This window comes from Eubacterium sp. AF36-5BH (assembly GCF_003460505.1).
In the GTDB taxonomy this organism is placed as follows: domain Bacteria; phylum Bacillota; class Clostridia; order Lachnospirales; family Lachnospiraceae; genus Eubacterium_G.
The window spans coordinates 1-339,022 of the sequence record NZ_QTVG01000001.1; the positions used below are offsets into that span (position 1 = coordinate 1).

Below are 339,022 nucleotides of genomic sequence, written 5' to 3' on the forward strand. Positions count from 1 at the left end.
TATAGCAATAGGTAAGGATTTGATATTATCTCCACCTTTTCCCCTGCTCTACACCGTACGTGAGACTTTCGCCTCATACGGCGTGCCATCATACATTTGCAAATTATTTATTGTCTAAACCTTTTGGTAATCATAATTTTGCCTTATATAATTAACTTTTTTCCATTGTTCTTCATTCAACTTAAATTTTCTTAATAAACCTTGGGCTTCAACCATCTTTCTCGTAAATATTGCCTTGTACACATCTGAATTTATAAAGATTATATTTCCGTGATTATTAGTTCCCCTCTTTTTTAAAGGTTTCTTTCTAATGCACTTCATATGGCTAACATCTAACTTCTTACCCGTTATGTAACAATTTCCTTGCTGAATGACATATGCTGATAAACTATTGTCATTAAATTCTATTGTTTCTGTTGGGTCTCTCATTTTAGCTATGGCTTCAAATTCTCTTTGTGTAATAAGCATTAAATTCTTGTGTATTTTCTCTCGACCTTTTGAAGTATAATTACTTATTTCCTGAGAGAAATTCATAGGACTCCTATGGTGAACTCCCGTTAATGGGAGTAAACACATATCTCCTATGGTTACAATTTTTGTTTCTTTCTGAATACCCATTGTTTGTTTTTGAAAATTAATGTCTGTTTCCTTAAATGGAATTGTTTTGCTAATGTCTCTAAGACGTATTCTTATGGTTGGTAAGAGAGCGTAATTCACATCCGTTAAATTGTTGTAAATATTTGTTGCTATGCAATAATAATTTTGTATTCCTCTAATGGCTGAATTATAGTTTTTAATTGCCACTGTTGGGTTGTCTTTTCGAATGTTAATTATTTTGGCTTTTAGATTGCTTTTTGCATTCTTAATTGCCTTGTCACTCATATCAGTCTTTGCTATATAACCATATCTGGTCTTCCCCTTTGGAACGACTTTTATTTTAAAACCTAAATATGTTGATGAGTTTTTCTTAAGATTTATGACTTTTGATTTTTCTTCACTTATGTCCAATTTCAATCTTGTTTTTAAGAAATCCACTGTTGCGTGATACCATCTCTGTGCTTCGTTATAACTTCCACACATTATTTTGAAATCATCTGCATATCTTATTAGAAATCCATCTTTCAGATTGGTGTATTTCTTCGCATATGTTCGAAATGCTGCAACATTAGACATTCTGTTTGGTTTGAATGTTTCCCATTGATTACTTATCCACCAATCTAATTCATTTAAGACTATTAGGGATAGTAGTGGACTTATTATTCCACCTTGTGGTGTACCTTTTGTCGGTATTCCTTCTCCCTTTATTTCTGACTTAAGTATCTTACTCATGATACTTATTAAACGCTTGTCTCTTATTCCAAGTGTCCATATCTGTTTCAAAAGTTTTCCGTGGTCGACATTGTCGAAAAACCCTTTTATGTCAACATCAACACAGTAGTAATGCTTGTACATATTTATCATACTAACTGTTCTACTAATTGCGTGATGTGTGTCTCTGTTTGGTCTAAAACCATATGAATGGTTGTGAAACTTAGGTTCACAGATTGGTTCAAGGACCTGCAATATGCACTGCTGAACCAATCTGTCCCATATACACGGAATACCCAATGGTCTTTTCTTGTCACTTCCTGGTTTTGGAATGTACACTCTTCTGACAGACTTAGGTTTGTAGTCAGCTAACATCTCTCTCACTGTATTAATCACAGTTTCATCTGTTAGTTCTTTAATATCGTCTATTGTCTTTCCATCAGTTCCCTTGGTATTACTACCTTTATTACTCTTTAGGTTTCTATATGCTAACCTGATATTTTCTTCTGAACCAATAATCTCCAGTAACTTATAAAAGTTGTTACCGTTTTTACTTGCTGAATACAATAAATCATATACTCTTTGCATATCATAATATTCGTTGTATCTCAATTTGGTTTTCTTTAGCATGGTCTGTAACCTCCTATCTAGGAGTGATTACATCTCTTAGTCTTACTCGAACCCATACCATTCGACTTTAATTTGCTTAACTGTATGACTAGAGGTCTTCCCTCCACCGCTTATTATCACGGTTTCTTCGGTACTATACCTCCGCTTTCACTGACATAATCTCACTTATATCACTATTGTGATTTTCCCGTTTGATACATTTCGTAGAAAGTAGATTCTCCACGCTGTCAGCTTCCAACGTTCCAAACACACTATCTTTACATCTATCCTTAGGTTCCTTCTATGAGCCTGTTACCTTGACACTGCCTGTAACAATGTATGGACTTTCATAAAGGCGGAATCTTACTCGCCCACAGTGACGACACTATTTGTGTCACTATGCATTTCTACATAGTCCCGATATAGACCCGTACATTCGAAGTTTCGTCAGAAGAGCTTAACTCTCTTCATTCTCACCATAGATAGTTTATAGACCCCCGGCATATAGGATACACATCTCACCTCTGAAATGCTTTCGACATCTAATCTGTTTCGGTATCTCTCTGCCGACTTCACCGAGCTTCTTACACTTTAGTTTCTACTAACTTAGGTGCAAGTCGGAGGATTAGGGTTGCCTTTCAGGACGTTACTCCATCATTCGACATATCGTGTGTTTAGTTCTCCGATTTACTACTATTTTTTTTATTCAATTATTAGTTGCAATCGTGCCATAGCTTTTCACTATGGAACGTTTCGCACCGCCTTTCGGATCAGTAACAATGAATGAACACTTATCAGGCATCTGCATAAGGTTTGGTTTTACTTCATAAAAAGTTTTTCCTGCACCGGAGCCACCGATAATAAGAACATTGTTATTAAGTTTTGTTTTTCTCGTATCAAGACTCATTCTTACATTCTGACTTAATATTCTGTTATAATGTTCATCCTTATCATTAATTGTTTTGTTTACCTGATTTATATCGGCAAACTTTGCAGTTCCGTATTCCTTGCCGGGCATCAGATTTCTTCTGCTTGTATAGTACATAAGTACTGCCATGCCATATGTAAGTACTGCGACGGTAACTGCCTTAACTGTTGCTTTCCCTTCATAATAGTTTTGAAAAGGCTCTGCAAACACATGATTTAATGATTCCATAAATTCATTAAAGTCCATACCCTGACTCCAGGCACCGTTTATCAGATATCCTAAATATGCTGCCAAAACTGCACCAATAAAAAGAAGAACAAAGGAAGGCTTTTTATTCTTTTCTGTCATTATCTTCTGCTCCTTCCATGCTCTTCTGTTTTTAATGTAACTTCTTTATCAGGTTTCTTCTTTTCATATTTCTTTCTTACAGCAGCTTCCACACTGTCATAATGTTTAGAATATAATTCACTTCCCCTTATTGTCTGTACTACTCTGTTACTTTCGTCATAAAGTTTATATTCCTTTTCCATATCTAAAAATGTAAGCATTGTTTTTCCGTTATGTATTTCCATTATGTTTTCTTTTCTTATCCACACATAACGAACATTCTCCCCCCATGTTCCGGGAACTCTTGTTTTAACAGCTGCCTGACTTTCCTCATCTATCAGTGTTTTTGATATTGTAATGTCTGAAAGATTATCGTTTTTTGACATGGACACTGCCTGTATTCTCTCTGCAATACTACGATAACTGTTAATTCTTTTTGTAAAGGCATCTTTATCCATTGCTGCCTTATAACTATTATCCGTATCTGACTTTTCCAGTGCCCCCATAGTAACAAGTTTTCCAATTATCTCTTTTGCATCATCACTTCCTATATCAAACTTATCTTTTATGGTATCAACCGATACATCATTTTTTTCAACGGCATAAAGACCTATTTTTTCAATCAGCCCCTGTATTGCCTCTCCTGCTTTTTCTTCCTCCTGTGTATGAAACTTACCATTTCCTTCTTTCTGCTTTTGAAAGTAGTCAATAAGTTTATTCTTTCCCTCACTGTCACTCTTTTTTACATAATCATCAAATGTGCTGATATGCCCTGATTTCATTTTCTGCAGCATAACATTAATTCTTGGTGTTGCTTCCGAATGAAAAATTACTTCAGTCTGTCCCTTATTAATATTGGGCATTGTGGAATACAGTATTCCATACTTCTTTGCAAGTTTTTTAACTTTTTTCATTTCACTGTTGTCAAACTGTAAAACCTGCAGGTCCCCTCCTCTCATCAAAAGCTTTCTCATTGAAGTTCTTCCAAGATTTTTTTCATAATCAAGCATTCCTTTTATTACATTTAGAACTTTTTTCATTGCTTCTATGCCGTCACTTCCAACTTTCATTGCTATCTCAATACCGTCATAAGCTACTCTTATAATCTGTACTGCTTCTGCAATTTCATCTGCCATATTTCTCACCTGCCTTCGTATTCTTTTACTTTATCCAAATTTTCGTTTTCAATTTCATATCTGTTAATGTCTACTCCGCATGCATTTAAAACGCTGCAAAGACTGTGAAGCATTTCTTCTTTTTCAATTCTCAACATTTCAAGAGATGCTATAAGACTTTCTGCCGTCTCTACCCATAAAGGCTTTTTTTCTGCAATGGCAAGGTATCTTTTCTTTATGGTTTCAAAATCCCTATCCTTGCTTTTTATCTCCTCAATCATGTTGCCGGTAAGTTCTCTGTCTCCTGTGCTCATTCCATATTCCAGCACAAACACCATTTCTTCTTCCGACATTTCTTCCAGTCTTTTCTTAATCCATTCCGCCATTTCTCTCATTGATAACATATCTGCCTCCTATCCCTGCAGACTGTTTTCCAGCTCTGCAATCTCAATTATTTCTTTCATTCTTTCAGCAGGCACTCTGCTGTTTATGATGTCCTCCAATTGATTTTCAGTAAGACCTTTTTCAATGGCAATTTTTATCTGGACAAGCTGGTTTCTGTCTAATTCTCCATCAATTACAAGTTTTACAAGATTTCTCCTGCTTTTTGTTTTGATACCAAGTCTTGAAAAAATACCTACCAGACCATGATTGTTTACTGATGTTTTTCTTTCAATGTCATTACTGTTAATTCTTACAACTGTACTTTTATTGCCTGCATATGGCATATTTGCTGACTGAAAAGAGAAATAATTATCGGCATCATTTCTTACATTATTAAAGGTTTCTTTATCCTGCTCATGTTTCTTCTGCAGTTCCTTGACCTTTTCTTTTAAAGCTTCATTCTCTGTTTTTAATTCCCCTGCTTCTTTTCTTTTTTCTGCAGCCTGTGAATACGCTCTGTTTATCTCATCCTGTTTCTGTGACAGCAGTTCATCTTTTTCCTGATTTTCTTTAAGTATTCTTTCAAGCTCTTTCTGTTCTTTTTTATCCTGTGTAAGATTATTTAATACATCAGTAATTTCATCAAACTTTTTATCCGTGTTCCCAATGGATAACACCACCTCTTCAATATAATCCGTAAGTTTCTTTACATACTCAGGCTCCATTTCTGCCTCGTCTGCCAGGCTGTCAGTTTTCTGTAAAATATCATCATACTGTTTCTTCATTGCTATTGCCTTTTCGCCACTTGACAGTATTCTTTCCACATCTTCAATGGGAACTCCCTGTCTGTAAAAATCAAGTCCCATTTTTAGTTTAGTAACATCAACTCCTTCTGCCGTAAGTACTTTAATTGCTCTGTCATCATAATCAAAACGTAAACACTCCGAATAGATTCGCATTCTGTCTATGTCCATCTTCTTATCTGCATATTTTGCTATCTGTTCTCTTGTAAGACCATAATCTGCATCATAATTTATCAGTTCCATTACTTCTTTGCTTAATCCTTTTTTCTTAAATCCCTGCACAATCATATTTTTGTCTCTTGTAATATCACTGCTCATTTATTACCTCCTGTTAAACTAATAAAACAGCCTACTTTTGTGGCTGCTTGTCTTTTTCTTTTATTTGCTTTTCTTCTCTTACTTCTTCAATACTTCTTTCAGATTTTTCATTTTCTTCTCTGATAATTTCATCCGCAATTTTTAATTTCTTTTTTACATCTTTAAGTATGCTTCGTAATTCTGCATACTTGTCTTTATAATGTTCTTTTAAACTTCTTATCTCGTCTACGGTATATCCCTGATTTTTTATTTCATCAGAAAGCAAAATGTACTGTTCATGTTCTTCTTTAAAGAAGTCATCTCCTCTTATGTAACAGTTTTCACTCTCAGTTAATTCATCAATCTTTTCTAAGGCTTTAAAAAGTTTTTCAGATGCTTTTTCACCACGACGTACTCTGCTTATTTCTCTGTTAATACTTTTCCTTTTATCATCAAGTATCTGCCATCTGTCGTTTAATTCTTCAATATCTTTAATTCCATACTTTGATAAAAATGTATATTGTGCATGTAACTTATGCATCTTTTTTATGTCATCACGATATTTCCATGCCTGTGAATAAGATCTCTTTTTCAGTTTTCCTGTCCGGTACAACTTTGCAAAGTATTTTTTCTGAAGTCCTGTAAGCTTAGCTCTCTTATATCTTGTAAATTTACAATACACTATCTTTGGCTGGCTTCTTTCTTTCTGTGGCTTATAATCTGCAATACTTTCTTCTTTTATTCTCTCAGTAATTCTTTCTTTTGTGTATTCACTGCCCCAGGTATCAATTCTCATATATCGTTTCATTCCCGGCATCATCACTGCCATATGTTTTCCCTGTTTTATGATATATCCTTTTTCTTCCAGCAATCCTAAAAAACTGTCATAAGTTGAAGCCTGAACAATACATGAATCCACGTCTCTCATAACCATGTCTTTCCATATAAACTTACCGTCCCGATACGGATTCCAGTCTTTATATCTTTCATTTATCCCTTTTCCGTCAGCACTTATGTCTATGGTTGAAAGACCATATTCCTCACACAGCCTGTTAGTAAGTGGCTGTATATACTTTGCCCAGTCACCTTTTTCGTATCTGTACTTTTTACCGTTTACCATGTTCACGCTGTTAAATATAATATGCCCGTGCTTATGGTCTGTGTTATTATGTACGGAAAATACAACTTCATATTCATTTCCTATATATTCCTTTGCGAACCTTTGTGTTATTTCAAAGGCAGTATCATCATCCACTTCTCCTTCCTCAAAAGATATAATGAAATGATATGCCTGTCTTTTATCTGTTTTTCCAAATTTCACTTTTGTGCTTTTCATCCTGTCATATGCAAAGTCAGGCTGACAGTTAATACCACCCACCAATCTCCCGTTATCTGTTTTTTCAGATGCCTTAATATAATCAATTGCAGCTTTTAAATGCTTTCCGTGATAACCTGTTCCACAGTCACCTATATTAAGAATCTTTGTTACTGCCAATCTTTTTTTCCACTTCTCTAACCGAAAGAATCAGCTTTCTCATATATGACCTTAAACTTTCCATGTCATCACGTTTATAAAATCCTGCATTATTTTTTCTTGCTATCTGGTTTATGTTATTTCCTATGTGATTTACTTCATTAATCAGTTCTGAAAGCATCTGCCTTATCTCAGGATAATCTTCCGGTTTCTGGCTTAAAAGGAAACGCATATAATCTGAATCAGTCATACCATACATTTTTGCAAATTTTCTCAATGTCTTTGCTTCGGTTTCAGTAAATCGAAAATGCTTTACTACCTTATGTCTGTTATCCGCCATTTACATCACCTTCTTTCCTAGCGTGCAATAGCCAATCAATTAATTCTTCTGGTTTAGAAAATAATACACATCCGTCTGTCACCTGTAGTCTCACCTCCTCTTATCCGTATTTTGTTAAACATCAATTAACCCTCGTCCCCATAAACGACCTGTCAGTCGCAAGATACGCATTTGGTGATACAAATGCAATTCTTGTTAGGGGAACAGCCCCTAAAACCCCTGACATATCTAATATTCTTCTTTCCCCCTGAAAAAGTGAGGGGGATTTTTAAAAGTTACTAAACTTTTTGACAGGGGTCCCCCGAATTTTTACCACGGAAATTTTTTATCTTATTTTTCCACTTTTTATTTTTGTCATGGAAATCCCCCCGAAATTTTGAAAGTCACTAAACTTTTCCGAGGTACTACCTGCACTTTTTCGGGGGGATTATATTTTTTCTTTTTACTGCTTTTATCCAATCGTTGTAATCTTTAAAATCCTTTGGTGGTGGAAGTTCTCTGACTTCATATCCCTGCTTCTCATACTTATCTTTCAAAGCTTTAGACGCTTTTCTGCCCGGCTCATCATTATCAAGACATAATCTGATAAACTTTATTCCCGGATGTTCTTTAAGAAATGTCTCAAGCGGAGCATCCGCAACCATTCCCAGTGCAATTTTATTTGTTTCATAATCATCGTAAATATCACAATAACTTAACAAGTCTATTGCTCCCTCAAACACTTCCAGTTCATCTGAATTATCATTTGCTACATTAAAACCATATGTCTTGTCATTACCCTTTACGTCGCACTTAAATGCATGACCATTTTTATCAAAAACACCTCTCATACTTGCGAATCTTGTGGCTCCATTTTTATCATTTCCTTTAAAAACTATATTGTGGTAATCTCTTGATTCATAAATCAGTTTATGACTTACAAAGTAGTCAATGCATTTTCTGCTAATCATTCTTTCATTTTGCAGATACGAATAAAGATAATTAAAACTGTCTGATTCTTTAGGAAGAACAAATTCTTTTTCTTCTGTGTCTATACTTGATTTATCTACACAATGTTTCAGACTGTTATTTCTTTCACTGTCATCTGTTTTCTTATATCCTGCAAAATCAAGTAACCAAAAGACCGCTTCTTTAACATCCATTCCTGCAAACACTCGTAAGAAGTCTATCTGGGAGCCACCATTACTTCCCTTTTCACTTTGTCTCGACCAACGATACCAGTTAGTCCGATTATAAATCCTTATGGAATCCATTTCCTTTAAGGTATAGTACTTTCCAATCTTTTTTACCGTGTAACCAAGAAATGAAGCCACGGAACATAAATCAACAGATTTTGCTATGTCTAATTCTTCCTCTGTAAATCTGTTATTCATTTGCATCACCTGCTCTTTTCTTTTTCAGCTACCATTGCACTGTCATTAAATTTAAGATTATTGTAATCCTGCTCAAAGACTGTTCTTTTATGTAGCATAATCCCCTTTTCTCTCATGCTGAAATATTGTGCTTCATCACCACCAACAATTATATGGTCAAGTAATGGTATTTCCATTAAATCAGTAAGTTTTATAAGTCTGTCCGTAATTTCAATATCTTCCTTAGACGGATTTAACGATCCCGAAGGATGATTATGAATCAACAACATATGCGCTGCATTTGAAAGAATGCTTGCTTTAAATATTTCTCTTGGACTTACAATAGACTGATTGAGGGACCCCATACTTGCCATAGTACAGTTAATGGGCGTATTATCACTTTTCAAGTTAACTACACACAAAACTTCTCTGTCCATTTTGCAAAGATATTTTCCAATCACCTGAACTGCTACTTCCGGATTTGAAATCTTTATGTCAGATAGAATTGGAGCTTCTTTTACAAGCCTTACAGACACCACATTTAATTTAAAATCATCGCTAATCTTCATGCTCTTTATCCTCCCACTCCATCTGAATGACAAACTCTCCATCAATTGAATTTACAATTTCAGTCAATTCATCGAGCTTTTCAATCTTAATTTCAATCTCCATAAGCTCACCTACAATGATTTATCCTGAATACCATAGCTAATTGATTCAGCTACTGATTTTCCGTCTAATCTCTTATTTGGTGCGTTTGTTGCAATGGTTAGCTCTCTTTTATTTCTGTCATAGTGATATACTTCATTGGATAATCTGTCTTCCAAATCCACCTGATTCATATTGATGTCATTTACCATCTCCTGTAATTCATCAGCACTATGTCCGTTTGATGATATTGCAATTACTTCATGAATGGACGAAGGAATGATATAAATATCTGAATGTAAAATGGATGCTAATTTATCAAGATTTTCCGGAAACAGAATTTCTGCTGCTCCATTAATTTTTCTCCTGTTTGTCATAACATACATTTTCGTTTGACAGTTATCATCAACAACTTCACTAATTGTGTCGTCAATTTCTTTTCTTTCCTCTTCATATTCATCCCCTGCAATTTCTTCAAGCAACATTTCACCTATTGCATCCTGCATATCCTGGATACTTACCGGAAGAAGTTCAGGTGTATTCTTCATTGCCACTTCATAAAGTTGTTCTTCATTCATTCCCATCTGACTGGCTACGTCATTTGTTATTACCACTGAACTCATGCCACTTTTATCATTGCTTATAACTGCTTTATAAATAATTGACAAATCTAAATAATCTCTGTGCGGAATGTTCTTAAGATATTCCTCATTCTGAGCTGTATTAACCAAAGTTACAACAACGCGATCTTTAAATGTTTCAACAGCAATATCTTTGTTTTTAATAGCCTCCGGAAGATTCTTATAACCATCTAACATAAGTTCTGCAGCACAATTCATTACATAATCCAAGTTTTCTCTATTCTTGTACATCTCATAAAATTCACCCACATAAATAGTTGGTGAACCTTTATATTTACTCTTGCCATCCCCTGATAGTAAATTAATTGCATCCTTCTCGCAATTAACTTTAAATACCTTGTGTTCCACGACTCTATGCTCCTTAAATTCATCCGGCATATAATCTAAAAGTTTCTCTTTAAATACTTCTTTAAAAATTTCGTAATTCATCATTTACTATTTCCTCCTTAAACTAAAAAAGAAGATGCAGTCATACAGCTTACATCTTCCTTGTTTCTTTTTCTTTATCTAATTTTTATTTTTTCTTCATAATCCCCGTTAATATCTGGATTCATAACTACAACACCATTAGGCTCTTTAGTTTTTTCTATATTTCTTTCTGAAAGTGCCCTTACAGTTTCTTTGTCTATCCAGCTATTCTCATCTGACTTTATTTTATCCATAATTATTAACATTTCATCAGTGAGGATTTCACTAATATTCATATCAAATATCTTTTTCAGTACTTCTTTCGCTTCCCGTTTCATAAATAAAACGTTTGACATTAAACTCTTTTGCAATATAATCACATATTTTATCACTGTTAATACAGCTTTCTTTTTTATTTACTTCATCTTCAGAAAATGTTTTGTGCAAAAGCTCTTTTGGGGGATTTTTGATATATTCATCTTTTCTCCGGTATAATGTAACCATATTTAAAATTATTTTTAAATATAGAATAAATGTTATCACCCGGCAATATAAAAGCACCTGCTGTAATAGCAGATGCTAAACTTTAAATGTTATTAAATTGACAAACTGGGATTTATCATTTTAACAGTAGTCTTTCAGTTACAGTCTACAATACTCTTCCAACTATAATAGTTAAAAAGCTATATTCTTACTCTATTAAATTAGGATATCCTACATCTAAATCATATCCTGTACCATCTTCATTTCGTTTTAATTCGTAATATTGAACATACTCGTTTGTCATGCTGTCAGCAAACCAAATAAAAAATTTGACTCCTCTTCCCATTTTATATGTTTGAACATTTAGTAAAACTTCTTTTTTCTGATTTACTATAAAGACTTCTTTAAAACTTACACCTGTTAAGCTTTCTCCCGTTCCAAACGTTAATGTATTGGCAAATCCATTTCCTATATTTGTAATAGACAAATATATAGGATAAAACTCTTGTGTAGCTTTTCCGTTTACATATTTTGGTTCATCTGCAATTTGAAATTTTTTTACAGTTCTAGATGCGGTTCCTACTATTTCTACATTAAGAAATGGCTGAATACTTTGTCTTTCCTTTTTTCTATCAGCTTCACGGGTGAACTGTATTGTGTAAAATACTCCAAAAATCGCAATCGTTCCAGAGAATACACCACCAATGATACCACCCCAGTAAGATGCCAGCGATCCAATCCATGTTGCGTTAGCATCGTTATCAATAGATAGTTCGCCTATCCTACATCGTATCATTTCTTCACATTTCAAAGACAATAACACAAATAAAATAGCAATAATGGTACCTATTAAAACTGGCTTTATCCATTTTTTCTTTTTACATATTAATTGATTCCTTCCAAATCGTGATATCCTGATTTCATTTTTCATTTACTCCACCACCTTTTCCAATTCCATTTTATGCTCCTTCATAGAAATCTTCCTAACTTTATATCCATATTGAAACAACTCCTTTTTATATTTAAAAAAAGAATGGTCTATTGGCAGACCTACTATTTTCTCTATTTTGGCATAAGTCAGTTTAAAACTGTCAGTGTCATTTTCTTTTATCCAATTCCATAATGGATTATACTTGCTCATATTATACCGCCCCTACAAATTCTTATTTTCCAATTTAATAAGTTGGTATATCTCTAGTCTACTATTTAAATCGTTATATTCTTAGTATCAATCCAAATTAGAACATTTTCATCAGTTCTACCAGTAATAACACCTCCATTTGCCAACGCTACCGCTTGAGACGCTATATTATCTAAATCAACTGTTACCAATACTTTTTCTAATCCTATTTCATCTGCCTTCTTAAGCAATAATCTTAATATTTCATTACCGTATCCATTTCCACGAAACTGTGGTGCAATTCCGTAACCTATATGTCCACCCGTCTGACTCAATGCCTCCGTCAGAAAATGTCTAATGCTACCAAACCCAACAGGAATACCATCTACATACAACCAAAAAGTGGTAGAAGGTACTTTCCAACCATCCACAATTCCTTTTTGTTCAGCATCTCTCTGTTTTGCAATTAACCATTCTTTGTATTCATCAAATGTTAATCCATTAGCTTTATTAAGTAATCCATTCTCTTCACTTGGAATTTCTTGTAACATCTTGTAAACATCGAAACCATCATCGACAGATAATTTTTTTAGCTCCAACATTATTTTAAGTCCTCCTTAGTCAAATACACGCTAATTTTTCAGTTTATCAAACTAGAAGTTCCCTCTTACTCTCAGCCTCTTAACGAGATTGAAAGCAAGAGGAAATACTACTTATAAACTTAGTTATGTATTTCTGGCATACCAGCCAATCCAAAATGTTGTTCTACTTTTATTACAGTTTCCTCGACTGTACTTTCAGATGTTCTTTCAAGCCAAAAATAGCCACTTCTCTTGATGTCACTATAGTGTTTCTCATTGAGACTTCTCAAGGTTGCATTACAGGTTTCTTTTGCTTTCCCAGTATTGGACGCACTGTTAATAAAATCAGAAAAGCCTTGATGGTCAGAGCGATTACAGTAATCCTCTATTATATGTGTAGGCTCTTTAATTAGAAAGACAATTCGAGATGGTTCTGTAAGTTTTTTAGCCTGTTCCATAGTCAAATGACAATCGCACAATACAATCTGATTTTGCGAAAGACGTACCAAATCCAATAACACAAAATCTAACTGTTCTCTTGTATTATCAATCAGCCATTTTTTATATTCTTCTACGGTACGTCCAAAAAACTCATCAGCATCTTTAAAGGACTTATTCATTGCTGGCTGAAAATTAGCATTTGAAGCTTTTTGATGCTTTTCAAATTGTTCATCAACATCATAAACAAATAAATCATGTCTTTTTGCCAACTCCCGTGAAATCGTTGTCTTTCCTCCACAAGGTGTTCCCGTCACAAAATAAACACTTTTCAAATATTCTTTAATTACATTATCTTGAAATATCATTACAAGCTCTCCTTTATTAAATAGTTTTTAGTGTTCAATTTGTACATAAAACTATTTAACACAGTCTTATGCACTTAGATATTTCTTAATCTTAAAAATCTTAAACACCCAGTCATTACGGTTACCTCCAAATTCTTATTTGTTTATCTAATTATACCAAACCTATCCTGCCAATTCTACTGCAAACACTACAAATCTATAATCGTCGCCCCTGCTGTTATCACATGTTGAGAGTGTCAGTATTTTTTCTCCATACTTAGGCATAATATCAATGTTATAAATACTGTACTTCTTTGCTTTATTAATGAATTTATCATAATCTGGCTCATCCTGTGCCATTACAAACTTCCAATATGGAAAATCATTCTTATTTACACTGATAACAGAAAAAATCTTATATTTCTTTTTGTCTTTTGTTGTAAATAAGATATCTTTATGCTTCTTATAAAAAGTCTCATCTCTGTACTGTGTCAAAGCACCAAACATCTTTCCGCCATTTATGTTGTGACCATAGATAATCAGATTATCTGACTTTTCTAAATCACAATATGCTGACAAATAAGGAGTACCATAAAAGCTGTAGTTTTTATCTATATCATGATTAAGATAAAAATCCGGATTATCTTTTTTCTGCATTACAGGATAACTTATCGTTGTATCAGGAATCTCCAAATATCCAATAACGTCTTTGTTTCTTTTTCTCAGCTTATCAACTATATTATTATCATTCATTGTCTGAGCTTCATTTTGAATATCCACAAACTGCTTTTCTTCTGCATAATCTTCCTTTAACTGATTTACAGCCATTCCGGCAGATATAACCAGAATGGCTGCAACAAATAAGAACAGAACTACATAAACACATGATCTCTTACTGTTCATTATCCTTCTTCTTTCCATGATTGATTCTCACACATGAGTAGGTTGTTAGAGTACCAATTCCAAACAGTAATGCTAAAGCATACAAAAGAATATTTCTTCTGTTTCCTGTCTGTGGTGTATCCGGCACTTCCGGAATACGTTCATCCACTACCTTTAATTTTTGTACCTTTCCGGTATCCTTAACTGTAATCTTTACATCTTCTGCCTTCTTATAATGCTCTGGTGCTTTCTGTTCCACAAACGTATATGTTTCACCGGCTTTTAAGATTCCATCAAGCAGTACAACTTTTTTTGTTGTGGTAAATTCATATACTTTCTTACCATTACTGTCTAATACTTTATACTTAGCACCCGGAAGTAGCTTTTTAGTATCGGATGCAATCTTTGAAAACTCTATCTTCGTTGTATCATCCTTCATTGATACTTTCTGGATTTCCCCTGTATCAGAAACAGTAAACTCCACACTGCCAGCAGTTACAAATCCGTCTGCCGGTCTTTTTTCAGTAAATACATATGTCTTTCCTACAGCATACTTACCTTCAACTACGTGTTTATACTTTGTTGAAATCCAATGATCCGTCACTTCACCAGTTTCTTTATCTGTTACTTCAAGCTCACAACCCGGAACTTCTTTCTCCCCAGTGATGTTTGTTTTTGAAAATTCTACCTTTGTGGTGTCATCATACATTACAACTTTGTTTGGATTAGCTTCTATAAACTCATCCCCATTTTTTATAAACACCTGCGTACTATACTTAGCTTCGTCCATTTTGAGCTTAAGCATAAATGAAATATCTGTTGCAGTCGTATATCCGTCAGCAGGCTTTGTTTCTGATAAAACATATTCCTTGTCATGGAGCAGTCCCTTAACTTTTATGCTCATATCTTCGTCCATATTAGCATCAAAGTTAACATATCCCATTTCAGATAATTTCTCATTGATTCTGATTGAATCCTTATCTCCTGTAATCCAGCTTACAATTTCATTTCCATCTGTATCTGAAATTTTCAAATGACAGTCCGGAATTTCTACACTGCTTGCAATCATTAACTTATCCACTTCAACTTCTGTCTGCTCGTCACTTACTATTGCCTTTGCATAAACTGTTGCCGTTTCCTGATTTTCATATTCAAGATGTACAAATGTTGGTTCTTCTGATATGTAGTAACTGTCTGAAACACTTTCTTCCAAGAAGTAATAGTCTCCTGAATTGAGCGGTGCCTCCACTTCTCCGTAACCTTCACTCATTACCGGCACTGAAAATGGAATTTTCGCTGTTCCATCAGCTCCCGTTGTAACTGTTGTAATCTTTGAATCAGCTTCAAGTATTACATTTCCATCTATATCATATATATTATCCTTTGTGTAAAAACCAAACCTTGTATTTGGGACAGGCTTACATGTCTTTGAATCCTGCTTTAATACGGTAATATCTGTTGATACTAAATCGTTCTTAACTTCTAATACTCCATCAGTTGTATTTTCCGTAATATCTAATACATAATCATCATCCTGACTTTTCCATACAAAGTTCAAATCCCATGTGTTCATTTTTGGCAAAACATATCCATAAACAGTCTGTTTCTCTTTGATTTCATATGCTCCCAGCGGTACATTAAGTGTTACATCTCCGTTTTCATCTACGTCTGCTTTGCATATTCCATTACAGTCTGATGTAAACTCTGCACCCTGTCCGGTAGCAATTGTTGCTACCAAATCACCTGCAGCAAACCATGTTGTTCCCTGTCCGTCCTGTGTCACAATGTCCTCTTTGGCATAAAGCTCAAATACTACATTTCCAAGTCTTACATCTTCATACTGAAACGGATTTTCAATTACAGAAAGTGGCATAATGTCAGGTAATTTGCTTGCCAATTCAGGTACTTGTGCCACTGTTTCACTTTTAAGTCCTGATACACTCGGACCTGTCTTTTTAATCGTAAACTTTCCATAGGTTTCATCATTGTAATATTCATACTCTGCGTACAAATATTTATTTCCGTCTGCATCAACCATTGTTTTATATAATTTACTGTTAATCTCAACATTGATAAAGTTCTTGTCATTCTTAAAGCCTTCCGGTCCGTTTACTTCATAAACCCTGTATGTACCTGACTTCAATTTTTCATAAGTAATGATTTCTCCTGATTCGTCTGAAACAAATTTATCCATCGTTACAATTTTATTCCCATTATTGTATGACTGCTTTACAAGAGTTTCCGTGCCATCTGCATTTACCTTATAAATCTGATAAGTTGTATTTGCTTTAAGCACAGTCTGCTTTGTCTGAGAGTCCTTCTTTACAATCTTTAGATACGCTGTAAACTCAGGGTTATTTAAAAGATACTTATATGTCTCTCCGTCTTTTTTCACATCTACTAAAAAGTCTGGAGCAAACTCTGTATCTTTGTCACCACTAATCTGATGAACAATATATGTTCCGTATGGTAATTCTTTTGTAATTGCAAAACCGTCTTTATCTGTTTTAATCAAATCTCTTTCTGTTGCTTTTGCCTTATCATATGAACCACTTGAAGCAAGGAATACCTGAAACTGTGCATTTACCTCTTTTTCAACAATACCTGCAGTTCCATCACCTTTACCTTTAATGATTGATATTTTTCCCTTTATAACATCTTCACCTAATTCAAGTTTAGACTTTGCACTGTTATACTCTGCCGTATATACCTGTCCGTTTTCATTTACTGTATACACTTTTTCATTTTTAAGATAACCTGTTGGAGGTGTTATTTCTTTAATGAAATAATCTTTTCCACATCTTACATAATCTGTTTCAAACTGATTACCTGCATCTGTTGTATACTTTTTCATTAACTTTGTACACGCCTTATCTTCATACATACCATAAACTGCACCTGCTAAAGTAGCATCTCCCTGAGCTGCTTTTCCCGTTTCATTATCAATCTTTACAGCAGTTAATTTCACTTTCTTATAGTTGTTTACGACGTCATACTTATACGCTTTTTCATATTCACCATATTTCCCTGATGAAGTATCCGGCCAGAAACCATTTTCCTTTGTCCAGCTCTTGTCAGACTTTATAGTAATTGTAACTCCTTCGGTAATGCTTCCCTGCGCAATAATGTTTGCATTGCCTGTATCCAATTCTATAATAACATACTTATTACTGATTGCCTTCATCTGCTTTTCTAAATCTGCTTTGATTAATTTCTCTGCTCCATCTTTTGACAAATCACTGGCATATTTATATCCTTCATCATCCAGTTTATCTTTAATTTCCTTTTTTGCATTATCTGACATATCTTTCAAATCATCAGCTTTACAATAATAGTAGTTCTCTGACTGAATCTGATAATCAAACTTGTATGTAATTTTACCGTTTGAATCAGTTAATGCTTCAATTTCAAATCTGCTCTGGTCTTCATCCACTTCGTCGCCTTCAGGCTCTCCCCATCCGTTAAATCTGAACGAATACAGTTCCTTAATGTTCTTGGCAGTTAATAAGAATTTTACTTTTGGAAGTGCATTATTATCTTCATCCTTTTTTGTAAGTGTAATACGTTGTCTGTATCTCATTTTGTCATTCAAGGGATAAAACTTATAGTCTTCTTCTACCTCTGTGCTATTAATCTCCATCAGCACCTGTCGGGAAGATGCAGATGGTGTCCATTTTAAAATGGAGCACGTTACAACATGGTCTACATTAAAAATCTGATTATAGATTTCATTTACTGTTTTGTCATTATAATATCCAGTGTTTTCCCTAACCTGCTTAATAACATCTTTATACTGGCTTTCACTTGTTCTTCCTTCTTCTGCACTCCAGATTAAACACTGAGCATAAACCCACGCCTTGTTAGTTTTATTTTTTGTAAAAGCATACCAGTGTCCAATTTTTGCCTTAGCGGCGGTTTTTGCGTTAGTACTGTCACTTGATATTTCACTTGTTGATGAAACATATACATCACCGGTATGACATGCTTTTCCTAAATCCAGACAAAACACCGGTTTATTATTTACCAATGTTTTGAGCCACGTTCCACTTTCACTTTTGTCACCAATATTGACAGTTCCCAGCTGTCCTATATTTACTAATGAAGCAGTACCGGTTGATGCCTTTATCTGTGTATGTGGCAGTACCGTAACGGACATGATAACTGCAAGCATCATTGCCACGAGTCTCTTTATTTTATTCATTATTCAAATCTCCTTTCAAAAGAAAAAGACCGCCTAAAAAGACGATCTTTTATCAATTTATATTCTGTTTTTATTCTCTATCTAGAATTTGCAGTGCAGGCTCCAGACTTTCCGTGTTATTGTTTAACACTATTTCATCTACATCCACCATACTGAATACTGCCGCCCAACAACCTTTATATGAAGCTATTGCACCATAACGATAATCAGGATGTACCATGTTGTGATAATGTCCCTGACTGTTCTTCCATGATTTCATTGCATGTTTTGGTGAACTACTTCCACTAAATATATTTTCACCACTGATGATACAAACTCCATATCCTTTAGTTCCAACATTTCCCCACAGCATCCATTCTTCATAACCATACTTATTCTTTAAAACATTTTTGGCAGTTGAATCAAGTTTTGTGTGTGAAAATTCATCCACTATATCTTTTGCCCTAACTTTACATATCTCATATAGTACATCAGACCATTCCAGCTTTACAACACTTGCTTTCTTTCTGTAGTCATTTTGTAGCATAAAGGCTTGTTGGTCACAATACTTATGATATCCGTTTACTCCTGAGGCATAGCAGCCCTTCTTAATTAACTTATTGTTTTTTGTGTAATAAAGATTACTTTTTTCTGTATATGTAAGTGATTTTGAAAATTTACCATATATTTTCTTTCCTTTTTTCTTCTTGTATGCTCTTACCTTAAGCTTTACTTTTTCTCCTTCACACATATCCGTAATATTAAAAGAAGTATTCTTTGTAGTTAATATCTTATTCCATTTCTTTGAATAATAGTCATATCTGTAGATTTGATACCCCTTTACACCTTTAATCTTTTTCCAACTGATTTTTCTGTAGCATCCGTCATAGTACTTTTTCTTGGAATAAAAATAAGAGCCATCTTTTACTTTACTCTTTTTTACACCTGAAACTTTCTTGACAGTTGCTGCCTGCACTGTAAATGTATTTACATTCATCTGTGGAATTGTAATTGATAACAATCCTATTATTATGATTAATTTTATCTTCTTCATTCTGCCTTCCCTTCCGTAAGAGGGACAGGCTATCCGTGTTATACCATATCCGCTCCTACTGATGCGAATTTATTAAGTTACAACACGGGATGAAGAACTGGTTCATCCCGTATTCTGTTCATTTCTACCTCCTTGATTATACAATAATATGCTTGTTATTTCATTTATTTTTTCCTGCCAATAAAGAACACGGCAAGAAACATTTTCAGAACTGTACCGCAAATGATAAACAGTATTTTAATAATTTCAAGTAATAACTGACATATAGTTATTAAAACTTTTGCAAGTATCTTTATTGTTCCTATACTATATTCTTTTATTCCGTATAAAATATTTCCTGCCATATTGCCTCCTATTCTCCCCACATTTCTGCAAGTCCTAACAATGTGTCATCTGCACTAAATTCATCTTTCTGTTCAGTTTCATTCTGATTTGAACTTCTTACAAGATTTCCGGTAAAACTACCTAGTACTGATAGCATTTGCTTATTTACCTCACTCAAAATTTCATTTTTGATGTCTTCCTTCATTTTCTGAATATCTGACTTGGTAACAAAATTTTCTTCTCTTTTCTCCCTATCATCATTTGTTATAAAATCATTCTCTAATGCATTAATGTAATATTCTACTGCATCAGCTATAAACTGGTTTTGTGATTTGTAAACTGATTTGTCTAAATCTGCCAGTATCTGATGTATCTTAATGTGAGTGGGATTTCTCCTGCTAAGTCTTAAAGTATGATAAAAACCATCATCATTTTTTGCCATCTAGTTTTCTCCTCTCTGCTTTGCCTTAGAAAGCATAAATGCCTTTGCCAGATATTCAAATCCTTTTGCGTTAGCCTTAATATCTTCTATGTAACTAATATTTTTCCCAGTATTTTCTCCATATGTTTTCATTACTGTTGCTCCACCACCAACAAATGTTATTGGAGTGATATTAATGTTGATATTAAATTCTCTTAATGTGTTAAATACCTTATTTGCAAATCTTCTCATTTCATCTTCAACAACTTTTGCATATTTTTCTTCCATGTTACATACACCGGTTTTCATTATGTACTCGAGTTCAGATTCATCAATCTCACAATTAAATTTTGCAACACACTCTTTATTTATTGCGTGCATACAGGTTATTAATCCCATAGGTCTTGTGTCACACTCTGAAAGTTCAGGTTTCATGTCTTTAATAGTCATTAAATCCATTGTCCATGAACCAATATCTACTACAATATGCTTCCTGCCATACTCAGACATTCTGTCTGCTACTGCCGCATAACATTGTGGAAAAACTGATACTTTTACAATATTCACTCTGTAGGTCTGTTTTTCAAATTTAAACGTTACTTCTCTTTTTCTTGACAGATACTTAATAAAATCTTCCTTTTCAGCACCAAATCTTGTTAGTGGAAGTCCCACCGATAAAAAGATATCTGCATGATTCTTTCCCTTGATTTTCAACTCTTTAGCTATAGCAGCTAAGGTTAAAAGATAAAAACTATCATCTGTGACCTTAGTATCTTTTACTTCAAGTCTTTTCCCGCCTACTGAATAATAATTTCCTTCATATTGAAGAACATTGTCAAAGATTCCCGGTTCATTGGCTATTCTGTTTACTGCCGTAGTAAAAACTGTATTTACTGTCTTTATATTTGACCAACCGTGGTCAATTGCAATTATTTCAATTTTATTCTCCATCTTTCTGTGCCTCCTTGATTTTTTAGTCATCTATGTATCCTTCTTTCTTTATTCTCCTAACAAATCTTTCATACAAGGAAAACAATATAAATTGTCTTTTCCATAAGGACATCCTATACACTTGCTATCCTTCGGCTTATATGCGTTACAATTTGTACTATTTTTTGAACCACATTTCTTATTATTGATACATCTGTTATCATTTCCCCAGAAATATTTACATTTCATACAGCTATGAAGTTCTTTTACTAACTGTTTCTTATTATCGGCTTCGCTTTTTATTTCATCTTTCTTAAAAGCTTTTGTGTTAATTCCCAACTGTTTAGGCTCCTTTCTCTTCAGATTCATAGTATTCTTATGGGTATTAACTATGTATGTGTACTTCGCTTATCTCTAAGCCCTCATCGCCCGTACACCTGGGAATTACAAACAAGCCGCTTTTGCGTTCACGACGCTTCTAAATAGAAACTATCTCCTCTGCTGCCATTTCGAGGATAAGGAGCTTCTCTCACTCCTTTGTGGTTTATTATCCTTCCGCTACATTTAATCTGTCCTGCCTGCTCCGCCTTCTTTTCTCAATCCTTCGGTTCTCGTCGCAATGCTGTGAATGATTATCCGGACAGGTGCACCGGAATTTTACTCCTTACATCAATTCTTTCATGTAAGATATGAAACTTGTTGTTTCATAAATTTGTAATTGTTATTCAGTTTTCAATTTACAACTGCGATGTTTTATCGCATGGCATAATGATAAGTTATTTTCTAAATTGTTTAAATTGACTGACATGGTAAATAATTTGCAATACTTACCATGTCATGGTGATTTATCGCTTGGACAATTTGATATCAATCTCATTCTGTTCTATATACCATTCTTCAACTAATTTTTTTATTAACCCTATCTTTTGCTTTTCTGTAAAATTTTCAGGGAAAAATTCTTCCAACAAATCTGCTGGTATTTTTATTTTTTCTTTTTGATTTGGCTTTTCTTCCTCCAATATGCAATAAATATTATCCATATCCAAATTTCCGCTTTGACTTGACATTTTCATTCTATGAGCCTGTGTTAATGACGGAGTGCATTGCTCTAAATCCATTACCGCATATAATTCATATTGTTCAGTTTCTTTTAAATAAGATAACTCTACTGCAACTGTAAAGGCTATTCTTTCAGCATCTACCATTTCTAATATTTGTGGTATTAAATTTGTTAACCTAATATATCGTTGTATTTGTCTTTCACTTTCACCTATTTGCATCGCTAATTCTTTTCTTGATGAATATGAATTTGTTGTTTTTTCACTGTTTCGAAATACTAATTCTTCATTATCTTTTTTTTCAATTTCTATTCCATAAGTTTTTACATCCCTATTTTTCAACTTCTGGTCAACTTGACCAGAAGTTAAATCACTTCTTTGTCCCTGTCGGCTCATTGCTTCTAATTTCATTTTTAATGCAAAAGCTTTTTCACTTAACTTAATCTTTTCTCTCTGCATCAGGTTTATATCTACCATTGCAATTATTGCCTGTTCATCATTCATTTCTCTGATGACAACCGGAATTTCCTCTATTCCTAACTCTTCACATACCATTTTTCTTCTATGCCCTGATATAAGTTCATACCCCTCTCCATTAGGATTAGGTCTTGCAAGTAATGGCACTATTACACCTTCCTTATCAATACTTTTCATCAATTCAATAAAATCTTTATCAAAATTTACTGAAAAGGGATGATTTTTAAAAGGTTTCAATTGTGTCAGATTAACATTCTTAATTTCTTCCATTTTCAAATTCTCCTTTCAAAAAAATAAGGATTACTCATTTTCATTGCTGAAAACGAGTAATCCTTTGTCTTAATTACTACGAAGTAAATATTTGTTTTTTCTTTAATTGTGAACGTTATTACCGTGTGTTCCCAGTCACCACATCTAATACTACAGAAACGTCAACTCCATTGGAAAGTGTCTTTTTTCTCCTATTTGAGCCATCTTTATCAAACCTAAAAAAGCTCTCAAAGTGCCTAAAATCAAGGATTTTTAGATATCTTTCCTGTGTAGTTTTACCACCGTCTCAACGGTACTTTCGTTGTCCCAACAAAGTTCCTGTGTTTCCCTGTCTCCAAAATACACCGGAAAACGGAACTTTATGTGCTTCAGGAATCTGCCATCCGGCTGCTCCTGCTCATAAATATCCACCTGTTCTACAAAGCTGTTAAGAAATTCTTTCTTCTCCAGGTCGGTGAACTTATCATATAGTTTATCAAAATATAAAAGGAATTGATAGACGTTTTCTTCTGATATTTTCTGTTGCCGGATATTCAGCAGGCGGTTCTTGACTTCTTCTATACTGTTCTCCACGCCTTCAATCTCATCATACAAACGGTATAACCTTGTCTCCATATCCTGATATTTCTTCTCATAAAATTTATCCATGATATCCAGATTGTCCATCTGCTGTCCAAGTCTTGCTTTTGCTCCGGTCAGCTGCCTGTGCTGCTTTTCCAATCCTTCAATCTCTTTTTCTATTTCTTCTGTATCAATTCTTGAACCGATTTTATTCAGAATTGCTTCTTCAAATTTAGGATTCTTCACCAGCTTCCGAATAACTTCTTCCACTGCATTGTTAATCTTCTCCTCACTCCATTGTTTACGATATCCACATTTATGACCATCTACCAGGCGACGATGTTTGCAGGCATAATAGAAATAATCCTTATATAAAGTTCCGTCTTTCTTTTTCTTTCGGTTCACGTTTCCATACATACCACTTCCACATAACGGGCATCTCAATATTCCAGATAAAATATGCTCATGATCGAGACTATGTGTCTTTTCATATTTCACACCTGTTTTTTCCCGTTTTTGATGTGCCAGCTCCCAGTCTGTTTCTGAAACAATCCCTTCATGGATACCATCGTGCAGCATATAATTTTCCTGCTTTACAATGCGGTATTCATTTCTTGTACCAGAAACTTTCTCGTTTTTCCTTCGTCCATAAGCCAGCTTTCCACAGTATACCGGATTATCCAGAACGCCTTTTATAAATGATGCGGCAAATGCGTCCAGTGTATTATTCTGTCGTTTTTTCTTTTTATATCCATGCTGGTTCAGCCATGCGGCAATCGCAGAGATTCCCATATTGGTATGAATAAATTTGTCATAGATCAGACGAATAATCTCTGCTTCGTCCTCTGCAATCTGCAATTCTCCATTTACTAATTCATAACCATACGGAGCAAATCCACCATTCCATTTTCCTTCCCTGGCTTTCTGCTTACGTCCTTCCATTGTCTGAACAAGGATATTCTCCCGTTCGATCTCTGCCACCGCAGACAGAACAGAAATCATCAGCTTTCCACTATCTTTTGAGCTGTCAATTCCATCTTCTACACAGATCAGATTCACTCCAAAATCCTGCATCCTCTGCAGAGAGTTTAATACATCTGCTGCATTACGACCGAATCTGGAAAGCTTGAACACCAGTACAAACTGTACCTCATCTGTTCCATTCTCAATATTATCCAACATTCTCTGAAATTCCGGTCTGCCCTCTACGCTCTTTCCAGACTTACCTTCATCTGAATACTCATTTACGATTTCCATATTCTGAAATTCCGCATATCTCTTGAGTTTTTCTTTCTGAGCATCCAGACTGTAGCCATCTACCTGCATGGTTGTGGATACTCTGGTATATATATCGCATTTAATCTTTTTATTCTTCATAATCTTCCTCGCAGTATAACTCTGTTTTATTGTCCCAACCTTATTTTAGTACTTGTTCCAACTATTTTCAATACTTATTTTCCGTATTGACGCATTTCTTCGCCAATCGTATAATTAAGTTAGATACAGAGCATTTCTGTTATCAAAATATTGCCCGCCCACCATTGGCGACTTATAAATGATTGGCTCGAAAATATTGTTCGCTTACCGGAAGCGTCTAATAAATGTCCGGCTTGAAAATTATTTAGAAATAATTTCTGTTTTTGATATTGTGTTTTTATCACACATTGCATATACTATAAATACACAAAAAAGCCAAAAAAGAGGAGGTGTTAGTATGGCTACTTCAAGTATTACTCATAATTTTGTCGTATCCAATCCAAATAGCGTAAAGCGTTTTGTCGCAGCAATTGACGAAGCCGACCGTGACCGCACACCAAAGCAGACACTTCCCGGACGTCAGTTAACGAACCCACAGGAAATCTTAGCTTTAATGTCAAAAAGGAAGAAAAAACATGTCTGATAAATATTTTACCGTTAATATTCGGGCATATTTGGATAAAGACGAACCGACATATATCGGAGAGGAAAGTCTTTACGACTTACTCTCCGATTTTTCTTGTCCCAAAAATCCCGATGTGGAATACTTTTTATTACATAATGCGATTGAGTTTACCAAAAAAGATCAATCTATCACTTATCTGGTATTTGATGCTGAAGATGCTTCACTGGTTGGTTATTTTTCACTTACAATAAAACCAATCTCTGTCCGTGCTTCAAATATCAGCAAGACAATGGCAAAAAAACTGTCCCGTGTCAGTATTTTGGATGAAGAAACACAATCCTATACTACCGCAGCTTACTTGATCGCCCAGTTGGGAAAGAACTATTCTCTTCCAAAGGAAAAACGAATTCCTGGAAATATTCTACTGGGATTTGCACTGGAAACCATATCCAGTCTCAAATATTCCGTAGGTGGCGTTATGGAGTTTCTTGAATGCGAAGATAATGAATTTCTTCTGAGCTTTTATACGCAGAATCATTTCAAGCCATTTGATACGCGTATTACCGCTTCTCAGAATAATGAGCCACACACTCTGCATCAGCTTTTAAAATTTATTTGATTTAAAAATGCATGAAAAAAGCGACAGTCTGATTTACATTTTGTATTTCAGGAAACTGCCGCTTCTTTTTCTTCCTTATTCTGTTTTTCTTCCTCCAACTCCCGGAGGACTTCAGCGCCGTACTTATCAATCATCCGTACCAGAAAATCAATGCACCGCTCAAATTCAATATTCTGTTGCATAAGCTCCTCCCGTTATTGTTTTGATCTGAGCTTATTTTACAGAACCTGCCGGAAAACCACATTGAATAGAAATTGATTGTAAATTGACACAATCAATTTAAAAATATCCGCATTTTCTTGAATCGAATATATGTTCGTGTTATGATAGATATACTTAATCTTAACTACGAAAGGGGAATTTCTATTGAATCGATGCGATTTTTCTTCTATTAGCACTTGCTTAAAAAATCATATCAGCGAAAGTAATCAAATGAGTCAGCCTGATTTTTTATACGAATTATTTGAAGATTTTATGGATGATCCGGCAAATCAGGATTTTTCTATGGATAATGGTCTGGTTTGTCGTTGGCTGACCGGTCAAGCAAAGATCAGTCCCAAAATATCTGCCTACTATTCCAAACCCAGTAATCAGAAAAAACTGGCAGAAACCATTCACCAGAATCTGCTTCCATTGATGTCTGACTGCAATATGGCTATGCAGGATATATACACATTATTTATACAAGATGACACCATCTCCGATGCCAAAAAGAAAAATCTGGCTTCTCTGTACAAACCAGCCAGCTCACGTCTGCTTTTTCTTGCAAAGCTGATTTCTTTTGGCATGGAGCGACAATTTATCAAACGTGATACTAAAAATCAAAAATTAATTGCCGGAGGTGCCCTGTCACCCATTGTGCTGGATTATATTATGGACAGTGAGGTTCCGAAACCATGCCGTCATTTTATCGGAAGAGATAAAGAACTAGAAGAATTATATACCATGCTTGAGGAAAACCGTCATGTTTTTCTTTGCGGAATTGCCGGTATTGGTAAAAGCGAACTTGCCAAAGCCTACGCAAAACATTACAAAAAGCATTACACTAACATTCTATATGTAGAATATACAGGTGATCTTCATCAGGACATTACTGACATGGATTTTATTGATGATCCACCAGAAATCAGCGAACAGGAACGGTTTCAAAGACATAACCGTTTTCTGCGTTCCCTGAAATCCGATACTCTGCTTATCATAGATAATTTTAATGTCACAGCTACACAGGACAGTTTTCTGTCAGTAGTATTAAAATACCGCTGTCAGATTTTATTTACGACCAGAAGTAATCTGAATGAATACTGTACTTTTCAATTAAAAGAAATAAAGGATATAAACATTCTTTTCCAACTGACATCTGCATTTTATTCAGAAGCAGACAAGTATCGTTCGACCGTCGAAAAAATCATAGAGACCGTACACTATCATACTTTTGCTGTAGAACTGGCTGCAAAACTTTTGGAAAATGGAATTTCAACTCCAGGTCAGTTATTAGCAAAACTTCAGGAAGAAAGAGCATCTCTCGATAACGAAGATAAAATTAAGATAATCAAGGATGGTCAAAGCAGTAAAGCCACTTATTATAGTCATATCCATACTCTATTTTCACTATATGCTTTATCCCGAAAACAGCAGGATATCATGTGCAATTTGTGTTTTCTTCCTTACACTGGTATTTCTGCCCGCATATTCGCCAAATGGCTGGAACTGCCTACCTTAAATGAAATTAACGACTTGATTGAAACTGGTTTTGTGCAGACAACTACACGTCACACAATCTCCCTGCATCCTATGATTAAGGAAATTGCCCTTTCAGAGACAAAACCATCTGTAAGTAGCTGTCACATATTACTGGATTCTTTACAGAAAATATGTTTAATGCATGGAATTGAAGTCGATTATTACAAGAAGCTGTTTCAGACAGCAGGAAACATCATAGAATTGATTGAAAAAGATGATATACCAAAATATCTACTTTTTCTGGAAAATGTTTTTCCATATATGGATAATTATAATTACCAGAAAGGTATGAAAGAAATCATTCAGGAATTAAAAAATTTTTTGAAGCCTAAAGACATTGGCACCGATTCTGACCGGGCATTGTTACTGGATTTTCAGGCTACTCTTGAAATCAAGCCAGAAAAAGCAATAAAACTGGAAAAGGATGCACTTGCCCAGATAGAAAATATCACTGCTGACAATGCTCGCCTTGTTTCCAACCTTCATGCCAATCTCGGTGGACTTTACCGCATGAACGGTCATCCCGATCTTGCAAGAGAACACATGGAAAAAAGTATCTCACTGCTTGACCAATTTAACCTGCTTCATATAAATGACAGCATACCTCAGATTGCCAATTATGCAATGTTCCTGACAGAACAGCAGGAACCCGAAAGAGGCATCTCTGAATTGCAAAAATTATCCGGCATCATCAAGGAATACCATTCCGATGACTGTCTGGATTATGCCAAAGTACAGGAAACCCTTGGAACCATTTATCTGATGACTGCCAATCTTCCGCAAGCCAAAACACATTTTAAAAGAGCTTTCAAAATATATGAAAAGATCTGGGCTGATGAACCAGAAATGATTGAAGCAAAATATCAGGAAATTCAGGAGTTATATCCACAGATTGGATTTTGCATTGGAAAAAATCTATCCGGTCTTTTAACAAAATAAGCATAATTTACGGCGGGCAACTTGCCCGCCGTTATATTCAACTATTCGTCAAATAAATATATGCATCTTCCAAAGTGATATCATTATCCAGGACACAATTCTCATTTGGCTTTCCTTTGCTTAATACTTTCATATGAATTCCATTTTCTACATACTGCTTAGATGATATAGAATAATTGGCTTCTAACAAACGGGCTTCTTCTGCATTTTGTACCGTACAATTCCAAACACAGCCCTTTGCATTTTCCAGCAACCCACTCACGCTTCCAGAATATAAAAAACTTCCCTTTTTCATAATGGCAAGCTGTGTACAGGTTGCTGCTAAATCTTCTACTACATGAGTGGAAAACAGCACAGTTCTATCCTTTGAAAAATCAACCAAAAGATTGCGGATCCTGATTCTTTCTTCCGGATCTAACCCGGTGGTAGGTTCATCAATAATCAAAAAATCCGGATTATTAAGAAGTGCCTGTATGAGTCCGACACGTCTCTTCATACCACCAGATAATTGCCGCATTTTTTTATTCTGATGCTCTGTAAGAGAAGTCTTTTCCAGATAATAGGTAATTCTTTGTTCGAGGTCATTTCTGGCTACTCCTGACAGTCCCCCCATATATACAAGACATTCTTTCACCGTAAGATTCGGATATAAGTCGATTTCCTGTGGAAGATAACCAATCTTTTTCTGTATTTTCTCATAATTTCCCTCGTTATACAGAATTCCATCAAGGGAAACCATTCCTTCCGTTTGTTTTAAAACAGTTGTAAGAACCCTCATCAAAGTGGTTTTTCCGGCACCATTCTCACCCAAAAGTCCGTAAATTCCCTTAGGTATTTCAAGAGATGCCTTATTTACTGCAACTACACCATTTTTAAATCTAACTGTTAAATCATTTATTCTAATACTCATAATCTATCCTCTTTTCTTTAAAGTCATTGGTAATACTGCAAATAAAAACAGCCCCGCTATAAAAGACACAAGCGTTCCATAAATCCAACTCTCGGACATTAATTGAGTAGGTTCACAAAAGCTGAAAGAAAACAATCCCAGATTTCCGAAAAATGAACTTCCCGCTTTTGATATAAGTCCAATGACAATTCCAAATAAACATCCAATACCTGCCCACATATTTCGAAGCAATGTACACAAAATCACAGAGCATATACTCCAAAGCCAGATAGTTCCAAACATTGCAATGAAATATAAAAGAAATATCTGAATACCCGAAATGCCTTCGTTTACACTGCCCGGTTTTTGCCAGAAAAACAAAACATATCCAACACAGGAAAGTATTAATAAATATAATATTTGAACGCCCACTCTCTGCGATATTACTTTTAACTGCTTTTTTTGATCATACAAATGAAATACATCGGCACGCTTACTTTTTACTTCCATCAAATATGTGTCACTACAAAAAATAATTGTTAAAAATGCTATTGGCGACTGAATCGCTGAACCGATTTCTTCATAGTATATAATCGGATGAATAGCACACAATATCAGTATAAATGCACATGAATAAAAAATCTTATATAACGACAGGCAGTTTTTTAGTTCCGTTTTCAATGAACCCTCCTCCTTTTCCAGATTGTAACAGAAATACATACTAATATAACTGATGAAATTACAAGAATAATCTGATTTATGTTTGACATTTTGGCTACATGTGTTTCAAAAAATCTGCCAGGGAATCGCACCATAATAGAGAACGGTCTCATATAATAAATATCATTCTTCATGGTCAGCATATTTGAATATATAATGTGTAAAAACAAGATTGGTGCTGCCGGAAGCGGATTTTTAAATATTACTGCTGTAATTGTATAGACACAACATATCATCAAAAGATTCGGAATAATATAGATCAGAGAATTCACGCAAAAATCAATTGGTGTTACTGGAAAGCCCGATTCTAAAGACGTTTTCAAACACAGCATAAAGAATATAACATTCAAAATCACTAATACTCCCAGCATACTAATGAATCCGCTTATTACTTTCCCACATATATATTGGACTGCCGTAACAGGCTTTGTATGTAATAATTCATAGGTACTTTTTCGTGTATCCTGAATAAATAAAAATGATAGCAAGACTGTTGCAAAAAAAGCCATATGCAATCCTGCAAAATCCGTAAATTTTTTGGCAAAGTACCAGGAAAAAGAATGTTCGGATAATTTCCGCTCGATATAATGATTGATTTCTTCTGCTGTCCCCTTATGAATTTCAAGGTCATCATAAGCATCTATTGCATTATAATAGCCATATTGGGATTCCAAAAACTCAGAAGCAGTCTTTACATCCATATTCTGAATTTCTTTCATTACATGATCTGCTTCCTGCCTGCTAAATCCAAAACCATTTTTGGAGGTGTCCATTAACGTCTCTTTGATCGTATCTTCCCACTCCCTTCTTCTTTCTTTATCATCAGATGTGGGAATGTACCCATCCATGACATCAGCATCTTCCAATGCTACGTCATTTTGTGTGATCTTTTCATTCGGTTTGATATAATGAATTTGCAAATACGATGACAGACATTGATACATACTGGCAACTATAATAATCAAGCCAATCCACAAAACAGGGTTCTTTAAATAATCAAGTATACTTCTTTTTATGATTGTTTTCATTGTATCTCTTCCTTTCTTTATTTCTTTAACAACATCATACAAATCAATTCTCAATAAATTCACAACAAAAAAGACTAAAACCACTTTATTTGTGATTTCAGCCTTATAAAGTATTTTTATTCAGCTTTGAAAAGAGCTTCTACATGAGCACCGCCTTGTCTGGCATTATATATTTTCAAATTTCCTCCATGCTTTTCACAGAAAATACGAGAAATATACATACCAAGGCCAAAATGCTTTAAATCATCTTGTGGATTCTTATGATAAAATGGTTCTGTTACTTTTTCCTCAGTATCCACAAACCCTATTCCATCATCTTCAACAGAAATTATAAGAAAACCATCCTTTTTCTTTATCTGCAAAGCAATACTTTTTTGTGCATATCGAACCGCATTTTCCAGTAAGTTGTCTGTCACTTCCATGACAAGTTCCTCATCCACTTTCACAATGTTTTGTTCCTGCACTCTTTCTACCTTACATAATTTACTTTCCTTCTTGGACAGCATGGCAGCTTCTGCCTCAATCTTTTTTGCCAGTTCCGATAATTCTATCTCTGAGCATTGCAGTTCCCTCTGTTCTAAATGGGACATTTTTCTCATGTTTTCCGTGAAATGCTCTATACGGTCAATCTGATACATGCCTGTTTGTAAGATATCAATAACATCCTCTGTTTTTATACTCTCAGAAGAAACAAACTCTAAGAGCATTTCCTGATACCCTCGCAATATGGAAAGTGGAGAACGTATATCATGTGCAATTGCATTCCGCAAAGCCTTCTCGTCATCAATCATTCGCCACATCTTTCTGTTGTTATCTGCTAAAGCACTTCGCATCATTTCAAATTCTTTACACAAAGTTCCCATCTCATCTTTATTTTCATAGGACACATGAAAATCCAGTTCATTATCTGCAATCATTTGTGAGGCATCTTTTAGTTCCTGTAGAGGTGTCTTTAACTTATTTTTATAAAAAAAGAATACCGCAACAACACTCCCAACAATCGAAAAAATCAGTACCGAATATGTTTCCATAAAGTCACACATTTCCGAAAGATGATAGTCCAAACGATTCATCTGCGATTGATTAGGTCTTGATATCTCAATCTCGTATTTCTTTCCATATTGCTGAAACATGTCCGTATAATCTGCATAATCAATATATTTTTCCCATATTTTATTCTGCATATTTCCTGCAAAATGAACTGTAAATCCAGATAACAGAAATGCTGCCGTTAAGCTGATCACAAAATAAAGCAGAATTGTTTTTTTCAGTGACAAGTTTCTTATTTTTTCCATCGGTATCCAATCCCCCATACAGTTTCTATGTATTCTTTTTCTGAATAATCCGCTATTTTTTTCCTTATACGCCGTACTAATTCCGTTATCGTTCTACTGTCCCCTTCCGCATCATATCCACAGACTTGTGCATATATACGTTCTTTATCAAACACCTGCCCTGGATGCATGGATAAGAATTCAATAATCTGATATTCAATTTTTGTGAACTCCATCCTGTGTCCAGCTATAGCTACTATTTTTTCAGAATAATCAATCAGCATTTCATCCATGAAACGGTATTCCGTTTTTTGTTGATGCCTTTCTTCTCTCTTTATGTTTGTGACAATCCTTGCTTCCAACTCCCGAAGACTAAATGGTTTCGTAATATAATCATCCCCACCTGAAAGCAACCCATTAATTTTATCATCTTCGTCAACTCTTGCTGTCAGAAATAAAATTGGACATAACACTTTACTGCGTATCAGACGACATACTTCAATCCCATCCATGCGTGGCATATTGATATCCAACAAAATAATATCCGGTTTCATTTTTATTTTATTTAATGCTTCCATTCCATCTGTAGCCGTAATGGTTTCATATTGTTTCATATTAAAATAACTACAAAGCATTTTCACCAATTCTTTATCATCATCGACAACTAAAATCTTGTATTTCATCCAAACCACCTCCAGTATCCATATTATACGATAAAAAACAATGAAATCACAACAAGAGTACATGAAGAACGTAAGCACAATATATCTTTTTTCTCAATTCCTGCTCAATTTCCCCTCAATGCCTTTTTCCTCCGATTTTCGTATGCTTATCCCACAGCAGAGCAGTACCACACCGGTACGACCTGCTGAATCAATCAATACGAAAACGGAGGTATTTTTTATGCGAGAACTCAGAAACACCAAAATCATTGCTGTAGATCATGGCTACGGCAATATGAAAACAGCAAACACCGTCACCCCAACCGGCATCAAAGCCTATGAAACTGAACCAATCTTCACCGGGAATATTCTGGAATACAACGGCATTTACTACCGGATCGGCGAAGGACACAAAGAATTTATCCCGGATAAAGCTATGGACGAAGAATATTATCTTCTGACGCTAATGGCTATTGCAAGGGAACTGAATGTCTTTTCCATCCGTGAAGCAGATGTTCATCTGGCTGCCGGACTTCCTCTGACATGGATCAGAAATCAAAGAGAAGCTTTTCGTTCCTATCTGCTCCAGAATCCAGAAGTCCATTACCGTTTCAACGGCAAAGAATATCATCTCCGCTTTGTGGGATGTAGCCTTTACCCACAGGGATATCCGGCTATTGTAAACCACCTTGGAAATTTCAAGGGAACTAATCTCCTTGCAGATATCGGAAACGGAACCATGAACATTCTGTATATCAACAATAAGAAAGCACAAGAAAGCCGATGCTGGACAGAAAAACTTGGTGTAAACCAATGCATGATTGCTGCAAAGAACGCTGTTCTGGACAAATTTGGAGTGAAGATTGAAGAATCTACAGTAGAACAGATTCTGCGGTTTGGAACAGCTGACATTTCAGCACCATATATGGATTGTATCAGTTCTATTGCCAGACAGTATGTGGCAGAACTTTTTTCCACACTCCGCAAATATGAATACAATCCTGACCTAATGCGCCTGTATGTAGTTGGCGGCGGTGGATGTCTGATCCGTAACTTCGGAACGTATGACAAATTACGAGTCACCATCATTGATGACATCTGCGCCACCGCCAAAGGTTACGAATCTCTGGCTTATATGAGCCTGAAAAGGAGGGGATAAACCATGCAGAACAATATCCGCAACACAAACCTGCGCTTTAATCTGGACAAAGAACAGCAACGGAGAGCCTGGGAATATTTACAGACGATGGACAGGCAGGATTTTAAATCTTACAGTCAGGTAATCTCTCTTGCACTGGTAGATTATTTTGACCGCTACTACCGCACACAGGCTGATCCTTATCTGGAAACAAGAGAACGGGAAGAACTTTTTGTGAAACAGATTGTAGATGCAGTGGAAAACAGTCTGAAACAGGCATTGCCACTTTTTCTTTCCGGACTGACTGCAGGCATGGCGCAAAGGGAGCCCCAAATCAGGGCATCCTTTCCAGCACCTGAAAATTCACAGCCAGATAGTGATGTAGACTGGGATTTTCTTGGGGAATAAACCCTTTTGATTGGAGGTGAACACATGACTGACTTTCTGACAGCAGACACCAACCTGCCATCTTATATGATGTTTCCCCGTTTCCTTCTGGACATGGAAATAAACGAAACTGCCAAAATGCTTTATATTATCCTGCTCGACCGGGCAAGGCTTTCCCAGAAAAATGAGGGGTGGTCAGATACAGACGGTCATGTGTTCATTTACTTTACGATTGAAGCACTGGCAGAAGTTCTCCACAAAAGCCAGATGACGGTTAAAACTGCTCTGGCAGTACTGGAAAAACAGGAGCTTATCTTCCGAAAACGGCAGGGTCCCGGACAGCCCAATCGGATTTATGTAAAACTCCCAAAAGAAACCATCCACTATACAGACAGATTTCTTTCCCTAAGACAGACAGAAAACTGTCCTATTGACAGACAGGATTCTTTCCCTGATACAGACAGAAAACTGTCTGGTAATAAGAAAGAGATAAAAAAGAACAATTTAGCAATAAGAGGGAGTAAGGAGCCACTCTCACCCTATGGAAAATTTCAAAATGTTTTTCTGTCAGAAAAAGAGCTTGAAGATATCCGGCAGACAATCCCTGACTGGAAGGATTATATTGAACGCTTATCCGGTTATATGGCTTCTACCGGAAAGCAATATCAGAACCACGCAGCTACCATCATCAGTTGGGCAAGACAGGATCATCCTGCTTCCCGACAACGAAATTACGAAAGTGAGGAATACGAAACATTATGACAAAATTTATAGAAAAACCAACAGCTATAACCCCAAACAGAGAGCTTCAGTCTGATGAATATTTTAACGAAACAGACCACCTGATCTACTGTTCCAAATGCAATACGCCAAGGCAATGCAGGCATGAATTACAGGGAAAGGTTCTTATTCCTTCCATCCGCTGTAAATGCCAGCAGGAAATCTTTGAGCAGGAAGAAGCCCAGAGAAAACTTCATGAAAAACAAATGGAAATAGAGCATCTTAAAACCAGCGGCTTACAGGACAAAGCACTCTATGACTACACTTTTGCCAGGGATAACGGCATCAATCCGGAAATAAAACTGGCACACAATTATGTAAGCAACTGGGAAGAGATGAGAGCAAATGCTTCCGGACTTCTCATCTGGGGTGATGTCGGTACTGGAAAATCTTTTTTTGCAGGCTGCATTGCCAATGCCCTTCTGGAAAAAGGCGTTCCTGTACTGATGACCAACTTTTCCCGAATTCTAAATACCCTTACCGGAATGCATTTTGAAGACAGAAACCAGTTCATCAACAGCTTAAACCGCTACAGTCTTCTGATTATTGATGATCTCGGAATTGAGCGGAACTCTGACTTTGCACTGGAACAGGTATTCAATGTGATCGACAGTCGTTACCGCAGTAAAAAGCCCCTGATCATAACGACCAATCTCACTTTATCAGAGCTGAATAACGCCGCTGATATCGCACACAAACGAATTTATGACCGTATTCTGGAGAGATGTATTCCTGTCCGTATCAATAACCGGAATATTCGTCAGGACAATGCAACAGCTAATTTAAAACAGGCAAAAAGAATTCTGTTAAACAATCATGCTCCGAACCAGAACTGAAGCAAAGAAGCATAACACGATAATTATTCTTCACTGACAGTGGTACTACTTTCTTTCCTTATTTATCACCAGAAACATGCCACTGTCAGTTATCCGAAACTATAGTACCAAACCATAAGATTTTAAAACCAATACTGCCCGGATACGGGCATAAAAAGGAGGTGCCAGATATGGCAGATAAAAAAATCATGACACCGGAAGAAAAAGCACTTTTACAGGCAAGACACCGCCAAGAAGAAGCCGAAGCAAGAAATCGCAAAAAAGAACGTGATGCCAGAACACACCGATTAGTCCAGGAAGGAGCCATTTTGGAAAGTATTGTTCCCCATATTAAAGAAATGGATTTGGATTCCCTGAAACGGGAGCTGATAATCCGGCTACGAGGAATGTAAACGCACAAGTTCTACTCCCGAAGGGCGCACTTACTCACCACCCGATAAATCGGGCGGTGGTATCCCCTACGGGGCTCGTGCGCTCTGCCGAGGGCTTTTCCGCTGTTGCAGGCAACATCGAAAGGAGGTGCCAGATATGGCAATTTATCATATGCAAGCCAAAGTTGTCAGCCGTGGTTCCGGACGTTCCGCTGTCGCAGCTTCTGCTTATATGAGCTGCAGCCGGATGTACAATGATTACGATGGCATCCAGCATGATTACACCAGAAAGCATGGACTCATTTATCAGGAAGTATTGCTTCCACCGATGGCTTCACCAGAATGGAAAGACCGTGAACAACTCTGGAATGCTGTGGAAGCTGCAGAAAAAACAAAAGACAGCCGACTGGCAAGGGAATTTGTTGTCGCACTTCCCGTTGAATTAGATAAGGACAGTAATATTTCTCTTCTAAAAGATTTTATTCAAAAGAACTTTGTAGATATGGGCATGTGCGCTGACTTTGCTATTCACGATACGGATGGACACAATCCTCATGCACACATTCTGCTTACCGTCCGTCCACTGAACGAAAACGGAACATGGCAGTATAAAACAGAAAAAGAATATCTCTGCATAAAAAATGGAGAAGAAAAAGGATTTACAGCTACTGAATTCAAAGCTGCTCAAAAAGATGGCTGGGAAAAGCAATACAGATATAAAGTTGGGAAAAAGAAAGTTTATATGACCGCATCTGTCGCACAGGAAAAAGGCTATGACCGCATCGACAAGCATCCAAAAAGCAGCCGCTATGGCAGACAGAATCCCATTTCTGAACAATGGAACAGTGATGAGCAACTCTGTATCTGGAGAGCAAACTGGGCAGATACTGTAAATGAAATGCTTGCCCACAATCAGATAAATGCATCCATTGATCACCGCAGCTTTGCAGATCAGGGAATCACCGAACAGCCGACCATCCACGAAGGCTATATTGCTCAAAACATGGAAAAGAAAGGAATGATAGCTGACCGCTGTGAAATCAACCGCCAGATTCGTGCAGATAACCAAATGCTCCGGGAATTAAAAGCTCAGGTAGAGAAACTGGCTCAAGCTGTCAAAAATTCTATTCCTGTAATTGCAGAAACAATGGAAACTATCCGAAATCATATGATCTTTACACAATATCATTTACTTCATAATGAGATGCAAAAAGAAGTAATTCATGATTGGATGAATCATTTTAATCCAATACTGAATAAATACAACACCGTTAAAAAGAAACTCAAAGCTAAAGTTACAGAACGGAAAGAGCTGAATGTAGAAAAAGAGAAAACCAGTATTTTGAATCCCATCCAGCATATAAAATTGAATCAGCAGCTTACAACTGTTACCGAAGAAATTGAAGAACTGAAATCAAGGAAAGAGCAGCTAATCTTCCAGGCACAATGCTCTACTGATAAAGATATGATGAATCTATCCAAGAAATATGACCAGATGAATAACAATCTTGATATTCTTGATTCTCAGGACATCTCCCTTAAAAAACAGCTTGAAAAAGACGCCGTTGCTTTCCGGGAAGAAAAATTTCGTCCTGATCCAGAACAATACACAGAATTGCTGGACACCAGAATCCAGATACGTCCTGATTTTCGGGATAAGCTGATCGAACAGCTTAAAGGTACTTTCGGTAAATATTATGACTATCACCGTCGTGATATTGCAGCCAATGAGGTGGATTATCTCAATGTGGAAGATCCTGATGTCTTCTCCCATCGTGCATGGGAACTGAAATATCAGAGGAAACGGGAAATACGGCGAAATCAGCCTGCTCAATCTAAGAAAAAATCACATGATATGGAATTGTAACCGTCTTTGAATAGATAATATGTTCTTACAAATCTCTTGTTCAAAAATGAGTTTTTTTCAAAAAAGCGTATGGATTTAAAACTTCCATACGCCTTTTTATATTCCGTTCTTCAAATTGTCTAAAAGTTGACTAAAAATATATCACCGTTCATATGATGCAATAATTTCTTTGCTATCTGCTGTTTTATAATCAATTGTTCCCAAATTACCAATCAAGTCAAATGTCATATCTGCATTAACCTGCAATTGATCTTCAAGTTTGACTGCCGACGGCTCATCTTTTAGAAAAACTGTTAATCCATAAGGCTCTGTTTCAGACTGTATCTCTATACTGTCATATGAGTATCCCTCTGGATACTCTTGACCGCTTACAATATTTATAACATTTGAAGAATCTCCTACATAATCTGTCTTATACTGCGATAAATCAGGAATTTCGTACAATTTTTCTTTTTTTCCGCACGCTGAAATCAACATGATTGACATGGCGACTAACATAATTGCAAGTACTTTTTTCTTCATAGAAACACCTCCCGAAAGCTTTATTCAACACTTTTCGATTTGAGTAAAAGGCCAAGGGACTTTAATGTCCCTTATGCTTTTCTCTTTTCTTTCGCTGTTTCAGTTCAAACATTCGCTGCTCTTCTGCCTCTTTTTTCTTGCGTCTTTTCTCTTTGCGTTCCTGCTTGTTCTGTTCCTGCTGTAATTTCAACGCCTGTTGCGATTTTGTACCAATGCCTATTTCCAGCATCTGCTTCTTTACTTCCCGCTGCATCCGTTTCGGATTTCTTTTGATATCCTTTACAACAGTTTCAACAACCGAACTGAATTTCAAACTGAAATAGCACTTTTGAATATATTCCTGTACTTCATAATCTTTTGGCTCTGCACCAAATGTTACCTTTGCCACAGATAGTTTACCATCTTCGATGCGTTCAAAGATTCCCACCCAAAACGGCTCTTCAAAAAATACTGTCAGCTTTCCATTTACTTTGTCCATAAGAATCCCTCCTAAAATTGATTGAACAAAGAATGGACAACCCGGAGGGGCAGGTTACTTACCCTATTTATATAGGACGGCCGGGCTACCTACCGGCTCTGGCACATCAAAGATGTACGTTGCGTTTTTATCTTTGCGTTTATAATCAAGCCATATGGCACGATTAACTTAATTCTATAACTTCTAAGTTACATTCCTCAAAAATCTTCTTGCTTCCTAAGATTCTATCTTCTGTTCAAATCATACCATATGATTAATGCATTTTCTATATACTTTCTTGATACCCAGCAAAAACCAGAAAAAAGCTCCCGAAGGAGCTTTCCACGTTCTAAATGTATGCTAATTCGCTTAACACAATCTCTTCTGCATCATTTCTTATTTCCCATGAAGAATGTTGTAAATTAGTAATATCCACAACGATAACAGGTAATTTAATTATTCGTATTTTTTCCCGATAATGTAAATCGAAACTACCATACCACCTAATATCATAATTAAGAAAATTTTACTTAAAATATCCCATAAAGCTATATTGAGACAATTGATTATTATAATACCTGCAAGAGGATATAGAACAACCGTTGCAAGTGTCCAAATTTTTAAAGTTGTACAGATGTACATCCAATTTCCGTTGTTAAAGGATAAACCAACTAGATGTATTCTAAAAATTCCTTGTGAAACATAATTTATCTTGTTTGCATCATAATATGTTGGTAATATGTCTTTGGCAAAGAAACAAAACCATGCACCAAATAAAAGCATTAACCCTGTAACCAGCAATATATCATCTTTCATCTCAGCTATTGAATTCCCAGATACGACTAACATAATAATTTCTGTAATAGATATTAAAAAGCATAGCAAATATGCTAATATCCAGTTTTTTCTATGCTGATGAATAGAATTCCTAACAGCCATATCGAGAGAGCCTACTACCAATTCCTCGACTTCTTTTGTATCAATATTTTTCTGTGTATCTATTTTTTCTCCACGTAACAATTCTGTAACGGTAACATCTAATATATCAGCTATTGGTATGAGTAATACGACATTAGGCATACTAAGACCACGTTCCCATTTGCTGACCGTTTTATCTGATACATATAATTTTTCAGCCAAATCCTTTTGAGTTAAATTCTTTTTCTTTCTTAATTCGGTTACAAATAAACCGAATTTTTCATTACTAATTTGATACATACATCCACCTCCTGCACACATATTATAATGGGAGTACGCATAAATCAATCGACTAGCAGTAGAATTGCAGAATATTAGCACAAATATATCAAATAATCTCCCCATTATAATTATTTCTGTGAAGTTATATTCGGATATTTTTTAAGCCATACTATGAAGTAATTAAATCTGTGTAACTTATAACCATGGCAGAAAAAAACAACCTTCCGGAACTTAGAAATGGTCACCTGATATGGAATTGTAATTTGATTCTTCTTTGAACCCTTACAAATGCAGAAGCTGAACAAATAGGAGTTTTCTTCCTACCTGTTCAGCTCTTTATTTACCTGTAAATCAATTCTTTTAACACAATCTCTTCTGCCATATTACGAATACCATTTACCGCCCTAACCCATTCCATCTGGTCACGAGCTTTCATTTCTTCCGTAATGCCCTGCCTCTCCATCATCTGATGCACCAGAACTTCCATTCTCTCCTGCGCTTCATCTTCCACAAGATTCAGATGTTCCACCAGTCTGTCTTCCAACATATACAGTGAATACATTGCCGGACAATGCTCTTTCAGATACGTTTTCCGCATTATTCCATATTTTCCATAATGCGGTTCTTCATCTGTACTGACAAGATTCGGATAGTAAATTCCGTCTGCTCCCAGTGTGTAGGTTCCACCCATTTTTTCAAATGTGCTTTTCATGTGTTATTCCTCCTTGAAATCAGCGATATCCTTAAATCATCGCAAAATATTTCAGGGCAGCCTTGATAGCATCTTCTTTCTCTTTCGGACACTGTGGCACTTTTGGATTTTCTGTCTTTGGCAGATTATAGTTCTCTCCTACTTCAATTCCACATTTCCTTTTGATTTGAGAAATATATAAATTTGAAACCTTCAAGCCAAATTCTTTCAGCACATAATCTTTGATTTCCTGATAGGTCGCTTTCGTCTCTGCACTGGTTGCATCCAGCTCATCTAAGTCTAAGTCGATCTCTATCGTGTCATCTGGTTTTTGTTGGGACAAAAGAACAACCGTCTCCACATGCACTGTATTAGGAAACATATCCACTGCACATGCCTTTTCTACTCTATATCCCTGCTCCTGTAACATTTCTAAATCTCTTGCAAGGCTTGTAGGTTTACAACTTATGTAAACCAAATTATTTACACCAAAATCAATTATTTTCTGCAATGCTTTTGGATTAATTCCATCTCGTGGTGGATCAAGAATAATCATATCCGGCTTGTCCTCAATTTCATCTATAACTTTCAAAACATCACCGGCGATAAATTCACAGTTATCAAGACCGTTTAAGCCTGCATTAACTTTTGCCGCCTCAACAGCTTCTTCAACGATTTCAACACCAACTACTTTTTTAGCAACAGGTGCGATAATCTGGGCGATTGTTCCTGTCCCACTATAAAGGTCAAACACTGTCATATCTTTAGTGTCACCAATGTACTCTCTTGCTTTAGAATAAAGAACTTCTGCTCCTAAAGAATTTGTCTGGAAAAATGAGAAAACTGAAATCTTAAATCTTAATCCAAGCAACTCCTCATAAATATATTCATCACCAAATAAAATTCTTGTTTCGTCACTTTGAACCACATCAGCTAAACCGTCATTAATAATATGTATTACTCCGCAAAGTTTTGCTGACAAATCAAGGTTCTTTAAAATTTCAACTAACTCAGTCCAGTTTGCCTTCTCTTCCATTTCCTTGTCCGATGTTGTGACCACCGCAACAAGTAACTGTTTTGTAACTGTTGTTCTTCTTACCAAAAGGTGTCTTAAATATCCTTCATGACGTAATTTTTTGTAAAAAGGTAATTCTTTACCGGCACAAAATTCCAACACAGCATCAAGAATTTTTCTGTAATCACTATCTACAATTTGACACTCATCTACTGTCACAATATCATGGAAACTATTGCGCTTATGCATTCCAAGAGCAAGTGGACCATCTTTTACTTCATCTCCAAAAGAGAATTCCATCTTGTTTCTATACTCCCACTGCAATGGACTTTGCAAAATTCCCTGAAATTCGTATGACTCATTAATTGCGTTATCAAGAATTCCCTTAACTGTATCTTTCTTTAATTTTAACTGGTTGTCATAGCTCATTGTCTGATAAGAACAGCCACCGCAAAATTCAAAATGCGGACACTTTGGAGAAACATCTTCAAGTTCAGATTTTTCAACAACTTCCTTTAATCTTCCAATGGCATTTCCTGATCTCTTTTTTGAAACTACGAATTTGACAGTTTGTCCCGGTACTGTTCCTTTAACTACTGCCATTCCTTCTTCTCCACAATCAACTTTTCCCTTATTAGGAAATGTAAGTCCCACAACTTTTCCTGTGTATTCAACACCTTTTTTCATCTATATAATCTTGCATAATCCACCATTCTTTACAGACAATGGATTACTCTCCTTTCTCTAAAATACTAAAGTATCAACTAATCTATTAATATTATTTTTACAACCAATATCACTTAACAATTTGTTTGCTATTTTTTAACTGGTTCCCTTTATCTGATTTTTTTACTAATCTTCTAACTTACTTCTTTTCTTTTATCAATCAAATTTTTAACTGATTTTTATTAATTTACCAAAATAGAATTTTAACTTAATCCTTTATTTTTACAAAGAAAGAGTTTCAAAATGATACTTTCAAATAAAAAATCTATAATAAAAATTTTTCCATAAGAAACATACCAATATTGAAACTCTTTCATAAAGATTAACTATTCAAAGAAAAACGATTAATCTTCAAAATCATCTTCATCTTCTTCATCTTCATCAAATAAATCATCAAAGTCATCTTCGAAATCATCATAATAATCTTTGTTAATTAATCTATAAATTCCATAAGCTGCACCTGCTACTGCTGCAATTGCTGCGATAACACCAAGAACAACTGCTACGATTTTGCAAGTTTCCTTCTTCTCATCTTTTCCAATGAGTTTTCCGATTTTTACACCCTTCATTAATTCGTCCATATTATTCACCTCTTTTTGTTTAATTTCGTTTTTAATAGTAATATTATATCATCAATCATGGTCTTTTACTACACTTTTTTAAGTTTAGCAAATGATGCCATCATAACCTTTTGACCTACTAAATCAAAATTAACTGTTACCTGATAATCTCTTGGTCCATCCTCAATTCCAAGCACTGTTCCTTCACCAAACTTCATGTGCTTCACTCTATCTCCCACATGATAATCTATGTCAGCTTTGGTTACTACAAACTCTTTTCCAAAGCTAGGTTTGCTACTTGGTTTACCATAAGCAGGCTTCTTGGACATAGCTCGATATGAGTTATCTTTCCAATCACTTCCATATCTCTTAGAACTTCCCATATAACCACCGCCATGACTTAGTGAACCTTCATAACCGCCAAAGCCACTAAATGAAGGTTGCTTCTTCTCAACACCTGCTGCTCTTGTATCTGTCACATTCTTGCTATTAACAATCATTGGCGGAATTTCCTTAACGAATCTTGATACAATATTATATTGCATTTCTCCACGAACCATACGCTTCTTTGCGTAACTAATTGTCAAATGTTTCATGGCTCTTGTTATTGCCACATAGCAAAGTCGTCTCTCTTCTTCTAATTCCTGTGCATCATCAGCCATAATGCTCATATAGCCTGGGAACAGACCATCTTCCATGCCACATAAAAATACATACGGAAATTCCAATCCCTTTGCACTGTGAACTGTCATTAACACAACATAGCTACTGTCTTCATCAAGGTTATCGATTTCCGCCACTAAAGCAACTTCTTCCAAAAATTCTGATAAAACAGGCTCATCAGTATTTTCTTCATATTCAATAATTTTATTAATTAATTCTTCAATATTTTCAATTCTGCCATTTGCCTCGTCAGTATTTTCAGCAACCAAATCACCCATATAGCCTGTGTCTGTCAAGATTGCATTTACTAATTTTAGAATATCATTCTCGTATTCTTCTGTCTTATAACCTTCAATTAAATTAGTAAATCCTTTAATTTTCGAAACTGCTCTTGAAAGTCCCGGAATATTCTCAACTTCTAAAAAAGCATCATACAAATCCATTCCGTATGCTCTTGCGTAATCCTTCACACGCTCAACAGTTGTTGCACCTATTCCTCTTTTTGGAACATTTATTATTCGCTCTACTGCAATATCATCTGTTGGATTACTTATAATCCTTAAATATGCAATAATATCCTTAATTTCTTTTCGCTGATAGAAATTCTGACCACCAATAATCTTATAAGGAATGTTCTTCATCATTAATTTTTCTTCCAAAGCTCTTGACTGTGCATTAGTTCTGTACAAAATTGCATAATCATTATAATCTGCTTTTCCGTAATCTACTTTTTCCTTTATCTCACTTGCAACCATTTCTGCTTCAGCATAACCGTCTTCTGCCTGATATAAATCAATCTTATCTCCCTGCTCATTGTCACTCCAAAGAGTCTTGTCTTTTCTTCCGGCATTGTTGTGTATAACCGAATTGGCAGCTTCTAATATGTTCTTTGTAGAACGGTAATTCTGTTCCAGTTTGACCACCCTTGCATTTGGAAAATACTTTTCAAACTGCAAAATATTTGTAATATCAGCCCCTCTGAATTTGTAAATAGACTGGTCATCATCACCAACTACACATAAATTCTGATTCTTAGAAGCCAACTGTTTAATAAACGCAAACTGTGCTGCATTAGTATCCTGATACTCGTCCACCATAATATACTGAAGTCGGTTCTGATACCCTTCCAAAACTTCCGGACACTTGTTAAACAACTGCACTGTTTTCATTATTAAATCATCAAAATCCAACGCATTATTTTTCTTCAAGGCTTCCTGATATTCATCATAAATCTTAGAAATATTCACCATCTTGAAATCATTTCTTGCCATTGCCGCCACATCACCTGTGGTAATAAGCTTGTTTTTAAAATCAGATATCTTTCCAAGCATAGCATTTTCTTTGTAAATCTTTGTGTTAAGGTTAAGTTCCTTAATAATATTCTTAATTAATCGTTTCTGATCATCTGTATCATAAATTGTAAAATCTGTGCTATAACCAATTCTATCTATATATCTTCTAAGAATTCTCACACAGGCTGAATGGAAAGTGCTAACCCAAACCTGCTCAGCACCAAAACCAACAATCTTATTTACCCTACTTCTCATTTCCGCTGCCGCCTTGTTGGTAAATGTAATTGCCATAATGTTGTATGGATTCACACTTTTTTCTTCTATTAAATATGCAATTCTATGAGTAAGAACTCTTGTTTTTCCTGAGCCTGCACCAGCCAGAATCAACAACGGTCCATCTGTGTGAAAAGTTGCCATCTGCTGCATGTCATTTAAAGTATCATATATTTTGTTCATTTATAAACCTCGTCATATAAAAATCAAACAAATGTTTGTCTCTCTATTCTAACATAATCCTAATAATAAATAAATTCATTTTTTACAATTTAAATTCTTTCTTTTTGTTTTTTTCTCTAATCATATCCCCTAATTATTTCCCATTTTTCTCTAATTATTTTATTTAATCAAATTATATAATTTCACATAACCCTTTTTTGTACCATCTCTCCATATTTTGAAAAGCATATTAATACATATTTTTTTACTTTATGCATTATTTTTATACTTTTTTCACATCTTGTATTTATTTTTTGCATGATGAGTTTTATTTTTTGTATCTTGTAGTTTTCATTACTAGGTATTATACTATAGAGAGGAGGAGATGTTATGCATTCAGAAGATTTTATTAAAAAGATACTAGATGATATAGACACCTTTAATATTGATGATATTCCAAACATTGATTTATATATGGATCAGGTAACTACCTATCTTAATGATAAATTTGCCAATACTAAAAGGCACGAAGATGACAAGCTTATGACTAAAACAATGATTAATAACTATGTCAAGAGTCGTCTGCTTCCATCACCTGAAAAGAAAAAATACACTAAGGACCATATGATGGTTCTCGTTATGATTTATTTTTTCAAGAATATTATCTCCATCAATGATGTAAATAAACTTATTACCCCATTGCTGGATTCATATTTTCACAATGAGGAAATTCCTCTTGAAAATATAATAAATACTTTTTTAACTTTTGCGAAACAGTGTAATTTAACTGACACTATTTTAACTGAATATAATGAATGTCGTGAAATTTTCAAAGACGCAGATGTTAAGGACAAAGAATATCTTGAGACAATGGGCTTGATTACAATGTTAAGTTACGATACTTTTGTTAGAAAAATTGTTATTGAAAAACTAATCGACTCATTACCTGATACAGAAAATACTGAAAAATAATACAAACGCAACAATCCCGTAAACATACATTTCACCTGTACGTTTACGGGATTATTTTTTAATAAAGAACGTTGCTTTCCATATTATATAATATACAAAATGCATTGCCACGCATACTCTTTATTCTACACAGCAAACATGCCATCACGCATATGCTTTATTTTACATTTCAACATTTGCCTAATTGTTTTTATTTTCAGCTTCTTTTTCATGTACACGTTCAAGAACCAAATCATATCCATCGTTTCCATAATTAAGTGAGCGATTAACTCGGCTAATAGTTGCTGTTGATGCTCCTGTAGCATTTGAAATATCAAGATATGTTTGTCCTTCTCTTAATAATTTTGCTACTTCATATCGCTGTGATATTGATAGTAATTCATTAATTGTACACACGTCTTCAAAAAAAGTATAACACTCTTCCTTATCTTTTAAGGTAAGTATAGCTTCAAATAAATGATCTACTTCCGTTCTTCTAATATTCTTACTCATAATATACCTCTCAATTGTCAGGTTTCTTTACTTTTAGATTTTAGCACTCTAAAGTTTGAAAGTCCAGTATATATTGTTATTTTGTTGCAAGTATTTTGCTGCAAGTCCAAACTTAAAATTTGAAATTAACTCTTCAAATTTCACGGTAGAATTTTATTTTACTATCTACTGCCTATCACCCAAACTATTGAATCACATAAATTACCTAAACTGTATTTAGTCACCTAAATTATCTGAACTGTTTTCTCAAAGTCTGTAATTCTTCAACACTAAACTTGTATGTTGTGTTGCAGAAGTCGCATTTGACTTCAATTTCCTTACCGTCATTAATAATTTCATCCATATCTTTTTTGCTAATGCCTGCTAAAGCTTTTGCAATTTTTTCCTTACCGCAGTTACAAACAAAACCTGTCTCAATTTTATCTGTAAATTCAACATCCATGTCACCCATTACTTCTTTTAAAATATCCTCAGGTGTCATTCCTTTTTCAAGCATTTCTGTTACTGAACTAATGTTGTTTACTCTTTCTTCTAATTTATTTATTACTTCTTCATCAGCAAATGGCATAAGCTGGACAATAAACCCACCTGCCTGTTTTACTGTATTATCCTTTGACATTAAAACACCTAATCCTACAGCAGAAGGAACCTGTTCTGATGATGCAAAATAATATGTTAAATCTTCAGCTACCTCGCTTGTTCCCAAAGGCACCTGACTAACATATGGTTCTTTTAAACCCATGTCCTTAATTACTGTAAGTGTTCCGTATCCAATTGCTGCACCTACATCAAGTTTTCCTGCGTAATTTGCAGGAATAAGTACATTAGGATTTCCTACATAGCCTTTTACATTTCCTTTTGAATCAGCAGTAACTGTCACACCGTTAATTGGACCGTCACCTTTCATCATTAAAGTAAGCATGTCCTTTTCCCCCTTCATCATTACGCCCATCATTGCACCGCCTGTTAATAATCTGCCAAGTGCTGCTGTTGCAACTGGACTTGTATTGTGATGCTGTCTTGCTGTTTCAACCATTTCTCTTGATGTAATGGCAAATGCTCTAATCTGTTTATCTGCTGCTACTGCTCTAACTATATAATCCATTTTGTTGTTCCTTTCCTTATTCAACATTAATTTTTTCTAACTACCACGTACACTCTGTCATTTTCTTCAGTTCCTTCATTATCAGTAAAAGCTTCATATATTTTTTCTAATTTAAGTCCTAATTTTTCAACTGCTTTTTTCACTTCATTTAAAGTATACCCTCTTTGAAAATGCTCCTCTTCATATTTGTCATATCTGCCATCTTCAGCCCTAACAAATACTGACAAATAATATTCATTAATATTTGTCTCTTCATCAAAATAATTTTCCCAAATAAAACTGCTGTCTTCCCTGTCCTCAGCTATGGTTTTCTCACCAATATCAGAAAAATACTTCTTTGTTTTTAAATCAAAAACAAATACTCCGTTATCTTCTAAATACTCATTAACTCTCTCAAGAACTTTAGTAAAATCACCATAATCTGTAATATAGTTCATTGAATCACCAATGCTCACCATTGCAGGCACTGCATATGGAAGTTGAAGATTAGTTGCATCCTGTAAAACATACACGATTTCTTCCTCTTCCTTTTTACTTTCAGCAATTTCAAGCATTTCCTGGGAAAGATCTATTCCTATCATATTATAACCTTTTTCGTGAAACAGCATTGTACCCGTTCCTGTTCCACAACCTATTTCAACCAAAGTGCCGTCTTTTGCACCATATTTTGCTAATAACTTTGCTGCATAATCACACCATTGATGATAATCTACATTGTCCATAAATTCATCATAAACCTGTGCGAATCCACCGTATGCTTCCATTTTATTCTCTCCGATTTCCTTATATTTAATTTTTACAACATAGTGATTTTACCAACAATCACTGCTAAACGCAACCTTGATTAATGCCACCTGCTCATTTATACTATTTAAAGAATTAGGAATAATATTTATGTTACTATTTTCTTTAATTAATAATAGGAGAACTTCAATGACAGTTAGTATATATAATAAAATTAAAATATCCTCAAAAAAACAATTTGAAAAATACATTTTACTTTTAATTGCTTGCATTATTATTTTTTTAAATTGTCCATTTATATCTGTTTTTCACCCAACAGAAATAAACGACATAAGCACAGTAACTTCAAAAGACAAATATGTTAAAATTACCACATCAAATTTGCATTACACCGGTTATACCTTCGAGAAAATCGGTCACAAAAAATATGGCTATTACTACACCATAAAAAATAGCAAAAGTCTTTTTGTGCTTCTTCCGGTTGACTCAACTCCCAAAGAAACTTTAAGTAATTATTCTTTTAAGGGAAAAGTCACTAAACCGAACAGAACTTACAAAAAGATGCTCTCTATGTTAATTAAAGATTTAAACTGGAACGAAGCTTCAATGAATGATGTAAATAAAGATTTTTTCATTAGCAATGCAGACTATAATATTATTCCCTACATTATTTTATTTTGGCTTTTAATTTTTATTTTGCTTACTACTATATATAAGCTTATAAATTATGCCTTATATTTTGCAAAGCCTTATACTTACAACGTCTGTCCTTTTAAAAGTAAAGATGAACAGCGCTATTTAATTAAAAATGCCAATATTGAACTTAACAGCGACAATTACATTCAAATTAACAGTATGTATATAACAGAAAATTATCTTGTGGATTTAACCATTCCAAGAATTTATGTTATTCCACTTAACGATATAATTTGGTGTTATCGTGTGGGGAAATTTGCTTTTAATTCTAAAAAGACTGCCACTGAATTTTCACTTGTACTTACTTCTTTTGATGGAATTACAACAACACTCAGGCACAAAACCAGTGACGAAGCTTTGGAGCTTTTAAATACAATTCGTGCAACAGAAGCCAACATTATCATTGGTTTTTCTGACTCAAAAAAGCACGAAGTAAAACAAATTATTGCATCTAATAAATAAAAAAAGATAATCTAGTTTCGATATTTCAGTATTCTCTATAAATCAGACTTTTAGGTCCGGACTTTTGAAATCCTGTTCGAAATTAAATTATCTTTTTTATTAATTGTCTAATATAAATTTTGTACTCTTTTATCTAATAATCTTAAATTATCTTCCACAACAATGTTTATATTTCTTTCCTGAACCACATGGACAAGGATCATTTCTACCAATCTTCTTTTCCTTAACGATTGTTCCTGAACGTTTTTCTTCCTTGTATAATTCCTTCTGTCTTTCAGGTGTAATGATATCGTTCCATTCTTCTAATTCGTATAACCACTGTGCCTTAGCAGCTACCATGTTCTTATATAATAATTCAGGTTCATAATCTAATGAAACTTCTGTTGTTTCAGTAAGCTGGTCCATTGGATTTTCTTTTTTAAGGCTTTCGCTAATACCATCTAAAAATCCTACCATTGTAAGAACTTCCATGTCGTACTTCTTTGCAAGTTCTTCAACTGTGCCTGAAACTACTGTGCCATAATTTTTAAGAATATCCTTATATACTTCCTTTTCCTGTAAAAAATATGCATTCCAGAAATCGTTGTACTGCTGCTGAGTCTGTTCCTGATTGTATGCTATTTCTCTCCATGTTTCTAATAAATACTTATCTGCCATTTTTTCCTCCAAAAGTAATTATTTTAGTTTATCCTCTGATAGACATTCAACTTATTAGATTATACTTATTTAAAACAATAATTGCAATATATTATTGGTCTGTTATAATCTTTTATGTTGAATAATTTTAATATAAGCTTCTATTTTTTAGGCTTATATTGTAGTAGAAAGGATTCGTTAGGTACATAATATGGAAAAATTAAAAAGAATCATGGCACTGCTTGGTGTTATTGTCGTCGTTGTATGTGCATTACTTACTTTAGTGTTTGCATTGTTGGGATATAGTACACTTTGGAAAGCTTCAGCCTATTGTATGGTTGTAATTCCAGTGATTATTTATGTTATGATGTGGCTTGCAAAGCTTTTAGAAAATCGTGGAAACAAAAGATAGGCATTGAGCCTCTGTACTCATAGACCTTCGGTCTATGACCTCACTGGCTTTCGCCACATCAAATAAAAAACACAGCCGAAAAATTGTGCAAGCACATTTTTCGGCTGTGTTTTTTATTTGGCGAGGCTCAATGCCTATCTGTATATGATTTCATGTCTGCCTGGTCCGTTACTTACCATTGTGATTGGAACTCCGAGTTCTTTTTCGATGAACTCGATATATTTACGGCAATTCTCAGGTAATTTGTCATATTCTGTTATTCCACGTATATCTTCTTTCCATCCTGGAAGTGTTTCGTATACTGGTTTTGCTTTCTTTAACTGTGACGTTACTGGGAAGTCTTTTGTTACTTCTCCGTCGATTTCGTATCCTACACATACTGGGATTTCATCTAAGTAACCTAATACGTCAAGAACTGTAAGTGCTACTTCTGTTGCGCCCTGCATTCTTACACCGTATCTTGAAGCTACTGCGTCAAACCATCCCATTCTACGTGGACGACCTGTTGTGGCACCGAATTCGCCACCGTCACCACCACGACGTCTTAATTCGTCTGCTTCTTTACCAAAAATCTCACTTACGAATTCTCCACCACCTACTGCTGAAGAGTAAGCTTTTACTACTGTAATAATATCTTTGATTTCATAACATGGGATACCTGCACCAATTGCACCATAAGATGCAAGTGTTGATGATGATGTTACCATTGGGTAAATACCAAAATCAGGATCCTTTAATGTTCCAAGCTGTCCTTCTAAAAGAATTGTCTTTCCTTCTTTGATAGCGTTGTTTAAGAATAATGAAACATCTGCTACATAAGGTTTTACAATATCTCTGTATTCATGTAATGTTTCTAATAATTCATCAGGATCGATAAGTGGCTTGTGATACATGTGTTCAAGAAGAATATTCTTCTGTTCTGCAATTCTTACTACTTTTTCTTTTAATGTATCTTCGTCAAATAATTCTGATACCTGGAATCCAATCTTTGCATATTTATCTGAATAAAAAGGAGCGATACCTGACTTAGTTGAGCCGAAAGCTTTTCCTCCAAGTCTTTCTTCTTCGTATGCATCAAAATCAATGTGATATGGCATAAGAATCTGTGCTCTATCTGAAACTAAAATATGTGGCTTTGGCACTCCCTGTGAAACGATATCATCAATTTCCCTCTGAAGATATGGAATATTAAGTGCTACACCGTTTCCAATAACACATGTTGTATGCTGATAAAATACTCCTGATGGAAGTAAATGTAATGCAAACTTTCCATATTCATTTATTATAGTGTGTCCTGCGTTACTACCACCCTGGAATCTAACGATGATATCTGACTTTTCGCCAAGCATATCTGTAATCTTACCTTTTCCTTCGTCACCCCAGTTGGCACCAACAATCGCTCTAACCATTTGGTTTCCTCCTACTTTGTGTTGTTCGTTAATAATTATCTTTCGCTGCTTACTAGCAGACCACTAAACATTATACTATCTAGCCGAAAAAAATGCTAGTGCATTTTAAATATAATCCCTATTTTCAAAATTAAAATTTTAAATTTCACTCTCCACCTCACAGTATAATTTACTTTTACATAAATCCTATTTAATTCACACTCTATTTAAACCTTTATTTAATAGGAAGCTGAATTTCCGTTAAACATTCATCATCTATTGATGTTTCATAATCATCAATATGACAAAATTCTATAGGATCACCTACTATTTTCATATGATGCTCTTTTGCAAAAGTTATTAATTTGTCTACAGCAATTTTTGTTCTGGTGGAAGGTCCCTTATAAAATATTGACAAATATTTTCCTGCCGGCAGAGAATAATTACTATTGTAAAGCAATGTATCTGAATAAAAAAATACGCCTTTGGTTTCAAAGGAATTACCATCATCACTTACTTTTGACGTATCTAACACGTAGCAATCACATGCACCAATTGTGTCAACTTTGTTTTTGTGAGACTGCATGTATTTTACAAGATAGTAATCCACATCATCATCGTCAAGATTTGACTCGCTTATCATTACGCAATGGCGTTCATCAAATTCTTTTACCCTTATATTGCCTAAGTCTGTATGGTTTATATTTTCTTCTAACGATTTTATTCTCGCCTCAATACTTACCTTCTTTTCAAATAACTCAACAATACTTTTATTTACTATATTAAGTTCCTCTGATAAAAGCATTTTGGTTGTTTCCACATTTTGGTTCTTATCAAATTCCTTAATTCTGTCTGTGGAAAAACTAAGTCCCAACAGTTCTCTTATCATTGTAAGTTGCCGGATATCCGATAAAGTATATACTCTGTAGTTGTTTTCCTGATTTCTGGTTGGTTCCAAAATTCCAATTTTTTCATAATATCTGATTGAATCAGCGCTTACGTTAAAAAGTCTTGATACTTCCCCAATGTTAAAAGTCTTCTTTCTCTTCATATTTATCCTTTTCCAAATTTGCTTCTATATCTGTTGTTTTAATAAAAATTCTTCTTATAACATTTTCCAGCACTCTTTTTTATGACTGCTCTCTAACATTAGTATAATACCAATGTTTTTATGAAATTATAATCATATTTTCTTTTATTTAGCACTTTAATATAACAATTATATGTGTTGACATTTGTATTATACCAGACTTTATTATATTTATGAATTAAATTTGCATAAACATAATTATTTGTGTAATCGTAATTATTTATATAAAGTAGTTATTTATTGAGAAAGGATTTTAACTTATCATGCATGATAAAAAATATAAAATGGAAAACAAAATTTTGAAACTATCACTTACAGGAACAATTATTTTTACTGTAGTAGAAGTAATCGCTGCAGTTTTACTGGGTTCAAAAACCGTTATAGCTGATGGCATTTTCGACTTGTTTGATTTAATGCTTCTGCTACCAATGTTCATTCTTGTTCCATTTTTGTACAAGCCTGTTTCCGAAAACAAGCCTTACGGATTTTCTCAGATAGAATCTCTACTTGTTCTTTTAAAATACACTGTACTATTAGTTGTGGTTATTAACATGATTGTTTCAAACATAAAGATTTTATTAAACGGCGGGCATACTGTAGACGCTTTCAGTGTTTTAATGTATGAATCAACTCTTTGCTTTTTCTGTATTTTAATGCTTCTATTATTAAAGCACCTAAGCCGAAGCTATTCCTCACTTATGATTCAGTCGGAATTATATTTATGGAAGGTAGATGTTGTAAGTACACTTGGTATATCTGTTGCTTTTTTATTCCAGCTATTGCTTGCAAATACAGAACTGAAATTCATAATTCCATACATTGATTCTTCTGTAGCCATTGTGGTTTCACTGTTTTTATTAAAAGAACCTGTTGTTCAGATTTTTAAAACTTTAAGAGAACTTGTTCTGTTCTCACCTGAGAAAGAAATTATGGATGAAATTCGTATCGTTGTTAAAGAAGACATTAAAACTTATAATTATAGCTTAGACTTTCTTGACGTTACTCAGACCGGTCGAAAAACCTGGATTGAAGTATATGTGAAAAGTAAATCTGATATTATAAAAGTTAAAGATTTTAAAAATATTCAGGAACACATTACAAAAGATTTAGAAAATAAGTTTGACCAGATTTCCGTTGAAATAATTCCCGCAATATAATATTGCGTTCATTTAGAACTACTTTATTTAGAAGTGCCTAAAAAAATTAGTTTATTAAAAAAAGTATGGATTATTTTTAATTATAGTGTTATATTTGTTGTAATTTATTTAAACTTATCGGGAGGCGAGGTAATATGAAACAATACAATAGAAAAAATCTCATATGTTATCTTATTTGTATTAGTCTCGTTTTCTCATGGGTTACTTTCGGTATTTCAAATACCAGCGAATTATTTTCATCATCTTCCAAAGATGATTCTTATACTTTTCAGGTAATTAAAGATGCATTACCTGCAACAGTATCTACAAGAAGCGAGTCAGGAAGTTCAGCCTCACTTACACGTTTACGCAATGCAAACAATACCTTTTCAGGATTTGGCGGTATTTTTGCAGTTCTTTTAACTTCACCCTGCTACAATTTTTTTGTGGTATTACTTTCTCTAATACTGGTTAATACTGCAATTATATATAGTAGGACTACAATTCTAAATTATATTCACCAAAAGGATGGTAAGAAGTAATATGTACAGCCTTTTTGTAAGGTTTTATTTTGGTACAAAAAAATAAGGAGGTACATATTATGGAAACAGGTATTATCGTTGCAGTTATGGCTGTTATCGTTGTTGCTGCAGGAATTTATGCATGGTATATCTCAAGAGACTAATTTTTATACCTGGCATAATTTTATAGGTTGGATATTATGCCGGAATGTAAAGCTTTTTTCATATTATATATATGATTGTTAATGTAGTAAGCACAACAATCCAATTAAGATTAAAATGTCGGGGGGCCATCTTAATCTTTTAATGAAATACTCACTGGAATATTTGAGGTTTTTAAGTGTGGGGGGAGACTAAAAGACTTTCATATTCCTTTGGGTATTTTTTATTTCTGCTATTTTTTCTGCTATTTTTTGTTTATACTGATATTTTTTATAATTGCTATAATCACAGCGCTATGATATACTGTAGAGTGACTTTTTATGAGTTTGAGATTAAGTTTTTAAGAACATTAAATCGGGAGGAATACAAATGTACAAGATTGTCAAAAGACAGCAATTAAATGATACTGTTGTACGCTTAGATGTTCAGGCTCCTTTTATAGCTAAAAAGGCTAAAGCCGGACAGTTCATTATTTTCAGAATTGATGAACATGGTGAGCGTATTCCACTTACTATTGCTGATACAGATGCAGAAAAAGGAACTGTATCTATTATTTTTCAGATTGTTGGTCAATCAACAATGCTTTTATCACAGTTACAGGAAGGCGATGCTATTTTAGATTTTGTTGGTCCACTTGGTGCAGCAACAGAGTTTGGTGATGCAAAGAAAGTTTGCGTTATCGGTGGTGGTGTTGGTAATGCCATTGCTTATCCTTCTGCAAAAGCTTTATTTAACATGGGAGCTGACGTAGATGTTATCGCCGGATTTAGAAGCAAAGATATTGTTATTTTAGAAGATGAATTCAAGGCTGTATGTAACAGACTTTTCATTACTACAGATGATGGAACTTATGGAGAAAAAGGATTTGTAACCAACAAATTACAGGAATTAATCGATGCCGGTAATAACTACGATTTAGTTATTGCAATCGGACCAATTCCTATGATGAAGTTTGTTTCAAAGGTTACAGAACCATATAACATTAAGACATTAGTTTCACTTAACCCTATTATGATTGACGGAACAGGAATGTGCGGTGGTTGTCGTGTTACTGTTGGAGGCGAAATCAAGTTTGCCTGCGTTGACGGTCCTGATTTTGATGGTCACAAAGTTGATTACGATGAATTAATGCAGCGTAATTCTACTTATAGAGAATTTGAAGCTCACGATAAAGAACACTGCCGTATGTACAAGGCAGCTGATATGGGAGGTGCGAAATAATGCCTAATATGACTTTAACAAAGGTACCTATGCCTACACAGGAACCTAATGTAAGAAATAAAAACTTTGACGAGGTTGCTTTAGGATACACTGCTGAAATGGCTATGGAAGAAGCAACAAGATGTATTAACTGCAAGAATAAACCTTGTATGAGTGGTTGTCCTGTATGCGTTAGAATTCCTGAATTTATCGCACAGGTTGCTGCAGGTAATTTTGACGAAGCTTACAATATTATAACAAGTACAAATGGTCTTCCAGCTGTATGTGGTCGTGTTTGTCCACAGGAAAATCAGTGTGAAGGAAAGTGTATCCGTGGTATTAAAGGTGAACCTGTTGCCATTGGTCGTTTAGAAAGATTCGTTGCTGACTACCATATGGCTCACAGCAATGATGACGCCGTAAAACCTGAATCAAACGGTATTAAAGTAGCTGTTATCGGTGCAGGTCCTGCCGGACTTACATGTGCAGGCGACCTTGCAAAACTTGGTTATGAAGTTACTATTTTTGAAGCTTTCCACAAAGCCGGTGGTGTTTTAGTTTATGGTATACCGGAATTCAGACTTCCTAAAGATATTGTACAGAAGGAAGTTGATAACCTTACAAAACTTGGTGTTAAGGTTGAAACTAACATGGTAATCGGTCGTGTACTTTCAGTTGATGAAATTATGGAAATGGGATTTAAGGCAGTATTTATTGGCTCAGGTGCCGGTCTTCCATCATTCATGGGTATTGAAGGTGAAGCTTTAGTTGGTGTATATTCTGCAAATGAATATTTAACAAGAGCTAACCTTATGAAAGCTTACTTAGATGATTATGATACACCTGTAATTAAGAGTAAAAATGTTGCTGTAGTTGGTGGTGGTAATGTTGCCATGGACGCTGCAAGAACAGCTCTTAGACTTGGTGCTGAAAATGTATACATTGTATATCGTCGTGGTATGGAAGAACTTCCTGCACGTAACGAAGAAATCGAACATGCTGAAGAAGAAGGAATTATCTTTAAAACATTACATAACCCTGTAAAACTTAAAGGTGATGAAAACGGTCGTGTATGTAAGATGGAATGTGTTAAGATGGAACTTGGCGAAGCTGATGCTTCAGGTCGTCGTCGTCCTCTCGCCATTGAAGGAAGTAACTTCGATATTGATGTTGACACAGTTATCATGTCAATCGGTACAAGTCCAAACCCACTTCTTAGAACTACTACAGAAGGTTTGGAAGCAAACAAATGGGGTTGCTTAGTTGTTAATGAAGATACTTTAGAAACAACAAGAGACAACGTATTTGCCGGTGGTGATGCCGTAACAGGTGCTGCTACAGTAATCCTTGCAATGGGAGCCGGAAAACAGGCTGCTGCAAGCATCCACGAAAGATTAAGTAAATAATTTATTTTAAAACAACATTATTAAAAAAGGTTTCGGACTTTAACATATGTTAAAATTCGAAACCTTTTAAATTGAGTAATTCCCCTACACAATATTTTGCATAGGTGAATTTTTTTGCCGTATCTGCATTTACCCCCAAATTAATCTGTGGCACAAAAGTTACTACCATTGCTATAGTAAATACTACTGCAATCATTTTCTTCAATCCTTTCATAATAAAAGCCCCCTTTTATTAGATAACAATATTCAATTAAAACCGTTCAATCCTTATTAATTAAGTTATATATATAAAACGTTTTTAAAACAATAAACATATTCAATAAAAAAATATAAATAATTGTTGACAAATAGTTTTTTTCTGATAAAATGATAATAGTTACTATTATTGATAAGGAGAAAGACATGGTTAAGAAAAGTTTTCAACGAGAAGCCATCAGGCAAAATCTTTTATCCAGATACGACCATCCTACTGCTGATATGGTTTACAACAGCGTCAGGGAAGAACTTCCCAACATTAGTTTAGGAACAGTTTATCGTAATCTGAGATTTTTGGTTGACCAGGGAGATGCCCTTTCCCTGAAACTGGGTGATGGACGTGAACATTTTGACGGTCATGTTGAACCCCACTACCATTTTATTTGTAGTGAATGTGGTGCTGTGGAAGATATATTCATGGATGAATTAAACATCTGTGAACAGGCTTCCAAACATTGTTCCGGTGAAATTCACGGACACCGCACCTACTTTTATGGTTTATGCAATAATTGTAAGTCCAAACATTAATGGTATACCCATTTATATTAATATTATTAAAGTTTTATTTTTAGGAGGAAGAGAAAATGGCAAAATTTGTATGTTCAGTATGTGGTTATGTACACGAAGGAGATGAAGCACCAGAAAAGTGCCCAGTATGTGGTGTTCCTGCAGATAAGTTTAACAAGGTAGACGAAGGTGAAAAGACATGGGCTGCAGAACATGTAGTTGGTGTTGCACAGGGAGTAAGCGAAGATATTTTAGCTGACTTAAGAGCAAACTTTGAAGGAGAATGTTCAGAAGTTGGTATGTACCTTGCAATGGCTAGAGTGGCTCATAGAGAAGGATATCCTGAAATCGGATTATATTGGGAAAAAGCTGCTTACGAAGAAGCAGAACATGCTGCAAAATTTGCAGAATTACTTGGTGAAGTTGTAACAGACTCAACAAAGAAAAACCTTGAAATGCGTGTAGACGCAGAACACGGTGCAACAGCAGGAAAATTTGATCTTGCAAAACGTGCAAAAGCTGCAAACCTTGATGCAATCCATGACACAGTACATGAAATGGCAAGAGACGAAGCAAGACACGGCAAAGCATTTGAAGGATTACTAAAGAGATACTTTGGTTAATTACGAGCCGAGCAAATATTAAATAAAAGTAGTTGGAAGAGAATGCTTGCATACTCAGACAACTACTTTTTATTTTATATTTATTGGGCGACAGCCCACAGCGAGATGTAACGAAGTGGAATCGAGCTGGCTCGGCGTACACTGCTTGCAGGAATTATTGTCTTTTTCTATTTTTTAATGTTGTGACAATCTCCAGCGAAAAGCAGCGAAGCGGATTTGAGCTGGAGATTGCTCGTAATTTTAAGCTACAAACTGAGCAAATATAAAATAAGAGAGTCCTTATAAGAACCCTCTTATCAAAAAAACGACTATATGATAATAACTCTACTTGTAATATTTCTTCACTGCCTGAACAGCTTCATCTTTTGACAAATTAAATTTTTCTTCCACTTTCTTTTCAATTATATCTGTTGTTGCACCCAACTCTTTTGCAACTTCTATGAGTGCCTTTATACCTTCTTGTATACCTGCCTGCATTCCTTCCTCTATGCCCTGCTGCTTGCCCTCAAGAACCATGTCCTCTAATGCCTTACACATATTAACTTCCTCCTTATTTTTCTCATACTGCTTCATATCTATCTCTAGCTTTCCAAATGTTTTTATCATTCTAGCAGATTCAATGTCCATATGTAAATAATATTCATGATTGTTTTCCAAAATTTCTTTAACTTTTGCCACGCTGTCTGATGCATTGATAAACTCTAACACTTTTCCCAGTTCGGTTTTAAATTTTGAGAAGTCCTTTATGTCTTTTGGCTCTATTATATTGATGTGATAATCATTTACATATCTTAAAATATCCAGGTCTGTTTCTTTAAACATTTCATATAAACTTTTCGGTCCATCCCAGGCTTCATTGCCCCAATATAGCACCAATGTTATAACAGGTGTGATTTTATCACTCTTTGTTATTCCTGACAGATATTCTGCCGTGCTTAATTTATCTTTTTTCTTTTTGTGATCTTTTTCTATCCTGTTGACCTGCCCTGAATAATTCAATGCATCATAAAGCATGTTTCTTACAGGCATTGCATAATGAACCTCTGACTGATTCTCTATGCCTAAAAGAAAATATGTATAATGGTTGTCACTTTTTATTACACACTTTTTAATAATGTCTCTATACTTTTCAACAAAAGTGTTTTTATACTTCTCACTGTAGGGAAGGGCTATTTCGCTTATGCTTTCTTCTTTTAAGTTTTCTGACTTTATAACTTGCTTTCCATTGTATAAATAATAATTAAACACATCTGCAAACTTTTCATTATCTGACATGTACTTTTTTGCTAACACATCCTGTTTTCCCATACCATAACCTTTCTTTACTCATCTAATTATTTTCGCATTATTTTGTCACAAATTGTATAAGTATATATATGATATAGTATTCCTTTTATTTTGTCAACATATTATTCTATATTAGCATCATATTATATAAGTCGTTTATGTTTTTTGCAAAAAAAAATACCTGCCACATCTCTAATATGGCAGATATTTTAGATTATCTTTCTATTTAAAATATAAATTGTTATTCTGTTGTTTCATTTTTCTCATCACTATGTACATCTTGCTTTTTACCCATTTTAATGCACAATATCAAAGATGTTACAAATACCAATAACAATAATAACATTTGTATACTATGCATAACATTCATATTCCTAAATCCTGATAGCACTCCTATCAAACTCATAAATATAATATATACATCAATTACCATCTGTATATTTTTTAGTATATATCCTTTACTAGATTGATACATTTTGGTTAAAAAAGAAATTGGTATTATACAAAACAGAACTGATGAAAGAATTAATTGTACAGCAACGCTATAAATCAGTGTTCCCAAAATTTTGCTACCAGCTAATGTATCATATACTATAGAAAAAGCTTGTATCTCATTGACTAATCTAAAAAGTATTAATATTATTACCATAACTAAAGGTAAATATTTTTCTTTTCCAAGCTTACTTAATTGTCGTTTCCTGTTTATTTCCTTTTTAGAAGTATTTTGTGTTTCTACCGCTTTTGTAACACTTTCTTTGTCTATTGTCTTTCCGCAATGAGGACAAGTTGTTGCAAATTCAGAAACTGCCATATTACAATTCGGGCATTTGATCATCCTCTTCGTCCTCCATATTCTTTTCCTTTTTCTATTGTATTTTATTGATAAAACTATTTTAACATATGACATATACCGTTTTTTTCAACAACTGACCCCTTAGTACTTTTACACATTTTAGCAAGTGCATTTTTCTAAGATATATTGATATTTTTTTATAGGAATTTCTTATTCGCTATTTTTCATATTAGCTAACCTCCTTTTTTATTCTTATACTATACCTTTAAATACTTTGTTGTATTAACTTCCTACAATTCCACTATATTTCCTGAAAGCATATTTTTATATTTATTATCACAAGTTACAAAAATAACCTGGTTACCGGCATCAGCAAATTTCTGAACCAACTTACACGCTTGCTCTGTTCTGTTTTCATCCATCTCTGTAAATGGGTCGTCAAAAACTACAAGACCACCACCATCAGGGAATAAATGTTCAAGTATTGCCAGTCTAAAAGCAAGGGCAATCGTGTCTTTTGTACCCTCTGAGAGAATTTCATAAGTCATGTGATTATTACCACTTTGAATATTTACATCCATATTTTCATCCATAGACTTAAGATTAATTCTGCCATCAGTAATTACAGAAAGATACTCAGCGAACCTATCCTGAACATCAGACATTGTACTTTCGCCAGCCATATTCTCACGAGTCGCTTTAAGAACTGCTAAAATATGATTCCATCTTTCGCAGTCATCCTTAAGTTTCTGAAATTCTATTGTTGCATCATCAATCTGAGTTCTCAAATCCTCAGGTGCCACATCACCAAGCTCTTTTTCATGCCCACTGAGAGCTTCCTTTGCCTCTTCAATCTGGTTGGTAGCATCTTCAATATTGGAATTAAGTGTTTCTTTGTAAACTTTGGCATCTTCAATATCACGATACTTCTTTGGAATGTTTTCAACGTCACCCTGTTGCGAATCAATCTCTGCAAGTTTGGCTTCTGCTTCTTCAAGTTTTTTCTTCATGCAATCAACAGGTGCCTCGGCATCGTATTCTCCTTCTATGGAATTGCACTTCTGTTTTAACATTGCTTCATAAGAATCTATTGATTCAGAACCGCAAAGTTCCTTAATCTTCTTATCAAGTCCCTCCAGTTCTGAAGACTTTTCCTTATGATGTTCATAATCTTCATCAAGCTTATCAAGATCTATGCCTTCTATAAGATTATCATAATCTTTCTGAGCAACACTTAAATTATGATATGCTGCTGTATACTCCTCTCTCTTAGTTCTAAGTTCATCAAGGTCCTTTACTTTGCATTTTGAAAGAAGTGCTTCTCTTTCCTTATTATTCTCATCAAGCTGTCGCTTAACATCTTCCACATCTACGCCCTTTGCTGCAATTGTCATACTCATAACACCTGGAACTGTAATCTCTACAGTTTCATTAATATCAAATTCACCGGCAGAAATATCTACGTCCTTGCCTGTAGCAACTGATTTGACCTGAATGTCGGTGTTTCCAAGCTTCTTAATATTAGCTACAAGATTAAGATTAGAAAGCTGTGCTTGCAAACTGTTAATATCTGACTCAAGATCAACAAGCTTTTTATCATCTTCGGCAGTTATTTCTGTCTTCCCTTCGATTGCTTTTTTTGCCTCAACAAGACTATCTTTTGCTGCCTGGATTTCTTTATACTGCGAAATTATAGCCTGCGCCTTAGAGAGCGTCTTTAAATGTAAAGCTTCTTCATATTCTTTGAGAAGCTGTGGATATTCCTTTAAATCTGCAGAAATTTTGTTTCTCGCCTTTAAATACTCATCCTTAAGTTTCATATTACTATTATAAGTAGCAAGCGCTACTGCATAACGTTCATACTCGTCTTTTTCAGCCTGATAATTTTCCAGTTTTTCTTTAGCTTCATTGATTTTGTTATTGTCATTATCAATAGCTTTTTCTGCAAGTTCACTCTTCTGCAAAGCATACTCAAGTTCTGCTTTAGTATAATAAGCCTCCAGAATAGCTCCTACACCTTGAACCCATTTATTTTCAATTCCTCGTTTTTTATCAGGACCATCATTTACAAAATCCCAATGTCCACTAAGTGCATCAATCTTTTCCTGAATAATCTTTTCAATTTCTTCCGGAGCAATTCCTTCTGTTGATGACATTCCTCCGGACGCAATAATAGAAACCAAATCCTGTTTTACAAGTGCTTTTTTGTCTAGCTTGTTTAAAATGTGCTCAACCACATTTGCCTGACTTTTTTGAGATGCAAAAACCACATCATCATAAAGCCCCCTCTTGTAAACCAATTCACCATCAATTATCTCTCTAATCTTTTTCTCATTTGCAATAATTCCGTCGTTTGAAGACTCTAGTTCACACATCTCTGAAGCCCCCCACTTCTTCTGAAGGGTATACAGACCATCATCTGTAGCGAACACTAACGTTCCATCTACAACATCTCCCTTGGAATCAGAAGGCATAAATCTTGCAATGAAATCTTTGTCTTCTTTCTTACTCCTACTAAGCTTAGAGTCTCTATATAAAGTCTGATAAATAAGCTCAACCATGGTACTTTTACCGGTCTCATTATTACCAACCAATACATTTAGTCCGTCTTCAAATTCTACCTCTTTATTCTTAATACCTGCAAACTGTCTAGTTTTAACTGATTTAATATTCATATGTACAACCTCCTCTATTTCAATGATTTCACAATATCATACGCCATCTGAAGCTCCACTGGATCATCCAATAGACCTTCCAAAAATTTGGCTGCAAAACCAATTTCTGAAAACTCATTTTCAATCTTTTCACTGGTAATCTTCTCACTTAAATCATTGTCAAGAATCTTGTAGTTCAAGAATCTACTAAGTTGAGCCTCGTAAATTGCTTCTTTTTTCTGATATTCAGATGCATCTATACTTCCGGAGATTGTCAGTCTTACAATTGAGTTGCTAGAGTAATCTTTTACTAATTCTTCGATAGTCTTTTCTAAAGACTTATTGTCTGTAGCATTAAAGGTCAACTTCTCATCGTAGTATCTTATTCTTCCGGTTACTACACGTTTAGCCAAAATTTTCTTAATTCCATCGTTGTTCTGTAATGTAATCACAAAGGCATTACCTTCTGTATTATTGTGCAAATCAAGTTGTTCATGTGTTCCGGCATTAAAAATAGTATAGCCTGTCTTTTCCTCATTAGCTGGAATTGCAGGTTCTGTCACATGAGCATGTCCCAATAACCACACATCCATTGGAATACTGTCAAGCTCAGTTCTAGTCATTGGAAAATACTCCCCTTCTGTATCAATTGCAAGTCCTTCCAAAGCGCCATGAGCAATACCAATATTATACTTGCTCACACCATCAATATTCTCTTCCTTTATCCAATCCAAGCGATTAGTGTCACTATGCTTACTATCGCAATAAGCAGGATAAAAAACAGCAGGTCCATCACTACTATCAAATTCATACGGCTGGTATTCATTAAGTACAATAATATTGCTATGCGCATCTGCCATAGTCATAAAATCATTCCATAGCTGTTCATTGCCTGAATAAAAATCATGATTTCCGGGAAGCACCAAAACATTCTGATTAAAACCTGCAAGAATCTCAACTACACGTTTAACATCCTTTTTTGTTATTGCATAAGTATTATCAAAAAGGTCACCTGTAATAATGAAGAACTCACATTGCTCTTTTTCTGCAGTTTCTACCATATCCTTAAGGCAAAGGAATCTACTTTCTATCAACTGATTTTTAATACTATATTTATCAAATTTTCTTCCTATGTGATTATCACCTGTAACAAATAACTTCATTCCGCTATCCTCCTACTATCTTCTATTTTTCGTCATTTTATTAACTAGCTCTTCCAGACTACTGCACTCGCGTGCTTCCAGTATGTATTAAAGGCTGTCTGAATAATTAATTTCAATTTTTATTAAAAATCAATTCTACTGGGTCATCCCATCCCGGACTCTTATCTGTCATTCCATCATATCCTATATAAATCGTATCTCCTTTTCTTTTCATAAACTCTTCCAGTGGCATAATATAAGGATCAGGACCAGATATTTGTCTTACTCTACTGCATACAAATTCGTATTCATCTTTTGCCTTATCTTCGTTACTAAAATAAATATCATAAGACGAAACTTCTTCTTCCTCTTGCATTGTGACCTTGCCATTATTTCTCTCTATAATAACATCATGTGAAAGACCACAATAACAATCAAGTATTGTCGCATATACTTCATAATGAAAATTTCTAAATATTTCCTTGTCAGCTTCCGATTCCTGCAGCTCTGCAAGTTCATCTATATAGCTATTTATTTCTGCCACAAGGCTTAGAACAGTATTCTCAAGACCTCCTGATGCTTCATCAAATATTATGCTTCTATTCTCTGAGTCATATTCGTCAACACTATAAAAAACATATTTCTGATTTAGTATTTTGTGTTCCAAAATTTCCTTTATTATTTCAAATTCTTTGTCAGTATTTACGTCTAACCTAAAGTCACAATAAACTTCTGCCATATTTTTATCTCTCCTTATCTCGCATTTTTCCGTTCTTAACACTTTATTTTTCATATTTTCCTAAATTGATTCTTTCCCTTGCAGCAATTTCAATCAGTCTGTCATCTGATGCACTTTCTACATCCGACAAGCCACCCATTGCCATACCAGCACCTCCAAACATAGCCGTACCATAATAATCTTCCAAATCATTTCTTAAAGCATCGTAATCCATATCTTTGTTCATAACTTTCTCCCTTCTTCCATATTTTCCCTCTGTCTCATAGTAATATTTTACCATGTTTTTTGTTAGTTTTTTTCAAAATTTGACCTTTTTGCACAATTTTTTTCATATAAATTTTCACTAATTGCTAAATACCTTTTATGTAATAATTATTTCAACAAATTACTTATTACATAAAAAACAGTCCTACAAAATTTTTCAACTCTGTATTTCTTCTTTTCATAAATGATAATAAATAAAGAAATGCCTGTTTAAATTCTGTAAAACTGTTTCTTACGTTGTATAGTTATATTCTATTTTTTAACTTTTCTTGTTTTAGACCAACGGCTATGAATTTTTCTTCCATTAACTATAGCGTAGGTTCTTATTTTAAAGAAATAAGTTCCTTTGGATTTCAGCCTGCTTACATCAGCCGTCATTCCTGTAGCACCTTTTTTCTTTTTGCTCTTTTTTATGTTTTTAATTGTTTTCACTTTTTTAAATTTTCCTTGGGTGCCTTTTCTCATATACACCTCAACGCCTTTGCTGTTGTCTTTTATTACTCCCCATGACAAAATCCATATGGTTTTGCTTTTTCTTAAAGTTAATTTAGGCTTTTTAGGCACGCCTCTAACATACGTTGACCAAATGACTGACCAGGTTACTTTATTATTTTTTCCATGACAATTTTACAGAATGGTAATTCAGTTCTTTTACACTTTTTATTTTGAATTTGCCTGATGGTGTAATATCAAAATATCCTTTCGTAGTTTTAGTATTATTCCTGCCTTACGTTGTCTGATTTCCTGCATCTTCTGTTGGGTTTATATCAGATGTACTATTTGGGGTTGTTTCTGTTGGTCCAACCGGTGTATTTTCCTTAGTTTCAGATATTTCAGACTCACCAGATTCTGTTGATGTATTGTTAGTCACTTCCGTTGTTACATTACCGCTTGCCTCTGTTGTTGTATTATCTGATGTCTCTCCATTATTGTTTTCAAATTCATAGGCATACCTTTTTTTGCCAGTTCAATATTGGGATTTTTTATTGTCATAGTAGTTAATTCAGGGCAATTAGCAAAAATTTGATCCTTTATCTCTGGTACCTTACTTGGAATTGTGATTTTTTTAAGTTTTGCATCATATTGAAATGCATAATTTTCAATGTATTCAATACTTTCAGGTAGGTAAACATATTCAAGTTTTCTTTTATAACTCATCCCTGATGCCACAATTCCTTCAACTCCATTACCTATTATTACAGTTTTACAGCCTAACTCCGGCAACATAGTTTTTTTAATAATAACACCTTTATTACCAACAAAATAGAATCCAGCCGTATAACCTACCACATTTTCCCCACCATCAGGCCATGATTTTGGAAAATTTACTGCATATCCTGTTGTTACGTCTTTCATATTATTACATCCGTAAAAAGCATTATCTTCAATTGTTCCACATGGAATTTTATCGTAACCTCCATTTGGATTTGCGTTAGATGACAAAAAATGTATACAGATTCAAGTCCCGTACAATTAAAGAATGCATAGTCAGACACTCTGCTTATATGCTTAAGTAATACTATTTCTCCCCTCCTGCCACGCATAACCTCTTATTAAGTTCTATAAATATAAGATCTTTCGTGTTATTTTACGCTTGTATTTTATATATAAATTATATCACACCATACCACTATAGTCATTTTTACTGCAACTATTTATATATAAAAATACCTGCCACAATTCGAATGTGACAGGTATTTCAAACTGATTTTTCATTTTATATATGTTTTTTTCTTTTTTATTTTACCCTTGCTAATAAAAGAATACTTATGTTGTTCTCCCTTGATGGTTTTAACTTTATGTCTTTCCTCTCAACCTAAGTATCTACCTATATAGTATCTATAAATACTAAATTATAATATCCTGGTTTCAAGTCCGTACTAATATAACCATATGCATCAGTAAAACTCTCTCCCACTGCTATATCAGGTGAATATACTGTTCCTGTTTCAACTACACTACCATTTGAATCATATAATTTCCATCCAACAGGTACATATGAACTATAATTTGATCCATTAGCATCGTAAGTTTTCTTTCCTGAAACAAATAATTTAGCACTAAACTCATTATCAGAACTATAATAATCTTTTTCATATAATATATGGCGTTTTTTTCAACAACTGCCCCCTCACACATCATTTTTTCCACTCATTCAACTTTAATAAAAAATAGCTGATTGAGAACACAATATTGTTATATGAACTCAATCAACTACTTTTTTCTTTACTGTACTATAAACGTATATCCATTTTCTTTTGCCCAGGTTTCTGCAAACGAACCTTTCACTCCCTTTATTTCCGTTAGGGCATTACAATTTAAAAATGTACCTTCACCTATAGCAGTAACGCTACTTGGAATTGTTATACTTGTTAAATTAATGCATCCTAAGAATGCCATAGTCCCGATACTCGTTACACTCTTTGGAATTACTATACTAACAAGACTGATACAACCAAAAAATGCACCATTAGCAATACTTGTTGCCCTATCTGGAACTATGGCGTTTCTTAATTTTTTACAATTTTTAAATGCATTATCTCCTATACCCACCACATTATTTGATGTTTTTATACCTATTTGTACATCAGATGTAATAATTTCAGTAAGATCTGTACATTCATCAAATGCGCTATTTCCTATATAGGAAACCTGTTTGTTAATAGTGATACTTTCCAAACTACTACATTCAGAAAATGCCAAATTCCCTATATCTGTTACGCCTTTTGCTGTGACATTAACTAAACTTTTACAACCTTTAAACGCAACTTCTCCTATGCTTGATACAGTATTTGGAATTGATATATTCCTCAAATTACTACAGCAATAAAAAGCGCCAGTTTCAATTCCTGTTGCATTATCTGGTGTTGCTATTTCTGTGATACTATCTGAAACTATAACTCTATTCAAACTAGTACATTGATTAAATGCATAATGTTGTATAGTTGCTACACTATTTGGAATCGTAACGCTAATCAATCCACTACATCCCGAGAAAGTGCCATCGGATATACTCGTTAAGCCTTCCGGAATTATTATACTTTCCAAATTAATGCAATTTCTAAATGCATCATTTCCAATGTAAGTCATTGTTTTGGGCATATCTATATTTTTTAAATTAGTACATTCTTTAAATGCCAAGCCACCTATACTTATAACACTATCTGGTAAGGTTATATTTCTTAAATTAGTACATTTATAAAATGTTGTTCCACATATACTTGTCAGGCTCTCTGAAATTGTTATATCATCTAAATTGCTACATTGAGAAAATGCTCCTGCACCTATATCGGTTACACTGTTTGGTATTGTGATACTTTTCAAACTGCTACATTCAGAAAATGCTCCTTCACCTATATCGGTTACACTGTTTGGTATTGTGATACTTTTCAAACTGCTACAAGTTCTAAATGCTCCTTCACCTATTTGAGTTACCCCATTTGGAATTATCACTTTTTGCAAATTATAACAATTCTCAAACGCTCTCAGACCTATACTTGCACCACCATCTAAATCTGTTTCTTTTGCAAATTTATTTGAATTTGTTATACTCTTCAAACTACTACAACCCCTAAACGCACTATATCCTATATTTATTTTTCCATCCGTTAATGTAATATTTTCTAATTTACTACATTCACAAAAAGCTACATCTCCTATACTTGTCACACTCTCTGGTATTTCTATATCAATTAAATTTCTGCATTGAGAAAATGCTCCATCCCCAATACTTATCAAATTATCGGGAAGTATAATCCTTGACAACTCACTGCAATAATCAAATGCACCACTTTCTATCTTCTTTAAACTATCAGGAAGCGTCATGTTTTTTAAGCTGCTACATCCACTAAATGTGTTTTTTTCTATACTTGTCACACCTTCAGGAAAATCAATTTTTATTAGTTTATAACATCCTTCAAATGCACTTTCTCCTACCCTTGTCAGACCATTGGGGATTGTTATATCAGTTAAATTTGAACAGTACTTAAATGTACCATTTTTTATATTTGTCACTCCTTTTGGTATGATAATTGAATATAATAATTTGCATCCACTAAATGCACTTTCTCCTATATTGGTTACACTTTCAGGTATAGTAATTTCACTTAATGTACAACATTCATTAAATACATTATCTCCGATGCTTTTTAAACTATTTGGAAGAATAATTTTTTTCAGACCATTACATTTATAAAATGCTTCATTCCCTATACTTACAACCCCATCTGGTATTGTGATACTTTCTAATTCGCTATATCCAACAAATGCACGTTCTCCAACAGCAACAACTTTTTTCCCATTGATTGTATTTGGTATGACTACATTACTGTCATATCCTTTGTACCCAGAAACTTCTACACCACCATACACTTCTTTTGTTTTAAATGGTGTCGCCTGAGTTGTAGGTTGTTCTGTCGTAGGTTGTTCTGTTATGGGTTCCGTTGGTTTGACTGTCGTAGGTTGTTCTGTTATGGGTTCCGTTGGTTTGACTGTTGTAGATTCTGTTGGTTTGACTGTTGTTGGATGTTCTACATTATTATTTGAATCCTTAATGTACGGTAATTTGACCGCAACATCTCTGTTATAATCAGTCATTCCCAAATTTGCCAACGATATTTTAACTTTGCCACCTATTACTCTATCCATCAAAACAAAATTTAATCTCAAATAAGTATTTGCATAATCTTTAATTTCATCTTCAGAAGATGCACCTCTATTACTATTTATTACATAACCTACAGTAGTATTTTTGTTTTTAGTATATTTTGCTCCCTCAAAATTAGACTGTGCTGTATAGTTAAAAAAAACACTTGATATTTCATATTTAATAATTGGAGATTTACTCATATTAAACCATATTGTGCCCTTTTCACTCATATTTGCCACAACTTCAAATCTATACATATCTGTATTTTTATTATATATTAAGCTACATTCATAAATAAGATCATTATGATATATTTGCATATATTTATTTTCAAAATTATTACTTGCTAGCCCATTTGAAATAATAAAATTTTTCAACTTATTGTAATAATCAGTAATTGACAATTCTTGTTTCGAAGGTTTAGTTATTGGTTGTTCCGTCTGCTTTGTAGTTGGCTGTGGTCTTATATGTTTTGTAAATTTTTTCCTTATCGTAACCCTGCATCGATACTTTTTCTTTCCTACTTTTGCAGTAATTGTTGTTTTGCCGGCTTTCTTCCCCTTAACCTTACCTTTTTTTGTAACTGTAGCAATATTTCTGTTAGATGAACTCCATCTTACTTTATTTTTGTTATTTTTTAACTTCAAAGTAACTGTCTTTCCTACATAAATAGTTACAGTTGTCCTACTTAATTTTACTTTTTTTGCTGCACTTACATCCATTGTTGGTATCATCGATATTGACAAAATTAATGTTAGTACAATAGCTATTTTTTTCTTTATCTGTTTCATAGTTTGACATTTCCTTTCTCTATTTTTCCTAATACTTCATAATTTCGTTTACTTGTAATCCCTTTTCACAAAGTACACGAACAGCTTCAATAAATGATGGCAATTTTTGTTCTTTTTGAAAATCTTCTATCCTTTTTACTAATTCTAAATCTTTTTCTCCAAATTTAACTTGCTTAGCCATATTACTACCTCTTTCTACAATTTCAATGATAAAACTATTATACCATACACTCTTTCCCACTTTTTTCAACAACTGACCCCTTTCTAACCAATTTTCCCACAAAAAAATATGCTATCTACCACTTTGATAGATAACATATCTTTTTACTTTTATCCTTTCATTTTCTTTACCTTAGACCATCGGCTGTAAACCTTTTTGCCATTTACAACTGCGTAGGTTCTTACTTTAAAGAAATATGTAACTTTTTTATCCAAAGAACTGCGGCTACCGGACATACCGGTTATACCTTTTTTGTTCTTTTTCTTTTTAAGTTTATTAACTTCATTTACCTTTACAAATTTACCTTTTTTGCTGGTTTTCATGTACACCTGCAATCCTTTGCTGTTATCACCAATTATCCCCCATGTCAGTGTCCATTTACTTTTGGTCTTTTTTATGGACAGTTTAGGTCTGTTAGGTGTGCCCTTTACATAAATTTCTTTAGTACCCGACCATATGACTTTACCATCATTTGAAGTAGTTTTTATTTTGTAAAAGTATTTCTTTCCAGCCTTAACTTTTGAATCGGAATAAACACCACTTTTCAGTTTCTTAACAGATATGTATTTTCCCGACTTCTTCTCAGCTCTGTATATCTCATAATCCTTTGATGTGTTTATCTTTTTCCATGTCAATTTGACTGTATGATAATTTTTCTCTTTAACACTGCTTAATGAAAATTTTTCTTTTCTGTCAGTTTCACCGGATGTCACAACTTCAAAAGATTGTTTTTCAGTTATAATTGTAGTAGAAAATATTTTATCGGTAGTTGAATCTGATGTTGATTCTTCCGAAAAACTCTCATTTGTTTTGCTTTCTTCTGTTGTTGTACTGACATCTGCAGATGTAACATTGACAGTTGTTGAATTCATAGTAGTTTCTTCTGTTTCAGTTGTATTTTCAGTCGTTTCTACTTTTTGGTCTGTTACAGTTTCTGATATTTTAGGAACAGTAGTTGACCCTGCTGTAGTCTCTGATGTAATTGGATCAGTGATAAGTTCTGGCGTTGTAATCTGACTTGTAGTTGTAATCGTTGTAGCCTGAGTAGTTGATTCCGTAGTAGTTGTTTCCTCTTCCTTATCAATATCAATACTGATAAACTCGATCCCATTTTCTTCAGCATACTGCTGTGCTGTAGAATTTCTAAAGCCATATATTGTTTTCAAATTCATAGGCATACCTTTTTTTGCCAGTTAGATATTAGGATTTTTGATTGTCATAGTAGTCAATTCAGGGCAATTATCGAAGGTATGATTTTCTATCTTGGGTACCTTACTTGGAATTGTGATTTCTTTAAGTTTTGCATCATATTGAAACGCATAATTTTCAATGTATTTAATACTTTCAGGCAGGTAAACATATTCAAGTTCTCTTTTATAACTCATCCCTGATGTCTCAATTCCTTCAACTCCATTGCCCATTATTACAGTTTTACAGCCTAACTCCGGCAATATATCTTTTTTAATAATAACACCTTTATTACCAACAAAATAGAATCCATCCGTATAACCTACCACATTTTCCCCAACATCAGGCCAGGTCTGATATTCAGAACTTTCAAATTTTATTAAGGTAATTCCATGTTCTTTTGCATATGATGCTAAACCTGATCTAAAATTTGCATGTATTTCTTCTACACTATCGGGCCATGATTTTGGAAAATTTGTTGTATATGCTGATGTTATTTTTTTTATATTATTACATCCATAAAAAGCATTCTCTTCAATTGTTCCACATGGAATTGTATCATAATGTCCATTTGGATTTGCGTTAGATGTTAAAAAAATGTATACAGATTCAAGCCCCGTACAATTAAAGAATGCATAGTCAGACACTTTGCTTATATGCCTGAGTAATACTATCTCTTTCAAACTTTTACAGTTTGCAAAAGCATTCTTGCCTATGATTTCAAGACCATTTGGAAGCTCAACTTCTTTAATATTTTTATAGTTTTTAAACATTCCATCAGGTATATTTGTAATTTCATTGTCCATGACAACTTTTAAAACCTTATCAGAGATTTCTGCCTTTTGAAGGTCATCAAACTGTTCTATATCTATCTCTCCCGTACCTGTAATACGCAGTGTTCCATCCTTTTCCAATTGAAAATAAGTCTGTGGACCACATTGACCTTTGATGTTTTTGTAAATTAAAGAATCTTCTGTAGTATTTTCCGATGTATTCTCTTCTTCTGCCTTTACAAAAGATGTAGGAACTACTCCTGCTACAACCATACTTAATATTACTAAATATGTAATTGTCTTTTTACAGCTCTTAAATATGTTCATAATCTTTCTACCCTCCTGCCACGAATAACCTCTTATTATGTTCTATAAATTTGAGATTTTTTGTGTTATTTTACGCTTATTTTTTATATATAAATTATATCACACAATACCACTATAGTCACTTTTACTCCAACCTAATATGTTATTTATATATATAAAACAGTCACAATTCGAATGTGTTAGATGTTTCAAAACTTTCATGCTTAGACAACAACTTTTTATTTTAATTTTGCGACAATCTCAATCGAAAATTAGGAAAGCTGATTTAAGCTGGTGGTTGCTCATAAGTTGTATAATCAAAATACTCTTGAAATATCAATAACCATCTGCTACTATAATATTACAAAAGGTACTACCGATAGACGGTTAGTCCTGATTGTTTTGGTTAAAAAAGTAACCGCCACTATTTTCAGGCTAGATGGCGGTTACTTTTTATATTATCTGACAGCAGTGCTCTACGAAATAGCCAGTGGGGATATGAATGAGCTTGACTGTCACGTGGAGTGTATATTTTTGAATCAATTCTCATGTCTTCATAAATATCTCTTAATTTTTAATATGATTATAAAATTTTAATAAAATCCTAAATCTGCTGATGTTACACCCACGTTATATGATAACATGATTTGTTCAAACACAGTCAACGCTAATCTTGCTGATGTAGTAGTTAATTTTTCTGCAGTATCTTCCAATGTGTATGACATGTTTGTATCATAAAAGATTACAGCTGACTCTTCATCCATTAACAGTTTGTACATTATACCATTACCATAATACTGTGAATCTCCATCATAAAAAGTAACACTGCATGTACTGTCGCTTACACTTTCAATATCGAAATATACCATAATGTTCATATTAGATCTATCATATCCACTTAAATTATTTATCCTAATAATATCTGTGCTTGGATAATATTTAACCTGTGTATATACACACATATTAGTGCTTTCATTAATTGCATCTAAATAATAATATGAGCCGTTTGAATCACTACTATACTTGCCGTATTTTTTGCAGGCATTTGCTATTTTCTGTTTTACCGAAGTCTTTGTATATGTAACAACAGGTTTCTTATTATTCGCTTTTTTGACACTTTTTTGTTTAACAGTAATTTTGCATTTTAGTTTCTTATTTCCAACTTTCGCAGTAATAGTTGCCTTGCCGGCTTTCTTACCTTTGACTTTTCCTTTGCTACTTACTGTTGCAACTTTCTTGTTAGAAGATGACCATTTAACTTTTTTTCTATTACCTTTTACCTTAAGTTTAACAGTTTTTCCAACATAAATTGTTGCTGATTTTTTGTTTAGTTTTGGTTTTTGTGCTGCATTTGTATTTGTTGTTGGGATTAATATAAGTGACATCACTATTGCAACTACAAATACTGATAATTTCTTCATGTACTTCTCCATAAGCTTTTTCTCCTTTTCACTTATTCTAAAGTAGTATATCTGGCTCGTCTAACATACTACTTCTTGCACTTACTTGTGCCCATTTCATTACCATATATATTACTTTAGAATCTTTTTATAATACGTTTCCGATAACGTAATTATATCACAGCACTATATACCATTTTTTCTCAAACTGACCTCTTGTTCTCTCTTATATTCTATTTTTTAACTTTTCTTGTTTTAGACCAACGGCTATGAATTTTTCTTCCATTAACTATAGCGTAGGTTCTTATTTTAAATAAATAAGTTCCTTTGGATTTCAGCCTGCTTACATCAGCCGTCATTCCTGTAGCACCTTTTTTCTTTTTGCTCTTTTTTATGTTTTTAATTGTTTTCACTTTTTTAAATTTTCCTTGGGTGCCTTTTCTCATATACACCTCAACGCCTTTGCTGTTGTCTTTTATTACTCCCCATGACAAAATCCATATGGTTTTGCTTTTTCTTAAAGTTAATTTAGGCTTTTTAGGCACGCCTCTAACATATGTTGACCAAATGACTGACCAGGTTACTTTATTATTTTTTCCAGTTGCCTGTATTGTGTAAAAATATGTTTTACCAGGTTTTACCTTTGAATCAATAAATATGTTGCTTTTTGTTTTTCCGATTAATTTGAACTGACCATCTTTTTGTGCTTTGTATATTTTGTAACTATTGCCATTCTTTATTTTTTTCCATGACAATTTCACAGAATGGTAATTCAGTTCTTTTACACTTTTTATTTTGAATTTGCCCGATGGTGTAATATCAAATGGTCCTTTAGTAGTTTCAGTATTATTTCTGCCTGATGTTGTCTGACTTCCCAGTTTCTTACTTGTGGTAGCACTAACAGGTGTCGTTTGACCTCCTGTACCTTCTGTATTCTTACTTGTAGTCGTACTGTCAGGTGTTTCCTGACTGCCTATGTTTTCTGTATTCTTATCTGTAGTCGTGCTCTCAGGTGTTTCCTGACTGCCTATGTTTTCTGTATTCTTATCTGTAGTCGTACTCTCAGGTGTCGGCTGGTTGCCTGTATCTTCAGTGTTTTTATCTGTTGCTGTAATATCAGTTGTTGTCTGATTTTCTGCATCTTCTGTTGGGTTTATATCAGATGTACTATTTGGGGTTGTTTCTGTTGGTCCAACCGGTGTATTCTCTTCAGTTGTAGATGTTTCAGACTCACCAGATTCCGTTGATGTATTGTTAGTCGCTTCCGTTGTTACATTACCGCTTGTTTCCGTACTTGTACTATCTGATGTTTCTCCATCATTGTTTTCATAATCCAAATCTATACTTATAAAATCTATTCCGTTTTCTTTTGCGTAAGTCTCTGCTGTAGACCCTTTAAAGCCATATATTGTTTTCAAATTCATAGGCATACCTTTTTTTGCCAGTTCGACATTAGGATTTTTGATTGTCATAGTAGTCAATTCAGAGCAATTATCGAAGGTATGATTTTCTATCTTGGGTACCTTACTTGGAATTGTAATTTCTTTTAATTTTGAATCACCTCTAAAAGCACCGTATTCTATTCTTTCAATACTTTCAGGTAAATAAATTTCCTCTAAATTAGTATAGTTTTTGAATCCTCCTTCCTCTATTGCAGTTATATCACCACATACAATAACTTTTTTTGAATTACAGGATATTTCCGTATCTATTACCCCCTCATTATTTATAATAGAAAGTTCATCACCGAAAATAACATAATTTATACTATCCGAAGGAGTAGATGCAGCGCTAAGTTTAATTTTTTCTACATTCTCACCTGTATATTGCCATATTTTACATCTTTTGTTGCCATAAGCTTTTTCTATTGTTTCAGGCCACTGCTGTGGCATTTTAGACGGTTGACTAACACCTGTTAATACTACTTTAATATTGTTACATCCATAAAAAGCATAATCACTTATGGTTCCTGCTTCGTAATTTATATAACTTTTCGTGTAAGTACATAACAACATATACACACTCTCAAGACTTGTGCAATTAAAAAAAGCATAATCATCTACTGTCTTTAGCCAGCGCGGTAGAATTATTTCTTTCAATGCAGTACAGTTTGCAAAGGAGTTCTTCCCGATTGTTTCCAAATGATTTGGCAATTCAACCTCTACAACTTTTGTATAATTTTTGAATATTTCGTCAGGAACATTTTTAATATCTTTCTCAAGAACAATTCTTATTGTTTTATCCTCCAAATGTGCATCCTGCAAATCCTGAAACTGGTTAATATCTATGTAACCACTACCTGTAATTCGTAATGTTCCGTCTTTTTCTAACTGAAAATATGCTGTAGGTCCACACTGACCTGATATTTTATTTTCTTTTGCCTTTACCAAGCTATTAGGTAGTGCATATGTAATAACCATACATACAATAAGCAGATAAGATATCATTTTCCTATTTTTCAATATTTTCATCTGTTCTTTACACGATGTATTCTTAAAATACAACCGCCTTCTCCCTTCTTTTAATAATAAAGAATGTCGCTTGCGACATTCTACGCAACCAATGCATGCCCGTCCGCAACTATTTTCTTTTCACGCCAGAGTATATCCCTAGTGGAACGTTTATTTATGGAATAAGAAATTCCGGAGAAATTTCTTATTCCATAAATAAAAAGCAATTCTGTATCATTATCCCTTTAAGTTAGGTCTACGAATTGCTTTCTAAGTAAATTTATTTAATTAAAACTTTTTACATTAAATCTTTGTTATACACTGCTCTTTCTCCGCCAATGAATTTTGGTCTAACTCTTGCAGCAAGAACGTTTGCTTCACCGATTTTGTTATGTTCTAACTTAACAGGAACGGCAACCTTCTTAATGTGCATGCCGATAAGTGTTCCACCTATGTCAATTCCTGCATCAGCTCTGATTTCTTCAACTGCAACAGGATTTGCAAATGTTTTGTATGCAGTTGTTCCAAAAGAACCACCTGCCTTTGGTTGAGGCACAACATTAACTATGTCTGAAAAAGGTACTGCATCTCTCTCAACGATAATTGCTCTGTTAAGATGCTCGCAACATTGGGCTGCTAAATATATGCCCTTTTCCTGTAAAACCTGATAAATTCCCTTAAATACAGCCTGTGCCACTTCAAGGTTTGAATTAGTTCCAATTTTGTCTCCGCAAATCTCACTTGATGAACAGCCTACTACGAAAATCTGTCCCTTTGTAAGTCCTGCTTTTTCGACAATCTCTCTTGTAACTTCTTCTGCCTGTTTTGTAAGTTCAGTATACATTCTACGCCTCCTAAAGTTATAAAAAATAACTTTTTAATCTTAATATCTTTTTATATTTTATACCAATATTATATTATTTACAAATATATTTTCCTTTAATAAGAAAGTAACTCCATAATATTTTCAACATTTTCCATGTTTAATCTGCTATTTATAATTACTAAAACTTTTTATATGCTTAACAAACTGTTTCTAATTACACATTTTTATATCTGGTACTCCACAATATTTCTCCCTAACGTAAAAGCAAAGGTTGAAATAAATTCAACCTTTACCTTAAAGTTTTATAAAAATGGTTCTCACCATTGGGGGACTTTATCTACACGTATTTTTTAAGTAAATTTGGAACTTTTGCGCCTTCTAAAATTCCGATTGCAATGCAACCAATTACTAAGCATGTTCCAGCCTGAATGGCGTTACTTGGAATTGAAGCTGCTGCTGCAAGTCCATATCCTAATATTGTGCTTTCATATAAGAAATAACCAAATACCATAATTAATTCTGCAACTACACCACTTACAATGTAAGCTACAACTTTGTTAATATTTGTTTTCTTAAGTGCTGTAAAAATTAAATATGCAACAAGTGCCATTAAAAACTTAATGATAAATGTTCCCGGTACATAAGTTACATACTGTGCTAAAAGATCAGCTAATGCTGAACCGATTCCAGCTGCAAGTGCTCCATAAACACCACCAATAAGCCATGCACTTAATAATACAATGCTATCTCCAATATTTATATAACCTTGAGTTCCAAATGTAGGATATCTGATAATTGAAGTTGCAACATAAACTAATGCCGCAAAAAGTGCTGTTAATACAATCTTTGATACTACTTTACTATTCATAATTTTCCTCCTAATGTAAGTAATTCATATATGGTTAATATGAATTTTATATCTGTTCTGATTATATCAGCATATGGTATCATTAATATAGTCATTTTATTAAAAACTTATAAGACCAGATTGTTATTGTCAAAACAACAATCCGGTCTTACTTTTATCTTATTCTTCACTATAAATAATTGCACACTTTACAGCTTTGTTCCAGCCCTTTAGTTTTTCCTGAACGTCTTCTTTACTCATCTGTGGAACAAACTCCTTATCTATTGACATGTTTCTTTTTATCTCTTCTTTGTTTTTCCAATAACCTGTGGCTAAACCTGCCAAATATGCTGCTCCCAGCCCTGTAGTTTCTATCACTGAAGGTCGCTTAACTTTCTTCTGGGAAATATCTGCCTGAAACTTCATTAACAGATTGTTAGCACAGGCACCGCCGTCTACTTTTATTGTATTAATTGGCTGTCCCATATACTGTTCCATTGCCTGTAATACATCGTTAGTCTGATATGCCAAAGACTCCAAAGTTGCCCTTACAAAATGTTCTCTGCTTGTACCTCTTGTTACTCCAACTACCATGCCTCTTGCATCCTGTTTCCAATATGGAGCACCCATCCCCGTAAATGCGGGAACTACATAGACTCCGTTTGTATCCTGAACTTTTGAGGCAACATCCTCGCTTTCTGCTGCACTGTCAACCAAATGCATCTGGTCTCTAAGCCACTGAATCGCTGCCCCAGCCACAAATACACTGCCCTCTAAAGCATACTCAACTTTATCTGTTGATGCGGCTATTGTTGTGATTAATCCATTTTTTGATTTAACAATTTTGTCACCTGTGTTTGCAAGCAAAAAGCACCCTGTGCCGTATGTATTTTTTACGTCACCTTTTTCAAAACAACACTGACCAAACAAAGCTGCCTGCTGATCCCCTGCCACACCACTTATTGGGATTTTTGCATCTAATAGTTCCGCTGTTGTGTACCCGAAAATTCCACTTGACGGCATAACCTTTGGTAGCATTGATTTAGGTATATTTAACAGTTCAAGCAAATCTTCGTCCCACTTTAAATCATTGATATTATAAATCATAGTTCGACTTGCATTTGTATAGTCTGTTGCGTGAATTACACCGCCACTTAATTTCCACATAAGCCATGAGTCAATTGTTCCAAAAAGAAGCTCGCCTTTTTCAGCCTTCTCTCTCGCTCCTGCTACGTTATCAAGAATCCACTTAATTTTCGTTCCCGAAAAATAGGCATCAGGTACAAGTCCTGTTTTAATTTTTATTGTATCTGTCAGTCCATCTGCCACTAATTTATCCACAATGTCAGAAGTTCTTCTACACTGCCAGACAATTGCATTGTAAATTGGTTTCCCAGTGTTTTTGTCCCACACAACGGTTGTTTCTCTTTGATTTGTAATGCCTATTGCTTCAATGTCAGTTCCGTCAATTCCTGCCTCTCGCATTACCTCTCCCATTGTTAAAACCTGTGTCATCCAAATTTCTTCCGGATTATGCTCAACCCAGCCTGCCTTTGGAAATATCTGTTCAAATTCCTTATTTGCCTGACAAATTATATTGCCTCCTTTGTCAAATAAAATTGTTCTTGAGCTTGTTGTTCCCTGATCAAGCGCCATTATGTACTTTCCCATTTTGTCCTCCATGTATGTAATTTTATTCATTTGTTTTCTATATTTTCATTATTTTCCGTACAATAATATCTCTTTTATTTTATCTTTTTTATGGCACTATTACAAGAAGTTTACAATATATCTGTGGTCAATCGAGTAGGCTGACTCCTACTCGATTGCAGATAGCAGGCATCTCAAAGCATAGCTTTTCGATGTTCTTACGCCTGACAAATGATATTTCGTGCAAGCACGATATCGCTTGTCAGGCTTTTGCTACAAAAAAAGACGCAACTTAATGCGCCTTTTTACTATTTCAATGTTGGATCAACTACTTTTCCAATAAAAAGTATTTCTCCTGTTTTGTTATTTTTTATTATGTAAGCAAACGGTCTGTCCAGCAGTATTTTATTTGAACACGTTCTAATTGATGTTGCTTTAGCAACAGCTGCAGTTACGGCGGCCGCTTTCGTTCCGTCAGTATTCATTTCAATGGCTGTGCTATGAATTATCTCATCCACATATTTGTTACTCGAATCTGCGTCATCAAACATTGGATTTAATGCAGGTATGTATTTGTTAAAAATTTCTTTTACTCCGGCACTTACTAATGAAGACTTTATATTATTCTTCCAGGCATATTCGAATTTCGGAATTCCTATTTGAACCTGATCTTTTTTCTTTTTCTTCAAAAGTTCCTCAATATTAATGTTTTCCAGTTTGAAACTTCCTTTTGCTTTTGGCAATATACCAATAAATGAGTATTTCTTATCTTTTTCATAAGTTTTTTCAAAAGCTAATGCATAGTCATTTTCGTAATAACTATTGCTTTCCTCTTCCATCATTTCAACGTTTACTTTTTTTCCGTCAAATTTTTTAAATTTTTTGCTCTTAACATCTGATGTGTCAAATTTCCATGTCCACTTTCCGTTAAAAAGCGTTGCATTTAATATGTATGCATAGGCACTCTTGTCAATATTATCTATGATTTTATCAATCATGCCATCTGTATTGTCATTCACCCATTTGTTAATTTGATCCGCCCCTGTATTGTCAAATGGAATTTCATTAGTTGTGGCATAGTAGTATTTTTTCACTGCATTTTCAAAAGTATCACTTAGTTTAATTCCACTTTTGTACCATATTGAATTTGCTATTTTTAACGTGGAGTTATCTTTTGCGTCCATTATTTTTTTAGCATAATCGTTGTATTTATCTACTTTATTTCCGAGATATTTTTCGACTTCACTTTTTGGAGTTACATAAACCTGCTGATTTCTTTCTACATTGCTAGGACAAAAAACATTTCCTTTTGCTCCATTAAGAACCATTCCAAGAGCTATGTTTATTGAAGTAGGACTTATTAATGTATTTTTATCAGAAGCATAGTAGTCATTAATAAATATGCCCTGCTTCAACTGAGAGCCACCCACGCTCTCCCCCTTGATTTTCAATGGTTTCTTAACTTTTATTTTAATCTGGTATTTTGTCTTTTTGACTTTGGCTGTTACTGTTGTCTTACCTGTTTTTAACCCTGTCAAAATTCCCTGCTTAGAAACTTTTGCGACTTTTTTCCTTGAGCTTTTCCACTTGATTTTTTTTGCTTTCCCCATACCTTTAAAATAAAGCTGCTTTGTTTGATATACTCGTATGGTTTTAGTTTTTTTGCTACTTTTAGTTCCTGACTTGTAGAGATATATCTTATTTGTTTTGCTTCCTTTGTTTGCAGGGCATTTTGTTGTTGTAGTTTTCGTTTTGTTTCCCTTGTTTGCTGGGCATTTTGTTGTTGTAGTTTTGGCATTTACATTTTGATAGCCTACGTATGGCATTACAGTTAAAAGCATGCCTGCCACTATTATCATTGCCGTTATTTTTTTCATTGTTCTTTTCATACGATACCTCCTATTAGAATTTTACAGTATTTGATGCATACATGCTGCTCTCTTTCACTGTTCCTTTAACCGTTTTCTTGTATCTGGTTATTTTCACAACCATTTTGTATTTTCCTTTTTTCTTCAATTTAAAAGTTTTATTTAGAAAAGCTATATTACTTTTTTTCGTTTCAACATATTTTTTACATACTTTAAATCCTTTTTTGTTTTTCCGTTTTATTATTACTTTTATTTTTGTTTTGTATGTATCTTTGTAGCTGTTCTCCGAAAAAATAACAATATTGCTTTTTCCTTTTTTGTCAATTCGAAAATCCCTGTTTAAAAGGATCTGACCTAAATGTTGTTTGGATTTAGTATTTGTTATGTCCTTGTTGGTAATATTAGCTGGGATGTATTTATTATTGTTACCGTCATTATTCTTGTCATTATTACCGTTGTTGTCAATGCCACCATTATTATTCTGGTCGCCATTTCCGTCATTATTAATATCACCACTATTATTGTCGTTACCACCAATGCCACTATTATTCTTGTCACTACCATTATTGTTATTAATGTTGCTGGCAGTTTTTTTGTCATTTTCCGACGGCACGACTTTTTCAACATTTAAAGGTATTGTTTTAACAACTTTTTTCTTATTGAAAATAAAACTTAATTTATACTGACCAGCTTCTTTTTTTAAAGGAATACTTGTATACTCTGTCTTCCCTTTTTGAATTTTGATTTTATTAGAAGGTAGTTTGTACCTTTTGTTCTCACTGTCAGTTAGCATTATACCTTTTAACTGTATTGTTTTTGAATTCTTGTTTTTTATTCTTATAACAATTTCAGAAGTATTTGTGTCAACATAACTGTTTATTAGTTTTATTTTTATGGCATTGCTCTGTACTTTGCTAGTGCCTGCTTCTTTTGCTTTTACACTGTCAAATGAAAAAGTAAAAACAGTAGTAAATGCCAGCAAAAATATTATTAGTCCTGTAATTTTTTTCATTTTCGTGCCTCCAGTTCAGAAATAATGTTTATGACAAATTCTTCGTCTGCATCTGTTCCCTGTACCTCAACTGTGTGACAATATTTGTCATCAGTGTACATGGCAGTTATATTTTCAGCTCCAAAAGATATCAAAACTTCTTTGGCACCTACTGTTACAGTTTTCGTTTTTTCAGCTTTTGCTTTAATCTTAGCTGTGTCACTTACCAAACTTTCCGTATAACTAATCGTTCCACTGTCACTTACAAAATGTTGAACCGACAATTCTTCTGAAAAATACTCGCTTTCTTTTTTGTAACCGTCAGGGGTGCTACTTATCATCATTCTGCTTCCTTTTGCAACCTTACTATTATCATTTTCAGTTTGTGTAAAGTCCACATTGATAAAATTTTCAGTTTGTGTAACTACCATCTGCCACAAATTTATGTCAAAAGCTTTTACAAAAGTAACATTGACAACAACTAAACATAAAACGAAAGTTGCAATTTTTGAACAATATCTTGTACACCTTTCCATTATCATGTTTCCGCCAAACTTCTTCTGCGCCCTACTTATTCTTCTTATTTTCTTTTCAAATCTATAAGAAAAATTGTGCGTATTGATAATGTCAGAAATTTGCTCCATTGTCTCCTGATTATGTAAAACAAGTGCCTGTTTCAATACGTCATCATTTAGTTTCACTTTCATTCCTCCTCCAACATAGACTCCAACAATTTTCTTCCTTTAAAAAGTTGTTGCCTTACATTTGTTTCACTTAAACCTGTGATTTCAGCTATTTCTTTTCCCGAATATCCCATCACATACTTAAGTGTTAATAAAGACGAGTATTTGTACGGCATTTTTTCAATGGCAAATTTAACAGCATTAACCATTTTCGCCTCTGAAACTCTCACTTTTTCCAGTTCAATGTCTGTGTCCTCATCTCTCTTTTTTCGTTTGTTGTATATTTTCATAGCTTCTCTTTTTGTAATTAACACCACAAAATTTTTCGTTTCATTGCTATATGTATCAGAAATTTTCGCTATGTTTTTTGCCACACGAAGAAACGCTTCCTGAACTGCATCTTCCGCATCTCTTTCATTTTGCAAAATTTCATAAGCTACGTAATATAGCAAATTTCTGTACTTATAATATACCTGTTCAAACTTGTCTTTTTGTTCTTCATCTACTAATGCTAAATATAGCGCTATCATTTATTCCTCCGTTTTTTGAAGCTTCTATACATAATAATCCTGCGTTTTTCGAAAATGTTATTTTTTCAAAAAATTTTTCCATTTGTTTTTTTCCATTTGTTTTTTCGTTTTTTCACTGTTTCAAAAAAATTATTAGGGTGATTGAATGAAAAACTAACTTCTGGTTTGCTTTTTCCTTTTTCGTTTTCCAGAACTACTTTCTGGTTTTGCTTTTTCTGTTTTCTTTTTATAGAACTAACTTTTGGTTTTGTTTTTTCATTTTTGTTATGCAAAACTTACTTCACTTAAATGTATTATAACAGAAAATGCCGACCACTAATGAAAGATTTGTAATCTTACATTTATGGTCGACATATAGAATTTTTTACAAATATTTTTTTACAAATAATTTTTTATGGCACTTAATCTTCGTAATTAATGTAATTTAAAGGATCTATTGGATTTCCATCTTTTGCGATTGCAAAATAAATGTTGTCCCCTTCCTTTGAATAGTATCTTGTTGGTTCATTAACATACGCAATTGTCTGACCTGCTTCAACATAATCTCCTGCTGCGACTTCCGGATTAATAACCTGACCGTAAGTTGCAATGTAGCCGTTTCCGATCGCCTGATTTATGCAAATTCCCAATTCTTCATCTTCATCAAGAGTTGTCACAACCCCATCCGCTGCTGCTTTAATTGGCTCGCCTTTTTTGCTACCAATTACAATTCCCGGATTAGTTCTATATTCACCTAAAGTTGAAAAATACACTGTACTTTCCATATCATAAGGCATTACAATATTTCCCTGTACCGGCCACAACAACTGACTGTTTTTATTAAATTTCAGTTTTTTAATTTGAGCCGCAGCTTCAGATGACAAACCATACATGTATTCATCTTCTTTTACATTTGACTCTGTGTTGGCTTCAACTACCTGATTGTTTGCTACAATCTCGGTTTCACCTTCTGTACTTCCCCTATAAGTGCTATCATCAGCAACTCTGTCACCTTCAGTAGTTTCCTGAATTTTGTCCTGAGCTACCTTAACATTTTCCTCTGCCGTTGTCGCGTCATTGTTTGCTTCTCTTAAATTTACAACATTGTCCCTGCCTTTTTGACCAATGAAATATGTTCCACTTGCCACAGCCGTTAATGCTACAACACAAACAATAACTGCAGTTATAAATTTCTTATCCATACTTATCACCTCACTGATAGTATGACCTGTAAAATGAAAGTTATTCAAAAAATGAAGATTTTTTCAATTATCTACTATAGAACAGTCATAAAACTTTCGTAAAATTTCTTTCCAGTTTGCCCCTTCCTTCGCTAAATGATTCCCGAAGGATAAACTCATTCCAAAGCCATGACCTATGCCTTTTGTAGTAACTCTAATTCCCTTTTCGCACTCATCAATTTGCAAACTGGTTGATTGAAGCCCCAATGCCTTAGCAAATAAATCCCCACTTATTTTCGTATCACCAATTTTTGCCCATAATAAATAACCCTGTTCATCAACATTTTTACAGTTAATAATATTAAGAAGATCCTTTGAATCCATTTTGGAATAGTCAAACTTCTCTTTTTTATCCTTATATACCACTATCCCATTTTTGTTAAGAGTATCTATAAACTCTTTTACTGTAAAATATTTTATGCCTATATAATCGTTTTTCTGCAAATCACTTTTACACGCTACCTCCTTTAGATAACCATAGTCCTGCCCCAATATTTTTTCGCCACTTCTGGTATTGCCATTACTAGTCAAATGAAACAAAGGCAGAACAATTTTTCCGTTACTTTTTAAAACTTTCCCTCTCGTACTCTTCATTATGCTATCCCAGTAATGGAGATTTTCTTCCAGGCACCTGCTTTTACCAAGCCCTGTTAAATTATAAAAAAATCCTCTAGGAGTATTTGCTTTTTCGCCACAAAACTTTCTGTACCAAATTTCTTCCAACTTACAGTATGGAATATACGACAAACCCAGTTGCGTAGCCTCAATGCTTTGAGAATTTTTTATACAATAATATACGTTCTAATCACAACACTCTGTGCTTTTATTAACTCACTGGAAAACTCGCTTTTCTCCATCTGTGCCATTAAAACACATGGTATAAAGTCCTCTACATCCATTTTTATTGTATATCCGTCATTTTCAATTATAACAGTTCGTCCACTTTTGAATCTCTCGGTTGTTTCTTTATTCGCCATTTTCACTATTACTGTTATTATAACTGGAAATACAATCAAAAAAATCAAAATCCATTTATATTTTTTGACCATAATTTTTTAAAGTATTTTTTTATATTATATGATTTTTTAAAATATAAATTACAAAAAATTGCTACCCCATCACAACAATGAAATAGCAATTTTATCTTTAACTGCAAATTTGAATATTACCGACGCCCTTGCCTTTAACATCCCACATTACAGTGTAGCTTCGATATTTAATTTTGTCCGACCTTTATGTTGATTTAAGTATAACACAAAGACAGGTTTATTTTGTTTTGAAGGTTGTTAAGAAAATTAGTAATTAGCTTTCTTTTTTATTAATAATTCCCTATCTATTTCTTTCGATATATTTTATAGCCTTTATCAAATAACTCATCTATATTTTCCTGTCTCACAGATACTTTTCCTGTACCTCTGGTTGCATCAATAATAATAACCTTCTTTTTATCTTCACCTGCAAACTCTTTGAAAAACATAACATGATTTTTATTCAGTTCTCTTATATAATTATCCTGATTGCTTTTCATCTTTATACTACCTTCTATAAAATTTTATGTTAATTATATCTTTTTATCAATTTTATGTAAACAATTATAAAATTCTTCCATGTCCTACTCTACTTACCCTGTAATTACTGCATTATATTCCATCTAATGGTTCTCCCTAAATTTTGCAAATACCTCTGCAGCACTTCTTACATTACCTGCTTCTGCATCTGTGTAGCCTCTTTGTAACTTTTCGTGAATTTCTTCATCTGTCATTATTGCAGTATTTACTGATATCGGAATTTTAGGTAATATTACTATTTTCTCCATCTTCAAACACCTCCTGTATATACATAAAGTAACGCTTTTGGTGTTATTTTACAATATTTAACAATTATATTCCTATATAAATCATTAGGAGGAAAAAACAGTGAAAACTAATAAATCACATGATATTAACGAATGTTTCTATTTATATTATAAACATAATCAAGGCAGAACTATTAAAGTTTTAGCAGAAGAGGTATCCTTAAGCGAATCAACCGTTTACAGAAGAATAAAACATACGAAACAAATTATTGTAAATAATTATTCTGGAATGACTTTAAAAATTCCTTTAAGTCATTTAAACATTGCAAAACCTAATAATTTTATGCTTGCTACTAATTCTTTATATCTAACATCGCATAAAATATGTAATTTAACAATATATGATCCTTCCTATGGAGAAATAAAAATGTATGAAAAAATCTATTACGATAACTCAGTAATGAAATATAAGTTTTCTCAATACTCTTTATTTTATAAAATATTGGCAGATCTATTTGCAAGAATAGATTCTAACGATAATTCAAACTTTTAAGAAATTGATTCGTCGATTGAATTGATAAGTTGAGAGGTAACTGCCAAAGAGCCTAAAATAATGGCACTAAAGAAAAAAAGTCAAACAAAGTGGTACCATTTTAGTACCACTAAAAGAAAAGGAACTTAGGGAAATCCCCTAAGTTCCTTTATTTATAGGCTATTCGCCATTATATCGTATTATTCGATAATTGTAGCTACCTTACCTGAACCTACTGTTCTACCACCTTCACGAATAGCGAATCCAAGACCCTGTTCCATAGCGATTGGGTGAATAAGTTCAACTGTGATTTCTACGTTGTCACCAGGCATGCACATTTCTGTACCTTCTGGTAAGTTACAAACACCAGTTACGTCAGTTGTTCTGAAGTAGAACTGTGGTCTGTAGTTGTTGAAGAAAGGAGTATGACGTCCACCTTCATCCTTTGTTAAAACGTAAACCTGAGCAGTAAACTTCTTATGGCATGTTACTGTACCTGGCTTAGCAAGAACCTGACCTCTTTCGATCTGGTCTCTGTTGATACCTCTTAAAAGAGCACCAATGTTATCACCAGCCTGAGCTTCATCAAGAAGCTTTCTGAACATTTCGATACCTGTGATAACTGTCTTCTGTGTTTCTTCCTTAACACCGATGATTTCAACTTCATCGTTTAAGTGAAGTGTTCCTCTTTCTACTCTACCTGTAGCAACTGTACCACGACCTGTGATTGTGAATACGTCTTCTACTGGCATTAAGAAAGGCTTATCTGTATCTCTTTCTGGATCTGGGAAGTATTCATCTACTGCATCCATTAATTCCATAATCTTGTCTCCCCATTCTGATGATGGATCTTCAAGAGCCTTAAGAGCTGAACCCTTAATGATTGGTGAATCTTCGAAACCATATTCGTCAAGAATTTCTGTAACGTCCATTTCTACTAATTCTAATAATTCTTCATCGTCTACCATATCACATTTGTTCATGAATACAACGATTTTTGGAACACCTACCTGACGTGAAAGTAAGATATGTTCCTTTGTCTGAGCCATAACACCGTCAGTAGCAGCTACAACAAGGATAGCACCGTCCATCTGAGCAGCACCTGTGATCATGTTCTTTACATAGTCAGCATGGCCTGGGCAGTCAACGTGAGCGTAATGTCTCTTATTTGTTTCATATTCTACGTGAGCTGTTGAGATAGTGATACCTCTTTCTCTTTCTTCTGGAGCCTTATCGATGTTAGCGAAATCTACAGCATCATTTCCTTCTACTCTTTCTGATAATACCTTAGTAATAGCAGCTGTTAATGTAGTTTTACCATGATCGACATGTCCGATTGTACCAATATTACAATGTGGTTTTGTTCTTTCAAACTTAGCTTTTGCCATTTTTGTAATCCTCCTAATTTGATTAAATATTATAATTTTACTATACGACCGCAATGGTCTTATTCAAAAGGCTATCCCCATTATATTTTATAATGGGAATATTTTCAAGCCTTATTTTGTTTTTACTAGTTAGCCTTTGAAGCGACAATCTTGTCCTGAACTGACTTTGGAGCCTGTTCATATTTTTCAAAGAACATTGAGTAGTTACCACGACCCTGAGTCTTTGAACGAAGGTCTGTTGAGTAACCAAACATTTCTGAAAGTGGAACGAATGCTCTTACGATCTTTCCTCCACCAAGGTCATCCATGCTTTCGATTCTACCACGACGTGAGTTAATGTCACCAATAACGTCACCCATGTATTCTTCAGGCATTGTTACTTCAACCTTCATGATAGGTTCAAGTAATACTGCATCACCCTTGTTCATAGCATCCTTGAATGCCATTGATCCGGCAATATGGAATGCCATTTCTGATGAATCGACTTCATGATATGATCCATCGTATACAGTAGCATGTACACCAAGAACTGGGAATCCAGCGATAATACCTGTCTGTGCAGCTTCTTCGATACCTGCTCCTACAGCTGGGATGTATTCCTTAGGAATGTTACCACCAACTACAGTAGATTCAAACTTGAATGTTTCTTCACTGTTTGGATCCATTGGTTCGAATTTAACTTTACAGTGACCGTACTGTCCACGACCACCAGACTGCTTAGCATATTTGCTATCTACGTCTACAGCCTTAGTAAATGTTTCTTTGTATGCAACCTGAGGTGCACCAACATTTGCTTCAACCTTGTATTCACGAAGAAGTCTGTCAACGATAACTTCCAAATGAAGTTCACCCATACCAGCGATAATTGTCTGACCAGTTTCCTGATCTGTATGAGCTCTAAATGTAGGATCTTCTTCAGCAAGTTTTGCTAAAGCTTCACCCATCTTACCCTGATCATTCTTTGTCTTAGGTTCGATAGCAAGCTCGATAACTGGTTCTGGGAATTCCATTGATTCTAAGATAACCGGATGCTGTTCATCACAGATTGTATCACCAGTAGTTGTAATCTTGAAACCTACAGCTGCTGCGATATCACCTGAGTAAACTTTATCAAGTTCTGATCTTGTGTTAGCGTGCATCTGTAAGATACGACCAACACGTTCCTTTTTATTCTTTGTAGCATTTAATACATATGAACCTGAGTTTAATGTACCAGAGTAAACTCTGAAGAATGCTAATTTTCCTACGAATGGGTCTGACATAATCTTGAATGCTAATGCAGCAAATGGTTCGTCATCTGATGACTTACGTGTTACCTCATTACCATCTTCGTCAGTACCTGTGATGTCAGGGATGTCTGTTGGAGCTGGCATAAATTCGATTACACCATCTAACATCTTCTGAACACCTTTGTTCTTGTAAGCTGAACCACAGTATACAGGAACTGCTTCACAAGCGATTGTAGCTCTTCTTAAAACTTTCTTAAGATCGTCTACTGAAGGTTCTTCACCTTCTAAATACTGCATCATAAGGTCATCATCTAATTCACAAATCTTTTCGATTAAGTTATCATGCCATTCATTAGCAAGATCCTTTAAATCATCAGGGATTGTTGTGATTTCGATATCTTCACCCTTATCATCTTTATAGTAATATGCATCCATTTCAAATAAGTCGATTAATCCAATGAAATCGTCTTCTTTTCCAATAGGAATCTGAACTGGGATAGCATTTTTGCCCAAACGATCAATGATTGTCTGAACTGAATAAAAGAAATCTGCACCCATCTTGTCCATCTTATTGATGAAAGCCATACGAGGTACATTGTATGTGTCAGCCTGACGCCATACGTTTTCTGACTGAGGTTCTACACCAGCCTTAGCATCGAATACACCTACAGCACCGTCTAATACACGAAGTGAACGTTCTACTTCAACAGTGAAGTCAACGTGTCCCGGTGTATCAATGATGTTGATACGATGTTCTTTTGCTCCAGCCTTTGGTTTATGATGATCTTCTAATGTCCAATGGCATGTTGTAGCAGCAGAAGTAATTGTGATACCTCTTTCTTTTTCCTGTTCCATCCAGTCCATTGTAGCATTACCATCATGAGTATCACCAATTTTATAGTTAACACCAGTATAGTATAAAATACGCTCTGTTAATGTTGTTTTACCAGCATCGATATGAGCCATAATACCAATGTTTCTTGTTCTCTCTAATGGATATTCTCTTCCAGCCAAGATTTTTTCCTCCTCTTTTTAGTCTAAAGCTTACGCTTTTAGTATGTCATACATTTCTGTATATTAATCAAATTTGTTATTGTCGCCCGTATTGCTAGCTCGATTTTGCTTTGTTTCGTCTCTCGCCGCTCTTCTAAAAAAGAATAGCTAGCTCGATTCTGCTTCGCTACATCGCTAGCTTCTTCCTAAAAAGGAATCGCTAGCTCGACTTCACTGCGTTTCGTCTCGCTAGAGTCTGGCGACTCATAACCTCTGCAAAACAATTATGTATTTGTGCAAGCACAATACATACTGTTTTTTGAGGTTGCGATTCTTGTAGATAACTAGAATCTATAATGTGCGAAAGCCTTGTTAGCTTCTGCCATCTTATGCATGTCTTCACGCTTCTTAACTGATGAACCAGTGTTGTTAGCGGCGTCCATGATTTCATTTGCTAATCTTTCTACCATTGTCTTCTCGCTTCTCTGGCGTGAGTACAATGTAATCCAACGAAGTCCTAAAGCCTGTCTTCTTTCAGGTCTAACCTCAATAGGTACCTGATAAGTAGCACCACCAATACGTCTAGCCTTAACTTCTAAAGCTGGCATAACATTATTCATAGCTTCTTCGAATACTTCGATAGCATCTTTTCCTGTTTCTTCAGCAATCTTATCGAATGCTCCGTAAACGATCTTCTGAGCTACACCTTTCTTACCATCTAACATGATGTTATTGACAAGCTTTGTAACTACGATGCTACCATACATAGGATCTGCTAAAATTTCTCTCTTCTGAGTATGTCCTTTACGTGGCATGTTACTTCCCTCCTTAATCAATTTTAAATTAAATCTTCGGTACTCACAAAAGTTGTGTCTTGCTCACGGCTTTAGACTGTATATCTACATAATTCTAATAACCGTTACAAATCATTCAACCTGTGACTGACTATTAAAAGTCATCCTACTTATTGAGCCTATTTTTTAGGTCTCTTAGCGCCGTACTTAGAACGTGCCTGGCGTCTGTTAGCAACACCTGCAGTATCTAATGTACCTCTAATGATATGATATCTTGTACCTGGTAAATCCTTTACTCTACCACCACGGATAAGAACAACACTATGTTCCTGAAGGTTGTGACCTTCACCTGGGATATAACTTGTTACTTCGATACCATTAGATAAACGAACTCTGGCGATTTTTCTAAGAGCTGAGTTAGGCTTCTTAGGTGTAGCAGTCTTAACAGCTGTACATACACCACGCTTCTGTGGAGAAGCTGTGTCGTTCATCTTCTTATTTAAAGAATTGTATGTCTTTAATAAAGCTGGTGCTGTTGACTTCTTAACCGCTGACTTACGTCCTTTTCTTACTAACTGGTTAAATGTTGGCATTCCTTTTTCACCTCCTGTTATTAGAATTACGTGTTTCTTCTTTACACTAACATGTCGCAAAGGGGCATAATTACACCTCCACGCATGCTTTTCCATTATAGAAAAAGGGGCTGAACTTGTCAACCCCTTAATTTTTATTAAATTTTGCATTTAATTGTATGCCCATATTTTTATTTAATTCAACATTTAATTGTATGCCCGGATTTCTATTTAATTGCTATTACAACTTTAAATAAATCTCCATCAAGAATTATTTCCATTGTTCCATCGTGTCTTTCTATAATAGTCTTTGCAATTGATAGTCCAAGACCACTTCCCTCTGTACTTCTTGACTGATCGCCTCTTACGAATCTATCCATTAATTCGTCCGGGCTTATGTTTAATGCTTTCTCGGAAATATTCTTTATTCCAATAACAATTTCTCCATTATGTTCTTCAACGTCCACGTAAACTCTTGTGCCTTCCATTGCGTATTTAAAAATATTTCCATAAAGATTTTCAAACACTCGCCACATTCTTCTGCCGTCGGCATTTATATAAATAGCTTTATCCGGGATAGTTTTTACTACTGTTAAATTTCTTTGGTTAAACTTCTCGTTATACTCTCCCAGACTTTGGTTAATTAATTCCACAATATTTATTTTTTCTTTGTGGAGTTCAATTGCACCTGATGTTAGCTTTGAAGCTTCCACCAAATCTTCTGTCAGATTCTTCAGTCTTTGAGATTTTTTGTCTAAAATATCAAGATACTTATTAGCATTTTTGCTGTCAACGCCTTCTGTTTTTAACAAATCTACATAATTTATTATAGATGTTAATGGTGTTTTCAAATCATGAGAAACATTCGTTATTAAATCTGTTTTCATTCGCTCACTTTTCATATTTTCTGCAACGGCATTCTCAATTCCATCACCGATATTGTTAATTGTATCTTTTAATTTTCTATTTGAAGGATATTTAAAAGTCCCAGTTATTTTGTGGTCAACTTCTCCTTCTGTAATTTTTTCTGCCTCGTTTATTATTTGTTTTTTTTCTTCGAAATATTTAATTAAATATTTGCAAACCAATAGAATTGGTATTATCCAGAAAAATAACATTCCCCAATATTCATAGGATTGAACAAACAGGAAAGCAATTATGTTCCAAACCAAACATACAATTCCCGCTGCTGTTACCTTCGCCCACATTTTTCCATTATTTATAAAGCCTAAAATTATTATTTTGATTTTGCTGTAAATCCAGTATAGTAAAGTGCTTTTAATTAACATTCTGGATTTTATTCTTCTGGCAAAGCTTTCAGCACACTGTATAAATACCTCAATATAAATCAGACAGAAGAAGCCGCATAGCACTACATAGCCGATAACGCCTGTTAAACCTGATATTGGATTTTGGAATGCACCTTCACAAATAGACATTGCCATGCTTATACCAACCATTATCATTATAACTGTCAAAACATCTGCCCAGATTTTATCAAATTTGTTTGTATAAGGTATGTCTCCTTTTCTCTTATGACCTGCAATAATTAATAGCATAATAAACGGAATTAATGATAAAAGCATACATGCCACACATATAACAAGCCCTGTTATGCACAATCTTTTTTGCGCTGAAATTTCTTTAGCACTCAATGCTTTCTCAGCCTTTATAAGTTCATGCTCCAACGAAAAACCATCTTTGTCATTTCTCTTAAAGCCTATTTTCACTGTGAACTTGCTGTCATTTAAGCTGTTTGTATGTAAGTCATCATCATACGTAGGAAAATATTCTTTAAAAAGAGATTTATAGCTTTCTTCCTGCAAATAATTATTTGCAACAATTGTTGCTCCTTTTGAATTTGCAGTTACAATATCCATATACTTATTTTCTTCTGATATTGTCTGGTCTTTTTCCTGATTTGTAAACTTATAAGTTTTTCCATTTAACACATATGTAGCCTGAAATTCAACATTCTCACTTAATATGTATTCATCATCAATTCGTGTTAAAGCTTTATCCTGTTCTTTTTTTGACTTATTACCTAATTCATTTAAAGCATCACATTCATCTACAATACTAAAATATAGATTTGCGGTATCTGCAATTTTCTTATAATATTCATACTCTTCTTTCTTTCTGGCGCTGGAATTATATTTCAATTCTTCCTTTGTATTTTCTGCCATTATAGCATAGAAAGAAAGTTTTTCCTCTGACTTTGCAATTTTTACAATATCTGAAACTTTAATTGTTTTAAGCTTGTAAGCTTTGGCAACCACTTTGTTAGGATCCATGAAATTTTCTCTATAAATCCTATTGTCCACAATTTCTTCAATTACCCCTGAGGTAACGCTTGCGTAGTTTTCTGTATACCTATGTAAACAATTCTCTTTGCTGTCATAGTACCTTAAATGATAAATTCCATAGCTGCCACTTGCTATACTGACAATCGCTAATGCAAGTATAGCTAAGTGTAATAAAATTCTTTTTGTTTTCATAATTTCCACCTATCCTTTACATTTTCTCGATTTTATATCCAACGCCCCAAACTACTTTCAGATATCTTGGTTCCTTTGGATTAATTTCGATTTTTTCGCGGATATGCCTGATATGTACTGCTACTGTATTATCTGCTGCAATGGCTTCTTCTTCCCAAACATTTTCATAAATTTGTTCGATTGTAAAAACACGTCCCTGATTTTTCACAAGAAGCAATAAAATCTTATACTCATAAGGTGTTAGTTTCACACTTTCCCCGTCAACGGTAACTTCCTTGCTGTCATCGTTTACCTCAAGTCCACCTACTGTATACACATTACTTTTTTGCCCTGCCATTGTGCCAAGTTTTGTGTAACGTCTAAGTTGTGATTTTACTCTTGCTATTAACTCTAAAGGGTTAAAAGGTTTTGTAATGTAATCATCAGCTCCAACATCAAGTCCTATAACTTTATCTGAGTCTTCTGACTTTGCAGATAAAATAATGATTGGTATACCACTTTTCTCTCTTATTTTTAATGTTGCCCTTAAGCCGTCAAGCCTTGGCATCATTATGTCAATTAACAATAATTGAATATCTTCTTTTTTGAGAATTTCAATTGCTTCCAAACCATCATAGGCTTTGATTACATTGTAGCCTTCTTTGGAAAGATAAATTTCAACAGCCTCAACTATTTCTCTGTCATCATCGCAAACTAGTATGTTGTACATTTTCAAGCCCTCCGCCTTTACACTATTTCTTTGTGTGTATAAAGGATATAATTTATTTTTTAATATATTTTGTGGAAATTTCTTAAGATTCTCTTAAGATTATAATTCACAGTTATTAACTGTACGTGGAAATGGAATTACGTCCCTGATATTTGACATGCCTGTTAAGTACATAATCATTCTCTCAAATCCAAGTCCAAATCCTGCATGTCTTGCTGTGCCGTATTTTCTTAAATCTAAATAGAATCCATAGTCTTCTTCATTAAGACCTAATTCCTTCATTCTGTTTTTAAGAACAGCCAAGTCTTCTTCTCTTTGGCTACCACCAATAATCTCGCCAATGCCTGGAACTAAACAATCCATTGCTGCCACTGTTTTTCCATCTTCATTTAACTTCATATAGAAAGCCTTAATTTCCTTTGGATAATCAGTTACAAAAACAGGTCGTTTAAATACTTCCTCTGTTAAATATCTTTCATGTTCTGTCTGTAAATCTGTTCCCCAGCTTACTTTATATTCAAACTTATCATTATGTTCTTCTAAAATTTTAATTGCTTCTGTGTAAGTTACGCGACCAAAATCAGAATTCATTACATGATTTAATCTGTCAAGCAGTCCCTTATCCACAAATGAATTAAAGAAATTCATTTCCTCAGGTGCATTTTCAAGTACATATTTAATAATGTATTTTATCATTGCCTCTGCAAGCTCCATATCGTCTGCTAAATCTGCAAAAGCTATCTCCGGCTCTATCATCCAGAATTCTGCTGCATGTCTTGTTGTATTTGAATTTTCTGCTCTAAAGGTTGGTCCAAATGTGTATATCTTCTTAAATGCCATAGCATATGTTTCGCCATTTAACTGACCTGAAACTGTAAGGTTTGTTGGCTTGCCAAAAAAGTCTTCTGAGAAGTCCACATCACCCTGATCTGTTTTTGGAACATTATTTAAGTCCATTGTTGTAACCTGAAACATTTCTCCTGCCCCTTCACAGTCACTACCTGTAATTAACGGTGTGTGCACGTAAACAAAGCCCTGCTCCTGAAAAAACTTGTGAATTGCATAAGCGCATAAAGAGCGCACTCTAAAAACTGCCTGAAAAGTATTTGTTCTAGGTCTTAAATGTGAAATTGTTCTAAGGTACTCGAAAGTATGTCTCTTTTTTTGTAATGGATAATCAGATGTACTTTCTCCTTCAATAAAAACTTCATCTGCCTGAATTTCAAAAGGCTGCTTTGCATTTGGTGTTTCAACTAATATACCTTTAACAATTAAAGCTGCACCAATATTTACTTTTGAAACTTCCTGAAAGTTATCCATTTTGTCATTGTAAACCACCTGTACAGGCTGAAAAAATGTACCATCGTTTAAAACTATAAAGCCAAAAGTTTTTGAATCTCTGATACTTCTAACCCAGCCACCAACTGTAACTTCCTTATTAATATACTCTTCTGTGTTCTTAAATAACTCTTTTACTTCTACCATTTTATTTGCCCTTTCTCTTATATATAAATTGTATATTACTCTTTTTTGCTAATGTATTCTCTGTTTACATTAAACATATCGTTATATATATTATTTTGCAAATAACCTATGACTTTTTCCACGCATTTTATAGGTTTTTATTTGCAATAAGTTTTTCACACATATACCAGCACACATTTTACATTATTTTCAATGTATAGTAAACATATATTATTTATTGTTGTGTCATTTGTTCTTTTATTGTATAATTCTAACATTGTTTTTAAGTTTTTGTAAATTAAAGTGGAGGATTTATATTATGGAAAAAAGAGGAAACTTTTCAAACAAAATAGGATTCGTACTGGCTGCTGCCGGTTCCGCTGTAGGTCTTGGAAATATTTGGAGATTTCCATACCTTGCAGCTAAATACGGTGGTGGAACATTTTTGCTAGTATATCTTATTTTAGCAGTAACTTTTGGTTTTTCTTTGATGATTGCTGAAATTGCAATCGGTCGAAAAACCGGTTTAAGTGCAATTGGTGCTTTTAAGGCATTGGACAAGCGTTTTGGGGCAGTGGGATATCTGGCAGCTATTATCCCAATTATTATTTTCCCATACTACTCAGTAATCGGTGGTTGGGTAATTAAGTATCTTGTAACATTTTGTAGCGGTGGTGGAATGGCTGCTGCAAATGATAATTACTTTGGTACATTTGCTGCAGGAACCGCCGAACCACTTATATACTTTTTCATATTCATTGCTTTTACAGCTTTAGTTGTTTGGTTCGGTGTTGAAAAAGGTATTGAAAAAGTAAGCAAAGTTATGATGCCAATTTTGGTTGTTCTCACAATATTTATTGCAATTTATGGTCTAACAATCGACGGAGCAAAAGATGGTCTTATTTATTACATAAAACCACGTTTAAGTGATTTTACTTTTAAAACTGTTATTGCCGCCATGGGGCAGTTGTTCTACTCCATGTCACTTGCAATGGGTATTATGATTACTTATGGTTCTTATATGAAAAAAGAAAACAATCTTGAAAGTTCAGTAAGACAAATTGAGATTTTTGATACAGCAATTGCATTTCTTGCCGGATTAACGATTATCCCTGCTGTATTTGCTTTTTCAAGTGGCGACAAGGCTGCTCTTGGAAAAGGTCCATCACTTATGTTTGTCACATTACCTAAAGTTTTTGACAGCATGCCTTTTGGTAGCGTTATTGGAACAGTATTTTTCGTATTAGTTTTATTTGCAGCATTAACATCTGCTATTTCACTTATGGAAACTATCGTTTCTATTTTCAGTGATAAACTTGGCTGGTCAAGACATAAAGCCACATTGATTGTTTTCATTTGTGCAGTTGCAATTGGCGTTTTACCTTGTCTTGGTTTTGGAGTTTTAGATTTCATTCACATTGGTGCAATGACAATACTTGATATTATGGACTTTGTAAGTAATAGTATTTTAATGCCTATCTGTGCATTGTTTACATGTATACTTATTGGCTTCGTTGTTAAACCTAAAGCAGTTATTGACGAGGCTACAAGAAACGGCGAGAAATTCAAATCAAGAAACCTTTTTGTAGTTGTGATTAAATGGGTATCACCTATATGCCTTGTTTTAATTTTAATCAGCTCAATTCTTGATGCACTTGGAATTTTTACAATCTAATGATTGCCAGAATTTAATATATGAAACATTTTAGGTAATCATTTTGTCAAAAAGTTATACCCCGGTTGTGCCTGCACAATAGCGGGTTAATAGCTTTGGAACATAAAAAGCAGTTAAATCAAATAAGTTATGTTTAACAAACATTTCTTAAATTGATTCAACTGCTTTTTATTTTTTACTTTATTTTTTGTAGCCTGTTTTTTCTTTTTTACTTTATTTTTTGTTGCCTGCTTTTTTGCTAACTGCTTTTTTCTTGCTTTTTATTTTCATTCCTTGATTTAGGATTTTATTTTTTCTTTTTTGCCGCCTTCTTTTCTTTATCCAAAATAGGCTGGAATCGTTCAACTTCTTTTGCAATAACCTTGCTCATTACAAGAAGACAAATCAGGTTAGGTATTGCCATTAAGGCATTTGCTATATCCGAGAAATTCCATACAACCTGTAATGTTGTAGTTGCCCCCACAAATACAACTAACGAGAAAATAATTCTGTACGCCATATTATATTTATGTGTTCCAAATATGTACTCAAAAGCCTTTTCTCCATGATACTCCCAACCTAAAATTGTTGAAAATGCAAAAAGGGCGATTCCTATTGTTACAAGTATGGCTCCAACTTCACCTAAAGCCGATTTGAAAGCCAAAATTGTAAGAGCTGCACCCTGTACTAATTCCCCGTCATCTCCAACAGTTCCAAGAACTCCTGATGACGCAATACAAAGACCTGTAATTGTACAAACTACAATTGTGTCCCAAAATGTACCTGTCATGTTAATGTAACCCTGACGAACAGGATCATCTGTTGTTGCTGCGGAAGCTGTTATGGCTGCTGAACCCATTCCTGCTTCATTTGAAAATACACCTCTTGCAACACCATATCTCATTGCATTCATTACGCCCGCAGTAATCACGCCGGCTCCACCACCTGCTACAGCCTGTGAGCTAAATGCCATTTTAAATATCATTACAATACCTGATGGCAGGTTCTGTATATTCATAACAACAACAATTAAACCTGCAATTATGTAAAAAATAGCCATCAGGGGAACTACAATTGAAGATACCTTTGAGATAGTCTTAATACCACCTACAATAATTACCAATGCTAAAACTGTTAAAACCACACCTACTATTTTCTCATCAAAATTAAATGTACTCTTTAATGATTCTGAAATTGAATTTGCCTGTGTCATGTTTCCAATACCGAAAGATGCTATAACCGCAAACACTGCAAATAACATTCCTAGAAAAGCCCCTATTTTTTTGTTTTTGAAGCCTTTCTTCATGGTGTACATTGGACCACCTGACATTTCTCCCTTTTCATTAACCTCTCGATACTTTATGGCTAACATACATTCACTGAATTTTGATGTTAAGCCAAAGCATGCTGAAATCCACATCCACACTAAAGCTCCCGGACCACCTGATACCATGGCTGTGGCAACACCTACAATGTTACCTGTTCCTATTGTTGCCGCAAGAGCCGTTGTTAGCGCTGAAAAAGGGGATACATCGCCTTCACCTCTCTTGGTTGTTCTTGCCTCTTTACTTAATGTGCTTTTGATGGCAAAGCCAAGATTTCTCCATGGTCTGAATTTTAATCTTATTGTAAGAAAAATTCCTGTTCCAACAAGTAGCACCAACATCACCGGCCCCCAAACAAAATCATCCACTTTCACAAGTGTGTCTGAAATCCAGTTACCAACACTTTTCCAATCCATAATTTTTTCCTCCTACTTTTTATTTTTCCAAATTCCAACACCATATTTTATTAATACAAATTTGAAATTTACAGTTACCATTTTAATCACTAAAAAAAAGAGCTACTTAAAAAAGTAACTCTAAAGATTCGTAATCATAATCAATTTGAAACTCTCCCCATATCTAATGTATGCCTTGCCTGCATTAGATATAACCTTGGGTTCTCTAGAGATTCCTCCACCTTTAGTTTCGCCATTGATTAAAAGATTTCATAGGATATTTATTTTTTATTTAAGTTATTTAAAAACTCTGTAATATGTTCCCTGTCGGGTTTTGATTTTACCAATACTACAGCTATTAAAATAATAAGTAATACTGTAACGATACCGCATAGAAGCATATTATCTTTTTGCATATTATATAACGAAAATCCAAATCTTACAACTATAAGTATTGCCGCCACTATTACTAAAGTATACAAATAAAAGCCATAAGTAAACTTTCCTGTTAGTGTGCTACCTTTATCGTTGTCGGAAATTTTTCCCTTGAAGATAACAGGAACAAGCCCTTCGCCCTGCTTTTTCCCGTCATCTCCTAAAGATATTTCTAACTTTATAGCCGGATGTTTTTTATCCTGCTGCACTACTTTTATATTGTTCTTTTTTCCTTTGGACTTCATTACTTTAACAGTGCCTTCACTGTTTCGGTTATAGTTAAAATCCACAATCTGTCTCCTATTATTGCCTGTTAGTTTTAAATTTTAAAGAATATTATTAAAAATATTTCCATTTAAAGCTTTAAAAATACATCTCTAAGTAAATTCATTATCTGCTACATTTAAATAATAAGTCTTCCCATCTTCTATCAACTTCCTTCTGGAATTTCTCAATAAGATGTTCATTTTCAGGCTTAAATAAATGTTTGAATCTGCCCTGTGGTCTCAAAAAGTCTTCAATTGGAAGTCTGTTCTTTGGTTCATAGTTAAGAATCCACTTGCCGTCTACAACTTCATATAAAGGCCAATAATTTGTTTCTACAGCTAATCTGCAGATTTCCATAATATCATCTTTCTGATATTTCCAACCTGTTGGACATGGTGCACATACATTTAAGAATGCAGGACCCTCTGTATAAATAGCTCTTTCAGCTTTTGTATGAAGATCCTTAAAGCCTTTGAAATATGTAGTCTGTGCAGCATATGGAACATCATGTGCTGCGATAATTGCCGCTAAATCTTTTCTGTACTGTTCCTTACCATTACACTGACTACCAACAGGTGTAGTTGTTGTATCAGCGTACATTGGTGTAGCTGATGAACGCTGTGTACCTGTATTCATATAAGCACCGTTGTCATAACAAACGTATGTATAATTTGTACCACGTTCCATTGCTCCTGATAATGACTGAATACCTATATCATAAGTACCACCATCACCACCAAAGCAGATAAACTTATAATCATCTTTTAACTTGCCTTTTCTTTTCATCGCCTTGTATGCACCTTCAACACCACTCATTGTTGAACTTGCATTTTCAAAAGCACTATGAATGTAACTGTCTTCCCATGCTACATATGGATACTGGAATGATGATACATTTAAGCATCCTGTTGCACATCCTATAACTGCCTTGTCGCCTTCATGAAGCCCACGAAGTACATTTCTTGCACAAATTGTTGCTCCACAACCGGCACACATTCTGTGACCTGGAGCAAAACGTTCAGGCTTATTCATTGTTTCTTTAAAATTGTAACCCATTATTTTGCCTCCTTATCTCTAAGTCCCATATATCTGTATGTAGGACCGGTCTCACCTGTTTTTGCAATTTCTTCAAGAGTATCATAAACACCTCTCATATCGCCTACAGTAACATCTCTACCACCAATACCATACATAATATTGATAGCTTTTGCAGTACAGCCATTTGTGTACATAGCCTGCATTGTTTCAGCACCTACAGGACCACCGTTTGTTGAAAATGATTCACATCTGTCCATAACTGCAACAGCTTTACACTTCTTAAGTGATGTTGCAATTTCTTCTCCTGGGAATGGTCTAAATGATCTTATTTTTATAATTCCAACCTTTTTGCCAGCCTCTCTCATTTCATCTACAGCTTCCTTTGCTGTACCTGCTGCTGAACCAATAATAACCATTGCATATTCAGCATCATCCATTTTATATTCTTCAATCAAGCCATACTTACGACCTGAAATTTTTTCAAAATCTTTTGCTACATCTAAAATAACCTGTTTTGCATTTTCCATTGCATGAGCCTGTGCTTTTCTTGATTCCATATAGTAATCAGATACAGCATAAGGTCCAACTGCAAATTTTTCTTCAGGATTTAAAAGATAATCAACAGGTTCTCTTTCGCCAACAAATTCTTTTACAGTCATGTCGTCTAAAATTTCCATGTTCATAACTGCGTGGCTTGTAATAAATCCGTCCTGACAAATCATAATTGGAAGCATAACATCTTTATTTTCAGCGATGTTAAATGCCATAACCATGTTGTCGTAAGCTTCCTGATTATCTTCTGCATATAACTGAATCCAGCCTGAATCTCTTGCACCCATTGTATCCGAATGGTCGCAGTTAATGTTCAACGGTCCTGTTAAGGCTCTACAAACTGCTGCTAAAGCAACAGGTAATCTACTTGATGCTGCAACTCCTAAAACTTCCCACATAAATGCAAGACCAGCTGATGATGTAGCAGTTAAAGCTCTTGCTCCTGCTGCTGAGGCTCCCATTGCTGCACTCATTGAACTATGTTCAGATTCTACAGTAATAAACTCTGTGTCAACTAAACCATTTGATACATAGTTTGAAAAATACTGAGGAATTTCAGTTGATGGTGTAATAGGGAATGCCGGAAAAACATCAGGATTAATCTGTCTAAGTGCTGTTGCTACAGCTTCATTTCCTGATAAAAATACTTTCTTATGCATACTATTTCACCTCCATCTTAATTGCATTAAATGGACATGCCTTCACGCATATTCCACAACCCTTGCAATGATCTAAATCTATTGCCTGTCTCTTATAATCCTTTACAGGAATACAGCTGTCCGGACAAACCGGTACACATAAAAGACATTGTTTACATTTTTCTTCGTCAATTACAGGTGCTACACTTGTCCAATCTCCTGTAATAAACTCTCTTGTTGTGCCTGAACCGACAATTGTGTTACCTCTTGTAACATCCTGCCAGGCAACGTCCTGACCTAATTTTGTTATATCTGTCTTTGCCATTATTTAACCTCCCTTAAAGCTGTTCTAAGTGCTTCCATGTTTCCTTTGATTACTTCAGGCTTCTTGGCAAATTTGTGCTTAAATGAGCCTTCCATTTCGTTAAGGAATGTTTCATCTTCAATAACTCCTGTAACTTTTACAATTGCAGCAAGCATTGGTGTGTTAGGGAAGTTCTTTCCTAAAGTATCCATAGCGATTTTCTTTGCATCTACTGTGTATACTTTTCCTTTGTAACCTTTTAAGTGTGGAATAATCTCGTCTTTACTTCTTGATGTATTAATAAGTATTGCTCCATCTTCTCTTAATCCGGCAGTAACATCAACAATTTCTAATAAAGTTTCATCAACAACTACTACATACTGTGGATCATAAATATTTGAATGTACGCGAATTGGGTGGTCACTGATTCTGTCGTAAGCAGTGATTGGAGCTCCCATTCTTTCAGGTCCATATTCTGGAAATCCCTGTGCATTTTTTCCTGTTTTGAAAGCCACTTCTGCTAAAAGAAGGGCTGCTGTTTTGGCACCCTGACCGCCTCGGCCATGCCATCTGATTTCAAGAGTATCTTTCATATTTGTTATTCCTTCTTTACTATTTTTTCGTGTTAATGCATTAAAGTGCATTAATATTAATTATAAGTCAAAGGTTTTGTAGTTTCAACTAGAGATTTGGGAAAATTTAGAATATTTTGTTTATTTTCTCTGATGATTGTTGGTTAAATTAGATATGGAAAGAAAAATACCTTTAAAACAGTTTTTTCTGCTTTAAAGGTATTTTGGGGTTATGTAATTGTGTAACTAAATTTCCTGCATATCGTCATTAAACAATGCCATAATGTTAGACATTCTTGCATCTGTAAATTCTTCATCATCTAAATTACTTGGTCTTACTACTAGTTTTTCATAAAGATATTCTATGCCACCTCTTGCATACGAATTAAACAAATCCATATTTTTTGTATACTGATATTCAGTTTTCGGACTTGTGTCAAAAGCTTCTCTTACTTTTTCTTCTGCCAATGATTCTGCCTTAGTTATTGCATAGTCAGCCTTTAACCACTCGTTATGTATGTTAGTCAGGCTTACATTATCTTTTAACAAATTTTCAAAATAGTCATATACCATATCAACTATAATTAAATCTTCACTTCCTTCTTAAATGGCAGTGATAACTGTTCCTTTTTCCTCGTTTGCAATAAACGTAAAAATACTTCTCTCGTTCTGTGCAACTTTTTCGCTTATGTTAAGGAGACTGTAGGCTGTTAAAGGAAGCATCGGAAAACGACCCTCTGCTACAATTTCCTTATAGTCTTTTTCGGTAAACATACTTTCAAAATATGGTATTTTGTATGACTTTTCTATAATTTCATTATTTACATCATTGTTGTAAATAAAATCTTTAAAACTGTCATCAATCTTGTTAATTGCGTGCTTTATTATTTCAAAATTATTCTGTGCCGATACAAGGAATCTGATTTCCTTTAAACGCCCCTCAACACCTGTAAAGGCGTTAATCATTTCACTTGGCAAGGCACTTCCGTATTCTTTTATGCTTTTGTTAGCAGAAACAAATTTGTCCATGCATTGGTTAAAGCTGTCATAAGAAATTGCATCAGCAAACTTTTCATATTGTTCTCTGACCTTATCTGCATCTTTTTCTTTTAAATCTTTTACGGAAAATTTAATTCGTTCCCCATCTATTAAATATTTATTACCTGCACAATTCCACACTGATGAATTGTCGTATGTTCCTATTTCTTTATCCAATAATATTTCCAATAAAAGTCTTTCTTCAGGAAATACTGGTCTTATATCAGTTGTAATTCTTCTGCCCTTGCTACCACAACACTCACATGTTTTGTCATACAATGGAACTTTGCAGTTTTCACACCAGTATATATCTGATTTTTCAAGTTCTGTTCTATCCCCACAAACCGGACAAACACTACTCTTTGTTCTAATGTTGTCTTTCGTGCATATATATTTAAGCAATATTTCTTCCCCTGTTTTTATAATGTTATTTAAACGATTCCGGTGACACATTCAAATAAGAACATAATTCCAAAAATTCCGATGCTGTAAAAACCACATCGGTCTTAGATAATTTAAAGCCACTAACTCCCGTGTCTTTTGAAATCTGCTCTATTGAAATATTATTCTGTTTTATGTATTCAACTAATTTTTCTGAAACATTATCTTTCTTTTTCATTTATGCCACCATCTGTGTTCTATTAAAAAATAAATGCTCCTATCGTCGCGCTTATTTTTCTGCTCTTTTATAGATTTTATTTTTCTTTTTGCTTTGCAAAAAAAAGCACTTCATGCTTCCAAAAATAAAATTAAGGTATGAGGTAAAAATAAATGCTCCTATCGTCGCGCTTATTTTTCTGCTCATACCTTATTATATTCTCTGTAGTCGAGAATTTCAATCTTTTGTTTCTTGTTTTGAAAGAATAGTTTGACGTAGTTATACGCATCATTTATTATAAGGAAAGAGGTGTTTTTTATAATGAAAAATGAAAATATTGCAAAGGTGCTTAAAGCGTACCGAAGAAGAAACAACTTAACAGTTCACCAGGTTTCTATTTTGCTTGAAAACCAAAATATTAAGGCTGCCGACAAAACTATATATGGCTGGGAAAGTGGTCAGACGCAGCCTAATGCTGATACTTTGCTTACGTTGTGCGACATATATAATATTCACAACATTTTAGGAACTTTTGGTTATAATCGTGATTTAAATTTTAATATAACAAAGCATGAGGAAGAACTGGTTAAGCAATACAGACGCAATCCTAAATTGCAAAAAGCTGTAGACAAATTGTTAGATATTGAGTAATTGTTTTTCTTTTAATACGAGAATTTCAATGGGAAGATTTTAATCTGAATATACATCTTAATGCAAGATTTTCAATATTAAGATTTTAATGTGAATATAAAAATCTCAATATAGGTATTTTAGCAACAGAATATAAACATTTAAAAGAATTAAAACAACGTTTTAGTTCTTTTTTTTCGGCATATTGTGTAAATAGTGTTATAATATTTCTACAACGATTTTTCATATACACTATTCTTATAGTATTTATTTTCAAATTTTTTTATTATACTTGGGAAGGAAATTTTTATCATGAAACGAATAGATTTTGAGAATGGTTCTGTTACAGGAAATATTTTAGGTGCTGCATTACCTATGCTTGTGGCTCAGGTTTTAAGCCTCCTTTACAACATTGTTGACAGAATATATATTGCAAGAATTCCACATGTGGGAACAACAGCTCTTGGTGCTGTTGGACTTTGTTTTCCAATTGTTGTAATTATAACTGCATTTAGCAATCTTTTTGGAAGTGGCGGTGCACCTCTTTTTTCTATTAAACGTGGCATGGGTGACTCAGAGAGAGCTAGAACTATTATGAATACCTCTTTTTCAATGCTATGTGTTAGTGCCTTTCTTATTATGACTCTTGGCATGGTTTTCGCAAAACCTCTATTAGTTATTTTTGGTGCTTCAGAAATCGCCCTAAAATATGCTTATCCATATATGATGATTTATCTTATTGGTACTTTACCATCAATGATTTCAACAGGTATGAATCCTTTTATTAATGCCCAAGGTTATGCCACTACCGGTATGTTGTCAGTTGCCGTTGGTGCTGTATCCAACTTAATATTAGATCCTATTTTTATATTCGTTTTTGACATGGGTATTAAAGGTGCTGCCATTGCAACTGTGATTTCACAGATTTTCTCTGCTTTATTTGTATTTTATTTTCTTGAGAAAAAAGCTGAACTTAAAGTTAGATTTTTAAAAAGAAATGAATTTAGAAACTCCATTGACTACGCAAAAAACATCGTCAGTCTTGGTACAGCAGGCTTTATTATGCAATTAACCAACAGTCTTGTTTCTATTTGTTGCAATCATGTGTTGTCAATTGTTGGTGGAGACGTTTACATTTCCGTTATGACAATTGTGGCAAGTCTCCGTCAGATGATTGAAACACCTATTTATGCAATTAATGAGGGAACTTCTCCTATTATTAGTTATAATTATGGTGCAAAAAGACCAAAGCGTGTCAAAAAAGGCGGTGCTGTTTTAATGACTCTTGTAATTGCATACACAATTGTTTTATGGAGTGTTATTATCATTGCACCCAAATATCTGATACTTTTATTTACATCAGACACTAATTTAATGGCAGATGCAATACCTGCTTTAAAAATGTATTTTGCTGCATTTATTTTTATGGATTTACAATATATAGGTCAGACAATATTTAAGTCTCTTAACAAAAAGAAACAGGCGATCTTCTTTTCTTTATTAAGGAAAGTCATTATCGCAATTCCTTTAACTTACATACTTCCTTTTATGATGAAGCTTGGTCCACAGGGTGTTTTCATTGCGGAGCCAATCTCCAACGTAATCGGCGGTAGCATCTGTTTCACAACAATGCTACTTACAGTATTGCCTGAACTGAAAAAAATGGAAGCCAATTAATTTTGACTTCCATTTTTATATTTATATTTAATACAATATTATTTATATAGATATCTATTTCTATATGTATCTATTTCTGTGTGTATTTTTTTCTGTATGTATATATTTCTGTGTGCATATTTTTCTATATACATATTTATTTTATTTGTTATTATAAATTTCTATGCTATTTTAACACTCTACTCTTGTTTAGCCTCTACCTTTTTCATTTCTGACTTATGCATTCTTCTTGCCAAATAAACAAAAGGTGTATCAAGTAAACTTGTCACAATAAAAATAACATAACTTGATATTACAATATTAAGAATAGTTTTAACGCTATGTACTCCCCAGAAGGCAGCAAAAGTAAATAATAAGTTATTTAAAAACTGAGAAATTAATGTTGAACCATTGTTTCTTAACCAAAGAAATTTTTCCCTTGAGCCAAATTTCTTTTCAGTCCAATCCCACCATTTGTGATATGCCCACACATCAAATTCCTGTACAATTGCGTATACAAGCATGCTGGCAATCATTAATCTTGGTGTATTTGAGAATATTGTTTTCATTGCAGGCATTGCAAAATCTGATTTTGCAGGTGTGTAAAGTAACCACCACTGTGACAAAACTATAAAAAGTATTGATGTAGCTATACCAATATGAACTGCTGTTTTTGCCTCTTTCTTTCCATATATTTCGCTGATAATATCAGTCACAAGGAAAGTTGATGCAAATAGTACATTTCCTAAAGTCATTTCCATTCCAAATGCAATAACTACGATTAAAACTTCAATGTTTGCTGCAATTGTTGCTATTGATGTAAAACAATATAACCCCTGCTTCCCAAACACTTTTAAAAAAATTAGTGTGCTTCCATAAATAATTAAAACTGAAAGTAACAATAAAACTTCATTAGACATAATACTTATCCTCCTCTTTTTTGTAATTTACAGCCATCGCATTAATTTCTCTGCGAGCCGGTATAATGTCTTTATTTTTTCTGTGATTTTATCATCTGCATATTTGCATTTTTTTCACAGCAAAAAAACAATTTATTATTTTCTATTTTTCACCTGTATCTACTCTTTGTTTTCTCCCACTCCGAAATCAGTGTTATTTAACAAAATATCCACTCTTTTATTGTTCTTATACTTAGGATAAACTTCATTCAGAAATTCTTTAATGACTTTTTCATCAGGCTTAACAGGCATACCGTTTTCAATCATAATATTTACACATATACGTTTAAAATATTTAAGCCCTATCTCGATATCATTAATCATGGATTCTGCCGTCTGCCCTGTTATTCCCTGTAGCAAATTTATTTCGTCAAAATATTTAGCAATTTCCTTAGGATTTTTCTCTTCAATTCCTTTTATCAAAATATTTTCCCTTAAATTGTAGTCAAAAGTTTCAAGACCTAATTTAATAATGCATTCTACACCAATGTTTTCAAATTTTTTCTTAAATTCCTTTACATCATCTTTATGCATATAATGACATTCAAAATGAATTGTTTTAATATTTTTCTCTAAACAAATCTTCTTAATTAAAGAAATTGTCTTTTCATCTAAATCAACAAAGCTACCAGAATTAATAACTTCTAATTCATTATAAAGTCCTGTAACCTGCTCTAAAGCTTCTTTGTTAATCTTGTAGTTCGCCTCAATATCCAAACTGCTGTCTAAATGATAATCGCAAAATCTGCACTTACGCCACTTGCATCCATCCCCTACCAGCATAACAATTTCTCTTGGATTTTTATCTTCTATTACTGAGTATCTTACAGGATTAAATCCTTCTACCATAACCTTAAACCTTTCTATCATGCAAGAAAGAATGTCGCTTGCGACATTCTACGCACCGAGTGCCTGTTGCCGCGCAACTATTTTCTTTTCGCACCAGTGTGCATCCCTAGTGGAACGTTTTTCATATAATAAGAAATCACAAAGGAATTTCTTATTATATAAAAAGAGTGCCTCTAGGGCACTCTTTTAAAACCACATGTGTGATTGTCTCCCTAGTTTTATTTATAGACAGGATGGTTTCGAACTGTCTTATTTAATTAGTGTCAGATTAATAATCCTCTACTATTCTTCTGTAACTTCAATTGTTTCAGAAACTTCTAATGTTTCATTTCCTTCTGTATCTTCAGAAACAGCTAAAACTTCTTCGTCTTCTGAAACTGATAAAACTTCTTCGTCTTCTGAAACCTGATTCTTATCAGTGCTTAATTTTACTGAACGATATCTTTCAATACCTGTTCCGGCTGGAATTAACTTACCAATAAGTACGTTTTCCTTAATACCAACAAGTGGATCAACCTTACCGCTAATAGCAGCTTCTGTAAGAACTCTTGTTGTTTCCTGGAATGAAGCCGCTGACAAGAATGAATTTGTAGCAAGTGAAGCCTTTGTGATACCAAGCATAATCTGTGTACCTGTTGCTGGTTCCTTACCTTGTGCTTCAAGTTCTTCGTTTACTTCATTGAAATTAAGAACTTCAACAGTTGTTCCAGGTAAGAATTCTGAATCTCCTGCTGTGTCTACCTTAATCTTCTTAAGCATCTGACGTACAATAACTTCAACGTGCTTATCATTAATTTCTACACCCTGTAAACGGTAAACTCTCTGTACTTCACGAATCATATAATCCTGTACAGCACGAAGTCCCTTAATCTTTAAGAGATCGTGTGGGTTGATACTACCTTCTGTAAGTTCGTCACCTGCTTCAAGCATTGTACCATCAAGGATTTTAATTCTTGAACCATAAGGAATAAGATATGCCTTTGATTCTCCTGTTTCTTCGTTTGTTACAACAACTTCACGTTTCTTTCTTGTTTCTTTAATTTCAGCTCTACCACCGAACTCAGCAATAATTGCAAGTCCCTTTGGTTTTCTAGCTTCAAATAATTCTTCTACTCTAGGAAGACCCTGTGTAATATCATCACCGGCAACACCACCAGAGTGGAATGTTCTCATAGTAAGCTGTGTACCAGGTTCACCGATTGACTGAGCAGCAATAATACCAACTGCTTCACCAACCTGTACTCTCTGGCCTGTAGCCATGTTTGCACCATAACATTTAGCACAAACACCTACATGTGACTTACATGTAAGAATTGTTCTAATCTTAACTTTATCAACACCTGTAGCAATAATAGCTGCTGCTCTCTTAGGTGTAATCATATGATTTGCTTTAACAATTACATTTCCATCTGCATCATACATTGTTTCTGCTGCAGTTCTGCCTGTAATTCTTTCTTCAAGGCTTTCGATAACTTCGCTACCATCCATTAATGATTCAATTTCCATATATGGAATTGCCTTGCCTTCACAACAATCAACATCACGAATAATTAAATCCTGTGATACGTCTACAAGTCTTCTTGTAAGGTATCCTGAATCGGCTGTTCTTAAGGCTGTATCTGACATACCCTTTCTAGCACCATGGGCTGAAATAAAGTATTCCAATACGTCAAGTCCTTCACGGAAGTTTGACTTAATAGGAAGTTCGATAGTCTTACCTGTTGTATCAGCCATCAAACCACGCATACCGGCAAGCTGTTTAATCTGCTTGTCAGAACCACGGGCTCCTGAGTCAGCCATCATAAAGATGTTGTTGTATTTATCAAGCCCACCAAGAAGGGCTGTTGTAATCTGGTTATCGGCTTCCTGCCATGTTTCGATTACTTCTTTGTATCTTTCCTCGTCTGTTAAGAAACCTCTGCGGAAATGCTTTGTAATCTGATCTACTGTCTTTTCAGCTTCTGCTAAGATAGTCTTCTTAGCTTCAGGTACTGTCATATCTGAAATAGATACTGTCATGGCTGCTCTTGTTGAGAACTTGTAACCCATAGCCTTGATGTTATCAAGAACTTCTGCAGTCTTTGTAGCACCATGATTGTTGATTACTTTTTCAAGAATCTGCTTTAAGCCTTTCTTTCCTACGTGGAAATCAACTTCGAACTTAAGGTAATCTTCATCAGTTTCTCTCTTAACAAAGCCTAAATCCTGTGGAAGAATTTCATTGAATAAGCAACGTCCAAGTGTTGTTGAAATAACGCCTTCAACTTCTTCTCCCTTACCGTTAAATACTTTTCTCTTAACTCTAATCTTCTGATGAAGAGAAATATCACCATTTTCATAAGCTAAAATAGCCTGGTTTTCATCACTAAAGTAATGTCCTAAAACGTCAATAGGTTCACATACTACAATTCTGTCTCCAGCGTCATATCTGATATAATCATGTGTACCTAACTTACCTGCATCTAATGCTTCCTTAATTTCTTCTTCTGAACTGTAAAGCTTATCACCTGCCTGTGAGACAATTTCTTCATCCTTAGAATGATCAACCATTTTATCCATTGTTAAATAGTAAATTCCAAGTACCATATCCTGTGAAGGAACCGCTACAGGAGCACCATCTGATGGCTTCAACAAGTTGTTAGGTGAAAGAAGTAAGAATCTACATTCTGCCTGTGCTTCTACTGAAAGTGGAAGATGGACAGCCATCTGGTCACCATCGAAGTCGGCATTGAAGGCTGTACATACTAATGGATGTAACTTAATAGCTCTACCTTCTACTAATACAGGTTCAAACGCCTGAATACCTAATCTATGAAGTGTAGGGGCACGGTTTAACATAACAGGATGTTCCTTAATTACTTCTTCAAGTACATCCCAAACTTCTGTCTGAAGTCTTTCTACCATCTTCTTAGCAGCCTTAATGTTATGTGCTGTACCCTGTTCTACTAATTCTTTCATAACGAATGGCTTGAATAATTCGATAGCCATTTCTTTTGGAAGACCACACTGATAAATCTTAAGTTCAGGTCCTACTACGATAACTGAACGTCCTGAGTAGTCAACACGCTTACCAAGTAAGTTCTGACGGAAACGCCCCTGCTTACCTTTAAGCATATCTGAAAGTGACTTAAGAGGTCTGTTACCAGGTCCTGTAACCGCTCTACCACGTCTACCATTATCAATTAAAGCATCAACAGCTTCCTGAAGCATTCTCTTTTCATTTCTGATAATGATTTCAGGTGCGCCTAATTCAAGAAGTCTCTTTAGACGATTGTTTCTGTTGATAATTCTTCTATATAAGTCATTTAAGTCAGATGTAGCAAATCTACCACCCTCTAACTGAACCATAGGTCTGATATCTGGAGGGATTACAGGAATTACATCCATAATCATCCATTCAGGCTTGTTTCCTGAGCTTCTAAATGCTTCAAACACTTCAAGTCTCTTAACAATCTTAGCCTTCTTCTGACCTGTAGCTTCGAATAATTCAGCTTTTAATTCTTCAGCTTCTTTTTCAACATCGATGCTCTGAAGCAATTCTTTAACTGCTTCAGCACCCATGCCTACTCTAAACTTTCCACCAAATTCTTCATAAGCTTCTCTATATTCTTTTTCTGATAAAACCTGCTTATATTCTAATGTTGTATCCATTGGATCAAGCACTATATACGAAGCAAAGTATAATACCTTCTCTAAAATTCTTGGTGAAATATCAAGGATAAGTCCCATTCTTGAAGGGATTCCTTTAAAGTACCAAATATGTGATACAGGAGTTGCTAAAACAACACAACCCATACGTTCACGACGTACACTTGATTTTGTTACTTCAACACCACATCTATCGCAGACTACACCTTTATATCTGATTTTCTTATATTTACCACAATGACATTCCCAGTCCTTATTAGGTCCGAAAATCTTTTCACAGAATAAACCGTCCTTTTCAGGCTTTAATGTTCTGTAGTTAATTGTTTCCGGTTTTGTTACTTCGCCTAAAACTTCTTTGTCGCCTACTTTTCTAGTAGCCCACTTTCTGATTGTTTCCGGTGAAGCAAGACCGATTTTAATTTTATCGAATGCAAGCTGTTCATTTACGTTTACATCTGCCATGATCAAATCTCCCTTCTATTAATTTTCCTGACCGTCTTCAAATACTGTTCCATCAGCATTAACTGTCTGAAGTTCTTCTCCAACAAATTCCTGTGTATGATATCCAGCCTTAGCAAAATCCTGGCTGTCTTCTTTATTCTGACTATAATTCTTGCTGTCGTTATTTAAGATAGCATTAAAGCTTGTTTCACCATAATCAATGCTTTCCTTTAATTCAACAACATTGTTATCTTTGTCTAATACGTTAATATCAAGTGCTAATGCCTGAAGTTCTTTTACAAGTACCTTGAATGATTCAGGAACACCTGGCTGAGGGATGTTTTCACCCTTAATAATTGCTTCGTAAGTCTTAACACGTCCTACAACGTCATCTGACTTAAATGTTAAGATTTCCTGTAATGTGTATGATGCACCGTAAGCTTCAAGTGCCCAAACTTCCATTTCACCGAATCTCTGTCCACCGAACTGTGCTTTACCACCAAGTGGCTGCTGAGTTACTAATGAGTAAGGACCAGTTGAACGAGCATGAATCTTATCATCTACTAAGTGGTGAAGTTTCAAGTAATGCATGAAACCGATTGTTACAGGGTTATCGAAATATTCACCTGTTCTACCGTCTCTAAGTCTAACCTTACCATCTCTAGCAATTGGAACGCCCTTCCATTCTTCTCTATGATCAAGGTGTTCTTCTAAATACTGCATAACTTCCGGTTTTAATACGTCTTTGTACTTAGCAACAAAGTCTTCCCATTCTGTATTTGCATAATCGTTTGCAAGTTCAAGAGTATCCATAATATCATACTCGTCTGCACCGTCAAATACAGGAGTTGCAATGTTAAATCCTAATACCTTAGCTGCAAGGCTTAAATGGATTTCCAATACCTGTCCAATATTCATACGTGAAGGTACACCTAATGGGTTAAGTACAATATCAAGTGGTCTACCATTTGGTAAGAATGGCATATCTTCAACTGGTAATACTCTTGAAACTACACCCTTGTTACCATGACGACCAGCCATCTTATCACCTACAGAGATTTTTCTCTTCTGTGCAATATAAATACGAACTGATTCGTTTACGCCTGGAGCTAATTCGTCTCCGTTTTCTCTCTTGAATACCTTAGCATCAACAACGATACCTGTTTCACCATGTGGAACCTTAAGTGATGTATCTCTTACTTCTCTTGCTTTTTCTCCGAAAATAGCTCTAAGTAATCTTTCTTCTGGTGTAAGTTCTGTTTCACCCTTTGGTGTAACCTTACCAACAAGAATATCACCTGCTCTTACTTCAGCACCAATTCTAATGATACCTCTTTCATCAAGGTCTTTTCTTGCTTCATCACCAACACCCGGTACATCATTTGTAATTTCTTCAGGTCCAAGTTTTGTATCTCTTGCTTCTGTTTCGTATTCTTCTATATGAATTGATGTATAAACATCATCCTGAACTAATCTTTCACTAAGAAGTACAGCATCTTCGTAGTTATAACCTTCCCATGTCATGAAACCAATAAGTGGGTTCTTACCAAGAGCGATTTCACCGTTTGATGTTGAAGCACCGTCAGCGATAACTTCGCCTGCTTCTACATGGTCACCCTTGAAAACAATGTTTCTGTGGTTATAGCAGTTACTCTGGTTACTTCTTGCAAACTTTGTTAAATGATATGATTCTTTTTCTCCATTATCATCATACTTAATAACAATTTCTCTTGCTGTTGACTTTTCAATTACACCTGCACGTTTTGCAACAATACAAACACCTGAGTCAACGGCTGCCTTTCCTTCCATACCTGTACCAACTACAGGAGCTTCTGTAGTGATAAGTGGAACTGCCTGACGCTGCATGTTTGATCCCATAAGGGCACGGTTAGCATCATCGTTCTGTAGGAAAGGAATCATTGATGTAGCTACAGAGAATACCATTCTAGGAGAAACGTCCATAAGATCAATTCTCTTTCTGTCAAACTGTGAAGTTTCTTCTCTGAAACGACCTGATACGTTCTTATTAATGAAGTAGCCGTTTTCATCTAATGGTTCGTTAGCCTGTGCTACTGTATATGCATCCTCTTCATCTGCTGTAATATATACAACTTCATCTGTAACTCTTGGGTTTTCAGGATCTGACTTATCAACAACTCTGTAAGGAGCTTCAATAAATCCATACTCATTTAATCTTGCGAAAGATGCAAATGAGTTAATAAGACCGATGTTAGGTCCTTCAGGTGTCTCAATAGGACACATTCTTCCGTAGTGAGTATAGTGAACGTCTCGAACCTCAAATCCGGCACGATCTCTTGAAAGACCACCAGGTCCTAATGCTGATAAACGTCTCTTATGTGTCAACTCACCAAGTGGGTTATTCTGATCCATGAACTGTGACAACTGTGAGCTTCCGAAGAATTCCTTAACAGCTGCAGTTACAGGTTTAATGTTAATTAATGTCTGTGGAGAAACTCCTTCAAGATCCTGTGTTGTCATTCTTTCACGAACAACTCTTTCCATTCTTGAAAGACCAATTCTGTACTGGTTCTGAAGTAATTCACCTACAGCACGAATACGTCTGTTTCCTAAGTGGTCGATGTCATCAACACTTCCGATACCGTATTCAATGTTTAATAAGTAGTTAATTGATGCAAGGATATCTTCCTTTGTTATATGCTTTGGAACTAATTCGTGTGCATTTCTCTTAATAGCATCCTTTAACTCTTCTTCTGTTTCATTTTCTGCTAAAATTTCAGCAAGTACAGGATAGTAAACATTTTCTAAAATTCCTAATTCCTTGCAATCAAAATCAACATAAGCGTTAATGTCAACAGCCATGTTTGATAATACTTTTTCATTCTTAACGTCTGTCTGAATCATTACTGATGGAACAGCTGCATTCTGAATGTCTGTAGCAAGTTCTTTTGTTACTTTAGTTCCAGCTTCTGCTAAAACTTCACCTGTTGTTGTATTAATAACATCTTCTGCTAAAAACTGACCAACAATTCTGCTCTGGAAAGCAAGTTTCTTGTTGTATTTATATCTACCTACTCTGGCAAGATCATATCTTCTTGCATCAAAGAACATGCCTGAAATAATAGCTTCAGCACTATCAACACTAAGTGGTTCACCTGGACGAATCTTCTTATATAATTCTAAAAGACCGCTTTCGTAATCATCACTTGAATCCTTTTCAAAAGTAGCAAGAAGTTTTTCCTCTTCACCAAATAAATCAATAATTTCTGCATTTGTTCCAATACCTAATGCTCTAATAAGAACTGTTACAGGAACTTTTCTTGTTCTATCTACACGTACATAGAAAACATCATTAGAATCTGTTTCGTATTCTAACCATGCACCACGGTTAGGAATTACCTGTGATGTGTATAATTCCTTACCTACCTTATCGTGTCCAATAACATAGTATATACCTGGTGAACGAACTAACTGGCTGACAATTACACGTTCTGCACCGTTGATTACAAATGTACCTGTTGCAGTCATAAGTGGTAAATCACCCATGAAAATATCATGTTCTGTAAATTCACCTGTTTCCTTGTTGTGGAGTCTTACTTTTACCTTTAAAGGTGCAGCATAAGTTGCGTCTCTTTCTTTACACTCTTCAATAGTGTACTTTTTATCTTCTTCACATAATTTGAAGTCAATAAATTCAAGACTTAAGTTTTGGGCATAATCCTCAATAGGGGATATATCATCCAATACTTCTTTTAGACCTGTAGTAAGAAACCATTCATATGAATCTCTTTGAACTTCAATAAGATTTGGCATTTCAAGAACTTCTTTTGATCTTGAATAGCTCATACGAATACCTTTTCCTGCCTTAACAGGAGTGATTCTGTTCTTCTCCATCGACGTTACTCTCCTTGTCTTAATATAATTAAAAATTTTGTTGCTATCACTTAATTTTATTAGTTCTTTGGTTTTTATGTAAACCAAAATGCTCTCATTTGGGCGCAATACGCCCTTTAATGCATAGCATATTTGAATTTACCATTTTTTTCTTAAAAAGTCAAGACTTTATTTTTTTTGACTTCCCTAAAAATCGCAAATTAAAATTTGCAAAAATTATCATTCTACTCAATTGTATCTATTTTATGTGAGGGATTACTCCCAAGCTTGGCAAAGAGTCTCTTTTATACGTAAAAAGGGAACCGGATATTCTCCGATTCCCTTAAATTCTCTTTTTTATCAGATTAGTTTATAACTACTTAAGAGTTACAACTGCTCCAACTTCTTCTAACTGGCTCTTAAGTGCTTCAGCTTCTTCCTTAGAAACACCTTCCTTAACTACCTTAGGAGCTCCGTCAACTACTTCCTTAGCTTCCTTAAGTCCTAAACCAGTTGCATCCTTAACTGCCTTGATAACCTTAACCTTCTGATCACCAACTTCTGTTAATTCAACGTCGAATTCTGTCTTTTCTTCAGCTGCTCCGCCTTCTGCACCTGCTGCTGCAACTACAACACCTGCTGCTGCTGATACACCAAATTCTTCTTCACATGCCTTTACAAGGTCATTTAATTCTAATACTGTTAAACCTTTAATTACTTCAATGATTTCTTCTGTTGTCATTGTAAATTCCTCCTAATTATTCTAATTTTATTGAATGTTCATAAACTTATGTCCATTGTTTAATTGTTTCTTAATTTCTATGCTGCTTCTTCGTCTTTTTCAGCAATCTGCTTAATAACACGAGCGAAGTTTGTAATTGGTGACTGCATAGAACCAAGTAATTTTGAGAGAAGTACTTCTCTTGATGGGATAGATGCAATCTGAGCAATTCCTGCCTGATCATAGTAAACACCATCTACTACACCACCCTTGATTTCTAAAGCTTCAGCTGTCTTAGCGAATTTTGCTAATACTCTAGCTGCTGCTGTAGCGTCATCTTTGCACACTGCAATAGCAGTAGGTCCTTCAAGATGCTGAGCTAAATCTGCAAATTCAGTATCCTTAATTGCAAAATTAATCATTGTGTTCTTGTATACTTTGTATACAACACCAGCTTCTCTTAACTGCTTACGAAGTTCTGTATCTTCAGCAACAGTTAATCCACGATAATCAACTACAACTGCTGTAGCTGCGCCATTAAGTAATTCTGAGATTTCTTCAACGATAGGTTGCTTTAACTCTACTTTTGCCATGAATGTTTTCCTCCTTATTTATTTTAGGTCGTCAACTTCATTGCACGAATTTATATTTCTTATAATATAAGAAACCTCTCTGCCTAAAGACAGAGAGGTATAAAGTCTTGTTTGTTAACTTAATCCCTCGGTAGGCGACAATCATTCTCGCACTTACATTCGTAGCTGATAAATCAGCGACAAATACCTACTGTCTTCGGCAATTGGTTTTCAACCACTTGTGCATATTAGCACAATATTATTTTATTGTCAACTAAGTTTACAATATTTTGTCAGTGTGCATTAGAAACACTTTCTAATGCAATTAGGCAAAATCTAATTAAGCATTAGCACTTGTAAGCTTTGTTGGGTTAACCTTTACTCCAGGTCCCATTGTTGATGTAAGTGTAACAGTCTTAAGGTAAGCACCCTTAACTGCTGCAGGCTTAACTTTAATGATAGCATCCATTAATGCGTTGAAGTTTTCTGTAAGCTGTTCTTCTGTAAATGAAGCCTTACCAACTGGAACGTGAATAATGTTAGCCTTATCAAGTCTGTATTCAATCTTACCAGCTTTGATTTCTTCAATAGCCTTTGTTACATCCATTGTTACTGTACCTGCTTTTGGGTTAGGCATTAAGCCCTTAGGTCCAAGTACACGACCAAGTCTACCAACAACACCCATCATGTCAGGTGTAGCTACAACTACGTCAAAGTCGAACCAACCTTCATTCTGGATCTTTGGAATTAATTCTTCGCCACCTACGAAATCAGCTCCTGCTGCTTCTGCTTCATCAGCCTTAGCACCTTTAGCGAAAACTAAAACCTTAACAGTTTTACCTGTTCCGTTAGGTAATACTACAGCACCACGAATCTGCTGATCTGCATGACGTCCGTCACAACCTGTTCTGATGTGACATTCTATTGTTTCATCAAATTTTGCAACTGCACTTTTCTTTACTAAAGAAATTGCTTCTTCTGTATCATACTGAGCAGCTCTATCAATAGTCTTTGCTGCATCAATATACTTCTTACCTCTCTTCATTTAAACCTCCTCGTGGTAATAACGGATATACCTCCCACGTTTTTTCAATTCTTTTTTCGATTAAATTATTGCCTTTAGTCGATTAGTCTTCAACCTTAATTCCCATGCTTCTAGCAGTTCCTGCGATCATGCTCATAGCTGATTCAATGTTTGCAGCGTTAAGATCCTGCATCTTTGTTTCAGCAATCTGCTGTAAGTCTGCTTTAGAAATTGTAGCAACCTGTTCTTTTAATGAATTGCCTGCACCCTTTTGGATTTTACAAGCCTTCTTTAATAAAACTGCTGCAGGTGGAGTCTTTGTTACAAAACTAAAACTCTTGTCCTGATATACAGTGATAACTACAGGAATAATCATTCCAGGCTGATCAGCTGTTCTTGCGTTGAAGTCCTTTGTGAACTGAACGATGTTTAATCCCCACTGTCCAAGTGCTGGACCAACTGGTGGAGCTGGTGTTGCTTTGCCAGCTTCGATTTGCAATTTAATGTATCCTTCTACTTTCTTTGCCATCTTTCGGCACCTCCTAAAAATTGTGGTATTATCGGGAACCCCTCCCACTGCTTCACGATGCACCGTGAAACATTCTTCTATAAGTGTAATTATACACTTTCATAAAACCTAAATGGCTTTATTTCAACTTTTTAACTTCGTTAAAGTTTAACTCTACCGGAGTTTCTCTACCAAACATGTCCACATTAATTGTGACTGTCTGTCTTGTTTCATCAATACGTTTGATTTCTCCGGCTGTTCCGGCCCAAACGCCTGCGATAACATTAACCATTTCTCCCTCTTCAAAATCAACGTTGATTCTTTCGTTAGTTTTGACACCAAGAGTCATCATTTCATCTTCTGTAAGAGGAACTGGCTTTGACCCCGGACCTACGAATCCTGTAACACCTCTGGTATTTCTTACAACATACCATGTGTCATCATTCATAACCATGTTTATAAGCACGTATCCAGGGAAAAGTTTCTTTTCCGAAACTTTCTTTACTCCATTTTTCAATTCTACCACTTCCTGTGTTGGAACTGATACTTCTAATATCTGATCCTGCAATTTTCTATTTTCAATAGATTGCTCGATATTAGTCTTTACTTTATTTTCATAACCTGAATAAGTATGAACTACATACCAATTTGCCTCTGCCATTTACTCACCTCTTATATATTCTTATTAACCAATAATTCCATTAAGACCGAACTGTATTAACTGATCGATCAAACCAATAAGAACTCCCATAATAAGAGTGACTATTACAACAACAACAGTCTGTCTTACGATTGATGCTTTTGTTGGCCAGATAATTTTTGAAAATTCAGCTTTTAAACCAGTAAACCAATTTTTTAAGCCTGATTTTTTCTTTGCTTCTGCCATAATCCCACCTCCAATAGACTATTTTGTTTCTTTGTGTAATGTGTGCTTCTGACAGAATTTACAATACTTCTTTGTTTCAACTCTATCTGGATGTGTTTTCTTATCCTTAGTTGTATTATAATTTCTCTGTTTGCATTCTGTACATTCTAATGTAATCTTTGTTCTCATGAGTTTCACCTCCGCTTTATTCTATCCTAAGGGTACTTCTTTGTAATATTTAGCAATAAATTATTGCAAAAAAAAAAGACCCCCTCTTCTCTTGCTACATAAATATATCATATCATTTTATTTACGTCAATAAGTTTTTACTTACATTTAGAGAAATTAGTTTTCAGCAAATAATTTTATACTTGTATTCTGCTTACTTACATTCAGAGCATCTTTTTTCAGTTTATATTTTTCCTTTGTTTTTTATCTTCTATTAATTATTTGTCAATGCCTGTTGCTATGCACATAAAATAAACATCTTTTACACCGGCACTTTTTAGAAGTCTGCTGCATGCGTCCATTGTGCTGCCTGTTGTGTATATGTCATCTACAAGCAAAACTGATTTCACCCCTTTTAATGTTTCAGGTTTAATTGCAAATGCATTCTTAAGGTTACTGCTTCTTTGACTTCTACTTAATCCTTTCTGAGGTTTCGTATCACTTACTCGTATTAGTGATGTCTTGTCTAAAGTTATATTAGAGTAGTGACTTAAGTATTTTGCAAACTCCTCTGCCTGATTGTATCCTCTCTGTTGCACTTTACCCTTGTACATTGGAATTGGCATAATTCTGTCTATTTTCCATTGTTTTAGTTTGCTCCTATACTTTCTGTTTCCTACATAAGCAAAGAAATCCCCATAACACCTTTTGTTATCATATTTAAATCTGTATAAAGTTAATTTCATTTCTTCTACATATTGAAACACGCAGACGCCTTTGTTAAATTCATGCTTGGTTTTTGCACAGTCCTGACAATACAATGCATTATTACTTGTTAGCTGCTTACCGCACATTTGACAGGCTGGCGTTTTTACTATTTTAATTTTATCCCTACATTCTTTGCATATTCTTTGATTCATTCCTATAACCTGATTGCATATAGGACAAACATTTGGATAAAAAATTTTCTGTATTATTTTTCTATATTTCATGTTCCCCTTATTTATTGTTCTTCATTATAATAATTAACAAGCTGCCATTTCAGTCCCGAGTATCTTCTATGCTGATCCTCATTTGCAATCATTGCCGAAAATGTTTCTTTTCGACCAACAATACAAACACACTTTTTTGCTCTTGTAACACCTGTATATAGAAGATTTCTTGTCATAAGCATTGAGACACCTGAAACCAAAGGCATAATAACTGCAGGATACTCGCTACCCTGTGACTTATGAATAGTTATTGCGTACGCAAGTTCTAATTCCTCAGCCTGTTTAGAATCATATATAACGTATCTGTCATCATCAAAAACAACTTCCATAGTGTTAGTTGTATTATTAATAGTAGTAATTATTCCCATGTCGCCATTGAAAATTCCAGTTCCACTATCATATATTCTTCCACCCTCACTTCGCTGCTCCCATTCAAGCTGATAATTATTTTTTATCTGCATTACCTTGTCGCCTTCTCTAAAAATAATGCCTGCGATTTCTCTTTCACGTTTATTTTCATCCTGAGGATTAATGTATTTCTGCAGTTGTTCATTTAAAGAATTTACACCTAAAATTCCACCACGCATAGGTGTCAAAACCTGTATGTCCATTGGTTTTGCTTCTACATATTGAGGTAATTTAGACATCATAAGACCAATTGTAGCATTTAATGCCATCTGTGCATTTTCTCTTTCTATATATAAGAAGTCGCCCATGCTATTATCCAACGCTACCTGTTCACCTTTATTAATCTTATGGGCATTGGTTACAATTCCACTTTCCCCTGCCTGTCTGAAAACTTTTGTAAGTCTTACAACGCTAAATTGTTCCGACTCTATTATATCCCTTAAAACGTTACCCGGACCAACACTTGCAAGCTGATTAATATCACCAACAAAAACAACTCTTGTTCCTATTGTTATGGCCTTCAGCAACGCATGCACAAGAAAAGTGTCTACCATAGACATTTCATCAACTATGATTACGTCTGTTTCCAAAGGATTTTGTTCATTTCTGCCAAATTTTGCATCAATTTCATCTCTGCCTGTTTCCTCTGATGCTCCACCTGAAATTTCCAATAATCTGTGTATTGTCTTAGCTTCATGACCTGTTGCCTCATTCATTCGTTTTGCTGCTCTTCCTGTTGGTGCCGCAAGACTAACTTCCAACCCATCAGCTTCAAACATTTGTATAATGGCATTTATTGTAGTGGTTTTACCTGTACCCGGTCCACCTGTAATAATTGTAATACCATTGTTTTGTGTTTCTATTACAGCTTTTCTTTGCAAATCATCTAATTCTACTCCTGAAAGTTTTTCAATTGTATCTAACTTAACACCCATTATATAATCATCTTCCGGTGTAGAAATATTTAATTCCAACAACATTCTGGCAATATTTAATTCTGTGTAATAGTATGTAGATAGAAATACTGCATCTTTTTCTTCAATATTTTTTAGTATTAATTTTTTCTCTAAAACCAACTCCGTAAAACAATTATCCAGTAAATCCATATTATAAGTTCCGTCTGCATTAAGATACTGATCCCTTAAGCCTAACAGATTAATTGTTTTCTCAACTAATTTTTCTTTTGGTAAATACGTATGTCCTGATAACGATGCATCCGACAGGGCATAGCACATGCCACTTTTAATACGAATAGAAGCATTTACTTCCACACCTGCACGACGTGCAATTTCATCTGCCGTTTTAAAACCAATGCCTGATAGGTCATCTGCCAACTTATAAGGATTAGTTTTTATAATGTCATAAACTTTCTGACCATACATTGTGTAAATCTTATTACTTAATGTAGGACTGATTCCATATCCCTGAAGGAAAATCATAACATCACGCATGTCTTTTTTCTCTTCAACCTGCTCACAAATGTCCATTGCTTTTCTTATGGTAATGCCTCTTATCTCTGCAAGTCTTTCAGGTTCTTCTTCTACTATTCTAAGAGTATCCTCGCCAAATTTATCAACTATACGATTAGCAAGCACTGCACCCAAACCTTTAATTGCACCTGAACCAAGATATTTTTTCAACGACAATTCATCTGTTGCAGGAATTACTTTATAAGAAGTTACTTTAATCTGTTCTCCATAAATATCGTGAAAAACTTCTTCTCCCTCTATTTCTAAATATTCACCTTCTAAAATATATCCAAAATTACCAGTGCATTTTATTTCTTTTTTTCCATAAGATAAAGTTAAAACCGTATAACCATTCTCTTCATTTCTAAAAGTTATGCTTTCTACATATCCACTTAATGATTTCATATTGTTCCTTTTATCAAAACAAGGCTGCCCCTATGTTTCTTTGGACAGCCTTTATGTTTAATTTTATTTTACTTTATTTTTTCTGCATCTTCTTCGTCAATATATTCTAAATACTGACCTGTACCTATGGCTACAGCAGTCATTGGATCTTCCGCTGTCATAGTATTAATACCTGTCTTTGCTTCAATCAACTGATCCAAGCCATGTAATAAACAGCCACCACCTGTTAAAACAATCCCTCTTACAGCAATATCTGCTGCAAGTTCCGGAGGTGTCTGTTCAAGCACACGATGCACAGCATCTACAATACTTGTTGTTACATCGCTAAGAGCTTCTTCTGTTTCCTCTGATGTAACTTCTATTGTTTTTGGAAGTCCTGTAACAAGATTTCGTCCACGCACTTCCATCTTCTTATTTTCTGATTTGTTATAGCATGTACCAATTCCAATTTTTATTTCTTCAGCAGTTCTGTCACCGATTAAAAGATTATGTTTCTTTCTCATGTATCTTACAATTGCCTCGTCAAAGTCGTCACCGGCAACTTTAACTGATGTACTTACAACTGTACCGCCTAAAGAAATAACAGCAATATCTGTTGTACCTCCACCAATGTCCACAATCATGTTTCCACATGGCTTCTTTATTTCAATACCAGCTCCAATTGCTGCTGCTAAAGGTTCTTCTACAACGAAAACTTCTCTTGCTCCAGCCTGAAAAGCCGCATCCTGAACTGCCTTTGTTTCAACTTCTGTTGCACCACTTGGAATACAAACACAAATACGTGGTTTTCTGTATGAACGCTTTCCAACTGATTTCTGTATGAAATATCTAATCATTTGTTCAGTAACTGAATAGTCAGAAATTACACCCTGCTTAAGAGGTCTTACTGCAACAATATTGTCAGGTGTACGTCCAATCATTAATCTTGCTTCTTCACCAACAGCCTTAATCTTTTCTGTATCGCGATCTATAGCCACAACTGATGGTTCTTTTAAAACCACGCCTTTTCCTTTAATGTAAACAAGTATACTTGCTGTTCCTAAATCTATTCCTATATCTGTATTAAACATTTAGTTCTCCTTTGGTCATTCATTTTTCCATATATAAAATATACTTCTATATTTTAGAATATCCACACTAAAGTAAAGTATAACAACTTTTTTTTATAATGTATATGTTTTATTTCCAATTTTAATGGAAAAATCTACACAGTTTTTCATCAGCATTTTCCGATTTTTTATTATTTTTTATTATTTTCGCCGATTTTCGAGTTTTTTTACATTTTGTTCATATTTTATTCATATTCGTCCCTTACTATAACAGAGTACTACCTAGAGTGGTGCACATAGTTTGTATACGTCATACCCTATAATGACGTATTTTAAGTTTTTCATACTCAACCTAGCGGGTGAGATTCCCGCTAGGTCCCCCGTAAACAACAGCCATATGCCTAGCATATGGCTTTAATATATTCAACACGTTAACCAAGCACATAAAAAGAAAAACACAGCAAAAAAGATGCTCCCATACTTTTTGCTGTGTTTTTCTTTTTATGTATCCTGGGAACCCAAATTAGCGAGAAGCAGCAGATTTATCTTTTAAACTTCTCTCACGCTTATATTTCTCTCTTGTTGCAATCCCACCACGTATATGTCTTTCGCATTTATTTTTCTCTAAAATTTTTCTTACTTTAGCTGCTAAAGCAGGATCTATTTCTACTAACCGTTCTGATACATCTTTATGCACTGTAGACTTGCTAACTCCAAACTTCTTTGCTGTTTGCCTTACTGTGGCTTTTGCCAAAACCAGATATTCTCCTGCAGCCACAGCTCTCTTTGCAATATAATCATTCATGGGGCTTCTCCCATATATTCGTTTGTTCTATATTATGATTATTAATTGCAAAATATAACTAAACCGTTTATTTATTCCTACGCAAGCTTGTAGACCACATCTGACTGCTCAGATACTTCTTTGGAATGTGTAACTAGAATTATGCATTTATTCTCTTTATGTGCCAATTCCTTAAAGATTTCTATAATCTCTGCCTGAGTTTCCTTGTCTAAATTTCCGGTTGGTTCATCAGCTAAAATAATTTCCGGTCCATAAGACAATGTTCTCGCAATAGCAACCCTTTGCTGCTGTCCTCCCGACAATTTTAAAATTCTTCGTTTAATGTTTCTCGTTCAATGTTTCAAGCCATTTATTTTCTTCCGCTGTCAGGTAAGGTTGCAAAGCATCTGTTATTCTTCTGTTATACTCAAAAATAAGTTCCTTTTCTTTTTCTGTGAGCATTGTTTCATCTATTAGTTCTATATCATAAGGAACTAAAGTTAATGTTTCAAAGCATAAAAATTCTCCAAACTCATTGTTTTCTTTTTCTTTACAAAGAATCAGATTTTCTATTCTTATGCCAAATTCATTTTCAAGATAAATTCCAGGTTCGTTACTTGTAATCATTCCAGCTTTCATTTCAGGATTTAGTTGCGGATTATTAAGTATTCTATATCTTATTCCGTTTGGTGGTTCGTGTACACTTAACAAATAGCCTACACCATGACCTGTTCCATGGTTATAGTCAAGCCCTAAGTCCCAAAGTGGTTTTCTTGCAAGAATATCAAGAGTTACTCCTGAACTGCCTTTTTTAAATACAGCATCTCCCAGTGCCAAATGGCCTTTCAAAACCGCTGTGTACATTCTTTTCATTTTGTCACTAACTTCACCAAGACTAATTGTTCTTGTTATATCAGTTGTGCCTTCTAAATAATGTCCACCAGAATCAATTAAAACAAGTCCTTTGTCTGTAATGGTATAATTTGTTTCTTCTGTTGCACTGTAATGAACAATAGCTCCATGGTCGTTGTAACCTACGATGGGTTCAAAACTTGGTTCCACATAACTTTCTGTTTTTGTTCTAAAATATTCCAGCTTTTCGCCCAACATTACCTCATCCATAGGCTCTTTTCCTACATTGTGTTTTAACCAGTATATAAATTTTGTCATTGCAATTCCATCAAGCAAATGTGCTTTTCGAGTATTTTTGATTTCAGTAGAATTTTTTATTGCCTTCATTGTTAGTGCCGGTGACATTCTGTTGTATATCCTATTATTATTTTTCAGAGTCTCAATTATTCTGTAATTAGCTGATGACTTATCAAGCCAGACTTTTTTATCTTTTAACTGTTTTAAATCATTATAAATTTCAAAATAATCTTTTATATTAACTTTATTCTCTTTAAGGTATGACTCTGTTCCTGCTGTCAAACTTTGTTTCTGTATATATAAAGTTACATTATCACCTGTTATAGTTAGAAAGCTTAAAAATACAGGCGTGCATTTTACATCATTTCCTCTCAAATTAAGTGTCCAAGCAATATTTTCCAAACATGTATCAACTAAAATATCGCAATCATTGGCTACTATTTCTTTTTGTATCTTTTTTATTTTTTCCTTTAGCGATTCTCCTGCATATTGTTCCTGTAAAATCCAAACAGACTCATGAGATATTTCAGGTCTGTCTTTCCATATATCTCCAATTAAATCCAAATCACAAACTACATTAATATTCGGTAGTTTTTCAATGTGTTCTGCAAGGTCAGATGGTATTGTTCTGCCGTCAAATCCAACTGTCGTCCCCCAGTTTTCTTTATTTTTTTCTCTGGATAATTTATGGCAACTTTCTTTATTTTTTTCTATTGTTTCTCTATTATATTCTTCAATAAACTGTACAGCTGTAGGTACTCCATTTTCTCCCTGCTTCATAAGTTTATAGCTGTCATTTAGCTGACTTTCAGCCTGAACAAAATATCTTCCGTCTGTCCATAAATACGCCTTGTTCTTAGTTATTACTGCCGTACCTGCTGACCCTGTAAAGCCGCTTATAAATTCTCTTGTTTTAAAATAGTCTCCTATATACTCCGAACCATGAAAATCACAAGTAGGCACAACATAGATGTCTATGTCATGCCTACTCATTTCACTTCTCAGGTCGGAAAGTCTTTTATTTATTGTCATGACTTTCTCCTTCAAATTCTTCGTTATATAAGTCGATACATTTGCAAATAATCTTTGCCGCATCAATTGGGCCACCAAATTCATCAACTTTTGTTTTCTTACCTTCTAATGACTTGTAGATGTTAAAGAAGTTTCTAATTTCATCAAAAATATGTGATGGTAACTGTTCAATGTCAGTATAACAATTGTAAGTTGGATCTCCATATGGGATAGCAATAATCTTGTCGTCCATGTCATCACCATCAATCATATACATTACTCCGATTGGATAACATCTTACAAGTGACATCGGTTCAATAGGTTCCGAACAAAGCACCAATACGTCAAGTGGATCACCATCTTCATCTAATGTTCTTGGAATAAAACCATAATTGGCAGGGTAATGAACTGATGAATAAAGTATTCTGTCAAGAATCAGAAGTCCTGTTTCCTTATCTAATTCATATTTTTTCTTGCTTCCTTTTGTAATCTCAATAGTAGCAATAAAATCCGAAGGTGAAATACGTTCCGGATCAATGTCGTGCATAATGTTCATATCTTCCTCCTTCTGCAATAGCTAAGCATGTATTCTTGCTGTTTGCAACTCTTTATAACATTATTAATAATGATTATATTTTATCACAGTAAATTCCATATAAAAAGAGATTTATCCATATATTTCCTTACTTATTTTCACGATTTACCACGTAAATTCCTGCACACACGAGAATAAGTGCAATTACTGTCTGGATTCCTAACTGGCTCTTCTCCTGCAAAATTATAAATGACAGTACAACGCCAAATAAAGGATTCATAAATTTATAAGCTGAAATCTTTGATACGTTATTGTATTTAAGTAAGATACTCCAAATTGTATACGCTGCCGCTGAAATGAATCCCATATAGCAAAGAAGTACCCAGCTATATGGTGCCACACTGTTTAATCTACCTCCTGCTATGAGACCAATTGTTGCCATGACAACGCCACCAAAGAAAAACTGATAGCCACTAAGCATTACAACATCGGTAGTCTTTGAAAATCTTTTAATAAAAGCAGACGAAAACGCAGATGATATTGTAGAAATCAAAATAAAGCCTTCACCTAAAAGAGTAAAACTCAAATCAAAACCATTTCCAACAACATTTACGATTACAATTCCTAAAAATCCTAAAACACTACCTATAATCTTTTTCCCTGTTAATTTTTCCTGTTTAAAAATAAGACATGATATAAGTATTGTTATAAAAACCGCCGAACCGTTAATAATGGAAGACTTCACTCCTGTAGTATGAGCAAGTCCTATATAAAACGGCACATACTGCAATATTGTCTGAAACACGCTTAACGTTGCTATTTTTCCAGGACTTGATGGCTTGATAAATTTTCTGTTTATTATACTGAAAGTTATTATTACCATTGCCCCTGCAATTGCAAATCTTGTTCCGGCAAATAAAATCTGAGAAGTTGTCTCTCCACTTTCTATTCTAAAAAATTTGTAACCTAGCTTTATACACGGAAAGGCCGAGCCCCAAAGCAAACAACATACCCCTGCTAAAAGAATTACTATTGGCGTCCATGATAATTTGATTTGTTTGTTATTCTCCATTGTATTACCGCTTTGCATAATTTTATTATTTTATCCTTCCGTTCTTATTCATTTCTTTCTACTACTGTTACTTTATCACCATATTTTTTTAGAATCTCCAAGCTGACTTTTCTATAGCTTTCCAATATGTCTCTTCTAAAATTTTTTTTCATTATACCGCTTTTCATATATCTTTTATTAAATAAATTTCCGTTTTTGAAATCCCTGATCATAAGTTCAGGTCTTCTGTCTATAAAATATATTTCATCTGCCATATCAAGAAATTTAGACGGTACCATGTTTTTTACACCAATACCGCTTATCTTCTTAAACTCAGGATTAATACTGTCAAATCTTTTGATGTTAATAGATGTAAACACATCAATGTCATTATCTAATAACAGTTCAATTATTTCATAAATATAACCATGATTTTTCGACCTCATGCCCATTTCATCCAGCACAACTATGTCCGGTTTTTCTTCTAATATCTGTTTATACGAAAAACCTTTTCCGTTATAAATTGCGCTATCTATATGATTTTTTTCTTTTATTAATTCGATATTTCTATGACCACCATTTAGAAAGCCAATTAAAACTTTTTTACCTTTTGCCTGCTCCGCCATTGCTTTTTCAAGCATGGCATAACTTTTTCCGGCTCCCGGTGTATAACTTGTAAATATTTTTAGCATTTAACTCTCCAATTGTTTAATTATTAATTACTTATATTGTTCCTTAAGTCTCTCGGTTATTTGTTTAACTTCATCAACTACACTTTCAGGTTCAAGTATTTTGGCACCATCTCCAAGTCCTATTATCCAACCTAAAAACATGTTGCTTACTTTTACGTTTACATTCACAACAAATTGGTCCACGCCTTTTGGAATAATCATAATATCCTGACCAAATCTGTCAATTACAACTCCAATAAGTTTGTTGGCAAACTGTATTTTCACACGTTGTTCATCACCTGTAAACATACCAAAAACTTTCTTTGCATATTTTGCTGCATCAAATTCCTCGAACTCTTCTCGTCCGTCTCTTGCTTCATCTAGTATTTCTATTTTTCGCATTTTATCAACACGGTAATGTTTTATGATTCCACTATTTCCATCAAATGCAACCAGATAATAATTTTCATCATCCCAAGCCAACGACCATGGACTAATATCATTCTTGTGACCGTTCTTTCGCAAAACCATCTCCTTTGAAAGATTCCACTCATAATAGTCAAATTTTATTTTTCTGTTTTCGTTAATTGCAAGATTTAATTCATCCACATTGTAGTAAACATTTTCGTAATTTGTTTTTATACGATTACTTACAAAAACCTGTCGTTGTAACTGCTTTGCCTGATAAACACTGGCTAAGTTTTCTATTTTCTTTATTAACTCACTGGACTTTTTTGCAGATATAAATTTTGACGCCTGAACAGCATCAACTAACAGTTTCAATTCCGGCAACTGAAAATCACGATCCAAAAGAGTATAATAATAATTTCCATCTTTCTTCTCTTTTGAAATTTCATAACCATATTCTTTTAGGGTATTCAAATCAGCATAAACAGTTTTTCTTTCTGCCTTTATGCCATGCTCTGCCAAATAGTCTATAATATCAGATGTTGTTACACCATGTTCCTCATCTGTTTTGCTTTTAAACAAGTCAAGCAACACTAAAATTTTCTGTTTTTGATTTTCAGATTTTGCCATATTCCTTCTCCTTAGTAAGTTCTTATAGTATCTGTTTCTTCTTCTCCGGTATTTACGATTTCTTTTATGACTACATAATAACTATAGCTGTCATTTACTTTTATTTCAACTCTATCTCCCACTTTGTGTCCCATAATTGCTGCTCCAATAGGTGATTCATTACTTATTCTCCCCTTAACAGAGTCCCCGCGCATTGTACTTACAATCTTAAAAGTTTCTTCTTCATCATCTTCCTCAAAATAAATCTTTACAGTATTATTTAAGCCTACTTCATCATCTTCTGACTGGTCCGAAATAATTGTTGCTGTTTTCAAAATTCTTTCAAGGTATCTAATTCGTCCTTCGTTTTTATTTTTGTCTTTTTTTGCTGCATAATATTCAAAATTTTCACTTAAATCTCCCTGGGCTCTTGCTTCTTTTACAGCCTCAATTGCTTCTTTTCTAACAACCAATTTTCTATGTTCTATTTCTTCTTTAATCTTATCTACATCGCTTTGTGTTAATTTCATTTTAATTTCCTCCACTTTCTTAATCTCTATCATTAAACACTATTAAACACTTAATCTATATTGTACTATTCATTGCCGGCTCTGTTTTCGGCTTTACACTTTCACAAGCCTATTATAAAAGCCACACTATATAAAATAGCATGGCTTTAAACTTTGTCAATTTATCTTTCGCTAATACTCTTATATTCATTGAAATCACAGTTGCTTACATAAGCAGGTCTCATAATCTTATCAGCATTAACTAACTCTTCTATACGATGAGCACTCCAACCTACGATTCTTGCAATGGCAAAAATAGGTGTAAACAATTCTTCCGGTATATCAAGCATACTGTACACCAAACCACTGTAAAAGTCTACGTTTGCACTAACACCTTTGTACATTTTTCTTTCTTCAGCAATTACTTCAGGTGCTAAATGTTCAATCATGCTATATAAAGCAAAATCTTTCTGTCTACCTTTTTCATTAGCAAGTTTCTCAACGAATGACTTAAATATTTCAGCTCTTGGATCAGAAATTGAGTATACTGCATGGCCCATTCCATATATAAGACCTTTTTTGTTAAATGCTTCTTTATTAAGTATTTTTCTTAAATATTCTTTAACTTCTGTTTCGTCCTTTGTGTTAGATACATTTTTCTTAATGTCCTTAAACATTTCAACAACCATTATATTAGCCCCACCATGACGTGGTCCTTTTAAAGAAGATAGGGCTGCTGCAATAGTTGAATATGTATCTGAACCTGATGATGTAACTACCCTTGTTGTAAAAGTTGAGTTGTTTCCGCCGCCATGTTCCATATGAAGAACTAACGCCAGATCTAAAACTTTTGCCTCTAAGACTGTATATTTTTTGTCAGGTCTCAAAATTCTAAGCAAATTCTCACTTGTAGAAAGCTCCGGCTTTGGTCTGTGAATATACAAACTCTTGTTTCTCTTATAATGATTATATGCCTGATATCCATATACAGATAGCATTGGGAATAATGCAATTAACTGAATACACTGTAAAATAACATTTTCTAATGAAGTATCTGAGACATTTTTATCGTATGATGCCAATGTAAGAATACTCTTGGTTAATGAGTTCATAATATCTGAACTTGGTGCTTTCATAATAACATCTCTTACGAAGTTAGTTGGAAGTCTTCTACAGCCTGCTAACATTTTCTTAAATTCCTTCAACTCGTCTTCACTTGGTAAATTACCAAACAGTAACAAATAAGCTGTTTCTTCAAAACCATATCTTCCTTCTTCCATAAATCCCTTAACTAAATCTTTAATGTTGTATCCTCTATAATACAAACTTCCGGGACACGGAACACTTTTACCATCTACAATTTTCGATGACTCAATTCTTGAAATATTTGTAATACCTGTTAAAACACCTTTTCCGTTTAAGTCTCTTAAACCTCTTTTTACACCATACTTTGTAAATAATTCTTTGTCTACACTATCGTTTTCTAAGCACACTTTGCTGTATTTTTCTGTAAATTCATAAATATCTTCTTTTTTTAATGTCATAAATACCCCTCTTACTTCTTTTAGTATATAAAATTAACTGCATCGTGAATTACTTTAAAGTCTATTATTGCATGGCCATTTTCTTTTTCACCGTCTAAGGACCAGTCAATATCTGTAGAGTCTGTAATTCTTGCTTTTTTTATTTGTTCTAAAGTTATTTTACCTGTAAATTTCTGTGTCAGTATTTTTACTACTAAATGACAAAATTCGGCAATATTCTTTGGAAACTCAACTAGCATAAGTTCGAATACCCCATCGTTAAATTCTACTAAATTTTCATCAAGTTTCATGATGCCGCCAACTTTGGTCGCATTATTTATTGCCACAAATATATATTTTCCTTCATAGGTTTTGTCTTCTAACTCGATTTTTAGCTTGAGACTTCTTATATGAAACAACTCTCTTGCTCCATGCAGAATATAAGCAAAATGCCCTAATCTGTTTTTCATCTGCTGGGGAGTTGAATAAGATGTCTTTGTAAAAATACCGGCTGATGCTGTGTAAACAAAATAACGGCCGTTAAACATACCCATATCTAATGGTTTTGCTGTTCTATTCACAATATATTCTGCTGCTTCCTTTGGGCTCGTCTTTAAGCCTAAGCTTGTAGCAAAATCATTTGTAGAGCCTGCCGGTATATAGCCTAAAGGTGTACCGCTTTCTGATTCAATAATACCCTGTATTACTTCGTTCAAAGTTCCGTCACCGCCCATACAGACAACCAAATCCGCTTTTTTGCTATATTCTTTTGCTATGTTTGTTCCATCTAATCTTTTTTTAGTAAATTTAATACCAACCTTATAGCCTGCATTTTCAAAAATTTCCACAGACTCATCTATAAAGTGTTTGTTCTTTTTTAATCCTGCTTTTGGATTAATTATAAATAACAATTTTTTCATATTAAACTCCTTAGTAACTTCTCTACTATAATATATATTTGTATGTACCCTTATTAATTAAAATTTAAAATTTTGTGAACTTGATGTTTTTTATCATAAGTAAAATTTATTCAAGCTCCAACTGTTTACTCTCTTTAGCTACAAAAAATGTTCCTACCTGATGGCCTTCTAACACTCTGTAAATATTCTCTGCATCACCACCATTTAAAACCATTGTGTCAATGCCTGCTTCCGTTGCAATTTCAGCCGCATGTAACTTAGTAACCATGCCTCCCGTTCCAAATTTTGAACCTTTTCCACCTGCAATCTTATATAATTCATCTGTAATTTCAGTAACTACAGGTATAATCCTTGCATATTCATCTTCGTTAGGATTTCCTGTATATAATCCGTCAATGTCAGTTAAAATTAAAAGTGCATCTGCTCCAATTAATTTTGCCACTATGGCTGACAAGCTATCATTGTCACCATATACAATTTCTTCTATGGCAACTGCGTCATTTTCGTTGATTACAGGAATTGCACCTAAGTTAAATGTTTCTTCAAAAGCATTTATAAGATTTTCTCTACATTCTAAGTTGTCAACATCTCTTTTGGTAATTAAAAACTGTCCTATTGTGTGACCATATTCTCCAAACATCTTGTCATACATAAACATTAATTCGCACTGGCCTATTGTAGCAGCTGCCTGCTTTCCTGCTGTTGTGTTAGGTCTCTCTTTTAAGCCAAGCTTACCGGCACCAACTCCAATTGCTCCTGATGTAACTAATGCTACCTGCTTGCCTGAATTAACAATATCAGAAATAACTGTCACCAGTTTCTTCATCTGTCTTATATTAGCTTTTCCTGTGTCATGTGCTAATGTGGATGTTCCCACTTTTATAACTATTCTCTCCACATCTTTCAAAGTTGCCATTTTTATCCTCCCCTTAGTCTAATAACCTTTCCGTTTATTTTAAAACAATATCGTCTTTTTGTAAATTAATAAAAATTTACTTTTGTCGCATATTTATGCATTCTATACTTCGTTAGTAAATTGTGATTTGAACCCTTCTCCAAATACCTCATTAGCTGTTGTTACTATCATAAATGCATCAGGATCAACTTCTTTTAAAATATTTCTTACTTTTACTAACATTTGTTTTCTCATTACGCACATAATTATTTCTGTTGATTTGTTAGTATAAGCACCCCTGCCCTGAAGCATTGTTACTCCTATGTCTAATTCCTGAAGCATTCTTACTGATATAATTTTTCTTTGTTTACTAATTATATAAACAAGTGTTGCTTCGTCACCAACGTAAATTGCCTTATCCATTGCCAGTGAAGAAACATAAATTGCAATTGCTGCAAAAAGAGCAACTTCCACGTTATTAAAAGCAATGGCTGACGCAATTAAAATTGCCACATCAATAATCATGTATATCTGACCTGTTTTCATATGTGGATGCTTCTGCTTGATAATTTTCACAATAATATCAAGCCCACCTGTTGTTGTATCCATTCTGAACAACACCCCCATTGCAAAACCAAACAACGCACCACCAATAACTGAAGCAAGCATTAAATCGTTAGTTACTGCGTCAATTTTAAATATTGCAGGGAGCGCGTCAATTGCAACTGATGAAACAATCAGTGAATATAAGGTTGATAAAAGAAATTTCTTTCCAAATTTCCATGCCCCTAAAATCATTATTGGCACGTTAATTATAATAATTAACACACCAACTCCCGGCAGCATTGGAAATACTTCTTTTAATATAATGGCTATACCGGAAATTCCTCCAGGTGCCAACTGATTGGGATTTAGAAAAAGTCCTATTCCCAAACCATACATAATTGCTGATAATGTAATAACAACATATCTTATAATAAATTTTACTACTTTATTCTTCATCTTAAATCTCCATCTAAATATAATTCTATTTTTCTTAATCCCTTCCGGTTAATTCTTCTAATATTAAACTAAAAGGCTTATTATTAGAACATCCACATTCTATGAACAAATCCTAATAATAAGCCTTAAAAATAACTAATTACATTTTATCGTCATCAGGTAATTCTATTGTTGGCATGCAACAAGGCATTGGATTTATTGAATTTTCAGCACTTCCTCTTGTAACTGACTTTTCTTCTCTTATTTCCTTCGGATCTTCTTCCACTTCGTTTACCTGCACATTAATATGGCCATCGCCTTTTTTCACGCTTCCATCAAGCATTGCCACTATGTCTTCTATCATTTTATCTTTGTCCATAAGAATACCTCCTATTTATGTACTAATTCTCGATAACAAAAGTATCTGACCAGTTCGTTTTTCTTAACTTGCCTTTGATTTTTTTTGTTCCACGGTAACGTACATAATATACCTTATCGTTTTCTAAATTATTTAACTGAACAGTATTTCCTGTTGTAGTAACAGTTTGTCCACTTTTGAACTTTTTATTTACTGAGTATTCAACTGTGTATTTCGACTTTTTTGCAAGTTTTTCAAATTTCAATGTATTATCTGTAAAACTTAAAACCTTACCTTGTTTCATTGCATACTCACAAATCTGACTTTTTTTACACATCTTCGCCTTGCCACTTCCATAAGCATTGGCTGCCATTAAATACTTGCCATAAAAAGTATCCGTTTTGTACTGTTTAAATCTTTTATGATTCTTAAATTTATCACCTTTTAAAAAGTAATGATATTTATAGTTATTCTGCAAATAAGTTGCATCCCATGTAGAATCAATGTTGTAATAATATTTGCCAACTTTTACAATATTCCATCCATGAAGCTGATTACTTGAATACCCTGGAATTAATCTTGTTTCAAGTCCTAGTTCTTTAAAGAACTTGTATGCCAAAAGGGCATATCCCTGACACACAGCTTCCTTGTTAAACAATGCGGCATAGGCTGTGTAATTAATTCCTTTGCTTGTATTTTTGGCATAGGTTACACTTTTGCAAATATAATCATATACTTTTTTTACCTTTTTGTAGTCACTGGTTTTCTTCTTCAGTTTTAATTTCTTTATAATAGATTTTACTCTTTTATCAACTTGGTTTTGTTGTTTAAGAGTAATTCTATATTTAATATTTAATCTAAAATCGTAATAATAGTATTTCTTTCCATCATTCACTACTGTATTGTAATAATACTTTGCAGAACTGCTTTTAAAATTCCAATACATGTAGTCTCCGCTGTTGCTGTCGCTTGTTTCCCTTATCATTCTTTTACGGATTTTTTCAAAAACAACATTGGCTGAGCTTTCAGTTGTTTTTATGTACAACTGAATATTAGAATTGTGAAGCAAGGCTTTTTTTCTTGCCACATCACCTGCCTGATTAATTGTTAAATACTGCTTTTTGTTATTAACAAGAAGCTTAACATTCTCCTGCGCCGGTATCACAGCAAATTGTTCTTTTTTTTCAGCCGCTCCTGCACTGACAATCCCACTTAAAGACAGCGAAATTGCCAACACAGCTATTATTACTTTTTTATAAATTCTATTAACCATTAGCAGCTCCTTTTAGATGCTGGGAACTTTTTATTTTGCCAGTTTTTTAAACTTTGTCTCGTATGTTACACCACCATATCTAAGCTGTCTTAACATTTTCTTGCCACCCTTTAAAACATAATTATTTTTCTGGTTATGGTATTTCTTAAGTTTGAAATGTAACTGGTATGTTCCTATTGTTATCTGTGTAACCTTATTTTTGCTACTAATTACAGTATCATATCCTAATGTCTTATTATTCTGATCCTTAATTCTTAAGCAAGGTTCTCCTTTAAACAATACAGTTGAAATATAAATTTTGAAAATCTTCTTCTCACCATTTACCGTACCTGTATGTTTCCATGTTCCTGTCCAAAATCTTACTTTGTGTTTAAACTTCTTCATTTGGTTATAAAGAGTTGCGGCCTTCTTGTTATTGCCTTTAATTGAATTAAGCATTGTCATAGCTTCGTCATACTTACCACTCTCTCCAAGTTTCACAGCCTGAGCATAAGTTGAGTCACTTAAGTTAGCTCCATTTGTGAATTTTGAAATACTGTTGTAAAGTTTTAAACCTTCCTCTGACTTACCATTATTAATTAAGGTTTTGGCATACGCATAACCATAAGTTCCATATTCACTAGCGTATGACTTGTCCTTTGCATAAACATTCTTAATAGTATTCCATGCGGTAGTATAATCCTGCTTTAAGTAATATACTTTTGCCATGCCGGCACTTGCCTTATTTACTAATGTAAAATCTGATGCCACATTGGCACTATTCTGGAATAACTTCATTGCCTTGTCGTAATCTTTGCTTTCAAGTGCCTTATTTCCATCATAGTAATCTACAAAAGCTCCTGCCATTTTACCGTATTCTGAACTCTTGTCTGTCTTATAACTTTTTGTAAAATATTCTTCTGCCTTGGTTTCATCTTTTGAATCTAAAGCCTTAAGACCTAAGTTATAATAAGCCTCTGCCAAATATCCTTCACTCTTTAAGAATCCATCCAAATCAGAAAATGACTTAGCTGCCTGTTCGTACTTCTTGTTATCAAGTAATTTCTTTGCTGCCTTGTATTTGTTATTAGGTACTGAAAATACTGCAAAGCCACCGCCTACTGCCGCTAAAATTGCTACAACCACTACACCTGTAATGACATATTTTTTCTTTACAGATTTTCTTCTGTGGGCTTTCTTCTTTTCCACACTCTGACGTCTTTCTTCTGCATTCTTTAACAAAAGATATTTCTGTTCAGATGTTTTTAAAATCTTAGCTGAATCCTTATACCATGAAATACGTTTTAGAATTTCAATGCCGTTTCCCATGTTAATGTAGTCTTCTTTTGCCAAATCTTCTTTTGCTATAACATAATTGTCTTCATAATCTTTAAGTTTTGCTTTTGCAAAAATATCTAAATTATCAATCTCGCCTGTGCTTTCCCATACAGATTCTTCCTTTGACCAAACGCCACCGTTTTCAAAAATAATTCTGTCAATCTGTATTTTAATATCCTTTGTATTTTTGTTAAGCTTAATTAATATATCATTTCCTTTTGACTGTAAATAACCTAAAGCTAAATCAGTATAACTTTGATTTATTGTTTCCTCTTCGCCTTTTTCATTTGTAACAATCAGTCTTAAATTAATTTCTTTGATCGTTTCCTGAAATATATTTGCAAATGTCAAAGTCAAAGAAACTGATTCTTCATCTACCTCCGGAGTTATTTTTCCTTCCTGAAAAATAATAGGGCTACCATATGTCCATAGGTTCTTCTCCAAGTCTTTTGGAATATTTGTCTGTTCAATGTTCTTATTCTCTTCCATTTTTATGCCTCCTATATCAATTTCTCATTTTACCATATTTGAATGTAAAAAAAAAGAACTACCACCAAACATTTTTCAAATGTCTTAGTAGCAGTTCTCTATGATTTACTCAAATTTACTTTTTATACAATTATTAACTTTTAAGCTGAAAAAGGTTTATTTTTTAATCTTTACCTTCTTTGCTTTTGACCATGCGCCGTAAATTTTCTTGCCCTTGTAAACCTTGTACGCTCTAACCTTTACATAGCATGTTTCTTTTTTTCTAAAACCTTTAAGTGTAACTTTTGTCTTTGTTGTCTTTTTATCTACATAACCCTGGAATTTCTTATTGTCACATGTACGAACAATATAACCCTTTGCAGTTTTAACTTTCTTGATTGTTACCTTAACTTTTTTGCCTTTAACATTTTTTATTGAAATTGAAGCCTTTGCAGGTTTTGCCTTTGCAGCTTTCTCTGCTGCAGCCTGCTCTTTTGCCTTTTTGTCTGCTTCTTCCTGTTTTTTCTTTTCTGCGGCAATTTCTGCAGGACTTTTTTCTTTGTAGTATCTTACATAATCGACTTCCATTGTTCTGTTCCAGCTTGTATCATAAGGCGGATTTCCCTGTGCAAGATTACCTCCACAAGCTACGTTAAACAATAAATAGTAATCGTCATTTAAAACACTTCTCCGTCCTGCATAAGTGCCAGTATTTAAATCTGCTGTTGAGAATGTTTCGTTGAAATCTGTTATTCTTACATACCTGTCTGTCCATGTGCCATATACACTTAACAACTGACCATCAATGTAGAAAGCACAAATCTTTCCATCTCTGTAACATCCATATGTATGCCATTCTGTTTTGTTATCAACATTTTTGTTTGTGTAAATGTACTGATCAGCTCCATTCCATTTTGGATAATGAATTGTACTTTGAATATCTGATCTTGTATTGAAAGCTTCCATTATGTCAATTTCACCACATGCAGGCCATTTCTTGCCATTAGTTCCAAGCATCCAAAATGCCGGCCAAATTCCCTTTGATGATGGAATCTTTATTTTTGCTTCAACATACCCTAATCCAATATTAACTTTTCCTGTTCCCGTAATTCTAGCCGATGTCCAATTGTATGTGGTTCCATTAGCTTTTGTTTTTTCAGTTTGCGCTTTGATTTTCATAGTTCCATTAGAGACAGAAACATTTTCTGCCTTGTAGTATTCTTTTTCATTGTTTCCCCAGCCACGGTTTCCATATTCTATACCGTTACCAATTTGTGGTGTCCAATAAGCATCATTTAATGAAGTTCCATCAAATTCATCTGACCATGATAGCTTAAAATTATTTAAGTTAACATCTGATGGTACAGAGTCTGCTGCTGAAACACCAACACACATTGCAAGTGTTGCAACCATTGAAGCTGCTAACAAAACTATTTTTCTCATTATATGCCTCCTAAAATCTAAAACCCTTTCGTAAAAAGAGAGTAACATATAAAAATGTTTTTTTCATTATTGTCTAAAAAACGATACCCTTTTCTAAAAAAAATGTACCTTATCTAAATATAAAAAACCGGCGATTTCAGATGCTCTGTTTTTAATAAACAGTGCTAATCCTCGTCTCCGGTTCTTCATAAGTGTATGTTATTTTACAATGTTACTTTCAATTAAATTGCCTTCCATAAAAGATTTTGCATTCTCCATTGTTGTGTAACTAATTGCCTCTAATGCTTCATCTGTTAGGAATGCCTGATGAGAAGTTACAATTACATTTGGGAAAGACAATAATCTTGAAGTAATTGATGACTCTAAAATATCATCTTCTCTGTTTTCAAATACATTGTCCGTTTCCTCCTCATAAACATCCAAACCTATGCTGTGGAATTTATGCTCTCTTATTCCCTTTATTAAGTCTTCTGTATCAATTAAGGCTCCTCTTGATGTGTTTACTAAAACAACATTATTTTTCATTTTCTTAATTGTCTTTTTGTTTATCATATGGTAAGAATCATCTGTTAAAGGACAGTGAAGGGATATCAAATCACTTCTCTCTAACAGTTCGTCCAATGTTACATACTCAACAAAATCAAGGTCAGGGTTTTCATATATGTCATAAGCAATAACTTTCATGCCAAAACCTTTGCATATACGACACATTGCTGCGCCTATTTTTCCTGTACCGATTATACCTGCTGTCTTGTTATGGAAATTAACACCTGTTAATCCTACCAGACTAAAATTATTCTCTCTTACCTTAATGTATGCCTTATGAATATGTCTGTTACATGCAAGAGCTAAAGCCATTGCGTGTTCAGCAATTGCCTCCGGCGAATATCCCGGCACTCTAAAAACTGTTATACCCACCTGATTACATGCCTTAATATCCACATTATTAAAGCCTGCACATCTTAGGAGAATCAACTTAACCCCATTTTCAGCCAAAGCTTTTATAACATTTTCACTTAAATTAGAATTTACAAATGCACAAACTCCTTCAAACCCTTTTGCATATTTTGCAGTTGCCTCCGAAATATCTGAATCTGTGTATTCTATTTCTATGTTCTTATATTCTCCGGCTACCTTGTCAAAAGACTCTTTGTCATACTTCTTTGCATCATAAAATAAAATCTTCATAATATGCCTCCTACTGCCTCTTTCATAGATTTGTACTTTGTCTGATGATTAAACCCTGGTATTACTACCTTAACCTTACAAAGAAAAGTATAACATTTTTCTATTTTTTGTATGTTGCAAATGCAACATTATCCATGATTTTCTTTTCTTGAATATTTTCTTCAATCATCATATCTTTAACTTTCATTAGACGAATTTGTGTGCTTCGTTCATTTTCATCTAATTTCATTGTTATATATTTTATATTGTCCAAAGCTTCAGGAATTATTACATGCTCAAGCGCATTTACCCTTCTTCTCGTTTTTTCTATTTCTGATGCCATTAGCTGACAGGATTTTTCTACCTGAGCAAGTTTTAACATATCTTCAAACACAGAAGATAATGAATATACTGCATCGTCTAAGTCTCCTGCTGTAAAAGCATATCCGTAAGAGTAAATGTCATTTCCCTTAATATCATTTTTTGTCTGAAATTCAGGAATTTCGACACTCATAACGTTTTTAAACTGCTGCTTTATTTCTAAAGTTTTCCCAGTAGCCATTAATGCGGTGTTTAACACCTGTTCACTCATGCCCGCTCTTGCTACCGCAAATTCCATATTAGCAGCTTTTAATCCTTTTTCAACCTTTAATCTTAAGTCCATGTTTTCTTTTATTAAATCCATAAACTGACGGACAAGTTCGTCTCGTTTATCTTTTAAAAGTTTATGGCCTCTTGTGGCTGACAAAAGTTTCTTTTTTTGTTTTGTTAGTTCCATACGGGTTGGATTCACTCTTGTTCCTGCCATACTCTACCTCGCTTTAAAATCCACTACTTCATTCAACATTCCTTTTCAAGCGATATTCAATTTAACGAAAGCACGCTCCCGCTGCTTCCACCTCGTAGCGGTTCTATCAAGCCGACTTCGCTGCCTTGATGAACCGACGGGTTCCAAGCACTTTCTTTTAAATTTGAATATTGCTTGAAAATATATTGTTGAACGTAACTATTTAATTTGGTTTTAAAATAATCATGCTTATACTTTTTAATATCATTGCTATATGATTTGATTGGATTTTATTCTACATTCTCTATTTGTTGCCTTTGTAGTATTTTTCTAAATATTTGTCGTCTATTCGTTTTAGTTCTGATTTTGGTAGCATTGATAATAGTTCCCAACCTATGTCCATTGTTTCTATTATGGTTCTGTTGGTATCGTAGCCTTGTGATACATATTTTTTCTCGAACTCATCTGCAAACTTGGCATATATTAAGTCTATGTCGGATAAAGCTGCCTCGCCTAAGATTGTCATTAGTTCTTTGGCATCTTTTCCTCTTGCATAAGCTGAGAATAACTGGTTCATTACGTTGCTGTGATCTTCTCTTGTTTTTCCTTCGCCGATACCTTTGTCTTTTAATCTTGATAGAGATGGTAAAACATCAATTGGTGGTGTAATGCCTTTTCTATATAATTCTCTGCTTAAAATAATCTGACCTTCTGTGATATATCCTGTTAAGTCAGGGATTGGATGAGTCTTGTCATCTTCTGGCATTGTTAAAATGGGTATCATTGTTATACTACCGTTTGAGCCTTTTCTTCTTCCTGCGCGTTCATATAAAGTTGCCAGGTCAGTGTACATGTATCCCGGATAACCTCTACGTCCCGGAACTTCTTTTCTTGCTGCTGAAACTTCTCTTAAGGCATCAGCGTAGTTTGTAATATCTGTTATTATTACAAGAACATGCATGTCTTTTTCAAAGGCTAAGTATTCGGCTGCTGTTAGTGCCATTCTTGGTGTGGCAATACGCTCAACTGCCGGATCATTTGCCAGGTTCATAAACATTACTGTTCTGTCAATTGCCCCTGTTTCCTTAAAGCTGTTTACAAAATAATTTGACTCTTCAAATGTAATACCAACTGCTGCGAATACTACTGCGAAAGGTTCATCTGTTCCTATAACTTTTGCCTGTTTTGCAATCTGCGCTGCCAGGTTAGCATGTGGCAAACCTGAGGCTGAAAAAATTGGTAGTTTCTGTCCTCTAACCAATGTGTTCAAACCATCAATTGCAGAAATACCTGTCTGAATAAATTCTGACGGATAATTTCTTGCTGCCGGATTCATTGCAATACCATTAATGTCTTTTCTTTCATCAGGTAGAATGTCCGGTCCTTTATCTATTGGATTTCCAAGTCCGTCAAATACTCGACCAAGCATATCCATTGAAACTCCAAGTTCCATGCTTCGTCCAAGAAATCTTACTTTACTGTTAGAAAGATTAATACCTGTAGAAGCTTCAAACAACTGAACTAATGCGTTAGTTCCATTTACTTCCAATACTTTACAACGACGGGTTTCACCGTTTGCAAGTTCAATTTCACCTAATTCGTCATAGGTTACCCCTTCAACATCTCTAACTAACATTAAAGGGCCGGCAACTTCCTGAATAGTTCTATATTCCTTTGGCATATTAGTCTTCCTCCTTACTTAAAGCATTTGCGATTTCAAGAGATAACTGATTATTAATTCTGTCAAATTCACTCTCAATATTATCTTCGTGTGTATATTTAAAACGACCAATGGCTTCTCTTACAGGCATTTTTATAAGGTCATTTATATTTGCACCTTTGTTTAGTGCATCCATTGCCTCCTCATAAAATCCCATAACCAATTTCATCATCATGTTCTGTTTTTCCAAAGATGTATAAGTGTCAACTTCATGGAACGAGTTCTGATGTAAATAATCCTCTCTTATGGAACGGGCAGCTTCCATTTTCAAACGGTCAGGTGCAGACAAGGCATCCATACCTACCATTTTTACTATTTCTTCCAACTCTGCTTCTTCCTGAAGTAAAGTCATTAACTTTTGTCTTAAAATAAGCCAGTCCTTATCAACATTTTCCGTAAACCATGAACCAATACTGTCAATATAAAGTGAATAACTTGTAAGCCAGTTAATTGCCGGGAAATGTCTCTTGTAAGCCAAGGCTGAATCAAGTCCCCAGAATACTTTTACAATACGAAGTGTAGCCTGTGATACCGGTTCTGAAATATCACCACCTGGAGGTGATACGGCTCCAATAACTGACAAGGCTCCGTCTCTGCCTTCTTTTCCAAGTGTTACAACGTCACCTGCTCTTTCATAAAACTGTGCAAGTCTACTTCCTAAGTATGCAGGATAGCCTTCCTCACCGGGCATTTCTTCAAGTCGGCCTGACATTTCACGAAGAGCCTCTGCCCATCTTGAAGTTGAATCAGCCATAAGGGCTACTGAATATCCCATATCTCTAAAATATTCTGCAATTGTTATACCTGTATAAATTGAAGCCTCTCTTGCCGCTACAGGCATATCAGATGTGTTTGCAATTAAAACTGTGCGCTCCATTAACGATTCGCCTGTTTTTGGATCTTTTAACTCAGGAAATTCATTAAGTACGTCAGTCATTTCATTTCCACGCTCACCGCAACCAATGTAAACTACAATGTCTGCCTCTGCCCATTTTGCCAGCTGATGCTGGATTACTGTTTTACCACTACCAAAAGGTCCGGGAACTGCTGCCACACCACCTCTTGCTATAGGAAATAATGTATCAACAACTCTCTGTCCTGTAATTAATGGCTTGTTAGGATTTTTCTTTTCCTTGTAAGGACGTCCCTTTCGTACAGGCCATTTTTGCATTAATGTGATTTCCTGCTCACCTTTTTCAGTTTTAATTGTGGCAACTACATCTGTAACAAAATAATTTCCTGACTTTATGCTTGTTACTTCACCTTTCACTCCGTATGGAACCATTATTTTCTGTGTAACCACAGGAGTTTCTTTTACTGTACCTAAAATATCCCCTTCTTCAACTACATCTCCAACCTTTGCAGTTGCTTCAAAATCCCATTTCAATTCACGTTTAAGAGATGGTACCTGAACTCCTCTTTCTAATAGGCTACCCGACACTTTCATAATGTCATCTAACGGTCTTTGTATACCATCATATATACTTCCAATTAGTCCGGGTCCCAATTCTACAGACATAGGCGCTCCTGTTGAAACTACAGGTTCACCGGGACCAAGCCCTGCTGTTTCTTCATAAACCTGTATTGACGCCTGATCACCATGCATTTCTATAATTTCACCAATTAGTTCTTTGTCACTAACACGAACCACATCAAACATATTGGCATCACGCATTCCATCAGCAATAACCAATGGACCTGCCACTTTTCTGATTACTCCCTTGCTATATTCCATATTCTGTCCTTTCCGGTTCAAATATTATTTTCCAAAAACAATATCTGAGCCAATTGCCTTTTCTACCGAATCCTTAACTCCTTTAACTCCTGCGCCTGTGTTGCCTTTAACTCCCGGAATTAAAATAATTGCCGGAGTAACTAATTCACTAAATTTTTCAATTTCACTTTTTATTTCTTCCGCCAGCGATTCAGTAATATATATTATCGGATAGTTTCCATTTGCCAGCTTTTTAAGTATTGCTTCCGCCTTTGCCTTTTCATCCACCGGGTAAATATCAAGCCCCAATGCCTGAAAACCATATATACTATCGTAATCGCCCATTACTGCTACTTTAAGCATACATTTCCCTTACCCTTTCTTTTATAAAGTCATTGTCAAAACCGTTTAACTTTCCTGACATGATAATTTTCACTGTTTTAATTTCATTTTCTCTTGCAATAACATACGCAACTATTGGACCAACGGAAAAAGAATTATATTTTTCACTTTTTATATCTTCAATAATTTTGTTATCGCACCAACATTCGAAAACTGATTTTGATTTTTTTAGTGCTATAGCAAGATCTCCAAAGCCTGAATTTTCCAAGTATTCAAGAACACCTTCAAGGCCACCGTCAACTGCTTTTATTAAATCAGTTATGCTTACTCCGTTACATGGAACAAGGCATTTTTTTACAAACTCGCTGTCCTTTCCTGTTGCTGCACATCTTACGGCAATTTTGATATTAGCAATTGTTACCTGAGAATCTGCGTATTTTCTAATTAACTGATTATCAGACTCATTGCCAGCCTTTTTTATAGCCTCTAAAGTTGCCTTATCAATTAACACATCACACAACTGACCGTTGCCTGATTTTAAAAGAATCTCCGTTGCTTCTTTTGCAACTCCTGCCATGTTATCAGGTAGTTTGCCGTATTCTCCCTGACGGATTACATCCTTTAAGAATTCAGGTTCAATCTTACAGCCTGCCATAAAAATATTTTCCGTTTCATCTTCTGTGCAAACCTGTTTTATTGCTGCCTTTAAATTGTGGAACTCATCCTTGATTGTCAGTATGGAAACTACTTTTTCATCTTTTACCAAATCATCCAAAACTCTTTTTGTCTTCTCTGATTCTTCATTAAGCATATGTTCCAAAGTTTCATCTAAATGACCTTCTCCCCAACCTTTGTCTCTCAAAAATGTCATGCACTGGTCATAGGTTTCCAAATTCAACAAAGCCTGTATGGTGTCATTGCCAAACAAACTACTTTCAAGGGCTCGTATTCTTGCAACACCGTAGGTATAATCCATTTCCATAGTGTTTCCTCCTAATATATTTTCTCCTATCCAAATAGTTCTCTGTTAGCTATGTCTTTTAACCTGTCTAGCTGACCATTAAACAAAGCTTTAATCTGACAGTTTTCTTCAATGTCTCCGTAAACAAGAACAAAGCCGTTTTCTACATTGTCCCTGCTATCTTCAATGGTAATACTGCCATTTTTTTCTTTTGCTATCTTCTCTATTTTCTTAACAAAATCTTCAGGCATTCTGTCTTTGTCGCTTGTGCTAATGTACATTACACCCGTGCCACTTTGCACATTTTTATTAAATAACTTTTCAAGAAAATCAAAATATTCTGTTGCGTCTAAATTTTCTATTTTGCAAATTGCACTTTCGATTACATCGTTTATACATTTTTGTTTATTATTTAGAATTGCATTTCTTTCTCTAAAACCGGCAGAAGATTTTGTTTTTTCTTTGTATAGCTTTCTTGAGGCAAGAGATTTTTTTTCAAATCCCTTAATTTCTTTTTCAATCTCAATTTTTGCCTCTTCCATCTGTGCATTACAGAAATCATCTGCTTCTTTTAAAATAGCATCTGCTTCTTCTTTAGCACTTGCCTGGATTTCTTTTATAATATTATTCAATCCACTCATACACTTCTCCCATTTACTCTAATATGTTAATGTGTAATTTTTATAATGCGATACCGTTAATTGCAAGGAATGAAATAAGTAATGCAAGAATTGCATAAGTTTCAACCATTGCAGGGAAAAGCATTGCCTTTGCAAACTGTTCCGGTCTTTTTGCTATAATACCAATACTAGCGGCTGCTGTTTTGCCCTGATGTTTTCCAGAAACAAGACCAACAATTGCAATTGGTAAACATGCTGCCAAAATTTCAAGTCCCTGTAACGCTGAAATACTTACTGCATTTCCACCGATAATTCCGATTTTTGATAAAGTTACGAAGCCGATTAACAAACCATAAAGTCCCTGAGTACCAGGTAGTAACTGCATTACTAATACTTTAGCAAACTTTGATGGATCTTCTGTCATAACGCCTGAGGCAGCCTGACCTGCCGTACCTACTCCAATTGCTGAGCCCATACCTGCCATTAGCACTGCAAGAGCCGCTCCTAATAAAGCATAAAATAAACCTAAATTATTAAAAAATTCTCCCATAACTAATTCTCCTTTACTTTCACGTATTTTGTATTTTCCTTAAATGGCTTAAACTCTCTACTTCCACCTTCAAAGAATTTTCCGAAAAATTCCACATACTGAAGTCTGTTTGTATGAACATAAGCACCTAATAAATTAATTGCCATATTAAATGTATGACCAATAATGAAAATAACAATAAACATTATCACACCAACTACCGACTTGCCGCCCATGGCTGCCATTGTATTAATAACCTGTGCAATTACACCTGTCGCAAGTCCCAAAGCCAAAAGTCTTGAGTACGATAACAAATCACTAAGCCAGCTTGTTGTATCATAAAGACTATATGCTCCAAGTAGTAATCTCTTAACAGGGTTCTTTGCCCTTCTTCCTGCCATTAAAAGTATTCCAACCATGCCACCAATAGCCATAACCTTTGCCAGCATATTAGCCCAAGCCGGAAATACTATTGTTGTTCCTGCAAGAGATGCAAAAATTGATGTTGGCACTAACAATAAAATTAAGCCTATTAAAAATACATACCAAAGCACTACGTCACATACAAATGACATAACATCTTTTTGTTTTAGCATCATGTAGCCTTTAATTCCAAGGCCAACAAACAAATGTATAATTCCGAAAATCATGCAATAAATCAACATTCTCATTGGTTGCTCTATAGGAGTAAACCACAATGCGGGTATTGTTATTTTTACACCAAAGAAGGTGCTACCAATAACAGTTATTGCATCACCAAAATATCCACCAAAAAGTATGCCCCATATTAAAGTTGAAATTCCACAGTTCTTAAACATTCGTAATGTTTTCCCCATGGATTCTTCCATGTTAGGAAACTTTTTAAGCGCCCATAAACAACCAAGAAACATAAGCAAGCCGTAAGCTGCATCACTTAACATTATTCCAAAAAAGAAATAATAGAAAAATGCCGTAATTAATGTTGGATCAATTTCTGTTTTTGTTGGATAACCAAAAGAAGTTACAACTCCTTCAACTGCTCCTGCTGTTTTACTGTTAGATAAAAGAACAGGTACATCTTCGTTATCCTTTGGTGCTTCCACATCTATTGCCACAGTGTAGTCATTTTCCAAGTTCATTCTTAAACTTTCAATCTCTTTCTTTGGAATAAAACCTGTAACAAAAAATGTATGTTTTGTTTGAAGAATTTCTCCCAAAGCTCTATATTTTTCGGCTCTGATTGTGTAATAATCTGAAATTTCCTTTAGTTCAATTCTTCTTTCACTATATTCTTTTATTTTATTTTTGATTTCCTGTATTTCATTATCAAGAATAGTAATAACTTTTTCTCTCTTTTTTACCGATTCTTTTGGAAGATGGCTGGTCATAATAGGTGGTCTGTTAAAGCCCACCCCCCTAAGTGCCTTCTCCGTTTTTTCTTCGTCCTGTTTCAGAAATACTACTGCTATATAAGTTTGAAACTTATCTGAACTAAAAATCTGAGCGTACGTGGACTTTGGCAGTTCCTCCAAGCTCTCTAATCTGTTAATCAGTTGATTCTCCGTATAAGTTCCTAAAATAGTTCCAAGTAAAAATCCTGTTTTCTTTGTTCCTTTATAATTCATTGGAACATCAAGTTCTGCCCATGGCTTAAGGGCTTCTATTTCGTCATAACGTCTTGCTTTTTCAGCAATCTTTTCATCTACCGCTTTATTTAACTGAATAATATCTTTTGCCACACTCATTATTTCCTGTTGATTCTCAGTAGACTTCTTAAATTCACTTATTCCAATTTCTTTCTTTCCTTCTAAACTTGAAAACATTGATGTTTTTTCCGGATAGAATTTTTCAAGAATGTTAAGTGCATTTTCCGCTAATGCCGCATTCCTTTGAAAAATTGAAATCTGTGTTGCTGTATTTACTTTTTGAAAAACAGAGTCTTTATTTTCAGTTTCATGTATTTCCAGACAGCCTTTTCTCTGTAAAAATTCAAGAATTTTCTTTCTATCCTTTTTTAAAGCACAAATGTTTATTTTGCGCATTTCTAAAACTGCCATAATACCTCCTAACTTTTAAGCCAATGCCTGTATTACTGCTTTAATTGCGTTGTCCTTCCTTTCTTTTGCCAAATCTCTAAGTTCCATTACCTTCATTTGGATTTCCTTGTCCATTTCCAAATCATAGTTTTTGCATTCTGAAACTACTTCATCCATTGCCTTCTTAGCTTCTTCCTGTGCTTTCGTCAACTTTTCTTTTCTAAGTTGTGCCTTCATTGAATCTAATTCTGCTTTCCTTCCTGCTGCGTTATCCTTTGCCACCTGAATCTGCTTCTCCGCTTCCATCTCAGCTACTCGTACAGCATCAATAGTTTCCTTTATCATACTTATCCCTTCCTTTCTAAAAATCCTTCGCTTATACTCCTCCTAAAGTTACCTTATAAATTTTATAATAGTCTGTCTCTTTTTTATATACAAGTTCCAATTTACGTCAATTGTATATAAACCTTACATATTGTATATTTTGTCTTTTATCCGTACCAAATTCTTGTTTTATTATATCATAATTTAGTTTTTTTATGTGGTTATTTTTAATATTATGGGAGAATTTATGTGAGTTTAAAAGCCTACCTATATAATTTTTAAGCCTATATTTTCTTTATTTTCCGCCAAATTGTAACATTTTCTTTCTTGTTTGTAATATTTTTGTAATATTTGTCTTGATTTTGTAACAAGTATGTGTTAGTATATGGCTAATTCATTTAAGAAAGAAGGTTAGGAATTAATATGAGCAGAAAAATGCATATCATACCATCACTAACAATGTCGTTAGTTCTTATGACATGTGTAATTACAAAAGCAAATGACAATTCTAATAATACAAATATTTTAATTAACGAAAATGTAACGGCTACAAGCCATACTGATGGAGTAACAACTCTCACAAACATTGAAGCAACCACTAATGAAAATACTACAACTAATACGTATGACACCTTTGCCCCTAAAACTTATGTTAAAGGCATTTCCGATACAAAAACCGGAATCAAAATCACTTGGAAAAAGGTCAATGTTTCAAAGTACAAAATTTACCGAAGCAAAAAAAAATCAAAAGGCTACAAGCCTGTAAAAACTATTAAAAGTAAGAAAACTACAAGTTACACAGACAAAAGTATAAAGAGTAACACAACTTATTATTACAAAATAAAAACATATAGTCCAAACACTAATACTTCAGTTTCTAAGCCTGTAAAATACAAGACATCTTACAAGAAACTGAAAATCAACTTTAATAAACAGTTAAAGAAATTAATTACCAATAATGTAAACAAACATTATCCATGTAATGTTTTAGTGAAAAAATATGTTGAGTCATCTGGCACAAAAGTTAAAACTTCAAAGGAAGTTACTAATTTCAAATTACAGGGCAGTCCTACTGCTAACAGTTGGAAAAACGGCTACGCAAAAGTTTCTTATAATTATTCATTAAAACAAAGCACTTATAAGAAATCAGGAAAAGTCAAATCCACTACATATCCTGTTAAATCATCAGGTTTAACCCACACTGCTGTTACTTCTACTAATGATATTGATTCATTAGATGCGGGAGATATCATTGCCTATAGTAAAGGCGGCCGGGCAACACACGTTGCTGTCTATATTGGTCGCTTTGATTCTAAATCAGACCTTGTTGAATATTTAAACACTGAAGTTGGTATTAAATGTTCAAAGAATACAAGTTGGATTAAGTCATGGAATGGCAACTGCAAGCACTGGGTTATCCAGGGTGGTATGGGAAATGGTAATCAGGTTTATATTTGCAACAACGCTAACACTACTACAACCGGTAGCGGAGCAAGCACAATTTCTCATTCAATTTCATTGTTGAAATAACACCAGTGTATTACTCAATAATAATAATAATAAATGTTAAGTAACTACACAATTTTGTAACTATATTCATAGTTTCATAAAAGTAAAAAAGAACCACAGCAATAACTATATCCGGAATTTTTTCTAGTTATGGTTATTCCCTTGGTTCTTTTTTATATGCTGTTTTTTATGCATTATTTCTTTATATATATATATATATTTTTTTTTTTTTTTGGCAGATTAGTTCTTTATACATTATTTTTTGCAGATAACTTCCTATTTCATAAAGAGAAAACAAATGCTACAATAATATATGAAAATGTTAGAAAAGAGGTATTTGTGATGAATAATGAATATGAACAAGCTGAACCTAAAAAGAACATTGACGAAAAAATAGAACGTGATTACGACAGGTCTATTAACATGTGGAATGATGTTTATTCCAAATGCCAAATCATAGATTTAAAAGGTAAGTCTCTTTCTGTTGAGCCAATGTTCGATATATGTCTGGATATTTTTGCAAGCAAATGCAAAAACATATTAGATTTTGGTTGTGGTACAGGGGATGTTCTTTTCCAATGTTATGAATTTGGAAACATGGATTCAGGTCTTGGTATTGATTTATCTGAAACAGGCATCAATTTTGCCAAAGAATTTGCAACCGTAAACAAATACACTAACCTTAATTTTGAGATGGGAGATATTTCATATTTTGATAATTATAACGGCAAACCTTTTGACGGAATCATACTGTCAAACGTTCTAGATGTTATGCCAAAAGATATTGCCTTAAAGACTTTTAAAGGTCTTACAAAACTTCTCGCCCCAAAGGGACTTATGTTTGTAAAATTAAATCCATTTTACGAAAAGACAGATATGAAGCAGTGGGGGTTTACTCAAATTAAAGATAATCTTTTTGAAGAAAACGGTATTCTTCGCTATAGAGAATTAGACACTGCCTCCTGGAAACAAAGTTTTGAGAAGCACTATGAAATCATAAGATATCTGGAATTTCCATATCCTTGGCAGGAAGGCATGAATCGCCTGTTTTTATTACAGAAGAAATAATTTACATAAAAGTACCGATCCTTAGTTATATGAACATGTATTGAAATCAGCATATCCATACCTAATAAGGGTCGGTACTTTTTATTATAATATTCTATTATTCCAATCTTCTAAAATTCTTATATTGCACTATCTCAATTCTATAAAACTCTTATATTTCATAGGCTAAAATTATGCCACCCATTTCAGCATAAAAACTACATAACCCACTTGTTGGCATGGTTTCTACCTTGCCAACTTCTGTGTGTTCACGTAAATTGTCTAACAAGAACTGAACTTTTTCTTTGTTAAAGCACTGACTTATAACAAGATTGCCACCCTTATATCCATTGGCAAGCATATCCTGAACAGTCTTTTTGTAAATAGCATCTTTTCCTCTAATTTTTCTTAACAACTCGATTTTTCCTTCACTTGAACCCTGACCTAAAATCTTAATGCCAAGCATTCCTGCAAGTTTGCCACTTAAGGCACTTACACGACCATTTTTTACAAGATTGTCGATTGATTCCAAAATAAAGAATGTTTTAATTTTTGTTTTATACTCTTCAACTGCTTCAACTATTTCTTCAAAAGATTTTTCTTTTGCGATCAGTTCCTGAATCTTTCTTACAATAAGTGTTAAGCCGGCTCCTGCTGACTTCGAATCGAATATGTGGATTTTCTTTTCAGGCTCATCTTCTAATGCCATGTGTTTTCCAACTGACGCACTACTATAACTGCCTGACAACTCACCTGAAATAGTAACCGCAAACACTTCATCTGCCTGCCTAAAAGCATTATACCATTCCTCAGGACTTGGTGCTGCACTCCCACTTGTTCCATGATATGATTTCATGTCTTCCATAAAAGATTTAATGTCCAAATTAAAATCGTCTACATATTCCCTCTCCCCTACTCTTAATCTAAGTGGAACTCTATCCATGTATATATTATTTTCAGTTTTATTTTCTATTACCAAATCGCAACTTGAATCCACGATTACTGCATATTTCATATTAGTCTCCTCTCGACAGCAATATTATCTTTTTTACAAAAAATATGTGATGTAGTATTCATTACTACATACTATTGTACTATTATCTTTGTTATGCTACAATTTACATAAATGTCAAAAATGTAAACTTTTGAAAGGAATTATCATGAATAAATTATCTATTAGTAATTACACAAAACGAAATAAATTCACACGAATGTGTATAGGCGAGGCAATGGTTGCCCTTATGAAAGAAAAATCATATAGTAAAATAAAGATTTTAGATTTAGCTGTAAAAGCAGGCGTTTCAAGAATGACATTTTATAAATATTATCACACAAAAGACGAAGTTCTTAATGATTACCTTAACGAAATTATTTCCGGGTATATAGATATTTATGATACAAGTACTTCAAGTACATTTCCAAACTACGAAAATATATTAAATGCTCTAATATATTTCGACAAATATTCTAATTTTTTTGTTGCACTATGTAACGCCGGATTATATTCTCTATTAATCAACGCCACTAATGAATATATGGAAAATATAGTAGTTCCTAAATACGGAATTTCATTATACAAAGCCTACTATTTTGCCGGAGCCATTTTAAATACATTTATTAAATGGGAAGAAAATGGCAAAATAGAAAGCCCTGAAAAAATTGCTCATCAATTGTGTTAATTCACAACTAATAAGCAATTTATAAATTGCAATTTATTTATTATTCCGTTAAAATCCTCTCAACTTCTTAATTTCTCTTTAAAGCAATATTGTAATCGAGTAGGCTGGCTCCTACTCGATTGCAGCCAGCAGATATCTCAAAGCATAGCTTTTCGATGCTCTTACGCCTGACAAATGATATTTCGTGCAAGCACGATATCGCTTGTCAGGCTTTTGCTACAAAAAAAAGATATTATTTAAAGGAAACTCTAAATAATATCTTTATAAATAACAGGGGCACTAGGAATCGAACCCAGCTCTGGAGTTTTGGAGACTCTTATTCTACCGATGAACTATGCCCCTATTGCGTTTAAGCACAAGTATATTTATACCATAACGCACCTAATATGTCAAATATTTTCTCCAGCTTCTTTTATGTTTTTTACGCCTACTAATTCAATTCCTTCAACGTCTTTTAAAGATTTCACTGATACTGCCGGAAGTATACAGTGTTTGAAGCCCAATTTTTTAGCTTCCATAACTCTCTGTTGTACATTTGATACTGCACGAACTTCTCCCGAAAGACCTACTTCTCCAAACACTAATGTTGCCGGATCTATTGCCCTGTTTTTGTAACTACTAATTAGTGCCATTACCAATGCTAAATCCATTGCCGGCTCATTTACTTTCATACCCCCAGCCACATTAACATAGGCATCGTAGTCGCCCATTTGTATACCCATTCTCTTTTCAATAACTGCCATAAGCAAATTAACTCTGTTATAATCCGTTCCAACTGCTGTTCTTCTTGGCATACCGAAAGCTGTATGATTAATCAATGCCTGCACTTCAACCAAAATAGGTCTTGTTCCTTCCATTAAACACGCAACCACTGAGCCTGACGCGTCAGTAGGACGTCCCTCAAGCATAAATTCTGATGGATTTAAAACCTGTCTTAGTCCTTCCTCACTCATTTCAAAAACACCAATTTCATTGGTTGAGCCGAATCTGTTTTTTACACCTCGTAAAATACGGTACGTAGCATGTCTGTCTCCTTCAAAATACAAAACCGTATCCACCATGTGCTCTAAAACTCTAGGTCCAGCCACTACACCTTCTTTTGTAACATGACCAACAATAAAAATTGGAATGGTCAGCCCTTTTGCTATTTGCATTAATGTGTTGGTTGATTCTCTTACCTGACTAACACTTCCCGGTGCTGAACTAATATCTTCCCTATAAATTGTCTGAATAGAGTCAATTACTACTGCATCAGGCTTTGTTTCCGTAACAACTGCTTCAATATTATCAAGACTTGTTTCTGATAACAAACTTAAATTATTGCTGAACTCTCCCATTCTGTTTGCTCGAAGCTTAATTTGCTTTAAAGATTCTTCTCCAGAAATATATAATATTTTCTTTCCTGAAGCTGACATATTTCTACAAACCTGAAGAAGCAATGTTGATTTTCCAATACCAGGATCACCACCAACTAAAATTAAACCTCCCGGCACAACACCACCTCCGAGAACCCTGTCTAATTCACTAAAACCTGTGCTTATTCTTTCTTCATCATCTGCCTTCACTTCATTGATTGTTACAGGCATTGAACTTGTTACATTTCTTCTTATTGTTTTATTTTTAGGACCTTTGGGCTCTTCCACAAAAGTCCCCACCTCTTTACATCCAGGACACTGACCTAGCCATTTTGCTGATTCATATCCACATTCTTTACAAAAAAATACTGTCTTATCTGCTTTTGCCATTTACTTCCCCTTATTCTATTTTTGAATATTAAGAAAGGCCCTTACGGACCTTTACTTAATCATATATTTAATTACGCTGCAACGACCTTAACTGTTGTCATTACACCTTTCTGTAAGTCTACATCAAATGTAAGCTTTCCACCAATATCTGTCTTTGAAACTCCAAGATCTTTATCATTAACAAATACTTTGTATTCCTTGTTTGCTTCTAATTCTAAAGTAATCTGAGTCTGTCCCATTCCATCTACGAAGAAACTTACTTCATCAGCAGTCTCCTTAAATACGTTTACTGCTGTTCCCGGAAGTGATTCATATACGAATGTTCCGTTTCTTTCTAATTTGGTAATTTCATTCCATGTTTTTACCTTATACATATCTCCTGAAACTTCAAAATCTGACACCTTCTTCTTTGCATCTAATTCGTAATTTCCAAAGCTAATTGTTCCATTGCTTTCTTTCTTTATTAATTCCTTAATGATTGCCATTTCTTCCTCCTGTAATTATTCGCCGATGCGATTTATCTTAAAATCATTCTATCACACTTACCATATTTTTTCATTAGCTTTCTAGTGTAATAGTCTTGATTTTTTTTATTCAATTAGGGAATTTTAGTCCCTCCATTTTTTCTCTGATTTTTTCTCTGACTCTTTCTTAGATTCTTCCTTAGGCTCCTCTTTTACTTTGAATGCAACCTTATTGCTCTTATAGCCAACAGTTACTTTATCTCCTGCCTTCACTTTTTCGGCAAGTACCTCCTCAGCAAGCATATCCTCAACCTTATTCTGAATCATTCTTCTAAGTGGTCTTGCGCCAAACTTCTTGTCGTAACTTTCTTTTGCAAGATAAGTTTTAAGAGATGACGTGAAAGATAAAGCTATATCCATCTGTTCTTTAACCTGCTTTGCAAGATTTTTAAGCATTAATGATACAATACTCTTTACTTCGCTTTCACTTAATGTATGGAATACAATAATGTCATCAATTCTGTTTAAGAATTCAGGTCTGAACATTAGCTTAACTTCTTCCATAACATTTGCCTTCATCTTTTCGTAGTCGGCTTTTTCTGTATCACCCTGACTGAAGCCTAAATGCTTAGGATCTACTATTCTATTGGCACCGGCATTACTTGTCATTATGATAATTGTATTCTTAAAACTTACTTTTCTTCCTTTAGAATCCGTAATATGACCATCATCTAATACCTGTAAAAGTACATTAAATACATCCGGATGTGCCTTTTCTATTTCATCAAAAAGCACTACAGAATATGGGTTCTGTCTAACCTTATCGCTTAACTGACCGCCATCTTCAAATCCAACATATCCCGGTGGTGAGCCAATTAATTTTGACACACTATGTTTCTCCATGTATTCAGACATATCAACCCTGATAATTGAGTCTTCTGTTCCAAAAACTGCCTCTGCCAAAGTTTTAGACAATTCAGTTTTTCCAACACCTGTAGGCCCTAGGAAAAGGAATGAACCAATAGGTCTGTTAGGATTTTTAAGTCCTACTCTACCTCTTCTTACAGCCTTAGCAACTGCACTTACGGCTTCTTCCTGCCCTATCATTCTCTTGTGTAAAACTTTTTCCAAATCAAGAAGTCTCTTCTGCTCATTTTTCTCAAGTCTTGTTACCGGTATACCTGTCCACATTGCAACAACTTCCTCAATTGAGTTTTCTGTTATAATAGGGCGAAACTCTTCTTCTGTGCCTTCCCATTTTGCAATTGCCTTGTTTAACTTGTTCTGAGCCTTGTCCAGCTGCTTCTTTATTTCTGTTGCACTCTTAAAATCAGCATGTCTTACACACATTTCAAGTTCTAAGTTAAGTTCTGCAACATCAATTTCCTTATCTTTTACAGACTTTGGTTTTGGAACTTCCCTAATTCGCATTTTTGAACATGCTTCATCAATTAAATCTATTGCCTTATCAGGTAAATTTCTGTCGTTAATATATCTTGATGATAATTTTACCGCTGCCCTAATTGCCTCATCTGAGATTGTAACGTTATGAAAATCTTCATAAGCAGATTTTAGACCTTTTAGTATTTCCACGGCCTGTTCTTCAGTTGGTTCCTCAACTGTTACCGGCTGAAACCTTCTCTCTAAAGCTGCATCTTTTTCGAAATATTTTCTAAATTCAGAAATTGTAGTTGCCCCAATCACCTGCAAATTGCCCTTAGTTAATGAAGGTTTCAAAATATTTGACGCATCCATTGAGCCTTCTGCTCCACCGGCACCTACTATTGTATGAATTTCATCTATAAATAAAATTATGTTTCCTGAATTTTGTACTTCATCAATTATGTTTTTTAATCTTTCTTCAAACTCACCTCTGTATTTGGAACCAGCTACTGCTCCTGATAAATCAAGGCTGAAAATTCTTTTGCCAGCCATTGTTTTGGGAACTGTTCCTTCACAAATACGCCATGCAATGGCCTCAACAATTGCAGTCTTACCAACGCCAGGTTCACCAATTAAGCATGGGTTGTTCTTTGTTCTTCGGCTTAATATCTGGATAATTCTTCCTATTTCATTTTCACGTCCAACTACAGGATCAAGTTTGTTCGCCTTTGCCTCGGCTGTTAAATCCCTACCGTACTTTTCCAAAGTAGGTATGGGACTTGCCTGAGCTGCACTTCTGCCCCTCTTTGCAGGCTTAATGTAGTTTTTAACTTCGTTTGCATCTCTATTTGTCAAATTAAGAATATCCACACAAACTTTTTTTAAGTTAATGCCGAAGCTTGCTAATATGCAATGTGCTTCACAATCAGGATCAGCTAATATTGCCAAAAGAATATGTTCTGTTCCTATTTGTGGAATCCCCTGACTTGCAGCTTCCTCAGCAGCTCTGCCAAGTAATACGTGTGCTCTGTTTGAAGGCATTATATTTTTTGCTCTGGTTTTTGAACGTACCCTTGATTTTATTTCCATATCGTCTTCGATTGCGTTAATAATATCCTTGTACATTAAGTTGTAATTATATAAAATATTGGCAGCCACTCCATCTGTAACTTTTGCAATACCTGCCAAAATATGCTCTGTTCCAATGTAATCCATTCCCAAGTCAATTGCCACATCTTTTGCATATCCGATTGCTTCAATTGTCTGTCTGGTAAATCTACTACTTTCCATATGCATCCCTCCATATTAGTCTAGGATTTTAATATACTCTAAAAATGTGTACATTATTTTACAATTTTTTAAATAAAGGGCAATTCTCATGAAAGAATTGCCCTTTAATCTTACGTTAATCTAAATCGATAAATTCGAAATCATCATCATCGTCATCGTCATCAAAATCAATTTCTGAATCATCGTATGCATCGATTTCTTCTGATTCATTTACCTCTTCAGCACTGTTTTCTGCGCTATCATTAATCTGTTCTGCATCAGTAGTAATTGTATTATCATTTGGAAGTTCCTCTACAGGTTCATCAATTTTCTTCGCTACTTCGTTTGCTATCTCTGCTTCTAAAGCTTTTTCGATATCAACAAGTTCATCTGAATCAATGTCAACTTCCTTTAATTCTTCAACTTCTTCAGGAGCTTCTTTTACTTCTTCTTTTGAAGGTTCAGCAACTTTCTTTGCTTCTGCTTCCTCTTCTTCAATTGATACTCCTGAATCAATATCATCTTCGTCTTCTTCGTATTTTTTCTTTTTGTTTTCTTTTTTAGCTTTCTTTTCAGCCTTCTTCTGGGCTTTCTTTTCTTTCTTTGGATCTTTTAATTCATCCTCTGAATATGTCTTTTTAATCTTCTTTTCTTTTTTACTTATACCTAAATTAATAGATACAAAAATTAAAATAATGATTACTACTGCTAATCCGCATAAAATTTTAATTAAAACATTGTACTTATCAACTAACTGGTTGTACTGTTTCTGTAAATTGTTATATGCCTTAGCCGCTGCTTCTGACTGCTGGTTTGCGTCTGATGATGTTAAATATCTCTGGAAACATTTTTCGTTATCATCGTAGCTGTATAAATTAGTATCACCATTCCAGTTCATTGCATACACAAGATACATACCTTCATCTTCATCAAGTACCCATGCTTTAACTTCCTGATCAATAATTGTAACTTTCTTTTTATCGTAAGCTTTTACAATTCCGTCTACCTTCTTAGGCTGTACAATTGTGTACATTCTGCTCTTTATTTTAATATTGCTCATTGGGTAGAACTTTTTCTGGCTCTTATCATAAATATAAAAACCTGATGTTTCATCACCCTTTAAATAAAAAGCTGTTAATTCCTTAACGTCTCCCTTAATGCAAGTATAACTGTTTCCATTATACTTTGCTGTACTCTTTGAAAATCCTTCAGGAATTTCTGACTTTTTAAATGATTCTGAAATAGTAAATGTATTCTTTCCAACCTTTACTGTAGAATCAGTTGCAGTCTTCTTTGAAGTTTTCTTTTTTTTACTACTTGGTTCTTTATATGTTGCATCTTCTGCTTCTGTTAACTTCTTTGTGTTCAAAGTATATTTCTGAACAGCTCCTGTTGATGATGTAACATCAACTATTGTTAAGTTATCACCGGTATCCATTATAGTATTGATACCATCTTTTTCTACTGACCACTGTGATGTGCTGTCCTTTGCAGTTGCCTCGATCTTAATTGACTTTACTGTTGACTTAACTGTTAAGTTATATTCGTATGTAGTTGAATTAAAATCTAAAGGCACCTCTGTCTGATTTCCTGAATTGTCAATCGCATAAACCTTTAAATCTGACAAGTCAGTTGTTTCATCAGCGCTAACTGTAAAAATCATTGTAATCATCATAGCAGACATTGCCGCTATCATAATTAACAGGCTTTTTAACTTCTTCATTTTTATTTCCTTTCTTCTCCTGTATTTTATACAAGCTTTTTAATTATTATGCTTCATCAATTGCTTTACCAATATCATTACGCATATATTTATTTTCAAAATCAATAAGTTTTGTTGCTTCGTAAGCGTTTGCTCTTGCCTCTTTTAAGTCTTTACCTTTTGCTGTAACACCAAGAACTCGACCACCATTAGTTACTATTTTTCCATTATCTAATTTTGTTCCTGCATGGAAAACATAATAACCTTCCTTGTTTTCAAACTTCTCAAGACCTTTGATTTCAAATCCTTTTTCGTAAGAAACAGGGTAACCATCACTTGCAAGTACAACACAAACTGCTGCGTTATCTTCAAACTGTAAATCAATCTGATCTAATGTTCCATCAATACAAGCTTCAAATACATCAATAATGTCATTCTTCATTCTTGGAAGAACTACCTGTGCTTCAGGATCACCAAATCTTGCATTGTATTCTAATACTTTTGGTCCATCTTCCGTGAGCATTAAGCCAAAGAAAATAATTCCCTTGAATTCTCTTCCTTCTGACGCCATGGCATCAACTGTAGCCTGGTAAACATATTTCTTACAAAACTCGTCAACTTCTTCTGTATAGAATGGACTTGGTGAAAATGTTCCCATACCCCCTGTGTTAAGTCCCTGGTCGCCATCTTTTGCTCTCTTATGGTCCTGAGCTGATGTCATAATCTTAATTGTTTTTCCATCAACAAAAGAAAGAACTGAAACTTCACGACCTGTCATAAATTCTTCAATAACAATTGTGTTACCTGCATTACCGAATTTTTTGTCTAACATTAATTCCTTAACGCCATCCATTGCTTCTTCTTTTGTATTACAAATTAAAACACCTTTTCCAAGAGCTAATCCGTCAGCCTTTAAAACAATAGGATATTTTGAAGTTTCAAGATACTTCATTGCTTCTTCTGGTGTATCATAATTTTCATAAGCTGCTGTAGGAATATTATATTTCTTCATTAAGTCCTTTGAAAATGCTTTTGAACCTTCTAATATAGCTGCATTTTCTCTTGGACCAAACACTCTAAGTCCTGCTTCTTCAAACTTATCAACAATTCCTCCAACTAAAGGATCGTCCATACCAACAACTGTTAAATCTATTTCATTATTTTTTGCAAATTCTACTAATTTGTCAAATTCCATTGCACCAATGTTTACACATTCTGCGATTTGTCCTATGCCGGCATTTCCCGGTGCACAATATATTTTGTCCACCTTTGAACTTTTGGCTACTGCTGTTGCAATGGCATGTTCTCTTCCGCCGCTTCCTACAATAAGAACTTTCATTTAAAACTCCTCTCTTTTTGTTTCCCATACGTTTTACAAAAAGCGTATCACGAAAGCACGCTCCCGCTGCTTTCGAAATATATTTTTTGATAAATGTGAACCTAAAAGTGTACTATATTTGTGTTTGCAATAAATTGTTTGCAATTGCGTTGATGGCTTGTGGAAGTATTTTCCACTCTGCCTGTTCCATTACACGTTTCTGCAAAGTTTCAGGTGTATCGTCAGGTAAAACTTCTACTGCCTTCTGATAAATTATTGGGCCAGTGTCTGTTCCTTCATCTACGAAATGAACTGTAGCTCCTGTAACTTTTACTCCGCGTTCTAATGCTTTTTCATGTACATGTAATCCATAGAAACCATTTCCACAGAAAGATGGTATAAGTGATGGATGTACATTTATAATTTTATTTCTATATTTTGCTATTAATTCCGGTGGTAATACTACTAAGAATCCGGCTAACACAATTAAGTCTAAATTGTATGAATCAATTTTTTCAATTAATGCTTTGTTGAATTCTTCTCTTGTTTCATAATCTTTTACACAAACACATTCTGCTGCAATGTTGTTTTCTTTTGCTCTTGTTAATGCGTATGCGTCTTTTTTGTTACTTATAACAACTTCTAATGATGCATTAGTTATTGTCTTGTTTTTTACGGCATCAATAATTGCCTGTAAATTAGTTCCACCACCTGAAACTAAAACTCCTACTCTAATCATAATAACCTCTTTTGATTAAATGCTGTTTGTTTCAATTATGTGTCAATTACAACTGTCTCAAGCTAATTCAAAACTAATCTGAAATTAACTTAAAGCTCAACTAAAGTTAATTTTAACTTATTTTAAACTAATTCTACGCCCTTTTCGCCTTCAACAACTTCACCTACTACGAAGCACTTTTCTCCTGCTTTTGTGATGGCTTCCATTGTCTTATCTACGTCAGCTTCATCAACAGCTAATAACATACCAATCCCCATGTTATATGTGTTGTACATCATTTCTTCTGCAATATCACCAGTCTTCTGAAGTAATTTAAAGATTGGTGGAATTTCATAAGAATCTTTCTTAACTACTGCCTTAACATTTTCAGGAAGCATTCTTGGAATGTTTTCATAGAAGCCACCACCTGTAATATGGCTGCAACCATGAATCTTAACACCTGCGTCCTTAATTGAGTTAAGGGCTTTTACATATATAATTGTTGGAGCAAGTAAAGCTTCTCCTAAAGTTGTTCCTAATTCATCATAGTATTTGTTAAGTGACTCTTCTGTCATGTCAAATACTTTTCTTACTAATGAGAATCCGTTACTATGTACACCTGATGAAGCAATTCCAATAAGTTTGTCTCCAGGCTTAATGTCTTCTCCTGTAACTAAATCCTTCTTATCTACAACACCTACTGCAAATCCTGCTAAATCATAATCATCTTCAGGCATAAGTCCCGGATGTTCTGCTGTTTCTCCACCGATTAAAGCACATCCTGACTGTTTACAACCTTCAGCAACACCTTTTACAATCTCAGCAATCTTTTCAGGATAGTTTTTACCACATGCAATGTAGTCTAAGAAGAATAATGGTTCTCCACCACCACAAACTATATCGTTTACGCACATAGCTACACAATCAATACCGATTGTATCATGTTTATCTAAAACAAAAGCAAGCTTAATCTTTGTTCCTACGCCGTCTGTTCCTGATACTAAAATTGGTTCTTCCATATTCTTAAAAGCGCTCATGTCAAATGCACCGGCAAAACCACCAATACCACCTAAAACTTCAGGTCTTACTGTTTCTTTAATAGAACCTTTAATTAATTCTACTGACTTGTAACCTGCTTCAATATCTACGCCTGCCTTCTTGTAATCCATTTTCTTACTTCCTCCTAAATGTTGATTTAAAATAATAATGTTGTTTAAATAATATTCTTGTTTCAATAATATTCTCTAAGCAATTATGACTTAATGGCTCCAACGCCTTAATCTCTTAATTTATCTCAGAAAATATTACAAGGTTATATAATGCCTTAGTATGCTTTATATCCTACTTCTTTTAATTTAGCGTCTTTTGCTACTACTTCAGATTTCATTTCATCTGCGTAATTTTTTATTTTTTCTAAAAGAGCATCATCTGATGTTGCTAAAATCTGTGCTGCTAAAATACCTGCGTTCTGACCACCGTTAATTGCAACTGTTGCAACAGGTACACCTGATGGCATCTGAACTATTGAATATAAAGAATCAACTCCACCTAAATCTGATGTTTTCATTGGAATTCCAATTACAGGCATTTTAAATAATGCTGCACACATACCAGGTAAATGAGCTGCTTTTCCAGCTCCTGCGATAATAACTTTGATTCCTCTTTCTTCAGCACCCTTTGCCCATTCAAAGAAAATATCAGGTTCTCTATGAGCTGAAATAATTGTCATCTCATATTCAATACCAAATTTTTCCAACATGTCTGCTGCCTTGCTCATGATAGGCATGTCTGAATCACTACCCATTACAATACCAACTTTTGCCATTTTGCTCTCCTTTTTCTCATAAACTTTGTATAGTTAAATTTATAGTTAAATGCTTGTTATCTAATAAACAACAAGCAAAAATCAACTTTTATTTTATCATAAAACCACTATTTCGAAAAGATAATATAATGTTTATTACAAGATATTTTCTTTATTTTTGTATACATTTTCGTTTAAATGTATTGTTTTCTTTATTTAATTTGTTTTCCCTATTAATTTGTTTTCTTTATTTTTAAATTTTATTTAAGTGGTTCATTTAACAATTCGCAACCTGCTAAAACAAATCTGCCATCTCTTATTATGTCAATTTCTTCTCCGTCTTTAGTTACAGCAACAATTTCTCCTAACTCATCATAAGGAATTGTTATATCTGTATGGCAACTGAAATATGCCTTGTCAATATCTGTTTTTCTAAGGGCTGAAACTTCGTTTTCTTTTGCAATAATTTCTTTTCCATTAGGATTGTGAAGTTCCACATCTTCCTCGAAAGAATAGCATGTATCACCTACTGCAAAATGAGGACCCATTTTTTCAACAATTAATATTGGAAGTTTGTACACTACATCAAACTTATTTGCAATTGCATAAGCTGTAGTATTCGTTCCAATGGCAAACTCTCCAATAGGAAGTGTTTCGTGGTTGTACATTACATTCTCTTTAATGTACTTTTTGTTTTCCTCTTCTGTCTGGAAATTTTTGCAGGCATAGTCTGCAATCATTCCATCTTCAAATTTTATTTCTAAATCTTTATATTTCAATTCACCTAAATAAACTTCACTTACATGTAATATACCATTTGTTCCCTTTAGAACAGGTGATGTAAATACTTCACCTAAAGGAATGTTTACGTCGGCAAGACAATTTTCAAAATTAGTTTCTTTTTCAGGATTGTTAAGTTCATGTAGTTTTACATTAATATAGGTTCTGTTATCTCCTTTGCCCACAACCCTTACATAATCTGCTTTGTCTAATTCATCAATTATTTTATTCTGAATTATTTCGTATTTCTCTGAATCAAGTGTATTAATCTTCACTGTTGCATCAAACATTTCCTTAAAGTTGTCGCCAAACTCAGGGATTGGAAAAGCAATAATTGTAAAACTTCTCTGATCTCCCGGAATATGTTCCTGCACGATTCTCTGGTATTCATTAATATAGCCTGCACTTAATTTCTGCTGTTCCTTTGTTAACTTGTAAGCTTCTTTTTTGCTTTCAGGCTCAAATGGATTTTCACCAAATATTTCTATAACAGCCGGGCCTGCCATCTTTAGTGCCAAATCTTTTCTGTTTTCAAAAGCCTGTTTTGCCACTTCTAACTTGCGCTTAACAAAAGCCTTATCAAGATATAATGCCTCATCAAACTTATGGTCAAACCAATACTGTTTATTGCACATTGTGCTTCCATATCCTAATGGATAAATTATTGGTTTAAGCCCCATTTTTTCAAAATCTAATATTGCTGATTTAATAATCCTCTCAAAACCAATATTATATCTAATATCTACAGTATCCTTAATTGACAAATCTTTCCCTGCAATAACGAAGCCTTTTCTATAGCCTTCTGTGTAAACATGCGCCAAACTATCAATCTCACTTTGGCTCAAGCTGTTAAGATACTGTGCCATTCCAATTTCATTTGCACCAATATGCTCTCCATACATGTACAAATATCTAATGTCATTTAAATCACTGTTCATTACAATATCAACTGCAAAAGTTCTTTTCGGATTAACTCTCCAGTCAACCATGTCATCAACAAAAATTTCTGTATTATCTTTTTCAAATGAATACACAGCCTCTTCTATGCTTCGATATTCTAACTCTTCAGAATTTTCAAAATAATAGAATAGCTCTATAAATAACTCAATTCTTAAAGTTACAATTTCAATTTCCTGTCTATACACATTGCCAATTAAATCTCTGATTTTTTTGTAAACATAGCATAGAATTCTGCCGTATTCTTCTCCCAGTTCTTCACAGGCAAACTTTGGATTAGCCAAAGATGTTTCATAATTTTCTTTATAAATGTCTTCATAAAGTTCGTAATTTAATTGTTCTAATTGCTCTGTGGTATATTCCTTTAATCTGCCACTTTCAATTTCATCTTTTACAGAATTTAATTTCAAAATAAATTTAGCAACCTTACTAAAATATTCCTGATATTTTTCATTGCTAATATTTTCTGTTGAAATTTCTTTTATTCTTTCAATTGCAATCTCATAACGCTCTCTAACTATATCCATTTCATTCCTCTTTGCTTAGTTTTATTTTTTAATAAGTTGAATTATACATAGATTAAATAAAGTCCTAAAATAAAAATCCATATTACGGCATTTCCTATTGTACCTATGTATGTATATCTTAAAAATCGGTTTCCTTCACTAAAACTCTTTAAACCTACTGCGAACCCCCAGGCTGAAACAATGAGAGAAACAAAAACCATAAGTCCTACGTAAACACCTGCCTTGCCTTTTAACGCTATTGATATTGCCACTGCAAGCACAATTATTAAAAGACTAATAAGGCCCATAACTGTAGACTTCTTGCCACCTTTTGTATATTTTCTAAGTGGTATATGTTTCTCTGGCTTGTCCCCTTTTTCATCTAATTTTATTTTTTTCTTTTTATCCCAAAATTTTATACTCATATCTTTACTTTTTATAAGCCGGCTTTTATCTAATTAAAAACAAGCTTATATATGTTTCCTTAATTTAGTTAATTTCAAGAAGATATATCCTAATAAACCTCCTATAGTATTAAGAAATATATCATCAACATCAAATGCTCCTACTTTTGTAACTAACTGTGCTGTTTCTATTCCTATACTAAAAAGCATTGCTAAAAATGTAACACTTAAGAAATTTTTAAATACACTTCTTTTTGATACCATTGGAAGTAAAAATCCAAATGGCATAAAACATACAACATTTCCTAAAAGATTAATTATTGTTATATTCCATCCATAAGTATGACGCATATTCCAAAAACGTGTAATCTCTTTAAATAATGTGAGATTATATCGGTACTGATCACTAACCATGGTTCTGTCTAGCGTTTCAGAAAAAAACATAAAATAAAGCGCCAATATCATGTATGCCACAAAAAATATTCTTCCAAAAATGCGAACTTTTCTAGTTGCCTTTGTCACTTTTCTATTCTCCTAATGGATTATTTTGCACCATACTGTGCATAGTATTTGTCAATTGCTTCTTTTATTTCATCATCAATTACAACTTTTCCATTACATTCCTTATTGTAAAGATGCTCTACAACATCAGACATTGTAACAATTGCATTTGTTTCAAATCCATAAAGGTCTTTTACTTCGTCAAGAGCGCACTTCTCTCCACCCTTACCAACTTCCATTCTGTCAAGAGAAACCATAAGACCAACAATTGTCACATCTGCTGCACCTTTTACCTTTGGAACTGTTTCTTCCATTGACTTACCTGAAGTTGTAACATCTTCAATCATTACTACTCTGTCACCATCTTTTAAATTGCTACCAAGGAAGTTTCCTTTGTCTGCACCATGGTCCTTTTCTTCTTTTCTGTCTGAACAATAACGGATTTCTTTTCCATATAATTCATTAAAAGCAATTGCTGTTACAACTGCAAGTGGAATTCCCTTGTATGCAGGTCCGAAAAGCACATCAAAGTCATCACCATATCTGTCATGAATTGCCTTTGCATAATACTGACCTAATCTGTGAAGCTGTGAACCTGTTACATAGGCTCCTGCATTCATGAAAAATGGAGACTTTCTACCACTCTTAAGTGTAAACTCTCCAAATTTTAAAACATCACTTTCTACCATAAATTCTATAAATTCCTTCTTATATGCTTCCATTATATTAATTTCTCCTTTATCTTTAGGCTCTTTGACCTTTTTATTTCAACTTATCTGATATCTTCTGCTAATTTTGATATAATTTTCTCAATTTAGCATTAGCCAATATATTTTTTTTATCTTACCACGAAAAGCTAAGTTTCACAATGCGTTAAAAATTGTATTTTTTCTAACAAACAAAAAAGAACCATAAAACTTATTTGTCTTACAGTTCTTTTTTTACTTTATTATATGTAATTATTTAATTTTCTTTATATCCTCTCCATTTGTTTCACCAATTATAAAATGTGGTCTTTTCTTAACTTCCATGTATGTTTTTGACAAATACTGTCCCATAATGCCCATACAGAAAAGTTGGATTCCACCGATAAAAGTAATTATGCAGGCAAGTGATGGCCAACCTTCTACGGGATCACCCCATATTGCTTTTCTAACTATAATTAAAACAATTGCAATAAAAGAAACAAATGTAAACAGTAATCCTATAACTGATGCAATTTGTAGTGGTGCATTGGAGAAGTTGAAAATTCCGTCAAGTGAATATTTAAATAATTTCCAAAAATTCCACTTTGTTTCTCCTGCTGCTCTCTCAACATTTTCAAATGGTAACCACTTTGTCTTAAAGCCAATCCAACCAAAAATTCCTTTTGAGAATCTGTTCTGTTCTCCCATTGCCACAATGGCATCCACCATTTCTCTTTTCATTAATCTAAAATCTCTTGCTCCGTCCACTACGTCAGCATCAGAAATTTTGTTGATTAATTTGTAAAATTTGCGGGCGAAAAAAGAACGGATTTTTGGTTCTCCCTGTCTTGTAACTCTTCTTGTTGCAACACTGTCATATTCACCGCTTTCAAGGTAAGTTACCATTTCAGGTAAAAGTGCCGGTGGGTCCTGCATGTCCGCATCCATAACCGCAACATAATCACCTGCTGCATTGCAAAAACCTGCATACATTGCAGCTTCTTTTCCAAAGTTTTTGGAAAATGATAAATACACAACTCTGTCATCTTCCTTAGCCATCATCTTTAATATTTCAAGAGTTTTGTCCTTTGAGCCATCATTTACAAACAAAAATTCAAAATTATATTGTGGCATTTTGCCCGTAACTTTTTTCAATTCTTCATGTAATATTCCAAGTACTTCTTCTTCGTTATAGCATGGAATTATTAAAGATATTATTTTCTTTTTAATTTCATTTTTCTTTTCGATTTTATTTTTTTCTTTTAGTTCTTCCATTTTAAGCCCTTCCATTTTCTTTTTGATTAATTGTATAATTTAATTCTTAATTTTTTCTTATTTTTTTATTATTTCTTTATTATTTTTCCTTATTATTTTCTTGTTTTTGTTTTCTTTTTTCTTTTGCAATTATTTTACTAAGCCAATAAGACTGTTAATGTCTTCAACATTATGGCGTTTCATGTAGTCTTCAATTCCCTCAATTACATCAATTGTTGTATGCGGATTATTAAAATTAGCTGTTCCAACAGATACTGCTGTAGCTCCTGCTAAAATAAATTCCATTGCGTCTTTTGCATTTGTAATTCCACCCATACCGATAATTGGAACCTTAACTGCATTTGCCACCTGATATACCATTCTTACGGCAACCGGCTTAATGGCCGGGCCTGATAAACCACCTGTCTTGTTAGCCAAAACAAATTTCTGTCTTTCAACATCGATTTGCATACCTGTTAATGTATTAATCAAAGATAGTGCATCTGCTCCACCGGCTTCTGCCGCTTTTGCCATTTCTGTAATATCAGTTACATTTGGGCTAAGTTTCATAATAACAGGCTGTTTAGCAACTTTCTTTACTTCCTTTGTAATAGCTTCAACAGCTTTTGGATCCTGGCCAAAAGCAATTCCACCATGTTTTACGTTTGGACAGGAAATGTTGATTTCTAACATATCCACCTCTTCATGACCAAGCTTTTCTACAACGTCTATATAATCTTCTGTTGTTCTTCCACATACATTTACGATAATGTTTGTGTCATATTTCTTTAAATAAGGAATATCTCTTTTTGCAAACAAATCATAGCCTGGATTCTGAAGTCCTACTGCATTAAGCATTCCACCATAAGTTTCTGCAATTCTAGGTGTTGGATTTCCTTCCCATGGCACATTTGCCACACCTTTTGTTACTACGGCACCAAGTCTGTTTAAGTCAACAAACTCGTCATATTCTGCACCTGAACCAAAAGTTCCTGAGGCAACCATAACAGGATTCTTAAATTCTACACCTGCAATATTTACTTTTGTATTCATTATAAGTCTACCTCCTCTGCTAAAAATACCGGCCCATCTTTACAAATACGTTTGTTATTAACATTTGTGTGATGGTCTTTGTTTGTTGATTTACAAACACATGCCAAACATGCACCTATACCACATGCCATTCTTTCTTCTAATGAAAGCTGACATTCGATTTTCTTTTCAAGAGCATACTCTTTAATTGCCTTTAACATAGGTGTTGGTCCACATGCGTAAATAACCGCCCCTTCAACGTTCTGTTCTTTTATTGCATCAATAACAGTTCCTTTTGTTCCTGTGCTTCCATCTTCTGTAGCTATAAAAAGTGTACCATTGCTTTCTAATTCTTCAGTTAAAAATAATTCATTTCTATAACCGGCAACTATTTGAACTTCAGCAATATCTTTTAATTCCTTTGCTAATTCAACCATTGGTGGAATTCCGATTCCACCACCTATTAAAATAGCTTTCTTACCTGCTCTTTTTACAAATCCATTTCCTAATGGTCCAATAATGTCTATCTTATCTCCTGCTGTATAAGTTGAGAACTCTTCTGTCCCACCACCTACAACACGATAAACCACACGAAGTGTACTCTCTTGCTTGTTTACCTCACATATACTAATTGGTCTTGGAAGTAATTTTGTCTTGTCGTTACAATACATGGAAATAAACTGTCCGGCTCTTGCCTCTTTTGCAGCTTTTGTTTTAATTACCATGCTATAAATATCTGTACCAATAGATTCCTGGCTTACTACACTTGCAGTTTCCTTTTCTCTCATTCCTATCTCCATTCTTTCCAATTCCCCATAACAAAAACAGTTTAGTTTAAGCTGTTAATTGTTATACGGTTATTTTTAATTTTTTATTGCATTAAAAAATTGAGTTAATGTCTTCAATCATGTCAATTACTGCCTGTCTTGATGCGTCTGCGTAATTTTCAGCGCCAAACTTAGCATACTTGTCCTGCTTATAAGCGCAGATGATTCCTCTTGATGAGTTTACAATTGCTCCTAAACCATCTTCGTTAAAATATGGCTTAAGACCTTCTGCAGTACCACCCTGTGCACCGTAACCAGGCACTAAGATGTAGCTCTTTGGCATAACCTTACGAAGAACCTTACCCATTTCAGGATATGTAGCTCCAACTACTGCTCCAATGTAGCTATAGTCGTTACCCATGTGGTCTTCACCCCATTTTGCAACCTGTTCACCAACCCATTCGTAAAGTGGTCTTCCGTCAATTAATCTGTCCTGGAATTCTCCACTTGAAGGATTTGATGTTTTTACTAAGATAAATAATCCCTTGTTTTCTTCTTTACATACATCAACGAAAGGCTTGATGCCGTCAGTTCCAAGATATGGATTAACTGTTGCAAAATCTTCATCAAATAATGAATACTTCTTGCTTCCCACCTGAACTTTTCCTAAATGTCCAACTGCATAAGCGGCTGAAGTTGAACCAATATCTCCACGCTTAACATCACCAATTACTACTAAATCTTTTTCCTTAGCATAATCAACTGTTTTCTTAAATGCCTGAAGTCCCGGCACACCAAACTGTTCATACATTGCAATCTGTGGTTTTACAGCTGGGATTAAATCATAAGTTGTATCGATAATTCCCTTGTTGTACTGCCAAATTGCTTCTGCTGCACCCTCTAATGTTTCACCAAATTCATCAAAAGCTTTCTTTTGAATGTGTTCAGGTACATAGCTTAACATTGGATCAAGTCCAACTACTACTGGTGCATTTGTTTTTTTGATTTTGTCAACTAACTTATTAATCATCTTATATCTCCTTTATGATGTATATAATTATTGTAAAATTTTATTTATTTTCGTAAACGATTTTTCCGCCAAGTATTGTAAATTCTACCTGACCGTTTACCTTGTAGCCGTTAAATGGTGTATTCTTTCCCTTTGAAGCAAATGTGTTTGCATCTATTTCGTATTCTGTGTCAGGATTAATTACTACTACATCTGCAACTGCATTTTCATTTAAAGTTCCCTTATTAGAGCCTAAAACTTTTGCAGGATTATAGCTCATCTTTGCAGCCATTTGTAATGGTGTAATATGTCCCTTTTTAACTAAGTTTGTAATTGTTAAGGCAACTGATGTTTCAAGTCCAACAATTCCAAAAGGTGCATGTTCTAAATCTTTTGCTTTTTCTTCCGCACTATGTGGAGCATGGTCTGTTGAGATTACATCCATTATGTCATCTGACAAACCTTTAATTAATGCTTCCATGTCTTCTCTTGCTCTAAGAGGTGGATTCATTTTAAAATTGCTGTCATTACCTGTAATATCATCTGAACACATTGAAAAATGATGTGGACAAACTTCTGCTGTAACCTTTATGCCTTCTTCTTTTGCTCTTCTTACCATCTCAACGCTGTCTTTTGTTGAGCAGTGGCATAAGTGAAGGGTTGCATTAGTTTCTTTTGCAAGCATAATGTCTCTCATCGCGATAACATCTTCTACTGCATTACTTATTCCCTTAACACCTAATTCCTGTGATTTGTCACCAAGATTAATAACTCCGCCTTCAACTAAGTTAATATCTTCGCAGTGAGCCATAACCGGTATGTTAAGCCTTGCGGCTTCTTTCATTGCCTTTCTATAAACGCCTGAATTCATTACTGATTTTCCATCTTCACTAATTGCACAAATTCCGGCATCTTTTAACTTGCTAATGTTTGTAACTTCCACACCTGCCATATTCTTTGTGACAGCACCCACAGGAAGAACATTAGTAAGTCCTACCTTCTTACTTTTGTTAATTACATATTCAACAGTTTCCACGTTGTCAATTACAGGCTTTGTATTTGGCATACAGCATACTGTTGTAAAGCCACCTTTAGCAGCAGCCCTGCTTCCTGTTTCAATGTCTTCTTTGTATGTAAGTCCCGGGTCTCTAAAATGTACATGTAAATCGATTAATCCCGGCATCACGTAACATCCCTGTGCATCAATTACTTTGTCTGCATCACACTGAATGTTTTCTGCTTTCTTCTTAATTAAACCATCTTCAATTAAAACATCTATTACTTTGTCCATGTTTTCTGAAGGATTTAAAACTCTTCCGTTTTTAATTAAAATTGTCAAGTATACACCTCTGCTTTCAAATAAAAATCATAACTTGTAAGTTACTTTATTTTTGCCTAGTTACACAAACTAAAGTATACCAAAAAAATAAGAATACGTGAAGTGCCTAGCGTACTTATTTCAAATCATTGTAAATCATTAGATTTTGATTCTAATTTTTGAAATAGTATTCGTATGCCCACTTCCACATATTCTTATCTTTGTATTCTTATTTTTCTATTCTTGTCTTTGCTTTTTTGTCTTTATATTTTTATATCCATCTACTATTGCTTTTTGTGATATACACTTATCAGGTTATCTTCATGATATATAAGCTCATATTTTCCTGTTGCCAGAATTTCGTCAAACTTTTCCTTTTCTTCCTGTCCTCTTTCGTCAACAACAAGATATTCCATTTCTTTAACTTCCTCTAAATGAGTCTGATCATACACATCAAGATTTCTTGATAAATGTGGCATAAAGAATCCTGAAACTGCAACAGATGCCGTTCTCGGAACCATCTCAATACCTTTATTAATTTTTTCTATTTTAGCTTTATCTGTACTATATTTTTCACCGTAATAATTAATCCTTGGATATGTTGTTCCAAAAAACATAATGCTTGTACAAATCACAGAAATGCCAGCTACAGTTCTTGCTTTTTTATAATCCATTTCTGAAATGTTCATAATTGCCAAATACATAAATAACGCAATCACACCAAAGTTATACTGAAAACCAACATCATGTAAATATAAATATGTTGTAAAAACATTAAACACCAAAAATGGTGCCATTAAAATATATCTTGAGTATTTCTTTCCTGTTGCAAACAACATTGTCGCCATCGGAACAATCATCAAAAGTAAATACTGTATTTTGTCCATACCTGTTGCGTCAGTATTTGAAATCATCTGGGCAATTACGTATGCCGGATTTGTAATTATTGTTTTGAAAACCTGTCCTAAGCCGCCATTTGGATCTGCATATAAATTTGCAAATCTGTCGTCTAGAACTCCCAGTCCATAACTGTTTACTACTGATAATGCTACCACAAAATAAATAGCTGACAAAATTATCATTATAATTCCACGTTTCTTATCCCTTCTTGAAAATAAGAAATATGCACCCACAATCATTATATATGCTGCTGCATCTTCTTTTACCAAAAATACTAATAGCATGCAGATAATTGCCGGTATGTCTTTCTTTTTCTCAACAAAATAAATTGTCAGCAATAAGAAAAATGTTAAAAAGCAATTTTCATGTATGTCGTAAAATGTTCCACCTGCCGTAGCCGGATACAAAGCATAAATTAATGTAACTGCAACCGTAATCCAATTAGACAACTTATAGTGTCTGCATAATAACACTATTGGAATAATCGGTAATGCCACCATAATCGCCTGTATAACCTGAACAGTTATTGCACTTGGAAAAATCATGTATATTGGTAGACCTATATAAAATATAGGTGAGAAATGTACTCCAAAATGTGACAATAATGTATTTCTTTCAACTGTTGTTGTCATTTTTCCTGTTTGCTTCATGTACTCATACATCTGAGCAAAAATCCCAAAATCATAAGTTGAATTACTATATGATTTATATCTTAAAATTGTAATCATCGATATAAATATAAATAAAGAAATTCCTATTATTGCAAATAATATGTTAGATATTTTTCTATTTAACTTCATATATCCAAACATCTGTATCACTTCATCTTTTATATATAAGAAAGCTAATACTGTAATAAAACATAACATACACAAAAAGCACACATTACCGATTTCATTTTTATTTGCAGTCTCCCATGTTACCTTATAACCGGAAATTGCACACAATATTGCATATATGTAAACACTAAAAAACATTAATATTTTTGCAATAAATTTTTCTTTGTAATATACAATTCCTACAACAATTGTTAATAAGCCAATCACTACTATTAGCATTGGGAAATTTACTTTTGAAACTCCATCCAAACTACTTATGCTTCCATATGTTCCTCGAAATATAGATGTTAATCCCCATGCAGTCAAAATGCTAATAAAAAATCCTTCTATTATCTCTTTTTCATTTTTTAGTAAAGTTTTTAATTTATCCATATAAACCCCTCCGATTATTATTGCCTATAATTGTATCATAAAATCATTTATAAAAAAATAATGTAACTAATTTTATTTTTTGCCATCTTTTAAATAAAATTTGTTAAATAACTGTTAAACTTTCTTTATTTGATTTAAATGTATTGAATTATCTTTTCTAAGTGGTATATTATATAGTATTGAATACTACATGAAGGAGTTATTGGAATCTATGTTTAAAATAGTTAGCGATAGTGCCTGTGATTTATCTCAGGCTTATATAAACGAAAACGATATTGATATTGTACCTTTGTCAGTTTCATTTGATGGAGAACAGTATTTTTTAGATGGAGTTGATATTACTCGAAATGAATGCTATCAAAAAATGGTAGACAACCCAAAGACTTATCCTAAGACATCTCTACCAAGCGTGGACCTTTATTACAAAACTTTTGAAAAATATGTAAAAGAAGATATTCCTATTGTATGCTTTACTATTTCATTAATATTTAGTGGTTCGTACAATTCAGCAAGAAACGCAAAGGAACTTATTCTTGAGGAATATCCAAATGCTAAAATTCATATTATTGACTCGAAGCAAAATACTGTTACTCAAGGCCTTATTGTTGATCAAATGGTAAAAATGAAAAAGAACAACTTGCCTTTGGAGACAGCATTAGAAAAAATTGAAAAGGTTATTGCCTCAGCCCGCATTTTCTTTACAGTCGGTTCACTTGATTATCTACAAATGGGCGGACGAATCGGCAAAGTTGCAGCAGCAGCCAGCAAGATTGATGTGAAACCAGTTATAATTATGAAAGACGGGGATATTTGTCTTGGTGGCATAGGTCGTAACAGAAACAAATTAAAGAAAAAAGTATTGGAAGTTGCCGATAAATATTTAACAGAAAACGGAAAAGATAACTTTGTTATCTCAGTTGGATATGGCTATGATGCTTCTGAAGGTGTAAGTTTTATGAACCAGTTAGAAGAAACACTTAATGTAAAACTTCAAAGCGAAACTAACGTGGCAATCGGCATTGTTTCAGGTGTACATACAGGTCCTCACCCAATCGGTCTTGGAGTTGTAAAAAAATATGAGACAGTTTAAAAAATGTATTTTTATATCATCATCTTTTTTAACACTGTACATATTAATATAATATTAAATTTGATTTTTACAAAAAGGACAGAGTCTTATTTTAACGACTCTGTCCTTTTTCATTGTATGTCTTAATCTAATATTAATCGTATTCTATTGTACTATTTCATCATCGTCATCATTATCCTCTACAATTTCCTCCTCAACAATTTCATCGTCTACGATGTTTGCAATCTGGCTGATTGTCCATCTTTTAATTTTTCCTGAAACTGTTAAGGTTGTAATTAAATCAATCAATCCTGTTACTGCCAAAATGATTCCTGAAACCTGAATAAAGAAATCTCCCGCTGTTGTTGTGCCATTATCATTATGATCCATAGGCATCATCAAAACTGATATTCCTAAAATAATACATATTATTGCAAAAATCATCAACGGAATCCAATGGCATCTCATCCTTTTCAAGTCTAAAGAGTTCTCCACCTTCATTAATCCACTAATAATTATTATAATTGCGATAACATATGTGATAATTGATAAAATCCAATCCATACAACATAAAACCACTATTCCACCAATTATTAAAGCTATTGATGCAACAAGTTCATATTGATAATATTTTCTGATAGAGTTTGTTCTTTTGTATTCTATAAAATATCTTATACCCATAATAAACAAAATCACTGCAAGAATTATACATGCTGTTTTAACAATTTGTTTTGGATACAACCACATTAAAACTCCAAGAACAATACTAATTAGTGAAAATAAAATCATTTCCCATTTTAAATTTTTAAAATAATTCATAGCATTTCTCCTATTCTTTTCTGTTGTTATAACTATTTGTTTTATAACCATATTTTCTACGCTTTTATAAAACATATTCTAACATATATTTATATCTTATTAAAATGAAACTTCTGTGACATTTACCAGAAAGCAAGCTTTCGGCAAAGCCATGCATTCTTTTGCAAAGCCATGCAGCTCGATTTCACTTCGTTCCATCTCGCTGTCGGGCTGCGCCTTTTAGCTGCCCTTACAAATGCAAAGCCATGCAGCTCGATTTCACTTCGTTCCATCTCGCTGTCGGGCTGCGCCCTATATAAACAAACAACGGAACTCTCTTTCGAAGGCAAGCTTTCGACGAGCGTCCCGTTGTTTGTTTATACATGGCTTTGCTTACGCAAAGTAGTGTACGCCTGATTCAAAGACTTTGAGGTCTTGTTCTCCGTAGATGTTTGTTGCTACGGATGTTCCTTTACGTTCAATATGAGCCATCTTACCGAAGCATCTTCCGTCTGGGCTTGTGATACCTTCGATTGCCATATATGAACCGTTTACGTTCCATTCTTCGTCCATTGTTGGCTGTCCCTGCTGATTTACATATTGTGTTGCTACCTGACCATTTGCAAATAACTGTTCAATACATTCTTTTGGTGCTACGAAACGTCCTTCACCATGTGATGCTGGATTTACATATACACCACCGAGTTCAGCTTCCTGTAACCAAGGTGACTTGTTTGAAACAACCTTTGTGTATACCATCTTTGATACATGACGGTTAATTGTGTTGTATGTTAATGTTGGAGCATTAATATCCTGTCCTGTAATCTTTCCGTTTGGTACTAATCCTAACTTAATCAATGCCTGGAAACCATTACAAATACCAAGTGCTAAACCGTCTCTTTCATTTAATAATTTATGTACAGCTTCTTCAATCTTTGCATTTCTAAATGCTGTTGCAAAGAACTTAGCTGAGCCGTCAGGTTCATCACCTGCACTAAATCCACCTGGGAACATAATAATCTGTGCCTGATTAATTGAATCTTCAAATATTTTAACAGAATCTCTAATGTCTTCCGGTGTAAGGTTCTTGAATACCTTTGTAATAACATTTGCGCCAGCATTTTCAAATGCTTTTGCTGTATCATATTCACAGTTTGTTCCTGGGAATACAGGAATAAATACTGTTGGTTTTGCAACTCTGTTCTTGCATACATAGATACTTCCCTTATCGTAAATTGGCGTATCTAATACTGTCTTATCATTATGGCTTCTTGTTGGGAATACTTTTTCTAATGGTTTCTCCCAAACCTTAAGTGCTTCATCCATTAGAATTACTTCTTCGCCATACTTAAACTCAGCTTTATCTGTTGTTTCACCTAATAATACATAACTTGCTGTTACATCACCAATTTTATCTGCAGGTACTTCAGCAACAATATCACCGAATGCAGGTGCAAATAAATCTGCACCTGGAATATTTCCACTGATGCTTACACCAATTCCGTTACCAAATGCCATCTTACTTACAGCCGGAATTACACCCTTAGCGTCTAGGGCATAAGCTGAAACAATCACACCATTCTGAATCATCTCATGAATCTGGTCATACAACTTCATGATTTCTTCATATACAGGCTTGTCATACTGATCTTTGCTGATTTCAAATTTAACAATCTTATTGCCTGCCTTCTTAAATTCAGGAGTGATAATATCTTTTTCTTTAGCTACATCAACTGCAAATGAAACTAATGTTGGTGGTACATCTATATCATTAAATGTTCCTGACATACTATCTTTACCACCAATTGATGGAAGACCAAATCCCATCTGTGCATCAAATGAACCAAGAAGTGATGCAAATGGCTGACTCCAACGACGTGGATCTTCTGTCATTCTTCTAAAGTATTCCTGATATGTCATACGAATCTTCTTGTAGTCACCACCATTTGCAACAATCTTTGCAATTGAATCTACTACTGCATACATTGCTCCATGATATGGACTCCAACTTGATAAATATGGATCAAATCCATAACTCATCATTGTTACTGTATCGCATTTTCCTTTAAGCACTGGAAGTTTTGCAACCATTGCCTGTGTTTCTGTCTTCTGGTATTTTCCACCATGTGGCATAAATACTGAACCTGCACCGATTGAACCGTCGAATTTTTCAACTAATCCCTTCTGTGAACATTCATTTAAGTCAGCAAGTGTTTCTAACCATTTTTCTTTTACGTCTGCTACTTCAGGTTTCTTGAAGAAGTTTGCATCCTTTTCAGGCATATCTACTTCAACTGTTGTTTCCTGATGTGCACCGTTTGTATCTAAGAATGCACGTGAAAGATTTACAATTTCCTTTCCTCTCCATTCTAATACTAATCTAGGATCCTCTGTAACTTCTGCTACTACTGTAGCCTCTAAATTTTCTTCATTAGCATATTCTAAGAATTTTTCTACATCAGAAGGATCAACTACTACTGCCATTCTTTCCTGTGATTCAGAAATGGCAATTTCTGTTCCATCTAAACCTGCATATTTCTTTGGAACTTTATCTAAGTTAATATGAAGTCCGTCAGCCAACTCACCAATAGCTACTGAAACACCACCGGCACCGAAATCATTACACTTCTTGATAATGTGACTAACTTCTTCTCTTCTAAATAATCTCTGTAATTTACGTTCTGTAGGTGCGTTACCTTTCTGTACTTCAGCACCACATGTTTCAATAGATTCTTCTGTATGAATCTTTGAAGAACCTGTTGCTCCACCACATCCATCACGTCCTGTTCTACCACCTAAAAGTACGATAATATCTCCTGGATCTGATGTAAGTCTCTGTACTGCACGTCTAGGAGCTGCTCCCATAACTGCACCAATTTCCATTCTCTTTGCAACATAATCAGGATGATAAATTTCTTTTACTAAACCTGTTGCAAGACCAATCTGGTTACCATATGAACTATATCCATTTGCAGCTCCCTGAACAAGTTTCTTCTGTGGAAGCTTACCACTTAATGTTTCGCTCATTGGCTTAGTAGGATCTGCTGCACCTGTTACACGCATAGCCTGATATACATATGTACGTCCTGATAATGGATCTCTAATAGCACCACCTAAACATGTTGCAGCACCACCAAATGGTTCAATTTCTGTAGGATGGTTATGTGTTTCGTTTTTGAAGTTTACTAACCATTCTTCTGTATTTCCGTCAACTTCAACAGGAACTACAATACTACATGCATTGATTTCATCTGATTTTTCCTGATCATCTAACTTGCCTTCCTTCTTTAACTTTCTCATTGCAATAAGAGCTAAGTCCATAAGGCATACAAATTTGTCTTTTCTTTCTCCAAAAACATCCTTTCTTGTTTCAAGATATTCTTCATATGTTTTGACAATTGGTTCATTATAAAAACCATCATCGAACTTAACATCTGTAAGTTCTGTATTAAAAGTAGTATGACGACAATGATCTGACCAGTAAGTATCTAATACTCTGATTTCTGTCATTGATGGATCTCTGTCTTCTTCAGATTTGAAATAATTCTGAATATGTTTGAAATCCTTAAATGTCATTGCTAATCCAAGTGAATCGTAAAGTTCTTTAAGTGGAGCATCATCCATGTCCTTGAAACCATCAAAAATAATAACATCTGCCGGTTCCTCAAATTCTGTTACCAAAGTTTCAGGTTTTTCTAATCCTGTTTCTCTTGAATCTACAGGGTTGATACAATATGACTTAATCTGTTCAAACTGTTCCTCTGTAATATCTCCAACTAAAACGTATGTTGTTGCAGTCTTTATTTCAGGATTCTCATCCTCGTTTAAAAACTTAACACACTGTACAGCAGAATCAGCTCTCTGATCAAACTGTCCCGGTAAAAATTCTACGCTGAAAATCTTTGATTCAGCTTCATCATAAGGAAATGTTTCTTCATAAACATCATCAACCGGTGGTTCTGAAAATACACATGTAAGAGCTTTCTTATAAGTATCTTCTGTAAGATTTTCTACATCATATCTTACTAATTCTCTTACTTCTTTTAATCCGTCAATCCCAAGATATCCCTTGATATCTTCTGTTAATTCCTTTGCTTTTACAGCATAAGGTTTCTTTTTTTCCACATAAACACGCTTAACTTTACTCATAGATTCCTCCTGATTAGTTCTATTCTGTTTTCCTTTTGTAATGTGTTAAACCACACCCGCTAGTATATCATTAATAAGAAAAAAAGTGAAGAGTGACGAATAAAGTAAAGATTTTGTGGTTATTCGGTATACTTTTGCTTATTTTTCCTTTACAAATTCGGTCATATTTTCTCTAAACCATATTGGAAGTTGTGTTCGCTGACATTTAGGATTCTTCCTTGCATCGATTCCAATAGTATCAAAAAATATCTTCCACAATTCTCTATACTCATCGTTATACTGTAAGTCTTTGGTCAATGCCTCCACATCCTGTCCTTCAACAATAATCGTATCTGTTTCATGCTTGTGTACTGCTGCTTTCTTTCTTTTTGAATCATATATTATCCAATCTTCTTCCGGAAATCTGTCCTGAAAATGATTAATTATTAACGGAACCACATCGCATTTTGGTTGTATTCTACTGTAAAGGACCCCACCCTTTAATTCATCAAACCTTACAAATCCCTTAAACAAATGTGCTTCATTAACTGCCTTTCTACTTAATTCAGTAACCCGTAACACATGAGGATTCGTTAGCATTTTCGTCACTCTGGCTCCGACTGCATATCCTAATTTCAAAAACTCAAATATTTCATTACCTTTGTCATTATCAAAATGCATACAGGCTCTGTAAACCATCATGTATGCTTCAATGGAAATCTTTATTCTTATGGATTTTGCCACTCTAACAGACTTGTCTAAATCAGTATCAATTGTTATAAATTCTGAAAAAAATGTTGCCGAATAATCCTTTCCCGGATGTATGTTAACTATGCAGCCTTTGTTCATTAATACCCAGCCGTCATAAATTGCCGTCATTATCCCATCAAAAGTATCATCGCATACCAATGTTACATTTTTATTCTTCATTAAGCTTTCGCCTCCAAATCCAACAACGTCATCTGCCTGTACGTTGTATCTTCTTCAATTGAAAATAATTGCTTTCTGTCATCTGCTGCTATAGACCTTGCAATAAAATCTTTATCCAGTCTCAGTGGAAACATTGTTTTACCATTGCATGTAATAAAATATGCAGCTCTTTTCAGTACAACTCCCATACGTTTCAAACCATCAAAATCAATAACACCATATCTTCTTGCTGACATAATGCGCCTTGCAGACTTCACTCCAAGTCCCGGTACTCTTAATAATGTATAATAATCTGCTCGCATTATTTCAACAGGAAACAACTCCAAATGATTAACTGCCCAATCACATTTCGGATCTAGTACCACATTAAAATTAGGATGATTTTCATTCAGTAATTCCTTCACATTAAATCCGTAGAATCTAAGCAGCCAGTCTGCCTGATATAATCTATGCTCCCTTAATAACGGATTAGGTCCAACCAGTGCCGGTGCATCAATATTGTGGTTCACATCTACAAAAGCTGAATAAAAAACTCTCTTCATCTTAAACTGTTTATACATATATTCAGTTACTGACATTAACTGATAGTCTGTTTCCGGTGTTGCCCCTATAATCATCTGCGTGCTTTGTCCTGCTGGGACGAACTTTGACTGCTTCTTTCTTCCTGTTTTTGTAATCAAACTATACCCATCACCTGAAGACGGTATAAGGTTTCCTGAGCCAATCTGTATCTGTTTCATAGACATAAGCATATTCTTATGACTCTTATTCGGTGCTAATTCCTTAAGACTCTCCTTTGTAGGCAACTCCAAATTAGTACTCATTCTATCTGCAAGAAATCCTATTTTCTCAATAATTTCAGGAGAGGCTCCCGGTATTGCCTTTACATGAATATATCCAAAGAAATGATGTTCGTTGCGTAATTTCCACAAAGTTTCATATACAAGCCCCATTGTAAAATCCGGGCTTTTCAAAATTCCTGAACTTAAAAATAATCCTTCAATATAATTGCGTCTATAAAATTCCATGGTAAGCTTACAAACTTCATTGGGTGTAAAACTGGCTCTTGGAACATCATTTGACTTTCTGTTAATACAATACTTGCAGTCATAAATACATTCATTTGTATAAAGTATCTTAAGTAGCGATACACAACGGCCATCTGACGCAAAAGTATGACATATTCCACACGCATGAGCATCTCCCATTCCTTTTCCCTTATTGGAACGGTCAACACCACTACTGGTACATGCAACATCATACTTGGCCCCATCTGTTAAAATCTTCAATTTTTCAGATAAATCCATATTCTGCTGTATATTAATGTTCCTCACCTCGTTTCAATCGTCTTAAAAATTAATAGTTGCGATCAGATAAAATTAACGTTTCCTATTATCTTAAAATTAGCAGTTGACTTTTTCGAACATTTGTTCTATCGTTATGATAACACTTTTAAAAATTAATTGCAACAGTCAAAATATGGTTATTCGAAATAATATTTAGTTATTTGTATTTTTACATTTCAAATGTGTTAAACTGTAGTTATAAATATTTTTACATAGGAGGTGTTCATTATGCCAGCACTTTACGCACATAACAAATTTGGCAAACTTGTTATTCCAAAGTTGCCTTCAACAATAAAAGAAACTGTGAGAAAGTATCCTAATGAATTTAGAATGGGATTACAGGGACCTGATTTTTTATTTTTCTATTTAACCAGAAAAGATATTACTAAGATTGGCGTTACAATGCATCACAGCGATGTGTATCCTTTTATGGAACATGCCGCAGAGATTATAAAAGAACTTGGAATTACCAGCCCTGAATATAGTTATATGTTAGGATTTATATGCCATTTTACTTTGGATAACGCCTGCCACCCATATATAAACAAGTTTATGAAGGAAACAGGTTGTGGACATGTGGAAATAGAAGGGGACTTGGAGCATTTGTTAATTACCAAAGATAGCTTCAATCCTGAAAGTTATCCTATTTACAAATTAGTCCCTGCAACGTATAAGGTAGCTATTGCCATGGATTCTTTATATCATTATGTTTCTCTTGAAGATATTTATCATAGTCTTCATATGATGAAAAAGGTCAAAAAAATATTTGTTGCTCCTAATTGTTTGAAAAGAAGCCTTTTAGACCTATCCATGCACGCAACTTTTCATTATAAGCAGTTAAAAGGACATGTGATTTTTCCTAACGTCAATATGCAATGCCGAAAAGAAAGTGAGATTTTGTGTAATATTCTATACAATTCAGTAGATGATGCTGTTAATTTAATTAACGACTTTACCATTTCCACTTTAAGTGGTAGTATTTTACCTACTGAGTTTCTCAGAGATTTTAATGGAAACCACTTTTCATTTTAGGAGGACACCAATGATTAAAGATTTACCGGAAAAGTTACGACTACTTAGATCAGAAAATAAATATACTCAAAAACAATTGGCTGAACTTTTAGATGTTTCGCCTTCAATTGTTTCTGGATATGAAACAGGAGAGCGAACTCCCAGTTTGGAGAATTTAATAGCCCTTGCACAACTATATGATTGTAGTACAGACTATCTTCTTGGATTACACCATGAAGAACCATCAATTACAATCGATGCACAAGGGCTTACCATACACCAGATTACAGTGTTGCAGGATTTAATTTCTGTTATGAAAGAGTAGATTTTCTTATCTACTCTTTCATTTACTGTTTTTTTATTTTATGTAGGCGCTTTTAACCTTGCACCATTTTTTTGAGTAAACTTTTTTAGTTCCATTAAGTTTATAGGCTCTGGCTCTAAAATAATATTTTTTCTTGGATTTTAAACTTTTTATTGTAGTTCTTGTCCATTTAATATATTTTGACTTTTTACCATGGAAGTTTTTCTTTGTTGAATATTGTATCTGATAACCTTTTGCCCCGGAAACCTTCTGGAGTTTTAATTTAGCTTTTTTCTTACCGGCAGTAACTGATACTATAGGCGCTTTAGCCGGTCTGGTTACCTTTGTAACTTTTATGACAGGTGCTGCATTTAATTTTACGTTTCTTGCATTGTAAGTTGTTGTTCTAACTTTATCAAACCAGAAATTCAAATCAACTTTTCCTCTTATACCACTTACAGTTCCTTTATCATTACACTGCCACATCTGATAAACACCTGTGTATGTTGTACCTATGTTGTTGTACTGTGCCACCCATTTAAACCAAGTTTGGTTGCTTGCTACAGATTTATCAATATAGTTAGTCCACCAGTTAAGATTAGCATAAATTCCAACCTCGTATCCCTGATTATGTATTTCCCTAACAAATGTATTAATAATATCAGTTAATTTACTTTTTGATAATTTTGCCTGGTCATCTTCTTCCACATCAAGATAAATAGGAAAATTCAGTTTATGATTTTCAACCAATCTAAGAACATGCTTTGCTTCACTTTTTGCCTGAGAAACACTTTGAGCATAAGAATAAATATATACACCATAAGGAATATTGTTATCTTCGCATCCTTTTACATTTGTTTCCCAATATTTGTCATCCTGACTTGTGTAGTTGTCTCCAAAACCACATCTGATAATTGCATAATCAACATCTGATGCAGCAACTTTTTTCCAATTAATATTTCCATTCCATTTGCTAACATCAATGCCCTTCATTGTGGCACCTTCCATTACTTTGCCGTTACCATCTACAAACTTACCGTCAGAGTTTTTGGACCATGCCTTCGTAGCAGCGCTAACATCATTAATTACAAACGTAAAAGTGGCCATAAAGCATGCCACTACAGTGAGTATTCTTACTAATCTTTTCATTGTAATCTCCTTTTGTATCTTATAATTCATATGGTACAACCTAACTATGATACAAGTATGTGAGTCCATAGTCTCATGCTTTACAGCCACCTGGCTTTATATTCTGTTATTTATTTCAGTTAAAATTTCGTTTGCCACCTGTTCTTTTGACATAATTGGCAACTGTCTGCTTTCATTCTCTGTTATTAAAGTAACAACATTTGTGTCTGTCCCAAATCCTGCCCCTTCAACTCTAAGATTGTTAGCACAAATCATATCAAGATTTTTCTTTTTAAGCTTGTTCTTAGAATTTTCAAGCATATGCTCTGTTTCCATTGAAAAACCACAAAGGAACTGGTTCTTCTTTCTTCTTGACATTGTTCCAAGAATGTCGTCGGTTCTCTCAAGTTCAATGGCTGTTTCCCCATCATTTTTCTTGATTTTTTCATCAGCTACTGTCTTTGGTCTGTAATCAGCAACTGCTGCACTCATTATAACAATATCCTGACTGTCAAATTCTTTATCAACTGCATCAAACATTTCTTTTGCACTCTTTACATCAATAATTTTTACAAAGTCAGGCTTTTCAATATATGTTTTTCCAGTAACAAGTGTTACTTCTGCACCACGTTCCATCGCAATCTTTGCAAGGGCATAACCCATCTTACCTGTTGAGTGATTGCTGATAAATCTAACCGGATCAATGGCTTCCATTGTTGGTCCTGCAGTAATTAAAACTTTTTTTCCTGCCATATCTTTTTCCATGGCAATATTCTTCATTATATAACTTTCAAGAACTGAAGGTTCAGGCATTTTTCCTGCCCCTGTGTCTCCACAGGCTAAATATCCACTTGCCGGATCAATAACCTCGTAACCGTAATTTCTTAATTTTTCCAGATTATCCTGAACAATAGGATTTTCAAACATATTTGTATTCATCGCCGGGGAAATAACTTTGTGACACTTACATGCCATAATTGTTGTGGTAAGCATATCATCTGCTATACCATTTGCAATCTTTCCAATAACATTGGCACTTGCAGGGGCTACCATAAATATGTCTGCCTGCTTAGCCAAAGATACATGTTCAACGCTAAATTCAAAATTTCTGTCAAATGTATCTACTAAACATTTATTTCCTGTTAATGTCTCAAATGTAATTGGATTAATAAAGTTTGTAGCATTTTTTGTCATTATAACATGTACATTAGCGCCTTTTTTTACAAGACTGCTTGCAAGGTTAGCAATTTTGTACGCCGCAATACTTCCTGTAACTCCTAATACAACTGTTTTATTCTTTAAAATCTTTTCCATAATAAATTCACTTTCATAAAGGAAAAATTATTTTTCTAAGTCAAATAATTTTCCATGTTTTTCGTAATTTGTTACTCTTGTAATCTTATTGTCGTCATCTACAAATACAACTTTTGGTTTGTTGTCTTTTATTTCTTCAGGTGTCATCTGTGCGTAACTCATGATAATTATTTTATCACCTAAACTTACCATGTGTGCTGCAGCACCGTTTAAACAAATCATACCTGAACCTTTTTTTCCTGCAATAACGTATGTTTCAAATCTGTTTCCATTATTTACATCTGCAATTTGAACTTTTTCGTATTCATAAATTCCTGCTGCTTCCATTAATTCTTCATCAACAGTGATACTTCCTACATAGTCAAGTTCTGATTGAACAACTGTAGCTCTGTGTATTTTACTTTTTAACATATTAACTTGCATTTTTTACCTCTTTACTTATTTATTTGTATATTTTAACTTTGTGCTCCTTAGCCACACAGCTATAAGCCACGCCATCAGCTCGTAACACTTCGTGTTCCTTCGCGCGTGGCTTCCTTCGACATTTCCTTAGCCACGCAGCTATAAGCCACGCTATCAGCTCGTAACACTTCGTGTTCCTTCGCTGAGGGGCTGCGCCCCATACTCCTAAAATAATTTTTTCATGTTTGCAAGCGAGCTTGCACATGTAAAATTATTTTAGGAGTGCGTGGCTTAATCCAAAATCATGTTGTCGATTAATCTTGTTTTTCCGATGTATACAGCCATTGCAATAAGCATTGGTGCTTTTATTTCTTTCTGCTGCTGCATTGTAAGTCCGTTTACGGCTTTTACGTAATCAATTTTTGCCATTGGTTCTGTTTCGATGTTTTCTTTCATTTTTGCAACTACAACATCAGCGTCTTTTTCTCCTGCATCAATTAATTCTTTTGCTAATTTTACTGTTTTGCTAAGAATTAAAGCTGCTTTTCTTTCTTCTGGTGAAAGATATGTGTTTCTTGAACTTTTTGCAAGGCCGTCTTCTTCACGAACAATTGGACAACCTACTACGTTAATGTCCATGTTTAAATCCTGAACCATGTGTTTAATAATTGCAAGCTGCTGTGCATCTTTCTGTCCAAAGTATGCGTTGTCTGGCTGAACAATGTTAAATAATTTTGTTACAACTGTACATACACCTCTAAAATGAACAGGACGGCTAAGACCACATAATTCTTCTGTTAAAACTGACATATCAACATATGAACTAAAGTCTTCATGATACATTTCTTCCGGTTCTGGATGGAATATTAAATCAGCTCCAAGGCTTTCGCAGAATTTACTGTCTTTTTCTAAATCTCTTGGATAGCTGTCTAAATCTTCTGTTGGTCCAAACTGCATTGGATTAACAAAAATACTTACTACTACTTTGTCATTGTTTTCTCTTGCCTTTGTAATAAGGCTTCCATGACCTTCATGTAAATATCCCATTGTAGGAACGAAACCTACTGTTTCTCCATTTTTCTTCCATTCTTTTACTAATTCTCGAACTTCTTTTATTGTACCAACAACCTTCATTTTATTAAACCTCTCTTTATATCTTCATTTACACTTTGTGTGTATTATTTTCAAACTAACCGTTTCTTAATATAATACTTTAAAAGTAATTAGTAAAGTAAGTTATGCATTACTTTTAAAATAATTTTTCTCCTTTGTGTAGGCATAGGTAAAATAGAACCTGTATGCACTTAAATAATTAATTATTTGTTATCCTATACTTAATTTTCTATAGTAAATTAGTATAATTTATTAATTATTTCATCATCAATTTTGTATGTGTTCTCTTCAGCAGGGAAGCTCTTATCTTTTACAGCCTTGATATAATCCCTGAATGCACCTTTCATTACTTCACCTACATTTGCAAACTGACGTACAAATTTTGGAACATAATCAGTAAACATTCCAAGCATATCCTGGTAAACTAAAACCTGTCCGTCACAGCCTGCTCCTGCCCCAATTCCAATAGTTGGTATGTCAAGAATTTCTGTAACTTTTGCTGCAAGTTTTGCAGGTACTGCTTCTAAAACAACCATTGATGCACCTGCTGCCTGAACTGCTTTTGCATCTTCAATTAACTTCTTTGCTGCTGCTTCAGTTTTTCCCTGAACCTTGAAACCACCAAATGCATTAATTGACTGTGGTGTAAGACCGATATGTGCACAAACTGGAATTGATGCTTTTACAATTGCTTCGATTTGTGGTGCGACTTCCACGCCACCTTCAAGTTTTACCATATTAGCGTGACCTTCCTTCATAAGTCTGCCTGCGTTTACAACTGCATCATAAACTGATGTCTGATATGACATAAATGGCATATCGCAAACTAAAAGAATATCTTTGATTCCTCTTGAAACTGCTGCACAATGGTGAATCATGTCTTCCATTGTTACCTGAATTGTATCTTCATATCCAAGCATTGTATTTCCAAGTGAGTCACCAACTAAAATTGTGTTTACACCAACTTCTTCCATTAACTTTGCTGTTGAGTAATCATAGCAAGTCAACATTGTAATTTTATCTCCGTCCTGTTTCTGTTTTAATAATGTATTTACTGTGTTCTTCATTTTAGAATATCCTCCATTTCACTGTAATCTCTATCTTTATTTTTATTTTTAGCAACGTCTAAAACCTGTCTTGACACTGCTTTATAAATTTCTTTGCTGTTTCCACTTAATGTTTTCAAATGTTTCAAAACTGTTGTTGTGTCATTTCGCTCAATTGGGCCGGTTAATGCAGCACTGCAACCATCATTCAAACAATGTTCAACATTTCCTCTAATAATCGGGGCTAATGCAGTATCGGCTGAATCTTTGTCAAAGCCACATTCAAGTAACAACTGCTCACTTAAACTAATAAGCCCAACAACAAGATTACTTGCAATTGCCGCTGACGCATGATATTTAACTTTGTTTTCCTTGGAAATAACACAAACATTGTTTCCAAAACTTTCAAGCCATTGTTTTACAAAGTTAATTTTTTCTTCTGATCCTTCTACTGTGAAATAACTTTTTGACAACTCTTTGTAAGAACTATATTTGTCGCTCACTGCAAAGAGTGGGTGAATAGAAAATCCAAAACCACCACGTTTTGAAATATCCGAAAAGACTTCTGACGATAATGCGCCACTTGTGTGACAAATAATTTTTCCACTTAGACTAAAATGTTTTATACTACTCCAGACCTTTTCAATTACACCGTCCGGGACCGTAATAAAAACAATCTCACTATCCTTTACTAACAATTCAACATCCGTATAATATGCCGAATTAGTAAACTTCGATGCTTCTTTTGCATCTTCTTTAAATTCACTGTAATAACCAATAACTTTCTGATTATTATCTGCTAAATATTTTCCCAGAGAAAATCCAACTTTCCCTGCTCCTATAAATCCAACTTTCATGGGCATCCCTCCTTTTAATATTTTTTGACTTATGTCAACTAAATATTATAGTTTTGGGACAATGAGTCTCATTCCTTCAAGATATAAGCTACGCTCCAATCTTTATAGTGAAAAATATTTTATTCATCAGTATAGTTTCATTTCGAATACCATCCGCGAAATAATTTAACACAATTAGGGAATTAATGCAAATCTTTTTGGCTATTATCTAATCACATTTTTTCATTATAACAAATACACTGTTATATATAATGTAATAAAAATTCCATTAAACTTTCCTATAACGTACTAAAGATTGTCGTTTGCAACATTTCACATAACCAGTGCGTATTGTTTCAACAACTTTTTTTGTATCAAGATATATCCACAGCCGAAGTTTTTTTATCAAATAATAATTTCGATTCTTTTTAATAACTAAAAAGACATCTGTAACAATATCTTTATACTGCTACAAATGTCTTTCTATTTTTAGTGTCTTAATTATTTTTGTACTATTTAAAACTTTGATTATTTTGTGTTTGTACCATCTTAAAACTTTAACTTTGATTTTTTATAAATATCATTTTGTGCGTAAACGTAAACTAAACATTTTTCTTTGTCCTTAGCCTGTATTACACCATTCTTTGAAACCACAGGTACTTTTGCCAACTCCTTATCATCTAAATATACTGTTAATATTCAATTGCTATTTCCTGCAACAGCATCTACATCTAATCTGTATTTCCCTGATTTTGCAATATTGGTTTTATACTCAATAGTGGAATTAGCAGTTAGGTTACCAATATATCTTTTTCCTGCTGTGCCACCATACGGTCTTACATTAGTTTCAACATGATTTCCATTTAACTCCTCATTGTCAATTAAATTAGACATGTTTAAAAACATATCTCTAATGAAGCTGGTATCAACTTAGCGTTAGCCTCTTTATTCACATAACACTCTTCAACTTTTTATCGTAGAGGTCTTTGTTATTTTTTACTAAAAATGTTCCATTATCTCTTCCAAACTTTTATCTAACCCTAACTTTTCTATTTCATTAAAAATAGAATTAATCACTTCTATATCTTCTTCCCAATCGTCTGCTATTTCTTCTACACTTTTTCCTCTTTTTATTTTCTTATATACCATTTCAACAAGTTTTCTGCGTTCTCCGAATTCAATTCCCTGCGATTTACCAATCTCTTTGCCAGCTTCAACGCCATCGTTATACGTGTTTTCCAATGTCTGCTTTTCGTTATACTCTGTCAAGAACATTTTAACCACCTCCGCCTTATTTTCCAGCAGAAATTCTCGCAACACATCTTCATTTATACATTCGTCCACAGCCATTTTCACTGCTTCCTCGTCACTGAAATTCTTACCGGAATACTTACTGATATACTCTCTCATCCTAGTTGTTAGTATAACATATTCCTTTAAAATCACATCTACGCTAAATATGTCCTTTTTTAATATTCAAAAACATATCTAACGTAGATGTGATTTATTAATTTACTTTATTATTTTCAATTTATTTATCAGTAAACTCTTTGACCATATCAATAATCTCTTTACCTTTATTTTCTTTAATAGAATATTTCTTATTCGATATACTACATTCTTCATTGGAAATTAATGTAATGCTAATTGAAGAATTTTTTCTAAAGATATCTATATTATATAACCAACCACTAGCATCTTCCGAAACTTTCTTTTTTATCTTGGTATTAGTTAATTTATTATATAACTTATCTGTTTGTTCTTTCGTCAACTCCGTTACATTTCCGTTATTACCATCTGTAACTAAAATTTTTGTAATTTCTTCTTTGGGAATAGATAACATTTTCTGCGTCGATGATGACTTTACGATAATAATTGATACAACAACCATTACTAATACCAAAGGAATAATCACAATGCATACTTTTTTTTTCATAATTTCTCCTTTACTTACTTTATATTTACAGTAACATAATTCCAACTGCCTTTACATTTTCCCCAAACAAAACGTGTAGGTGAGTTTGTCCAACCATCTGCTATACGAATGTACGTTTCATACCTATCTCCATACCAATGTTCATAAATGTACTGCTTATATCCTAGTGCTACAACCGAATGATCATTATACTTGTAATGATCGTGAACTATCAAGTGACACGGTCTACCATTGTTAATCTCACTCACAATTTTTCTTCCGCTATTTGTACCACTATGAAATTTAACTGTATAATTATTTACTCCCACTAAATCAAAAAATTTGCTATGTCCCGTTGCAACATTTTTATCTAATGTCCCTCCTTCTGATTTACATTTCATATAATCACGCAACTTTTTAAATGTTGTTTTCCAATTAGACTTATAATAAAGTTTTTTATATTTTTTGCTATCTCTTTTATACCAGTATAGCATAATATTAGTAGCTGCTGTTGGTGCACATACTCCACCACTTTGCAATTCAGACATAATCTTATACGTTATATTATACCCCTTAACATTTTTAGAACTTGAAGAATCATAACCACTTTCATACTTTCCTGGATTTGTAATAAACCCATCGCCTGAATTATCAGGTGGTGACGATAATGACACTTTATCTACTTCACTCTCCATTCTGCACATTTCTTTTTCTGATATTTTCTCTATGTTATTGTTAGAAACATCTACTAATACCTTTTCATCTTTATTATCATTGCCTCCTATTGCATAACTCATACCGCCTAGATAATAAACTTTCTGTTTTTTCTTTTTTACATCAAAATTTTCTTCAACTTTCTCTGATGCATTATCCAAAAACAATTCATCTCCAAATTCAATAATATTATTATTTTCTTCAGAACTAGCTATTATATATCCTTCTATTTGTTTATTCTTTTTAACATTATATAAATATGCACTCACCTTCTGATTTGAGTCGAATAATACTTTTTTAAAACAAGTTCAGAAGTGATGTGACCCCAAAAAGTCTAACTTTTTGGGGTCACATCATAACTCTTTCATATATTTACTTCTTGTTTATTTTGTTGTTGTTTCAGCTGCCTTTGTTGTTTCTGTTGAAGCTGCTGTTGTAGAAGCTGCTGTTGTTGTTTCAACTGTTGTAGTTGGAGCTGAGCCCTTCTTTGTCTTAACATTTTCACAGATGATATCTCTAACCTTCATTAATAAAATATTAAGTTTAAGAGTATCTTTTACTGTTGATTCTCCGTAGTTCTTTGCTAATGTCTTAACATCTGCTCCGTAGTATTTCTTAGCATATGCATCGCCTTCGCTCTTGTAAATCTTGTCTCCATCAAGACCTTCTTCCTTAGCAATAGCGTAAATTACCATTCTACTCTTGATAGCTTCTTTTGACTGCTTATGCCAATCACTTTCTGACATGCTGCATGCTTCTAAGTATGTCTTAATGTCTTTAATACCGTATGATGAATACTGAGCTACAATCTGTGATTCAGCCTGTGATTCGTACTGTGTTAACTGTTCCTTATTGTATTCTGAAACCTTACAGTCAGCAACATAATCCTGCCATAAGCCGTTCATAATCTTGTTGTACTTTAATTCTTTTTTCTGATATTCTTTGTAAGCCTTAACTGTTGTCAACTTGTCTGATGAATAGTTTTTCTTAACAAATTCGTCATTTAATTCAGGTGTGTTTGTTTTCTGTAAAGCTGTAATCTTGTATGTAAACCATACTGACTTACCAGCTAACTTAACTTTCTTACTATTAACTGTTGTTGTTCCTGTGTAGTTTGAAGGGAAATTTAACTTCTTAGTAAATGTATCTCCAACCTTGTGTCCTTTAAGTGCATCAACAAAACCATCAATCATCTTGCTTCCACCAACTGTCTTAGCTGACATATCTGCTACCTGATCTGTTGCTGAGCCACCGTCAAATGCTACCTTCTTACCTTTTGATTCAATCTTTCCTGTATAATTAAATACTACAGATGAATCCTTCTTAACAGAACCTTTTTTAATCTTTTCTGTTGTCTTATGTGATGATAAATCCTGATCAATTGTCTGCTGTAATTCACTGTCTGTAACCTTAATATCATCTTCGTAAGCTGTTAATCCTTTGTATTCAGCTAACTTAATTGAGCCTAAATCTGTCTTTACTGTTCCTGATGTTGTGCTACCACAACCTACAAGACCTAATGCCATAGTTGCTGATAATGCAACTGCTAAAATCTTCTTATACATCTTATATTTTTTCTCCTCTTCTATTTTTTGTGTTAAAAGCAAAATCAGTCGTACGCCCTAACACGCATACAACTGATTCTATCACAATAACCTTATTATTTAAAGTCTATTTTCAAAAAACGTTTTAATTCACAAAATTATCACACTTTTTTACTTTTGAAATTAGGAAGTTCTATTTAACTTATATCCCCATTTACCTGATAATCTGTATAAAACTATTTTCAAAATAATTTCCAAACAAAATTTTAAACTAATTTCTTGCCTGTAATCTTTTCATAACCTTCTAAATAAATAGCAATTGTTTTATCTTCTACTTCTTTTGGAAGTGTCCAGTTATGATTGTCGTTTGCTTTTAACCAGTCACGTGCAAACTGTTTGTCAAATGATGGCTGACCATGTCCAGGTTCATAAACATCTGCAGGCCAGAATCTTGAGCTGTCAGGTGTAAGCATTTCATCACCGATTACGATGTTTCCATTTTCATCAAGACCAAATTCAAACTTTGTATCTGCAATAATAATTCCACGTTCTAATGCATAGTCTGCACACTTCTTATAAAGAGCAATTGTATATTCTTTTAATTTTGCAGCATATTCTTCACCCTTACCTGGGAACTGTTTTTCTAAAACTTTAATGCTTTCTTCATAAGAAATATTTTCGTCATGATCACCAATTTCTGCCTTTGTTGAAGGTGTGTAAATTGGTTCAGGAAGCTTATCTGATTCTTTTAAGCCCTCAGGAAGTTTGATTCCGCAAACTGTTCCATTTTCCTGATAGCTTGCCCAACCGCTACCTGTAATATATCCACGAACGATACATTCGATTGGAAGCATTTCAAGTTTCTTACACATCATGCTGTTTCCATCAAATTTTGGCTGTCTGAAAAATTCAGGCATATCGTTTACGTCTACTGAAATCATGTGGTTAGGAACGATATCTTCTGTCATGTCAAACCAGAACTTTGACATCTGTGTAAGAACTGTACCCTTCTTTTCAATTACATTTTTTAAAATTACATCAAAGCAACTAATTCTGTCAGTTGCTACCATAATTAAGCTGTCTCCGTTGTCATAGATTTCTCTTACTTTTCCTTCTTTAATTGGCTTCATCTTTTTCCTCTCCTTTACACTCTCATTCGCCGAAGGTAACTATTGTCGAAAGCACGCTCCCGCTGCCAAACGCTAGTAGCAGTTCTATCAAGCCAGCTACGCTGCCTTAATGAACCGACCACGTTAGAGCACTTTCTCCAATAGCTTACCTTCGGCGAATGTTTTTATAAATCAATAGTCTTTTTGTAAATCCACGAAGTGCTCCGTTACTTGGTAACTTTCGCCCTTCTGCACACATGCGGATTCTCGAAATTTTCTTTCGAAAATTTCTCCATCCTTATGTGTTTTCAGGTTGTTAATAAAACAACTTTTCTCAGCAAACTGGAAAAGTTATTTTATTTCAACCTTTGGATTTACACGTTTATTTCTGCACTTAATCCTAAGATGTCTTTATTTGCATCTAAGATTGGCTTTATTTCTTCTGCTAAGAATTCATCTACCTGTTCAGGTGAACGTCCTACATACTTGCTTGGATCCATTGTTTTCTGAAGATCTTCAAGTGACATATTAAATGCGTCATCATTTGCAATAAGTTCAAGTAAGTTGTTATCAAGACCTTTCTGCTTAACATTTGCTCCGGCTTCCATTGAAAGTTCACGAATCTTTTCGTGTAATTCCTGTCTGTCCCCGCCAGCTTTTACAGCATCCATCATAATATTTTCTGTTGCCATAAATGGAAGTTCGCTCATAAGTCTCTTTTCAATAACCTTATCGTATACAACCAAACCGTCTACTACGTTAAGATATAAATCTAAAATTCCATCAATTGCAAGGAATGATTCAGGCACACTAAGTCTCTTGTTTGCTGAGTCATCTAATGTTCTTTCAAACCACTGTGTAGCTGATGTAATGGCTGGATTTAATGCTGTAACCATTACATAATTTGCAAGTGATGCAATTCTTTCGCTTCTCATAGGATTTCTCTTGTAAGCCATTGCTGATGAACCAATCTGATTCTTTTCAAATGGTTCTTCAATTTCCTTTAAGTGCTGTAATAATCTAATGTCATTAGAGAATTTATGAGCACTTGCTGCAATACCTGCTAAGATGTTAAGCACTCTTGTATCCATCTTTCTTGAATATGTCTGACCTGATACAGGGAAGCACTTATCAAATCCCATTTTGTTTGCAATTTTCTTTTCAAGTTCTTTGATTTTTTCATGATCACCTTCGAAAAGTTCTAAGAAACTAGCCTGTGTTCCTGTAGTTCCCTTACTTCCAAGAAGCATCATGTTATCTAAAACATAATCTAAATCATCTAAATCTAATTTTAATTCCATAAGCCATAATGTAGCTCTTTTACCTACTGTTGTTGGCTGAGCAGGCTGGAAATGTGTAAATGCTAAAGTTGGCTGTGATTTGTACTTGTCAGCAAACTTTGCAAGTTCATTTATAACATTAATTAATTTCTTACGAACTAACTTAAGACCTTCTGTCATAATGATAATATCAGTGTTATCCCCAACGTAACATGATGTTGCACCAAGATGAATAATACCTTTTGCCTTTGGGCACTGCTGGCCGTAAGCATAAACGTGTGACATTACATCGTGACGAACTAATTTTTCTCTTTCTTTTGCAACATCATAATTAATGTCTTCAGCGTGAGCTTTTAATTCATCAATCTGTTCCTGTGTAATGTTAAGTCCAAGTTCCATCTCTGATTCAGCAAGTGCAATCCATAACTTTCTCCATGTTTTAAACTTCATGTCAGGTGAAAAAATGTACTGCATTTCCTTACTTGCGTATCTTTCTGACAACGGGCTGTTATATCTGTCGTTCATAAAAACCTCCTTGATTTTTAAATAGTTTGTATATATTAAATTTCTTTAATACCGAATAAATATTTGTCTGTGCCGGCTGATTTACAAATCAGCTTAAGCCTTATATTTTAGTAAATATATTTTATTTCTTATATTCACCACGAATATCTTCCTTAGGTGGTTCAAGGGGATATTTTCCTGTAAAACATCCCATACATATTTCCTGTCCTCTTGAAAGTTCCTTCAAGCGTTCCACTTTAAGGTAACCTAAAGAATCTGCTCCAATAACATCATTGATTTCTTCAACTGTTCTGTTATGAGCTATTAACTGTTCCTTAGAAGGAATATCTGTTCCAAAATAACATTCGCTAATAAATGGTGGAGAGCTTATTCTCATATGTACTTCTGTAGCACCTGCTTCTCTTACCATCTGCACAATTCTATCACTTGTAGTTCCTCGTACAATTGAGTCATCAATCATAATAACTCTCTTGCCCTTAACTACTTCTTTTAACACGTTAAGTTTTACACGAACACTTGACTCACGACTCTTTTGCTGTGGCTTAATAAATGTTCTTCCAACATAACTATTCTTTACAAAAGCTGTTCCGTAAGGAATTCCTGCCTGCATTGCATATCCCATTGCAGCAACATTGCCTGATTCAGGTACACCTACAACAATATCAGCATCTACAGGACTGTCCATTGCTAAAAATTTACCTGCCATAATTCTTGAATCGTAAACACTTACTCCATCAAAGTAACTGTCAGGTCTTGCAAAATAAATATATTCAAATATGCATCTTGCCTGATCTTCCGGCTTAACACAAAGTGATTTGTCTGACTTAATACCGTTTTCGTCGATAGTTACAACTTCTCCCGGTTCTACGTCTCTAACAAATTCTGCATCAATTGTGTCAAGTGCACAGGACTCAGATGCCAAGATGTAGGCATTGTCTCTTTTTCCAATACATAATGGCTTAAATCCGTATGGATCTCTGGCACCAATTAATTTTCTTGGACTTGAAACTACCAATGCATATGCACCTTTTAATTTTTTCATTGCATTTACAACTGCTTCTTCTGCTGTTTTACTTTTGATTCTTTCTCTTGCTACTAAATAAGCAATAACTTCAGAATCAATAGTAGTCTGGAAAATAGCACCTGTATACGCTAACTCATCTCTAAGTTCATTAGCGTTAATTAAGTTACCATTATGTGCCATCATTAATGTACCTTTTACATAATTAATAACTAATGGCTGTGCGTTGCTAATTACACTGTCTCCGGCTGTAGAATATCTAACATGTCCTACACCGATATTACCCTTTAGACTTTGAATCTTTTCCTGATCAAACACTTCATTTACAAGGCCCATTCCCTTATATAAGTCTACTTTTCTTGGGCCACTGGTATCTGATACAGCAATACCACAACTTTCCTGTCCTCTGTGCTGTAGTGCAAAAAGACCATAGTATATGGAAGAAGCCACGTCATTTCCGTCAAAGTCATACATTCCAAACACACCACATTCTTCGTGTAATGCATCAGGTTCCCAACTCATACTTACATCTCTCTGATTCATTATAATCTCCCTTGAAAATAAAAAAATGAAGGTAAAAATGAAAACATATATTATATGTATTTTTTCATTTTCCTCCTTCATATTAAAATTCGCTATTGTGACATTTAGAAAAAAAAACGCCACGGGTTCATTATAAAACGAAGAAAAGAGAAAATCAACACAGATTTTCTCTTTCCCACACTTTATTACTTTATTTAACTAAATAAGTTCTTTTAATAATTTGTTTACAACACCCGGATTTGCTTTGCCCTGTGTTGCCTTCATTGTCTGACCAACTAAAGCTCCAATAGCTTTTCCTTTTCCTGAACGGACATCCTCTACTGCCTTAGGATTTTCTTCGATTACTTTTTTAACGATTTCTCTTAAAGCATCCTCGTCATTATCCTGTTTCATACCATGTTCTTCAACATATTTTTCAGGATCAACATCTGACTTGAACATTTCTTCAAAGACTTCCTTAGCAGCACCACGGTTAACTACGCTATCTTCAATTAACTTAATTAATTTTGAAAGGTTGGCTGCTGAGAACTTAATCTGGTCAGGATCAATTGACTCTTCCTTGCAAAGTCTCATTGTTTCACCCATGATCCAGTTACTAACTTCTTTTGGTTTATTTCCAAGAGCAACTGTCTCTTCAAATAAATCTGCAAGTGGCTTGTACTGTGTTATAATATCTGCGTCATATTCAGGAAGTTCAAATTTTTCAATGTATCTTGCCATCTTTTCGTCTCTAAATTCAGGCTCACGTGATTTTACTTCCTGTAACCATTCTTCACTGATTATAACAGGTACTAAATCAGGATCAGGGAAGTATCTGTAATCCTGTGCATCTTCTTTTGAACGCATAGCGTAAGAATACTCTTTTGTATCATCCCAACGTCTTGTTTCCTGAATTACTTCCTTACCAGCTTCTATTAAGTCAATCTGTCTTTCTCTTTCGTTTTCTATAGCTCTTGCAATTGCCTTAAATGAGTTAAGGTTCTTCATTTCAGTTCTTGTACCAAATTCACTGGCACCAACTTCTCTTACTGAAAGGTTTACGTCAGCTCTCATTGAGCCTTCGTTAAGCTTACAGTCAGAAGCTCCAAGGTACTGAATAATCATACGCAATTTTTCAAGATATGCTACTACTTCGTCAGCACTTCTCATGTCAGGTTCTGACACGATTTCAATAAGTGGCACACCTGAACGGTTTAAGTCCACTAATGAACAATCGTAAAAGTCATCATGGACTAACTTACCTGCATCTTCTTCCATATGAATTTCATGAATTCTAACCTGCTTTTTCTCACCATCATCACCTTTGATTTCAACATATCCATTAGTACAAATTGGTTTGTATAACTGTGAAATCTGATAGTTCTGTGGATTGTCAGGATAAAAATAATTCTTTCTATCAAACTTCCCGTTTCTTGTAATGTCGCAGTTTGTAGCAAGTCCAACTGCCATTGCATATTCTACTACCTGTTTATTTAATACAGGAAGTGAACCCGGCATACCTGTACAAACAGGGCATGTATGTGTATTTGGTGCTCCACCAAACTCTGTTGAACAGGAGCAGAAAATTTTTGTTTTTGTTGCTAATTCCACATGAACTTCAAGTCCTATGACTGTCTCGTACGCTTTTTCCATTGCTGCTCCTCCTAATCTCTGTTCTTTGCTACTTTGCATCTTTCATAGTCTCTTGACTGTTCATATGCATAAGCTGCTCTGATAATATTATTTTCTTTGAAACAATCTCCAATAATCTGCATGCCAATTGGAAGTCCCTTACTGTCTGTTCCACAAGGAACACTGATTCCCGGAAGTCCTGCTAAGTTTACTGAAATTGTATAAATGTCACCTAAATACATCTGAATTGGATCTGATAAGCTCTCACCAAGTTTTGGTGCTGTTGTTGGAGCTGCAGGTCCGATAATAACGTCATATTTTGCAAAGGCTTCATCAAATGCCTTCTTAATTAAAGCCTTTGTTCTTAATGCTTTTAGATAATATGCATCATAATATCCTGAACTTAATACGAAAGAACCAAGCATAATACGTCTCTTAACTTCCGCACCAAAACCTTCGGAACGTGTTTTCTTGTACATGTTGTGTAGTCCTTCGTACTCAGGTGTACGATAACCGTATTTTACACCATCAAATCTTGCAAGGTTTGAGCTTGCTTCTGCTGCTGCAATAACGTAATATGCAGGAATTGCATAATCTATTAAATCTAAGTCAAATTCTTCAACAATGGCTCCCTTTTCTTCAAGAACTTTTACACCGTTAAGAATTGCTTCTTTAACTTCGCTGTCAAGACCTTCACCAAAATAGCCCTTTGGAATACCAATCTTCAAACCTTTTACATCATCTACCAAGGCACTTGTAAAATCATATGATTCTCTTTTTACTGATGTGGAATCTTTTGGATCATAGCTTGCTATTGTCTCTAAAATTGTTGCACAGTCTGTAACATCCTTTGCAACTGGTCCAATCTGATCAAGTGATGAACCGTAAGCAATAAGGCCGTATCTTGATACTGTACCATATGTTGGCTTAATACCTGTTACACCACAAAATGAACTTGGCTGTCTAATTGATCCACCTGTGTCTGAACCAAGGGCATATGAACATTCTTCTGCTGCAACGGCTGCACAGCTACCACCTGATGAACCACCTGGTACATGTTCATTGTTCCAAGGATTTTTTGTTACCCCGTAATGAGAAGTTTCTGTTGTACTACCCATTGCGAACTCATCCATATTAGTCTTTCCTATTATAATGGCTCCTGCTTTTTCCAAATTCAAAACAGCCTCAGCTGTGTATGTTGGATTAAAGTTTTCTAATATTTTTGAACTACATGTTGTTAAGACTCCTTCTGTACACATGTTGTCCTTTATTGCCACAGGCACACCTGCTATAGGTCCTGTAAGCTCTCCTGCATCTATTTTTGCCTGAACTTCCTTTGCTTTAGCTAATACTTTTTCTTTTTCTAATACAGTCACATAACTGTTTATATCGCTTTCCACTGCTTCAATCTGTGCAAAAGCATCAAGAACGGCATCTTCAACTTTCACTTCACCGCTTTTGATTTTTTTACCTAATTGAACAGCTGTAAGATTCATTAAACTCATATTTGTTCCTTTCGATAAATTACATTAATTCTTTCTGAAACTTTAATTTATAATTTTCCTTATTATTAATCAAATGTTTTTGGTACAACAAATGCGCCATCTTTTTCTTCCGGTGCATTCTTTAATATATTCTCTCTATCGTCACCATTAGTAACAACATCTTCTCTGAAAACATTGTTTACAGGGAATACGTGACTCATAGGTTCAACGTTGCTTGTATCAAGTTCATTAAGTTTGTCAATGTAATCAAGCATTTTTCCCATATCTTCTTTTGCTTTTTCTTTTTCCTCGTCGGACAATTCAAGCTTCGCTAAAATACCAACATATTCAATTGTTTCGTCTGAAATAACGTTAGCCATTGAAACCTCCTTCTATCTTAATACCTCTGTTTTGGGTAAAATTTACATATAGTCTATATTTTACATAAAAACAATGCAAAAATCAATTAGCTACAAAATATAACTAATATTCTTCACAATATACTTAAAAAATATTGCCATTAAGTGTTATTATCACTATTATTGACTTTTTATTACAACTATCTTATACTTTGTTTGTTATTTATTTATACCTATTTAATATTGATTATTTCCTATTATAATACGTTTAAAAAAATAACATTTGACTTAAGCAAAATTACTTAATATTTTTTCATCAGGTATTTGCAAATATTTATATATCTGCAAACCCTTTTAATGCTGTCAAAAAACAATTTAATATTTTTATAACACGAAAGGATTTATAGCATATGAAAAGTTTTCTTAAAAACATGTCTGATAGAGATGTAAAGATACTGATTTACGCTGTTTTTGCAATAACAACTGTTTTCTTTGCCTCAACACTATCACTTCCGTATGTACTTGATGAAACAGGTACAGTTGCCAATACAGCTTTTATGGCAGGAGATGATTGGAGCTTTTGTGTACAAACAATGGGAGGTTTTTATTACAAATATGCATTCTCTGCTTTATATTATCCTATTTATATGGCATTCAGAAGCAATCCTGTTTATATGTACAAGGCAATGATATCATTTAACATGCTTATTATGAGCTTTATACCTGTTATTTCATATCATATTTGCAGAAAGCATTTAAAAATCGAATCAAAAATACAGGCATTATTAATATCCGTACCTGCAGTTGGTATTTCTTCAATTTGGCTCTATGCAATGTATGCCCGTTGTGATGCTATGCTTATATTTTTACCATGGCCAATTTTACTTGTAATATTAGAATTATCTTCAACAACAAGTAATGCCATTAGAAATACTCTTTCAGCAGTGTTGGCATTTGTGACAGTATATGCTTATATGACACATACAAGAGGTGTCGTTTTAATTATTGCGGCATTTATGACTGTAGTTTTAATTTCTGCAGTTTACAAACACAAAACAGTTAATTATTTTATATACGTTCCTGTCTCAGGAGTTTTAATGGTTATCGACAAATTCCTGGCCGCTTTCTTTAAAAATGGCGTTTATGGAATTTATGGTACAAGACATGGTAGCATTGATGTAATCGACATGGAAACTCTTGGTAAATTATTTACACTTAAGGGCATGTTAATCGAACTTAAATTAGTTGCCGGCTGGTTATTTAACCTTTTTGCCTCAACTATGGGACTTGTTATCATTGGCTTCTTTGCAGCATTAATAATATTATTTATTAATTTGAAAAAAGCTAACAGAGGCAAAAATATAGGTGAAACTATTTTATCTTTATTTTCCGCTTTATGCTTAATGGGAACTTTTGCGCTGGGAGCATTATTCTTCTTTCCAAGTGCATATGAACTATTTACAGGAGTTGAACTTAAACGAGCTGATCGTATTGTTTTCGGTCGTTACACAGTTGGTGCTGTGGGACTTATAGTTTTAATTGCCCTTTATTCTTTAGTTATAAAGAAGGGAATTATTATTAAGTGGAAGGCTAAAGTTTTAGCTGTAGTGTCTTACGTTTTAGTATTTGTTTATTTTATAAAGAAAGTTAGTCCTGTTTTGGCTACTGTTCCAAAAACAAATACAAGATACTTCATTTCATTAACAAAGTTCTTCAACGTGGAAGACGGAATCACAACCGGTACTTACCCACAGATGACGGAAGCTTTCACAAAAGCAGGCTTCCTATCATTAGGTTTGTTACTTGTAATATTAATACTTACAAGTATTAACAAAATACAGGTTATTTACAGCGCTACTGTTTTAATATTTGTTCTCTCCGCTCTTAACTACAGATATGTAGCTTCAGAAGTTAGAGGTGGACGTGATGAATTAGTATATGAAAGAACTCACAACATCATTGACTATATTGCAGAAATTGATGAAAAAACAAACGTGTCAGAAAAATATCCTGATATTTTCTACCATAAGAGTGGATATTTAGTTAAAACATATCAATTTGGTCTGCCACAGTTTAATATAGGAACATTAAAATATTTACGTGACGACAAGAAGCAGAAGGAATTTATTGTTATATGTGATAAAGACAGTGTTAATATTGCTATTGAGAACGCTAATGATGTTTACGGCGATAATGATAAATTCTACACATTCAATACATTTAAGAATAAAGTAGGGGTTCCTGATACAATTCTTGTAAAAGGGAAAAATTTAGCTAAATTTTTAAAGAGCAAAGGTTACGCTCTTTCAGAATATAAGGTACAATAGATTTAAAGTACAGTAGAATATAAAAATACAGTAAGGAGATTTGAAATGAAATTAATTATTCAGGTACCATGTTATAACGAAGCAGAGACTCTGGAAATTGCGCTTAATGATTTACCAAAGCACATTGACGGAATTGATGAGATTGAATACCTCATTATTAATGACGGTAGTGCCGATAACACTGTGGAAGTTGCAAAAAAATGGGGTGTTCACTATGTAGTAAACTTTAAACAGAACAAGGGCTTAGCCAAAGGATTTATGGCAGGTCTTGATGCATGTTTGCGGAACGGTGCAGATATTATTGTTAATACTGATGCCGACAACCAGTATAACGGTGATGACATTGAAAAATTAGTAAGACCTATTTTAGATGAAAAGGCAGATATTGTTATTGGTGAAAGACCTATTGATAACACAGCTCACTTTTCTCCTCTTAAGAAGAAATTACAGCACTTTGGAAGCTGGACTGTTCGTGTAGCTTCTAAATCAGACATACCTGATGCTCCAAGTGGTTTTAGAGCATACAGCAGAGAAGCTGCTTTAAGATTAAATGTTGTAAATGAATACACATACACACTTGAAACTATTGTCCAGGCAGGAAGAACTAAGATGGCAATGACATCTGTTCCTATTAGAACAAACCCTGAACTTAGAAAATCACGTTTGTTCAGCAGTATGTTTGGATATGTAAAAAGATCTATGGTAACTATTGTCCGTTCATTTATGATGTACAAGCCATTAAAATTCTTTGGAATCATTGGAGGCATCCTTTTCGCATTAGGACTTGCACTTGGAATCAGATTCCTTGTATATTATGGCATGGGTGCAGGTAGCGGACATGTTCAGTCACTTATTTTAGCAAGCACATTTTTACTTATGGGTGTACAAACATTTATTATTGCACTCCAGGCAGACATTATTGCTGCTAACCGCAAGATTTTGGAAGATGTTCAGTACCATGTAAGAAAAATCGACTATGATAATGATGCTAAAAACAAAGAAGACAAAGAAAGCAAATAGGAGTAATAATGAGAGATATAACAATTGCTATTACAGCAGCAAGCTACAGCGGCAACAAAGGTGCCGCTGCTATGCTACAAAGTTCAATTAAACAGTTACACGATGTTTACGGAGACAGACTGAATATTAACTTAATGTCTGTTTATCCAGGCGAGGACAAGAAACAATTACCTTTTGACTTTATTAATATTACAAGCACAAAACCGGAACAGCTTTTATTTGTAGCTTTTCCGCTTGCTATACTCTATAAGCTTTTTAAATGGTGTCCACCTATTAAAAAGCTTCTTTTAAAAAACAAAATATTAAAAACTTACACAAACACAGACCTAGTTGTTGACGAAGCAGGTATTTCTTTTGTTGACAGTCGTGGTTTTGTAATGAATACTTACGCTTTTGTTTGTGCAGCAGTTCCACTTTTAGTTGGCACTCCTGTTGTTAAGTATTCACAGGCTTTAGGTACATTTAAGAATCATTATAACAAATTCCTAGCAAAATGGATTCTTCCAAAGCTTAAGCTTGTTTGCGCCAGAGGTCAGAAAACATACGATAACCTTATGGGTATTGGCGTAAAAGACAATGTTAAGTTATGTGCTGACGGTGCTTTCTCAATGGAAGACAGCGAATACTGGAACAACGAAATCAATAGAATCTGTAGCGAAGACAGTTTTTACAATGACAATGTTGTTGGCCTTTCAATTAGTTCTGTAGTTGAGAAGAAATGCGAAAAAATGGGGATTCCTTACAAGGATACAATGGTTTCCTTTGTAAACTACTTAAACGAAAGCGGTTATAACGTAATTCTTATTGCAAACGCGGCAAGAATTAACAGTGAAAAGTCAAGAAACAACGACCTTATGGTTGGAGATGCAATTTATAACGACGTTTCTAACAAAGACAAAGTTCGTTGGTACCATGAAGAAATGGATGCAGAACAGATTAGAGCTTTCATTGGAAAATGTAGATTTTTAGTTGCTTCAAGATTCCATGCAATGATCGGTTCCCTTGAACAGAAAGTTCCTGTTCTTCTTATTGGTTGGAGCCACAAATATCAGGAAGTTCTTGATATGTTTGAACTTGGTCAGTACGCAATAGACTTTTCAAAATTAGAATTATCAGAATTAAAGAAAAGTTTTGAGGACTTTGTTTCTCACGAAGATGATATTAGAGCTAAACTTGACAAAAACCTTGATTCTGTTTTAGCAAGTTCAAGAAACAATATTAAATATATTAGCGAAATTATAGATGATGTAACAAAAAATTCAAAAAAAAAATGTAAATTATTAGATTTTAACAATCCTGATAAATACATTGGTGCTCACATTGGCTGTAAAAAAGGTTATTCAACAAACGAAGACATTCGTGGCAACGCAGCTTCAGGCGGTATGGTTACTGCTCTTCTTTGCAATATGTTAAAGAACAAAGAAATTGACGGTGCCTGGGTAACTAAGACAGCTTTTGAAAACGGCGAATTAACTTACAAAACATACATTGCAACTACAGAAGAAGAAATCAGAGATGCTTCATCAAGTGTTTATATGAACATTCCTCTTCTTAAGCACATTGATGTAGTTAGAAATTTTGACGGAAAAGTTGCTGTTGTAATGACACCATGTATGTTAAGAGGTTTAGATACAATAATGAAAAAAGATCAATCACTCAAAGATAAGATTGTTCTTAAACTTGGTTTGTACTGTAGTGGCAACCATTCTCCTAAGGCAACTACCCTCTCAATGGAAAAGTCAGGTGTTACAAGTGAAAATGCCAAACGTCTTTACTACAGAAGAGGACATTGGCGCGGAATTTCCAGTGTGATATACAATGATGGCAGCACAAAGGAATTCTCTTACTCAAAAACAATTTGTTCCTACAAAAATGCTTATTTCTTTGAAAAAGATAGTTGTATGACATGCCAGGATCACTTTGGTGAATGTAGCGACATAAGCTTCGGTGACATTTGGCTTAAAGAAATGAAGGGTAACCCTATAAAGCACACAAGCTGTGTTATTCGTTCACAGAAAGCGTATGATGCTCTTAATCAGGCTATTGCTGATGGAGATATTTACGCAACACATATTAGTGACAAAGACATGGTTAGAAGCCAGAAACGTGCTCTTGTATTCAAATTTAACCTTGCAAAAGCAAAGAAAACAACTGCAAAATTAGATACAAGTGATAAATGCAAATGGAACCACAAACTTGCATTAAAGTTAGCTGAACATAACAAAAAATATTCAGAAGAACATTATGATAAGTTAGCCAAAGTTCCTACTAAAGTAATTTATTACTACATGTGCTTTATTCGTGTGCTATTAAGTTTTTAGGAGTTTTAACAAATGAAATCAAATAAATTCAACAAAAAGAATATAATGAAAATCTGCAAGATACTTTTTTTAGTTCTTGTAGCAATATTCCTTGCAAAATATTTTTATACAAGTTGGGATGATATCAAAAAAATCGACTGGGGCAAATTCAACTGGGGCATATTTATTTTATCAATATTCCTATACTTTGCTTACAAAGTTACATTAGCTTCATTGTGGCACTACATTACAAAATTAAATAAATGTAGCATTAAATACACTAAAGCCGTAACAAGCTATCTTTACTCAATTTTAGGTAAGTATATACCGGGAAAAGTATTTATGCTTGCGGCAAGAATTCCGGGATATCAGGAAGAAGGCGTTCCAATGCGAAAGGTTACAATATGTTTCTTCCTTGAAAACATTTGTACTCTACTTGGAGCAGCATTTTTATTCTTAATTTCACTGTTCTTCTTTCCAAATGAATTATTAGCTAACTACAAATGGGCAACTATTGGTTTAGTTATTCTGTTTTTTATTTGCATTAATCCTAAAATCATTAATTTCTTCCTTTCAAAGCTTGGAAAATTAATGAAGAAAGATGATATGGAAATTACAATAACTTACCCACAAATGATTAAAGTTGTTCTACTATTCATTTGTAACTGGTTGATCGTTGGTACAGGTTTCTACATTTTGGTAGTTTCACTTTACCCTAGCGTTGGATTTTCACAGTGGCTATATGTTGGTGGAATTTACGGTTTATCAGCAATTATCGGTATTCTTGCAATTTTTACTGTTTCAGGACTTGGTGTAAGAGAAGGCATCTTAATCGCCGGATTAATTCTTATTATGCCAAAAGAGTATGCAGTAATTATTTCAATAGTTTCAAGACTTTGGGCAACAGTTGCTGAACTTATATTAATTTTAGTAGCTTTTATAGCTAATAAAATTATTGATATTAAGTCAAAAAAAACTAATCCTACACTTGAAAATCAGTCAACAAAATAATAAGATAGTATTATATTGTTGAACGGATTTTAAAAAAGATAGGAGGCGGTTATATGATACAAAGCAGAATAGTTAAATACTACGCAAAAAAAGATCCTAACATCGCAATTAAGGTAATTCCGGGACATTTTGTTTCAACACATTCACACCTTAACAATTACCTTGATATGACAACCATGAAGACACGTCAGAACGAGGCTGAACGAATAGCCATCGCAATGAAAGATTACTACAATGTGATGGGCAAGCCTATTGACACAATAGTCTGTATTGAAGGCTGTGAAGTCATTGGTGCATTTCTTGCAAGTGAATTAAGCAGAGCAGGAATTTTATCAATGAATGCTCACAAAACAATTTATGTTGTAACACCTGAATTTAACAATAATGGTCAGATGATTTTCAGAGACAATCTGAAACCTGAAATTGCAGGCAAAAACGTACTTTTGCTTCTTGCTTCAGCTACAACAGGCAAGACAGTTCGTAACAGCATAGAATGTATTCAATACTACGGTGGAATTCTTCAGGGAATTTCTTCTATCTTTAGTGCTGTTGATTCTATTGACGGACATAGAATTGATGCATTGTTTAGAGCCGATGACATTCCAAATTATGAAGCGTATACTCATAATGATTGTCCTCTTTGTAAAGCCGGCAAGGCTGTGGAGGCAATTGTCAACGGTTATGGATACAGTGAATTATAATTTTATACAAAAAGATTTTTTATAACAGAAAAGCTTAGGTTGTTAACACCTAAGCTTTTTGTCATTATATAAAAATATTGTTTTTCATATAAAATGTTCTCATATAAATTGCTTCCAAATAAAATACTATGCTTTTTCTTTCCACAAACCGTCAGCTTTTAATTTGTTCCAATCTGCTTCTAGAATTTTTGGCTTTTTACCATGGTATTTCTTTTCAGTCATATTCAAATACTTATTATTCATTAAATCGTCTAATGCAGCCTGAATTCGCTCTCTAGACACACCACTGTGTGCTGAAACGTTCTCAACAGTTTTTGAATAAGTTGCCATTTTGCGTCTTTTCTTTAAAATATATAAAGACTGTAAAATTGCGTCATAATAATATTTTCTTTCCTGATTTGATCTTGGCATCTCCACATATGAATTTGCTGAAGCTTTAAGCTTGTTGCTAAGTGAATGTTTTACACCATATACAATAACTTTTTTCTTAAGCTCTCTTAAATATTTTATTGCTAAATTAAAATGTGCATCCCCCGTAAATATTATAAATACTTCTGGTGAATTCTTCTTAGCAGCTTCACGATATATCGCATCCAAAATAATAAAATCTGTAAAGTCCTTGTCCACACCATCTTTTGTGCTGGCCGTATGGACAACATTTTTTGATAACTTTTCTAATCTTTCTAAATCTCTTTCAATGGAACTTCCATGAAAATCTCCGAAAAATGTAATTGACTTAACATTATATTCTTCTTTAAGTTCCTTGTACCATTCCTCAACGTTTGGACGCATTGCAAAAATATTTTTGTATCCATAATACCAGTGTTCGTAATCTACAAATACTGCTGCGGTACTTTTATTGCTAAATAATCCGCCTAACATGTTCTCCTCCTTTCTGTTTTTCTAGGCAAAATCTCATTTACCTATTATATTGATGTGCCAAACACCTATTATATTATAACAGAAAAAAGAAGCTAGGCAACATATAAGTCCTTTTGAGGCTAATGATGCTGAAAGCTCCTTTGCCATTTTCACCGAAAAGAAACAGCTATGGGCCCATATCAATGCTCATAGCTGTTTTGCTTTTAGGAGAGTTTTTTACCTCCCCTTAATATTTAGTCTATTTAATTATTCAAAATTATAAACTCTTAATTCTTTCAATTGCTTTAAGTGTATTTTCGTAAGTACCAAATGCTGTCAGTCTAAAGTATCCTTCTCCACTTGGTCCAAATCCTGAACCTGGTGTACCAACTATATTTGCATTTGTAAGAAGATGATCAAAGAACTCCCATGATGACATTCCATCAGGTGTTTCAAGCCATACATATGGTGCATTTACACCACCACTTACTGAGAAACCTGCGTTCTTTAATCCATCCATAATAACTTTTGCATTGTTCATATAGTAAGCAACCTGTTCTTTTGTCTGAGCCTTTCCTGCTTCTGAGTAAACAGCTTCTCCTGCTCTTTGAATAATATATGGGGCTCCGTTGAATTTTGTTCCATGTCTTCTTGCCCATAATGAATTTAACATAACGCCATTTGATTTTAATTCTTTTGGAATAACAGTAAAGCCAAGTCTTGTTCCTGTAAATCCGGCATTTTTAGAAAAACTTCTAAGTTCAATTGCACATGTTTTTGCTCCATCACATTCATAAATTGTGTGAGGCACATCGTCTTCTGAAATGTATGCTTCATAAGCTGCATCGTAAATAATAACTGCACCAACTTTATTAGCATAATCAACCCATTCCTGAAGCTGTGATTTTGTAATTGTAGAACCTGTAGGGTTATTTGGAAAGCAAAGATAAATAATATCCGGTGTTTCCTTTGGGAGTTCAGGTGCAAAATTTGTTGCCTTTGTACATGGCATGTAAATTACGTTGCTCCATCTTTCCTGTTCTGCTATGTACTCACCTGTTCTGCCTGCCATTGCATTTGTATCTACGTATACAGGATAAACCGGATCACATACAGCAATTTTATTATCAACTGAGAAAATATCACCAATATTTCCTGAATCTGACTTTGCTCCATCACTTACAAAAATTTCATCAAGAGCAATGTCAACACCTCTTGCCTTGTAGTCATTATCTCTAATTGCACTTCTTAAAAATTCATAGCCTAAATCAGGGGCATAACCATGAAATGTTTCTGCATTTGCCATTTCATCAACAGCCTTATGCATAGCGTCAATTACAGCAGGGCAAAGTGGCTGTGTTACGTCACCTATTCCTAAACTGATTACATCCTTATCAGGATTTGCTTCCTTGTAAGCAGCTACTTTTTTTCCAATATTAGAAAATAAATAACTTCCAGGTAATTTTAAATAGTTCTCATTAATTTTGTACATTTTTTTCAGTCCTCCTAAATATAAAATTAATTTAATCTTTATACATAATTTTCAGAATTGACTCTGCAGTTTCTACCATAGTTCTGCCACTATCCATGGCAGACTTCTGAACGTATCTGTGAGCTTCATTTTCTGACATATTATTTTTCTCCATTAATACTGCCTTTGCCTCATCCACAATGCTTTGCTCTTCTTTTGTTCTTTTTGGGGGCGATTTCTTTTTTCGTGAAAACTTTGCATAAATATTATTTTGCATCATTTCAACTGAATTAAGAAAATCTCGAACTTTTATAGGCATCTCAACCATTGCCACTCCTCTTTCATCTTCAAGAAGTTTCTGTCTTGATGCAACCAAAAGCATTTCGAATCGTCCTTCAACATAATCCAAAATATCCGTGTACGGCATATCTGGCATTCTAAATCCACTGATAATTACTCCCTCGCCCAATGAATCTGCCAAAGTTATTGCTTTTGCCCCTGTGCTACAATGAAACACATTATCATAACCATTGTGTACAAGTAAATTACGAATAGCCTTGCTGTCTTCATTTTTTGGGAACACTACTATAATTCCTGCCAACTTTGCCTCCTACACTAAATGCGGTCCAAATATCTGTTAATTTCCCAATCTGTTACCTGTGAAGTATATTCCATCCATTCCTGTTCCTTTGCATTAATGTATTTTTTGTATACTTCTTCTCCAAGTACCTCTTTCATAAATGGCGATTTTCTCATTTCTCTTACAGCTTCATAAAGGTTCTTTGGTAAATTTTTAATACCAGCCTCTTCTCTTTCTGCATCTGTCATTGAGAAAATATCTTTTTGAACACTTTCCTTTGGTGTAAGTTTTCTCTTAATTCCATCTAAACCTGCTGCTAAACATACCGCAAATGCAAGATATGGGTTACAAGCACAGTCAGGGCATCTAAGTTCAATTCTTGTACCTGTTCCTCTTGCAGCCGGTACTCTAATAAGTGGGCTTCTGTTTGTTGCAGACCATGCAATATATGTAGGTGCTTCAAATCCCGGCACAAGTCTCTTGTATGAGTTTACAATTGGATTTGTAATAGCTGACATTGCACTCATATGTTCCATAATACCTGCTATGAAACTGTATGCTTCTTTGCTTAATCCATTTTCATCACTTGCATCTGCAAAAATATTATTTCCATGGCTATCCCATAAAGACATATTAATATGCATTCCTGAACCACACATGCCATACTTTGGCTTTGGCATAAATGAAGCATAAAGTCCATGTCTTTTAGCAATAGTTTTTACAGTAAGTTTATATGTCATAATTCTGTCTGCTGTTTTTAATGCTTCACCATATTTAAAATCAATTTCATGCTGAGCAGGGGCTACCTCGTGATGAGATGCTTCAACTTCAAATCCCATTTCTTCTAAATTAAGAACCATGTCTCTACGTGCATTTTCACCTAAATCTGTTGGTCCTAAATCGAAGTAACTTCCATGTTCATGACTAATTGTTGTTGGGTTTCCATTATCATCTGTATGGAATAAGAAGAATTCACATTCAGGACCTACATTAAATGTATAGCCCATACTTGCTGCTTCTTTAATTACTTTCTTTAAAATATATCTTGGATCATTTTCAAGCTGTTTTCCATCCGGCTTGTAAACGTCACAAATAAGTCTTGCAACTTTTCCCTGATGTGGTCTAAATGGTAAAATTTCGAATGTATCATAATCAGGATATAGATACATGTCAGATTCCTCGATTCTTGCGAATCCTTCAATGGATGATCCATCAAACATTATCTTGTTATCTAATGCTTTTGCTAACTGACTTTTAGTAATAGCCACATTTTTCAATGTTCCAAAAAGATCAGTAAACTGGAGTCTGATAAATTCTACATCCTCAGTTTCTGCTATGTTTAAAATTTTCTGTTTAGTGTATCCCATTTTTTACTCCTTCCAAAATGAAAATTTTTAATAAGATTAAGGGACAAGGCAACTAATATACCTTTTGCGCTTACCCGCGATTTTAATTATAAACTATATTTTCCCTGTTTTCAAACTATATTCACTTTCCATATATATTCTATTGCAATTAGTTTAATTAAATTATAAAATATATCCTGACAAAAGAAAAAATGGAGAAAATATTAATGATAAATAGAAATAGAAAACAACTAGGGCTTGCAGCCTTTATTACCATAATTGTAGTAGCTCTTTTTTTGGCATTTACGCATGCCCCTAAAAGCAATAACAATGTTGCCGATAATGATTCTAACAATAAAAGAATTACAGCAAATGATAAATTTACAGGCAATTTTAATCTAAAGGAAACTACTACAGAAGTTGAGTCTACTACGGCAAAAATGAAAGTTCACAAACTTTCAAAAAACAAAAAAGCAGCCAAAAGACTACTTAAGAAAACTGCCAAATACCGAAAGAAGTATAAAGACCGTTTACCATACATGATTACTGTTAATAGGGACGAAAACTTTGTTACTGTTTACACATTAGATAAAAACGGTGAATGTACCATACCATACAAAACATTTTGGTGTTCAACAGGTCTAAATCCTGAAGATACACCTCTTGGCACATACTCAATATACCAAAGATATGATTGGCGTTTAATGGTTGATGGAACTTACGCCCAGTATGCTGTTAGAATTTACGGACAGATTATGCTCCACTCTGTTCCTTACACTTCCGACTCTTATGACTCATTAGAGTATTGGGAATATAACAAAATCGGAAAACCGGCGTCCCTTGGTTGTGTCAGATTACAAGCTGGAAACATCAAATGGATATACGATAATTGTCCTGATGGAACAATTGTTACAATTTATAGTCAAAAGGGTGAAAAACCACTTATAAAAATAAAAAAAATTAAGAAGATTAAAAAGAAAAACAAAAACAGAAATTGGGATCCAACTGATCCACAAGAGAACAATCCTTGGTTAAAAAAAGAACCTGAGGAAACTACAACTGTTGCAGAAACAACAACTGCTGAATCGAAATTTAAAATAAATAACTCATTTTAAAATCATAGCGGTGTCTTTTACATTTGGCACCGCTTTAATATTATATTAGAAAGGGGATTTTGCATGGCAACTAAATATTACGCAGTAAAAGTTGGAAGAACTACCGGAATTTTTGAAACATGGGATCAATGTAAGGCCAGTGTAAATGGCTATCCGGGTGCTTTATACAAGAGCTTTAAAACTAAAACTGAAGCTTACAACTATATGGGTTGGAACGGAGAACAAATGGATATTTTCAATATGAATACTTTTGACCAAAATGACACTACTCCTATTGAAAATGAAAAACCTGTAGATAATGATATTCCTTTATCAAGTAGCACAAAAGCTGTGGCCTATGTTGACGGAAGCTTTAACTCAGTTACAAAGATTTTTGGATATGGTGTCGTTTTATTTCATAACGGCAAAGAAATTAAATTATATGACAGAGGCAATGATCCAAGCCTTGCCACAATGCGAAATGTTGCCGGTGAAATATATGGTGCCATAGCAGCAATGGAATACGCAATAAACCATAATATAAAATATCTATCCATTTATTACGACTACATGGGAATCGCCAAATGGTGTACCGGTGAATGGAATGCCACTAAAGAAGGCACAATCGCCTACAAGAAATTTTATAATAAAGCAAAAAAACACGTAAATATCACTTTTTGTAAAGTCAAAGGACATTCCGGCGACAAATACAATGATATGGCTGATGCTCTGGCAAAAAAGGCCTGCGGTGTGTAATAATCTTTTTGGAATCCACTCCAATTATTTGTTAGAAAGTCAAAAAAGTCTGTTAAATATTTAGTAAGACTCTAAATATTCAACAGACTTTTTATTATTCATTCAATTATACAAGCCGTTATTTTACCTTTGCCTGTATAATTGTAAGTAATCAACTTTAAGACACATCCCAATATGTACATAAAAGTTGATTTACGACTTCTCTTTTATTCCTGTACAAACTTCAACAATTCTTCCGGCTTGTCAATAATAGCCATTGGCTTCAAACTTTCAAGTAGTGAACGTTCTCTAAATCCCCAACTACATGAAATACAATCCAAACCTGCATTCTCAGCTGTGGCTCTGTCCACCTCTGAATCCCCTACATAAATCGCTTCTGACTTCTCTGCCCCTAATAATTTAAGTGCCTGATTTACACTGTCAGGTGCCGGTTTTTTCTTAATGCCTGCTTCCTCATTTTCCCCAATAGCCACCTCAATATAATGTTTAAAATAAATATCATTTAATTCGCGAACTGCTTCATGGGCCTTATTTGATACTATTGCCATCTTAATTCCCATATTATGTAATTCTTTTAATAATTCCATAATTCCAGGATATGCACATGTTTTTATCTGACAGTGTTCCTGATAATAATCCTTCTGACACTTAAACATTTCTTCAAACTGTGGATTATCCTGACCATCCGGAACCGAACGCTCAACTAAAAGTCTTAATCCATTTCCTACATGCTGTCTGACAGTATCTACACTGTCTTCTTTCAATCCATATTTTCTCTGCATGTAATTAACAGAATCCGTAAGATCCTCTATTGTATTAAGTAACGTTCCATCTAAATCAAAAATAATTGTATTGTACATTGTTTTCTCCTAAAGTTATTATTATTTTTCTTTATATTCAATATTTAAAAATTAATTTCTAATCAGCAATACCTTTATTTACTCCCCTGTTTGCTTTTTATTTCTTTTTTGAGTATAGCAGAAAAAGTTTCTTCGGTAAACTCGTTTTCTATTCGCTTTTTCCATTAAATTCTATCTTTTCAATCTTGAATATATCCAAAAGATTTTTGAACTTTAAAATGTACTGATAGCTTTTAGACTTACCCTTATATACCTCTGAGCTTTCGTGTGCATTTGTGCCAATGTCTTTCTTTGTGTTGATAAGTTCTTTCTTTCCTTTATCGGTGTAAACAACAAGACTCATTCCTGCACTCTTTTCTTTTGCTGAAATTGAAACGCCTAAAGGTGAAATTTCTACTGTTGTATCCCCATCCTTATAAGTTTTTACATAATTTGTGTCTTTAATATTAAAATTATATTCTTTTCGTGTTTGGTAATCCCCTAATTTCACATAGAAATCCTTATCCTTATCTTTAATAAAATCCATATATGCGTATAAAGTATTGCCTTTGATTTCATAAGTTGTATTATTTGATGCACCCACTTCAAAATATAGTCTTTGATTTTCACCAAATCCTATACCTGAGCATTGCCCTGAATCGTTTAAGTTAATTTCCGGTACACCGTTCTCTTTTTTTATTTTAAATAGTAAATAGCCTACCCCTGTTTTGCTATCATACAATTGCTGGTCTAATTCTATAGAATATTTCCCTATTTTTTTAATTTCATGAGGTGATTCTAACAATTTACCAGCTACATTGGAATCTTGTCCTTTAAAGAAAACCGAAAATATACTTTTGTTTCCAACGTTATATGTAATAATTTTTGTAATAACCAGAATTGCAATTAAAATAATTGCTACACTTCCAATAATTTTTATAGTTTTTTGTTTATTCTTCATTAAATTTTCTCACTCAATTTCGTGGGAATTTCCTATTACAAAAAACAAGTTGCCTGAATCTGCTAATGCTGCTTTAATTCAACATTTCTATGCATATCAAACAACTTGTTTTTTAATATTTATAGTTTATACTTCACTTTTAATTAAAGCTTATATATCTATTTAATTTACTGTCTAACTTTAATATGTGTTTCTCTTAACTGCTGTTCTGTAACTTCGCTTGGAGCACCACACATTAAGTCCTGAGCATTACCATTCATTGGGAATGGAATAACTTCACGAATGTTTTCTTCATTTCTAAGAAGCATAATCATTCTGTCCACGCCTGGTGCCATACCTGCATGTGGTGGAGCACCAAACTGGAATGCATTGTATAAAGCTCCAAATTTTTCCTTTAAGTCATCTTCTGTGTAGCCTGCAATTTCAAAAGCTTTAACCATGATTTCCATATCGTGATTTCTAACTGCACCTGATGATAATTCAACACCGTTACATACAATGTCATACTGGTATGCAAGAATATCTTCAGGATCCTTTGTCTCCAGTGCCTCAAGACCACCCTGTGGCATTGAGAATGGATTATGTGTGAAAATCATCTTCTTTTCTTCAGGATCATATTCATACATTGGGAAGTCATTAATGTAACAGAACTTATATGATTTCTGATCAATTAAGTCAAGTCTCTCACCAAGTGCTGTACGAATCTGTCCTGCATAAATTGATGCAGTCTTTTCTGTATCTGCAATAAAGAAAATTGTATCTAATGCTTTAAGACCAGCCATTTCTCTAATTTCATCTTTCATTTCAGCAGGAATAAATTTGTCAATTGGTCCCTTATATGAGCCATCTTCTAATACTTCTAAGTAACCAAGTCCACCCATACCAATGCTCTGTGCAAACTTAAGCAACTTCTCGTGGAAGCCTTTTGATAACTTCTGTTCAACCTTAATTGCACGAACTGTCTTTCCGTGGAAAGGCTTAAATGTACATCTTTGGAAGAAATCAGTTACATCGATTATTTCTAATGGGTTACGAAGATCAGGCTTATCTGTTCCGTACTTAAGCATAGCTTCTTTGTAGCTGATAATTTGGAATGGAGTCTGTGTTACTTCATAACCTTCAGGTGCAAACTTGTTAAATGTGTCTGCTAATACTTCTTCACCAACTCTAAATACATCTTCCTGTGTTGCAAAACTCATTTCAAAGTCTAACTGATAGAATTCTCCAGGAGATCTGTCAGCTCTTGCGTCTTCATCTCTAAAGCAAGGTGCAATCTGGAAATATTTATCAAATCCTGACACCATAAGTAACTGCTTATACTGCTGTGGTGCCTGTGGTAATGCATAGAATTTTCCTTTAAATTTTCTACTTGGAACAATGTAATCTCTTGCTCCTTCAGGTGATGATGCACAAAGAATAGGAGTCTGAATTTCTAAGAATCCCATTTCTGTCATCTTCTGTCTTAAATAAGAAATAACATTTGATCTGAAAATCATGTTATCTTTTACTTTTGTATTTCTAAGGTCAAGATAACGATATTTAAGTCTTACGTCTTCTCTTGTTTCCTTTGATGTCATTACTTCAAATGGAAGCTGTCTGTAAGTCTTACCAAGTACCTTAACTTCCTTTGCTTCTAATTCAATTGTTCCTGTTGGAATCTTTGGATTGTATGTTTCTTCATCTCTATGTTCAATAGGTCCTTCTACTGAAATACAATCTTCCTTACTAAGTCCTTCAAGAAGTGATGTGTCACGCATAACTACCTGCATTACACCATACATATCTCTAAGGTCAATAAATGATACTCCACCATGGTCACGAATGTTTTCAATCCATCCGGCAATTTTCTTTGTTTCACCAACGTTTGCTTCGCTAAGCTGGTCAATTGTCACATCACGATAGATGTTGTTTGTGTTTACGTCCATTAGTTTTCTCCCTTCAAATTGTTAATGAGTGTTTTTGTTGTTTAATTGCCTGTATGTAACAGAAAGATGAAACTCAACTTTGCTTATATATTTATTTGAAGTTTTAAGTTTAATATTATTAAATTTAATATTATTTAAAGCAAGAAAGATTCATCCCTTTTCAGAATGAATCTTTCTTAATTATATCTATATCATTCATCCTGAAAACAATTATTCAGGACGAACATGTTGTCCGCGGTACCACCTGATTTACTGCCATGCAGCCACTCTCTGGTTTAAAAACCTTCCGATTATCGCTCGGTGACGGCTCTCCTACTAAAACACATCTGCTTCTACAACTATTTCCAATTCTGTTTCAAAAAACTGTATTCAAGTTATCTGTTATAAATATTATCCGGATACTCTTAAATATCCAATTAAATATGTTCTTTCAGATTGCAGCTCCGGAGTGTTATTCACATTAATTCATTCTACAGAAATTCCACCATCTTCTGCTCTCTATAAGCGATAATTAAAGCTACTTCTCTCTTTCAACGCCATTAAAACTGATTATATTATAATAAAAAAACATTGTCAAGGTATGCAATCCCTGTGTAGCGGTCCTTAAATGTCCCACCACACAAAGGAAAACCACATTCTTCCCTGACAATGTTTTTGTCTGTAAAATTCATTTAGCTTTTCAATTGATTTTTACATTTTAACTTTAAAATTATTTTTAATTTTTACTTAAAAGTTACCTTTTTAGCCTTACCCCATTTTCCGTAAACTTTCTTGCCTTTTATAATTCTATAGAATCTGGCTTTTACATAATATTTCTTATTTGGTTTAAGTTTCTTATAAACAAAGCTTATTTTCTTTGTTCTAATTTTGATAACTTTTTTACCTGTAAATTTCTTGTTTGTAGCTATTCTTACTTCATAGCCTTTTGCACTCTTAATTTTCTGTAACTTTATGGAAATCTTCTTTGATGATTTCTTCTTTACAGCCTTTTTAACTTTAACAATCTTATTTATAACTTTCTTTGTTACCTTAGGTGCTTTTGTAGTAGGTGTCTTTTTGCCTGTTGTTACAACCTTAGATGTTGTTTCAGCTGTTGTGCTAACTACCGATTCTGTAGTTGTGTTGTCTTCTGCGCTTGTTTCTACCTTTGTTATATCATCGCCTGTTGTTTCCACTGGTGTTACATTATCTTCCGTACTTGCCGGTTCAGTAGTATTTGATGTCACATTTTCTGCAGTTGTATCTGCTGATGTTGCCTTTTCAGTTGTTGTTTCTTTCTCAACTTCAATTTCCACTGTCTTACCTTCTGTTTCGAAGCCATTTAACTCAGCTGTAATCTTAATAGTATGTTTACCCGGTTTGTCAAAAGTATATGTAATTGTAGAAGCTGCAGGATATTTGTTATATAGTCCACCGTCTACATAAACATTGTAAATCTGTCCTAATCTAATCTGTTCTAAATCCTGTTTCCACATAACTGAAACAACATTTTTATTCTGCTTAGCAACAGCAACACCTTTTACTTCTAAAGGTTTAGCCCACTCTACATTAATTACTGCCTGTGACATAAGAATTGGTGTTTTACCTTCACCATCAACATAAGCTGTAACAAAATATTTTCCTGCCTTGTCAATATTTACGCTGGCATTACCGTTTTTATCTGTTACAACATTCTCAAGTGTTTCCATTTCTCCTGTTGTAACATCAATAATTGCTACTTTAGCCCCTTCAATAGCATGTGTATTTGCATCAATTTTAGACTGTTCACAAGCTCCGTACCATGCATAATTATATCCCTTTAATGATAAATTAAATGACTTATCAGTTGTAATTTCATTAGTGCTTAATGTAATTGTTGAAAGGTCATCACTGTAAGATGCATCTTGTAAAAAATAGAAATCTGCTGTATCTCCATCGCTTACTTTTGCCTGGTCTACAGTGTAGCCTGTATAGCATCCATCAACCAATGTATCATTATGTGGATATTTTTCATTAACTGCATACATAAATGTTGACGCATCTTTTCCGAATGCTTTTGAAACCATAGTTCCATACTGGTTTGCACTAACTACAAGGTACTCATCTGCTGTACTTTCAGTAAATTTGTCACCGTATAACTTTTCATGTTCAGCAACAAGTACGTCTAATGCTGATACACTATCCTCTACTGAATCTGTAAATCCATAAGATTCAGCTAAATAGCCGTTTACCACAATAGTGTCTGAAACTGCAATATATTTATTTTCTGACTGAACTCTTACTGTTACTCTTGCATTTTCATTTTCTAATATACATTTATCAAAGTTTTCATTAGAAATTTCTGCCAAACCATTTAATAAATCTTCTGTGCTATTATCACTTAAAATTAATTCTTCATATTTTGAAGTAATTTCCTTTATGTCCTGTTTAGCATTTTCACCACAGTCATCTAAATCTTTTCCTGTAGCATATTTGTATAACAAGGCATCATTATTGTCAAAAGTATAGCAGTCTTCTTCTTTAGTATTACTTGCCACTGTACCGCATGTAACACCATCTTCTGAGATACCATAGCAATTCTTAGCTGTACCATATTTTAATGAACCTACAACTGAACCAACTGTAGTGCTGTTTACTTCTGTTGTTACTTTTCCAAGAGAAATACAGTTTTCAATAACAGATGTTGTAGAACCATTTCCATAACCTACAATACCACCAATTGTGCCACCTGTTTTGCTTTCAACAGCTCCTGTATTAATACAGTTTTTAACAGAACCTGATGACATTTCTGCTACTATACCACCTGCAAATCCTACAGTTGAATATACTTTACCTTTGTTTACACAGTTTTCAATATTACTGTTTGTTCTGCCAACAATACCTGCTGAATTTCTATTTCCTGTAATATTTCCTAAGTTCTGTGAGTTTTTAATAACTGTTGTTCTTGCATAACCTGCAATACCACCAATATAATTCCATGTTCCTTTTTCGTAATCTTTAATAGATACATTTACATTTGATGTTATGTTTGTGAGTTCTGAGCTGTCAGCATAAGCTACAACACCACCTGTGTATGCAGATGAAACTGATACTGTAGAAAGAGCTGACACTAAAACTTCACCATCTACTGAAAGGTTAGTTATTTTTGCTCCCTTTATGTAACCGAATAAACCGCCATAAGCTCCTGTTGCTACCTTGGCTTTTTTCTCAAATCTAAAATTATAAATCTTATGATTATTTCCTTCAAAGTTTCCTCCGTAGTAAACATATTCTGTTCCACCGTTGAAATAACCAATCTGTGGGAAATTATGGCTTGCAAGGTCAATATCCTTTGTTAATTTTCCATTAATTGTTGATGTTGACTTAGCTGCCACTGAATTTACTTCCTGTGCGAACCATGCAAGTTCTGCACCGGTGCTAATTAAATATGTACCATCTTCATCTTTTTGTGGTTCAGTAAATGTCTGACCGTCCCACGCATTTTCAGTTGCCTTCTTTAATACAACATTAACTGTATATGTACCATCTACAGTTTCAGTCTTTGAACCTAATGAGAATGTGCTGTTTGAAACTACATAGCCCTTTGCATCAATTGTATAATAGTATTTTCCATAACCAAGTGCTGTAAAGTTAGTAACGTCTTCATCAGCATTCTTGTCATGAACATTTATGTCATAATCTTTAATTTCATTTCCCTGTTCATCTGTAACTTTAAAATTAACCCCGTATGTTACTTTTCTTTTTACAGGAACGCCAAAATCTGCAATTGTAGAATGCTGACCTGTTACATTAACTGCATTAAAACATGTGCCTGCACCTGCATCTGTTAATGTATACATAAATGCCCATGCATTTGCATAACTATACATGGACTGTAAATTAACAAATCCATTATTTATTTTGTACTCTGTCTCTTCTTTACCTTCTTCAAATGTAACATCTTTTGGTACTGTAATTTCCAGTGAACCATTATCTGCAACCTGATACTGTGAAATTAAACCAGTGTACTGATTGTTGTCTTCATCATAACCTACAACCTGTAATATTACCGGATTAAAAATTCCTGAGATTTTAGGAATTGATCTGTATAATCCGTTAAAAGTAATTTTTACTTTGTCACCTGGCATAATGTCTTCACCTGGATTTGACATATTTTCATAATTGATTTTGATTTTTGCAGCTCTTACTACCTGATAGTCAACAAAGCCATTATTAGAAGTAACCTTAATAATATTGTTTCCATCTTCAAGTTTAACATTATACGTGCCATCTTCATTAGCTGTTATTTCTTCACTATCACCTAAACTACTGTTCAAATCATCTGTTGTTTTAACAGGTGTAACTTCAACTTTGGCAATTCCACTTTTCGCTGTTGGAGCAATGTTCATAGTTCCTTCTTCTTTGTCAAAGAAAAATGTGTCATAATTCCAACACCAATTTTTACCGTTATTATTTTTTACACCAACGTCTAAAATATCAGAATCCTTATCTCCAACATTAATTACAACAATACCTGTTCTCTTTGGAGAAATTGCAGGGTAAAATCCGCAACTTGCTGAACCTTCCACATCAATTGCATTGTATGTAACAGCAATTACTGCTATGCCGTCTTTTACACCTGTAATATCTAACCAGTTGCCTTTTCCATTAGTTCTGTTATCTTCTACTTCCTTAATGTTAATGCAGTCTTCGCCTGATAATACCTGATAATTAAAGTCAGGCTCTATCATAATATTTCCTGCATCGCTGTTTATAATTTCCCAAACTCTGTAAGCTCTAAGTCTGAATGTATCATTTACATTTAGATTTTTTACATTCTTATCACTTACATTCATAATTAAGTTTGCTTCATCCCTTTTAATAACTGTGCTACCTAGCTTGCTAAAATCATGACTGGTAACATCTTTTCTGTCTAAATCAACTGAAATCTTAGCTGACTCTTCACTACCAAGGCTCATATAGCCTGCCTTAGTTACATAACCGTCTTTTGATACACGATAAGAATAATTTCCATTTGATTTTGGCACATAGAATGACCAGGTTACTGTTCCATCTGAATTTGTTTTCTGCTTATAGCTTTCAATTTCCCTGTCATTAAAGTTATTCATCTGGAAGAAAACCTGCGCCTTTGCTTCATCAGGTACTGTAATCTCTGATGTAATTCTTTTAGCCACTGCTGCATTCCATGTATCTACAGAATAACCTTTATTTACTGTCTTGTTTATTCCATATCCATACATAAGATCATAATTGTCTGCAACATCATCATTTGGATTTGAAAAATAATTATAAAGACAGGCATTGCCCTGCGCAATAAGCATATAAGGATAATATGTAATATTATTTTTTACAATAGGTGTGCCCGGTGTTGCAATACAATTATAATATGGACATACTACCTGCGTTGTGTACTGGTCTTCTGTTAAATAATTAGTTCCATCGTATTTACTGTTTGAACCAACATTTGCACATTTAATATACACTGACTTTGAGTCATAACCTGACTGGGTAACGTTTGATGCCATTGGAATATTAACATTCATACCACCCATTGGCACAGTATAGTCATCTGTGCTTTCATCATAGCCATAAGCTCTGTATGAATATGTGGCTCCAAGTAAAGAAGTAGTGTATACTCTATACTGGCCGCTGGCATCTATACCATTGTCAGTAATTTCTATTTCATCATCTTCATTAAATGTATCATATCCATCTCCATCATGACCTGTTGTTTTGTATAATTTAATTTTGGGATTTTTATTTTTTCCATTATTATCCTGTCCAACATAAAATGTCATGTTATATACTGTTGTTTTAGGATCTTCCACTGTTAAATCCACAGTGTAAGTTTCCTTAGAAAATTCTCCTGTTGACTTACAATACGCCTTCCAAGTGTACTTATATCTGCCTGGAGTGTTTTCTGTTACGGCATATTCTGACAAACTACTTGCAAAACCTATTACGATTTCTGAGAAGTCTGATGCTTCTGACCATTTTCCACTTTCTTCATCGTAAACACTTCTGCTTTCATAATAAACCAGACTATGTTTTTCACTATCTGTAAATTTTGCTCCTAAATTTGGCTTGTAACCATTGTAAATATAAGTTGTATCCTCAACTTCACTTTTCACATTTTTACTTAATGTAATACAAGCCGCCGTTGTTTCTTCTGCACTTGCAATTGTCACGTTGTTAAATGACATCCCTGATAGCATTGATAATACTAACAGTAAAGCAAGTAGCTTTTTTCCTACATGTTTCATCTCTTTCTCCTTTTTTATTTTTTTATTTTTAAGCTTTTAATAGCTGAAAAATCACCATAAATTTTCTTTCCACTAACAATTCTGTATCCTCTAATTTTGTAAGAATACTTTTTGTTAAGTTTCACTTTTTTGTCTAAATATGTAATCTTTTTGTTAGTGGTTACTGTTTTAACAACTTTAAATTTCTTACCTGTTTTTTTGTAAATTACATATCCGCTACAGTTTTTGTTTCCCTTCCATTTAATTTTTATGTATTTCTTCTTTGCTTTAGAAAGCTTCACTCTCTCTGTTTTTCCTAGCTTTGACTTTGCCTGTATAGCAGAAGCTTTACCTAAAATTATTCCCATCTTGCTATTTGAAATTTTTATGTATGGAATAACTTTATATTTGTAAGTTTGTCCAACTATAGCTGTTGTGTCTTTGAAATTTAACTTTGTTATGTTTGCAACTTCCACATACTTTCCTGCTGAATTCAATTTGTAAACTAAATATCCATCAGCCTGTTTTAAACTATTCCAACTTATGTTTATTGTTTGGAATAACTTATTATCCCATTTTGTTTTCAACGGATTTTGGCTGAAATATTTAGCTGCTACCTGTTTGAAAGTTGCCTCAGCTTTTGTTAGTTTTCCGTAGTTGCTAACAAGAAATTCTAATGAACTATCTAAACTGTTATAAGCATTTCTTGCATTAAAAATTGCCTGTTTGGAATTTATTGTAATATTGTCGCCAATTAAGTTGATTTTGTTTACAACATTTGATGCCTGCTTTTCCCCTGCCTCGTCAATGACAGTTATGTCTACTGTGTCAATTAAAGGCTCAAATTTTTCATAATTCTTTAATTCATCGTTATACAAAACATGTTCAAATGACACTTCTATGTCTGTCATGTTGGCTGTTAATTTTTTGTTTTCCACAGTAACGTATTTTGTAATATCTCTTGTTTTTCCATTTGAATAAAAAGCCGTAACTTCCATACCTGTAGAGTCAAATGTTTCACCAGCCTTATAAACTAATTTGTCAGGCTTCTTTGTAACCATTATTTTGGTTATTTTACTGCCAAGAGCCATCATATATGCCGAGTCATTTTTGAAATACATTGTTCCGTATTCATCAGTTATCAAACTACATATTGCATAGTTTGCCTGTTCACCCTTTGGTGAAAACAAAACATTGTAGTCATTTTCGTCTTCGTACTCGCTGTCCCTTGTTATAATTGCTGAGCTTTGACCCGGTTTATCTTTCAGAACTCTTACCTTACCTGGCTCATAGTTATCTATAAAATAAACATAGGTATAGCCGTCCTGTTGTTCATAGCCTGTTGTGGCAAGTCCACTTGTCTGTGGATAACCTCTTGTTAAAAGGCTGTAAGCTATGCTCATATTCTCTAAATCTATAACTGCAATGTGGTGCCCTGAGTTTACTCCAAACTGCTCGTTACCCTTTACACCAACATATGCCCGCCTGTTTGCAATTACAGGTGTGGATGTACTTGCGCTACCAAGGTCTGTTTTCTTAATCTCTTCTATATTTCCTTTGGAGTCAATTTTTGCACAACAGAAATCTCCTCCTTTTGATGTAAAATAAAATCTGTCAGTATCTTTATCATAGGTAATGGTGCTTCTCACATCACCTCTAATGTCACTGTATTTTGAAATTACTTTTCCTGTTAATGGATTTAATACAAGCAGTGAGCCATTTCCTGTCTCGTCTGCACTGGCTCCATCATCTGTTCCAACTACCAGATAATTATCATTAACATAACTGCCTGCCCAGTAAAACCCACCTTTTGAAGTATATGTCCAGGTTGCTTCTTTGCTTTCAGTCTGATTACCTGTATTTTCATCTGTAGCAGAAAGACAAACATAATTAGCAACGCCTGTTTCACCATTCCAAAATCCCGTGTACACATAACCATCGTGATATGTAATTGGCGAATTAGGTTGACCATGTAACGGATCTTCATAAACCCACAAAGATTCCAATGTATCCGCATTAAACACCTGTACGGCACCACTTGCCAGTGCCACAAAAATCATTCCATCTCCATAAGTTGGTGGTGTAATATTAAAAGCTGAAGTTCTAATCATGTGGCCACTTTTAATTACCTCTCCTGTAATTGTATTAATTTTTACAACTGATGTTGCTGTAGTATAAACCAAATCTTCCCCCACAAGAATTGGTGAACTTGGTGCTCCACTGCCATAGCCCTTGCCTACTTTTTTTGCCCAATACAACATTGAGTTTTTGTAATCTGTAGCAGTTAATGAATCTGTTACTGCATTATTGTCACTATTACCTCTGAAATTACTCCACTGAGATTTAATATTTTTGTTTATTGTTTCATTATTCTGAGCTTCCCTTAAAATTCCATTAATACTTGAAACTTCCCCTGCTTTAAAAGTTCCATTTTTAGATACATAGCCATTTTTTGTGATTACATAGGAGTACTCTTCGCCCTGAAGTAAATTCTCAAGAGTATATTTATCTTCAGTAACTTTTTCACTAACAATTGTTTCTTTATTTGAATTTTTTACCTGTAAAACACTTTCTTTCGTCAATTCAAAATCTACACTTACAAGTTTTGTTTTATTAATTTTTAAGATGTATAAATTACTTTCACAGCCATCCTTTTCAAGCTTTATTTCTACATTGTTTTCTGTGCTAACTGTGTAATCATTGCCACTCTCTGTTTCTTTTCCATTTATGTAAACCTTGTATTGATTTTTCATATAAGGAACTGCCGTTAAAGTAATTTCCTTTAAACTTTCAGGTATGTTTATTTCATATTCATTTGTGTTTTGGTCAAACTGTGGTTGTAAATCAATGTCGTTATCCCTACTTTTTACAGACAGATTTTTCAATGACAGCTTCCTTATAATATTAAAAGTGTAATTTTCTTTTTTATTTTTATAAGTTGCTGTTATTGTAAATTGATTTCCACCTGCTCCTGTTTCAATTATCCTGTTAAGTTTCTTTCCAAGTTCATCGTCTCCAACAATTGAAACTACCCTGTTTTCTCCATTTATGTCTGTATAATTTACTACTATCTCTGCGTCATTAATTCCACTGTTGTCTAACGCTGCTCTCACACAAACTGAGTTCTCATAATCGGGTATTGTAATGTTATATTCATTTCTATTGTTTTGAAACTGAGAATCCAGGCTATACTTTAATGCGTTATCTGAAACACCATTACTTATTTCTATGTTTTTTATAATGTTGCCGGTGTAGTCTTCCACATTTTCTGTAGTTACATCAGGATTTTTTGTTCCTGTTTCAGTATTAGTCTCCTGACTGCCCGTACTTTCCTGTGGTGTTGTACCTGTTTCACCTGTATCTTTTTCAGTAGATGTTTCCGTTACTTCCCCTCTGTCATCACTTACATTTATCACTGCAATAGGCGGTGCCACACAGGCATTTCCTGATGACAAATTATAATTTTCATAAAGGGATGTAGATGACACATAGTAGGTTCCCGGCTTATCAAACGATAAATTAATCTGACCCTTATCATCTGTTGTGCCAAACCTTTTCCAATTATCATTGTTATAATCGGCTACTGCCTGAGACTGTTTGCAATACACAACATCTTCCCCCGGCATCTTTTCTCCCACAAAAGTTGAGCTCCCATCATTTGCCGCATTAGTTGCAGTGCCTCTCATTGTAAGGTTGATGTTTTCATTGGTTTTAATATTGTATATTCCTGAGTCGACACTATTTGTACTTTCACTTGTAAAATAAGCAAATGCCCCTGTGTGGTAAAAGTCCCAATCAGAAAACATTGCCACATCAATTTCCATACCATCTTCTAACAAAATATAGTCTGATGTAGAACCCCATCCTGCTGCCTGTAATGGATAAGAATGATTTACATAATACATAAGGTTTTCATCATGGCCCCAGAATCTTGTCATGTACAGACTTGTGGCAGAACCTGATATGCTCATTGCATCCTGAGTGCTGTCATTAGGAATGAATTTTTCTCCATTAGGCAAATAATATTTTTCCAACATTTTTATAAACAAGTGTAGTAATGTTGGCTGTTCAACAATCTTATCGCTGTTATATCTTCCGCCATCTTCAAATGAATCTGCTTCATATCTGTAATAGTCTTCCAAACCATACTCTGCCAAATCAAAATAGCTTATGGTTACCGGAACATGACAAAGAACTGTTTCATTATCATCATTTCCCGTTACAAATTTTCCATCTTCACTTAAAGTAAAATAAACGGTAACTGTTTTCTTACTGCCTTCCGTTTCAGCCGCTGACACATTACTGTAACCAGAAAAGCATGTTGTAACTACTAATATTAAAATTAACAGCAAAGAATATATTCTTTTTTTCATTACTACCTCCTATTTGTAAAGCTTCCATATTTTGAAACAAACTTCCATCTGAACTTTTGAACCGGCTTTAAACCTGCATACATATTAAACCTTACATTATTAACATAAGCTTTAACTTTGTTCACTTCATTCACATCTGTTTCTTTGTTACTGTATCTTGCCTTTTCATATAAATTGACAATTTCTAAATATGTGTTATTGTCTCCTGACTGATACTTAGCTAATGTTTTTTTATACTCACTTATGTTGTTGTATTGAACTTTTGCAAATATACGCAATGTGCTAACCATAAATGAAACATAATTAATAACTGTTCTGTTATTGTCCCCATTTTCAAAGCTCTGTCTGATTTTTCTTTTTAGTATATAGAGCCTGATTTCATAAGCTACCACAAAAAGTATTAACAAATTCAATAAGGCAACAATAGAATAAATTAATTTCTCCTCTTTATTATCTTTAACCTTTTTTTCTTCTACTTCATCATCTAAATGCTTATCCTTATTTACGTTTTGAATTGTCTGCTTATCACCACTATTAGAATCATTATTGTTGCCTGAAATACTATCATTTGTTCCCATTAAATCTCTATATTTACTGTTAGTTTCAAATGGAATCCAGCCGATTCCATCCTGATAATACTCTGCCCAGCAATGATAATTAGATTGTTTAATGTTAATTGTTTGATTTGCCTTAACATTTTCTATATCTTTTTTGGTAATTAAATAACCTTTTACATATCTTGATGGAATTCCAAAATACCTAAACATTAAAACTGTAGCTGTTGCAAAATCTTTATTATTACCGGTTTTGTTTTTCTCTAAAAACTCTGTAAGAAAACTTCTGTAATCTTTTATTCCTTCTGACTTTTCATCATAAGCTATATTTTTATTAAGAAAATTTACAATTGCAGATTTTGCATCACCATAAGATTTTCTTTCAGTATTGTTTTTCAAGTATGTACTTAATAATTGCTTTTCAGTATTAGTTAATTTTAAATAATTCTCATATACAAATTGATTGTAATAATTTTCCTTTACCATATAATCTGTTTTGGTTTGTAATCTATTTAATTTATCAACCATTTCAGAAAAATTATTAACTATGTTTTCACTTACAATAAATGTATAGTTTTTCTTTCCATAAACACCTTTTGACTCAAGACTTTCATCGCCAATTCTGTTTTTATTTTTTAGTTTTTCATTATCAGTAATATATTCATAAGGCGTGTATATGTATTTAGATGATGCCCCTACAACACTAACTGTCATTTTGTTTTCTGACTTTTCTCCAAGTAACTCCTGTTTTCCATTTGCTAACTGGCTTTGTCCATAGAAGCTGTCTTTATGTAACCAATAAAATAAATTTGAATATTTGTATAAAGTCTTTTTGTCTGTGCTTTCCCAGCCTTTGTCTGTAAAATCACCTGCCACAAATCCTTTTAAATAATAAACCTCAGGTTTAGACATTTTCACTTTTAAGGCTATGTTGTTCTTTCTGTTGTATCTAAAGTTATCTATTTGTTCTGTTAAAATAGAATTTACTTTCTTTATACTGTTTGCCTTACCACCATTATCATTCCATAAAATATTGGATATGGGATTTATTAACACACCTATTATTAGCACTGTGCCAACTACTATTATTTGTGCTTTCCACCTAATGGTTGCCTTACCAATTGTTTTATTTAAATAAATTGCCATGTTTGCAAATAGAACAATAGTCATCCAAATTGTACTTTTGTTATTTCCAAACACCCCCTGTAAAACCAAAATACTAATTCCAACAATAAATAAAGGTAATAGTCTTTCGCTGCTTATCAACACATGCAGTGTTAAAATTAACAGCAAAATAAGTACAAGAAATATTACATCCATACTTCCATTAGAAGTCAGCTTGTATCGTGAAGTTATCACTCCGAATTTTTCTCCAACCATATTTCCAATTTTATTTAGAAATACTTTTCCATTCAGACCAAAGGATGTGATTTTAAAATCTAATAAAGTTATCAGAAATCCACCTGTTCCTATTAAAAGAATAAGTTCCAAAACGCTTCTCAAAATAGCTGTTGATTTACTAGCTTCCGTATTTAATTTTTTTAAATCAACTGTACTTTGATTTTTCATTTTTTCACCTTTCTGTGTTAGTTAGAAACAACAATCACATTTTCATAATATAGTTTTTGTTCCTGTAGCTTCTTTTCAAAATCCACAAAATAATCCTTATTGCTGTCAACATCTAAAACTTTCAAAAGATTTCCTGTTAAGTCTTTTTGCTCTGTTATTTTATAAGTTATCCATTTTCCTTTGCTACACCAGGAAACACTATGAGATATATTTTTTTCAATTAAACTTTTGCTAAGGGAAAACAAACGTTGTCCTAACTTATCCCAAGCTTCATAGCTTTCCTGTTCATCTACATTATTAAAAAGTATCATTACCAGGTCTTCTGTCTCTTTTGACATTTTCTTAACCATAGGGGTTTCATATTTACCTGTTAATTTCCAATGAATATTTTTTATGTTATCTCCCTTAACATACTCTCTAATATCGTACATTTCACCTGAAGAAGCACTGTTACTTTCCACAAATTTCCATGAATCTATGGCAGTTGTTCCACTACTTTCTTCTATTTTTATATTTGTTGTCTCTGGCAAAATAAACATTTTACATATATTGCCTAATATTCTTCTGTTTGAAAAAATCCCCCACAAATCAACTATCTCTATATTCTCAACAGCTATGTTTATGCAACCACAATATTCCCTGCTAAGTCCTAATGGGATTTTCTCTGTTTTCTTCATGCCCATAAAAGTGCTAATTGTTACGGCTTTTTCCTCTCCGGTAAACTTATTTTTTATTTTGCAGTTAGCCTTAATTTCACTTAAAGGCAATAAATACTTTAATTTAATTATTAATTTTCCTTTTGTTTCTTTTTCCTTACCGGCAATTCCCGGAAACTTTAAATCTACACTAAGTCTCTTAAGGGCAAATCTGCCATACAATAAGGAAAACACTTCTAATATTATTAGTACCAATGCAATTGTGAGAAATAATGATTTTTCACACAAAATTCCCAACAGCAAAAGAAAAATTAAAAATAATATCCATAAGATTTTTTTTATTTTCATAAGGTTCCTATCTTTTTTTAATGTTGTTTTAAATATTAATTGTCACACTGTTTAGAATTTCTTTTATGACTTCCTTAGAATTTTCATCATCTAACGGACTATTATTAAACACCATTCTGTGGCAACACACATCTTCAAATACATAGTCAACATCTTCCGGCACAACGAAATCTCTGCCTTTCATTAAAGCTCTCGCCTTTGCCATTTTGCAAATTGCCAAAGCTCCTCTTGGGCTTACACCTAGACTTACCAGTTCATATTCTCTTGTTTTTTCCACAAGACTGCTTATATATTCATAAATTTCCTGAGATACGAAAATATTTTCTGCAAGGTTTTGTATGTCAATTAATTGTTCTCTTGTGACTACTGTTTTAACTTTTTCTAACGGATTTTCATGGTGTCTGTCTTTCATAATTTCTATCAGACTCTCTCTACTTGGATAGCCCATGTTAAGTCTTACCATAAATCTGTCCAACTGAGATTTTGGAAGACTTTGTGTACCAATCCAGCCTGTTGGATTCTGAGTTGCAATTACAACAAATGGATTACCTGTTTCTCTTGTGACTCCGTCCACTGTGATTTTTCTTTCTTCCATTACTTCCAACAATGCCGATTGAGTTTTACTTGAGGTTCTGTTAATTTCATCTGCCAACAAAAGATTTGTCATTGCACACCCTTCCATATACTCAAAACTTCCGCTTTCTTTGTTATAAACTGTAAAACCTGTTATATCTGAAGGCACGCTATCCGGTGTAAACTGCATTCTTTTATAATCAAGTCCTAAAACCTTACTAAAAGTTAAAGCTAAAGTTGTCTTTCCCACTCCCGGCACATCTTCCAATAAAACGTGCCCTTTGGAAATTATTGCCATTAAAACTTTTTCCACAATTTGATTCTTTCCTTTAATTACTTTTTCAGCTTCAGTAATTATGTCTTTTAACTTTTTATTTATTTCCTGATTTGTTTTTTCAATCATACTTATGTCCTTTCATTAATTACACCCAATCTTATTCTTTTATTTGAGATATTTTCACCTGTTGTGCTTCATTGCTTTTCAAATAGGTTTTATATATTTTTTCATCTTATTACTTCAAGACACTTTTCCTTTAATTCTGAATAAAGCTCTACTTTAATATGTAATATCGTACTTGTCTTTTATTCCATAGGATGTGCCTGACTGATTATATCCACCAATATCTTTGCCATAAGCCAACGTATATCTAATGAGAATATTGTCCCCATCCTTTGGCTTATATTCTGACATGCCATACTCCTTAAATTCACCATTTACGCAATATGTCCAACCTGAACCCTGACAAAAATCAAACTCTGACAGACTATCCATATCGTATACATAGTTTCCGGTTGCAGGATCTATATTAAACTGTAAACCGTCTTCTTGAATTTCTTTCTTTAGTTTATCGTCAATTTTCCAACCTTTTAATATCCCTGGTCTGCCAATTGACTCCAAATAAAATCCTGTGCCTGTTGTCCCTGTGTTAGTAAATGTAAAGCCACTTCCATCCATTGCTCTTTCAAACACATCTGCTGCACTGTCACCATAATAAATGTCAACTTTCTTAGGTTTAAGTAAAACGCCTAAATGTATAACCTTTGCATCTATGCTGACCCTTGCAGTTCCTATTACTGTTCCCTGATCTATGTATGTACATTTAACTTTATAAGTAAATACTTTATATCTTCCCTGATTGTCGGTTAGCTTAATTTCCAAATTATTAATTCCATTTTGTAAATTAAGTAAATAACCAACATATTTTGCAGACCAGCGATATTGAATCTTTTTGCCATTTAACTTAACTTCTATTCCATCATAGTAAATCCTGTTATCTTTATAGTCCTTGGCGCCAATGTACAATGTAAAAGTTTCTCCATTAATATCCATTCCATCTTTTATATTTATGTACTCAAGAATTGGTTCTGTATCTTTTGTAGCCAATGGCACATATTTAACCGTGTATGTTTTATTTATTGAAACACCACCTGTGTCCACTGCTTTCAGTCGTATGGTGTTGTTTCCAATTTCTAACTTCGTACTGTAAGCATTTTGGCTACCTTCAATAATATCTCCATTGACAATTACTGAAAGTTTCACCTTACTGCTTCCATTTCTAACAAGTGCAAAAAAGCTTATTTTATCTGCATTAACTGTCTGATTTTCCAAATCTGTTTCGATTCCGAAACCTTCCTGATACTTTAAAACAATTTTAAAAGTTTTTGTTATTTCATATTTGCCATACTTTCCTTTGGCAATAATTTCATTTTCCCCTTCTTTTAATACAACAGAATATTTACCATTTTCTCCAGTTATGTTTTTGCCATTTAAACTAAGAAACATTTCTCCATTATTGTTTCCCATTTTTGCCAGTGCAAAAAATTTAAAAATCGGTGATGATACTGTTTGATTTTTCAAATCCGTAGATATAAAAAGATTTTCTGTGTCTACGTTTACTGTATATTTTTTCTGTGCATTTATTTCCTGACCATCTTCAGTTCTGTATGTAATGCTAATTCTTATTTCATTTGCGCCCTCTTTTAGCACAACTCTGCCATCAAAATTAGTTACAACCATTTCATTTACATAAACCAGTTGTTGCTCAACTGTAAGACTATCTATTAAATGCTTTATCTTAAATGAATATTCATAAGTTGATATTGTTTCTCCATCCTTAATGGTTGTGGAAAAATATTCTTTCTTAACTTTTTTATTTTTTACGTGGGATACATATTTTCCGCCGTCTTTTCCCGGCCCGGTATTAGAAGGGTTGCTTCCTCTTGATTTTTTGGAAGTGTTATTTAGATTTGTGTTCTTATTACCTATATTTTTTGTATTCTGATTGCCTTTATTATTATTGTCGTTTCTATTATTCTCTACATCGTTACTTCTGTTATCAGTCTTGTTACTGCTATCGTTATCTAACTTATCACTTTTATTGGCAGTATTGTAATCGCTGTTGATATCTGACTTATTACTTTTATTATTTGTGTCTTCCTGATTTTGTGAATTATCTATATCATCTAGATTCAGATTACTGTTTTCATAAACTTTGGACGTATCTTCCAGTTTATCTTTCATTGGATTGTCCGGCACATCCCCCCGATTATTAATTACATTAAATGTAGTAACAATAACAGCAATAACCGTAATTATAACGACTATATTATTTATTAAATTTTTGTATTTTTTCTTATCCATAGTCGCTCCTGATTACTTTTATCATAACAATTAGCTAAGTTGTAAATTCTCTTACATAGATTAAATCTCTGCTTATCAAAAACTATATTTTTGAAATAATTTACTATAAAAAGGCAACAAAAAAAACACATCCTCCTCACCCGGAAAATATATTTAAACCACATATATGGCAGGTCTCCTGACTCAGCTTCATCCTTAAAAGCGCCTTCCCAGTTTCCCAGTGACATAATTGCTTTCTCGTCTGCATTACAGTAGTGGTGACTGCTTCGGGTTCTAACCGAATTCCCTTTTAATCGACACAAACGTTTTATTTACCTTAGAATTTGTTAGATTCTAAGGTAAATAAAACCTTTTGCCCAACCATATACTGATATTCAATTAAATTGTTTTTATAATAGCATTATTTATCCTATATTTCAATGGACATAACTTACACAAAAATGTATATTTATACAATCATAAGCACCATCTTAAACAAAAATGCTACTATCCAGGCAATTACACATTGTAAAACCACAAATCCTATTGCCCATTTTCCGCCTAATTCTCTTTTTACAGAAGTAACAGCGGCTACACATGGTGTATAAAGTAAAGTAAATACTAAAAATACTATTGCACTTTTCACATTAAACATCGATGTTATGGCTCCACCACCTAACAATACTTTTAGTGTACTTACAACACTTTCCTTTGCTGTAAATCCTGTGATTAATGCTGTTGATGCTCTCCAATCTCCAAATCCTAATGGTGCAAATATTGGAGCTATCACTCCACCTATCATTGCAAGCATGCTATCTCCTGCATCTTTTACTAAGTTAAAATGTATGTCGAATGTCTGTAGGAACCATATTATCATTGAAGCTAAAAATATAATTGTAAATGCTCTTGTTATAAAGTCCTTCGCCTTATCCCACATTAATCTTAAAACACTTTTGGCACCAGGTAATCTATAGTTTGGAAGTTCCATTACAAATGGTACCGGTTCTCCCTTGAATTTAGTTTTATCTAAAATAACAGCATATAAAATTGCCACAATTATTCCTGTAAAATATAAGCCTACCATTACCAAAGCTGCATTGTGACTGAAAAACGCAGCTGCGAAAAATGCATAAATAGGAATCTTTGCTGAACAACTCATAAATGGTGTAAGTAAAATAGTCATTTTTCTGTCTCGCTCTGATGGCAATGTTCTTGTTGCCATAATTGCAGGAACTGAACAACCAAATCCAATTATCATTGGTACAAAGCTGCGTCCTGACAAACCTAATTTTCTAAAAGGTTTATCCATTACGAAAGCTATTCTTGCCATATAACCACTATCCTCAAGTAATGATAAAAAGAAAAACAACACAACTATTATTGGAAGGAAACTAAGTACACTTCCCACACCAACAAAAATTCCGTCAATTACTAATGATTGCAATACTTCGTTAACATGTGCCCCATTCATTGCATTTTCACATAAGTTGCTTAAATAGGTTATTCCCATATCCATAAGGTTTTGAAGCCATGCTCCTACCACACTAAATGTTAACCAGAAGATCATTGCCATAATAACAATGAATGATGGAATTGCTGTGTATTTTCCTGTTAAAACCTTATCAATTTTTTTGCTTCGTATTCTTTCCTTACTTTCCCTTGGTCTGACAACTGTCTGTTTACATATTTTGTCAATAAATGAAAAACGCATCTTTGCCAAAGCGGCATGTCTGTCCATGCCACTTTCTTTTTCCATTTGGATAATAATATGCTCTATCATTTCTTTTTCGTTTTGATCTAAATGAAGTCGGTCAATAACTTCCTGATCACCTTCTATAATCTTACTTGCTGCGAAACGTATTGGGACTTCATTTTTATGGGCGTGGTCATCAATCAAATGCATAATTGAATGAATGCCTCTATGTACTGCACCACCATCTTCTCCCTCAGCATCACAAAAATCCATTCTTCCCGGACGTTCTCTGTAAATTGCCACATGCATTGCATGCTCAATTAACTCATCCACGCCTTCATTTTTTGCCGCTGAAATTGGCACAACAGGTATTCCTAAAGAAGCCTCTAACTTATTTACATCTATTGCTCCTCCATTGGCAGTAACCTCATCCATCATGTTAAGTGCAAGAACCATAGGAATATTTAGTTCTATTAATTGCATTGTCAAATAGAGATTTCGTTCAATATTGGTAGCATCCACAATGTTAATAATTCCTCGTGGTCTGTCATCTAGAAAATATTGGCGGGACACTACCTCTTCACTTGTATAAGGTGACATTGAATATATGCCCGGCAAGTCCACAACCATTGTATTTTCCTGGCCTCTAATTGGGCCATCTTTTCTGTCTACAGTAACTCCGGGAAAGTTTCCAACATGCTGATTTGCTCCTGTTAGTTGGTTAAACAATGTTGTTTTACCACAATTCTGATTTCCTGCAAGGCCAAATGTAATTAACTTACCTTTAGCTATTTTTTCTCCTCTTTGTTTAACATGATAAATTCCCGGCTCCCCAATATGAGGATGCGTTGTTTTGTTATATGTTGCATTACTCTCTTTTTGATATTGTTGCTCCATGGCCTTTTCATCTACAAGTTCTATATCAATACATGCAGCATCATCCTTCCTAAGAGTCAATTCATATCCCCATATTCTATACTCTATAGGATCTCCCATTGGAGCTGTTTTCATATATTCAATCCCTGTTCCTTCAATAAGTCCCATGTCCAAAAAATGCCTTCGAAGTTGTCCTTCTCCACCAACATGTATAATTTGACCATGTTCCCCTTTTTTTAACTCAGATAATTTCATAATTTTCTCTTTTCTTTCCGCAAAATAAAATTACAGTGCCTATTTTATTTCCTCTGCTATTATGCTGATAAAACTTAAACACACACTATAATAAGTATAAAACATATTTTTTGTTTTACAAATACATATACAATAATTCATTATATTTTTCCAAAATAATATATAATTAACTTATCAATATGGACTTTGCTTTTCCAAAATTACTTAATCGCTGTAAATTTTTTGTTAATTATATTTTAAGTTATATAGTATTATTGTGCAAATACCTATAATTAATAACTTTCCATGGGTAGAAAGCATAAAAAACTACACCACAAAAATAACACCTTTCATAAAATTTCAGGAAACAATAGGCAAATAAGAAAGTCTACGGCTTTAGTGTTTCTAAAACCATAGACTCTTTGTTAATAAACTAAATTTCCATATTAAGTAGTTTATTCATTATTTTTTGTCTTCTTTTTATCAGTTTTCTTTTTTGTAGTCTTCTTTCTGCTATGAGATGTCTTTTTTACTGTTTTCTTAGGTTTTACAACTTTAACCTTTTTAGAAAATGTTCCCTTTGCTATTTTTGTTTTTCTGGCTTTCAAAACAATTTTTTTAAGTTTCTTATTTTTTGCAAACATCGTTTTTGTTAATTTTGCTACGTTCTTGCCAATTGTAATTTTCTTTACATTTGTTAAATTAGCAAATGCTTTATTTTCAATGGCAGTTACCTTGAAAGTTTTATTGCTAATCTTAACAGTTCCGGGAACTTTAACACTCTTTACTTTTTTATTTTTTACGCCTGTAAATGTTACTGTATTTTTCTTGCCTGTAGATATTACCTTGTAAATGTTGCCCTTAACATTGTACAGACTACCTTTCTTTACAACATTCTTAGATTTGTCTACAACATTAATTATGCATGTTGAAACGTCGCCATCTTTTACCATAACAACTGCAGTTTTTCCTTCTGCAACAGCATGTATAACTCCACCTGCTCCAACTTCTGCAATAGACTCATCAATTCCGATAAATGATGGGAATTCACTATAAATTGCATTGTCAGGTGTACTTGTAATGTTTAGTTGTCTGTATTCACCAACATTCATTGTAATTTCATTGTCATCTAATAAATAACTTTCATAGTCCAAGTCCCGTGTTTCCTGCTGGTTACATACATGAACTTTACATGTTGCCTTAACTCCGTTATCTGTGCTTACAGTAACTACTGCGTCACCTGGTGCTACTACATTTAGCATACCATCATCTACAGTTACAACATTTTCATCACTTGATGACCATTTTAAATTAGAGAATGTTGTGTCAAAAGGTGCAACTGTCGCAATTAAAGTAGCTACACCTATATCTGTTGAAATATTCACTTTTGTTTTATTTAAGTAAATTTTCTTTGCTTTTACAACTTCGTTTTCAGGTATATATTTTGCTGTTAATGTAATTGACTTTGGAACAGCATCATATGTATCAAAATCACCTTCATAGTCATAACCTTTTTTCTTAATATCTTCTAATTCAGCCTTTGTCTCATCATCTAAATCGTCCGTACTCAAGTCTGGATGGAGTATTATGTATTCATCATAAGTAAGATGATATTTTGTTGTCCAACCTGCAAACTCATAGCCTTTTTTCTTAGGGACTGTTGGTACATTGCTTAATTTTTTGCCGATGTATTCTTTACCAGTGTAAATTGTTTTACCGTTTGCTACATATTTTACTGTACAAGGTGTAGGTGACAAAGTTTTAATATTTTTATCAACCCAATTAAGTCTTTCCTTTATCCAGCTTCTTAATCTTTCAACTTCCTGGTCATAAGTTAAATTAACAGCAGAATCACCCTCGTTGTAATTAATAGGTGATATACCCCATTTTTCAAAATTGTATAAAGCTGACTGTTTAACTTTCTCCTTATATTTATCAAGCTGTCCACCGTCTTTTATAAGTTCTTCAACAGCAGCCTTTAATTCTGGCCAGCTATCTACAACTTTTTTAGAAAAGCTTTCATCCTCAAATAATTTTTCCAACCACATATTGCTGTTTTCTGTCCAACCTGTAGTTGAAAAATCATCATATTCTGTTGACCCCCATGCTACATAATCAAAATCCCAAAGTGGTCCCCAGAATAATTTTCCATTTCTTGGTTTATATAAATATGTACTTGTTGAAACATATCCATCACCATTCATTGAGAATTCCTGAATCAAATAGTAATAGACTGTTGATGCCACATCCATCAAATCTGAATAGGAAACGCCTTTTTCATTTTTGAAATTCTTTCCATAAATGGCATCTTCAACGCTTTGGACATAATTCTTTATGTAATTGTATTGTGTTTCATTGTAATAATCTTCAAAAGAAGGACTTTCAATTAAGAAAGTGTTGCTCTTTTTTGTTTTAAAAGATTTCTTTTCTTCATTACCATAAGGTTCAAGTGATAATAAATAGCCACCTGTTATAAATGGTTCCTGTGTTTCATGCATTGCATCTTCGTTTGCTTCCAAATCATCAATGTTTACTCTAGTTTTCCCAACTCTTACATGTTCACACAAGAAATAGCTTCCGTAATATTCACCATTCATTACTACATCAACGGGTTCACTTTTTGGTGTAAACGGCATATTTAACTGGCTGCCAAGCCAATATGTAATCTTGTTTCTTAACAAGCTGTTGTCATAATAGTTTGCAAGTAAAACCCAATGTTTGTTCTTACCCATACCAAGTAAATCAGCTTTCTTATCTAACTTAATCTTGTAAGGTTTCTTGTCAACGCTCCAGGTTGAGTTTCCTCTGCCTCTAATATATTCTAACTGATAAGTTCCGCCCTTTGCTTTTTTACCTGTATATTCACATGTGTAATTATCAGGGACTGTCATTGTCATGCTACCATAACATTCTGCACTATGATCAGATGAACCATTCATCTCTGCAATTGTTCCCTCTGATTCATCAATGTTAAAGTAAATTGTTGGCACTGTGCTTTCAACAAATTCAATAGAACTAATATCAAATTTCACATTATCTGCAGAAGCATCTAATACTTTAAGTTGAACTGTATGCTCACCTATTAAGTTCAAACTTGAAATATCTATTGAAATATTCTTTAGATTTCTCCAATCATTTTTCTTCTTCTGTCTGTTAAGAACTGTCTTGGCAATTGGCTCACTTGCACCATCAACATAAATTCCTAACGTTACTGTTGTTCCTTTTTCTGACATGGCATCTAAACTGATTCTGTCAATTTTTGAACCATTGAAATTAAGTGTCTTATCAAGAACAATCTGATTCTCTAATAAGTTTTCTTTTGTACCACTGAAAATAACTGATTTTGATTTTTCATCTTTTGTCATTTCAATTGTATTATTATCATTTTTAAGTTTTCCCTGATCTAACAGCACTGACATATACTGTCTAAAATAATCACCCTCAATTTTTAGTTCATCCTTTTTGTCTGTGGCTGTTACATTGCCATTAACGTCTGCTTTTGTGGTTACATTGCTAAACACTGTAGCAGGTGTGACCATACAAACAGACATTAATATTGCCACCGCTTTTACTACTTTTTCCCTTCTCATATTTTTATTCCTTTCAGTTTTATTTGGCTAATTGCTTCCTTTAATTTCAATTAACCATTTGTTATCAAATTACACCTTACTGTGAGCCTTTGAATTTTGATGTAATTGTGATGTACTATCATAATAGCACCCCACTCTTTATTGTCAATATCTGTAACGTTTTTATTTTAAATGTTATTGTATATTTTTATTTTCTCTGTTCTTTCGTTGTTTGTGCTTTTCACTTTTTTGCCTATTTTATCTGGAAACAGCTTTCTTCCTTAACTTTCATATCCGTCACTTCCGCCTCATCCACTCTAATAAAATAATCCCCCTGCTTTATTCTAAAAATATACATTTCAACATCACGATAATCTCCCTGTACTTCCATTTCCACGTTGCCATCGTATAAATTTCGGACATAACCTGTTAAGTTCATCTTATTTGCCTCTGTATAACAAAAATATCTAAAACCTACTCCCTGTACTCTACCCTTAAAAATAATATGTTTTCTAACTAATTTTATTTCCATTTTTATCTTCCTTTCATATTCTAAACTGCAAAATCATCAAAATAGCATACTTATTTTTCTTTTTCATTTTAACATTCTTCCCTATTTGTGTTAAGATACTCTTGATTACAGTGTATCAAAGTCATTCCACATCTGTGCTTGCACTATGATGGGGATGTGACTTTGAGACACGCCCCTGTATGAGCATAAAAGTGAAGCGGTAGCTTCACGATATGCGAATACTTGGGCAGGATTGTGGGAGTGCGTAGCACGGAGCAATCCGGGTAATCTATACTTCAACGTCAAAAAGTCATTCCACATCTGTGCCCTAACTATGATGGGGATATGACTTTAGAAAGGATTGTGTTATGAAAACAGGACTTGTACTAGAGGGTGGTGCCATGCGCGGCATGTTCACTGCCGGCGTTTTAGACGCCATGATGAATAACAATATTACAGTAGACGGAACAATTGGTGTTTCAGCCGGAGCAACTTTTGGTTGCAATTTCAAATCCAAACAAATTGGTCGTACTATAAGATACAACATGAAATATTCTAAGGATCCACGCTATGTTGGAATTCGTTCTTTAATTAAAACAGGAGATTTATATGGAGCCGATTTTTGTTACAGAGAAATCCCCGAAAAGCTGGATGTTTTTGATACCAAAACCTATCAGGAAAATCCAATGGCTTTTTATGTTGTTGCAACAGATGTAAATACAGGAAAACCGGTATATCACCTTTGCCCTACAGGAGAAGCTGATGACATTGAATGGTATAGAGCTTCAGCATCAATGCCCTTAGTTTCACGTATTGTAAAAATTGATGGTCTTGAACTTTTAGATGGTGGTATTTCAGATTCCATACCAATAAAGAAATTTAGAGAAATGGGCTACGAAAAAAACATATTGATACTAACCCAGCATAACGGCTATCGCAAAACCAAAAGCAGTATTCTTCCATTATTAAAAATGAAAATGGGTAAAAAATATCCCAACCTTATTCACGATATGGAAATCAGACACAATGAATATAATAAAACATTGGACTATATTAAAGAACTTGAAAAAGAAGGTTCTATTTATGTTATCAGACCTAAAAATCCAATTACAATTAAACGAACTGAACGTGATCCCAACAAGCTTAGACTTCTTTATAATGTAGGCTACAAAGAAGGGCTTGAACATATTGATGCAATGAAAAAATTTCTAAATCAATAAAATATATTTTTAAATTTTCTATTGTATGTAAAGCATGTCGCTTGTGACATTCTACGCACCGAGCACGTGCCTATTCACAACTGATTTCTTTTCGCACCAAGGTGCTTCCCTGGTGGAACGCTTTTTATCTAATAGAAATTCCAGTGGAATTTCTTATTACACAAAAATCACAGGTAATTTCACTTTTGTGAAATCCCTGTGATTTTTTTATATGGCTTACATTATTTAATATTAACTATTTTATCTTCTGCCATACATCCCACTGACCTGACTTTTCAGGATTTTCTCCCTTTGTCCACCATTTTGCTCTATATACGTGTCCGTTATATGAAACATAATCGTCTCCTAAATATATAGTTGATGCATCCCAAGTTGGATACTGACTAGGTTTCTGTGTTGTTGTTTCAGGTGCCTTTGTTGTAGGCTGCTCTGTTGTTGTCTCAGGTGCTTTAGTTGTAGGTTCTTCTGTTGTTGTTTCAGGTTTCTTTGTTTCTTCCTGATTATTTCTTAATGATGCAAGGAATGCTCCATTTTCTTTTGCAAAAGAGTTATTGTTCTGACTTGAATCCCAGTTAATTGACCATGTCATAATTCCTCTTAAGCCCGGATACTTATTATTAAGTTCTGTAAATGCACTTTGAAGATCCTTATTTGCAATCTGTCCACTACCTGCCGCACTTACTGATGATGGAACACCAATGACAACCTGATCTGGTCTAAGTGGAGCAAAGTATGTTGAAGCATCTGTTGAATTTGTATAATATGCACCTACATGGAATCCCTTTAAGAGCATTTCACACATTGCAACTGTGCTTTCCTTTGTACCCATGCTATAAGAAGTTCCATCAAGTCCTGTAATAGGTGCTGAATTATATAACTGTACATGTACATATGATGTTTCGTTTCTTAATGCATTAATCATAGGTAAATATACCCCTGCTCTGCTATCACAGTATTGATTAATTCCACCATAGAATGAGTAACCTAACTGTACATAAAATGTTTCAGGTGCCCATGATAAAATGAAATCATCACCATAGCTACTACAAATAGTTCTAATTGCTTTAATCATATTTACAATCTTTGGAGATGTAGGATTGTTAATGTCCCTATCATTTCCACTTTCAAACTGTACTGAAGACTGTTCTAAATCAATATCAATTCCATCAAATCCATATTCATCTACAATAGATTTAATGTCACTTACAAACTGATTTACCGCACTCTGTGATGTTAATGAGAAGTAGCCTTCATAACCACCAATTGATAATACAATCTTCTTGCCCTGTGCCTGAAGTTCCTTAACATCTTTCTTGAAATCTGCTTTTGTATAATCAGCTGTTAAACCTGAAATATTGAACTGCATTTTTCCGTCTGTGCTACCTGCACTTACAGGTTCTGCAAAGGAGATATTAATTATATCCCAGTTTTTATCAACATCTCTTAATTTAATAAATGGATTTCCACCGTTATTCCATGTATGATAATAACCAATTAATAATTTTGATGAAAGTCCTGTTGATGGTTTTACATCTGTACCTGTTGACTGTTCCGGTTTAGTTGTAGTTTCTTCCTTCTTTGTTGTTGTCTGCTCAGGTTTCTTTGTTGTAACTTCTGCCTTTGTTGTAGGCTCTACTACAGGTTCTGTTACCTTTGCTGTAGTTGTTGGTTCCACAACAGGCTCTGTAGTTACCTGTGTTGTTGTATTTTCAAGACCTGTTACTACTACTTCAAGTTTCTGACCTGCTGTTTCTTTTCCGTTATAAACAGCCGTAACCTTAATTATATGATTTCCGTTAGTTGCAAATGTATAATTAAGCTGAGTTGCAGTATTGTATGTTCCAAATAACTGGCCGTCTACATATATGTTATATGTCTGACCCAAAGCCATCTGTTCATTAGTCTGTCCCCAGGCAAATGTTACATCTCCCTTGTTCTGGGAAATCTTTGTTAAACCAATAACTTCAATTGGCTGTTTTCCGTCAACTGTTGTAACTTCTTCTGCCTTCTTGGAAGTTGTTGTTTCCTGTGTTGTTGTAGGTTTAACTGTTGTAGTCTGTTCTGTTGTTTTAGTTGTTGTTTCTGTAGCTTTTGTTGTTGTAGGCTGCTCTGTTGTTGGTAGTTCGTCCATTGTCTTATCCATAGCCTTAGCCCACGCATAGTTGTTAGTTGCATCCCAGTTAATTGACCATGTCATTACACCCCTAAATGACTGGTACGCTCTTGGTGCAGTAAAACTTCCTGATGATGTTCCGTTCACAAGTGCCTTTACAGCAGTATTAATTACATCAGTTGATACATAGCCACTACCTGCTGCTTTGGCAGTTGATGGTAATCCTAACGCTACCTGATCAGCTCTTAATCCGTTCTCTAATAATAAAGTTGCAAGTGATGTTAAGAAATCTGCAGTTCCAACCTGTGCATTAAATCCGTTATAACCAATCATACCACCTGAGTTATAGAACTGTGGATAACAGATTGTAAGAATATCCTTAATCTTGTATGCAAGTCTGTAGTATGCTGATGTTGCTGCTGTTCCATTTGGATTTGTATCCTGGAAATAATATGTTTCCGGTGCCATTGTTATAATAAAATCATCTCCGAAATGATTATGTACTGTTCTTAATGCTTCAGCAATATAATCTGTTCCTGATACTGCACTACCTTCAAAGTCAATATCAACACCTTCAAATCCATATTCCTCAATCATTGAAATAAGGCTCTTTGCAAATTCATCTGCTGCTGCCTGATTTGTAATATAAGTAGTTCCTTCAGCGCCACCTACTGAAATAATTACATGCTGTCCTTTTGCTTTTGCATCTTTGATGTCCTGAATAAACTGTGCTTTTGTATAGCCACCTAAGGCATTGCTTAAATCCTTATCAAGCTCAAAAGTAACCTTACCAGGTGTTGTTGATGAGTTTGCAAAAGATACACAAATCATGTCATAGTAACTTGGAACATCTGAAATCTTTAATGCTGTTGAACCATTAAGGAAGTTATGCCAATAGCCTGTTACCATGTGCTGTGGAAGTTTTGAATTAACTGTGTAATTATTTTCAACAGTTGTTGTTTCTTCTACAGAACTTCCTCCCTTAGTCGTTGTTTCGATTTCTCCTGCTACTAAATCACTTCTAAGTTTCCACAATGTAAATGCTTCTGTTGGTGTCCAACCTGAATTTGAAGTATGTGCAAATGTACATTCATATACATTTCCCTGATACTGAACAAAGTCTCCTATGTTGTAAAGAACACTGTTTGGTGACCATTCAGGATATGCACCTGTTGAAGCCTTCTTTGTTGTTGTCTGTTCCGGTGCAGTTGTTGCAGGCACTTCAGGAACTGTTGTTGCCTGTGTTGTCTTGCTTGTTGTTTCAGGCGCTTTTGTTGTTGCCTGTGTTGTTTTACTTGTTGTTTCAGGTGCTTTTGTTGTAGTAACTTTTTCTGTTGTTGTTTCTACAACACCGCTTTCATTATTTTCATATAAAACATTTCTTGAAATAATGCTACCACTTGAAACCGCTTTCTGTCTAAGTGTAACTGACTGAATATTGGATAAGCTTGCAGTTCCTTTACCTGACTTAAGTGTAAATGTTAATGTATCACCAGGTGCCACTGCTTTTGAACTCCATTCAGGTGGTGTAATTACTGTATTTCCATTTTCAGTTGTAATTGTTCCACCTGCACTCCAGTCTCCTGTTAAAGTTTCACCGTTAATTGTTTTAATTTCTAATGAAGGATAGCTTAAAGTCTTGCCAAACTTTTCTGCCCATGGCATAACCGAAATATCTTTTGCTCCACTTGGAAGTGTTACTTTTGCATTTGTATTCTGCAAATTCAAAGTATATGACTCTCCTGAAGCCTGCACATCTAATTTAATGCCATCCATTTTTGGTGTAGTAATTTCATTAGTTGGAAGTGCCTCTGAACCATATAAAGATTCCTTCATTGCCTTAGTAACTGAATTTGTACTATCCAATGATGCCATCCATGAAATAAGTCCGCCTAAATGTTTACTCTTTACATATTTTCCTTTTTCAGCTACTGATTCTTCAGTATCACATGTAAAGAACATACCTGTTGACTCACTATAAAAATAGTTTGCCTTTGCTGTATCATCCCAATATTTCTTTAAGTTATACTTGCTTATTAAAGAGTTAATGTCTCCGTATGCATAAGTTACGCCATTTTCTCCTGTTGCGTCTGCATATAAGCCCGGATTCTTAGGATCTCTTCCTGTTTCCTTTTTAACTTCTTTCCAACCTCTTGTGTAAGGTGCAATACCAACTACAATCTTTGAATAATCAATGCTGTCACCGTATTTATTTTCAAGATACTTAATGCATGAATCAACTGAAAGACCTGCGTCCCCTTCATCATATGCAGGATTTGTATAAAGCGCTGTCTGGTGAGCTGTAAAACCTCCCCAGGCACCATTTAAGTCATATGTCATCATATTTGCAAAGTCTACAATTTTTAATACCTTTTCGTATTCTATTGCAGCCATCATCTTTGGTGATGCTGACATTGCCACTGATAATTCATAATACTTTCCATCAGCTTCTCCATAGCTGTCTAATGCATCTCTAATTGCCTGTAATAACAGTGTATAATTCTGTGTGTCTGCTGCTGAGCCCTTGCATCCCTTATCAATGGCAACGCCATTGCCTTCAGGATCAGGATCTCTGTCCGCTGTTGGATATTCCCAGTCAATGTCTACAAAATCATATCCATAGTAATGAACAAATTTTGCAACATTATTTGCAAAGTTCTTTCTTGTCTTTTCTGACGCTGCAAGTTTTGGGAAATCCCCTGATCTTGTCCAACCACCAACAGAAATACCAATCTTCATGTTAGGATACTTTTGTCTTAATAAAAGCATTCCTCCCAACACTCCTGCGTATTTGTTATCTGTTCCAACTGAATATCCTACATTTGGATTTTCATAGTCAGCCCATGTGTCTGTTGTGATTAAATCACCATTTTCATCTGCATCCATAAATGCAAAATTCAAATGTGTTATTAAACTACCGTCAATCTTATCAGGTGTGAAATTCTTCTGACCTGAATAAATTGACCAATCACCGTAATACATTACGTTACGGTATGGTGCCTTATTTGCTTCTGCTTTTTGTGCTGCTACCTGTGATGCCTTTCTGGCTTCCTCAGTAACTTGTGCCTTAGCTGCGCTATAACCATACATAAGGTTTATTACCATTACCAATGTTAAAGCGATTCCGCTAATTCTACGAAGCAAACTTTTTTTTGATATAGATTTTTTGAAATTCATTGTACCCTCCCATTTTTTCATAAATCTAAAGCTTCTCCTCCACTAAAAATTCTAGACTAAAAACATTTTTAAGAAAACGTAGGCTTATTTTATTGGGTACTCTTTTTTCTAAAATCATTTTTGAAAATATTTTCATCCACAAACTTTATGTGAATATATTCTTGTTAAGTTCACTGGCATTGCACGTGATAATGTAATAAAAAAGAACCAATATTGAAAAAAAACATTTCAATACCAGTTCATTTTTTTAATTTTAAAATGTCAATAGTTTATGCACAAACGTTGAAAAAAATGACACAAATGTTGATTTTTTAGAATTGTTTTTATTGTAAATCGTATATTTTTGCTTCCGTAAAGAAATTTGTGTACATGTTTGGATTGTAAAATCCTCTATGCCATAAGAATACTTCTTGGTTTATATCTACAATTGGTCTGGCATTTCTAACAAATGAATTTCCTATTAATTCAGAAAAAAATTCCTTGTTTAACTGAATTTCTTCCTCATCATAATTGTAAATTTCTATTTTATCAAATCCATTTTCTTCCCTGCCTAAAACTATCCTGTTATCTCCTATAAAGGATGCCCCCAATTGGTACTTAGGATTCCACAATGGATTTCCACCGTTGCATATTTCCAAGGATTTATCTGTGTCATATAGATTATAGACCGAATTCTTTGTTGCAAAGTCATATTTAAAAGTAGCATACAATATCATAGGCTTTTCAGGTTCTGTTACCGCAACATCTAATAAACGTTGAGACTGACCTAAAGGCTTACTTACTATAATATCAAACTGGTCTGAAAGAACATTTGCTTTTCCTAACAATGTTTTATTATCAGAATTATATATTTCATTTGTATCCAAATTCATAAATCCCATTCTAATATTTGCATCTTCTGCATCAGGATTAGATGTCATACAAATTCTAATAACACCATTTGTTGTTGTAGGCATAAATTTACAATAATACTGCATTTTTGCTGTTATTATTATTTTTTCTGCACTCCATTTTGTTCCATTAGATGAATAACGGTAAGCCCAGCTTTTGTTATTTACTCTATAGAAAATATAGTATTTATTTCGATATTTAATTATCTGACTATAACAGGTTTTACCTGATGATCTAAGAACCACATCTGTGTCAAATTTGTCTATATTCTCCTGTTCATTTGATATTCTCACATGTATCTCATTGTCATCATTATGTCCACCTGAATATACACACATAATTCGACCGTCATTCATAACAGTAACCGCCACTCCATTATGGTCATCAACTTCCGAAACTTTTTTAAGTAAAGTCTTTGTGGTTTTATGACTTACATTATTATATTCAGCTACTCCGCTATAGCCTTCGCTTGTAGTAAAGCCCCAATATACATTGTCCTGCAAATTATTGTAGGATATAACTTGTGGATAAGACCACCAGCTCCAAATCATGTCACTAGCGCCTTCCCTGTTAATATTCAAAGCTTCTAATTGCCACTTTGCGTATAGTCTTATGTTACCTCTTGTGCCTTTTTTTAGCTTTTTAACTTTTTTAGTTAACTTTTTATCCTTGTACCAGCCTACAAAAGTATAATTCTCCTTTGTTGCCGGATATAATTTTACACTCCTCTCGCAAGTATATTTCTTCTTATTTCTATAATCATTTACACCACCATTAGAAGTGTATGAAAGTTTGTATTTGACAGCCTTCCATAAAGCATAAATCCGTTTGTTTCCCTTAGAACCTTTTTTTATTTTTCTAATACGCTTTGTATAATTTTTGTCCTTATACCATCCCTTAAAAGTATAGCCTTTTCTTTTAGGCGAATATAATTTTGTATTTTTAGTTGATTTATATTTTTTAGTATTCTTCTTATTATTGGTTCCGCCTTTTAAAACATATGTAATCTTGTAGGTTTTGACCTTTGTTTTTGCTGAAACAGCATTACTAAAACCTAATGCCAAAACCAAAGTTAATACCATTACAATATAAAATACCATTCTATTTTTAACTTCGTTACCAACTATTCGTTTTTCACTCATTTTTCTTCCTTTCAAAAACCGCTCTGCCAACTGACAGAGCGGAGGTTATTTTAATAATAAGATTTTAGGGTGACACCCTAGGCATAATCTTACTAAGCTATTTTTTTATTTTTACTTTTTTTGCTCCACTCCATTTTGATGAGAAAACTTTCTGTTTTCCTTGAAGTTTATATGCCTTTACTCTGAAATAGTAAGTTTTCTTTGCCTTTAATTTCTTAATTGTCACCTTATTGCTCTTTACATATTTGCTCTTAGCACTCTTAAAGTTTCTCTTAAGTGAATACTGAACTAAATATCCTTTGGCACCTTTAACCTTCTTAAACTGTAGAGAAACTTTCTTTTTGCCTTTTACAGTTTTTGCGATCTTTGTATTATCAGGAACATTGGCTTTTGTTGTAACCTTTTTCTTAGTTGTTATAGTCTGGTTATTCTTTGTTGTAGTCTGGTTGTTCTTAGATGTTTCCTGACTAGTTGCTGTAGTCTGGTTGTTCTTTGTTGTTTCCTGACTTCCTGTTGTCTGGTTATTACCTGTTGTTTCACTATTATCCTTATCAGATGTTGTTGTTTCTTCGTCTCCAGTGTTGCTCTTTATATTTAATTTATAAAAGCCCCACTTTCCATTAACTTTTACAGGTATAACGTTATCAAAATATATACCAATATCTTCTATTTTTCCCTGCTCAACTAATAATTTTCCATCTCTATCAAATATTGCCGGGTTCTCATATTTATATCTCAAGAAACTGTCTTCACCAGTTTCCGAGTCCGCCGCAATTATCACATCTTCCCCTACACTTGCTACTACCTTGTACTTTCCTAATTCCTTTATTTTCTTACCATTTTCATTGTAAATTGTCCATAAAGAATTATCATCCATAATAGCTAAACCGTTATATACATATACTTCTTCAACACCGCTTGCAAGTACATCTCCTGTTTGAGAGAAAATCTTAACTGCTTTCTCATTTGAATTAAGATTTTCAGCACAGAATGTACTGTCACTTAATTGCCATACATTAGTATATTTTCCAATATTACTTTTGATAGTGTTTCCTTTGTTGTCCAATATTGACCAATTGTCGTTCTGCTCAACTACAAGAATTCCTGATAATCTGTTGTAGTCCTGAACATCACCTGCTAATAACTTACCATCTAAATCATAGATATTATATCTCCAATCAGTTACTCCATCATTGTCTATTAGTTTCTTAATTATTATTAATTCATTATCAGTATCATATTCGCTTAAATATAAACGTGAGCTATCATCACTAACGTCATCACTGGCATCGTTATTGTTACCAAATGTTATTTTTTTACCATCTCTATACAGAAAGCTTGTTTTATCTGTATAAACAAATGTATATAACAACTTTCCATCTTCATCATTCTCTTCATCTATATGAATTTCTGTTCCATCATCACATATAATTTCGCCGGTTCTTGCATCAATAAGCATTTGGTCATCTGACTCATAATTTTCATCATTTTTTCTGCCATATATAATTTTTATTAAACTGGCTTCATCATAATTATATATGTAATGATTAATATCTCCTGAATTCATAAAATCATATGATTTTATAATATTCCCATCACTATCAAGTAAATATGTAATTCTTTCATCATTTTCATAGGCGACTGCCCAAATTCTATCGTCTCCTACCTTATTTTCTGGTTCAGCGTTTTCCGGCAATTTAAGTTCTTTAACTAAACTTCCACCATAGTTATAAAGATACCATTTTTCATCATCTTTTTTTTGTAAACAAATAGTATTTTTATCCCACTCAAATGAAGTTGCTATTTCAAATGAAAATTTGACTTCTGTTTCTTCTAATGAAGGGAATTCAACTTTAACATACCCCTGGTCTGTGTAAAACATAGCCTCTTTATCAGAAGTCCACATGGATGTTATGTTATGTTTGCTCTCATCAACAGTATAAGTTTTACCTTCCATGTTTACATAGGTATCTCCCCAAGCACTATTGTCATTATTTTCAATTTGAATTACATTTGTCCAAACATTATAATAGTTAAATTTACCTAATTCTTTAACTACTGTACCGTCAGCTTCAACAAGCCAACCTTCATAGCCTTCTATTGTATAATTATCATCATCTGACTCATCGGTATTTTCGTCATTACTTTGATTACTTTTTATCTTATTATAAACAAAGAAATGTTTTCCATCACCCATATACTCCACTTCATCATACTGAGTTGTACCTGTATACTCAATATCATCTGAATCGTCCTTTTTAAGAATATTTCCATCATAGTCTATAATGTCATATCCGTTCTCTCCATTTTTTTCCCAATTTGCATGTAATTTTCCACTTTCTTCTTGCCATATTGAACTATAACCTACAAATTCTTTTTTGACCTGGCCTTTTTCATCTAACATTTTCCAGTTATTATCAATATCTGAAACTAAAATATTTTTGTCATCTAACACATTTAACTCAGTATAATTGCATGAAACTATTTCATTTCCATTTTTGTCTGTAAGTCCCCATAAGCCAACTTCTCTATTATCAGCGTTTTTCCCTTTGTTAGCTACTTTAATATAATTCCCTTCATAGCCATAAACATAATCATACTCTAGTTGTGGCTCCATAACTATTTCATAGGCACTATTCTGTGTATCTGCCGATACTTTTGTCCCCTGAATAGGTAACATACTTAAAGCCATTGTTGCAGACAAAGTCAATGCTAATACTTTTTTTGCGCTTCCTAATTTTTTTACCATTGTTTCTTCCTTTCCTTTGTTCCCTTCCACTTATTGTTGTGAAATTTATCCATTTTGTTATAGATATTTATATATCATTATTATTTTATCATATTATAGAAACACTCTCTAGTTATTATCCCAAAGTGTTTATAAAAGATTTCTTTTGAAAATTCTTGAATAATTTTCAAAAGAAAACATTCTTCACTGAAGCTTTCGTTCAATAAAGAATGTTTTGTTACTATTTTTAATTTATATTTTTCAATACTTTTTGCACAAGCATTGAAAAAAATGACACAAACGTTGATTTTTGCTCTATTCTTCTTCACTCTTGTCTTTTTTGAAAATAACCAGCTTGCTAAATACGTAGTTTAGTAAAACTACAAAGAATGACATTGCTATCTTACAAACACTGCCTCGTAAGCCGAAGATTGCCTGATCAAATCCATGGTCCACAAGGAACGGAACGCCGAAAATTTCTATTAAACCTGTTAGAATTCTGGCTGATAAAAACAAACCAAGTTCTTTCATAACAAATTTAAACTTCCAGGAATAACTTCTAAATACCCATATTTTATTTGTAATATAAGCAAATATTACAGCAACTGTCCACGCTACAATATTTGCAATAAATACATCTATTGTGTTTGCTGATATTTTCAAAAGTCCTGACAGGCTTTGTCCCGGATGGCAAATCGTAATCATTACGCTATATGTAACCCAGTTGACTACTGTTGTAGCACCGCCCATTATAAGATACATTATTATCTCTTTGTATTTATTAAATAATTTTATTAATGATTCCATTAAATTTCTCCCAAGTATATAGTTTATTACACCCCCACTAACTATTTTCCAACTTTTTTTGATATTAAATAACGAGGTCTTCCCTTTACTTCCTCGTAAATCTTTGCAATATAGTAGCCGATGATTCCTAAACTCATCATTATGATACTACCTATCATCAACACCAAAAGTATAACTGTTGTAAAGCCTGCAACTGCATGTCCCATACAGAATTTTACAATTGTCTGTATTCCCAAAATAACTGCCAAAATAAAAACTATCACTCCAAGAATTGTTACAATCTGCATTGGTGCTGCTGAAAATGCAACTATATTTGTAATTGCATACTTTACCAATGACCATGTTGACCATTTTGACTCGCCTTCTTCACGCTCTCTTACATCAAATTCAACACTTGTTGTCTTGTACCCAATCCATGATGACAATGCTCTAAAGAAAGCATTTTTTTCAGGCATATTCAGAAGTGATTCTACTGCTTGTCTATCCATCAATTTAAAATCAGAGGCTCTTGACATATCAATCTTAACAGCCTTAGAAATTAATTTGTAGAACAAGCCTGCGCTCATCTTATGTAAGAAACTTTCCTTACCTCTGCTATGCTTAACACCTTCAACAACTTCGTAGCCCTGCTGCCAAAGTCTATACATCTCCACTAAAACCTCTGGTGGATGCTGTAAATCACAATCCATAACTGCACAACAGTCGCCATTAGCATTAGCAAGTCCTGCAAAAAGCGCTGATTCCTTTCCAAAATTTCTTGAAAAATGAATTCCAACAATATGCTCATCTTCTTTTGATACTGCTTCAATCTGATTCCATGTATCATCCTTTGAACCATCGTCCACAAAAATAATTTCGTATGGAATAGATGCTCCATTTAAAATAGAACCTATAACATTTGCAGCTTTTTTTATTATTTTTTCCTCGTTAAACGCAGGTAAAATAATAGATAATAAACCTTCTTTTTTCATTGGTTACTCTTACTCCTGTTCCTATACTCAAAACCTGTACAAGTATAACACACTAAAATTGCTCTGTACATATTAAAACCCTATTTTTACACATACTCTTTTTTCCGAATAATAAAATACGTTCCTATTACCAACAGGCTTGTCACTACCCATGTAAACGGATAAACTGCCATTAATATTTCAAATGAACTAAACATTTTGAATATTGTATTTATCCACACAATTCTTAACACACATGAGCCAAAAACTGTAAGCACAGCTGGTGTCATGGAGTGACCTATACCTCTTAAAGCACCACCTGTCACCTCATATAATGGTGGCAAAGCTGTTAAAAGACCTACTCTTATTAATCTCGCCACACCATACACCATTGCATCTTTATCTGTTGTGTATATGCCAATGAAAAATTCTTTTCCGAGAACAAAGACAATACTCATGCAGGCTGTGCATACCATAGCAAGTACAAGGCTTACTCTCAATATTTTTTTGCATCTGTCATATTGCTTTGCCCCATAATTCTGACTTGTAAATGTTATACACGCCTGTGTGAAAGCACTCGTCACAAAATAAGTAAAAAATTCATAATTTACTGCAGCCGCAGAACCTGCAATTCCTGCTGTCCCAAAACTGTTAATTCCAGCCTGAATACAAACATTTGACAATGAGAATACCATTCCCTGAAGCCCTGCCGGTGCCCCAATTTTTACTATATTGATTACCTCATCTTTGTTAAGTGATAATTTCTTTATATCCAGTCTGATTGTTTCATCTGCATGAATTAAGAAGAAAATAATCATTGATGCACTTATTGCATTTGCCGTAACTGTGGCAATTGCCACACCTGCAACTCCAAGGTCGCACACAATTACCAAAAACAAATTAAGGGCAACATTTATAACACCTGATACTAAAAGACAATATAATGGCTTTTTTGTATCACCAATACTTCGAAGCACAGCAGAACCAAAATTATAAACCATAAAAAACGGCATGCCACAAAAATAAATTCTAAGATATTCCACCGCCAAAGGTAATACATTATCAGGAGTGTCCATCATACTTAATATTGGTGCTGCCACTGCATTCCCTATGAATATTAAAGCTATACCACAAATAATTGCTAATGAAATTACCGTATGTACTGCTCCGTTTGCTTTTTTCTTATTACCCTGTCCTATTGCACTGGCAATAACAACATTAGCCCCAATGGAAAATCCTACAAACAAATTAACTATTAGGTTAATAACCGGACTGTTGCCACCAACGGCTGCCAAAGCCTCGCTACCTGCAAATCTTCCTGCAACAGCAACATCTGCTGAGTTAAACAACTGTTGCAAAATACTACTTGCCGCCAAAGGAAGTGCAAATAATATAATTTTATCTGCAAGGGAACCGCGTAACATGTCCACCTGCTTTGACTTCTTTTGTTTTACTCTTCTATTCATTCTAAACCTCATTTTTCTCTATGCTAATTTTTCCTATAACATTATAGCATCCCTGTCAAGAGGCACTCATATTCCCTTGATTTATGCATAAACTATAGTAATAAGTTTTTGGAGAATTGTTATGTCTAATTCACAACAAGTTTCCTTATTAAAGCGAAGTATTTTATGGCTTTGCGTTCTAATTGCAGTCGTTGGTCTTACATACTACTATCAGGAAAATCTGTTTAAGGACGGCTTTAATGCAATAACCGCCTCTAATACAACCAAAGAGCTTCCAATCTATAATGTCCAAACTAATAAAAAACAGGTTGCGCTTTCATTTGATGCAGCTTGGGGAAATGAAGACACACGAAAAATACTTGATATTCTAAAAAAGTACAAAATCAATGTAACTTTCTTTATGACCGGTGGTTGGGTTGAAAGCTATCCTGATGACGTAAAGGCCATAAAGAAAGCCGGGCACGATTTGGGTAATCACAGTGAAAACCATAAACATATGCCTACACTTAGCACTTCCGAAATGTGTAATGAATTAACCAAAGTAACTGATAAAGTAAAAAAACTTACAGGTACTACTATGTGCCTTTTCCGTCCACCTTACGGAGACTATGACAACAATTTGATTATTCAGGCAAAAAACTGTGGCTACTATACAATTCAATGGAATGTTGACAGCCTTGACTGGAAAAATTACGGTGTAGACTCTATTGTAAACACTGTCCTAAATCACAAGGACTTAAAGAATGGCTCTATTATCCTGATGCATAATGGTGCCAAATATACCGCCCAGGCACTACCGAAGGTTATTGAAGGGCTAAAAGAAAAAGGCTACGAAATCGTACCTATTTCCAAGTTGATTTATAAAGATAATTTCCATATAGAACATGACGGCAGTCAGGTAAGTGATAAGAAATAGAAATGTTCAAAATTTAAGGTGTTCCCAGGTATAAAACTTATAAGGAACACCTTAAAAATAACTATAACATTGTAATTTTAGAATCTACCATTACAAAGTTCTGCACGCCATACATCTAATTCTGGATTATCATCTTCTGTTAATCCTATAAATTGTCCTATTATTAAAACATTGTCACCATTCAATATTTTGCTGTAATTACCTCTAAACATTACCTCTTCTCCTGTGTAGTAATCTTCACCATAGTAAATCATATTATCATCGCCCTGTTCTTTAGTAATATCTTTCAGAATAATTGCATACAAATCTCCAGACATATCATCTGACGGATTTGACCTTTTTAACTGATCCATTGTAAATCTTTTCGAATTAACAAAATGAAAATCATTTAAATCTCCAGTCCAAATATGTCCTTTTCTCCAAAGATCTAATGGTGGCATTTTAGCTAAAGGCGATCCGTTTTCGTCATACCATGCTCCTGAAACTATCTCATCAAAATATGAACCATCATCATCAAAATATGTAAAACATAGCTTTCCATCATCATTTTTAAATTTTAAAACTTTATTATTTATTTTATCTTTATCTATTTTAATTCCATCGCTTTCCTGATATGTTTCTGTTTCCAATCTACTTGACGAATTAAAATTTGTAAAATCAATGGTAGCCACTTTCTCTGTTTTTATAAATTTACCCCATGACCCACCTGAACCAGATGAAATTGCTAATGAACCATCCATATTTTTTGATACATATGACATTTCGCCATCTATATAATTGTCTTTTATTTCTCTGTCCTTTTCTTTAAAATCAGAATATTCCTCTCCCTCTTTTGAATAAAGACAAAATGAAGCTTTTCCATCTTTAACTACTACTTTAAGCGTTTCACCTGATTCTTCATCAACATATGTGCCTGTTAAATCATTGTCATCTTTCGCTTCACCTTCCCTAATATTTTCATTTTGAGTTGTTTCTTCAATTTGTGAACTTTCTTTCTGTTTCTCCGTGCTAATATTTTGCTTCTTTGTGTCTTTAGAACTTTGACCATTTTTTTGACAACCACTTAACAAACCACACACCAATATTATCATTACTAACGTAATAATTCTTTTGTTTCTCTTCATAAGTTTCCTCCTTTTTTGTCTGTAACTATACTTTTTATAGTTATAGATTATTATACTACAGCTATAAAAATATTACAATTGACTCAATATATAATTTGAGGTGATTTTATGAAGGATGTTGATTTCGATTCTATTGGTAAGAAATTAAAAGAAATACGAATAAGCAAGGGCTTTACTCAAGAATTTGTTGCAACTTCTGTTAAAGTAAATACCAGCCACATAAGCAACATAGAAAATGGCAAGGTTAAGATTTCCCTTACCACTCTTATTAATGTATGTAATGTATTAGGCACTACCGTTGATTATGTTCTTAATAATGAATATAGTAACACTCCTTCTGCTGTAGATAACGCTATATTATTAGAGCTTCAAAAATGTACTCCTGATACCAAAGAACGTATATTAAAAATAGTGCAAATACTACAATAATATTTCGATAATCCTTCATCCCCTGTTTTATAAAGGTAAATATCTTTTATCATCTTTATCCATCAAATTTTCAATAAAATAGGAGACAGGAAAATAACTCCTGCCTCCCAATTACTAATTAATACATAATAATCATTATAAAAGACATACTGCACTTACATTCAATACAGTATGCCTTATTCAATCAATCTTTTATTTAAATACTCATAGAACATAAATGGTAAAAATACTAAAGTATCTCAATACATTTGTATCAAGCATTATTTTCATAATCCTAATCTTTCCCTTCTGAATTTAGCCATATCCTCAATCATACTTTTCTCCGAACTCACTCCCTTGTCATCAACAAACATTTTTTGTATTTTTTTAATGTATCTCCACTCTTTTCTGCTTCTTCTTTTTTTCTAAAATCAGAAAGAAATTTTATGAAACTTATTACTGTATTATAATCTTCATCCTGCAATGTATCTAATAAACTATTTATTTCTAATACTTTTTTATTCACATAAATCGCTCCCTTCTGATTACTTTTACTCTTTTCTTTTATAATATACTAATTATAAATAATTGTACAATATCAGATTTTGAATTTTTATTCCAAATATTCCTCCAGACACAGATTGTTTTTCATTATCATTTTTGCATTTTCTTTTCCTACAAACCTGTAATGCCATGGTTCGTAAATTACCCCGGTTATTTCCTGTTTATCTTTTGGATATCTGAGAATAAAGCCGTATTTCCAACAGTTTTTCATTAACCATTTTTGTGTTTCAGTTTTCTCCTGATTCTCTTCAAGTAGCTGATACTTCACATCTACAATATCAACTGCAAGACCTATTTCATGCTCACTTGTTCCGGGAAGCGCCACAACTGTTCCTGCTTTTTTCTTTGCCTCTTTTCTTGTATAGCCTTGCCCGATAAAATCTTTGATTTTGTTTTCAAACAAAAGAACCTGCTTTTCATGACTTCTGTAGGAGGAGCATATTACCGGATTATACCCTGCATTCCTGCAATCATTAATCATATTCTTAAGATTGTCATAGCATCTCTCATCAATTGCCTGAGTATACCCAACAGGTGTTACGGTAATATCATAGTTTTCCTTTATTTTATGTTTTCCATTCACTAAAACAAGCATCCAGTCGTTTTTATTAATCATTCTTTTCTCTTTATTTTTTTTATTATTTATTCCGTCTGTTTTTGTTTTATTACTTATTTTTTCCATTTTTTCTTTTTCGTTAGCACTTTGGTCGCTTATTTTAGGATTCTCCAAAATATTTGCAAACATAACGGCAGTCATAATTACGGCTAATATTGTTATAATTATTATCTCATTTTGTTTGCGCCTCTGAGAAATTTCACCTTTCCTTTCTCTGCCTGTTCCTTCACTTTGGTACATAAAAAACACCTCCCTATAATCACAAAAAGTCATTAGTTAAATTTTTTTAACTTAACTATTGTAATAATAGCAAGGTGTTTCACATAAACTGCTACATTTTGGCATCATTTTGGCATCATTTTAATCCACCAGATAATTATTGAAATACGTTCCGCTATTGGTAGCCTCTCCAACAACAATGCTCCCCTTTGCTTTTTCTTTAGAATCTTTGTCGTACAAAGTTATGTCAAAATTCTGTTTATCTACAGTTTCAATTTGTGCACTTACTTCGTAATATTCTTCAAAAAATTTTTTCATTTTATTTACTTTTTCAAAATCAAACAAGCTCACTCTTAATTTTTGTTTATACATATAGAACGATATTACTTTTCCACTTTCATCATCTAATTTTAATTCAATTTTAAAACCACTTTCTGTTTCAAAAGAGCAGGTCCAAATTTTATATTTTTTTGCCAGAGATTCATCATCCGCCACCGTACTCATAGAACTTATAATACTTTCTGATAAATACAAACTTGCAGATTCCTTGTAATTTATAATTTTTTCGTAGTCCACCTGATACTCTGCATATTTATTTAAAATACTGTAAAATTTCTTAATGGATTTTAATACCTCATCCCTACTTAATTTTGTATCCTTAATGGAGTCCTTTGCCTTATAAAAATTACCACTTGTATATGCATCTAAAGTATTTAAAATTTTATTTTCTGTTTTAAAATCCTTTTGGTCAATATCATATGTAAAAGTTTTATTTTGTAAATTTTTATCCTGATATGTTAATACTATTTTTGGAAAAAGAGTCCCAATTGTAACAGATACCATTAACAACGCAATAACCGCTATTTTGTTTTTCATCTATTCTCTTCCTCCTTTCAACTCTACATTAACTATTGTTCCTACATTTTCTTTACTTTTGAAATTAATATTTCCATTATGAAGTTTTATAATGTTTTCGCATAAGGCAAGTCCTAATCCTGCTCCTCCCTGCTGTCTTGAGCGGGATTTATCCACGCGATAGAATGCCTCTGTTATATGGGCAATGGCATCTTTGGGCATTCCTCTTCCATTATCTTTTACCTGTATAATACAGCCCTTATCTGTCATTGTTGTCTGAACATAAATATGTCCACCGTTTGTCATTGCCTTTCGTCCATTATCTATTAAATTAATAACAAGGGAACGTACTAAATCCGGTTCTAACATGCATGTTCCTTCTTCACATTTGCAACTTAATGAAATTCCTTTTTTTAAATAATTATTTTGTAAATTTGAAATAACACTTTCTACGATTTTCTTTGGCGATGCTACTGTAAGGTTAATTTCTGCATTATCTGTAACAAATATATCCAACAATTTTAAAGACAATCTTTCTAATCTTTTTCCCTCTGAATAAATATAATTTATCGCCTCAATCTGCTCCTGTTCGTCTAAAGACTGAGTTCTAATTAAGTCAGCATAGCCAATAATTGATGTCATCGGTGTTTTTAATTCATGGGTAAAATTTCCAATAAACTGATTTTGGCTCTCCATTGTTTCTTTTAAGTCATTAATATTTTTTTCTAACTGATCAGCCATGCAATCAAATTCTTTTGATAACTGTCCAATTTCATCATTTGTTTTTACTTTCGAACGTGATGACAAACTACCTGCTGCAATTAATTTTGAAGTTCTTGCCAGTTTTGTTAAAGGTCTTGTCATTAAAAACGAATTACTATATGACACAATTCCGCATATAACAACCAATAACGCAAATATTTCGTAATAAATATGCACTAATTCTTCTCTCTCTTTGTATATAGAAGAAACGTCATATAGGATATCCAAATATGCAACTTCTTCTCCTACCTGCAACGATCCTGAAATTTGTAAATATCTACTTGTTTCGTCCGGTGATAATACTTTTATCTTGCATGTTTTCTCATTTACACTTTTCCGCATATTTACAAGATAGTCTTTTTTTTCTCCTGACTTATATAATATCCTGTTTTTTTTACTTACTCTAATGGCAACCCAGGAAGCATTTTTCTGCCTTGTCATTTCCTTAATTACCGTTGATAAATCTTCACTATCTGTCCATGTTTTAGCTTTATTAACAACCTTTAGTGTGCTTAGCATCATATCATAAGACTGCTTGGCACTTATTTTTTCCCGATCCAATGCACTACTATATGAATTATAAATTAATACACTTGAGCCCGCTCCAAATACAATTGCAAGCATACTTACCATATAAACTACTACCTTGGTTCTAAATTTCATATTTTCTCAACTTTCCTTAATTTTATTTTAAGAATTTCAAACTTCGAAAAATTCTTATACTTCCAACCTGTAACCAACTTTATTTACGGCTTTCAATATTTTTTCCCAGCCAACCTTTTTTCTAAGACGCTGTATGTGCAGGTCAACTGTTTTGGTTCCGTATTCAAATTCCTCACCCCACACACGCTCATAAATTGTTTCTCTATACAAAGCCACGTTTGGGTTATGTATAAATAAAAGTAAAATATTGTATTCTTTTGGTGTTAAAAGTATCTCTTTATTGTCCCTTGTCACCTGCATTGAAACCTGATTAATTGTCAGTCCGCCAATAGTAATGACTTCTTCTGTTTTCTTATATCTTCTAAGAACCACATCAATACGTGCCAACAACTCCGTAGGTTCAAAAGGTTTTACAATATAGTCTTCTGCTCCCATTCGAAGCCCTTTTACCTTATCTTCAACTGAATTTTTTGCTGTTAAAAATATTACCGGTATTTTCAATGGTTCTATATACTCTAAGATTTCAAAGCCATTAACTTTTGGCAACATTATATCCAATAGTATTAAATCAAATTTTTTCTCATTTATTTTTTCAAGTGCAGCTTCTCCATCGTATGCTGTGTCACAAAAAAATCCTGTTCTCTTAACTGTCAATTTAATTAAATTTGAAATTGCCTTGTCATCTTCAACAATTAATATGTTTATCAATTTGTCTCCTCCAATGTGTCTTACATATCTTCTCTAATTTATATTCCGTCTACTCTATGTTCTATAGTCTGTTTTTTCTTATATATAATTAACCCTGTTTAATTATCGTTTAACTTAGTATCCTTCACCTGTATATTACATCAAAATGTCATCAAAAAAGCATCATTGAAATTGTTTGTTAGTACAGTTAGTACAATTTTTCTAATTACAATGACGCTTTATACACTCTATTATTTTTATTCCCATGAGGAATTTAGTGCTTCATCCCATTTTTCTTTGTCTTTTTCATATTTTTCGTTAAGCCAATTAATACATTGATCTACCCCTTCCTCAGTATATGGAAAGGTAATTGTTTCTTTCAATTCTTCCTTAGTATGTTCAAAACTGTAAGGTTCCGGATAAACATACACAGTTATATTTTCCTTGTCATAGGTCTTCATGAAAAATCTCATTCCCTTATAACTTCCTGAAAAACCGTCTCCTGCTAAACCTTTAAATGGTACACCTATTTTTGTAATCATTTTACTCCTCCTGTATTTTCAATCTTTGTTTCTTTACTTTCTTCTTAAATGTTTCCCATGCATCATTATTTTTCACAAAATATCTTGGACATTCTTTTCCTGTAATATCATAATGCCTAATAACATGTTTCTCTGTTAAACCACATTTATCCTCAAGCCACGCCACTAATCTAACTAAAGACTTGTAAGTTTTGTTTGTAAATTTACCTGTTGAATCAGGATGGCATGTTTCTATTGAGATAGTGTCATTGTTTCTCCAGTTACTTGCAGCAGACATTTCATTTAAAGGAATGCACTGAATAATTTCTCCCTCTATTCCCACAACAAAATGAGAACTTACATTTGACTGACTTCCTGCATAAAAATCCCTATTTTGTTGTGCAGTGCTTCCCGGATTGCCAACATAATGTATTACTATGTCGTTTACTTTGATTATTTTCTCACCGTTTCTGGAAACCCCGTCTACAGGAATTATCTGCTTACTAATCCAGTGCGGCTTCTTGGCATTTTTCAAATTAGAAATCTGTCGTTGATTAGCAAGGTACTGCCACCCTAATGCCCCTAATATAATTACAGCTACAATTAATATTGCAAGTAAAATTCTATTTCTTATCTGTTTTCTTCTTCTGGCTTTTGCTGTCATCCTTTTATTATTTCTTTTTGTTTTCATTTTAGTTTTTCCTTTTGTATTTTATTACTTCTTATGCACCTATTATACACCATTGTATGTTATACTGCATATGTAACTGTTTATCAACATAATGATATAAGGACTACTATTTATTTATAAGGAGAAAATTTATGAGATACTCGATTAAAGGTGATACTTTACCTGTAGTAATTTGTGAGCTTGATGAGGGTGAAAAAATTATTACTGAAGGTGGTGGCATGGCATGGATGTCACCAAATATGAAAATGGAAACAACTGGTGGTGGCATTGGAAAAATGTTTGGCAGAGCTTTATCAGGCGATACAGTTTTTCAAAATATTTATACTGCTGAACATACAAACGGCATGATTTCAATTGCTTCATGTTTTCCAGGGTCAATTAAAGCTTTCGAAATTTCACCGGAAAATGAAATTATTTTGCAGAAATCTGCTTTTCTTGCATCTGAGGCCAGCGTTGAACTTTCAATGCATTTTAGAAAAAAACTTGGTTCAGGGCTATTTGGTGGAGAAGGTTTTATTATGCAAAAACTTTCAGGCAACGGTATAGCTTTTGCAGAGTTTGACGGTCACGTAATTGAATACAATTTACAACCCGGACAGCAGATTGTCATTGATACAGGTCATTTAGCTGCCATGTCAGGAACATGCCAAATGGATGTCAAAACTGTTCCCGGCGTTAAGAATATATTTTTCAGTGGCGAAGGCGTATTTAATACAGTGGTTACAGGACCTGGTAGAGTGTGGTTACAGACTATGCCTATTTCAAATATGGCAGGTGCGTTGATGCCATATCTTCCTTCAACAACGTAATAACTTATTTAAAAAGTAAAAGCTGTGAGTCTGTGAAATAATTTCTATTTACCTACATTATTTCACAGACTCAATTTTTAAAACATTTCTTTATTTTATTAGAGCAAATCAAAACGTATAATGTTTACCCTCTTGCCCCATTTTGTATGGACTTTCTTCCTGCCTTTCTCTCTACCTAATTGTTGTTATATATGTATAACGTTAAATTTTCCTATTTTATTACATGAAGAAAAAAATCATCCTTCAGATTTCAAATGCATTGATAATATTTAGCGCATTTTCTTTCTAAAGAATGATTTCTCAAAATTTATTATTTTAAACACCTTTTACTACCTTTTGATAGTAACTATATGTCATCGGGATTCTGTTGTTCCCAAACATTTTACTTTCTATTACTTCGCCTAAAAATACTGTATGGGTTTCTGTTTCAAATTTGTTTATTACTTTGCAAACTGCGTATCCACAAGTATCTGTCAATACAGGAATCTCTTTTACAATTTTAAAATCCACATCCTGAAATTTATTTGCATCTCTTCCTGAACAGAATCCAAATCTACCAATCAATATTGGATTTGAGTCCTCTGCAATTAAATTTATTGCAAACAAGCCACACTCTGCTATGCACTGGTGTGTGAAATTTTTTCTATTAATACTAATTGCCACTGTTTCCGGCGATACATTTATTTGCATTGCCGAATTTACAGCACAACCTGTCGCTCTCCCACTGTCCACTGTTGACACAATATAAATTCCATAAGACATTTTTCTTAAAATATTTTTTTCCATGTTAAGTCCTCCATTTTTAGTATTGTGTCCTAAAAAAATGTAATTATTAACGTGGAGAACTATTTTATATCTTTAGGTTCTGTATTCCTAAGAATATACATTATGCCGCCTGCAAAACCCATTATCATTGCAATATAGGCTGCAATAACAATCTGCCACTTAACAAGGCTCATGCCACTGTTAACCAAACAGAGGATTCCCGAAATAACACCACCTGCTATCAGCCCTATAACTGCCCACAATGCTGTGCTGTAAAACAGGAACCATGATCTGTTTGTAAATGGAAAAACTCTATCTGTTTTGTCTGCCACATTCCAAATTTTTTTATATACTTCATGCATATTCTCACCTTCTTTTGTAAGTTAAAATTCAAACTAGATTATTCTTTTTTCCAAACTATATTTCTCTTTGTATTTTTCATAAATACTTCTAAATTCATTAGTTTCGTCTCTACGAATGTCTCTATTGTATGCGTGAATGTCCAAGCTTCCATGCCCGATTTCTTCCACACAACTTGCTATGTTAGAACAGTGGTCGGAAATTCTTTCCAATGAAGTTATAATGTCTGTCATCACAAAGCCATGCTCGATTGTACACTCGCCTTTTTTCAATCTGTCAACATGGCGCTTCTTCAACTGATGTTTCAATTTATCAATAACACGTTCCATTGCCTCAACATCCATTGCCAGATTTGCATCGTCTTCTAAGAAAGCATTTTTTGATTCCTGAAGGATTTCTTTTACAGCTTTAATCATAACTGTAATTTCCCCCTCTGCCTGATTAGAAAACTTTAACTTCTTCTCGCTAATCTCCTGGGCTGACTTTGCAATAGCCACTGAGTGGTCGGAAATTCTTTCCACGTCACCAATTATATGGAGAATTTCGCTTACTTCTCTACTGTCCTGTTCGCTTAGATTCTGCTTACTAATCTGTACTAAATATGTTCCAAGCTGGTCCTCGTACTTATCTACTTTCTTTTCTAATGAAACAACTTCTTCCATTGTCTTATCTGAATAATTGATAAACATATTGCAGGCTTCAACTACTCCTAACTCTGTTTTTTCAAACATGGATTTCACAACCTTCTTACACTGTTCCAATGCAATTGAAGGTGTTGCCATAAGTCTTGTATCCAAAACTTCTTCTGCATCTCCAACTTTTGCATCTCTTATAATGAAGCGTGCTAGTTTTTCCAACTGATTTGCAAATGGGAATAAGATTATTGTGCAAAGAATATTGAATGCTGAATGTACAATTGCAATTCCCATTAAACTTGCACTGTCATTTATAAATGATAAATGTACTACTCCATTTACAACACAGAATACTGTAAGCCATACTGCTGTACCGATAATGTTAAATGTTAAATGTACTACCGCTGTTCTCTTTGCGTTTTTGTTTGCTCCAAATGAAGAAATAATTGCTGTTACACATGTGCCAATGTTCTGTCCCATAATAATTGGAATGGCACTGCCATAAGTAACCACGCCTGTTGAAGCTAATGCCTGTAAAATACCTACAGATGCTGATGAACTTTGAATTACTGCTGTTAAAAATGCTCCTGCCAAAACACCTAAAATAGGGTTGCTAAACATTGTTAAAATGTGCTGAAATTCAGGTACGTCTCTAAGTGGTGACACAGCGTCTGACATTGCTTCCATTCCAAACATCAATACTGCGAAACCTAATAAAATCATTCCTGTATCAACACTTTTTCCACTTTTCTTTCTCATCAATAAAATAATTCCTATTAAGGCTAATATTGGTGTGAAAGATGATGGCTTTAATAAACTTACTAAAATATTTGAACTTTGAATTCCTGTTAAACTAAGTATCCATGATGTAATTGTTGTTCCTACATTGGCACCCATTATGATTCCAATTGCCTGTTTTAAATTCATAATGCCTGAATTTACAAAGCCTACAACCATTACTGTTGTTGCTGAAGAACTTTGAATTACCGCTGTTACTGCTGCGCCTAACAAAAATCCTTTAAATCTACTTGCTGTTAATTTTTCCAGTATTCCTTTTAAACTACTGCCTGCTCTTTTCTCTAGGGCTTCTCCCATAACATTCATTCCAAATAGGAATAATGCTAAGCCCCCTATTAATGATAAAACATTGAATATGCTCATTGCAGTTCCTCCTCGTATAATATTAAATCTTGTAGCCCACGCCTCGAATTGTTTTAATTGCCTCTGCTGCTACGCCTAATTTCTGTCGTAAAGTTCTAATGTGAACATCTACTGTTCTGCTTTCGCCATCAAATGAGTATCCCCATACTTTATTTAATAGCTGGTCTCTTGTTAGAACAATGCCCTGATTTTGTAAAAGAATACATAACATTTCGAATTCCTTTAATGTTAATGTCACATCTTCTCCATCAACTTTTACAACATGTTTGGCTGGACAAACATACAAATGTTCCAAAGAATAATCTTCCTGATTTTTAGTATGTTCAGTACGTCTTAATAGTGCTTTGACTCTTGCCACCATTTCAAGCATACTAAATGGCTTTGGAATATAATCATCTGCACCATTATCCAATCCTGCAATTCTGTCATATTCACTTGTTTTTGCTGTTACCATTATTATAGGTAATGCTTTTGTATCTACTCTTTTCCTTAATTTTTTTAGAATATCAATTCCATTTTCTTCAGGAAGCATTATGTCCAGCATAACCAATGTAGGTATTTCACTATCTAACTGATCCCAAAAGTCAGATGGTTTCTCAAAGCCTACAGTTTTCAGATTCATGCTGTTTAGAGTATATACAATTAACTCTCTAATACTGGTATCATCTTCTACTACATAAATCATGATTATCCCTCCTACATCTTCATAATAATTTCACAATGTAATATTCAAGTTATCCTAAAGTAAAATTCGGGTAAAATATGGGTAAAAGATTCGCTGAGTTTTAATTGTTTGTGGGAGATTTGTTCTTGGGGGAATTTACTTTTGGGGCATCCCTTTTGATAAGATTAAGTTTGTTTTGGATGCCCTACCACCATTTAATTTTTATCTTGAGCAACACCGGTTTCTAACACATTGCAGATTTTGTTAGATAGCGTTTGGATAGTTGCATTCTGAAAATGCATATTCTTTTATCTTGCTTACATTATTTATTTCTACTCTAAATTTATCACACAGCAATTTACTACAGTATTTAACTACAGCATTTCTGTGCAGCGTTCAAGTATGCCGTTTAGATGTGAAATAATGATTCCGTAGTTTGTCATTGGGATACCCTGAGCTTTTGCCTGAGCAAGTCTTGATTGCATTGTCTTTTCATTTAACATGCAACCTCCACAATGAATTATCAATTTGTATTTTAACAAATCTTTGGGGAATTCGCCCCCTGACGTAAATTGAAAGTCAATTTTCCTGCCGGTGTACTTTAATATCCAATTAGGAAGTTTAACAGTTCCTATGTCGTCACATTGTCTATGATGGGTACAACCTTCTGAGATTAAAACCTTGTCACCATCCTTCAATTTTTCAAGCATACTTGCACCTTCAAGAGCATCTTGCAATGTGCCTTTGTATCTGGCAAGCAAAATCGAAAAAGATGTGAGGGAAATATTTTCAGGCACAATTTTTGCAACCTGATTGAATGCCTGAGAATCTGTAATTACAAGCTTAGGCTTTTGATTAATTGAATTCAATGTTGCCTCCAACTGCTCAACCTGAGTTACAATTGAAATTGCTTGTGTATCAAGAATTTCTCTTATTACCATCTGTTGTGGTAAAATTAATCTTCCCTTTGGAGCTGCAGAATCAATTGGCACAACTAGAACAACCATGTCGCCTTTCTCAACTAAACCTTCAAGAATTTTTTTGTTTTTGTTTAGTGTGGCTTTAGAGATTTTGCCAATTAATTCTTTTAATTCATAAATGCCCTTATCTGTTAATGCACTAACGAATATTTCATTAGCCAATTCGTCTGTGCCATTTTTGCATCTTTCGCCATTATTAAAAGCTTCATTAAACGGCTGGCTATTCTTTTTACTGTCCTTAAAGGATTCATCATTCAACTGGCTGTTTCTTATTACTTCTTTGTCTGTTTCATCAATCAAATCGCTTTTGTTATAGGCAATAATATATGGGATACTTTTTTCTTTAAATGAAGCTATTAGCTCATTGTCCTTTCCTTTTAAACCGGATGTTGCATCAACAACTAAAACGGCAATGTCCGTTTCGCCTAAAACATCTTTTGCCCTTTCAACACGCATTTTGCCAAGTTCTCCTTCGTCGTCAATTCCCGGTGTGTCAATAATTACTACAGGACCAATTGGAAGAAGCTCCATTGTTTTTTTCACAGGATCTGTTGTAGTTCCCTTGTTGTCTGAAACCAAAGATAATTCCTGACCTGTCACTCTGTTTACAACGCTAGATTTTCCTGCATTCCTTAACCCGAAAAATCCTATATGAACTCTCTCACTTGCCGGTCTGTCATTTAATCCCATATTAATTATCTACCTCTCTGTCTTTTTTGATGCCTTACTGTTTTTTGACTGCCTTTTTAATCTGTCTGTGTTAAACTAACTTTCCTATTTAAAAAACTAAAATCTAAAGTCTCGTCTGTTTGACTCTTTGATATTCTTAATATTTTCTACTGCTATGCTGTGAACCTTTTCGTTTGGAATCTTTTTAAGTTCATCTTCTATTAATTTGAAACCTATTTCTTTTGTTTCCTTTGATGCATAGTCTACAAGATATTCTGCTAATGTCATTAATGCATTTGGATGACAACAGTTTAAGATTTGTCCGTTTTTGCAAAGTGACATAAATCTGTCTCCTGTTCTGCCTTCTCTGTAACAGGCAGTACAAAACGATGGTATAAAACCTTTTTCCATCAGCCATTTAACTACTTCGTCCAAAGTTCGCTGGTCTGAAACGTCAAACTGCTCTGAATCGTGTGGACGTTCCTCTTCGCAATATCCACCAACAGAAGTTCTTGAGCCACCACTAATCTGTGATACTCCAAGAGATAACATTTTTTCTCTAACTTTCTGATTTTCTCTTGTAGAAATTATCATGCCTGTGTATGGAACTGCAATTCGAATACATGCAGCAATTTTTTCAAATATTTCATCTTCCAAGCCGTTATCAAATTCATCCGGATCAATGTCATCGGCTTTTTTTACTCTTGGAACACTGATTGTATGCGGACCTACACCATGCACTGCCTCCAAATGTTCTGCATGCATAAGCAGTCCTGCGAACTCATATTGATAGCCTTCAAGTCCAAACAAAACGCCAAGTCCAACGTCATCAATTCCACCTTCCATTGCTCTATCCATAGCTTCTGTGTGATAATTGTAGTCATGCTTTGGCCCTGTTGGATGAAGTTCTAAATAACTTTTTTTGTTGTATGTTTCCTGAAAAAGAATATAAGTTCCAATTCCTGCATCTTTTAACTTTCTGTAATTTTCAACTGTAGTTGCCGCAATGTTTACATTAACACGACGTATATCTCCATTTTTGTGATGCACTGAATATATAGTTTTGATTGAATCCAAAATATACTCAATTGGATTATTTACCGGGTCTTCTCCTGCTTCAATGGCAAGACGTTTATGTCCCATGTCCTGAAGTGCAATAACCTCTCTCTTAATGTCCTCCTGAGAAAGTTTAATTCTTGAAATATGTTTGTTCTTCATGTGATAAGGACAATATACACATCCGTTTACACAATAATTTGATAAATAAAGTGGAGCAAACATTACAATTCTATTGCCATAAAAAGCCTGCTTAATTTCTTCTGCCAACCTGTACATTTCCTTATTTTTTTCCGGTATGTCACAAGCAAGCAAAACCGATGCCTCTCGGTGTGTAAGACCTTTGCAGTGAGTCTGCTTTCCATCTGCAGACTTAACCGGCTTTGCCTTTTCTAAAATACTGTCAATTAACTCCACATTTCTCTTGTTCTCTTCTGCATACTTTATTGTATCTAATATTTCCTGATGATTAATAAATTCATCTGCAATCATTGACTCTTTGTTATAAATAGCCATTTTCTACCTTCTTTCTTAAATGCTGTATATTAATCTTCTTACTAAAGCGATTTCATGTCTCCTGGGTCAGTAACAATTTTATACCCGATTGACGCCATTCGTCCACTTAAACATTGTTTGCATTGCGCTGATTCGTCCCCTGTGCAAATTTTATTATCATACAAGGCATATTTTTTTCTTTCAGAAACCGGAGACAAATTAGGCATTACCACATTAGCCCCTGCCTTAATTCCCATTTCTCTTCCTAACGGATGAATTGTGCCAAGTGCCGTTGTTGCCGGCAATAAAATATTGTTTTTTATCAAACGGATAAGTGATAATAAATACACCGTCTGTTCCATTGTTCCTGATGGCTGGTCTTTAAACTCCGTATCCTTCTGAGAAATAAAAGGACCAATTCCACACATGTGGGGGCTGAATTCTTCAATGAATTTCAAATCTTCTGCAAGACATTCTGACGTTTGATAAGGGGAACCAACCATAAAGCCGCAACCAACCTGATAGCCAATTTTTTTTAAATTCTGTAAACATTCCATTCTGTTATCAAAAGACATTTCCTTGGGATGAAGTTTTTCATAATGTTCCCTATTAGCTGTTTCGTGGCGAAGCAAATATCTGTCTACACCCGCCTCATACATTTTCAAATAATCTTCTTTCGAGCATTCGCCTAAAGATAAAGTTACAGCTACATCACTGTGTTTTTCTTTTATTTCTTTCACAAGCTGACACACATCATCTACCTTTACAATGCCCTCGCCCCCTTGCAATACAAAAGTCCTAAAGCCCAGTTCATAGCCTTCCTGACAACATTCCATAATCTGTTTCTTTGTAAGCTGGTATCTGTCACAATTATTGTTCGACTTTCTTATTCCACAGTAATAACAGTCATTAGTACAATAATTACCAATCTCAATTAAACCTCTTACATAAATTTCATTGCCATATATTTCACGTCTTACCTTATCAGCAAGCCCTGCTGCATAATCTGCAAGCTCCTGATTTTGATTTTCTATTAGAAACTTATATTCCGAAACTGACAAATTATGTGTTGCTGCCAGTCTGTCTATTAATTCTTTAGCCTTAATATTTATTTTTTCATTACTAATACTAAACTTATTACACTCCATTATTTTTCCTTTTAATTCCTGCTATTCTCAATTGTTTTTTATTTTTAATACTTTTAATTTTTTCTTTATCCCTGCTATCTTCAATTATTTTAATTCTTACTAATCTTAATTTTTTCTACTTTTAATTATTTTCATTTATTTATTACTTCTTATTCCGAATTATATTTTAAAACAAAAAAAGAACTTAAACAAACTGTTTTTAAAAAACTAATTTGTTTAAGTCTTCTATAATTGTTATGGTGTTAATCACATAGTATTTCCTATAAATAGAATCTGAATGTTTAACTCATAAATCTTATTTATCTAAATAATAAATTTACTATTCATTAGAATAATAAAAATCTTATAATAGAAATACTATTTACTACTTATTCTCATCTAAATCTTTATCGATTTCTTCATCGTGCTTTCCAAGAATTGAATATTCAACCCACTCGGCAATATTTGTGGCATGGTCGCCAATTCTTTCTAAGTATTTTGCAATCATAAGTAAGTCAATAAACTCTTCACCTTCACCATCTGTTTTGGCTATTAAAGCTATTAACTTTTTCTTAATATCATCAAAATAGTTATCAACAATATCGTCAGATATTATCACAGTCCTTGCTAAATAAAGGTCTTTGCTTACAAAAGAGTCAACACTACCTGTTACCATTTTAATAACTTCCTTGGACATTTCATCTAAATGAATTTCGTTTTTAATTTTGCTACCTTCCACATATTTAGATAATTCAACTATATCTGCTGCCTGGTCGCCTATTCTTTCCATGTCGGAAATCATTTTAAGAGCTGATGATATTACTCTTAAGTCTCTTGCAACCGGCTGTTGTCTAAGCAAAAGTTTCATACAGATATTTTCAATTTCTCTTTCTTTTCTGTCAATTTCTGAATCAGTTTCCAAAACTTCATGGGCAAGTTTTCCATCTTTATCTGACATGGTAACTTCAATTGCTCCGCTGATTACTTTTTCACAAAGGTTGCCCATTTCTACCATTTCTTTATTTAGATAATCTAATTGTTCATCAAATTTATTTCTCATACTTTAACCAAACCTTCCTGTAATATAATCCTCAGTTCTCTTATCCTTAGGCATAGAGAACATCTGCTCTGTATCACTGAATTCGATAATTTCTCCCAAAAGGAAAAATGCTGTTTTGTCAGAAATTCTTGCTGCCTGCTGCATATTATGTGTAACCATAATTACTGTATAATCTTTCTTTAACTCTACTGCCAGGTCTTCTATTTTTGAGGTTGAAATAGGATCAAGGGCTGATGTAGGTTCATCCATTAATATTACTTCCGGATTAACTGCCAAAGCTCTTGCAATACAAAGTCTCTGCTGCTGACCACCTGACATTGCCAAAGCACTTTTCTTTAATTTATCCTTTGTTTCATCCCAAATTGCAGCCTGCTTTAAGGTTCTCTCAACTATCTCATCAAGCTTTGCTTTTGAGTGAATCCCATGAGTTCTTGGTCCATAAGCAATGTTCTCGTAAATACTCATTGGAAAAAGATTTGGTTTCTGGAAAACCATACCAACTCTTTTTCTTAATTTATTTACATCTATATCCTTGTAAATATTCACACCATCTAATGTAATGTTACCTGTTATTTTACATTCAGGTACTAAATCATTCATTCTGTTTAAAGATTTAAGCACTGTAGATTTTCCACAACCTGAAGGTCCGATAAACGCTGTAATTTCATTAGGTGGAACACTTAAATTTACATTTTTAATTGCATGGAAATCTCCGTAATAGAGATCCATATTTTCTATATCAAATTTTCCCATTTTTTTTCCTTTCCAGATTATACTAAGTAACTTTTCATGCATAAAACTAAAGTTACCTGTTTCACGTATTATTTTTCACTTTAATTTCTACTGTTTTCCCTTGCTAACTTTTTTAGCCGCAATTTGTGATAATCCGTTGATTATTAAAATTATTAAAAGTAATATTACTGCTGTTGCATAAGCCTGATTTATGTACAAACCTTCTGACAATAAACAATACATGTGAACTGCCAAAGTTCTTGTTGATGCAAATAAACTGTCAGGCACTGCTGCCATTGAACCTGCAGTAAATATTAAAGCTGCACTTTCGCCTACAATTCTACCTATTGCCAAAATTACACCTGACAAAATTCCCGGTACAGCTGACGGCAAAACAATTAAGAATATTGTTCTTAATTTTCCGGCACCTAATCCATAGCTTCCTTCTCTAAATAAATCAGGTACTGCTATTAGTGATTCTTCTGTTGTTCTTATAATTGTTGGAAGAACCATCATTGCCAAAGTTAAAATTCCTGCAAGCATTGAGTAGCCCCATTTAAAAGCAATTACAAATGATAAAAATCCAAACAAACCAAAAACAATTGATGGAATTCCCGCCAAAGTTTCTGTAGTTACTCTAATTACTTTTACAAGTTTAGAACCTCTTTTTGCATACTCTACTAAGTAAATTGCTGCTGCAATTCCTACCGGCACTGCTATAACTAATGTTAATGCAACTACAATTATTGTATTTATTATTGCCGGTGTCATTGACACATTCTGGGAATTATATTTCCATGCAAACAGGTCTCCATTAATGTATGGTATACCATTAATTAATATATAAATTATCAGGTATAACATGGATACTAAAGTAATTGCTGTTGCCAAATAAACCAATGCTTTCATTATGTAGGACTTTGATTTTCTTAATTTTTCTCTGAAATCATTATTATTCATTATTCAGTCCCCCTTCTATTTATAAGTGAAAAGCATACATTTATTATCAAAATAAATACAAACAACACAACTGCTGTTGCTATTAATGCGTTTCTATGAATTCCCTGTGGTGCATAAGCCATTTCCAAAACAATGTTAGATGTTAATGTTCTTGTACCACTTAAAATACTATCCGGTATCATTGCCTGGTTACCTGCAACCATAACTACCGCCATTGTTTCACCTATGGCTCTTCCCATGCCAAGGATAATTCCTGACATTACACCAGACTTTGCTGCCGGAATAACAGTCTTAAAAATACTTCTTTCTTTTGTAGCACCTAGTGCCAGAGCGCCTTCATAATAACTCCCCGGCACTGCAGTAATTGAAGATTCTGCTGTATTAATAATTGTAGGAAGAATCATCATTCCAAGAAGAAGCGATGCTGCCAGAATCCCCTTGCCAGAGGTGCCAAATATATCTTGAATGGCTGGTATAATTACTACTAAACCAAAGAATCCGTAGATAATTGATGGGATCCCAGCCATAAGATTTATAATTGGTTTTACTAATTTATAAATTTTTTCAGGACAATATTTTGCTAGAAAAACTGCTGTAAGTAAGCCAATTGGAACTCCTACTACCATTGCTCCTGCTGTAACATAGATACTACCTATAATCATAGGACCAATTCCAAAAATTCCCTGAGTCGGTCTCCATTCTGTACCAAATATGAATTTAAAGAAACCTATCTCCTTTATTGCAGGAACACCATTGGCAAACATGAACACGCAAATCATAATTACTGCTGCAATTGAAATACATGCACATAGCAAAAATACTATCTTCATTATTACTTCTGATGCTTTATTCAAAGTTTTCTCCTTTAAAATATTAACAATATATTCTATTGATTTTGACTAATCTAACTTTTAAATAATCCAGAATACTAACTTTTAATTAATATCCTGGAGTTTATTTTATCTTCGGCTCATTTACTATTTAAGTTTATCCCAAGTTGTTGTTTCACCTGTGTAGATTGACTTAACCTGGTCGCTTGTGATGTTATCTAATTTGTTTGCTTTATTTATGATTACTGCGATACCGTCCATTGCGATTTGCTTTGATACTAACTTAGAAACTTCTTCATCTTTTAATTCTCTTGATGACATTCCGATTTCTGTTGCACCTTCAATTGCTGACTGGATACCTGCTGATGAACCTGATTCCTGAATTTCAATTGATACATCCGGATTCATCTTAATGTATTCATCTTTAAGTACATCCATAAGTGGTGCTACTGATGTTGAACCTGCTAAAGTAATTTTGCCTTTAAGCCTGCTTGCTTTGTATGAACCTTCTGAATCAACACTAATGTAGCCTTCCTTATCTACAATCTTCTGACCTTCATCACTCATTATGTATTTAATAAAGTCTTCATCAAGCTTTGTTAATTTACCATCCTGATAAGCTAAGTTAAATGGTCTTGCTACTTTGTACTGACCTGACTTAATGTTTTCTGTTGTTGCATCAACTCCGTCTACCTTTAAAGCCTTAACATCTGTTGATAATGAACCAAGTGAAACATAACCGATTGCTTTTTCATTCTGTGCTACTGTACTAAGCATTACTGATGTTGAGTTTGTTACTTCTGCTGTCTGTGTTGTAATGTCGTTATCATTTTCATCAACGATTCCCATCAACTCTACAAAAGCTCCTCTAGTTCCTGAATTTTCTTCTCTGGAGATAACATTGATTTCTCCGGTTACTCCTTTATCTGAACCACTTTTACTTTCATTTGACTTTCCGCATCCTGTAAATGCTAATGTTGTAATTACTGTTGCAGCTACTACTGCTAAAATTTTCTTTCTCATCTTTTTACTCCTTCTTCTCTCTAATAATTACTTACTCTGTGTGGATGTTCTCCCCAACACACCTATATACTATTTCTTTAATGTAAAATCAAAAGTCTTAGAAATGTTAAACCAATGTAAAATCAAAAAAAGTCCACATTGTGATATTTTTCCTTTTGCAGATACCATTATCTGACTCTAAAGAACCATACATCACAATGTGAACTTATTTATATTTAACTACCTTATTTAATTTTAAACTTACCTGCTATCTTATCCTCGTGAGAACTTCCACCAATAATGTCCCTGTCCCACAGATACACATATCCAGGATTTTGTACTTTGTCCCCTTCTATTTCATACTTATAATAAACAAACAATTTCTTTTTATTTTTTATAAATCCAAAGTACTCTGATATTGTACCTTTCTTTACTTTCGGATTAACAAAAAATGAAAATCTTCCATACCCATCCTTTTCCTCACCAAAAGTTTGTTGATTACTAGGCTGTGTATTAATGAAAATCTCTCTCATGTTTGTATTTTCTTTACTCACAGAAAACTTTAAATATCCCTTATGTTTGTTCTTATCTATTACTGATTCCATTAACACAATTTTATAATTTTTCCAATTAATATATGTATTTGTGTAAGTCTGCTTCTCTTCATTAGTTGTGCTTAAGTTAAAATATGTTTCCAAATCCTGTTCCTTGTAAATCACATTATCTTTTACAACACCTATCAAGGTATCATTCACACTAAACTCTGTTATAAGGTTTACTAATACTAAAACAATAATAGCACCACAGACTAGACGTAAAATTCTTTTCATCATCATCTCTGCCTCCCATATTTTTGTACATGCATTATTCTATCATCATTCATTAGCTAATTTAAGTTTAGTTTTGTCAAACTATTTCTAATATAATAAAGAAACAATTCGTATTATTTTTTATTCTCTTAATAATTTAAGTTTTAAGTTCCAACCTACCTGTCAGCTTTTGAATTTGCTCTTTTCCTTGCAAAAAAATAAACTGCCTTCCACATTTGGAAGGCAGTTTATTTTCTAATTTTTCTCCACTGTTATCTCACTTTCGTCGTATGCTCCCTGTTTTACATTTTGGCTTCCGCCCTGTAGCACGACGTTTTTAACTTTTGAAAAAGAGAACGCTCCGGTTTCAATAGTTTTGACACTTGCCGGCACAATGACTTTTTCTGTATTTAAGCCTCTGCTAAAATCTGCTGAAAAAGCATTTTCTCCAATTGCCTTTACTGAACTTGGAATTGTTACTTCTTTTAAATCACCGTTATATGCAAGAAGCACGCCATCTTCATCAATTGCAAATCCGTTTTCATCAAACATACCTGACTTTTCATAATAAGCATTTGTCTGATAATTATAATCCAACTGATTTGCCGCATCATCCTCTTTCTTAAAGTAATAAATTTTATTACCCTGATTATCAATTACATAAAAATAATTCTTTAAATCGTAGTTGCCTTCATTTTCATCCAGCATATCTTCATAGTCTGATTTTTCATTAACATATTTCATTGAATATACTTTGTTGTTAATCTTCATTGCATGATTTCCAACCTCATAGGTTCCTTTGTTTGATTTTTCATGGAACACATCTTCTTCCTGAAAATTTTCATCAGTGAATTTCACAACATACATGTCATCAATATCAACTTTGTACCATGTACCATTTAAAGATATGTTTTTGTAATCACCTTTATCTGAAAAAGCATCTCTGTTTCTGCACTTAACAAACAAAAACATTCCTAATATAATCACTAACATAACTATGTCAATGATTATTATTCTTTGACGTTTTACTTTTTTCTTTCTATTGTCCATATCTTTTCGTCTTCGCTCTTCACTGCCTGCTTCCCCTATTTTTATATTTAATCTGTCACTATTTTCCTTTTTCTTATTAGAATTCCTTAATAATGAAATTCCTTCAAAAGAGAGTTGCTTCTTAGAATCATTATTTTTTTTTCTAGATTTCTTTGGAGTTTTTTCTTTTTCATGAAGAATTGGTTCATTATTTTTTTCTTCATTTTCCAGTTCATTAAGCAATTCTAATATATCTTCTTTTGGTATCCTTGTTGTTTTATCACTCATTTTTATTTTTTCCTTTTGATCTTTAGTTTCTTTGTTATGGACCACTTACCATATACTCTTTCACCAAACTGATATCCATATGCTCTTACACGAATATAATAAGTTTTCTTATTTTTCAACTTACTTATTGTGTATTTAGTATTTTTTGTTCTTTTTGTTTTTGTCGCTTTAAATTTTTTGTCATTTCCATACTGAATTTCATATTTATAAGCGTTTGGTATTTTTTTATAGTTTATTTGTGTTTTATATTTTTTAGACTTTTTGGAAATCTTTTTAGACTTTCCAATTTTGGTAATTTTTGTTTTGTTTATTTTTATTATTTCCTGTGGTTTGCCCTTGTCATCAGCCCAATATAGTTGATAATCTCCCGGAGTGGTTGTGGATACTGTGATTTTTCCACTAGCCATTCCCGGTTCATTATTTAAGAAATCATAATTAATTGAATTAACTTTCGCCTCTGCAGTTACTTTATTATGACTTGGTACTACTATAATTAGCATAGTTCCTGCGATTAAAAAAGCTGTTACTTTTTTTATCATTGCTTTTTTCATAAGTATCTGCCTAATTATTTCTCCGAAAAATTAATTACTGGCAAAGTTTTGCTACTAACTGATTAATAACCTTTCCATCTGCACGTCCTTTAAATGCAGGCATAACAGTTTTCATAATCTGACCTTTATTCTTAGTTGCTAAAACATCTGCGTATTTTTCCTTTAGTTCCGCTTCAACCTCTGCCTCACTCATTAGCTTTGGTGCATACTCGTTAAATACGTCATATCTTGCCTGATACTCTTCCTTTAAATCTGTTCTGTCAGCAGGACATGTATCTATCTGTTCTCTAACTGTTTTTAATTCTTTTAAAATTACTTTATTAACCATTTCTTCAGGAATATCATCTCTACAACCTGCATCAATTGCTGTTTTCTTTACTGCCTGAATAAGTGCTGAAATTGATTCTTTTCTTGCCTTATCTCTTGCCTTCATTGCTGCGATCATATCTTTTTGTAATGTCTTAATATCCATTTTCTAATCCTCCCTGATAATTTTAAAATTTCTACCTTTAAGTGTACTATATTTAGTTAGAAAAGTCCATTTGTGGAACGTTTTTTATGTACAAAAAGTCTCGTAACAAATGTTTTCACATCTGCTACGAGACTTTATATTATCTTTTTCTATTTTGCTTCTTTGAGTTCTTTGTTTTTGCATTTCTGCCTTGGTTTCTTTCAGGATGTTTTCCTGAATTCTTACCCGAACCATTTTTAACAGAGCCATTCTTGCCGAAACTCTTCTTGTTATCTTTTTTGCCTGAATTGTTTTTTCCTTTGTAGTTTTGATAGCGCTCCCTGTCTTTCTTAAACTGTCTAGGTTTTATCAGGCATTCAGGTCCAAAGCCGATTAAGTCTTCACGTCCTGCAATATGCAATGCTTCCTTTACCAATTCATAATTGGCTGGATTTCTATACTGCATTAATGCCCTTTGCATTGCCTTCTCATGTGGATTCTTAGGTGTGTATACCGGTTTCATTGTTCTTGGGTCAACTCCTGTGTAGTACATTACTGTTGACATTGTGGACGGTGTTGGATAAAAATCCTGTACCTGCTGCGGGTTGTAACCAATATCTCTAAGATATTCTGCAAGTTTTACCGCCTCTTTCATATCAGAACCTGGATGTGAACTCATTAAATATGGAACAACAAACTGTTTTTTTCCTGCTTTTTCGTTTAATTTATAATACTTATCTATAAAGCTTTCATAAACACAATTTTCAGGCTTTCCCATATATGAAAGTACCTTATCAGAAATGTGTTCCGGTGCAACCTTTAACTGTCCACTAATATGATATTGAACCAATTCCTTAAAGAATGTACTGTTCTTATCCTTGTCTGCCATAATATAGTCAAATCTTATACCTGAACGGACAAACACCTTCTTCACCTTTGGCAGTTCTCTAAGCTTACGCAAAAGTTTTAAGTATTCGCTGTGATCTGTGTCCAGATTTTCGCATGGTTTTGGCCATAGGCACTGCTTGTGTTTACATACACCATGCTTTAACTGCTTTTTACAAGCAGGATGATAGAAGTTGGCTGTTGGACCGCCTACATCATGAATGTAGCCTTTAAAATTAGGCATTTCTATAATTTTCTTTGCTTCTTTTATGATTGATTCAGGACTTCTTGTTTGTATAATTCGTCCCTGATGGAACGTAAGAGCGCAAAAACTACAGGCACCAAAACAGCCTCTACAACTAATTAACGAAAACTGTATCTCCGCAATTGCCGGCACTCCGCCGTCTTTCTCATAAGATGGATGATAAGTTCTTTCGTATGGTAAATCATACACATCATCCATTTCCATTTTTGTTAATGGCATCTGTGGTGGATTCTGAACCACATACATACCGTTAGGATATGGTTCCACTAATGTTTTACCGTTAAAAGGATCTGTGTTTTCACTTTGAACTCTAAAGCTGTCGGCATACTTTAACTTGTCTGCTTTCATGTCTTCATAAGCCGGCAGTACAATTGGATCATATGCCAGCGACAAATCCTTTGTCTTGTAAACTGTTCCCGGAATATAAGTTATGTCTTTTACATCCATGCCACTATTTAATGCATCTGCTATTTCAACAATTGACTTTTCACCCATACCATATGAAATAAGATTTGCCTGTGCATCCAGTAAAATAGACCTTTTAAAACTGTTGCTCCAATAATCATAATGAGCCATTCTTCTAAGGCTGGCTTCAATACCACCTATAATAATAGGTGTCTCCTTATGGGTATGTCTTATAAGATTGCAGTATGCCACAACCGCATGGTCAGGACGTTTTCCTATAACACCGCCCGGAGTGTAGGCATCACTGTCTCTTCTTTTCTTCGATACATAGTAATGGTTTACCATAGAGTCCATGTTTCCACCCATTACCAAAAAGGCTAGTCTTGGTTCTCCCAATATATTAATGCTATCGTCATCTTTCCAGTCAGGCTGTGAAATAATACCAACTGTATATCCATGTGCCTGTAACACACGACTGATTATTGCGTGTCCAAAAGAAGGATGGTCTACATAAGCGTCTCCAATTACAAATACAAAATCCAGTTGCTCTATACCCTGTTCCTTCATATCCTTTTTAGAAATCGGTAAAAATCCCATAATACTCTCCATTCATCTATATGCCATAAACTGACATGATTTTCGTTATTTTTGTCCTCAGTATTTCTCTATAATATCCTATTAACAATTACAAAAAACACTCCTGACCATATGCAGTTTGCAGTTTCAATTCCTTTAAAAACTCAAATTTATTTAAGGCTTTCTTCAGCCTTTCTTAAACTATCATAGCCTTGCAATTTAGCTGTATTCTCTATGGTTAATTTTGCAAGGTTTTCATTTCTGTTATACAAGTCAATTATAAACTCAGCGTACATCTTAAGTAGCGTATCTGAATATGTGAGTAATTCTCCTTTTAAATATGTTTCATAACTTGTGTCATATACAGAGTCTGTCTCACTTGTAATGTTTCTTGCCTGTGATGCAAGTTTTGGATATTCTTTCGCAAAATCTTCCATCCACTGAACCTGTATTTCAGCAATTTGGGCTACTATGGCTCTTGTTTTGTCTGACTTTTCAGGAAAGTATTTAGCAAGCTCCTTGTATTCTTCAGGGCTTGTGCTTTCCATCATTCTGCCATATTTCTCGGTAATCATGTTCCAACCTTTTTGCTTGTTTTCCAGCCACAAATCTCTAATACACAAAAGCATGTCATCAGTCCATGTTAAATACTGGCTTTTTCTCATCAAATAAAAATATGGCCAATTATTCTGACATTCTGCTCTTCCACCCACATTTTGAACTTTGTCAAAAGCCTCAAATTCCAGATGAATTATTTCGTCAATTAATTCTCCTCTGTTGTAATTTGCTTTTTCCATTATTAATGAAACATAATCATTTAGGAAATTTGAATTAACACTTACTATTATTTTCTGAGATTTCAGTTCGTTAATAATAAGTCTTGCTATCTGTTCAATTACAACAGCCTTCTGATCATTTTCATTTACTGAAGTATTGTTGTATTGATATTCATTCCACATTTCCCTTTGATCCGGCAGTCTTGCCAAATCATTAATCATTATTGCAAGTTCCGGTAAAATAGGCAACTTTTCTATTCCCTTAAAGAGCCATTTGTAGTATGGTGCATACTTTTTATTAAGAATATAAAGGCACTTCATTGTATGCTCCATAAACTGTCCAATGCACAAAGTCGCAGTTACATAGTCCTTTCGTCCCATAGACCTACCATAATTTACCTGACCTGTCTGTGCCATTGCAGATATTTCTCTTGCAAGTTTTACAAGTCTTGCTTTTTCAGGTTGTATCATAAAATGATTTCTTATATCTGTAAAAATTCCTAAATCATCTCTAAACACTTCGCCGTTTGTTACTGTGGCAAGCTTATAATCGTCTATGTTAATCCAATCTTCTACCTTTTCAGGGCTTTGTCTAAAGCCTGTGTACTTTTCATAGAAATCACCGATTAACTGTACGCCCACTCTTCCCTGTGCCATAAGAGTGTTAATTCTAGTAATTCCCATATATGTTGTTGGTAACTTATCATATTCTTCCTGTAACTGCTCACCAATTTCACTATAAACAGTTTTTGTAACCCACATACAAAAGCCCGGTCCAAAATCATGGTCAATTGAATATTGGTCATCAAAGCCGAATCTTTCTGAGCCTTCACCAACAAAACCAACTGCTATTTTATCCTCATATTCAGGGAACTTTTCGTGTATCATTTTAGCTCCCACTTCTTCATAAAACTTTTTCGCCAGCTTCAGGCCTGAAAGATTTTCTTTCTCTATCTTTTCTTTTTTATCATTAATTTCTTCCTGTTTTATTTCCTCAGGATTTTCCTGCAACTTTTCTGTTTTTTCTGCCTGCTGTTTTTCGTAAGCTTCTTTTGCTTTTTCAAGGTTATCCTTTGTTATTTCATAGGCACTGCCCTGGCCCATATTTATTTCTATTTCAGGCAATGCTTCTTCATACAACTTAATTGCGCCGGCATAATCTTCCTTCTTACATTTGACTGCTGCCATTGCAGATAATGCGGCACTATAATGAAAATTCTTAACTGTGTCTTTCTTAAAAATCTCCAACGCCTTATTTAAACATTCTTCAGCTTCCTGTATTTCTTCTATTTCAAGCAATGAAGCCCCAAGATTAGACAATGTTGTGGCAACTTCGATTTCTGCTCCTGGAATTTTTTCTATAATGGCTAACGCCTTTTTCAAATGCTGGGCGGCCTTCTCGTAGTTTCCCATTTCCTGATAAAGCAGTGCTATATTGTTATTTAAACTTGCGAAACGATAATCTCCAGGCTCAATATTTTCTTCATAAATTGCGAAAGTCTCCATGTAATAATTAAGAGACTCTTCAAGCAAACCTGCTGCCCTATGAGCGTTTGCAATATTTTGAAGAGCTGTGGCATAATCCACTGTTCCCTCAATATTCATTTCTTTCATAAGACCAATGCATTGCTGGCACGCCTTTATGGACTTGTCATATTCACTTGTATCCCTATAAAATCCCATCATTTCATTTAAAATAGTAAACTGGGCTGACTTGTCTTCTTCTTCTGTAGCCTTGTCCATGCTTATGCGCAAAAAAGGCTCAACATCATTTATATTTTTTTCTTCAAATAGTCGGTCAAGTTCTTCAAGAAATCTATTAATATCCATTTGTTTTCCTCCAACTACATTGTTTTCACTTTTGCAACTATTGCAAAAATAATATACATAATCAAATTAGCAACTACAACGCTTGCACCTGCCGGTATTGAAAATCCGTAGGAACATATAAGTCCAATTGTAAAATTCACTACTGACAAAATTGCCGAACAGATAGTTACTGATTTAAAACTTTTAAAAATTCTCATTGATGTTAATGATGGAAATACAATTAAACTTGATATAAGCATTGCCCCCATCATTTTAATTCCTACTACTATAGTAATAGCTGTGAATATAGAAATCAATGTATTATACATTCCAACTTTTACACCTGTGGCTTTTGAAAAGTTTTCGTCAAAGGTTACAGCAAAAATCTTGTGATAGCATGCCACAAACATTATTATTACGATTACTGATAATAAGCCGCTTACTACAACATCATCTTTTGACATTGCTAAAATGCTACCAAACATATAACTGTAAATATCTGTGCTTAATCCTGTTGTAAGTGATGTTACGATTACACCAATTGCAAGTGACGAAGCCGATACCATGGCAATCGCCGCATCACTTCTCATTTTGCCGTTTTCTGCTAATCTTAAGAGCAAAAATGCTGCAACAATTACTACAGGAATAGCAAATTTAAGTGGTGCAATCCCACAGGCAATGGCAATTGATAATGCTCCAAAAGATACATGAGATAAGCCGTCACCAATCATTGAATATCTTTTCAACACCAGACTAACTCCCAAAAGAGCTGCACATAATGAAACTAAAACGCCACCTAAAAATGCTCTCTGAATAAAATCATAAGATAACATTTCACTAATCATTCTGTCCACCTCCTAAAAAAGAATCCGATATTTTTGACTTTTTGTATTCTTTGACAGTTCCAAAAAATTCCTTGCCCTGTTCTAAATGCAAAATATGTGATGCATAATTAAGGGCATTTTTTATGTCATGAGTAACCATTATAATAGTTACTCCTTCATTGTTCAACTTCTTGATTTCATCGTACAAATCAATTGACGCACTTGGATCAAGACCTGTCACCGGCTCATCCAATATTAAAAGATTGTCTGTTGCGCACAATGCTCTTGCCAACAATACTCTTTGCTGCTGACCACCTGACAATTCTCTGTAGCATCTTTTTTTCAAACGAGCGATTCCTAATTTGTCCATGTTAGACAGCGCTTCTGCCTTTTCCTTCTTTGAATAAAAAGGACTTTTATGCCCGCTATTTAAAAAGCCTGACAACACAACTTCCATAACACTTGCCGGGAAATCTTTTTGGGCTACAGTCTGCTGTGGTAAATATCCTATTCCTTTTTTACTCTTGTCCAAATTAATTGTAATCTTTCCTAACAACGGCTTAATTAATCCTAGTAAAGTTTTTACAAGGGTACTCTTTCCTGCACCGTTTTCACCAACAATACATAGGTAGTCCCCTTTCTTTATTTCAAAATTAATGTCCTTTGCCACTGTTTTGTTTTCGTAGCCTAACACTACATCTTTAAACTGTAAAATCATTGTTTCTCTCCATTTTGATATGAATAAAGGTTAATTAATTCAATAGTTTCTTTGCTACCTTTACATTTGCTTAACTCAATGTTTTCCTGAACTGCTTATTTTTACTTAATTCAACGCTTTTTTAAGCACCTTAACATTTTCTTCCATTAAGCTTACATAAGTTACGCCATTCTTAAACTGATTAAAGGTAACATTGTGGCATGAATTAAACTGGTATTTCTTAGTTCCCGTATCATCGCAAATAGTATCTGCCATAGCAGTACTACTTAGTTCCAAATAAAAAATTCCTTTCACATCTGCCGCCTTAACCTTGTCAATTAAAAAAGCTACTGTTTTGGCACTAGGTTCTGTATCTCCACTACAGCCGGCAAAAGCTGCATAATATTTAAGACCATATTCTTTGGCAAAATATTTCAGTGGAAATTTATCTGCAAAAATTATTTCCTTATGCTTGGCACCGGCAACAACTTCTCTAAATTCCTTATCTATTTTTTCAATCTTCTTAATGTAAGCTTTCGTATTATTCTGAAATTCAGCTTTATGCTCCGGCACTAGCTTGCATATTTCATCAGAAATCGCCTGAACGAGCAAAGCTGCCTGAACAGGTGAAGTCCAAATATGCTCGTCATATTCCTCGCTATGTTCATCTTCGCTGTGTTCATCTTCATCATGATTAGCTTCGTTATCTTCGCTGTGGTTATGCTCCTCTTCACTATGAGAATGTTCATCATGATCATGCTCATTTACAGCAAAAACTCCTTCACTTTCTTCCTCTGTTAAAAGCTTGTGGTCATCTATATAGTCCATCATTCGCATCGCTGTCTGATTCTTGTTGTCAAGAGATTTAAGCACCTCTTCCACCCAGTTTTCTATTGAGCCACCATTATAAATAAACAAATCCGCCTTATTAATTGCCACAACATCTTTTGGCGTAGGTTCAAAAGAATGATCGTCCTGCCCCGGTGAAACCAAAAGTTCCAAATCTATATCTTTGACATCTCCGATTACGGCTCTTGCAAAGTCATAATACGGAAACAATGTAGTCATTATTGTTAACTTGGTATTCTTTTTGTTTTCTTTAGTATTAGTTGTGGTGTTGCAACCAACCATAGATACCATCAAAACAAAAATCAAAGCCAAGTCCACGATTTTTTTTACTAACTTCATATATGCTCCTTCTTGATTTTCATACAATTTAGTTTTCCCCATTCTTCGTATATGCTCCTTCTTGCTTTTCATACGATTTAGTTTTCCTCATCCTTCATACAGCACTTGTCGCACTTACCATAAAACACTGTCTTTCTTGGATTAATATTAAAATGATGGTCAGCATTCACATGATTATATAACTCTGCCAAATGATGACATGACATCTTCGTAACCTGTCCACACTTCTCACATTCAATATAGAAGCAATCCTGATTTTTGCCCTCTTCTACATACTGATAACAGGCTCCCTGCTGCTTCTCCACATTAATCCTTGCAACAATGCCATCCTTTTCCATTTTGTCCAAGTGTCGGTAAATGGTCGTCAGCCCTACAGCACAACCTTTATCTTTTAAATATTTTTCTATATCTGTAACTGTTACGTATTCTTTTTCCTGTAATTTCAAGCAATCTAAAATAGCAGATTGTTGTTTTGTTTTATATTTTCCTGCCATATTAACACTCCTTTACCAATTTGAAAACTATTTTCATTTTAGCCTCTTTATTTTACTCTTGAGTCTATAAAAAGTCAATGAATTTGAAAAAGATTTTCATTTTGTATTTTGTTTTATATTGTAATATAATATTGTTATATTTTACGAAAGGACAATAATACTAAAAATAGTATTCTAGGACAACAACTATGAAATTTGTAAGGTTAAGTTCAAATTTTCCTGTTACTAAAGTGGAAAATAATTTGAAAAAAGCCAATTATTACAAAGATGGCGATGAAGCTTATACCCTATGGGATGTGGGTGATTTTGATAAAAACCAGTTAGGAATCCATTTATCCTACAACAGTGATAAGAAAAAAATTGTTGCATATTATGAAGATGGCGTAGAGCACAAAAACTTTTTTGCACCAATTACAGAAGTTTTTACAGGAAAGATTGTAGAAAAGGATGGCAAAACATCTGTTAAAGGAGTTATTCGTATGTCTCCTGTTTTTAATATTACTATTATTCTTTGCTACATTGCCATCATTGGTTTATTTATCGGTCTTAAAGACCAACGTGCCAATATAGCAGTCATTGCTTGCGTATTTGTCGTTTATTTTATGTATGCCAAAAAAGCTTACAGAGACAACATGACAAAAATAGCAATGTTTTTAGGTTCCATTACAACCGGTACTCAAAAAATCAAAAAGGCAAACCCTAACAAGAAAAAAGGTAAATGGGCAGGCAAGCATTATTAGAAAAAATTTATCTTTGATTTTTCTCAAATTCAAATAAAGCCCCGATGGTTAGATTAAAAATCCAACTAACGGGGTTTTATATTTCCAAATCTTTGTTTCTCAGCACTCACGCAATTTTTACTAAGCATTAAAGAGCTTAAAGGAGCAGATATTTTTCAATTGCCTGCACACAACCATCATGGTCACAGTCTTCAACTACTACATCTGCTATTTTTTTCACATTGTCATTAGCATTTCCCATTGCCACTGAGAGGCCTGCTCTTTTTAAAACATCTAAATCATTATCAGCATCGCCTACAGCAATTGCTTCATCTATTGATATGCCAAGATGCTCGCACAATTTCTGCAATCCCAAGCCTTTTGTTGTATTCTTAGCTGAAACTTCAAGGGAAGTTGTCTCTGCATTTGCTAACACAACGTCCAACCCTTCTATGGCTTTTCTTGTTTCTTCTCTGTCTTCACTACTTGTATGGTAAAGATTCAGTTTTGCAACCGGTTGTTTATTGTCATTGTAAAAATCAAGCATATTCTCTACTTTCACCGCCACTTCATTGAACATTGGCTTGTATATTCCCATGTGGAAATCTTCCATATGCTCATAATCTTTTTTCTGAACAATGGATTCTTTTGTAATCATTTGAGGCATAATGTCTTTATCCTTAATGTAATTTAAAATTTCGTCCATTATCTCAACTGAAATTTCATTTGCATAAATATCTTTCTTTTCTTTTATGTCATAGACAATTGCTCCACTTGTCATAACCATATATCTCATTCTTGGAATTAATTCTATATACTCTTCCAGTTCAGCTAACGCTCTACCTGTACATAAAATAACTTCTTTTCCCCCATCAAAAGCCTTATTGATTGCATCTAAAGTTTCTTTTCGTACTTTCTTTTGTGAGTTAAGAAGCGTGCCGTCCATATCAAAGGCTATCATTTTATATTTACGCATAATTGTTTGCTCCTTTCTGTCCATTCTTGTATAATTATACAATTTTGTCACAGATTTTAGCAACAAATTCTTCCTCTAAAAAGCCCGATATAAGTAGCTCATTTTCACTTATAACAGTGAAAAATCCTTAAGATTAAATACTTCTTATAAATGAAATATTAATCCTAAGGATTTTTAATTTAAGTTCTTTTTTAAATTCTATTTTTATTTTTGTTATAAAGCTTTGTTTTAGATTCTGTTTTGAATCTTATTCCAAAATTAATTTTTTTGAAATTTAATTTATTTAGCATTTCGATTATTTTACATGCTCGTAAATATCGTCTGTTAATTTCTTAATAATTCTTTCAACTTCTGCAACTGCATCGTCCATTGGTGTCTTCTGCTTGTCAATCTGCTTATCTCTTGTTGAGATTTCAACAGCATTTTCTTTTAAGTTACGTGGGCTGACAACAACTCTTACAGGTACGCCAAGTAAATCTGCATCAGCGAACATTGCACCAGGTCTTGCTTTTCTATCATCATAGATTACTTCAATTCCCTTGTTCTGTAATGTTTCATATAACTTATCAGCATATTCTTTACATTCAGCATCATCTGAACGTAAGCAGCAAAGGTGAACCTGCCATGGGGCAATTGTAATTGGCCAAATTGGACCGTAATCATCATGTCTTACTTCACAAATTGAAGCTGCCATACGACCTACACCAATTCCATAACATCCCATAATAGGATATTTTTCTTCACCATTTTCATCTGTATATTTGAAATTCATTGCCTTTGAATACTTTGTTCCCAGCTGGAAAATATTGCCAACTTCAATACCTCTTGAAATTGTGATTGTGTGCTTGCCACATTCAGGACAAGTTCCACCTTCTGTAATTTTTGCAAGGTCTAAATATTCAACTTCGCCATAATCTCTTTCAATGTTAAATCCAACATAATGCTTATCAACTTTGTTTGCACCAGTTGCAAAATTATCAACACCATTTAATGAATTGTCAAATAAAACTGTAATCTTATCTGATAAACCAACAGGTCCGATAAATCCTGCATTTAATTCACAATCTGCTGTGATTTCAGCAGGGTGAATGTCACATCCTAATGCATTAACCAATTTTGTTTCATTTATGTCTAAGTCACCTCTGATAAATGCAACTATGTAGCTGTCATCTTCATTTTTCTGGTAAACTACAGCCTTGCAGGTATTTTCAGCAGGAATATTTAAGAATTCACATAAATCTTCAATAGTTCCCACACCTGGTGTTTCAACTTCTCTCATTTCTTCTTTTGGAAGCTTGTTTTCGTTATGAACGATACTTGGTGCTGCTTCAACATTGGCACTGTATCCACATTCAGGACAAATAGCAATTGAATCTTCACCAGCCGGTGTTAATAACATATATTCATGTGAAAGGCTACCACCCATCATACCTGAATCTGAAGCTACAACAGCTACTTCAGGAATACCACATCTTGCAAAAATTCTGTTATATGCATCATAGCACTTCTGATAATACTGTTCCAAATCTTCCTGTGATGTATGGAATGAATAAGCATCCTTCATTGTAAATTCACGTACACGAATAAGTCCTGCACGAGGTCTTGCTTCATCTCTAAACTTTGTCTGAATCTGGTAAATCATAAATGGATATTTTGCATAACTGTTGGCATATTCTCTTACTAACTGAACTGATGCCTCTTCATGAGTCATACCAAGAACCATCTTGCTTCCTGTTCTGTCTGTGAATCTTAACAATTCTGAGCCAACGCTTTCATATCTTCCTGACTCTTCCCAAAGTGAACCTGGAAGTGCAACAGGGAACAAAACTTCCTGTCCGTCAATTTTGTCCATTTCATCTCTGATAATTGCCTCTATTTTCTGTGAAATTCTTTTCATCGGCGGGAACTGTGAGTAAATACCGTTTGCTACGTTTTTAATATATCCACCTCTTACCATTAATGCATGACTGTCAATTAAGCAGCCCGCAGGTCTTTCTTTAAATCTGTCTCCCACTAATTTTGATAATTTCATCTTTTTTCTCCTAACAATAAAATTTGGTTAGCAGACATAAGCCCACTAACCAAATAATTTTAATATATATTACCTAAAAAATCAACATTACTATGTATTATTATGATACTATTTACTTTTCAATATTGTTTCCACTCACATAATTTTTTATAAACGGAACCATACCATATGCTACAGAATATTTTCCAAGTGGACTATATCCTGCTATCAGAAAAATACTATTAATTGTAAAAAGATAAAAAATATACTTTACAAACAAATTACACCACTTTAATAAAGTTATCTCCCGTTCCTCTTCTCTTTTTCATATTTATAATTTGTAAACAAAACAAGGGATAAAACTATTGAATATAGTTCTATCCCTCTTTTACAACATTAAAATTTTTCTTTGTTTAACACTTTTTTCAAGTGAGCACCATATGGAGATTTTCCATATTTTTCAATTGCATTCTGTAATTGTTCATCACTTATCCAACCATTGTTATAAGCAATTTCTTCCGGTGATGATACAATTATTCCCTGTATGCTCTCTATCTGCTTTACAAATAATCCTGCATCTAAAAGAGAACTTACTGTACCTGTATCAAGCCATGCAAAACCTCGTCCTAAAAGTTCTACATCCAATAAATCTTCTTCTAAATACATTTTATTAAGATCAGTTATTTCCAATTCTCCTCTTGCACTTGGTTTAACTCTCTTTGCTTTTTCTACAACAGTATTATCATAGAAATACAAGCCGGTTATTGCAAAATTTGACTTTGGATTTTCAGGTTTTTCTTCTAACGAAACCACCTTCAAATCATCATCAAACTCAACAATTCCAAATCTTTGTGGATCATCAACTAAATATCCAAAAATTGTAGCTCTTCCAGTATTTTCATATGCTTTCTTTAGTCTTTTAACCAGACCATGACCATAGAAAATATTATCCCCTAAAATCATAGCACAACTATCATTACCAATGAATTCTTCACCTATAATAAATGCTTGCGCCAACCCATCCGGTGATGGTTGAACTTTGTATGATAAGTTAATTCCGAACTGACTTCCATCACCTAATAATTTTTCAAAATTAGGAAGATCCTCTGGTGTTGATATAATCAAAATATCCTTAATTCCAGCTAACATCAATGTTGACAATGGATAATATATCATTGGCTTATCATAAATTGGTAACAATTGTTTACTTGTAACACTTGTTAATGGATACAGTCTTGTACCACTTCCTCCTGCTAAAATTATACCTTTCATATTTACACCTCAATTTCCACTCTTCCGCTAATTATAACTTCGTCAAACAAATCTTTATCCAAATTGCTATTTGTCATTTCCTGTTTTCTAACTGTAGTATAATTACCATCCTGAGTTTCGTACATTAAAATATTATCTCCAGGCTGAAGACTCTCCTTACTAAAAGTATAAAAATCTCCTTCCTTTGTTACATCATATTTTTTATTATTTTCAATATTGAAGAAAAATAATTTCTTTATATCTTCTGACTTATTTACTCCCAATAAATATTTGTTTCCATCCTTCAAAAGAGTAAATCTGTTCTTTTGCTGAATAGTCAGAATTGAATATCTTGAATTGAAAGTAATAATCTTATCTCCAACTGTTAATGTTGTTACTTTTGCAAGTTCTTCTGTCAGTCTTGGAGTGTAATAAGTTTTTTCTTCATCCTTTATACAAATTGTGTTAAGAACGTATGTTGAGCAAGGCAACTCTGTTATGTCTACCTTTCTATCCACCTCATTATATGGCAACTCTATCTTCTTCTGATTAAAATATCTGGTATATACAAATACATTTTCAACAGAGATTTTTTCTTTATCTTCTAATCCAACATAAATTTGCAAATCAATATATATTCTATCATTTTCATTTGAAATGCCTTTTACAGACAAAATACTGTTACTTCTCAACACACTGTTATATACATAAGGTTCAAGTGTCTTTACATTCAAGTCGGTAAACCATTTCTTTTCACGAATAAAGTTGTAAATCTGCTTATATCTTTTTGCAAAAATTCTATCTGTTATATACTTTGTAGTAACCGGCATATCAGAGTTTCCCAGTAAATGTATAAAGAACGCTTTATACTGCATCAGGAAAAATCTGTAACGGTTACAGGCATCAACAAAATCCTGATATGTATTTTCTTCATTTTCTTCATCTGCAAGATTATACAGCGGATAGTACAATCGAATTACACTATGTTCCCATATAGCTTTATTATAATCAAGATTTTTCTCAAAATCCTGTATACTTAGCTTTATCTGTGATTGAAATGAATCACATCTATCTGATATCATATGATATTCTGCTGTTTGGTCTGTTAATGAAATTTTTTCATCGTTTTTCTTTTTTCTCCAAAAGTATACGACATCTGTCAAAACACTAATTTTTTTTGCTCTCATAGCTGCTTTATACACAAATATTCTATCAGCTATAAGAAGATTTGCTGGCATTTCTATATGGTTACTTCTCAAGAAATCTGTTTTATACACAGCATTCCAATAAAAAACCTGATTTGTAAAATTTTCTATTTCTTCATCAGTAGAAAGAACTCTATTTTCTACAAATACATTATTTTCATCTGGTGAAATTAAAAAAGTATTCATAAATGCATTTGTTAATTTCATTGGTAAGCCTGATGCAAAATCTGAGCCATCCTGTTCAATTCTGGCAATAAGTTTTTTGTATGCACCATCTGCTACTATATCATCAGAATCAACTAATGCTAAATATTTACCATTGGCTTTTGCTATCCCTATTTGTGAAGAAATAGCACCACCTGAATTTGGTTTTACAATAAGATTAAACTGTGGCTTATCTTTAATATATTCTTTTATAACTTCCACTGAATTATCAGTACTTGAGTCATCTATAACAAATACTTCATATGAATCAATTCCCTGTCTTTCAATAGAGCTTAAGCAATCTTCCAAATACTGTTCATTATTATAGCTTAATACTACCACCGAAAGTGTTACTTTATTTTCCATTCTGAAAATACTCCTTTATCTTACTACATATAAATAATGCCTGTTCTTCTTCTAAATCAGCATATAGAGGTATACATAATATTTTCTTAGATATTTCCCTTGCAATAGGTGTTTCGTTGTAATCTTTAAACAACGGCATGTCATTTATTGCCGGGTAAAAATATCTTCTTGGGTAAATTTCGTATTTCTGTAAATATTCAGTTAACTCATCGGCTGAATACTCATCACCCTCTACAACTATCGGATAATATCCATAATTATACTTAACATTCTCTTTCTTTTTAAGTAGAACAAGCTGTTTTACTTCAGCTAATTCTCTATCATAAACTTCTACAATATGTTTTCTTTTTGCAATGTTATCTTCAAGGTGTCCCATATTAACAACACCCATTGCTGCAACAAACTCATTCATCTTTGAGTTTACTCCCTGATAAATTGTTTCACCATTTGACAAACCAAAATTAGATCTGGAAACAATTTCATCCAACATTTCCTTGGTTTTCAAAACAGCCATTCCACCTTCAACAGAATTAAATACCTTTGTTCCATGAAGGCTAAACATAGAAGCATCTCCAAATTTTCCAATATCAGTTCCATTCACCTGAACATTAAATGCATGCGCCGCATCATATACCACTTTTAGATTATACTTGTCTGCAATTTTCTGAATTTTTTCTACATCACATGGAGAACCATATACATGAACAGGAACGATTGCAACAGTTTTAGGTGTTATTAATTCTTCTATCTTATTAACATCAATATTATAATCTTCCCTAGTAATATCGCAAAAAACAGGTGTATGACCTGAATTTACAATTGCTAATGTCGTAGAAACAAATGTAAAAGAAGTTGTAATCACTTCCCCTGGCTCTATGCATGACAAAATATTTTGTAAAGTCATATGCCCATTACACTGTAAATCTATATTTTCATAGTCAAATTTTTTCTTCAATAAGTCTATAAACTTATGATACTTAGGTCCGAAATTTGTAATATGCTTTGTTTCCCATATAGATTTTATTTCTTCTGCATATTCCTCATATTCAGGCATTGCCGGTCTGGTAACAAATATCTTTTCCATGATTAATTAATACCTCCAATCAATTAAAGCACTCACACTGTCTAAGTCAAAAACTGGTATTTTACATTTTTTTGAAACATCATATCGCTCTCTAAATGCATCATCAATAAATATTGCATCTTTATGTTTTATGTACTCGCTTTTTAATGTTTCGTCTTTTATATGAATTATTTCATCGAATATAGTTTCATCTATATGATATTTCTGCAAACTTTCGTGAATATTTTCTGCATGACGTGTTAAAAGCTTAATCTTTTTGTTTTTATTTAAACATTGATAAATAAATGCCATTACTTCTGTATTAACAGTCTGCTTATAAGTTATCGTATCATCAAAATCCATATACACATAATTATAATCAATATTCAATACATATTTATTAGATAATGCTCGGTCAACTTCTGCATAATCTAATAAGTTATCAATTGCTTTAATATCATAACCCATAAGCTGATATACAGTATTTAAAATATAATTAAATCCTCTAACTCGGCTTGTAGACATACTTCCGGCTACTCTTGGTGCCATTTCAAGCAATTTATAATGACCGTTTCTGTCTAGTTTTACCTGAAAGAACCATACGCCGTCAAATACAATTTTTTCATTGATTGCATCAGCTATTTGTTTCACTTCTGCCGGTAGTTCAACAATTACTGAATTTACACTAATACCGGTTTTTATTCTTTTTCGCATTCGCATTGATGCAACAACCAATTCTCCTTTACGGTTCGTGAAACAATCAACGGTATACTCCTGTCCCGGCAATAATTCAGAAATAATGTATTCATCATCCTTTCCCTTTAGCTGGTTCAAGTCTTCCATTTTTTCTATTCGCATTATTCCCTGTGATCCTTGACCAATATCAGGTTTTGCAAATAATGGTAAATCCTTTTCTGTTATCTGACTCACTTTAAATGTCTCAGGTATGTACCATTCTCCCTGTAGAACTTCATAAGTTTTTCTCTTGGATCTTGCAATATCACAAGTTGTCTTATTTGATGTGGCAAGTTTACACTTTAGTTCATCTCTATGCTCTGATAAATATAATATTACATCGTCATACGCAGGAATTAACACATCTATATTATTATCTTCTATTATTTTATTAAGTTCTTCCATAAAAGTATCACTTGTTATAAAGGAAATTCCTTCTATGTAATTCTTGTATACCACACGTCCATGTGATGAAACTGAACTTAACCCTACCAGGTTAATATGTTTATCATATTTTAAAGCATTATGGACTTCCAAGCCAATTTCAGAACCACATGGAAACACTAAAACATTAATCATCTTAATCCTCTTTCAAAACTATATTTAATACTTTTTCACATGAATGTCCATCGCAATATTTTGCCATTTCATCACAAAAATCACGTAACTTACTATCATGTTCATAATCATATTGTTCAATATTTTCAATTGCATTTACTAAACTTTCATTGTCCTGCAATATTGGTCCTGGTAATGTATCCATTCCCACATACAACCCTCTTGTTTCATTAATATACTCATCTAAATCATAGGCATAGAACAAGATAGGTTTCTTTGCACTGGCGAAATCATAGAATACACTTGAATAATCAGTAATTAAAATATCAGCTATACATAACAATTGCATAATATCCTCTTCACCACTAACATTTAATAAGAAGTTTTTGTACTTATCATCTATTTCTAAGCTATCAGCAATTAAATGATGCAGTTTCACTAATACTACATATTCATCACCAAACTTTTCATACAACTGTTCCACATTAAATGGTAATTCAAAGTCATAACCTCTTACATAATCTCCCTGTAAGTCTCTCCATGTTGGTGCATAAACAATTACTTTCTTTCCTTCTATTGCCGGATAATCTTTATGCAGTCTTTCTACTGCAGCATCTTTTATCTTATCATTATAAAAGATATCATTTATAGGATATCCTTCCTTAATTAATGTTTTCTTAAATCTAAAAGCATTAACCAACTTTTCAGCACCATAGTCATTGTCTGCTAAGAAATAATCCCAATTCTGACTTTCTTTATACAAATTACCAAAAGCCTGTTTTTCAGGTCCCTCGCATTCGATATCAAATCCCAATTTTTTAAGTGGTGTGCCGTGCCATGTTTGAAGATAAATTGTTTCTTCTCTTTTCTTTTTAACAGGGAACAATATGTTATTTACCCAATATTTTGCTTTTGCTAAATAATAGAAATATTCTGAAGTTCCTCTTTCTACCAAAGTAACATTGCCTGGTATATTTTTGCTATCAGTATCAGGATATGCCCATACATACTTATATCCATCATACTTTGGATTACTTATCATATATTCGTATAAATATTTGGGATTTCCTGTATAATTCTTTCCTAAATTTGCTTCAAAGAAAATCAGCTTTTCGTCAACTTCCTCTGTCTTTAAAGTTTCAAAATACTTTTCTCTGCCTGTTTGGAATCTAATTCCTTTTTCACATTCGTCCTTTGACGTATAGTATATATTTAAGTTATATTGATTTTCACCTAAATAAAACGCCATCACTAATCCCTGATCTAATTCTTTAATATATAAATATCTTTCTTTTGTTGAATAATCAGCGAATTTCTTAACTAAAAATCCTGTTTCCTTAAATCCACCAACGTATTCTACACCCAATCTGAAGTTTAATCTTGCATTATAATACAAATATGGCAATAACTTGTCCATATCAATAATAACACTTCCCTCAACAATTCTTTCAGGGTTATCTATTGCTATATTATCAATTTGTATACTATTTTTTGAATAATTGTCTGTTAAATAGATATGTATTCTTTGAATCTTTGATAATAGTGAGCATACCTTAAAATTCAAAACAATGTTTCCGTTTTTCTCTTCTACATTACAATCAGAGGTAAAGGTATTTGTACCTAAATCAAAATCATACTTTTCGCCATAAATATATTGATTATCTTTATTGCTAATTAACAAAATCTGTCTGTCAAAAAAAGTAAGAACATTGCCATATGCTTCTGATAATACGTAATCTTCTACATTTCTTGTTTTAGGTAGAACTAACTTTAACCAGTTTGTTTCTAATTTCTTACTATTTTTTCCATATATCTCAAACTCAAATATATATCTGTCTATTAAATTTATTTCTCTATTTAAGAATTCATTTACATTATCAATTATTATTTGCTGTCCTATTTTGTACTCTGCAACTTTTTCTCTATCATTTGTTTTTAATGCTTTAATGTACAAAACAAACTTGTCGCATTTTTTTGCATCTTTGTTGAAGTTGATAATGAATTTGTTATCACTTGCCTCATATGAAATTCTTTCAATATATTTGTATGCAGGCTTTATATTCTGTATCTTCACCTTTAATTTACTTGGTTCAAATTTATAATTGTTATTATTTGAAGAAATATATATTTTCGAGAACTCTTCTCTTACAGACATCTTATTATTTGTTATGGATGTTGTGCTAACAGGATAATAAATTCCATTTCCAATACATACAACCTGTAATTCACCATATTCTTCAAAAAGTTCAGCATAATTATCTAGATTTATTTTTCCAGTTAAATCTTTATCAAAAATAACATTATACTCTTTATCTACTAATACGAACTTAATGTTATTTGATTTGTTATCAAGCGCATAAATTTTTGTATTAATTTCCAATGCATCTTCTAATGTTGAAAATTCAATTAAAACATATTCATCATCAGCTTTATTGTATGTTTTTCCACTAATCTTTAAAACTGCATCTTTTACTTCTATATTATCTAATTCTTCACCTTCAAAAGATGCTGTTTTTGAATATCCATTAACCAATGCTTTAAAATCATTGTTTCTTACTAATTTAAGAGTGCTATTGTTTAAACTAAGTCTTACCTGACCATTTTCACTTTCGACTTTATTGTTAGCTTTTCCCCAAATAAATGTCCATTGAGAATACTTGCTATTTTTGTTCTCAATAATAATATCTTCATTTTCAATGTATGCTACTAAGTGTGGCATCAAGTTTTCTCTTAATTTTCTACCAAATTTACTTTTTATTATTTTTAAGTAAACCTTTTTAATTACTCTCTTAATCATTCTTCTTCCCACTTCTATTTTATTATCTTTTTTAATACGCATATAAGCACATATCCAATGAATTATACCATATTTTAGCATTGTTTACAATGTTGCCAGGTTATAACCCAATGAATGATGTATATTATACTATGACCAATATCAGTTTATGACCAACGCTCCTATAAGGCAAAAAGATTAGCAGATTCTTTTGTAGTATCCGCTAATCCTTTAATATTTCTTATTATATGTTATCTATTCTCATACATTTCTTTATAATAATTCTGATATTCACCTGAAATAATTGTCTTCCACCACTCCTTATTATCTAAATACCACTGAATAGTCTTTTTAATTCCGTCTTCAAATTTTGTTTCAGGAAGCCAACCTAATTCATTATGGATTTTTGTTGGATCAATAGCATAGCGCATATCATGCCCTTTTCTATCTGTAACGTAAGTAATCAAGCTTTCAGGTTTTCCAAGCTCCTTGCATATAATTTTTACAATGTCTATGTTCTTCATTTCATTATGACCACCTACATTGTAAACCTCGCCTACTCTACCATTTCTAATAATTAAATCAATTGCTCGACAATGATCTTCAACATATAACCAATCACGCACATTTAATCCCTCACCATATACTGGTAAAGGTTTATCTGCCAACGCATTTGCTATCATTAATGGTATCAATTTTTCTGGAAAATGATATGGGCCATAGTTATTAGAGCAACGACTAATTGTCACCGGAAGTCCATATGTTCTATGATATGCAAGAACAAGTAAATCCGCTGCAGCCTTAGAGCTACTATATGGGGAACTTGTATGAATTGGTGTTTCTTCAGTAAAAAATAAATCAGGTCTGTCTAATGGCAAATCTCCATAAACTTCATCTGTACTTACCTGATGATATCTCTTTATTCCATACTTTCTACAAGCATCCATCATTACCGCTGTTCCCTTAATATTTGTATCTAAAAATACTTCCGGATTTTCAATTGAACGGTCTACATGTGATTCTGCTGCGAAATTCACAACTATATCAGGATGTTCTTCCTCAAATAGCTTATAAATCTCCTCCCTGTCACATATATCAATTTTACAAAAACGGAAATTAGGATTATCCATAACCGGTTCAAGTGTAGATAAATTTCCAGCATATGTAAGTTTGTCTACGCAAACAATTCTATCTTCCGGATGTTCTTTTAACATATAAAAAATAAAATTACTTCCAATGAACCCTGCTCCACCTGTCACAATAATTGTCATTTTATTTCCTCCAAAACATAATAATTTTCTCTTTAATCTTTTCATATTTTAACACGAATACTATTAAGTGGCAACACATCTTACATTATTAAAAAAGCACATAACTTACATTGTTTTGGAAAACTGCTCCTCTTGCTTTACCTGAAATCAGTCCATTTAACTTCTTGTTAATATAAGAAAACTGTTAAAAACATCCACCTCGCCATACCCCCACTGTCTGTTTGGATAGTCTATATTCCTTCCTCGCCTTGCTCCCCTAATTAAATAATTCTTCACCGATATTCCATTCATATAAGGATCATTGCCATTTACCATTCCCCACTGAAACATTTGTGCGCAACAACCGGCAACCAAAGCTGTACTTACCGAAGTCCCTGTTTTTCTTGTAAAACCACCCTGTAGTATTGCCTCTCTTCCCACAGTCGGTCCAAAAACATTTACCGCAGGTGCTACCATGTCAGGCTTCACTCTATCGTCAATTGTAAAGCCCCTTCCGGATTTGCTGTAAATACTATTGGCAAAATTATCATATCCCCCTACCGATATAACTCCTGTGGCACTTGATGGAACTGTCAGCGTCGTGTCAGGATTAGGTTTTAGAAAATAAGTATCATTAACCATATACTGCCTTAAATTTGTCCATATATTAAACTCGCCATTAAGAATATTACTTCCATAAACTTTTATGGTCCAAATGCCTGGTGTTGGATTTATCACTCTCATAAAAATAAGTTCTTTTCCACTACCGAATTCCACAAGTTTGTAAAAAACCTCAATTACAGTATTTTCCAAAAGGAAACTTACTCGCTCACTTGTGCCCTTTCTTGAGGGGATTCTTGGAATGTTTTCTCCCAATGGAGAAGTAAATCCTACCGAAAAAATATCCGGGGAATTTGCCCACAATTCCAAAACAAAACCTCTGGCATTTTCACCTACCTGTATTTCCACATCGTCTGTTTCATCCTCTAAGATTTTCCCTTGATAGTGCAAACGTTCATTACTTTCATTTCCTGTAGGAACAACAACACATTCACCAATGTATTTTCCTAAATCGCTTAAAAATCTTGCCCCCGGTGTTCCTCCTGCCCTATCACCATTAGCACTCCCCAGTCCAAGCACAATTACAAGTGGCATATCATATTTAATTCTAAGGCTCCTTAAATAAGCTGCCGCCAGCATAATGTCATTTTCCTGAAAAGCGATTTCATCATTTTCAACTAAATAGTATTCCTTTAAATATCTTTTTGCCGGTTTTAATTTAACCATGGCAATTACACTTTCCGGTGCACTTCCAATAAAATCCTGCTGCTCATTATAACTTCCGCAGGCAACACCAGCCAAAAAAGTTCCATGACCGTTTTCATCTGTATGGTTGACAATTTCCAACGGATTCTCATTTTCTAAAGCTTCGTTTATTTCCTCCATACCATATTCCGTTCCATATAAAAAACCTTCAGGTGGATTCCCGCTATTAACGGTTTGATCCCATATATTAATTATCCTTGTTCTTCCAACGGAATTTTTAAAAGCATCATTTGTATACTCAATCCCCGTATCAATAAAACCAACTATCACGCCTCTCCCCGTCAGTTCAAAACCTGTCTGATTTTGCAGTCTTACTGCACCCGTTGCAGAAACGGAAGTAGAATCCATTAAGCCGTACAATTTTGGTATTGCCGTATAAGGATAGTCCCGTTGTTCAAAACCGGCTACGTTTTCCAAGTTCTCATTTACTACAAAATATCTATCCCCAATTATTTGTGGACAGTAGTCCCTGTATTGTTCAATTGCATTTTCTCCTCTACCATCAAACTCTACAATATAATCCCCATATTCCTCGGACATTATACGTTCTCTACAATCTGCCATTGTAACTCCCTACATAAATAATTCTTTACATTATATTTTCTAAAAAAACATTTATACATCCATATTTATGCAAAAAGAGCCATGGCAAATTACATTTGCCACAGCTCCATTGAATGTTTCTATTTAAATAGAAATTCATTAGTTTTGCTCCACTTTGTGTAAATCTTTTTCTTGCCCTTGTACTTATATGCTCTTATTTTTATTTTGCACTTAGCTGCTGTTTTCACTTTCAGCTTCTTGGCTGTTGCAGTTATCTGCTTTCCAAGTTTAGTGTAAGCACCGACATACTGAGCTTTCTGATTAACCTTCAAAGTCTTTTTGCTCTTTTTAGTTTTTCCATAAACTGTTACCTGTACCTGATAGCCTTTAGCTCCTGAAACTGCATTCCATGTTGTACCATATAACAAATATGGTTTAATCTTATTGAAGTTCGCCTTATATTTAATCTTAGTTGTGCTATCAAGTGCTTTCTCTTCAAGCTTTAAGCCCGGTTTCAAAGTGACACTGGCTATTTTTGTCTTATGGAAAGCTCCTGCTTTAATAGTCTTTACACTCTTTAAATCAATCTTCTTAAGTGCCACACAATTTTCAAAAGCCTGCTCACCGATATCAGTTGCTTTTTCTAAATTAATTGTTGTCAATTTTTGATTTCCATAGAAAGCCATTTCGCCTACAGTTGCAATCTTGTCACCGACTACTTTCTTCAAATTTGTACATTCAAGAAATGTAAGTTCTCCAACCTTAGTAACATTATTCAAGTCAACTTCTTTTAACTTCTGGCAGCCACTGAAAATTGCATCGTCTAACTCAGTTATTTTTGCGGGTACCTTAAACTCTTCAATTTCACTTTTACGAAATGCTAATGCGTTGATTTTCTCAATATTATCATTTAAAGTAATATGGCTGATTTTTGCATCGTTAAATGCATATTTCCCGATTTCTGTTACTTCCTTTGGTACTTCAAAAGTTCCTTCTTCATTCTTTGCTGCCGGATATAGTAATAGCTGTTTTCCATCTTTTGAGTACACAACACCATCTATTGATTTATATTTCGGATTATCCTCCGCCACAGTTACTTTGTCTAAATATTTCAAATGTGAATCAATGCTGTCACCATCAGGTAATTCTCCTGTATAATCCTTGTCAATATATAGCTTAGAATAAAGCACGTCATCTGTATTCTTTAAATAGTTGTTGATGTTTACTTCCTTGCCCACATATTTACTTGCCTTTACCATCTGTGGTTCAATAACTAATGCCAGTGCTAAAATAAATATCATTATTTTCTTCATATACTTCTTCATATTCAAGCCCTCCTCTCTACTACACTAAATTCATTTTATATTCCTTACTTCTACTAATAAATTGTCCGTCTGAAAATAAACTTACTTTTATTAAGAAGTTATTCATCTGCAAATAAGCTTTCTCCTATTAAGAAATTATTCTCCTGCAAATAAATTTTGTTAATCAACAACTGCATATTTGCTTCTGTATGTGCTCCATTTTGTATAAACTTTTTTGTTTTTCTTAAGTTTATAGCCTCTAATTTTTACTTGGAAATTAATTATTTCACTGCCATTAATTTTTGCATTAACTTTAAGCACTTTCTTTTGTAATTTCTTGCTAAGCTTGTTACCCTTAAGTGTAGATTTAATGTAAACCTTATTTTTAGGAGCATTTTCATCAATTACTTTTATTGTTACCTGATAACCTTTTGCACCTGTAATTTTATTCCATCTCTTGTAGCTTAGAAGATATGGTTTAATGCTTGTAAAAGTTTTGTTGTAGTTTAATTTAACATTTGTGTCAAATGCCATCTTTCCAAGTTTCATGCCTGTCTTTAAATTAACTGATTTAATTCCTGCGCCACTGAATCCATATTCACCTATTTTCTTAATCTTACTAAGGTCAATTTTTTCAAGTAATTCACATGATTTAAAAGCATTGTCACCAATAACAGTTACATTATTTAAATTAACTGTCTTTAATTTCTTGCATCCACTAAAAGTTCCATCGTTAATCTTTGTCACATTTTTAGGAATAACAACATCCTGAATTTCAGTTAAAGCAAAAGCTCCTTCTTTAATTTCCTTAATATTGTCTGTAAATGTAATCTTACTTAATTTTGTTCCTGCAAATGCACCGTTCCAAATACTTTCAATGGTATCAGGTACAGTAAATTCTGAAAGTTCTTTTTGTTTTGGGTAACCATATAATCTCTTTCCGTCCTTTGATACTAAGGCTCCCTCAACAACTTTGTACTTTGGATTATCCTCAGATACAACAATGTTTTTCAAATTTGTCATATCAGGTATAGGTCCAATATAGTTTTCGTCCAAATACATTTGTGTATATGTTACGTTTTCTTCCATATTCTCAATGTTAGTAAGTTCCTCAACATTTTTTGTTTCTGCTGCTGATAACTTAAGCCCCCATTCTCCTGTTGCTGTTATTGCCAGTGCAAATGCCAACATAACAGATAACATTTTTTTAGTTACTTTTTTCATGGTCCTCTCCTCCTTCTTTTTATGTTTAACTATTATACGTAATGTAATACTATTTTATTGCAGTCATTAAAAGTTTTTTTATATTTTTTGCTTTTTTATTTCAACTTTCCTTTTTTTAATTTATATATGTAAATACTTGTGCACCATATGCTGTCGATTTTATACAACCACTTCCATATTTACTTTTCAAGAAAGTATTTCTATCAATAGCACCTGTTCCCCAACCATTAGTTCCATTTGCATCTGGTTCTTTTCTCGAATTAGATATAACAAATCTATTTGCCTTGAATCCATCAGTGTATTGACTTTTTATAGTATCGTTAAATGTAGACAAAATACCATGGTGTTGAATTTTTAAGTCATTTGCGGCCAATTGAACATTTTTATTTCCCATTTTGTTTGTGTCAAGTAATCGTTGGCAACTTTCCTTTTCTCTTTTTCTATACGATTATTATCTACTTTTTTGTATGCCAAATAAACCCTGTCGGGTTTCTCTTTATGTTTTTTAACAGAATACTTTCTTAAATATTTTTCTTGATTCAGTCTGCACTGCATCCCTTATCGGTACATTTCCATTCATTAAGTCAATGTATCTGTTTCCCTTTCCGTCTTTTTTCGGAGCCTTTGCTGCACTTATGGTTTCTATTATTTCCTGCATCTGCATCGTGAATACCAGTCCGTCTGTATATCTGTCTATAGTTTCTATCAATTCCCTGTTTTCCCTTCGATACAATGCCTTTGCCAGGTTATTTGCTCCTGATTTTGACCATCTCATTCTACGATGTTTCATTCTTAATGTTATTACCGTACAGTTCTGGTTTTCCTGAACTCCCAACCCCTTATATACCATTCCTTTTGGTGGGGCAGATATTTCTATTCCCCTTTTGTCATAAGGTAACAGTCCTTCTTTGTTATTGGCAAGATATTTATATAACTTCATTGCTTTATTACTTCGGTTGTCTTTTTCATCCGGACTTTCAACACTTGTTGCGTATATCTGGATGTATTTAAGCATTTCTTCCATTTTCTCTTCCTCAAACAGTTGCCTTATGTCTGTCTGTGCCTTCTTATCCGTTATTTTTCTCAGTATTTCCTGATATATGTGATAACGGTCAAGCTGAAAAATTACATCAGGATCGTATTCGTCTTTTATCCAACTCCCTCCATCTCCGTTAAGTATTCGCTGTCCGATTTCATCAGCATTGTATTTCTTTCTGATGCATGCCTCACGTTTTTGGTGAAACTCACTGCTTTCTTCCATTCCCGCAAGCATGTGTTTTCCCACAAGAGTGCTTCGTTTCTGTTTTTCCTTTTCCTCATCCCAACCTTCATACATCGTGAAAACTTTCATTTCCTGCTTCTTTGTCTTTTTATGCTTTTTGTCCTGCATGTTCAGCCACACACCGTCCATTTCCTCAAACAGCACTGGTATCTCCCTTTTCCCTTCCGACTGATCCGCATTCATCTGTTTTACCGCATGTTTTTCTTCCTCACTTATTTTTTCTCCAAGACGCTGTATCACGTTCCACACACCTGCGGCACTTATGCTCTGACCGCACGTACTGCTTATTGTTTCCGCAGTTACACGATATGGTGTCTCCGTTACCGCCATTACAATCTTTTCCGCAAGATTTTTGGAAATCATACCTATCTTATCCATCTGCATTGCCTCATCCAACAGATATACATATGCCTTTTCTCCATCCGGTGTGATTGTTCCGTATATTCTCCGACTGTATTCAACAGTACCGTAAACTGTCTTTATGTTGGTTTTTCTTTTTCCCTTATCCCTGTAAGATTTTCTTTCTCTTTGTTTTGCAAGCTCGTCATCATATGTTTCCAGAATCATCTTTGTAATTTCACAACCAAGTTCACATACATGTTTAAACACTTTTTTCTCTAACTCCTTGAAAGAAATCTCTTTTTCAGCTAAACTATTAAACATCATACAGCCTCCTTTACGTATTTTTCTGAGCAGTTAATATCATAAATAAAAAAATGGGAAGTGGTTTTTTCTACTTCCCATTTTTTTATTTATTTTTTGCCAACTAAAATTTTACACTAACCTCCCTTCTGTTCGTTGTTTCGTTGCTCCACTTTGTATAAATTTTCTTTTTGTTCTTTTTAGTGTATGCCCTAAAGCTAAATTTTGCATCTGCGTTTTTTATCTTCCACTTTTTAACTATCTTATTCATTTTCTTTTGAGTTTTTCCATAAGCCCGCATGTAACTCTTTTTTGTATTAACAATCAGTGTTTTGTTTTTTTTCTTATTCTTGCTATCAAATATTTTTATTTTAAGCTGATATCCCTTTGCATTGGCAACCTCATTCCACATGTATCCTGTAAACATATATGGTTTTATTTTTTTGAAAGAAATACCATAGTCAAATGTTGGCATACAGTCAAATGTATCCGCACCTATTTTGATTCCATTTGTTAAGTACACCTTTTTTAAATTAGTTTTTCCCCAAAATGCAAAACGACTAATCTTTTTTAATTTTTTTCCTGTTACCGTTTTTAAGTTTTTGCATGAATAAAAAGCACTTTTTCCAATACTCTCAACATTTTTTAAATCTATTGTTTTTAGTCCATTACAATAATTAAAGCATCTTGATTTTATTTTTTTTACATTATTAAGGTCTATGTTCGTTATTTTGCTGCTTGAAAAAGCCGCAGCCCCTAATGTTTTAACTTTATCCGGAATCTTAACTTCTAAAATGCTACTACCGTCAAACGCCTTTTGAGAAATAGTATTAATCTTATTCCCCATTTTCACTTCTTTTATTGCAGTTTCCTTAAAAGCCATCTTTCCTATTTTTTCAACAGTTTCCGGTATTGTGTAGCTGCCTCCTACATTTTTCTTCCTTGGGTAATATAATATCTGTTTCATGTCTTTTGAAAAAACAACGCCATCAACTGATGCATATTTAGGATTGTCTTTATCTATTGTGATTTTTTCTGTGCTATTTATGAAAACATGAAATAACTTTTCCAGACTTCCTGTGTAGTTTTTTCCGATTACTATTTCCCTGTAATCTCCCGGATTATTCAACTGGTCAATTTTTTCAATATTCACACTATCATAGATTCTTTCAGAGGCATTTGCCAAATTTGGTTTCATAACCAAAGAAGTTACTACTGCCATAAACATTATAAAACTACTTTGTAATATTTTTTTCATATTATCACCTGCTTTCCTTTAATTAGTATAAGAATATTCATCTATCTTGGTTTTATTTGCAGTAATTGTAAGTAAAAAGTCACTTCTATTACCAAATACACTTCGAATCATATCATTTCTAAACTTTTCCGGTTCTTCAAGCTGATCCATTGTTCTGGCATTTGTAATGTAATATCTGGATGCATTATATTTATTCTTATATATATCATTGGTTTCTTTGTTTGGTTTAAGATTAGCATTTTCTTTTGTGTGTTCTATATAATTAATAATTATTCCATGATGCTGCAGTTTTAAAACATTTGTATTCAACATCTTTTTAGCATCATCTTTACTGACATACGAAACTATTCTATTAATTATTTTGTTATAAACATCTCCGGTAAATAAATATTTTCTTGTTCCACATTCCAAACGACACATAATCGAACGATTATTTTCGTACTGATTAGGTTGTTTTTTTGCAACATCTGCATCACTAGCCAAGCGAAACGGTCTGTAAATATACAATGTTGCATCCCCTATTTTTTTCTTTACCGTTTTTGTTTCAGTCTTTGCATCCTTCGCATTCAATGTATATATGTACTCTAAGTTTTTAAAATTAGTTTTTGCTTTATTTAAGTTATTGATTTTGGTTATTAAGCTTTTATAGCCACTCTTATTACAGCCTTTGTTAGCAGTTATGTCATCGTGATTTTTCTGTCTTATAAATGTCTGTATCTCTATATTGGGATTGGCTATAATTGAATTTAATCCGTTATAATGATCATTATGATGATGTGTTAATATCATGTATTTAATCTTTAATTTACTTAAGCCTCTTTTTTTCCTTAGACTCTCTAAATATTTTTCACACTTGGAATCAACACCTGCATCTATCAAGGCATATTCACCATTATTCTCAATTAAAATTGCATCTCCTCTTGCAATTTTCTTTTCATTATCTTCTATAATCTCTTGACCACCATTTGCAATAAAATGAACCCTTGTGGTATATTTAGTAGCCTGCGTTGCAATTTTGCCATTATCACTAGTTCTTATAATTTCTGTTTCGCAAGGCGATTCCTCATCTTCCGACATTTCATTAATTTTTTCTATTTCCTGCTCACTATAATCTCCTTCTCTGTCCTGTACTATACTAGCTTTTGTATCCTCCTGATATTCCTGTACTGCCTCTACATTAACATTACCACTTATCATGCACATAGCCATTACCGATATTACAGTTCTTTTTAGTATCTTTTTCATATTATCACCTGCTTTCTAACACCATTCAGAATCAACTGTGTCATATGTCATATAATCGCTCCAATTTGTATATATTTTCTTATTTTTCTTATACTTAAAAGCTCTTACTTTTGTTTTTATGATATATTCTTCGTATTCAGAAAAGAAATATATTTTTCCAAATTTGTTGATAGTAAAATTATATTGAAGCTCTTTCAATTGCTTTGTCATTTTTCTTTCAATTTTATTATCAAACTCATTAGATTTAACTGTTCCCTTTACGGTTCTTTTATCTTTTGGGCATGACATGTCTTTTATTATTACTTTAACTTCATATCCTTTAGCTGCCTTGATTTTATACCATTTATAACAGCTATAAACATATGGTTTTATCTGGGTAAAACTCTTTTTATGCTTAATTGAAACGTTGGATTGAATTGCATGAATCTCTAGTTTTACTTTTTGCTTAATAACAATCTTTTTTAACCCTGTATTTTCAATTCCATGGCGGTCAACTTTTTTAACATTATCCATTTTCAAATTTTTTAGTTTTTTACAATATGTAATTGCTTTATATCCTATATATTTTACTTCAGACAAATCCAGACTTGTTAGTGTTGAGCAATTATAAATAGCATCTGATTCAATACTTTCAACACCATTAGGCACAACAAAGCTGTTTGTTTTTTCACTTGGAAGATAATATAGTTTTTTTCCGTCTTTTGAATAAAGTACCCCATCAATTGCCTTATACTTAGGATTATCCTGTGATACAACAAATGATTTTGTACAATTTACAGTTACCTGATTTAAGTTAGTCCTAATATCATAAACATAATCTTTATCAATATATATTTGATCATATAATGTATCATCTTTTATGTTTTCGATATTAGTCAATTCTTTAACTCTTTTCACCCCTTTTCCTTTAACTTCCGTAAATGGTGCAATTATAATACTTAGTGTACAGATTATCATTGCTAAAACATTAATAGTTGCTAATAGTTTTGCTGATTTCTTATTCTTCATGACAATACCTCCTTTTGTTTATACTTTTTAAACGTAGATAACGACCAAAATATTGCAGCGAAAATTTTTTTGCAAAAATTTTTTTTGAGTTTTTTTAGCAAAGGTTTAGTAAATTTTTTAGTAAAATTTTAAATTTGCTATAATTGGTTAAAAATCTTACGTTACAAAAAAAACCACAATCTCTTTATAAAGGGACTGTGGTTAGGTTAATTTAGTATTACATATACTTTTTAATTATAAAATTCAAGCCTTTCACATCCCATTTTCTATTTCTCCGTTCACTTTTAATGTACTTAAATATTACCATTTTTTTCCATATATGTATACCATTTTTTATTATTTTCTTTTGTTCCAATAAGTCTCCACAATAAAAGACTGCCGCTAAGCGACAGCCTCCTTATTTTTTTATTCTATTAAATCCTGTCCACGCATTCCAATTTTAGGTCCGCCTGTTCTGTTAATATATTCCTCTGTTACTGTAACTGTTCCAATGTGTGGATCCTTTGGAATTTCGTACATTATATCCAACATAAATTCTTCAATAATAGATCTTAATGCTCTTGCACCTGTGTCTTTTTCAATTGCCTTTTTCGCAATTGTTTTAAGTGCTCCTTCTGTAAATTCAAGTTTTACTTCATCAAGTTCAAGGAGTTTTTGATACTGTTTAATAATGGCATTCTTTGGCTCTGTAAGAATCTTTACAAGCATTTCCTCGCTTAATCCATCTAAAGTAAATACAATCGGAAGTCTTCCAAGAAATTCCGGTATCATACCAAATTTTCTTAAATCTTCTCCTGTTACTTTTTTCATTACAGACTTATCATTGTCGTATTTGTCGCTTAAGTCGCCTAAGAAACCAATTGCTGACTGTTTGTTCAAACGTTCTTTAATAATACCCTCTAAATCAGGGAACGCGCCACCACATATAAACAGAATGTTTTTTGTATTAACTGTTGCAAGTGGCACCATTGCATTTTTGCTTGTTGCACCAACAGGTACTTCCACTTCGCTACCTTCTAAAAGTTTCAACATTCCCTGCTGAACAGACTCACCACTTACATCACGACTTCTGGCTGAATCTTTCTTGGCAATCTTATCAATTTCATCAATGAAGACAATACCTGTTTCTGCTCTTTCCACATCGTTATCTGCTGCTGCAAGAAGTTTTGATATAACGCTTTCTATATCATCGCCAATGTATCCGGCCTCTGTAAGAGATGTAGCATCTGTTATGGCTAGTGGCACATCCAATAATTTTGCTAAAGTTTTAACTAAATATGTTTTACCACAACCTGTAGGTCCAATCATTAACATATTAGATTTTTCAATTTCGATTTCGTCCATTGTGTTTGTTGCAACTCTCTTGTAGTGGTTGTATACTGCAACAGACATTACTTTCTTTGCATAGTCCTGACCAATTACATAATCATCCAATTTTTCTTTTATAATATGAGGTGCAGGAATTTTATTTATATCAAATATCGGTTTGCTTTCTTCGCTTTTTTTCTTTTTCTTTAACTTCTGTTTATTAGGAATTTCCCTTTTAAAATCCTCAGGGTTCATCATGTGTATGCCCGGCATATTTAAAAGATTCTTCAAATCTTCATCGCTAATTTTTACATTCATTCCCATTCCCATATTCTGAAAACTGTCAAAACTTTTCTGAAGGCAGTCTGCACATACACAAATGCCTCCCGGCATATCTATCATTTTACCTGCTTTGCTTTCAGGTCTTCTACATACATAACAAATTTTTTCATATTCATCTTCCTTGTTGTCTTCACTTTGAGAATTATTATCACTGCTCTGTTGTTCAGTTACTTTTTTATCAGCATCCTTATCCTGTGATTCATTAATTTCATTTTCATTTTTTTCAAGTTCTTTATCTAAATTCTTATCGCTCATATAAGTACCTCTCTTTTTGTCTTTTTCACCTATGGAGTTTATCACATTTTTTAATACAGAAAAAGACTAAGTTATTCATTTTTTCTGAACTAACTTAATCTTTTTCCACATATGATATATTTAAATAATGAATTCTATTACTAACTCTCACTCAAGATGCAAGTTTCAATTAAATTCTAATAAGAAATTGTAAATTTGTGATTTCTCATTGTAATTTACTGCTCTGCCTGAGTTTCTGAATTTGTTACATCGCTTCTCTTTCCAAGTGTTACTGTAACTTCTTTTTCCTTGTAAGTTCTTCCACTTGCGTAGGCAATAGTAACTTTAATCTTTTCTCCCGGCTGGTAGTATTGAATAATGCTCTGAAGTGATTCCATTGAATCTACTTCCTGACCATCAAATTTTCTAATAATGTCGCCAGACTGGATTCCTGCCTTGTCTGCAGGGCCGTTCTTTGTTGTTTCATATACATAAACACCTGTTGGCATCTGATATGCTTCTGAAATATCTGATGTTACATCATACTTACTTGTTATACCAAGATATCCCTGCTTGTCGGCAGCTAATTTCTGTCTTGTTGTCTTTGTTTCAAGATTGCTGATGATGCTCTTAACTGATGTAATAGGAATTGCAAATCCCATTCCTTCTACACTGGCACTTGTTGATGAACCACTTGATGAATATTTTGCAACGTTTATTCCAATAACTTCACCTTTTGAGTTTAATAATGCTCCACCACTGTTACCACCGTTAATAGCTGCATCTGTCTGTAAAAGCTTCATTGTTTTATTTTCAATATTTGCTTCTCTATCCTTAGCACTAACGATACCTGTTGTAACTGACTGGCCATATCCTAATGCATTACCAATGGCAACAACGCCTTCGCCAACGCTTACCTTGTCTGAATCTCCTAATGTTGCTTTCTTAATTGTATTTAAGGTAGCCTTTGGTATATCTTTTAACTTAACTGCTACTACTGCAACGTCCTTAGTTGAGTCTGTTCCTTTAATATAACCGTCAACTGCCTTGTCTGAACTCATGCCATCAAACTGAATTTTTAAGCTGTCAGCATCTTCGATTACATGGTTGTTAGTTACGATTAATAATTCGCTATCTGTCTGGTCAACAATAATTCCTGAACCTGCTGCCTGCTGTTCGTATGTGCTACCTTTGCTGTTTCCATCACCACCGCCAAAGTAATAATCATAAATTGAATCATAATTATTTGACTGCATAACTGTTGTACTTGTAATTGCAACAATTGATGGCATTGTGTTACTAACCACTTTTGATACATCTGTTACAACAACTGAACCTGACGTACTTGATGAATCTGAAGTATCAGTAGAATTAGTTGATCCTATATCAGCATACTTCTCAGCAGTTGTTTCCTTTGTTGATGAAATATTTGTTGTCCCTGAGTTTACGCCTAAAATAAAAGTAATTGCTGCAGTACATCCAACTATAATAACTACTGCTGCTACAGCTATTATTACTGCTATCATTCCTTTATTATTTTTTTTGTTGTTCTGTCCATTATTTTGGTTGCTGTCCTGGTTGTTATAATAATTATTGTTATCCTGATTCTGATAATAATTATTATTGTCACCGTTTTCATAATATCCGTTTGTATTCTGCTCTGACATGGTAACCAATCTCCTTTCACACTTTATTGTTTATCGTATATCTAGAAGTATAAAGTCGATATGTGATTATTTTGTGTTTTAAATGTTAAAATAAAACGTTTTAGTAAAAATCACTTTTCCCTTTGTCATCATAGTCAAAGCTACTTTCAGTTGTTTCAGGCTGCTTGCCATCTTTAGAAGTAGAAGTTCCATCTACTTTTTCTGTTGGATTAAATCCTGCGCTGTTTTCACTAATTCCTGTTTTTGAAGTTACTGCATAATCTACAGAATTAACATTCTCTGTAGGAACATAATTCTTTTCACCATAAAGATACTCATGCAATTTAGAAACATTATTGCTTAATCCACTTGCCACAACATAACTTGTGCGATCAAATGTTCCTGTCTGTAATGTTGATGGGAAACCTGTACTTCCTGACAACTTAAAATCAAAAATGATTGGTAACAAATTAACAATTTCATCAAATTTAAAACTTGTTGTAATAATCTGTCCCTTTGCATTTTTATCATTTAATACTGTTTCGACCATTCCCTGAAGTTCGCTTACGCCGGCTTTTTTAGCTTTTTCTACTAATTTTTCCATTACAGAACGCTGACGTGCTGCTCTTCCGAAATCGTCTGAAACAGGCTCGCCTGTCTTTGGATCGTAGAATGTTGCTTTTCGTATTCTACAATATGTTGTTGCCTGTATTCCATTTAACTTAATATTTTTTCCGCTATGTGCAACCTGTGGTGCATACTGACCTGTTGAGCTAATTGTACTCTTTAAATGGTGATTAAGCTGTGCAAGTTCATCGTCAGTTAAATTAACTGTTATACCACCTAATTTAGTAATGATGTCTGCAACGCCACCGAAATTAACTGTTACATAATCTTTCAAGTCCAAATCTAAATTCAGATTCAAAGTGTTAATGGCACCTTCCGGACCACCGTAAGAATATGCTGAATTAACTTTGAAGTATTGGTTAATTGTTCCTGTCTTGTCACAAATTCCAAGCATTGTGTCCCTGTAAACAGATACCATCTTAACTTCTTTTGTTGTGTTGTGAATACTAACAATTAAAATAGAATCACTGTTTGATGTGTCAACTTCACCTTCTCTTGAATCTACACCAAACAAAACAAAGTTTGTGTATTCCTGTGAATAGTTGTATTTTAATTTGTTAGTCTTTAAATTCTTGCTGTTAAAATTCTTATCTAATACGCTGTCTGCATACGCCTTGCTTCCCATCCAGGATATAAACTTCTTTCCTATAGAAGTTGTTGCTGCTGCTTTTACCAATTCTGTTTTAACACCTGGTACAAACATAACTACTGCAACTGAAATAAAAATTATTCCAAAAATCACTTCTAAGGTAGTCATTATTCTTCTGAATATCTTTAGTTTTTTTAATTGTTTACCTGGATTTTTAATAGTCTTATTAGAACTCACCGGCTTTCTCCTATCATATGTTTTTTATTTATTTATCATTATATCCATTTGGATTCTTTTTCTGCCAATTCCATGAATCTTCGCACATTTCCTTGATTCCGTTTTTAGCTTCCCAGCCAAGTTCTTCCTTAGCTAATGTTGCATCTGAATAACATTCAGCAATATCGCCTGCTCTTCTTGGTGCAATTACATACGGAATTTCTTTTCCTACAGCCTTACTTACATTGTTAATTACATCAAGTACGCTGTATCCTTTTCCTGTACCTAAGTTGTAAATCTTAAGACCAGGATTTTCTTCAATCTTCTTAATTGCCTTAACATGACCGTCTGCTAAATCTACAACATGGATGTAATCTCTTACGCCTGTGCCATCAGGTGTTGGATAATCATTTCCAAAAACATTAACCTGTGGCAACTGACCAATTGCAACCTTCATTACATAAGGCATTAAATTGTTTGGTATACCATTTGGATCTTCACCCATTAAGCCACTCTTATGTGCACCAATTGGATTAAAGTAACGAAGTAAAATAACATTCCATTCAGGATCTGCTTTCTGAATATCTGTTAAAATCTGCTCAAGCATTGACTTTGTCCAACCATAAGGATTTGTACACTGGCCCTTTGGACATTCTTCTGTAATAGGTACTTCTTCAGGATCACCGTAAACTGTTGCTGATGAGCTGAATATAATATTCTTAACACCATATTCTCTCATAACTTCACACATATTTATTGTTCCTGAAATATTATTCTTATAATATTCTAATGGCTTTTCTACAGACTCGCCTACTGCTTTTAAGCCTGCAAAATTGATTACTGCAAAAATTTTATTTTCTTCAAAGATTTCTCTCATCTTTGGCTGGTCTGCAACATCTGCCTCATAGAATTTTACATCTTTTCCTGTAATCTGTTTAACTCTATTAAGCGATTCCTTTGAAGAATTGCTTAAATTGTCCACAACCACTACATCATAACCTGCATTTAATAATTCAACACAAGTATGACTTCCAATATAACCTGCACCACCTGCTACTAAAATTGTACTCATACAACCTTTCCTCCTGTTTACTCTTTACCGGTTGCTGTAACATCTTTTTCTTTAATTTCAACCGGTACCTTTACCTCTTCAGTTACAATTACTTTGTCAGGTAAAGTTAGCTGAACTACAACATTATGTTTTCCTGTTGCTAACTTTTCTACATTGATAGTTGCCGTAATATCACTTGTTTTTAGTTTAGATATTGCATCACTATCACCCTGCACTGTGAACTTAACACTATCTAATACTTTAGCGTTAGTATTATCTTCATTTATAATTTTAATATTTGAAGATTTTATAGTAATTTTCTTAGTTGCTAATTTACTTATTTCTATTTCAACTGTAACGTTAGAACCACCTGAAATAGTTATTCCCTCAGGAATGTATTTTGTTAAATCAATAGTTTTTGAATAATTTTCAGTTTCTTTTGATATATCAATATCATCACTTAATGTTATCTTATCAATTGTAGCTAACACATCACTGCTACCAACTAACTTAACTTTGTTTGTTGAAAGCAAGGTGCTCTTTACTTCATAGCCTTCAGGTGGATTGCCAATTTTTCCAAGTTCAACAGGTACTTCTTTTTCCTGGGCAATATCTACTGTTACCTGAACTTTTTTGCTGGACATTGTTACATGACCTGTTTTGATAACATTACCATCATTATCATACATAACCAATGGGCATTTCTTTGTAAAGGTTGTACTATTGCCTTCTAGTTCACATTCAGCCACTACCTTTGAAATATTCTTCAATATTGAAGTAGGTGCCTTAATAGAAATAGTATTCTTTGAAAGGGTATAACCATTTGCTACATAGCCTGAAGCAGCACTTCCGCTATACTCAACATGAACATCAAAATTCTGCTTTTCCATCTGTTCAACATTAATCATCAAAGTTTGCATAGACTGTTTCTCAATGGTCACTTTTCTGGCAATTGAGCCCTGCTTAGCTGATACTTCAATTGGAACTGAATTAACTTTTGATAGTTCCTTTAAAGAAGCAATAGCCTTAAAATCATCTGCTGATAAATTTCCAACAACAGATCTTTTGCCTGAAATAGTTATGTTTACATATTTATCGTTTTTAACTTCATATACCATGTCCAAATCACTAATAGCCTCTTCATGTGTCACCGTTACCGGTACGCCATATATAACTACAGTTTTTTCAGGATCAGTTATATTTATTACAGTAAGCCAAATTAATGTGGCAATAATCACCGCAACAATTTTAACGCCTACATTATGTGTTAATGATTCTTTAATCTTCATCATCATTTTTTTCATTGCGGTCCCTTCCTTTCCAAAATTTCTTCTTATCTTTTGTTTCAACTTTGTCCTGGGCCTTTATTAATTCATTTTTCAATACTGCGGTGTCTGCATATCTTATAAGCTTGCCATCTCTTGCAATAGAAATACTACCATTTTCTTCAGACACAATAATAACAACACAGTCACTAACTTCGCTTAAGCCTAGTCCTGCTCTATGTCTTGTACCTAAATCCTTGCTTAAGGATATGCTGTCTGATAATGGCAAATAACATGTTGCCGCTGTAATTCTGTCTCCTTCAATAACAACTGCACCATCGTGTAATGGTGTGTTCTTCTCAAAAATATTTACAATCAACTGGCTTGTAATTCTTGCGTCCAGTCTGATTCCTGTTTCAATATACTGGCTTAAGTCGTGATCTCTTGAAATTACCATCAACGCTCCAGTTTTTACCTTTGCCATTTCGAGAGTCGCTCTTGTAATTTCTTCGATTGTCTTGTCACTAAATCTCTCATTTTCTAAATTATTTCCTAATTTGAACAATTTGAAGAATACATTTTTCTTTCCTAATTCTTCCAGTGCTCTACGAAGTTCAGGCTGGAAAATTATTACAATTGCTATTATTCCTGCACTTAATGTTTTATTTATAATCCATTGAAGAGTTGTGAGGTGGAAAATAGTTGTTATTACCATAAAAATAACAATCATAAAAATTCCCTTTAGTAAAGTCCAGGCTCTACTTTTTCTAAACCATAAGATTACATAATAGCAAAGTACGGAAATAATGACAATTTCAAAAATATCACTTGGATATATCTCCGGAATTGTAAGATATTTTTCAAAAAAATTATGTATATAATCTAATGCTGTTCCCACTGTTCTCTCCTTTCTTCTTATTCAAAACCAATAAATATCTATATTATTACTTAATTATACTTTTCCACCAACATATTTATTTCACATAAATATATTTATTTTATGAAATATAAGTAAACTTTTTTGCTGTCCCATAAAAAGTATTAAATTAAGCTCTCTTGTTTCCTTTTCCTTTTTTTCTTCTTTGAGCATTGATTCTCTTTACATTCATCTCAGGTGCTGCCACATTCATCTTTGGTACAGCCTTAACGTAATAGTAATACTCATCATCTTCAAACTGTGTATGCTCAGTTCTTGAATAGTCCACTGAAAATACAAAGAACTGCACTACAAAGGCAATCACCAATGAAATAAGTGTTCCGATGACCGTCCATGCAACTGAATTGTCATTTTTTAAGACTAAATTGCCAACTAAAATAACAACAAATTCAAGCACACTTCCCGTAATTATGGCAATTGTCCACGCATTGTCAATTGATAATCTTTTAATTGAATAAACTACCAACGTTGTAATTGTAAAGGCTATAATTGCCAAAATCATTTCAGTGTTACTGTTAATCATATTAATAATTGAATTAATGTTTGCAGTGCTTATTGCTCCGCTTGAGCTTCCTGTTAAAGCAGAAAGATTCTCACTAATTATATAAATTATATAGTAGATAATTGTTCCAAATATAACCGAAACAACTGCTGCCGGAGTACAAACCAAACCGGCAATAATAGGTACTATATAAGGGATTTTTAAGAAAAATGCCAAAGGCACAAATACTAAAAGCATCCCCTGTTTTGGTGAAAATCTGAAAAATAACAAAAACATAATCATCATTATGATTGCAACCATACCACCAAGTTCCACAGATACTGCAAATATATTCATAACTATATCCACAGCCAAAACTAAAGTAATGGCTCCCCAAGGAAGAAATGCGCATATAACAGCTACGCCAAGCACTACAATCCATGAGGATAACAAATCCATATAACCTACGTTTGCCTTTATAAGTAGTAATGAAATCAATCCGGCAAGGAATCTTATAATTGGTCTAACTACAAATTCATAACTACCATAAAAATTTTTAATCTTCTCTTTTAACTCAATAAGGGATGTCATTATTCTTCCCTGCCTCCTTCTTCTAATTCATTAATAATCGCGTCATATTCTAACTCTTGTATTCTATGGAGTGTTTTCAAATCTCCGTTGTATTCTTTAAGGTTCTTTCTTGTTTTCCTAAACTTATGTGAAAAAAATGCATAACTAAACATCATGTACACCACAGTTGCTGCAATGTAAATAATTACTAAAACAGTAACCAATGCTACTATTTTTCCTGTAGTTGTCAGCGTGGATATCATTCTGTCTGAGCTGTACATAATCCATAATGCTAAGCAAAGCAAGTAAGCAAATGTTATACAAAAAAATGAACTTACCATTTTTAATAACATATAATCACTTTTAAAATACTTGCTTGATTTTATTTCTTTTTTCCCATTTTTCTGTTCGTATAGTGACAATTTTGTCATTAAAGTAATTTTTTCGTTATTTAACATATACCTTATACCTCAGCATTTTTTCAAATGGGCACAAAAACCCATAGTTATCTTCTATTTTAGCATAAGCCTCTTTTTAGTGCAACAAATAAGCGTATCAAAAGATCAATCTCCATTACTAACTTAATAACAGTTACCTTTTAGTACGCTTATTTTTCTTAATTTCATATTTCTTTTTTAATTTTATATTTCGCCTATTTTTTCATAACCATTTTCATCTAACTTAACAATGATGATACCACAGTTTTTCTGCAGACCGCCACTCCAATATTCCTTAATAGGATGATTTACAACATGACACATTATTCCTTTATTCATTGCGCCATGCCCTGCAATAAGAACATTGCTTAACTTATCTTTCTGTGGCTCAATAATTTCTTCCATAAACTCTTTGGTTCTCTTGCACACATCATGTAGCGACTCTCCACCTTCCGGTGGCTGATAATTGCCCGGGTCCTCGAAAAATTTGTATATTGGACTGTTCTTATCTTTCTTTAACTCCAAGGAACATTTTCCTTCATTAATTCCAAAGTTCACTTCTCTTAATCTGTCGTCCTTAATAATCGGTATATCCCTATCACCTCTTAGTATACAGGCTGTTTCGTAGGCTCTTTTCAATGGTGAACTGTACACAATGTCGAAGTCAACATCTGCTATTTGTTTTGCTCTCTCGTATGCAATCGCTCTACCGTCATCGCATAATTCAATATCTCTGCTTCCCTGAAGTAGTCTTGACTTGTTCCAAATTGTCTCGCCATGTCTTGCAATATAAATATTCATTTCTGTAATCTCTTTTCTGTTAATTTTGTCAATTATAATCCTAAATATTCTTTAGCACGAATATTAATTCATTTGTAATTTCGTATATTTGTCATTGTTAGTAATTTAACCAATTTTTATTGTATATTCTTTTTGGAATTTTTCTTTTGGTTCAACTAAATTAATGCCCGGTTTAGTGGCAAGTTCTTTATCAAAGCCATAATTATCACAACGACCTACCCATGGTTCTAAACATACAAAAGGTGCATCTTTAACTGACCAGATTCCGTAATTTGGAAAATCTTTTGCCAACATTCCAACACGTTTTCTGCCGTCTTTGTAGCACAACCAAACTTCTTCTATCTGTGTATTATCAAAAACTAATGCATCATTTTCAAACATTTCGTCATTTAATGGGCATGTTTCGTCTTCAAGTTCAAGCTGATAAACTTTGTCAGGCAAAGCTGTTCCTGTTTCCTTATCTAAAAGAATATAGTCAAGCTGCTTTTTGCCCGGGAATTTCAAAACATAATCTGTTTTCACATCTCCTTCTTTAAACATAAATGCCGGATGTCCTCCAATTGTGAAAGGTATTGTCACACTGTCAGTATTTTCCACTTTCCAGTTTACATGTATGTCTTTATCCTTAATTTCATAAGAAATAGTCAATATAAAATCAAAAGGATAAGCCTTCTTTGTTTCCTCTGTAGCTTCTAACTTAAATACACCTTTATTTTCACTGCTTTCAACGCTCTTAAAAACATTATCTCTTGCAAAACCATGTTGAGAGGTTTCGTAAATCTTTCCATTAATCAGGACCTTGTTTCGAAAATTCTTTCCTACATTTGGGAATAAAATTGGAGAATGTCTCTTCCAAAATTTAGGATTTCCATCCCACAATATTTCTGTTTTATTTTCCTTATCATAAATTCTTGTTATTTCTGCCCCAAGTTCATTTACTTCAACTAATATTAAATCATTTTCAATTATCATAAAAATATCCTTACCCTTTCTTCGATGTTTAACTCATCTAACTTTTCATGCCATTACTTTTGCACAATTCCATTACTCATATACAACAATGTATAGCATAAAACCGCTTTTCTCTATTATTAGTCTACATAATTTTTCCCATATATACAATAGTGGTGATGTTATTTCCTAACACCACCACTACTTATTACTTAATATAATTTTAATTGCTAATTTATTCTACTTTCCCACCTTCAACAACAAGGTCGTCAGGATTTACCTGATCACCATATACAGGTTCAAGTGTTTCCTTGTAATCCTTGTGGAAGAATTTTTCTTTTGCTAATGCCTTTGTTTCATCGTTAAGCCATTTTAATAATGAGCTGTTACCCTTTGATACAGCAGGTGCAATTGTCTGAGTTTCTCCAATTGACTGAACTCCTACAGAGAAGCCTTTGTTCTTAAGAGCCCAAGCTAACACTTCTGTGTTATCTGTTGACATTGCATCTCCTCTGCCGTCTAATAAAGCATTGTAGGTCTCTGTATACTGGTCAAATTTTACTAACTGTACATCAGGGTAATTCTTTTCGAAGTAAGCTTCTGCTGTTGTTCCCTTTGCGACAATAAGTTTCTTGCCTTTTAAATCATCAACTGACTTAATAAGTGCCTTGTCTGGCGATACAACACCTAATGCAACTTTCATGTATGGAAGTGCGAAATCAACTGACTCTGCACGTTCATCTGTTACTGTAAAGTTTGCAAGTATAATATCAACCTTACCTGTCTTTAAATATTCAACTCTGTTAGCTGCTTCTGTTGAAACAAATTCTAACTTAACGCCTAAGTCTTTTGCTATTCTTTTTGCAAAGTAAATATCGTATCCCTGATACTCACCTTTTTCATCTACGTAACCGAATGGGTTCTTGTCGCTGAATACACCAATTTTGATTGTTCCACTTTTCTTGATTTCATCGACTGTACGGTAAACCTTACCATTGTCTGTTTTTGCATCATTTTTAGAACCACATGCTGTTAATCCTGTCACAACTAAAACTGCTGCTAGTGCTAATGCTAAAATTTTCTTCTTCATAATTCTCTCTCCTTTTTGTTATTAATTTTTTATTTTATAAAAAACTGTATCTATATCCACGTACCAATTGCCTAATTATAAGAAAGTGCTTGGAGCCCGTCGGTTCATCAAGGCAGCGTAGTCGGCTTGATAGAACCGCTACGAGGCGGAAGCAGCGGGAGCGTGCTTTCGATAATTATGCAATTGGTACGTGAAAGATGGTTACAATTTATTTATTCAAAAACAAATGTGTTTAGGAATTTTCCTGCACGTTCTGTTTTCGGATTACTGAAGAACTCTTTTGGTTCCCCTGTTTCTACAATGTTTCCTCCATCTAAGAAAACAATCTTATCTGCTACAGCTTTTGCAAATTCCATTTCGTGAGTAACGATTAACATTGTTGAACCCTGTTTTGCAAGTTCTAACATAACGTCTAATACTTCTCTAACCATTTCAGGATCTAATGCTGCTGTAACTTCATCAAATAAAATTATTTCAGGATGCATTATTAAAGCTCTTACAATGGCTACTCTTTGCTTTTGTCCACCTGACAACTGTCTTGGATATGAATCTTTCTTATTTAAAAGTCCAACTCGATCAAGCAACTGTTCAGCTTCTTTGATTGCTTCCTGCTTATTTCTTTTTTGTGCTTTCACAGGTCCTAATATTACATTATCAAGAACTGTCATGTGTGGAAATAAGTCATAGCTTTGAAATACCATACCAATTTTCTGTCTGACCTCTCTCCAGTTTGCTTTTTTACCTGTGATTTCTTTACCGTCTAATAAAATCTTTCCTGACTGAATTTCTTCAAGACCATTGATACATCTGAGAAGTGTACTTTTTCCACATCCTGATGGTCCTATTAAAACAATAACGTCTCCTTTATATACATCCAGTGATACTTTATCTAACACCGGGCCATTACCATAATCTTTTACTAAATCCTGTATTTCTAACAGTTTCTCTTTTTCACTCAAATCTTTTCACCTTAATCCTTCCATTTTTTCTCAAGTCTGCCTGCCAACAATGAAATAGGCCAGCAAACAATAAAATATAGAAAAAATATTGTTCCATAAATCCACAAAGCTGCATCCGGTGCTGAGTATCTGTTTGCCTCAATAATCTGCTGTGCAACCTTCATTACTTCTACAACGCCAATTAAAACAATTAAAGAAGTTGTTTTAATCATTCTTGTTGTAAGGTTAATTGCTAATGGAATTAAACGTCTCAATGTCTGTGGAATAATAATATATCTGTAAATCTGTATTTTGTTTAATCCAATAGCCTCACCACTTTCATACTGATGCTTTGGAATTGATATTAATGCACCTCTTACTAAATCTCCCATTTCAGCAGTTCCCCAAATTGTAAATACAATTATTGAAGATGCTTCCCCTGATAAATTTATTCCGAAAGATTTTGTTAAACCGAAATAAACTAAAAACAGTAAAACAAGCTGTGGCATAATTCTTACAAATTCCAAATAAATTTTTGTTAAGGCTTTTGTAACCGGGTTCTTAATTGTCATCACCATTCCAAGAAGTACACCTAATATAATTGAAAGTACAACTGAAATTAATGAAATTCTAACTGTAACCCAAAGTCCTGAAAGAAGTCTTGCAAAATTGTCACCCATAAAGAGGACCCTAATTCCCAAATCCTGCATATCTTAATCTCCTTTCAAGTATTGTAGCAATAATTGATATAGGTAATAACAAAATTAAATATGCCACTACCAACATTAATAATGCTTCATCTGTTTTATAGTAAAGGGCTATAAGGTCTTTTGCCACATACATTAGATCTGCCAGTGCTACTGCACTAAACACTGATGTTTCCTTAATAAGAAAAATAATGTTTGCGCAAATTGCGGGTACCGACACTGACATTGCCTGTGGAATTATGATATTTTTCATAATCTGCGGCTGTGTAAGACCTATGCTTAACCCTAACTCTAACTGTGTCTTGTCAACTGATTCCAAACCACTTCTAAAACTTTCAGCCATGTAACTGCCACCTAAGAATCCAAGACCTACAATGGCACATGTTACTGAATCAAGTACAATGCCTGCCTTTGGCAAGCCAAAGTATAATAAAAATAACTGTACAATAAGTGGTGTATTTCTTGATAGCTCTATATAAATAGAAACTATTCTTTTTAATACAGGAACTTTATAATATTGTATATTTGCACAAATAAGTCCTACTACTACGGAAATTATAATTCCCACAACAGCTATGCCTAAAGTTAATTTAGCTGCTTCAACATACATAGGTATATATTCTTGTATAAATTCAATATCCACTGTTAAACTTCCTTTCACTTTATTGTTTTTATTGCATATCTGAATAGTATGATTTATCTGCATAAAAATTGGGAAGTTTAATTATAACTTCCCAAGATTGTAATCATATTTATTTGACAAATTAGTTTCTAATTTCTGACAAGTACAAATAAGGTATGACATAATCCTGGTGACAACACATCATACAACAACAGCAACTATTATTAATTAATGTATTCACTGTACTCATCAAAATTTCCTCCTAACTAACTTACTTCCAAAATTAATGTAGATTATAAAGAAATTCTCTTTTAAAATTTATATTCTGCATTGTGGATTACCTTAGCAGATGCATCACCTACTTTGACCAACCACTATATTTTATATAAATATCAATAAAAAATCAATTCCTTTATTTCCTACCAACTATATAGGATTATAATATCATAGTTCTACATTGTCAAGAAAATATTTAAAAAATTGGTGTAATCTCCTGAACTTTTATTCAAATATTTTTTTTGCGACTTTTACTTATATTCAATTTGAAAATAATCCAAATAAACTTTGTATCTATCCTGTGCTGTTAAACACGTGTCCGTTAAATAGCCTTTTTCATTGTTCCATTCTTTTAATCCACGATAGTAAAACATTTTCAAATCATCTTCTATGATGAAAGGCACAATATTATTTTTTAGACACTCTTTAAAAATAATCAATCTTCCAACACGACCATTTCCATCTTGAAAGGGATGTATTCTTTCGAACTTAACGTGAAAATCCAAAATATTTTCAAGAGACACTTTATCTATTCTATTGTATTCAAATAGCAACTTAGCCATTTCTTCCTGTACATTCTCCGGCAACGTTGTAGGTGTGTCACCCACCATGTTTCTTTGAGATTTGTATTCACCTACATTAAACCATTCCAATCTGCTATCGGAAGTTCCTGATTTTAATATTTTGTGTGCATTTTTTATCCATCTTTCATCTAATGTATCAAGTGCCGAGTCAATTAAAAAATCAAAGCATTGAAAATGATTAACTGCTTCTAATATATCATCAACATTTGCCGGTTCCTGCTCAACTCCAACTGTATTTGTTTCATATATATATCTGGTTTGTTCTTCTGTAAGCCTGCTTCCTTCTATGTGATTAGAATTATAAGCTAATTTGATTTGTGTCTGATGATAAATTCCACCCTTTAACTTTATCGCCTTTTCTTCTTTTAATTTTGCCAATAGAATATTTTCATCACATACTCTTTCTATTTCTATTAGTTCCCCTGGCTGACAATTTAAATAATTACAAATTAGTATAAGAGTGTTCATTGAAATAGGTTCATTTTTTGACAACTTTGCTAATGTTGCAGATGATAAATCTATCGCTTCCTTCAAAGCTGTCTTTGAAATATTTCTTTCTTTAAGCATATTAAAGAGTTTTTTATAAGATATTTTCATTATCATCACCTACCTTTATTTTATTATAGCATAAAACTTCACAAGCATAAACTTTATTTGATTTAATGTTTATATTTGTGAAGTTTTTTCCTTATATCCTATATATGTTTTTCTACTTGTATTTTATCTTTTATTTATTTTTATCCTGCTCCAATGAGTTAATTGCCACAGCTCCGTCTGCTACAGCAGTTACTACCTGTCGCAAGCTTTTTGTTCTAATATCCCCTGCTGCGTATATTCCGTCTATATTAGTTCTGCAATCTTCTCCTGCTATAACGTAGCCATTTTCGTTTGTTGCCACAACACCTTTTGCAAAATCACACTGGGGTTCCATACCAACAGCAATGAATATTCCTGAAATTTCTAATTCCATAGTTTCATTTGTCTTGTTAAATAAAGTAATTTTTTCTACCTTGTTGTTACCTGCAATTTCCCTTACCTGATATTCAGGCATAAACTGAATTTTTTCATTTTTTAAAACTTTATCCTGTAAGATTTTTGCTCCTCTTAATTCATTTCTTCGATGAATGAGATAAACTTTTTTGCAAATGTTTGCAAGATATAAAGCATCTTCAAGGGCAACGTCGCCGCCACCAACAACTGCTACTGTTTTATTTCTAAAGAAGGCTCCATCACATGTGGCACAATATGAAACGCCTGCTCCTGTTAATTCTTTTTCGCCTTTTACACCAAGCACTTTGTGTTTTGCACCTGTTGCAATTATTATGGCTTTTGTATTTATAACGTCACCATTTACCAATGTTATTTCTTTTATCTCGCCCTTATCTTCTATAGATGTAACCTGTCCCTCTACAAATGGCACCTTTAATTCATCTGCATGTTGTCTGAACTTAACGGACAAATCATAACCGTTTTCACCATACAAACCTAAATAATTATCAATTCTGTCTGTCGTAACAATCTGACCGCCACTAAACATTTCTTTTTCTATAACTACCTGGTCTATCATTGCCCTGCTGGCATATACTGCCGCTGAAAGTCCTGCGGGACCACTTCCAATAGTAACTAAATCTTTTATATTTTCCATATTACACCGCCTTATATTTTCTAATAATTTCTGCTGTTTTTTCCAAATCTTCCTTAGTATGTGCCGCCGAAATAAACATTGCCTCAAACTGTGATGGTGCTCATTACCGCCTCAGTTCCTGAGCTTACCATTCTTGTCATTTTCATTGATGGCATCAACTCTCTAATAAGTTTTGCTATTTCATATTCTTTTATCTACTGCCGTTCTTTAATCACAATTCTTTCATTACAATTTTTCATTACCTTGCTTTTTTATTTACATACTTTGCCTTGTATTTTGAATAAACAATTGTCTGATCTTTGTATAAACTGTAATATCCTGATAACGAGTAACTAACAGCAATGGCTATCAGATAATATGATACTCCGGAAAATCCAAACAATTCAAAGGCTATTAACATAGATGTGATTGGACAGTTTGTAACACCACAAAAAACAGCTACCATTCCTGAAGCTGTAGCAAGTGACGGTGGAAATCCTAAAATCTGTCCTGCCAGACAGCCAAATGTTGCTCCTACGCAAAAAGCTGGTACAATTTCACCACCTCTGAATCCTGCACGCATTGTGATTGCCGTCAAAATAATTTTCCAGAAAAAATCTAATGGGCGTACTTTTCCATATTCAATAGCTCTCGCGATTAATTCACTTCCGGCTCCCATATAATCTTTCGTATTCAAAAGAATCGTAATTCCAATAACAATTAAACTTGCAACAAATACTCTTATATAAGGATTTTTCAAATATTTTGTATACATCCCTGCAGCAAATTTTAAAGCTACACAAAACAAAATGCTAATCAAACCACACCCAGCAGCTATTATTAACATTTTAATGCCACTTTCAACACTAAGTTCCGGAATATTTACAACATGAAAGGATTCCGGATGAATCCCTATACCCGCAGCAAATTCTGAAGCAATAATTGATGCAACAACACATGGAAGCAACGCAGCGTAATACATTACACCAACACTAACAACCTCCATTGCAAACACCGCAGCCGCCATCGGTGTACCGAAAACAGCCGAGAATGCCGCACTCATACCGCACATTACCATAACATGATGGTCAAACTCATCTAAATGCACAATTCTTCCCAACTGATTTCCAATGCTTCCGCCAAATTGGATTGCCGCTCCTTCTCTTCCTGCAGAACCACCGGTTAAATGAGTAAGCAATGTTGCCACAAATATCAAAGGAGCTGATCTAAGAGGCACATCATCTTTCGATCTAATCGTTGATAAAACCTGATTCGTTCCTCCATCGTACTTATCAATCTTCTGATACATAAAAACAATAACCAGTCCTGCTATAGGCAAGCATAAAAAAAGCCATGGATTTTCACCTCTTGTTTTTGTAACCAGCTTTATACAACCGGCAAAAAAACTACTTGCTCCACCAACTACAACTCCTACAATAATTGCCAAAACAATCCATTTAACAAAATTGTTAATATCTCTTTTAATTCTCCCTGAATAAAATCTGTATAAAACTCTATTTCGATTTATTCTGTTTGTATCTTTTTCCAATTTTTCTCATCCTTTTCGTTTTTCCATATATAAAAATGCTTTAGTGTTACTTAATATTAATTTTCTTTCCTATTATATATTATTTTATAAATTTTATATATTATTTTATATATTCTTTTCTATATTCTTTTTTATTTTCTTTTTATATTTGCTTTTCTATATTTGCTTTTTTACATTTGCTTTTTTATTTTAGCATATAGTTTATATTTTTCCCATAATTAAGAACATATATCATTATTTAGTCAAAATCAATCGGAAAATTTATTTTACACAAAACTTCATTATTGACTAAATACTATTCATTTATGTACCTATTAATATATCTGTATCACTCTTTTACTTTTAACTTTTATCATTTTAACATAAAAGAAAAACTGTAGACATTACCGGGTAACATCTACAGTTTCACATAACAAATGCCCAGTTCCGGAATCGAACCAGAGACACGAGGATTTTCAGTCCTCTGCTCTACCAACTGAGCTAACTGGGCATTGAGTTGCGGGAATAGGATTTGAACCTATGACCTCCGGGTTATGAGCCCGGCGAGCTTCCAGACTGCTCCACCCCGCGCTGTTATTCTATTGTATTTCTTTTATTGCTTTTTTGCAATACTGGGCAGAGAAGGATTCGAACCTTCGAAGGCGGTGCCAACAGATTTACAGTCTGCCCCCTTTGGCCACTCGGGAATCTGCCCATAATAACTTAGAAAGCGCTTTGCTTTTTTTAATGAACTTTACATGCTTGCTTGTATAAGTTTATTAAAAAAGGTAATGTCATTTGCAAAGCAAATGACAGTGAGCAAACACTGTTTGCGAACTGCCTTTCTAAGATTCCCTTTAAATCATCATTCATGACTTCTGAATCTTTGGCTTTTCTTAATGACTTTCTCTTTCCAAGAAAGCCGATGAACGGACTCGAACCGTTAACCTGCTGATTACAAATCAGCTGCTCTGCCAATTGAGCCACATCGGCGTATTTATTTTTTATCAACCTTTCTGCTCAATTGGCAGAGCCAAGCTTCCCTTGACCGCTCTCCTCTTATTGACAAAGTCAATAAGCCTGAATTGAGCCACATCGGCGTATTTATTTTCGATTGCGTGCCACTTGGAAACATGGTTTTCTTTTGGGATGCAATCATCTTCGGAAATGTATTCCACAAGGCATTTCTGCATTTAGTGGGACCTACAGGGCTCGAACCTGTGACCCCCTGCTTGTAAGGCAGATGCTCTCCCAGCTGAGCTAAGATCCCATTTCTTT

Annotated in this window: 292 protein-coding genes, 6 tRNA genes, 3 pseudogenes, 1 riboswitch and 1 other annotated feature; of the genes and pseudogenes, 40 read left to right on the plus strand and 261 right to left on the minus strand. The window is 33.9% G+C overall.

Annotated features, from left to right (window positions below; all coding sequences use genetic code 11):
• Positions 1-114: 114 nt before the first annotated feature.
• The 25 genes from ltrA to DW006_RS00130 all read right to left on the minus strand — a co-directional run bounded on the left by ltrA (position 115) and on the right by DW006_RS00130 (position 25,137).
• Complete coding sequence (gene ltrA, locus DW006_RS00010; protein ID WP_117998258.1) at positions 115-1,938, minus strand: group II intron reverse transcriptase/maturase; 1,824 nt, start codon at positions 1,936-1,938, stop codon at positions 115-117.
• Between the two features lie 685 nt (positions 1,939-2,623).
• A complete protein-coding gene (locus DW006_RS00015) occupies positions 2,624-3,193 on the minus strand; it encodes a type IV secretory system conjugative DNA transfer family protein (RefSeq protein WP_117998261.1) in 570 nt (189 codons plus the stop codon).
• Entirely contained in the window at positions 3,193-4,308 is a 1,116-nt protein-coding gene (locus tag DW006_RS00020) for a PcfB family protein (RefSeq protein ID WP_117998265.1), read from the minus strand. Before DW006_RS00020 ends, DW006_RS00015 begins: the two co-directional genes overlap by 1 nt.
• A 5-nt stretch (positions 4,309-4,313) precedes the next feature.
• Positions 4,314-4,691, minus strand: a complete 378-nt coding sequence (locus tag DW006_RS00025; protein ID WP_117998269.1) for a hypothetical protein — start codon at positions 4,689-4,691, stop codon at positions 4,314-4,316.
• 9 nt (positions 4,692-4,700) lie between these two features.
• A complete protein-coding gene (locus DW006_RS00030) occupies positions 4,701-5,792 on the minus strand; it encodes a hypothetical protein (protein WP_117998274.1) in 1,092 nt (363 codons plus the stop codon).
• Between the two features lie 31 nt (positions 5,793-5,823).
• The gene (locus DW006_RS00035; protein ID WP_117998277.1) at positions 5,824-7,266 is read right to left on the minus strand and encodes a relaxase/mobilization nuclease domain-containing protein; all 1,443 of its coding nucleotides are present in this window, start codon (positions 7,264-7,266) and stop codon (positions 5,824-5,826) included.
• A complete protein-coding gene (gene mobC / locus DW006_RS00040) occupies positions 7,244-7,585 on the minus strand; it encodes a plasmid mobilization relaxosome protein MobC (RefSeq protein WP_117998281.1) in 342 nt (113 codons plus the stop codon). The genes DW006_RS00035 and mobC overlap by 23 nt, the downstream gene beginning before the upstream one ends.
• Before the next feature lie 404 nt (positions 7,586-7,989).
• Positions 7,990-8,958, minus strand: coding sequence for a DUF3991 and TOPRIM domain-containing protein (locus DW006_RS00045; protein ID WP_117998285.1), 969 nt, complete (start codon positions 8,956-8,958; stop codon positions 7,990-7,992).
• A gap of 5 nt (positions 8,959-8,963) precedes the next feature.
• On the minus strand, positions 8,964-9,506 hold the full coding sequence (locus DW006_RS00050) for a JAB domain-containing protein (RefSeq protein WP_021952424.1): 543 nt from the start codon (positions 9,504-9,506) through the stop codon (positions 8,964-8,966).
• Between the two features lie 111 nt (positions 9,507-9,617).
• Complete coding sequence (locus DW006_RS00055; RefSeq protein WP_117998288.1) at positions 9,618-10,658, minus strand: DUF5688 family protein; 1,041 nt, start codon at positions 10,656-10,658, stop codon at positions 9,618-9,620.
• Between the two features lie 71 nt (positions 10,659-10,729).
• Positions 10,730-10,930, minus strand: coding sequence for a hypothetical protein (locus tag DW006_RS00060; protein WP_117998291.1), 201 nt, complete (start codon positions 10,928-10,930; stop codon positions 10,730-10,732).
• A 1-nt stretch (position 10,931) separates the two neighbouring features.
• Positions 10,932-11,177, minus strand: a complete 246-nt coding sequence (locus DW006_RS00065; protein ID WP_117998294.1) for a hypothetical protein — start codon at positions 11,175-11,177, stop codon at positions 10,932-10,934.
• 148 nt (positions 11,178-11,325) lie between these two features.
• A complete protein-coding gene (locus DW006_RS00070; protein WP_021952429.1) occupies positions 11,326-12,048 on the minus strand; it encodes a hypothetical protein in 723 nt (240 codons plus the stop codon).
• A complete protein-coding gene (locus DW006_RS00075; RefSeq protein ID WP_021952430.1) occupies positions 12,049-12,258 on the minus strand; it encodes a hypothetical protein in 210 nt (69 codons plus the stop codon).
• A 65-nt stretch (positions 12,259-12,323) separates the two neighbouring features.
• Positions 12,324-12,839, minus strand: a complete 516-nt coding sequence (locus DW006_RS00080) for a GNAT family N-acetyltransferase (protein WP_021952431.1) — start codon at positions 12,837-12,839, stop codon at positions 12,324-12,326.
• Positions 12,840-12,958: 119 nt separating this feature from the next.
• Positions 12,959-13,624: an AAA family ATPase gene (locus DW006_RS00085; RefSeq protein WP_117998298.1), complete on the minus strand. Its 666-nt coding sequence runs from the start codon at positions 13,622-13,624 to the stop codon at positions 12,959-12,961.
• A 162-nt stretch (positions 13,625-13,786) separates the two neighbouring features.
• On the minus strand, positions 13,787-14,506 hold the full coding sequence (locus DW006_RS00090; RefSeq protein WP_021952432.1) for a class B sortase: 720 nt from the start codon (positions 14,504-14,506) through the stop codon (positions 13,787-13,789).
• Positions 14,496-18,686: a SpaA isopeptide-forming pilin-related protein gene (locus DW006_RS00095; protein ID WP_117998302.1), complete on the minus strand. Its 4,191-nt coding sequence runs from the start codon at positions 18,684-18,686 to the stop codon at positions 14,496-14,498. Before DW006_RS00095 ends, DW006_RS00090 begins: the two co-directional genes overlap by 11 nt.
• A 70-nt stretch (positions 18,687-18,756) precedes the next feature.
• Positions 18,757-19,719 (minus strand): CAP domain-containing protein, encoded by a 963-nt coding sequence (locus DW006_RS00100; RefSeq protein ID WP_021952434.1) that lies wholly within the window; start codon positions 19,717-19,719, stop codon positions 18,757-18,759.
• A gap of 164 nt (positions 19,720-19,883) precedes the next feature.
• Positions 19,884-20,063 carry a hypothetical protein gene (locus DW006_RS00105; protein ID WP_021952435.1) on the minus strand — a complete coding sequence of 60 codons (180 nt, stop codon included), beginning with the start codon at positions 20,061-20,063 and terminating at the stop codon, positions 19,884-19,886.
• A gap of 8 nt (positions 20,064-20,071) precedes the next feature.
• Positions 20,072-20,485: a hypothetical protein gene (locus DW006_RS00110; protein ID WP_021952436.1), complete on the minus strand. Its 414-nt coding sequence runs from the start codon at positions 20,483-20,485 to the stop codon at positions 20,072-20,074.
• The gene (locus tag DW006_RS00115) at positions 20,486-21,415 is read right to left on the minus strand and encodes a ParM/StbA family protein (RefSeq protein ID WP_021952437.1); all 930 of its coding nucleotides are present in this window, start codon (positions 21,413-21,415) and stop codon (positions 20,486-20,488) included.
• A 48-nt stretch (positions 21,416-21,463) separates the two neighbouring features.
• A complete protein-coding gene (locus tag DW006_RS00120; RefSeq protein WP_243002547.1) occupies positions 21,464-21,763 on the minus strand; it encodes a hypothetical protein in 300 nt (99 codons plus the stop codon).
• 476 nt (positions 21,764-22,239) lie between these two features.
• Positions 22,240-23,199: a ParB/RepB/Spo0J family partition protein gene (locus tag DW006_RS00125; RefSeq protein WP_021952439.1), complete on the minus strand. Its 960-nt coding sequence runs from the start codon at positions 23,197-23,199 to the stop codon at positions 22,240-22,242.
• A gap of 252 nt (positions 23,200-23,451) precedes the next feature.
• Positions 23,452-25,137, minus strand: a complete 1,686-nt coding sequence (locus DW006_RS00130) for a recombinase family protein (RefSeq protein WP_117998306.1) — start codon at positions 25,135-25,137, stop codon at positions 23,452-23,454.
• A gap of 337 nt (positions 25,138-25,474) precedes the next feature.
• Here DW006_RS00130 and DW006_RS12205 point away from each other — a divergent pair, with 337 nt between their 5' ends.
• Complete coding sequence (locus DW006_RS12205; protein ID WP_014080774.1) at positions 25,475-25,660, plus strand: hypothetical protein; 186 nt, start codon at positions 25,475-25,477, stop codon at positions 25,658-25,660.
• Positions 25,653-26,261, plus strand: a complete 609-nt coding sequence (locus tag DW006_RS00140; RefSeq protein ID WP_005348504.1) for a hypothetical protein — start codon at positions 25,653-25,655, stop codon at positions 26,259-26,261. Before DW006_RS12205 ends, DW006_RS00140 begins: the two co-directional genes overlap by 8 nt.
• A 47-nt stretch (positions 26,262-26,308) precedes the next feature.
• On the opposite strand, the gene DW006_RS12345 is transcribed toward DW006_RS00140, so the two are convergent.
• Entirely contained in the window at positions 26,309-26,443 is a 135-nt protein-coding gene (locus DW006_RS12345) for a hypothetical protein (RefSeq protein WP_005348500.1), read from the minus strand.
• A 250-nt stretch (positions 26,444-26,693) separates the two neighbouring features.
• Here DW006_RS12345 and DW006_RS00145 point away from each other — a divergent pair, with 250 nt between their 5' ends.
• Positions 26,694-28,940, plus strand: a complete 2,247-nt coding sequence (locus DW006_RS00145; protein WP_005348498.1) for a tetratricopeptide repeat protein — start codon at positions 26,694-26,696, stop codon at positions 28,938-28,940.
• 37 nt (positions 28,941-28,977) lie between these two features.
• On the opposite strand, the gene DW006_RS00150 is transcribed toward DW006_RS00145, so the two are convergent.
• From DW006_RS00150 to DW006_RS00170, 5 genes are all read right to left on the minus strand, one after another.
• Complete coding sequence (locus DW006_RS00150) at positions 28,978-29,850, minus strand: ATP-binding cassette domain-containing protein (protein ID WP_005348496.1); 873 nt, start codon at positions 29,848-29,850, stop codon at positions 28,978-28,980.
• Positions 29,851-29,853: 3 nt separating this feature from the next.
• Positions 29,854-30,510: a hypothetical protein gene (locus DW006_RS00155; RefSeq protein ID WP_008705633.1), complete on the minus strand. Its 657-nt coding sequence runs from the start codon at positions 30,508-30,510 to the stop codon at positions 29,854-29,856.
• Entirely contained in the window at positions 30,507-31,577 is a 1,071-nt protein-coding gene (locus DW006_RS00160) for an ABC transporter permease subunit (RefSeq protein WP_117998309.1), read from the minus strand. The genes DW006_RS00155 and DW006_RS00160 overlap by 4 nt, the downstream gene beginning before the upstream one ends.
• A gap of 116 nt (positions 31,578-31,693) precedes the next feature.
• Positions 31,694-32,872 (minus strand): HAMP domain-containing sensor histidine kinase, encoded by a 1,179-nt coding sequence (locus DW006_RS00165; RefSeq protein WP_117998312.1) that lies wholly within the window; start codon positions 32,870-32,872, stop codon positions 31,694-31,696.
• Entirely contained in the window at positions 32,860-33,534 is a 675-nt protein-coding gene (locus tag DW006_RS00170) for a response regulator transcription factor (protein ID WP_014080778.1), read from the minus strand. Before DW006_RS00170 ends, DW006_RS00165 begins: the two co-directional genes overlap by 13 nt.
• A gap of 220 nt (positions 33,535-33,754) precedes the next feature.
• Here DW006_RS00170 and DW006_RS00175 point away from each other — a divergent pair, with 220 nt between their 5' ends.
• The 6 genes from DW006_RS00175 (at position 33,755) to mobQ (ending at position 38,892) form a co-directional block, all read left to right on the plus strand.
• Positions 33,755-34,672 (plus strand): ParM/StbA family protein, encoded by a 918-nt coding sequence (locus DW006_RS00175; RefSeq protein WP_117688329.1) that lies wholly within the window; start codon positions 33,755-33,757, stop codon positions 34,670-34,672.
• A gap of 3 nt (positions 34,673-34,675) precedes the next feature.
• A complete protein-coding gene (locus DW006_RS00180; RefSeq protein WP_005348488.1) occupies positions 34,676-35,059 on the plus strand; it encodes a hypothetical protein in 384 nt (127 codons plus the stop codon).
• A gap of 24 nt (positions 35,060-35,083) precedes the next feature.
• Positions 35,084-35,800, plus strand: coding sequence for a replication initiator protein A (locus DW006_RS00185; protein WP_015528529.1), 717 nt, complete (start codon positions 35,084-35,086; stop codon positions 35,798-35,800).
• Positions 35,797-36,654, plus strand: coding sequence for an ATP-binding protein (locus tag DW006_RS00190; protein WP_055214936.1), 858 nt, complete (start codon positions 35,797-35,799; stop codon positions 36,652-36,654). Before DW006_RS00185 ends, DW006_RS00190 begins: the two co-directional genes overlap by 4 nt.
• A 170-nt stretch (positions 36,655-36,824) precedes the next feature.
• Positions 36,825-37,046, plus strand: a complete 222-nt coding sequence (locus DW006_RS00195) for a DUF3847 domain-containing protein (protein WP_005348485.1) — start codon at positions 36,825-36,827, stop codon at positions 37,044-37,046.
• Between the two features lie 136 nt (positions 37,047-37,182).
• Positions 37,183-38,892: a MobQ family relaxase gene (mobQ, locus tag DW006_RS00200; RefSeq protein WP_117688328.1), complete on the plus strand. Its 1,710-nt coding sequence runs from the start codon at positions 37,183-37,185 to the stop codon at positions 38,890-38,892.
• A 141-nt stretch (positions 38,893-39,033) separates the two neighbouring features.
• On the opposite strand, the gene DW006_RS00205 is transcribed toward mobQ, so the two are convergent.
• From DW006_RS00205 to pcrA, 7 genes are all read right to left on the minus strand, one after another.
• The gene (locus tag DW006_RS00205; protein WP_117688327.1) at positions 39,034-39,414 is read right to left on the minus strand and encodes a DUF4825 domain-containing protein; all 381 of its coding nucleotides are present in this window, start codon (positions 39,412-39,414) and stop codon (positions 39,034-39,036) included.
• Positions 39,415-39,475: 61 nt separating this feature from the next.
• Positions 39,476-39,892 (minus strand): YjdF family protein, encoded by a 417-nt coding sequence (locus DW006_RS00210; protein WP_005335528.1) that lies wholly within the window; start codon positions 39,890-39,892, stop codon positions 39,476-39,478.
• Positions 39,893-40,327: 435 nt separating this feature from the next.
• Positions 40,328-41,089, minus strand: a complete 762-nt coding sequence (locus DW006_RS00215; protein ID WP_024853912.1) for a helix-turn-helix transcriptional regulator — start codon at positions 41,087-41,089, stop codon at positions 40,328-40,330.
• 322 nt (positions 41,090-41,411) lie between these two features.
• Positions 41,412-41,783: a TnpV protein gene (locus tag DW006_RS00220; RefSeq protein WP_117998315.1), complete on the minus strand. Its 372-nt coding sequence runs from the start codon at positions 41,781-41,783 to the stop codon at positions 41,412-41,414.
• Positions 41,784-41,814: 31 nt separating this feature from the next.
• Positions 41,815-43,464, minus strand: coding sequence for a 23S rRNA (uracil(1939)-C(5))-methyltransferase RlmD (gene rlmD / locus DW006_RS00225; protein ID WP_117998318.1), 1,650 nt, complete (start codon positions 43,462-43,464; stop codon positions 41,815-41,817).
• Between the two features lie 383 nt (positions 43,465-43,847).
• Complete coding sequence (locus tag DW006_RS00230) at positions 43,848-44,084, minus strand: hypothetical protein (protein WP_022164518.1); 237 nt, start codon at positions 44,082-44,084, stop codon at positions 43,848-43,850.
• Positions 44,085-44,152: 68 nt separating this feature from the next.
• Positions 44,153-46,474, minus strand: coding sequence for a DNA helicase PcrA (gene pcrA / locus DW006_RS00235; RefSeq protein ID WP_117998321.1), 2,322 nt, complete (start codon positions 46,472-46,474; stop codon positions 44,153-44,155).
• Between the two features lie 369 nt (positions 46,475-46,843).
• On the opposite strand from pcrA, the gene DW006_RS00240 reads away from it, so the two are divergent.
• Positions 46,844-47,425: a DUF1836 domain-containing protein gene (locus DW006_RS00240; RefSeq protein ID WP_117998325.1), complete on the plus strand. Its 582-nt coding sequence runs from the start codon at positions 46,844-46,846 to the stop codon at positions 47,423-47,425.
• Between the two features lie 180 nt (positions 47,426-47,605).
• Here DW006_RS00240 and DW006_RS00245 read toward each other — a convergent pair whose 3' ends face one another.
• The 3 genes from DW006_RS00245 to DW006_RS00255 all read right to left on the minus strand — a co-directional run bounded on the left by DW006_RS00245 (position 47,606) and on the right by DW006_RS00255 (position 49,786).
• Positions 47,606-47,917, minus strand: coding sequence for a YerC/YecD family TrpR-related protein (locus DW006_RS00245; protein ID WP_117998328.1), 312 nt, complete (start codon positions 47,915-47,917; stop codon positions 47,606-47,608).
• Positions 47,918-48,146: 229 nt separating this feature from the next.
• Positions 48,147-49,022: an Hsp33 family molecular chaperone HslO gene (hslO, locus tag DW006_RS00250; RefSeq protein WP_117998718.1), complete on the minus strand. Its 876-nt coding sequence runs from the start codon at positions 49,020-49,022 to the stop codon at positions 48,147-48,149.
• 26 nt (positions 49,023-49,048) lie between these two features.
• Positions 49,049-49,786 (minus strand): class I SAM-dependent methyltransferase, encoded by a 738-nt coding sequence (locus DW006_RS00255; protein ID WP_117998332.1) that lies wholly within the window; start codon positions 49,784-49,786, stop codon positions 49,049-49,051.
• 169 nt (positions 49,787-49,955) lie between these two features.
• Here DW006_RS00255 and DW006_RS00260 point away from each other — a divergent pair, with 169 nt between their 5' ends.
• Positions 49,956-50,924, plus strand: a complete 969-nt coding sequence (locus DW006_RS00260) for a hypothetical protein (protein WP_117998335.1) — start codon at positions 49,956-49,958, stop codon at positions 50,922-50,924.
• A gap of 147 nt (positions 50,925-51,071) precedes the next feature.
• Here the strand turns inward: DW006_RS00260 and DW006_RS00265 are convergent, their stop codons facing one another.
• On the minus strand, positions 51,072-51,581 hold the full coding sequence (locus DW006_RS00265; RefSeq protein ID WP_117998338.1) for an SEC-C metal-binding domain-containing protein: 510 nt from the start codon (positions 51,579-51,581) through the stop codon (positions 51,072-51,074).
• A 190-nt stretch (positions 51,582-51,771) separates the two neighbouring features.
• Here DW006_RS00265 and DW006_RS00270 point away from each other — a divergent pair, with 190 nt between their 5' ends.
• Positions 51,772-51,972, plus strand: coding sequence for a hypothetical protein (locus DW006_RS00270; RefSeq protein WP_022165650.1), 201 nt, complete (start codon positions 51,772-51,774; stop codon positions 51,970-51,972).
• A gap of 134 nt (positions 51,973-52,106) precedes the next feature.
• On the opposite strand, the gene DW006_RS00275 is transcribed toward DW006_RS00270, so the two are convergent.
• Both DW006_RS00275 and DW006_RS00280 read right to left on the minus strand, forming a co-directional pair.
• Positions 52,107-53,381, minus strand: a complete 1,275-nt coding sequence (locus DW006_RS00275; protein WP_117998341.1) for an adenylosuccinate synthase — start codon at positions 53,379-53,381, stop codon at positions 52,107-52,109.
• 214 nt (positions 53,382-53,595) lie between these two features.
• Positions 53,596-54,411 carry a MerR family transcriptional regulator gene (locus tag DW006_RS00280; protein ID WP_022165893.1) on the minus strand — a complete coding sequence of 272 codons (816 nt, stop codon included), beginning with the start codon at positions 54,409-54,411 and terminating at the stop codon, positions 53,596-53,598.
• A gap of 302 nt (positions 54,412-54,713) precedes the next feature.
• Between DW006_RS00280 and DW006_RS00285 the strand changes: the two genes are divergently transcribed.
• The 4 genes from DW006_RS00285 (at position 54,714) to gltA (ending at position 58,875) form a co-directional block, all read left to right on the plus strand.
• On the plus strand, positions 54,714-55,607 hold the full coding sequence (locus DW006_RS00285; protein WP_117998345.1) for a cation transporter: 894 nt from the start codon (positions 54,714-54,716) through the stop codon (positions 55,605-55,607).
• Positions 55,608-55,741: 134 nt separating this feature from the next.
• Positions 55,742-56,128 carry a hypothetical protein gene (locus DW006_RS00290; RefSeq protein WP_117998349.1) on the plus strand — a complete coding sequence of 129 codons (387 nt, stop codon included), beginning with the start codon at positions 55,742-55,744 and terminating at the stop codon, positions 56,126-56,128.
• 510 nt (positions 56,129-56,638) lie between these two features.
• Positions 56,639-57,490: a sulfide/dihydroorotate dehydrogenase-like FAD/NAD-binding protein gene (locus DW006_RS00295; protein ID WP_022165896.1), complete on the plus strand. Its 852-nt coding sequence runs from the start codon at positions 56,639-56,641 to the stop codon at positions 57,488-57,490.
• Positions 57,490-58,875, plus strand: a complete 1,386-nt coding sequence (gene gltA / locus DW006_RS00300; protein ID WP_117998353.1) for an NADPH-dependent glutamate synthase — start codon at positions 57,490-57,492, stop codon at positions 58,873-58,875. Before DW006_RS00295 ends, gltA begins: the two co-directional genes overlap by 1 nt.
• Before the next feature lie 49 nt (positions 58,876-58,924).
• Here the strand turns inward: gltA and DW006_RS11990 are convergent, their stop codons facing one another.
• Entirely contained in the window at positions 58,925-59,089 is a 165-nt protein-coding gene (locus DW006_RS11990) for a hypothetical protein (RefSeq protein WP_158561022.1), read from the minus strand.
• Between the two features lie 188 nt (positions 59,090-59,277).
• Here DW006_RS11990 and DW006_RS00305 point away from each other — a divergent pair, with 188 nt between their 5' ends.
• Entirely contained in the window at positions 59,278-59,658 is a 381-nt protein-coding gene (locus DW006_RS00305) for a transcriptional repressor (protein WP_117998356.1), read from the plus strand.
• Positions 59,659-59,714: 56 nt separating this feature from the next.
• Entirely contained in the window at positions 59,715-60,260 is a 546-nt protein-coding gene (locus DW006_RS00310; protein WP_117998361.1) for an NADH peroxidase, read from the plus strand.
• Positions 60,261-60,584: 324 nt separating this feature from the next.
• Here the strand turns inward: DW006_RS00310 and DW006_RS00315 are convergent, their stop codons facing one another.
• The 28 genes from DW006_RS00315 to DW006_RS12005 all read right to left on the minus strand — a co-directional run bounded on the left by DW006_RS00315 (position 60,585) and on the right by DW006_RS12005 (position 89,346).
• Positions 60,585-61,568: an Rpn family recombination-promoting nuclease/putative transposase gene (locus tag DW006_RS00315; RefSeq protein WP_117998365.1), complete on the minus strand. Its 984-nt coding sequence runs from the start codon at positions 61,566-61,568 to the stop codon at positions 60,585-60,587.
• 220 nt (positions 61,569-61,788) lie between these two features.
• On the minus strand, positions 61,789-62,358 hold the full coding sequence (locus DW006_RS00320; protein ID WP_147337621.1) for a hypothetical protein: 570 nt from the start codon (positions 62,356-62,358) through the stop codon (positions 61,789-61,791).
• A 272-nt stretch (positions 62,359-62,630) separates the two neighbouring features.
• A complete protein-coding gene (locus DW006_RS00325; protein WP_117998371.1) occupies positions 62,631-65,015 on the minus strand; it encodes an AAA family ATPase in 2,385 nt (794 codons plus the stop codon).
• A 14-nt stretch (positions 65,016-65,029) separates the two neighbouring features.
• On the minus strand, positions 65,030-66,157 hold the full coding sequence (locus DW006_RS00330) for a metallophosphoesterase (RefSeq protein WP_117998376.1): 1,128 nt from the start codon (positions 66,155-66,157) through the stop codon (positions 65,030-65,032).
• 112 nt (positions 66,158-66,269) lie between these two features.
• Positions 66,270-66,875 (minus strand): hypothetical protein, encoded by a 606-nt coding sequence (locus DW006_RS00335; protein WP_147337622.1) that lies wholly within the window; start codon positions 66,873-66,875, stop codon positions 66,270-66,272.
• 43 nt (positions 66,876-66,918) lie between these two features.
• Positions 66,919-67,101 carry a hypothetical protein gene (locus DW006_RS00340; RefSeq protein ID WP_117998382.1) on the minus strand — a complete coding sequence of 61 codons (183 nt, stop codon included), beginning with the start codon at positions 67,099-67,101 and terminating at the stop codon, positions 66,919-66,921.
• A gap of 290 nt (positions 67,102-67,391) precedes the next feature.
• On the minus strand, positions 67,392-67,571 hold the full coding sequence (locus DW006_RS11970; protein WP_147337623.1) for a hypothetical protein: 180 nt from the start codon (positions 67,569-67,571) through the stop codon (positions 67,392-67,394).
• A gap of 295 nt (positions 67,572-67,866) precedes the next feature.
• Positions 67,867-68,010 carry a hypothetical protein gene (locus tag DW006_RS11995; protein WP_158561023.1) on the minus strand — a complete coding sequence of 48 codons (144 nt, stop codon included), beginning with the start codon at positions 68,008-68,010 and terminating at the stop codon, positions 67,867-67,869.
• Positions 68,011-68,018: 8 nt separating this feature from the next.
• Positions 68,019-68,582, minus strand: a complete 564-nt coding sequence (locus tag DW006_RS00350) for a leucine-rich repeat domain-containing protein (protein ID WP_117998389.1) — start codon at positions 68,580-68,582, stop codon at positions 68,019-68,021.
• A 783-nt stretch (positions 68,583-69,365) separates the two neighbouring features.
• Complete coding sequence (locus tag DW006_RS00360) at positions 69,366-72,578, minus strand: leucine-rich repeat protein (protein ID WP_117998396.1); 3,213 nt, start codon at positions 72,576-72,578, stop codon at positions 69,366-69,368.
• 28 nt (positions 72,579-72,606) lie between these two features.
• Entirely contained in the window at positions 72,607-72,759 is a 153-nt protein-coding gene (locus DW006_RS12000; RefSeq protein WP_158561024.1) for a hypothetical protein, read from the minus strand.
• Between the two features lie 149 nt (positions 72,760-72,908).
• Positions 72,909-73,970, minus strand: a complete 1,062-nt coding sequence (locus tag DW006_RS00370; protein WP_117998404.1) for a hypothetical protein — start codon at positions 73,968-73,970, stop codon at positions 72,909-72,911.
• Positions 73,971-73,991: 21 nt separating this feature from the next.
• Positions 73,992-75,086, minus strand: a complete 1,095-nt coding sequence (locus tag DW006_RS00375) for a leucine-rich repeat domain-containing protein (RefSeq protein WP_117998407.1) — start codon at positions 75,084-75,086, stop codon at positions 73,992-73,994.
• 572 nt (positions 75,087-75,658) lie between these two features.
• Positions 75,659-76,498 (minus strand): Ig-like domain-containing protein, encoded by an 840-nt coding sequence (locus tag DW006_RS00380; protein ID WP_117998411.1) that lies wholly within the window; start codon positions 76,496-76,498, stop codon positions 75,659-75,661.
• 200 nt (positions 76,499-76,698) lie between these two features.
• Entirely contained in the window at positions 76,699-78,969 is a 2,271-nt protein-coding gene (locus DW006_RS00385; RefSeq protein WP_117998415.1) for a leucine-rich repeat protein, read from the minus strand.
• A 244-nt stretch (positions 78,970-79,213) separates the two neighbouring features.
• Entirely contained in the window at positions 79,214-79,759 is a 546-nt protein-coding gene (locus DW006_RS00390) for a TIGR01440 family protein (protein ID WP_117998418.1), read from the minus strand.
• A gap of 319 nt (positions 79,760-80,078) precedes the next feature.
• Complete coding sequence (locus tag DW006_RS00395) at positions 80,079-80,609, minus strand: ECF transporter S component (RefSeq protein WP_117998421.1); 531 nt, start codon at positions 80,607-80,609, stop codon at positions 80,079-80,081.
• 159 nt (positions 80,610-80,768) lie between these two features.
• The gene (gene glpK / locus DW006_RS00400) at positions 80,769-82,259 is read right to left on the minus strand and encodes a glycerol kinase GlpK (RefSeq protein WP_117998424.1); all 1,491 of its coding nucleotides are present in this window, start codon (positions 82,257-82,259) and stop codon (positions 80,769-80,771) included.
• Between the two features lie 287 nt (positions 82,260-82,546).
• On the minus strand, positions 82,547-84,127 hold the full coding sequence (locus DW006_RS00405) for a serpin family protein (protein ID WP_117998427.1): 1,581 nt from the start codon (positions 84,125-84,127) through the stop codon (positions 82,547-82,549).
• 13 nt (positions 84,128-84,140) lie between these two features.
• Positions 84,141-85,118: a hypothetical protein gene (locus DW006_RS00410; protein ID WP_117998430.1), complete on the minus strand. Its 978-nt coding sequence runs from the start codon at positions 85,116-85,118 to the stop codon at positions 84,141-84,143.
• Positions 85,115-85,804, minus strand: coding sequence for a hypothetical protein (locus DW006_RS00415; protein ID WP_117998433.1), 690 nt, complete (start codon positions 85,802-85,804; stop codon positions 85,115-85,117). The genes DW006_RS00410 and DW006_RS00415 overlap by 4 nt, the downstream gene beginning before the upstream one ends.
• Positions 85,801-86,310: a sigma-70 family RNA polymerase sigma factor gene (locus DW006_RS00420; protein WP_117998436.1), complete on the minus strand. Its 510-nt coding sequence runs from the start codon at positions 86,308-86,310 to the stop codon at positions 85,801-85,803. The genes DW006_RS00415 and DW006_RS00420 overlap by 4 nt, the downstream gene beginning before the upstream one ends.
• Before the next feature lie 65 nt (positions 86,311-86,375).
• A complete protein-coding gene (locus DW006_RS00425; RefSeq protein WP_117998439.1) occupies positions 86,376-86,582 on the minus strand; it encodes a hypothetical protein in 207 nt (68 codons plus the stop codon).
• 129 nt (positions 86,583-86,711) lie between these two features.
• A complete protein-coding gene (locus DW006_RS00430; RefSeq protein WP_117998442.1) occupies positions 86,712-87,491 on the minus strand; it encodes a peptidoglycan DD-metalloendopeptidase family protein in 780 nt (259 codons plus the stop codon).
• Positions 87,492-87,554: 63 nt separating this feature from the next.
• Complete coding sequence (locus tag DW006_RS00435; protein ID WP_147337624.1) at positions 87,555-88,253, minus strand: hypothetical protein; 699 nt, start codon at positions 88,251-88,253, stop codon at positions 87,555-87,557.
• A 59-nt stretch (positions 88,254-88,312) separates the two neighbouring features.
• The gene (locus DW006_RS00440) at positions 88,313-88,507 is read right to left on the minus strand and encodes a SpoIID/LytB domain-containing protein (protein WP_158561025.1); all 195 of its coding nucleotides are present in this window, start codon (positions 88,505-88,507) and stop codon (positions 88,313-88,315) included.
• A 356-nt stretch (positions 88,508-88,863) separates the two neighbouring features.
• Positions 88,864-89,058, minus strand: a complete 195-nt coding sequence (locus tag DW006_RS00445) for a hypothetical protein (protein WP_117998453.1) — start codon at positions 89,056-89,058, stop codon at positions 88,864-88,866.
• A 123-nt stretch (positions 89,059-89,181) separates the two neighbouring features.
• Positions 89,182-89,346 (minus strand): hypothetical protein, encoded by a 165-nt coding sequence (locus tag DW006_RS12005; protein ID WP_158561026.1) that lies wholly within the window; start codon positions 89,344-89,346, stop codon positions 89,182-89,184.
• Between the two features lie 100 nt (positions 89,347-89,446).
• Here DW006_RS12005 and DW006_RS00450 point away from each other — a divergent pair, with 100 nt between their 5' ends.
• Positions 89,447-89,878 (plus strand): AsnC family protein, encoded by a 432-nt coding sequence (locus DW006_RS00450; RefSeq protein WP_117998457.1) that lies wholly within the window; start codon positions 89,447-89,449, stop codon positions 89,876-89,878.
• 179 nt (positions 89,879-90,057) lie between these two features.
• Here DW006_RS00450 and tuf read toward each other — a convergent pair whose 3' ends face one another.
• The 7 genes from tuf to asnS all read right to left on the minus strand — a co-directional run bounded on the left by tuf (position 90,058) and on the right by asnS (position 99,525).
• Positions 90,058-91,245 (minus strand): elongation factor Tu, encoded by a 1,188-nt coding sequence (gene tuf, locus DW006_RS00455; protein WP_117998461.1) that lies wholly within the window; start codon positions 91,243-91,245, stop codon positions 90,058-90,060.
• 125 nt (positions 91,246-91,370) lie between these two features.
• On the minus strand, positions 91,371-93,488 hold the full coding sequence (gene fusA / locus DW006_RS00460; protein ID WP_117998465.1) for an elongation factor G: 2,118 nt from the start codon (positions 93,486-93,488) through the stop codon (positions 91,371-91,373).
• A 323-nt stretch (positions 93,489-93,811) separates the two neighbouring features.
• Positions 93,812-94,282 carry a 30S ribosomal protein S7 gene (gene rpsG, locus DW006_RS00465; RefSeq protein WP_117998469.1) on the minus strand — a complete coding sequence of 157 codons (471 nt, stop codon included), beginning with the start codon at positions 94,280-94,282 and terminating at the stop codon, positions 93,812-93,814.
• 158 nt (positions 94,283-94,440) lie between these two features.
• Entirely contained in the window at positions 94,441-94,854 is a 414-nt protein-coding gene (gene rpsL, locus DW006_RS00470) for a 30S ribosomal protein S12 (RefSeq protein ID WP_022165471.1), read from the minus strand.
• Positions 94,855-95,060: 206 nt separating this feature from the next.
• The gene (locus DW006_RS00475) at positions 95,061-97,331 is read right to left on the minus strand and encodes a HAMP domain-containing sensor histidine kinase (protein WP_117998472.1); all 2,271 of its coding nucleotides are present in this window, start codon (positions 97,329-97,331) and stop codon (positions 95,061-95,063) included.
• A gap of 16 nt (positions 97,332-97,347) precedes the next feature.
• Positions 97,348-98,040, minus strand: coding sequence for a response regulator transcription factor (locus tag DW006_RS00480; protein WP_117998475.1), 693 nt, complete (start codon positions 98,038-98,040; stop codon positions 97,348-97,350).
• Positions 98,041-98,139: 99 nt separating this feature from the next.
• Positions 98,140-99,525, minus strand: a complete 1,386-nt coding sequence (asnS, locus tag DW006_RS00485) for an asparagine--tRNA ligase (protein WP_117998478.1) — start codon at positions 99,523-99,525, stop codon at positions 98,140-98,142.
• 298 nt (positions 99,526-99,823) lie between these two features.
• On the opposite strand from asnS, the gene DW006_RS00490 reads away from it, so the two are divergent.
• The gene (locus DW006_RS00490) at positions 99,824-101,179 is read left to right on the plus strand and encodes a sodium-dependent transporter (RefSeq protein ID WP_117998481.1); all 1,356 of its coding nucleotides are present in this window, start codon (positions 99,824-99,826) and stop codon (positions 101,177-101,179) included.
• 286 nt (positions 101,180-101,465) lie between these two features.
• On the opposite strand, the gene DW006_RS00495 is transcribed toward DW006_RS00490, so the two are convergent.
• The 9 genes from DW006_RS00495 to DW006_RS00535 all read right to left on the minus strand — a co-directional run bounded on the left by DW006_RS00495 (position 101,466) and on the right by DW006_RS00535 (position 108,341).
• Positions 101,466-102,899: a sodium:alanine symporter family protein gene (locus DW006_RS00495; RefSeq protein ID WP_117998484.1), complete on the minus strand. Its 1,434-nt coding sequence runs from the start codon at positions 102,897-102,899 to the stop codon at positions 101,466-101,468.
• 260 nt (positions 102,900-103,159) lie between these two features.
• Positions 103,160-103,603, minus strand: coding sequence for a hypothetical protein (locus DW006_RS00500; protein ID WP_117998487.1), 444 nt, complete (start codon positions 103,601-103,603; stop codon positions 103,160-103,162).
• A gap of 100 nt (positions 103,604-103,703) precedes the next feature.
• Positions 103,704-104,636, minus strand: a complete 933-nt coding sequence (locus DW006_RS00505; protein ID WP_117998490.1) for a thiamine pyrophosphate-dependent enzyme — start codon at positions 104,634-104,636, stop codon at positions 103,704-103,706.
• Entirely contained in the window at positions 104,636-105,829 is a 1,194-nt protein-coding gene (gene porA, locus DW006_RS00510; RefSeq protein ID WP_117998493.1) for a pyruvate ferredoxin oxidoreductase, read from the minus strand. The genes DW006_RS00505 and porA overlap by 1 nt, the downstream gene beginning before the upstream one ends.
• Before the next feature lies 1 nt (position 105,830).
• Positions 105,831-106,133 carry a 4Fe-4S binding protein gene (locus DW006_RS00515; protein ID WP_022165480.1) on the minus strand — a complete coding sequence of 101 codons (303 nt, stop codon included), beginning with the start codon at positions 106,131-106,133 and terminating at the stop codon, positions 105,831-105,833.
• A complete protein-coding gene (locus tag DW006_RS00520; RefSeq protein ID WP_022165481.1) occupies positions 106,133-106,705 on the minus strand; it encodes a 2-oxoacid:acceptor oxidoreductase family protein in 573 nt (190 codons plus the stop codon). The genes DW006_RS00515 and DW006_RS00520 overlap by 1 nt, the downstream gene beginning before the upstream one ends.
• Before the next feature lie 225 nt (positions 106,706-106,930).
• Positions 106,931-107,257 (minus strand): hypothetical protein, encoded by a 327-nt coding sequence (locus DW006_RS00525; protein ID WP_117998496.1) that lies wholly within the window; start codon positions 107,255-107,257, stop codon positions 106,931-106,933.
• Positions 107,258-107,287: 30 nt separating this feature from the next.
• On the minus strand, positions 107,288-108,124 hold the full coding sequence (locus DW006_RS00530; protein WP_117998499.1) for a hypothetical protein: 837 nt from the start codon (positions 108,122-108,124) through the stop codon (positions 107,288-107,290).
• Between the two features lie 25 nt (positions 108,125-108,149).
• Positions 108,150-108,341 (minus strand): helix-turn-helix transcriptional regulator, encoded by a 192-nt coding sequence (locus DW006_RS00535; RefSeq protein WP_022165483.1) that lies wholly within the window; start codon positions 108,339-108,341, stop codon positions 108,150-108,152.
• Positions 108,342-108,641: 300 nt separating this feature from the next.
• On the opposite strand from DW006_RS00535, the gene DW006_RS00540 reads away from it, so the two are divergent.
• On the plus strand, positions 108,642-108,971 hold the full coding sequence (locus DW006_RS00540; RefSeq protein WP_117998502.1) for a helix-turn-helix transcriptional regulator: 330 nt from the start codon (positions 108,642-108,644) through the stop codon (positions 108,969-108,971).
• Positions 108,972-109,262: 291 nt separating this feature from the next.
• Positions 109,263-110,627, plus strand: a complete 1,365-nt coding sequence (locus DW006_RS00545; protein ID WP_117998506.1) for an MATE family efflux transporter — start codon at positions 109,263-109,265, stop codon at positions 110,625-110,627.
• A 179-nt stretch (positions 110,628-110,806) separates the two neighbouring features.
• Here the strand turns inward: DW006_RS00545 and DW006_RS00550 are convergent, their stop codons facing one another.
• The 40 genes and pseudogenes from DW006_RS00550 to DW006_RS00745 form a co-directional block, all read right to left on the minus strand.
• Positions 110,807-111,526, minus strand: a complete 720-nt coding sequence (locus DW006_RS00550) for a queuosine precursor transporter (protein ID WP_117998510.1) — start codon at positions 111,524-111,526, stop codon at positions 110,807-110,809.
• A gap of 159 nt (positions 111,527-111,685) precedes the next feature.
• Positions 111,686-112,414 carry a radical SAM protein gene (locus DW006_RS00555; RefSeq protein ID WP_117998514.1) on the minus strand — a complete coding sequence of 243 codons (729 nt, stop codon included), beginning with the start codon at positions 112,412-112,414 and terminating at the stop codon, positions 111,686-111,688.
• A gap of 282 nt (positions 112,415-112,696) precedes the next feature.
• Entirely contained in the window at positions 112,697-116,524 is a 3,828-nt protein-coding gene (gene rpoC, locus DW006_RS00560) for a DNA-directed RNA polymerase subunit beta' (protein ID WP_117998518.1), read from the minus strand.
• 18 nt (positions 116,525-116,542) lie between these two features.
• The gene (locus DW006_RS00565) at positions 116,543-120,376 is read right to left on the minus strand and encodes a DNA-directed RNA polymerase subunit beta (protein WP_117998522.1); all 3,834 of its coding nucleotides are present in this window, start codon (positions 120,374-120,376) and stop codon (positions 116,543-116,545) included.
• A gap of 355 nt (positions 120,377-120,731) precedes the next feature.
• Positions 120,732-121,097 (minus strand): 50S ribosomal protein L7/L12, encoded by a 366-nt coding sequence (gene rplL / locus DW006_RS00570; protein ID WP_022165489.1) that lies wholly within the window; start codon positions 121,095-121,097, stop codon positions 120,732-120,734.
• A 77-nt stretch (positions 121,098-121,174) separates the two neighbouring features.
• Positions 121,175-121,669, minus strand: a complete 495-nt coding sequence (rplJ, locus tag DW006_RS00575; RefSeq protein WP_022165490.1) for a 50S ribosomal protein L10 — start codon at positions 121,667-121,669, stop codon at positions 121,175-121,177.
• 59 nt (positions 121,670-121,728) lie between these two features.
• Positions 121,729-121,887: a sequence feature (ribosomal protein L10 leader region), on the minus strand.
• A gap of 101 nt (positions 121,888-121,988) precedes the next feature.
• Positions 121,989-122,693 carry a 50S ribosomal protein L1 gene (gene rplA / locus DW006_RS00580; protein ID WP_022165491.1) on the minus strand — a complete coding sequence of 235 codons (705 nt, stop codon included), beginning with the start codon at positions 122,691-122,693 and terminating at the stop codon, positions 121,989-121,991.
• An 82-nt stretch (positions 122,694-122,775) separates the two neighbouring features.
• Entirely contained in the window at positions 122,776-123,201 is a 426-nt protein-coding gene (gene rplK / locus DW006_RS00585) for a 50S ribosomal protein L11 (RefSeq protein WP_022165492.1), read from the minus strand.
• Between the two features lie 118 nt (positions 123,202-123,319).
• A complete protein-coding gene (gene nusG, locus DW006_RS00590) occupies positions 123,320-123,841 on the minus strand; it encodes a transcription termination/antitermination protein NusG (protein WP_022165493.1) in 522 nt (173 codons plus the stop codon).
• A 24-nt stretch (positions 123,842-123,865) separates the two neighbouring features.
• Positions 123,866-124,066, minus strand: a complete 201-nt coding sequence (secE, locus tag DW006_RS00595) for a preprotein translocase subunit SecE (protein WP_022165494.1) — start codon at positions 124,064-124,066, stop codon at positions 123,866-123,868.
• 18 nt (positions 124,067-124,084) lie between these two features.
• Complete coding sequence (gene rpmG / locus DW006_RS00600) at positions 124,085-124,234, minus strand: 50S ribosomal protein L33 (RefSeq protein ID WP_022165495.1); 150 nt, start codon at positions 124,232-124,234, stop codon at positions 124,085-124,087.
• Positions 124,235-124,491: 257 nt separating this feature from the next.
• Positions 124,492-125,205, minus strand: a complete 714-nt coding sequence (locus DW006_RS00605) for a ComF family protein (protein ID WP_117998529.1) — start codon at positions 125,203-125,205, stop codon at positions 124,492-124,494.
• A gap of 11 nt (positions 125,206-125,216) precedes the next feature.
• Positions 125,217-127,487, minus strand: a complete 2,271-nt coding sequence (locus DW006_RS00610) for an ATP-dependent RecD-like DNA helicase (RefSeq protein ID WP_117998533.1) — start codon at positions 127,485-127,487, stop codon at positions 125,217-125,219.
• Between the two features lie 68 nt (positions 127,488-127,555).
• The gene (locus tag DW006_RS00615) at positions 127,556-128,557 is read right to left on the minus strand and encodes a rod shape-determining protein (RefSeq protein ID WP_117998536.1); all 1,002 of its coding nucleotides are present in this window, start codon (positions 128,555-128,557) and stop codon (positions 127,556-127,558) included.
• Positions 128,558-129,059: 502 nt separating this feature from the next.
• The gene (gene spoIIID, locus DW006_RS00620; protein ID WP_022165499.1) at positions 129,060-129,341 is read right to left on the minus strand and encodes a sporulation transcriptional regulator SpoIIID; all 282 of its coding nucleotides are present in this window, start codon (positions 129,339-129,341) and stop codon (positions 129,060-129,062) included.
• 77 nt (positions 129,342-129,418) lie between these two features.
• A pseudogene (locus DW006_RS00625) lies at positions 129,419-129,670 on the minus strand (ATP-binding cassette domain-containing protein); the annotation flags it as partial.
• On the minus strand, positions 129,660-131,501 hold the full coding sequence (locus DW006_RS00630; protein ID WP_117998542.1) for an aminopeptidase P family protein: 1,842 nt from the start codon (positions 131,499-131,501) through the stop codon (positions 129,660-129,662). The gene DW006_RS00630 and the pseudogene DW006_RS00625, both read right to left, overlap by 11 nt.
• Positions 131,488-132,036, minus strand: a complete 549-nt coding sequence (locus DW006_RS00635; protein ID WP_117998545.1) for an inorganic diphosphatase — start codon at positions 132,034-132,036, stop codon at positions 131,488-131,490. Before DW006_RS00635 ends, DW006_RS00630 begins: the two co-directional genes overlap by 14 nt.
• A gap of 127 nt (positions 132,037-132,163) precedes the next feature.
• Positions 132,164-133,087, minus strand: a complete 924-nt coding sequence (locus tag DW006_RS00640) for a DMT family transporter (protein ID WP_117998719.1) — start codon at positions 133,085-133,087, stop codon at positions 132,164-132,166.
• 44 nt (positions 133,088-133,131) lie between these two features.
• Positions 133,132-133,758, minus strand: a complete 627-nt coding sequence (locus DW006_RS00645) for a hypothetical protein (RefSeq protein ID WP_022165503.1) — start codon at positions 133,756-133,758, stop codon at positions 133,132-133,134.
• A gap of 27 nt (positions 133,759-133,785) precedes the next feature.
• Positions 133,786-134,775 (minus strand): WYL domain-containing protein, encoded by a 990-nt coding sequence (locus tag DW006_RS00650; protein ID WP_117998549.1) that lies wholly within the window; start codon positions 134,773-134,775, stop codon positions 133,786-133,788.
• Positions 134,776-134,786: 11 nt separating this feature from the next.
• On the minus strand, positions 134,787-135,284 hold the full coding sequence (greA, locus tag DW006_RS00655) for a transcription elongation factor GreA (protein ID WP_022165505.1): 498 nt from the start codon (positions 135,282-135,284) through the stop codon (positions 134,787-134,789).
• Between the two features lie 161 nt (positions 135,285-135,445).
• Complete coding sequence (locus DW006_RS00660; RefSeq protein ID WP_117998552.1) at positions 135,446-136,807, minus strand: citrate/2-methylcitrate synthase; 1,362 nt, start codon at positions 136,805-136,807, stop codon at positions 135,446-135,448.
• Positions 136,808-136,827: 20 nt separating this feature from the next.
• Complete coding sequence (locus tag DW006_RS00665; RefSeq protein WP_117998556.1) at positions 136,828-137,706, minus strand: diacylglycerol kinase family protein; 879 nt, start codon at positions 137,704-137,706, stop codon at positions 136,828-136,830.
• Positions 137,707-137,812: 106 nt separating this feature from the next.
• The gene (proB, locus tag DW006_RS00670; protein ID WP_117998559.1) at positions 137,813-138,622 is read right to left on the minus strand and encodes a glutamate 5-kinase; all 810 of its coding nucleotides are present in this window, start codon (positions 138,620-138,622) and stop codon (positions 137,813-137,815) included.
• A 102-nt stretch (positions 138,623-138,724) separates the two neighbouring features.
• Entirely contained in the window at positions 138,725-139,603 is an 879-nt protein-coding gene (locus DW006_RS00675) for a YitT family protein (protein ID WP_117998562.1), read from the minus strand.
• 139 nt (positions 139,604-139,742) lie between these two features.
• A complete protein-coding gene (locus DW006_RS00680; RefSeq protein ID WP_117998565.1) occupies positions 139,743-139,961 on the minus strand; it encodes a hypothetical protein in 219 nt (72 codons plus the stop codon).
• 22 nt (positions 139,962-139,983) lie between these two features.
• Positions 139,984-141,213, minus strand: a complete 1,230-nt coding sequence (locus DW006_RS00685; protein WP_117998568.1) for a transglutaminase domain-containing protein — start codon at positions 141,211-141,213, stop codon at positions 139,984-139,986.
• Between the two features lie 30 nt (positions 141,214-141,243).
• Positions 141,244-143,019, minus strand: a complete 1,776-nt coding sequence (locus tag DW006_RS00690) for a tetratricopeptide repeat protein (RefSeq protein WP_117998571.1) — start codon at positions 143,017-143,019, stop codon at positions 141,244-141,246.
• A gap of 156 nt (positions 143,020-143,175) precedes the next feature.
• Entirely contained in the window at positions 143,176-144,441 is a 1,266-nt protein-coding gene (locus tag DW006_RS00695) for a glycoside hydrolase family 16 protein (protein ID WP_158561027.1), read from the minus strand.
• Between the two features lie 198 nt (positions 144,442-144,639).
• Entirely contained in the window at positions 144,640-145,629 is a 990-nt protein-coding gene (locus DW006_RS00700) for a 2-hydroxyacid dehydrogenase (protein ID WP_117998577.1), read from the minus strand.
• Positions 145,630-145,729: 100 nt separating this feature from the next.
• Positions 145,730-146,416, minus strand: coding sequence for a V-type ATP synthase subunit D (locus DW006_RS00705; protein WP_117998580.1), 687 nt, complete (start codon positions 146,414-146,416; stop codon positions 145,730-145,732).
• Between the two features lie 283 nt (positions 146,417-146,699).
• Positions 146,700-148,076: a V-type ATP synthase subunit B gene (locus DW006_RS00710; protein WP_117998584.1), complete on the minus strand. Its 1,377-nt coding sequence runs from the start codon at positions 148,074-148,076 to the stop codon at positions 146,700-146,702.
• A gap of 1 nt (position 148,077) precedes the next feature.
• Complete coding sequence (locus tag DW006_RS00715; RefSeq protein WP_117998587.1) at positions 148,078-149,850, minus strand: V-type ATP synthase subunit A; 1,773 nt, start codon at positions 149,848-149,850, stop codon at positions 148,078-148,080.
• 24 nt (positions 149,851-149,874) lie between these two features.
• Positions 149,875-150,192: a V-type ATP synthase subunit F gene (locus DW006_RS00720; protein WP_022165518.1), complete on the minus strand. Its 318-nt coding sequence runs from the start codon at positions 150,190-150,192 to the stop codon at positions 149,875-149,877.
• Positions 150,185-151,153 (minus strand): V-type ATPase subunit, encoded by a 969-nt coding sequence (locus DW006_RS00725; RefSeq protein ID WP_117998589.1) that lies wholly within the window; start codon positions 151,151-151,153, stop codon positions 150,185-150,187. The genes DW006_RS00720 and DW006_RS00725 overlap by 8 nt, the downstream gene beginning before the upstream one ends.
• Before the next feature lie 26 nt (positions 151,154-151,179).
• A complete protein-coding gene (locus DW006_RS00730; protein ID WP_117998591.1) occupies positions 151,180-151,773 on the minus strand; it encodes a V-type ATP synthase subunit E in 594 nt (197 codons plus the stop codon).
• A gap of 40 nt (positions 151,774-151,813) precedes the next feature.
• Positions 151,814-152,302: a V-type ATP synthase subunit K gene (locus DW006_RS00735; protein WP_022165521.1), complete on the minus strand. Its 489-nt coding sequence runs from the start codon at positions 152,300-152,302 to the stop codon at positions 151,814-151,816.
• Between the two features lie 2 nt (positions 152,303-152,304).
• A complete protein-coding gene (locus tag DW006_RS00740) occupies positions 152,305-154,317 on the minus strand; it encodes a V-type ATP synthase subunit I (protein WP_117998593.1) in 2,013 nt (670 codons plus the stop codon).
• Positions 154,318-154,332: 15 nt separating this feature from the next.
• Positions 154,333-154,641: a hypothetical protein gene (locus DW006_RS00745; protein WP_117998595.1), complete on the minus strand. Its 309-nt coding sequence runs from the start codon at positions 154,639-154,641 to the stop codon at positions 154,333-154,335.
• 402 nt (positions 154,642-155,043) lie between these two features.
• On the opposite strand from DW006_RS00745, the gene DW006_RS00750 reads away from it, so the two are divergent.
• Together DW006_RS00750 and DW006_RS00755 are read left to right on the plus strand one after the other, a co-directional pair.
• Positions 155,044-156,150 carry a fibronectin type III domain-containing protein gene (locus DW006_RS00750; protein WP_117998596.1) on the plus strand — a complete coding sequence of 369 codons (1,107 nt, stop codon included), beginning with the start codon at positions 155,044-155,046 and terminating at the stop codon, positions 156,148-156,150.
• A 321-nt stretch (positions 156,151-156,471) separates the two neighbouring features.
• Positions 156,472-157,197, plus strand: coding sequence for a class I SAM-dependent methyltransferase (locus tag DW006_RS00755; protein ID WP_158561028.1), 726 nt, complete (start codon positions 156,472-156,474; stop codon positions 157,195-157,197).
• A gap of 151 nt (positions 157,198-157,348) precedes the next feature.
• Here DW006_RS00755 and DW006_RS00760 read toward each other — a convergent pair whose 3' ends face one another.
• Positions 157,349-158,191, minus strand: a complete 843-nt coding sequence (locus DW006_RS00760; protein WP_117998598.1) for a DegV family protein — start codon at positions 158,189-158,191, stop codon at positions 157,349-157,351.
• Positions 158,192-158,336: 145 nt separating this feature from the next.
• On the opposite strand from DW006_RS00760, the gene DW006_RS00765 reads away from it, so the two are divergent.
• A complete protein-coding gene (locus tag DW006_RS00765) occupies positions 158,337-158,855 on the plus strand; it encodes a TetR/AcrR family transcriptional regulator (protein ID WP_117998599.1) in 519 nt (172 codons plus the stop codon).
• A gap of 271 nt (positions 158,856-159,126) precedes the next feature.
• On the opposite strand, the gene DW006_RS00770 is transcribed toward DW006_RS00765, so the two are convergent.
• The 19 genes from DW006_RS00770 to DW006_RS00860 form a co-directional block, all read right to left on the minus strand.
• A tRNA-Trp gene (locus DW006_RS00770) sits at positions 159,127-159,197 on the minus strand.
• 47 nt (positions 159,198-159,244) lie between these two features.
• Complete coding sequence (gene radA, locus DW006_RS00775; protein WP_117998600.1) at positions 159,245-160,600, minus strand: DNA repair protein RadA; 1,356 nt, start codon at positions 160,598-160,600, stop codon at positions 159,245-159,247.
• Positions 160,601-160,671: 71 nt separating this feature from the next.
• Complete coding sequence (locus tag DW006_RS00780) at positions 160,672-161,085, minus strand: hypothetical protein (protein ID WP_022165531.1); 414 nt, start codon at positions 161,083-161,085, stop codon at positions 160,672-160,674.
• 123 nt (positions 161,086-161,208) lie between these two features.
• The gene (locus tag DW006_RS00785) at positions 161,209-163,737 is read right to left on the minus strand and encodes an ATP-dependent Clp protease ATP-binding subunit (RefSeq protein ID WP_117998601.1); all 2,529 of its coding nucleotides are present in this window, start codon (positions 163,735-163,737) and stop codon (positions 161,209-161,211) included.
• A gap of 115 nt (positions 163,738-163,852) precedes the next feature.
• Positions 163,853-165,439 carry a cadherin-like beta sandwich domain-containing protein gene (locus DW006_RS00790; protein WP_117998602.1) on the minus strand — a complete coding sequence of 529 codons (1,587 nt, stop codon included), beginning with the start codon at positions 165,437-165,439 and terminating at the stop codon, positions 163,853-163,855.
• Between the two features lie 46 nt (positions 165,440-165,485).
• Complete coding sequence (gene purD / locus DW006_RS00795; RefSeq protein WP_117998603.1) at positions 165,486-166,757, minus strand: phosphoribosylamine--glycine ligase; 1,272 nt, start codon at positions 166,755-166,757, stop codon at positions 165,486-165,488.
• A 112-nt stretch (positions 166,758-166,869) separates the two neighbouring features.
• Positions 166,870-167,475, minus strand: coding sequence for a phosphoribosylglycinamide formyltransferase (purN, locus tag DW006_RS00800; protein WP_117998604.1), 606 nt, complete (start codon positions 167,473-167,475; stop codon positions 166,870-166,872).
• A gap of 122 nt (positions 167,476-167,597) precedes the next feature.
• Positions 167,598-168,623, minus strand: coding sequence for a phosphoribosylformylglycinamidine cyclo-ligase (gene purM / locus DW006_RS00805; protein ID WP_117998605.1), 1,026 nt, complete (start codon positions 168,621-168,623; stop codon positions 167,598-167,600).
• A gap of 155 nt (positions 168,624-168,778) precedes the next feature.
• Positions 168,779-169,279 carry a 5-(carboxyamino)imidazole ribonucleotide mutase gene (gene purE / locus DW006_RS00810; RefSeq protein WP_022165537.1) on the minus strand — a complete coding sequence of 167 codons (501 nt, stop codon included), beginning with the start codon at positions 169,277-169,279 and terminating at the stop codon, positions 168,779-168,781.
• A 239-nt stretch (positions 169,280-169,518) separates the two neighbouring features.
• Positions 169,519-171,522, minus strand: coding sequence for an aminopeptidase (locus tag DW006_RS00815; protein WP_199521858.1), 2,004 nt, complete (start codon positions 171,520-171,522; stop codon positions 169,519-169,521).
• A gap of 41 nt (positions 171,523-171,563) precedes the next feature.
• Positions 171,564-171,926 carry a hypothetical protein gene (locus tag DW006_RS00820; RefSeq protein ID WP_117998606.1) on the minus strand — a complete coding sequence of 121 codons (363 nt, stop codon included), beginning with the start codon at positions 171,924-171,926 and terminating at the stop codon, positions 171,564-171,566.
• A gap of 45 nt (positions 171,927-171,971) precedes the next feature.
• Positions 171,972-172,427: a VanZ family protein gene (locus DW006_RS00825; protein WP_022165540.1), complete on the minus strand. Its 456-nt coding sequence runs from the start codon at positions 172,425-172,427 to the stop codon at positions 171,972-171,974.
• Positions 172,428-172,447: 20 nt separating this feature from the next.
• Positions 172,448-173,128, minus strand: a complete 681-nt coding sequence (gene pyrE / locus DW006_RS00830) for an orotate phosphoribosyltransferase (RefSeq protein ID WP_022165541.1) — start codon at positions 173,126-173,128, stop codon at positions 172,448-172,450.
• Positions 173,129-173,365: 237 nt separating this feature from the next.
• Positions 173,366-174,367, minus strand: coding sequence for a glycosyltransferase family 2 protein (locus DW006_RS00835; protein WP_117998607.1), 1,002 nt, complete (start codon positions 174,365-174,367; stop codon positions 173,366-173,368).
• Between the two features lie 129 nt (positions 174,368-174,496).
• Complete coding sequence (locus DW006_RS00840) at positions 174,497-175,399, minus strand: dihydroorotate dehydrogenase (RefSeq protein ID WP_117998608.1); 903 nt, start codon at positions 175,397-175,399, stop codon at positions 174,497-174,499.
• Entirely contained in the window at positions 175,399-176,166 is a 768-nt protein-coding gene (locus tag DW006_RS00845) for a dihydroorotate dehydrogenase electron transfer subunit (protein ID WP_117998609.1), read from the minus strand. The genes DW006_RS00840 and DW006_RS00845 overlap by 1 nt, the downstream gene beginning before the upstream one ends.
• 91 nt (positions 176,167-176,257) lie before the next feature.
• The gene (gene pyrF, locus DW006_RS00850) at positions 176,258-177,175 is read right to left on the minus strand and encodes an orotidine-5'-phosphate decarboxylase (RefSeq protein WP_117998610.1); all 918 of its coding nucleotides are present in this window, start codon (positions 177,173-177,175) and stop codon (positions 176,258-176,260) included.
• A gap of 40 nt (positions 177,176-177,215) precedes the next feature.
• Entirely contained in the window at positions 177,216-178,493 is a 1,278-nt protein-coding gene (locus tag DW006_RS00855) for a dihydroorotase (protein WP_117998611.1), read from the minus strand.
• Positions 178,494-178,756: 263 nt separating this feature from the next.
• Positions 178,757-180,583, minus strand: coding sequence for a DUF2079 domain-containing protein (locus DW006_RS00860; RefSeq protein WP_117998612.1), 1,827 nt, complete (start codon positions 180,581-180,583; stop codon positions 178,757-178,759).
• A 211-nt stretch (positions 180,584-180,794) separates the two neighbouring features.
• Between DW006_RS00860 and DW006_RS00865 the strand changes: the two genes are divergently transcribed.
• Entirely contained in the window at positions 180,795-181,673 is an 879-nt protein-coding gene (locus tag DW006_RS00865; RefSeq protein WP_117998613.1) for a DegV family protein, read from the plus strand.
• A gap of 144 nt (positions 181,674-181,817) precedes the next feature.
• On the opposite strand, the gene DW006_RS00870 is transcribed toward DW006_RS00865, so the two are convergent.
• The 4 genes from DW006_RS00870 to DW006_RS00885 all read right to left on the minus strand — a co-directional run bounded on the left by DW006_RS00870 (position 181,818) and on the right by DW006_RS00885 (position 188,815).
• Complete coding sequence (locus tag DW006_RS00870) at positions 181,818-182,471, minus strand: DUF308 domain-containing protein (RefSeq protein ID WP_158561029.1); 654 nt, start codon at positions 182,469-182,471, stop codon at positions 181,818-181,820.
• Positions 182,472-182,843: 372 nt separating this feature from the next.
• Entirely contained in the window at positions 182,844-186,599 is a 3,756-nt protein-coding gene (locus DW006_RS00875; protein ID WP_117998615.1) for a phosphoribosylformylglycinamidine synthase, read from the minus strand.
• A gap of 138 nt (positions 186,600-186,737) precedes the next feature.
• Positions 186,738-187,508: a TIGR03915 family putative DNA repair protein gene (locus DW006_RS00880; RefSeq protein ID WP_117998616.1), complete on the minus strand. Its 771-nt coding sequence runs from the start codon at positions 187,506-187,508 to the stop codon at positions 186,738-186,740.
• Complete coding sequence (locus DW006_RS00885) at positions 187,508-188,815, minus strand: putative DNA modification/repair radical SAM protein (RefSeq protein WP_347474983.1); 1,308 nt, start codon at positions 188,813-188,815, stop codon at positions 187,508-187,510. Before DW006_RS00885 ends, DW006_RS00880 begins: the two co-directional genes overlap by 1 nt.
• Before the next feature lie 267 nt (positions 188,816-189,082).
• Between DW006_RS00885 and DW006_RS00890 the strand changes: the two genes are divergently transcribed.
• Both DW006_RS00890 and DW006_RS00895 read left to right on the plus strand, forming a co-directional pair.
• Complete coding sequence (locus DW006_RS00890) at positions 189,083-189,886, plus strand: zinc dependent phospholipase C family protein (protein ID WP_117998617.1); 804 nt, start codon at positions 189,083-189,085, stop codon at positions 189,884-189,886.
• Positions 189,887-189,896: 10 nt separating this feature from the next.
• A complete protein-coding gene (locus DW006_RS00895) occupies positions 189,897-190,190 on the plus strand; it encodes a helix-turn-helix transcriptional regulator (protein ID WP_022165774.1) in 294 nt (97 codons plus the stop codon).
• A 33-nt stretch (positions 190,191-190,223) separates the two neighbouring features.
• Here the strand turns inward: DW006_RS00895 and DW006_RS00900 are convergent, their stop codons facing one another.
• The 17 genes and pseudogenes from DW006_RS00900 to gatC form a co-directional block, all read right to left on the minus strand.
• Positions 190,224-191,318 (minus strand): glycoside hydrolase family 25 protein, encoded by a 1,095-nt coding sequence (locus DW006_RS00900; RefSeq protein ID WP_158561030.1) that lies wholly within the window; start codon positions 191,316-191,318, stop codon positions 190,224-190,226.
• A gap of 96 nt (positions 191,319-191,414) precedes the next feature.
• The gene (coaBC, locus tag DW006_RS00905; protein WP_117998724.1) at positions 191,415-192,602 is read right to left on the minus strand and encodes a bifunctional phosphopantothenoylcysteine decarboxylase/phosphopantothenate--cysteine ligase CoaBC; all 1,188 of its coding nucleotides are present in this window, start codon (positions 192,600-192,602) and stop codon (positions 191,415-191,417) included.
• Between the two features lie 36 nt (positions 192,603-192,638).
• On the minus strand, positions 192,639-193,034 hold the full coding sequence (panD, locus tag DW006_RS00910) for an aspartate 1-decarboxylase (protein ID WP_117998620.1): 396 nt from the start codon (positions 193,032-193,034) through the stop codon (positions 192,639-192,641).
• A gap of 270 nt (positions 193,035-193,304) precedes the next feature.
• A complete protein-coding gene (panC, locus tag DW006_RS00915; RefSeq protein WP_117998621.1) occupies positions 193,305-194,147 on the minus strand; it encodes a pantoate--beta-alanine ligase in 843 nt (280 codons plus the stop codon).
• 218 nt (positions 194,148-194,365) lie between these two features.
• A complete protein-coding gene (gene panB, locus DW006_RS00920) occupies positions 194,366-195,193 on the minus strand; it encodes a 3-methyl-2-oxobutanoate hydroxymethyltransferase (protein ID WP_022165769.1) in 828 nt (275 codons plus the stop codon).
• Complete coding sequence (locus tag DW006_RS00925; RefSeq protein WP_117998622.1) at positions 195,190-196,029, minus strand: Rossmann-like and DUF2520 domain-containing protein; 840 nt, start codon at positions 196,027-196,029, stop codon at positions 195,190-195,192. Before DW006_RS00925 ends, panB begins: the two co-directional genes overlap by 4 nt.
• Positions 196,030-196,707: 678 nt before the next feature.
• Entirely contained in the window at positions 196,708-196,902 is a 195-nt protein-coding gene (locus tag DW006_RS00930; RefSeq protein ID WP_147337625.1) for a hypothetical protein, read from the minus strand.
• Positions 196,903-197,007: 105 nt separating this feature from the next.
• The gene (locus DW006_RS00935; protein ID WP_147337626.1) at positions 197,008-197,454 is read right to left on the minus strand and encodes a hypothetical protein; all 447 of its coding nucleotides are present in this window, start codon (positions 197,452-197,454) and stop codon (positions 197,008-197,010) included.
• An 85-nt stretch (positions 197,455-197,539) separates the two neighbouring features.
• Positions 197,540-197,944, minus strand: a complete 405-nt coding sequence (locus DW006_RS00940; protein WP_117998625.1) for a hypothetical protein — start codon at positions 197,942-197,944, stop codon at positions 197,540-197,542.
• 14 nt (positions 197,945-197,958) lie between these two features.
• Entirely contained in the window at positions 197,959-198,798 is an 840-nt protein-coding gene (locus DW006_RS00945) for a C39 family peptidase (RefSeq protein ID WP_147337627.1), read from the minus strand.
• 222 nt (positions 198,799-199,020) lie between these two features.
• A complete protein-coding gene (locus DW006_RS00950; RefSeq protein WP_117998627.1) occupies positions 199,021-200,202 on the minus strand; it encodes an FKBP-type peptidyl-prolyl cis-trans isomerase in 1,182 nt (393 codons plus the stop codon).
• Between the two features lie 245 nt (positions 200,203-200,447).
• Positions 200,448-201,314: pseudogene (locus DW006_RS00955) on the minus strand (phosphoribosylaminoimidazolesuccinocarboxamide synthase); the annotation flags it as partial.
• Positions 201,315-201,664: 350 nt separating this feature from the next.
• Positions 201,665-203,095, minus strand: coding sequence for an adenylosuccinate lyase (gene purB / locus DW006_RS00960; protein WP_117998629.1), 1,431 nt, complete (start codon positions 203,093-203,095; stop codon positions 201,665-201,667).
• 121 nt (positions 203,096-203,216) lie between these two features.
• Entirely contained in the window at positions 203,217-204,659 is a 1,443-nt protein-coding gene (gene purF, locus DW006_RS00965; RefSeq protein WP_199521859.1) for an amidophosphoribosyltransferase, read from the minus strand.
• A 198-nt stretch (positions 204,660-204,857) separates the two neighbouring features.
• Entirely contained in the window at positions 204,858-206,291 is a 1,434-nt protein-coding gene (gatB, locus tag DW006_RS00970) for an Asp-tRNA(Asn)/Glu-tRNA(Gln) amidotransferase subunit GatB (RefSeq protein WP_117998726.1), read from the minus strand.
• Positions 206,292-206,302: 11 nt separating this feature from the next.
• On the minus strand, positions 206,303-207,775 hold the full coding sequence (gatA, locus tag DW006_RS00975; RefSeq protein WP_117998630.1) for an Asp-tRNA(Asn)/Glu-tRNA(Gln) amidotransferase subunit GatA: 1,473 nt from the start codon (positions 207,773-207,775) through the stop codon (positions 206,303-206,305).
• 65 nt (positions 207,776-207,840) lie between these two features.
• Positions 207,841-208,134, minus strand: coding sequence for an Asp-tRNA(Asn)/Glu-tRNA(Gln) amidotransferase subunit GatC (gene gatC, locus DW006_RS00980; RefSeq protein ID WP_117998631.1), 294 nt, complete (start codon positions 208,132-208,134; stop codon positions 207,841-207,843).
• 389 nt (positions 208,135-208,523) lie between these two features.
• Here gatC and DW006_RS00985 point away from each other — a divergent pair, with 389 nt between their 5' ends.
• From DW006_RS00985 to DW006_RS01005, 5 genes are read left to right on the plus strand one after another with little or no spacing between them, the layout of a single operon-like run.
• The gene (locus DW006_RS00985; protein WP_117998632.1) at positions 208,524-210,440 is read left to right on the plus strand and encodes a hypothetical protein; all 1,917 of its coding nucleotides are present in this window, start codon (positions 208,524-208,526) and stop codon (positions 210,438-210,440) included.
• Positions 210,441-210,485: 45 nt separating this feature from the next.
• Positions 210,486-211,460 (plus strand): glycosyltransferase family 2 protein, encoded by a 975-nt coding sequence (locus DW006_RS00990; RefSeq protein ID WP_022165753.1) that lies wholly within the window; start codon positions 210,486-210,488, stop codon positions 211,458-211,460.
• Between the two features lie 8 nt (positions 211,461-211,468).
• On the plus strand, positions 211,469-213,781 hold the full coding sequence (locus tag DW006_RS00995) for a polysaccharide pyruvyl transferase family protein (RefSeq protein ID WP_117998633.1): 2,313 nt from the start codon (positions 211,469-211,471) through the stop codon (positions 213,779-213,781).
• Positions 213,782-213,793: 12 nt separating this feature from the next.
• Positions 213,794-214,771, plus strand: a complete 978-nt coding sequence (locus DW006_RS01000; protein ID WP_117998634.1) for a lysylphosphatidylglycerol synthase domain-containing protein — start codon at positions 213,794-213,796, stop codon at positions 214,769-214,771.
• Between the two features lie 53 nt (positions 214,772-214,824).
• A complete protein-coding gene (locus DW006_RS01005) occupies positions 214,825-215,472 on the plus strand; it encodes a phosphoribosyltransferase (RefSeq protein ID WP_199521860.1) in 648 nt (215 codons plus the stop codon).
• 126 nt (positions 215,473-215,598) lie between these two features.
• Here DW006_RS01005 and DW006_RS01010 read toward each other — a convergent pair whose 3' ends face one another.
• The 4 genes from DW006_RS01010 to glnA form a co-directional block, all read right to left on the minus strand.
• A complete protein-coding gene (locus DW006_RS01010; RefSeq protein WP_117998635.1) occupies positions 215,599-216,354 on the minus strand; it encodes an NYN domain-containing protein in 756 nt (251 codons plus the stop codon).
• A 256-nt stretch (positions 216,355-216,610) separates the two neighbouring features.
• Positions 216,611-217,825: an LL-diaminopimelate aminotransferase gene (locus DW006_RS01015; RefSeq protein WP_117998636.1), complete on the minus strand. Its 1,215-nt coding sequence runs from the start codon at positions 217,823-217,825 to the stop codon at positions 216,611-216,613.
• A gap of 31 nt (positions 217,826-217,856) precedes the next feature.
• The gene (locus DW006_RS01020; protein WP_117998637.1) at positions 217,857-218,405 is read right to left on the minus strand and encodes an ANTAR domain-containing protein; all 549 of its coding nucleotides are present in this window, start codon (positions 218,403-218,405) and stop codon (positions 217,857-217,859) included.
• Between the two features lie 14 nt (positions 218,406-218,419).
• Positions 218,420-219,751: a type I glutamate--ammonia ligase gene (gene glnA, locus DW006_RS01025; protein ID WP_022165746.1), complete on the minus strand. Its 1,332-nt coding sequence runs from the start codon at positions 219,749-219,751 to the stop codon at positions 218,420-218,422.
• Positions 219,752-219,957: 206 nt separating this feature from the next.
• Between glnA and DW006_RS01030 the strand changes: the two genes are divergently transcribed.
• Together DW006_RS01030 and DW006_RS01035 are read left to right on the plus strand one after the other, a co-directional pair.
• The gene (locus DW006_RS01030) at positions 219,958-220,845 is read left to right on the plus strand and encodes a L,D-transpeptidase (protein ID WP_158561031.1); all 888 of its coding nucleotides are present in this window, start codon (positions 219,958-219,960) and stop codon (positions 220,843-220,845) included.
• Positions 220,846-220,908: 63 nt separating this feature from the next.
• Complete coding sequence (locus tag DW006_RS01035; RefSeq protein WP_117998639.1) at positions 220,909-221,580, plus strand: ribonuclease H family protein; 672 nt, start codon at positions 220,909-220,911, stop codon at positions 221,578-221,580.
• Positions 221,581-221,786: 206 nt separating this feature from the next.
• On the opposite strand, the gene DW006_RS01040 is transcribed toward DW006_RS01035, so the two are convergent.
• The 12 genes from DW006_RS01040 to DW006_RS01095 all read right to left on the minus strand — a co-directional run bounded on the left by DW006_RS01040 (position 221,787) and on the right by DW006_RS01095 (position 249,123).
• Positions 221,787-222,440, minus strand: coding sequence for an HAD-IA family hydrolase (locus DW006_RS01040; protein WP_117998640.1), 654 nt, complete (start codon positions 222,438-222,440; stop codon positions 221,787-221,789).
• A gap of 148 nt (positions 222,441-222,588) precedes the next feature.
• Complete coding sequence (locus tag DW006_RS01045) at positions 222,589-223,380, minus strand: hypothetical protein (protein ID WP_117998641.1); 792 nt, start codon at positions 223,378-223,380, stop codon at positions 222,589-222,591.
• Between the two features lie 167 nt (positions 223,381-223,547).
• Positions 223,548-225,305, minus strand: a complete 1,758-nt coding sequence (gene aspS, locus DW006_RS01050) for an aspartate--tRNA ligase (protein WP_117998642.1) — start codon at positions 225,303-225,305, stop codon at positions 223,548-223,550.
• A 722-nt stretch (positions 225,306-226,027) separates the two neighbouring features.
• A complete protein-coding gene (locus tag DW006_RS01055) occupies positions 226,028-231,547 on the minus strand; it encodes a hypothetical protein (RefSeq protein ID WP_117998643.1) in 5,520 nt (1,839 codons plus the stop codon).
• A 14-nt stretch (positions 231,548-231,561) separates the two neighbouring features.
• On the minus strand, positions 231,562-235,899 hold the full coding sequence (locus DW006_RS01060) for a cadherin-like beta sandwich domain-containing protein (protein ID WP_117998644.1): 4,338 nt from the start codon (positions 235,897-235,899) through the stop codon (positions 231,562-231,564).
• A gap of 2 nt (positions 235,900-235,901) precedes the next feature.
• Positions 235,902-238,022, minus strand: coding sequence for a transglutaminase-like domain-containing protein (locus DW006_RS01065; protein ID WP_117998645.1), 2,121 nt, complete (start codon positions 238,020-238,022; stop codon positions 235,902-235,904).
• 17 nt (positions 238,023-238,039) lie between these two features.
• Positions 238,040-239,026, minus strand: coding sequence for a DUF58 domain-containing protein (locus DW006_RS01070; protein ID WP_117998646.1), 987 nt, complete (start codon positions 239,024-239,026; stop codon positions 238,040-238,042).
• Between the two features lie 28 nt (positions 239,027-239,054).
• On the minus strand, positions 239,055-240,002 hold the full coding sequence (locus DW006_RS01075; RefSeq protein ID WP_117998647.1) for a MoxR family ATPase: 948 nt from the start codon (positions 240,000-240,002) through the stop codon (positions 239,055-239,057).
• Positions 240,003-240,155: 153 nt separating this feature from the next.
• Positions 240,156-242,240, minus strand: a complete 2,085-nt coding sequence (locus DW006_RS01080) for a DUF4430 domain-containing protein (RefSeq protein ID WP_117998648.1) — start codon at positions 242,238-242,240, stop codon at positions 240,156-240,158.
• A 150-nt stretch (positions 242,241-242,390) separates the two neighbouring features.
• A riboswitch (cobalamin riboswitch) is annotated at positions 242,391-242,574 on the minus strand.
• Positions 242,575-242,688: 114 nt separating this feature from the next.
• Positions 242,689-245,043, minus strand: a complete 2,355-nt coding sequence (gene feoB, locus DW006_RS01085; RefSeq protein ID WP_117998649.1) for a ferrous iron transport protein B — start codon at positions 245,041-245,043, stop codon at positions 242,689-242,691.
• Between the two features lie 434 nt (positions 245,044-245,477).
• Entirely contained in the window at positions 245,478-248,612 is a 3,135-nt protein-coding gene (locus tag DW006_RS01090) for a CotH kinase family protein (protein ID WP_117998650.1), read from the minus strand.
• A gap of 232 nt (positions 248,613-248,844) precedes the next feature.
• The gene (locus DW006_RS01095) at positions 248,845-249,123 is read right to left on the minus strand and encodes an acylphosphatase (RefSeq protein WP_199521861.1); all 279 of its coding nucleotides are present in this window, start codon (positions 249,121-249,123) and stop codon (positions 248,845-248,847) included.
• A 347-nt stretch (positions 249,124-249,470) separates the two neighbouring features.
• On the opposite strand from DW006_RS01095, the gene DW006_RS01100 reads away from it, so the two are divergent.
• The gene (locus tag DW006_RS01100; RefSeq protein WP_117998651.1) at positions 249,471-250,322 is read left to right on the plus strand and encodes a patatin family protein; all 852 of its coding nucleotides are present in this window, start codon (positions 249,471-249,473) and stop codon (positions 250,320-250,322) included.
• A gap of 235 nt (positions 250,323-250,557) precedes the next feature.
• Here the strand turns inward: DW006_RS01100 and DW006_RS01105 are convergent, their stop codons facing one another.
• The 6 genes from DW006_RS01105 to DW006_RS01130 all read right to left on the minus strand — a co-directional run bounded on the left by DW006_RS01105 (position 250,558) and on the right by DW006_RS01130 (position 263,596).
• A complete protein-coding gene (locus DW006_RS01105) occupies positions 250,558-255,612 on the minus strand; it encodes a glycosyl hydrolase family 18 protein (RefSeq protein WP_158561032.1) in 5,055 nt (1,684 codons plus the stop codon).
• 323 nt (positions 255,613-255,935) lie between these two features.
• The gene (locus DW006_RS01110) at positions 255,936-257,645 is read right to left on the minus strand and encodes an InlB B-repeat-containing protein (RefSeq protein WP_117998653.1); all 1,710 of its coding nucleotides are present in this window, start codon (positions 257,643-257,645) and stop codon (positions 255,936-255,938) included.
• A 97-nt stretch (positions 257,646-257,742) separates the two neighbouring features.
• Positions 257,743-260,394: a fibronectin type III domain-containing protein gene (locus DW006_RS01115; RefSeq protein ID WP_117998654.1), complete on the minus strand. Its 2,652-nt coding sequence runs from the start codon at positions 260,392-260,394 to the stop codon at positions 257,743-257,745.
• Between the two features lie 294 nt (positions 260,395-260,688).
• Positions 260,689-261,180 (minus strand): GtrA family protein, encoded by a 492-nt coding sequence (locus DW006_RS01120; RefSeq protein WP_117998655.1) that lies wholly within the window; start codon positions 261,178-261,180, stop codon positions 260,689-260,691.
• A 41-nt stretch (positions 261,181-261,221) separates the two neighbouring features.
• Positions 261,222-262,151: a glycosyltransferase family 2 protein gene (locus DW006_RS01125; protein WP_117998656.1), complete on the minus strand. Its 930-nt coding sequence runs from the start codon at positions 262,149-262,151 to the stop codon at positions 261,222-261,224.
• An 86-nt stretch (positions 262,152-262,237) separates the two neighbouring features.
• Positions 262,238-263,596, minus strand: a complete 1,359-nt coding sequence (locus DW006_RS01130) for an MATE family efflux transporter (protein WP_243002549.1) — start codon at positions 263,594-263,596, stop codon at positions 262,238-262,240.
• Positions 263,597-263,717: 121 nt separating this feature from the next.
• Here DW006_RS01130 and DW006_RS01135 point away from each other — a divergent pair, with 121 nt between their 5' ends.
• Positions 263,718-264,512 (plus strand): polysaccharide deacetylase family protein, encoded by a 795-nt coding sequence (locus tag DW006_RS01135; RefSeq protein WP_117998657.1) that lies wholly within the window; start codon positions 263,718-263,720, stop codon positions 264,510-264,512.
• A gap of 77 nt (positions 264,513-264,589) precedes the next feature.
• On the opposite strand, the gene DW006_RS01140 is transcribed toward DW006_RS01135, so the two are convergent.
• Positions 264,590-265,636, minus strand: coding sequence for a hypothetical protein (locus tag DW006_RS01140; protein WP_117998658.1), 1,047 nt, complete (start codon positions 265,634-265,636; stop codon positions 264,590-264,592).
• Positions 265,637-265,744: 108 nt separating this feature from the next.
• Here DW006_RS01140 and DW006_RS01145 point away from each other — a divergent pair, with 108 nt between their 5' ends.
• Positions 265,745-266,065 (plus strand): helix-turn-helix transcriptional regulator, encoded by a 321-nt coding sequence (locus DW006_RS01145; protein ID WP_117998659.1) that lies wholly within the window; start codon positions 265,745-265,747, stop codon positions 266,063-266,065.
• A gap of 328 nt (positions 266,066-266,393) precedes the next feature.
• Here DW006_RS01145 and DW006_RS01150 read toward each other — a convergent pair whose 3' ends face one another.
• The 7 genes from DW006_RS01150 to DW006_RS01180 all read right to left on the minus strand — a co-directional run bounded on the left by DW006_RS01150 (position 266,394) and on the right by DW006_RS01180 (position 271,622).
• Positions 266,394-266,570 (minus strand): hypothetical protein, encoded by a 177-nt coding sequence (locus DW006_RS01150; protein ID WP_243002550.1) that lies wholly within the window; start codon positions 266,568-266,570, stop codon positions 266,394-266,396.
• 87 nt (positions 266,571-266,657) lie between these two features.
• On the minus strand, positions 266,658-267,464 hold the full coding sequence (locus tag DW006_RS01155; RefSeq protein ID WP_158561033.1) for a M15 family metallopeptidase: 807 nt from the start codon (positions 267,462-267,464) through the stop codon (positions 266,658-266,660).
• Positions 267,465-267,584: 120 nt separating this feature from the next.
• Positions 267,585-268,319 (minus strand): hypothetical protein, encoded by a 735-nt coding sequence (locus tag DW006_RS01160; RefSeq protein WP_117998661.1) that lies wholly within the window; start codon positions 268,317-268,319, stop codon positions 267,585-267,587.
• Positions 268,320-269,723, minus strand: a complete 1,404-nt coding sequence (locus tag DW006_RS01165) for a HAMP domain-containing sensor histidine kinase (RefSeq protein WP_117998662.1) — start codon at positions 269,721-269,723, stop codon at positions 268,320-268,322.
• A 54-nt stretch (positions 269,724-269,777) separates the two neighbouring features.
• Complete coding sequence (locus DW006_RS01170; protein ID WP_117998663.1) at positions 269,778-270,431, minus strand: response regulator transcription factor; 654 nt, start codon at positions 270,429-270,431, stop codon at positions 269,778-269,780.
• A 236-nt stretch (positions 270,432-270,667) separates the two neighbouring features.
• Positions 270,668-270,952 (minus strand): hypothetical protein, encoded by a 285-nt coding sequence (locus DW006_RS01175; protein ID WP_117998664.1) that lies wholly within the window; start codon positions 270,950-270,952, stop codon positions 270,668-270,670.
• A gap of 1 nt (position 270,953) precedes the next feature.
• Complete coding sequence (locus DW006_RS01180) at positions 270,954-271,622, minus strand: peptidoglycan recognition family protein (RefSeq protein ID WP_117998665.1); 669 nt, start codon at positions 271,620-271,622, stop codon at positions 270,954-270,956.
• Positions 271,623-271,753: 131 nt separating this feature from the next.
• Here DW006_RS01180 and DW006_RS01185 point away from each other — a divergent pair, with 131 nt between their 5' ends.
• Positions 271,754-272,431, plus strand: coding sequence for a TIGR00266 family protein (locus tag DW006_RS01185; RefSeq protein WP_117998666.1), 678 nt, complete (start codon positions 271,754-271,756; stop codon positions 272,429-272,431).
• A 315-nt stretch (positions 272,432-272,746) separates the two neighbouring features.
• Here DW006_RS01185 and DW006_RS01190 read toward each other — a convergent pair whose 3' ends face one another.
• The 22 genes from DW006_RS01190 to DW006_RS01295 form a co-directional block, all read right to left on the minus strand.
• Complete coding sequence (locus tag DW006_RS01190; RefSeq protein WP_117998667.1) at positions 272,747-273,217, minus strand: flavin reductase family protein; 471 nt, start codon at positions 273,215-273,217, stop codon at positions 272,747-272,749.
• A 59-nt stretch (positions 273,218-273,276) separates the two neighbouring features.
• On the minus strand, positions 273,277-273,558 hold the full coding sequence (locus DW006_RS01195; protein WP_117998668.1) for a hypothetical protein: 282 nt from the start codon (positions 273,556-273,558) through the stop codon (positions 273,277-273,279).
• A 33-nt stretch (positions 273,559-273,591) separates the two neighbouring features.
• Complete coding sequence (locus DW006_RS01200; protein WP_117998669.1) at positions 273,592-275,352, minus strand: Na/Pi cotransporter family protein; 1,761 nt, start codon at positions 275,350-275,352, stop codon at positions 273,592-273,594.
• A 22-nt stretch (positions 275,353-275,374) separates the two neighbouring features.
• Positions 275,375-276,037: a response regulator transcription factor gene (locus tag DW006_RS01205; RefSeq protein ID WP_117998670.1), complete on the minus strand. Its 663-nt coding sequence runs from the start codon at positions 276,035-276,037 to the stop codon at positions 275,375-275,377.
• Positions 276,038-276,390: 353 nt separating this feature from the next.
• The gene (gene hydF / locus DW006_RS01210; protein ID WP_117998671.1) at positions 276,391-277,686 is read right to left on the minus strand and encodes a [FeFe] hydrogenase H-cluster maturation GTPase HydF; all 1,296 of its coding nucleotides are present in this window, start codon (positions 277,684-277,686) and stop codon (positions 276,391-276,393) included.
• A 96-nt stretch (positions 277,687-277,782) separates the two neighbouring features.
• Positions 277,783-279,231, minus strand: coding sequence for a [FeFe] hydrogenase H-cluster radical SAM maturase HydG (hydG, locus tag DW006_RS01215; protein WP_347474991.1), 1,449 nt, complete (start codon positions 279,229-279,231; stop codon positions 277,783-277,785).
• A gap of 47 nt (positions 279,232-279,278) precedes the next feature.
• Entirely contained in the window at positions 279,279-280,364 is a 1,086-nt protein-coding gene (hydE, locus tag DW006_RS01220; protein ID WP_117998673.1) for a [FeFe] hydrogenase H-cluster radical SAM maturase HydE, read from the minus strand.
• Between the two features lie 364 nt (positions 280,365-280,728).
• A complete protein-coding gene (phoU, locus tag DW006_RS01225) occupies positions 280,729-281,403 on the minus strand; it encodes a phosphate signaling complex protein PhoU (protein ID WP_117998674.1) in 675 nt (224 codons plus the stop codon).
• A gap of 3 nt (positions 281,404-281,406) precedes the next feature.
• The gene (gene pstB, locus DW006_RS01230) at positions 281,407-282,156 is read right to left on the minus strand and encodes a phosphate ABC transporter ATP-binding protein PstB (RefSeq protein ID WP_117998675.1); all 750 of its coding nucleotides are present in this window, start codon (positions 282,154-282,156) and stop codon (positions 281,407-281,409) included.
• Between the two features lie 87 nt (positions 282,157-282,243).
• Positions 282,244-283,095 carry a phosphate ABC transporter permease PstA gene (gene pstA, locus DW006_RS01235; protein ID WP_117998676.1) on the minus strand — a complete coding sequence of 284 codons (852 nt, stop codon included), beginning with the start codon at positions 283,093-283,095 and terminating at the stop codon, positions 282,244-282,246.
• Positions 283,095-283,925, minus strand: a complete 831-nt coding sequence (pstC, locus tag DW006_RS01240) for a phosphate ABC transporter permease subunit PstC (RefSeq protein ID WP_117998730.1) — start codon at positions 283,923-283,925, stop codon at positions 283,095-283,097. The genes pstA and pstC overlap by 1 nt, the downstream gene beginning before the upstream one ends.
• Before the next feature lie 147 nt (positions 283,926-284,072).
• Complete coding sequence (locus DW006_RS01245) at positions 284,073-284,948, minus strand: substrate-binding domain-containing protein (RefSeq protein WP_117998677.1); 876 nt, start codon at positions 284,946-284,948, stop codon at positions 284,073-284,075.
• 224 nt (positions 284,949-285,172) lie between these two features.
• Positions 285,173-285,763, minus strand: a complete 591-nt coding sequence (locus DW006_RS01250; RefSeq protein WP_117998678.1) for a hypothetical protein — start codon at positions 285,761-285,763, stop codon at positions 285,173-285,175.
• Positions 285,764-285,991: 228 nt separating this feature from the next.
• Positions 285,992-287,053 (minus strand): leucine-rich repeat protein, encoded by a 1,062-nt coding sequence (locus tag DW006_RS01255; protein ID WP_117998679.1) that lies wholly within the window; start codon positions 287,051-287,053, stop codon positions 285,992-285,994.
• 2 nt (positions 287,054-287,055) lie between these two features.
• Positions 287,056-287,604, minus strand: a complete 549-nt coding sequence (locus DW006_RS01260) for a hypothetical protein (RefSeq protein WP_117998680.1) — start codon at positions 287,602-287,604, stop codon at positions 287,056-287,058.
• A gap of 34 nt (positions 287,605-287,638) precedes the next feature.
• The gene (locus tag DW006_RS01265; RefSeq protein WP_117998681.1) at positions 287,639-288,076 is read right to left on the minus strand and encodes a GatB/YqeY domain-containing protein; all 438 of its coding nucleotides are present in this window, start codon (positions 288,074-288,076) and stop codon (positions 287,639-287,641) included.
• A gap of 139 nt (positions 288,077-288,215) precedes the next feature.
• Entirely contained in the window at positions 288,216-290,207 is a 1,992-nt protein-coding gene (locus DW006_RS01270) for a YgiQ family radical SAM protein (protein ID WP_117998682.1), read from the minus strand.
• A gap of 149 nt (positions 290,208-290,356) precedes the next feature.
• On the minus strand, positions 290,357-292,792 hold the full coding sequence (locus tag DW006_RS01275) for a DUF4125 family protein (RefSeq protein WP_117998683.1): 2,436 nt from the start codon (positions 292,790-292,792) through the stop codon (positions 290,357-290,359).
• Between the two features lie 14 nt (positions 292,793-292,806).
• Positions 292,807-293,616, minus strand: coding sequence for a metal ABC transporter permease (locus DW006_RS01280; protein WP_117998684.1), 810 nt, complete (start codon positions 293,614-293,616; stop codon positions 292,807-292,809).
• Complete coding sequence (locus DW006_RS01285) at positions 293,609-294,313, minus strand: ABC transporter ATP-binding protein (RefSeq protein ID WP_117998685.1); 705 nt, start codon at positions 294,311-294,313, stop codon at positions 293,609-293,611. The genes DW006_RS01280 and DW006_RS01285 overlap by 8 nt, the downstream gene beginning before the upstream one ends.
• Positions 294,314-294,418: 105 nt before the next feature.
• The gene (locus tag DW006_RS01290) at positions 294,419-295,480 is read right to left on the minus strand and encodes a metal ABC transporter substrate-binding protein (protein WP_243002551.1); all 1,062 of its coding nucleotides are present in this window, start codon (positions 295,478-295,480) and stop codon (positions 294,419-294,421) included.
• 77 nt (positions 295,481-295,557) lie between these two features.
• A complete protein-coding gene (locus DW006_RS01295; protein ID WP_117998687.1) occupies positions 295,558-295,974 on the minus strand; it encodes a transcriptional repressor in 417 nt (138 codons plus the stop codon).
• Between the two features lie 188 nt (positions 295,975-296,162).
• Between DW006_RS01295 and DW006_RS01300 the strand changes: the two genes are divergently transcribed.
• On the plus strand, positions 296,163-296,714 hold the full coding sequence (locus DW006_RS01300) for a hypothetical protein (protein WP_117998688.1): 552 nt from the start codon (positions 296,163-296,165) through the stop codon (positions 296,712-296,714).
• A 136-nt stretch (positions 296,715-296,850) separates the two neighbouring features.
• Here the strand turns inward: DW006_RS01300 and DW006_RS01305 are convergent, their stop codons facing one another.
• The 39 genes and pseudogenes from DW006_RS01305 to DW006_RS01495 form a co-directional block, all read right to left on the minus strand.
• Entirely contained in the window at positions 296,851-297,669 is an 819-nt protein-coding gene (locus tag DW006_RS01305; RefSeq protein ID WP_117998731.1) for a Cof-type HAD-IIB family hydrolase, read from the minus strand.
• Between the two features lie 295 nt (positions 297,670-297,964).
• Positions 297,965-299,701 (minus strand): proline--tRNA ligase, encoded by a 1,737-nt coding sequence (locus DW006_RS01310; RefSeq protein ID WP_117998689.1) that lies wholly within the window; start codon positions 299,699-299,701, stop codon positions 297,965-297,967.
• Between the two features lie 375 nt (positions 299,702-300,076).
• Positions 300,077-300,952, minus strand: coding sequence for a glucose-1-phosphate thymidylyltransferase RfbA (rfbA, locus tag DW006_RS01315; RefSeq protein ID WP_117998690.1), 876 nt, complete (start codon positions 300,950-300,952; stop codon positions 300,077-300,079).
• A 2-nt stretch (positions 300,953-300,954) separates the two neighbouring features.
• Complete coding sequence (locus tag DW006_RS01320) at positions 300,955-302,706, minus strand: glycosyltransferase family 2 protein (protein ID WP_117998691.1); 1,752 nt, start codon at positions 302,704-302,706, stop codon at positions 300,955-300,957.
• Positions 302,696-303,790: a DegT/DnrJ/EryC1/StrS family aminotransferase gene (locus tag DW006_RS01325; RefSeq protein ID WP_117998692.1), complete on the minus strand. Its 1,095-nt coding sequence runs from the start codon at positions 303,788-303,790 to the stop codon at positions 302,696-302,698. The genes DW006_RS01320 and DW006_RS01325 overlap by 11 nt, the downstream gene beginning before the upstream one ends.
• A 6-nt stretch (positions 303,791-303,796) precedes the next feature.
• Positions 303,797-305,083 carry an ATP-grasp domain-containing protein gene (locus DW006_RS01330; protein ID WP_117998693.1) on the minus strand — a complete coding sequence of 429 codons (1,287 nt, stop codon included), beginning with the start codon at positions 305,081-305,083 and terminating at the stop codon, positions 303,797-303,799.
• A 1-nt stretch (position 305,084) separates the two neighbouring features.
• On the minus strand, positions 305,085-307,901 hold the full coding sequence (locus DW006_RS01335; protein ID WP_158561034.1) for a CDP-glycerol glycerophosphotransferase family protein: 2,817 nt from the start codon (positions 307,899-307,901) through the stop codon (positions 305,085-305,087).
• A 188-nt stretch (positions 307,902-308,089) separates the two neighbouring features.
• Positions 308,090-309,109 (minus strand): dTDP-glucose 4,6-dehydratase, encoded by a 1,020-nt coding sequence (gene rfbB, locus DW006_RS01340; protein ID WP_022164778.1) that lies wholly within the window; start codon positions 309,107-309,109, stop codon positions 308,090-308,092.
• A gap of 156 nt (positions 309,110-309,265) precedes the next feature.
• Entirely contained in the window at positions 309,266-310,978 is a 1,713-nt protein-coding gene (locus DW006_RS01345; protein ID WP_117998695.1) for a S8 family peptidase, read from the minus strand.
• A gap of 119 nt (positions 310,979-311,097) precedes the next feature.
• Positions 311,098-312,282, minus strand: coding sequence for a leucine-rich repeat domain-containing protein (locus DW006_RS01350; RefSeq protein WP_117998696.1), 1,185 nt, complete (start codon positions 312,280-312,282; stop codon positions 311,098-311,100).
• Between the two features lie 159 nt (positions 312,283-312,441).
• Positions 312,442-313,485 (minus strand): leucine-rich repeat domain-containing protein, encoded by a 1,044-nt coding sequence (locus DW006_RS01355; protein ID WP_117998697.1) that lies wholly within the window; start codon positions 313,483-313,485, stop codon positions 312,442-312,444.
• Positions 313,486-313,600: 115 nt separating this feature from the next.
• Complete coding sequence (locus DW006_RS01360; RefSeq protein ID WP_117998698.1) at positions 313,601-313,879, minus strand: hypothetical protein; 279 nt, start codon at positions 313,877-313,879, stop codon at positions 313,601-313,603.
• Positions 313,880-313,990: 111 nt separating this feature from the next.
• The gene (locus DW006_RS01365; RefSeq protein ID WP_117998699.1) at positions 313,991-315,433 is read right to left on the minus strand and encodes an ISLre2 family transposase; all 1,443 of its coding nucleotides are present in this window, start codon (positions 315,431-315,433) and stop codon (positions 313,991-313,993) included.
• A 100-nt stretch (positions 315,434-315,533) separates the two neighbouring features.
• Positions 315,534-316,667 carry a leucine-rich repeat domain-containing protein gene (locus DW006_RS01370; RefSeq protein WP_117998700.1) on the minus strand — a complete coding sequence of 378 codons (1,134 nt, stop codon included), beginning with the start codon at positions 316,665-316,667 and terminating at the stop codon, positions 315,534-315,536.
• A gap of 18 nt (positions 316,668-316,685) precedes the next feature.
• Positions 316,686-317,912, minus strand: a complete 1,227-nt coding sequence (locus tag DW006_RS01375) for an MBL fold metallo-hydrolase (protein WP_117998701.1) — start codon at positions 317,910-317,912, stop codon at positions 316,686-316,688.
• A gap of 15 nt (positions 317,913-317,927) precedes the next feature.
• On the minus strand, positions 317,928-318,920 hold the full coding sequence (locus tag DW006_RS01380) for a leucine-rich repeat protein (RefSeq protein ID WP_117998702.1): 993 nt from the start codon (positions 318,918-318,920) through the stop codon (positions 317,928-317,930).
• 405 nt (positions 318,921-319,325) lie between these two features.
• Positions 319,326-320,825 (minus strand): ATP-dependent Clp protease ATP-binding subunit ClpX, encoded by a 1,500-nt coding sequence (clpX, locus tag DW006_RS01385; protein ID WP_117998703.1) that lies wholly within the window; start codon positions 320,823-320,825, stop codon positions 319,326-319,328.
• A gap of 215 nt (positions 320,826-321,040) precedes the next feature.
• Positions 321,041-322,471, minus strand: coding sequence for a trypsin-like peptidase domain-containing protein (locus DW006_RS01390; protein WP_117998704.1), 1,431 nt, complete (start codon positions 322,469-322,471; stop codon positions 321,041-321,043).
• 100 nt (positions 322,472-322,571) lie between these two features.
• Entirely contained in the window at positions 322,572-323,903 is a 1,332-nt protein-coding gene (locus DW006_RS01395) for an LCP family protein (protein WP_117998705.1), read from the minus strand.
• Between the two features lie 28 nt (positions 323,904-323,931).
• Positions 323,932-324,954 carry a UDP-glucose 4-epimerase GalE gene (gene galE, locus DW006_RS01400; protein ID WP_022164769.1) on the minus strand — a complete coding sequence of 341 codons (1,023 nt, stop codon included), beginning with the start codon at positions 324,952-324,954 and terminating at the stop codon, positions 323,932-323,934.
• A 17-nt stretch (positions 324,955-324,971) separates the two neighbouring features.
• The gene (locus tag DW006_RS01405; RefSeq protein WP_117998706.1) at positions 324,972-326,237 is read right to left on the minus strand and encodes a CdaR family protein; all 1,266 of its coding nucleotides are present in this window, start codon (positions 326,235-326,237) and stop codon (positions 324,972-324,974) included.
• A complete protein-coding gene (gene cdaA / locus DW006_RS01410; protein WP_243002552.1) occupies positions 326,212-327,096 on the minus strand; it encodes a diadenylate cyclase CdaA in 885 nt (294 codons plus the stop codon). The genes DW006_RS01405 and cdaA overlap by 26 nt, the downstream gene beginning before the upstream one ends.
• A 148-nt stretch (positions 327,097-327,244) precedes the next feature.
• Entirely contained in the window at positions 327,245-328,207 is a 963-nt protein-coding gene (locus DW006_RS01415) for a hypothetical protein (protein WP_117998707.1), read from the minus strand.
• Positions 328,207-328,644 (minus strand): hypothetical protein, encoded by a 438-nt coding sequence (locus DW006_RS01420; protein ID WP_117998708.1) that lies wholly within the window; start codon positions 328,642-328,644, stop codon positions 328,207-328,209. The genes DW006_RS01415 and DW006_RS01420 overlap by 1 nt, the downstream gene beginning before the upstream one ends.
• A 183-nt stretch (positions 328,645-328,827) precedes the next feature.
• Entirely contained in the window at positions 328,828-329,424 is a 597-nt protein-coding gene (locus DW006_RS01425; RefSeq protein ID WP_117998709.1) for a histidine phosphatase family protein, read from the minus strand.
• A 105-nt stretch (positions 329,425-329,529) separates the two neighbouring features.
• Positions 329,530-330,396 carry an aldose 1-epimerase family protein gene (locus DW006_RS01430; protein ID WP_117998710.1) on the minus strand — a complete coding sequence of 289 codons (867 nt, stop codon included), beginning with the start codon at positions 330,394-330,396 and terminating at the stop codon, positions 329,530-329,532.
• A gap of 214 nt (positions 330,397-330,610) precedes the next feature.
• Positions 330,611-331,465 (minus strand): cysteine ABC transporter substrate-binding protein, encoded by an 855-nt coding sequence (locus DW006_RS01435; RefSeq protein WP_117998711.1) that lies wholly within the window; start codon positions 331,463-331,465, stop codon positions 330,611-330,613.
• A gap of 212 nt (positions 331,466-331,677) precedes the next feature.
• On the minus strand, positions 331,678-332,424 hold the full coding sequence (locus DW006_RS01440; RefSeq protein WP_117998712.1) for an amino acid ABC transporter ATP-binding protein: 747 nt from the start codon (positions 332,422-332,424) through the stop codon (positions 331,678-331,680).
• An 11-nt stretch (positions 332,425-332,435) separates the two neighbouring features.
• Positions 332,436-333,113 (minus strand): amino acid ABC transporter permease, encoded by a 678-nt coding sequence (locus DW006_RS01445; RefSeq protein WP_117998713.1) that lies wholly within the window; start codon positions 333,111-333,113, stop codon positions 332,436-332,438.
• On the minus strand, positions 333,094-333,753 hold the full coding sequence (locus DW006_RS01450) for an amino acid ABC transporter permease (protein WP_022164761.1): 660 nt from the start codon (positions 333,751-333,753) through the stop codon (positions 333,094-333,096). Before DW006_RS01450 ends, DW006_RS01445 begins: the two co-directional genes overlap by 20 nt.
• A 506-nt stretch (positions 333,754-334,259) precedes the next feature.
• Positions 334,260-335,006, minus strand: a complete 747-nt coding sequence (locus DW006_RS01455; protein WP_347474992.1) for a Fic family protein — start codon at positions 335,004-335,006, stop codon at positions 334,260-334,262.
• Positions 335,007-335,195, minus strand: a pseudogene (locus DW006_RS12405) (helix-turn-helix transcriptional regulator); the annotation flags it as partial.
• A gap of 124 nt (positions 335,196-335,319) precedes the next feature.
• Entirely contained in the window at positions 335,320-336,237 is a 918-nt protein-coding gene (locus DW006_RS01460; protein ID WP_117998715.1) for an FAD-dependent oxidoreductase, read from the minus strand.
• Positions 336,238-336,475: 238 nt separating this feature from the next.
• On the minus strand, positions 336,476-337,765 hold the full coding sequence (locus DW006_RS01465; RefSeq protein WP_117998716.1) for a chloride channel protein: 1,290 nt from the start codon (positions 337,763-337,765) through the stop codon (positions 336,476-336,478).
• 417 nt (positions 337,766-338,182) lie between these two features.
• Positions 338,183-338,255: transfer RNA gene (locus DW006_RS01470), tRNA-Phe, on the minus strand.
• Between the two features lie 6 nt (positions 338,256-338,261).
• Positions 338,262-338,335 (minus strand) — tRNA-Met (locus DW006_RS01475).
• A 42-nt stretch (positions 338,336-338,377) separates the two neighbouring features.
• Positions 338,378-338,459 (minus strand) — tRNA-Tyr (locus DW006_RS01480).
• A 205-nt stretch (positions 338,460-338,664) separates the two neighbouring features.
• Positions 338,665-338,737, minus strand: a tRNA-Thr gene (locus DW006_RS01485).
• Between the two features lie 204 nt (positions 338,738-338,941).
• Positions 338,942-339,014, minus strand: a tRNA-Val gene (locus DW006_RS01495).
• Positions 339,015-339,022: the final 8 nt, after the last annotated feature.

Excerpts from the sequence above, each read along its gene's own strand:
- DW006_RS01145 (WP_117998659.1), top strand. The coding sequence starts at position 265,745 with ATGAAGGATGTTGATTTCGATTCTATTGGTAAGAAATTAAAAGAAATA.
- DW006_RS00495 (WP_117998484.1), bottom strand. The coding sequence starts at position 102,899 with ATGGATTGGAAAAGTGTTGGTAACTGGATTTCAGACACACTTGTGAAA.
- DW006_RS00665 (WP_117998556.1), bottom strand. The coding sequence starts at position 137,706 with ATGAAAAAATTGTTATTTATAATTAATCCAAAAGCAGGATTAAAAAAG.
- DW006_RS01130 (WP_243002549.1), bottom strand. The coding sequence starts at position 263,596 with ATGAATAGAAGAGTAAAACAAAAGAAGTCAAAGCAGGTGGACATGTTA.
- DW006_RS00220 (WP_117998315.1), bottom strand. The coding sequence starts at position 41,783 with ATGAAAAGCACATTTGAAAAAATGGGTGGAACCTACACACTGGGAGCA.
- ltrA (WP_117998258.1), bottom strand. The coding sequence starts at position 1,938 with ATGCTAAAGAAAACCAAATTGAGATACAACGAATATTATGATATGCAA.
- DW006_RS00645 (WP_022165503.1), bottom strand. The coding sequence starts at position 133,758 with ATGCTAAAAATATTTACAAGTTATACACCGGGAGCCGGAAAAAGTTAT.
- DW006_RS00765 (WP_117998599.1), top strand. The coding sequence starts at position 158,337 with ATGAATAAATTATCTATTAGTAATTACACAAAACGAAATAAATTCACA.
- DW006_RS00175 (WP_117688329.1), top strand. The coding sequence starts at position 33,755 with ATGCGAGAACTCAGAAACACCAAAATCATTGCTGTAGATCATGGCTAC.
- DW006_RS00080 (WP_021952431.1), bottom strand. The coding sequence starts at position 12,839 with ATGTTGGAGCTAAAAAAATTATCTGTCGATGATGGTTTCGATGTTTAC.
- pyrF (WP_117998610.1), bottom strand. The coding sequence starts at position 177,175 with ATGATTAATAAGTTAGTTGACAAAATCAAAAAAACAAATGCACCAGTA.
- DW006_RS00725 (WP_117998589.1), bottom strand. The coding sequence starts at position 151,153 with ATGGAAATGGATTATACCTACGGTGTTGCAAGAATACGAGCCCTTGAA.
- DW006_RS01040 (WP_117998640.1), bottom strand. The coding sequence starts at position 222,440 with ATGTACAATACAATTATTTTTGATTTAGATGGAACGTTACTTAATACA.
- DW006_RS00640 (WP_117998719.1), bottom strand. The coding sequence starts at position 133,087 with ATGGAGAATAACAAACAAATCAAATTATCATGGACGCCAATAGTAATT.
- DW006_RS00015 (WP_117998261.1), bottom strand. The coding sequence starts at position 3,193 with ATGACAGAAAAGAATAAAAAGCCTTCCTTTGTTCTTCTTTTTATTGGT.
- DW006_RS00095 (WP_117998302.1), bottom strand. The coding sequence starts at position 18,686 with ATGAATAAAATAAAGAGACTCGTGGCAATGATGCTTGCAGTTATCATG.
- DW006_RS00325 (WP_117998371.1), bottom strand. The coding sequence starts at position 65,015 with ATGAATATTAAATCAGTTAAAACTAGACAGTTTGCAGGTATTAAGAAT.
- DW006_RS00490 (WP_117998481.1), top strand. The coding sequence starts at position 99,824 with ATGGAAAAAAGAGGAAACTTTTCAAACAAAATAGGATTCGTACTGGCT.
- panB (WP_022165769.1), bottom strand. The coding sequence starts at position 195,193 with ATGAAGAACACAGTAAATACATTATTAAAACAGAAACAGGACGGAGAT.
- DW006_RS00845 (WP_117998609.1), bottom strand. The coding sequence starts at position 176,166 with ATGAGAGAAAAGGAAACTGCAAGTGTAGTAAGCCAGGAATCTATTGGT.
- DW006_RS01115 (WP_117998654.1), bottom strand. The coding sequence starts at position 260,394 with ATGGTAAAAAAATTAGGAAGCGCAAAAAAAGTATTAGCATTGACTTTG.
- DW006_RS00185 (WP_015528529.1), top strand. The coding sequence starts at position 35,084 with ATGACTGACTTTCTGACAGCAGACACCAACCTGCCATCTTATATGATG.
- DW006_RS00475 (WP_117998472.1), bottom strand. The coding sequence starts at position 97,331 with ATGAAAACAAAAAGAATTTTATTACACTTAGCTATACTTGCATTAGCG.
- DW006_RS00740 (WP_117998593.1), bottom strand. The coding sequence starts at position 154,317 with ATGGCAGTTTTAGAAATGCGCAAAATAAACATTTGTGCTTTAAAAAAG.
- DW006_RS01285 (WP_117998685.1), bottom strand. The coding sequence starts at position 294,313 with ATGATTTTACAGTTTAAAGATGTAGTGTTAGGCTACGAAAACAAAACA.
- glnA (WP_022165746.1), bottom strand. The coding sequence starts at position 219,751 with ATGGGATACACTAAACAGAAAATTTTAAACATAGCAGAAACTGAGGAT.
- DW006_RS00160 (WP_117998309.1), bottom strand. The coding sequence starts at position 31,577 with ATGAAAACAATCATAAAAAGAAGTATACTTGATTATTTAAAGAACCCT.
- DW006_RS01345 (WP_117998695.1), bottom strand. The coding sequence starts at position 310,978 with ATGGCAGATTGTAGAGAACGTATAATGTCCGAGGAATATGGGGATTAT.
- DW006_RS00685 (WP_117998568.1), bottom strand. The coding sequence starts at position 141,213 with ATGGTTAATAGAATTTATAAAAAAGTAATAATAGCTGTGTTGGCAATT.
- gatC (WP_117998631.1), bottom strand. The coding sequence starts at position 208,134 with ATGGCTAACGTTATTTCAGACGAAACAATTGAATATGTTGGTATTTTA.
- DW006_RS00090 (WP_021952432.1), bottom strand. The coding sequence starts at position 14,506 with ATGAACAGTAAGAGATCATGTGTTTATGTAGTTCTGTTCTTATTTGTT.
- pcrA (WP_117998321.1), bottom strand. The coding sequence starts at position 46,474 with ATGAACAAAATATATGATACTTTAAATGACATGCAGCAGATGGCAACT.
- rpsL (WP_022165471.1), bottom strand. The coding sequence starts at position 94,854 with ATGCCAACATTTAACCAGTTAGTAAGAAAAGGACGTAAGTCAGCGGTT.
- DW006_RS01350 (WP_117998696.1), bottom strand. The coding sequence starts at position 312,282 with ATGAAGAAGTATATGAAGAAAATAATGATATTTATTTTAGCACTGGCA.
- DW006_RS00630 (WP_117998542.1), bottom strand. The coding sequence starts at position 131,501 with ATGACAATAAATAAAAGACTTTCCGACCTGAGAAGTGAAATGAGTAGG.
- rpmG (WP_022165495.1), bottom strand. The coding sequence starts at position 124,234 with ATGAGAACAAAGATTACATTAGAATGTACAGAATGCAAACAGAGAAAT.
- DW006_RS01420 (WP_117998708.1), bottom strand. The coding sequence starts at position 328,644 with ATGTTAAATAACGAAAAAATTACTTTAATGACAAAATTGTCACTATAC.
- DW006_RS00870 (WP_158561029.1), bottom strand. The coding sequence starts at position 182,471 with ATGAATTATTTTAAAAATTTAAAATGGGAAATGATTTTATTTTCACTA.
- DW006_RS00820 (WP_117998606.1), bottom strand. The coding sequence starts at position 171,926 with ATGAGTATAAAATTTTGGGATAAAAAGAAAAAAATAAAATTAGATGAA.
- DW006_RS00265 (WP_117998338.1), bottom strand. The coding sequence starts at position 51,581 with ATGGCAGATAAGTATTTATTAGAAACATGGAGAGAAATAGCATACAAT.
- DW006_RS01055 (WP_117998643.1), bottom strand. The coding sequence starts at position 231,547 with ATGAAACATGTAGGAAAAAAGCTACTTGCTTTACTGTTAGTATTATCA.
- DW006_RS00305 (WP_117998356.1), top strand. The coding sequence starts at position 59,278 with ATGGTTAAGAAAAGTTTTCAACGAGAAGCCATCAGGCAAAATCTTTTA.
- DW006_RS12205 (WP_014080774.1), top strand. The coding sequence starts at position 25,475 with ATGGCTACTTCAAGTATTACTCATAATTTTGTCGTATCCAATCCAAAT.
- DW006_RS00405 (WP_117998427.1), bottom strand. The coding sequence starts at position 84,127 with ATGAAAAGAACAATGAAAAAAATAACGGCAATGATAATAGTGGCAGGC.
- DW006_RS00230 (WP_022164518.1), bottom strand. The coding sequence starts at position 44,084 with ATGGACGAATTAATGAAGGGTGTAAAAATCGGAAAACTCATTGGAAAA.
- DW006_RS01415 (WP_117998707.1), bottom strand. The coding sequence starts at position 328,207 with ATGACATCCCTTATTGAGTTAAAAGAGAAGATTAAAAATTTTTATGGT.
- DW006_RS00320 (WP_147337621.1), bottom strand. The coding sequence starts at position 62,358 with ATGGCAGTTTCTGAATTTGCAACAACTTGTCCTCATTGCGGAAAGACA.
- DW006_RS01370 (WP_117998700.1), bottom strand. The coding sequence starts at position 316,667 with ATGAAAAAAATATTACAAAGTAGTTTTATAATGTTTATGGCAGTAGTA.
- DW006_RS00760 (WP_117998598.1), bottom strand. The coding sequence starts at position 158,191 with ATGAAATATGCAGTAATCGTGGATTCAAGTTGCGATTTGGTAATAGAA.
- mobQ (WP_117688328.1), top strand. The coding sequence starts at position 37,183 with ATGGCAATTTATCATATGCAAGCCAAAGTTGTCAGCCGTGGTTCCGGA.
- pyrE (WP_022165541.1), bottom strand. The coding sequence starts at position 173,128 with ATGGAAGCATATAAGAAGGAATTTATAGAATTTATGGTAGAAAGTGAT.
- DW006_RS01175 (WP_117998664.1), bottom strand. The coding sequence starts at position 270,952 with ATGATTACAAAAATAGGTGTACCATTTAAAGGTTTAGCAGGAGACGGT.
- DW006_RS00680 (WP_117998565.1), bottom strand. The coding sequence starts at position 139,961 with ATGGACAAAGATAAAATGATAGAAGACATAGTGGCAATGCTTGATGGA.
- DW006_RS01070 (WP_117998646.1), bottom strand. The coding sequence starts at position 239,026 with ATGAAAATAAAAAAAATCTTATGGATATTATTTTTAATTTTTCTTTTG.
- spoIIID (WP_022165499.1), bottom strand. The coding sequence starts at position 129,341 with ATGAATGATTATATTGCAAAGAGAGCTGTGGCTGCAGGAGAATATCTG.
- DW006_RS01255 (WP_117998679.1), bottom strand. The coding sequence starts at position 287,053 with ATGAGTGATAAAACAACAAGGATACCAAAAGAAGATATATTAGAATTG.
- rplL (WP_022165489.1), bottom strand. The coding sequence starts at position 121,097 with ATGACAACAGAAGAAATCATTGAAGTAATTAAAGGTTTAACAGTATTA.
- DW006_RS00840 (WP_117998608.1), bottom strand. The coding sequence starts at position 175,399 with ATGAATACAAAAGTAAATATTGCAGGTGTAGAATTTAAGAATCCTGTT.
- DW006_RS01290 (WP_243002551.1), bottom strand. The coding sequence starts at position 295,480 with ATGAAGTTAGTAAAAAAAATCGTGGACTTGGCTTTGATTTTTGTTTTG.
- DW006_RS00375 (WP_117998407.1), bottom strand. The coding sequence starts at position 75,086 with ATGAACATATTTAAGAGCTGTAAAAAGACAATTACATATTTAGTAATA.
- DW006_RS00045 (WP_117998285.1), bottom strand. The coding sequence starts at position 8,958 with ATGAATAACAGATTTACAGAGGAAGAATTAGACATAGCAAAATCTGTT.
- purN (WP_117998604.1), bottom strand. The coding sequence starts at position 167,475 with ATGATTAGAGTAGGAGTTTTAGTTTCAGGTGGTGGAACTAATTTACAG.
- DW006_RS00535 (WP_022165483.1), bottom strand. The coding sequence starts at position 108,341 with ATGAAAAAGAAAGATAATGTTTCAGAAAAATTAGTTGAATACATAAAA.
- DW006_RS01325 (WP_117998692.1), bottom strand. The coding sequence starts at position 303,790 with ATGGAAAAGATATTTGTTACCAGACCGGCAATGCCTGAATATGAGGAA.
- DW006_RS00390 (WP_117998418.1), bottom strand. The coding sequence starts at position 79,759 with ATGTATACTGAACTTACAAAACAGGCAGAAGAAGTTACAAGAGAGATT.
- DW006_RS00020 (WP_117998265.1), bottom strand. The coding sequence starts at position 4,308 with ATGGCAGATGAAATTGCAGAAGCAGTACAGATTATAAGAGTAGCTTAT.
- asnS (WP_117998478.1), bottom strand. The coding sequence starts at position 99,525 with ATGGTAGAAGTAAAAGAGTTATTTAAGAACACAGAAGAGTATATTAAT.
- DW006_RS00635 (WP_117998545.1), bottom strand. The coding sequence starts at position 132,036 with ATGAACATTATGCACGACATTGATCCGGAACGTATTTCACCTTCGGAT.
- DW006_RS11990 (WP_158561022.1), bottom strand. The coding sequence starts at position 59,089 with ATGAAAGGATTGAAGAAAATGATTGCAGTAGTATTTACTATAGCAATG.
- DW006_RS01190 (WP_117998667.1), bottom strand. The coding sequence starts at position 273,217 with ATGGAAAAAAATATTTTAAGAAAAATGTCTTATGGAATTTATATTGTG.
- DW006_RS00690 (WP_117998571.1), bottom strand. The coding sequence starts at position 143,019 with ATGGAAGAGAATAAGAACATTGAACAGACAAATATTCCAAAAGACTTG.
- DW006_RS00715 (WP_117998587.1), bottom strand. The coding sequence starts at position 149,850 with ATGGAATATAGCAAGGGAGTAATCAGAAAAGTGGCAGGTCCATTGGTT.
- DW006_RS00370 (WP_117998404.1), bottom strand. The coding sequence starts at position 73,970 with ATGAATTTGAAAACAATATATGGCTTTAGAAATTCTACAGCACAGCAG.
- DW006_RS00210 (WP_005335528.1), bottom strand. The coding sequence starts at position 39,892 with ATGGACAAAGTAAATGGAAAGCTGACAGTATTTTTTGAAGAGCCGTTT.
- DW006_RS00720 (WP_022165518.1), bottom strand. The coding sequence starts at position 150,192 with ATGCTTAAAGTAGCAGTAATGGGCGATTACGATAGTATATATGGTTTT.
- DW006_RS01100 (WP_117998651.1), top strand. The coding sequence starts at position 249,471 with ATGAAAACAGGACTTGTACTAGAGGGTGGTGCCATGCGCGGCATGTTC.
- DW006_RS00150 (WP_005348496.1), bottom strand. The coding sequence starts at position 29,850 with ATGAGTATTAGAATAAATGATTTAACAGTTAGATTTAAAAATGGTGTA.
- DW006_RS00060 (WP_117998291.1), bottom strand. The coding sequence starts at position 10,930 with ATGAATATTAGTGAAATCCTCACTGATGAAATGTTAATAATTATGGAT.
- rfbB (WP_022164778.1), bottom strand. The coding sequence starts at position 309,109 with ATGACAATTATTGTGACAGGTGGAGCAGGGTTCATTGGAAGTAATTTT.
- DW006_RS01330 (WP_117998693.1), bottom strand. The coding sequence starts at position 305,083 with ATGATTAATGTTTTAGTGTTTCCATGTGGTTCTGAAATTGGCTTGGAA.
- DW006_RS01335 (WP_158561034.1), bottom strand. The coding sequence starts at position 307,901 with ATGCGTATTAAAAAAGATAATAAAATAGAAGTGGGAAGAAGAATGATT.
- DW006_RS00835 (WP_117998607.1), bottom strand. The coding sequence starts at position 174,367 with ATGGAAGAACTAAAAGAAAAAAATAAAATCGAAAAGAAAAATGAAATT.
- DW006_RS00395 (WP_117998421.1), bottom strand. The coding sequence starts at position 80,609 with ATGAATAGTAAAGTAGTATCAAAGATTGTATTAACAGCACTTTTTGCG.
- DW006_RS01180 (WP_117998665.1), bottom strand. The coding sequence starts at position 271,622 with ATGAAAACAAAAAGAAATAATAAAAGGATGACAGCAAAAGCCAGAAGA.
- DW006_RS00660 (WP_117998552.1), bottom strand. The coding sequence starts at position 136,807 with ATGACATTAAAAAAAGAAGATATTTATGAATTTACAGAAAAATACAGC.
- DW006_RS00865 (WP_117998613.1), top strand. The coding sequence starts at position 180,795 with ATGTTTAAAATAGTTAGCGATAGTGCCTGTGATTTATCTCAGGCTTAT.
- DW006_RS00330 (WP_117998376.1), bottom strand. The coding sequence starts at position 66,157 with ATGAAGTTATTTGTTACAGGTGATAATCACATAGGAAGAAAATTTGAT.
- DW006_RS12005 (WP_158561026.1), bottom strand. The coding sequence starts at position 89,346 with ATGGAGAAAATAGTAATATTACCTAAAATTCCGATATCAGTAAATACT.
- DW006_RS01075 (WP_117998647.1), bottom strand. The coding sequence starts at position 240,002 with ATGATTGAAAAAACAAATCAGGAAATAAATAAAAAGTTAAAAGACATA.
- purF (WP_199521859.1), bottom strand. The coding sequence starts at position 204,659 with ATGAATCAGAGAGATGTAAGTATGAGTTGGGAACCTGATGCATTACAC.
- panC (WP_117998621.1), bottom strand. The coding sequence starts at position 194,147 with ATGAAGGTTGTTGGTACAATAAAAGAAGTTCGAGAATTAGTAAAAGAA.
- DW006_RS00505 (WP_117998490.1), bottom strand. The coding sequence starts at position 104,636 with ATGGGTTACAATTTTAAAGAAACAATGAATAAGCCTGAACGTTTTGCT.
- DW006_RS00880 (WP_117998616.1), bottom strand. The coding sequence starts at position 187,508 with ATGAAGAATAAAAATGTAACATTGGTATGCGATGATACTTTTGATGGG.
- DW006_RS00605 (WP_117998529.1), bottom strand. The coding sequence starts at position 125,205 with ATGAAATATAGAAAAATAATACAGAAAATTTTTTATCCAAATGTTTGT.
- DW006_RS00410 (WP_117998430.1), bottom strand. The coding sequence starts at position 85,118 with ATGAAAAAAATTACAGGACTAATAATATTTTTGCTGGCATTTACTACT.
- proB (WP_117998559.1), bottom strand. The coding sequence starts at position 138,622 with ATGGCAACTTTGAAAGATGTGGAGAGAATAGTTATAAAAGTGGGAACA.
- DW006_RS01380 (WP_117998702.1), bottom strand. The coding sequence starts at position 318,920 with ATGAAGAATAAGAAATCAGCAAAACTATTAGCAACTATTAATGTTTTA.
- DW006_RS01060 (WP_117998644.1), bottom strand. The coding sequence starts at position 235,899 with ATGAAAAAAAGAATATATTCTTTGCTGTTAATTTTAATATTAGTAGTT.
- DW006_RS00275 (WP_117998341.1), bottom strand. The coding sequence starts at position 53,381 with ATGGTTAGAGCGATTGTTGGTGCCAACTGGGGTGACGAAGGAAAAGGT.
- DW006_RS00115 (WP_021952437.1), bottom strand. The coding sequence starts at position 21,415 with ATGGAGAATAAAATTGAAATAATTGCAATTGACCACGGTTGGTCAAAT.
- purB (WP_117998629.1), bottom strand. The coding sequence starts at position 203,095 with ATGAACGACAGATATAACAGCCCGTTGTCAGAAAGATACGCAAGTAAG.
- DW006_RS00555 (WP_117998514.1), bottom strand. The coding sequence starts at position 112,414 with ATGGTAGAAGGATTTAATCCTGTAAGATACTCAGTAATAGAAGATAAA.
- DW006_RS00415 (WP_117998433.1), bottom strand. The coding sequence starts at position 85,804 with ATGAAAGTGAAACTAAATGATGACGTATTGAAACAGGCACTTGTTTTA.
- DW006_RS00050 (WP_021952424.1), bottom strand. The coding sequence starts at position 9,506 with ATGAAGATTAGCGATGATTTTAAATTAAATGTGGTGTCTGTAAGGCTT.
- DW006_RS01405 (WP_117998706.1), bottom strand. The coding sequence starts at position 326,237 with ATGAAAAAAATGATGATGAAGATTAAAGAATCATTAACACATAATGTA.
- hydE (WP_117998673.1), bottom strand. The coding sequence starts at position 280,364 with ATGGAGTGTAATAAGTTTAGTATTAGTAATGAAAAAATAAATATTAAG.
- DW006_RS01295 (WP_117998687.1), bottom strand. The coding sequence starts at position 295,974 with ATGGCAGGAAAATATAAAACAAAACAACAATCTGCTATTTTAGATTGC.
- DW006_RS00125 (WP_021952439.1), bottom strand. The coding sequence starts at position 23,199 with ATGGAAGAAATTAAGAATGTTAATCTGACACAATTGAAACCTTTTAAA.
- DW006_RS00565 (WP_117998522.1), bottom strand. The coding sequence starts at position 120,376 with ATGGAGAAGAACAGAATCACTCCTGTTAAGGCAGGAAAAGGTATTCGT.
- DW006_RS00190 (WP_055214936.1), top strand. The coding sequence starts at position 35,797 with ATGACAAAATTTATAGAAAAACCAACAGCTATAACCCCAAACAGAGAG.
- DW006_RS00885 (WP_347474983.1), bottom strand. The coding sequence starts at position 188,815 with ATGGATTTATCTGAAAAATTGAAGATTTTAACAGATGGGGCCAAGTAT.
- DW006_RS01110 (WP_117998653.1), bottom strand. The coding sequence starts at position 257,645 with ATGAGTGAAAAACGAATAGTTGGTAACGAAGTTAAAAATAGAATGGTA.
- DW006_RS01205 (WP_117998670.1), bottom strand. The coding sequence starts at position 276,037 with ATGATTTATGTAGTAGAAGATGATACCAGTATTAGAGAGTTAATTGTA.
- purE (WP_022165537.1), bottom strand. The coding sequence starts at position 169,279 with ATGGCAAAAGTTGGTATTGTAATGGGTAGTGATTCAGACATGCCTATC.
- DW006_RS00695 (WP_158561027.1), bottom strand. The coding sequence starts at position 144,441 with ATGAGAAAAATAGTTTTGTTAGCAGCTTCAATGGTTGCAACACTTGCA.
- DW006_RS00245 (WP_117998328.1), bottom strand. The coding sequence starts at position 47,917 with ATGAGTAAGAATATTAGAAGAACGGAAGTAGATCATTTATTTGAAGCT.
- DW006_RS01065 (WP_117998645.1), bottom strand. The coding sequence starts at position 238,022 with ATGAAAAATCAAAGTACAGTTGATTTAAAAAAATTAAATACGGAAGCT.
- DW006_RS01310 (WP_117998689.1), bottom strand. The coding sequence starts at position 299,701 with ATGAAATTATCAAAATTAGTGGGAGACAGATTTAAAGAAAGACCTGCG.
- DW006_RS00360 (WP_117998396.1), bottom strand. The coding sequence starts at position 72,578 with ATGAAACAGATAAAGAAAAAAATAGCTATTGTACTAACATTAATTTTG.
- DW006_RS00130 (WP_117998306.1), bottom strand. The coding sequence starts at position 25,137 with ATGAAGAATAAAAAGATTAAATGCGATATATATACCAGAGTATCCACA.
- secE (WP_022165494.1), bottom strand. The coding sequence starts at position 124,066 with ATGGCAGAAGCAAAGAAAAAATCAGGCTTAAAAAATTGGTTTACTGGT.
- DW006_RS00420 (WP_117998436.1), bottom strand. The coding sequence starts at position 86,310 with ATGATAGCGCTATATTTAGCATTAGTAGATGAAGAACAAAAAGACAAG.
- DW006_RS00260 (WP_117998335.1), top strand. The coding sequence starts at position 49,956 with ATGACAGTTAGTATATATAATAAAATTAAAATATCCTCAAAAAAACAA.
- DW006_RS00075 (WP_021952430.1), bottom strand. The coding sequence starts at position 12,258 with ATGAGCAAGTATAATCCATTATGGAATTGGATAAAAGAAAATGACACT.
- DW006_RS00995 (WP_117998633.1), top strand. The coding sequence starts at position 211,469 with ATGAGAGATATAACAATTGCTATTACAGCAGCAAGCTACAGCGGCAAC.
- DW006_RS00985 (WP_117998632.1), top strand. The coding sequence starts at position 208,524 with ATGAAAAGTTTTCTTAAAAACATGTCTGATAGAGATGTAAAGATACTG.
- DW006_RS01095 (WP_199521861.1), bottom strand. The coding sequence starts at position 249,123 with ATGGAAATAAAATTAGTTAGAAAACATATTATTTTTAAGGGTAGAGTA.
- purD (WP_117998603.1), bottom strand. The coding sequence starts at position 166,757 with ATGAAAGTTCTTATTGTAGGAAGCGGCGGAAGAGAACATGCCATTGCA.
- DW006_RS01260 (WP_117998680.1), bottom strand. The coding sequence starts at position 287,604 with ATGAAAAAAGCAATGATAAAAAAAGTAACAGCTTTTTTAATCGCAGGA.
- DW006_RS00140 (WP_005348504.1), top strand. The coding sequence starts at position 25,653 with ATGTCTGATAAATATTTTACCGTTAATATTCGGGCATATTTGGATAAA.
- hydF (WP_117998671.1), bottom strand. The coding sequence starts at position 277,686 with ATGGGATTAAATGACAGACCGGCAAGTGAGAGAGTTCATATAGGATTT.
- galE (WP_022164769.1), bottom strand. The coding sequence starts at position 324,954 with ATGAGTACAATTTTAGTAGCAGGTGGTGCAGGTTATATTGGAAGTCAT.
- DW006_RS12000 (WP_158561024.1), bottom strand. The coding sequence starts at position 72,759 with ATGGCTAAGCAAGTTAAATTTGGAGAAAAAGATTTAGAATTAGTAAAA.
- rfbA (WP_117998690.1), bottom strand. The coding sequence starts at position 300,952 with ATGAAAGGTATAATTTTAGCAGGAGGAAGTGGTACAAGACTGTATCCA.
- DW006_RS01165 (WP_117998662.1), bottom strand. The coding sequence starts at position 269,723 with ATGAAATTTAGAACCAAGGTAGTAGTTTATATGGTAAGTATGCTTGCA.
- DW006_RS00990 (WP_022165753.1), top strand. The coding sequence starts at position 210,486 with ATGAAATTAATTATTCAGGTACCATGTTATAACGAAGCAGAGACTCTG.
- DW006_RS00790 (WP_117998602.1), bottom strand. The coding sequence starts at position 165,439 with ATGAAGAAGTTAAAAAGCCTGTTAATTATGATAGCGGCAATGTCTGCT.
- DW006_RS12345 (WP_005348500.1), bottom strand. The coding sequence starts at position 26,443 with ATGCAACAGAATATTGAATTTGAGCGGTGCATTGATTTTCTGGTACGG.
- DW006_RS01300 (WP_117998688.1), top strand. The coding sequence starts at position 296,163 with ATGAAATTTGTAAGGTTAAGTTCAAATTTTCCTGTTACTAAAGTGGAA.
- DW006_RS00180 (WP_005348488.1), top strand. The coding sequence starts at position 34,676 with ATGCAGAACAATATCCGCAACACAAACCTGCGCTTTAATCTGGACAAA.
- DW006_RS00950 (WP_117998627.1), bottom strand. The coding sequence starts at position 200,202 with ATGTATAAGAAGATTTTAGCAGTTGCATTATCAGCAACTATGGCATTA.
- DW006_RS00120 (WP_243002547.1), bottom strand. The coding sequence starts at position 21,763 with ATGAATCTGAAGAGAAAGGAGCCTAAACAGTTGGGAATTAACACAAAA.
- purM (WP_117998605.1), bottom strand. The coding sequence starts at position 168,623 with ATGGATTACAAGAAGGCAGGCGTAGATATTGAAGCAGGTTACAAGTCA.
- greA (WP_022165505.1), bottom strand. The coding sequence starts at position 135,284 with ATGAAATTAACACAAAGCGATGTAGATAAGATTAAAGAAGAAATAGAA.
- DW006_RS00280 (WP_022165893.1), bottom strand. The coding sequence starts at position 54,411 with ATGAAGAGAAAGAAGACTTTTAACATTGGGGAAGTATCAAGACTTTTT.
- DW006_RS00310 (WP_117998361.1), top strand. The coding sequence starts at position 59,715 with ATGGCAAAATTTGTATGTTCAGTATGTGGTTATGTACACGAAGGAGAT.
- DW006_RS01035 (WP_117998639.1), top strand. The coding sequence starts at position 220,909 with ATGGCAACTAAATATTACGCAGTAAAAGTTGGAAGAACTACCGGAATT.
- DW006_RS00785 (WP_117998601.1), bottom strand. The coding sequence starts at position 163,737 with ATGGAAAGTAGTAGATTTACCAGACAGACAATTGAAGCAATCGGATAT.
- rplJ (WP_022165490.1), bottom strand. The coding sequence starts at position 121,669 with ATGGCAAAAGTAGAGTTAAAGCAACCTATCGTTGAAGAAATCTCAGAA.
- DW006_RS00335 (WP_147337622.1), bottom strand. The coding sequence starts at position 66,875 with ATGGCAGAAGTTTATTGTGACTTTAGGTTAGACGTAAATACTGACAAA.
- DW006_RS01080 (WP_117998648.1), bottom strand. The coding sequence starts at position 242,240 with ATGGATAAGAAAAAATACAAAAATTTAATAAATAATATAGTCGTTATA.
- DW006_RS01365 (WP_117998699.1), bottom strand. The coding sequence starts at position 315,433 with ATGATGTTTAATAGTTTAGCTGAAAAAGAGATTTCTTTCAAGGAGTTA.
- pstC (WP_117998730.1), bottom strand. The coding sequence starts at position 283,925 with ATGAAGATAGTATTTTTGCTATGTGCATGTATTTCAATTGCAGCAGTA.
- DW006_RS00520 (WP_022165481.1), bottom strand. The coding sequence starts at position 106,705 with ATGAAAGATACTCTTGAAATCAGATGGCATGGCCGAGGCGGTCAGGGT.
- DW006_RS00440 (WP_158561025.1), bottom strand. The coding sequence starts at position 88,507 with ATGGCGAATAAAGAAACAACCGAGAGATTCAAAAGTGGACGAACTGTT.
- DW006_RS00755 (WP_158561028.1), top strand. The coding sequence starts at position 156,472 with ATGAATAATGAATATGAACAAGCTGAACCTAAAAAGAACATTGACGAA.
- DW006_RS01460 (WP_117998715.1), bottom strand. The coding sequence starts at position 336,237 with ATGGAAAATATAAAAGATTTAGTTACTATTGGAAGTGGTCCCGCAGGA.
- DW006_RS00170 (WP_014080778.1), bottom strand. The coding sequence starts at position 33,534 with ATGAAATACAAGATTTTAGTTGTCGATGATGATAAAGAATTGGTGAAA.
- DW006_RS00705 (WP_117998580.1), bottom strand. The coding sequence starts at position 146,416 with ATGGCAGGAACAAGAGTGAATCCAACCCGTATGGAACTAACAAAACAA.
- pstA (WP_117998676.1), bottom strand. The coding sequence starts at position 283,095 with ATGAATAATAATGATTTCAGAGAAAAATTAAGAAAATCAAAGTCCTAC.
- DW006_RS01120 (WP_117998655.1), bottom strand. The coding sequence starts at position 261,180 with ATGGAATCATTAATAAAATTATTTAATAAATACAAAGAGATAATAATG.
- DW006_RS00380 (WP_117998411.1), bottom strand. The coding sequence starts at position 76,498 with ATGGAGAAGTACATGAAGAAATTATCAGTATTTGTAGTTGCAATAGTG.
- DW006_RS00255 (WP_117998332.1), bottom strand. The coding sequence starts at position 49,786 with ATGGAAGCATACGGTGGATTCGCACAGGTTTATGATGAATTTATGGAC.
- tuf (WP_117998461.1), bottom strand. The coding sequence starts at position 91,245 with ATGGCAAAAGCTAAGTTTGAAAGAACAAAACCACATTGTAATATTGGT.
- nusG (WP_022165493.1), bottom strand. The coding sequence starts at position 123,841 with ATGGCAGAGGCAAATTGGTATGTAGTTCATACTTATTCAGGTTATGAA.
- DW006_RS00270 (WP_022165650.1), top strand. The coding sequence starts at position 51,772 with ATGGAAAAATTAAAAAGAATCATGGCACTGCTTGGTGTTATTGTCGTC.
- DW006_RS00285 (WP_117998345.1), top strand. The coding sequence starts at position 54,714 with ATGCATGATAAAAAATATAAAATGGAAAACAAAATTTTGAAACTATCA.
- DW006_RS01200 (WP_117998669.1), bottom strand. The coding sequence starts at position 275,352 with ATGAGCATATTCAATGTTTTATCATTAATAGGGGGCTTAGCATTATTC.
- DW006_RS00895 (WP_022165774.1), top strand. The coding sequence starts at position 189,897 with ATGATTAAAGATTTACCGGAAAAGTTACGACTACTTAGATCAGAAAAT.
- DW006_RS00540 (WP_117998502.1), top strand. The coding sequence starts at position 108,642 with ATGAAAAATGAAAATATTGCAAAGGTGCTTAAAGCGTACCGAAGAAGA.
- glpK (WP_117998424.1), bottom strand. The coding sequence starts at position 82,259 with ATGGGAAAGTACATAATGGCGCTTGATCAGGGAACAACAAGCTCAAGA.
- DW006_RS01360 (WP_117998698.1), bottom strand. The coding sequence starts at position 313,879 with ATGGGAAATAAAAATGTTCAATTGGCCGCAAATGACTTAAAAATTCAA.
- DW006_RS00780 (WP_022165531.1), bottom strand. The coding sequence starts at position 161,085 with ATGGCAATCATTAAGGAATTAATAAAGAAAGAAAGCAATGGAACAATT.
- DW006_RS00730 (WP_117998591.1), bottom strand. The coding sequence starts at position 151,773 with ATGAGTGGATTGAATAATATTATAAAAGAAATCCAGGCAAGTGCTAAA.
- DW006_RS01140 (WP_117998658.1), bottom strand. The coding sequence starts at position 265,636 with ATGAAGAGAAACAAAAGAATTATTACGTTAGTAATGATAATATTGGTG.
- DW006_RS00290 (WP_117998349.1), top strand. The coding sequence starts at position 55,742 with ATGAAACAATACAATAGAAAAAATCTCATATGTTATCTTATTTGTATT.
- DW006_RS00110 (WP_021952436.1), bottom strand. The coding sequence starts at position 20,485 with ATGGCAAAAAATGATGATGGTTTTTATCATACTTTAAGACTTAGCAGG.
- DW006_RS01265 (WP_117998681.1), bottom strand. The coding sequence starts at position 288,076 with ATGGATATTAAGACATTACAAAAAGATATGATCGCAGCAATGAAGGCA.
- rpoC (WP_117998518.1), bottom strand. The coding sequence starts at position 116,524 with ATGGCAGATGTAAACGTAAATGAACAGCTTGCATTCGATAAAATTAAA.
- DW006_RS01160 (WP_117998661.1), bottom strand. The coding sequence starts at position 268,319 with ATGAAAAACAAAATAGCGGTTATTGCGTTGTTAATGGTATCTGTTACA.
- DW006_RS01435 (WP_117998711.1), bottom strand. The coding sequence starts at position 331,465 with ATGAAGAAGAAAATTTTAGCATTAGCACTAGCAGCAGTTTTAGTTGTG.
- DW006_RS01275 (WP_117998683.1), bottom strand. The coding sequence starts at position 292,792 with ATGGATATTAATAGATTTCTTGAAGAACTTGACCGACTATTTGAAGAA.
- DW006_RS01245 (WP_117998677.1), bottom strand. The coding sequence starts at position 284,948 with ATGAGAAAGAAAATTTTAGCAGTAGTAGCTGCAACAGTAATTACAACA.
- DW006_RS00295 (WP_022165896.1), top strand. The coding sequence starts at position 56,639 with ATGTACAAGATTGTCAAAAGACAGCAATTAAATGATACTGTTGTACGC.
- gltA (WP_117998353.1), top strand. The coding sequence starts at position 57,490 with ATGCCTAATATGACTTTAACAAAGGTACCTATGCCTACACAGGAACCT.
- DW006_RS01195 (WP_117998668.1), bottom strand. The coding sequence starts at position 273,558 with ATGCATGAAGTATATAAAAAAATTTGGAATGTGGCAGACAAAACAGAT.
- DW006_RS00710 (WP_117998584.1), bottom strand. The coding sequence starts at position 148,076 with ATGCCAAAGGAATATAGAACTATTCAGGAAGTTGCCGGCCCTTTAATG.
- DW006_RS00240 (WP_117998325.1), top strand. The coding sequence starts at position 46,844 with ATGCATTCAGAAGATTTTATTAAAAAGATACTAGATGATATAGACACC.
- gatB (WP_117998726.1), bottom strand. The coding sequence starts at position 206,291 with ATGGAAAAAGCGTACGAGACAGTCATAGGACTTGAAGTTCATGTGGAA.
- DW006_RS01305 (WP_117998731.1), bottom strand. The coding sequence starts at position 297,669 with ATGCGTAAATATAAAATGATAGCCTTTGATATGGACGGCACGCTTCTT.
- rplK (WP_022165492.1), bottom strand. The coding sequence starts at position 123,201 with ATGGCAAAGAAAGTAGAAGGATACATTAAATTGCAAATCGAAGCTGGC.
- DW006_RS00445 (WP_117998453.1), bottom strand. The coding sequence starts at position 89,058 with ATGAAAAGCAATCAGGATAATTATATAAGAGAACTGAATAAAAATCAT.
- DW006_RS01355 (WP_117998697.1), bottom strand. The coding sequence starts at position 313,485 with ATGAAAAAAGTAACTAAAAAAATGTTATCTGTTATGTTGGCATTTGCA.
- DW006_RS00615 (WP_117998536.1), bottom strand. The coding sequence starts at position 128,557 with ATGTTTAATACAGATATAGGAATAGATTTAGGAACAGCAAGTATACTT.
- DW006_RS00515 (WP_022165480.1), bottom strand. The coding sequence starts at position 106,133 with ATGGCAAAGACAGATATAACAAAATTAGGTCAGGACGTTGCCTGGCAG.
- DW006_RS00900 (WP_158561030.1), bottom strand. The coding sequence starts at position 191,318 with ATGAAAAGATTAGTAAGAATACTCACTGTAGTGGCATGCTTTATGGCC.
- DW006_RS01030 (WP_158561031.1), top strand. The coding sequence starts at position 219,958 with ATGATAAATAGAAATAGAAAACAACTAGGGCTTGCAGCCTTTATTACC.
- radA (WP_117998600.1), bottom strand. The coding sequence starts at position 160,600 with ATGGCAAAAGCAGATAAGACAGTATTTTTTTGTAAAGAATGTGGATAT.
- pstB (WP_117998675.1), bottom strand. The coding sequence starts at position 282,156 with ATGGGAAAATTTGATATAGAAAATATGGATCTCTATTACGGAGATTTC.
- DW006_RS00940 (WP_117998625.1), bottom strand. The coding sequence starts at position 197,944 with ATGAAAAAAAAAGTATGCATTGTGATTATTCCTTTGGTATTAGTAATG.
- DW006_RS01320 (WP_117998691.1), bottom strand. The coding sequence starts at position 302,706 with ATGGAAAATAAAGTAACACTTTCGGTGGTAGTATTAAGCTATAATAAT.
- DW006_RS00815 (WP_199521858.1), bottom strand. The coding sequence starts at position 171,522 with ATGGATATAGTTAGAGAGCGTTATGAGATTGCAATTGAAAGAATAAAA.
- DW006_RS00205 (WP_117688327.1), bottom strand. The coding sequence starts at position 39,414 with ATGAAGAAAAAAGTACTTGCAATTATGTTAGTCGCCATGTCAATCATG.
- DW006_RS01250 (WP_117998678.1), bottom strand. The coding sequence starts at position 285,763 with ATGATGATGAAAAGAATTTTACGTCTAGTCTGTGGTGCTATTATTGTT.
- DW006_RS00930 (WP_147337625.1), bottom strand. The coding sequence starts at position 196,902 with ATGTCTAATTTAATTGACAATGAGGAGTTAAATGGAAATCATGTTGAA.
- DW006_RS00430 (WP_117998442.1), bottom strand. The coding sequence starts at position 87,491 with ATGGATAAGAAATTTATAACTGCAGTTATTGTTTGTGTTGTAGCATTA.
- porA (WP_117998493.1), bottom strand. The coding sequence starts at position 105,829 with ATGCATAAGAAAGTATTTTTATCAGGAAATGAAGCTGTAGCAACAGCA.
- DW006_RS00675 (WP_117998562.1), bottom strand. The coding sequence starts at position 139,603 with ATGAAGAATAAAGTAGTAAAATTTATTATAAGATATGTTGTTATTACA.
- DW006_RS00860 (WP_117998612.1), bottom strand. The coding sequence starts at position 180,583 with ATGGATAAATTAAAAACTTTACTAAAAAATGAAAAAGAGATAATAGAA.
- DW006_RS00610 (WP_117998533.1), bottom strand. The coding sequence starts at position 127,487 with ATGAAATCATTAAGTGGATATGTAGAAAGCATAACTTTTAGAAATGAA.
- DW006_RS01135 (WP_117998657.1), top strand. The coding sequence starts at position 263,718 with ATGTCTAATTCACAACAAGTTTCCTTATTAAAGCGAAGTATTTTATGG.
- DW006_RS00195 (WP_005348485.1), top strand. The coding sequence starts at position 36,825 with ATGGCAGATAAAAAAATCATGACACCGGAAGAAAAAGCACTTTTACAG.
- DW006_RS00745 (WP_117998595.1), bottom strand. The coding sequence starts at position 154,641 with ATGATAAAGGAAACTATTGATGCTGTACGAGTAGCTGAGATGGAAGCG.
- DW006_RS01125 (WP_117998656.1), bottom strand. The coding sequence starts at position 262,151 with ATGAAAAAAGAAGGTTTATTATCTATTATTTTACCTGCGTTTAACGAG.
- DW006_RS00525 (WP_117998496.1), bottom strand. The coding sequence starts at position 107,257 with ATGGTATATGACTATTTTGAAAATTTGTTAAAAGATAATGTAAGCCTG.
- DW006_RS00100 (WP_021952434.1), bottom strand. The coding sequence starts at position 19,719 with ATGAAGAAGATAAAATTAATCATAATAATAGGATTGTTATCAATTACA.
- DW006_RS00105 (WP_021952435.1), bottom strand. The coding sequence starts at position 20,063 with ATGGCAGGAAATATTTTATACGGAATAAAAGAATATAGTATAGGAACA.
- DW006_RS01045 (WP_117998641.1), bottom strand. The coding sequence starts at position 223,380 with ATGAAGAATAAACAAAAAACTATAAAAATTATTGGAAGTGTAGCAATT.
- gatA (WP_117998630.1), bottom strand. The coding sequence starts at position 207,775 with ATGAGTTTAATGAATCTTACAGCTGTTCAATTAGGTAAAAAAATCAAA.
- DW006_RS00070 (WP_021952429.1), bottom strand. The coding sequence starts at position 12,048 with ATGAAAAATGAAATCAGGATATCACGATTTGGAAGGAATCAATTAATA.
- DW006_RS01010 (WP_117998635.1), bottom strand. The coding sequence starts at position 216,354 with ATGTTAGGCGGATTATTTAGCAATAAAAGTACCGCAGCAGTATTTGTA.
- DW006_RS00340 (WP_117998382.1), bottom strand. The coding sequence starts at position 67,101 with ATGAACAAAGATATGGATTACGATGCTTTAAGAAATGATTTGGAAGAT.
- rplA (WP_022165491.1), bottom strand. The coding sequence starts at position 122,693 with ATGAAGAGAGGTAAGAAGTATATTGATGCAGCAAAGACTATTGATAGA.
- DW006_RS00650 (WP_117998549.1), bottom strand. The coding sequence starts at position 134,775 with ATGGCAAAATCTGAAAATCAAAAACAGAAAATTTTAGTGTTGCTTGAC.
- DW006_RS00875 (WP_117998615.1), bottom strand. The coding sequence starts at position 186,599 with ATGAGTAAAGTTAAGCGTGTTTATGTGGAAAAAAAGAAACCTTATGCT.
- DW006_RS01155 (WP_158561033.1), bottom strand. The coding sequence starts at position 267,464 with ATGTACCAAAGTGAAGGAACAGGCAGAGAAAGGAAAGGTGAAATTTCT.
- rlmD (WP_117998318.1), bottom strand. The coding sequence starts at position 43,464 with ATGAAAAAAGGTGTTGAATACACAGGAAAAGTTGTGGGACTTACATTT.
- feoB (WP_117998649.1), bottom strand. The coding sequence starts at position 245,043 with ATGAAATTATCTGAGTTAAAAAAAGGGGAACATGGTCAAATTATACAT.
- DW006_RS01390 (WP_117998704.1), bottom strand. The coding sequence starts at position 322,471 with ATGTCAGAGCAGAATACAAACGGATATTATGAAAACGGTGACAATAAT.
- DW006_RS00480 (WP_117998475.1), bottom strand. The coding sequence starts at position 98,040 with ATGTACAACATACTAGTTTGCGATGATGACAGAGAAATAGTTGAGGCT.
- DW006_RS00030 (WP_117998274.1), bottom strand. The coding sequence starts at position 5,792 with ATGAGCAGTGATATTACAAGAGACAAAAATATGATTGTGCAGGGATTT.
- DW006_RS01090 (WP_117998650.1), bottom strand. The coding sequence starts at position 248,612 with ATGAGAAGGGAAAAAGTAGTAAAAGCGGTGGCAATATTAATGTCTGTT.
- DW006_RS00890 (WP_117998617.1), top strand. The coding sequence starts at position 189,083 with ATGCCAGCACTTTACGCACATAACAAATTTGGCAAACTTGTTATTCCA.
- DW006_RS01280 (WP_117998684.1), bottom strand. The coding sequence starts at position 293,616 with ATGATTAGTGAAATGTTATCTTATGATTTTATTCAGAGAGCATTTTTA.
- panD (WP_117998620.1), bottom strand. The coding sequence starts at position 193,034 with ATGCAAGTTAATATGTTAAAAAGTAAAATACACAGAGCTACAGTTGTT.
- DW006_RS00550 (WP_117998510.1), bottom strand. The coding sequence starts at position 111,526 with ATGTCTAATGAAGTTTTATTGTTACTTTCAGTTTTAATTATTTATGGA.
- clpX (WP_117998703.1), bottom strand. The coding sequence starts at position 320,825 with ATGAGCGATAAGAATTTAGATAAAGAACTTGAAAAAAATGAAAATGAA.
- DW006_RS01005 (WP_199521860.1), top strand. The coding sequence starts at position 214,825 with ATGATACAAAGCAGAATAGTTAAATACTACGCAAAAAAAGATCCTAAC.
- hslO (WP_117998718.1), bottom strand. The coding sequence starts at position 49,022 with ATGGATTATATAGTTAGAGCAGTAGCAGCAGATAAACAGATTAGAGCA.
- DW006_RS00215 (WP_024853912.1), bottom strand. The coding sequence starts at position 41,089 with ATGTATCAAATTAGTAATGAAAAATTCGGTTTATTTGTAACCGAATTA.
- DW006_RS00735 (WP_022165521.1), bottom strand. The coding sequence starts at position 152,302 with ATGGGAGAATTTTTTAATAATTTAGGTTTATTTTATGCTTTATTAGGA.
- DW006_RS00165 (WP_117998312.1), bottom strand. The coding sequence starts at position 32,872 with ATGGAAAAAATAAGAAACTTGTCACTGAAAAAAACAATTCTGCTTTAT.
- DW006_RS00545 (WP_117998506.1), top strand. The coding sequence starts at position 109,263 with ATGAAACGAATAGATTTTGAGAATGGTTCTGTTACAGGAAATATTTTA.
- aspS (WP_117998642.1), bottom strand. The coding sequence starts at position 225,305 with ATGGACGTAAACACAAACAACATCTATCGTGATGTGACAATTGACCAG.
- DW006_RS01375 (WP_117998701.1), bottom strand. The coding sequence starts at position 317,912 with ATGAAAAAGATACTAAAAAGAACTGTAATATCGGTAATGGCTATGTGC.
- DW006_RS00925 (WP_117998622.1), bottom strand. The coding sequence starts at position 196,029 with ATGAAAGTTGGATTTATAGGAGCAGGGAAAGTTGGATTTTCTCTGGGA.
- phoU (WP_117998674.1), bottom strand. The coding sequence starts at position 281,403 with ATGAGAAATAAATTTGATGAACAATTAGATTATCTAAATAAAGAAATG.
- DW006_RS01445 (WP_117998713.1), bottom strand. The coding sequence starts at position 333,113 with ATGCAGGATTTGGGAATTAGGGTCCTCTTTATGGGTGACAATTTTGCA.
- DW006_RS01185 (WP_117998666.1), top strand. The coding sequence starts at position 271,754 with ATGAGATACTCGATTAAAGGTGATACTTTACCTGTAGTAATTTGTGAG.
- mobC (WP_117998281.1), bottom strand. The coding sequence starts at position 7,585 with ATGGCGGATAACAGACATAAGGTAGTAAAGCATTTTCGATTTACTGAA.
- DW006_RS01000 (WP_117998634.1), top strand. The coding sequence starts at position 213,794 with ATGAAATCAAATAAATTCAACAAAAAGAATATAATGAAAATCTGCAAG.
- DW006_RS00315 (WP_117998365.1), bottom strand. The coding sequence starts at position 61,568 with ATGGGAAAACAGGATGTGTTAGCAAAAAAGTACATGTCAGATAATGAA.
- DW006_RS01105 (WP_158561032.1), bottom strand. The coding sequence starts at position 255,612 with ATGAATTTCAAAAAATCTATATCAAAAAAAAGTTTGCTTCGTAGAATT.
- DW006_RS01430 (WP_117998710.1), bottom strand. The coding sequence starts at position 330,396 with ATGATAATTGAAAATGATTTAATATTAGTTGAAGTAAATGAACTTGGG.
- rpsG (WP_117998469.1), bottom strand. The coding sequence starts at position 94,282 with ATGCCACGTAAAGGACATACTCAGAAGAGAGAAATTTTAGCAGATCCT.
- DW006_RS01015 (WP_117998636.1), bottom strand. The coding sequence starts at position 217,825 with ATGTACAAAATTAATGAGAACTATTTAAAATTACCTGGAAGTTATTTA.
- DW006_RS00055 (WP_117998288.1), bottom strand. The coding sequence starts at position 10,658 with ATGATGAATTACGAAATTTTTAAAGAAGTATTTAAAGAGAAACTTTTA.
- DW006_RS01270 (WP_117998682.1), bottom strand. The coding sequence starts at position 290,207 with ATGGGATTTTTACCGATTTCTAAAAAGGATATGAAGGAACAGGGTATA.
- DW006_RS00750 (WP_117998596.1), top strand. The coding sequence starts at position 155,044 with ATGAGCAGAAAAATGCATATCATACCATCACTAACAATGTCGTTAGTT.
- DW006_RS01425 (WP_117998709.1), bottom strand. The coding sequence starts at position 329,424 with ATGAATATTTATATTGCAAGACATGGCGAGACAATTTGGAACAAGTCA.
- DW006_RS00025 (WP_117998269.1), bottom strand. The coding sequence starts at position 4,691 with ATGTTATCAATGAGAGAAATGGCGGAATGGATTAAGAAAAGACTGGAA.
- DW006_RS00085 (WP_117998298.1), bottom strand. The coding sequence starts at position 13,624 with ATGATATTTCAAGATAATGTAATTAAAGAATATTTGAAAAGTGTTTAT.
- DW006_RS00700 (WP_117998577.1), bottom strand. The coding sequence starts at position 145,629 with ATGAAGATTTTATTTTATGATGCAAAGAAGTATGACAAAGAGTCTTTT.
- DW006_RS00145 (WP_005348498.1), top strand. The coding sequence starts at position 26,694 with ATGAGTCAGCCTGATTTTTTATACGAATTATTTGAAGATTTTATGGAT.